Here is a 461,373-nt window from a genome sequence, read left to right as displayed (position 1 = left end):
ATATCTGCATTATGCTTTAGATCTCTGGTTTGAAAAGAAAGTAAAGCCGAGGATGCGTGGAAGTGCAATGATGATCCGCTATGCAGACGATTTTGTTTGCGCATTTCAATTTGCAAATGACGCAGAGCGCTTTTATAAAGTGTTACCCAAGCGATTAAAGAAATTTAATTTAGACGTTGCGCAAGACAAAACCTCGCTAATGCGATTTAGTAGATTTCATGTTGGTCGAAAACGTCACTTTGTATTTCTAGGGTTTGAGTTCTATTGGGGCACAGATTCAAATGGTAAGCCACGACTTAGGCGACGAACGGCTGCGAAGAAGCAAAAGGCGACGCTGAGTGAATATTATCGATGGATCAAAGCAAGGTATTCATTAAAATTGAAAAGCTGGCTACCTCAATTGAGACGAAAACTGTTAGGATTTAGAAATTACTTTGGTTTACCAGACAACAGCCGAAGCTTATCCACAATATATGACTATGTGCTACATAGTTTATATAAATGGTTGAACAGACGCAGTGGTCGACAAAGTTATAACTGGAGTAATTTCAAGAAGATGATAGGGTATTTTAACATTGAGAGTATCAAAGTCAGCAAGCGAAATATCCTTGTTGATTGGTACTAGGGTCGTGTGTTTTTACACGAGTGAATATATAACTGAAGAGCCGGATGCGGTAGTTCCGCACGTCCGGATCTGTGTGGGGTCGGCCTAGCAATAGGTCGCTCTACCACGATAGGCTGTAGAATTACTCTTTTTAGGAACGTATCCAACTATTCTTGGTTGGTTGCTTTTTAACCTTGAAACCATCTGTTCGCTGTGATCTAATAGATATTATTCACCCACGGTAAACTGTTATGGCTAACTACAAGCCTGACTTATCCTGTCAAAATAAATTCATTCCTATCAATTTCGCTGAGCAAATTTTGCCAGGCACATTTGAATATGCCCTTTGTTATATCGTCGAGAATAAACTCGATTTATCGGGATTTGACGCGTGGTATAACAATGACAAAACGGGCGCTGCTGCGTATCCGCCCACGGTAATGCTAAAGATTATTTTACTGGGCTATGCACATGGTTTGATCAGTAGCCGCCGAATTGCAAAAGCTTGCGAGCATAATATTTTATTTATGAGTGTGTCGGGAGATATCCAGCCGCATTACACATCAATAGCGGGCTTCGTGGCTAAAATGCATGAACAGATTGAGCCGCTTTTTACGCAAGTGCTGATGATATGTGATGAGGAAGACTTGATAGGCCGCAACATGTTTGCCATTGATGGGTGTAAATTAAAGTCCAATGCGAGTAAAGAGTGGAGTGGCACATTCGATGAGTTAGGTCGCAAAAAAGCAAAACTAGAACGTGCAAGCAAACGTATTATTGAACGCCACCAATCACAAGATGGGCTGGGCGAAGAATTGATAACTCAGGACTTAAAACAAAAAGAAAAGCTGGATAAAAGTGCAAATAAAATCACCGAGTTCTTAGCCACTCACGAAGAAAAAACAGGTAGTAAAGGCAAGCCTGTTAAAAGTAATATCACTGACCCAGATAGTGCGAAGATGACGACCTCAAAAGGCACAATTCAAGGCTACAACGGCATCGCGATAAACGATGATAAACATCAAATCATCCTGCAAGCATAAGCGTGGGGCTCAGTGGGCGAACAACAAACTTTACAGCCAGCCGTTGCACAATTAAAACAGCAGCTTGCTAAACTCAATACAGAAAAAATGGCAGATAAACACACCATCAAATTCACCGCAGACAGTGGGTTTAACAGCGAAGTAAATCTTGAGTTTATGGCGCAAAGTGGGTTCGATACGTACATTGCGGATAACCAATTTAGAAAACGAAATCCGCTGTTTAAAGCCAGCGAAACATACGAAACAGAGCAAGAAAAACGCAGACTAAAACGCAGCAAAGGCAAGCCACGATTATTTACCTCAGATGATTTTCATTATGATGAAGCAACCCAAACATGCCGCTGCCCAGCAGGTAATGATATGTGGCGAAGTGGTATAAATGTAAAAAGCCACAACCAGCAATACACGCGATTCTGCGGTTATTTAAAAGACTGTAAAACGTGCCCGCTACAGCAGCAATGCATGCGAAAACCACCGATAGACAGGGGACGACAAGTTCAGTTTATAAATAATGAATCACGCAAAAAGCTGAGCTATGTAGACAAAATGAAAGTAAAAATAGATAGCCCAATCGGACGGCGACAGTATAGTAAAAGACTTGGTTGTATTGAGCCCGTGTTTGGCAATATTACAGTGAATAAAGGCATGAATAAATTGACCTTACGGAGCCAAGCGAAAGTGAACGCCCAATGGCAACTGTATTGCCTTGTTCATAATATAGAAAAGCTGAAAAACACGATGCATTAAGAGAGGCAACCCCTTTTAAGCCAAAATAAAGCCACTGAAACACCCGTAACTCCTTCCAAAACTCGAATAAAACCCACACTAAACACTTTTTAATATTCTGCGTAAAAACACAGAAATCAATTGAACCAAAATTGGAACTCAGCTATGGTCTATTTATCAATAAAAATAAATTTAAAAACGAGTTAATCTACAGGCTCGTTATGTGTGAATACTAAAAGAGTAATGGAGTAGATATGGCTTACGAAAGAATTATGGGTATCGATGTCACTGATGAAGATGAATATCAGAAGTATAGAGATTTGATGACTCCGATGTTACAGGCAGTTGGTGGTGATTTTGGATATGATTTCAAAGTTTCAGAGGTGTTGAAATCAAAATCAGATGAAAACATTAATCGTGTGTTCACTCTCGACTTCCCAAATGAGAAGGTAATGAATGACTTCTTTTCATCTGAGCAGTATCTTGCAGTGAAGAAAAAGCATTTTGATGGTTCTGTAGGCGGTAGAACAGTCATATCCCTAAATGAAAAAAACACATAATCGGGTAGCCGGAGGTCTCTAACCTCCAGCCCCCACACCACCCATCATGCGGGTCCGCAATGGGCGGTTCATCTCCCGTAATGAATACCGATCCAAATATCTCTCAATGACACTAAACCTTGTGATGCTAAATAGTCATTGCCTAGCGCAATGTTAATTCCTTTTTTTTTGAGCTTCGACAAGGCCCTTTACTGGTGATACCACAGGCTATCGCGAGTCGTTCGTAAGCGTCTAGCAAAGTGCACCTGCCAGTAACTCGTCAAAATGATTAAGCTATTTCCGAATTTCAATGAGGAGATAGTCATGAGAAAAACACGCAGCCTTGAACAGTGGCGCTGTATTATCGAAGAACAACAAGTCAGTAATTTAACTATCACTGACTATTGCCAGCAAAATGCTTTATCAAAAACAACTTTTTATGCCGCACGAAGTAAGCTTAATGAATCATCAGGCAGCTTTGTTCGCGCTAAAGTGACTAAACACGTTGACGTTATCGAACAGCAACAGTCAATCACCCTCACTATCGGCAAAGTAAACGTCAGCTTGCCACCCACAATGCCTGCCTCTTATCTGAGTCAACTGTTACGCGAGCTTGCCTGATGAAAATGTTTGTCGAACCAAAAAGTATTTACTTACACCGCGAGGCCGTGGATTTTCGAAAATCCATTGATGGTCTAATCGCAATCGTTGAAGGCGAACTTGAGCGTGATGCTTATACTGGCGCATTATTCTTATTCTGCAATAAAGCGAAAGATAAACTCAAGCTCGTTTACTGGGATAAAACAGGGTTTGCTTTATGGTATAAGCGCTTAGAAAAACAAAAGTTTAAATGGCCAAACAAAATCAGCTTGCAGGAATTTGAACTCAGTCCTGAACAACTGGATTGGTTGTTGTCGGGATATGATGTGCTTGGTCATGAAGAATTGCAGTATCAATCGATGATCTAATCGATCATATTGACAGTAAATGCTCGTTGCCACACCGTCTGTTTTATCTTTGCGTCAAGCAAGAAAACAGCGTCAAATTCTGTTAAATTGCGAACATGAAAATTGATGTACACTCACTTCCTGACGACCCAGAACAACTCAAGCGCATGGTGCTTGAGTTGCAACAAGTCGTTGCTGAAAAAAATGCGCAAATTCACGAATTGCTTCAAGCTTATAACGCTAAGCTTGCCAAAGAGTACGCCAAGAAATCTGAAAAGATGCCAGGGGCAGGCGAAGTATTCAATGAAGCAGAAGATATTCTTGATGAACATGATAAAGCGCTATTGGCGACACCGGCCTCAGTAAAGAAAGAAAAAGCCAAACCGAAACGCCGTCCACTGCCGGCGCAGTTACCGCGAATTGAGGTGATTGTTGACCTTGAAGAAGGTGGCAAAATGTGTGATTGCTGTCACAGCCCACTACATAAAATGGGTGAAAGCAGCAGTGAAGCGCTCGAGTTTGTGCCAGCGCATATCAAAGTTATCAAAACCATTCGTCCTAAATATACGTGCCGTCACTGTGAGCGTGAAGGCATTGAAAGTGTGGTAAAAACCGCCCTTATGCCCACAACAGCGATCCCAAAAAGCATCGCAACGCCCAGCTTGCTGAGCCAAATAATCATGTGTAAATATCAGTTTGGCTTACCGCTTTATCGTCAAGAAACATTGTTTGCCGATATCGGTATTGAGTTGAGTAGGCAAACCATGTCGAGTTGGATGCTACGCTGCGCAGACCTGCTGTCCCCCTTGTATCAACGCTTAAAAGAGGCGTTGTTATCTCAAGCAGTTATTCATGGTGATGAAACCCCGCTCAACGTTATTAACGCAGATAAAGCGACCAGCTATATGTGGTTGTATTGTTGTGGCGATGATAAACAGGGTAAAGGCACGAATATTGTCCTGTTTGATTATCATAACAGTCGCGCAGGACACTGTGTGGTTGATTTTCTTGATGGTTATCAAGGCTATATGCAGGTAGATGGCTACAAGGCGTACGAGCAAACAAAAGCAACACTCGTCGCATGTCTAGCCCATATCCGTCGTAAATTCATCGAAGCGAAAGGGAAGAATAAAAAAACAGGTAAAGCGGATGTTGCACTCAACCTGATAGGCAAACTTTACGGTATTGAACAAAGCATCAAAGATAAAACGCACGATGAAAAATTCAATGTTAGGCAACAAAAAGCGAAACCAATCGTTGATGAATTGTATCAATGGCTACTCAAGCACAAAGATAAAATCCCTCCCAAAATGGCGCTAGGTAAAGCAATTAGCTATGTGATAAATCAATTTGAGAAATTCAGGCGTTACCTCGATAATGGCAGGCTCAGTATTGATAATAACCGTGCAGAGCGAGCAATAAAACCGTTCGTGATAGGGCGAAAAAACTGGCTATTCTCAAATACCTGCAATGGTGCACATGCCAGCGCCATACTCTACAGTCTTGTTGAAACCGCAAAGGCAAATGACCTTGTGGTGCATGACTATATCTCTACTTGCTTACAGCACCTTGCTGAGCAGCCAGATAATCTAGCGCCACTGCTACCTTGGAACATTAAGCAAAGCTAGGTGCCGTTAGCTATACGCTTACGTTCTACAAATAATAAAGTGCACTCAAATAATGGGATGACACTGCAACAATTTAGTGAGTACTTGGTATCGCTTAGTCCTTCAACGATTATTTTTGAGGCCTGTGCGAGTGCTAATTATTGGCATCAATTTGCAACTTCACTTGGTCATAATTCCTTACTAGGGGCTGTTGATCTTTCACATTGGTAGCCAAATCATTGCACATGCCAGCGCTAACATACTCTCAAACTGTAATTTCAATTTATCGTACCTTGTCGCTATAGCACGGAAGTGCTTTAGCCTTGCAAAGGCATTTTCAACTAAATGCCTATATTTATATAAGCACCAATCAATATCACCATTACCTGTTTTTGAGTTTTTCTTTCTAGGGATCACTGGGCTTGAGTTTCTCTCTCGAACCTTATTTCTAATGACTTCACTATCATAGCCTTTGTCTGCGATAACAAAATCGCCTTGGGGCAATAATTCAATCAGTTCATTTGCCACTTTACTATCATGAACATCGCCGCCTGTAATAATAAATTCAATTGGTAAGCCATAACTATCAACAGCTAAATGAATTTTACTTGTATTACCGCCACGACTTAATGCTATCGCTTGTTCTTGTTGAGACGCAGCACCTGTACTGTGTTGATGTGCTTTAACATAACTGCCATCAATGAATTCCCACTCAGTGTCACTATTGGCGGATAATGATTTGAACAACCTTATTAATATTCCTTTTTTAGACCAAAGTAGAAATCGGCGGTAAATAGTATTCCATAAACCAAAACACTCAGGGAGGTCACGCCATGGGCAACCAACACGTAAGCGATATAAAATTCCTTCCATCGTTTGTCTGTGTTCAAGCTTGTTATAAACTCTATCTTCAAGCAAAATTGATTTTAGCTTCGACCACAACTTATCAGTGAGCATTAATCGGGGCATGGTAATCTCGTAAGGTTTGTTTTTGGCGAAGTAAATTATACGAGATTACCGCTTACGCACAAAATTCAAACAAAGATCAACAGCCCCTAATATCTGCGCGATTAGTTATGTCTGTTCGTCAAAGTCAAAAAACAGATAAAAATGATGCTTTGGCTATTTTACAAGCATCGCTGTTACCAGATGTTCACTTTATTACTGCAAAATTAATTAATGAACAGCAAGCGCAATCAATGCTCAAATTGAGAGAGCACAGTGTTAAACAAAAAGTAGCGCTTAAAAATCAACTCACTGGTTTACTGCGTGAATTTAATATAAGCAGTGGTTGCTCAATAAGTCAGTTTGTAGGTACTATCCAAGATACATAGGAAGATGCCGAAAATGGTTTTTGTGATGCATTTAGAAAAATGCTTAAAGTATCACTGGATTTATATTTAACGTTAATTGAATCAATCGCTGCTTATGATTTAGCATTGGCTAAATGGATTGACGAAACACCAAGCTGTAAAAAACTAATGCGACTAGAAGGGGTTGGGATTTTAAATGCCATCCATCTTTTTATTAATTTTTCGTCGGGTGAATTAGCTAGGTTTAAAGCAGGCAAAGATGCCGCTGCTTGTATAGGTTTGACACCGACTCAACATAGCTCTGGTGGTAAAATAAGTTTAGGTAAAATAAGCCGACGTCGAAATACAACATTACGTAGTTTACTCATTACAGGTGCGATGGCTGTCATCCAACAAGTTGTTAAACGAGAGCTAAAAACAAGTAAAGAACGCTGGCTTAAAGCGTTAATAGAACGACGAGGAAAAAAGTGTGCAGCAGTCGCATTAGCCAATAAAACGGTTAGAACCGCTTTTTCTTTAATCAATAATAAAACAGAATATAAAGCTGTTTTATTATAAAAAAGCCAAATATCAATTTTAGCTAAATTAATAACATGTTAGACGACACAGTATAGTCACAAGAGCGAAAAGCTCGTTAACAAGAAGAGTGCTCTAACACGCGAAATTATCTTGGAGTCGAGGTAGCGCCTCATTTAGAACTCGTACATAAGAAAGCGAATTTATTTAGTTAAAATATTTGTTGATAAATGTGAGTCCACATAAGAGACTATGGCGTCAATAGTTAATTTATAACTTTGGCGCTTCCCACAAAACACCGTCTCTTAGCACTGTTAAAGTGGCTGTCCAGCTAATTTCTTTCTTACAACACCTAAAGCTAGTAAGTAGTGCCAAAGGGGTTGTCGCATTATTGATATTTTGCAGTACGGAACAACACATATAATTGATAGCGCTAATAAATAAAAGGTCATTGTTTTTTATTGCTCTCTTTTATTTAGCAACTAATCTAACAGATTCGACCTCTCAGTATTTTTTTTCTGGTAGTATGGACAGGTTATAAGCAGTTTAAGCAGTGAACAAACTATGTTAAGTCCTTTTTTTCAGCAGCATGCTGATTATGTTTCTATCTCTCGTGAGCAAGGTTGTCGATTCGCTAAATGCGTTGCAGATGATTACAATCCACTTCACGACAAAGATGCCAAAAAGTTTTGCGCGCCAGGAGACTTACTTTTTTCATTGGTACTAGATCGCTACGGTATTAGTGAACAAATGGAATTTACTTTTGCTGGTATGGTTGATGAAAACACCAAACTTAACTTCCCTGAGGGGGCTGATGAGTTTGATGTAACCAATGGCGAAAAAGTTATTTTAAAGGTAAAGCGCAGCGGTAAAACCAGCCAATGCCCAGCACTAACTAATAGTCTAATAAAAAATTATGTTGAGTTTTCTGGTACTACATTTCCGCATGTAATTATCCCATTAATGGGCAAGCAAGAGGTAATGATAAACCCTGCTCGTCCGATGGTAATTTACGAATCAATGCTTATCAATCTTGATAATCTTGATATAACAGCACCAGAACTTGAGTTTGCAGAGCCTAGTTTTGAGTATGCCGGTAAGCGCGGAAAAATTACACTACGTTTTAACCTGTTAGAAAACGGCGTTAAAGTGGGCAGTGGTGAAAAGCACATGGTGGTTTCGGGTATTCGCGAATACTGCCAAGCAACAGTTGACGATTTAATCGCGTTTTACAACGAACGTAAAGCGACACTAAAGCCAGCTTAAAGCTACAGCAAATTATAAAAGGCGCTAAATACAGCTGTTATTTAGCGCCTTTTTTATTGGGTTTTTTTATTGTTTTAGCGCTAAAGCGAAAGTGAGCAATCACGATTAAATACTTTTCTGGACTGGTTAATTTACGCAGTACAGTAATATGCGTACAATAGCGCTCTTTGTTATTTTAAAGCTAAGCCTATGTCTGCCACTACGTTCTCATCACTTAATCTCGACCCGTTATTATTAACAGCGATTGAGCAAAATAATTACACTCAACCTACCGCAATTCAGATTAAAACTATTCCGCCTATTTTAGCCGGAAGTGATGTAATGGGCAGCGCGCAAACAGGTACGGGTAAAACTGCCGCCTTTGTTTTACCTTTATTACATAAGCTTTTAAATACCCCTAAAAAAGATGAACCAGGCATTGCCCGCGTTGTAATTTTAACGCCAACCCGTGAGCTTGCTCAGCAAGTATTTGCAAGCTTTGAAAAGTACGCACAAGGCACTCATATCAATGGCGCTTTAGCCTATGGTGGCGCAAGTATTGGCCCTCAAATAAAAACACTTAAAACAGCACAAGTTATCGTGGCCACACCAGGGCGTCTGCTCGATCATATAGTTAAAGGCAGTGTGGTACTTTCAAGCGTAGACTCCTTAGTGTTTGACGAAGCTGACCGCATGCTTGATATGGGCTTTATTGATGAAATTAGACGTATATTGCGACATATCCCGGGCGATCGCCAAACTTTGTTATTTTCAGCTACGTTTGATGACAGCGTGTTTGAACTCAGTAAAAAGTTACTTAAAAACCCAGAGCTAATTGAAGTTGATAAACGTAACTCAGCCGCAGTTGAAGTAGAGCAAGTTATTTACGCTGTAGATGAGGATCGTAAGCGTGAACTTGTATCGCACATGATTGGCATGAAAAACTGGCGCCAAGTGCTTATTTTTACTCGCACAAAACAAATGGCTGATCAGCTTGCTAAAGAAATGTGTAAAGACGGTTTAAAAACCGAATCAATCCATGGCGACAAATCGCAAGGCGCACGCGACCGTGCATTGCAAAACTTTAAAGAAGGTATTACGCGCGTACTTGTTGCAACCGATGTAGCTGCGCGTGGTTTAGATATTTCTACACTTAGATACGTAATTAACTTTGAACTACCTTACATTGCCGAGGATTACGTGCACCGTATTGGCCGTACAGGTCGTGCTGGTGAACAAGGACTTGCTATGTCGCTGGTAAGTCTTGATGAGCAATGGCTGCTAGAAGAAATTGAAGTACTACTCGATACGCGTCTAACACCGCAGTGGTTAGAAGGCTACGAGCCAGATCCTAATAAAAAGCCAAAAGATAATCGTAAAAATACTAACAAGTCGAGAAAAGACCGCGATAAAAAGCGTATTACCGGTAAAAGAGAGCCAAGTAGGCGTCGTAAATAATAGCTTTTCCTTTGTTTTATTGCCTATACTGGGGCTAATAAGTAGCTGAGGTAAAGTAATGTTTGAAATCGATCAATGGGCATTTTCTGGTATTGATGGCCAAATATCTTTGCATAAATGGCAAAAAACAATCGACCTTATAACGGTAATGCCGATCAGTTAAGAAATATTTGACGATCCATTGACCGATCTTCTGGTTAGTTTATAAAGGCTTCTGAATTTATTCAGGAGCCTTTTATTTTGCAACTCACTACCGCACTTTCTCTTGCCAATAGCTACGCACCCAATTCAGAAGGCTTAGGTCAACTGAGTGATTTTTTATGTCCTGACTTTATCAAACAATGCGCTGAAACCGCTGGTGTCGCGACGATAAGGAAAAGAAGGCTTCCTGTTGAGATGGCCGTTTGGACAGTCATTTGTATGTCGTTTTATCGTGAAGACCCACTGTGGAGTATTGTCAGTAAATTAGGGCTCGCTTTACCAGGTAAAAAAGAACTCGTTGCACCCAGTGCGGTTGTACAGGCTAGGCAGCGGCTTGGGGCTGATGCCGTTAAACAGGTTTTTGAGAAAAGTCAGCAAATGTGGAATGCTGATGCGAACCATCCCACATGGTGCGGGCTATCACTACTGGGTGTTGATGGTGTTATTTGGCGCACACCGGATACTGCTGAAAATCAACATGCATTCTCCGTGTGGAAAAATCAGCATGGTGACACGGCTTTCCCTCAGGTTCGCATGGTGTGTTTGATGGAGTTAACTAGCCATTTATTAATGGGGAGCGCCTTTGATAGTTGTCGTACTAGTGAAATGGTGTTGGCTGAAGACTTAATCGAGGCAACACCCGATAACTCACTGACGTTATTTGATAGAGGCTTCTATTCTCTAGGCTTACTCAATCGTTGGCATCATGCTGGGGAAAATAGGCATTGGCTTCAACCGATGAGAAAAGGCACGCAATATGAAATTGTTCGCTCTTTAGGTCGTCAAGACAAACTTATCAAGCTAAAAGCAACAGCACAAGCGAGAAAAAAGTTCGACGATTTACCACAGAGCATTGAAGTCAGGCTAGTCACAAAAACGGTTAAGGGGAAAGAGGTGAATATACTCACTTCACTGACTGATCCAATGCGTTTCCCTAAGGCTGACATTGTTGACCTCTATAGTGAACGGTGGGAAATTGAACTTGGTTATCGAGAAATGAAACAAACGTTACTGAATAGTCACTTCACGCTACGCAGCAAGAAACCTGAGATGATAGCGCAAGAATTATGGGGCGTAATGTTGAGCTATAACTTGCTCCGATACCAGATGGTGAAAATGGCGCAGAAAAAGTCTGGAATATATGCAAAACACCTGAGTTTTACGACGTGTGCTATTAGTATTATTAACCTTATTCATACAATGTTTATAGAAAATGCAGGACGGATACCTAAATCAATAGAGCAATTACAAGCTCAAGTTGAACATCACATATTGCCGATAAAACGGGAGCGGGCGTATCCGAGGTGTGTGAAACCAAAACCCAGTAAATACCCCAATAAAAAACGCCAGTCAGCTGTTAACTGACTGGCATTAACCTTATAACGGGGCTTTTTTCAGCCCCGTCAGGTTATATAGTTCAGGCAACAAGCAAAGGCTATCGCGTTGTTATTAGAAATAACGAAGGTGGCTCTAACTTTGAGACCAATCCTATCCTTCCCCCCCAAACACCTCTTTTTTGTAAGTACGTAGCAGAGAATAACAATACCTTATACGTTAATAATGCAAGTAATAATGATGCATGGAACACTCTACCTGAGGTTGTTGAAGATGGTGTTGAATCCTACTTAGGTTTACCAATCCATTGGCCTGAAGGCGAAGTATTTGGCACGCTATGCTTAAAAGACACTAAAAAAACAACTTATACCAATGAATCTTTTGAGCTTATAGAACAACTACGCGATTTAATTGAAGACGACTTAGCGCTTATTTATAGTTATGAACAAATGCGCGAAATAGCCATGCTCGATGCGCTAACTAATATCTATAACCGCCGAGCACTTAGTTTGCTCGCTCAGCAAAAGCTTAATTTAGCGCTACGCTTAGGTTTTGATGTGTGTTGTTTATTTATTGATATAAACGACTTTAAAAAATTAAATGACACCTTTGGTCATGAAGTGGGTGACAAAGCCTTAATTATATTGGCCGATACGCTAAAAACCCATTTAAGAGATGCTGATATAGTCGGGCGTATCGGAGGTGATGAGTTTGTTGTGGTAATGCAAGTAAGCGATAAAAGTAAGATTGGCTATATTATGGATAAAATTTCGACTGAGTATTCAAAAGCCTTACTCAAAGAAGACGTTTGCGATTTATCGCTCAGTATTGGTTATAGCTTTACTGATAAGCAAAGGCAGTCATTTGAAAAACTATTAAATGATGCAGACCAGGCAATGTATAAAAATAAACAAGCGTATAAGCTTAATGCCAGTCAGTTAACAGCTGACTGGCGTTTTTTATTGGGGTATTTACTGGGTTTTGGTTTCACACACCTCGGATACGCCCGCTCCCGTTTTATCGGCAATATGTGATGTTCAACTTGAGCTTGTAATTGCTCTATTGATTTAGGTATCCGTCCTGCATTTTCTATAAACATTGTATGAATAAGGTTAATAATACTAGGGGCTGTTGATCTTTGTTTGAATTTTGTGCGTAAGCGGTAATCTCGTATAATTTACTTCGCCAAAAACAAACCTTACGAGATTACCATGCCCCGATTAATGCTCACTGATAAGTTGTGGTCGAAGCTAAAATCAATTTTGCTTGAAGATAGAGTTTATAACAAGCTTGAACACAGACAAACGATGGAAGGAATTTTATATCGCTTACGTGTTGGTTGCCCATGGCGTGACCTCCCTGAGTGTTTTGGTTTATGGAATACTATTTACCGCCGATTTCTACTTTGGTCTAAAAAAGGAATATTAATAAGGTTGTTCAAATCATTATCCGCCAATAGTGACACTGAGTGGGAATTCATTGATGGCAGTTATGTTAAAGCACATCAACACAGTACAGGTGCTGCGTCTCAACAAGAACAAGCGATAGCATTAAGTCGTGGCGGTAATACAAGTAAAATTCATTTAGCTGTTGATAGTTATGGCTTACCAATTGAATTTATTATTACAGGCGGCGATGTTCATGATAGTAAAGTGGCAAATGAACTGATTGAATTATTGCCCCAAGGCGATTTTGTTATCGCAGACAAAGGCTATGATAGTGAAGTCATTAGAAATAAGGTTCGAGAGAGAAACTCAAGCCCAGTGATCCCTAGAAAGAAAAACTCAAAAACAGGTAATGGTGATATTGATTGGTGCTTATATAAATATAGGCATTTAGTTGAAAATGCCTTTGCAAGGCTAAAGCACTTCCGTGCTATAGCGACAAGGTACGATAAATTGAAATTACAGTTTGAGAGTATGTTAGCGCTGGCATGTGCAATGATTTGGCTACCAATGTGAAAGATCAACAGCCCCTAATAGCACACGTCGTAAAACTCAGGTGTTTTGCATATATTCCAGACTTTTTCTGCGCCATTTTCACCATCTGGTATCGGAGCAAGTTATAGCTCAACATTACGCCCCATAATTCTTGCGCTATCATCTCAGGTTTCTTGCTGCGTAGCGTGAAGTGACTATTCAGTAACGTTTGTTTCATTTCTCGATAACCAAGTTCAATTTCCCACCGTTCACTATAGAGGTCAACAATGTCAGCCTTAGGGAAACGCATTGGATCAGTCAGTGAAGTGAGTATATTCACCTCTTTCCCCTTAACCGTTTTTGTGACTAGCCTGACTTCAATGCTCTGTGGTAAATCGTCGAACTTTTTTCTCGCTTGTGCTGTTGCTTTTAGCTTGATAAGTTTGTCTTGACGACCTAAAGAGCGAACAATTTCATATTGCGTGCCTTTTCTCATCGGTTGAAGCCAATGCCTATTTTCCCCAGCATGATGCCAACGATTGAGTAAGCCTAGAGAATAGAAGCCTCTATCAAATAACGTCAGTGAGTTATCGGGTGTTGCCTCGATTAAGTCTTCAGCCAACACCATTTCACTAGTACGACAACTATCAAAGGCGCTCCCCATTAATAAATGGCTAGTTAACTCCATCAAACACACCATGCGAACCTGAGGGAAAGCCGTGTCACCATGCTGATTTTTCCACACGGAGAATGCATGTTGATTTTCAGCAGTATCCGGTGTGCGCCAAATAACACCATCAACACCCAGTAGTGATAGCCCGCACCATGTGGGATGGTTCGCATCAGCATTCCACATTTGCTGACTTTTCTCAAAAACCTGTTTAACGGCATCAGCCCCAAGCCGCTGCCTAGCCTGTACAACCGCACTGGGTGCAACGAGTTCTTTTTTACCTGGTAAAGCGAGCCCTAATTTACTGACAATACTCCACAGTGGGTCTTCACGATAAAACGACATACAAATGACTGTCCAAACGGCCATCTCAACAGGAAGCCTTCTTTTCCTTATCTGCATATTCTCCCCAGCTTTGATCACCCAATGGCACTAACTTTGATCACTTATTCTCATTAAGCTTTGATCACGAAAATCACTCTATAATGATCACTTTTGTGTTCTTAATGATTTTGCCGATCAAAGCTTAATGCCACTCGTAACCGAGTTCACGTTTTATCATTTTTGTAGGTATGTTAAACCGTTATCTAAATCATTTGATGAGGATAACAATAATGTCAACAAGACCTATATCTATGAGTAAATTACATGCTATTTTACGGCTGAAATATTCAGCAAAATTATCCCATCGAGAGATTGCTAGAAGCTTAAATATCTCCCCTGGCACTGTGGCTAATTACGTTAAAAAGGCCAATGAGTTAGGGTTAAACCAATGGCCGTTACCTGAAGATAAACAACACGGTACTTTTCTTAATACAAAAATCAGGGACTTCTCAACCCGTCAAAAAAGATACCCAACACCTGACTGGCTCGCCATCAATAAGGATTTAAAGCAGCACAAACATTTGACGTTGCAGTTAGTCTTCGATGAATTGTGTGAGAAAGTCGGTGAGCCTTATTACAGCTATAGCCACTTCTGCCGCGCCTACCGGCAATGGTTAGGAAAACAACGGTTGTCGATGCGTCAGCATCATAAAGGCGGTGAAAAGCTGTTTGTGGATTATTGTGGCCCTACGCTGACCATCACGTGCCCTACAACACAGGAAACACGACCTGCTCAAGTGTTTGTTGCCGTGCTCGGCGCATCAAATTATACCTATGCTGAGGCAACGTATAGTCAACAACTTGAAGATTGGGTGATGAGTCATGCCCGTTGCTTTGCATTTTTAGGCGGTGTTCCAGAGCTTGTTATTCCCGACAACTTAAAAAGCGCCGTTAGTAAACCCTGTCGCTACGAGCCTGATTTAAACCCCACGTATCATCAATTAGCCGAGTATTTTAATGTCGCTGTCATACCGGCTAGACCTTATAAACCCAAAGATAAATCGAAGGCTGAAGTCGGTGTACAAATTGTTGAGCGTTGGATCATGGCACGTCTACGCAAGCAAACCTTCTACAGCTTAGCGCACCTAAATCAAGAAATAGCAAAGCTACTTGATGTAATGAACAATAAGGTCATGAAGCAATATCAACAGTCACGTAAACAGCTATTTGAGATGGTGGATAAAAGCGCATTAAAGCCATTGCCTGAAAAGCCCTATCACTATACACAAATCAAAACGGTGCGAGTACACATTGATTATCATGTTGAAATAGAAAAACATTATTACAGTGTGCCGTATCAGTGGGTTAAGAAACAATTACGCGCACACATAACCAATCAGCTAGTACAGCTTTATCATGACGATACCTTAATCGCACAGCATCCGCGCTCACATCGTTTAGGAGGGCATACAACACAGTCTCATCATATGCCTCTGGCGCATCAAAAACAGCATGAGCAGTCACCGATAAATTTACGCTCATGGGCATTAAGTATCGGGGAGTATACTCACCAAGTTATTGAGTTACAGCTCAGTGGACGGCGTCACCCCGAGCACGCTTATCGCGCCTGTTTAGGGGTGTTAAGTTTAGCTAAAACTTATTCAAAAGAACGGCTTGATCAAGCGTGTTATCGCGCAATCATAATGAATACGACAACACTCAAATCAATAAAGCAGATGCTGAAGAAAGGGTTGGATCAACAACCGTTACCCACACAGCAAACAGAGCCAGAAAAGCCAATAAAGCATGACAACATACGCGGCACACAGTATTACCATTAAGGAAATGAATCATGATAGACACCATTAACCAACAACTTCAACTACTCAAGTTATCCGGTATAAAACACGCATTAAAGCAGCAGCTTGAGCAGCCTAACTTATACCAAGAGCAAAGCTTTATATACCCATCACACTTCAAGATGCAGAATTTAACACCTGAAAATTGTCGTTAATTCGACTCGCCAAAATATCACCTAGATTAGGAAGTGTTTGACTAAAAAACTTATCAATTTTATCTCTAAATTCTTTTGCCGTTGCAAAATATTTATTATTCCTGACATACTCATTCATTACTTTCCATAGCCGCTCTATAGGGTTCAAATTTGGGCTGTAAGGAGGGAGGTAATGAAGTCTAATATTGAGCTCTTTTGCTTTCTTTTTAACGTCAATTGCTCGATGATATCCTGCACCATCTAAAATGATATGAATGCGCTTGTCACCATCATTACGCGCGCGTAACTCAGTAAAAAACGTCTGAATTGTCTCACTATTTACTTTCTCATAGCGCTTTACGTGTGCCGCTGTTAAGTTATTTAAATCAATCGCACCAATAAGATTTAATCGTGTTCGACTCCCCGTGGTTGCTAGCGGTTTATCCTGTCCTTTTCTTATCCAACCACAACTTACTTTTGTTGCTTGAGTTGGGTGCATCGCATCAATGAAATAGATTGTTTCATCAGCCGTTTGCACTTTTAACTCTTCATATTCTTTAATAAAAACAGCTTGTTTTTCTTCATCAAATTTATGTGGTACGCCCTTAGGATACTTGTAGCTAAAATTGTGCTGATGGAGCCATTTATTCAATCCTGAAATAGAAAAGCGGATTGCATGAGTTTTCCATATGTACTCGATGATTTCGTAAGAATAACGATAAGTATTTTGCGTAATATGTTCAATGACATCCGCAGTTTGCTCTTGACTTAAATAAGGGTGTGAGCCCCCATTTTCAGGTGCTAACTTGTTTTTACTTATATAATCATCGATGTGTCTGGTAATCGTGGTTTCATGAAGTCGCAATGCTTGAGCAATCATCGCTGTTGACCAACCTTCAGAGCGTAGTAATACCGCTTTGATGCGATCTCGAATACGGCCATCACGACTTGTGTCATGAAAGGCTTCAAGGTCTACTTTTTGTTCGGCGGTCAGTTCAATTTTGTTCATGCTGGTATCATGATCCTCATTACTGTAAAAATCAAGCACCTTCATTGATCACGGGTATAGAGCGCATCAGTTTATTGCTAACACATGAAATTGACACGCGTGAGCAAAGAAAAATCGACCGGCTCGTGCGACACGCTAAATTCCGCTTACCGGCTCAGTTAAATCAGCTGATTTACTCACCGGCACGTAATATAGAAAAAGCACAGATACGTAACTTAAGCCAAAATAGCTGGCTGAACTTACATCAAAATATCTTAATCACCGGGGCAACAGGCTGTGGAAAAACATACCTCGCATGTGCCTTAGGGCATGAGCACTGCCTACAAGGAAAAAGCGTTTACTATATTCGATTAAAAGAACTACTTGAAAGCCTGTTTCTAGCACAAGCAGATGGTAGTTACCGGAAATTACTGGCGAAGTTAATAAAGTATGATCTACTGATCTTAGACGACTGGGGGCTTGAACCACTGAGTGCACAGCAACGAGGTGACTTACTCGAATTAATCGATGCGCGGTATGGGTATAAATCACACATAATTATAAGTCAGCTCCCGCAGGAAAACTGGCATGAGATGATTGGAGAATCAACCCATGCTGACGCCATTTTAGATAGGCTAATTCATGGTTCGATTAAGTTGAATTTAAAAGGAGAATCGATACGAAAACAGTTAAATAAATTGACTGATGATGATCAGTTAAGCTAATTTAAAAATGGCTCTACAAAATGATAAATCAGGTGATCAAAGCTGATGAGAATCGGTGATCAAAGTCATGAGAATACGCAGTACGTCCTAATTAGGCTAGGTTGTTGATTTTTATATTCTTATTTTTTAAGTTGCTATGATGCATTAATGTATCACTCACTACACATCTTCGGTATTTATTTACACAACTTGGTTTGACAAAAATTATTTATATGGATCAATAATACTATTCAAACAATTTATAAGGAGAATGTTATGAATAATTTAGCTGTTGCAGAAAGATATACTACGAAAAGAGAAGATGATCAGGTTTGCCCTGTTGATTTAGAGACTGACAGTGAAACAGGCGAAAAAAAAGCAAAACAGAAGAGCGCACCATTTTTTTCTTGGAACAAACAGAATTATAAAGCCAAAGTACAACTTGCGATACAAGAGCCAGTTGCTAACTCAATATTAGAGTTTTTCGTCAGTGAAATGGATAATAGCAATGCTATTTGCGTTTCTATGGCAACTTTAGAAAAGTTGTTTAAATTAGGAAGAAAAACAATAGCAAAACATATTAAAGTTTTAGTTAAAAGAAAGTTTATAGAGATATTTAAAGTTGGAAATATGAACGCTTATGCAATAAATGCCTTTGTTGTATTTACGCAAGGTGATGCGAACCTTTGGAAAGCCAAGTTTAGCGCTACTATGTATATAGATTATGACGAGCAAACAGCCATGATTAAAAAAGAATATACAAAACAAATAACAACAAAATCAGGGAGATAGTTATGAAAGAAAAAATTTAGGTACTTGTTCTAATTGTGATTATAACCAGACGAAATGGGCAATATTCAGTTTATTACAGGGTCATATGATAATTTAGTATAAGCCGAATTAATTAAACAACAACAGGCTAATAAAATTGCTATCAAATAAAAACATCAATTTTCTTTTTATCGGTTAACAATAAAGCAGCCTTTTCTTGATATATATCAAATGTATCATCAGATATAAATTTATCAAACGTATTAATTATTTCTTTCATGTAGGAGGCTCTTGCTTGATAAGTTCGGCGTTCTGGGTATTGTTTAGCAAGCCCATCTAATTTCTCTGAACTGCTAGAAAAATACTCCATAACATCAATTTTTTTATCAGGATCTACGTCCCCCCCACCATAAGAAAGGATCCTAAGTTTATACTCTAAATCATTCATATCTTCTTTTTTTCTAGATATTATGGGGTTTCCTGACTTACCTAATCTAACTGGCTCATCACTGCCGTATTTTTGTGTGTATTCACGTTCCATTTTATTTACATTTTTAACAATGTTATGAAGTTCATTTATAGTCATATTAGAAAAATCAAGTTCTTCTTTGTTGAATATTTTCTCATAAGCACTCCCCTCAATTAATGATGAATCAAAGGTATTATTATTTTGCTCTTTTTTCGAGTCTAAACTAGTGGTGATTAAGTCTACTTTTGAGTTACTCGTGGTGATATTTTTTTGTTCAGAAAAATTTTTGAAATTTTTGTTATCCATTTTTGTAAAAAGAGTGGCTTTACTCCCAAGTTGGATATGTAATGAGTTATTATTAATTTTCATAAAAATCCTTTTTTATATACTGTTTTATTTTATCGGCATAACTTTATAAAACTTAAACTTTCATTTTAAATCATTATTTATATTAACGACTCATGTACTGAGTCGTTAATATATAGTTTAACTAGCCACCAGATCTTACTTCATATGTGATTCCACCATAAGTAGATCCTGTTTCTGTTTTATTCTCAACTTTCCAATAGTAAGTACCTGCATTATAAATAGAAGTTGAAACAGCGACACCATAACCACCAGCAACTCTATCCCCATTACTATCAATTAAAGTCACTTTGAAATCATGTCCGTCATAGTTTCTTAAAATAGCAAAACCGTATCTATGACAGTTGCCACCATCATAAGTAAAGCTTGCAAGAGTACGTGTTTGCTCCAGTTTCAGACTCGTATATCGAGTATAAATAGTAGGGCTACAACGTTGATATGCACTGGCTTTTTGAGCACCATTAGCTGCTTCTTCAAACTCTAAAATAGAGTTAAATGCAGCAATTTGATCATGTGGCTCTTGTATTTGAATTGAAGATGACTCTGTAACTGAAGTATCAGCACTGATTGCATTGAAAGAAAAACTTGCAGCAACAACAAACATTGTTGTAGGGAGTAAATGTGAAAATTTCATAACTTAAATTCCTTTATTGAGTTATTTTTAGGGTGCTATAAATGTTCATAGCCCAATAACATTACCGTACTTTAAATCGGCAGAGAAAAACAACAAAGACATATATGGACGCTCCCTTGAAGTCAAGACGAGCTAATGTATAAACATCAAAATTGATGCCTTTATTCTATTATCACGTATCTCATATCACAGTAATGATGCGTCACAAGCTTGCTGAAAAGCAAAGGTACTGACATATATTCGAGCTATGGTGTCATGGTTATCATGCGCCATGCTCCTAATGAGCTTCGTACCAAGGGACCTAAAAAATATTCACCCAAGCGAGATTAAATCTCGTGTCTTTATCTGGTTAACCTTGGTTAGCGTGCGCTTTTTATTTCATTATAAGTGAAGTACATACAGGATAAGTGTATGTTACGACTTAAGTGCCCAAACACCCACTCAGGTTTTAAAACCTATGTCATAACCAGGCTGTCTTAAGTCGTAAACTCGGGTGTGATTGGCGTGTAAAATACGCATAATTAAGCATCCTTCTGTGTATTTTGCACAAACTGAGGTGAGTAGAGAGTTTGCTTGGTCAGCAATATCCACATCAGTCGAGCCAATCTGTGTGCGGTGGCGACCACCACACAATTAAAGTGTTTTTTCTCGCGTAATTGATTTATCCACTGGCTTAGCGCATCTGTTTTATGGTGGCTTCTGGCGATAAGGGCGCGAGCACCGTGAATAAGTTGTTTTCGTAGGTAACTGTTGCCGCGCTTAGTAATACCAGACATTTTACTTTTATCGCCTGACGCATATTGTTTAGGTGTTAATCCTAGCCACACCCCGAGTTCTTTTGCGCTCTTAAATGCCTGACCGTTCCCGATTGATGCTGCATAAGCAGAGGCATTGAGTACACCCACGCCAGGAATGGAGTGAAGTATTTTAGCGTTTGTATCCCGTTCAACGTGTGCAGTAAGCATCGCTTCAATAGCTTTAATGCGTTTAACAAGGGTTTTGTACTCAGTGTAAATATCACTCACCATAATGCGCAGCTGAGGGCGAAGCTCAGAATCACTTTCTAACGCAATTATCCCTTGCTGAAACGCCTTAATACCGACAGGAAATACATACCCAAAATCGACCAATAAACCGCGTAATTGGTTGGTTGCAGCAATCCTGTTTTGCAGAAGTCGCTCACGTATCTTATGGAGCATGAGTATTTCTTGCTGAGCTTCGGTTTTAATAGGAACGAATTTAATATTAGGGCGTAAGCTTGCTTCATAGATAGCAAGGGCATCGTTACTATCATTTTTATTGCCGCGAACAAAGGGGGTAACGTGTTGTGCAGGAATAAGGTCAACGGTATGACCGTAAGACGTAAATACTCTCCCCCAGTAGTGGGAAGAATAACAGGCTTCCATCACCACGCGACACGGTGGGGCATTTGCCATGAAGGCGTTGAGTTTAGGTCTGTTTAAGCGTTTATTGCATTCTCTTTTGTGATGATGATTAAAGCCAGCGACTTGGAATACATTTTTTGCCAAATCAATTGATAATGTGCTAATTTTCATGATGGACGTTCCCTTTAACTGAGTGTGAGTTAACCAGTTTGGCGCATTGACGCCGTTTAGGGGAGCGTCCATCTCATCACCCATTCTAATTTTTGCACTTTGTAAAACGAAGTACTAGGCTTTATTTAGTGTAAAAAACAAGCAGGGTGTTACATGGCAATCGCAAGAAAGCGCCAAGTAAGTTTGGTTGATACAAAATATTATCACTGTATTTCACGTTGTGTTCGTCGTGCTTTTTTATGTGGCGAAGACCATTTTACCGGTCAATCTTATGAGCATCGTAGAGGTTGGGTTGAAGATAAGCTGCTTGAATTAGCTAAGGTATTTTGTATTGATGTATGTGCTTATGCAGTGATGAGTAATCACACTCACTTAGTACTGTATGTTGATGATAAAAAAGCAAACAGGCTGAATGATAAAGCGATTGTTATTCGCTGGCATAAACTCTGTAAAGGCACATTGTTAACGCAGAAATATGTACAAGGTAAAAAGCTAAGTAAAGCTGAACTTATCTTTTTTAATCAAACAGTAAAGGAATACCGAGAGCGCTTATCAAGTATTAGCTGGTTTATGAGGTTATTAAATGAAGACATTGCGCGCAGAGCAAATAAAGAAGATAACTGTACTGGCCGTTTTTGGGAGGGACGATTTAGATCCCAAGCATTATTAGATGAAGCTGCACTTGCCGCCTGTATGGCGTATGTAGATTTAAATCCCATCAGAGCCAAAATGGCAAATACATCAGAGGAATCAGACCATACCAGCATCAAACAACGCTTAACACGGGCAAACGAAGGCAAGCAACCAAAAAAACTGCTCCGCTTTGCAGGCATGCCACGTCAAATAATGCCAAAAGGACTCCCGTTTGAGCTTAAATCGTATCTTGAACTTGTTGAGTTAACAGGGCGCTGTATGCGAGAAGATAAACGCGGGTATATTGAAAGTACACGCTTACCCTTACTCGAAAGAGTAAATATCTCCCCCGAAAACTGGTTAAAACTCACCACACAATTTACACGCGTATTTCACGGTGCAGTAGGGAGGCCCACTTCACAAGTGAGTTACTGTGAAAACTTAAACCGAAAACGGCGAGCGAATATAAGTAACTGCGAAAAGCTACTCGCATAACGTTTAAACAACTCAATAAAAATTAAAACTGCAATGATGCAGCTATTTTCATGCGCGTAATTTAAGTTTAATAGTGATAATGGCTTATTTGGTAATCCCCCCGAAAAATAATAATATAAAAAGAAATGAATTCTTGGTCAAAAAAGTAAATTTAATGACACAACAGGGCGCGAGCATACTTTGTTAAAAATGTTAACCAAAAAGAAGTTCTTCTCTAAAAGCATCATCATAACAAGCTCTTACACACTTACTTCTTATTGACCCCTTGCTTTTCGTATGCTGCTTTATCATGTTCCTAACGACGCGTCTAAATAGTGCCATATGTTGCGCACTTAATGGCTCATGTATTTGACAGGCATCTTCTTTAAATACGACATCCAGTATCCAGTGTTGCTGATTTTCTATCAGCCAATGTTGTCTTATTGTGACGTGGTCAACTAAATTCAGTCACCCTAGTTAAGAAACCATATCTAATGTTTCGATTCGTTCTTCAAAGTCATTTGGGCTTTGATAATTTAAGTACGAATGTAAGCGACGACTGTTGTACCACATACAGATGTAATTCATTACATCCTGTTGAGCCTCATAACGCGTTGGGTAGTTTTTCCAATGCACGCGCTCTTGCTTCAAACTACCGAAGAAGCTTTCTGCAACAGCATTATCCCAGCAACAGCCTTTCTTACTCATGCTACCAATGAAGTCATTTGACTTGAGCAATTTACGATATTGGTGGCTTGCATATTGAACCCCTTGATCTGAATGGATAATTAACCCTGTTTTGGGCTGGCGTTGCCACATCGCCATAGTCAGTGCGTCACAGACAAGCTGCGCTTTCATTCGTGAGCCCATGCTCCAACCAACGACTTTTCGCGAATATAAATCAATCACTACCGCCAGATACAACCAACCTTCTGCAGTCCAAACATAAGTGATATCTTGTACCCAGGCTTGATCAGCTGCTTCAACGTTGAAGTTTTGCTCAAGTACATTGGGATAAATAGGCTTATTATGCTCACTATTCGTTGTCACTTTGTATCTCTTTTTATAACGCACCCAGACATTTGCCTCTTTCATTAGCTGTGCTGTTTTGTAACGACTCACCGGAAAACCGAGTGCATTTAAGACTTTCTGAATACGCCTTTCACCGTAAGTATTATCACTGAAGTGCGCTATGTCCTTGACACAATCAATCATTTCTTGATGTGTTGGATCCTCTGATTTAGTTGAGAATCGCTTTTGATAACTATAGTAATTGTTACTTTTTACACCCAGTATTCGGCACATTGTCGCCACAGGCCAGGTCTTCTTGTATTGGGTTATGAACGAATATTTCACTTCGTTTCTTTGGCAAAGAAGACCGTCGCTTTTTTTAATATTTCACGCTCCATTTCTAGGCGTTTCACTTGCGCTTTTAGCTCTCTGATCTCTTCTTGCTCAGGGGTTAAATTACCGTTCCCTCTAAAAGCATGCCCATCATCATTTTCAGCTTCTTTTATCCAGCGACCAAGCATGTTGGGATTTACCCCTAAATTTCTAGAGGCTTCTGCTTGTGAGTAGTTTTGCTCAACAACTAATGCGATAGCATCAAGTTTAAATTCTTTGGAATACTTTTTACGTTTTGTCATTATCGATCTCCAGTTAAGTTGATTATCTCTTAACTGGGGTAGTCGAATCCATTAAACCACGTCATTGCTTTACTTATCAATATATTGTCTGTCAACGATGTTAGGTAGTAATGTGTGTCAATACTCGTTCTATTACCCTTCGTTCGCTCTCGCTGCACCGCAACGATTGTTCTAACTGATGGCCAGCTCTCTTTAATTTCACTCGGTAATAAACGCGCATCAAGACAATCTATCGTGCGTACTTCTTTTCGCCCATGCCCTTCATCTTGTGTTACATGACTAAGTATCTCTGAGTTTTCAGATTCATACTGGTGTGTAAATGCATCTTGAATCGCGCTATAAAGTTTCTTTTGATTACCCTTTGCTTGCACTAGATAATCTGCATGTCTGCTAATTAACCTGAGTTCTGCTTAAGCGATAACTAATGCGTTAAGCTCTACGTCAGTTAAATTAAGGTGTGGCTTCTTTTCTTTCAAGCAATAAGCCACCAATCCAGCGACTAAATTCAACATAAAGCCGTTCATACTCCGATGTCTTGAATGTTCAATGAAGGATATGTTCTTGAGCTGGTCATTAATTGTTTCGATTATAAAGCGTTTTGAAAGCATTGCTCTATCCCATAATGACATCGCTTTTGCCTTCATATTTTTGCGAACCGTCGTAATGAGCTTTACCCCTTTATCGAGTAAATCGGCTTCTAAAGCTTTACTTAAATACCCTTTGTCACCATATAATTTATCCGTCAGGCAGCTCGCTAACTCACGCACTGGTTGAGTATCATGTACATTTCCTGTTGTCACTTTCGCAGCAACAATTTCACCATGGTGATTAACGATTAAATGTAGCTTGAAGCCATAAAACCATCCCATTGTTCCTTTGCCACGCTGGGCTATTCCATCAAAGGTTTTGTGTCTTGGAATACGAATATTATGGCACACTTTAATACATGTGGAGTCAATGAATTCAACGCCTGTGGGTTTACCTTTAAGTGAAGTAAAATAGGCACACATCGGCACAATTACCCTTGGCATAACGGCTAAAAATCGTGTGTAGCTGAGCAAGTTGGGAAATTCACTTTTGTACATAAGTGATACATAGCCAAGGTAGTAATTTTTGAAATCTCGGTGATGTGACATATGAAAACTAATAACAATAGTCATAATTTCACTGGTCGTCATACGTCCTGAACGCTGACGTTTTTGGGTGCCATCTTCGAGTAATTGTTTTTCCCATTGGGGTATAAATACTTTGCAAAAATCATCGACATCGCAAAATAATTCAACTAATTTAATCATGCCTGTTCCTTGCTTATCCAATCGTTTTTGGTCGAAAGATCGGATCTCGGAACAGGCATTTAGTTCAATTTCTTAAACGAGATTCAGGTTAATTAGCTGTTTTAGCGTTTCTTTTTGGCAGTGCAAAGCATCAAGTGTAATGACGGTGTTATTGATATCGAGTATTTTCAATAAATCCCGAACTGCCGGTATTTCATTCGTCTTACTGCCAACTGTTTGGTGGAATAATGTGAGACCTGCCTCACAATCAAATGCTGAGACGAGGTGTAATTTATCAGCAATGTGTTTACTTGCTCCGCGAATAGTTTTGCCATCGAAGGCAATGACAGGATGCGCTGACTTAACGCGGTTTTGATTGACCCAGCTATACATCGCGAGTAGTAATGAGTCAGTATCAACGGTTCTAAAAATCCGAGCAATACTATGTCGAGTGGGTATGCCATTTTTGAAAGAACGAAATCCTCTTAACCAATTAAGCTTACTTTCGCCATAGACTTCAATGTCTTGCCAGTTTTCACACCCTGATGTAACGGCAGTAATAATTAGAAAAAGCACATCAACTAAGTTATGGTGCTGATTTATATGTGAACGATTATCTTTGACGAGTTCTAAATGTGAGAAGAGTGACATAATAAGTTTAAGGTGATGAAATTTATGGTATTAGATCATAAAATTTGTTTATTTACAAAGTGTGATCCCGCCCTGAATGACACAATATTATTTGTACAATTAGAGTGGCTGTCCTGTTTAATCGTCCTGTCCTGTTTAATCGTCCTTTTTTGCCATTCTGGCAAGTGGTAAGTTAAAGGTTTGGTGCACTTGGAACCTGAATTCGGGCAGTTTAATCCTTTGGTGCTACTACCTTGTAAAGCGGATTTACTAGCGAACTACAAGCCTTTTACTTCGAGTATGAGTTCTCCATCGTAATAGCTTTGTAAGCATGCTTTAGTATTTTTATACACAAAAAAAGCGAGTAAACGTCAATTTACTCGCTCTATTAATAGTTTAAAAAACGCTAAATTTTAATGTCTAACCATCACTTGTAATTGTATCGATTAACTCACTAAGTACGGCTTCTGCTTTACTGGTTTCTACTTGGCAAGTACCTGCATTTAAGTGCCCGCCACCATTATATTTTAAGCATAGCTCGCCAACATTGGTGTTTGAGGTACGGTTGGTGATTGATTTACCAATTGCGTACACTACGTTTTGCTTTTTAAGGCCCCACAGTTTATGGATTGAGATGTTGCAGTTGGGGTACATGGCGTAAATAACAAAGCGGTTGGTAGCGTAAATAGTTTCTTCTTGGGTTAAATCAAGTACCACTAAATTTTTATGGACAGTGGCGCATTGAGTAATTTGCTCTTTTGCTTTTTCGTTATGCTCGTTATATAAAGCAACACGTTCGGCTACATCTTCTATTTGCAGTATTTGTTCAATGCTTTGGTCTTTACAGGCGTCAATGAGTTTCATCATTAATTGGTAGTTTGAAATTTTAAACTCACGGAAACGGCCTAACCCTGTGCGTGCATCCATAATGAAGTTCATTAATACCCAGTCTGTTGGGTTTAATATTTCGTCTTTTGAAAACTGAGCAGCATCACCTTTGTCTACGGCGTCCATCATTTCAACTGAGATATTCGGAAATTTTTCAGCGCCACCATAATAGTCATAAACTACACGTGCAGCCGAAGGGGCTTGCGGATCAATAATATGGTTTTTAATGTCGTTTGAGTTACGTACGGTTTCGCTAAGGTGATGATCAAACGCTATATGACAACCTGCAACGTAGGGAAGGTTGGTGGTAATGTCGTTTTCGGTAATGTCTATTTTGCCATCTTGCATGTCTTTTGGATGGACAAACAAAATGTCGTCAATTAGGTCTAAGTCTTTTAAAAGGACGGCGCATACTAGGCCATCAAAATCACTGCGTGTAACAAGTCTAAATTTATTATTGGACATAGCTATTCCATCATTTTAATTGAGTTATCAATTGAGTGTAACAGTAAATATATTATTTGAGAGGTCTGTTTTAAAAAATTTATAAAAATAAAAAGGCCAAAGTAAATACTTTGGCCTATGTTAGCAAGTGTATGTGCAATGAGCAGTTTATGCGCCAGGACCACATTCCATACATGAGTTTACAATGTCTGGGCCAAATTTAAGTTTGGCATTTAAGTCGCGAAGGGCGGTACGTAACCCTTCTTCAATTACTGGGTGGTAAAATGGCATATCAAGCATTTGTGGTACGGTCATTTTGTTTTGTACAGCCCAAGCTAATAAGTGAGCGATGTGTTCGGCTTGTGGGCCAATAAATTCTGCACCTAAAAATAAGCCTGTACCTTGCTCTGCATATACACGCATATGACCTTTGTTTTTAAGCATTACTCGGCTACGGCCTTGGTTTTCAAAGCTGACTTCGCCTACTTGAAAACAACCGCATGGGCCTAATCGGTCAGTAATTTGCTTGTAGCTTTCGCCTACCATTGCTATTTGTGGGTCGCTAAATACAGCTGCAATTTTAGCTCTGCGCAGACCTATACGCACATCTGGAAAGCGCCCTGCATTTTGACCCGCAATAGCACCTTGGTCAGATGCTTCGTGTAGCAGTGGTAGCATGTTGCTGGCATCGCCTGCTATAAATATGTTCGACTCACCACATTGCATTGTGTGTGTGTCTGCGTGCGGTACGCCGCGTTCATCAAGTTCAATACCGGTGTTTTCAAGGCCTAGTTTATCTACGTTAGGTACTCGGCCTGTGGCTGCAAGTACGTAGTCAAACTGTTCGGTATGTTTTTCACCTTGTTTGTCGGTGTAAGTTAGCTGTGCTTTGTTGCCAACTTGCATCATGTCAGATACGTTTGAGTCGGTATCTACAAAAAATTCTTGAGCGAACACAGTGTTTGCATAGTCTTTTACTACTGGATCTGTAAGTGGGCCAATTGCGCCGCCTACACCAAATAGTTTTACATTTACGCCTAGTCGGCTAAGTGCTTGACCAATTTCAAGACCTATTACACCAGGGCCAAATACAGCGACTGATTCTGGTAGGTCATCCCAATCAAATACGTCGTCGTTTATAATAAGTTTGTCGCCAAAGTTATTAAATACGCCAGGGTATGAAGGGCGTGAACCGGTGGCAATTACAAAGCGTTTTGCTGTAATAATTGTATGGTCGTCTATTTGTACGCGGTTTGTGTCTAAAAATTTAGCGTAACCACGAATTTTATCACCATCTGGTAATTCATCTACGGCTTCTACTACGAATCCTGCAAAACGATCTCGTTCACTTTTTACGCGTGCCATAACTGCTTTGCCGTCAATGACTGGCTTTGAGCTATGCACACCAAATGCAGGTGCCATTTCAATTGCGTGTGCGGCTTCGGCGGCTGCAATCAATAATTTACTAGGCATACAACCAACACGTGCGCATGTTGTGCCATATGCGCCTGATTCAATCATTAATACATTTTGTGTGAACTGTTTAGCATTACGATAAGCACTTAAACCAGCTGTACCTGCGCCTATAACAACAACATCGGTTTGCAATTCTTTCATAGTAGATATCCTTTATTAAACAGGGGCAATAGGCCCCTGTTAATTTTTACTTAATTAAGCAAAGTATTTTTCTAAATCGTCTGAGCCGCCAATGTGTTTACCACCAATAAATATTTGTGGAACAGTATCACGACCAGATACAGCTTTAAGGCTTGTTAGTGATGCGCCTGCACCCATAACAATCTCTTCATAGGCGAAACCTTTTTCTGCAAGTAGCTCTTTCGCTTTTTTACAGAAAGGGCAGCCAGGTTTAGTAAAGATGCTTACTGGTTCTGGTTTAGCTTGCTTAGGGTTGATGTAGTCAAGCATTGTGTCTGCGTCAGATACTTCAAACGGGTCGCCTGGTAAATCTGGTTCGATGAACATTTTGTCAATTACACCATCTTTAACCAGCATAGAGTATCTCCAGCTGCGCTTACCAAAGCCTAGGTCATTTTTGTCTACTAACATGCCCATGCCGTCAGTAAATTCGCCGTTGCCATCTGGTAATAAAGTAATGTTTTGCGCTTCTTGATGTTCAGCCCATGCGTTCATTACAAAGGTGTCGTTTACTGATAAACATACAATTTCGTCAACGCCGTTTTGCTTAAGTACGCCTGCTAATTCGTTGTAACGCGGTAAGTGAGTTGATGAACATGTTGGTGTAAATGCACCTGGTAGTGAAAACACTACAACCGTTTTACCTTTAAAAATGTCATCTGTTGTTACTGATTTCCATTCGTTATTTTCACGAGTTGCAAATGTAACACTTGGGATTGTTTGACCTTCGATATTGTTCAACATAGTTTTTGTTCCTCTTGATTTGTTGATAGCCATTATGGTGAATAATTAAATATAGTTCCAATCGTTTGTTTGTATTAAACTGATAGCTATAAACTATCAGGTGGAGCTGAATATGAACTTAAAAGATTTCGAATATGTAAAAGCAATCGCGCACTATAAACATTTTCGTAAAGCTGCCGATGCCTGTTTTGTTAGCCAGCCTACATTAAGTGGGCAAGTAAAAAAACTTGAACAAGAGCTGGGCGTTGTTTTATTTGATCGTTCCACCAAGCAAGTTACTCTTACGAGTAAAGGCGCTCGTTTATTGACGCAAATAGAGCTGATTTTAGAGCAAACACAAATACTGAAAGAATTAGCCGCGACATCAAATGAACCGCTGCAAGGTAAATTAACCATTGGTATAATTCCTATCATTGCGCCTTATTTGCTGCCAACATTACTTACATCAATGAAAGAGGCTTTTGTAAATAGCCATTTTTCATTTATCGAAATGCAAACAGCGACCATTTTAGAGGCGCTAAATAGCGGTGAACTCGATTTTGCTATTTTGGCTGATGTACCAGAACTTAAAAACTTTCATGCTGTTAATTTATATAAAGAAGACTTTTTAGTGGCCGTTTCTCAAAACAACACATTATCTAAGCACAAAAAAGTGGCGTTAAGCGACCTTCAAGGATGTAGCCTCTTAATGTTAAGTGATGGCCATTGCTTTAAAGATCAAGCCCAACAGTTTTGTTTTTCTGCCGGTGTTGATGTTTCTAGCCAGTATCAGGGGAATAGTTTAGAAACATTATTAGCGCTGGTGGCTATCAATGATGGTGTTACCTTTGTACCAAAGCTTGCTTGCTCAGAGCGGGCGGGTATTGACTACATGCCTATATTTCCTAATCAGCAGCGTAATGTGGTATTTGCATGTCGAAAGCATTATCCGCATTTATCTGGTGTAGAACAATTGGGCGAGTGGTTGTCTGCTCACCCTAATTTAAAAGCTAAATTAACTAAAAAGGTTAATTAAAAATCTTGGCTGATTATTTCTACTACATCGTTTATTTGCACGCCTGGTAGCGGTTTGTCGTCAATACTTACCGCAATGGCACTTTGTTGATAAAGCTGTTCAACGCGAATGGTGTTAAGTGTGGTTACTTTATGCGGCATGATATTACCCGCTGCATCCGTTAAGTAATTATGATGTGCAATGCTGAGCAGTTGGCCTTTTTGTAAACCGTGTGCTTTACCTAAATTTAAGACTATTTTGCTGTTTTCAATGTGCATTATTTTACCTTGCGTTGGTAAACACGCCATTGCAGCTTGTATGTCGTAACTTAAAGAGTGATTTATTTCACTTATACTTTGCCCAAAAGGTGATTGCCAAAATCTATCACTGTTTACATCAATTATGGCTGTTTTTTCGAATGGCCAAATTGCTTGGCTTTGATAGCTATTTTGCCAAAGTTGCTCGTACGTTGTGCCATCAAACAATGTTAATTCTATTTGGTAGCTACGCTGGTAGCTTTCATCTTGCCAAAACGCATATTCACTATTGAGTTTATTACTGGTCGATAGGTTTGTTATTTGGCTTAATAAAACATATTGAGCGTTACTACGAGTTGCAATTTCTTCTAACTGGGCAGTGGAGTAATCATGTTGTTGAGTAAAATATTTATCAACTTTGATAGCGTTTTTGTAATAGGCAACAGGTATTGCACTCATTTTTGATTTTTGCAGCGCCGAAAAAATATTTTTGCTAACCGCTTTATCTATGTCAAAAATTTGACCCGTTTTTGCTTGCTCGCGATGATTAAGCTGGCTTTGGGTTACAGCTAAAAATTTATTAAAGGTGTTTTGCGGGCATTGTTCTGTTTGAGCGAAAATGTCTAAGCGCAGTGTGATTGCAAATTTATCGTCGTATTTATTTTCGCTTATAAGCTCAATTTTTTGAATTTCACCGTGACTGCTAATTTTAAGTTGATCTTGCATTAACACGCCATCTACCAAGGTTTGCACTGAGCTTACTCTTGCGCCTGAAAATACTAAAGCTTGGGTTATTGCGTCTTTTACAGCAGCAGATTTGGCTGCGCTCATATCCCCATTTTGAACAAGTGCGTGCCCAGTCGATTCATACCACTGCGCTTTTGTAAAAGGTGAAAACGTTAATAAAGCAGTTGCGCTTAATCCTACAAATACTGATGATAGAAACGATTTCATACACTTACTCCAATTAAACTTTAGCTAGTAGTGTGTTTAGAGCAAGGACTGTACCAACGTTGTTTTTAATACTATAAATGGCATTAAACGTGCATATAGTTGCTTAATTAGTTTATTAGGACGATGTACAATGCGAGCAATATCATTATCTATCACACTGGGGTGCTTAGCACTAAGTGGTTGCAGTAGCGTGTTTGATAAACATGTTGAATATAAATATGTAGCGCCAAATAATTACCCTATTATAAAAGCGATTGGCTATGCGCCTATCAGCTTGCAAAAGGGCGCTAACCGTTCGCAAAAGCAACTAATGGCTATTAAAGCGTCAAAGCTGGAGGCTTATCGAGAATTAACAGAACAAGTTTACGGGCAAAAAATTACCGCCGGAACTAGTGTTGCAGGCTCAATAGCGCAAGATGACTATTTACAAAGTAAAGTGCAGGGGATTATAAAAGGGGCGCAAGTAATTAAAACGTATGCTGTAGATGATACTTATGTAACTGAACTTGAATTAAATATGAAACGTGTTCACGATTTATATATAGGTGAAGTTAAGCCTCGAGAAGTAAAGAAGGTAACGTATTACTAAATTTATTTAATTAGGGATGATGACTTTTTATTATACCCAATCAATTTAGGCTTTTAGGTTACGTACAAGTTGGCTGTTGGTGTTTACTTCGCTACCGGCTTGATCGTATGTCATTGAAGAAGGAGCACCAATTAAAATCTCTTTCAATTGTTTAACGCTCAATTGTGCTTGGTGTGCAGCATGTGCATTTACATCATTTTGTTTTTTACATTTTTCAAGCTTGCTACGTACAACTGAAATTAAATCAGGAACTTCATCTGACTGTTCGTCGTTATTAGCAATGAGTTTATTTAATTGTTTATCAAGAGAATTTAACTTAGTTAAAAAAGGCATTTTTTGTTGAGCAATTTCTTTCAAACCTTCGCCACGTCGAGACGCAATCACGGTCAACTCATCATTTAATAAGGTGGCTAATGAATCTAAGCATTTTCCTTGCTCGTTCAGCTTGACGATAATTAAACTATTATGATCAGCCATATACGTCAAACTCGAAACTAGCTAAGTTTTTAGCTAACTTTTCATTGTCAATTTGGTACTTACCTTCAGTAATTGCTTTTTTGAGTTCTGAAACTTTATCACTGTCGAAACCAGATGATTGCTGCGCTTTTTCTTGCAACGTTTTTAATTGCTTCGCTTGCGGCGTTAGACTTACTGAGTCACTGGCCGCCTTAGGTGAAGCCGACTGAGTTGCTTGCGTATTAGCATTATCTCTTTGTAAATCAACTTTTTGTTGCTTAGTATTAGCTAAAGCAGCAGTTTGTTGATTACCTGAATTAATTTGACTGACCATAATAATAAACCTGTATATTACCCAACTTATACCAACATATCGGCATCTACGTAGAATACTTTAGCATAATTTTGAATTAAATGTTTACCTGCACTGACTCTACACCATCTACTCGCGCATTTAAAACTTTACCTGTTTTTTTATTTTTAACGCGTATTTGTTCTCCAATTGTTCCGTCCTCCAATGCAACTCCTGTTGTCTTTATTTTCAACCCTCTAAGGTTGGCTAAAATGTTTACAGAATCACCTTTGCACACCATACATATTTGGTTAAGTAATATAGGCATCCCGCTTCTTATATTGCGTTTGCTCCTACTTCCAATAAGTATTTTTGGGTTATCTAAATACTGCATTCTGACAAAATGTGTTGGTTTCATTTCAATACTTAAGTGAGAACTTGTTATTACTTCACCTCGCACTAAATTTGCGTTAGCGATCACAACAGGTGCCATTTCAACTATTCTTACATGCACGTACTGAGACCAATTCTGAGTATCGTTACATTTTATTTGTAATGTAACTTGTCGATTAAATGGCGGCTCATTTGGGATTAGTAACTCGAGCGCATTTTGACAGGTTCGATCAGGAATACGACTATCAAGTGGTAAAGCACTTAATTGTATTTTAGTATTTTCTGTAGAACCAATCTGATCGGCGACATAACTTATTGCGATTTCTTGTAATAAATCTTTATTAAAGACTTTTGCGTGCAGGGGTAAAGCGAAGCTGAGGCTAGCAACAAAATAAAAAACACTGTATCTTCTGACTTTTTTTAACAAACTCATAATGTTTCGACTATGCTTATGGTTTCAAACAGGGTATAAATATTTTGCGTCAAAAAGAAGACGCTCCCGTGATGTTATGTAAGCTTTATAAATAGAAAGCAATTATCATTCCGTATTATTTGTTTTCTTTAGGAGATTTGAATGGCAGGCATTTTAGACTCAGTAAACCAGCGCACCCAGTTGGTTGGGCAGAACCGCCTAGAATTACTATTATTTAAGCTCAGGGGTCGGCAGCGTTTTGGTATAAACGTATTTAAGGTGAGGGAAGTATTACAATGCCCTCCACTAACAAGTATGCCAAAGTCAAACGCCTATATTCGTGGTGTTGCACATATTCGTGGCCAGACTATTTCGGTGATAGATCTTTCTATGGCCGTGGGTGGGCGACCAATAGAAAACATAACAGACAGTTTTATTATCATTGCTGAATATAACCGCTCAGTGCAAGGTTTTTTAGTGGGTGGGGTAGAGCGTATTGTTAATATGAATTGGGAAAAAATAATGCCGCCTCCATCAGGTGCTGGCCGATATTCATATTTAACCGCTGTAACCGAAATCGAAAATGAACTGGTCGAAATATTAGACGTAGAAAAGATTCTTAACGAAATTTGCCCTGTAAACACAGAAGTAAGTGCTGATGTAGCAGCTAGCGGCGATATTCAAAAAGACTTGGGTGAGCGAATTGTGTTTATTGCTGATGATTCAGCTGTTGCGCGTAACCAAGTTAAACGTGCGCTAGAGCCACTTGGTGTTCAAACTGAGTTAGCTAAAAATGGTAAAGAAGCTTTAATAAGGTTAAAAGAAATAGCTGAACTAGATTGTAAAGACAATATTACCGAACGCGTCGCTTTACTTATATCTGATGTTGAAATGCCTGAAATGGATGGCTATACGTTAACGGCAGAAATTAAAGCAGATCCTAAACTTGCCCCTTTACATGTTATTTTACATACTTCATTGAGTGGTGTTTTTAATCAGGCGATGATTGAAAAAGTAGGAGCTGATGACTTTATTGCAAAATTTAACCCAGATGAACTAGCAACTGCTGTGAAAAAATGGGTTCATTGTGATTAATACAAATAGGTGTTACTAATTTGAATAATAAAGATTTGCAGCAAAGTGAATACGATCAGTTTCGTTCGTTTTTGGAGCAGCAATGCGGGATCGTTTTAGGTGAAAATAAACAATATTTGGTGAAAAGCCGACTTGCGCCGTTAATGACTCGATTTAATGTAGAATCTTTATCAGAGCTGGTTAGCAAAACGCTGGGTCCTCATGAGCGACAGCTTCGTGCTGCGGTTGTAGACGCAATGACTACGAATGAAACGTTGTGGTTTAGAGATCAATACCCGTTTGAATTGCTTCAAAATAAGCTTTTCCCGGAATTTAAGGAGCTAAGAAGACCACTAAAAATTTGGTCTGCAGCGAGTTCTTCTGGTCAAGAACCATACTCTATTTCAATGTCTGTTGCTGAATTTCAAACAAAGCAGCCTAATGTGTTACGGATGGGGGCGCAAATTATTGGCACCGATATCTCTAATACGATGCTTGATATGTGTAAAAATGGTGAATACGATGCATTGGCTTTAGCAAGAGGTCTTTCTGTGGAGCGCCGTAAAAAGTTTTTTAAAGATAGCGGTAATGGTATGGCTCAATTAAATGATTCGATAAAAAAGCAAGTTAGCTTTAGGCATTTAAATTTACTTGATTCTTATGCACTTATGGGCAAGTTCGATATTATATTTTGTCGAAATGTACTTATATATTTTGCCCCAGAAGTAAAAGCTAAAATTATTAGTCAATTTGCTCAAGCGCTGAATCCTAAAGGTTACTTATTTTTGGGTGCATCAGAGTCAATGACAGGCTTAAGCAGTGAATTTGACATGGTACGATGCAACCCTGGCATTATTTATCAAAAAAAGCTGTAATAGTAACTCCTTCCCTATATAAATGACGCGCCTAGCGTCATTTTTCTTTTTAATACATAGCCTTATATAAATAATCACCACTCTAGTATTAATGGCGTATTTTTTGCTTTATTCAAGGTAAGTCAATTTTTTGGAGATGGTTATGGCTATCAGTTTTGATAAGGCATTAGGTGTGCATCCGCAGGCTATGTTGATCCGTTCACAACGAGCAGAAGTAATTGCAACTAATATTGCGAATGCTGATACGCCGGGCTACAAAGCAAAAGATATTGATTTTGCCTCTGCATTAAAAGCGGCAAGATCACACCAGCAAAGCGGCAATACAATGGTACGAACTAACGATAAACACATCAGTGGTGGTACTCGTAGTATGGGTGATTCAGAATTATTTCGCTTACCAAATCAAGCGGATACGGGTGATGGTAACTCGGTTGATATACAAGTGGAACGAAACTTGTATACACAGAATGCTATGGAGTATCAGGCCAGCTTGCAATTTTTAAGCAGCAGATTTAAAGGTCTGAATAAAGCACTCGGTAGTCAAGGATAAAAATTATGAGTTTATATAATGTATTTGATATTGCAGGTTCAGGTATGAGCGCACAAAATGTACGCTTAAATACCACCGCAAGTAATATTTCTAATGCGAATACGATTAGTTCTTCTCAAGACAAAACATACCGAGCGCGACAACCTGTATTTGCTGCTGAACTTACCAAAGCTTCAGCATCGGCAAGTAATCAACAGGGCTCCGCCGTTGGCGTTAAAGTTTTAGGCATTGTTGAAAGCAGTGCTCCATTACAGATTGAGTATAATCCAAATCACCCGAGTGCGGATGAAAATGGCTATATTTATAAACCCAACGTTAATGTTGTTGAGGAGATGGCTAATATGATTTCTGCCTCTCGCTCTTATGAAACAAACGTGCAAGTTGCAGATGCAGCTAAGCAAATGTTAAGTAAAACACTGCTGTTAGGTCAGCGCTAACCGAGGGTAGGTTATGAGTAACGATATTAGTCCATCTTCATCTTCTTATATAGAATCTGTTCGCTGGCAAGAGAAGCAAGTTGAAACTAGTGAAGATAATGGTCAGTTAACTCAGGATGATTTTTTCACATTATTGACCAAAGAATTATCTAATCAAGATCCAACTAAACCAACGGATAATGACCAGATGATTTCACAAATGACACAGTTTTCAATGTCACAAGGGATTACTGATTTAAATGACAATTTTGGATCATTGGCCGCGACAATGACATCAAATTCTGCGTTACAGGCAACATCTTTAGTTGGAAAGCAAGCATTGTTAGAGTCAGATACGATCGATTTGAGTGATACAGGTATAGCAAAAGGTTCTGCATTTTCAGAAAAGCCAATTGATAATGTGAGTATAACCATTACAGATTCTTCTGGGCAAACAGTCCGTCAAATTGATTTAGGCTCACAGAAAGCTGGTGCTGTTCGTTTTGAATGGGATGGTAAAGATGAAAATGGTACACCTCTTCCTCCTGGCGAATATAACGTTAAGGCCGAAGGAAGCGTTGATGGTGACTGGGAAGCGTTACCTGTTGCAACATTTAAGAACATTGAAAGCGTTAATATTAATGGCTCGAATGGTATTGTTATTAATACTAGTGAAGGTCCAGTTAAGCTAAGTGACGTAGCAGAGATTACTTAGTTTTCCCCCTTTTTTAAATTAACTAAAGAAAAGATAGTAGGTGAATTATGAGCTTTAATATTTCATTAACTGGCCTTGCAGCCGCTCAAAAAGATTTAGATGTAACTTCAAATAATATTGCTAATGTAAATACGACAGGCTTTAAAGAGTCTCGTGCTGAGTTTGCAGATGTGTATGCAAACTCAGTATTTAGTTCTGGTAAAACTCAAACAGGTAATGGTGCACAAACAACGATGGTTGCGCAGCAGTTCCACCAAGGATCATTAAAATTTACTGAAAATTCGTTAGATTTAGCGATCAAAGGAGAAGGTTATTTTGCAACAACGCAAGAACTAGGTTCACAGGATGTTACTTATACCCGTGCTGGTGCATTTAAGTTAAATAAAGATAACTTTGTTGTTGATGCTCAAGGTAATTATTTACAAAGTTTCCCTGTAGATGCTGCAACTGGTGATACGACTTCTGTGAGTTTAAGTACATCGACACCATTACAGATTCCAGATTCATCGGGTTCACCTCGTGCAACATCAAATGTTTATACTTCATTTAATGTCGATTCTCGAGAAGATGTTGTGACTGCTCCCTTTGATGCCACTGATAAAGCAACGTATAGTTCATCTACCTCCACAACCGTTTATGACTCGTTAGGTGAACCTCATGTAATGCAGCTTTTCTTTGTTAAATCAGCTGAGAATGAATGGCAAGTACATGGGACATTAGATCAAGTTCCGTTCGATGCCTCTGGTAATGCGACTGCTACGCCAAGCCCATTAAGTACGTTTGGTTTTGACGCAAGTGGCTTCCCCTCTACAACAAACGGCACTGCAAATACAACAAATACATTTGAAGATGCAGTACTAGATGGTGGCAACCTTTCTGGTTTACTCAGTAATGGAGCTCAATTTTCATCTAATGTAGCAATTAATTGGCGAGATGAGGCTAACACATCAAATAAAGTACCTACACAGTACGCAAGCCGCTTTGAAGTAAAAGCGCTTCAGCAGGATGGTGCAACTGTTGGTCGTTTATCAGGGATAGAGATTGGGAATGATGGTAAAGTTGTAGCATCATACAGTAATGGCGATCAATCATTCCTAGGTCAAGTGGCAATGGTACGCTTTCCTAATTCCCAAGGTTTGCAGCAGGTAGGTAATACAGGCTGGAAGAAAAGCTTAACATCAGGAGAGCCAATAGCAGGGGAACCAGGTACAGGAACTCTTGGTACTATTAGTTCATCATCATTAGAACAATCAAATGTAAATTTGACAAATGAGCTTGTTGACTTAATTAGCGCACAACGTAACTTCCAAGCAAATTCACGTGCACTTGAGATAAGTTCATCACTCCAACAAAACATTTTACAGATTCGATAATTATAGTTATGAAGTGAGACAAATAATTCTACAGTTAGGCTACCTCATAGCGGTAGCCTTTTTATTTTCTACTTATACCTAAAAATAGAAAATATGAATCACATTTTGGCGTTAATCTTGCATTATTCGTATATGTAATTTGAACGAGAGTCGATGCTATGGACAAAATGGTCTACATTGCAGCTTCAGGCGCAAAACAAAGTTTACAAGGACTTGCTCTAAAAGCCAATAATTTGGCGAATGCAAATACAATAGGCTTTAAGTCAGATTTTGCACAAGCCCGTTCTATGCAAGCATTTGGCGAAGGGTTACCAACTCGTGTATTTTCGATGCAAGAACGTCCGGGTTCTAACATGATGTCGGGTGGTATAGTTGAAACAGGCAGAGATTTAGATATCACAATGAGCGATAACGCATGGCTGAGTGTGCAAGATGCATCAGGTAATGAAGCTTACACTAAAGTAGGTACGCTCAATATTACGGCAGAAGGTATGCTGGTAACAAGTCATGGCCGCCAAGTTATTGGCGAAGGTGGTCCAATTATACTGCCTGTACCGATTGAAAAAATTGGATTTAGCCAAGATGGTGCTATTCAGGTTCGTCCGCAAGGCGCACCAGCGAATTTTTTAGAAGAAGTTGATCGTTTAAAAGTAGTTGAAGCAAATAACTCACAACTTGAAAAAGGCAATGATGGCTTATTTAGACCCAAACCAAATCAAGTTGTTGATACTTCCGCTAATGTAAAAGTATTGAGTGGAACCTTAGAAATGTCGAATGTGAACCCAGTTCATGAAATGGTCGATATGATAAGCCATCAGCGCCAATTTGAATTGCAAGTAAAACTAATGAAAACAGCTGAAGATATTGATAAAACTCAAGATCAGCTGATGCGAATAGTTTAACTTTAAAATGAGGACACTATTATGAATCCTGCATTGTGGATCAGTAAGACAGGGCTTGATGCTCAGCAAAGAGATATAGCCGTTATTTCTAATAATTTAGCAAATGCCAGTACGGTAGGTTATAAAAAAAGCCGTGCTATTTTTGAAGATTTACTTTATCAAAATATTAATCAACCTGGTGGCCGTTCATCCCAAGATACTGAAATGCCGTCTGGTTTAATGTTAGGTGCAGGTACAAAAGTTGTGGCGAATCAAAAAAACTTTTCGCAAGGCAATATGCTAACGACTGAAAACTCACTTGACTGGATGATCGATGGTCCTGGTTTTTTTGAAGTTTTACAACCTGATGGAAATATTGCTTACTCACGTAATGGTCAGTTTACTACTGATGGTGACGGACGAGTCGTAACATCAGGTTCAGGTTACGTTGTTCAACCACAGATGAACGTACCTGATGATGCGAGTTCAATTACCATATCACAAGATGGTGAAGTATCTGTGAAAATAAAAGGACAGGCTGAGAATGTGGTTATTGGTCAGTTAACGATTAGTGATTTTATTAATCCATCAGGCCTTGAGCCGATTGGGCAAAACCTTTACACCGAAACTGCAGTAAGTGGTGCACCAGTACAAGGTAATCCTGGTATAGAAGGGCTTGGTAGTATTGTTCAAGGGTCACTTGAAACATCAAATGTGAACGTGACAGAAGAATTAGTAAATCTTATCGAAACTCAGCGAGTTTATGAAATGAATTCAAAAGTAATTTCAGCCGTCAACGAAATGATGAGTTATATCAATCAGCAACTATAAGGTTTAGGGGCAGAATATGCGTAATATTATGTTATTTGCGGCAGGCACTCTATTTTTAAGTGGGTGTGTATCAACACAAAATAGTGAAATAGTGCAAGACGATCCTTACTATGCGCCAATGTACCCAGAACCAAATATAGAACCTGTTGTAGTAACTGGCTCTTTATTTAACACGAATGTGTCGAACGATTTATACGCGGATAGAAAAGCTCTGCGGACTGGCGATATTATTACGGTTAAATTGCAAGAATCTACCCAAGCTACAAAAGCGGCAAAAACAGAAACAGATAAGCAATCTGACACGAGCCTTGACCCTGTAATTGGTTTTGGAGGACTTCCGGTTAATATCGGTGGCGACAGTATTCAATTTGGAATTGGCAGTGATTCATCATTTTCTGGTGACTCTAAATCAAATCAATCAAATAGTTTGTTCGGTAATATATCGGTTAACGTGATGCGTGTTTTACCAAACGGTAACTTAGTTATTCGAGGTGAAAAATGGCTAACTCTTAATACCGGCGAAGAGTTTATTCGTTTAGAAGGGTTGGTGCGCCCGCAAGATGTTGGCTCAGATAATACGGTTGAGTCAAATCGAATAGCCAATGCACGGATTCAATATTCAGGTAAAGGGCAAACCCAAGAGGCACAAAGTGCTGGTTGGTTGACGCGTTTTTTTAGTAGCTCGCTCTTTCCTTTTTAGAGGACATTCAATATGAATGTATTTAAGTTTTTTTGTTTAATTGTTTTGCTGGGATGCCAATTTTCGGCACATGCAGAGCGTATTAAAGATATCTCTATGGTTGAAGGTGTGCGTTCTAACCAATTAGTGGGTTACGGGTTAGTTGTTGGCTTACCTGGGACTGGCGAGCAAAGTAAGTTTACTCAACAGAGTTTCAAGGGCATGTTAAGTAATTTTGGTATTACACTGCCTGCTAATTTAAGCCCTAAAATTAAAAATGTGGCTGCTGTTGCTGTGCATGCAGAGTTACCTGCGTTCAGAAAACCAGGACAAACAATTGATATTACCGTGTCGTCTATTGGCAGCGCCGGTAGTTTGCGCGGTGGTACTTTAATTCAAACATTTTTAAAAGGTGTTGATGGGAATGTATACGCTATAGCACAAGGTAGCCTTATTGTTGGCGGCTTAGGAGCTGAGGGTTTGGATGGCAGCAAGGTTGTTATAAATACACCCACCGTCGGTCGAATTCCCAATGGTGCTACTGTTGAACGTGCCGTTAAAAGTCCATTTATACAAAGCGACTATATTACTTTTAATTTAAATCGCCCAGATTTTACAACAGCGAAACGTTTAGAAAGTACGATAAACGACTTAGTTGGTCCCAATAGCGCACAAGCTATTGATGCTGCATCTATCCGTGTTATTGCCCCAAGAGATGCATCACAACGTGTATCGTATTTATCAACACTTGAAAACTTAGAGTTTACCCCTGCGGATAACGCAGCAAAAATTATTGTTAACTCTCGTACGGGTACGATTGTAATTGGAAAAAATGTAAAACTACAGCCTGCCGCGATTACTCATGGTGGTTTAACTGTGACGATTACAGAACAACAAAATGTATCTCAGCCCAATGCATTAAGTGAAGGTGAAACCGCCGTTACTAATCAAAGTATCATTGATGTGAATCAGGATGATTCACATGCATTTGTATTTAATCCAGGTGTTAGCTTGGACGATTTGGTCAGAGCAATCAATGAAGTTGGTGCTGCACCAGGTGACTTGATGGCAATTCTTGAAGCGCTAAAAGAGGCTGGTGCAATAAACGGTCAACTAGTTGTTATTTAGTATTTAAACACGCCCTAGTAACATTTTTACTAGGGTAAAATCATCCCCTCGCAATATATTTAATTTAAAGTTAGTCAACTGGCTCAATTTTTGCATTTTAATTGCATTACTCATTATTGTGTCAAAAAGCTGATGGAAACAAATCATCTCGATAAGCAAAACTTTTTTGATTTAGGCAACTTAGATTCACTCCGTAAAGAAGCCTTAACCAGTGGTGATTCATCGACTGATGCATCAAAGGCTGCGCTAAAAAAAGCCGCTGCACAATTTGAAGCAATTTTTACCCAAATGTTACTTAAAAGTATGCGCAAGGCAAACGAAGCATTTGAGGACAAAGAAAGTCCATTTAATTCCAGTGGTGTTAAGTTCTTTGAAGAAATGCACGATCAACAATTATCGACAGAACTTTCATCAAATGGTTCTTTAGGCCTTGCAGACTTAATCGTTCAACAGTTATCCCCTGATGGTAAAAACTTTATGCCCAGATCTGTTTTAAGAACAACAGCGGACTTTTTAAGTGATAAGCGAGTAGGCTCAGAACTTCCTCACGAAAACAATAATAAATCAGTAGAGCCTGTAAATATGAACATGGATATCACAGAATCAAAGATAGAGACTCCGGTATTTGAATCGTCTGAAGAGTTTGTTAGCTCTGTGTGGGAACACGCTAAAACGGCAGCAAAGAAAATTGGTTTGAACCCGGTTGTAATGGTAGCGCAAGCGGCACTTGAAACCGGTTGGGGTAAACATATTATTAATAAAAGTGATGGTAACAGTTCAAATAACTTATTTAATATTAAATCAGATAAAAGCTGGGAAGGTGAAAAAGCAAGCAAAGTTACACTCGAATTTGAGCAAGGTACAGCGGTCAAAAAGAAAGCAAGCTTTAGGGCGTACGACTCAATAAAAGAAAGTGTAAATGACTTTGTTGATTTTTTGACACAAAATCCACGCTACCAAAAAGCATTACAAAATACAGCAAAGCCAAGCGACTTTTTAGATTCGTTACAAAAAGCGGGTTATGCAACCGATCCAAATTACGCTAGCAAAATAAAACAAGTACTCAATAGTGCAGAATTAAAAGATATTGCAGCAAACGCTATTCGCCAAGGAGTTAAGTAACATGTCATTATTTGATATAGCTAGATCTGGAATAAGGGCGAGCTCAGAGCTACTGCAAACCACTAGTAAAAATATATCTAATGTAAATACCAATGGTTATGTTCGTGAACGGACAGAGCATACAACTATGATTGATAATCAGGTTGGCCGAGGCGAAACATACCGAATGGTTAATCAGTATGCTCAGGAGCAATTGAACCGAGATACTTCGAATAAGTCATTTTTTGACCAGTTTGTTTCTGAGGCAAATAGGGTTGATACCTTATTTTCAGAAGAATCAAATAGCCTATCTACAGGCATAAATTCGTTATTTAATAATGTTCAAGGAGCGCTTAACCAGCCTTCTTCAATGGTTTCGCGTTCGCTAGTCATGACTGGTGCTGAAAGTTTAATCAGCCAAATGGATAGACTCTCAGGAATTGTACTTGATCAAAAAAATACAGTAAACGAGCAGCTTGATATTTTTACCGAGGAAGCAAATGGACTGATTCAAAAAATTAGTGCATTAAATAAAGACATAGCAGCCGTACATGGGACTAATAGTGCTACAGATGCGAGTTCTACTTATAACGAACGTGATAAAGCAATACGCGATTTATCGGAGCTAATTGATGTAGAAACACTCGATGGCCCAAATGGAGAAAAGCTTATTTTTATGGGGACAGGTGAAGCTGTCGTTATGCAAAACGGTTCATTTAATTTATTTTCAATGAAAGGTGATCCTGATCATAACTTCAAAAGTTTGAAGCTTGATGTCGATGGCGGCAAGGCTGTTCCTCTCGAAGTTGATACAAGTAAATTAAAAGGAAAAATTGGCGGCTTACTTGCATTTAGAGACGATATTTTAGTACCAGCACAAAATCAAATTGGTCAAATGGGATTGGCTATTGCAGATTCTTTTAATGAGCAAAATAAGCTTGGTATGGATGCTAATGGTGAGTTAGGCGGCAATATATTTAATATACCTTCAGTCGGCGGTTATGCTTATGCAGCCAATACTGGTGGTTCAACCATAACAGCAACGCTCGAACCAGGTAAAGGGAGCGAATTGCCTGCAAGCGATTTTATAGTCACGTATACAAGCGCCACAACGGTAGAAATTCAGCCCGTAGATAATAAAGGTGAGCCACTAGGTATCCCCTCAACAGCAAATGTAGTAGCGGGAGTCGTTGATTCATCTACCATTACAAGTGGTGAATCGTTTGGGCTACAAATTAACGTGTCAGGTGCTGCCAATGCAGGTGATCAGTTTCAAATCAAGCTTAATTCAGAAGCCGCTGCAAACATGTCTTTGGCAACCTCTCGTGGTGAGGACTTAGCGCTGGCATCACCAATTAGAACTGCTAATGATATCAATAATGTGGGAACTGCGACAATTTCAGTGGGGGATGTGAGCGATGTAACCACTGGTAGTTTTTCTTCTTCACCTGCAGGATTAACGAATGGCCCTATTTCCATTGTTAAAACAGCTAATGCGAATGAATACACCGTCTCGGATGGTGTAAATACTAGTACATTTACTGTTACACCACCGGCAAAAAATATATTGCAGCAAGCAGGTAATGGATTTGAGCAATATGGTTTTGATTTTGATATTGAAGGGACACCAGAAACCGGCGATATCTTTACAGTGGAGTTTAATGAAGGAGGTTTTGATGATAACCGTAACGGTCATAAACTTGCTGAACTTCAAAGTGGTAACATAGTGCGTCAAAATGTTGTTGCAGGCACCAATGCTGATAACCACAAAACGTTTAACCAAGCATATGCAGGCTTGGTGAGTGATATTGGTGTTGTAACGAGCCAAGCACAAACAAATGGTGAAGCATACGATGCTCTTGCTGAGCAATCTGAAATTTGGTACGAATCGCTTTCAGGCGTTAATTTAGATGAAGAGGCTGCTAATTTAATACAATTTCAACAGTCTTATTCGGCATCGGCACAAGTTCTATCGACTGCTAGAGCTATCTTTGACGCTTTACTTAATGCAACGAGGTAATCATGCGTTTATCAAATAATTTAATGTATCAAAGCAGTATTAATAAAATACTGGATGGGCAACAAGGTGTCGCAAATGCACAAGAACGAGTTAATACATTGCAAAAATATTTAACAACGTCAGAAGCGCCAGCAGATGTTTCACAGGGAATGTTATATTCAAATAAAATACAAACCAATGAGCAATATACAAAAAATATTAATCAGCTTAGTGGTCGCCTCGAAATAGAAGAAAGCGTTTTACAAGGTATTAATACCAGTATTCAAGAAGCGGAATCCCTAGCATTGCAAGCGGGTAATGGCGCTTATACTGAAGACAATTTGAAGTCGATTGCATCCGAGCTAAGCGGTATTCAGCAAACGCTTGCTAATTTAATGAATACCCGCTCCGAAGATGGGAAATTTATATTTTCAGGTTATCAAGATAGCACTCAACCTTATCAGTTTGATTCAACGCTAGGTGAATACACTTATAATGGCGATCAAGGTACCCATCAAATAACGATAGCGGAAGGTGTATCAATTAAATCAAGTGATAACGGTTTTGATACATTTGAAAAAACAGCAGCGCGTTTAGATGTAGTCTCAAACACGACTGCAATTCCTACAACAGTCCCTACTAATAACATCACCGCAGGTACTGTATATGTTGATGGTCAAACTGAGTTTGATCGATTTCATCAATCTAATTACAACGCAGATCCAGCAGCGTCAGCAACAGCAAATACTTATAATGTAGTGATTACAGCTGGCGCAACGCCAACAGATCCTGATCAATACGAAATTCAACGTGATGGCGTGTCTCTTTCTCCTCAAGTGATAGGTGATATTACCGATGAACCAATAGATTTTGCAGGAATGAAAATTGAATTTGAAGGTACAGCACCTGGTCAGCTTGACTTTAGCCTAAAAAAACCAGAAAAAGAAAACGTACTTAATACGTTGCAAGCACTCATTACAGGTTTGAATGATGGCACACTTGAAGGCGATGATTTTCAACAAGTATTAGCCGAGGGTGTTGTTCAGCTACAAAATGCCAGTAAGCAAGTGGTTTTCACGCAGGCAAGTTTAGGCGGAAGAATGGTTGCGCTTGAACTCGTAACCGACACTAACTTAGCGCTTGATATTCAAAATAAAAGTAATAGATCTAGTTTAATTGAGGTGGATCAAACTGCTGCTGTTAGCGAGCTCACTAAACAAGAAACCGCACTGCAAGTATCTCAAGCAACCTTTGGGCGTTTATCAAACCTTTCATTGTTCGACTACCTTTAACCAGAAATATTTTGCCGCTTTACTTCTTTTAAAGCGGCAAAAAATTGTCGCTTCAAGCTTTTTTAAATTTAATTTTTAATTAAAATTCTTAAAAAAAACAGTTGCTTAAATCTCTTTAAAAGTTGGCACAGTAAATGCTTTGTAATAAGAGATTATCGAATAGTGGTTCCTGTTAAAACGTGTTGAACCACACTCTGCTTAAACCTAGGAGATGGTAAAATGGCATTAACAGTAAATACTAATGTGTCGTCATTAAACGCACAACGTAACTTAAATAAATCAGGCGAAGGCTTAGCAACTTCAATGCAACGTTTATCATCAGGTATGCGTATTAATAGCGCAAAAGATGATGCTGCCGGTCTGCAAATTTCAAACAGATTAACATCACAAATAAATGGTTTGTCAGTTGCCCAGCGAAATGCCAGCGATGGTATTTCAATGGCGCAAACCGCTGAAGGTGCGATGAATGAGTCAACAAATATTTTACAGCGTATGCGTGAACTTGCATTGCAATCAGCTAATGGTTTAAACTCGCCAGAAGATCGTAAGGCATTGCAAAAAGAAGTATCAGCACTTCAAGTTGAATTAACACGTATTGCAGATACCACCTCGTTTGGTGGTCAACAATTACTAGATGGTACTTATGGTAGTAAAGCCTTTCAAGTGGGTGCTAACGCTAATGAAACTATTAATGTATCGCTTTCAAGTGTTGCAGCTGAAAAAATTGGCGCAAATCAAACGAATTTGCAATCAGCGACTACTGTGGATGGTTTTGGTCAAGTAAATGAAACGGGTACAGGTGCGCTTGCCGCTAGTGTAATTGCATATGGTAACTTGGCAATTTCTGGGCGAGAAGATTCTACGGTCACTATTCCAAATGGTGCCAGTGCAGAAGAAGCTGCTGATTTAATAAATCAAGTAACGGGTGCTACAGGTGTCTCGGCACAAGCAAGAACTGAAGCTCAGCTCGATATTACCGGCACGCAAACAGCAGCGGGTGAACCTGTCAACTTTGAGCTAAATGGCGAAAAAGTGTCGTTTGTTGCAACAGGTACTGCAACCGGTGATGAGCAGGCAATGGCTGAAGCTATTAATAAAGAAACTGATGAGCATGGTGTTACGGCAACCATTAATAATGGTGTTTTATCTGTTTCAAATAATAAGGGCGCAGATATTGAAATTGTTGGATTTGCCGGAGACGCAGGCTCGACTTTAGATATAACTCCTCAAGGTTATAACGAAGGGTCTGCCGGTGATGTTGTGGTATTGACTACTGGTGCGACAGACTCAGCCAGAATAGCCGGTGCTATCCAATTAAATTCATCAGAGATATTTTCTACAACAGGTAGTACTTCAGTGGATGAAGTTGCGACTAAAGTGACTAGTTCTTTAGAAAATGCAGCTGATATTGATATTACAAGCAAAAAAGGTTCACAAGATGCTTTATCGGTAATTGATAACGCGATTGCCAATATTGACTCACAACGTGCCAGCTTGGGTGCAGTACAAAACCGCTTTAACCATACAATTAGTAACTTGGCAAATATTTCTGAGAATGTATCTGCATCACGTAGTCGAATTCAAGATACTGACTTTGCAACAGAAACAGCGCAAATGACTAAAAATCAGATCTTACAACAGGCGGGTACATCAATCTTGTCGCAAGCTAATCAATTGCCTCAAGCCGCACTTAGTTTATTAGGTGGTTAATTAAATTAATAATAGTTTTTGTATATTAAAAGCGCATTTATTGCGCTTTTTTGCTTTGTAGTATTTGGGTTTTACATTAATTTATATTTAAATCATGTAGTTAATTTTTTTAGTTGTTTACTAAATAAAAGCTAAAGGTATTCTGTTTCCTGCCGTTAACTTAATCAGTAAGGGCCTTGTACATAAATTTGTTACGGCTCTTGGTTAAATCAAAACACTACTTTTACGAAAGCAATCAGGAGTTTTATTATGATTTCAGTAAACACAAATGTATCTTCATTAAACGCACAACGTAATCTATCTCAATCAGGTTCTGACTTAGCGACATCAATGGAGCGTTTATCATCGGGTATGCGTATTAACAGCGCAAAAGATGATGCGGCAGGCCTACAAATTTCAAATCGTTTAACATCACAAGTAAATGGTTTAGGTGTAGCTCAAAGAAATGCATACGACGGTATTTCAGTGGCGCAAACAGCTGAAGGCGCGATGAATGAGTCTACAAGTATTTTACAGCGCATGCGTGAATTAGCACTGCAATCATCGAATGGTTTTAATTCAGTAGACGACCGTAAAGCGCTACAAAAAGAAGTATCAGCTTTATCAACAGAGCTAACACGTATTTCAGATACGACTTCGTTTGGTGGTCAGCAATTATTGAACGGCAGCTTCGGTTCAAAATCATTCCAAATTGGTTCAAATGCAAACGAAACAATTAACGTATCGCTGTCTAGTGTAGCGGCAGAAAAAATTGGTTCTAACCAAGTTAATTTACAATCAGCAGCAGCAGATGGTTTTGGTCAAGCTGCGGCTGCCTCAGCAACACTAGCAACAAGTGCTGTTGCAGGCGGTACATATGATATCTCTGGACGTAATGACGCTCAAGTTACTATTGCTGCAGGCGCTAGTGCAGAAGATGCCGCAGCTGCGATTAACAGTGTAACGAGCTCTACAGGTGTTACAGCTCAAGCAAGAACTGAAGCTGGCTTATCTCTTTCTACGCTAGCTGCTGTAGATGAATCTGTAAATTTTGAACTTAATGGTGAGAAGTTATCATTTGTTGCTACAGGTACTAAATCAGGTGATGAGCAAGCATTAGCCGAAGCAATCAACAAAGCAACAGACGATCATGGTGTAACGGCAACGATTGAAAATGGCGCTCTTTCTATATCGAACAACAAGGGTACAGATATTACATTTGCAGATTTAACAGACAGTGCCGGTACACCTACAGTTGAACTTGCTGTTACTCCAAAAGGTTATGATGGGACTGCTGGTACAGCGGTAACATTAAATACAGCCACTGGTGCAACTAGAGTATCAGGTGCTGTTCAGTTGAATTCTTCAGAGACATTTAGTGCGCAAGCAAGCGATGCGTCTTTAGCCGCTGGTACAACTGATGTAACAAGTAAGCTAAATGATATTGCTAGTGTTGATATTGCCAGCCAGAAAGGCTCACAAGATGCGCTAGCAGTTATTGATAACGCGATTGCAAACATCGACTCACAACGAGCGAGCTTAGGTGCGGTTCAAAATCGTTTTAACCACACAATAAGTAACTTAGCGAATATATCAGAGAACGTATCTGCATCACGTAGCCGAATTCAAGATACTGACTTTGCAACAGAAACAGCAGAGATGACGAAAAACCAAATATTGCAACAAGCAGGTACATCAATCTTGTCGCAAGCTAATCAGTTACCGCAAACAGCGCTTAGCTTACTAGGTTAATAAGCTAATAGTAGCGGCTAGGTTGTGGCTAACTAATACAAAAAGTCAGTATTAGTAATTAAAAAGGAGATGGCTTTAGCTATCTCCTTTTGTAGTTTAAAGCTACAATTAGTACCAATCATATGCGTGATGCAGGAGGCGATATGAACACCATAACTTCAAGCTCGGAAACGATGTTGCCAGTTTCAACTACAGCGAGTGATGTTAAGCAAGCAGGTCAAACTGCTAGTAATTTAACTGAACGTGCTATTGATGATGTAAAGCAAGTAGATACACAGCAAGTAGATATACAGACCCAGCAGCAATTGCAGCAGAAAATGTATGAAAAAGAGGCTGAAGACCAACAACAGCCTTTAGAACGTGAACAACTAGAAAAAATGGCGCAACAATTGCAGGACTTTATGGGAGAAATGAATCGCAGTCTGCAATTTAAAGTAGATGAAGATTCAGGACGTGATGTAATTAAAGTGCTCGACAAAAACAGTGGAGAAGTAATTAAGCAATATCCTTCGGAGGAAGTATTAAGCTTAGTCTCTAAGCTGTCTGAATCGGCAGGTATTTTGATTGATCAAACGGTTTAGTATCAATCTCAAATTAGTTTGTTTTTTAAGTATTTAAAGAGGTGATGTATGGATATTTCGTTTACTGGCTTAGGCTCTGGTTTAGCTGTATCAGATATTGTTGAAGCATTAGTAACGTCAGAAAAAGAACCAGCTGAAACCCGTTTAAATACTAAAGAAGCTAGTTTAACAACTGATATCTCAGCCGTTGGGGCGCTAAAATCAGCGCTTGAAAAAGTGCAAACTTCAATGGAAGCCCTTGGTGATAGTGACAAGTATCAGCAACGTAGTACGTCAGGCACTGATGAATTTATATCTATAAGTGCAAATGAAGACGCACAACCAGGCAGTTATAACGTGAGCGTGGATGCATTAGCGCAAGCTCATAAATTATCATCAAGCGCATTTTCTGCAGATGAGGCAATAGGGGCAGGTGTAATTACGATAGGCTCTGGTGATAATAGCTTCTCCACTGTTTTATCGGCTACCAATACTTTAGAAGACTTACGAGACCAAATTAATAACGGTCCTTTTACTGGCAAGGATAGTAATAACTCGGTTATTGCAACTATAGTAACAAGTGATTTAGGTCAGCACCTAGTGCTAACAAGTAAAGAAACCGGTGAAGAAAACGCGATTAAAATAACTGTACAAGACAGTGATGGTAATAATACAGATACAGGAGGATTATCTCGATTAGCCTATGATGTAACAGATGCAGACCCCCTAAATCATACAACTAACTTAACTGAAGTAAACGCTGCGCAGAATGCACAAATCACTATTGATGGCACGTTGGTTGTATCTAGCAGTACTAACGAGTTCAGTAATGTGATTGATGGTGTCGATATTACCGCTAAAAAACTGCATTATGCCGGAGATAGTGGTGACATATCGGTCACTGAAAATAACAATAATATTAAAAATGGTTTAAGCGGCTTTATTGCAAGCTACAATGAGTTGCTAGAACTTAGTAAAACCTTAGGAACATCAGATAAAAATGGCGCAGGTGTAATGGCGGGAGATTCCTTATTACGTGGTGTCATGTCTAAACTAAGAGATACAATAACAAACTCAGTTAATGTAGAAGGTAATTCGCTGTCACTTTCACAACTAGGTGTAACAACAGACCGATATGGTGTGCTTAGTTTAGATAGTGATACCTTAAGAGACCAAATTAATGCAGATGTAGGTTCTGTGCAGCAGTTCTTTGTTGGCAGCAACGATGATGATGATGGTTTTGCACAGTCGTTTGATGAGTTAATGAGTTTCTATACAGATTCTGACGGGATTATTCAAAACAGAATCGAGAGTAAAACAAATCAACTAGATGATTTAGATGATCAGCGAGAGAGTTTAAAAAGTAAAATGGAATCGTTATCGTCTAGACTATATGCTCAATATAATGCAATGGATTTAGTAGTTGCAAGCCTTAAGAACACCAGTAGTTATGTTCAAGCTCAATTAGATAATATGCCAGGTGCAGTTAGACAATCAAACTAATCCTTTAGTAATACCAACCTGCATAAATCTTTGAGCAATTTAATTCGTTAAACTGATAAAAGATTTATGCAGGTTGGTATAATATATAGAGTCTTGAATCAGGGTAAGATCACGAACTTTACCTTGACTTAAAAGTATGAACTTATACTCCTTTTTTAAGGAGCATCCCCATGCCTAACATTCAGCTATTTAAATATTTCGAATCAATCGACGACCCTCGCCAACAAGGTAAAGTTGTTCATAAACTATTTGATATCATATTCTTAGCTGTTAGCGCTGTTGTATCAGGCTGTCAGGGCTGGGAAGAGATTGAAGATTTTGGCCATGATAGACTAGATTGGCTCAGAAAATATGTTCTTCTTGAACAAGGGATCCCTCGCCATGACACAATTGCTCGTGTAATGAGCCGTATTGACATGACGCAATTCCAAGATTCCTTTTCTTCTTGGATGAAAGCCTGCTCCAAATTAACTCAAGGCGGTGTAGTTGCTATTGACGGTAAACGATTGAAAGGTTCATTTAATCAATCAGATAGACGCGATGCACTTTATATGATCAGTGCATTTGCATGCGAAAATGGTGTTGTTTTGGCACAATGCCCTGTTGATAAAAAGTCGAATGAAATAAAAGCGTTGCCAGAGCTGCTTGAATTATTAGAGATAAAAGGCTGCTTAGTAACGATTGACGCTATGGGGTGTCAAAAATCAATTGCAAAAAAAATAGTAGGTAAAGAAGCCGATTACTTACTTGCGGTAAAAGCAAACCATAAAAGGCTACTGTCACAAATAGAAGATGTGTTATTACCTGAGGTAGCACAACAAGCATCTGATGGGCTCTTGTTTAACGAAGCCGATTATCAAAAAAATAGAGAAGAATTTAGGTGCTGTGCAGTGAGCCATAACGTGAGCGGTTTATCAGAAACGATACACTGGGAAGGTGTAAAAACAGTGGGTGTTATTGTTTCTTATAGAAAAGAAAAAGGTAAATTAAGCAATGAGTTATGCTATAGATACTATATTAGTTCAGCGAATTTAACAGCGGAAGAACTCGCGAGAGGAGCACGACAACATTGGCAAATAGAAAATGGATTACATTGGCGTTTAGATGTAGGATTTAAAGAAGATGAGTGTCGAATTAGGCGCGAAGGTGCAGCACCTGTATTTGCGGGGCTGAGACACATCGCATTTAATCAGCTAAAAGCAGAAAAAAGCTTTAGTAAAGGCATGCCCGCAAAACAGAAAAAAGCTATGCGCAGTACAGCCTACCTTGAAAAGGTATTGAACGCATAGACTTTTTTCATGCTCTTGCCCTTGCCCTGAGTCTTGAATAAGGTTATTCAATCTATTCACTAAGTCGCTTTATAAGTCTTAATAGCCCTACCTGACTTTTTATACTTAATAATAGCTTTAGATGATTCACTTTGAGTTATGTTAGCTTCAGCTAAAATGGAATTAATAGTAATTTGAATTGACTGTAATTGCTCTGCATTAGGACCGTTATTACTTTCACACCATTTTTTTAAATCTGTATTTAAGGTTTTTAAAATGGGTTGAGCTTCATCGGCATTATTATCGTTTACTAACGATTCAATTTCCTTAAGCAGTATTTTTATGTGTTCTGCTTGATTTGTTGTTAGCTGCTCTGAAGCATTATTCGCATTCATAATATAAGCTAAACCGCAGAAACACGTTGATCAACAGGAATATTGTCCCAGCCTTCTTTTATTTCTTTTACAATGTTAGACACCTCTAATACCGCGTCAACATCATTATTTAAATTGGCTTTAATTAATGTGCGTTGGCAATAATCGTAAAGTGCCAATAAGTTGTTAGAAATACTGGGGTCTTGTTCTACTTCTAAATTAAGTGCATCTTGGAGCGCGCCGAATAACAAAATGCAGGCTGATATATTCTCGCCCTTTTTTTCAATCTCTTTTCGCGCAATAAATCCTTTTGTAGCTGCTAAGCGACCAATAATATTACTGAAAATAAGATTTATTTGTTCGTACGGGGTCATTTCTGCAATATTACTTACGCGAACTTGACTGTATTTTTTTACTGAAACATGAGCCATGGGAAAATCCTAGATTTAAACGATAAAAATTATGTAAAAATAAAAGCAATAATAATGCCAAGCATTTTTTACTTATCTATTTATCGGCATGTTCGCTTTCAACTTAAGCTAATATTAGATTATATGTAACTATTCACCATGGTAAATTATTTTCAAAGGATCTTTTTTAACTATTGACCGATCCCGCCAGTATGCCAAGCTAGGGCTATGACCTAATAGCCCTAGCTTCAATGAATTTAAACAGCATCAACATCGACGAAATCGTTGAGAAAACCAAAGCTCAATTACAAGAAGGTAAAACTCTCACGCCTGCGCTGAAGATGCCTATTGAACTCATTCTGGTTGTCGTTGTTATGTTGGCAAGTAAATTAGGACTTAACAGTAACAATAGCAGTATCCCGCCATCAAAAGACATCAACCGAAAAAAACAAAACAAAGAGAAATCAGCCAAGTCAGCGGGTGGTCAAAAAGGCCGAGCAGGTAAAACACTAACCCAAACACAGACGCCTGATGAGATCAAAGTCATCCTAGTTGAACGTGATTTTTTACCGAAAGGTCACTACCGTGAAATTGGCTTTCAAAAACGACAGGTTGTCGATATAGATATCAGGAAAGTGGTCACTGAATACCAAGCACAAATTCTGGAAAATGAGCAAGGTAAGCGTTTTATTGGTGAATTTCCAGAAGACGTTAACAGTCCTATTCAATATGGGGTTGGTGTAAAAGCCCATGCAGTTTACCTATCCCAATATCAATTACTCCCTTACAACCGCATTGAAGAATATTTTTGTGATCAACTCGGTATTCCAATCAGTGCGGGTAGTTTATTTAACTTTAATGAACAAGCAGCGGCCTTGGTAAAGTCCTCCGGCGCAGAAGCCGCGCTCAAGAAAGCCCTGAAAACGACTTATCAAGCCTTACACGTTGATGAAACGGGGATTAATATAGGTGGTAAACGACGATGGCTTCATGGTGCATCAACGACGTGGTGGACGTATTTTTACCCGCATGAGAAAAGAGGGAAAATAGCGATGGATGACGCCGATATTTTACCTCACTTTACTGGGGTACTATGCCACGACCACTGGAAACCGTATTATCAATATACACAGTGCCAACATGCCTTGTGTAATGCACATCATATCCGAGAGTTAGAAAGGGCATGGGAGCAAGACGGTATGCAATGGGCAAAGGATTTGCAAACCCTACTGACTGAAATCAATAAACATCAAATAGATAACCCCGAGCTAGATGCAGACACAAAAGCTCACTATATAGAGAAATATCAACAAATATTGGCTCAAGGTGACATTAAATGCCCTCCACCGGATAAAAACAGCCGAGTAAAAGGCCAGCGAGGCAGATTGAAACGAACAAAGTCTAGAGCGTTGTTAGAGCGGTTAAGAGATTATCAAGATGATGTCTTACGGCAGACATTGATCAGACCAATTTCAAAAATTTCGATTCCTAAATTCGGATAATAAGTGCAATTTCTCAGATTAGATGGCCAGCTGTTATAATTCGGCCATTCTCTCGCCAAAGGAAATTGCTTTAATGAAATATAAACAGCTGACACAAGCAGAAAGATACCAGATTTACGCGTTAATAAAAGCAGGAAATAACCAAAAACAGATAGCTGATGAACTCACTCGTTCACCGTCATCTATCTCTAGAGAGTTAAAACGCAATAAAGGGCTTAAAGGCTATCGACCTAACCAAGCCAATAATTTTGCAGAGCAAAGACGCAAGTCATCTTTCAAAGCAAGTAAGTTAACAGATGATGTTACTGACTGGATTAATAAATTGTTGGTTGACGGACTTTCGCCAGAGCAGGTGGCAGGCCGCTTAGCTTTAGAGAAAAAGGTCGTTTTGCATCATGAAACGATTTATCAATATATTTACAGAGACAAGGCTCGTGGTGGTGAACTACATAAGACACTCACTCGTGCATGTAAAAAGTATAAAAAACGCTATGGAAGCTACGATAAACGTGGACAGATAGTTAATCGAGTCAGTATTGATGAACGCCCAAGTATTGTGGATTCAAAGTCTAGGATTGGTGATTGGGAGGGCGATACAGTGATAGGCAAAGGGCGTAAAAATGCCCTTGTTACAATGGTTGAACGTAAAACGTTATATACAGTCGTTCACAGAATTGAAAGCAAGCATGCGAAAATAACAGCCGATGCGCTGATCAAGTGTATGACACCCTATAAAGGTAAGGTTATTACCGTGACTTTAGATAATGGAAAAGAGTTTGCTCACCATGAGCATGTTGCACAAAAATTAGAAGCGGATGTGTATTTCGCTCACCCATATTCATCATGGGAGCGGGGCATAAATGAGAATACCAACGGCTTACTTAGACGCTTCTTCCCCAAGGGAACTGACTTTATGTCGCTAAGTGAAGCAGAAATACAGGCGGCAGTTGATAAGCTCAACCATCGGCCAAGAAAAACAAGAGGGTATAAAACCCCTCATGAGTTATTTACGGGGCAATCAGAAGTTCTGGTGGCTGCATAATGATTGCACTTAATACTTGAATTCAAGATTTAATTTAAACGCTTAATTCTCTTTAATTTGATAAAATAACATCTCAACTTTGAGGTGTATATGAATCTAAAAATCAAACGGTTAGACCATCACGGTATTGTTTCAGGTGTTATAGAAGACTTAAAAATTGTCAGCCTTTTAGATCAATACTTACCTCAAGACGATAAACAAGAAATCACCCCCGGTGAAGCTGTAAAAGGCATGATCATGAATGGACTCGGTTTTGCCAATCGACCTTTATCACTCAGCCCTCAATTTTTTACTAACTTGCCTCTTGAACATTTATTTCGTGAAGGGGTTCAAGCATCACATTTTAATCGTCACAAACTTGGTAGAACTCTCGATCAATGCTTCGAGTTTGGCTGTGAAAGCTTATTTTCATTAGTCTCCGGACAAGCATGTGAAATAGAACAAGTTGATAAAACCTTTGAATCACTTGATACAACGAGTCACTCACTGACAGGTGAATATGCTTTTGATGATGGAGATAGTGATGAAAACGTCATTAAAATTACTCATGGCTATAGCAAGGCTCACCGTCCTGATTTAAAACAAGTCGTACAAGAAATCATTGTTAGCCAAGATGGTGGGATCCCGCTTGCATGTAAAAACTGGGATGGTAACAGCGCAGACACCGCTATTTTTAAAGCGCGAAGTAAGGCGCTTGTTGACGAGTTCAAAAAAAGCCAAGCTCCTAAATACCTTGTGGCAGACTGTAAACTTTATCATAAAAGTAATGCTGAGTTTTTAACCAAAATTCAATTTCTCACGCTAGTACCTTCAACAATTTCTCTTGAAAAATCCTCTATAAGTACAGCCATAGCAGCCAACCAATGGGTTAATATTGATGATAACTATCAATATGTTGTTGAAGAGATTGAGCATATGGGGATAAAGCAAAGATGGATGATTATTTATTCAAAAGCAGCTAATAGCCGAGCACAAAAAAGCATTGTTCGACAAGTTGAGCGAGCACACACAGGCATCAAAAAAGACCTCTTCCATTTACAAGCTCAACGTTTCGCTTGTCAAACTGACGCACAACGCGCATTAGATAAATTAGCGAAAAAGATGAAGCATCATCAAATAGCGACTCAGCAATTTATTAAGCATAAAGTCTATGAAGGTAAAGGGCGACCTAAAAAAGATGCGCCAGTAAAAAATATTGAATGGCAAATCACGGCAGAAATTGAAGAAAACGAAAGCGCAATAAAACAGATTGTAGAACAAAAGTCATGCTTCGTATTAGCAACGAATATTGATAAAGAAGCCCTTTCACCAGTAGGTTTACTTAAGCATTACAAAGCACAATCTGAAGTAGAAAAAGGGTTTAGGTTTTTAAAAGACCCCTTGTTTTTTTGTTTCATCATTATTTATCAAAAAGCCAAGTAGAATAGATGCTCTGTTGATGGTGATGACACTTTCATTGTTAGTTTATTCAATCGCGCAAAGACGAATGAGAGCGAATATGAAAAAAGAAAAAGCCACGATAGCGAATCAAATCAATAAAGAAATATCTAACCCAACATTACGTTGGGTCTTTCAGTGTTTTGAGGGAATTAATCTACTCCAGCAAGGCGACAAAATCAGCTTGGATGGTTTTGATGAGTTCAGGGAAAAGATAATAAGGCTCATTGGTGGACATGCGTTGCATTTATATAAAATCCAAAAAGTTGCCTAGGGGTCTGATCAATGCCTGTTACGGTTCATGACGGAAACGGCGGTGCCTTTTAGCAACAACCAGGGTGAGAATGATATTAGGATGACCAAGGTTCATCAAAAGATATCTGGGTGCTTCAGAAGCATGCAAGGTGCAGAGATGTTTTGTTTAATCAGAAGCTACCTCTCGACTTGCAGAAAACAGCATGTATCAGCAAGCCTAGCCCTTGAGTTACTCTTCAAAAATCAGTTACCTGATATATTTATTGAAAATGTGGCTGAATAGTTACGATTATATTTACTAAGAAAGTCAGCTTTGCTAAGGAATTAAATAATTATTAAAAAATGATTTTGACACAATTTTAAGAATTGGTACTTAATGATTAATTCTTAAGTATTGTTATTTTAACTATTCGTCTATTTTTTGGCGTTTATGTCAAAAAAATGCCGCTATCGCTTGCATCCATAGCGAACTGGCTTACAATTTAGGTAATTAAATAAATGAGTGAAAGTACGGCTCGCTAAATATGATCTTGATTTTAGATAATAATAACAATCGCGCAATAGGTTTAAATGCATCGCTTACTTTTATTGGTGAAGCTGTACAATTGTTAAATGAAACAAATTTTGAACAAGAGTGTGAAAAGTATCAACAAAAAGAATGCATGATCATTTTAGGTGCATTGCAGTCTCTTGATCACGAAGGTTTAATTAAGCGCTACCCAACCTTACCTTTTTTATTAATAGGCGAAACCCTTAAACCATTACTAAGCATTGCTAATGTGGTTGGTCTCATTTGCGAACCGTTTAGTCATGAAGTAACAACACAGTTGCTTCACGATTGTCAGCAATATCAGCGAATGTTACCAAATGGACATAAACATACCAAACCCCTTAAAACCTTTGACGGGCTAGTGGGTGAAACAGATGCAGTAAAAGATGTACGCTTTTTAATTGAGCAAGTGGCAAAAACGGACGCAAATGTTTTAATTTTAGGTGAGTCAGGAACCGGAAAAGAAGTCGTTGCTCGTAATGTACACCTGCTTTCTAAGCGTAACAATGGGCCATTTGTGCCTGTTAACTGTGGTGCTATTCCGGCGGAGCTATTAGAAAGTGAGTTATTTGGCCATGAAAAAGGGGCGTTTACAGGAGCAATATCCGCTCGTAAAGGACGGTTTGAACTTGCACAAGGTGGTACGCTGTTTTTAGATGAAATAGGTGATATGCCGTTGCAAATGCAGGTTAAGTTGCTGCGCGTATTACAAGAACGTAGTTACGAGCGAGTTGGCGGTACAAAGGCGATTCAAGCTGATGTACGTGTTATTGCTGCAACGCACCGAAATTTAGAAAATATGATTGAAGAAGGTAGTTTTCGTGAAGATTTGTACTATCGATTAAATGTATTTCCTATTGAAAACCCGTCATTAAGTGAGCGCGCAGATGATATTCCGCTGCTTTTAAAAGAACTGATGCGCCGTGTTAACGATCAAACAGGCTCTACCGCTAAGTTTACTGAGCGCGCAGTAGAGAGCTTAAAGGAGCATGCATGGCCTGGTAATATTCGTGAGCTAGCTAATTTAGTGGAGCGAATGGTTATTATGTTCCCTGAAAAGGTAGTCGATATTCCCGATTTACCTAATAAATACCGCTATATTGAAGTAGAAGCATATGAGCCTGAGTACCCAGAAGAGTTAATGGAAAAAGACGCGTTTAACGATATATTTAGCACAGGGTTCAGTGATTACGAAAACGAACCTGAAGCCGAGTTTAACCAAGTTGGAAGTGGGTTGTTGCCCGATGATGGTATTGAACTTAAAGATTACTTAGCTGAGCTTGAAATTAGCTTAATAAGGCAAGCGTTAGAGCGCTTTGATTACGTTGTGGCTCGCGCGGCAGAAATATTAGGTGTGCGCAGAACCACGCTAGTTGAAAAAATGAAAAAGTATAATCTTTCAAGAGATTAGCAGTACGTAAAGCATAAAATCGGGCTTTGCAGGTCACGTAAGCTTGGCGTCAACAAGATAAACACAAGCTTAAACCTTGGCGGTAGACGCCGAGCTTGCTCGCGTGAAAAGCGAAGCTTTTAATTATTTAAACACCCATCCCAAAAACTACGTTTTTGAACGCCTGCAAGCAGCGTGTCTACAAAACAACCTAAAATCAAAACCTTGGCGGTAGACGCCGAGCTTGCTCGCGTGAAAAGCGAAGCTTTTAATTATTTAAACACCCATCTCAAAAACTACGTTTTTGAACGCCTGCAAGCAGCGCGTCTACAAAACAACTTCAAATCAAAACCTTGGCATAGACGCTGAACTTGCTCGCGTGAAAAGCGTGAGCTTTTAATTACCTACCTATTTACCTGCTTACTTACCATTAAAAGCCTCAATAATTTTTTCTTTTCTAAAACAGTCATTACTGTGATCGTTAACCATACCGCAGGCTTGCATGTGTGCATAGACTGTTGTTGGGCCTAAAAACTTAAATCCTCGCTTTTTTAAGTCTTTAGCGAATGCAGTTGATTGTTCAGTTATAGCAGGGTAGTCCTCAATATTATTCAAGTGACTAACAAGCGGCTTATTGCCCACAAATTGCCATTGATAATTGCTAAAGCTACCAAACTCTTTTTGAATACCGATAAAACATTTTGCGTTATTAACAGTTGCTGCAATTTTTAAACGGTTACGAACAATCTCTTTATTTAACATTAGACGCTCAATGTCATCTGATGTAAATTCAGCTACTTTTTTTACATCAAAATTAGCAAATGCCTTTTTATAACCTTGGCGTTTTTTTAATATGGTGTACCAACTCAACCCCGCCTGTGCTGATTCAAGAGTTATAAATTCGAATAGTTTTTGGTCATCATAAAGTGGCACCCCCCATTCTTCATCATGGTAAGTAACGTAGTCAGGTTTAGTCGTGTCTAGCCATGGACAACGGCATTCTATTTGCTCACTCATTATTATTCCTTAGCGTGCGTCATTTTTATGTCGCTTGTTTTTCTTATGTAACTTAATGATAAATATATAAATAAACTTTGGTACAAATTGTGCATTTAACTCTGTATCTACATTAGTTTGAGATTTGATTATGGCCCTTGCAAGCGTGCTAAAACCACAGTTTATTTCTGCAAATAAGTATAACCCATGTTTACTTCAAGAGGAGTACATTGGTGAGCTAAGTGATCTTCGTAAGCAGGCAAGTTGGCTTTCGCACTTGGTTGATACAATGCCCACAGGTGTTGTTGTACTTGATGGTAAAGGCATGGTTGCTAAAGCGAACCAAATTGCGATTGATATGCTTGGTGAACCACTTGAAGGTGAAAAGTGGTTTTATGTTATTCAGCGGTCTTTCAAACCACATCAAGATGATGGACACGAAGTATCATTAAAAGACGGGCGTTTAATTAAGCTCGACATTACCGCTTTGGCTCCAGAACCCGGACAACTTATTTTAATGACGGACTTAACTGAGACGCGACGTTTACAAAAACGTGTTGCACATATGCAGCGATTAAGTGCGCTGGGTAAAATGGTGGCGTCTCTTGCGCATCAAGTACGCACGCCTCTATCTGCAGCAATGCTTTATGCTGCTAACTTAGGCTCAAAGCGCTTGCCAGAAGCATCTCGCGATAATTTCCAAACTAAATTGATGTCACGATTAAAAGATTTAGAAACGCAGGTTAATGACATGCTGTTATTTGCTAAAAGCGGTGAGCAGCAAGTCGTTGAACAAGTCTCTATGCAGCAATTATTAACAGAAGTGAAAACCGGTGCTGATGCCATGGTCGCACTTAATGAAAGCGAGCTGGATGTAAGTCTTCCTGAACCAGATATTGTAATAGTGGGGAATAAGACAGCGCTAGCCAGTGCTGTTCAAAACCTTATTCACAATAGCATTCAAGTGATTGGTTCTGGGGCTAAAGTACATTTGAGTGCCGCGACTGATTTACAAGATCACGACTTTGTGCGTATTAGTGTAAGCGATAATGGTCCCGGTATTGATTTAAGTCAGGCTGATAAAATGTTTGAACCCTTTTTTACTACAAAAAGCCAAGGCACTGGTCTAGGGCTTGCTGTTGTAAGTTCGGTGGTTAATGCGCACCAAGGACGTGTTGACGTTAGTAACAATGCTCATGGTGGAGCTTGTTTTAGTTTACTGTTGCCAATACGCGCGACATCTAAATTAGAGGAATCATTATGAGTAATATTATTTTAGTCGTAGAAGATGATGCGGGGCTCCGTGAAGCTTTAATTGATACGCTGGAGATGTCAGGTATTGAATGCGTTTCAGCTAATAGCGCAGAGCAAGCGATGTTATTGCTTAAAAAAGAGCAATTTTCATTAGTCGTAAGTGATGTGCAAATGGGAACCATGAGTGGTTTGGACTTACTGCGAAGTATTAAATTAAATTATCCCGACTTACCTGTATTGATGATGACGGCCTATGCCACGATTGATGATGCTGTTGAAGCTATGCGTTTAGGTGCTATTGATTATATGGCTAAACCATTTGCACCTGAAGTGCTGCTAAATATGGTGAGTCGCTATTTGCCTGAAAAAGCGAAAGAGACAGATGGCCCTATTGTTGCCGACCCTAGTAGCATTCAATTACTCGAACTTGCAAGTAAAGTTGCACGCTCTGATGCGAGTGTAATGGTGCTCGGGCCTAGTGGTTCAGGTAAAGAAGTGCTCGCGCGTTATATTCACGATAAATCGAGTCGATGCAATGAACCCTTTGTTGCTATAAATTGTGCTGCGATCCCTGAAAACATGCTTGAGGCCACTTTATTTGGTTACGAAAAGGGGGCGTTTACAGGTGCTATTCAAGCATGCCCTGGTAAATTTGAACAGGCGCAAGGCGGAACAATTTTACTAGATGAAATCACTGAAATGGATTTAGGATTACAGGCAAAGCTACTACGAGTGCTACAAGAGCGGGAAGTAGAGCGTTTAGGTGCTCGTAAGACAATCCAACTAGATGTTCGTGTGTTAGCAACGAGTAATCGTGACTTAAAAGAAGCGGTCGCTAAGAACCAATTTAGAGAGGACTTATATTACCGACTTAATGTTTTTCCATTAATGTGGCGACCTCTTTGCCAGCGCCCTGGTGATATAATTATACTCGCAAAGCATTTAATAGAACGCCATATAAATAAAAGTAAAGAGCCTATGGCCTACTTAGATAAAGCAGCCGAGCAAAAACTACTTGCTCATGCATGGCCTGGTAATGTTCGTGAACTGGATAACGTAATTCAGCGAGCACTGATACTACGAAGTGGTAATACAATAAATGAACATGCTATTTTTATCGAAAATTTAGTAGCAAGCGATTTTGCAATTACACCAACAGAAGTGTTGGAAACAGTAACGTCAAACGAAGCTATAAATAGCTTAAGCACTGCATATTACGATGAAAAAATGCCTATGGTTGGTGAGCCAAAGCAAGATTTACTTGCGGTTGACACGGGGAGCTATAAAGATGAACTTAAAGACAAAGAGCATAGTATTATTTTAGAAACATTAGCCCGCTGTCAAGGTAAGCGCAAAGATGTAGCAGAAACATTAGGTATTAGCCCTCGAACATTACGTTATAAGCTAGCGCAAATGCGCGATTTAGGTATTTCACTTCCTGCATAATCCCTCTAAACCCCAAATTTAATTAATTTAATTTGGGGTTGTCAAAACTCTGACTCACAAGTTAACTGTAACCAATTGTTTTTATTGTATTTTTAATTGGCATGGTTTGTGCTTTATTTTCTTTATAAGCTTAACTGCATTGTCAGAGAAAAATTATGAAAATTCAAAATAGCGCTGTCTTTCAAGAAATGCAATCAATGGCCCTTGAAGCTGGCCGTAATAATCAAATTAATAAATTGCCAACTCAAGTGCAGTCTACTTCTACTGCACAATTTGGCGATATGCTAAGTAATGCACTAAATACAGTGCATGAATTACAACAAGATACAGGCCAAAAAGTAAAAGCAGTTGAAATGGGTGACCGAAGTGTATCGCTTGCTGAGGCGATGATTGCTTCTCAGAAATCTTCGGTTGCATTTGAAGCTACAGTACAGGTTCGTAATAAACTTGTAGAAGCTTACAAAGAAATCATGAACATGCCTGTCTAACTAGGTAGTGGAGAATTATCGTGGCGCAATCTAACCAATCTACAGACCTTGCACTTGCTAGTGGTGATATCGACCAAAGTGATAGTGATGATCAACAAGAACAGAAATCAGGCTATTTAAGTGCTTTAAATGGTACAGATGTATTACGCCAAGTGACACTGGTTATAGCTCTGGCTATTTGTTTGGCTATTGCCATTTTTATCATTATTTGGGCACGTCAGCCAGATATGCGCCCATTGGGTAAAATGCAAACAGAAGAGTTAATTCAAACCCTCGATTTTTTAGATGCACAAAAGATAGAATATCAACTTGATGGTAATGTCGTATCGGTTGATGAAAGTGAATATCAAAATATAAAATTATTAATGACTCGCGAAGGGTTAGACCAAGGACCGACTTCGGGATCAGATATTATCATGCAAGATATGGGGTTTGGGGTCAGTCAGCGTCTTGAACGTGAACGCCTCAAACATGGTAGAGAGCAGCAATTAGCACGTACTATAGAAGAGCTTAATAATATTACTCGTGCGAAAGTATTGCTTGCGATACCAAAAGAGAACGTATTTGCGCGCAGAGAGAAAAAGCCATCTGCCACCGTTGTGTTAACACTTAAACGTGGACGCTCTCTTAATGGTGAAGAGATAGACTCTGTTGTTGATATGATTGCTTCAGCAGTACAAGGCTTAGAGCCAGCTAGGGTTACTGTTACAGATCAAAATGGTCGCTTATTAAATTCAGGTTCGCAAAGCTCATTAGCAGCACGTTCTCGTAAAGAATACGATTTAGAACGTAAACGAGAACAAGAATATTTAGAAAAAATAGACAGCATTTTAATACCTGTCGTAGGGCTTGCAAATTACACAGCCCAAGTTGATTTAAGTATGGACTTTAGTGCGATAGAAGAAACACAAAAACGCTACAATCCAGATTTACCTGCAGTGAGAAGTGAAACCACATTTGAAGAAAATAACATAGGCGGTTTAGCCGTTGGTATTCCAGGTGCGCTTACGAATCAACCACCACTAAACTCGAATATTCCAGAAGTAGCAGGACAAGGTGGTGCAGGAACAGGCACTTCGCCAACTCGTAATCACAAAGAATCTACGCGAAACTATGAGCTTGATACTACTATCTCGCATAAACGCCAGCAAACGGGGGTAATACGCAGAATAAGTGTATCGGTTGCAGTTGATTATATTCCAAAAGTGGATGAAAACGGCGAAACGACCATGACACCACGCTCAGTGGAGGCATTGTCAAATATTCGTCGTTTATTACAAGGCGGTGTAGGGTTTGATATGCAGCGTGGCGATGCACTTGAAGTGGTAACAGTGCCATTTGTGCGTGAAACGACAGGTTTAGACCTTGAAGTCCCAATGTGGGAGCAAGATTGGTTTGTAAAGTATGTGCGTCTTGGTTTAGGTGCCTTAGTAATTATTGTTCTTATTATGGCCGTAGTTAAGCCAATGCTAAAACGTCTAATTTACCCAGATAATACCTTGGAAGAGTATGATGAAGATGCATTGAGTTCAGGAGTTGATATTGGTGACAGTACACTTGATATGCTAAATAAAGACTTTGATTCTGCTTCAATTGGCTTCTCTAGCGATGGTACACTACAGTTACCAGACCTACATGGTGACGAGGACTTATTAAAAGCAATTCGTGCCCTTGTAGCTAACGAACCAGAACTATCATCACAAGTAGTGAAAGCGTGGTTAAGAGAAGATGACTGATCAAGAACAAAAACAACTGCCAACAGCATTTGATGTTGATAAGCTCGATGGTGTAGATAAAGCGGCTATATTACTTTTGAGTTTATCGGAAGAAGATGCGGCGCAAATACTCAAGCATTTAGAACCTAAGCAGGTACAAAAAGTGGGTATGGCAATGGCGGGCTTAGATGACTTGTCTCAAGCTAAAATAAGTGCCGTGCATAATTTGTTTATTGAACAAATTCAGAGTTTTAGTACGATAGGCTTCCAATCTGAAGATTTTATCAAAAAAGCACTTACAGCTGCATTGGGTGAAGATAAAGCGGCCAGCCTTATTGACCAAATTGTTATGGGATCAGGCGCTAAGGGACTTGATTCTCTTAAGTGGATGGACTCTAAGCAGGTAGCGAATATTATTCGTAATGAGCATCCGCAAATTCAAACCATTGTTTTATCTTATTTAGAGCCAGAGCAGTCTGCTGAAATATTGGCACAGTTTCCTGAAAAAGTACGTTTAGATTTAACTATGCGTATTGCTAATCTTGAAGAAGTTCAACCAGCGGCATTGCAAGAACTCAACGAAATTATGGAAAAACAATTTGCAGGTCAAGCGGGTGCGCAAGCAGCGAAAATGGGCGGTTTAAAAGCTGCAGCTGATATTATGAACTACCTTGATACAAATGTAGAAGGGCAGTTAATGGACTCTATTCGTGAGCACGATGAAGAGATGTCACAGCAAATTCAAGACTTAATGTTCGTATTTGAAAACTTAATGGATGTTGAAGACCGTGGCATTCAAGCAATTTTGCGTGAAGTACAACAAGATGTACTCATGAAAGCGATTAAAGGCACAGACGATGCTCTTAAAGAGAAAATATTAGGTAACATGTCTAAACGTGCAGCAGAAATGCTTGCTGATGATTTAGAAGCAATGGCACCTGTAAGAATTAGTGAAGTTGAAGCTGCGCAAAAAGAAATTTTATCAACTGCACGTCGTTTATCTGATTCTGGCGAGATTCAGCTAGGTGGCGGTGGTGGCGAGGAGTTCCTGTAGAGCATGAGTAAGTTAAAAGGTCGTCTACTCAATGCAGAAGAAGCAGATGAATTATTAAAAAACTGGTCAGTGCCCAATATGGCTCCGGACGAAAGAAGTTTTGGAGATCGTTCAACTGCTTTTGGCACACCACTTTCTGATTTATACAAAAAAGAAATGGCTGAAGAGGTACCTGTAGAGGAACCTCAGGAACCTGAATTACCTTCTATTACTATGGCTGAACTTGAGCGAATTCGACAAGATGCTTATGAAGAAGGTCTTAAACAAGGTCATGAGCAAGGTTATATTGATGGTTTTGATAAGGGCGTTACAGAGGGAAAAGAGGCCGGTTATAAAGAGGGGCTTGAACTGGGTAAAACTCAAGGTCATGAAGACGTAAAACCATTAATTGAAGAGCAACTCACGGGCTTGCGTAGTATACTAGATAATTTAACTACTCCTTTGAATAAAGTGGATGAACAAGTTGAAAAACAATTAGTCCAATTGACAGTAATGCTTGCTGAAGCAATAATTTACCAAGAAGTAAAAACCTCTCCTGATGTTATTTTACATACACTTAAATTTAGTATAGATTCGCTTAATGCTGAGCAAGAAAAGGTACGTATACATTTACACCCAGAAGATTTAGAACTCATAAAAAAAGCTATGGAGAACAAACCATCGCAGATAATAATTGGCAACTAATCGCTGAACCTACACTTGAACGTGGCGGTTGCGAGGTTAAAACAGTCCAATCCTCACTCGATATGACCTTGAAAACTCGCGTCAAAGAAACATTGGATAGTTTTTTGCATAATAGTGGTATCTAACTACTTTATTGGCATGTCATGTCTGAACAATGTGCATCTTTAAGCGAACGCTTATCTCAATATAAACAGCATATTAATACACCAGCCCTCGCGGTAGCGGGTATTTTAACACGTGTCGTAGGCCTCACTCTTGAAGCAAAAGGTTTACGTGCACCTGTTGGAAGCCAATGCAAAATAGAAACTATGAATGGTTTTGTTGATGCCGAAATAGTAGGTTTTAATGAGCAAACTCTTTACCTAATGCCTAATGATCATATTTCAGGAGTATTACCTGGTGCTCGAGTGATCCCTCAGGTCAATAACTTAGGTTTACCCGTTGGAATGAGTTTGTTAGGCCGCGTTGTTGATGGATTAGGTCGCCCACTTGATGGTCTTGGTAAAATAAATGCGGAACATTATTTAAAATTTGCACAAAATACTATAAACCCACTTTCTCGACGTCCGATAAGCCAGCCTATGGATGTGGGAGTGCGTGCTATAAATTCGGTCATTACTGTAGGTCAAGGCCAGCGCATGGGCTTGTTTGCAGGTTCTGGTGTCGGTAAGTCGGTGCTTTTAGGTATGATGACACGCGGCAGTGAGGCCGATGTTATTGTTGTTGGACTAGTAGGTGAGCGTGGCCGAGAAGTAAAAGAATTTATTGAAGAGATTCTTGGTGTAGAAGGGAGAAAACGTTCAGTTGTTGTTGCTGCACCGGCTGATTCATCTCCTCTTATGCGTTTAAAAGGCTGTGAAAGTGCTGTAACAATTGCTGAGTATTTTCGTGATCAAGGTTTAAATGTATTGTTGCTACTAGATTCAGTTACTCGATATGCAATGGCACAACGTGAAATTGCACTTGCTGTTGGCGAGCCTCCAGCTACAAAAGGTTATCCGCCATCAGTGTTTGCTAAATTACCGGCGCTGGTGGAACGCGCCGGTAACGGCGGGGAAGGGCAGGGATCAATTACGGCTTTTTTCACAGTATTAAGTGAAGGTGATGATATGCAGGACCCCATTGCTGATGCTGCACGGGCTATTTTAGATGGCCATATTGTACTTTCCCGTGATTTAGCTGACAGTGGTCATTATCCGGCAATTGATATTGAAAAGTCGATTTCACGAGTGATGCCTCAAGTTGTCTCACAAAAGCATATGCAACAAGCTCGTGTGCTTAAGCAGGTATATTCTATGTATCAGCAAAATAAAGATATGATCACTTTAGGCGCTTATCAAAAAGGCACTGACCAAATGCTTGATCAAGCTATTAATATGATGCCGAGAGTTAATACTTTTTTACAGCAAGGTATGCGTGATGTGATTAGTTACGATGATGGCTTACAAGGCTTAGCACAACTATTAGGACAAGCATAATGGCTAAGAATAAGCTACATTTTCTGCTCAAACTTGAAAATGACAAAGAAGAAAACTTGCGCATGAGCTACCTACAAGCAAATCAGAATTTGCAGGCCAATCAACAAAAATTACAAGGTTTGAATGATTTTCGAATGGAATACATGCAACAGTTACATGTAAAAGGCCAGTCAGGTTTATCAAGTGCAGGATTTAGTCAATATCATGCTTTTATAGCAAAAATAGAAGAAGCAATTCGCCAACAGGTGAGTACAGTTAACACGGCTAAACAAGTAGTCAGTCAACGAAAAGCAATTTGGTTAAAGCAACAAATTAAAGCTAAAGCTGTTGCTAAGTTAATTGAAAACCAAAAATTAAAAGCAGATGTACTTATTGCGAAAAGTGAGCAAAAAATGTTAGATGAGTTTTCATCCAACCAATTTTTTCAGCGTCGTAAAGTTTTATAAATTAGGCACGTAAATTGCTTTATTTAGGCAGTCTTTAATTTTTGGCAATATGCGGTGGCGTGTTGCCGCAATAATGTTAGGTGGTTTATGGTGATGAATGATATTTCTAGTTTGGTTGCGTCTGAGCAAGATTCTTATTTAGCCTCTAAAGACAATCGTTTAGCTAAAGATAAAGACAGCAATAACACTGAGTTTCTAAATCAGTTACACAGTGCGCATGATTCAATTGAAGTGGCAAGTAAACGTAGCTCTTCAGATGATGCGAAAGATTCGATTAGTACCACTGAGCCTAAACAGGCCAAAACCGATATTGTAGAAAATGAGCAAGAAAACCAAGATAATACTAATTTATCTGGAGATAGTATACTTGCTCAAATTAACTCTGCACAAGCTATTGATATATCAGTTAAAAAATACTCTGAACAGAGTTCTGCGACTATTGATACTGATTTAGATAAAACTAAAAGTAAATCCGCTGATAATATAATTTCAAGTGCATCACAAAGCATCGGGCAAAAGACCACTGAACAAAAGAGTACTGAATCGCAAGCCACTGACAAAGATACTAGCGATGCTCCAGCATTAAATAAAAATAATATAAATAAAGGTTTTGCCGCAGAGAGGCTCGATGAGCAATTAAATCCAGTCGTTGATAAAGATGAACACGATAAAGAGGGGCCTATTATAGATAAACCAGGCGTCGCTAAACGTGTTGCTGCTGATGAACCTCTAATTAAACCTGCCTTAGTAGACAACAATAAAACGCCAGAAGGTGAGATCACGAATACTCAACGTGTAAGTAATGTGGACTCTCAAAGCAGTAACAGTGCTGCAGTTGAAACGTTGTTAAGTAAAGATGATAGTGCAATAAAGTTAGATAAAACATTGGCAAGTTTGACTCCTGAGCAGCGTGAACAATTAATTACTCAATCTCAAACCGTAAATAAATCAACTAACAATGATGATATTACGGCTTTAAAACAAATGCTTAATGCGTTTGTGACTGAAAATAATAAACCACAAGCTTTAGCACCTAAACAATCTTTTAATGCAGAAATTAGCGCGTTAACGACGACTGAAAAACAAACGTTATTGTCTCAGCTAACAACTTATATTAAAACCGAACAGCCACAAGGTGCTCAGTTAACTTACCTTAAAGAAGCGGTAAGTGTGCTTGAAACATCAATCAATTTAGAACAACCAAAGAATAAAATCACTACTTTTGTTGCAGGTGAAACTCCAAATACTGTTTACAATCCGCAGAAGCAGAGTGTGAAATCGACAATAAATGAAAATAGTAGTCTGCCAGACCAAGTGGCTGAGGCGGACGATGATTTGATAAAACAACTAGACACGATTCAAAAAAATGGCTCTAAAATCAATAATACAGAACAGCTAACCCCGCGTTCTATGCAGCTATTTACACAAATCACAGGCGCACTTGATACCTTGCAAAGGGGCGGATTAAGTAATTACGATACTTTAGGCTATGAACAAGCAATACTAGATACGCAAGTGTTGCAATCTCAACAATTACAAAGCACTGCGCAAAGTAAGCAAATGAGTATTGATCCGGGTGTTATGCAGGCGGTTAATATTATTAAAAGTGATGCCGCTAAGCTCTTGCAAGAGCGTGTCAGCTCAATGCTAAGTATTAACAATAAAGAAGCTGAAATACGCTTAGATCCACCTGAAATGGGCAGTATGCAAATACGTATTAGAAGTGATGCTGAGCAAGCCCAAATTAATTTTGTAGTACAAAATCAGCAAGCAAAAGAGGCGTTAGAACAATCATTACCTCGTTTACGTGAAATGCTTGCACAACAAGGTATTGAATTAGGCGATAGCAGTATTTCATATGGTGATTCTAAGAACGAAAGCACAGAACAAAATGACGATGATTCAAAAAACGGTTTGGTTAATAAAGATACCATTAACGAAGAAAGTGCCGATTCAGTAGAGGCTCAACTACAAAGTTCTCGACAACAAACTTCATCAGCAATAGATTACTATGCCTAAGTACTGCTATTATAATAACTAAAACAAATAAGTACCTTTGCAAATAAAGGAAATACAATGGCTGAAGACACTAATTTAGAAATTGAAGAAACAGGTAAAAGTAAAAAGAAGCTGATAATTATTATTGCTGCCGTTGTACTTGTTGTTGGTGCCGCCGCAGGTTATTTTTTAATGTCAGGTTCTGATGATGTCCCAGCAGAAACGTTAGATGAAGAAACAGCCATAGTGGCTGAGGCTCCAGTTGCTTCAGGCTCATCTGCTTCGATTGGCAGTGCTCTGTATGTTGCTATGCCCAGACCTTTTGTATTTAATGTACCAGGTTCAAGTCGTGATAGGATTGTACAAATTAAAGTGCAGTTATTGGTTCGTGGTGAAGTCAATGAAGAAACTGCAAAAAAACATATCCCACTTATAGAAGGCACGTTATTAAGTGTATTTTCTACAACTACAGCTGATGAATTAAGTACGAGTGCAGGTAAAGAAACATTGCGTTTTTCTGCTCTTGAAAAAGTACAAACAGCTTTGGCAGGCGTTGAAGGTAGTAAAGTAATTGAGCGGGTTCTGTTTACCGGCTTTGTGATGCAATAAGGGGTTAGCGTGAGCGATTTATTATCCCAAGACGAAATTGATGCGTTATTACACGGTGTTGATGATGTCGAAGAGGAAGAGCACGATAGTGAAGACGGCGGAGGTAGTACACTTCAGTACGACTTTTCTTCGCAGGATCGAATCGTGCGTGGTCGCATGCCGACACTTGAAATTGTTAACGAACGTTTTGCTAGGCATATGCGAATTAGCCTATTTAACATGATGCGCCGTACTGCTGAAGTATCGATAAATGGTGTGCAAATGATTAAATTTGGTGAATATATTCACACCCTTTTTGTACCTACCAGCTTAAATATGGTTCGCTTTCGACCACTAAAAGGCACCGGACTAATCACCATGGAAGCACGACTTGTGTTTATTTTGGTTGATAACTTTTTTGGTGGCGATGGACGTTATCATGCAAAAATAGAAGGCCGCGAGTTCACACCAACAGAACGTCGTATTGTACAAATGCTACTTAAAATAATCTTTGAAGATTACAAAGAAGCATGGGCGCCTGTCATGGATGTATCTTTTGAATACCTCGACTCAGAGGTCAACCCTGCTATGGCTAATATTGTGAGCCCCACAGAGGTTGTAGTTATTAGCTCTTTTCATATTGAGCTTGATGGTGGTGGTGGTGATTTTCACATAGCGTTACCTTACTCCATGCTTGAGCCAATCAGAGAGCTGTTAGATGCAGGTGTGCAGTCGGATACTGAAGATACCGATTTACGATGGAGTAAAGCGCTCCGCGATGAAATTATGGATGTAGAAGTGGGATTATCAACTCAATTACTTGAAGTTGATTTGTCTTTAAAGCAAATAATGGAACTCAAAGCAGGCGATATAATCCCTGTTGAAATGCCTGAGCACATTACAGTGTTTGTCGAAGAGTTACCTACATTCAGAGCCAAAATGGGCCGCTCTCGTGATAGTGTTGCCCTACAGATTAGCGAAAAAATTAAACGACCTGATTCAGTTAAATCTGAGCTGCATGTATTTACCAAAGGCGGCAAGAAAATTGACTCAGATGCAGAATTAGCAGAATTAGAGGATGATTTACACCTTTCTGATGGTGTAGATTTAGACTGGTAATTGATTAAAAGGTTAAAAGTATGAGTGATGATCAAGATACTATGGACGAGTGGGCTGCTGCGCTTGCAGAAGCCGATACCCCAGATGACGGTGCTGAGGCGCATGTTGCGGAATTAGATGAGTTAAGTGATTCAAAGCACGAAATCAGCGGCGATGAAAAACGTAAACTCGATACGATTTTAGACATACCAGTTACCATTTCTATGGAAGTTGGCCGTTCTAAAATAAATATTCGTAATTTACTGCAGCTTAACCAAGGATCAGTTGTTGAACTTGATCGTGTTGCGGGTGAGCCATTGGATGTTTTGGTTAATGGCACTTTGATTGCTCATGGAGAGGTTGTTGTAGTAAATGACAAGTTTGGTATTCGCTTAACTGATGTAATAAGCCAAATAGAGCGGATCAAAAAACTACGATGAGCTTATTAGTTACTTTAACGAGCTCCGTTTTTTCAAAAGCTGATGTGGCAACACCAACTGGAGATATACTCTCTATGGTGCTGTCACTCGTAATGGTGCTAGTACTTATCATCGTGCTGGCATTTTTTGTAAAGAAGCTTAATCCAAATTTAGCAAACAGCGATGAGTTTAAAGTAGTCAGAAGCCTACCTTTAGGTTCTCGTGAGCGTTTAATGGTTGTTGAAATAGACAATGCGCAGCATTTACTTGGTGTAACGCCTCACAGTATTAATTACTTACACAAGTTAGAAACCCCATTAAGCGAAAAAGAACTTCCTGAATTAGCTAAACGATTTGGTAAATTTTTAAACCCGCAATCAAACCAAAATAAAAAGAATTAGACCTATGACAAAGTGGCTGCTTATTATTTTCGCCATGGTATTTGTACCAAGTGTCAGTGCTGAGGGTATTGATGCGCTAACCATTACAACAAACGCCGATGGCACACAAGATTACTCAGTAACGTTACAAGTTTTAGCGATTATGACGGCGCTGAGTTTTATACCAGCCGCTATAATCATGATGACCTCATTTACACGTATTATTGTTGTGCTTGCTATTTTACGCCAAGCAATTGGTTTGCAGCAAACACCGTCGAATCAAGTGTTACTAGGCATGTCGCTTTTTTTAAGTATTTTTATAATGTCTCCTATTTACCAGCAGGTAAATGAAAGAGCTATAGAACCTTACTTAAATGAACAAGTAACGTCAATACAAGCACTGGAGCTTGCAAAAGAACCAATGAAAAAATTTATGCTGTCTCAGGTCCGGCTAAAGGATTTGGAAACGTTTGCTAAAATAGCTGGTTACGATCAATTAGATTCTCCAGAAGCAACGCCATTAATCGTATTGATACCCGCGTTTGTGACTAGCGAATTACAAACTGCATTTATAATTGGTTTTATGTTCTTTATTCCATTTTTAATTGTTGATTTAGTTGTTGCCTCTGTATTAATGGCGATGGGTATGATGATGCTCTCTCCTATGATAGTGTCTTTGCCGTTTAAAATTATGTTATTTGTACTTGTTGACGGTTGGAGCTTAGTGATGGGTACCTTAGCAAAAAGCTTTGGCTTAGGGACTTAGTATGCAAAGTATTAATGTAATTCAATAATAGGAGTACAACATGGAACCGGAAATTTTTGTTGATATTCTAAGTGATGCCTTGTTTTTGGTTATTAAGTTGGTGTCTGCAATTGTAGTACCTGGCCTAATTATTGGTTTAATTGTTGCTGTATTTCAGGCTGCAACATCAATCAATGAACAAACACTCAGTTTTTTACCTCGTTTATTAATCACTATAAGTGCGCTAATTGTGGGTGGCCATTGGCTTACTCAAGAATTAATGGATTTTTTCACTCGCTTAGTATTGCTCATTCCTGAAATAGCAGGTTAAAAGTGGAGTATCCGTTTTCAGTCGTAATTCAATGGTTGAGTGATTTTTTGCTGCCCTTAGTTCGCATCAGCTCAATGATAATGATTATGGCTGGTTTGGGTGCTAAAAACGTCCCTACTCGGATAAAAATGGGGTTATCTGTTGTAGTAACTCTCGTTGTTATACCTGTATTACCTCCAGCCACTTTCACTAATTTGTTTTCGTTTGAAATGATTCTAGTTGTTATCCAGCAAATGCTGATTGGTATTGCGATTGGTTTTGCATCTATACTTTTATTAAACACCTTTGTGTTAGCTGGGCAAATATTAGCAATGCAAACAGGTTTAGGTTTTGCTTCAGTTATTGATCCCTCTAATGGTGCAAGTGTACCTGCTGTTGGACAGTTTTTTCTGATTTTAGCGACACTTCTATTTTTTGTTTTTAATGGCCACTTAATGATGATTCAGATGGTGGTCCATAGTTTTCAAGTGCTACCGATTGATGGTACATGGTGGTCTGTAGATCATTACTGGGACATAGTGACATGGGGGGGCTGGATGTTTACTACAGCACTTGTGCTCTCCCTTGCACCGCTCACAGCTATGCTAGTTATTAATATGTCGTTTGGTATTATGACGCGTGCAGCGCCTCAATTAAATATTTTCTCTATTGGTTTTCCGTTAACCTTGGTCGCTGGGCTTATTATTATTTGGGCGACACTAGGCAACTTTGTTACTCAGTTTGAGTTTCAATGGTTAAAAATGATTGAGCTAATGTGTACTTTAGTTGGTTGTTCACCTTAGGAGAAAGTCATGTCTGAAGACTCAGGGCAGGAAAAAACAGAAGAACCCACATCCAAAAAACTTGACGAATCTAAAAAGAAAGGTCAAATAGCGCGCTCAAAAGAGTTAGGTACCATGTTTGTACTTATTTTTTCGGCTATATCTCTTTTGATGTATGGACCAGAAATTGGCAAAGGTTTATATAATGTGATGGGCCGTACACTTAGCTTAAACCGTAATGAAGCATTTGATACAACTAAAATGTTTGCCGTTTGGGGAGAAGTTGCTGATGCTTTGATGTTCCCGATGGCCATGTTTGTATTAATTATTGTTTTAGCCGCATTTATTGGTAATACATTGTTAGGTGGTTTTAATTTTAGCTGGGAAGCTGCCGCGCCTAAAGCAAGCAAAATGTCACCAATGAAGGGCTTTAAGCGAATGTTTGGCTCGCAAGCGGCTGTTGAGCTTATAAAGTCACTTTTAAAATTTGGTTTAGTTGCAAGTTTTGCAGTGTTTTTAATTGATACTTTTTTTGATGAAATACTGCACTTAAGCTTAGAAAGTGCACCGGGTAATATTATTCATGCCTTAGAGATTTTAGCGTGGATGTTTTTAGGGCTTTCATGTACTTTAATTATTATTGCAACAATTGATGCGCCATTTCAAAGTTATAACCATAATAAGCAACTTAAAATGACAATGCAAGAGGTTAAAGATGAGTATAAAAACTCGGAAGGTGATCCACAAATAAAAGCACGTATTAGGCAAACACAAAGGCAAATGTCGCAAAAACGCATGATGCAAGATGTGCCTGATGCAGATGTTATTGTTACTAACCCAACTCATTACTCAGTCGCTTTAAAGTACGATACGGAACGTGCAGGAGCGCCTATTGTACTAGCCAAAGGTATTGACGAGATGGCAATGCAAATTCGTAAAGTAGCAATTGGTAATGAAGTCCCCATTGTAGAGTCCCCCATGCTAACTAGAGCACTTTATCATACGGCTGAAGTTGGCGACCAAATACCTGATCAGCTATTTACGGCTGTTGCACAAGTGCTAGCGTATGTATTTCAGCTAAAACGTTTTAACAAGGGACGAGGAAAACGCCCTACAAAGCTTAGTAATAAACTCCCCATCCCCGACGCCTATAAGTATTAATATCGCAAGTTTACTAACTTGGAATAGTTATTGCTAAATCTATATAGTGTCAATTTTTTGAAATTGTAGAATTATGAGTTTTAAAGCGATATTACAACAACTTAACAGAGAAAAAAAAGAATATGCCAAAGGAGTAGGGACTCCTTTGCTTGTGCTTGCTGCACTGGGAATGGTGATTTTACCATTACCGCCATTTTTACTCGACATCCTTTTTTCGTTTAATATTGCGCTCGCATTAGTTGTATTACTCGTGACCGTTTACACGATGAAACCAGTTGAATTTGGTATGTTTCCCGCTGTATTACTTATCGCTACGATTATGCGCTTAGCGCTCAACGTTGCTAGTACTCGAGTTGTGTTACTTGAGGGTCATAACGGTGGTGATGCTGCCGGTAAGGTCATTGAAGCATTTGGCTCAGTTGTAATTGGTGGTAACTATGCAGTTGGTTTAGTTGTATTTTTAATTCTTATCATTATCAACTTTGTAGTAATAACAAAGGGTGCGGGGCGTATTTCTGAGGTATCTGCACGTTTCACCCTTGATGCAATGCCAGGTAAACAAATGGCAATAGATGCCGATTTAAATGCGGGCTTTATTAGTGCTGAGCAAGCGCGTGACCGTCGCGAGGAAGTAACTCGCGAAGCTGACTTTTATGGTTCAATGGATGGTGCGAGTAAGTTTGTAAAAGGCGATGCAATAGCCGGTATCGTTATTTTAATTATTAATATTGTAGGTGGCTTATTTGTTGGGATGATCCAGCATAACTTAAGTTTTAGCCATGCAATGGAAGTATATACACTTCTAACCATTGGTGACGGTTTGGTTGCTCAACTACCTTCTTTACTACTTTCAATAGGTACCGCTATTGTAGTAACACGTCAAAATGAGTCGCTTAATATGGGTGACCAATTTAAGAAGCAACTTGGTAACGAAAAATCACTCTTTATTGCCTCAGGTATTTTGATCATCATGGGATTAGTCCCTGGTATGCCGCATTTTGCTTTTTTGAGTTTAGGTGCACTACTTGGTTACTTAGCCTATTACACGCAGCAAAGTAAAATCAAAGCTGCTGCAGCCGAAGCTGAAGAAGCTGCAAATGGCGGAAGCGCCGCGACAGGTATTGCTAATAAACAAGAGCAAAAAGAGCTTGGTTGGGATGATGTTCAACAAGTTGATGTCATAGGATTAGAAGTAGGGTATAGATTAATTCCGCTGGTTGATCAATCACAAGGTGGTGAACTACTCAACCGGATTAAAGGAGTGCGTAAAAAGCTTTCTCAAGAGCTTGGTTTTTTAGTTCCTCCTGTTCATATTCGCGATAATTTAGAACTAGACCCTAACGCTTACAGAATAACGCTAATGGGAGTATCTACTGGCGAGGGGGAGCTTAAGCATGGTGATGAGCTGGCTATTAACCCAGGGCAAGTATTTGGTCCAATAAAAGGAATTGAAACTAAAGATCCTGCATTTGGGTTAGACGCGGTTTGGATTAAACCTGATCAAAAAGACGAAGCTCAATCTTTAGGCTATACCGTTGTTGATTCTGCCACAGTGGTTGCAACTCATATTAGTCAGTTGTTAACTAACAGCGCAGCGTTATTACTAGGGCATGAAGAAGTTCAAAACTTACTTGATATGCTTGGAAAGAGTCACCCTCGTTTGGTTGAAGGACTTGTCCCTGATGTATTGCCGTTAACCGCAATTGTGAAAGTACTACAGAACTTATTGAACGAAGGGGTGGCTATTCGCGATATGCGATCAATTGTACAAACCCTTGTTGAGTATGGCCCGCGTAGCCAAGACCCTGATGTATTAACGGCTGCAGTGCGTATTTCTCTGCGTAGATTAATTGTTCAAGATGCGGTTGGAATGTCATCTGAAATACCTGTCATAACCTTGGCGCCTGAGTTGGAACAGATGTTGCATAAGTCATTGCAAAATGCAGGCGATGAAGGTGCCGGTATAGAGCCAGGTCTTGCAGAGCGACTTCAAGTATCATTGAATGAAGCGCATCAAAATCAAGAAATGGCCGGTGAACCTTCAATACTGTTAACGTCAGGAATGTTACGTACTGTGTTATCTCGTTTTGTTAAGTACACCATACCAGGATTAAGGGTGATGTCTTATCAAGAGGTGCCAGACGAAAGACAGATAAAAATTGTCAGCTCTGTAGGCCAACAATAAGATTTTAAAGGGGTTGAATAATGAAAATTAAACGTTTTTTTGCTAAAGATATGCGTACAGCACTTAAAGAAGTGAAAGATGAGCTTGGTGTTGATGCGGTTATTATGTCTAACAAAAAACTGGCTAATGGCGTTGAGATTGTAGCCGCAGTTGATTATGAAAAAGCGGCCCCTAAATCAGCTGCACAGCCGCAAAATACTTTAGCGCGTGCAGATGACTCAGCGCAATCACACAGTATACATAATTTTGTAAAGCCAGAGCCTCAACGAGCTAAAACTGCACCCCAAGCTAGAGTTGCAGATAGTTTAGAAGCTTTACTAGAGCGTCAATCTCCTCGCCCACGTTCACCTGAATTAGCATCCATGTTCTCTCAATCGGGCATTGAAACGACCGATAATTATCAAGAGCCTGTTGTCAAACCTCGCTCAGCGAATATGTTTGCTCGCGAAGATATTGCACCAACACGTCCACAGACCCAAGCTGATAGTTTAGGTTTTGATGACTTAGATCGTGATTTTGATGATCTAGATAGCCCTGTAACACCTCAAGCGCACGTTAAAAATAATGAAAGTGAAGAAATGACGTCAATGCGTGAAGAAATGAACGCTATTCGTCAATTGCTAGAGCACCAAGTGTCAGGTTTAATGCAGCAAGATATGGCACGCCGTGACCCCACACGTGCTTGTATGATTGACCGTTTAGTTGGTATGGGAATCGATAAAGAAGTTGCAGAACAAATGGCGTGTTTTGTACCTGATGACGTATCTCGCCAACAAGGTTGGAAGGCTTTGTTAACAATGGTCGAAGACCAGATGCAAACTACGAATAATGAAATACTACGTCAAGGTGGTGTTTACGCATTGGTAGGCCCTACTGGTGTGGGGAAAACGACAACAGTTGCAAAGTTGGCTGCTTTAGGCGCACAGAAATACGGTGCAGATAAAGTGGCGCTAATAACCACCGATACATACAGAATTGGTGCTTATGAGCAACTTGCAACATACGGTCGAATTATCGGTTGTGGAGTAAAGCAGGTTAAAGATGCTAATGAATTAGCTGAAGTTTTATACCATTTACGAAATAAACGTCTAGTATTAATTGATACAGCAGGTATGAGTCAACGAGATTTACGTTTAACAGAGCAATTGAATACGCTTATGCGCAATCAACGTGTTGATATTCGTAGTTATTTAGTATTAAGTGCAACAGCGCAAATAAATGTCTTGCAAGAAACAGTACGACATTTCAAAAAAGTGCAGTTAAGTGGTTGTATTTTCACCAAGTTGGATGAATCTTTAAGTTTAGGTGAGATTATTAGTATTGCGATTCAAAATCGCCTTCCAATAGGGTATCTTACTAATGGTCAACGAGTTCCAGAAGACATTCGTGTTGCAAATGCAGAAAAACTAGTAAAAAAAGCTGAGCAATTGTATTTGAAAAGAATAAAAGCACAACATTCACGACACCAATCAGTGGCGTCGAGCACAGTAGGGATGTATGATTAACACAGTATTAGATCAAGCAAGCGGCCTGCGCAAAATGAGTCAAAAAAATAACAACGGCGTAAAAGTTATCGCTGTTACTGGTGGCAAGGGTGGTGTAGGTAAAACAAATGTTTCACTTAACACGGCAATAGCATTAGGCCAGCAAGGTAATCGAGTTTTAGTACTTGATGCCGACTTAGGTCTAGCAAACTGTGATGTGATGCTCGGATTACGGGTTGAACGTAATTTATCACATGTACTTTCTGGTGAGTGTGAACTCGATGAGATTTTAGTTGAAGGTCCTGCAGGAATTAAAATTGTACCAGCGACCTCTGGTTCGCAGAGTATGGTGGAATTATCACCGTCTGAACATGCAGGCCTTATACGCGCTTTTAGCGAATTAAATACCGAATTTGATATCTTAATTGTAGATACCGCTGCTGGCATTTCAGATATGGTACTGAGTTTTTCTCGCGCTGCTCAAGATGTAATGGTTGTAGTGTGCGACGAACCGACTTCAATCACAGATGCTTATGCACTTATTAAAGTGTTAAGTCGTGAGCATGGGGTGTATAAATTCAAAATTGTAGCTAATATGGTTCGTAGTATGCGTGAAGGTCATGAGTTATTTGCAAAACTTTCAAAAGTAACGGACCGATTTTTAGATGTGTCAATGGAGTTGGTTGCAACAATCCCTTATGACGAAAATATGCGTAAGGCAACTCGCCGTCAAAAAGTGATTGTAGAACTTTTTCCTAGTTCTCCTGCTTCAGTTGCCTTTAAAGCACTGGCGACAAGAGCAGTGAAATGGCCTATACCTAACCAACCTTCAGGACATTTAGAGTTTTTTATTGAGAAGCTAGTCAACGGCTAATTATGACAACATTGGTAAATAGAGCTATGGGATATCAATCAACACAAAATTTAAATGTGATTGTTGAAAAACATGCATCGCTAGTCAAAAAAGTGGCATGTCATTTAATTGCTCGTTTGCCTCCAAGTGTCCAACTCGATGACCTAATTCAGTCGGGTATGATAGGCCTAATTGAAGCATCAAAAAACTTTAATGCAACCAAAGGCGCAAGTTTTGAAACGTTCGCGGGAATACGAATTCGCGGTGCTATGCTTGATGAAATGCGCCGTGGTGACTGGGCTCCTCGGTCGGTCCATAGAAAAAGTCGTCTTGTAGCCGAGACGATTGCTGGATTAGAAAGTAACTTAAATCGTGAACCAACCGATATAGAAGTTGCTGAAAAACTTGAAATTTCGTTAAATGAGTACCATCATATTTTAAACGATGTAAACACAAGTAAAGTGTTAGGCATCGAAGACCTCGGGGTCGATGAAGATGTTATTACCACGGCGGGCCAAGATTTAACGCTAGACAAACCGTTTAACAACGTTAAAAATGAACGATTTAATGAATCATTATTACATGCTATCAAGTCATTACCAGAGCGAGACGCGATGGTACTTTCTTTATACTATAACGATGAAATGAATTTAAAAGAAATTGGACATATACTCGATGTAAGTGAATCGCGTGTAAGTCAGATACATGGTCAGGCGATGATTAAGCTAAAAGCAAAAATCAATGACTGGATAAACTAGTAGTAAGTAAATACAGGTTAAGACCTCACTGGAGGATGTTTTGGATAAAAACATGAAAATTCTTGTTGTTGATGATTTTTCGACAATGAGACGTATTATTAAAAATCTATTGCGCGACTTAGGCTTTACCAACGTCCAAGAAGCAGATGACGGCTCTACAGCCTTACCCATGTTACAAAATCAAGTTTTTGATTTTGTGGTAACAGATTGGAACATGCCAGGAATGCAAGGTATTGATCTTTTGAGAGCGATAAGGGCTGACGATAAATTAAAACACCTTCCTGTTTTAATGGTGACAGCTGAAGCTAAAAAAGAACAAATAATAGCAGCGGCTCAAGCTGGTGTTAATGGCTATATTGTAAAACCATTTACAGCTGGCACATTAAAAACTAAATTAGAAAAAGTGTTCGAACGCTTAGGTTAATAATAGGGGAAAGGCTTATGCCAGCACCTGCTGCGCCTCGGATAACCTTAGAACAAGCTCGTCAGCTCGTCACTTTTTTAGAAAATGGCGAACATGATAAAGCTGATCAACTAATTTTAGATACTGCATCTAAAGAGCAGTCAGAAATATTTGACGAAGTGGGAAAGTTGACGCGTCAACTACATGAAGCTTTAAAAGGCTTTGAGCTAGACACGCGCCTAACAGAACTCACTAACGACGCTATACCTGATGCTAAAAAACGGCTTAATTATGTCATTGAGATGACAGAAAATGCTGCAAATAAAACCATGGATGCGGTTGAGGCGAGTTTACCGATAGCACAACAGTTAGCGGATGAAATATCCCATATCAAACCGACATGGGACCGTCTAATGAGTCGTGAAATTGAACTCGGTGAATTTAAAGTACTGTGCCACAGCATTGATAAATTCATGAGCAGTTCTCATCATAAAACTGATGAGTTACAAAGCTTCATGACTAACATATTAATGGCCCAAGATTATCAAGATTTGACAGGTCAAGTAATTCGCCGAATTATAGAACTTGTTAGGGAAGTTGAAGAAAGCTTACTTCATCTTTTAACTGCTTTTTCTGAACAAGATATCAGTAAAGCAGTCACCCTAAAACCACAAAAAATAGATGACCCAGTTGACCCAGAAACATTAGCAGGTCCTGAAGGGCCTATTATTGATAAAGAATCACGTAATGATGTTGTGTCTGATCAAGATGAAGTCGATGATCTTTTATCAAGTTTGGGCTTCTAAGAGGAGAGTAACTGCATGTTTGAAGTCGATGAAGATATTTTACAAGACTTTCTTGTAGAAGCAGGAGAAATCCTTGAGCTTTTATCTGAACAGTTAGTTGAACTGGAAAACAATCCAGAAGATACCGAGTTGCTAAATGCTATATTTAGAGGCTTTCATACCGTAAAAGGCGGTGCTGGATTCTTAGCTATGACTGAGCTTGTTGACGCATGTCACGGCGCAGAAAATGTATTCGACTTGTTAAGGCAGGGCGTTCGTTCTGTTAATTCTGAGCTAATGGATGTTATCTTACAAGCACTTGATACTATCAATGAAATGTTTGCGACGATTCAAAATCGTGATAAACCAGAACCTGCGGATCCTCAACTACTTGAAGTTTTACATAAGTTAGGTCTCCCCCCCACAGAAGACGAGTTATCAGGTACTTCTCCTGAAGTTGTTGTAGAACAGCCTCAAGAAGAAGCCGCTGAAGCACAAACTCCCAGTACTGATGGTGCGGACCCTTTTGCTTTTGATGAGCTGTTTAGTGGTCCAACTTCATCTGAAACTGACTCTCAAATTGATGAAATTACAGAGGATGAGTTTGAAAACCTACTTGATGAATTACATGGTACAAGCCAAGAATCGGCAGTAAAAGCCCCCACAAATAGTCATGATTTTAATGGTGATATTACAGACGATGAGTTTGATAATTTACTAGACGAGCTTCATGGTGTTGGCAGTTTCGGCTCTGTTGCAGCGCAAGAAAGTAATGTTACACCTGATGTACAAAAGCCATCGCCTTCGACTAACAATACAGATTCATCGAACGATGATATCAGTGATGATGAATTTGAATCACTGTTAGATGAACTTCATGGTAAGGGAACTGCACCTAAATCTTTAGAAAGCACTCCTGCGATTGCTGAAAAACCAGCCGCAAAACAAGCTGTTCCTAAGCCCAAAGCAGCCCCAGTACCAAAAGTTGAAGCATCAAAACCAGTACCTGCAAAACCTGCTGAAAAAACAGCTGCTAAAGCACCTGCTGCAGCTCCAAAAAAGGCTACTGCACCAACTGCTGAAACGACAGTGCGTGTTGACACTAAACGCTTAGATCAAATTATGAATATGGTCGGTGAATTGGTACTTGTTCGTAACCGCTTAGTTAGCTTGGCTACGAATTCTGAAAGCGAAGCAATGGGTAAAGCTATATCTAACTTAGATGTTGTTACTGCTGATATTCAAGGTGCGGTTATGCAAACCCGCATGCAACCAATTAAAAAAGTGTTTGGCCGATTTCCTCGAGTTGTTCGTGATTTAGCACGCAGCTTAAATAAAGACATTAATCTATTATTAGTTGGTGAAGAGACTGATTTAGATAAAAATTTGGTTGAGGCATTAGCCGACCCTTTAGTGCATTTAGTGCGTAACTCTGTTGATCACGGTATTGAAATGCCAGATTTTCGTGAGGCTGCTGGAAAACCAAGAACAGGTACTGTTACGTTATCAGCATCTCAGCAAGGCGATCATATTTTACTTACCATTAAAGATGATGGTGCTGGTATGGATGCTGAGAAGCTGAAAAAAATAGCGATTAGTAAAGGTGTTCTTGATCACGACCAAGCAAGCCGGCTTTCTGATACTGAAGCATATAATTTAATTTTTGCACCTGGTTTTTCAACAAAAGAAGAGATTTCGGATATTTCAGGTCGTGGCGTTGGTATGGATGTAGTTAAAACCAAAATTACCCAACTTAATGGCTCAGTAAGTATTCAGTCAGAGTTAGGTGTTGGGACTACTTTAGAGATAAAAGTACCATTAACTCTCGCTATCTTGCCGACCTTAATGGTTGTTGTTGGAGAGCAAACATTTGCATTACCACTTGCGGGTGTTAGCGAAATATTCCACCTCGATTTAACTAAAACGAATGTTGTTGATAGTCAATTGACAATTATTGTGCGCAAAAAAGCAATTCCATTGTTTTATCTTGAGCATTGGCTAGTTAAAGGCGCTGACCGCTCTCAGCGTAAAGCACATGGTCATGTAGTTATTGTCCAAATTGGTACACAACAAGTAGGCTTTGTCGTAGATTCGTTAATAGGGCAAGAGGAAGTTGTAATAAAACCTCTTGATGCTTTATTACAAGGAACACCCGGTATGGCTGGTGCTACAATTACTTCCGATGGTGGTATTGCACTTATTTTAGATGTACCAAATATGTTAAAACATTACGCGGGCTGATAATAAATAAAGTAGGTGCACTGTAAAAGTGCCCTACACTTCAATTTAATAAGAGAGCTAAATGGCCGTTAAAGTTTTAGTTGTTGATGATTCTAGCTTTTTTCGCCGCAGAGTGAGCGAAATACTTGAGCAAGACAGCGATATAAAAGTAATAGGTTTTGCTGTGAATGGCAGAGAAGCTGTTGAAAAAACAGCTGAACTACGCCCTGACATGATTACAATGGATGTAGAGATGCCTGTGCTTGACGGTATTAGCGCAGTTAAAGAAATAATGTCGAGTAATCCGACACCAATTTTAATGTTTTCTTCACTAACTCGAGATGGTGCAACGGCAACGCTTGATGCATTAGATGCCGGAGCAATGGATTTTTTACCGAAAAAATTCGAAGATATTGCACGTAACAATGAAGATGCAATAAAGCTTTTACAAGCTAAAGTGAAAGAAATTGGTCGAAGAAAGGTCCCCCGTACATTCAAGCCCATAACACCAGCTAAACCGCAAAGTATGCCATTAGCGACTCCAAGTTCATTAAGAAACACGACAACGTTAAAGCAGCCAGATAGAAGCTTTCAACGTACGAATTCTAATGCCTCCGTTCATGCTAGTGGTAAAAAATATCAACTTGTTGCTATTGGTACATCGACTGGCGGACCCGTTGCATTACAAACAATATTAACTCAATTACCAGCAAATTTCCCGCATCCTATATTATTAATTCAGCATATGCCTGCCGCATTCACACCTGCATTTGCTTCGCGTTTAAATGGTTTATGCCAGATAAAAGTAAAGGAAGCTCAACAAGGGGATCGATTACAACCCGGGACTGCATACTTGGCTCCAGGTGGCCAACAAATGATGGTTGAGGGGCGTGGGTCTTCAAAAACATTGCGCGTATTCGAAGATAACAGTGAGCGAATAACATATAAACCAAGTGTTGATGTGACTTTTGCAAGCGTTGCAAAAGCTTGTCAAGGTGACGTACTGGCTATTGTTCTTACTGGTATGGGGGCTGATGGGCGTGATGGTGCTCGAATGTTGAAGCAGACTGGCGCCACTATTTGGGCACAAGACGAAAAAAGTTGTGTTGTTTACGGTATGCCACAGGCGGTTGCAAGTGCTGGCTTAGCAAGTGAAAGTCTTGCTCTAGATGATATCGCTCTAAGGATTAAAAAAGAGATTGGTTGTGGATAAGCTTTCTATATTAGGTTTATTTATTGCGTTAGGCGCTATAGCGATAGGTTATTCTTTAGAAGGCGGTGTTGTCTCTGCGTTATTCAATGGACCAGCACTTATAATCGTAGTTGGTGGTACGCTTGGCGCTGTAATGTTGCAAACATCATCTAGTACTTTTAAAAAAATGCTAAAAATAAGCCACTGGGTTTTTATTTCGCCAAAGCATGATGTAGACGAAGCGATCGAACAAGTTAAACAATGGTCTCACAAAGCACGACAAGAAGGCTACTTAGCACTTGAAAATGAGGCCTTAACTCATCCCGATCCATATGCAGCTAAAGGTCTTAGCTTACTTGTTGATGGTTGCTCTGAGCAAAAGCTGCGCGATACACTTGAAATTGATTTATTATTAGAACGCGACCGTTTATTAGAGGCAGGACGCGTTTATGAAGCTATGGGCGGGTATAGCCCAACAATAGGGATTTTGGGCGCAGTGCTTGGTCTTATTCAGGCTATGTCATTTATTACCGATCCGCAAAAGCTGGGTGCTGGTGTCGCGACAGCATTTATTGCCACTATTTATGGTGTCGGTTTAGCTAATTTACTATTTTTACCGATGGCAAATAAATTAAAACAACGTGTTGAACAAAAAATGTTGTATCACGAACTGTTAGCTGAAGGTGTTATTGCAATCAGTTTAGGCGAAAGCCCTGTTAATATTGAGCTAAAGTTAGAAGCTTATCGTGTAGAACGCCCTAATTTAGTGGATAAATAACGATTATGCTACGTCAACGTTTACGTCACACTTCCTCTAAAAGTCAGCATACTGAGCGTTGGCTTGTGTCTTATGCAGATTATATGACGATAATGTTTGCCTTTTTTGTGGTTATGTACGCTATTGCTATAAATAAGGAAGAAAAATTTCAAATATTATCGGATTCGCTCGAGCATGTTTTTGATAAATCTGCGCGCCAACATTCACAAGTTGGTGATGGTGTTAATGGGAGTGGGATCTTAACCGACAGAGTAACGCCGGAACAAGAGGTGTTGTATGGCGAAAGTATTCAAAAAAAGGAACAAGGCCCTGAGTTATTAGATGGTCAAAGTGACACAAGTAACATTAAACAAAAATATTTAGGAAAACCATTAGATAGCTTGTTAACTAAACTTCAATCAGCACTCATTGATGAAATTCGTGATGGAGAAGCGAGTCTTGAATTGAATCAAGATTGGCTCATTATAGAGTTGAGTTCAGGAATGTTATTTTCTAGTGGTAGTTCAGTTGCTCATTCGCGTGCTAAGCAAGTCGTAAAAATTGTCAAAGATATTATTGACCCAGTCGATAACTACATTAGAGTGCGCGGTTATACAGATAATGAGGTTATTAGTAACGAAATATTTCGTTCAAACTGGGAGCTTTCAGTTGCAAGATCAACCTCAATTTTAGTCGAGCTTGAAGCGTTGGGTATTAATTCTGCACGAATGGCAATAGAAGGTTATGGCCAGTATTCTCCTTTTTCTGATAATAACACAGAGAAAGGTCGAGCTGAAAACCGTAAGGTTGTAATCGCTCTTTCTAAGTATGGTTTACCACCTAAAGATAGTCCATCGTTAGAGCAAAAAAATATAGCAGTACAGACAGAGCCTGAAGTGGAACTACCATCAGACGATAATACAATAAAAATAATTCGTTTACCTCATGGTGGGATTCGAATAACGACGCGAAATGAATAGCAATTAGGATGTAATGTGAAGATTTGGACTGTTGCAAATCAAAAAGGCGGGGTCGGTAAAACAACAACGGCAGTTAGCCTAGCCGGTATTTTAGCGTTACAGGGCAAACGTGTATTGCTTATTGATACAGATCCCCATGCATCACTAACTTATTATTTTGGTATCGACTCTGAAGATTTAGAAGTCAGTGTGTACGATATTTTTGCTCGCGGAACAAGCATGCAAAGTGAAGAAATATTGCAAGCACTTTGCCCGTCAACTCTTGAGAATCTTGATATTTTACCCGCTACTATGGCAATAGCTACACTTGATAGAAGTATGGGTAATAAAACAGGCATGGGTTTAATACTAAAGAAAACGCTTGCTAAAATTAGTGAATATTATGACTATGCAATACTTGATTGCCCGCCGGTGTTGGGGGTTTTAATGGTTAATGCATTAGCTGCGAGTGAGCGTATTTTAGTTCCTGTACAAACCGAGTTTTTGGCCCTAAAAGGGCTTGATAGGATGATGCGGACTATGGAATTAATGCAAAGCTCTCAAGCGAAAAGTTATCAATATACTATAATTCCTACTATGTATGATAAACGCACTAAAGCATCGTTGGAAGCATATAAAACTTTGCAAGAAACCTATAAAGATAAAGTGTGGCCAGGTGTTATTCCTGTTGATACAAAATTTAGAGATGCGAGTTTGGCACAAAAAGTGCCAATAGAGTTTTGTCCTCGTTCCCGTGGTGTTTTTGCATATAAAGCATTATTAGACTATTTAATAGAGCAAGGTTAATGAATGAGTAAGCAATTATTTGCTAATGAAAAAGTAATGACTCAATATTTAGGTGCGTTATTATGTGATGACGAGCCTACAGATAACTTTGAACCTGTGGCAAAACTGCTTGAAAAAATACCGAGTGAACAGCAAAAAGGGCAAGTACATTTAAAGCCTAATGAACAATTAAAAGCAGCGGAAAAAATATTTGCTCAAGATCTGCAAACAGAAGAGCTAAAACCATTAGATATTACTAATGAGCCAGAGCCAGTTAAAGCTGACTTAGTTGTAGAGACAAGCTCAACTTTATCAGTAGAGCCGGAACAAAGAGCGGTAACAAAAAGCCAAGAAGATTATTTTGACGGTGAGTTTCAAGCATTATTTTTTGAAGTTGCGGGTTTGACTTTGGCTGTACCATTAAAAGCGTTAGGTGGGATTCATCAGTTAGGTGAAGTAAATCACTTATTTGGTAAGCCAAAATGGTTCAAAGGCGTTATGCTTAATAGGGATGAAAAACTTAATGTTGTTGATACAGCGCATTGGGTGATGCCTGAGAAGTATGACGAAAAACTAGAAGCGTCACTTAACTATCAATATTTAATAACGTTAGGTGACAGCCAATGGGGGTTATTAGCTGAAAAGTTAATAAATAACATTACATTGAGTAAAGAAGATGTAAAATGGCGTACAGATCAAAGTAAGCACCCATGGCTTGCTGGAGTTATTAAAAAGAAAATGTGTGCTTTAATTGATGTAGATAATTTAAATGCGCTATTAGAGAAAGGCTTAGATAGTCGTCAGTAATAATGACCATTACGGAGTAACAGCATGAATCAAGATAAATTACTGTCAGCAAATAAAAATGCAGACAATGACGAAATATTACAGTGGGTTACCTTTAAGTTAGAAGAAGAAACTTATGGCGTAAACGTAATGCAAGTCCAAGAGATATTACGTTACACTGAAATAGCTCCAGTACCAGGTGCTCCTTCTTATGTAATTGGTATTATTAATTTACGGGGTAACGTAGTAACAGTTATTGATACGCGTGCTCGTTTTGGTTTAGACGCCGCTGATGCAACCGATAACTCTCGTATTTTAATAATAGAAGCTGAAGAGCAAGTTATTGGTATTTTAGCCGATAGTGTTTCTGAAGTTGTATATTTACGCAGTTCAGAAATTGACAGTGCACCTAATGTCGGTACTGAAGAGAGTGCTAAATTTATCCAAGGTGTTTGTAATCGTGATAATGAGTTACTTATTTTAGTCGATTTAAACAAGTTACTCAGTGATGATGAATGGGATGAGTTAAGCGATTTATAAGCTTTACCAATAAAAATATGCTGTTACTTAGTATTGCAATAGCTGCGCTGGCGATAGGTCTAATATCGTTAGCGTTAGTTTTTGCATTGAAAAATAAACAAACGAGTGAGCTGAATTTTGTCATGCAGCAGCTTAAAGATACCTCCGAACAAACTCATATTTTGCGAAGTGAGGTTTCTGAATTACGAACAGGCTTGTTGAGTATAGGTAAGCGTGTACTTGATGTTGAACAGCAGCATCAAGAATTAGTTCAACAACAAGCGGCTCAAAAGTATGATGATCCAGATGCCAAAATTTATTCGCGTGCTGTTAAAATGGTTGAGTTAGGGGCTGATTTAGAGGAGGTAATACGCGAGTGTGAATTACCTCGCGCTGAGGCTGAATTACTCTTTTCATTGCATAAACAAAAAGGCGCTTAGCGCCTTTTTAGTTATCAGCGTATAAATAATCTCATGCTTTAATATTCAACTTACCTTGAAAGTCTTGCCAACCTGGCGGGAATTGACCCCTTAATACATACGAAAATGCAATGAGTTCTGCAATTACATAATAAAGTTCTTTTGGGATCTCTTCTCCTAACTCTAAATGCGACAACGTTTTAGCAAGTGCAGCATCTTCGTGGATCATAATTCCTTTTAGTTTAGCCGCTGCTATTATTTCATCAGCTAACTCACCAAACCCCTTCACACTTACAGTGGGGGTGTTGCCAGCTTCGTATAAAAGTCCAATGGCTGATTTATTAATAGGTGTATCACTCATAGCTAAACCTTAATATTAATAATTGCATGAGATTTATAAAATGCCTGATTGTTAGCATCTCCTCGTTTTAAATTAAGTTCACCAACTTGCAAACCATGTTTAGCTAGTTTTGATCTTAAATTATCTAGGTGAGGGTGAGCAATTGCGCTTACTTCTTGGCTTGAGGCTAATAGCTGGCAATCAAGTGCTTTATCCATTAACTCAGCAGTAATTTGTAGCTGCCCAAGTTGGGCATAATCAAAGTTTAGCCTTACAAACCATACATTTTTATCTCCTAATTTATCTGCGTTTGGCTTTTTATATTGCCCCAGTGTTATTTCTGTTTGTGCTGCTTCTGGAGGTAATCTCATGGGTAATAAAAATTGTGCAAGCGGGTTTGTGTCTGGCTGTTGATTTGGTGTTGAGACACTTACTTGGGTAAGTGTATTTTTAACTTGTACAATTTCGCTAGCCAAAGCTTGAACTTGAGCCTGTTGGAGTTGCTCAAGCATTTTTGCTCCAGTGTTACCTGTTTTAAAAGTAGGTATAAGTACTTGCAAAAGTGCATCTAAGCCAGTTTGATTATTAAAACTGATAGGTGTTACTGACTGGCTAATTATAGGGGCGGCTAAAATACTCACAGCTACTTGTTCAAGCCCTTTAGTGAAACTACTTTGCAAAATGTCCCCCGTTAGATGAGACGGTTGTAAAGTAGCAAGTATTTCACGCTGTATGGTCGCAGGGTGTGTGTTATTGCTTGAGACCATACGATTAAATGCTTGGTTGATTAACCGAGTTAAATCGGGTGTTTCTTTTGTTACTTTATTTGTAATATCAGTGATCTGATTACTTAAAAGTTGTTTATTGCTAGCCATTTTATCTGTAGGGGCGGTGGTGTCAGGAAGCTTTAATAATATAGTTAATAGCTTTGCTTCAATTGGTTGAAGCATTTGACTACGAGAGCCTGTATTAGATAACGGCTCTGCTAATGAGATAATATTTTTAGTAACTGTTTCATTTGTAGTCTTAATTAACGTGTCAGTTTTACTGTTAGTACTCGCATTTAGGATGTTTAATTGATTTGCTTTTAAATCACTTGGTGTAGAGCAAGCTACTGTATTTTGAGTAATGTTATTTGTTGTTGGCGTGTTGGTTGTTATGTTTGAAGGTGATTGCCAAACACTAACACTTCCTTTCATAAGCTGAGTTAGTTGCACAAGCGGCGGGAGTCTAGAAAAGTGCTCGGTCAAAATGTTACTTGTATTTTTTGATATCTGAACACTTGCACTTTGGGTAATGTTAACTCTATCTAGTGGTACAACTTTGGTGTTTTTTTGTAAGGCGGCGGATGAATTGGCAGCTGTAAACTCTGACTTATTTTGTGTCGTAAAAGGCTTACTTTCAAAATATTTTACCGCATCATTAATTCGTGTTCTTAAGTCACTCAAGCTATTTTGTAGCCACGATTTTATTGGGCTATCAGTAGTAAGTAATGGATTTACTTTAATATTACTCGCAGAAACGGCTACTTCAGGTGCATTACTTTTTTGAGCTAAAAGCAACTCGTTAAATGGTTTCGAGAAGGAGTTATTAAGCATCACTTTTATGTTGCTAGTATCGGTTTTAATAAACAATTTATCAGCCTGGTTTACTAAGTTTACCTTAATAGTCGTGCTTGGTAGTTCACTAACTTGTTTATTATTTATAGGCGTTGTAAACGACCCCGACTTTTGTGGATGAGTTAAAATGGCCAGTTTTGGTGTTGCTTGCAGTTGTGCATTAGGTAGCAGCGCTGCGAGTAATTTAGTCAGTCTTGTTTGACTCAGTGGTTGCGAATGAACTGTATCAGCAAAGCTGTTAATAATATTTAGCTGTGCACCTTTATTGTTAGTGCTTACAATTACTTTTAAAGGTTGCTCGGTTATAAGTAGCTGCGCTACGTCTTTATTTATTGCAATACTGGCGTTGAGTTTATCAATGACTAATTTGGGAGTAGGCGATAAAACAACCTGGACATCCATTGGCTTACTTTCTACCTCAGTGCCTGTGCTTACATAATTTAATAAACGCTGTAACTGAGCTGGTTGACTTAAGGTGAGGGTTGTACTGTTTGGCATAATGTTGAGCTTTTTGCCATCAGGGCTGAGCTGTATGTTAGCACTGGGTATTTTTTGTAAGTTTTGAGGTGTGTTAGTAGTGCCAAGCCTTAATGTTTGCCAATGCTTATCAATAAATACATCAAGCGTAATCGAATCTTTCGAAAATTGTATATTTTTAGCGGCAAGCACCTCATCAGGTAATTGCGATAATTCATTCGTTTGAGCATTGCTCGATTGATTGATAACCAATGAATTAGATAATGTGATTTGCGTTGGCGTATTCATTATTTTAAATCAAGTTTTCTCTATTTTAGGTGAATCGATTTTAAAGCAATATTCGTATTACCCTATCATTATGGTAGACTAACGCCTAATTTTTGGCAGAGAGAATCGTCATCTTGTTACACATTAAGTCCGTCACCTGCATCAAGCAAGATCGTTGTTTGTTTGCGGATCTTAATTTTAGCCTTAATAACGGTCAAATCATGCAATTAGCAGGCCCTAACGGGGCTGGGAAAACATCGTTATTGCGTATTATCGCAGGCTTTTCTGCGCCTGATGAAGGGGCTGTATTATACCAAGAATTGCCGATATCTAAGTACTATGAAGAGTATGCCAGAGAGCTATTGTTTATAGGTCATAAAACGGGTGTAAATACTCAGCTTAGTGCAGTGGAAAATGTTAGCCATTGGTTGCAAATTAATGGCTATAGCGAGCCTGATCTATACCCTATTTTAGCGAAACTAGGCCTTGTTGGACTTGAAGATGTGCCTGTTAGGATGTTATCTGCTGGGCAACAGCGACGTGTTGCTTTAGTAAGACTATGGTTAAGTGATGCTAAACTATGGGTGCTTGATGAGCCATTTACTGCGCTTGATAAAAGTGGTGTCGCCTTTTTACAACAACGATTTACTGAGCACTTACAAAGCGGTGGTGCTATCTTATTAACGACCCACCAAGATTTAACGACCCACTTTAGTAACTTACAAACGGTTACATTGGAGTATCGTCACTAATGACTCGTCAACACTCATATTGGTTACTATTTAGTGCGGTATTTACCAAAGATATAAAGCTTGCGTTTCGTCAGCGTGCAGAAATTGTAAACCCTATTTTATTTTTCTTAATTGTAATCTCATTGTTTCCGTTAGCAATAGGGCCTGAGCCCGGTCTACTGGCAAGAATGGCACCGGGAATTATTTGGGTCGCTGCGTTACTTTCTACTATGTTGGGCTTGGATAAGTTGTTTAGAGATGATTTTAACGATGGCTCATTGGAGCAATTAATTGCATCATCTTATCCGTTATCGCTAACGGTGCTTGCTAAAGTGGCTGCTCACTGGGTGGTAACAGGTTTACCGCTTGTATTAATGACACCGTTGTTTGCATTGTTATTGAATCTAGAAAGTTTGGCGCTAACAGCGACCGTTTTAACATTATTATTAGGCACACCGCTATTGAGCTTTATCGGCGCAATTGGCGCTGGGCTTACTGTGGGATTACAAAAAGGGGGGATTTTGATGAGTTTACTCGTACTGCCTTTGTATATTCCTGTTTTAATTTTTGCAACGTCGGCTATCGATACCAGTACCTTGTCACTGGATTATAGCGGGCAGCTTGCCATCCTTGGTGCAATGTTACTTATTGCTATTATTAGCGCACCAATTGCCATATCGTCAGCTTTAAAAGTGAGTGTAAGTTAATGTGGAAGTGGTTACATCCCTATGCTAAAGCGGAGCGTGCATATCAATTATGCAATACGTTACTGCCTTATTTTGCCGTAGTTACTGTAGTTAGTATGATTGTTGGTTGGGTATGGGGGCTTGGTTTTGCACCTGCCGATTACCAGCAAAAAGACAGCTACCGTATCATTTTTATTCATGTTCCTTCTGCCATTTTATCTATGGGCGCTTACTCATCAATGGCTATTGCAGCTGTTGTTGCACTTGTATGGCAACTACGAAATGCCGAACTTGCCGTTATTGCTATAGCGCCTGTTGGTGCATGTATTACTGCTGTTGCGCTTATTACTGGCGCTGCATGGGGTAAACCTATGTGGGGTGCTTGGTGGGTATGGGATGCACGTTTAACGTCTGAACTTATTTTATTATTTTTATATCTTGGCGTGCTTTCGCTTTATCATGCGTTTGAAGATAAGAAGTCAGCAGGGCGTGCGGCTTCTATTTTAGCAATTGTTGGCGTAATTAATTTACCTATTATTCATTACTCTGTTGAGTGGTGGAATACGTTACACCAAGGTGCAAGCATTACAAAGCTAGATACAAAAGCGATAGATCCAAGTATGTTTTGGCCTCTTATGGTTAATATTTTAGCCTTTGCTGCTTTTGTTGGAACAGTGACTTTAATTCGTCTTAAAAATGAAATTTTACAACGCGAAAAGCACCGACCGTGGGTACGCTCGTTGTTAAATAAGGGGTAATTATGCAGTTTGACTCTTTTTCTGATTTTATTGCAATGGGAGGTTATGGATTTTATGTCTGGCTTTCTTTTGGTACATGCGCACTTATTTTACTCGGTATTTTAGTGAACTCTTTGAGAGACACCAAACGTATTATGGCTTCAGTGGAGCAACAAATAATACGTGAAGCGCGAATTAAAAAAGCTAAGCAGGAACAAATCTCATGAATCCAAGACGTAAAAAGCGCCTATTGGTAATCATTGCCGTACTGTTTGGTATTGGTGGATCGATTGGTTTAGTGCTTTATGCACTGCAAGAAAATATTAATCTTTTTTATACGCCAAGCGAATTAATTGATGGCAAAGGCCCTAACAAAGAAAAGCCACATATAGGTCAAAAGTTACGTATTGGCGGCATGGTTGTGCCAGGCACTGTTGAGCGTAATGAACAAAGCTTACAAGTAAGCTTTAAGCTAATCGATACAGGTCCACTAGTGACTGTGCGTTATCAAGGTATATTGCCAGACTTGTTTCGTGAAGGGCAAGGCATTGTAGCGCAGGGCGTATTAATCGAACCTAACGTTATTGAAGCATTTGAAGTGCTAGCAAAGCATGACGAAGAATATATGCCAGCAGAAGTTGCAGAGGCGGTTAAAGGTATTAAGCACGAAAAACCAAAATACAACTTAGATAGTGGTAATTAGCTATGATCCCAGAAATTGGTTATTTTTCTTTAACGCTTGCCATGGTATTAAGCGTTTTACTGTGTATTTTTCCTCTTTGGGGCGCGCATACCGGTAATCTTCGCTTAATGCGTGCAGCTCCCTCTTTAGCAATTGGGCAATTCACTTTTGTTTTAATCTCTTTTGCAGCACTTATTTACGCCAGTGTAACGGATGATTTTACCGTATCGTACGTAGCATACCATTCAAGTAGCACGCTGCCTTGGTATTACAAAATCACCTCTACGTGGGGCGGCCATGAAGGCGCTATTTTACTGTGGCTTGTAATGCAAGCAGGTTGGACAGCAGTAGTTGCTGCACGCTCTAAATCACTCCCTTGGGTGTTACGTGCTCGCGTATTGGGTGTGCTTGGCTTTTTAGGTGTCGGTTTTATGATGTACACCTTGCTACTTTCAAGCCCGTTTGAGCGCCTACTTCCTTATTTTCCGGTAGAGGGGCGTGATTTAAATCCGTTACTTCAAGATCCGGGTATGATTATTCACCCGCCATTACTGTACATGGGTTATGTAGGGCTATCGGTTGCTTTTTCTTTTGCTATTGCTGCGTTATTAACCGGTAAGCTTGATAACACATGGGCTAAGTGGTCACGTCCATGGACAATGACTGCATGGGGCTTTTTAACTCTAGGAATCACAATTGGTAGCTGGTGGGCATATTCAGAGCTTGGCTGGGGCGGCTGGTGGTTTTGGGACCCAGTAGAAAACGCATCGTTAATGCCATGGCTTGTGGCAACCGCATTACTGCACTCATTAAGCGTAACTGAAAAACGCGGTGTATTTAAATCATGGACTGTTTTACTAGCTATCGCAGCGTTTTCATTAAGCCTTTTGGGAACCTTTATTGTACGCTCGGGTATTATTGTATCGGTACACGCTTTTGCAACAGACCCTGATCGTGGCTTATTTATACTTGCCTTCTTAGGCATCGTTGTAGGTGGTGGCTTGGCGTTATATGCACTGCGTGTGTCACAAGTTCACAGTGAAGGACGATACAAGCTGGTATCGCGCGAAGTGGCGTTATGGCTCAATAATATATTTTTAGTGGTTGCTACATTGATCGTATTGCTTGGTACGCTATTACCTATGGTACATAAAGAAATGGGCCTAGGCAGTATTTCTATTGGCGAACCATTTTTTAATAAAATGTTTGCAATAATTTTAGTGCCGTTTGCTATTTTGATGGGTATAGGACCATTTTTACGCTGGAAGCAAAATAAATGGGCTTTCTTACAAAACAAAATATTAATGGGCGTATTAGCCAGTGTTGTAATTACCTGCGCTTGGTTGTTTTCAAGTTACGACTTAGTAAAACCACTTACGCTATTAGCTACTACGCTTGCGGTTTGGATTGCAATATCAACCTGGATCGATATTTACACTAAAGCCGCAGTGCATGGCACCTTAAAAGAAGGTTTAAAACGCTTAGGTGTAAGTTACTGGGCTATGGTGCTTGGGCATATTGGTATTGCATTTGTTATTGCGGGTGTAACGCTTACATCGGCATATTCAGTTGAGCGTGATGTATCTATGAAACAAGGCGATACAGTCCAGCTTAATCAATATGAATACCGCTTTGATGGTGTTAAAGCTATTCGCGGACCAAACTACAGTGGTCATGCTGGTGTTGTATCTGTGCTTAAAAATAATGAACTAGTAACACGCTTACACGCCGAAAAACGTAAGTATGATATTGGTATGCAGTTTATGACCGAGGCGGCAATAGATGCAGGCTTTACACGTGATTTATACTTAGCGTTAGGTGAGCAGTTAAGCCAAGGCGCATGGTCACTTCGCATTTATCACAAACCGTTTGTTCGTTGGATGTGGATTGGTGGTGTGCTTATTTCCCTCGCTGGATTTATGATTTTATTTGATAAACGCTACCGCACATCAGCTAAAACAGCGCGTAGGGCTGCATCGGAGAGTGTTTTATGAACCGTAAAATTTTAGCTATTGCGCCGCTTTTAGTGTTTGTTTTTGTGTGTGTATTTTTATACCAAGGTCTTTTTGCTAACCCTCGTGAAATTCAAACAGGGCGATTAGGTCAAGAAATGCCAGCATTTAATCTACCTGATTTAATGCAAGACAATAAGCCATGGACTAACGAGTCTTTAAAAGGCGAGGTTTACTTACTAAATGTATGGGGCACTTGGTGTCCTACATGTTTAGTTGAGCTTGGCTATTTAACTAAGTTACGTGAGCAAGGTGTTAAAATTATTGGGCTTTATTACGTACAAGGTTACGATGCTGATTTTGATGGCCCTTTTGATATGCAATCACTTCGCACAGAAGTGAGCGATATGCTGCAACGTGCGGGTGACCCATATCAATTTAATATCTTGGATTTACATCGTACTTTGTCGTTGGATTTAGGCGTGTCGGGTGCGCCTGAAACATTTTTAGTCGATAAAAACGGCACTATTTTGTTGCATCACACGGGCGATATAAACCCGCGAGTATGGCGAGCTAAATTTGCGCCAATTATGCAGGAGCTTAAATAATGAAATGGTTACTACTTACGCTTAGCATTTTTGTAAGCATCAGTGCGTTTGCAGAGCAAGACCGCTATCAATTTGATAACAACAAACAAGCAATATTGTTTGAAGAGCTAACTAAAGAGCTGCGTTGTCCTAAGTGTCAAAATCAAAATATTGCGGACTCCGACGCTGTTGTTGCTAAAGACTTACGCGATAAAGTACTCGTATTGGTTAAAGAAGGTAAGAGCAAAGACGAAGTGATTGATTACATGATTGACCGCTTTGGCTATTTTGTTCATTACGACCCACCAGTTACACCCGCGACTTTAGTACTTTGGGTATTACCTGTATTAATTGTCATAGTCGGCTTTGGTTTTATTGTTATTCGCCAGCGAAAAGCATCAGTAAAACAAACCTGGAGCAGTGACGACGAAATGCTGCTAGCTAAGCTAATTGAACAAAATAAACGTCAGGAGCAAAGTTAAATGATTTTAATGTGGGCGTGTTTTGCTTTACTCACACTGGTTGCTCTTGCGTTTGTGATGTTGCCTTTTTTAAAAAAAGAGCACGTTAAAACAATTACTCATAATGCCAATGCGGAGCTAATTAGTATTTATGAGCAGCGTTTAGTTGATTTACAAACCGATTTAGATAATCAACGCATTGATAGCGTCAATCACGCAGAATCAATTGTTGAATTAAAACGCCGTTTATTGAACGAATTATCGCCAGAAAAGTCACTTAATAGCAAAGGTAATAATCGTATTTTTGCTTTAACAGGCGGTGCATTTGTTCTTGCACTAACGGGGATTTTTTATAGCTTTACAGGTAGTCAGCAGCAAATTTCGGCTTGGCATGATGCAATGGATAATTTAGCGGATTACGGTGAGCGTGCTGTAATGCAAAAAGGTGAGCCGCTTAGTCAAAATGAGCTGCAGGCTTTTGCATTGGCGCTTCGTACTAAGCTTAGCAGTTCGGGCGATGATGAAGTCGCTTGGATGCTACTTGGACGAGTTGCTATGTCGCTTAATGAATTTGACATGGCGCAGCAGTCATTTGATAAAGCACTACGTATGAATCCTGATAATATGCAGGTACTTATTAGTTATAGCCAAGTTTTATTACTAGAAGGCAGCGAAGCTAATATGACCCGTGCGGCAGGTATGCTCTCAAAAGTACTAAAAGTTGAGCCTACCAATTTAGATGCAATTTCGTTATTAGCACTAATTGCTTATGAACGTAAAGATTGGCTTCAAGCCAAAGCTGCATTTGAAGTTTTACTTGCGAGTATGGAAAAAAATGATTCTCGTTATAGCATGATCTCTGAGCGTATTGCTGATATAGAGCAGCAAATGCAAACGGAAGGCTCTGTTATGCCAGTTACTACTACAACGGGTGCTATTGCAGTTACTGTTGACATTGCAAAAGAGCTTATTGATAAACAACCAAAAAACGGTATTTTATTTATATTTGCAAAAGCTGCAAGTGGTTCGCCAATGCCGTTAGCTGCTGTTAAACTCGCTAAATATTCATTTCCAATTACAGTCGAGTTGAGTGATAGTAGTGCAATGGTTGCAGGGCTTAACTTATCGAGTGCCGAAAATATTATTATTTCGGCGCGTATTTCTATAGATGACTCGGTTATGCCAAGTTCTGGTGAGCTAGAAGGTCATTCACAGTCGTTAAAGCGTGAAAGTGTAAGTGACTACCAACTTCAAATTGATACATTAATACCTTAAGGACGTTAGATGTTAAAGCATAGTTTTACTTTTTTATGTTTATTGGTACTGGCCGGTTGTGCTCAAGTACCACAAAGTAAAGTAGATGAGAGAGATCCTCTGCAAAGTATTAATCGTCCATTATATGACTTTAATATGGATGTACTCGATGCATACTTGTTGCGCCCCGCAGCAGTTGGTTACATGACAGTTACACCTGTACCTGTACGCCAGAGCGTTGTCCATTTTACCGACAATATAACTGCTCCTGTAGATATGATAAATGCCGGCCTGCAAGGTAAGCCGGGTAATGCAAGTGTTAGCCTTGCGCGTTTTTTAGTTAATTCTACTGTTGGCATATTTGGTTTGTTTGATGTTGCCAGCTCATTAGGCCTTGAAGTTGTAGATGAAGACTTTGGACAGACCTTGGGTGTGTGGGGGGTGGGCGATGGCGCTTATTTAATGCTGCCTGCTATGGGGCCAAAAACAGTGCGTAACTTAACGGGTGATGTCGTCGATAACTTTGTACTACCTGAGGTAGCATTAACGACTCCACAAACTATTCTAGTGTTTGTTTTAAAGGCAGTGGAAGCGCGCGCCTCATTAATCCCTCAAGAGGGGCTATTAAATGATTCACTTGATCCATACTTGTTTGTGAAAGATATTTATTTCCAGCGTCAAATTTATGAACTATACGATGGTAATCCGCCAATCAAAGAAGAGCCCGCTGATTTTGATGAAGACTTTTTAGAAAGCTTATAACCCAACACCAGCAAACAAAAACGCCAGCTAAATGCTGGCGTTTTTGTTTGCTGGTGTTGTTATTATTCGTGAATCATTAAATGCATTTGCTCATCGACCCAAGCTAGCGCTTCATGGTAGGCATCAGGTACTTTTTCACCAAGGTTTAGTTCTGTAGTTATGTCGTTAGCCGCTGACCAGTTTGCTTGCTCATAATACTTAACTAGGTTGAGGTATTGTGCCAATAAACCTTCGTTATCGAGTAATGCTGCTTTTATTTCGTTAGATAAAGGTAATTTCTGCATTACGCTTTCCATACTCTCATCTAAAATAGCATCCATTAGAGACATCATACCGGTTAAAAAAGCCATGCCAGTATCTTTAAATTGGCCATGAGAAATAGCGAGTAATTCACCAAAACGTGCTCGGGTTAAGGATAACTTGATTAATTCAACGGGTTTATCTGCAGATACTTGCGCAGCAAAAAGTAATGATAAGAGCTTTTTAATTTCGCTAGCGCCAAGCACAATAAGTGCCTGCTTAATTGTACTGATTTCAGCACGCCTTGCAAAGGCAGCAGAGTTTGAATACCTAAGAAGCTTATAAGATAGATTTACATCACGCTCAAATACATTAGTGATTTTTTTAAGATCTATTTCAATACTTGAGGTTTCATACAGTAATTCAGCTAATGCCATCTCTGATGGTGGCAATGCTTTACTTTGCACCATCTCGGGTTTTGAAAAGAAGAATCCCTGAAAATAATCAAAACCGAGTTCTAGTGCCAAGCTATACATTTCATACGTTTCAACTTTTTCGGCAAGTAATTTAATATGAGAATGTTGTTTTATATCGTCAATAACGTTTTTTATTGTACTTGTATCACATGTTAAGAAATCAATTTTAATGATGTCTATAAATGGATAAAAGTGACGCCACACAGGCTGATGAATGTAATCGTCAAGTGCAATAGTATACCCTTTATCTTTTAGGTCTTTAACAATTGCTAATAAGCGCTTCCCGGGTTGAACTGTTTCAAGTATTTCAACCACAATTGTATCTTTACCCAGTAGTGTTGGATAACCTTTTGATAACGTATCCAACGTAAAGTTTATATAAGCGGGCTTATTATCAGTTAAATCTTCTAAACCAAAGTTGAATTGACTGCCTTCTATTAAACGTGTTGTCGCTTCGTCACCATCTATATCGGGAAACACATTATCGACGCCATCGCGAAATAAAAGCTCATAACCAATGAGTTCTTTTTCACGATTTAAAATCGGTTGGCGTGCGGCATAAAAGTACATAAACAATTCCGTATGAGTAAAGTCAGCAGGTATTGTAATAATATATTGGAAAACATTCAAAATAGCATTACGTATATTTGCATGATTAATAAATTATCATTAAAAATAAGAGGGTTTATCTGTTTTATTTTGTGAGTTTACATAGTGTTGTTCTAAAAGTGTGCAGCATGAATATTTTTAAACTAGGAAAAGGTAACAAGTTGGAGATTTCCATATTAGGCATGATATAGTCGGCTGGAATGCTTTTACCTCAATGCTGTCTTTATTATAAAATTTTAAGAGTCAATATTCGGATTAAAAGCTTGGTATTATTAAATGTGCGGAGGCTAATTTGGAAACAGGAATGATTATTTCACTGGCGTTATATTTTGTTGTAATGCTAGGTATCGGACTATATGCATATAAACAATCTACAAGCGATGTCTCTGGTTACATGTTAGGTGGGCGAAACTTATCACCAAGTGTTGCAGCTCTTTCAGCTGGTGCATCAGACATGAGTGGTTGGCTTCTTATGGGTCTGCCTGGTGCGATGTATTTATTTGGTTTAAGTAAAGCTTGGATTGCAATAGGCTTGGTAGCTGGCGCTTGGGCAAATTACTTTTTAGTTGCTCCTCGTCTACGTGTTTATACAGAGAAAGCAAACGATTCGGTTACAATTCCTGATTACTTTGCAAATCGTTTTGCAGATAATAAAAATATCCTTCGTGTTATTTCTGCAATCATAATTATTCTTTTCTTTACGCTTTATACATCATCAGGTGTAGTTGCAGGTGGTAAGCTATTTGAAAATTCATTTGATATGAGTTACGAAATGGGCTTGTATGTAACAACAGGCGTTGTGGTTATATACACTCTGTTTGGTGGCTTTTTAGCAGTAAGTTTAACTGACTTTGTGCAAGGATGTATTATGTTTTTATCCTTGTTAATTGTCCCTATTGTAACTTACAGCATGCTGGATAACTCTGTGGTTGATACACTTTCAACAGCAACTTATGATCTACTACTTAGTGCACCTAAACCAGACGAAAAGGTACCATTAGACATGCTTAACTGGTTTGCCGGTGGCTCAGTTGTTGCAATTATTTCAGCATTAGCATGGGGGCTTGGCTATTTCGGTCAGCCGCATATAATTGTTCGTTTTATGTCTGTGCGTTCGGTTAAAGATATGCCGGCTATGCGACGTATTGGTATGTCGTGGATGACGTTATCTGCAATAGGTGCAGTTTTAACGGGTTTATTTGGTGCTGCATATATGATCGAAAATCAAATGTTGATTGGCGATAAAGAAACTATCTTCTTAGTTTTATCAGAACTTGTATTTCATCCATTGATAGCTGGTTTTTTGCTTGCTGCTATTTTGGCTGCAATCATGAGTACTATTTCATCACAGTTATTGGTTTGTTCAAGCTCACTAACTGAAGATTTTTATAAAATTTATCTAAATCGCAGTGCTTCACAAACAGAATTAGTTTTGGTTGGTCGTATTAGTGTTGCACTTGTTGCTATGTTTGCTATTTACTTAGCGTACGATAAAGACAGTTCTATATTAGATTTAGTGAGTAATGCTTGGGCTGGATTTGGAGCTGCTTTTGGTCCATTAGTGCTGATCAGCCTTTATTGGAAACGCATGAACTTTGAAGGTGCGTTAGCCGGTATGATAGTTGGGGCTGTAACCGTTCTAGTTTGGTTTTATGCGCCAATTAAAGTCAATGGCGAACATATTAGCACACTAATTTACGGTATTGTCCCAGGCTTTATATTATCGAGTATTGCAATCGTTGTGGTTAGTTTGGGTACTAAAGCACCTAAAAAGGAAATCACTGACTTATTTGATGAAGTGGAAAAAGAACTGTAATTAGCTGAATTCAAGTTCGAATTAAGCAATAAAAAAGGGAGCAACTTAGTTGCTCCCTTTTTTATTTATATATTAGTAAACGGTTTAGCTTACTTTTTTCTCATCGTTATCTTGGACAGCGGAAGCGTTGTCTGCTTTTTTATTTTTAGCTGGCGCTTTGGTGACAACTGGGTCTTTGCCACCTTTTAATATAGTCATAAAGTCTTCTTTACTCTTTGCTATTTCTAAAGCAAGTGACTCTATTTGTTGCTCGCTCAATGGCACATCTACCTTTTCTAACATTAGCTCAAGCGACTCAGCAATATCGAGCATTTTGTCATAAGCATCAGCTTCTTTTTTAGTAGTAAACGTCATGCGCTCGACTCCGTTTCGTTCTACAACATATTTAACAACAACAGCCATGATTTCTCCTGCAAGCTTGCGTGGCAATGTGGTTTATGAAAACCATTAGATTACTGTTTTTATGTACAGTAATGGTTTGTGGTGTAATTTGCAAGTATCTGATATTAATTTTTAGTTTATTTAAGATTTGACAAAAAACTGTAACTTTACTTTATTTAATAAATCACTTGTTGTACCAGCTGCATTTTAGGATTTCGGATAATAGTGATCATGTGTTTAGGTGATTTTATATAATGAGCTATTTTTATTTTACTATTTCCTGAGCAAAATTTAATAATTCGAAAGTACAATAAGGAAAATAAATGCGTCTTTTACAAAAACTCTTATTCATAAGTATATTATGTTTGCTCCCGACTACTGCAGCGTTTTCACAGGTAGTTGATGTGGTCAAAGAAATGCCTAAATATGATGTTGTAAGTATTAATGATGCTGATGCGAGTATGCTCGCTAAGCTACCAGGAATAGGGAAGAAAAAAGCACAAGCAATAGTTGATTATAGGGAAGCAAATGGAGAGTTTACTGAAGTAAACGATTTAGCGAAAGTGAAAGGTGTAGGAAAAAAGTTAATAACTAAGCTAAAAGATAAAATAACATTATAAGTGGGTTAGGGCGCTTCTAAGCGCCCTGAACATATTCTTTTAATGCTTTACTAAGATTTTTTTTGGCAAAATTAATTTCGATAGGCGTAGTTAATAATGGATAACAAAGTACACCAAGCATTAAAAATGGAATAACTACCCAGCCTTCAAATAGGGTAAATATTAAAAACAGTGGGCTTAATAATATAAGCTTTATTATACGTAATAACACGCGTTCAGTAGGTGAAATCAGACCTAGCGATAGGGCTATAACGGCTTGCCTTTCGCGTACTTTTAAATGTTTTAATTCTATAATTTGACTCGAAAAAAAAGTAAACATACTAATTAAACCGATCTTTTAAAAAGCAAACGACTACTAATCACTATAAAAAATACACTAGCAAATAGTCCAAATATGATTTCCATCCAAGCGGGCATACTCAAACCCAAAAATTGCCAGTCTATATTTCCACAATCACCAGTTGCCTGAAAAAAGCTAGGGATCCACTCATGCAATGGTAAAAATGATGGGAAATTAGGTTCAAATTCACAGCTAAAAGCAAAAGGGTCTGTGGTGGTTTGCATATCTATATGTTCTTGAGCAATCAGGTATCCCCAAACACTTGATACGCCCCAAGTTAAGTAAGCCGCTATTCTGACTACTTTGTTTTGCGGTTTAATTGAGCCAATAATACCAGCGCTAAGTAACCCTAGTACTGCGGTACGTTGATAAATACACATTATGCAAGGTGCTAACCCCATTTTGTATTGAAAGAAAAGGGCGGTTACTTCAAGTAAAAAAACAATAACGGTGAATAAAATCCACGGGGTACGTTGAGTCGGTAATTGTGCAAGCCAGTTCATAAAAATTCCACGCTTAAATAAGACGATATATTATGGCGTAGGATAAAGTACGCAGCAACAAAAAGGAAAAAAAAGCTATCGAAGTAGCTTTTTTTAAGATGAGATTAGTGACTACTTGATGTAGCCCCTATGGTCGCTACATGATGATCTATCCAGCCCCATTGATACATTAGTTCGGTCATATCGCTTAAACCTATGTAAGTAAAGGTAAGCCCTATAGTAGTTAACACGATTGTATATGGTAATGCCATGTAAACCATTCTCCCATAGGACAAGCGCAGTACTGGGGCAAGTGTTGATGTAAGCAAAAATAAAAATGCAGCTTGACCGTTTGGAGTCGCAACACTTGGTAAATTGGTACCTGTATTAATAGCAACAGCTAAAAGGTCGAATTGATCACGGGTAATTTCCCCAGCTTTCAGTGCCGCTGCAACTTCGTTTATATACACAGTACCAACAAATACATTATCGCTTACCATGGAGAGTAATCCATTGGCGATAAAGAACATGACTAATTGTAATTGCCCTTCAAATGTAAGTACCCAAGCAATAACAGGTGTGAATAGGTGTTGGTCTATAATAACGGCAACAACGGCAAAAAACACACATAAAAGCGCTGTAAATGGCAGAGCTTCCTCAAATGCTTTTCCTAGTTGATGTTCTTCAATAATACCGGCAGAGGCAGTTGCCAATATAATCACTGATAAACCTATTAACCCAACAGCGGCTAAATGCATTGCTAAACCGACAATAAGCCATACCGCAATGAACGCTTGGATAGTTAAGTTAACTTTATCGCGTTTAGTTCTTTTACTATCAAGCCCTTCAGCGTGATTTTTTAAAATAGTGTGAATTTTTTTAGGTAATTTAGCGCCATACCCAAAGGCTTTTGTTTTTTCCAGAACAAAAGTAGTTAATAAACCAGCAAAAAATACAGGCAAGGTGATAGGCAGCATTCTTAAGAAAAACTCACCAAACTGCCAACTCGCTCGTTCAGCAATAATTAAATTTTGAGGCTCACCAACCATAGTACAAACACCACCGAGTGCAGTGCCAATAGATGCATGCATTAATAGGTTACGTAAAAAAGCACGAAACTCTTCGAGTTCTTGGCGATTAACTTCTTTTACTTGATTATCATCATTTATATCATGTTCGCTGTTGGAGTCTTTTCCTGACGCGACTTTGTGATAAATACTGTAAAATCCCATTGCAACGGCAATGACTACTGCCATAACTGTTAATGCATCTAAAAATGCAGATAAAAAAGCAGCTGCAAGAGTAAACGCTAAAGATAAAATAGATTTACTTCTGACTGACACGACTAGTTTCGTAAAAATGTAGAGTAATAAATCTTTCATGAAGTAAATGCCGGCGACCATAAAAATCAACAGCAAAATTACATCTAAGTTTTGTGCTATTTCATGTTCAACTTGTCCTGCAGTCGTCATTCCTATAAATAAGGCTTCAATGACAAGTAAGCCACCAGGCTGCAGTGGATAGCATTTAAGTGCCATTGCCAAGGTGAATATAAATTCTAATACCAACGCCCAGCCTGCCACGTATTGATTTAGTTGAAAAAGGATAGGGTTAATAATTAGAAACGTAATGATCGTATATTTATACCATTGTGGCGCATTACCTAAAAAATTCTTAAATGTTGCAGTTAAAACACTCTGCTGCATAGGTGTTCCTTTTTATTGTACTTATATGTATAGCTAGTGCCCGTTAAGTTAATTCAGCTAAAGCTTTGTGTAAACAAAAATATGCGAGTGATAACAATGTACCTAATGTGAATATGGCCTATATTTATATACACTGTAGCTAAAATAGAAAAATCAAAATTTAATTATTTATAAATATTAAATATCTACTCATTTGGTTGAACTAATATACCTTACTTTACTTGTTAGTTGTGCTTCCTCTGGTACAATCAGTCAGTTATTCGTGTAAGACGATAAGTTGTAGATTACTTCGAGTGGGAATTGAATGAGAATTTTTAAAGCGAAAAGCCCAGCAGGATTTGCTGAAGAATATATAGTTGAGTCTATTTGGAATGGCGATTTCCCTCCAGGTTCAATTCTACCTGCCGAGCGAGAGCTCTCAGAGTTAATTGGTGTCACAAGAACAACTTTACGAGAAGTACTACAGCGTTTAGCTCGCGATGGTTGGTTGACTATTCAGCACGGTAAACCGACACGAGTTAATAATTTTTGGGAAACGTCTGGTTTAAATATTCTTGAAACGTTAGCACGCCTTGATGAAGATAAAATGCCTGAGCTGACAGATCAGCTTTTATCGGCAAGAACGAATATTAGTGCTATTTATACGCGTGCCGCTATTAAGTTGAATCCAGAGCGCGTTATTGAAATTTTATCACAAAGCCATGAATTAGAAGATACTGCACAGGCATTTGCTGATTACGATTATAAAGTTCATCACGAATTAGCAGTTGCTGGTAATAACCGTATTTATGTATTAATTCTTAACGGTTTTAGAGGGTTTTATTCAAAGATTGGTTGTCATTACTTTTCAGATGCAGGAACACGAGAGCTTGCCCGTCAGTTTTATAAAGATTTAACTATACTGGCTGAAAATAAAGAGCATGATGGCGCTATTTCTATGATGCGTAAGTATGGTCATCAAACGGGTGAAATTTGGCAGAATATTCGAGGTGATATGCCTTCGGATATAATGGATTAAATCTAAACGAAAAACCTGCATTTGCAGGTTTTTTTTATCTGTAAAAATTCATACCACATTATATGTTTTTTTAAACAGTTTAATGTATTAACCCTTCTTCAGTAACGCTAAAAATACTATCTAATTACAACGCAATTTACACCTCAAAATAGATCTATTATTCAAGCAGATTAGTGCAAGTTGTAAGTGTTCGTTATTTTCGATTGCTCACATCGCTAAATACGATTGTTCTTTTTAAACTAAAAAATTTAGAATGCCAATTAATTATATGTATGCGCTATTGGTTTTTAATTTTTAGCGCCCATATAAGTACCAGCATTGCGAAAGCAATTGAAAACAAACTCAAAATATTTGGAGAATAAAATGGGTGTATTAGTAGGCCGCCAGGCACCAGACTTTACCGCTGCAGCTGTTCTTGGTAACGGTGAAATTGTAGATAGCTATAACCTTCATGAAACAATCAAAGGTAAAAAAGCAGTTATCTTCTTTTACCCACTAGATTTCACGTTTGTGTGTCCTTCAGAACTTATTGCATTTGATAAGCGTTTTGAAGAGTTCCAAAAGCGTGGCGTAGAAGTTATTGGTGTTTCTATCGATTCACAATTCTCACATAACGCATGGCGTAACACTGCTGTAGCAGATGGCGGTATTGGTAAAGTTCAATACGCACTAGTTGCAGATGTTAAACACGAAATTTGTAAAGCATACGACGTTGAGCATCCTGAAGCGGGTGTTGCGTTTCGTGGGTCATTCTTAATCGACGAAGAAGGCAATGTACGTCACCAAGTAGTGAACGATTTACCACTAGGTCGTAACATCGATGAAATGCTTCGTATGGTTGACGCACTAGCGTTCCATACTGAACACGGTGAAGTATGTCCTGCTGGTTGGACTGAAGGTAAAAAAGGTATGGACGCAAGCCCTGAAGGCGTTGCAAAGTTCTTATCTGAAAACGAAGGCGAGCTATAATTTAGCCCTTAGTTTTAAATAAAAAACCGCCAATTGGCTAATGCCAGTCAGTTAACAGCTGACTGGCGTTTTTTATTGGGGTATTTACTGGGTTTTGGTTTCACACATCTCGGATACGCCCGCTCCTGTTTTATCGGTAATATGTGATGTTCAACTTGAGCTTGTAATTGCTCTATTGATTTAGGTATCCGTCCTGCATTTTCTATAAACATTGTATGAATAAGGTTAATAATACTAATAGCACACGTCGTAAAACTCAGGTGTTTTGCATATATTCCAGACTTTTTCTGCGCCATTTTCACCATCTGATATCGGAGCAAGTTATAGCTCAACATTACGCCCCATAATTCTTGCGCTATCATCTCAGGTTTCTTGCTGCGTAGCGTGAAGTGACTATTCAGTAACGTTTGTTTCATTTCTCGATAACCAAGTTCAATTTCCCACCGTTCACTATAGAGGTCAACAATGTCAGCCTTAGGGAAACGCATTGGATCAGTCAGTGAAGTGAGTATATTCACCTCTTTCCCCTTAACCGTTTTTGTGACTAGCCTGACTTCAATGCTCTGTGGTAAATCGTCGAACTTTTTTCTCGCTTGTGCTGTTGCTTTTAGCTTGATAAGTTTGTCTTGACGACCTAAAGAGCGAACAATTTCATATTGCGTGCCTTTTCTCATCGGTTGAAGCCAATGCCTATTTTCCCCAGCATGATGCCAACGATTGAGTAAGCCTAGAGAATAGAAGCCTCTATCAAATAACGTCAGTGAGTTATCGGGTGTTGCCTCGATTAAGTCTTCAGCCAACACCATTTCACTAGTACGACAACTATCAAAGGCGCTCCCCATTAATAAATGGCTAGTTAACTCCATCAAACACACCATGCGAACCTGAGGGAAAGCCGTGTCACCATGCTGATTTTTCCACACGGAGAATGCATGTTGATTTTCAGCAGTATCCGGTGTGCGCCAAATAACACCATCAACACCCAGTAGTGATAGCCCGCACCATGTGGGATGGTTCGCATCAGCATTCCACATTTGCTGACTTTTCTCAAAAACCTGTTTAACGGCATCAGCCCCAAGCCGCTGCCTAGCCTGTACAACCGCACTGGGTGCAACGAGTTCTTTTTTACCTGGTAAAGCGAGCCCTAATTTACTGACAATACTCCACAGTGGGTCTTCACGATAAAACGACATACAAATGACTGTCCAAACGGCTATCTCAACAGGAAGCCTTCTTTTCCTTATCGTCGCGACACCAGCGGTTTCAGCGCATTGTTTGATAAAGTCAGGACATAAAAAATCACTCAGTTGACCTAAGCCTTCTGAATTGGGTGCGTAGCTATTGGCAAGAGAAAGTGCGGTAGTGAGTTGCAAAATAAAAGGCTCCTGAATAAATTCAGAAGCCTTTATAAACTAACCAGAAGATCGGTCAATGGATCGTCAAATATTTCTTAACTGATCGGCATTAGCCAATTGGTGGTTTTTTTTGTGTCTTTACTTAGAAGGAGAAGCTTACTTTAGTATACAGGTAACGGCCACGAGGGTTGTGCACACCTGACGCATAACCATATAAATCGCCATCGCCATCACCAATAGCAAATGGTGGCTCTTCATCAAATAAGTTATTAACACCTAAAGATATTTTAGCTGATTCAGTAATACGGTACGATGTTTGTAAATCCACAAGCGTTTGTGAATCTATCATACGCGATGTATTACTATCAAAATCTAAATTACCATCAAAGTCGATATCAGGTGTATCTTCAAATTCACCCACATAACTGATATTTACGTTAGTGTTAAAGTCGCCAATTTCCCAGTTAGTTGAGAAAATAAAGCGGTGCTCTGGGTAACCATATTCACCCGTGTAATCACGGCCATCTTTTTCAAATTTATCTTGATATGCCCACTCTAGATTAAATTTAAGTAAACCTAAGTCATCAAGAGAGTGATTATAGTTTGCTGAAACATCAACACCAGACACTTCCTGCGATGATAAGTTTTTAAAGGTGCTGTGTATTTTTTGTATTGTGCCCAAGCTTGCACCACCCGTTGGGGCCAAACGAACACACACGGTACTACTTTGATTGCCACATTCTGCAGCGTAAATAGGGCCAAACTCTTCTTCATCTATTTTGTTATCTTGGGTAATACTCCATACATCAACACTTAAGCCAAACTCGGCTGTTGGTGCCCATATAACGCCCACGTTCCATGATTCTGACTCTTCTGCTTGTAAATCAGGGTTACCAGAGAACTCAATATTGTAATCCAGCGCTTGGCAATCTAACCCAGTTTGTTCACAGCGCTGCGTATCAACAAAAAATTGGCTCTTTTGTGACGGACCTAAGCCTATTTGCGCTAATGAAGGCGCTCTAAAGCCTTGCGCCCATGAACCTCGAACGGTTACTTCATCAGTCGGTGCCCAGCGCAGAGCTACTTTTGGATTCGTTGTAGTACCAAAGTCGCTGTAATCGTCGTAACGACCAGCTAATTGCAATTCAAGGTTTTCAGCAAGCGGGATTGAGAATTCAACGTATGCAGCGTATTGATCACGATCTGCTGAAGCGGATACTGATTCAGTACCAAATATCAAACCGCGTTGAAATTGATCATCAGGAATATCATTTACATCTTCTTCACGGTATTCAATACCCGCGGCCATCATTACTGCTTCGCCACCAAAACTAAATGCTTCACCAGTTATATTGGCATCAAAAGACGTCATATGAGATTCACCGCGACGTACTAAGCTGGTTGTTATTCTGTCAACTACAGTAGGGTCGTTATATGTGCCACCAAATGGATTATAGTTACCGGCATCAATTTCTTGCTGTAAAAAATCGGTGCGTACCCAGCCTTGTGTGCGATCGCCAGTTTGCAGTGATTTACTGCGACCTTTTTGTACTGCTGTTTCCCAGCTCCAATCGTTTATTTCGCCTTTTAACCCAGCAACAAAGCGTAAGGTATCTGACTCAATATCCCATTGGCGAGCACCTGCATCAACTGTACGGTAACGACCAATTTGAATGTCTTCACCAAATGGATTGTTAGGGTGACTAGCAGGCACTGTCAGGCCAGCATCTTCATCAAGTGGTGTTGGTGCTCCTGCAGCGACAGAGCTATTATGCTGAACAGCCATTTCTAAAAAGCCTGTAATACCGTTATCAAAGCGGTATTCAAATTGTGAAATAGCGCCTATACGTTCAGAGGCTGGGGAAATATAGCCATATGGGCCGTAATCAAATAAACAGCTACCACTTGAAGTTGCATTTTCAGCAGGACAATCAGGATCGATAGTTTTAACACCATCTACATAAAAGTAGCCAGGAAAACCACGAGATGAACGGAAATCCTCACCACCATAAGGCGATTGGTTTGCAGTGCCTAGGCGGCCCATTTCATCAGAAGAAAGGGATGTATTTTTAAAGTAATCGATAATAACGGATGCACTACTTTTTTCGCTCGTAGTACCCCAAACAAGGCTGGCTGTTGTCTCTTCATAATTTGGACCATCTGTACCGCCATAGCCTAAATTAATCTCAACGCCGTCAATATCTTTCTTTAAAATAACGTTAACTACACCGGCTACTGCATCTGAGCCATAAATAGCTGAAGCGCCATCTTTTAGTATATCGATGCGCTCAATAGCAGAAACGGGAATACTGTTAATATCTACAAATGAGTTGGTGATACCTTCCGCAAAAGCACTAATTGATACACGACGACCATTGATTAGTACCAGTGTTGCATCAGCACCTAAGCCTCGTAAGCTTACTGCAGCTGAGCCGTTAGCGGTTGAATCTTGATTATTTCCGCGGGTTGAAAAAGTACCGCTACCTGCCACAGGCATTCTTTCTAGAAGCTGTTGTAAGTTATCGTAACCCATGTTTTCGATTTCAGCTCTACCGATTGATTGCACCGGAGAAGGCCCTTCAATATCAGTTCGCTTAATACGAGAACCAGTAACTTGAATTCGCTCTACTTTTTTAGCTTTTGATTATGAATTTTAAAGAGTTTTTGTATATTAATTTTTATATATTTTTGCTTGAGGCCAAACTGGGCGTAAATAGGAGCTGTATTTGATATTTCTTGTCTTGTTAAATTAGGCTGAAAAAGTAAGTAATGAAGATAAAACTAATTTGTAATAATTTATTTCTTGAGAAATTAGGGCTTGCTTATCTTTTTAGGTTGAATTTTCACCAAGCGTTTGGTTTTTAGCTAAGGTAGAGCTTATGTTGCTCGGCTTTTTGAGTCTACGAGGTTATAAACTTTGCGCCGTGACAATACCAACCGGCATAAATATTTGAACAATTTAACGAATTAAATAACTCTATGACGTTGTTAAATTTTTTATTTAGAACAACTAAATATAAAAATTTTTGCCTAGATTTATCAAAGCGAATTTACGTGACGCTCGCAACTTTATTGCTATTAAGCTCAACAGAGTTAACATTTTAAATAGCTGCTTGAGATCTGTTTACTACGGGGAGGTTATCCATATCAAATAAAATGCCTAACAAGGTTAGGCATTTTTATTATACTTTGTGTTTCATTAAGCGTTCTTTTTCGCGAGACCAATCTTTGTTTTTCCCGTCGTCTCGTTTGTCATGTAGCTTTTTACCTTTTGCTAGATGAAATTCAAGTTTTACCCAACATTTCTTCCAGTACATAGCAGTAGCAATTAATGAATAACCATCTCGCTCTGTTGCTCCGAGTAGACGGTCAAGTTCGCGTCTGCTTAATAGTAATTTACGATAACGTAACGGATCGCAAATTACGTGGGTTGATGCACTATTAAGTGGCTGGATTTGCGCGCCAAGTAAAAATGCTTCGCCATTTTTAAGGTGAATATAAGTTTCGGTGATGTTTACTTTTCCAGCTCGGATACTTTTAACTTCCCAGCCTTGGAGTTCGACACCCGCTTCAAACTTATCGTGTAAAAAATACTCATGTCGCGCTTTTTTGTTTAGCGCGATGGTATTACTTGTCGATTTTGATGAATTTTTCTTAGCCATAGTGCCCTATAATATACGTAATGTGAGATGTTTTACATCGATTTTTTAATAATGCTTTTAAAAATTAAGCTTTTATTTAAGCTGTATGAAAATTTGGGGAAACGCACAAAGCTTGCTAAAATTCGCCCACACAGTTGGGAGTGAGTATGCCACAAATAGAAAAAAGTGCGCTGGTTATGTACAGCACTAAAGAGATGTTTGATCTAGTTAATGATGTAGAAGCTTATTCACAGTTTTTACCAAATTGCTCAGACTCAAAAATTGTTTCACAGCATGATAATAACATGACCGCGAGTTTAGAAATATCTAAGGCAGGTATAAAAAAGTGGTTTACCACCGAAAACACCTTTGTTGATGAACAAACCGTGTTACTACGCCTAGTGGATGGGCCATTTAAAATGCTGCAGGGTCGTTGGCACTTTCAAGCACTTGATGCTAAAGCATGTAAAGTTTATTTAGAGCTAGAGTTTGAGTTTTCAAGCAAATTAATCGAACTTGCTTTTGGTAAAATATTTAACGATGTTGCCAAAAACATGGTGAGTGCATTTACTCAACGTGCCAAGCAGGTTTATGGAGCGCGAGTATGATTAATGTTGAGGTGGTATTTGCATTACCAACCATGGCGACGTGTTTATCACTTGAAGTACCAGAGGGGACGACAGCAGAGCAAGCTGTTATCCAATCTGGCATTATAGAAAAATGTCCAGAAATAGAGGCTACTTCATTAACTCTAGGCGTTTGGAATCGAACGGTAAAATTAAATCAAGAACTTAAAAATGGTGATAGAGTTGAAATTTATCGCCCATTAATTGCAGATCCTAAAGATGCCCGTAGAAAACGCGCTGAAAAAGCAAAGGAAGAAGGGCGAGCAAACAAAGTAACGGGTGGGCGTCCATTAGAACGTTAACGTAGAAATAAAAAAGGTGAGCACGGCTCACCTTTTTTATTAACGCACAACTCGCTTTTTTATTGCTCTAGCGGTGTGTTAAAATTTTCTGGCTGATCATAATCGCCCGAAATAGAGACTAGTTTTTCGTTTTCAAATTTAATAACTAAAGATTTGTGTTGCTCGTTTTTACGGCCTTTATTGAAGCTATAAACGTAACGCCATGTATTGTTATCAAAAGCATCCTCGGCAATTGGACGGCCTAAAACGTAAATAACTTGCTCTCGAGTCATACTAACACGAAGCTTTTCAACATCAGATTGCTCTAAAAAATTACCTTGAGGGATATTGATTCTGTATACCCAGCTAGAACAACCCGCTGTTGTACTGAGTGTTAGTGCAACGATAAGCCAAAGGGAAAAAGTTTTTAACGACTGCATTGTTAGTTGTGATCCTTATTTTTTATAATCTGCATGATACCGATTAGTCACTGAAGGTAAAACCCTTTTAGCAATTGTTTTTTGTTAAGGGCGTTAAGGTAATATTTTGACCATTAATAATGAAAAAAGTTTACATCATATTGAATCTTGTAATGTAAAAAGGGATTCTATTTGGTATTTGTACATCGTGCAGACTCGCTTTGGGCATTGGTACACGGGTATTACAACAAATGTAGAAAAACGCTTTGCTACACATCAAGTGGGTAAAGGGGCCAAAAACCTCAGAGGGAAAGGCCCTTTACTGCTTATCCACCAACAAAAAGTGGGCAGTAAAAGTGATGCGAGTAAGTTGGAGCATCAGATTAAAAAACTGACAAAAGTTAGAAAAGAGGCATATGTTCTCAATTTTAAAAAAGTGGATATTAACAAGACTTGAATTCAAGTATTAAGTGCAATCATTATGCAGCCACCAGAACTTCTGATTGCCCCGTAAATAACTCATGAGGGGTTTTATACCCTCTTGTTTTTCTTGGCCGATGGTTGAGCTTATCAACTGCCGCCTGTATTTCTGCTTCACTTAGCGACATAAAGTCAGTTCCCTTGGGGAAGAAGCGTCTAAGTAAGCCGTTGGTATTCTCATTTATGCCCCGCTCCCATGATGAATATGGGTGAGCGAAATACACATCCGCTTCTAATTTTTGTGCAATATGCTCATGGTGAGCAAACTCTTTTCCATTATCTAAAGTCACGGTAATAACCTTACCTTTATAGGGTGTCATACACTTGATCAGCGCATCGGCTGTTATTTTCGCATGCTTGCTTTCAATTCTGTGAACGACTGTATATAACGTTTTACGTTCAACCATTGTAACAAGGGCATTTTTACGCCCTTTGCCTATCACTGTATCGCCCTCCCAATCACCAATCCTAGACTTTGAATCCACAATACTTGGGCGTTCATCAATACTGACTCGATTAACTATCTGTCCACGTTTATCGTAGCTTCCATAGCGTTTTTTATACTTTTTACATGCACGAGTGAGTGTCTTATGTAGTTCACCACCACGAGCCTTGTCTCTGTAAATATATTGATAAATCGTTTCATGATGCAAAACGACCTTTTTCTCTAAAGCTAAGCGGCCTGCCACCTGCTCTGGCGAAAGTCCGTCAACCAACAATTTATTAATCCAGTCAGTAACATCATCTGTTAACTTACTTGCTTTGAAAGATGACTTGCGTCTTTGCTCTGCAAAATTATTGGCTTGGTTAGGTCGATAGCCTTTAAGCCCTTTATTGCGTTTTAACTCTCTAGAGATAGATGACGGTGAACGAGTGAGTTCATCAGCTATCTGTTTTTGGTTATTTCCTGCTTTTATTAACGCGTAAATCTGGTATCTTTCTGCTTGTGTCAGCTGTTTATATTTCATTAAAGCAATTTCCTTTGGCGAGAGAATGGCCGAATTATAACAGCTGGCCATCTAATCTGAGAAATTGCACTTATTATCCGAATTTAGGAGACTAAATCGCTGTAAATATAAACTTTAATTAATTTTATTCATCGTAATTAAAACTTCACCTCTACGAACAAGCTAGCATTAACTGCAGTTCATAGGTTGGATCTTAAGAAAACTTGAAGTTGAACTCTGTTAATGATCAAATAGTTACGCCAATAAAAACATGACTAAAAACAGAGTTCACATGCAGATTAACCAAGTTTCAAACCAATTAAAAGCCCTTATCTCAGAAAAACACCTCATTGAGCTTGCAAAAACCTCTGGATTTCAAGTTCGACACCGTTGCCTGTCGATCGTTTCTCTGCTCAAAGCCGTATTTAAAAGCTTATCTTGCCTGCAAGACGCTAACTTGTCAGATATCCATCAAAACTTGCGAACGCAGGCTGATTGCACGATAAGTTATAAACCCTTTCATAATCAAATTCGAAAACCAGCCTTGACTGAGCTTGTCCGTGAGCTCGTTATTCAAGCGATGTCTAAATTGACTGTAAACACGCTGGATAAAACCTTTTTTACCCAGCGAGGAATACAGCGAGTGTTATTGCAAGATGGTTCTTCATTTGCTCTACATGATGAATTAGCGCAGGTTTTTGCTGGTCGTTTTACTGCTGTAAGTCCTGCCGCAATTGAGTTGCACGTTACCTATGACCTATTTAATGAACAACCCTGCGAAATAGATATTCGTCCTGATGTTGAAACTGAGCGCGCCTTTTTACCAGGTAGCCACACACTTGAAGATACGTTATTACTTGCTGATGCTGGGTATTTTGACTTAGATTACTTTGAGCAAGTAGCTCAAGATGGCGGATATTTTTTGATCAGAGCAAATAAAAACATTAACCCAATCGTTACATCAGCTTATTGCGCGGGTATAGAACTTAAAGAAAAGAACATTAAAATCAAAACGTTACTCGATAAATTCGCAAGCCAACCACTTGAATTAACAGTACGTTGGAAGAAAAATGGGCCCGAGTACAGGCTTATCTATTTACCGAATGAAAAGCGCCCCGTTTTCCTTGTTACTAATTTAAAAGAGGCACAGTTTAGCTTTGACGAACTACTCGATATATATGCAACTCGTTGGCAAATTGAGTTGTTTTTCAAAGAACTAAAGTCATGGAATAACCTTAAAGGGTTCATCACACGAGATCCTCATATTGCCGAATCATTGGTTTGGCTGAGCATACTGCAAACACTTATCAAGCGTTTTATCTGCCATAGTGCAGCGGGTATGTTTAAGTGTGCGATCTCGACATTTAGAGCGAGTAAGTGCAGTTATCTTTGGTTGGATGATATTCTGGATTGCATAGAACAAACACGGTGCAGCCATAAGATACATCGTGTATTTGAGCTACTAGCGGTAAATTGTAAGCGGCAAAGCATTGAGAAAAACAATGATATTTGCCGTTTTAAGATAGGAAGTCACACGGTCTGTGTTCCTTAAGAACTAAGCTATGAACTGCAGTTAATGCTAGCTTGTTCGTAATAGCAGTGCCAAACCACTTAACGATGCTTTTCAAATGTATCGACAAGCTCATCAAGGGTTTGAGCGCTATTTGCTAAATCACGGATGGCTTGCTCTGTATTAATTTGCTCGCTCATTGCTTTATCACTAATTTCACTTATTTGCTCAATGTTACGTCCTACATCGGCAACTACATTGCTTTGCTGCTCTGTTGCTGTGGCTATAAGTGTGGCCATATCGTTTATTTGGTTTGCAGTTTCGGTTATCGTATCGAGTAACTCTACTGAGTTTTGCATTGCCCCTACGCTTTGCTGCGCTTTATCTTTTGATTGGCTAATATCGTTAACTACATCATCAGAAATTTGTGTTAGCTCTTCTATCATTGACTGAATTTCATTTGTTGACTGAGAAGTACGGTTTGCTAGTGCGCGCACTTCGTCGGCAACAACAGCAAACCCGCGACCATGCTCTCCAGCACGAGCCGATTCAATAGCTGCGTTCAATGCTAATAAATTAGTTTGTTCAGAAATGCTTCTGATTGCATCAATAATGTTAGCAATATCAATTGTTTTGTTAGACAACAGGGTAACTTGCTCTGTAATGCCATCTATATCACTCGCAAGAGCAGAAATAGTTGTCTGACTTTGAACAACTTGCTGATGGCTTTGTATAGTTTTTTCACGGCTGCTATCAGTGAGTTTTGCTGTGTTTGCCGCACTTTGTGCTATTTCCTGTACTGTTGCACCCATTTGGTTTATTGCAGCAGCAACCGAGATCGTTTGTTCTTTTTGACTATCGATTGCGAGTGAATTGCGTTTAGCTTGTTCAAAAACATGATCTGAACTTTTTCTTATGTCATGGCTTTCATTCGCGACTTGCTGAATAGCAATTTCTATTTTTTCGATAAACTGATTAAAACCAGCACTTAAGTTATTAAGCTCTGGTTGGCTTGATTCAGGTAATCTATAAGCAAGATTAGCATCACCAGAACCCAAGCGTGAAAATAGTTCTGCCATTTTAGATAAAGGTGATGAGAGCGATCGAGCAAGTAAGTAACTAATTAGGCTAGCAACTAATGCAATGATTAATGTAAAAGTAAAAATTTGCCATTGCAGGGTATTTACGCTTGCGAATACTTCACTTTTTGGCACTTGGGCGACAACATATAAATCGGTGTTTTTGATTGGTGTTGCCGCCACGAGGGTTGGTTCACCATTTAAGTTTATTTCTTTGTAACTATTCAGCCACATTTTCAATAAATATATCAGGTAACTGATTTTTGAAGAGTAACTCAAGGGCTAGGCTTGCTGATACATGCTGTTTTCTGCAAGTCGAGAGGTAGCTTCTGATTAAACAAAACATCTCTGCACCTTGCATGCTTCTGAAGCACCCAGATATCTTTTGATGAACCTTGGTCATCCTAATATCATTCTCACCCTGGTTGTTGCTAAAAGGCACCGCCGTTTCCGTCATGAACCGTAAGACATCATCTTGATAATCTCTTAACCGCTCTAACAACGCTCTAGACTTTGTTCGTTTCAATCTGCCTCGCTGGCCTTTTACTCGGCTGTTTTTATCCGGTGGAGGGCATTTAATGTCACCTTGAGCCAATATTTGTTGATATTTCTCTATATAGTGAGCTTTTGTGTCTGCATCTAGCTCGGGGTTATCTATTTGATGTTTATTGATTTCAGTCAGTAGGGTTTGCAAATCCTTTGCCCATTGCATACCGTCTTGCTCCCATGCCCTTTCTAACTCTCGGATATGATGTGCATTACACAAGGCATGTTGGCACTGTGTATATTGATAATACGGTTTCCAGTGGTCGTGGCATAGTACCCCAGTAAAGTGAGGTAAAATATCGGCGTCATCCATCGCTATTTTCCCTCTTTTCTCATGCGGGTAAAAATACGTCCACCACGTCGTTGATGCACCATGAAGCCATCGTCGTTTACCACCTATATTAATCCCCGTTTCATCAACGTGTAAGGCTTGATAAGTCGTTTTCAGGGCTTTCTTGAGCGCGGCTTCTGCGCCGGAGGACTTTACCAAGGCCGCTGCTTGTTCATTAAAGTTAAATAAACTACCCGCACTGATTGGAATACCGAGTTGATCACAAAAATATTCTTCAATGCGGTTGTAAGGGAGTAATTGATATTGGGATAGGTAAACTGCATGGGCTTTTACACCAACCCCATATTGAATAGGACTGTTAACGTCTTCTGGAAATTCACCAATAAAACGCTTACCTTGCTCATTTTCCAGAATTTGTGCTTGGTATTCAGTGACCACTTTTCTGATATCTATATCGACAACCTGTCGTTTTTGAAAGCCAATTTCACGGTAGTGACCTTTCGGTAAAAAATCACGTTCAACTAGGATGACTTTGATCTCATCAGGCGTCTGTGTTTGGGTTAGTGTTTTACCTGCTCGGCCTTTTTGACCACCCGCTGAGTTGGCTGATTTCTCTTTGTCTTGTTTTTTTCGGTTGATGTCTTTTGATGGCGGGATACTGCTATTGTTACTGTTAAGTCCTAATTTACTTGCCAACATAACAACGACAACCAGAATGAGTTCAATAGACATCTTCAGCGCAGGCGTGAGAGTTTTACCTTCTTGTAATTGAGCTTTGGTTTTCTCAACGATTTCGTCGATGTTGATGCTGTTTAAATTCATTGAAGCTAGGGCTATTAGGTCATAGCCCTATCTTGGCATACTGGCGGGATCGGTCAATAGTTAAAAAAGTTCCTTTGAAAATAATTTACCATGGTGAATAGTTACATTTCTTTTAATACAAAGCCATAACTGCTTAATAGTTGGTTGTGTATGTCAGCTGTAAATAATTCATCAATATTAACTTTTGCTACTTTACTTGAATCTTTATGCAGCTGAATTAAACCACTTTTATCTGCAATAAATACAAAACCAGTTTGTTCAATTTTAAATTGCTGCAATAGCTTTTGCATCTCAGTAATACTTTTAGCAAGGCCAGCTAAGCCTGTTCCATTAGGCTGTTGATGATTTATAAACATTTTTACATCATTTGCAGACTCTTGGTAAATACTTATTGAGTATGGTTTTTTCGATTGTTTAAATGCAAAAAACCAGCCATCAGCAGTATCATTTTTTAATACGCGCAAAAAGCCATTTTGGTTCCAATATTGAGCTGTGTCTCTATTTGCCCAAGACGCGGTTGCTAAATTGTACTGCGTGACTAAACGGTTTAATTCTTTAAGTAAGACAGCATCATTTTTAGTATTAGTTTGCGACCATTGTAAAATGAATTCATTTGACGATAATTGTTCAGCAGCACCAATGAGTGCGTTTATTTCACCACCAATATGGTTACTGATAGTTTGCAGCTTACTTGGAAGTTCAGACTCAATCATACGTTGTTCAATAATATCTTCTGAACTGTATAACGAGGTTAGGCCTATTAGTGCGGCAACAAAGATAGCAATACTACTGCCAAGGGCTGTTATTTTTTGAGTAATAGAAAGGTTTTGTAACATCATAATAATTTATTTTACAACTTAATTAGAAAGCCATGTTAGCACATTATTTATTATGGGCTAATTATTAGCTCAAGCTGAACAAATGAAAGTAAGCAGTGTTGTGAATATGCATAAAAAAGCCCACGTGCGAAAAGCATATGGGCTTGGTTTCTAACAAGCGAAACTTTTATTGTCTAGAATTAAACAATTTTCTTCATTGCAGACATGTAGCCACGTAGTTTAGCACCTACTTTTTCAACAGGGTGTTCACGCAATGCAGCATTGATTTGAATTAATGTTTGGTTATCAACTTGGTTACTGTGCTCGCCAAGGCCTTTACCAATAATGTCTGTATCAACGTTTTTCATAAAATCAGCAAGTAATGGTAAACATGCATGGTTATATAAATAACAGCCGTATTCTGCAGTATCAGAGATAGTACGGTTCATTTCAAAAAGCTTTTTACGCGCAATAGTATTGGCGATTAATGGCGTTTCGTGTAATGACTCGTAGTAAGCCGACTCTTCAATAATACCGGCGGCAGTCATGGTTTCAAATGCAAGTTCAACACCTGCTTTAACCATTGCTACCATTAAAATACCGTTATCAAAAAATTCTTGTTCAGAAATCTCTACGTCGCCAGCTGGAGTTTTTTCAAAGTTAGTTTCAGCTGTTTCTGCGCGCCATTTAAGTAAGTTTACGTCATCGTTATTCCAGTCTTCCATCATGGTGCGTGAGAAAGTACCGTCGATGATGTCATCTTGGTGCTTATTATAAAGCGGGCGCATAATTAGTTTTAGCTCTTCACTTAGTTCAAACGCTTTTACTTTTGCAGGGTTTGAAAGGCGGTCAAGCATGTTAGTAACGCCGCCGTACTTAAGTGCTTCGGTAATTACTTCCCAACCGTATTGAATTAGTTTTGATGCGTAACCAGCATCAATGCCTTTTTCTATCATTTTATCAAAACATAAAATAGAGCCAGTTTGTAACATGCCACATAAAATGGTTTGTTCGCCCATTAGATCAGATTTAACTTCAGCAATAAATGATGATTTAAGTACACCTGCGCGATGTCCGCCAGTACCCGCTGCATACGCTTTAGCTTGTGCTAAACCAAGACCTTGAGGGTCATTTTCTGGGTGAACTGCGATCAGAGTTGGCACACCAAAACCGCGTTTGTATTCTTCACGAACTTCAGAACCAGGACACTTAGGCGCAACCATGATTACGGTAATGTCTTCACGCACTTGCATGCCTTCTTCAACAATATTAAAGCCATGAGAGTAAGCAAGTGTAGAATCTTTTTTCATAAGCGGCATAATCGCACTTACTACAGCGGTATGTTGCTTATCTGGCGTTAAGTTAAGTACTACGTCGGCTGTAGGAATTAATTCTTCGTAAGTGCCTACCGTAAAGCCATTTTCAGATGCATTAAGGAAAGATTGACGGCGCTCAGAAATGGCTGATGCACGTAATGTGTATGAAACATCTAAACCAGAGTCACGTAAGTTTAAGCCTTGGTTTAAACCTTGTGCGCCACAGCCTACAATAACGAGTTTTTTACCTTTAAGTGCATCAACGCCATCGGCAAATTCGGCTGCGTCCATAAATTCACATTGCGCTAATTGCGCTAATTGCTCGCGTAAAGGTAAGGTATTGAAATAATTCGCCATTGTTAGTTTCCTATAAAGTAATATTTGTTAGATGCGCAATGTTTACTGCGCTTACAAACACCATATGTAAAATAGTTACTTGCGTAAAATGATATATTTGAATTAAAGTGTTTCATAATATGAAATACTGAGTTTGGCATGGATCATAAACATTTAAACTACTTTTTAGCACTGGCTAAAACACTTCATTTTGGCCGCGCAAGCGAACTTTGCCATATAAGTGCGCCTACTTTGAGCCGCAATATAAAACACTTGGAAGAAGAGGTTGGTGTTGCATTATTTGTACGCGATAACCGCAGTGTTAAATTAACACGTGAAGGAGAGTCATTTATTGATTACGCTACGGCAACGTTAGCCAGTTGGCAACGTTTTAAAGCGAATGTGAAAGATCCACAACAGCATATTTATGGCAATGTTAGTATTTATTGCTCAGTGACAGCTTCTTATAGTTTTTTACATCAAATATTAGAGCAATTACGTGCACAGCATCAGCATATCGAAATAACTTTAAATACCGGTGATCCAGCTTTAGCTATTAATAGGGTACTCGATGGTCACGAGTCGATGGCAATTGCAGCCAAGCCAAATAAGCTTCCTACACAAATAGCATTTGTAAAAATAGGCTATTCACCACTTGTTTTAATTGCACCTAGAATTCATTGTCAGATCACTGAAAAGTTAATAAACAACGGTGATAATATTGATTGGTCTGAACTTGAATTTATTGTTCCGGAGCAAGGTTTTTCAAGGCAACGACTTGAGCAGTGGTGGCGTAAAAATAATGTCCATGGAAAGATTTATGCGCAAGTCGCTGGTCATGAAGCTATGGTGTCAATGGTGAGTCTGGGTTTAGGTGTCGCAATGGTCCCTAAAATAGTGCTAGATAACAGTCCACTGCAGGATAAGGTACAAGTATTGGATACAAAGAGGGCTACTCCAGAAGGTTTTGAGATTGGTCTAGCTGTTCTTCGTAAAGAGTTAAATGATCCTGCTATTAGTGCTTTATGGAGTATTGCACAAACTTTAGACGCAAGTGCTATTTAAAGGATCAAATATTCATTTAGTTCATAAAATAGTATGAATATTAGTTGCTTATAGGTTTACTATTAATTAACATCAAAAACCTAACAATAAAAATAATGACGCTTGAGAGTTTATTTTACTATGGATCGTGCCGTATCACTTGCTCATTCTGCTCAATGCCTAAAAAAGGCGATTCCTATGATGGTAAAGTACCGCATGCCGGTTACGCCAATCAATTACGCTATTTGGTATTGTTATATACAAGGTAATAAACCCTCTTTAAATGCAGAGCTTGATCATGTCATTGCTCAGCAACAAACATGCACTCAAGATAGAGCGAAGGCAATATTTGATAAGCATTTAAATAAAGACGATTTAGCGTTATTTCAAGACGTATCCGAAAAATTTCATAGCACAATCGATCAAGTGCAACAAGATTTAGGCATTGCGCTTGAGCATTCAAAAAGTTTTACTACAACCTTGGTTGACTCCCAGAATGAGTTAAATTTGATTACAGATATTAGCTCGTATAATCAAGTGCTTGGGTGCGTTGAACGTTTAACCGATGAATCGATTGCAATGCAAAATCATGCACGTGAGTTTCAAACTAAACTTGCATTTGCTTATAATGAAATAAAAGACTTAAAAGAAGCACTCAATGTTTCAAAAAAAGTTGCTGATACAGACCCTCTTACTGGTTTTTATAACCGAGGTAAGTTTGATTTAGATATTACGGATTTTTGTAAAAAGTATTCTGAGCAAAATCAACACACATCACTTGCGGTTCTCATTATGTTTGATATTGATCATTTTAAGCGTTTTAATGATGACTTTGGCCATCAAAAAGGTGACGAAGTATTAAAGTTAGTAGCAAAAAAAGTGAAAGAAAAAATTAAAGAGACTGCAAAAGTTTATCGTTATTGCGGTGAAGAATTTTGTATTACAGCTTATTTTGACACTATCAACGATATGATGGCATTTGCAGATTGTATTCGTTTGGATATTGCAAAATTGGCTGTTCGTAAAAAAGGTGATACTAGGGGCTGTTGATCTTTCACATTGGTAGCCAAATCATTGCACATGCCAGCGCTAACATACTCTCAAACTGTAATTTCAATTTATCGTACCTTGTCGCTATAGCACGGAAGTGCTTTAGCCTTGCAAAGGCATTTTCAACTAAATGCCTATATTTATATAAGCACCAATCAATATCACCATTACCTGTTTTTGAGTTTTTCTTTCTAGGGATCACTGGGCTTGAGTTTCTCTCTCGAACCTTATTTCTAATGACTTCACTATCATAGCCTTTGTCTGCGATAACAAAATCGCCTTGGGGCAATAATTCAATCAGTTCATTTGCCACTTTACTATCATGAACATCGCCGCCTGTAATAATAAATTCAATTGGTAAGCCATAACTATCAACAGCTAAATGAATTTTACTTGTATTACCGCCACGACTTAATGCTATCGCTTGTTCTTGTTGAGACGCAGCACCTGTACTGTGTTGATGTGCTTTAACATAACTGCCATCAATGAATTCCCACTCAGTGTCACTATTGGCGGATAATGATTTGAACAACCTTATTAATATTCCTTTTTTAGACCAAAGTAGAAATCGGCGGTAAATAGTATTCCATAAACCAAAACACTCAGGGAGGTCACGCCATGGGCAACCAACACGTAAGCGATATAAAATTCCTTCCATCGTTTGTCTGTGTTCAAGCTTGTTATAAACTCTATCTTCAAGCAAAATTGATTTTAGCTTCGACCACAACTTATCAGTGAGCATTAATCGGGGCATGGTAATCTCGTAAGGTTTGTTTTTGGCGAAGTAAATTATACGAGATTACCGCTTACGCACAAAATTCAAACAAAGATCAACAGCCCCTAATACTAAACGTGCTATTTCTGCGAGTTTTGGTTTGGCTATTCTACGACCATTTACTAATGGCACTGTGTTAGTTGAACGCGCTAATAGAGCGCTTTACATAGCAAAAACTCATGGTCGTAATCGAATAGAGATAGCGCCAGATGTTTAGTTGTTCAAATAATGCACATAAGTTAATTAATATGTATAAAAATTGTGAATGATTGTAACTAGCTAGAGCTAGTTTAAAACGACCTTGCTACTATGGGGCACTTAATAATTTTCACACACTTTGACTTATACTGATGCGGTTTAACTTTTCAATATTAACAGCTTTTTTGCTGATCACTTTAGTTGCATGCTTTGCTGCCAATGGACAGCAAGCTAAAAATGTAACACAAGAGTTTGAAGAGCAACATATAGCTATAGAGCAGTGGCATTTTAGTCTAAGCGCTGGTGCTGGAGTTGTTACAAACCCATTACGAGGTGGGGACAACATTCCCCTTGTGTTGATTCCGCAGGTGGCTTTTTATGGCCAGCACTGGTTTTTCGATAATGGAAGGCTTGGTTATTCTTTTATACAAAGTCAAAAACATAATTTAAACCTTGTTAGTGAATTAAATGCAGAGTCTCGTTTTTTTATTGATTGGCATCCTACTAATATTTTTACTCTGCAAACGAGTGCGTTAAACAGTCAGTTAGTGCAGCAACAAAGTACTTCATCTCCCAAAAATATCAATATAAATGACATAGAAAAACGCCATATTGCCCTCGATGCGGGCATTGCATATCACTATGTAGATGATGCTAACGTATTTTCTATTCAAGCACTTCATGATGTTACCAGTGTTTATAACGGATTGCGTGGTGCATTGCAGTGGCAATATCATGCTGAAGTTGGAAAGTTAAAAATAAAACCGACGCTTGGAATAAATTATAAATCGGCTGAACTAAATGACTATTTCTATGGACTAAAAACCGACGAAACTCAATTAGGTAAAATTGATGTTGGCAGTAGTTGGCAGCCTTATGCTAAAATCGACGCCCGTTGGCCGCTGAGTAAGGTTAACTCACTTCGTTTTCATTTAGCATATTACAATTATTCGGCTATGGATGGTAGTCCGCTCTTTGAACATGCTTATTCAATGACTGCCTTTATAGGATTAGATCATACTTTTTAATATGAAGTATTTAATGTTTATTGTGTTTATTGTGTTTATAGCATCGCTATTTAGTGGTTCTTGCAGAGCACAAACCGCTAATTTTAGCGTCTCTCCCAAAGTATGTGTAATTTCTGAGCAACAAGCATTTTGTGATCTTGATTTACAATTTAATTGGCAGCAAGAAGCATTGAGTGATGTTTGTTTATATCAACAATATGAAAAAATTTATTGTTGGAAACAGCAACGTTCGGGGCAATTCAATTATAAAGCGCGGGTTCAGGTAGAGACCATATACTCCCTAATCAATCCTCACACGGGTGTACTATTAGCAAAAATACAGGTTGAAGTACAGAGCGCGCACGCAAAGAAAAATAGGCGCAGACTTCGCTCTCCGTGGAGCTTTTTTTAAATTAGGAGCAACTAATGCCAAAAATTTTACTTGTTGAAGATGATCTCGGCTTACAGCAATTAACAAAAGATTATCTTGAACATAACGGCTTAGAAGTCGCAGTGTTAGATCGTGGCGATGCAGTCTTTGACTACTTAGAAGCTAATCCAGTCGATCTAATTATTTTAGATGTAATGCTACCAGGAAAAGATGGTTTTAGCGTTTGCCGTCAAGTTCGCGATAAATATACTCTGCCTATTCTTATGCTAACAGCCAAAGGTGAAGATTTTGATCAGGTACTTGGTTTAGAGCTTGGTGCTGATGACTACGTTATAAAGCCTGCCGAACCGCGTGTATTACTCGCTAGAATAAATGCGCTGTTACGCCGTGGTCAACCTATCGTGAAAGCAAGTGAAGAGTTACAGTTTGGTGATCTAAGCATAGATAAAACAAGCCGTATCGTAAAATTAAATAATAATGAAATAACGCTTACTTCTCATGAATTTGAACTACTTTGGTTACTGGCCTCTAATGCGGGTGAAGTGCTTAGTCGTGAACATGTCCATCAACATATGATAGGACGTCAGTACGACGGTCTTGATCGAACTGTTGACGTTAGGGTATCACGCATTCGTAAAAAACTAGGTGACAATAGCGATAAGCCTTATCGTATCAAAACGGTGTGGGGACAAGGTTATTTATTTGTTTCTGATGCATGGGAATTATAATTAATGTTATGGGTTAGTCGGCTTTAATGGGAAAACTGTTTACGAGTTTATATATTTACATCGTGGTTTCTTTATTCGTAGTAAGCGGTGTAGTTGAACAGTTATGGCCTTATGAAGACTCACAGCAGCAAGTATTATTAGACGATGAGTTTGGGCAATCGCTTTGGTTGCTCTCACAAACTCCTAACGGTCTAAAAAAGCTAGAACATAATTTTGAAAGCCACATAATTGCTCGTCGTGATTTAATATTACCTTTAGCACAACAAGCGAAATTAACAGACAATCACTACCTCTATTTATACGATAAACAACAACGTATTGTATGGTATGTAGAGCTTAGCGAAAATGAACTGCTACAGGTTGGTCCTGTAGGAGTATCAACGTCTACCCCCACTTCTGTTTGGCCATATTTGTTATTACTTATTATTGTTGGTGTGCCTGTAGGTCTTTGGAGCTTTTTACTTTGGCGTGATTTTTCTAAATTACGACACGCATGTGAGGCCGTCGAAGGCTTGCAAGATTTTCAATTAACAAATACTTCTAAATCGTTCTTTTTACCCGTTACCGATACACTAAAAGTAATGCAACAACGTATAACTTTTTTATTAACAGCTCAGCAGGAGCTTACATCGTCTGTTTCTCATGAATTTCGAACGCCGTTGGCACGTCTTAAATTTGCAATTGCTATGCTCCAAGATCAACTTTTAGATGATAAAAGCGAAAAATATTTAGCTAATATGAGCGCTGATATAAATGAACTTGAATCACTTGTTTCAGAAATGCTTGAATACGCAAGGTTAGACTCTCAGCAACCAAGTTTACAGTCTGTAAGTTGTGATCTAGTCGGATTGGTTAAAACAAGTATTGAAAAGCTAAATTTTGACACGCGAATTAGACTTATAAATAACTTGCCTGACAAGTTAAGCTATAAATGCGATAGTCATTTCATTGCTCGCGTATTTCAGAACCTGATTGGTAATGCTATTAAATACGCAACAAGCCAAGTAAAAGTAACACTGCTTACAGAGCCTCGCAGCATACTATTTATTGTTGAAGACGATGGAATAGGTATCGCTGAAATGGAGCGAGAAAATGTGTTTAAACCTTTTACGCGCCTCGATAAGAGTAGAGACAAAAAAACAGGTGGGTTTGGTTTAGGACTCGCTATTGTGAGTAAAATTGTATCTTGGCATCAAGGTGATTACTGGGTTGAAAAATCAGTCCTTGGTGGGGCTAAATTTGTCATTAGCTTGCCACTAAAAAGTAGTTTCACGGAGGATATAAAAAAAGCGCCTTAAGGCGCTTTTTTTGTGGTTAAAACCAAAATCAACAAGTAGCAAAGTAGTAGACCGTGTATTTTAAAAATAGTTTCCAATTATTTTATTTTTTTTCTAATAACGGCATCAACATTTGCTCAAGCCCATTCAACTTTACTTCGTACATCATTGCTAATTGACTACCTAGTTTTGAATCAGGAAAGCCTTGTTGCTTAAACCACACAAGATAAGGCTCTGGCAGCATTAATAATGGGCGTCCTGCATATTTTCCAAACGGCATCTTGGTATTAATGGCAAGTTTTAATTGTTCTGGATCCATTCACTTACTTCAATGTATAAGACATAGTTAAGTGTAAGGTGTTTTAAGGAAATAAAATAGGCTGTGACGGGCAAGAAACAGCCTATTGAGTGAGGGAGTAGGCCCTCTTAATTAAGAATTTATGTTAGAAAATTAAACTTAGTTGAACTTTAATTAGCTGGAGTCTAATTAATTAAGTCTTAGAACATGAAGCTTATTTAACCAACACGAACAGTTTACCTGTTTTTTTACATGTTAGTTGGCCCGCTTGTAAAGGAATGTAAATAACCTGAATCTCGTTTAAGAAATTGAACTAAATGCCTGTTCCGAGATCCGATCTTTCGACCAAAAACGATTGGATAAGCAAGGAACAGGCATGATTAAATTAGTTGAATTATTTTGCGATGTCGATGATTTTTGCAAAGTATTTATACCCCAATGGGAAAAACAATTACTCGAAGATGGCACCCAAAAACGTCAGCGTTCAGGACGTATGACGACCAGTGAAATTATGACTATTGTTATTAGTTTTCATATGTCACATCACCGAGATTTCAAAAATTACTACCTTGGCTATGTATCACTTATGTACAAAAGTGAATTTCCCAACTTGCTCAGTTACACACGATTTTTAGCCGTTATGCCAAGGGTAATTGTGCCGATGTGTGCCTATTTTACTTCACTTAAAGGTAAACCCACAGGCGTTGAATTCATTGACTCCACATGTATTAAAGTGTGCCATAATATTCGTATTCCAAGACACAAAACCTTTGATGGAATAGCCCAGCGTGGCAAAGGAACAATGGGATGGTTTTATGGCTTCAAGCTACATTTAATCGTTAATCACCATGGTGAAATTGTTGCTGCGAAAGTGACAACAGGAAATGTACATGATACTCAACCAGTGCGTGAGTTAGCGAGCTGCCTGACGGATAAATTATATGGTGACAAAGGGTATTTAAGTAAAGCTTTAGAAGCCGATTTACTCGATAAAGGGGTAAAGCTCATTACGACGGTTCGCAAAAATATGAAGGCAAAAGCGATGTCATTATGGGATAGAGCAATGCTTTCAAAACGCTTTATAATCGAAACAATTAATGACCAGCTCAAGAACATATCCTTCATTGAACATTCAAGACATCGGAGTATGAACGGCTTTATGTTGAATTTAGTCGCTGGATTGGTGGCTTATTGCTTGAAAGAAAAGAAGCCACACCTTAATTTAACTGACGTAGAGCTTAACGCATTAGTTATCGCTTAAGCAGAACTCAGGTTAAATAGAATTGATTTTCAGTCATTAAAAAGTATTAAAATAAATGTATAGTTCATTATTTTTTAGCTAGTGCTTGTTGATCTTTCCGGATTAAAATTTGTTCTAACTTGGGGGGATTTATACCAATCTGCTTCTATATGGAGTCTATTTAACGGTAAGAAAATTGCGCTGAACTAGGCAAATTTTTTTACCTAGTTGTTCTAAATAAAAATTATTAACACGTTTCTACGTTCTGATAACGCCCATTACCTACATCCGTGTAGGAAAAAAGGCCAAATTATCTTTAGTAATTATTAAGGACTATATCTCACTTTACGTAAACAATTTTTGTTTTACATGTTCAGCAAAACCACTACCAGCCTCTAGGTAAAAGTTATAGGTCGAGTGTACGCCCATATCTTCAAGCTCTTTTTGTTGATCTGGGTAGTTTGCAATGGCAGTTACCTGACCTTTATAACCTGAGGCTTGGAGCTGCTCTAAAGCAAAAATATTCTGCATATGCTTTGGCATAGTAAGCATAACCATTTCTACATGAGAGTGGTTTACGCGTTGCCAAAAGTCGGGATCGGTTGCATCTGCAATCAGCACTTTTCTGCCTCTATTAATATGTTTATCAACCACCTCAGGTTTTATGTCAATACCAGCAACTAAATTTGGGTGCGTAGCGTTAATTGTTTCGTATGCACCAGTACCAATTCGACCCATTCCAAAAATAACTATTTTAGTATCGTTCAGATTTACAGGTAGTTCTTCTGCTAAGCGTGTTTTACTTTCGAACTTTAATAGCCAATGTTCTACTTTTACATATAACTCGTTGGAACGCTTGTTTAGAGGAGATGCAATCACAAAGGTGATAGAGACAGCGATAGCCATTACCGCTAACCATTCAGAGGTAATCATCCCCGTTGTAGCCGCTACCGCACATACAATAAGGCCAAACTCACTGTAATTGGATAAACTAAAGGCTGTAAGTAGCGACGTACGAGCACGTAGTTTAAATGCATTTGTAAATAAATAATAAAGGGCTATTTTAATCGGTAATACAAAAATAAGTATGATGGCAATAATTAAAGAATTAATCGTTAGCTCGGCATTTAAGCCAATGCTTAAGAAAAAACCAACCAGTAATATATCTTTTAAATTAAGTAACGATTTTGATAATTCGCCAGCTTTTTTATGCGGTGCAAACATCATTCCTATTATAAGTGCTCCTAAATCACCTTTAAGGCCTGCATATTCAAATGCGTTATAACCTGCAATAAGCGCAAAGAAAAAGCCAAATAATGGGAGTAGCTCACCATGTTTAGAGCGATTAAGCACCCAGTACATAAGAGGGCGCAATAAAGGTAGAGCAACAATAAGCGCTAACGCCCAAACATTAGGGACTTTGCCTGTACTAATTGCTAAAAATATTACGGCGAATATATCTTGCATTACCAATATACCAATGGCAATTTTGCCGTGTAAGCTTGCCATTTCTCCGCGTTCTTCGAGTACTTTCACCGCAAATACAGTACTAGAAAAACTTAGGGCAAACCCAACTAATAAGGCGCTTTGCCAACTCAAGTCGACAAAAAGAGGGAGGGCGAAGACCCCAAGCAATAACATAAAGCCACTGAATAAAGCACTACTAAAAATAATGTGAAGCGTGGCTGGTGCCCAGACTTGCGGTTTTATTAAGCTATTAACTTTGAGTTTTAAGCCAATGCTGAATAATAAAAGGGTAACACCAAGGGCTGCAATTGTATCAAGCAGTTCTGTACTTTTATAACCCGATAAATTTAAAGCAAAGCCTGCTAATAAAAAGCCAATAAGAGGAGGTAGTTTTAATTGGTAAACAGCAAAACCACAAACAAACGCGGTAGCAAAATAGATTAGTTCCATAATTCTTAATATCACTTCATTTGGTATTGCAGTGTAGCGAAAAACTCATATCAATGAAAATAAATATAGTGTAAAGACATGCTCATTTAATGAAGTTGATACTTTACTGCGTATGAAAAATGCTCATATAACACGTATTTAATCGTAAATAGCATGTAAATAACACTTTTTCACTGACAACCGCTTTTAAATATGGTTAAGATGCGATAACGAAGAGGTTTAAGTTAGAGCATATAACAGAGCCGCTCAGCTTAAGGAGAAATATATGTTTAAAAAGATTTTAGCATCGGTAGGTATTGGTGCCGCTAAAGTAGACACTATTTTAGAGACAGAGCACTTGCAACCAGGTCAGCTTTTCAATGCACAAATTGTAATTACTGCAGGTGATGTAAGCCAAGAAATATCAGGCTTAGATTTGCTACTAATGACTCGTGTTAAAGTAGCAGGAGATGATGGGGATTATTTTACTAATCATGTAATTGATCAGTGGCGCATCACTGAAATTGGTACAATTGAGCCTGGCGAAGTTAAAAGTATTCCTTTTGAGGCGCGTCTTCACTCTGAAACACCAATTACAGAAATTAATGCAGGTTACAATCAATCTCACGTTTGGCTAGAAACTGGTTTGGATATTGATTTAGCACTTGACCCTACTGATAAAGACCATTTGCATATTTACCCTAATGAAGCAGTTAAAACCTGTATGCAGGCAATGGAAAAATTAGGTTTTAGCTTAGCTAAAGCTGATGTGGAGAAGGGGCATTTACGCGCATCTACATTTCAGTCTGTATCTGGCTGTTATCAAGAGCTTGAATATAAACCTAATAGCAGAAGCTTATTTGGCATTCAGGAAATTGAATTGTCGTTTGTGCCGGAAGCGCATAAAACACATGTTTTAATTGAGCTCGATCGTGCTTTTAAAGGTGATGGTTATATTGACGTAACAATAGAGCATGATCATGTTAATCTTTCACAGCTTTGTGATCAGTTAGAGCGTTTATTTGCTTAATACTCGCCAGTGATTTAAACAAACCCAGCTTAGGCTGGTTTTTTTGTCTATAGGATTTAATATGCAGTTTAAATGTGAGTCATTTGAGGCTTTTGATACACATACACTTTTTACTATTGTACGCGGTCGGGTGGATGTGTTTGTAGTTGAGCAGGCTTGTCCTTACCCAGAGTTTGATGATAATGATGTTGCTGTGACTACTCGGCACATACATAGCATTGATAATAATAAGTTGCTTAGCTACGCTCGTTGTTATGATAGAAACGCGCAGTACAGCTCAATAGGGCGTGTTTTAGTGAATGAAAAGGTACGAGGCAAAGGTTATGCAAGTGAGCTTGTAGCTACAGCTATAAATTGTTGTAAAGACCAGTGGCCTGAGTGTGATATTTACATTGGCGCGCAAACATATTTACTCGACTTTTATCGCTCATTTGGTTTCGAAAGTGTGGGGGAAGAGTACCTTGAAGATGGCATTCCTCATCAAGACATGATTTTAAAAGTGGTTTAGTGATTTTTACTACACTAAGTGACTTAATTTAATAGCTAACAAAATAGCCCACAAATGTGGGCTATTTTTATAGTGCTTAACCTAATAACGAATGTAAAAAAACTGTACCTATTGCTAGTGGGCATACAAACTTAGTATACCAAGGCCATATTTTCCAAAAAAATGTATTATGGACTTCAGGGTTTCCCTGCTGAATAGCTTTGAGTAGTGAACCCCTGTACCAAATCCAACCAACAAATATACAACACATTAACCCTAATAGTGGTTGGGCAACTTTCGTTGTAAGTGTTATAACCAGACCAAATAAAGAGCTGAGATTGCATACAATTGTAATACTAACGACAGTAATTAAAGCGCCAATGAACCAAGTAGCTTGCACACGTTTCATTGCAAAGCGTTCTACTGTGTATGATACCGGTGCTTCAAGCATTGAGATTGATGATGTTAGCGCTGCTATGCTCATCAACGCAAAAAATGCAAAGCCAACAAATAAGCCTACGCTACCCATACCATCAAATAATGCAGGTAGTACTTGGAATACTAATGTATCTTCTGATAACAGCTTCCCTGTTACCGGTGAAAATATTTCTACGCCTTGTGCTTGAGCGACATACATTGCAGGAATAATAAGTAAACCTGCTACAAAGGCAATGAAGACGTCAATAAGGGTTACATAAGCACCTAATGAAACGAGGTTCTCTTTTTTACTAATGTATGAGCCATAAATAATCATTACACTGGTACCCAATGATAATGAGAAAAAAGCTTGGCCTAACGCACTGACTAATAACTGAGGATCAAAAATAGAAGAAAAATCAGGAACTAAGTACGCCTTTAAGCCTTCCATTGCGCCATTTTGCGTCATTACATAAGCAATTAATGAAAATAAAATTCCCAGTAATGCAGGCATTAAACGCTTTGACCATTTTTCTATACCATTTTCAACACCTCGACTAATAATAGCGACGGTTAATAAGATAAAGATCATAGTAAATATAATATTTCGCGTAAGTGATTGCTCGCTTAGCCATGTGGATGTAGAGTTTGCACCAACAAGCGTCGCTATTGGCTCTGCTGTTGCGCTGAGCATCCAACCGGCAACAATCGCGTAAAAACTTAATATAAATCCAGCACATAAAATACCGCCAAAACCAACAATAAACGCGAAGTGTTTTTGCCAAGGTCTATTAGATATTTTTTTAAGCGATGAAACTGCATTTGCTTGACCATGGCGACCAATCATAAGTTCGGCCATTAAAGCTGGGTAAGCCAAAAAGAACGCGAGTACTAAATATGCAACTAAAAAAGCAGCACCACCATTGCTGGCTGTTTGTGTAGGGAATCCCCAAATATTACCCAAGCCAACAGCAGAACCTGCGGCGGCCATAATAAAACCAAAACGAGAACTAAACTCGCCTCTAACTGCGCTCATATTATTGTACTTCTCTATTTTTTGACGGCGCAGACAATCTACTGGAAATGTAAAAAAATAAAAAGTGCTTATTTGCTGATCTCACACAATTTAGTATGCCAGTAGTATGGTATACGCGATGTTTTTAATAAATGTTACTGTATAGTTAAAGTTAACAGGTTGTTTTTGTTTTTAAAATGTTAATTACAGGGTGTAATTAATGCTTTACGCTTTGTGATGTTGATCGATAATGAGTGTAAAACAGGCTCCACCTAATTGGTTACTTTTACTTACTTTTACGCTGCCATGATGCCAATCAGCTACTTTTTCAACAATCGCAAGGCCTAGCCCATAGCTTTTATCTGCGCGGTTACGATGTTCTTCTTCTTTGAAAAATGGGCTAAATACGTTGTTAAAATTTTCTTTTGCTATACCAGGGCCATCGTCTTCAACAGTGATTACAAGCTGGTGTTCGTACACTTTAGCACTTAGATAAATATGTAGCTCTGCGAAGTCACAAGCATTATTTAATAAGTTAGTTATTGCACGAGCAAGCCAATGTAAGTCGGCATTGATAATGTCACTTGAGCTATTAAGTTGTACGTTGAGCATTTGCGATTCAAATTTAGGTGCAAGTTGTATTAATATATCACTGAGATAGTGCTTAATATTAGTTGAAGAGTAGGTCAATTTATTGGCATTTTGCTCAAGCGTTGCAAAGGCTAAATAGCTTTTTAACATAGACTCCATATGGTCTAAATCGCTTTCCATACGGGATAAATATTTTTTTATTTGTTGCTCATCATAGCTATCAATAGCCGCATCTAATCCAAAGCGCAGGCACGCAATGGGTGTACGAATATCGTGAGATAAGCTTGACGCCATTAGTTTGTTTTCGGCGACTAGTTTTTCTATCTGACTGGCCATTCTGTTAAATGTGAGCTCTACATCTTTTATGTAGGTGAAGTGCGATACTTTAATTCTTGCTTGTACATTACCTGAGGCAAACTTTTTAGCTGCTTCGTTTAAGACTGTTAAGCGCTTTGCAAGAGGGGTAATAATAAACCCCATAAATACGCACAAACCAGCATAAAATAGTAGTGTTAAAAATATATCATTGCGCTGCTCAGTATCTACGCGTTTGTCTAACCGCATTGATATATGAAAGGGGCTTAATATTTGACTACTATAAAGCATATAGAAGCCTTGTTGATCTTCTAAAATCAACCCACCGGCAGTGTGCATCTGTAATAATAATGAAGGAGGTAGTGCGAGAGATTCATTGTGCTTGTAATCAATTAATAAATTAAACTCATTCGCTAGTTGCTTTACATAACGACCACGTTCAGAAGTTGGGATATTAGCTAATTGTTTGCTAAAGCCCATTATCATCTTACTTTGCACACTAAATTCATCTTCTGAGGTTTGTGTTTGTTGGCTAAATGCATCAATTAACCAGCCAAGTACAACGATAGATAAAAGTGCACTGCTAAGTAGTGAAATATAAAACTTCTTCACTTATGTATCACTTTTTACCATGCGGTAGATACGAGTAAGTAACCTCGTCCCCATATAGTTTTAATTTTAGTCGGATTTTGTGGATCATCATTAAATTTTTTGCGCAGTGCTGAAATAAGTACGTCAACACTTCTATCCAAGCCGTCATACTCACGGCCTTTTGTTGCTTTAAAAACAGCATCACGTGATACGACTTGACCCGCATTACTCGTTAAATAGTGAAGAAGTAAATACTCTGCGCTGGATATATTTATATCAAGATCGTTTAATTTTACGCTTCTAGATTCTGTGTTAATACTCAGCGCGCCAACCGTTATTAATTTTTCGTTTGCCAGTGATTTGTTTGGTTCATTATTTTGGCGAAGTGCAGCTTTAATTCTAGCTAAAAGTGCACGAGGGCGAACGGGTTTCATGACATAGTCACTTGCGCCAACTTCTAACCCTATTACTTCATCCATTTCTTCATCGCGTGCGGTGAGCATTATAATAGGGGAATTATAAAAGCTACGCAGTTCTCTGCATACGCTAATTCCGTCTTGTCCAGGAAGCATAATATCAAGTAGGACAATGCTAGGATTTAAGGTTTTTACTTGGCCAATAACCTCGTCGCCTCGATGGCATACATGGGTCGTATAACCTTGCTCCGTTAAGTATTCTGCAACCCACTGAGCGAGCGATACATCATCTTCAACGAGTAAAATAGTGCCGTAGTTATTCATAAATTATCCTTAATGTGTTTATTAAAATAATCGCCAACGGCGTTTTTTTTGTCTGTTTTGATATACCCACTGTAGTTTTACTTCTGTAAGGCTAATAACTTTAGATGTATTACTATCAAAGAGCTCAAATGAGATACTCTGCTGTGAATCAAAAGCATAATTAAAAGTTCCTTCCTTTTGTTTAAGCCAGCATTGCATAATGTACTTTGAGGTCGCATCGCGTAAGCAGTAATTGCCAAACGTTGGCTGATGCCATGTTAGAGTGATATCAGCATAACAGTTTCTTCCTTCCCTAAGTGCGACACAAGTATCTGGAAGCGCAATAAGAGCATTGGACATTTCATCTGCTTTTGATAAAAATGCCGTAGGGAAAAGCAGAAAAGCACAGACCCATCTAAAATACATAACGAAGGCCTACCTTGGCTTGGTGTTGATATCTTCGAGTAATAATAGGGCTTTCATCAATCTCATTTGAAAACCAAGTCGTCAGCCATCCTGCTAAAAAGACCCAATCTTGGTTAATTGGGTACTCAGCATGGAATTCAAACATCATACTGCTACTTGCATTTGTTCTATAAATTGGACGATCACTCGTCGCTTCACTACTGTCTATACCAAAATAATAATTGGTGAAGTCACTAGAGTAAGCACTCAACCCAACTCCAGTTCTAAACTCCCAGTTACGCCAGGGTAAAATATGGCTAAAAAAGGTATTTACGATCCAGCCATTATGTGTACCAGAAATGTCATGAAGGTATTCAAAAGAAATTTGTGAGTTTTCAAATCGACGAGTTAATCTGAGTCCGGTATCAAAATCGTAGTTACGTGTTTTTATACCCCTTAACTCATCGATAATGCCATCATTGTATAGACCAAGTCCTTTATCGTTAAAGCCACTTTGAACATTTGTACCTAAAATATCGAGACCCCAATCAAACTTGTCTATCAGGCTGTAACCTACAACAAGGCCGCCACTTAGTTGATTATGATCAAAGTCGAGATAAAAATTTTCATAAGATAGCTCAAGTGTTAAGTCAACCAGCATTCCATGGTCATAAGAGTTGACACCTATTAGGTAAGAGTCACCGATATGATAACCAACACCAGCGCTCCAATCCCATGCAAAACCTTGAGTTGGCTCTAAGGTGTTATCAGCATAATAACGATTACTTGCCATACTTGAAGTACTAAAAATACTCATACATAAGAGTGTAATGATAAAAAAAGTATAATTAAGTAAAGCGTTTTTCATCTCAAAAGAGCCTAATTATTATATGTTATAAAGCGTAGTATATTGTTAATACGTTCCTTAAATCTGTAAAAAAATGTAGCAAACATTAGAAATTACTGAACTTTAATTTTATCGATTAATATACTGCTTAAATAAAATTGCATCATTGGGGTTAATGCACTTATTTCTGTACGATTACATGGACCGCTAAGCTTTGTTAAGCTTGATAACTTAGATAGTGTTTTGTAGCTAGGAATTTGTACTTCTTTACCTAACCTTGCTAAACGTGCCTCTTCTGTATTTTGCTGGTGGATAAAGGCAACAACTTCTAATTCATTCGTAATTTTTTGTTCTTCATTAAAACTATACACTAGCGGCTCACGATGAAAGCTTGCACTGTCGATTGAAGACTTAGCAAACCAGACAATGTCGCCAGACTTTTTATGAGTTAGACGCATGCTGACTTGAGCAAAAATAGTGGCACATTGTTGAATTGGGTACTGTTGGGCAACCTCTGTATAAAACGAAAAGGGCTTTTTTGGCTGTTTAATTAAATATTTTGTATCGTCTGTAAATGACAAATCAAGCTGCTGTATAGTAAGAACATAGTCACTATTATTTTTTGTCGTTACTTTTAATGCTTTGTCGTTTAATGCTTGGCTTATTTGCGATAATAGTGTGTCTGTTAGGCTTGCTTTGTCTGAAATTATCTTAACAGTTTGATTTTTTATAACTTTATGTGCAGGTAATTGAACAGATTTAACTTTTGGTGACGAATGAGTCGTTTCATATTCAAGCTGGTATGTTTGGCTTTTTAAGTTAGGCTTCAACGGCATAGCTAAAGGCTCCGCTGGTTGTTTTGTGATAACACACCCGCTTAAAAATAAAATAAAAAGTGACACAACTAAAAAACGCATAAGTACTTCACACCCACTAAAAATACAATAATCGTCGTATTGTACGTTAGTCCAAACAAAACTTCATGATATTATGTACCTAGATGTAGTTTAAAAAGATAAAAATTATAAAAAATGAAGTACCTCCCCCCTGTATTGTATGGCCTTCTAGCGCTGTGTTTATTGCTTAGCTCAATAGATGTAGTAGCAAAAGCGGATCCCGGTTGGGATTCATTTGTAAAAAAGTACGGTCGCTATGCCGAAAAGAAACTAAAGAGTAAAGGTATTCCCGGTGCGGCATTATCGATAGTTAATATTCAAAATAGTGACTACATTCATCCGATAGGAGCTACCAAAGCACGTAATGGGCAAAGTGTTGATGCTCATACTCGTTTTAGATTGGCATCTGTGTCTAAAACCTTTGCAGGTTCGTTAGCTGCAAAGCTAGCCTCTGACGGGATATTAAGGTTAGATGAACCAATAAGTAATTATATTCCAGAGTTCAAAAACACAGTGTATGAAGATGATTTAAAAGTATTTCACCTTTTAAGTCACTCAAGTGGTTTAGTACCAAATGCATACGATAACTTAATTGAGTCGCGTATGCGCTACCCTGATATTGTTGAAAAGCTACTTAGCGTTAAGCCAATTTGTGAACCTGGACAATGCTACGGTTATCAAAATGTAATGTTTAGCTTAATTGACGATGTGATTTTTCACGCTACAAATAAAAATTATTCCCAATGGTTAAGTAAAGCTGTTTTTTTACCTCTGAAAATGGCAGATGCCAGTTTAGGTTATGACGGTATGGTAAAAGATAAAAATTTTGCACTCCCTCACGTGCGTGGTAAAAAGCGTTGGTATACTGCTAAACTTAAAAAAAATTACTATAAAGTAGGTCCCGCAGCAGGTGTTAATGCCAGTGCTAGTGACATGGCTATTTGGTTAAAGGCGCAACTAGGACAATACCCTGATGTTCTATCGCTAGATGCGTTAGCAAAACAAACACGTCCTTATACACATACAAAAAAAGAACTGTATCGCAGGGTATGGAAAAAGCACCTTAATGAAGCATACTACGGCTTAGGCTGGCGTGTTTATAACTACGCGGAAGAAACGCTTTATTATCATAGCGGGTGGGTTCAAGGCTATAGAAGTGATGTGGTTGTATTTCCTCACTTAAATATTGGTTTTAGCTTAATAGTTAATGCTGAAACTGGCGTAATCAATGAACTAACGACTGAATTCATCGACAGACTATTAGAATACAAACGAGGTAAAAAAATATGAATAATAAAATAATATTAGCAATCATTTTTTTAGTTATGTTATTTAATTGTAGTTTGGCATTTGCAACACCGGATGAAATATATTTGTTTCGTCATAGCGAAAAATTAGCGGGTAAAAATCCAGCGCTCTCAGAGGCGGGAAAGGCACGTGCAAATAATTTAGTTACTTTTTTTGTAACTATTCACCATGGTAAATTATTTTCAAAGGATCTTTTTTAACTATTGACCGATCCCGCCAGTATGCCAAGCTAGGGCTATGACCTAATAGCCCTAGCTTCAATGAATTTAAACAGCATCAACATCGACGAAATCGTTGAGAAAACCAAAGCTCAATTACAAGAAGGTAAAACTCTCACGCCTGCGCTGAAGATGTCTATTGAACTCATTCTGGTTGTCGTTGTTATGTTAGCAAGTAAATTAGGACTTAACAGTAACAATAGCAGTATCCCGCCATCAAAAGACATCAACCGAAAAAAACAAAACAAAGAGAAATCAGCCAAGTCAGCGGGTGGTCAAAAAGGCCGTGCAGGTAAAACACTAACCCAAACACAGACGCCTGATGAGATCAAAATCATCCTAGTTGAACGTGATTTTTTACCGAAAGGTCACTACCGTGAAATTGGCTTTCAAAAACGACAGGTTGTCGATATAGATATCAGGAAAGTGGTCACTGAATACCAAGCACAAATTCTGGAAAATGAGCAAGGTAAGCGTTTTATTGGTGAATTTCCAGAAGACGTTAACAGTCCTATTCAATATGGGGTTGGTGTAAAAGCCCATGCAGTTTACCTATCCCAATATCAATTACTCCCTTACAACCGCATTGAAGAATATTTTTGTGATCAACTCGGTATTCCAATCAGTGCGGGTAGTTTATTTAACTTTAATGAACAAGCAGCGGCCTTGGTAAAGTCCTCCGGCGCAGAAGCCGCGCTCAAGAAAGCCCTGAAAACGACTTATCAAGCCTTACACGTTGATGAAACGGGGATTAATATAGGTGGTAAACGACGATGGCTTCATGGTGCATCAACGACGTGGTGGACGTATTTTTACCCGCATGAGAAAAGAGGGAAAATAGCGATGGATGACGCCGATATTTTACCTCACTTTACTGGGGTACTATGCCACGACCACTGGAAACCGTATTATCAATATACACAGTGCCAACATGCCTTGTGTAATGCACATCATATCCGAGAGTTAGAAAGGGCATGGGAGCAAGACGGTATGCAATGGGCAAAGGATTTGCAAACCCTACTGACTGAAATCAATAAACATCAAATAGATAACCCCGAGCTAGATGCAGACACAAAAGCTCACTATATAGAGAAATATCAACAAATATTGGCTCAAGGTGACATTAAATGCCCTCCACCGGATAGAAACAGCCGAGTAAAAGGCCAGCGAGGCAGATTGAAACGAACAAAGTCTAGAGCGTTGTTAGAGCGGTTAAGAGATTATCAAGATGATGTCTTACGATTCATGACGGAAACAGCGGTGCCTTTTAGCAACAACCAAGGTGAGAATGATATTAGGATGACCAAGGTTCATCAAAAGATATCTGGGTGCTTCAGAAGCATGCAAGGTGCAGAGATGTTTTGTTTAATCAGAAGCTACCTCTCGACTTGCAGAAAACAGCATGTATCAGCAAGCCTAGCCCTTGAATTACTCTTCAAAAATCAGTTACCTGATATATTTATTGAAAATGTGGCTGAATAGTTACCTTTTTTTAAAGAATATCAAAAGATACATATTTTCAGCAGCAACTATAAACGTACGTTACAAACAGCAGCTCCTTTGCAGGCATATTTTAATATCGACGTAAATTTGTATAACGCAGGTGAGCTAAGTGATTTAAAAAATGAGTTACTAAAACTAAAAGGTGTAGCTGTTGTTATTGGGCACAGTAATACAACACCGCAACTAGCCGAGCTACTTTCGAATGAAAAAGTGCCAGCAATGAGTGAAACACAATTTACTCAGTACTTTATATTAAATAAGAAGCCCAGTAGTACTGGCAGTGAATATGATGTAACCCATCATAAAATGAGTTTTTAATTTAAAACGTAAAATAACAAAAAACCAGCATTAAGCTTAATGCCGATCAGTTAAGAAATATTTGACGATCCATTGACCGATCTTCTGGTTAGTTTATAAAGGCTTCTGAATTTATTCAGGAGCCTTTTATTTTGCAACTCACTACCGCACTTTCTCTTGCCAATAGCTACGCACCCAATTCAGAAGGCTTAGGTCAACTGAGTGATTTTTTATGTCCTGAGTTTATCAAACAATGCGCTGAAACCGCTGGTGTCGCGACGATAAGGAAAAGAAGGCTTCCTGTTGAGATGGCCGTTTGGACAGTCATTTGTATGTCGTTTTATCGTGAAGACCCACTGTGGAGTATTGTCAGTAAATTAGGGCTCGCTTTACCAGGTAAAAAAGAACTCGTTGCACCCAGTGCGGTTGTACAGGCTAGGCAGCGGCTTGGGGCTGATGCCGTTAAACAGGTTTCTGAGAAAAGTCAGCAAATGTGGAATGCTGATGCGAACCATCCCACATGGTGCGGGCTATCACTACTGGGTGTTGAACCGGATACTGCTGAAAATCAACATGCATTCTCCGTGTGGAAAAATCAGCATGGTGACACGGCTTTCCCTCAGGTTCGCATGGTGTGTTTGATGGAGTTAACTAACCTGAATCTCGTTTAAGAAATTGAACTAAATGCCTGTTCCGAGATCCGATCTTTCGACCAAAAACGATTGGATAAGCAAGGAACAGGCATGATTAAATTAGTTGAATTATTTTGCGATGTCGATGATTTTTGCAAAGTATTTATACCCCAATGGGAAAAACAATTACTCGAAGATGGCACCCAAAAACGTCAGCGTTCAGGACGTATGACGACCAGTGAAATTATGACTATTGTTATTAGTTTTCATATGTCACATCACCGAGATTTCAAAAATTACTACCTTGGCTATGTATCACTTATGTACAAAAGTGAATTTCCCAACTTGCTCAGTTACACACTATTTTTAGCCGTTATGCCAAGGGTAATTGTGCCGATGTGTGCCTATTTTACTTCACTTAAAGGTAAACCCACAGGCGTTGAATTCATTGACTCCACATGTATTAAAGTGTGCCATAATATTCGTATTCCAAGACACAAAACCTTTGATGGAATAGCCCAGCGTGGCAAAGGAACAATGGGATGGTTTTATGGCTTCAAGCTACATTTAATCGTTAATCACCATGGTGAAATTGTTGCTGCGAAAGTGACAACAGGAAATGTACATGATACTCAACCAGTGCGTGAGTTAGCGAGCTGCCTGACGGATAAATTATATGGTGACAAAGGGTATTTAAGTAAAGCTTTAGAAGCCGATTTACTCGATAAAGGGGTAAAGCTCATTACGACGGTTCGCAAAAATATGAAGGCAAAAGCGATGTCATTATGGGATAGAGCAATGCTTTCAAAACGCTTTATAATCGAAACAATTAATGACCAGCTCAAGAACATATCCTTCATTGAACATTCAAGACATCGGAGTATGAACGGCTTTATGTTGAATTTAGTCGCTGGATTGGTGGCTTATTGCTTGAAAGAAAAGAAGCCACACCTTAATTTAACTGACGTAGAGCTTAACGCATTAGTTATCGCTTAAGCAGAACTCAGGTTAACTAGCCATTTATTAATGGGGAGCGCCTTTGATAGTTGTCGTACTAGTGAAATGGTGTTGGCTGAAGACTTAATCGAGGCAACACCCGATAACTCACTGACGTTATTTGATAGAGGCTTCTATTCTCTAGGCTTACTCAATCGTTGGCATCATGCTGGGGGAAATAGGCATTGGCTTCAACCGATGAGAAAAGGCACGCAATATGAAATTGTTCGCTCTTTAGGTCGTCAAGACAAACTTATCAAGCTAAAAGCAACAGCACAAGCGAGAAAAAAGTTCGACGATTTACCACAGAGTATTGAAGTCAGGCTAGTCACAAAAACGGTTAAGGGGAAAGAAGTGAATATACTCACTTCACTGACTGATCCAATGCGTTTCCCTAAGGCTGACATTGTTGACCTCTATAGTGAACGATGGGAAATTGAACTTGGTTATCGAGAAATGAAACAAACGTTACTGAATAGTCACTTCACGCTACGCAGCAAGAAACCTGAGATGATAGCGCAAGAATTATGGGGCGTAATGTTGAGCTATAACTTGCTCCGATACCAGATGGTGAAAATGGCGCAGAAAAAGTCTGGAATATATCAGGCATTGATCAGACCCCTAGGCAACTTTTTGGATTTTATATAAATGCAACGCATGTCCACCAATGAGCCTTATTATCTTTTCCCTGAACTCATCAAAACCATCCAAGCTGATTTTGTCGCCTTGCTGGAGTAGATTAATTCCCTCAAAACACTGAAAGACCCAACGTAATGTTGGGTTAGATATTTCTTTATTGATTTGATTCGCTATCGTGGCTTTTTCTTTTTTCATATTCGCTCTCATTCGTCTTTGCGCGATTGAATAAACTAACAATGAAAGTGTCATCACCATCAACAGAGCATCTATTCTACTTGGCTTTTTGATAAATAATGATGAAACAAAAAACAAGGGGTCTTTTAAAAACCTAAACCCTTTTTCTACTTCAGATTGTGCTTTGTAATGCTTAAGTAAACCTACTGGTGAAAGGGCTTCTTTATCAATATTCGTTGCTAATACGAAGCATGACTTTTGTTCTACAATCTGTTTTATTGCGCTTTCGTTTTCTTCAATTTCTGCCGTGATTTGCCATTCAATATTTTTTACTGGCGCATCTTTTTTAGGTCGCCCTTTACCTTCATAGACTTTATGCTTAATAAATTGCTGAGTCGCTATTTGATGATGCTTCATCTTTTTCGCTAATTTATCTAATGCGCGTTGTGCGTCAGTTTGACAAGCGAAACGTTGAGCTTGTAAATGGAAGAGGTCTTTTTTGATGCCTGTGTGTGCTCGCTCAACTTGTCGAACAATGCTTTTTTGTGCTCGGCTATTAGCTGCTTTTGAATAAATAATCATCCATCTTTGCTTTATCCCCATATGCTCAATCTCTTCAACAACATATTGATAGTTATCATCAATATTAACCCATTGGTTGGCTGCTATGGCTGTACTTATAGAGGATTTTTCAAGAGAAATTGTTGAAGGTACTAGCGTGAGAAATTGAATTTTGGTTAAAAACTCAGCATTACTTTTATGATAAAGTTTACAGTCTGCCACAAGGTATTTAGGAGCTTGGCTTTTTTTGAACTCGTCAACAAGCGCCTTACTTCGCGCTTTAAAAATAGCGGTGTCTGCGCTGTTACCATCCCAGTTTTTACATGCAAGCGGGATCCCACCATCTTGGCTAACAATGATTTCTTGTACGACTTGTTTTAAATCAGGACGGTGAGCCTTGCTATAGCCATGAGTAATTTTAATGACGTTTTCATCACTATCTCCATCATCAAAAGCATATTCACCTGTCAGTGAGTGACTCGTTGTATCAAGTGATTCAAAGGTTTTATCAACTTGTTCTATTTCACATGCTTGTCCGGAGACTAATGAAAATAAGCTTTCACAGCCAAACTCGAAGCATTGATCGAGAGTTCTACCAAGTTTGTGACGATTAAAATGTGATGCTTGAACCCCTTCACGAAATAAATGTTCAAGAGGCAAGTTAGTAAAAAATTGAGGGCTGAGTGATAAAGGTCGATTGGCAAAACCGAGTCCATTCATGATCATGCCTTTTACAGCTTCACCGGGGGTGATTTCTTGTTTATCGTCTTGAGGTAAGTATTGATCTAAAAGGCTGACAATTTTTAAGTCTTCTATAACACCTGAAACAATACCGTGATGGTCTAACCGTTTGATTTTTAGATTCATATACACCTCAAAGTTGAGATGTTATTTTATCAAATTAAAGAGAATTAAGCGTTTAAATTAAATCGAAATTTTTGAAATTGGTCTGATCAATGTCTGATATATGCAAAACACCTGAGTTTTACGACGTGTGCTATTAGTATTATTAACCTTATTCATACAATGTTTATAGAAAATGCAGGACGGATACCTAAATCAATAGAGCAATTACAAGCTCAAGTTGAACATCACATATTGCCGATAAAACGGGAGCGGGCGTATCCGAGGTGTGTGAAACCAAAACCCAGTAAATACCCCAATAAAAAATGCCAGTCCGCTGTTAACTGACTGGCATTAAGCATTAAGCTGGTTTTTTCATTAAACACACTAGGTTACTTAAAATAGTAATTTAGTTACGTGGTAAATGTATTTTTCTCTCAGCACTTTGAAGATAAAGTACAATAGTGTGACCAATTGTTTGTAACTTAGTCGCACCAGTTTCACGTACGATAGCTTCAAAAATAAGAGCTTTAGTTTCACGATCGTCAGTCGGCGCTTTCACTTTAATCAATTCGTGAATTTCTAACGCACTTTTAATTTCCATTACTACGCCTTCGGTTAAACCGTTAGAACCTAGTAAAACTACTGGCTTGAGGCTATGTGCCTGACCTTTTAAAAACTGCTTTTGTTTATTTGATAATGTCATGTTTATACAAATTTTGCTGAATATGGCTTGAATTAAGGGTATTCTACCGCCATCTAAAGAATATTACTAATTAGTTGCGTGTTAATTTATGACAAATAAAAAACAGTCAGCCAGTTCACAGCGATGGCTGAAAGAACATTTTGATGATAAATATGTTCAAGAAGCGCAAAAAAAAGGCTGGCGTTCTAGAGCGGTTTTTAAATTAGATGAAGTTCAGAACAGAGATAAAATACTGCGTCCGGGTATGACAGTGGTAGATTTAGGGGCCGCGCCGGGTAGTTGGTCACAGTATTTAGCCGAAAAAGTGGGTGATAAAGGTCAAGTAATAGCATGTGATATTTTACCGATGGATTCCCTTGCAGGTGTAGACTTCTTACAAGGTGACTTTCGTGAGGAGGCTGTATTAAATGCATTATTAAAACGCATTGATGGGAAAAATGTTGATGTGGTATTCTCTGACATGGCACCAAATATGAGTGGTAATAATTCAGTTGATCAAGCTGGTAGTATGTATTTGGTAGAGCTTGCATTAGATATGTGTAGCCAAGTACTAAAGAAAAATGGTGCATTTATTGTTAAAGTGTTTCAAGGTGAAGGCTTTGATCAATACTTACAAGACGTACGTAATAGTTTTAAAGTAGTGAAGATACGTAAACCTGATGCCTCGCGTGCCCGTTCTCGGGAAGTATATATAGTAGCGACTGGATACAAACTGTAGTACAGTTGCTTGGCGTTTAGTTGAATTTAAATTAATTGGATACAAGAGGTTAACCCCTTGAGCGATATGGCAAAAAACTTAATACTATGGCTGGTCATTGCAGTTGTGCTGATGTCAGTCTTCCAGAGCTTTAATGGTGGCGATCAAGTTGATCGTCAGACAAGCTATAGTCAATTTGTTAAAGACGCCCGAAATGGCTCTATACAAGAAGTGGCAATTGAAAGTACCAGTGGGACAATTACAGGTACTAAAACCAGTGGCGAACGTTTTCAAACGATTATGCCTATTTACGACAAAGATATTTTAAATGACTTATTAAAAAGTAATGTGAATGTGAAGGGTGTAAAACCTGAAGAACAGTCATTTTTAGCAAGTATATTTATTTCTTGGTTCCCAATGATACTGCTGATTGGTGTATGGATATTCTTCATGCGTCAGATGCAAGGCGGCGGCGGTAAAGGCGCTATGTCATTTGGTAAGAGTAAAGCGCGTTTAATGAGCGAAGATCAAATTAAAACAACGTTTGCAGATGTTGCTGGTTGTGATGAAGCGAAAGAAGATGTTACCGAATTGGTAGACTTTTTACGTGACCCTTCTAAGTTTCAAAAACTTGGCGGTAGTATTCCTAAAGGCGTACTAATGGTTGGTCCTCCTGGTACTGGTAAAACGTTACTTGCAAAGGCTGTTGCGGGTGAAGCGAAAGTACCGTTTTTTACAATTTCTGGTTCAGATTTTGTTGAAATGTTTGTAGGTGTTGGCGCATCACGTGTACGTGACATGTTTGAGCAAGCTAAAAAAGCAGCGCCTTGTATTATCTTTATAGATGAGATTGATGCTGTTGGTCGTAAACGTGGTGCTGGTATGGGCGGCGGTAACGACGAACGTGAGCAAACACTTAACCAAATGCTAGTAGAAATGGATGGCTTTGGTGGTAACGAAGGTATTATCGTTATTGCAGCAACTAACCGACCAGATGTATTAGACCCAGCATTACTTCGTCCAGGTCGTTTTGACCGTCAAGTAGAAGTAGGTTTACCTGATATTCGTGGCCGTGAGCAAATACTTAAAGTACACATGCGTAAGGTGCCATTAGGCGATAACGTTGAAGCGGCACTTATTGCAAGAGGTACCCCAGGTTTCTCTGGTGCTGATTTAGCAAACTTAGTAAACGAAGCTGCACTTTATGCCGCACGTGGCAATAAGCGTGTTGTAAGTATGGCTGAATTTGACGCTGCTAAAGATAAAATCATGATGGGTGCAGAACGCAAAACCATGGTGATGAGCGAGCAAGAAAAAGCAATGACTGCGTATCATGAAGCAGGTCACGCAATTGTGGGCCGTATGGTTCCTGAACATGATCCAGTTTACAAAGTATCTATTATTCCACGTGGCCGTGCGCTAGGTGTAACAATGTACTTGCCTGAACAAGACCGTGTTAGTCATTCAAAAGAGCTTTTAGAATCAATGATTTCTAGCCTTTACGGTGGTCGAATTGCTGAAGCGCTTATTTATGGTGCTGATAAAGTAACAACAGGTGCGAGTAATGATATTGAACGAGCTACAGATATTGCTCGTAAAATGGTTACACACTGGGGTTTAAGTGAAAAGCTAGGTCCGTTACTTTACGCTGAAGATCAAAATGAAATGTATATGGGTGGCGGCGGCAGTCGTGCATCTAGCATGTCAGACGACACAGCAAAGATAATTGATGCAGAGGTTCGATTACTTTCAGATCGTAACTATCAACGAGCAGAAGAAATATTAAAAGAAAATATTGATATTCTTCACTCAATGAAAGACGCTTTAATGAAATACGAAACAATCGACGCTAAGCAAATTGATGATTTAATGGCACGCCAACCAGTGCGTGAACCGCGTGATGCACATGACCGCCATGAAGCAAAACCGGTAAAAGCTGAAGAATCTCAAGAGCCAGTTAGCGATGAAAGTCAAAAATCGGATGATTCATCGAAAAAAGATGAAACAAACCTTGATGATAAAGCTGAATAATCGTTAAAATAGCGAATGAAAGCCCCGTACTTCGGGGCTTTTTTGTATCAGTTATTTATACCAATTTTATTGATGGATGTTCATTCTAGCGAATTAAATAACTCACTAACTTCGCTGAGAAATTATTTATATAGAATAACTATATGTCATAATTCCGCCTTGTAATTAAGCTATTTACTTATCGCTATAATAGATATTAATTTAATTTTATTGGAAAAAGAATAAAGGTTGGCAATGACTAACATATTAAAGCTTCCCAGAGGACGTACGCTTAATATTGAAAAGCCCGTTATTATGGGAATATTAAATGTAACGCCGGATTCATTTTCTGATGGTGGGCAGTTTTTAGACCCAACAATAGCACTGAAACGTGCAATGCAGTTATTGGATGATGGTGCGAAAATTGTAGACATAGGCGGAGAATCTACCCGCCCCGGCGCACCAAATGTGAGTTTGAAAGATGAACTTGCCCGCGTAATTCCCGCTATTAAAGCAATACGTGAGCACAGTGATTGCGTTATTTCAATTGATACCAGTAAAGCGCAAGTAATGGAACAAGCAATACTCGCAGGGGCTGATATAGTCAACGATGTAAGAGCTTTGCAAGAATTAGATGCGTTAGAAACGGTTGCGCACTATAAAGATGTAGCAATTTGTTTAATGCATATGCAAGGGCAACCTCGCAGTATGCAATGTGCACCTCATTATGATGATTTGTTTGCAGATATAAATATGTTTTTTAGTCAACGTATTAAAGCCTGTGAAACAGCCGGGATTAAGTTTGAACGACTTATCCTAGATCCCGGTTTTGGATTTGGAAAAACGCTTAACCATAACTATCAAATATTGGCTAAGTTTAATGATTTTAATAAATTGGGTTTGCCATTATTGGCTGGTTTATCTCGTAAATCGATGATAGGTAATTTATTAAATAGAGAAACAAGTGAGCGATTGGCAGGTAGCTTAGCAGGTGCGCTAATCGCGGCGCAAAATGGCGCAAAAATTATTCGCGTACATGACGTAAAAGAAACCGCAGACGTGCTTAGTGTATTACGAGCCTGCGAACAAGGAATACAATAATGAAAGAAAGAAAATATTTTGGCACTGATGGAGTGCGTGGATTAGTTGGTACAGCACCTATTAACCCAGAGTTTGCTATGAAATTAGGTTGGGCAGCAGGGCGTGTTTTATCTCTGGGTGGCACTAAAAAAGTAATTATTGGTAAAGATACACGTATCTCAGGTTATATGCTTGAAACAGCACTTGAAGCTGGGTTAATTGCCGCAGGTATTGACGTCGTGTTACTTGGCCCTATGCCAACGCCTGCTGTTGCCTATTTAGCGCAAACGTTTCGTGCGGAAGCGGGAATTGTAATTAGTGCATCACACAACCCTTATTACGATAATGGTATTAAGTTTTTTAACGGACAAGGCCTAAAGCTAGCTGATTCCGTAGAGCTTCAAATAGAAGCGATGCTTGATGAGCCAATGACTTGCGTTGCATCTGATAAATTAGGTAAAGCATCTCGTTTAGTCAGTGCAGATGGTCGTTACATAGAATTTTGTAAAAGTCAGTTTCCACAAGGTTTGTCATTAGAGGGTCTCAAAGTCGTCGTTGATTGTGCTAATGGTGCTACATATCATATTGCTCCTTCTGTTATGCGCGAACTTGGTGCTGAAGTAATTACCCATGCGTGTGAGCCAAATGGCGTAAACATAAATCATGAATGTGGTGCTACACACGTAGATACACTTAAACGTAAAGTACTTGAATTTAAAGCAGACGTAGGTATTGCTTATGATGGTGATGGTGATCGCGTTATGATGGTTGATCATAATGGCCGTGTATTTGATGGTGATGATCTAGTTTATATAATTGCGTGTCAAGCAGCCCAAGAAGATAACTTAGGTGGTGGCGTAGTTGGGACTGTTATGTCTAACATGGGGCTTGAAAATGCTTTAAAAGCCAAAGGAATTGAGTTCGCACGTAGTAAAGTAGGCGATCGCTACGTTATGGAATTACTGCAGCAGAAGGGTTGGAAAATTGGTGGGGAAAGCTCGGGCCATGTTCTAAATCTAGATTTGATCAGTACCGGGGATGGTATTATTTCAAGCCTACAAGTATTGGCTGCAATGGTTGCACAAAACCGCACTCTACAAGACTTAGGTGCAGGCTTTACTAAATACCCAATGAAAATGATTAACGTACGTTATACACCGGGAACTGATCCAACGAGTACAACAGAGGTCCTTGCAGCTGTTGCCGAAGTAGAGAAAAGCTTAGGTGATAAAGGGCGCGTTTTACTTCGTAAATCAGGTACTGAGCCTGTTGTGCGTGTTATGGTTGAAGCAGAACAAGAAAAAATAGTGCTCGATAGTGCGCAAAAAATTGCGATAGTTGTCGAATCTATGAGCAAATAAACTGATTGATAACAATAACCTCTTGTAACTTTGGGCGAGAAAAGTTAATATCTCGCCCGCTTTCTAATGTGGAGTGGAAAAATGGCAATACGCAAGCCAATGGTCGCAGGCAACTGGAAAATGAACGGTTCGTTAGAGCTAATTAAAGAAATGTCTGGTGCCATCAACAATGTTAAATCAAAAGAGATAGACATTGTCTTATTTCCCCCGTTCCCATTAGTATCATCAATGGTTTTAACCGGAGTCTGTACAGGAGCGCAAACTGTTTCTGAAAACGAACCAGGCGCCTTTACCGGTGAAGTTGATGCGAAACTTATTAAAGATTTAGGCGCGAAGTACGTGCTAGTAGGTCATTCAGAACGACGTAGTATTTATAATGAAAGTAATACTACGGTCGCTGAAAAATTTGCTCGAGCTCAAAATGTTGGTCTCATTCCAATCTTATGTGTGGGTGAAAGTGAAACAGAGCAAGAAAATGGTAAAACTGAGCTTGTCGTTTCTACACAAATTGATGCAATAATTAATAAATTAGGTGTAGCGGCACTAAAAGATTCTGTGATAGCATACGAACCCGTTTGGGCCATCGGCACAGGTAAAACTGCATCGCCAGAACAGGCACAAAACGTTCACAAATTTATCCGTGATAAAATTGCTTCATTAGATGGCAATTTAGCACAAGGGCTTACCATCTTATATGGTGGTAGCGTTAATGAAAAAAATAGCGAATTATTATTTGCACAAACAGATATAGACGGTGGCCTAATTGGTGGTGCTAGTCTAAAAGCAGATTCATTTATTGCAATTTGTAAAAGTGCAGAAGGAACCGTATAAGATGTACGAAATTTTATTAGTAGTTTATTTAGTTGTTGCCTTGGCATTAGTTGGTATGGTTTTAATCCAACAAGGTAAAGGCGCAGATATGGGCTCTTCATTTGGTGCCGGTGCGTCTGCTACTGTTTTTGGATCGTCAGGTGCTGGTAATTTCATGACGAAAACAACGACAAGTTTGGCAACTGTATTTTTTGTTTTAAGCATTGTTTTAGGTAACCTTACTGCGGGTCAAATTAAAAAGACTGACGAATGGGAAAATCTAGAAGCAGCGCCTGCAGTTGAAACAGTGTCTCCTGTAGAAGAGGATGTTCCTGTAACATCTACGAAAGAGAAAAGCTCTGACGTACCAAATTAATTTAACTTAAATAAATGTTAGACGATTTATATTCCTCATTTAAATCATTAAGTTTAACACTTAAGCGAAAGCTTGAAATGCGGATGTGGTGGAATTGGTAGACACGCCACCTTGAGGGGGTGGTGCTTTAGGGCGTGGGGGTTCAAGTCCCCCCATCCGCACCAAATTTAATAAACCAGTAACAGCAATGTTACTGGTTTTTTTTTAATAAAAATAATTCTGTTCATTTTTAGAACTATTCAAGCCTGTTTTTACATTGCTTCTTATAAATTAGCGAAAAATCACAAAAAACTAGAAATATTACAACTTGAATTCAAGTATTAAGTGCAATCATTATGTAGTCACCAGAACTTCTGATTGCCCCGTAAATAATTCATGAGGCGTTTTATACCCCTCTCCCATGATGAATATGAGTGAGCGAAATACACATCCGCTTCTAATTTTTGTGCAACATGCTCATGGTGAGCAAACTCTTTTCCATTATCTAAAGTCACGTTAATAACCTTATCTATATATGGTGTCATACACTTTATCAGCGCATCAGCTGTTATTTCCGCATGCTTGCTTTCAATTATGTGAACGACTGTATATAACGTTTTACGTTCAACCATTGTGACAAAGGCATTTTTACGCCCTTTGCCTATGACTGTGTCACTCTCCAAATCACCAATCCTAGACTTTGAATCCACAATACTTGGGCGTTCATCAATACTGACTCGATTAATACCAATCTGCTTATATATGGGGTCTATTTAACGTTAAGAAAATTACGCTAGAACTAGGCAAAAGTTTTTGTATCTAGGGCGTGTTGATCTTTGCGGTATAAAAAACAAACAGCATAAGGATAAGGTATAATTGAATTCGCTAAAAAACGTTACACCGAACCCTCATGCCAAGATTAATGTTAACAGACGCGACATGGAATGTCTTATCAAAAGTAATGCACTTAAGTGGTCGAATTTATAATAAGCCTGAGCATAGAAAAACGCTCGAAGGCATACTCTATAAGATGCGTACCGGTATTCCTTGGCGAGATTTACCGTCTTATTTCGGCTCGTGGAGTGCTATTTATAGACGATTTAATTTATGGTCCAAAAAAGATATTTTGAATGAATTATTTCGAGTGTTATCCCACTATGCTGATATGGATTGGATCTTTATTGATGGCAGTATTGTCAGGGCTCACCAGCATAGTTGCGGTGCAAGAACCGCTGACAATGAATCAATCGGTAAGAGTCGAGGTGGTAATTCGACTAAAATTCATCTTGCAGTAGATAGCGGAGGATTGCCTGTTTATTATGAATTATCCTGTGGAAATACGCATGATATCGTCCATGCAGAGTCACTTGTAGCCAATTGCCCAACGAGTAATGTTGTTGTCGCAGATAAAGGCTACGATAGTGAAAAACTAAGAGAGTTTATTCGTGACAATAGCGCTACACCCGTTATTCCACGCAAGGATAACAGTTTAGTGGGTAATGAAGATATTGACTGGTGCATGTACAAATATAGGCACTTAGTTGAGAATGCCTTTGGTCGGATCAAACAATATAGAGGGATAGCCACACGGTATGAAAAGCTTGAGCGGAATTATCATTCCATGCTCGCTTTAGCATTCACTATGATGTGGCTACCAATATGGGCTGATTAATATATATACTACAAAGATCAACAGCCCCTAGTTGTTCTAAATTAAAAATTTTTAACAACGTTATAGTGCAATTTAATTCGTTAAATTGATCAAAGATTTATGCAGGTTGGTATAACTATCTGTCCGCGTTTATCGTAGCTTCCATAGCGTTTTTTATACTTTTTACATGCACGAGTGAGTGTCTTATGTAGTTCACCACCACGAGCCTTGTCTCTGTAAATAACCTGAGTTCTGCTTAAGCGATAACTAATGCGTTAAGCTCTACGTCAGTTAAATTAAGGTGTGGCTTCTTTTCTTTCAAGCAATAAGCCACCAATCCAGCGACTAAATTCAACATAAAGCCGTTCATACTCCGATGTCTTGAATGTTCAATGAAGGATATGTTCTTGAGCTGGTCATTAATTGTTTCGATTATAAAGCGTTTTGAAAGCATTGCTCTATCCCATAATGACATCGCTTTTGCCTTCATATTTTTGCGAACCGTCGTAATGAGCTTTACCCCTTTATCGAGTAAATCGGCTTCTAAAGCTTTACTTAAATACCCTTTGTCACCATATAATTTATCCGTCAGGCAGCTCGCTAACTCACGCACTGGTTGAGTATCATGTACATTTCCTGTTGTCACTTTCGCAGCAACAATTTCACCATGGTGATTAACGATTAAATGTAGCTTGAAGCCATAAAACCATCCCATTGTTCCTTTGCCACGCTGGGCTATTCCATCAAAGGTTTTGTGTCTTGGAATACGAATATTATGGCACACTTTAATACATGTGGAGTCAATGAATTCAACGCCTGTGGGTTTACCTTTAAGTGAAGTAAAATAGGCACACATCGGCACAATTACCCTCGGCATAACGGCTAAAAATCGTGTGTAACTGAGCAAGTTGGGAAATTCACTTTTGTACATAAGTGATACATAGCCAAGGTAGTAATTTTTGAAATCTCGGTGATGTGACATATGAAAACTAATAACAATAGTCATAATTTCACTGGTCGTCATACGTCCTGAACGCTGACGTTTTTGGGTGCCATCTTCGAGTAATTGTTTTTCCCATTGGGGTATAAATACTTTGCAAAAATCATCGACATCGCAAAATAATTCAACTAATTTAATCATGCCTGTTCCTTGCTTATCCAATCGTTTTTGGTCGAAACGATAGGAAATGCAAACGAAGATACGATCAGAGCGTATGTGCAAAACCAGCTAACCGAATTAGACAATAAAGAAAAACACGGGGCTCAGTTAGAACTCCTTTAAACTCGGTCGCTTGCGGCCGATTCTTTAATCAGAGCGTAGCGAAAATCTCGGGGGCTTGCCCCCGTGCTGGATAGTGTAGACTGAGCTTGTCCCAGTCTACACTATCGAACACATGGAACTTCAAAGAAATACGCATCACGTTTTTAGGATCATGTACCATTTTGTGTGGATACCTAAATATCGACATAAAGTGTTCTCAGAGCCTTATAGAACAGAGATGAAAGCAATTATTCAAAAGATTGGTTACGACTATGACATTGATATAATTGAGTTAGAAATACCAGAAGATCATATTCATATTAATGAATGAGCATGATTGGCCTAAATTATTTGAACTCGACCAAGACCCAGCTGTAATGCAGTATTTAACGCGAGGTGTACCTACCTCTTTAGAGCAAATAAAAAATGAGGGAGTGCCTCGTATGCTCGCATATCGAAATGAGCTAAAAGGCTGGGGGCTGTGGAGTATCACTATAAAGCAAACCAATACATTTATAGGCTGGGTATTAATAAGGCCTATGGCTTTTTTTAGTGATGCACCAAATTACGGTGATATTGAAATAGGCTGGCGTTTTAAGCAATCAAGTTGGGGGCATGGTTATGCAACCGAGGCGGCTTTAGCATTATGTGATGAACTTATAAAACAAGATGACGTTAAGGCGATAAGTGCAACGGCACTCAAAGATAATATAGCCTCTATAAAAATAATGAAAAAGTTAGGTCTGCAATTTATAAAAAATTACACACACACAGATGAGCAAGGCGACTTACCCGCAGTGCTTTATACAAAAAACGTTTGAAGATGATTAAATATCAATAGTATAAAGATTGACCTATCTTTAAATGACGTGCATTAATATAGGCAACAAAAATAATAAATTAAGGATGTTGTATGGGATTGTTTTTTTCACCACGTAAATTAATCGTCAAAAGTGTACTGGTTTTACAGTTCACTACTTTTAGTATTTTGGCGCAGCCTTTAGCGCAAAGCGCAGTCGCAATGCCTGACTCGTTCAGTGCCGATGCTACTAAAAGTATATTAGAGCAAGGCGGTAATGCTGTTGATGCGGCTATTACGGCACAATTTGTACTTGCAGTGACGCTTCCTGAAGCTGGCAATATTGGCGGCGGGGGATTTATGCTTATTCAAAAAGATGGCAAAGGTGATTTTATAGATTATCGCGAAACAGCGCCAACAGCGGCTCATCGTGATATGTATTTAGATGATCAAGGTAATGTTATAGCAAATAAATCAATATATGGCATTCACGCAAGCGGTGTACCGGGCAGTGTAGCGGGTATGTGGCTTGCCCATCAAAAGCATGGCACTTTAAAGTGGGAAGCACTAGTACAGCCTGCTGTAACGTTGGCTGAGCAAGGGTTTGTAGTTCCGCCTAAGTTAGAAAAAGGTGTTAGCCATTATATAGCCTATCTAAAAGAGCAAAAAATAAATGTAAACTTCGAAAAATATTTTGCTGATGTAAAAGCTAATAAAGTATTTAAGCAACCCGAGTTAGCTGCAACGTTAAAGCGTATTCGTGATAACGGTCAAGATGGGTTTTATAAAGGCGAAACTGCAAATATTATTGCTAAATTTATGCATCAGCATGGTGGTATTATTGATCAAGATGATTTAAAAAATTATACCGCTAAATCACGTACACCTATTAAAGCGAGTTGGAATGGTTATGAAGTACTTACTTCGCCACCGCCGAGTTCAGGTGGTATTGCTATTTTGCAGTGGCTTAAAATGTATGAGTTACAAAAACCAGATGCGGGCTTAGCGCATAACTCTGCTCAATATGTACACTTACTTTCTGAAATAGGTAAACGTGTATTTGCAGATAGGGCAGAATATTTAGGCGATCCTGACTTTTTTGATGTACCAGTCAGCGCATTAACTAATATTAACTACCTCAAAGAGCGCAGTGATGACATTTCGTTAACCGCGATCTCGACTACCGAAAATATTAAACCGGGACTTAAAGAAAGTGAGCAAACTACGCACTTTTCAATCGTTGATAAAATGGGTAACGCTGTCGCAAATACCACCACAATAAACTTAGGGTTTGGGAGCGGTGTAATTGTTGAAGGTGCAGGGTTTATTTTAAATGATGAAATGGACGACTTTAGTGCCAAACCAGGCGTTATGAATGTGTTTGGTGCAATAGGCGGTAAAGCTAACGAAATAAAGCCGCACAAGCGTATGCTTAGCTCTATGACGCCTACAATACTACTTAAAGACAACACTGTTAAAATGGTGACAGGCTCGCCTGGTGGCACAACAATTATTAGCTCTGTGTACGAATCTATTTTAAATGCGGTAGAGTTTGATATGACTGCAGAGCAGGTTGTAAATAGCCCTCGTTTTCATCATCAACTGTGGCCTAAAAATATAATTAGAACACACATAGGTTTAACTGATAGCGTAAAAGCAGAGCTCACAAAAATGGGTTACACCATAGATGAGAATCACTTTGGTGACTTACACGTTATTATTAATAAAGAGGGCCAATTAGATGCCGCTTCTGAAGCATCAGGACGTGGTAAGTCAATTGTTTTTTAAATAAAAAAACACCGCGCTAAAAGCGCGGTGTTTTACACAATATAAAATTATTGAGCATCAATTAAATCTTCAACACCCACTATTAGCCATGGAGCGTCGTCTGAAATTAGACGTTCTAAGTGCCAAATTTCTAAAATAGGCTCTTCCTTTTTATCGCCTAAATCACGGTACTTACCTTTAAAACGAACACTAACCTGCCACGATTGCGTGTTTGTATCTGCGCGCACAAGTTCGGCATCAATAAACATCACTTCTGTTTCTACGCTTTGTATAGCTTCACGCTCAGCTTTAAATTCGGCAACAAGTGCAGGGCTTAAATATTCAGCCATTGTGGTGTAATCGGCATTATTCCATGCAGTTTGTAGCGTATGGTAATGACTACGGGCACCTTGCAAAAAACCATTAACATCAAAGTTAGGTGGTAAATTAAAAGGAATATCTTGGGCTTGTGGTGCGTTGCTTGCAAAGGCTGTACTTGTTGGTTGCTCGATAGGTGCGTGTTTAAACACATTTTGCTGAGCACCTGTACCTGCACTGGCATTTGCAAGTTGTGGGGCGCGATTAGCACGTAAAAAGCCCGTTACTAGCTTAAATAAAATAAAGAGTCCGCCAGCTAATAAAATCATTTCTAATAGCTGAAAACCTTCAAAATTGTCGCCTAACATTGCTGCAATTAAGCCACCCGCTAAAAGTCCCCCAAAAACGCCTGCCATAATGCCTTTTTTATTTGATGTGGCTTTAGGTGCTGCTGTATCTGTTTGTTGTTTTTGCGCTGTTTGCTGTGTTGCAGGTGTCTGTCCGCGTTTACTACTGCCAAACTTTTTACGTGCGTGTGCATCAAAACTGGCAGTACATAACAATGCCAATAGTGAAAAAATAACGATGATATTCTTCATGAAATTCCCTAACTAACCTGAATCTCGTTTAAGAAATTGAACTAAATGCCTGTTCCGAGATCCGATCTTTCGACCAAAAACGATTGGATAAGCAAGGAACAGGCATGATTAAATTAGTTGAATTATTTTGCGATGTCGATGATTTTTGCAAAGTATTTATACCCCAATGGGAAAAACAATTACTCGAAGATGGCACCCAAAAACGTCAGCGTTCAGGACGTATGACGACCAGTGAAATTATGACTATTGTTATTAGTTTTCATATGTCACATCACCGAGATTTCAAAAATTACTACCTTGGCTATGTATCACTTATGTACAAAAGTGAATTTCCCAACTTGCTCAGTTACACACTATTTTTAGCCGTTATGCCAAGGGTAATTGTGCCGATGTGTGCCTATTTTACTTCACTTAAAGGTAAACCCACAGGCGTTGAATTCATTGACTCCACATGTATTAAAGTGTGCCATAATATTCGTATTCCAAGACACAAAACCTTTGATGGAATAGCCCAGCGTGGCAAAGGAACAATGGGATGGTTTTATGGCTTCAAGCTACATTTAATCGTTAATCACCATGGTGAAATTGTTGCTGCGAAAGTGACAACAGGAAATGTACATGATACTCAACCAGTGCGTGAGTTAGCGAGCTGCCTGACGGATAAATTATATGGTGACAAAGGGTATTTAAGTAAAGCTTTAGAAGCCGATTTACTCGATAAAGGGGTAAAGCTCATTACGACGGTTCGCAAAAATATGAAGGCAAAAGCGATGTCATTATGGGATAGAGCAATGCTTTCAAAACGCTTTATAATCGAAACAATGTAAGCGTCTAGCAAAGTGCACCTGCCAGTCACTCGTCAAAATGATTAAGCTATTTCCGAATTTCAATGAGGAGATAGTCATGAGAAAAACACGCAGCCTTGAACAGTGGCGCTGTATTATCGAAGAACAACAAGTCAGTAATTTAACTATCACTGACTATTGCCAGCAAAATGCTTTATCAAAAACAACTTTTTATGCCGCACGAAATAAGCTTAATGAATCATCAGGCAGCTTTGTTCGCGCTAAAGTGACTAAACACGTTGACGTTATCGAACAGCAACAGTCAATCACCCTCACTATCGGCAAAGTAAACGTCAGCTTGCCACCCACAATGCCTGCATCTTATCTTGGCCAATTACTGCGCGAGCTTGCCTGATGAAAATGTTTGTCGAACCAAAAAGTATTTATTTACACCGCGAGGCCGTGGATTTTCGAAAATCCATTGATGGTCTAATCGCAATCGTTGAAGGCGAACTTGAGCGTGATGCTTATACTGGCGCATTATTCTTATTCTGCAATAAAGCGAAAGATAAACTCAAGCTCGTTTACTGGGATAAAACAGGGTTTGCTTTATGGTATAAGCGCTTAGAAAAACAAAAGTTTAAATGGCCAAACAAAATCAGCTTGCAGGAATTTGAACTCAGTCCTCAACAATTGGATTGGTTGTTGTCGGGATATGATGTGCTTGGTCATGAAGAATTGCAGTATCAATCGATGATCTAATCGATCATATTGACAGTAAATGATCGTTGCCACACCGTCTGTTTTATCTTTGCATCAAGCAAGAAAACAGCGTCAAATTCTGTTAAATTGCGAACATGAAAATTGATGTACACTCACTTCCTGACGACCCAGAACAACTCAAGCGCATGGTGCTTGAGTTGCAACAAGTCGTTGCTGAAAAAGATGCGCAAATTCACGAATTACTGCAAGCTTATAACGCTAAGCTTGCCAAAGAGTACGCCAAGAAATCTGAAAAGATGCCAGGGGCAGGCGAAGTATTCAATGAAGCAGAAGATATTCTTGATGAACATGATAAAGCGCTATTGGCGACACCGGCCTCAGTAAAGAAAGAAAAAGCCAAACCGAAACGCCGTCCACTGCCGGCGCAGTTACCGCGAATTGAGGTGATTGTTGACCTTGAAGAAGGTGGCAAAATGTGTGATTGCTGTCACAGCCCACTACATAAAATGGGTGAAAGCAGCAGTGAAGCGCTCGAGTTTGTGCCAGCGCATATCAAAGTTATCAAAACCATTCGTCCTAAATATACGTGCCGTCACTGTGAGCGTGAAGGCATTGAAAGTGTGGTAAAAACCGCCCTTATGCCCACAACAGCGATCCCAAAAAGCATCGCAACGCCCAGCTTGCTGAGCCAAATAATCATGTGTAAATATCAGTTTGGCTTACCGCTTTATCGTCAAGAAACATTGTTTGCCGATATCGGTATTGAGTTGAGTAGGCAAACCATGTCGAGTTGGATGCTACGCTGCGCAGACCTGCTGTCCCCCTTGTATCAACGCTTAAAAGAGGCGTTGTTATCTCAAGCAGTTATTCATGGTGATGAAACCCCGCTCAACGTTATTAACGCAGATAAAGCGACCAGCTATATGTGGTTGTATTGTTGTGGCGATGATAAACAGGGTAAAGGCACGAATATTGTCCTGTTTGATTATCATAACAGTCGCGCAGGACACTGTGTGGTTGATTTTCTTGATGGTTATCAAGGCTATATGCAGGTAGATGGCTACAAGGCGTACGAGCAAACAAAAGCAACACTCGTCGCATGTCTAGCCCATATCCGTCGTAAATTCATCGAAGCGAAAGGGAAGAATAAAAAAACAGGTAAAGCGGATGTTGCACTCAACCTGATAGGCAAACTTTACGGTATTGAACAAAGCATCAAAGATAAAACGCACGATGAAAAATTCAATGTTAGGCAACAAAAAGCGAAACCAATCGTTGATGAATTGTATCAATGGCTACTCAAGCACAAAGATAAAATCCCTCCCAAAATGGCGCTAGGTAAAGCAATTAGCTATGTGATAAATCAATTTGAGAAATTCAGGCGTTACCTCGATAATGGCAGGCTCAGTATTGATAATAACCGTGCAGAGCGAGCAATAAAACCGTTCGTGATAGGGCGAAAAAACTGGCTATTCTCAAATACCTGCAATGGTGCACATGCCAGCGCCATACTCTACAGTCTTGTTGAAACCGCAAAGGCAAATGACCTTGTGGTGCATGACTATATCTCTACTTGCTTACAGCACCTTGCTGAGCAGCCAGATAATCTAGCGCCACTGCTACCTTGGAACATTAAGCAAACTAGGTGCCGTTAGCTATACGCTTACGAAACAATTAATGACCAGCTTAAGAACATATCCTTCATTGAACATTCAAGACATCGGAGTATGAACGGCTTTATGTTGAATTTAGTCGCTGGATTGGTGGCTTATTGCTTGAAAGAAAAGAAGCCACACCTTAATTTAACTGACGTAGAGCTTAACGCATTAGTTATCGCTTAAGCAGAACTCAGGTTAATTAGTTTAAAAATCAGAGGTTTCGGGTATAGAAGAAACGCTTTATTGGTGAGTATATAATCAAAAACCGCTCAGTAGAAACTAAGCGGTAAATTTGTCTATTTTAAAGCCAACGAATTGCGCCAGTAACGCGTTCGTTATATGTATCGAGAGGTGCTCCAAGACTTGCCACTAAAATAGTATCAGCTTGTGAGCCACGATTAATGTGACCTTCAAAGCGCTCATCTTTAAAATCATCATCACCAAATCCAAATGATTGATTTTCAGAAGGTACTATAAATACAGTCATAGGGCCAAAGTCAGATTCAAATATTAAATGCAGGCCTTTTTCGCCTTTAAAATCACAAAACATAGCGTAAGTGACTGCACCAGGAAGTTCATCAATATGACCGCCTAAAACAGCTAACTTATCGTTTACACTTTGCAAGCTAATGGGCTCTTTTTTATCAAGCGCACTAATTTCGTAGTACACATGAGCTAGTGCATGTTCACCCGCTTCGTGTGCAATATTTTGCTCTGTACTAAAAAAGAAGGCACTAATCGCCACTACAAAAGATGCTGCTAACGCAAGATGCACGCGGTCAAGCTTAAAACGCGAGCGGGCATCAACTACATTTTTTCCTGTTGCTTGTTCTTCTTGTAGTGCTTTTTCTTTTAACGATGTGTTTAAAAGAATGCGATCTGCAAGGTTTTCAGGCACAGGTATGTCTAAAGAATCTTGAATAAATTTATCAAAATCTTTCATATCGTTAATAAAACTTTGTCGCTCAGGATTACTGTCAGCAAACTCCATAAGCTCCTTGTCAATGTCGTTTGGCTGCGCAATAGTGCGGCGACGAAACTCAAGTTCATCCATTATTTTGATGCCCCTTTAAGTTGTTCATCATCACGGCTTAAAGCCTCTTTAAGTTGATTTCGGGCACGGTATAAACGGGTCATTACCGTGTTTTTATTTAAATTAAGTATGTCTGCAATCTCTTCACCAGAGCAGCCCATTACAACTTGCAGTAATAACGGCTCTCGGTATTCATCAGATAGCAGTGCAATCTGGCGTTGAATAACCGTTTGTTCCATTTCATCATCTAATGAGTGGCTGGTTTCATCAACAAGCGTATCGTTTTCTACGTCGCTATAATCAAACTGTTTACGTTCAAATCGGCGTGCGTTTTCTCTTCGTAATATAGTAAGTAACCAGGGTTTAGCTGCTTTTTGATCAAGTAAAGAGTCGAGTGAACGCCAAGCGCGTAAAAACGTTTCCTGTACTAAATCATCTGCTATGTGCGGATCACGGCATAACCAATAAGCAAAGCGATAAAGCTCTTTATTGTAAACGTGGACCAAGGCTTCATAACGCTTTTGTTTCTCTACCATATCGATTAAGACCTGATTGTTTGATTTTTTCTTTCCAAGCATAAGCACTTTTTTAATTAAAAATTATTAGTTATTGCAAAAAAAGACCTAAGGTTCGTAGTTATTAATCATAAAGGTCTTTTAATACAGCTTGTTGCGACTTTGATGCCTGAGTTTGATAGATCTCAAGAATTTTAATAATAGCATTAAGATCCGTGTTTGCGCCTTTATTACTATAAAGTTGTGCCTGCAATTGGCTAATGAGACCATTAAGCTCGCTGCTGTTTACGCGGATGCAGAGCTCATCAATCGCGCCAACATTTTTATGGGTCACCTTTACAGAAAAGTTATTTAATGCGGTGTAAAAGGCTTTCACATCGTGTGTTTTGGCTAATGCTTTAAGCTCATTTAAGCTTGGCTGAGAAGTACCACGGGTGTTTAGCTGTAATTTTTCAGTCGTATTTTTAGTAGAACGGCTTATTAAGTAAAAAATTACAGTACCAATCCATAAAATATACCCTAAAGCGGCAACAACTATTAACCAAAGAGGAGTATCACTTTTAGTTTCAATAGGTTGTGTGCCAGTTGCTTGATTCGAAATGTTTTCAAGAGTAGGTGAATTATTTGTGCTGGGTTGTGGGTTTGCTATGGCTGTATTAGGCGCGGTAGTACTTGGCGTTACTGTAATAGTACGCTTTGGTAATGTGGCTAAGCTAATACGGTTCATTTTGGTATTAAACCAAGGCAGCTTTATTTCAGGCAAAGTATAAGTACCTGGTTTTTGCGGCAGTAAGGCATATGATGCCGTTTGCTGCGACACAACGCGTCCGTCTCGCACTGCATTGTTATTTTCTTTTTTATCAGGATAGCTGCGTATGCCATCAATAGTAGGCATAGAGATTTCAGGTAATTGCTCTTTTGTAACTCCAAGCGCGGTAAGTGTAATAGTACGAGTTATAGGCGTACCTACTTCTATTGTGTTGTCGTTAGGTTGCCATTCTTCATCAAGGTTAACCAATTCGCTTGGTAACCATGCGCCTTTATAGTCACTCGGGATTGGCTTGATTTCTATTTGCTGGTCGTCGCCAAGAGCGGATACTTCTAATTGACGATAATTTTGTTGTACTCGCCCTTGAAAAGCAGGACCTGCAATCGTGTAGATACCACTTTTTTGTGGCTGAATTAAATACTCACGAGTAATAACAAGGTAGCGCTTGCCATCAACCAGCTCATAGCTCTCGGTTTGTTTACCTAATTGAGTAAGCTGAGCGTCTTCCATACTTGGTGCACTTAGGCTGCCATCAAGCAGTTCTTTCGCTAGATAAAGTTTAATAGTGTAAACGCCTGCTTCTTGCACAAATAATGAATTACTCGAGAGCGACGTTTTTAAAAATATTTCGTTATTTTTATCTGCATCAACTGAGCGTTTTGCCACTTTTAACTTAATAGGTTGTGAGGTTAACCCTGCAACGCTAAATGCCGGAATCGTGTAATCACCCTCTGTGCGAGTCATTAGTTTAACTGACCACGTAGTTTGTTTATTAATGCTGCCATTAATAATGTTGGTACGAGAGCTTAAGCTCGTCGGGCCTACAACAAAGTCTTTTAACAGCGATGAGGTGTCTGGTTGCTCGCCTTTAACTGTATCGTCTACCGATATATTAAGCATAAAAAATTCACCCGCTAATACAGGGTTTTTATCTACGCTGGCTTCTAATTTGGTGGCAGCCCACGAAGGCATCGCACTTAATAGCAATAAACAGCAAAATAATCGCATTACCATGATTTTTCGACTCCTGTAGGGCGACGTTTATATTGTCTTTTTTGGGCTTCTAATTGCATTTTATTCCGTAATAAAATAGCCGGATCGTCCGGGACTTTTCTAAGTAGTTGATTAAGCTGTTGTGCTTTTTCTTTTTCTTCATTAGTGAGCTCACTTGCTTGGGCTTGCATCGCTTGTTGCTGAGCACTTTGTTTTTGCTCATCAGTGGCAGGTTGCTCACTCATTGCTTGTGGCTTACTTTGTTGCTGCTCATCCTCATCCTCTTTAGGCTGGTCAGCTTCTTTATTTTGCCCTTGTTCGCTTTGTGGCTGGGCTTGCATATCAGGCTCATTTTGCTTATCTGATTGCTCGCCAGGCTCACCTTGTTGATCTTTTGATTGTTCAGATTCTTTATCTGATTTTTCATCGCTTGAGCTTTGACTTTCGTTTTCGCCTTTTTCAGAATCGCTTTTATCACCATTTTGTTGCTGATCCTGTTTTGACTCATCAGAATTCTGCCCTTGGTTTTGCTCATCTTTTTTCTGACTCTCATCTTGGTCTTGAGAGTCGTCGCCGTCGCTTTGCTGATCTTGCTGGTTTTGTTGCTCTTGTTGATTTAGTAATTGCTCAACTAAGGCTTGGTTATCGGCTGCTTGCGTAAAGTCATCTTGTAAGGTTTGGGCTTGTTTGTACGCTTCAATTGCGTCCTCAAGTTTACCAGCTTTGGCAAGGGCATTACCGTAGTTGTATAAACCGGTAGCCGACTTATCATTACTAAACTCATTAAGTGCAGCATCAAAATTACCTTGCTGGTAAAGCGCCGCGCCTTTTAACTCACTCGATTGCGCCTGTGTTGCTGCATCGTATTCTTTATTTTTGTAAGCCTGCAATGCACGTTGATCTGCATTTTGCAAAAGAGTAGGAAGCTCTACGGCATACGCATTATGCTGCGGTAAAAAGCTAAAGGCTAAAAAAGCCCCCAGCAAGGCAGCGCGTCTAAATAAATACAAGCCAAATGGCAGTAATAACAAGAGTCCGTATATACCTGCATCTATTCGCCAAAGTGCGTGGCTTTGTTTTTCGTCTTTCAATAATTCACTCTGTGCATTTGGGGCAAACGTATTTATGTCGTTATTACTAGGCTGGTAACTAGCAAATTTACCACCACTGCTCGATGCTAAACTTTTAAGCTGACTGGCATTGAGAGTAGGTACTACAATTTGGCCGTATCTGTCTTTCAAAAAACCACCTTCAGGTAACTTAATTGGAGCGCCTTGAGCGGTACCCACGCCATATATATTTAATCTATATTGGGTGTTACTGGTAAAGCTACTCACGTCGCTTTGTTCTTGCTGGTCAATACCGTCGGTCACTAAAATAATGTCGCCATCAATATAACCCGCTTGCGTTAATAGCTCTTTGGCCATATCAAGACCCGCTAAAACGTTTGAGCCTTTGTCTGGCATTATTTCAGGGCTTAAGCTTGGAATTAAATTACTGAGTGTTGTGGCATCGTTTGTTAGTGGTGAAATTACATAGGCTGTGCCTGCGTAAGCTACAAGCGCGGTATCACCTTCTTTAAATAGCTCAATCATATCAAGCGCTTTAAAGCGTGATTGCATTAAACGATTTGGCAAAATGTCGGTGCTGTACATTGAGTACGACATATCCATAACAATTACACGGGCACTTTTACTTTGAAATACAGGAACTTGTTTTTTCTCAAAACTAGGTCCTGCACTAAATAAAATGCCAAGGCTGCAAAATAAAGCAACTAGCCAAAGTGGCTGGCTGGCTTTAGTGTTTGCTTCGCTCATTATAAATTGTGCTAAATGCGGTGCAATTAACTGCTCACTAGTCGTTTTTTTATGTTTAATTAAGGCAACAAAAAATAATGCCACAGCAGGTATGAGTAACCATAAAAGAGCGGGGCGAATAAATTCAAAATCCATTAGTTTGGCTCCTTTAATGTACGCAGTGTACTAAGCATTACTTTTAAGCTAATAAGTAAAATAGCGATAAGTAACGGGTAGTAAAATAATGAGCTTTGTGGACGAAAAGTTTGTTCATCAGCGCTAATAGGTTCAAGCTTATCAAGCTCTGCGTAAATTTGTTGAAGGCCCGCTACATCTTTGGCTCTAAAGTATAATCCGCCAGTTTGCTCGGCAATCTTTTTAAGTAAGCTTTCATCTAAATTACTACCACTAGAGCCACCCATATTAAAGAGACTAAAGCCGCGCGGATTATCTGAGCCAACACCAATGGTGTACACTTTAATACCTTCTTCGCGGGCTAGCAGTAGGGCATCTTCTGGGTTTAGGTTACCAGCGGTATTTTGTCCGTCGGTTAATAGCACCACAATACGGTTACTTTCATCTTTATTGGCAAAGCGTTTTACCGAAAGACCCAATGCATCACCAATGGCTGTTGCGCGTCCTACTAAACCAATTTGGGCTTCGCTGAGCATTTTACTTACAGTTTTAACGTCGCGCGTGAGCGGGGTTTGTAAAAACGCGGTGTCGCCAAATAATATTAGCCCAAGCCTGTCGCCTTGACGCTGTTCTATAAAGTCACTGAGTACGGCTTTTACCATGGTAAGGCGGTCAACATATTGGCCATTGTAAGCCATGTCTTGTTCGGTCATCGAGCCTGATAAGTCAACTGCTAGCATTATATCGCGACCTTCATTTGGTAATGAGATTGGCTCATCTAACCATGTTGGATTGGCAGCGGCAGTAACAAGTAATAACCAAATTATCCATTCGAGGGGATTTAAACGTCGTGCGTGTGGCTCAATGCTTTGGCTGGTTAAATTGTGCTTTGCAAAACTGGGTATACGTAAACGCGTACTGGCATTACTTGCCGCGGGTTTTAATAGTAAAAGTAATAAAGGCAAGGGCAGTAATAAAAATAACCATGGCCAGCTAAATTCAAACATTTACTGACTCCTTTATTTTAAATTGCTTAATACCTTGGCGAAATTTTTCGCACAGTGTTGTATCTTTTTGGCTGGGGTTATACAAGCTTAGTATTTCTTGTTCTGTAAAGCTCAAACCGGTAAGCGTATTAAGTGTTGTGCACCATTTAGAGGTAGATTGCGCAGCAAGGCGCTTGTCGTAATATTCAATCACTAAACGTTTTAAAATAATATGCAGTTGCTGAGGATTTTGCTCACTTTGGCTTAATTGTATTGCGTAGCGTTTAGGCTTTTTAAATTTATGTTTTTTGTAAAATATATAAATAGCTGCGCACAGTGCTAAAAACAGCAGTGCAATAATAACCCACCAAGCAGGGGCGAGTGGCCACCAATTAACTTGGCTTGGCGCTATTATATCGTGCAGGCCATCGAGTGGATTGGTTTGCATGGTTATTTTCTCACTAATTGCAGCTCAAGCGGTGTTGCTGCATTGAATGATATTAAATTAAGACCCGATTTAGTTAAGCGATTAAAGCGCGTACTAAATGCTTGCTCAGCATTTTTAGCAAAGCGCTCTCTAAAGCTGTTATCCATTAATGGTAGGGCAAAGTTTTGACCATTTGCATTAACGGTAACAGCTTGCTTAAACGCAGGTAACTGATGCTCAAACGGATCGCTTATGTGGCAACCAATCAGCTCGCAGTGACGACTTAATATTTCAAGTTGTTTAAAGCTAGCATCGTCTAGGGCATTAAAATCAGATACTAAATACACTAAACTGCCTGGTTTTGCTAAATGGTTAAGGCGCTTTAGGTTATCGCCAAAGTTGTTAGTGGCTGTTTTATCAATATTGTTAAGCGCTTGCTGGTGGCTGTCGCATAAGTTATGACAAAGCTTAAGAACGGCTTTTTCACGGGCACTGGGTTTTAGCTCCAAATGCGAGTGTTGATTAAACACAATACCGCCAATTCTATCGCCGCGCTGACACGCCGACCATGCAACAAGGGCGCTTATGTGCGCAGCTTGCACCGACTTTAATAGTAACTTTGAGCCAAACAGCATTGAGTTCGAAAAATCAGTAAACACAAACACAGGGCGCTCTTTTTCTTCTTGAAAAAGCTTTGTGTGAGTCTCGCCAGTACGCGCAGTAACTCGCCAATCAATAGAGCGAATATCGTCACCTTGCTGATAATGTCGCACTTCGGCAAATTCCATTCCTCGGCCTTTGTGCGGTGCAAGGTATTGCCCTGTTAAGGTGTTTTTTATTTTTACCTTAGGGGCAAGCTCAAGCAATTGCGCTTTGGCTTTGTAATACATCAGCTCTTTGAGTGCTAAATTAACACCGTGGCTATGGCTCTGATTGAGCCATGCTTGGGATTCTAATTGTTTTTGCATAACTTATGGTACGGCTACAAGTTCAACTATACGGCTTATTACTTGATCTTTAGTAATGCCATCGGCTTGGGCTTCGTAACTTAAAATAATGCGATGACGCAGTACGTTATGCACAACAGCCTGAATATCATCAGGTGCTACAAAATCACGGCCTTGAAGCCATGCATGAGCACGAGCACATTTATCAAGTGCTATTGTTGCACGCGGGCTTGCACCAAACTCAATCCAGCTACCAAGTTGTGCGTCTAATTTAGCGCCTTCACGGGTGGCAATAATAAGTTGTACTAAATATTGCTCAAGTGGCTCTGCTAAATAAAGGCCTAGTATTTCTTTACGAGCTGCAAATAAATCGCTTTGACTAATTTTTTGCATTACCGGTTGTTGCTCATTAAGCGCTTCACCGCGCGTTAAACGCAGTATATCAAGCTCATGCTCTGCGCCAGGGTAGTCAATACTTAGGTGCAGTAAAAAGCGATCCAGCTGGGCTTCTGGTAACGGGTAAGTTCCTTCTTGCTCTAGCGGATTTTGCGTTGCCATAACTAAAAACAGTTCGCTAAGCGGATAGGTATTTTTACCTACGGTAACTTGTCGCTCTGCCATGGCTTCTAATAGTGCTGATTGTACTTTTGCTGGTGCACGGTTAATTTCGTCAGCTAAAATTAGGTTGTGAAAAAGAGGGCCTTTTTCAAATACAAACTCGCTAGTTTGTTGGCGGTAAATGTCGGTACCTGTAACATCAGCCGGTAATAAATCTGGCGTAAACTGTACGCGCTGAAACGAGCCTTCAATGCCTTTAGCAAGTGCATTAACTGCACGTGTTTTTGCAAGCCCAGGAGGGCCTTCTACTAGTAAGTGACCATCAGCTAAAATAGCAATAAGTAGCGCTTGTGTAAGCTCTGGCTGGCCAATGATTTGTGTATCTAAGTACGTTTTTAATTGTGAAAATGCGTTAGCTGCCATAATAAGTGGACTGTCCTCGTCAGCTGGGTTTGTACCTAATAGTGCTAGGTGATAAATACTGACCTATTTATAAGGTTTATAATTGAGTAACTCAAGGGTTAGACTGTATTTTTTAAAATAGTTCGTTATTTCTTAACTATTTTTAGCGTACCACAAAACTTTGTAAATGCGTCTAAAAAAGCCTATTGTGATAATCGTAATTAAACACTGTTTATATAAATTTGTGTTTATCTATTGGCTTTAGGGCACGGGTTGTTTAGAATCGAGGAAAATAAACAGGTCAGACCTGTCAGCGGGAGAGCATAAATGTCTGAGCAAAACATACTAAAAACACCAAAGGGCGACCGTATTGCCATCGTTAGCGGCTTACGTACACCTTTTGCAAAACAAGCAACAGCGTTTCACCATGTACCAGCACTTGATATGGGTAAATTGGTGGTTAACGAAATGCTTGAACGATTGAATTTCAATAAGTCAGAAATTGATCAACTTGTATTTGGTCAAGTAGTACAAATGCCAGAAGCGCCAAATATTGCACGTGAAATTGTATTGGGCACAGGTATGCCAGTATCGGTTGATGCATATTCTGTATCGCGCGCATGTGCTACCAGCTTTCAGGCTATTGCTAATGTAGCTGAGTCTATTATGGCGGGATCTGTAAGTGTAGGTATTGCAGGTGGCGCAGATTCGTCATCAGTACTGCCAATTGGTGTTAGTAAAAAGCTGGCAGGCAGCTTAGTTGATTTAAATAAAGCGCGTACGCTTGGTCAACGCTTAAAAATATTTTCAAAACTGCGTTTAAAAGACTTATTACCAGTGCCACCTGCTGTAGCAGAGTACTCAACAGGCCTTTCAATGGGGCAAACTGCTGAGCAAATGGCTAAAACACATAATATTAGCCGTGAAGATCAAGATGCATTAGCGCATCGTTCTCACTCACTTGCAACGCAAGCCTGGGCTGATGGAAAGTTAAAAGACGAAGTAATGACGGCGCATTTACCGCCATATAAAAGCTTTATTGAAGAAGATAATAATATTCGTAAAAACTCAACGGTTGAAGGCTACGCAAAGCTTAAGCCTGTTTTTGACCGTCAGCACGGTACTGTTACCGCCGCAAATGCAACACCATTAACTGATGGTGCAGCGGCTGTACTTATGATGAGCGAAAGCAAAGCAAAAGCACTTGGCTACGAAATACTAGGTTACGTACGTAGCTTTGCATTTTCGGCAATTGGTGTAGAAAAAGACATGTTAATGGGCCCAGCTCATTCAACGCCTATTGCACTAGATAGAGCGGGTATTACGCTTGCTGATTTAGATTTAATTGAAATGCACGAAGCGTTTGCATCGCAAACACTTGCCAATATGAAAATGTTTGCTTCAGACAAATTTGCACAAGAGCATTTAGGTCGCAGCAAAGCAATTGGCGAAATTAACATGGATAAGTTTAACGTTAACGGCGGCTCTTTAGCATATGGTCACCCATTTGCAGCGACAGGTGCGCGCTTAATTACGCAAAGCTTACACGAGCTTAAACGTCGTGGTGGCGGTTTAGCATTAACAACAGCGTGTGCTGCTGGTGGTTTAGGTGCAGCCTTTGTATTGGAGAGCGCGTAATGACAGATTCAGTATTTAATTTAGCGGTAGATGAAAATAAAATCGCCGTGGTAACGATTGATGTGCCAGGGGAGAAAATGAATACCCTGCGCAGCAGTTTTGCCGATGACTTAAAAGCGTTACTAGAAGACGCTAAGTCGCAAAATGTAAAAGGCATGGTATTTATAAGCGGGAAAAGCGATAACTTTATCGCGGGCGCCGATGTAAAAATGCTCGATAGCGTTCAAAAGCGTGAAGATGCGCTAGCGATTAGCGAACTATGCCATCAAGCTTTTTTTGATATGACAAAACTGCCATACACTACAGTAAGTGCGATTCATGGCGCTGCATTAGGTGGTGGTTTAGAATTTGCTTTAGCGTGTGATTACCGTGTTGGTACCGACAGCGATTTAACAAAAATTGGCTTACCAGAAGTGCAACTTGGTTTACTACCAGGTGGCGGCGGCACGCAGCGTTTAACTAAAATTGTTGGTATTCAAAAAGCACTTGAGTGGATGCTAACAGGTAAACAAATTCGCCCTAAGCAAGCTAAAAAAGCAGGCGTGCTTGATGACTGTGTACCACACAGTGTGCTGCTAAAAGTTGCAAAAGAATTTGCGACTAAGAAAAAGCCACAAGCAAAAGAGCCAAAGCTCGACAATATTAGTAAATTATTAGAGTCAAACCCGTTTGGTCGTAACTTTATCTTTAAAAAAGCCAAAGAAAACGTACTTAAAAAAACGGGCGGGCACTACCCAGCACCACTCGCTATTATTAAAGCAGTGCGTGCTAGTGTAGAGCTTGATGAGCTAAAAGCGTATAAAACAGAAGCTGAAAGCTTTGCAACACTTGTAATAAGTGACGAATCTAAAGCGCTTCGCGGTATTTTCTTTGCAACCACTGAAATGAAAAAAGAGTGGCGCAATGATGACGCACCCGCAATCAGTAAAACGGCTGTTTTAGGTGGTGGACTAATGGGCGCAGGTATTGCGCACGTAAGTGCAGTTAAAGCTAAAGTACCGGTACGTATTAAAGATGTAGCAGAGCAGGGCATTAGTAATGCAATGAGCTACACCTACAAAATTTTAGATAATCGTCTTAAGCGCCGTATTATGTCTAAAGCTGATATGCAGTTAACAATGAACCGCATTACAGGTACAACAGACTACAGCGGCTTTAAACATATTGATTTAGTAATAGAAGCGGTGTTTGAAGATCTTGCACTTAAGCAAGGTATGGTTGCAGACGTAGAGCAGCAATGCCAAGCAAATACAATCTTTGCAAGTAACACGTCATCATTACCAATATCGCAAATTGCAGCGCAGGCAGCACGTCCTGAAAATGTAATTGGCTTGCATTACTTTTCACCAGTGGAAAAAATGCCATTAGTGGAAATCATTCCACACGAAGGTACATCTCAAGAGACCATTGCCCGCGTTGTTAACTTTGCACGTAAGCAAGGTAAAACGCCAATTGTTGTAAAAGACATGGCCGGTTTTTACGTAAACCGTATTTTAGCGCCTTACTTAAACGAAGCTGCTAATTTGATGCTTGCGGGTGAGCCAATTGAAAAGATTGATGCAGCGCTTGTTGAGTTTGGTTTTCCGGTAGGACCGCTGGCTCTACTTGATGAAGTAGGTATTGATATTGGCTCTAAAATTGCCCCAATTCTTGAAAAAGAATTAGGCGAGCGTTTTAAAGGCCCTGATGCATTTGTGCGTATGATTGATTCAAAACGCCTTGGCCGTAAATCAGGTCGTGGTTTTTATGAGTACGACAAAAAAGGCAAAAAGGTTGATGAGTCAGTTTACGAACTATTGGGTGTTACCCCGGCTCCACGTTTAAACAAGAGCGAAATTGCTAAGCGTTGTGTATCGCAAATGCTTAACGAAGCAGTACGCTGTTTAGATGATGGCATTATTGCCAGCCCACGTGATGGCGACATTGGTGCAATATTTGGTATTGGCTTCCCGCCATTTTTAGGTGGCCCGTTTAGCTATATGGATAAATTAGGCGCAAGTAAAATAAGTGCTGATATGTCTACATTGGCTAACAGCGATGCTAATTTTGCTCCATGTGAGTCACTGGTAACAATGACAAGCTCTGGTGCTACTTTTTACACTGTTTTACAAGCCGATATAGCTGGTGAGCAAGCAACTGTGGATGCAGCGATTGCGGTTAAAGCGGACGTTGAAGTTACGCAAGAAGATGCTACAGAAGCCTCGCCTGAGGTTGTTGAAGTAAACGAAGATAAAATAGTAAAGTAATCCTTCAAAGTTACTTTTGATTAAATGCAGCTCGTTTAGATGAGCTGCATTTTTTTAGGGAGTTACTTCAACACATTTTTATCTTTAGAAATTAAATATACAGCGGTGTCGTTATTAAGCTCACAGGTTAAAAATATAATACTGTGATAAATCCTCTCTAAATTGACCGGTAATCCAAAAGCTTAATATGATCCTTTAAAGGTGATTTTTTTCAAAAATGGACTGACTAGATCCTGTTTATTTTCGAGGTTAAACATACACTGTCCTTGCGTTCGCCCTAGGGGAAATTTACTCTTTGTTGCCTAAATGGGTGTAGGTAAGGGGCGGAAGCTTTGCTCGATTTTTACTTAGCCCACTAAGTTACAACCTCATGCCGCAATTAAATTGCCCCTAGAACGAGCAAATTTTAATCCTGAAAGGTCAACAAGCCCTCGCTTTTTAGTTTGTGTAAAGGCTAGGTTGTTCGCTACAATAGCGCCTCTTAATTGCCAAACGGACTCTGTAATGAAAATTCTTGCCGATCAAAATATGCCTTTAGTTGAGCAGTACTTTGCAGACTTTGGTGAGGTTGAGCGTTTTGATGGTCGTAAATTAACCCCTGAACAATTAATTGATGTAGATGTACTCCTTACTCGTTCAGTGACCAATGTTAATTATGAGCTGTTGTCACAAGCTAATAAGCTTAGCTTTGTGGGTACAGCCACAATTGGCATTGACCATATTGATACGCAATTACTGCATGATAGAGATATCGCTTTTACTAGCGCGCCTGGTTGTAATGCCGTTGCGGTAGCTGAATATGTAATTAGTAGCTTATTTGCATTAAGCCAAGAAAATGCGCGCCCATTGTGTGGTCAAACAATTGGTATAGTCGGGGTGGGTAACATTGGTACGTGTTTAGCTGAAAAATTAAAAGCACTAGATGTTGATGTACTGTTATGCGATCCAATTAAGCACGAACAAGGCTTACTACAAGATCACATAGCACTTGATGAGTTATTAGCAAGATCAGATGTTGTTACTTTTCACGTTCCCCTTGTTAAAAGTGGCGAGCATAAAACGCTGCACATGTTGGGTAAAGAGCGATTAAGAGTACTTAAGCCAGGGCTTACGCTGCTTAATGCAAGCCGAGGCGATGTAATTGATAACCAAGCGTTGCTTGAGGTAATGGAAGCGGGAGCCGATCTGGATTTAGTGCTTGATGTATGGGAAAAAGAGCCCAATATTTTAACTGAATTACTAGAACATGTTCGCTACGCCAGTGTGCATATTGCGGGTCATACGCTTGAAGGCAAAGCTCGTGGTACACAAATGCTGTATCAAAAACTGTGTGAACTGAAAAGTGTCGATGCGAGTAAATCGTTGAATGACTTTTTACCTACTCCAGCTATTACACAAGCGGTTATTACGCCAAACTTCAATGAGCAGGATGTTGCCTGTTTAGTGCATTTAATTTACGACGTTCGCCGTGATGATGGTATTTTACTTCGCCATTTAGAAAGTGATGGTTTTGATAGTTTACGAAAAAGCTATCCGGTAAGACGAGAATTTAGCACCTTGTCGATACAAGGTGATAGCTCACAACTAGCTGCACTTAGTCAACTTGGTTTTACCATAGCTAAATAGTTATTTAACTAACGATGTTGTTTTAATGTCGTTTATAGAGGAAGAAATATGTCGCAAAAATATAACGTTGCCGTACTTGGCGCTACTGGTTTAGTAGGCCGTCAAATCATTGAAACGCTAGCAGATCGTAAGTTTCCTGTTGATCAGCTTTTTTTACTTGCTAGCAGCCGCAGCGCGGGTGAAGATATAAAGTTTCGTGGTGAGACCATTGAAGTATTAGACGTTGAAGGCTTTGACTTTAGCCAAGCGCACATAGGTTTGTTTTCTGCTGGTGGCAGTGTATCTGAAAAATATGCACCTATTGCAGCAGACGCCGGTTGTATTGTAATTGATAATACATCACACTTTAGAAATGATTTTGAAATCCCATTAGTAGTGCCAGAAGTTAATGCCTCAAGCCTAGCTGATTTTAGAAATCGTAATATTATCGCTAACCCTAACTGTTCAACTATTCAGATGATGCTAGCACTTAAACCAATTTATGATGCTTACGGAATAGACCGTATCAATGTATCTACTTACCAAGCTGTATCGGGCGCAGGTAAAGAAGCGGTTGATGAACTTGCAAAACAAACTGCTAATTTAATGAATGCTCGTCCTATGGATAATAAAGTTTTTCCAAAGCAAATAGCATTTAACGTTATTCCTCAAATTGATAGCTTTGAAGAGAACGGCTACACACGCGAAGAAATGAAAATGGTAAACGAAACCCATAAAATTTTGGGTGATACGACTATTGCTGTAAATCCTACATGCGTGCGTGTGCCTGTATTTTTTGGACATTCTGAATCAATTAATATTGAAACGCGTATGCCTTATGACTTTGAGCATGTTAAGCAACTTTTAAAAGATGCCCCAGGTGTTGAGTTGATTGACGATGAAGGTGATTATCCAACGGCAGTATCTGATGCAAGTGGAAATGACACTGTTTATATTGGTCGTTTACGAGCTGATATCTCGCACCCTCATGGTTTAAACATGTGGGTTGTAAGTGACAACACGCGTAAAGGCGCTGCAACTAACAGTATACAAATTGCAGAAGAACTTATTGCTAATTACATGTAATATTTTATAGCTAACGATTAGTTTAGAAGCGGTAAGCACCAATTGTTTGCCGCTTTTTATTTGGGTTACCGCCATTTTTTTGCCACTTATCTCACGAAGTATATAAACCTACTGATAATCCTCGATAAATTTATATTATTAATAATGTTTTGTAACTATTCACCATGGTAAATTATTTTCAAAGGATCTTTTTTAACTATTGACCGATCCCGCCAGTATGCCAAGCTAGGGCTATGACCTAATAGCCCTAGCTTCAATGAATTTAAACAGCATCAACATCGACGAAATCGTTGAGAAAACCAAAGCTCAATTACAAGAAGGTAAAACTCTCACGCCTGCGCTGAAGATGTCTATTGAACTCATTCTGGTTGTCGTTGTTATGTTAGCAAGTAAATTAGGACTTAACAGTAACAATAGCAGTATCCCGCCATCAAAAGACATCAACCGAAAAAAACAAAACAAAGAGAAATCAGCCAAGTCAGCGGGTGGTCAAAAAGGCCGTGCAGGTAAAACACTAACCCAAACACAGACGCCTGATGAGATCAAAATCATCCTAGTTGAACGTGATTTTTTACCGAAAGGTCACTACCGTGAAATTGGCTTTCAAAAACGACAGGTTGTCGATATAGATATCAGGAAAGTGGTCACTGAATACCAAGCACAAATTCTGGAAAATGAGCAAGGTAAGCGTTTTATTGGTGAATTTCCAGAAGACGTTAACAGTCCTATTCAATATGGGGTTGGTGTAAAAGCCCATGCAGTTTACCTATCCCAATATCAATTACTCCCTTACAACCGCATTGAAGAATATTTTTGTGATCAACTCGGTATTCCAATCAGTGCGGGTAGTTTATTTAACTTTAATGAACAAGCAGCGGCCTTGGTAAAGTCCTCCGGCGCAGAAGCCGCGCTCAAGAAAGCCCTGAAAACGACTTATCAAGCCTTACACGTTGATGAAACGGGGATTAATATAGGTGGTAAACGACGATGGCTTCATGGTGCATCAACGACGTGGTGGACGTATTTTTACCCGCATGAGAAAAGAGGGAAAATAGCGATGGATGACGCCGATATTTTACCTCACTTTACTGGGGTACTATGCCACGACCACTGGAAACCGTATTATCAATATACACAGTGCCAACATGCCTTGTGTAATGCACATCATATCCGAGAGTTAGAAAGGGCATGGGAGCAAGACGGTATGCAATGGGCAAAGGATTTGCAAACCCTACTGACTGAAATCAATAAACATCAAATAGATAACCCCGAGCTAGATGCAGACACAAAAGCTCACTATATAGAGAAATATCAACAAATATTGGCTCAAGGTGACATTAAATGCCCTCCACCGGATAGAAACAGCCGAGTAAAAGGCCAGCGAGGCAGATTGAAACGAACAAAGTCTAGAGCGTTGTTAGAGCGGTTAAGAGGTTATCAAGATGATGTCTTACGGTTCATGACGGAAACGGCGGTGCCTTTTAGCAACAACCAAGGTGAGAATGATATTAGGATGACCAAGGTTCATCAAAAGATATCTGGGTGCTTCAGAAGCATGCAAGGTGCAGAGATGTTTTGTTTAATCAGAAGCTACCTCTCGACTTGCAGAAAACAGCATGTATCAGCAAGCCTAGCCCTTGAATTACTCTTCAAAAATCAGTTACCTGATATATTTATTGAAAATGTGGCTGAATAGTTACAATGTTTTTAGGTATTTATTTTCAATGTGTTGCGATGGATATTACTCCTGAACTGGTTTATAGTTTGTAATTGGAATAGAGCTTGCAACAAAAATAGATTGTAATAACAAATGTGAATCAGTCATTTGACTGATAAAAGCAAGATTAATCAATGTTTATGCACTTAACTTTCTCGGTGCTGCGTTAACATTTAAACATTAAAGGATCAGCATGCGCGGTTTAGCTACACTTATTATATTAGCGTCTGCATTGATAGTAACATCAGTTTACTCTCAAGACAGTACCCAGTTAAAGGGGCCAAAGGGCGCTGACTATGGTGCGCAAGGGCGATCTATTGGGCCAATAAAACCGACGGATACGCTTTGGCGTATAGCGGCTAAGGTACGCCCGGACAACTCGGTTAGCATTTATCAAGTTATGCAGGCTTTGTATAACAAAAATCCTAATTCATTTTTAGAGCAAAACCTTAACCACATGCAAAGTGGTGCCTATTTAAAAATTCCTACTCTAGCTGAAATTAGAAATGTTAATACACAACTCGCTAAACAACGTTCTGAACAAGATGATGCGTTATGGGAAAAGAAAAAAAACGGTACGCTTACGCAAAGTGAAATTAATTCAGCTCAAACTCAAGTTACTCAAGCCCGTAAAGTTGATGTAGATGACGCAAAAAAAGAATTACAAAAAGAAATTAAAGAAATTAAAACAGATCAAACTAGTAAGTTAGTTGAGCTTCAACAACAATTTAAAAGTTCAGTTGATAACGTAGAAGAAATTTTAGTTGAAAATAATAATTTAAAAAAACAGCTTACGGGCATCTCCAAAGAGCTTGAAAATGTGCGTATGCAGCTCGGTCAAGACAGTGAAATACAGCAACAGTTAAAAGAACTAATAATTAAACAAAATGAAATGATAGAACAGCAAAAGGCTGAGAAAATAGAGCCAGAAGCTGAATTTGATCTGGGATCTTTTTTATCTAATCCTTTTGTTCTTGGATTATTGATGGTTATTCCTGGGTTATTGATTGTTTTTGCTGTTGTGATGTTCTTACGCAAGCGGGCTAGTAAAGATGATGTCCAAAGCGACGATGATTTTTTACCACAAACACCTACCTACGCAAACGATGACGATTTAGATACTCAAAATATCGAAGACCCTATCGTCCCGGAACCACTTGATGACTTAAGTATTCAGCTAGATGATAGTTTAGAAAATGATATCTTACCGGACGATGATACCCCATTACCGGATGATGATATTGCTTTTGATGACAGCCTAGAGGACTTTACTGAGTCTGATAGCCTACTTGATCAGGATGAATTAGAAAGTTTATTAAGCGATGATATTGTTTTTGACGATGAAAATATTGAAGACGATGAACTTGATATTTTCATGCAACAAGATTTCGATAAATCACCTGATGATAGCCCAGAAGGTGATATTGATTTAGATTCGCCACTAGAATCATCAAATAGTGATGATATTTTAAGTAATGATGATTTAGATAGTTTATTTAATGAAGATGATGGCTTATCGGAGTTTGACTCACCACAAACAAACGATATAGAAGAAGATAATAGCTTAGAATCGAATGATGAAATGGCCGCGCTTAGCGAAGAACTCGCTGAAGATGATGATTTTGATATTGATGACTTATTAGATCAAACAAATACTGAATCAGATTTAGGTAATACAGAAGATAGTCTTTCAAGTGAAAAAGATGATTTTGATTTAGACGATATTGATAGCTTAATTGATCAAGCTACAGACGATAGCGTTGATGAAGTCTTAGTCGAAGAAAGTGATGATTTTGATTTAGATGATATTGATAGTTTAATTGATGACGCTGCGGATGACATTGCACCTGATGCGTTAGTCGAAGAAAAAGATGATTTTGATTTAGACGATATTGATAGTTTAATTGACCAGGCTACAGACGATAGCGTTGATGAAGCCTTAGTCGAAGAAAGTGACGACTTCGATTTAGACGATATTGATAGTTTAATTGATGACGCTGCGGATGAAAGTGCGCCTGATGCGTTAGTCGAAGAAAAAGATGATTTTGATTTAGACGATATTGATAGTTTAATTGATGACGCTGCGGATGAAAGTGCGCCTGATGCGTTAGTCGAAGAAAAAGATGATTTTGATTTAGACGATATTGATAGTTTAATTGATGACGCTGCGGATGAAAGTGCGCCTGATGCGTTAGTCGAAGAAAAAGATGATTTTGATTTAGACGATATTGATAGTTTAATTGATGACGCTGCGGATGAAAGTGCTGCTGATGCGTTAGTCGAAGAAAAAGATGATTTTGATTTAGACGATATTGATAGTTTAATTGATGACGCTGCGGATGAAAGTGCGCCTGATGCGTTAGTCGAAGAAAAAGATGATTTTGATTTAGACGATATTGATAGTTTAATTGATGACGCTGCGGATGACAGTGCTGCTGATGCGTTAGTCGAAGAAAAAGATGATTTTGATTTAGATGATATTGATAGTTTAATTGATGACGCTGGGGATGACAGTGCAGCTGATGCGTTAGTCGAAGAAAAAGATGATTTTGATTTAGATGGTATTGATAGTTTAATTGATGAATCCGCAGATGAAGAAGCTGAGACTGAAAAGCGTGACTCTGATATTAATGTGGCATTAGCCGATTCTGCCGATGATTTAGCCGAAGCGCAGGAAGAATTAAATGTTGCTGATGTAGAGTCTCTAGCATCTACATTAATTGAAGAGCCTGAACTTGAAGAAGAGCCTGAACTTGAAGAAGAGCCTGAACTTGCAGAAGAGCCTGAACTTGTAGAAGAGCCTGAACTTGAACAAGAGCCTGAACTTGCAGAAGAGCCTGAACTTGAAGAAGAGCCTGCGCTTTTAGAAGAACCTGAACTTGAAGAAGAGCCTGAACTTGCAGAAGAGCTTGAACTTGAAGAAGAGCCTGAACTTGAAGAAAAACCTGAACTTGCAGAAGAGCCTGAACTTGCGGCAGACCTAGATGATTTTTCAGATACTTCAGAGACCTTACTTGATCCAGAAGATGCACTAGAAGAATACAATGATGACGAACTAAAAAGTGTTGATGAACTCTTAAATGAGTTACAGCAAGTAGAAGATGATTATATTGAAACGCCAGAGTGGTCTTTAGAAGATTTAGATAATGATATTGAAGAAGTTGAAATTGATTTAGGTGATGATCCATTAGCAGATGATGCAAGCACAAATCGATTACCTGAACATTCAGATACTAATATGGTAGTGAGTGATGAAAATTCAGACGAATATACTGAATTAGATATAGACGAACCTTACTCAGGTGCTACTGATGAACAAGATGTTGAGTCTACGCAAGATATTGATTTAAAATCTGAGACTAAACAAGTTATAGCAAGTCAAACTGAACAAGATTTAGCGAGTGCACTTGCGCAAGGAAGCGATTTAGATAGCCTCGAGGATGATTTAGACGATGAGCTGTTACTCGATAATGACTTTACTGAACTTGATAAAGATCTAGCAATTGATGCTGAACTACAAAACAGTCAAATAGATGAAAATCTTAACGAATTCGATAACGATGAATTACCGATAAGCTTAGATGATGATATTACGGTTAATGAATCTGAAATTCCAGAGCTTGAAAAAACTCAACCTTTAGAACCTGACGACGAATTGTTACTTGATAATGATTTTACTGAGCTTGATACAGATCTAATCAATGATGATGAATTATCACTAAATTTAAATGACGAACCAAAACCCTCATTACCGAGTCAAACAGAGCAAAATTTAGCGAATGCACTTTCAACTGAAAATGATTTAAATAGCTTAGATGATGATTTTGACGATGAATTATTGCTTGATAATGACTTTACGGAGCTTGATACAGATAGCGATGAGTTATCGGTAAATTTAGATAATGATTCTGCTCAGCTTGATACAGATTTAGCAATTGATGCTGAACCTCAAAATAATTCAAACGTTGAAATAGATGAAGCTTTTAATGTAGAGGATAACGATGAGTTATCGGTAAATTCAGATGCTGGTATTTCGGTTAATGAGTCTGAAACTCCCGAGCTTGAAGAAACTCAACCTACAGAGCCGGACGACGAATTATTACTCGATAATGATTCTGCTCAGCTTGATACAGATTTAGCAATTGATGCTGAGCCACAAAATAATTCAAGCGCTGAAATAGATGAAACTCTTAATGTAGAGGATAACGATGAGTTATCGGTAAATTCAGATGCTGATATTTCGGTTAATGAGTCTGAAACTCCCGAGCTTGAAGAAACTCAACCTACAGAGCCGGACGACGAATTATTACTCGATAATGATTCTGCGCAGCTTGATACAGATTTAGCAATTGATGCTGAGCCACAAAATAATTCAAGCGCTGAAATAGATGAAACTCTTAATGTAGAGGATGATGCTGATAGCGATGAATTATCGGTAAATTTAGATGACGAACCAACACATTCATTACCGAGCCAAACCGAACAAGACTTAATGAATGCGCTGTCAGCTGAAAATGATTTAAATAGCTTAGATGATGATTTTGACGATGAATTATTGCTTGATAATGACTTTGCGGAGCTTGATACAGATAGCGATGAATTACCAATAAACTTAGATGATGCTATTACGGTTAATGAATCTGAAACTCCCGAGCTTGAAGAAACTCAACCTTTAGAGCCTGACGACGAATTATTACTCGATAATGATTCTGCTCAGCTTGATACAGATTTAGCAATTGATGCTGAACCTCAAAATAATTCAAAAGCTGAAATAGATGAAGCTCTTAATGTAGAGGATGATGCTGATAGCGATGAATTATCGGTAAATTTAGATGACGAACCAACACATTCATTACCGAGTCAAACCGAACAAGACTTAATGAATGCGCTCTCAGCTGGAAACGATTTAAATAACTTGGATGATGATTTTGACGACGAGCTGTTACTTGATAATGATTTTACGGAACTTGATGCTGAATTAGAAAGCACCGCAGGCTCTGAAACTATGATTTCGGAAAACCCAGATGAAGCGCTTTCTAATGAGCTCGCTGGTGAGCAAACGAATGCCGATCGTGAAGCTGAAATAACCCGAACTGAGTTATTTAATGGCAGTGATATAGCATCAGATGATGAGCTTGATGATGAGTTTATGGCTGAGCTAACGGAAACTGATTTTGATTTATTACTTAACGAATTAGCTGAACCAGAAGAATTAAGTGTTGAAGATAGTAGTGAGTTTGACGTTGATTTTGACAGTTTGCTAAAAGAAGACTTAGGAGTTGATGAGGCGTTAGTTGTTGAAGAACCGCTTGTCCAAAGTAACAATGTTGAGCAACTTGATAATGATGAATTTGTAGATATTGATTCATTATTAGAAGAAAGTGACGACGCAGAAATTGAACACGAACCTTACAACGACGTTAATATGGATGTTGGCTTGAGTGAATTTGACGCGTTACTTGCCGGTGATAATCCGACGGATGTTGATGCTGAAAGTGGTGGCTACTCAGCTAAATTAGATTTAGCGCGTGCTTATATTGAAATTGATGATTTTGATTCTGCGCTTAAAGTCATTGAGGATGTTATTAACAAAGGTCCTGAAGAAGTTCAAGAAGAGGCGCTTAGTTTAAAAGCTAAACTAAAATAATTAAAATGTTTATAAGAACCGGTATCTGGCTTAGCTAAATACGGGTTTTTTTATGTGTATTGGTTTGATTACGACAGGTCTCCTTTTATTGCATCGTTAGATAGCATAAAATGCCTCGTTCATTAGCACAGTAGGTAAAGCAGTAATTATGCGAGTAGCACTTGGAGTTGAATACAACGGCGCACGTTATAGTGGTTGGCAACGTCAATCTCATGTAAATAGCGTACAGCAAGAAGTAGAAAAGGCGCTGTCGCGCATTTGTAATCATCCAGTTGAAGTTATATGTGCAGGTCGTACAGATGCGGGTGTACACGGTACAGGCCAAGTAATACACTTTGACACTGAGGCCGATCGCGATATGGTTGCATTTACACTAGGTATGAATACTTTAATGCCTAAAGATATTGCTATTCGTTTTGCTCAACCCGTTGCAGATGATTTTCACGCTCGTTTTAGTGCTACAGCACGTCGTTATCGTTATATTATTTATAACTCGCCTTTGCGAGGAGCTGTACTAAATGAAGGCGTTACGCATTTCCATCATCAACTAGATGAAACCAAAATGCAGGAAGCGTGTCAGTATTTAATTGGCAAACATGACTTTACTTCTTTTAGGGCCATTCATTGTCAAGCGAATACACCGACAAGAACAATTCATCATTTATCGGTACGTCGCCAAGGTACTTACGTTATTATTGATATTAAAGCGAATGCGTTTTTACATCACATGGTGCGTAATATCACAGGCAGTTTAATGGATGTTGGTTTACATAAACACCAACCTATATGGATAAAAGAGCTACTTGATTGTAAAGAACGCGCAAAGGCCAGTGCTACCGCTAAGGCTGCTGGTTTGTATTTAGTGGATGTTGACTACCCTGAGCAATTTGATATTCCTCAAACACCTTTAGGCCCTTTATTTTTGCCGGATATAGATGTTTAATTAAGGTTAGTATAAGTGCTTTTTATGAGCACTTTTAACTACTAAGACCAGTTTTTTATACCGCGTTAGTGTAATTCATGTTTTAATTGAAAAAATTTGTCTGCTAATTGCTATTAGCAGGCTCGCGACACAGAACAGTATTAAGAGAGTTGCAAATGAGTTGGCTAGAAAAAATCTTACCTAAAACGACAAAATCATCAAGTCGTAAAGAAATCCCAGAAGGTGTTTGGGCTAAGTGTACATCGTGTGATTCAATTTTATATAAAGCTGAATTAGAAAAGTCATTAAACGTATGTCCTAAGTGTGACCACCACATGCGTGTTAGTGGCCGTAAGCGCCTAGAGCACTTTTTAGATGAAGGTGATCGTCAAGAGCTTGGTACACAACATGAGCCTAAAGACATTCTTAAGTTTAAAGATTCTAAAAAGTACTCTGACCGTATCAGTGCAGCCCAAAAAGCAAGTGGTGAAAAAGATGCACTTGTGGCGATGAAAGGCCGATTAAAAGGTATTCCAGTGGCAGCGGTAGCATTTGAGTTCTCATTTATGGGTGGTTCAATGGCTTCGGTTGTTGGTGCTCGTTTTGTTGATGCTGTTGATCAATGTTTAGAGCACAATATGCCGCTTATCTGTTTTTCTGCATCAGGCGGAGCACGTATGCAAGAAGCGCTTATGTCGCTGATGCAAATGGCTAAAACAAGTGCTGCGCTTGCAAAAATGACTGAAAAAGGCCTTCCGTTTATTTCAGTAATGACTGACCCAACAATGGGTGGTGTATCTGCATCACTTGCTATGCTGGGCGATATTAACGTTGCAGAACCTAAAGCGTTAATTGGTTTTGCGGGTCCTCGTGTTATTGAGCAAACTGTTCGCGAAACATTACCTGAAGGTTTTCAGCGTAGTGAATTTTTGCTAGAACACGGTGCAATTGACATGATTATTGACCGCCGTGAAATGCGCGATACCCTTGCACGCATTTTAGCTAAATTTATGAACTTGCCTTCTACGGAACAAGAGCATAGAGTAGCGTAAATTTCAGCTTTACTGATTACACGCTATGACAAAAACAATTCCTAGCCAATCATCAAGCCTTGATGATTGGCTTTTTTATTTAGAAAGTGTTCACCCTGCTAACATTGCAATGGGCTTAGAACGAGTTGCTAATGTTGCCAACAATATTGGCCTTTTAAACACTCCAAGTAAAATTATTCTTATTGCCGGTACAAATGGTAAGGGCACCACTGCACGTTGCTTAGAGTCGCTATTACTAGCGCAAGGTTTTAGCGTGGGTACTTACGCATCTCCACATTTAATTCATTATAACGAGCGTGTACGAGTTAATGGGGAAGAATTGGCAGACCAATTTCATATAGATGCTTTTCACCAGCTTGAGCAAGGCCGTAAAGACACTCCTCTGACTTATTTTGAATATGGTACTTTGGGGGCATTGGCAATTTTTAAACGCTGTAACGTCGATTATGTATTACTTGAGGTTGGTTTAGGTGGGCGCTTTGACGCTACAAATATAGTAACGCCGTATGCAAGTGTGATTACCACTATAGACTTAGACCATAAAGAGTATTTAGGTGATACCCGTGAGTTGGTGGCTTATGATAAAGCCGGTATTTTTCGTGAAAATACGCCCGCTATTATCGGGGATTTAAATATTCCTCATACAATGACTGATTATGGCAAGGAAATTAATGCCAATATGACGTTGTCGGGCAGTGACTTTATTTTCAAAGAAAATGCTGAGAGCTTTAATTGGCAATATAAACAGCATAATCTTGAAATAGATAAGCCAGCAATACCGTGTCAAAATGCAGCCACTGCGCTAACTGCGCTAAGTGTTTTAAACTTATTACCTAGTGTGCAGATAATAAGAGATTGCCTAGCTAATTTAGTTGTAGAAGGGCGGTTTCAGCAGTTAAGTACTGAGCCTTTAGTCTTTACAGATGTGGCACATAACCCTGAGTCGGCGCGTTATTTAGCCAATAAGTTATCAAGCTATAAAGATAAAGGCTTTAAAATTCATGCATTAGTCGCTATGCTTGCTGATAAAGACAAAGTCGGTGTACTTAAAGAAGTAAGCAACCTGGTCGATGAGTGGTCGTTAGCGAGCTTAAGTAGCCCGCGAGGCGACACTGCAAGTAATTTACAAAATGCACTGCAGGAATTGTCTCATCATAATACTATCAATAGCTATGATAGTGTGGCACAGGCACTAAGTGTAATTTTACCAAAACAACAACGTGATACTATGTTGATTGTATTTGGTTCTTTTTTTACTGTGGCCGGCGCTATTAATTACTTTAAAAAATAGAGAGGATGTCGGTGAACTCAAGTTTTATTAATCGCTTAGTCGGAACAAGTATAGTGGTGATCGCAGCAATTGTGTTTATCCCTAATATACTCGATGGCGAAAAAGTGCATTATAAAGAAGGCTTTAAAGCGATTCCTGATCGCCCTGAGTTCAAAACAATCGATCTTCAAGAGTCAATTGATGAAAATGTTGCTAACGCAGAGCCACTAAAGCAAGATGAAATCGAAGATATTCAAGCTGATGATGAGGCTTTTGAGCAGCAAAATGCAATAGTGGAAAGTGATTATGCTGTAGAGGATAAAGTCGTTGAAGCAAGCATAGAGCCTAAAGCAAAACCAACGACTCCTGTTCAAGCTAAACCAAAACCGATTGCACCGCGTAAAAGTGATGAAAACCTAACGAGTATGGCTTATGTTATTCAATTAGGTAGTTTTTCACATGTTGCAAACGTAAAAGCATTACAAGCTAAACTAAAGGTTGAAGGGTTTAAAACGTTTACTAAACCGATTAAAACCCCAAATGGGACATTAACCAAAGTATTTGTTGGCCCTTCACTTGATAAAAGTGAATTACAAAAGCAGCTCCCCCAGCTTAAAAAGCTTACTAAATTAAATGGTAAAGTTACGCAATACGAAGTAACAAAATAATTATAAAAAAGGCTTGTATAACAAGCCTTTTTTATTTATTAATATTTGTTTTTATGATTATCACTCGCCCGCAATACCCATTCTAAAATGTTAATTTTTTGTATTGACTACAACCCAGTATTCTCCCGTTTAAACTTGCATACTAACGATGTTTGGGTATAGAATGCGCCCCAAATTAGCGACTAATTGGTTCTTATGATCTGGGTTGATTACGCCATTATTGGCATCATTGCACTGTCTACCATCATCGGTTTAATACGCGGCTTTGTAAAAGAAGCAATGTCATTAGCGGTATGGGCTGGCGCCTTTATCATCTCTAGCTTGTTTTACCAATATTTAGCTTCCTTCCTAACAACCATTTCTGAACCCCTTTTAAGAAATGCTGCGGCCATAGCCATATTATTCTTTGCGACGCTACTGTTAGGCGGTTTACTAAACTATATTTTAGGTGAGCTTGTACATCGTACTGGTTTATCGGGTACCGACCGTGTTTTTGGCATAGTGTTTGGTGCTCTACGAGGCGTGTTGGTCGTGAGCGCGTTACTCTTCTTTCTTGATGCTTTTACTGGTGCACCCAATACGCACTGGTGGGGCAATTCTATTTTGATTCCAGAATTTGGCTTTGTTGTTGAATGGTTCTTTTCGTACCTAGAAAACAACTCGAGCTTTTTAAATTCAGTAAACCGTTAATCGGCGAGGATAAATTACATGTGTGGTATCGTTGGAATAGTCGGAACATCTCCTGTTAACCAGGCGATTTATGATGGCTTAACTGTTTTGCAGCACCGTGGTCAAGATGCCGCGGGTATCATTACCATTGAGAATAATACGTTTAGCTTACGCAAAGCAAATGGCCTTGTGAAAGATGCCTTTCACACTCGTCATATGAAACGACTACAAGGTACAATTGGTCTTGGCCATGTGCGTTATCCTACCGCAGGGTCTTCAAGTTCATCTGAAGCACAGCCTTTTTATGTTAACTCACCGTTTGGTATAGCGCTTGCCCATAATGGTAACCTTACTAATGCAGAAACTTTAAAAGAGCAGTTATTCTCAGAAGCACGTCGTCATGTTAATACAACATCAGACTCTGAAATTTTACTTAATGTTATGGCACATGAATTAAGCAAATCTGATAAGTTGCATTTAGACCCTGAAGATATTTTTACTGCGGTAACCGAAGTAAATAATAAAGTAAGCGGTGGTTATGCAACAATTGCTATGATCATCGGTCACGGTATTGTTGCTTTTCGCGACCCCAATGGTATTCGCCCACTTGTATTTGGTAAACGCGAAACCGAAAAGGGTACGGAATACATGTTTGCCTCAGAGAGCGTTGCGTTAAAGCCTGATGGCTTTGAGTTTATTCGTGATGTTGCGCCTGGCGAAGCTATATATGTTACAGAAGAAGGTGAATTTCATTCGCTTAGTTGTGCTGATAAGGCATCTTACTCGCCATGTATTTTTGAATTCGTTTATTTTGCACGTCCTGATTCAACAATAGACCGTATGTCTGTGTATGCAACACGCGTAAACATGGGGACTAAACTCGGCGAAAAAATTGCACGTGAATGGGCTGACAAAGATATTGATGTCGTTATCCCAATCCCAGAAACGTCATGTGATGTAGCACTGGAAATCGCACGTGTGCTTGATTTACCATACCGCCAAGGCTTTGTTAAAAACCGTTATATTGGTCGTACGTTTATCATGCCTGGCCAAGAGATGCGTAAAAAGTCAGTACGTCAAAAGCTAAATGCAATTGATCGTGAGTTTAAAGGTAAAAACGTATTATTGGTTGATGACTCAATTGTGCGTGGTACAACATCAGCACAAATTGTTGAAATGGCCCGAGAGTCTGGCGCTAAAAACGTTTACTTTGCATCAGCAGCGCCTGAAATACGCTTCCCTAATGTGTACGGTATTGATATGCCTTCAGCAGCTGAGCTTATTGCTCACGGACGTGAAGTAGAAGATATTAATGCAAGTATTGGTTCTGACGGTTTAATCTTTCAATCGCTAAAAGATTTAATTGCTGCGGTTAGCCAAGAAAACCCTGAAATTACTAAGTTTGAAACGTCAGTATTTGATGGCCAATATATTACAGGCGATATTGATCAAAACTATTTAAATCGTATTGATAAGCTACGTAACGATTCTGCAAAAAGCACCCGCGAAAGTGCGATGTCTTCAGGTTTAGAGATACACAACCAAGATGAAAACGAAGCTGATTAATAGTTAGTTAATAAAAAGTCGTTACACATAAAAAAAGGAGCTAATTAGCTCCTTTTTTGCGAAGGAAAGAAAGGGAACATTTCTATCAAACACGACTCTCTATTAGGTAAACTTTATTAAGTAAACATTGGGCTAACAATCCCATTTGTCCAAAGCATAGCTGTTACAGCTAAAATAATAACCAGTAATATTAATCCACACGTTACTACCGAGCTGGCGTAAATAAAGCCACGCTCTTCTGGGATATGCATAAGTATTGGTACGCCGGTGTAGAGTAAATAAACCGAGTAAGCCAGTGCAATAATTCCAACACACACTACAAACCAAAGTACAGGCCAAAAAGCGGCGAGTGCCGACATAAACACTGGAGTTGCAGTATATGCTGCAAGTTCAAGTGTTTGTGTAAATGTAGGCTTAGAGCCAAATGTAACCGCCATCCAATGGGCTAAATACGCCAATGCGAATACGCCCGCTATTAAAGCAAAATACATCGCGCCTGCAATTAGCAGTGCACTATCGTGTGTTAAAAATACCGCATCACCTGCGCCTATACTCCATCCTAAATAAACAGACGAGTAGTAGCCCATTATTGAGGGGAACAGAGCAATTAATAAAATATGTGACAAGCTGTAGGTTAAACTTTCGTGGCGGTTATCGATTGTTTGCCACTCTTCTAGGGGATGAGCATAGATTCCCCAAAGATGGTTTAGTATCATAGTATTTACTCCATAAAGGAACGTATTATTGTTTTGGTTGGTTTATTTTTATACAGTCTATGTACAGTTATGGTTCACTTATTTTGCAAAGTCAAGTTAACTCGCTATTAACTCTTTTACGCAAGTTAGGGCTTTGATTTATCCCAAGCAAAATTTCGTGTTAAAATAATGGTCTATCAAATTTATTTAGTAATGAGCAGTCAACGTGCCACACAGCCAACTTTTAGAGCCGATTAATAACTTTTTATTGTGTACCACCCCAGAGCAATGGGTGGAGCAAGCAATTAAAAAAGAAAACCTATCAGTCATTTTAATAGATCACTTAATTTGTGAATTAAAAGCGGCTCAAAGTGCGATGTTTTTAATACGTAAATATGCTGTTGATAAAGAGGGAAGTGATGCCTTACTTGAATGGCTAAAGCCATTTGAAGCACTTATTTATAAGCGTGAAGGTAACTGGCGCGATCTGGCGGCTAAAAATAAACTCACTAAATCAATAATACCTAAATCTAGCTCACAATACGGGCAAGGCCTAATCGATAAAATGGTTTTATTAATAAAAGAAGAGCTGCATCACTTTTATCAAGTGCTCGAAATTATGGACGAGTACGGTGTAGAGTATCAAAGCATTACACCGTGTCGTTATGCAAAAGGTATGCTTTGTCATGTTAAAACATTCGAGCCTGATGCATTAGTCGATAAGCTAATAGTAGGCGCTTATATTGAGGCACGTTCGTGTGAGCGTTTTGCAAAGCTTGCGCCACATGTTGATAAACGTTTAGGTGATTTTTATATTTCGTTATTACGCTCAGAAGCGCGTCATTACCAAGATTATTTAACTTTAGCGCAAGAAATAGCTGATTTTGATATTACCGAACGCGTGAACTTTTTTGGTGAAAAAGAAAAAGAACTAATTTCTACAACTGACACTGACTTTAAGTTTCATAGTGGCGTACCTACAGTGTCAAACTAGTTAATTTTCTTTTAAAAAATTAATGTATTCAGTAATTTTTTCATTGCTGAAATTATGTTTTTTCATAATATCAGCAATACTTCCGTTTTCTACTATTGCATCAATCCCCCTATTAAACTTTTGTAAATATTCTTTAGCTCTATAGTTTGATTGAGAAACAACTAAATATAACTTGTGAGTAGCAAGATCGGGTAACAACACGCCCTGAGGTGGACAGCAAGCGCTAAAGCTCACTTTCCACCGCAAATTTTAACAGCGGTGATCCCTTACTTTTCAATGCGGTTAAGTAAGTTGATTCATCGTAGGGCGTATGTGTTTTCCAGCACCTAAATAGGATTCGTATCCACTTAAATGCCAATGATCTGATGATGGTATTATGAGGTTTTCCTTTGGCTTCTTGCTGCCGATAATAGGCTTTAGCCCAAAATGAATAACGCACAGATAATCCAGCCCATTCCACAAATGTTTGCCTTAAAAATTTAGTGCATGAGTATCGCCAGTGTATCCATTCCTTTTTGCCACTGCGTTCGGTTACTGGAGCAATGCCTGCGTATTTTTGTATGTCAGCGGCGCACTTATAGCGGTCACGATTTGACCCCATAGCGGCTAATAATCGAGGTGCTAATTGTGGCCCCGCCCCAGGTAAACTATCAAAAATAGCGCGATCTGTATGTTGCTTATAAAGTGTTTTAATTTCGTCATCAAATCGTGTTATTGCCAACATTAGCTGTTTAAGTTGCGGAACGAGGCATTCAATAAGTAATAAGTTTGGCGTGATCACCGCCATATCTTCGGTGAGAATTTCAGCATCTTTTATTTCTTTTATCCGCTTTTCATTAACGAGTGGGTAGCGGGAATTATGTTGATTAAAGAAGTCGAGTAGTGTTTGTTTCCTCGCTTTTTTAGCGTGAGCAAGAGAGGGCCAGCGCAGTAAGAAGTCACAGAATATTTGAGTGTCTTTTTCTTTAAACCAATCAATCACGTGGGGATAATAATTTTTTAGCGTTGTGGCTATTTTATTGGTTAAATTAACACGATCTTGTACTAGTTTACGTCTGTATTCGACAAGCTGCGCAAGACACCTAACGTCCTCTGAATCCGGCCTAATAACCGTTAATTTATCCATATGAAGTTGTAAGATTTCAACTTGAATAATTGCATCAGTAGGATCATCTTTCGCCCCGCTGTGCGTAAATGCAGCACGGTATTTAGCAACACTTGATGGGTTAATCACAAATAATACAATGTGCTTAAATTTACTGAGTGCATATATAAGTGGGCCTTTTTTTAGCTCACACGCGACAGCAACAGATCTGCCGTTGTAGCGTTGTTTTAACCCAAGCGCCCATGCATTAATTGACTTAGGCTCAGAGGAAATCACACTTAAATGTTGTGTATTTGTGTCGCGATTTATTTCACAAATATCGTGTTTACGGTCGGCCCAATCGATCCCGATAAGGGCAGCAAAATCTGAGACGTTAAAGGCTTCCATTTTGGGCCTCCTAGAGGTAAAGTGAAAGAATAGATAGAGGCTAATAGTGTTTCTCGCAGGTCTTATAGATAGTCGGCATTACGACAATCCCTGAGTATGCGTATTGAAACAAATAACTTCTGTTGATCCGAAAGTCTTGTTACAAACATTGATTGTTTCCGCTCAAATATTCGTGATCAACAGAAGCATATTCCATGTATTAATGAGATAGGTAAATACATTAATTAATGGAACGGAGTAACTATAAGTACTCAATTTTATTCTTATCTAAATTAACTTCTGTACTGTACTCAAGCCAATACTTGCCAACCTCTTTAGTGCCTGCGACCAGATCAATACGCCCTTGTTGCAGTAAGTATAAGCTAGTAGGGAGGCTTTTAGTGGACGTGATTGCCAATTCGGTGTTTCTAGTGAATTTTTGGCTTATAAAAGCGCTATCTTCTTTACCAATACTATAAGGTACTAATGATTGAGTGGTGCCATCAAAATTAATTGTACTTTCTTTTCGTTTAAAAATTCCAGTGTGGGCACGTGCAAGTGGACGAGAATAATAAAAAACCTCATTCCGCTTTGCAGAATAAAAAGCGCCTAAAATAGCTGTTTTTCTCTTTTTTTCTAATAATTTTAAAGCGCGATCCCATGTGGTAAATTCTATTTCACTATTAATACCTTGTGTTATAAGGGCCGCGCGGGTTATCTCATAGAGCCAGCCGTTTTTAGGCAAGTCATTACTAAAGTATGGGGGAAAGTTCTCAGTAACAATTTGCCATGTTTGCTCGCATAATGCCTTTGTTGGAATAACAGTCACTAGGATGAAAATTATCAGCTTTATCATTTAGCCCCTCACTTTTATTAAACTTTACTGAACAAGAGTAGTCAGAATTCGAAATTATGCGAAAGGCGTGTTGATTAACTCTTGTGATTTAGGGGTGACCACTAAATAAGAACCTTGGGTATACCAGTCACCTAGCACTGTGCGAGTAAGTGTTTGTTCATTAATTTTATATGTATGAACATTAGGGCGGTGAGTATGACCATGAATCATATTAGTAACGTTATGTTTGGCAAAGGTTGCAAGTACAGCGTCATCGACAACGTCTAAAATTTCGATAGGTTTATCAGCTTGACTTAACTTACTTTTTTCGCGGGCGTTGCGCGCTATTTTTTTACGATACCAAAGCGGCATTGCAAGCATTAGTTTTGGCCACCACCAACCACGGCTCTTTTTTCTAAAGTTTTGATACTCAGTATCTTGAGTGCACATTTCGTCGCCATGTAAAATGACTGTTGGCGTACCATATAAATCAATGACCGTTTGTTCAGCAAGTAATGTCATACCGGCCATGTCTGCATATTGCTTGCGCATAATGAAGTCACGATTGCCATGAATGAAATACACCGCAGTGCCACTATCACTGACTGCTTTAAGGTGCTTTGCTACATCGGCACTCAGTGCAGTAATGTAGTCATCCCCGACCCAAACTTCAAAAAAATCACCTAAAATATAAAGTGCATCTACATTTTTATTTAGTATATGTGTATTTAAAAAGTCAAAAAATGCAGCGCTAATGTCGGGGCGGTTTTCGCTTAGATGTAAATCTGCAATAAAGTAAGTTTGGTGAGTCATAGATCAATCTTTTCGATATAAATAAAGCGGGCGTATACACATTGCGTAAATGCCCGCTGGTACTCCACATTACGTGGGTAAACGTACTATTAGCTAACAGTAACGCTTTCGATGATCACATCTTCAAGAGGTACGTCTTGGTGAAAACCAGTACTACCTGTTGCAACTGCTTTAATCTTATTGACTACGTCCATGCCCTCTACAACTTCAGCAAAAACACAATAACCCCAACCTTGCGATGTTTCGCTGCTGTGGTTTAAAAAGTCGTTGTTGTTCACGTTAATGAAAAACTGTGCTGTAGCTGAATGAGGATCAGGTGTACGTGCCATAGCTAAAGTGCCTATTTTATTAGACAGGCCGTTATTAGCTTCATTCTGAATTGGATCGTTTACTTCTTTTTGTTCCATACCTGGAACAAAACCACCGCCTTGAACCATAAAACCATCGATTACGCGATGAAAGATAGTGCCGTTGAAAAAATCAGCATTTGCATACTCTAAAAAGTTTTTAACTGTGTTTGGAGCTTCTTGCTCAAACATTTTAATGGTGATGTCACCAAAATTAGTGTGTAGAACAACCATGTGTTTTCCTATATCCGGTTTAAATATTGGCGCTATTTTATCGTAGTTGGCTAAGATTAACAAAGTAGATGTTTGGTTTGTTATAAAGCGCTAGAGCAGGGGCTTTTCAAGTGGTAACATAACTGTTCAAGTAAATAGTCAAGGACTCAAAGTAAATGGTAAATATATACAACACACTCACGCGACAAAAAGAGCAATTTAAACCGATGGTCGAAGGAAAAATCGACATGTATGTGTGTGGTATCACCATTTATGATTACTGCCATATTGGACACGCGCGTACTTTTGTTGGTTTTGACGTTATTGTGCGCTACTTACGTCATATTGGTTACGATTTAAAATATGTTCGTAACATTACAGATATCGACGATAAAATAATTAAACGTGCGAACGAAAATGGTGAGTCAATAAACGACTTAACTGTTCGCATGACTAAAGCGATGCATGAAGATTTTGATAGCCTAAATATGCTACGCCCAGATATTGAACCAACAGTTACAAGCCATATGGATGAAATTATCGTTATGGTTAAGCGCTTGATTGAAAAAGGCCATGCCTATGTCGCAGCTGATGGCGATGTATTGTTTGATGTATCAACGTTTGAGCAATATGGCGCGCTTTCTCAGCAAGATTTAACAATGTTGCAATCAGGTTCTCGCGTTGAAGTGGCGCAAGATAAAGACGATCCACTTGATTTTGTGTTATGGAAAAAAGCAAAAGCAGGTGAACCATCATGGTCATCACCGTGGGGAGAAGGGCGTCCTGGTTGGCATATTGAATGTTCGGCAATGAGCTCAAAGCATTTAGGTGAGCATTTTGATATTCACGGTGGGGGGTCTGATTTACAGTTTCCACATCATGAAAACGAAATTGCCCAGTCGTGCTGTGCAAACAACGGCAAGTATGTAAATACATGGATACATACTGGCATGGTACAAGTAAATAAAGAAAAAATGTCTAAGTCGTTAGATAATTTCTTTACAGTGCGTGAAGTTTTAAAAGCATACGATGCTGAATCTGTTCGTTACTTTTTAATTTCAGGTCATTACCGTAGCCAATTAAATTATTCGCAAGAAAATTTAGACCAAGCGCGTTCATCACTTGAACGTATTTATACAGCGCTTCGTGATGTTGAGCCAGTAGAATGCGATTTAGAAGGCAATGAGTTTGTTGCTAAATTTAGAAAAGCGATGGATGACGACTTTAATACACCAGAAGCACTACCTGTGTTGTTCGAACTTGCTAAAGAGTTAAACCGCGTAAAAGAAAGTGACGTAGTTCAAGCTGGGCAACTTGCGTTTATATTACGCAGTATTGGTAACGTTTTGGGTGTTGCTCAACAAGCACCGGAAGCCTTTTTACAAGGCGGGCAAGATGATGACGAAGTGGCGACAATTGAAGCATTAATTGTAAAACGTAATGAAGCGCGTACTAGTAAAGATTGGGCTGCTGCTGATGAAGCTCGTGATGCACTTAATGCGTTAGGTGTAATACTTGAAGATTCAGCCGGTAAAACAACGTGGCGTAAAGCGTAAGCGTTTAAAGTAATTCACGTTCAACTAAAAAAGGGTTGCCAAATGGCAACCCTTTTTTGATTTTTTAACAGCTTAGCTGTGATATTTCTCACACGCTTCAAGTGTGTTTTCAATTAAGCTTGCGACCGTCATCGGGCCAACGCCACCTGGTACAGGTGTAATAAAATGCGCTTTTTGTTCAGCCACACTGTATTGAACATCACCGACTAATTTACCCGTATCTAAACGGTTAATGCCTACATCGATGACTATAGCGCCTTCTTTTATCCAATCTCCAGGTATAAATTCAGGTTTACCGACAGCCACAACTAATAAGTCAGCGCGGCGAACATGCGTTTCTAAGTCTTGAGTAAACTTATGGCATACTGTGGTTGTACAACCGGCCAATAAAAGCTCTAACGACATTGGACGACCCACAATATTTGATGCGCCAACGACAACTGCATGCATACCTTTATAACGTACGCCCGTAGAATCAAGTAATGTAATAATACCTTTTGGCGTACATGGGCGAAGAGCAGGCATACGTTGTGCTAATCGGCCAATGTTATATGGATGAAATCCATCAACATCTTTATGTGGGGTAATACGTTCTAAAATCTTTTCAGCATCAAGACCTTTGGGCAGTGGTAACTGCACTAAAATTCCATCAACTTCGGCATCATTATTTAGCTCGTCAATTAAATCTAAAAGAGTTTGCTCTTGTGTGTCCGCAGGTAAATCAAATGATTTAGAAATAAAACCTACTTCTTCACAGGCTTTACGTTTTGAACCAACGTAAACTTGGCTTGCTGGATCAAGTCCTACAAGTACTACTGCAAGTCCTGGTGCACGTAAACCATTTGCTACACGCTCACTTACGCGTTCTGCTACAGCGCTACGTACTTGTTTTGCGATTGCCTTACCATCAATGATGTTTGCCGTCATGGGTGACCTTTAATTGGGGTTAATTAACTAGATACCGATACTCTAAAAACGAATGCATAATAAAATAGGGGTAAAAATGCTAATAAAGAAAATACAGTCTTTATTTAACTCGTTTTATAATGTGCCTACTATTTTCGCAGAAAAGCATTGCAGCGCCAAGTTGCTTTTAAGTTATATAGTACTTGAGTGGTTAAATAGTTTAAAATTCAGCCTTCTATTATAATATTTAACCATTGTGCACTAAAAATGAACACTTGATTGATTTAATAAAAAAAACGTTTGACCTAACCTCGTCAAATCACTATTATGCACCCCGTTGTCAACGAGGTCACTCGCAAACAATAGTAAGTATCGGCGATTAGCGCAGTTTGGTAGCGCACTTGGTTTGGGTCCAAGGGGTCGCAGGTTCAAATCCTGCATCGCCGACCATTTTTTTATAATTTATTATAATCGAATAGCTTATTGGTAAACTACGAAGTTTTCGATGCGCCCATAGCTCAGCTGGATAGAGCAACGCCCTTCTAAGGCGTGGGTCGAAGGTTCGAATCCTTCTGGGTGCACCATTTGAAAACATGTAAATATAGCGGTGATTGTAGCTCAGTTGGTAGAGCCCCGGATTGTGATTCCGGTTGTCGTGGGTTCGAGCCCCATCAGTCACCCCATTTACAAAGAATATCGGCGATTAGCGCAGTTTGGTAGCGCACTTGGTTTGGGTCCAAGGGGTCGCAGGTTCAAATCCTGCATCGCCGACCATTTCTTAAAATGGTCTTAAGCTCTCAGTTTAAGTGTTCAGTATGAAAAAGAAGTTAATTCTTCAATATCGGCGATTAGCGCAGTTTGGTAGCGCACTTGGTTTGGGTCCAAGGGGTCGCAGGTTCAAATCCTGCATCGCCGACCATTTCTTATCTAGTAAGATTAGTAAATAAAATCCTCTAATATTATAAATCAATACACGTTAACCTATAATTATATTAAATAATTTGTATTTCATTTCATCTAACGCTTAGTTAGTCTGTTTTTTATTCAGTTAGCTTCTATAGTCCCATATCTAGTCCAAATAATTGCGCCCTATACTCGACTATCATAAATATTAGGTTATAATGCCGCGTCTATTGTTTAACATAGTGCCCGAAGGGCAAAGCAGCAATGGTATCTCATGGTAGCGACGGATGCTTTTAAGTGTGAAAAACCGCTTAAACTTTATCAAGACTCATGCAGATCACTTTGTTTGTAAGGAAGGCGAACAATCGCCAAAATTGAATATTGAGGTAAATCATGCAAGTTTCTGTTGAGACGACCCAAGGCCTTGAGCGCCGTATAACTATCACCGTTCCTTCAGAGAACGTTGAGAGCGAAGTAAAAAAACGCCTACAACAACTGTCAAAAACACAGCGTATAGATGGTTTCCGTGCTGGTAAAGTTCCAGTATCTGTAATTAACAAGCGTTTTGGCCCTGCAGTTCGTCAAGAAGTTGCTGGCGAAGTAATGCAACGTAATTTTTACGAAGCAATCGTTTCTGAAAAAATCAATCCAGCTGGCGCGCCTACATTCGCTCCTAAATCACTTGAAGCAGGTAAAGATTTAGAGTTTTCAGCAACGTTTGAAGTTTACCCTGAAGTTGAAGTTCAAGGTTTAGATAAGATTACTGTTGAGAAACCAGCGGTAACAGTAACTGACGAAGATTTAGCTAACATGCTAGAAACACTTCGTAAGCAACATGCAGCGTGGGCTGATGTTGATGTTGATGCAGCTGCTGGCGAAAACGACCGTGTAACAGTTGATTTCGTAGGTACTATCGACGGTGAAGTATTTGAAGGCGGCAAAGCTGAAGACTTCCCATTAGAACTTGGTCAAGGTCGTATGATCCCAGGTTTTGAAGATAACATCGTAGGTAAAAAAGCAGGCGAAGAAGTAGTTGCTGATGTAACGTTCCCTGATGATTACCACGCTGAAAACTTAAAAGGTAAAGCGGCTCAATTCACTATCACAGTGAAAAAAGTTGAAGCGCAAGAATTACCAGAATTAAGCGAAGAGTTTGCAACTAAATTCGGTGTTACCGAAGGCGGCGTAGACGCGCTTAAAGAAGAAGTTAAAAAGAACATGACACGTGAGCTAGACCAAGCGGTTAAAGCAAGTGTTAAAGACCAAGCAATCAAAGGTCTTTTAGCTAACAACGAAATTGAAGTGCCTAAAGCGCTTGTTGATCAAGAAGTTGATGCACTACGTCAGCAAGCGGCTCAACGTTTTGGTGGTGATGCTAAAAATATGCCTGAGCTTCCAGCTGAATTGTTCCATGAGCAAGCTGTAACACGTGTTAAAACTGGCCTTTTATTAGGTGAAGTGATCAAAGCTAACGAGATTAAAGTTGATGATGCTAAAGTTGAAGCATTAATCGCAACAGTTGCTTCTGCATACGAAGATCCAACTGAAGTAGTAGAATACTACAAAGCAAATGATCAACTTATGCAGCAAATGCGTAATGTAGCAATGGAAGAGCAAGCTGTTGAAGCTATTTTAGCTAAAGCAGTTGTAACTGACGTTGAAAAAGCATTTGATGACATCATGAATCCACAGCAAGGTGCTTAATAAGTCATTGACTTAAGCTCTCGCTAACGATTAAATGGCTCGTGCTACTCTGTTTATACAGCGTGCCCGGGCCATTTTAGTTTTTGGCCTTTAATTTGCGAAAAACGATAATTATGCTTTTCTTATAGTAAGGATAAGTATAAGCGCATAAGGAATTAAATAAGTATGAATACTGGTATTACAGATCCCCTAAATGCATTGGTCCCTATGGTTGTTGAACAAACACCTAAAGGCGAGCGCTCGTATGATATTTATTCGAGATTATTAAAAGAGCGTATTATCTTTTTAACAGGTCAAGTTGAAGACAACATGGCAAATCTGATTTTAGCGCAAATGCTATTTTTAGAGTCAGAAAACCCTGATAAAGATATCTTTTTATACATTAACTCACCAGGTGGCTCAGTAACTGCAGGTATGGCTATATATGACACTATGAACTTCATCAAACCTGATGTAAGTACAATATGTGTAGGTCAGGCTGCAAGCATGGGTGCTTTTTTACTTACTGCTGGTGCTAAAGGTAAGCGTTTTTGCCTACCTAACTCACGCGTGATGATTCACCAACCATTAGGTGGTTTCCAAGGTCAAGCATCTGACTTTGAAATTCATGCGAAAGAAATTCTGTCTATTAAAGACAAACTAAATCGCTTAATGGCTGAGCATACAGGCCAACCGTTAGATGTGATTTCCAAAGATACTGATCGTGATAACTTTATGAGTGCTTCGCAGGCTGTAGATTACGGCTTGGTTGATTCAGTGTTTACAAATCGCGATAAAAAGTAAGCGCTTGGTGAGCAGGTTATCTGCTTGCCACTTAGAGTTACTATGCGAAAACCAATAAATTTTGGTATAGTTAAAGCGTATTGAAATAGCCACCAACAGTTTTGGTGGCCAACGTAATAAAATGAGGTAGCTGAATGTCTGACACTCCTACAGACGGCGACAAAAGTAATAAATTGTTATACTGCTCTTTTTGCGGCAAAAGCCAGCATGAAGTACGTAAATTAATTGCAGGCCCATCAGTATACGTTTGTGATGAATGTGTAGAGTTGTGTAACGATATTATCAGGGAAGAAATTAAAGACATTGCTCCTAAGCATGACACGTCTGATAAACTACCTGTACCAAAAGAAATTCGTAAACACTTAGACGATTATGTTATTGGTCAAGATCATGCTAAAAAAGTATTGTCTGTTGCAGTTTATAACCACTATAAACGACTGCGCAATCAATCGACTAAGCAAGATATTGAATTAAGTAAAAGTAATATTTTGCTTATCGGCCCAACTGGTAGTGGTAAAACATTACTTGCAGAAACGTTAGCGCGTCTACTTGATGTGCCGTTTACTATGGCCGATGCCACTACATTAACCGAAGCGGGTTATGTAGGTGAAGATGTTGAAAACATCATTCAAAAGCTTTTACAAAAGTGCGATTACGATGTTGAAAAAGCACAACGTGGTATTGTATACATCGATGAAATTGACAAGATTTCTCGTAAATCAGATAACCCATCAATTACGCGTGACGTATCGGGTGAGGGCGTTCAACAGGCGCTACTTAAACTGATCGAAGGTACAATTGCCTCAGTTCCACCGCAAGGTGGTCGTAAACATCCACAGCAAGAGTTTTTACAAGTAGATACATCTAAAATCTTATTTATTTGTGGTGGTGCGTTTTCAGGCTTAGATAAAGTAATTGAACAACGTAGTCATAAAAATACCGGTATCGGTTTTGGCGTTAGCGTAAAAGAGTCTGCGGCGAGTCGTTCTTTAAGTGAAACATTTAAAGACGTAGAACCAGAAGATTTAGTTAAATACGGCTTAATCCCTGAATTTATAGGCCGTTTGCCAGTAGTTGCAACGTTAACTGAGCTTGATGAAGCAGCACTTGTACAAATCTTGAGTGAGCCTAAAAACGCGATTACTAAACAGTTTTCAGTGTTGTTTGGCATGGAAGACGTTGAACTTGAGTTCCGCGATGATGCCTTAGCTGCAATTGCCCACAAAGCAATGGAGCGTAAAACAGGTGCGCGTGGTCTTCGTTCAATCGTTGAAGGTGTATTGCTTGATACAATGTACGAGCTTCCTTCAATGGATGATGTAAGTAAAGTGGTTATTGATGAAACCGTTATTAAAGGTGAATCTGACCCAATCTTGATTTATGAAAATAATAAACAAGATAAAGCTGCATCAGAATAGTTTTTAAGCTATTTGAATGAAAAAAGGAGCCTTAGGCTCCTTTTTTTATAATTAATTTAATCGAGTATGGGAAAATTGTTGAACTTTAATTAGGTTATCCCCATATACTTGAGTAATCTTTAAAATAAATGAAGTGCGAAGAGAAATTATAATGACGCTTGAGAGAACCGACCGAGTCGAAATCCCAGTGCTAGCACTGCGCGATGTTGTGGTGTATCCACACATGGTGATCCCGCTTTTTGTAGGCCGTGAAAAATCAATAAAATGCCTTGAAGCGGCAATGGACAAAGATAAACAAATTTTCTTAGTTGCACAAAAAGATGCAACTGTAGATGAGCCAGAACAAGATGATATTTATCGTATTGGTACTATTGCTACTGTACTTCAGTTATTAAAGTTACCAGACGGCACCGTTAAAGTTTTAGTAGAAGGGACGCAACGTGCACAAATTGAAGACTTCGTTGATAGCGAAGACTTTTTTGTTGCTAATGCTCAATTTATTGAATCTGACTTAATTGATGAGCAAGAGCAAGATGTATTTATTCGCAGCGCAATTAGCCAATTTGAAGGCTATGTAAAGCTAAATAAAAAAATCCCACCAGAAGTACTAACGTCAGTTTCAGGTATTGATGATCCTGCGCGGCTAGCCGATACAATGGCTGCTCATATGCCATTAAAGGTACCTGAAAAGCAAAAAGTGCTAGAAATTTCAAGCGTTACAGAGCGTCTTGAATATTTAATGGCGCTTATGGAAGGCGAGATAGACTTACTGCAAGTTGAGAAAAAGATTCGTACTCGCGTTAAAAAGCAGATGGAAAAATCTCAGCGTGAGTATTATCTAAATGAGCAAATGAAAGCCATCCAAAAAGAGCTGGGTGAACTTGATGATGTACCTGATGAATTTGAAGCACTTAAAAAGCGCATTGAAGAGTCTGGTATGCCAACAGAAGCACAAGATAAAGCGACCACAGAGCTTAATAAACTTAAAATGATGTCGCCAATGTCAGCAGAAGCGACCGTAGTGCGTTCATACATAGATACATTAATTAATGTGCCGTGGAAAAAGCGATCTAAAGTTAAAAAAGATTTAGCAGGCGCGCAAAAAATTCTTGATAGTGATCACCATGGCCTTGATAAAGTTAAAGAACGTATTCTGGAGTACCTTGCGGTGCAACAGCGTACTAATAAACTAAAAGGTCCAATCTTATGTTTAGTTGGCCCTCCGGGTGTGGGTAAAACATCACTTGGGCAATCTATCGCACGCTCTACAGGTCGTAAATATATCCGTATGGCGCTAGGCGGTGTGCGTGATGAAGCTGAAATTCGTGGCCATCGCCGTACTTATATTGGTTCAATGCCAGGTAAGTTAATTCAAAACATGACTAAAGTGGGTGTTAAAAATCCATTATTCTTGCTAGATGAAATCGATAAAATGTCATCAGACATGCGTGGCGACCCAGCATCAGCGCTATTAGAAGTGCTTGATCCTGAACAAAACAGCCATTTTGCCGATCATTACCTTGAAGTAGATTACGATTTATCTGACGTTATGTTTGTAGCGACATCAAACAGCTTTAACATTCCTGGTCCATTACTGGATCGTATGGAAGTTATTCGTTTATCGGGTTACACCGAAGATGAAAAACTAAACATCGCAAAAGAGCACTTAATTACTAAACAAGTGAAACGTAATGGCCTGAAAGAGCATGAGATTGAGATTGCTGATAGTGCAATTATTGGCATTATTCGCTACTACACACGTGAAGCGGGTGTACGTAATCTTGAGCGTGAAATTTCAAAACTATGTCGTAAAGCGGTTAAAAATATCTTAATTGAAAAAGACACTAAAACCGTGACTATCAATCAAGATAACCTAGAAGACTTTTTAGGTGTACAGCGTTTCGATTACGGTAAAGCGGAAGATGGCGACCGTATTGGCCAAGTAACTGGTCTTGCATGGACTGAAGTAGGCGGTGACTTACTTACTATTGAATGCGCAGCGGTACCAGGTAAAGGTAAGCTTACTTATACAGGTTCACTGGGCGATGTAATGCAAGAGTCGATTCAAGCGGCCATGACGGTCGTGCGTAATCGTGCAGATACATTTCGTATTAATAGCGACTTTTATGAAAAACGTGATATTCACGTGCATGTGCCTGAAGGTGCAACACCTAAAGATGGTCCGAGCGCAGGTGCTGCTATGGTGACTGGTTTAGTGTCTAGTTTAACGGGTAACCCTGTACGTGCGGATGTTGCAATGACCGGCGAAATTACACTACGTGGTGAAGTATTACCAATTGGTGGTTTAAAAGAAAAATTACTCGCGGCGCATCGTGGTGGAATTAAAACAGTCATCATTCCAAAAATTAATGAACGTGATTTAAAAGAGATCCCAGACAATGTGCTGGCGGGCTTAGATATTCACCCAGTTACATGGATTGACGAAGTTTTAAAACTGGCTTTAGTGCATCCGGTTGAGAGTTTTTCAGTCGAAACACCAAAAAAACAGTAAAAAACCGAAAAAAGTGCTTTTTAGGGCTTTTCAAATCTAAACGATATGATAAGTTAAGCACTGGTTTTCAAGCCTAGCCCTTACGGGGCCTAGGCTTAAGAAAAATATAATCATGTGAGCATAATTAGTTTGCTCTAAAATTTTCAAAAAAGTGATGTTAGTTTAAAAAACCATCGCTCTTGATAATAACAATGAAAGAGGATGATATTGTGAATAAATCTCAATTGATCGATCAAATCGCAGCTGATGCTGACATTTCTAAAGCGGCTGCAGGTCGTGCTCTAGATTCATTCATCGAATCTGTATCTGGTGCGCTAAAAGATGGTGACTCAGTTGCACTTGTTGGCTTTGGTACTTTCTCAGTACGTGAGCGTGCTGCACGTGCAGGTCGTAATCCGCAAACTGGTGAAGCTATTCAAATTGCTGCTGCAAATATTCCTGCTTTTAAAGCCGGTAAAGCGCTTAAAGACGCAGTAAACTAATCACTGTTTTCATACAGTTTAGTTATGGCGAATGTAAATTTACTTAATCAATCTAAATGATGAATTAAGTAACTTTACCGCCAATTACTTCAAGTGAAAAAGCGTATCTGGTAAGATACGCTTTTTTTACATGTGACAAGGTAAAAACCTTGATCAAAAAGAGATAAACAAATGCTTGAGAAAATCAGAGAAGGTTCACAAGGACCTGTAGCCAAAATAATTTTAGGCGCGGTGATTTTATCTTTTGCTTTAGCTGGGATTGGTAGTTACCTAGGTCAAACCACGGAACAACCTGTTGCTGAAGTAAATGGAATTAAAATTAGCCAAACTGAATTTAATCGTGCGTTCCAAAATGAGCGTAGTCGATTAGAACAACAATTTGGTGAATATTTTGCACAAATTTCTGCAGATCCAAATTACATGGCACAAATACGTCAAGGTGTAGTTGACCGCTTAGTACAACAAGAATTGCAATCACAGCTAGCGGCTGATTTAGGCCTTCGCGTAAGCGACGAAAGTGTACGTAAAACAATCTTAGAATTACCGTATTTTCAAGTAGGTGAGCAGTTTAATAACGACCGTTACCTACAAGTTATTCGTCAAATGAATTTTCAACCAGATGCATTTCGTGAATACCTTCGTAAAGATATGACGCGCAGTCAACTTGTTACTGCCGTAGCCGGTACTGACTTTGCTCTTGAGAACGAGCTTAAAAGCGCTATTTCTCTACAGCAGCAAACGCGCAGCATTGATTACTTAGTTGTAAACAAAGAAGCGCTAGCAGCAAGTGTTGAAGTATCAGAGCAAGAAGTATCTGATTACTACGAGCTAAATGCATCACAGTTTTTATCGCCAGAACTTATCTCAGTTAATTATATTGAGCTTAAAGCCACAGATATTACGGTTGAGTCAGTTACTGAAGATGATGTTAAAGCGTATTACGATCAAAATAAGGCACAATACGTTGAGCCAGAAAAACGCCGTGTTTCACATATCTTAATCGATAACAGCGAAGACGATGATGCAGCAAAAGAAAAAGCCAATGCACTGCACGCACAATTAGAGCAAGGTGCAGATTTTGCTGAATTAGCAGAGTCATCATCTGATGATATTGTTAGTGGTGAAATGGGCGGCGATCTTGAGTGGATTGAACGCGATGTAATGGACCCTGCATTTGAAGACGCGACATTTACGCTTAAAAATAAAGGTGACTTTTCAGAGGTTGTAGCATCAGAGTTTGGTTACCACATAATTAAACTTACTGATATTCAGCCGCAACAAGTTAAAGCATATGATGATGTTAAAGCTGATTTACGTGCGGAGCTTGAACAAGCTGAAAAAATAGATGCCTTTTACGAAAAGCAAACTGAAATGGGTGCACTAGCATTTGAAATTTCAGATCGCTTAGACGATGCTGCCGAAGTTGCAGAGGTAGAGATTAAATCAACGCCGCTTTTAGCAATTAACGCATTACCAGAGCCGTTAAATACGCCATCTGTAATTGCTGCGTTATCGTCAGTTGATTTACTGGAAGATAAAGTTAACTCTGAAGTTATTGAGCTTGGCGATGAGCATGCGATTATTGTTCGTGTAAATGAACACAAACCAGCTGCCACTAAGCCACTAAGTGAAGTAAGCGAGCAAATTAAAGCACGTTTAGTTAATGAAAAATCATCTGAGCTTGCTAAAGATAAAGCACGTAGCTTATTTGCAGAAGTAAAAGCAGGTAAGAGTTTAAGTGATGTAGCCAATGAGCAAAGCTTAACACTTCGCCAAGAAGCGCAATTAACACGTCAAAGCTATACTGTTTCGCCAGCAATTGTAACTAAAGCATTTAAAATGGCTCATCCTGCAGGTTCTGCAGTGTTTGAAGTAGTTGATTTAAATAATGGTGATGCTGCAATTGTTGCACTTAAGTCGGTAACAGATGCACAAGTTACAGCTAATATTGACCCACAAGCAAAGCAAAGTATCACTATGGCGCAAGCTAATAAAAACTACATGGTATTTATTGAAGCGTTAAAAGCGAATGCTGAGCTTAACTTACCAACGGTTGCACAACCCGTTGAGTAATTAATTTAGCTCATAAAAAAAAGGCGCTTTTAAAGCGCCTTTTTTATTGTCTTCAATATAGTTGGTATTAATTACCTCTGGCAATAAACTCAATTCGATTGCCGCTAGGCTCTCTTATCATCATATGTTGGGTTGGACCTTTACCTAAGTTTTCTGGTGCAAACTCTATTTTAATATTATTTTGCGTTTTTAAATGATCGTGTAGCTGCGCTAACTTTTCAATACTCTCAACACTGAGTGCTAAGTGGTGTAACCTCACATTTTCTGCTCGATTAAACTCCACACGTTTTTCATCATTTTTAACACGCCACAACGTAATCGTTATTTTATCGTTTGATAAAAAGTAAGCTGGGTAACTTGGGTCACTCCCGAGCACTTTAAAACCAAGTACGTCAGTAAAAAAAACTTTAGACGAATCAAGGTCTGACACGGTTAATCCTAAGTGGTCAACTCCGCCAACCCAGTTTTTAACATTTGAATTAGGTGCTACATCGGCGATAACCGTTGTTGATAAAAGTAATAGCGATGAAATGCTAGCGAGTAGTGTCTTTTTTAACATAAATCCTCTTTGTAGTATTAATACCAATCCGCAATAATACTTAATCAGTTTGAGGGATTAAATCTGGCGTTAATAGCGTTAAAAATTTCTGATATAGAACAACTAAATAACGAAATTTTTGCTTTGTTATCGACACGATTTTCTTACTTCAAAATAGATCACTTAATTAAGCGAATTGGTATAACTGTTAAATGCAGTGTATTTAACAAGAGACCTTAATAAACGAGGTTATATTACAAAGCAGAATAGATAACCTGAACGCTGGATAGTAAATCTATCTCGAGCAGCTATTGACGCGTAAATTCGCCTTGTTTTCACTGGAAATTTCTGGCTAGAGAAATTAAATTTAAATATCACCATGATTCAATATGATAGTAAATCTCTTAACCAGAGTTCAGGTTAGATGCGAAAAAAATGCTGTTTTAACAGCTTAATAAACGTTGGGTTATTTTCGATTGAGGTGTTTGGAAAACAACTTCAGTGGCGCCATATTCAACGACTTCTCCCTTATCAAGTACAAGAACTTGGTCGCTAATATGACGAACTAAGCTTAAATGATGAGTGATCATCACATATGTCAGGCCTGTTTCTTGTTGTAATTTGAGAAGTAGATTAACTATTTGTGCACGAACAGAAGGGTCTAGTGATGATAGTGCCTCATCAAGTACAACAACCTTTGGATCTAAAATTAACGCACGAGCAAGTGCTACGCGCTGTAATTGCCCCACACTAAACATGTGTGGATAGTAATGTTGGTGATCGACTAATAATCCAACTTTTGACAGCGTAGCGCTAATTTTTTCAGTCCGTTCAGCTTTATCAAAGTCAGTATTGTATTGTAGGCAGTCATCAAGCGTATCACCAATGGTTAAACCTGGATTAAGAGAGGCCGCTGAATCTTGAAAAATCATACGAATATAGCGACACTGATTATCACGAATACCGTTATCTTCAATAATATTGCCTTCTAATAAGATCTGTCCGCAGTCTGCGCTGTCAGCGCCTGAAAGCAGTTTGGCAAGTGTGCTTTTACCCGCTCCCGTTTCGCCTATAACAGCAATAGTTTCACCTTTGCCAATGCAAAATGAAATATTTTTAAGTACCGCAAATTTTTTACGACTAAATAAGCCTGCACGAATATTAAATGTTTTAGACAAAGCTTGTACTTTCAATACTGGTTGCATTATCTCATATCCTTAATCAGCGGGAAATGACACGCGTAGCTGTGCCCGTTGTGCTTTGTAAGCTTAGGTGTAACTACGCAGGCTTTTTGAGCCTGTGGGCAGCGTGGCCCTAATCGGCAACCTATCGGTAAATGCTGTAATGTAGGTATGGTGCCTTTTAATGCGTAAAAGGGCTCTTTATGAGCTAGGCCTTGTTCGTAATCAGGTAGGCTTTTTAATAAAGCTTGTGTATAAGGGTGGCGAGGCTGACTAAAAATTTTGTGAGTTGGGCCAGCTTCAACCATTTGCCCGCAATATAAAACATGGATCCCATGTGACCAATGTGCAATTTCTTCTAATTCGTGAGAAATCATCAAAATCGACATGTTTTTTAGCTGGTTTAAACTTTTCAACAACCTAAATACCTGTGCGCGAGTGGTACTTTCTAGTGCTGTAGTGGGCTCATCAGCGATTAAAAGCTTTGGTGTGCGGGCTATGGCCATTGCAATCATTACTTTTTGACATACGCCTTCTGAGAGCTCATGTGGATAGCTATCCAGCACGGCTTCATGATTTTTAATGCCCACTTTATGAATAAGCGCTTTTACTCTGTCTTTTCGCTCGCGGTTACGTTTTAAGAAAAACCCCTTTGTTGGGTTTTCAGGCAAGGTTTCGGCTATTTGATCAAACATTTTTGCTGTAGGGTCAAGACAACGGCTAGGGTCTTGATAGATCATGGCAATATCTTGGCTTACCGTTTTACGGCGTTGCTCGGGTGTTAAGCGCATTAAATCAACACCACGCCAATGCATACGGTCGGCAGTAATATTCCAGCGTTCGTTTAGTACACCCACAATTGCTTTTGCAATTAAGCTTTTACCAGAACCAGACTCACCTACAAGGGCATGTACTTCGCCTTCTTTTAAGCTAAAGCTTACCTTGTCAACGGCTCTAATTATCGTTTCTGAGGTACGCAGCTCAATGGTTAAATTTCGAACATCAAGTAATTGCATTTAATCAGCCTTACGTGCTTTTAACACTTGTCGCAGGCCATCGCCTACTAAATTAGTCGATAACACAGCTAAAAATAACAGTACGCCTGGCAGCGCAACAGTCCATGGTGCCAAATAAATTAGCCCTAAATTTTCGGCTAAAATAGCTCCCCATTCAGTGGTAGGTGGCTGAGCACCAAGCTTTAAAAAACCTAATGCAGAAATATCTAAAATTGCAGTGGAGAGCGCCATCGTAAATATAACTACAATGTGCTCATAAATATTAGGAAAGATACCGCGTGATATAATATGCCAGTTAGACGCACCATCGAGCCTAAACGCGGTAATATAATCTTTGTTTAGTTCATCAACAATTAGGTTTCTGATTGAATGAATAAATTGTGGTAATAGCGCTAAAATAATTGCCCATACCGTGTTCATTAAGCCTGGGCCTAAAATTGCTATGATAATAATAGCCAGTAACAAAGAAGGTATAGAGAGCGTTATATCAAGTAAGTGATTTAAAAAACTTGAGCGAATACCTCGGCTGATACCTGCAAATGTACCTACTAATACACCAATAATAGTTGTAATAAGCGCGGCGACAACAGAGAGGCCAAATGTGTAAGTTGCACCATTCATTAAACGCGAAAGTACATCGCGGCCTAAGTCATCAGTACCTAAGATAAAGCGTACATCACCCATTTCCCGCCACGAAGGCGGAATAAGTAATGCATCACTATGCTGTTGGTTAACACCGTACGGTGCTAAAAGTGGAGCACTGGCGGCAAGTAAAGCAAATGCTACAAATATCCACAAGCCAACTAACGCAGGGTGATTATTTTTAAATTTACGCCAAAATCGTGCAAGTGGCGATTTATTCGACTCTTCAGAAAATATATTAAACTTTGCCATGGGCTTGATTCCGCGAGAGTGGATCGAATAGCGTATAAGTAAGCTCTGCAATAATAGTGGCTAATATAACAAATAGTGACACTGCCATTAAGCCGCCTTGTATAGCTGGATAATCGCGTTGATAAATACTATCGATAAGCCAGCGGCCAATGCCGGGCCACGAAAAAATAACTTCAGTAATCATCGCAAGCGTTATTAGCGTACTAAATTGCAAACCAATTTGTTTAATTACCGGTAATAGCGCATTGCGCAGTGCATGATGAATTATAAGTTGTCGGCGGTTAAGGCCTTTAGCCCTTGCGGTTTTAATAAAACTTTGGTCCATAACTTTAAGCATAGACTCACGAGTAAAGCGCACTAATACAGTGGTCGGATACATGGCGAGCACAATTGTGGGTATTGTTAAATGGCGCAGGGCGTCTAAAAATGCCATTCCTTTATATGGAAATCCAGCTAATGCAATATCAATTAAAATAAAGCCTGTGTCGGCGGGGATCTCATAAAGTAACCCCATTCTTCCCGACATCGGAAACCAGCCCAGTTTGAGAGAAAAAACCATAATAAGCAATAGTGCTAACCAAAATACGGGCATGGAATAACCAACCATAGTGGTTGAATTTATAAGTTTATCAGGCCAACGTTTATAGTACGCAGAACCTAAAATGCCAGCGGGTACGCCAACGACAATCGATACAATTAATGCATAAACACTTAGTTCTAGTGTAGCGGGTAATAAATCAACAATATGGCTAAATACATTGTCACCTGATGCAAAAGAAAGCCCCCAATCGCCTTGGAATATTCGTCCTAAAAAGGCTATATATTGCACAAAATAGTTACTGTTATATAAATATTTATCTTCAAGCTCACTGTGTTGAGCAAAGTTACTACTTGGTACACCACTTAAATTACTTAATGGATCGCCTGGGAACAAATAACTAATTGAAAATGTAAAAACACTCAGCATTAGGGTCATAAAAAGCAATAAACCTAAACGACGTAAAATATAATCTAAGATCATTATTTTTTCCTCGCATTAGCTAGTGAAATTGCACCAAATGGGCCAAGCGTTATGCCTTCAACGTCTGCGCTACTGGCTTGAAAACGTAAGCCATGTGCAATAGGCAGCAATGGCAACTCGTCGATAATTAAGCTTTGTGCATCATCGTAGTATTTTTTTCGCATGTTTAAATCAGTCGTATCGAGCGCTTTTGTAAGTAATAAATCAAATTGCGGATTGCACCAGTTAGCAGGATTTTTACCGGTAAAGGTTGCAGTGCAACTTAAAAGAGGGCTAAAAAAGTTATCCGGATCAGGTGTATCAGCGGCCCAACCAAGCAATACACTATCATGCTTGTGCTCGCCAATACGTTGAATAAACGTATTCCATTCATACTCTACAATACTGACATTAACACCTATTTTACGTAAGTCACTTTGCATTAGTTCTGCCATTTTTCCTGCATTCGGGTTATAAATACGGCTTACAGGCATCGCCCAAATAGTCATATCAAAACCATCTGGTAACCCAGCTTCAATTAATAACTTTTTAGCAAGTTCTGGATCAAAACTTGGCATGTTTGCTTGTGGCTCAAATGCCCATGAGGTTGGCGGTAAAATAGATTGTGCACGTGTACCATTACCATAATATACAGCTTGCATAATTTTATCGATATCAATGGCGTGGGCAAGTGCTTGGCGTACACGTAAGTCGTCAAACGGGGCGCGCTCCGTATTAAAAGCCCAGTAACCAATATTTAAATTTGTTTCTTTTTCAACGTTAATATCGTCGCGTTGCGCTAAAATACTCAATTGCGCACTACTTGGATGAGCCGTTACATCGCATTCTTTGGTCAGCATTTTTGCTATGCGCGTAGTGCCGTTAGGCGTTATGTCGTAAACCAATTGTTCAAGTGCGACGTCGTGCTTCCAATAAAGTGGGTTTCGGTAAAAGCGTACGAGGTGATCTCGGCGATATTCTTTATAAATATATGGTCCGGTGCCAATAGGGTACTGATCAAATAAGTTTTCTTGATTATTTTTCTTAAGTTTCATGGCGTATTCTTCTGAAAGCACCACGGCAAAGTCGGTGGCCATATTAGCTAAAAAGCTGCTTTCAGGATTAAACAATTCAAAACGAACTTGATGATCAGTAACACGCACAATTTTACGAATAAGTTGATCAATCCCCACACTTTGAAAATACGGGTAATTGGCATCGCCCACAAAGTGATATGGATTGTATACATCGAATAGTCGGCTAAAGGTAAATATAACGTCGTCGGCGTTAAAATCTCGGGTAGGGGTAAAATAAGCGGTTGTATGAAATTTCACACCTTTGCGCAATGTGAAGGTAATAGATTTACCGTCTTTACTTATTTTCCAATCGGTTGCCAGCTCACTTTGAAACTCTGCCGTAACAGGGTCAATGCTAATTAGGCGGTCGTATAGCTGGTTGGCAATAATATCAATAGTAGAACCTGTGGTCGTAACTTGTGGATTAAACGACACAGGGTTAGCTTCAGCGCAATAAACTAAGCCTTGGTTTTTTTCTTCTATGACTTCTTCTTTGTTATCAATGCAACCTACTAAGGTGACCGCTAGTAAAGTAAGTAATAATTTATGCACCCGCATAACCTCTAACTATTGTTGATCCAACAAATTGTATTTTTTAAGATAACCACGTAATTGATGATACGTTAAACCAAGTACTTCTGCAGTTTTCTTTTGATTAAATTGGCTATGTTCGAGTGCTTTATTAATCATGTTTATTTCAAAGTCGTTTGAACGCTCTTTTAAGCTGCACGGAAATTGAATATCAACGGCTATATTACTGCTTGCTTGAGTAATCGGCGGCGCAACAACAATAGGCTCGGCATTAACAGGTTGAGCCGCTATAGGTACTTTAATACGCGCTTTTGGTCTAAATGGGCTATCGAATGGGTCTAAAATAATCTGGTGAACGGGGATATGTTCACTGCCATGGCGATACAAACTACGTTCAACCACATTTTTAAGTTCACGAATATTACCAGGCCAATCATAGCTAAGCAGTGTTTCTGTTGAGCTTCGGGTAAAACCGCTGAACAGTTCCCACTCTAAATCGCGCGCCATATTCATCGCAAACTGCTCAGCAAGAAGCATAATATCGTCTTGGCGTTCGCGCAGTGGTGGTAGCGTAATTACATCAAAGGCAAGCCGATCGAGTAAATCACTTCTAAATTCACCTTGCTCGGCCAAATAAGGAAGATCTTCGTTTGTCGCACATACTAAGCGGGTATCTACTTTTACAGTTTGTTTGCCGCCAACACGTTCAAACTCACCGTATTCTATAACGCGCAGCAGTTTTTCTTGTACCATAGCTGAGGTATTAGCTAATTCATCTAAAAACAGTGTGCCGCTGTTAGCGCGTTCAAAACGACCTTCGTGGCGTTTGCTTGCCCCCGTAAAAGCACCGCTTTCGTGGCCAAATAATTCACTTTCGAGTAGGTTCTCGTTAAGCGCTGCACAGTTAAGCTTTACGTAGTTTTGATCCCAGCGTTTTGATAAAAAGTGTAAGCGTGCTGCTATTAGTTCTTTACCTGTGCCGCGTTCACCAATAATAAGTACCGGTTTATCTAAATTAGCCAGTTGCGATACCTGATCTAATACAGACAGAAAGCTATCTGATTGGCCGAGTAAATTATCCTGTTGGCGATATTGGCTCATATTTCCTAACTCTTGGTCATTTTTACTAACTGTTAGTGTATTTCATAATTAGGGAGAACTAAAGAAATTTGTATATTTAGTTTAACTTAATGAAAATAAAGTGTATTTTATCTTTTAAAAAGTTGGCAAGCATATTGATACTAGTTATAGCAGACTAACTAAGTTTTAATTACAGAGGTAAATGTTATGGGAATTTTTTCACGTTTTGCAGATATTGTTAATTCTAATATCAACGCCATTTTAGATAAAGCAGAAGACCCAGAAAAAATGGTTCGTCTGATTATTCAAGAAATGGAAGACACGCTTGTTGAAGTACGTTCTACATCAGCTAAAACATTGGCTGAGAAAAAAGAAATTGTACGCCGCTTAGATACGCTTAAAGCACAAGTAAGTGATTGGCAAGATAAAGCCGAACTGGCTTTAAGTAAAGACCGCGACGATTTAGCGCGTTCAGCCTTACTTGAAAAGCAAAAGTCGGCAGATGCAGTTGCTTCAGTAGCGAGTGAGCTTGAACATGTAGAGTCTCATATTGAGAAATTACAGCAAGAAGTAACGACGCTACAAGAAAAGCTAGCAGATGCTAAATCTCGTCAAAAAGCGATTATACTTCGCCAACGTTCGGCTGAGTCGCGCCTTGAAGTGAAAAAGACACTTGATAGCTCAAAAGTAGAAGAAGCACTTAACCGCTTTGAACGTTACGAAACCAAAATTGATGGACTAGAATCTCAAATTGAGTCGTACGATTTAGGTAAAAAGACGTTAGCGGATGAAATTGCTAACCTACAAAAAAATGAAAAGATAGATGATGAGCTAGCCGAACTTAAAAAGAAGTTAGCTGATAAATAATTACATATAAAAACATATGGGGCCCATGTGCCCCATTGCTTAAAAACATCAAATACGGATTGTCAGGAGAGGATTATGTTTGATTCAGACGTAATAATTGTACCATTTGTTATGTTTATGATTTTTGTTGCTCCGCTGTGGCTAATTTTGCACTACCGTAGCAAAAAACAAGTAAGCCAAGGTTTAAGTGAGCACGAACATCGCCAATTACTTGAGCTTGCACACAAAGCTGAAAAAATGGCTGAACGATTAGAAACACTTGAAGCATTGCTTGATCAAGAGTCACCACAATGGAGACGCAAAATATGAGTGCCAAACGCGAATTATTAAGAGACCCACAACGCGGTAAAATAGCCGGAGTATGTGCGGGATTAAGTGACTACTTTAATATGGAGTTATGGTTAGTTCGCATTATATTTGTTAGTGCGGTACTGCTAACGGGTGGCCCATTATTTGTGGTAGCGTATATTGCAGCTTGGTTCATTTTAGATAAAAAAGAGCCCGCAACAGCGCAAACTAACAACTCAACTAAACATGACGATCCGCTAGAAGTAAAATTTAAAGTATGGCAAAAAGGCGAGCCGCCGCGCCGCGCATTGCAAGATTTAAAAGAGCGTTTAACGCGTGTAGATACTCGCCTTCAAGATATGGAGCGCCATGTAACTTCAAGCGAGTTTACGGTGAGTCGTGAAATTAACAAACTTTAAAGGATTTAATAGCACCTTATTTGCAGCGTGATAAATTACGGCAAATTAGGTGCAAGACACTTTATGAGCCAATCATTCGCAAAAAAGACCTTTAAAAGTATTAAAGGCAAAGCACAAAAAGCCCTTCATCGCGGTTTAGACCAACACGTAAAACTAGCCGTAACAGGCCTAAGTGGTAGCGGTAAAACAGCCTTTATTACCGCGCTTGTTAAACATTTAACAACCCAAGCGGACGATAAAAACTTACCTTTTTTTGATGTAATGCGCGAGCATCGCCATGTGGCCACTAAAGTTGTGCCGCAAGAGGCGTTAAAAGTCCCTACGTTTAATTATACGCGCGCGCTAAACTCATTATTACCCAGCGATGGGATGCCTACATGGCCTGCATCTACCGAGCGTATTAATACGCTGCGCTTGGCAATAAAGTATCAAAGTAACGCAGGGCTGCGCGGCCATTTTTCGCCGCAATCAACACTTTATTTAGATATTATTGACTACCCGGGTGAATGGCTCCTTGATTTACCTATGCTTGAGCAAAGCTATGCTCAATGGTGCGAGCAGCAATATCCATTATTAACTCAGCCTTCGCGCGTAAACACATCAAGCGATTTCTTAATGGCCGTTGATCAACTTGACTTAAACGCTCCCGTTGATGAAAACGCACTTGCTCATATTGCTCAGCTTTATCAAAGCATGTTAGTAGGGCTTAAAAAATACACCAAACTTGCCATGTTGCAACCTGGGCGCATGCTTATGCCTGGCGACTTACAAGGCGCACCATTATTATTGTTTTTCCCGGTATCGGGTGAGGTAAACAGTGACGATGTTGTTGCGGGTTCTAATTTAGCGCATTTAATTAAGCGCTTTAACGCCTATATAAAAGAAGTCGTAAAACCATTTTATAATGAGCATTTTAGGCACTTTGATCGCCAAATTGTACTTGTAGATGTACTAAGTGCATTAAACGAAGGGCACGAAACACTCCAAGAGCAAAGCAGTGTAATAAACCAATTACTCGCACACTTTAACTATGGTGAATCGGGCTTTTTTAAACGTTTATTTAAGCCCAACATAGACAAAATATTATTTGCAGCTAATAAGTCAGATCATATAAGTGCTAAGCACCATAAAGATTTAGCACTGCTACTTGATTCGCTCGTGCATGAGCAAAGTAATCACTTAAAGTTTGATGGTGTAAAAATAGAAACCATGGCTATGTCGTCAATTACAGCCACGCAGCCTCGCCAAATTGCCGACAAAGGCCAAACGCTTGACTGCATTTACGGCAAACCATTACACGAGCCTGATTGGCTTACGTATTTACCGCCCCAACCTCCCTCGCGGATGCTTAATAAAAATGAGTGGCCAGCACAGGGATTTGAGTTTTTATCGTTCTCTCCAATGCCGAGCCCCGATAAACAACTAAAACATATTCGATTAGATCATGTCATGCAGTACCTGCTAGGAGACAAATTAACATGAGTGAGTCAAACCAACCATTTCAAGCAGGGCGTCGCATAGATACGCAAAGCATTGAGCAAAACGAACCCGTTTTAGCACCTGCAAAAATTATTCAGCACGGGCAAAGTGATTACGAAGAGCTTGAAGATGAAGCACTAGAGCCAGAAATAGATCTGGAGCCTGTATACAAAAAGTCAAAATGGCAAACGCTCAAAGGTGTTTTTGCTATGAGCTTTATAGTGCTGGTGCTTTTAGAGTTTGCATACTCGTTAGTATTTGCTTTCGAGCAGTCAATTATTTTAGGCAGCGTTTATTTAACCGCGGTTGTAAGTGGCGTGCTCCTAATAGGGCGCTTATTGTGGCGAGAGTACCGAATGCTGCGCAGTTTAAAGCGTAACCAATTGCACCGAGTTGAAGCCGACAGACTTTTAAACAGCGAGCAAGTAGGCGGTGCATTACCTTGGCTTGAAAAGCTCAATAAACACCAGGAGCTTGATAACTTTGAAACCTTTAAAGATCAAGTAGCTACGCATCACAGCGACAAAGAAATAATGACGCTGTACGCCAATAGTTTATTAATAACCCAAGACACCAAAGCTAAAAAGCTTATAAATCGTTTTGCGACTGAATCTGCACTGCTAGTTGCCCTAAGCCCACTTGCGCTGGTGGATATGATGGCTGTGCTTTGGCGCGGTACTAAGTTAATAGAACAAATTGGTAAAATTTACGGCATTGGTTTTGGCTACGCGAGCCGTATAAAGTTATACCGTATGCTGATAAAACAAGTAATGTTTGTTGGCAGTGCAGAGCTTGTATCTGACCTTGCTGCAACTGCACTAAGTGCTGAGCTTTTAGGTAAGCTTTCGGGGCGGGCAGCGCAAGGGGCCAGTGCTGGTATTTTTACAGCGCGTATTGGTTACAAAGCAATGGAGCTTAGTCGCCCATTACCAAGGCTTGAAAACAAACGCAGCTTACTAAAAGGCACTGTGCAAAGCATCGCAGGTAAAATTATGAGCCGCAAAAAGGCGGAACCAACGTAGTAAAGGTAGTGGCAATATTTGTGTACAAACGTGCGCTGCATGGTTTTTACACAAATAGCCATCTGAGCATCCGGCATGCTTGCTGTTTGTAAGCGCATACGTTTTGATTGTTGAATCGCAAAAACATAATAATCAAAAAAATGAGCCTACAATGAGCAAGCATCATATAAACACCCAGTGTATTCACGGACCACAAAAAGCAAACGACCCGCACGGCGCACTCACTTCTCCTTTGTATCAAACCTCTACCTTTCATTTTGAAAATGCCGCTCAAGGTGCTGCGCGTTTTGCAGGCGACGAACCTGGCTATATTTATACGCGCTTAGGAAACCCTACAACCACAGAGCTTGAACAAAAAGTTGCTCAACTAGAGAGCTGTGAAGCAGCTGCTGCAACCGCAACAGGTATGGGGGCTGTATCTGCCTCAGTACTGAGCTTTTTATCGCAAGGAGATCATCTTGTTGCCTCAAGTGCTTTGTATGGTTGTACCTTTGCGTTTTTCTCGCACATGTTGCCGCGCTGGGGAATCGAAGTCACCTTTGTTGATATGACCAATGAGGACGAACTACGCGCTGCCATCAAACCTAATTCAAAAATGATATTTGTAGAAACGCCAATCAACCCCACTATGGCGGTTATTGATTTGGCACTCATTGGCGCAGTTGCTAAAGAGCACAACTTAATTAGTGTGGTCGACAACACCTTTTTAACGCCGCTACTGCAATCACCCAAAAAATACGGTATCGACATTATTATGCACAGTGCGACCAAGTACTTAAACGGCCACGGAGACGTAGTCGCCGGTATTGTATGTGGATCGCTTGAGCACATAACACACATTAAAATGACCGTACTAAAAGACATTGGTGCAACCATAAGCCCGCACGATGCATGGCTAATTAATCGAGGCCTAAAAACACTCGCTATTAGAATAGAGCGCCATTGTCAAAGCGCACAAACAATAGCGCAATATCTAGAAGCGCATCCACAAGTAAGCACCGTATATTACCCGGGGCTTAAATCGCACCCAGGTTATAGGTTTATTGGTAACCAAATGAAAGCCGCTGGTGGTGTTATTGCGTTTGAAATAAAAGGCACGCTACAAGATGGCGCACAATTTATTGATAGTATGAAACTTTGTACACTTGCAGTAAGCCTCGGCGACGCTGAAACACTAATTCAGCATCCTGCATCTATGACTCACTCGCCTTATACGCCAGAGGAGCGTGCTGCGGCTGGAATAAGTGATGGGCTGATCAGACTCTCGGTTGGGCTTGAAGATGTTAACGACATTATTAGTGATTTAGACCAAGCTTTTACTAAAATTGGTTAGGTGTATTTAATTGTATACACGTTAAAGTAGGTTGTAGGCCTTTATTTAAAGGCCTTTATTTAAAGGCCTGTATTTTTAATGTGCCACAGGTGTGATTTTAACTTTACGATATAGGTGATCGCGCTAAATACTGATATTAGCCTATCTATTAAACTTTTCTTCACTTTTGCATAGTATGGGGTCATTCGATATTCATTAGGTTTGAGTATCACACTGACACCGATTTAGGGCTCACACCCAAGAAGGTACTTATGGCTAAAGCAAGTAAATACACATCCAAAACACCAGACGAAAATGGTGTTATACACTGGAGTGATGAAGAAAATAAAATTTGGTCTGAGCTTGTAGCGCGCCAACTTGCATGCATTGAAGGCAAAGCCTGCAACGAGTACATGCAAGGGTTAAAAAAGATTAACCTGCCGCACGATCGTATCCCGCAGTTAAGCGAGCTAAACGAAGTGTTACTAGCCACTACCGGTTGGCAAGTTGCACCAGTACCTGCGCTTATCGACTTTGATGAGTTTTTTAGATTACTGGCAAACAAGCAGTTTCCGGTAGCTACATTTATTCGTAGCCGCGAAGAATTTGACTACCTACAAGAGCCAGATATTTTTCATGAAATATTTGGCCATTGCGCCATGCTAACTAACCCTGACTTTGCCGAGTTTACGCATAAGTACGGGCAATTAGGTTACGCAGCGCAGAAAAAGGACCGTGTATACCTTGCGCGTATATACTGGTTTACGGTTGAATTTGGTTTAATGCAAACCGAAGACGGTCTGCGTATTTACGGCGGCGGTATTTTATCAAGCCCAGGGGAGACTCAGTACGTATACTCAAATACGCCAGAAATCAGCCCAATGAATGTGCTTGATGTACTGCGTACGCCGTACCGTATTGATATTATGCAACCACAGTACTACACCATAAATTCGATTCATGATCTGTTTGATATATCGCAAATGGATATTATGACTTTGGTTGAGCGAGCTAAAGAGCTTGGTTTGCACGACCCAAAATTTCCACCAAAAGAAAAATTAGCCAGTTAAACATTAATGCTAAAAAAGCTAAAAGTAAGGATTTAGAATGTCTTCATTAAGTGCACAAAAATGCGAAGCCTGTCATGTAGATGCGCCAAAAGTATCTGACGAAGAGTTAGCACAATTAATTACTAAAATCCCAGACTGGGTACCAGAAGTACGTGACGGCATTATGCAGCTTGAGCGAGTTTATAAATTTAAAAACTTCAAACAGGCTATCGCGTTTACTAACAAAGTAGGCGACATGGCAGAAGACGAAGGCCACCACCCAGGTTTATTAACCGAGTGGGGCAAAGTAACCGTTACATGGTGGAGTCATTCAATTAAAGGCCTTCACAAAAACGATTTTATTTGCGCAGCTAAAACAGACGACGTATTTAACGCGCTGTAATTAAAAATTAATTGAGCAAACCCAAAAGCACTTATTTTATAAGTGCTTTTTTGGTTTTGGGAGGTTGTTGCTAACAATGAGCAGCAGCTCGGTATTAATTTTATCGGCGTAGGTTGAGTGAAACGAAATCTAACGAATTATACAGTTACGGTGTCTTAGGTTCACTCGATATATATTAATAATAAATGAGTTTTATTTTTCTTGAAATTATGGAAGCTTCTTTACTAATTAGTGCTTAAAATATGTATGTTTTTTTAAGAATTGATTATCACCTTGCCTTGGAATTATGATGTATATTACAGTTATATAAGCTTTTTATAATAGCCGTTAACATAGTGATTTTCTTTAAAGCTTAATTATAATATCGATCTGAACAGGAATGTTATTTTATGGAAACCAAGGACAATAGCTTATTTGCTATTAATGTTATTGATTCAATTAAAGTTGATGAGTCTATTAGGAAGTTCACGAAAGTTGTTAATGAACAATATTTTCAAATATCGAGTAAGTCGAAAAGAATAAAATATAACCAAGATATTGTTGATCAAAATTTGATTGAAAATGAGCTTTCTCTATTAGAAAAAACGAATTATGAACTAGCTGCTCTTACTGGCGAAAGAATAATTCTTTTTGATAAGCCGTATTTGGTCTCTGAAGTATTTTGTAATAACGATAAAAATATAACAGATGAAAAGAGTCAGGCTTTAAGGCTTATTTCTTATAAACATACTATAAAAAAAGTTATTTTTGCAAAAAGAATGCCTACCAATTTAAGAAGCTCTAGAATTCAAGCCAATCTTAAATATGTAGTAGATGAAGTTATTTTGGGCGCTATATTACCTACCCATAGCACTTTTATGTCGGCTGAGGCTCTAGACCTTGAAGCTTATTATCACGATGGGAAAATACTTACAAAAATTGCTCAAGCTCATGAAGATATAATTTTATCATCTAATATTTTAAAAGAAGAGGTTGATGGAGAGGTCTTTAAGGTTAACAATTTTCTTAGCGAGCAAAAGAAAAGGCTAAATTCACTTGAATCACAACTTGAATCTTCACTAAATGAAAAAAACCGCCTAGAACACAGCATAGAGAAAGAAGCAAAAGTAATTGAACGTATTCGAGCTGATATTAAAAGTGAAACAAATAGTTTAGAAGAAGCTCAAGCTGAGAACGATAAAAAAAGTAATCAACTGAAGGTGCTTCAGGGTCAAATTGAGTCAGAGAGAAGTCAATTTAAACTTGTTAAAGAACAATCTATAGATGCATCGGAACAGCTAAACACCTCTAGAGACGAACTAAGTAACTTACAAGAGCAATTAATTAAAGCAAAAGCTGATATAAATGTAACAACTCTAGACATGAAGGGCTTTTCTGCTGAAAGTAAAGGTCAAATTGAAAAATACTATTGGCTTTCTTTAGGCCTTATTTCTTTTTTAGCTGCTATATTTACTTGTCTATACCATAACGCGGTTACTTTTTCTGATTTGTTTGATGCTAATCCAAAAGCTTCGGCTTGGAATATACTTTTGAGTCGGCTGCCCTTAATTACTGCGACAACATTAATAATTGGTACTATTTCAGCTCTATTATTCTTACTCATTAAAAATATTGTTTCAGTTAGTGAAAATAAAATGAATATGTTAAAAGCTTCAATATTAGCGGAACAGATAACGGGCTCTTTGCCTAGAAGTGCAATGAGCGATGATGAAATAAGAGACTTTAAGAGAAATACAAAAATAGAGCTGGTCATGAGCGTTTTTTCAGAAAAAGCTGAAAGCATTAAAGAAGAAAAAAAAATTGATATAGTTAAACAGTTAACGGAAGCAATTAAGTCATTGAAGCCATAAACAAAAAAGCTCCAAACCAACGGCTTAGAGCTTTTCTATATACAATTAAAGTTCAGCTAAAGCACTTAACTTCAAAGTATCGTTGGGTTTCGTTTCACTCAACCCAACCGACTATTACTCATCAATTGAGCGTAGTAGGGCGTTTATGCCTACTTTTTCACGTGTTTGTTTATCTACTTTTTTTACGATGATTGCAGCGTAAAGGCTGTGAGTACCATCTTTTGACGGTAGTGCGCCTGGTACAACTACGGCGCCTGCAGGTACGCGGCCGTAGTGAATTTCGCCAGTTTCACGGTCATAAATACGGGTGCTTTGGCTGATGTAAACGCCCATTGAAATTACTGCGCCTTCTTCAACAATTACGCCTTCCACAATTTCAGAACGTGCGCCAATAAAACAGTTGTCTTCAATGATGGTTGGGTTAGCTTGTAGAGGCTCTAAAACGCCGCCTATGCCTACGCCACCTGATAAATGTACATTCTTACCAATTTGTGCACATGAGCCTACAGTCGCCCATGTATCAACCATAGTGCCGTCGTCAACGTATGCGCCAATGTTTACGTACGATGGCATAAGTACGACGTTTTTACCTACAAAGCTGCCTTTACGCGCTACTGCGTTTGGCACTACGCGCATACCACCTTGCTGAAATTGCTCTGGCGTGTAGTCGCTAAATTTAAGCGGTACTTTGTCGTAAAACTGGTTTACGCCGTCGTTCATTGGTTGGTTGTCGCGAATACGAAACGACAGTAAAACCGCTTTTTTAAGCCACTGGTGTACAACCCATTCACCCGATATTTTTTCAGCAACGCGTGCTGCGCCGCTATCAAGTAAATCAAGTGCGTCGATAATAGCTTGTTTTACGTCGCTTGATACTGTGCTCGGGCTAATGCTATCGCGGTTGTCCCATGCGTTTTCGATCATCGTTTTTAAATCTGACATGTGTGTCCTCTATTCTGTTTCGGCGTTGAATTTTTTACGTAATGCCTGATGAATTTTTGCTTGCTCTTCATCAGTCAGCGCTTGGTATTCGTTATTAGATACAACAAAGAAATCCTCGGCACGTTCACCCACCGTGGTAATACGGGCAGCGTGAATGTGCAGTAAATGCGCTTGGAAAACTTCGGCTATTTTGGTTAGTAAACCTTGTATATCGACGGCTTGAATTTCTATTAAGCTACGGTCTTTGCGTGCATGTGGGCGCAACACAATTTTAGGTTTAATATTAAAATCTTTAAAGCGTTGAGAGCGGCTCTTTTTAAAGCGAATTTTTTTACGTGGATCGCTAAGTGCTTGCTCAAGTCCACGTTTAATTGACTGCGCTCGACCACTTGCAATAGGGTCGCCACTTACTTCAAGTATTACAAAGCTGAATAGGACGTAACCGTCTTTTGTTGTCAGCACTTGCGCGTGCTGTATTTGTGCTTTTTTAGAGCCAATGACACTCACTAATCTCGCAAATAGTGCACCAGAGTATGGGCTGTATACAAATACTTGTGTACCACCATGCATTGCTTTGTTAGATACAATTACACTGGGTTGGCTTAAATCGGTGCTGCTTAATAAATGCTCACTTTGCCACGATATTTGTTGTTCGCTAAAGGCGGTAAAGTAGTTCGCTTTAAAGCGACTCCAAATTAAATCAATTTTATTCTCAGGGTAACCTAAGTTGAGTAGACGTTGTTTAGCTTGGTGCTTTTTATCGCGAATTTGGTCGCGCTGATCCATTGGGTTTTCAAGCCCTAGGCGTAATGCGCGTTGCGTGTGCAAGTACAATTCACGCAGTAGGGTGTTTTTCCAATCGTTCCATAAGTTGTCGTTGGTTGCACGTATGTCGGCAACGGTTAAACAATATAGGTAATCGAGTTGGCGCTCTGTTTTAATACGTGTTGCAAAGTCTTTTATTACAGCAGGGTCGTTAATGTCTTTACGCTGTGCGGTAACCGACATAAGTAAATGGTTACTTACAAGCCATGCTACTAATTTTGCATCAGCCGATGAAAAACCATGTAATTTAGCAAAGGCTATAGCATCAACAGCGCCAAGTTCTGAGTGATCGCCCCCTCGGCCTTTAGCGATGTCGTGAAATATACCTGCTAAATAAAGTAGCTCCGGTTTATCCATACGAGTGACTATTTCACTGCAAATAGGAAACTCGCTAATACCGGTTTTATCAAAGTATTGGTAAATGTTTTTGATTAACTTATGCGTGTGTTCATCTACGGTGTACGCATGAAACAAATCGAACTGCATTTGCCCAAATATATTACGCCACTGCGGTAAGTAGGCGGCAAGCATGCCGTGTTTGTGCATTAACGTAAATGCGCGCCCCATACCGTTAGGGTGTTTGACTAAGCGTAAAAATGCTTCACGACAGGCTGCATAATCTTGTAAATCACCCAATAAACGACGGCGTACTTGTCGAATAGTACGAATAGTACTTGGGTAAATATGGGTGATTTCGGGGTTGTCGGCGATGTGCTCAAACAATACAAAGAGCTGGTCACGTCTAAAAAATACGGATGGATCTTTTACGCGTATTTGATGGCCAACACGTTCAAAATTTCTGTCGAGTACTTCTACAACATTTTCACTGTTTTGTGGTGAAATGCTTTGTTCAAAATACGAAAGCAGCATTTGGTTAAGCTCGCGTACGCGGCTCATTATTCTAAATAAGCGTTTCATCATACGCTCAACCGAGGCTTTACCATCGCTGCCAAAACCTAAAATTTCGGCGGCTTGGGGTTGATGATCAAACAATAAACGGTTTTCTGAACGCCCTGCAGCCAAATGAAGAGCAAAACGAATGTTCCATAGGTTTTCTAGGCACTCTGATAGCTCTTGAAACTCTTCGTGAGTCAGATAACCGTGGCTAATTAGCTCTTGCAGTGTTTCGGCTCTAAAGTGTTTTTTAGCAACCCAAATGATGGTTTGTAAGTCGCGAAGGCCACCGGGGTTTTCTTTAATGTTTGGTTCAAGGTTATACGCAGTGCCGTGGCATTTTCTGTGACGTAAGTTTTGCTCTTGTACTTTGGCAACAAAAAAGTCGCTAGAACCCCAAACAGGGGTTTCTAGTACAAAGGTTTTAAGTTTTTCGAACTCGATATGGTTGCCAAAAATAAGCCGACTTTCGAGCAAGCTGGTGGCGAAGGTAACGTCTTCACGTTTTTGCTCAATAGCTTGCTCAATGGTGCGCACACTGTGGCCAATCTCTAAGTTGAGATCCCACAGCATAGTGACAAACTGGCCTATTTTTTCGCATATTTCTTCACTGGGTTGTTCAGTGACTAAAAGTAGAAAATCAATATCGGAATAAGGATGAAGTTCGCCGCGTCCATATCCGCCCACAGCAATTAGCGCTAAATCAGGTTCGTGCGATAACTCATAAACATGAAAGAGCTTAATTAATAGGCGGTCAATAAACTCAGCCCGGGCATTAATTAAATTCCCAACCGGTTGCTTAGAAAATTCGTTATGTAGCCATTTATAAAAATAGCTAAAACAATCGCGATAATCACTAAGTTGCTCAGCATCGCTAAGCAACTTTTTTACTTTGTTGGGTAATGCCACGTGGGCTGGCTCCTTGTTTAACCTTTCACACGGATAAGATTTTTCTTATCAAGTGTTTCGGTTTTATTAGTGTTCTATTATCCTGTCGATAGTATCATCCGATCGTAGCGTTAAAATTTCAACACCATTTTCGGTCACTAATAAAGTATGTTCCCACTGTGCAGACAAACTACGGTCGCGTGTTACTACTGTCCAATCATCTTTAAGAAGCTTACATTGGCGTTTACCCGCATTAACCATAGGTTCAATAGTTAAACACATACCTGCTTTTAAGGCTTCGCCAGTGCCGGCTTTACCATAATGCATTATTTGTGGTTCTTCATGAAACCCTGCGCCAATACCGTGACCGCAATATTCACGTACGATTGAGTAGTTAAAGCTTTCTGCATATTTTTGAATCGCTGAGCCAATATCGCCTAAGCGCACACCTGGTTTTACCATTTTAATAGCAAGGTATAAGCTTTCTTGTGTTACTTCTGCAAGACGCTTAGCTTGAATGTTTGGTGTACCAACGTGGAACATTTTAGATGTGTCGCCGTGGTAACCGTCTTTAATGACAGTTACGTCAATATTTATGCTGTCGCCTTCTTTTAATGCTTTGTCATTTGGAATTCCGTGACAAATAACGTGATTAACTGACGTACAAACTGATTTTGGAAAGCCATGATAATTTAATGGAGCAGGGATTGCTTGTTGCACATTAACAATATAATCATGACAAAGTGTATTTAGCTCATCGGTGGTAACACCTGGCACTACATGAGGGCCGATCATTTCAAGTACATCGGCCGCTAAGCGCCCAGCTACGCGCATTTTCTCTATTTCTTCAGGGGTCTTGATAATAGCGCTCATTGAGGCTCCAAAGTTGAGTTTTTAACATTTATCGTCGAACAAATTTTGCACGCGACGTTGAGTATTTAATTTTAATATGGTATAAAGCGCGCCGTCTTTTTACAAATAAATTCTTAAATGATTTTTTGTATTTAAGGCAAACACAATTTGATTTTAACACACACACGTATCGTCACATACACTTGGGTGCATTTGAAGTTTAATTACTTCGGTGTTGGTGCTATGGGATATGTGGAGGCCTAACCCTAAACAACTATAGAGGATCTATAAAATGGCAAATGTTTCAATGCGCGATATGCTTCAAGCTGGTGTTCACTTTGGTCACCAAGCACGTTACTGGAACCCTAAGATGAAGCCTTTCATCTTCGGTACACGTAACCGTGTTCATATCATCAACCTTGAGCAAACAGTACCAATGTTCAATAACGCACTTAAGTTTTTAACTGGTGCTGCTTCAAACAAAGGTAAAGTTCTTTTTGTTGGTACTAAGCGCGCAGCAAGCGAAGCAGTTAAAGAAGCAGCTATTGCAAGCGACCAGTATTACGTTAATCACCGTTGGTTAGGTGGTATGTTGACTAACTGGAAAACAGTTCGTCAATCAATCAAGCGTCTTAAAGACCTTGAAGTACAAAGCCAAGACGGTACTTTCGAGAAATTAACTAAGAAAGAAACGTTAATGCTTAACCGCGAAATGGACAAGCTTGAAAAAAGCCTTGGTGGTATCAAAAACATGGGCGGTCTTCCAGACGCGCTTTTCGTTATCGATGCTGACCACGAGCACATTGCTATCCGTGAAGCTAACAACCTAGGTATTCCAGTTGTTGCAATCGTTGATACTAACTCTAATCCAGACGGCGTTGATTTCATCGTTCCTGGTAACGATGATGCTATCCGTGCTGTAAGCCTTTACACTAGCGCTGTTGCAGCTGCTATCACTGAAGGTCGCGAGAATAACATCGTTGCTCAAGCTGAGAAAGACGATTTCGTTGAAGCTGAGTAATTAGCTGTCATCAAGTCTTCATCTTTTTAAGGTGAAGACTTGCTATTCTTGTAGAGCGGGTAACCCGCTTATCTAAACCAGATTTCAGATTTGAGGATTTACTAATGGCTGTAACTACTGCCCTAGTTAAAGAATTACGCGAGCGCACAGGCGCTGGCATGATGGATTGTAAAAAAGCGTTAACTGAGACTGATGGCGACATCGAGTTAGCGATTGAAAATATGCGTAAAAGTGGCGCTGCTAAAGCTGCTAAAAAAGCAGGTAACATTGCTGCTGAAGGTACTATCATCATCAAGCAAAATGCGGGTGTTGCAGTACTAGTAGAAGTTAACTGTCAAACTGACTTCGTTGCAAAAGACGTAAGCTTCTTAGCATTTGCTAACAAAGTTGCTGACGCTGCAATTGCTGACACAATCTCTATCGAAGACTTACAAGCTAAGTTTGAAGAAGACCGTGTTGAGCTAGTTACTAAAATTGGCGAAAACATCAACGTACGTCGTATACAGTACGTAACTGGTGAAAACCTAGTTGAGTACCGTCATGGCGATCGTATCGGCGTTGTTGTTGCTGGTGTTGCTGATGAAGAAACACTTAAGCACGTTGCAATGCACGTTGCTGCATCTAGCCCTGAATACTTAACACCTTCTGATGTGCCTGCTGATGTTGTTGAAAAAGAAAAGCAAGTACAAATCGAAATCGCGATGAATGAAGGCAAGCCTGCTGAAATCGCTGAGAAGATGGTTGTTGGTCGTATGAAGAAATTTACTGGTGAGGTTTCTCTTACTGGTCAAGCTTTCATCATGGAACCTAAAAAATCTGTTGGCGATATTCTTAAAGAGAAAAACGCAACAGTTACTAGCTTCGTACGTGTAGAAGTTGGTGAAGGTATCGAGAAGAAAGAAGAAGATTTTGCTGCTGAAGTTGCTGCTCAAATTGCTGCAGCTAAAGGTCAGTAAGATTAACTATTTGTGATGCAAAAGGAAATTAGATGCAATTAAAGTACTATTTGGTTTTGCTTCACAGCTAGAAATTCTTTAAAATAACCGCGCTTTTATGTTTAACATAAGCGCGGTTATTTTTTATCCATAATTCAATAAAAGTTGGCCCCAATACTATGACTATCAATCGTAAACCTATTTTTAGACGTGTTCTTCTCAAATTAAGTGGTGAAGCTTTAATGGGAGACGAAGGCTTCGGTATCGATCCTAAAGTTTTAGACCGTATGGCACAAGAAATTAAAGAGCTAGTAGAGCTCGACGTAGAAGTGGGTTTAGTTATTGGTGGAGGTAACTTTTTACGCGGTGGATCGCTTGCAGAAGCAGGTATGAATCGCGTTGTTGGTGACCATATGGGTATGCTTGCAACAGTTATGAATGGCCTTGCAATGCGTGACGCGCTGCATCGTGCATTTGTAAATTGTCGTTTAATGTCGGCTATCCCATTAAATGGTGTGTGTGATGCATATAACTGGGCTGAAGCAATTAGCTTATTAAAAACGGGCCGCGTTGTTATTTTTGCAGCGGGTACGGGTAATCCATTCTTCACGACTGATTCTGCTGCGTGTTTACGCGGTATTGAAATTGAAGCTGATACTGTAATTAAAGCAACGAAAGTGGATGGCGTGTACAGCGATGACCCTGTAAAAAACCCAGAAGCGACGCTTTATCGCCACTTAAGCTACAATGAAATCATCGATAAAGAATTAAAAGTTATGGATTTAGCGGCATTTACTCTAGCCCGCGATCACAATATGCCGTTGAGCGTATTTAACATGAATAAATCAGGCGCGCTAAAACGCGTAATTATGGGTGAAGAAGAAGGAACACTTATTTCTTCACAAGCCTCAGATGAAATAATCAAATAATTAGGATTAAACCGTGATTAACGATATTCAAAAAGACGCGCAAGCGCGCATGCAAAAAAGTGTAACTGCACTAGGTAGCCAATTATCTAAAATTCGTACTGGCCGCGCACATCCAGCTATCTTAGATGGCATTATGGTGTCGTACTACGGTGCACCAACGCCTTTAAACCAAGTTGCTAACGTGACAATTGAAGATTCTCGGACACTTGCTATTGGTGTATTTGATAAGTCTTTGGCGCAAGCTGTTGAAAAAGCGATTATGGCGTCTGACTTAGGCTTAAACCCTATGTCAGCAGGTACTGTTATTCGTGTACCACTTCCTCCACTTACAGAAGAGCGTCGTAAAGACTTAATCAAAATTGTACGCGCTGAAGTTGAAGGTGGTCGTGTTGCTATTCGTAATATTCGTCGCGATGCTAATGGCGATGTGAAAGCGTTATTAAAAGATAAAGACATATCAGAAGATGAAGCGCGTCAATCAGATGATGCGATTCAAAAACTTACTGATAAGTTTATTAAAGAAATGGATACTCTATTAGCTGCCAAAGAAACTGAATTGATGGAAATCTAGGCAACTAAAATTATTAGTTTTGAAACGCCGTCTGGGGTATACTAGGCGGCGTTTTTTTATGGAATATTCAATCTTTATGGTTCTAGACGCTGACACAATTTCACAGCAATGTTTACCTAAACATGTTGCCATCATAATGGATGGTAATGGACGTTGGGCGCAAGCTAGAAATAGACCTCGTGTATACGGGCATAAAAAAGGCGTGGATGCCGTTCGTCAGTCTGTTCAGTTTTGCACTAAGTTAGGGATACAATCGTTAACTTTATTTGCTTTTAGCAGTGAAAACTGGCGCCGACCTGAGAATGAAGTGAATACGTTAATGGAGCTTTTTTTGTTTGTTTTAACAAAAGAAGTTAAAAAGCTTCACAAAAACAATGTAAAACTGACCATTATTGGAGACTTATCACGATTCTCGGAGAGCTTGCGTAGTAAAGTATATTCCGCACAAGCGTTGACTGAGAATAACACCGGGCTGCACTTAAATGTTGCAGCTAATTATGGTGGTCGTTGGGATATGGCTAATGCAGCTAAGCAACTTGCGTTGCAAGTAGAAAAAGGCACACTTAACGCCGAAGATATTACCGAAGAGCGTTTAGCGCAGCATATGAGCATGGCAGATCAGGCAGAACCTGATTTACTTATTCGCACTGGTGGCGATGTTCGTATTAGTAACTTTTTATTATGGCAAGCCGCTTACGCAGAACTTTACTTTACCGACACACTTTGGCCTGATTTTAATGAAGCAGCATTTGCTGAGGCCATTGCGTGTTACGTTGCCAGAGAGCGACGTTTTGGTTGTACGGGCGAACAAATAAAACAATTACTCGCTCAAACCTAAATAGAATAAGGGTCACAATTTTGTTAAAACAACGCATTTTAACCTCGCTCGTGCTAGCGCCTTTAGCATTAGCATTGGTTTTTTATACACCGCTTACGTTATTTAGTTATTTTGCAGGTGCAATAGTATTATTAGGTGCATGGGAATGGTCTGCATTTATGGGTCTGTGTGACAAACTCAAAAGAAGTGCTTTTGTACTTTTAGTTGCGGCTTTACTCGCAGTGCTCAGCTTACATTGGCCAATTGAAGCTTTATGGCAAAATGGTAAATTAGTGGGTGATGCAAATTATTTATTTACACTTGCATTTGCTTGGTGGATTGTTGCCAGTTATTTAGTATGGCGTTATCCCGCTATGGCGAAAGCTTGGAATGAAGGCCTCGTGATGCGAGGCATCGCTGGTTTACTAACGCTTGTGCCATTGTGGCTTGCACTTAATACCTTACGTAGTGCGCAGTATGCTGAATCTGCTCATTTTGGTTCTATGCTGATTTTAGTCGTTTTAGGTATTGTGTGGAGCGCTGATGTGGGTGCCTACTTTACTGGAAAAAGTTTTGGTAAGCATAAATTGATGCCTAAAGTGAGCCCAAATAAAACAATTGAAGGGCTCGCCGGTGGTGTCGTTGCTGCTGTTATTTTTGTATTAATATTTTGTCATTTCACCGATGTTGATTTAGTTGTTTGGCCTGTATACGCCATTATGACCGCTTTGATTGCGTTGTTTTCTGCTGTAGGTGACTTACTCGAAAGCATGTTTAAACGCGAAGCTGGCTTAAAAGACAGTGGTAATTGTTTACCTGGACACGGTGGGATTTTAGATAGAATTGATAGCTTAACCGCTGCGGCTCCAATGTTTGTTATGTGTTATGCATGGACGCTGAGTTTATGAGCCCAAAGCAACAACTGGTTATTTTAGGTGCAACAGGGTCTATTGGCTCAAGCACATTAGATGTTGTATCGCTAAATAAAGAACTATTTGATGTTTTTGCTTTAACCGCCGGACAAAATGCAAAAAAAATGGCTGCGTTATGCATAGAGCATGAACCTGTATATGCAGTTATGGCTTCGCAAACGGCTGCTGAGCAGTTGTCATCGTATTTAACTAATACTCAGTGTAAAACTAAAGTAAGGCATGGCGAGCAAGCTATGAGTGACGTGTGTGCTTATCCTAATGTTGATGTTGTTATGTCGGCAATTGTAGGTGCTGCTGGTTTATTGCCAACATTAAGTGCAGTAGAAGCAGGTAAAAAAGTACTGCTTGCCAATAAAGAATCACTTGTGATGTCTGGCCAGTTGTTTATTGACAAAGTTAAACAACATAAAGCAACTTTACTACCAATTGATAGCGAACATAATGCTATTTTTCAATGTCTACCTTCTTCGTTACAAAATGCCAAAGGCGATCAAAATTTACAGCAACATGGCGTAAGTAAAATTTTGCTTACCGGTTCTGGTGGCCCATTTTTAACCCGTGATATAAATACGTTAAAAGATGTCACTGTTAGCGAAGCAGTCGCTCACCCTAATTGGTCTATGGGTCAAAAAATATCAGTAGATTCGGCCACTATGATGAACAAAGGCTTGGAGTTTATTGAAGCCAAGTGGTTATTCAATTGTGACACCAGTGATATTGATGTAGTTATTCATCCGCAAAGCATTATTCATTCAATGGTGCAGTACCACGACGGTTCTATTTTAGCGCAAATGGGTAACCCTGATATGCGCACTCCTATTGCCCATGCACTTGCATATCCTGAGCGAATTAATGCGGGTGTAAAGCCTCTCAATTTCTCTGATATTACAGACTTTTCATTTACCAAGCCTGATTACGCCCGTTATCCTAATTTACAACTTGCGGTTGATGCATGTAGTGCAGGGCAAGGTGCTACAACGACAGTAAATGCAGCGAATGAAATAACAGTAAACGCGTTCTTAAATGGTAAAATTGGTTTTACCGATATATACAAAATAAATGCACAAACACTTGAAGCTGCAACGTACACCAATGTGCAAAGCTTAGATGAAATTTTAGAGTGCGATAAATTAGCGCGGATTAGCGCTTTGCAATTTATAACAAAAGTGGCGCATTAATATGTTTGATTTTTTTTGGAACCTAGGCTCATTTATTTTAGCGCTTGGTATTTTAGTGGCCATACATGAGTACGGCCATTTTTGGGTTGCGCGCAAAATGGGCGTTAAAGTGCTGCGTTTTTCAATTGGTTTTGGTAAACCACTTATAAAATGGCACGATAAATATAATACTGAATACGTAATTGCAGCAATACCACTAGGCGGTTATGTAAAAATGCTTGATGAGCGCGTTGATGAAGTACCACAAAACCAACGTCACTTATCGTTTAATGCTAAATCGGTTCAAGCGCGTATTGCTATTGTTGCAGCGGGTCCTATGGCAAACTTTTTGTTTGCTATTTTTGCACTTGCTGTCATGTATATGGTAGGTGTGCAATCGGTTAAGCCAGTTGTTGGCAGCGTTACTGAAGGGAGTCGAGCGGAGCAGGCGGGCATAATGCCAAGCCAGCATATTATTAAAATTGGCGATGACGATATAACAACGTGGCAAGATGCTACATTTGCACTAATGTCGAGCTTAGGTGAGGAAAGCGTTGAGGTTACGGTTCGTGATAAAAATCTACAACCACGTATTAAAACGCTTAATTTAGATGGTTGGAAACTTGATCAGCAAGATGTTCCGCCACTGAGTTCGTTAGGTATTGTTCCATTTAGACCTCAGGCAACACTGACTATTGCCGCAGTGACTGAAAATTCAGCAGCAAAACAAGCAGATTTGAAGGTTAATGACACTATTTTGGCTGTAAATGGCGAAACAATAAGCAGTTGGCAGCAATTAGTTAATCTTATTACGCAATCGGCTAACAAATCTTTACAATTTAGTGTAAAAAGACAAGATAGTATAAAAAGCATTACAGTAACCCCGCAAAGCCGCCTTGATAATAGCGGTATTGAACAGGGCTTTTTGGGCGTAGCACCGGTTGTTCAACAATGGCCAGAAGGGTATGTAGATACTAGACAATACGGCCCTCTTGACAGCATTGTCCGAGGCACAAAAGAAACATGGCGCTTGATTACTCTTAGCTTTGACATGATAGGTAATTTAATTACAGGCCAAGTTTCTGTTAAAAATTTAAGTGGTCCGGTGGGCATTGCAGTCGGTGCTGGAACTAGCGTAAGCTATGGCTTAGTTGCATTTTTAAGCTTCTTAGCCTTGATTAGCGTTAACTTGGGTGTATTTAATTTATTACCCTTGCCAGTGCTTGATGGTGGACACTTAATGTATTACATAATTGAACTTTTTCGTAAAAAGCCAGTCTCTGAAAAGACACAAGAGTTTGGTTTTAAAGTGGGAGCCTTGCTACTCATTTTTCTAACATGTTTCGCTTTGTTCAATGATGTATCACGTTTGTAGCTACAGCGTGACAATTACTAATTAGAACACGATTGTAAAGCATCATTAATTTTAGGTGCTAAGCGGTAATACAGTTGTATAGGATAAAGATAATAAAATGGCTATAAAAAAACATTTGGCAGTTTCAAGTTTATTGGGTGCAAGCTTTGCAGCACTGGGCCAAACTTCCTTTATTGTTGAAGATCTTAAAGTTGAAGGCTTACAGCGCGTAGCACTGGGTGCTGCATTAACGCATATTCCTATCAATGTGGGCGATAATGTTGACGACTATACGATTTCAAAAACAATAAAGTCACTTTACCGCTCTGGTCACTTTGACAACATAAAAGCACTTCGTGATGGCAATAATGTTATTTTTAAAGTAACAGAACGTCCTACGATCAGCTTTATTGAGTTTGAAGGCAATAAAGATATAAAAGACGAGCAACTTAATGAGTCGCTTGAACAACAAGATATTCGCCAAGGTGAACCGCTTGATAAAACTGTTATCGATAATATCGAAAAAGGGTTAGTTGAGTTCTTCCACAGTATTGGTAAATACAACGCTAAAGTTGATATTAGTGTAACTAAATTACCACGTAACCGCGTTAAGCTTAAATTAGAGTTTGATGAAGGTGATGCCGCCTCTATCCGCCAAATAAACTTGGTTGGTAACGAACTTTTTTCTAATGAAGACTTATTAAAGCTTGCCGAGTCACAACAAGATTTACCGTGGTGGCAATTTATGGGCAGCGACCGTTACCAAAAGCAAACGGTTGAAGGCGATTTAGAAAAAATTCGCAGCTTTTATTTAGACCGTGGTTACTTACGATTTAATATCGATTCAACACAAGTGTCAGTAAGTCCAGAACGTGAGTCAGTATATGTTACAGCCAACTTAACTGAAGGCGTAAAATACAAAGTTAAGGGTTTTGATTTTATTGGTGACTTACTTGGCCGCGAAGACTTAATTAAAAGTGTTATTCCACTTCGTGCAGGCGAGTTATATAACGGTTCAGTAGTAACGTCTTCTGAAGAGTTTATTAAAAGTTACTTAGCACGTTTTGGCTACGCAAATGCTGAAGTACGTACCATTCCAGAGATTGACGACGAAAAGCAAGAAGTGCAATTAACGTTGTCGGTTAATCCGGGTAAACGTGTTTATGTGCGTCGTATTATTGTTGGTGGTAACCAAAATACGGCTGATGAAGTATTGCGCCGCGAAATGACACAACTTGAAGGTGCTTGGTTATCTAATCAGAACCTTGAGCGTTCAAAACTACAAATTCAACGTTTGGCCTACATGGAAAAAGTTGATTTTAATGTAGTGCCAGTCCCTGGTGTGGATGATCAAGTAGATGTTGATTTTACAGTAAAAGAGCAATCAGCCGGTAGCTTTAATGCCGGTCTGGCATATGGTTCTTACCAAGGCTTACAATTTAATATTGGTGTGACAGAATCTAACTTTTTAGGTACTGGTAACCAAATTGGATTCAATATTAATACCTCTAAGGGTTCTGAACGTGTAAGTTTATCGTACACTGACCCTTACTTTACGCCTGATGGTGTATCACAAGGTAGTAGTATTTTTTACAGTAACTATGATGCGAGTGCCTTTAGTCTTGTTGACTACAAATCGAAAAGTTACGGTATCGGTACAAATATAGGTTTCCCAATTGATGCGATTAATCGTATTAACTTTGGTGTGCGCTGGATCAAAGAAGAGCTATCGGATATTGCTGAGTATGAGCAAACACGAGTATTGCGTGAAACATTCTTAGATCCGGAAAACCCAGATGCTGGTTTCGATTTTAATAAATATGAGCTAAGTGTAGGTTGGTCGCGCGTTACTGTTAACCGTGGTTTATTTCCAACAGCGGGCTCACGTCAAACACTTAACCTAACTGCGACAACGCCAAATTCTGATCTTCAGTACTTCAAACTGAATTACGATTCACGTTTTTATTGGCCTATATCAAATGACCACCGTTGGGTATTTTCAACGCGTGCAGCGCTTGGTTATGGTAACGGTTACGGTTCAACAAATGGTTATGATCAAACATTACCATTTCAAGAATACTTTCGTATAACTGAAATGGAACTTCGTGGCTTTGACCGTAATACAATATTACCACGTGCTGTATCGCGTATACCGCAGTCTATTCCGGGTACACCGGGCACAGACGGTGCTACAACAGGCACTATAGGCGGTGCGTCTGAGTTTGATGTATTAATACCTCAAGGTCGAATTGGTGGTAATGCTAAAGCGGTAGCTGGAATGGAACTAATTGTTCCTACGCCTTTCTTAGATGAAGAAAATACCAGTTCTGTCCGTACGAGTTTCTTTGTTGATGCGGCAAACGTTTGGGATACTGAATTTAATGTAGATCGCTTTCAAAACTTAGGTGTTGATGAGCGTGCCAAATTAGACGATTATTCAGATCCGCTGCGTTTTAGGATTTCAACCGGTTTATCATTACAGTGGATCTCTCCAATGGGTCCTATGCTGATAAGTTTTGCGTATCCATTGCAAAAAGAAGAAGATGACGATACGAAAACCATCAGTTTTAATATTAGTAACACTTTTTAAAGGAGCTTTTTATGAAAAAATTATTTAAATCAACAGCAGTAGCTGTTTTAGCAACACTTATTATGGGAACTTCTGCGAGTGCACTTGCACATAAAGTAGGTATCGTAGATATGCAGGAAATTTATAAACAAATTCCTCAAATGGCAAAAATCGAACAGTCTTTACAAACAGAGTTTGCTGAGCGCCGTCAAGAACTTGAAAAGTTACAAGGTGATATTCGCTTTGAGGCTGAAAAGTTTAAGCGTGAAAGCACAACGATGAGCCAAGTTCAAAAAGATGCACTACGTGACAAAATTCAAGGTATGCAAAAAAACCTTGCTGAACAAGGTCGTCCTTTAGAGCAAGAAATTAAAGCACGCCAAAACCAAGAACTTGCTAAAGTTCAGGGTGTTATTATTAAAACAATTGAAGAAATTGCTAAAGATGGCGACTTTGATGAAGTTAAAGTAAAAGACACGACAATTTACTTTAACCCTAAAGAAGTTACCGATCTTTCATCTAAAGTTGTAGCCGCTGTTAGTAAGAAATAATCACTCCATGCAAAATTATACGCTTTCGCAAATTGCGGAACTTCTAGGCGCCGAACTTCAGGGTGATGGCGCTTTAGAAATAAAAAAAATAGCGACACTTGCAAATGCCCATTCTGGGCATATTGCATTTTTAGCGAACTCAAAATATCGATCGCAACTTGAGACTACTCAAGCTAGTGCTGTAATAGTAAGCCAAGCCGATGCACAGTACTTTAATGGCAGTAAAATTATTGTTGCTAATCCGTATGTAAGTTACGCTAAATTAGCGCAATTTATGGATACCACGCCACGCTCAGCCTCGACGGGTATTCATCCAAGTGCCACTGTCCATTCAACAGCGATTGTTAGTGGCAGCGCCGCTATTGGTGCTAACGCAGTCATTGAAGCTGGTGCAGTGATAGGTGACAACGCGCAAATTGGTCCGAACAGTTTTATCGGGGAACATGTTAAAATTGGTTCTGGCACTAAGCTTTGGCCTAGTGTGACTATTTATCACGATGTCGAAATTGGTACAGATTGTTTGTTTCAAGCAAATAGTGTTATAGGTAGCGATGGGTTTGGTTATGCGAACGAACGCGGGCAGTGGGTTAAAATACCCCAGCTAGGTTCTGTGATCATAGGTGACAAAGTTGAAGTGGGTGCTAGCACAACAGTTGATCGTGGCGCACTGGACAACACCATCATCCATAGCAATGTTATTATCGATAATCAATGTCAAATAGCGCACAACGTTGAAGTTAATTCAGGCACCGCAATTGCGGGCTGCACTGTACTTGCAGGAAGCGTTACCATTGGCAAAAACTGTCAAATTGGTGGCATGGTTGCAATTAATGGTCACATGTCTGTATGTGATGGTGTTATAATTACCGGCATGAGTATGGTGACAAAATCAATCACCGAACCAGGTATTTACTCATCTGGTATGCCCCATACAACAAACAAAGAATGGCGTAAATCAATAGCTCACTTGCGTAACCTTTCAGATATGAAATCTCGTCTTAAAGCGCTTGAAGCATTGGCTAAGTCATAAACGTTGAACACTAATAAGGATGCTATTTTGGCAAACGAATTAAATAGCCTTGATATTCAAGAAATTTTAGCTTTATTACCGCACCGTTATCCGATGCTATTAATAGATCGTGTTATTGACTTTACTCCTGGTAAATCTTTACATGCTATTAAAAATGTTTCTATAAACGAACCTATTTTTACTGGGCACTTTCCAAATCAGCCTATTTTTCCAGGTGTGTTAATTTTAGAAGCAATGGCTCAGGCAACGGGCTTACTTGGTTTTAAAACGGTTGAAAATCGTAGCGAAAACGAGCTTTACTTGTTTGCAGCAGTCGATAATGCGCGTTTTAAGCAACCGGTAATTCCTGGTGATACAATGCATCTTCATGTTGAGTTCTTAAAGGAACGTCGCAACATTTGGAAATTTTCGGCAGAAGCAAGAGTCAACGGCAAAATAGTATGTAGTGCCGAAATTATGTGTGCTAGAAGAGAGTTTTAATAGTGATCCATTCTACAGCAATAATCGAACCTGGCGCTAAACTAGGCAACAATGTCTCAGTTGGTCCGTATAGTTATATTGGCAATGATGTTGTTATCGGTGATAACTGTATTATTGAGTCTCACGTTGTTGTTAAAGGGCCATCAACTATTGGCGCTGGCAATCATATTTTTCAATTTGCGTCTGTAGGCGAAGCCTGCCAAGACAAAAAATACAACAACGAGCCAACCACATTAATCATGGGTGATAACAACGTTATCCGTGAATGTGCCACTATTCACCGTGGTACGATTCAAGACCAAGGCGTTACTAAAATTGGTAGTAATAATTTGTTTATGGCTTATACACACGTTGCACATGACGCGGTAATTGGCGATAACGTAATTTTTGCTAACAATGCAAGTGTGGCTGGTCATGTACATGTAGGCGATTGGGTTATCTTAGGTGGTAATTCGGGAGTTCATCAGTTTTGTAAAATCGGCGCACATGCATTTATTGGCATGTATTCTGGTGTTAACAAAGATGTACCACCATTTGTTACTACCATTGGTATGCCAGCAGGCCCTGCAGCTATCAATAAAGAAGGCATGAAACGCCGTGGTTTTGAAAGTGACGAAATTATGGCTGTACGCCGTGCATATAAAGCATTTTATCGTAAGAGCCTAGGTGCTGAAGAAGCTATTGAGTCGCTTAGTGAAGATGCTGCAAAGTATCCTGCAGTGCAGTTGATGATCGACTTTGTTAAAGGTTCTGAGCGCGGTATTGTAAGATAACGGCTTCTTAATTAAAAAAACCACCTTAGAGAAATCGAAGGTGGTTTTTTATTATTTAAAGTTTACTGTCGAGTTAGTTCAAACATTTGATTTTCAGATCCAGCGCTGCAAGTCCATTGCAATAGATTTGCCCCGTCATTTGCTTTATTTCCCTCAACATCGAAACAAAGTTCACTATTACGATTTATTATCCGCCATTTTCCTGTACCAGCGGCTTGGAATCTAAATTGTTGATTATAACTACCGGTATATGTGTACAGAGCAATGTTTGCACCATTAACCGTTGAATTAGCGGCTACATCAAGGCCCTTCGATGGAGCATTAACTGGTGAAATTCTATGCCAAATACCATCGACCGTTGATATATTGAATTTTTGACAATCGTTATTTAACCATGACCATTGCGATATGTTAGCACCATTGCTATTTGCACAATTAGCTACATCAAGTGATTTAGCACTGTGCTTAGGTGTAACCCTGTATACGCCATTAACTAGGGTATTAGTGACTGAACTACCTGAGTCGTTATAGCCATTGTAAACCTCAAATTCAGCAACTCTCGGTGTTGAGTTTGAAGAGTTAATAACAAAACTGACTTTTGACAAATTTACACTCGAAAAGGTGATTACATTAGGTACAGCCCCGCCATTAGCGAGCGTTGTGCCTGTATCGTAATTAACCAGCGACCATGAAGTAATATTTCCTTGAGCACCTGACGCTTCAATAATCTTTACAGCATTAATTGTCGTATTTAAGTTTTTAATATTTATTGTGCCAGTAGATGAATTTGGCGACCAGTAAGTGGATGTATCTCCATCTTTAACATTACCATAACTTGTACCGCTGGCCTTAGAGCTGCCATCTACACCTGCAGCCAAAGCAAGATTTTCCCCTGAAGGAGTCGGCTCAGGTGGATTTGTTGGATCAGTAGGCTCAGTTGGATCTGTGGGTTCAGTCGTACCACATTCACCATTGGACTCTTTTAAGCCCTTATTTGCACCTGCGGTTGCTGCTATAATTGCAGGGACACACTGAGTATTATCCAGTTGATAGTTATAAGGTATGCTAATAGAAGTAGTTGATGAAGGATTTGGGCCTGCTGGGTGAAGCTTACTTTCATCTTCAGACCAATCAATATTGTCCCAGATATTACCGCTTACTTGCCAATATCCCATATCGTTAGTGTAAAAAGTACCTAGTGGGTCTTTAGAATCTTGAAAGTAGTTATTTTCAGCACGTATTTTACCACCTATGCGTGGATTCATCCCCGATGACTGTATGCCACTATAGTAGTTATTATAAGCATGAGCTGTTGCGTGCCTGAGTAAAGGTGTTCGTGAATTTATATTTTGATAGTAGTTATGATGAAATGTTACAGGGCCATTAGCATCATCGCTGTCGCTTGAGCCAACCAAACCACCTCGACCTGAATTACGCAAAATACTATAAGATAAAGTTACGTATTTTGTATTGTTTTTCATATCAAAAAGTGCATCATAGCCACTGCTTTCACCACCACTTGCTTCAAGTGTTACATGGTCAACCCACACATTTCGAACATTAGATTCCATACCAATTGCATCACCTCCGTTTGAGATTGGTGAGCCTGATTTTTTTACATTTCGTACATGAACATTTTGTATAATAATGTTTGACGAAGAACGAATATGGATACCGAGTTGGTCAAATAAAGCACCACTGCCAACACCAATAATAGAAACGTTACTAATTTCTTTTAGTTCAATTAAGTCAGGACCAGTGTTACAGCTATCACCAGATACCTTGCTTGTATTACCATGATTAATTGTCCCTTCAACTTGAATGATAATTGGTGTATCACTCGATGCTCGATTACATAAAGCTTGGTGTATTTGGGTTCCTGTTGTTGCATATACTACATCACCACCGGCACCACCTGTTGTATTACCGTTTGTTGAAGCATATCCCGATGCATTTGCAGCTAGGGCACTGCCGCCATAAATTGCGGCTAATATTGCAGTTGTGTGTAAAGAGTATTTTAAAATATTAGTTTTTTTCATTTTAACTCCAATTAAAATGGTTTTCAGTGTAAAAACTTTTGTATTTAATACTGCAGTGATCATTAACAAGTTTTATTCTTGATCTACAAATGCCACCGGTGGCATATTCACTTTAAATAATAATAATAACAATAAGTAAAAAGGATTAGATGAAGCGATCTTTTTCGTAATAATTAATTTACAATAAAATAACATATGAATATCATGCATTTAAGAAAGTGTGTATATTTGTAATCACAGCCTTTTTTTTGTAATCGACTAAGAAATACTTCATTTTGGGCCTGTTTGTCTTTCGAGGCTGAACTTGCAGCAGTAAGCTTGGTGTTTAGACAAGACAGGGCCTATGTAGTGTGGTGTTCCCCATAAATAGGCGATAACGTAGAATAAATGCCAAACATGTGCTGCCCGTACGGTTTTGCCTAGGGGCAATTTAATTCGTTAAATTGCTCAAAAATTTATGCAGGTTGGTTTAAGCAGTACTGTTTAACTGAAAAAACTAAAAATGGAATTGTTACTTAATCTGAACTCTGGTTAAGAAGTTTACTAACGTATTGAGTCATGGTGATATTTAAATTTATTATCCAGAGTTCAGGTTACTTAGTGAAATTGCCTTTTATTTTCTGATGTTAAAATAGTGCAGATGTAGGGATTTATTCAACCTGAACCCTGGTTAAAGGATTTATTATCCAAAGTTCAGGTGACTTTAACTAAAACCGAGTAGTGAGTGCCACATAGTTGGGATAAGTGCCACTGAGCTCTTTATGAGAGCCTTGCGCAACTACTTTGCCGTCTTCTAACCACACAACATTATCCATTTGAGCAAGTAGAGCGGGATCGTGCGTAATTGTCAGCACGCTTGCGTTATCCATAACATGCATTATTGCTTGCATTACTCCTTGCTTAGATTGATTATCAAGACCTTCTGTTGGTTCATCAAGAACCAAAATAGCAGGGTTTTTAAGTAATGCTTGGGCAATAGCTATACGCCTAGATTGACCTTGCGACACGTTACGCCCGCCAGTGCCTAATCGTGTTTTTAAACCTTCTTTTAGCTCATTAAACCATGGGCTCAATTGAGCTAATGTGAGCGCTGCAATCATTTGCTCTTTAGTTGCATTTGGCGCGGAGTAACGTAAGTTTTCACTTAATGTGCCATCAAAAATATGGTGCTGCTGGGCGAGTATATTTATAACACTTGCGCGTATATCATTATTTAACGAATGTAAGTCAACAACGCTATTTTGATTATTTAGCGTTATGCTGCCTTGTTGTAAAGGCCATAAACCAGTCAGTAAATTTACAAGCGTTGTTTTACCGCTGCCGCTTCGACCTACAATTGCTACTTTTTGCTGGGGCATTAGTTCAAAACTGATATTAGTAAGTGCTGTTTGCTCACCATATTGGTAGCTAATATTGTTAAGTGCTAGCGTGTGGTTTTGCGCGCTAAAGCTTTCATCAACGTTTACATGTGTACTTTCAATTTGCGAACTAGCTGCTTTGTCTTCAAGTGTAAACAATCGCTCTGCTGCTTTTAAAACACTTGGAAGCTCTATAAACGCATTGGGTAGTAGCAATACGCTTTCAAAGCTTGCCAGTACAAACAAACTTAACATAGCAAGTTCTACATTTACCATACTGCTTGCGTAAACCAGTGGCACTATGGTTACTATGCTAGCAAGCATGGCTAATTGAACAACCAACAAGCTTAACCCATCTGAGTTTGCCAGTGCTTTGTGGCGAATAAATAATTGCTGATTGTACTGCTCGCTTAATTCGTCGCACTTATTAAGCTGCTGCGAACGGGCTTGATAAATACTAAGCTCTCTAAGTCCTGTGAGTGTATCTGAAAGCTCAGAGCGAAGTTGTGCACTAAGTTGTGTTTCTTTATGGCTGTTTTTAGTGAGCTTTGCGCTGAGTAGGGCAGGTATAACAACTCCAATAAGCACAATGCCAGTAAAGCAAATAAGGGCGACGTTACCATTATAGGCCGACATAAACAGCATGATGATTGGCACACTTAAAAGAGCAACCAACATAGGCAGTAAAACGTTTAAATAAAATTTGTCGAGTGCGTCAACATCGTTTTGTAATCGGTTAACTAAATCAGCGCTGCGGCTCATTGCTAAATCAACATTGTTAAGCTTGCTTAACGTTGCAAATACATTGGTACGTATTTCACTTAGTAATAAAAACGTGGCGTTATGAGTAACTAGGCGTTCGCCATAGCGGGATGCTGTTCGCACAATAGCTAAAAAACGAATCGTGCCGGCAGGGGTAAAGTAGTTCATTTGTACGCCCGCAATACCTGCAGCGGCCATTGATGCTAAAAACCAGCCAGATATAGCCAACAAACCCACATTAGCTAATACCGTAATCGTCGCTAAAAATGTACCCAATAGCATAGCTTTAGAATGAGGAGCACAAAGCTTTAATAAGCGAATAAAATTACGCATGCGCCACCCCTTGTTCAGCCGTTTTTAGTAAGTTAGCAAATGCACCATTTTGTGCTGCAAGTGTTTCAAAGTGACCTTGCTCAGCTATTTTTCCATCGTGCATCACAATGATATTGCTGGCATGTTTAACGGTATTTAATCTATGGGCAATAACTAACACTAAGTTATTTTTAGCATATTCATTAATAGCATCTTGAATAAGCAGCTCTGTTTGGCTATCAAGGTGGGCTGTAGGCTCATCAAGCACTAAGACTGGTGCTTGTTTTATAAATGCGCGAGCCAGTGAAATACGTTGTTTTTGACCGCCAGAAAGCCCTTCGCCTTGCTCACCTATCAGCGTGTTAAAACCATCGGGTAGGGTATTTATAAATTCAAGCACACCAGCTTGCTTTGCCGCATATTCAAGCTCTTGCTGTGTGGCAGTGGGTTTGGCCAATTTTATGTTGGCAGCAATGGTGTCGTAAAATAGCGTCGCTTTTTGTGGTATCCATGCAATATTATTTTGCAAGTAAGTAATATCGGTTGTACTTAAACTCTGATCATTAATAGATAGGTGGTTTATCACCTCAGGATGAAACCCTAACAAACAATCAAACAACGTACTTTTACCTGAGCCACTACTGCCCACAACTGCAATTAAGCCTTTATTTGGCAGTGTTAAATTTATATTTTTAATCCCTTCGTTACTATCAGGGTATATAAAATTAAGGTTGGTAATATTTATTGAGTTAATTGTATCTAAAGTTAAGTTGTTTTCAGGCTTGGTTATAGTTACTGATGTATTTTCGTCACTTGGTAGTGGGGCATTTAAAATCGCAACCATATCGGCAGCGGCGCTAATACCTTGTAAGCGTGCATGATAATGGCTACCCAGCTGGCGCAGTGGTAAATAAAATTCAGGTGCTAAAAGCATCACGACAAAGCCAGTTGCAAAATCAAGAGTACCAAAAAACAACCTAAAACCAATAATTACGGCAACGAGTGCCACGCTAATGGTAGCTAAAAACTCAAGTGCAAATGATGACAAAAATGCGATTTTTAAAACATCGAGTGTCGCGTGTCTAAAGTCGTCTGAAATTTTAGCTATTTGTTTAAGCTCGGTACGTGTTGCATTAAATAGCTTGAGTTGAGTTAAACCTTGTACGCGGTCAAAAAAGTAATTGCCCAGTACAGCAAGTTGCTTCCAGCGTTTTTGGTTTAAAGCCTCGGCTTTTGAGCCTACCAAAATCATGAAAAAGGGAATGAGCGGGGCGGTTAATAAAAATATCAGCCCAGCTTTATAATCTGTCGGAAAAATAACAACCAATATTGCCAGCGGAATAAGCGCGCTGTAAGCAGCTCCGGGTAGGTATTTAGCATAATAGTCGTGGAGTGCTTCAACGCCATTATGCAGGGTATTTAATGTAGCGCCTTGGCCGTGTTGTTCTATATAGCTTGGCCCAAGTAAGCTGAGCTTATTTAAAAGCGTTTGGCGCATAGCCGATTTTATTTTAAGTGCAGCATATGCACTCAAACGTTCACTTAGCGCTAAAAACACTGCGCGTAATAAAATAATACCTGCTAAGGGCCATAGTAAATAAGTAACTTGGGCTAAGTTATTACCTTCAAACATTACATTATGAATAGCTTGAGCCAGTAAATAAGCACCTGCAATCATTAGTAATGCGTTAAAAGTACCCAATGCAATGCTTAACTTTAACCACACTGCAGCGGGTTTACTTTGACGCTTTAAAAAAGCGCGCAGTGATTGCTGCTGCGCGCGATCTGGTCGGGGGTTAGTCGTCATCTTTGGTCGAGTTATTTTCATTTAATAAATCATGCATAACTTGCTCATCATCAGCAATACTGTTTTTATTTTGATGAAACTCATACCACATTACATTTATTACACCTAAGGTACAGGCCAAAAGTACACCTAAAATCCAAGCGAAATACCACATAGTTTAGTCTCCTTAATAGCTACCGTGAGTGTTGTTTTCAATTTCTTCTACCGTTACTCTGCGCCACATTTTTACGTAACACCAAGTGGTGTAGGACAAAATTAGTGGTACAAAAATACACACTGCAATAAACATTATATTGAGCGTTTTATGGCTCGATACCGCATCCCAAATTGTTAAGCTAATATTAGGGTTGTTGATAGATGGCATAATAAATGGGAACAGTGAAACACCGGCCGTCATAATTACGCCAATTAACATTAAGCTTGTTGAAATAAGACCAAGTGCAGGTTTATTTAATTTTGAAAACACAAGTGCACTTAATGCCATTGCAAAGGCTAAAATAGGGAAGGTCATTGTCCACGGACGGGTGCTGTAATTACTTAACCAAGCACCTTGCGCTGTAGTGACTACTTTAGCTAGAGGGTCTGCATGACTTTGTGTATCAGCCATAGATACAATTTGGTATCCCGTTAAATTAGCAACCCAAAAGCCAGCTGCAGCAAATAACACGATAAACACAATCAGAGAATAGCGACCATATTGACCCGAACGCTCTGCAACCACACTTGCTGTACGAAGTTGTAACCACATCCCCGCATGCGCAACTAACATGGTAATACTCACTAAACCTGCAAGTAATCCAAATGGGTTAAGCAAGCCAAAAAATGAACCTTGGTAGCTAACACGCATAAGGTTATCAATATTAAACGGTACGCCTAAAAATAAATTACCAAACGCAACACCAAAAACTAATGCTGGAATCGCGCTGCCTGCAAGCAAACCCCAATCCCAGTTATTGCGCCAGCGTTTTGAATCTACTTTACTGCGGTAATCAAACCCAAGTGGTCTAAAAAACAAAGCAAAGAGTACTAGCATCATGGCAAAGTAAAAGCCCGAAAACGCGGCAGCATAAACCATAGGCCACGCTGCAAATAACGCGCCGCCTGCAGTTATAAACCATACTTGGTTACCATCCCAATGCGGGCCAATTGTGTTTATTACTGTGCGGCGCTCTGAATCTGTTTTACCAACGAGGCGAAGTAACATAGCAACGCCCATATCCATGCCATCGGTAATAGCAAAGCCAATAAGCAGTACACCAATGATCAACCACCAAAGCATTTTTAATGTTTCATAATCAAAAATCATGATTGCTCTCCTTCAGTTTGATCAGTTTTGTTTGGTAATTCAAAATGATACTTACCAGTATGTAGCGAGCTTGGTCCTTGCTTAACAAAGCGGATCATCAACCAGCCTTCAACAATGGCTAAACCAGTATAGAAAATAACAAACCCAGTTAAGCTAATTAAAATATCGTTTACTGTTAGTGACGACGTGGCTAAAAAGGTCGGCAGTATTTCAGATATAGCCCAAGGTTGGCGGCCATACTCGGCAACTATCCAGCCAAATTCAATCGCTATCCAAGGTAGTGGAATGCTCAATACGGCAGCCCATAACAACCAGCGTTTTTGCTCAATAACGCGATGTGCGTTGTAGTAAAATGCCAATATAAATACACCAAGCATGGCCACACCACAGGCAACCATAATCCTAAATGACCAAAACATAGGGCCTACTTTAGGAAAAGAGTCTTTAACTGCTTTTTGAATTTGCTCTTCAGTCGCATCTACAACATCAGGTGTGTAGCGCTTAAGTAGCAAGCCATAACCTAAATCATCTTTTAGAGTATTAAACTTGGCAATATTATCTGGCGTATCTTCACCGTTTCTGAGTTTTGTAAGGTATTCATAAGCAACCATACCGTTGCGAATACGTACTTCATGTTGTTTTTCTAGGTCGTTAATACCCGTTACTTGCTCATCTAGTGAGCGCGTAGCAATTAACCCAAGTGCGTAAGGTATTTTAACCGCCGCATGTGTTACTTGCTCTTCTGAATCAGGAAAACCAAATGCGGTAAACGCAGCCGGAGCTTCTTCTGTGTGCCATTCGGCTTCAATTGTGGCAAGTTTCACTTTTTGGACTTCGCCTACTTCGTAGCCTGATTCGTCACCGAGTAAAATTACACATAAAATTGACGCTAAACCAAAGCCTGATGCGACTGAAAAAGAACGTTTAGCAAACGCAAGGTCACGGCCTTTTAATATGTACCAACTGCTTATGCCTAGCACGAACATAGATGCAGCTACATAACCTGCAGATACGGTATGAATAAACTTAACTTGGGCTACAGGGTTAAACACAAGCTCTGCAAAGCTGGTCATTTCCATGCGCATGGTTTGATAGTTAAATTCAGCGCCTACTGGGTTTTGCATCCAACCGTTGGCAATTAAAATCCACAGCGCCGACATGTTAGTACCAATGGCCATTAAAAAGGTTGCACCTAAATGTTGGCGTTTAGAGAGTCTATCCCAGCCCAAAAAGAACATACCTACAAAGGTTGACTCTAAAAAGAATGCCATTAAACCTTCAATAGCTAGGGGAGCCCCAAAAACATCACCTACGTAATGGGAGTAATAAGACCAGTTAGTACCAAACTCAAATTCCATGGTAAGGCCTGTCGCCACACCAATTGCAAAGTTAATACCAAACAATTTTCCCCAAAACTTAGTCATATCGCGATAAATTTCGCGACCGGTCATAACATAAACCGATTCCATAATAACTAAAATCCAGGTCATACCTATCGTTAACGGTACGAATAAGAAATGAAAGAGAGCGGTAACAGCAAACTGTAATCGCGATAGATCCACAAAGGTTTCATCTATCATTATTGGCTCCTTGAGAGTGACGGATTAACAGGGCAATGCTTAATTGGCAAAGTTAACATTTAATGAACTTTCAGTAGTTACTGAAAGTTTGTAATATTATTTACGTTTGTGCAATTTTTGTCAATATGTATATTAGTAAAACTTAATATATTTCCTATGCTACATCAGTATTAAAAACAAACAACATAAAGGCTTAACTTAGGTGATAAAAAACCAGTTATTTAAAGCGTTTAATCAAACAGTAAAACACGGTAAACTAATAAGCATGAACGCCTGGTTTACTTGTGAAATAAAATCAAATGAATAAAGATAAAAAACAACTACGAATTGGTATTGTGGCAGGTGAACTGTCGGGCGATATTTTAGGTGAAGGCTTAATTAAAGCCCTTCAAAAGCACTTTCCGGACGCTATTTTTGAAGGGGTAGCGGGGCCTAAAATGCAAGCGCAGGGTTGTAAAACACTTTACGACATGGATGAGCTTTCGGTAATGGGGCTTGTTGAAGTGTTAGGGCGTTTACCGCGTTTGCTCAAAATACGTAAACAACTCGTGCAGCATTTTGTAGATAACCCACCTGATGTATTTATAGGTATTGATGCACCCGACTTTAACTTACGAGTAGAAAAGCCGCTCAAAGATGCGAGTATTAAAACGGTGCAATACGTAAGTCCATCTGTTTGGGCATGGCGCGAAAAGCGCATTCATACAATAAGTGCAGCGACTAACTTAGTCCTTGCATTGTTGCCTTTTGAGAAAGAATTTTATGATAAGCATCAAGTACCGTGTACGTTTGTGGGTCATACCTTGGCAGACGATATAGCACTTGAACACGACGACAGCAAAGCGCGTGAAGAACTCGGCTTAAGCCTTGATGACAAAGTACTGGCATTGCTACCTGGTAGTCGAGGCTCTGAGGTTGGTTTACTAAGTGAAACTTACATTAAAACAGCTGAAAAGCTGCAAGCGCAAAACCCAAATCTTAAAATTGTGGTGCCACTGGTAAACGAAAAGCGCAAAGCGCAGTTTACTGAAATATTAAACGCCACCGCGCCTGACCTTAATGTTAATCTGCTTGATGGGCAATCAAAATTAGCGATGCAAGCTGCTGATGCCATTTTATTAGCGTCGGGCACTGCAACACTTGAAGGCATGCTTTATAAAAAGCCAATGGTAGTGGGTTATAAAATAAAGCCTTTGAGCTATTGGATTTTTAAAACTCTATTTACGTTTAATATTAAGTACTTTTCGCTGCCTAATTTATTAGCCGACGAAGAGCTAGTGCCTGAGTTTTTACAAAGTGAGTGTAATGTGACTAACTTAACAAACGCACTTACCCCTATGCTCAACACAGATAACAAAGCGCTAAAAGCACGCTTTTTAGCCATTCACGAAAAAATTAGATTAAATGCCAGTGAACAAGCAGCCAACGCTGTGGCGGAGTTAATAAATGCAAATTGATAGACCAAATGTAACCCTAATTGCCGGTGTAGATGAAGTTGGGCGCGGCCCGCTTGTTGGTGATGTAGTTACTGCCGCTGTTATTTTAGATCCCACTAAACCGATTGCAGGCTTAGCTGATTCTAAAAAATTAACGGATAAAAAACGCCAAGCACTTGCAATTGAAATTAAAGAAAAAGCATTGTGTTACGCATATGGTCGCTGCAGTCCAACAGAAATTGATGAATTAAATATTTTACACGCGACTATGCTTGCCATGACTCGCGCAGTGGAGGCATTAAGTACGCAACCTGAATTTGTATTTATAGATGGTAATCGTTTGCCAAAACTCACTATGCCAGCGCAAGCTGTTGTTAAAGGCGATAGCCTAGTGGCAGAGATTTCAGCAGCGTCTATTTTAGCTAAAGTAGCGCGCGATGACGAAATGATTGAGCTTGATAAACGCCACCCTGAATATGGTTTTGCAGGGCATAAGGGGTATCCAACTAAAGCGCATTTTGCAGCGCTTGAGCAGTACGGCGCGATTGACGAGCATCGTAAAAGCTTTAAACCTGTGCAGCGTGTATTGGCGCAAGCCAATGGTGAGGGCTAAGCATGGCTGCTCCTGATTTTGTTCATTTAAGAGTTCATTCAGATTTTTCGATGGTTGACGGCCTTGCTAAAACAAAGCCAATAGTCGCAAAAGCGCAAGAGCTGCAAATGCCCGCGATTGCGATTACCGATCAAATGAACTTTTGTGGTTTAGTGCGCTTTTATGGCGCAACACATAATGCCGGTATTAAACCTATAGTGGGTGCTGATTTTTGGGTTCGTAGCCCAGAATTTCCTGACGAGCCAAGCCGTTTAACCATATTAGCCAAAGACAACGACGGCTATAAAAACATTACCTTATTAATATCTAAAGCGTATCAACGTGGGCATGTATTTCATCGCCCTGTGATTGACCGTGAGTGGTTAGTTGAGCTAAAAGCAGGCTTAATTATTCTCTCGGGTGCTAAAGACGGTGATTTAGGTAAGGCGTTATTAAAAAATAATCCGAGTGTAATTGAATCGGTTGTTAGTTTTTATAAGCAGCATTTTAGCGATAACTACTACCTTGAGCTTGTTCGCACCAATCGCCCGCTTGAAGAAGATTACTTGCACATGGCGGTAGAGCTTGCAGTTAAAGAGCAGTTACCTGTTGTAGCCACCAACGAAGTGGTATTTTTAAAACCTGAAAACTTTGAAGCGCACGAAATTCGAGTTGCTATTTTTGACGGTTACACTCTTGATGATAAACGCAGGCCTAAACGATTCTCTGAAGAACAATACCTAAAAACACCAGAGCAAATGGCTGAGCTGTTTAGCGACATTCCAGAGGCGCTACAAAACACCGTAGAAATCGCTAAACGTTGTAATGTAACGGTTCAGCTAGGGACTTACTTTTTACCTGATTACCCAACTGGTTCACTTAAGATTGATGAGTTTTTAGTTAAAGTGTCAGAAGACGGCCTTGAAGAACGTCTACAGTTTTTATTCCCCGATGAAGAAGAGCGAAAAGTAAAGCGCGTTGAATACGATGAGCGGCTTGATATAGAGCTTGGCGTAATTAACCAAATGGGATTCCCAGGTTACTTCTTAATCGTAATGGAGTTTATCCAGTGGAGTAAAGATAACAATATTCCGGTTGGACCTGGTCGTGGTTCAGGTGCGGGTTCATTAGTTGCGTACGCGCTTAAAATTACCGATTTGGATCCACTTGAATTCGACTTGCTTTTTGAGCGATTTTTGAATCCTGAACGTGTATCAATGCCCGATTTCGACGTCGATTTTTGTATGGATAGACGAGACGAAGTAATTGATCACGTGTCGGCTTTGTATGGTCGAGATGCGGTTTCGCAAATTATTACCTTTGGTACTATGGCTGCAAAAGCGGTAATACGCGATGTAGGGCGAGTGCTTGGGCATCCTTATGGATTCGTTGATCGTATTTCAAAAATGATTCCAGGGGACCCTGGGATGACACTTGCTAAAGCGTTTGATATAGAGCCACGCTTGCAAGAAGCCTACGATGGCGATAACGAAGTAAAAGACTTAATCGATATGTGTCGTATCCTCGAAGGGTGTACACGTAACGCCGGTAAGCATGCGGGTGGCGTAGTAATATCGCCAACCACTATTACCGATTTCGCCGCGCTTTATTGCGATGACGAAGGTAAGTTTCCGGTCACACAGTTTGATAAAAATGACGTAGAAACTGCAGGCTTAGTTAAGTTCGACTTCTTGGGTTTACGTACACTGACTATTTTGCAGTGGGCGGTCGATATGACCAACGTGCGCATGAAGCGCCAAGGTAAAGACCCTGTCGATATAAACACTATTCCACTGGATGATAAAAAAAGTATTGAGCTACTACTTCGCGCCGAAACGACTGCTGTATTCCAGCTAGAGTCGCGTGGTATGAAAGACTTAGTACGCCGCCTTAAGCCCGATTGCTTTGAAGATATGATTGCACTTGTGGCCTTGTTCCGACCAGGTCCGCTGCAATCAGGCATGGTAGATAACTTTATCGACCGAAAACTGGGCCGAGAAGAAATCTCATACCCAGATGCGCAATATCAGCACGAAAGCTTAAAACCAATACTTGATCCAACCTACGGCATTATTTTGTATCAAGAACAAGTAATGCAAATTGCGCAAGTACTAGCAGGTTACACGCTAGGTGGCGCCGATATGCTGCGCCGTGCAATGGGTAAGAAAAAACCCGAAGAAATGGCAAAGCAGCGTTCAACATTTGAAGATGGCGCAAGAAATAACGGCATTGACGGCGAGCTTGCGATAAAAATCTTCGACTTGGTAGAAAAGTTCGCAGGTTACGGATTTAATAAATCTCACTCGGCAGCTTACGCACTGGTCTCGTATCAAACATTGTGGATGAAAACCCATCATCCGGCAGAGTTTATGGCTGCGGTAATGTCGGCCGATATGGATAACACCGACAAAATAGTTATTTTGGTGGATGAATGTGAAAACATGAAACTCACCTTATTACCGCCAGACGTAAATGCAGGTGAGTTTAAGTTTACAGTAAACCTTGAAGGTGAAATTGTTTACGGCATTGGCGCAATAAAAGGCGTGGGTGAAGCACCGGTTGATGCAATCCTAGAAGCGCGTGCAAAAGGCGGCCCATTTAAAGATTTATTTGATTTTTGTGCCCGCGTTGACTTAAAACGCTTAAATAAGCGTGTGACCGAAAAATTAATTTACTCAGGCGCACTTGATAAGCTTGGGCCTGAAAAAACGCAACCTGGACGTGCTACGTTATTGGCTAGTTTAAAAAGTGCAATGCGTGCGGCCGACCAATACAACAAAGCTGAGCTATTAGGGCAAAGTGACTTGTTTGGTTTATTAGCCACTGAGCCTGATGAAGTTGAACAAGCTTTTATTAAAGCCATAGGCCTCACTGATAACGAATGGTTGGATGGTGAAAAAGAGACCCTAGGCCTTTATTTAACAGGGCATCCGATAAATCAATACCGCCGTGAACTTAAGCATTACACCAGTGGGAAAATAGTTGATTTACAGCCTACTAATCGCGATGTGTTTGCCACAGCTGCTGGTTTAGTGATTGCTTCTAGGGTGTTAATTAATAAAAAAGGAAATCGTTGGGCCTTAGTAACTTTAGATGACAAGAGTGCACGCATTGATGTACGCTTGTATTCAGACGAGTTTGAAAAGTACCAAGATATGCTCCAAGTTAATAATATCTTGGTAATATCTGGACAGGTCAGCTTTGATAACTTCTCCGGTGGTATTACAATGACCGCCAGAGAAATAAACACCATTGCTCAGGCGCGTGAAAAGCGTATTAAAGCGATTAAAATGACGCTGAACATGGTGCAAATCGAGGCTGGTTTCTTCGATAAATTACAAAAAGTACTCGAACCCTACAAAATGGGAACGTGTCCGATCAAGGTTTATTACCAACGTCCAGATGCGTTGGCACAATTAACTCTTGGGATCGAATGGTGTGTTACGCCAAGTGATGACTTAATTCATAAGTTATCGCTAATGGCGGCGCAAGATTTAGAACTGGAATTTAACTAATTAGGTAGTTTAGAGCATGAGCCTCAATTATCTTGATTTTGAGCTTCCGATTGCAGAATTAGAAGCGAAAATTGAAGAATTACAAAATGTAAGCCGCGCTGGCGAATTAGACCTTGGATTAGAAGAGGAAGTCAGCAAATTAAAAGAGAAAAGCGACCAGTTAAAAGGGAAGATATTCTCTGAACTTGGCGCTTGGCAAGTATCACAGTTGGCACGTCACCCGTTGCGTCCTTATACTCGAGATTATATCGAGCGTATTTTCACGGAATTTGACGAGTTTGCTGGCGATCGAACTTTTGCTAACGATCCGGCTATTTTAGGTGGTATAGCGCGTTTAGATGGCGAACCAGTAATGGTTATTGGCCAACAAAAAGGCCGCGACACTGCTGAAAAAATTAAACGCAACTTTGGTATGCCAAAGCCAGAAGGTTACCGTAAAGCATTACGCTTAATGGAAATGGCTGAGCGTTTTAAAATGCCAATCATGACCTTTATCGACACGCCGGGTGCATACCCAGGTGTAGGCGCTGAAGAGCGTGGCCAATCTGAAGCAATCGCACGTAACTTAAAAGTAATGGCGACACTTAAAGTGCCGACAATATGTACAGTTATTGGTGAAGGTGGTTCAGGCGGTGCATTAGCGATTGGTGTTGGCGACAGAGTTAATATGTTGCAGTACAGTACTTATTCTGTAATTTCGCCTGAAGGTTGTGCGTCTATTCTTTGGAAAAGCGCCGACAAAGCACCCCTTGCAGCAGAAGCAATGGGTGTAACCGCAGAGCGCGTTAAAGAACTAGATTTAATCAGCAACTTAGTTGATGAGCCACTAGGTGGTGCGCACCGTAATTACGATGCTATGGCACGTAACTTAAAAGTGCGCCTAAAACGAGATTTAGCTGACCTACAAGCTCTTACGCTTGAAGAAATGCTTGATCAGCGTTACAAGCGTTTAATGTCGTTTGGCTATTGCTAAGCACATTAAATGTTAAAAAAAAGCCGCTTATGCGGCTTTTTTACTTTAAAATACTCAGAGTTTTTATATTAAAGTGCGGACACATGTATACATCAGTAATTTATCAACAATTAAAAAAATCACTAAGTAGCTATATTGAGCAAGGTAAGACTGTTTTTACAGTTGCGTTATCTGGTGGCGTTGATTCTGTGGTGTTATTGCATTTAATGCGTGCGTTAAAAGAAGATAACCCAGTAATTGATGTATCGGCTATTTATGTTCACCATGGTTTAAGCCAGTATGCTGATGACTGGCAACGCTTTTGCAAAAACGTATGTGTTGAGCTCAATGTGCCTTTTGAAGCTGCGAAAGTGGTAATTGAGCAGCAGTCGCGCACGAGCCTTGAAGCCCAAGCGCGCGACGCCCGTTATAAAGCACTTGATGAACTAAGCCCACAAGGCAGCATTATTTTACTAGGCCAACATTTAAACGACCAAGTAGAAACGTTTTTACTGCGCTTAAAGCGTGGTTCGGGTTTAAAAGGGCTTGGCGCCATGCACCAAGCGCGTTTTCTACAAAGTGGGCGTGTGTGTTTCAGGCCGTTATTGAATGTAAAGCGAAGTGATATAGAAGCCTTTGCGGCGCAGTTTAATATTAAGCATATCACTGATGACTCTAATACAGATGAGCGCTTTGATCGAAACTTTTTACGTTCCAAAGTTATTCCATTATTAGCCGAACGCTTTAATGGGTTTGAGCAATGTACAGCGCGAAGTATTGAGCTACTGCAGCAACAACAAACATTACTTGATGAATATACTCAGCTTGATTTAAATAAGTGTATTAACCAGCATCAAGCATTGTGTATTAATAAAATAAGCGAATACAGCACTACGCGCATTGCAAATATAGTGCGTGCGTGGCTTGCATTATTTACACAAATTATGCCATCGCAAAAACAACTTGAGCAAATTATTAATCAAGCTATATGCGCTAAGAGCGATTCGCAAATGCTTATTGATTTGGCTGGTGGGCAAGTACGTCGCCATCAAGGCTATTTGTATTTTGTGAATCCATATCAAATATTACAAGATCAAATGCTTGTAAGTGATGAGCTTAAATTTAATGATGACCGTTTGCTAATAAAAAAAAATGGCAAGGGTATTCGACCGCCGTTTAAGCATGAACAAGTTACTGTGCGTTTTAACTGTAACAATGCGCGGATCAAACCGGAAAAAAAACCAGGTGGTAATACATTAAAACATTGGTTTAAAGATGCAAAAGTAGCCCCTTGGTTACGTGCTAATGTGCCATTAATTTTTTATAATGACGAATTAGTTCAAGTGGTTGGCTACTTTATGAGTGCCAATCATCTTGACGAAACAGGTATTTTTTGGGAGTGTAAATAATGACAGAACAACCACATGTTGGCTTATCGCTAGTAAACAAAGCGCCACTGGGGATGTTAGTTACAGCTATCGTCGCGGTATTAGCTAATGCCTTGTTTTCACTTAACCTAATTACTTTGGGTCACGCTATTGCTGGTGGAATATTATGTGGTGCATTATTACTGGCTTATTGGTTAGGTAAAGGTGGGCTGTTTTTTGTTTTAGGAGTGAGTACGCCGTTAATTTTAGTTTTATTCACGCCAATTGCAAAAAGTGCTGCATTACTTAACTTAGTGAGTGGTTTCTTTTTTGGTTTTTTCTTAGTGCTTGTTATATATAAATTTTTACCAATAAAGTCAGAGCGTTAAGCCATGCTTTTTAGTGTGTTGTCCTGAGTTTTAAACAGGACAATACAGCAAAATAAAAAAGCCTAACGGGGGAAGTTAGACTCTTTTATTTTAAATGTATTTTTAAATCTTAATATGCTTTAGCACAGTTTCTGCCCGAGGCTTTTGCTTTATACAGGCCTTTATCTGCGCGAGCAAATATCTCATTATCACAATCTTGACTGCTTGCTAAGGTAAAACCTATGCTGGTTGTTACGCCATATTGCGACATTAAACTTGATTCTCTAACAAGGCGCATGATCCGTTCAGCAACTACTTTGTTAGTTGTAAACTCAGGGTCTTCGATTAAAATTGAGAACTCATCGCCGCCAAACCTAAATACTGAGTCTGTACCACGAATACTGCTACATAAAACTTTAGCGAATTCTTTCAATGTATCGTCGCCCACTTTGTGACCAAAGTTATCGTTAACTTGTTTAAAGTTATCTAAGTCGAGCAGCATTAAGCTAAAAGGACGTTGATAGCGGCGACAATTTTCGAGTTTTTGCGACAAAATATCATTAAATTGACTAAGGTTATTTAATCCCGTTAAGGTATCTTTTGTCGCAAGTTTTAATATTCTGCTATACATCATCGCATTTCGAAGTGGGTAAATTAATGCGGTATGTAAAACGCGTAATTTTTTTTCAATTACAGCACTAAGAGGGTATTTACTAAAGTAAATTAGTTGTCCTAAGTGTTCTGCTGCTATTGTTAAGTCAAAAATATAGGGTGTATTGTTTGTATCACTATCTGATGTTTGCGCTGTGCCAAGTGTCGATTGAAACTGTATACCCGAAAAGTTTAGCAATTGTTTTGCGAACTTAGCATACATAGCTAAAACATCTTCAATAACTAAACTAGTTTGTAGTTCAGTAACAAGTTCGTGTGTTTCAGTTGGTTCATCTACACGTGTGTGTTCTGCCGATAATGGCAAAAAATCACCGCGACCTGATACACGTTGTGTCAAAATATGGACGTTTTCCATTAAATTCTCCCCCGAGGGTGTTGCTTTACAATTACTAAGCTATTTCTATGCCATATTTTAAAACTGGCCGAAAAACAGATGGTTGCTATATTTAATGTAAGTCCCTTGGTTTAATTCAAGCGTGAGGTTCAGTTTGCAGAGTATTAATGTTCAATTTTTTGGCTTATTAGTTGTTGCAGTACTTTTTGTATGGTTTTTTAAGCGCATTGGATTGCCGCCTATTTTGGCGTATCTAGCAACAGGGGTTTTAGCTGGCAGCCATGGCATTGGTTGGATGGCACACACGCACGAAATCGACTTTGTGGCAGAGCTTGGTATTGTATTTTTGTTATTTAGCTTAGGGTTAGAGTTTTCTATTTCACGTTTAATGGCAATGCGCAATATTGTGTTTGGCCTTGGGTCACTACAAGTAGTTGTGACCAGCCTGATACTTATTGTTGTTTTATATTGCTTAAATTTCAGCTTATTAACTAGCTTTGCTATTAGTATCATTATGGCGCTTTCATCCACTGCCGTGGTGGTTAAGTTATTAAAAGAAACCGGCGAGCTAAACCAGCGTCGTGGACAACTAGCCGTTGGTGTATTGTTATTTCAAGATATAGCGGTTGTTCCCTTGCTTATTATCCTTCCTTTATTAGCATCTAGCGATTCACAAAGCATTAGTTGGGCGCTTGCTTTTGCATTAACTAAAGGCGCATTTGTTTGCTTATTGTTATGGGCTATAGGCAAATGGATACTGCCTAAAGTATTTAACGAAATAGCGCTAGTACGCACCGATGAGTTATTTGTGCTTACAACATTACTGGTTGCGTTATTTGCCGCGTTGCTAACATATATGTTTGGTCTATCAATGGCTCTTGGCGCTTTTTTAGCCGGTATGATGTTGGGCGAGAGTCATTACAGACACCAACTAGAGGCTGATATAAGGCCCTTTCGCGATATTTTAATGGGCCTATTTTTTGTAACTGTCGGCATGCAGCTTGATTTATTATATGTGTTTAGTAATGGCTTATTTATAATTGGTGCGTTACTTGGCTTATTAATTTTAAAAATAACCGTTGTTGCAATAAGCGCGCAGCTTATGGGGGAGCGAAGACAAGATGCATTGGCTTGTGCAATTATGCTTTGGCAAATGGGAGAGTTTGGTTTTGTACTTATTGCCTTAAGTGGACAACAGCAATTATTAACGAGTGATCAAACCTCATTTTTAATTGCATTGGGTGTACTTTCAATGGCCTTTACACCATTTTTAATTGATAAAACACCGCTTATTTTAAAACGTTTAGGCGTATTAAAACGCGCAAGTATGGGATGGGAAAATGAACCTAAAAGTAGCGCGCTTTATAGTAATCATGTTGTTATTTGTGGCTTTTCAAGAGTTGGGCAAACCATTGCGCGGTTTTTAAAGCCTGAGGCAATAGAATATGTCGCTATTGAGAGTAACCCAATACTCGTTCAAGAAGGTAAAGCCGCTGGAGAACCCGTAATATTTGGACACGTTAAACAAAAAGACATTTTAAAATGTGCAGGGGTAGAGCGTGCACGCTTAGTCATTATTACCTTTACTGAATTTGAGCAAACACAAATAGTAATAGACGCTATAAAGCAAATAGCGCCCGACGTTAAAATACTTATACGCACGCGAGATGACAGTCAGCTCGAAAAGTTAAAAGAATTGGGGGTAACCGAAGTTGTGCCCGAAACTTTAGAAGCAAGTTTAATGTTAGTGTCGCATGTTTTATCTATGTCGGGTGTACCCATGAGCCGAATTGTTAGGCGTGTAAGTAAAGAGCGCCGTAATCGCTATAAATTTTTGCAAAGCTTTTTTTCCGGTGAGCACATTGATAGCGATGAAAATAATAGCGATAGATTAGAATACCTGCATGTTATAGCTTTGCCCGATAAAGCGTTTGCTGTAAATAAAAGTATTAGTGAGCTTAATTTAACAAAACGAAGAGTGTTTATAAAAGCGTTACGCAGGCAAGATCGCGAAATAGACGCTCCATCGGATCAAACCTTATTACTGGCTAACGATATATTAGTACTGCAAGGAAAACCAAGGCGCGTTGAGCGGGTAGAGCACTACCTGCTCGACGGAATAGAATAACGTTTCTGTTTGGGCTTAATCTAGTTCTAAAAACTTGCGTATCTCCGGTAATTTTTTCATACCGTCTTCATAGCCAATTTGCATTAAATGCTGGGTGTAGCGTTTTTCAAACAATAGATAACTGGTTAAGCTCGATTGCGAATGCTTTTTTACACCTATGGTACGTAGCAATACTTTAATAGCCCATGGCATATCGTTGTAATACTGCGCTGCAATGGCATTAAAATTTTGCGAAGGGTTAATTACAAACGTATCAATTTGTTTAAGCTCTTGATGTTTATCGCGTGCAGGTAATAGCCCTAGGGTTCGGTTAATACGGTCCAAACGTTCTAAATCCGATTGCATAGTGTCGGTAAATACACTGTCGAGTAAATGCCCTGCAACAGCAGAAAGCCCTGGGTAATGCGCAGAATAACCCGGTGGGTGTAATTCTTTAGGTTGATCTACCCCAATAATAAATATTTTTTCAGCCCCTAAATGAATCGACGGACTAAGCGGTGAAAGCTGATGTATAGAGCCATCACCAAAGTAATGGTTATAAATATTTACGCTAGGAAATACCATCGGAATGGCACTCGACGCCATTAAATGCTCAACATTAATGCGCGTAGCACGACCCTCGCGTTTAGCACGCTGCCAAGATGTTTGCGTATTAGATTGAAAAAATGCAACCGAGTCACCCGTTGTATAACTTGAGGCCGTAATAGACAGCGCATCTAAATAATTACGATGTAAATTGCGTTCAATGCGGTGTAAATCTAAAATTTCGTTTAATAAACTACGAAGAGGGCGATTATTTAGCAAGCTAGCAGGCGGGTGATTAATATGCTCCGACTGAAAGCTTGTTAAAATATTACGCGCAATATGACCAAATACACTTAAAAAGTCGCTTTTATACACCATAGAGGTTGAAAAGTTTTTCCAAACAGATTCGAGCTTTCGTACAGCTAAATGCACACACGAGGCGTAACATGCTAACGCTGCAGAATTAATTGCCCCAGCTGAGGTGCCATTTATTACCCTAAATGGTAATGGAGCTGTACGCGGCATGCTATGAGCGAGTGCTTTTAGTACGCCCACTTGGTAAGCAGCGCGTGCGCCACCACCTGTAAGTAACAAGGCTATTTTAGGTTTTTTGGGATCAACTTGCTTGATTTTCATATTGGTGGTTAAACTGTTCTACGTCTTTGCTTTATTTATTCACTGTAAGTCTTTAAGCTAGAAGAATCAAAGGATAACTGCCCTTATACTCATTACATTATTTAACTTTGCAATTTAGCGCTTAACCTTTGAGCTATTATTGCCGTGTTATTAAATGTCATAGTATGTGTGTCAGAATGAATTTAATCCACTTAGCGTATTCTAAGTGATATCGCATTTTAATTTTTTATGGAGTTCGTATGTCAGATAAACCAGAAGTGTCAGATGTTCAAAAACGTCCACCTAATAACAATCTTCTTTTTGCCGTTATTATTTTAATAGTCGTAGCATGCGCGGCTGCCTTCGTATTACTTAAACCAAGTGATGAAGAAGTAACACGCACAGAGGTAGAACCGCCAGCTAAAGAGCAGCCAATAATGGAGCTTAAACCAGAAATTGCTCCTATTATTGATACTCCTTCTGCAGTAAAACCAGAGGAACCTAAAGAACTTGAAGTGCCAACACAACGCGCTGTTGAGCCGGCCCCAAAAGTAGAACCATTAGTGACGCTCGACGAAAGTGACACGGTGGTTGTTGCTAAAATGGATGAGTACTTAAGTGATTCTGTGATGAGCTTAATGGTAACCGACGATGTGATTCGCCGTGGTGTTGTATTTATAGATAACATTGCCCAAGGCAAAATCGCCAAAAAGCATACACCTGTTATTAAGCCAGAAGAGAGTTTTAGCGTAACAGAAGGGGATATTTTAACGATTGATCCTAATAGCTATGAGCGTTATACACCGTATGTAAAAGTATTCACCAGTATGAGTGCAGCTCAAGCAGTGCGTATGTACGAAGAATATAAACCGCTTATTAATAGTGCATATACTGAAATAGGTTATGGCGATGATGAGTTTAATCAAACCCTAACCGATGCAATTGATTTGTTACTTGATACGCCAGAACCTGAGGGCGACTTACCATTACTTCGTAATTCAGTAACATATCAATACGCATTTTCAGAGTGGGAGCAATTACCAGCTGCACAAAAACAATTTTTACGCATGGGCCCTGAGAACATGAAAAAAGTAAAAGCAGCATTACGTAATATTAAAACTCAGTTAGAGAGCAATTAATACGCATTAAAACAGCTAAATGCATCGCGATTGTATATGAAGTATGCAATCGCACTTTCTTTTTAGATTATCCCTTGAATAACAGAGCAAAAGTAGAGATAATCCCCCCGCGCCAACCAAGGCCCTCAATGGTAGTCTTATTGGTCCTCTCGCAACACTAGCAGGCGAACCTGGTCAGGCCCGGAAGGGAGCAGCCACAGTTTGTGACGTGTGTGCCGAGATGTGGCTGGTAAGACTGCCACCCAAATTCCTCATTTGGGTGTTGTTTGAAGTATAAGTTGACATATTTGTACTAAAAGATGGCATAAATTGGAAGTATAAGGTGGCATAGTCTAGTATTTAACCAAATGGTTAGATGGTTGACTCACATGTACAGAAGAAAACTCAAACACTCTCGTGTTAAAAACCTCCATAAATTTGCTAGTCAAAAAAATAAATCTACCTGTTTAGTTGAATCCTCTTTAGAGTTTGATGCTTGTTTCCATTTTGAATTTTCACCATCAATAGCCGCATTTGAAGCACAACCACTCGGTTACGAATATGAGTTTGATAACCGTACTTGCCGTTACACACCTGACTTTTTACTTACCCACACAGACGGCACGCAAAAATTTATCGAGGTAAAACCACAAAGCAAAATTGCCGACGAAGACTTTCATGCACGTTTTATTGAAAAGCAAACCATAGCAAAACAAGATGGACGTGATTTAATACTGGTTACTGATAAGCAAATCCGTGTATACCCAACACTCAATAACTTAAAGCTTTTACATCGCTATTCTGGTTTTCAGTCTTTAACAGAGCTGCAAGCATCGGTGCTAGAACTTGTTAAGCAATACGGCTCTATTAAAGTGGGCCAGTTAGTTAGCTTTTTAAAAGTAACTGCCGGTGAGCTACTTGCTACGGTGCTACGCTTATTATCACTAGGGCAGTTATTTGCCGACTTAACTACAAATGAAATATCAATAGAAACAGCAATTTGGTCTAACAATGTTTAATGACGGTTTGTTTGAAGATGAATTTAACCAGCCATTACCAAAAGTAGAAACCAAACCACCTCAAAATTACGCCAAAGACTTACAAGCCCTACCTGAAAAAATAAAAACCACAACGTTTGCTAAGCTTAAATATATTCAATGGCTTGAGGCTAATATTCAAGGCGGTTGGACACAAAAAAACCTTGAGCCTTTATTAAAACTAATGCCAGAAGCTGAGGGTGAAAAAAAGCCCAGTTGGAGAACCGCCGCACGATGGTATAGCGTTTATACCAATGCGGATAAAAATATAATGGCGCTAATACCAAGCCACCAAAAAAAAGGGAACAGGGAGCGTGATACAGCCACCGATAAGTTTTTTGAAAAAGCGCTTGAGCGTTACTTAGTAAAAGAAAAGCCTTTTGTGTCTACGGCTTACAAGTTTTATAAAGACTTAGTGACTATCGAAAATGATAATGTTGTAGGTATTGATTTAAAACCTCTGACATATAAAGCGTTTAAAAATAGAATAGATAACTTACCGCAATACGACGTGATGGTTGCTCGTTATGGCAAGCGCCTTGCTGATATTGCTTTTAATAAAGTAGATGGGCATACACGGCCTACCCGAATACTCGAAAAAGTTGAAATTGACCATACACCGCTTGATCTCATTCTATTAGATGATGAGCTACATATCCCGCTTGGTCGGCCGACACTCACCATGTTAGTCGATGTGTATAGCCATTGTATTGTTGGCTATTACTTTAGCTTCAGTGAGCCTAGCTATGATGCAGTAAGGCGAGCAATGCTAAATGCGATGAAACCTAAAAGTGAAGTGGCAAAACTATACCCCGATAGTATTAATGAGTGGAAGTGTGCTGGCAAAATTGAAACTCTCGTAGTTGATAATGGCGCTGAATTTTGGAGTAACAGCCTTGAACTTGCTTGTGAAGAAATAGGCATTAATACTCAATATAACCCTGTTGCAAAGCCGTGGTTAAAACCGTTTGTAGAACGTATGTTCGGCATAATTAATACTGAATTATTAGATCCTGTTCCTGGTAAAACCTTTTCTAACATTTTACAAAAGCATGAATACAATCCCAAAAAAGATGCAATCATGCGCTTTACGACCTTTATGCAGTTATTTCATAAATGGGTAGTAGACGTTTACCATCAAGATGCCGACAGCCGATTTAAGTACATACCAAGCCAATTATGGGATCAAGGCTTTAATACGTTACCACCAACAGTGCTGAGTAATGATGATCTTCAACAGCTAGATGTTGTGCTCAGTATTTCAAATCATCGGGTGCTCCGTAAAGGTGGAATAAGGCTAGAAAACTTAAGCTACGACAGTACTGAACTGGCCAATTATAGAAAGCAATTTAGCCATAAAGTATCTCAAGACGTTTTAATTAAATCTTGAATTCAAGTATTAAGTGCAATCATTATGCAGCCACCAGAACTTCTGATTGCCCCGTAAATAACTCATGAGGGGTTTTATACCCTCTTGTTTTTCTTGGCCGATGGTTGAGCTTATCAACTGCCGCCTGTATTTCTGCTTCACTTAGCGACATAAAGTCAGTTCCCTTGGGGAAGAAGCGTCTAAGTAAGCCGTTGGTATTCTCATTTATGCCCCGCTCCCATGATGAATATGGGTGAGCGAAATACACATCCGCTTCTAATTTTTGTGCAACATGCTCATGGTGAGCAAACTCTTTTCCATTATCTAAAGTCACGGTAATAACCTTACCTTTATAGGGTGATGAGATGGACGCTCCCCTAAACGGCGTCAATGCGCCAAACTGGTTAACTCACACTCAGTTAAAGGGAACGTCCATCATGAAAATTAGCACATTATCAATTGATTTGGCAAAAAATGTATTCCAAGTCGCTGGCTTTAATCATCATCACAAAAGAGAATGCAATAAACGCTTAAACAGACCTAAACTCAACGCCTTCATGGCAAATGCCCCACCGTGTCGCGTGGTGATGGAAGCCTGTTATTCTTCCCACTACTGGGGGAGAGTATTTACGTCTTACGGTCATACCGTTGACCTTATTCCTGCACAACACGTTACCCCCTTTGTTCGCGGCAATAAAAATGATAGTAACGATGCCCTTGCTATCTATGAAGCAAGCTTACGCCCTAATATTAAATTCGTTCCTATTAAAACCGAAGCTCAGCAAGAAATACTCATGCTCCATAAGATACGTGAGCGACTTCTGCAAAACAGGATTGCTGCAACCAACCAATTACGCGGTTTATTGGTCGATTTTGGGTATGTATTTCCTGTCGGTATTAAGGCGTTTCAGCAAGGGATAATTGCGTTAGAAAGTGATTCTGAGCTTCGCCCTCAGCTGCGCATTATGGTGAGTGATATTTACACTGAGTACAAAACCCTTGTTAAACGCATTAAAGCTATTGAAGCGATGCTTACTGCACACGTTGAACGGGATACAAACGCTAAAATACTTCACTCCATTCCTGGCGTGGGTGTACTCAATGCCTCTGCTTATGCAGCATCAATCGGGAACGGTCAGGCATTTAAGAGCGCAAAAGAACTCGGGGTGTGGCTAGGATTAACACCTAAACAATATGCGTCAGGCGATAAAAGTAAAATGTCTGGTATTACTAAGCGCGGCAACAGTTACCTACGAAAACAACTTATTCACGGTGCTCGCGCCCTTATCGCCAGAAGCCACCATAAAACAGATGCGCTAAGCCAGTGGATAAATCAATTACGCGAGAAAAAACACTTTAATTGTGTGGTGGTCGCCACCGCACACAGATTGGCTCGACTGATGTGGATATTGCTGACCAAGCAAACTCTCTACTCACCTCAGTTTGTGCAAAATACACAGAAGGATGCTTAATTATGCGTATTTTACACGCCAATCACACCCGAGTTTACGACTTAAGACAGCCTGGTTATGACATAGGTTTTAAAACCTGAGTGGGTGTTTGGGCACTTAAGTCGTAACATACACTTATCCTGTATGTACTTCACTTATAATGAAATAAAAAGCGCACGCTAACCAAGGTTAACCAGATAAAGACACGAGATTTAATCTCGCTTGGGTGAATATTTTTTAGGTCCCTTGGTACGAAGCTCATTAGGAGCATGGCGCATGATAACCATGACACCATAGCTCGAATATATGTCAGTACCTTTGCTTTTCAGCAAGCTTGTGACGCATCATTACTGTGATATGAGATACGTGATAATAGAATAAAGGCATCAATTTTGATGTTTATACATTAGCTCGTCTTGACTTCAAGGGAGCGTCCATATATGTCATACACTTGATCAGCGCATCGGCTGTTATTTTCGCATGCTTGCTTTCAATTCTGTGAACGACTGTATATAACGTTTTACGTTCAACCATTGTAACAAGGGCATTTTTACGCCCTTTGCCTATCACTGTATCGCCCTCCCAATCACCAATCCTAGACTTTGAATCCACAATACTTGGGCGTTCATCAATACTGACTCGATTAACTATCTGTCCACGTTTATCGTAGCTTCCATAGCGTTTTTTATACTTTTTACATGCACGAGTGAGTGTCTTATGTAGTTCACCACCACGAGCCTTGTCTCTGTAAATATATTGATAAATCGTTTCATGATGCAAAACGACCTTTTTCTCTAAAGCTAAGCGGCCTGCCACCTGCTCTGGCGAAAGTCCGTCAACCAACAATTTATTAATCCAGTCAGTAACATCATCTGTTAACTTACTTGCTTTGAAAGATGACTTGCGTCTTTGCTCTGCAAAATTATTGGCTTGGTTAGGTCGATAGCCTTTAAGCCCTTTATTGCGTTTTAACTCTCTAGAGATAGATGACGGTGAACGAGTGAGTTCATCAGCTATCTGTTTTTGGTTATTTCCTGCTTTTATTAACGCGTAAATCTGGTATCTTTCTGCTTGTGTCAGCTGTTTATATTTCATTAAAGCAATTTCCTTTGGCGAGAGAATGGCCGAATTATAACAGCTGGCCATCTAATCTGAGAAATTGCACTTATTATCCGAATTTAGGAATTAAACCCCGATGATATTTCTTATATATACGTTTACCTCGATAAGCTAGAGCATTACATAAAAGTGCCATGCATAGATCCAAACGGTTACACCCAAAATTTAAGTTTAAATCAGCATAAAATAAATATACGTATTCATCGCGATTTTATTTCGGGCTCTATCGATAATGTAGGCTTAGCAAAAGCGCGTATGTTTATTCATAATAAAATTCAAAACGAGTTTGAAGAGTTAAAAAATGCGCCAAAACACTCAAAAGTAAAAGGCGGTAAAGCATTAGCTAAGCATCAAAATGTTAGTAGCGACTCGCAGAAATCAATAGCTCAGAGCGAGCCAGTAGAACACAAAAAGGTTACACCTAAAGAGCAACCAACAGATAGCTGGGATGACTTTATTTCAGACTTAGATGGATTTTAATTATGCTGACCGACAAACAAAAAGAAAAGCTTAATGAATTTCGCGATGTATTTATTGAATACCCAATAATAAGCACGGTATTTAATGACTTTGACAGATTAAGACTTGGTAAAGGGCTAACAGGTGAAAAGCCTTGCATGCTGTTAAATGGCGATACAGGCACAGGTAAAACAGCACTAATAAAACAGTATAAAGAACGTCACTTACCGCAATTTATTAATGGAGTGATGAATCACCCTGTATTAGTCAGCCGCATACCTAGCAATCCGACACTAGAATCTACTTTAGCCGAGCTTCTTAAAGACTTAGGGCAAGTAGGCAGCACAGAGCGTAAGCTACGAATAAACGGCACTCGCTTAACGACATCATTAATAAAGTGCCTAAAAACGTGTGGCACAGAGCTGATAATTATTGATGAGTTTCAAGAGCTAATTGAGCATAACCAAGGTAAAAAGCGCCGCGAGATTGCCAACCGATTAAAATACATTAACGACGAAGCGGGTGTATCAATTGTATTGGTAGGTATGCCGTGGGCAGAAAAAATAGCAGACGAACCTCAATGGTCATCGCGTTTATTAGTAAGGCGTCAGCTGCCTTATTTTAAATTATCAGAAAACTCAAAGCATTTTGTGCAGTTAATAATTGGCTTAGCCAACCGTATGCCATTTACCGAAAAACCAAACTTAAGTGAGCAAGCAACAGTTTTTGCTTTGTTCTCATTATCAAAAGGCTGCTTTAGAACGCTCAAATACTTTTTAGATGATGCCGTACTTTATGCATTAATGGAACATTCGAAAACCCTCACAACCAAGCATTTAGTCAAAGCATTTGATGTACTCTTTCCTAATATTCCAAATTTATTTACCTTGCCAGTCGCAGAAATCGCAGCAAGTGAAGTCGAGTACTATTCACTATACAAACCTGAAAGCGCCCAAGATGAAGATCCGTTTATAGCGACTAGGTTTACAGACCGGATGCCTATTAGTCAGTTGTTGAGGAAGTGAAGGCAATTATGAAATCACGGTATATGTAAATAGTTTTTTAATTATCGAATTATTCGTATAAAGAATATCAGGAATAAATTGTTCTACACATATGCCTTGTAGCGGTACACGCCAATGCATGAACTGATGGTAATGAGCATTGCAGATGTGCGTAATATAACAAGTGTCATGATGAGCTTTATTTATAATCGGAAGTAAAACAAGGGGCTATTAAGTTCCTTATTTTATAAGACTATTAAACAAATTTTTCATTTCAGCGTCAGAATAGTTTTTGAGCATGTGATCTGAGTTTTGGACATCCGATGGCTTCTTAGTTGTACTTTCCGCTTCTTCAATTTCTGAGGCCATTGAGTCTAAAAGCGTGATGACGTCATCTGTACTGTATTTTGTTATATCAGTTATTTTTTTGAAGCTTTCAAGGTATAGATCTACATCGTACAGATCTTCCAGATATGCATTGCCGTTTTTTACGTTTAGTATTTCATCAGAAATTAAACCATTAATGGTTACTTGGACTTTACTGGTGAAAGACTCGGGCATGAATTCATATAAATACTCGATAGTAGATACGAGATCCTCTATGTCCATGTTTAAACTCAATAAATGGCATATTTTGTTCTCAATCAAGGTAAGTAACGCTATTTTCTGTTGGCTACTGATATCCTCTATTTCCAATATCTCAGCATGTATTTCTGGAAGGTTTCTAGAGTCACGGGAAACATCTAGAGCCAGATTGTCTGCAAGTAATAATGATGTGATCGCCTCGATGGTCTTTATGTCTGAGGTGTCAAAAAATATATTAAGAAGTAGGCTAATTCTATCTGAAAGATAGAGATCATAGTTTTTATAGGTAGTGTACTCATTTTCTTGTTCTACTAAGGAAACAGGTGAAGAAAGAAACAGTGGGAACAAGCTTTCATACTTAAACGTACTAGCTTTTAGGTTTAGTCGATTTGTAGTGGTACAGTGATTTTGGCCACCCATTAAGAAAGAAATGTTATGCTAATAAGCATACAAATTTGGGTGAAAAAATGACGAAATTAAAACGCGCAACATATTCAGCGGCAATTAAATTAGAAACGGCTCAGCTTGTAGTAGACCAAGGTTATACGCAAGAAGATGCAGCCAAAGCGATGGGTGTTGGTAAATCAACCGTCAGTAAATGGGTAACTCAATTAAAGCAAGAACGTAATGGTCAGACACCCTTAGCTTCACCAATGACGCCCGAAAAAATTGAAATCCGTGAGCTTAAAAAGCAAATCCAACGCATTGAATTAGAAAAGGATATATTAAAAAAGGCTACCGCTCTCTTGATGTCCGACTCCCTGAACAATTCTCATTAATTGAGAAATTAAATCAACGAGAGCGTTATCCAATTAGCGTGCTATGTAGTGTATTCAATGTGCATCGTAGCAGCTATAAATACTGGGCCATACGGGATACAACGCCGACACCTGAGCAAGTAAGGTTAGAGGCTGAAGTAAAAGCAATACATGCGATGAGTGGTGGTTCAGCAGGGGCACGGACAATCGCAGCGATAGCAACGAACAATGATTTTGAATTGAGCCGTTATCGTGCAGCTAAGCTAATGGTTAAATTAAAGCTTGAGAGCTGCCAAGTACCTCAACATTCATATAAACGCGGTGGTAAAGAACACCTTGAAATCCCAAACCTGCTTGATAGACAGTTTGATGTTGTTGAGCCGGATACCGTGTGGTGCGGTGATGTGACGTATATTTGGACAGGCAATCGCTGGGCTTATTTAGCCGTGGTTATTGATTTATTTGCACGCAAAGTGGTTGGCTGGGCAATGTCGTTGTCACCAGATACTAATTTAACGCTAAAAGCGCTTGAACTCGCGTATGAAAGCAGAGGAAAACCGACAGGACTGATGTTCCATTCAGACCAAGGTAGCCATTATACAAGTTTAAAATATCGCCAACGTTTATGGCGCTATAAAATCACACAAAGTATGAGTAGACGTGGAAATTGTTGGGATAATGCGCCAATGGAGCGATTTTTTAGAAGCTTTAAGACGGAATGGATGCCAAAGATTGGATATGGAAACTTTATAGACGCTAAATATAGCGTAAGTGATTACATAAATGGATATTACAACAATGTTAGGCCGCATCATTATAATGCCGGTTTAGCACCAAATGAATCTGAGGTTAGATATCAAGATTCTAAAACTGTGGCCAAAATTAGTTGACCACTACACCCGTAATCCCGTCCAAAACGCCAATTAAAACAACACCAAACACTTTTTTATATGTTACGTAAAAATACAGTAATCAATTGAACCAAAATAGGAACTCAGCTATGGTCTATTTATCAATAAAAATAAATAAAAAACGAGTTAATCTACAGGCTCGTTAGTTTTTTTGGGAGTTTATAGTGAAACTTTTTATATTAGGTGCTGGTGCTTCCAAAGCGTATGGAGACTCTAAAACAGGAATAAGAATGCCAATTGCTTGTGATTTTTTTGAAACATATGACAAGCTAGAGATACCAAATAATTTATGGGTATTACAGGGGCAAATTCATTTATATATTACGAATAAGTATGGTATTGATCCATATTCTTATCTTCGTAAAGGTATAGATATAGAAGATTTTCATTCATCTATTGAAGAAGATATACAAATTGAACTTGATGCAGGAAACAAAAATGAATCAATGTTTCACCAAATGTCTTATAATGAGTTAATTTATTTATTTTCATTTGTGATTAATGAGATTCAAAATGGACCTATTTCAAAGCCTCATTTAAAACTAGTAGAATCAGTTTCCAAAAATGACGTGATAGCTACATTTAACTGGGATACATTAATTGAACGAGCTCTAGAGCACACATCAAATTGGAATGTGAATCAAGGGTATAGCTTCAGTCCTAAATCTGTTTATAGGAACGGTTGGGACGACTCAGTTAACAGATCAAACAATGAAATGGTTCAATTGTTAAAACTTCATGGGTCAACAAATTGGTTAACAATTCATCCAAATATGCTTGATGGTTTTACAACTCTAAATCGACTTGTGAAACCCGAAGACGTATATGTATATGAGTTGACAGAGGAGCCTTATCCATGCCACCGAGGACGCTTTATGGGAGGTTATGGACGTTTTTCTTATGGGTATTATCCTGTAAATTTAGATATGGTCGCATATGATCCAGATGGGCAAAAAATTGAATTTGTTAGCCAACCTAAACCGCACTTCGAAAAAGGGAAAGCACCTCGAGATGGCGTGCCGACAATTCCATTGATTATTCCTCCTGTTAAACAAAAGAAATATGATCAATATGGAGAGTTGTTTGGTTCACTTTGGTCTAAAACATCAGAAGCAATTCAAAAGGCTGATGAGATAATTCTTATTGGCTATTCATTTCCTAAAACAGATATAAAGAGTACTCAGCTTTTTATACAGTCATTCATGAAAAGAGTTAACAAACCAAAAATTAAAATATTAGACCCTAATCCTGAAAAAATAGCAGAGAAATTCATTTATGAATTTGGTTTTACCGAAGCTGAAGTTCAAGTCTATAAAGATTATTTTTCTGAAGACTTTGATATTGAAGCGTTAATAAAAAACTAACAACACGCCCTGAGGTGGACAGCAAGCGCTAAAGCTCACTTTCCACCGCAAATTTTAACAGCGATGATCCCTTACTTTTCAATGCGGTTAAGTAAGTTGATTCATCTTAGGGCGTATGTGTTTTCCAGCATCTAAATAGGATTCGTATCCACTTAAATGCCAATGGAGGCTGTAGAATTACTCTTTTTAAGAAAAAAGCCTGTTTTATGGTTTCCAGATGATTAACTAATGCTTTAAAAGTGCTTAGCGTTAATTACAGGAACTCGATTTTTAATTGGATTTTGCTGTTGGAGTTATTCTACAGCCTCGTTATATACCCTTAGAGGTTCCAGACATGAAGAATACTGCTGAACTTTCTGAATGCCGTAAATACAGATATGCACTATGGAGAACATGGGATACAACAAAACCAATAGTTATGTTTATTGGTTTAAATCCATCGACGGCAGATGAAAATAATGATGATCCAACACTAATTCGTTGTATAAATTTTGCTAAATTTTGGGGTTACGGTGGTGTATGCATGTCTAATTTATTTGCATACAGAGCAACCGAACCACGAGATATGAAATCAGCTAAAGATCCTATTGGTTCAAATAATGACGCTTGGCTTACAAAATTATCCAATGATGCACAATTAGTTATTGGTGCATGGGGTAATGACGGTTCTTTTTTAAAGCGTTCTAAACAAATTTTGGAACTAATGCCTAGGGCGTGTTGATCTTTGCGGTATAAAAAACAAACAGCATAAGGATAAGGTATAATTGAATTCGCTAAAAAACGTTACACCGAACCCTCATGCCAAGATTAATGTTAACAGACGCGACATGGAATGTCTTATCAAAAGTAATGCACTTAAGTGGTCGAATTTATAATAAGCCTGAGCATAGAAAAACGCTCGAAGGCATACTCTATAAGATGCGTACCGGTATTCCTTGGCGAGATTTACCGTCTTATTTCGGCTCGTGGAGTGCTATTTATAGACGATTTAATTTATGGTCCAAAAAAGATATTTTGAATGAATTATTTCGAGTGTTATCCCACTATGCTGATATGGATTGGATCTTTATTGATGGCAGTATTGTCAGGGCTCACCAGCATAGTTGCGGTGCAAGAACCGCTGACAATGAATCAATCGGTAAGAGTCGAGGTGGTAATTCGACTAAAATTCATCTTGCAGTAGATAGCGGAGGATTGCCTGTTTATTATGAATTATCCTGTGGAAATACGCATGATATCGTCCATGCAGAGTCACTTGTAGCCAATTGCCCAACGAGTAATGTTGTTGTCGCAGATAAAGGCTACGATAGTGAAAAACTAAGAGAGTTTATTCGTGACAATAGCGCTACACCCGTTATTCCACGCAAGGATAACAGTTTAGTGGGTAATGAAGATATTGACTGGTGCATGTACAAATATAGGCACTTAGTTGAGAATGCCTTTGGTCGGATCAAACAATATAGAGGGATAGCCACACGGTATGAAAAGCTTGAGCGGAATTATCATTCCATGCTCGCTTTAGCATTCACTATGATGTGGCTACCAATATGGGCTGATTAATATATATACTACAAAGATCAACAGCCCCTAACTTAAATTATTTGTAACTATTCAGCCACATTTTCAATAAATATATCAGGTAACTGATTTTTGAAGAGTAATTCAAGGGCTAGGCTTGCTGATACATGCTGTTTTCTGCAAGTCGAGAGGTAGCTTCTGATTAAACAAAACATCTCTGCACCTTGCATGCTTCTGAAGCACCCAGATATCTTTTGATGAACCTTGGTCATCCTAATATCATTCTCACCTTGGTTGTTGCTAAAAGGCACCGCCGTTTCCGTCATGAACCGTAAGACATCATCTTGATAACCTCTTAACCGCTCTAACAACGCTCTAGACTTTGTTCGTTTCAATCTGCCTCGCTGGCCTTTTACTCGGCTGTTTCTATCCGGTGGAGGGCATTTAATGTCACCTTGAGCCAATATTTGTTGATATTTCTCTATATAGTGAGCTTTTGTGTCTGCATCTAGCTCGGGGTTATCTATTTGATGTTTATTGATTTCAGTCAGTAGGGTTTGCAAATCCTTTGCCCATTGCATACCGTCTTGCTCCCATGCCCTTTCTAACTCTCGGATATGATGTGCATTACACAAGGCATGTTGGCACTGTGTATATTGATAATACGGTTTCCAGTGGTCGTGGCATAGTACCCCAGTAAAGTGAGGTAAAATATCGGCGTCATCCATCGCTATTTTCCCTCTTTTCTCATGCGGGTAAAAATACGTCCACCACGTCGTTGATGCACCATGAAGCCATCGTCGTTTACCACCTATATTAATCCCCGTTTCATCAACGTGTAAGGCTTGATAAGTCGTTTTCAGGGCTTTCTTGAGCGCGGCTTCTGCGCCGGAGGACTTTACCAAGGCCGCTGCTTGTTCATTAAAGTTAAATAAACTACCCGCACTGATTGGAATACCGAGTTGATCACAAAAATATTCTTCAATGCGGTTGTAAGGGAGTAATTGATATTGGGATAGGTAAACTGCATGGGCTTTTACACCAACCCCATATTGAATAGGACTGTTAACGTCTTCTGGAAATTCACCAATAAAACGCTTACCTTGCTCATTTTCCAGAATTTGTGCTTGGTATTCAGTGACCACTTTCCTGATATCTATATCGACAACCTGTCGTTTTTGAAAGCCAATTTCACGGTAGTGACCTTTCGGTAAAAAATCACGTTCAACTAGGATGATTTTGATCTCATCAGGCGTCTGTGTTTGGGTTAGTGTTTTACCTGCACGGCCTTTTTGACCACCCGCTGACTTGGCTGATTTCTCTTTGTTTTGTTTTTTTCGGTTGATGTCTTTTGATGGCGGGATACTGCTATTGTTACTGTTAAGTCCTAATTTACTTGCTAACATAACAACGACAACCAGAATGAGTTCAATAGACATCTTCAGCGCAGGCGTGAGAGTTTTACCTTCTTGTAATTGAGCTTTGGTTTTCTCAACGATTTCGTCGATGTTGATGCTGTTTAAATTCATTGAAGCTAGGGCTATTAGGTCATAGCCCTAGCTTGGCATACTGGCGGGATCGGTCAATAGTTAAAAAAGATCCTTTGAAAATAATTTACCATGGTGAATAGTTACTATTTTATTTTTTAATAAATTTACTTGAAAACAATTTTACCGTCCATATATAGTTAAGTAGGACGCCTGATGGGTCCTAAATTAAACTTAAACAATTGAAATTTATAGTATTAATTATACTTTGCTTGAGCTTGTTCAATAGAAAAGCACATGCAAAATATCGCTTAAATATGAGGATATTATTATGCGTACAGTAGATTTATCACCACTTTATCGTTCATTTATCGGCTTCGAACATTTAGCATCACTTATGGATGCGGCAGCAAGTACAGACAAGCAGCCAAGTTTTCCTCCTTATAACATTGAAGCGCTTGATAAAGACAAATACAGAATTACTATGGCCGTTGCTGGTTTTAGTGATAACGAGTTGACCATTGAGTCAGAAAACAACACGTTGAAAGTCGCCGGTACTAAGGCTAATAAAGATGAGAATAATGAACGTAAGTTTATTCATCAAGGTATAGCGGAGCGTAACTTTGAGCGTAAATTTCAGCTTGGCGATCATGTAAAAGTACTTGGTGCAGATTTAGCTAACGGCTTATTGAGCATAGAGCTTCAGCGTGAAATCCCAGAAGCACTTAAACCTCGTAAAATTCAGATAGGGCAAGGTCATTTAATCGAAGATAAATAAACCCTGTTTAACCTTAGTTTCCCCTGATTGTTTAGCCGTCTCGCTTGAGACGGCTTTTTTTATGCAATAGAGTTTTAAATGGTCTTGAATCTAGAACGTTCTCTTAGTCTTGGCTAATTAACCTGAACTCTGGATAATAAATCTATCTCAAGCAGCTATTTTCAGCGCTAACTACGTTGAATTTACTGGCAATAGGCTAGCTATTGACGCGTAAATTCGCCTTGTTTTCACTGAAAATCTCTTGCTAGAGAAAATAAATTTAAATATCACTATTATTCAATACGTTAGTAAATATCTTGACCAGAGTTCAGGCTAATTAAGTGCTTTTGTGTTTTTTTCAGCAGAGCAATTTTATCAATCGCTTCTTGAAGCTGCTCTTGCTTCATTCCTTGTTTACGCCCTTTAGCAAGTAAGTTTTCTAGCGTTGCTACTTTGCTATTAACAGCACTTACAAAGCTACTTTCTAGTGCGCGCCGCTTCTCTTGTTGAAATTGTTCGTAGGCTTTATGGTCGTCTAAATCCCCCTTGTATTGAACACTGCTTAGTTTACTTTTATTTAGTGGGGGTAAGTAATTCGGTTCGGTAATTGCCTGTTGAGCATGCTCATTCAAGGTACTTTTTTTAATATTTGAAGAATGTACATCTTCAATTTTTTTTACGGTGTGTACTGTTTGCTTTATTGTAGGACGCTCATCTGTTGGTTGTTTAGTCGCTAGTACCATTTTTTTCTGCTCGGTGGAGCCAGATAAGTAGTATATGAGGGTGATGCCTAAAGACATTATAATGAGTGCCGGGAGCTTTATTTTCATAACTTAATCTCATTTTGTGTGTGCCACGCAGCCCACTTTTGCTGGTATTGCTGATGCGCATTTTGTAACGCCACAGACTTAATCGCTTGATAGCGAACTGTTTGGCCCGTTGCTGCAAAACATTTATATTCATAGTCACTAGTTAACACCACAACCCATAATCCCGTTGGCGAACGAATGACTTCAGAAAGCTCATTCTCATTTTGCGTAAATGCAAGTTGTACTACCCACTCTTTTTTATGCTCTCGATTGATATTATTATTAAATTTACTATAAATATCATTCATATTAGCCGCTTTTAAAGCAACTTTGAAAGTACTCTTTGCCACTTCATTTTTAAATTTAACCGCGTCATTTCTGTTTTTAAATTCAGCACCTTGGGCTGTTATTTGGTATAAATATTTGAAGCGACTTTTATTCTTTTGGTAATACTGATTTATTTGTTGTTCGGAAACTTGTTTTTCTAATTGTTCGAGTATCGGGCTTTGTCCATGCATCATGTCTTTTACGCCAAGCCAGCTTTGAATCGAAGGGCGTAAGATGTCACCTTGAGCAATGCTTATTAAATTATCAATGTTGATATCTTTTGCTTTAAACGCGTTGGTCGCTTTTTCTAAATTTATAAAATATTGATGCTTTTTAGCTATTTCTGTATGAAATAACTGGTTATCGCCTTGATGCAATCTAAACCGTATTTGCATAGAAAGTGGTTTAATGAAGTCATAAACAGACATTGCAGGAAACGCAAAATTTTCAAGTTTTACTAAATTTAATGTGTTTTTTTGCGTTTCAGAATATTGTCCATTCGCAGGATATTCACCTAATGTGTTCGTAAGCCAGCTGGCCGTAAAATGTTTAACATTATTAGAAGCTTCGATGCTCGGTGGTAAATGTAGTTGATTTATAAAAAGGTTATTTAGGTAGCGCTCTACATGGTAACCGGTGGTAAAACCGACATCAGACAAACGCGCTACCTTGTTGGGCATTAGGCGTTTTGCTTCACTTAGTAAAAATTGGTTCTCGTATAAACGATAACGTGTTTGCGAAAGACTAATGTCACTATTTTGCTGTTGATATATTTGATGCATCAACTGTATTTCAGCGGGTGTGTACTTTTCAACACTCGTAAATGCTTGGCTGCTGTAAAGCAGCCCAAACATTACTACACATAGGTAGACTAAATACCTCATTAGCGGGCAACCATGGCATGATTTAATAAATGTACAACCATTGCAATAGCATGAGGGATAACTTGTTTTGCGGTATCAACACGGTCGTAATGATCTTCCGAATTAAGCACAATACCGCCTTGAGCGTACGAAAAAGAGCCGCCTTGGGTTAGCAATGGACGTACATCCGTTGAGGCTTTATCTAACGGTGAAAAGGTATTTATTGCTTGACGTATTAAGCTAGGATCATTGAGTTGTTCTTGATCATAATAATCCTTTATCCAGCCTTCCCAGCTAGAGTGATTTAAATCTGAAGTTGTCCATGTGTGATGCGGCTGAAGTAAATCAGTTGTATGAAATACAAAGCCCAGTACCTGTGGATTACCACTGTCTAAATAGCTTTGAAACCAGTATTGGCCTAAGTTATCGATTGGTTGAAAAGGGATTTTTTCAAAATCATTATACATACTATAGTTTGATTGACTATCAATTCGGTAATGAGCTTCGGTAATGTCATAACTATTATATTTTGAAGAGTCAGCATTAAACCAGCCCGTTTCTCTTCCCTTTCCATCATCTAAATAGTCCCCTTTTAACCAAGCCGCAGCTAAGCTATCAATGGAGCCCCATACAGTGAGTTTGTCGTAGTTATAGCCGCCAAAATCATTACCATGCTGATCAGCGCCTTGCGTATGGTTTTGAAAGTGCCAATAGCTAGTATATTTTACAATGCTTTCAGCCGCGCCCCAAAGAGGAGCTTGGACACAAGAGCCGGTAATGGCACCACATAAAAAAGTATCTTCAAAATCATCAACATCATAGGCTGCTTGCCCTAGTAGCTCAGCCAGTTGTGAGACTGACATTTTATTTTGTAAAGCATATTGCGACAGTGCTGCATATTGCGTTGATTGTGGGTTTTGCTCCATATAACTTACAGCGTCAATAACAATCCGCTTATGGGTTTCTTGGCTAAATGCGTGTGCTTGGTTGATACTTGTAAGTAATATAATTGCCGACGTTAATATTTTTTTCATTTTTATCTCATTGCTGTATTTAAAAATTAACGCTATTAAAAGATAGCGCTATTACATTACAATGACAGAAGAATTAAACATTTAATTAACAAGTTTACCTGTTTTATATATCACAAACTTTCTAAATCAATTAAATGCGCAGCAGCTTGTTTTATCAGCGCTTTTTTTTGCTCTTCGGTTTGTCGGTCCCAGTTTTTATAAACCATGCCTATGCGAGGGTTTTTCTCTAATTTACTGCGGTGGGTGTGCATAAAGTTCCAGTACAGGCTATTGAGGGGGCATGCTTTTTCTCCCACTTTTTGTTTAACATCGTATTGGCAACGCTTGCAGTAATCGCTCATTTTATTAATATAGTTTCCGCTTGCTGCGTAGGGTTTTGTAGCAATAATGCCATCATCGGCAAATTGGCTCATTCCTCGAGTATTAGGCATTTCTACCCACTCGATTGCATCTATATAAACACCTAAATACCAATTATCTACGTCATCAGGATTAATTCCCGTGAGCATACAAAAGTTTCCAATAACCATTAAGCGCTGAATATGATGCGCGTATGAGGTTTCTAAACTTTGTGTAAGTGCGTGGCTTAAACAATTCATTTTAGTAGAGCCAGTCCAAAAATAGGATGGCATCTTATTATTGGCTTGTAGTTGATTTTTAGTTGCGTAGTCGGGCATGTTAACCCAATAGATGGCGCGTACGTATTCTCTCCAACCCAGTATTTGCCTTATAAAACCTTCGACTTGTGAAATGGATATTTCGCTGGGTCTTTGTTTATATTCAGTAATTACGCGTTTAATTACATAAAGCGGGTGTAGTATTTTTGTATTTAAAGCAAATGATAAACGGCTATGGTAAAGGCTAGTATTATGCTTACTCTGGTCAGTCATAGCATCTTGAAATTTGCCAAAATTAACGAGCAAATATTCACAAAAGTAATCAAGGCTACTAATTGCTTGCTTTCGCGTTGTTGGCCAAGTGAGTTGATTATCTATACTGCCAAAATAAGCGACTTTATGTTTGTTTAAGCGAGATATAATTGACTTTACATCATTAGTAAATAGCTTTGGAGAGGGGATGTCGTGTATGTCGTTCTTAGAAAATTTATTTCTGTTGTTACTATCAAAATTCCATTTACCTCCTTCAGGCTTACCGGAGTCCATTAAAATATCAAACTGCTTGCGCATATCGCGATAAAAATGCTCCATCGTTACATGTTTATTTTTTACAAAGCGTTTTTTAATTTGTGAAAAGGGGAACAAAAAATGTTCGCTATCCACAGCCCTCACACTTAGCATATGCGTTTTTTTAAATTGTTCTAATTGCGAGTGAAGTCTAAATTCATCAGGGTATTGATACTCTATTACCGAGCATTGGTATTGTTTTGCAATACGGTTAAGCAAATCGGGTAAATTGTTGTCGTTACAAGTCTCATCTAAGGTTAAATGCAATACATTAAAACCAGCCTGGCTTAACGCTGAAGCAAAGTTTTCCATAGCATGGAAAAAAGCACATAATTTTTGAATATGGTGTTTAACATAATGAGTTTCTTGTGCAAGTTCAGCAATAATATAAAGGGTTTCATTATCTTTTTGTTTAAACCAAGAATGCGATGGGTTTAGTTGGTCGCCCAAAATAAGCCTGAGTGTTTTATAGTGTTTCATACTTAGAGCCAAATATATTTAGTACGCCAAAGTGTCGTAAAACGATCTTTTAAAGGTGTTGTAGTACCGCTTAATTATGCGTGGAGTTTTACAATAGCTGGTGTTTTTAATGCTCGATGAGCTAATTCTAAAAAGGTATTGAGCTTTGCTGGTTTTATAAGGGGCTGTTTTTTACTACTTAATGAAGCTTAACCGGCTCATTATAAACTTGAGTGTTGTTATGCTTAGCTTATATGTATTTCAATACCTACTTATATAAGCGCATTTGTTATAAAAGAATGAGCAATAAATACAGGTTCTAATTGGTATTATTTTTTGTTTTGCTTATTCGTTGTTGAAGTGAAATAACGTTACTTATATTGAAAAGTGAACTGTTAGTGCAGTTTTCAAAAAAGGTTAGAAATTCTTGCCATGCGGTTTGGCTTTGTAAGCAAAAATGCTGACCAAGATGAGCTTCTAAAGTAGCGTAAAAAATATCACACAATATTTTAATATCAGTTTGCTGAATATTACGTTTATTTAGGTGTTCTAAATAATGTGTTAAAAAAGGAGTGACAGAAGATGGATTATCTAAATGTTTAATTATGCGCTCTAGCACGCAGTAAAACGTATAACTTTTTTCGTTGAATTGATTTGCAGTTGGGTAATTCATTACAATACCTGATTCTGCTAATTTACGATGAAAGCGTGCTGTAAAAGCATGGAAATTCGGCTTAACAATCTGTAGGCTTTTTAATAATACTGATTGGTTTGTGTTCATTAAATGCCTCTTTGCATTAAGTGTGATTGTTATTGCTTTCGTTGCTTTTATTATAGCTAGAGAAGTTGAAACCGCACGGGTTTATTGGCTTAAATAGATGGTTTAATTAATAAGTCACTGATTTTATTTATTTTGTTTTTGTTAATGAGATTGATTATCTATTCATTGGGATGGCTGTTTAATATTTACTTCAATGCTACGATTGGGGTTATTGATCTTTGAGGATTAAATCTGTTTTACCTGAGGACAGCGTATGTTTGGCATTTATGCTGTGCTATCGCTTATTTGTGAGGAATAACCACACATGATCGACACAGCCTTGTGTAGAAGCTAAACGGGTGCTTTAAATTTAGGCTCGCAAGATAATGAGGCCCTAAAGGTTATTACAACAAATGTTAATTTGTAATACATTAAATTAACAACTTGACGAATTGCAAATTTTATAAACTTATTAGTTATTATGGTTGCTAATTATCCCGCACATCCTTATAATAGCCGCCATTGTTTAGTGTGTTGTATAACCGCTAACAGCGATATTAAATTAAGATTTAATATCTATTGGCGCGGGATGGAGCAGTCTGGTAGCTCGTCGGGCTCATAACCCGAAGGTCGTCGGTTCAAATCCGGCTCCCGCAACCAATTCTACTAATAAGTGTAAGCTTATTAATTTATATCGCGCATTCTAAGTAATGCGCGTTTTGCGTTTAGGCTAATGTAGTTTAATTTGGTCAGTTACTGACTCGCAACCAAGCTCGGCCCTCGGCCACACAGTTTTATGCTTTATTGGTGTGACGCCCCGCTTGGTTCGGGGCGTTGTTGTATCTGCACCTTTCGATTTATGGCTTTTGTCATCAAATCAAAACTTAAACTCAGTATTTTAGGGCTATAAGCCCTTTTTTTGTTTGTATGGAGGATTTTCGTGACAAAACTTGAACAAGATTTAGTAACCATGTTATCGCCAGCGGTAGAAATGTTAGGCTTTGAATTACATGGTCTTGAGTTTGTACAAGCGGGTCGCCATTCTACCTTAAGAGTGTATATTGCTCATGAGGATGGGATCTCAGTTGATAACTGTGCGGATGCAAGTCGCCAAATTAGTGCGATTTTAGACGTCGAAGACCCAATTACAAATGAATATGATTTGGAAGTATCGTCTCCTGGTGTTGATCGTCTATTATTCAAACAAGATCACTACGAGCAGGCGCAAGGAGAGGAAGTACGCGTGCGTACTAAACTTCCACAGGATGGTCGCCGTAATTTTAAGGGCGACTTAGTAGCAGTTAGCAGCGATATGATCACACTATCTAGTGATGGTGCAGAGCATCTAATCATGCTTAGTAACATCGAACGTGCGAATTTAATCGCTAAGTTTTAAATTCGAGTGCGAAGGAATAGGGCAAGCGAGGCATTACCCATGGCAAAAGAGATATTATTGGTTGCTGAAGCCGTTTCCAATGAGAAAGCGGTTCCAAAAGAAAAGATTTTTGAAGCTTTAGAGTTCGCATTAGCGACAGCGACAAAGAAAAAGCATGATGGCGAAATTGAAGTACGTGTAGCAATTGACCGTAAGACCGGCGATTACGATACGTTCCGTCGTTGGCAGATTGCAGCAGTATTAGAAGATGGTTCTTTAGAGAACCCATACAGCGAAATTACGTTAGAAGCTGCGCAGGTTGAAGAACCTGATTTGCAGATGGGCGATTACGTTGAAGAGCAAATAGATTCAATTAAATTTGACCGTATAACTACACAAATGGCTAAGCAAGTAATCGTACAAAAAGTACGTGAAGCTGAGCGTGCTTTAGTAGTCGATGCATACAAAGATCAAGTTGGTGAGTTAGTAACCGGTGTTGTTAAAAAAGCAACACGTGATTCTATCGTTCTTGATTTAGGCAATAACGCTGAAGCTGTTATCTACCGTGATGATATGCTTCCACGTGAAAACTTCCGCCCGGGTGACCGTATCCGTGGTCTTTTATACGAAGTTAAGCCTGAAGCTCGCGGCGCACAATTATTTGTAACGCGTTCTAAGCCTGAAATGCTAATGGAGCTATTCCGCATTGAGGTGCCAGAAATTGGCGAAGAAATGATTGAGTTACGTGCAGCTGCGCGTGATCCAGGTTCTCGCGCTAAAATTGCAGTTAAATCTAACGACAAACGCATTGACCCAATTGGTGCATGTGTTGGTATGCGTGGCGCACGTGTTCAGGCTGTATCGTCAGAACTTGGCGGCGAGCGTGTTGATATCGTTCTTTATGACGATAATCCAGCGCAGTTTGTTATTAATGCAATGTCACCTGCAGAAGTTGCTTCAATCGTAATGGATGAAGACACTCACTCAATGGATATTGCAGTTGATGCAGATAACCTAGCACAAGCGATTGGTCGTAATGGTCAAAATGTTCGTTTAGCAAGCCAACTAACAGGTTGGGAACTAAACGTAATGACTGTTGAAGACATGCGTACTAAAAATGAAGCTGAATCAGATAAGTTGCTTAACTTATTCACTGAAAATTTAGAAATTGATGATGAGTTTGCCTCATTACTTATAAATGAAGGTTTCTCGACACTTGAAGAAGTAGCGTACGTACCAGCATCTGAATTTTTAGAAATTGATGGCTTAGACGAAGAAACAGTTGATCTGCTGCGCTCACGTGCAAAAGATGCATTAACAACTAAAGCACTTAAAACGGAAGAAAGCTTAGAAGGCGCAGAGCCTGCTGAAGACCTACTTGCGCTTGAAGGCTTAGAGCGTCACTTAGCATTTGTTATGGCAAGCAAGGGTGTTGTTACACTTGAAGACTTGGCAGAGCAAGGTATTGACGAATTAGTTGATATTACAGAACTTTCATCTGAAAAAGCGGGTGAACTAATTATGGCTGCACGAAACATTTGTTGGTTTGCAGACGAGTAATTTATTAACGGAGGTATTACACACTATGGCAGAAGTAAATGTTGAAAAACTAGCCGGCGATATAGGTACAACTGTTGATAAATTGCTACAGCAGTTTTCACAAGCAGGTATCACTAAGCAAGCAACTGATAATGTAACCGAAGCTGAAAAAGCAACGTTACTTGATCATTTAAGCAAGCATCATGGCGGTACAGGTTCAGATGGTCCAGCGCGTATGACTTTACAACGTAAGAGCAAAAGCACATTAAGTGTGACTGGCTCTACGGGTAAAGCTAAAGCTGTTCAAGTTGAAGTTCGCAAAACACGTACGTACGTGAAAAAAAGCGCAATGGAACAAGAACAAGAGCAAGCACGCCTAGCCGCTGAAGAAAAAGTACGTCTTGAAGAGCAGCAAAAAGCTGAGCAAGAAGCCGCAGAATTAAAAGCGAAACAAGAGGCAGAGCGCAAAGCGAAAGAAGACGCTGACCGTAAAGCCAAAGAAGAAGCTAAACGCAAAGCAGATGCAGAGCGTAAAGCGAAACAAAAGCAGATGACCCCAGAGCAAAGTGCTAAGTCTGAGAAAGATCGCATAGAAGCTGAGCGTCTGCAAAAAGAAGCAGAAGAGGCCGCATTGAAGAAAGCTGAAGAAGAAGCGAAACGTCAAGCAGAAGAAGCAAGAAAGCTAGCTGAAGAAAACTCGGCACGCTGGAAGAAAGAAGAAGAAGAGCGTAAGAAACGCGAAGAAACAGCGGATCACCATCTTACGACTTCTACTTACGCACGTGAAGCAGAAGATGTTGCCGATGCTCGTGATGAGCAAGGTACACGCCGTGCTAAGAAAAAGAAAAAAGCGCCAGCAAAAGATAAATTTGCAGCGTCAAGAGGCCGTAACAAGTCTAAGTTAAAAGCACCAGCATCGCTGCAGCATGGTTTCCAAAAACCAACTGTTGATGTTAAAAATGAAGTGCGTATTAGCGAAACAATTACAGTAGCTGAGCTTGCATCACGCATGGCTGTTAAAGGCGCTGAAGTTGTAAAAACAATGATGAAAATGGGTGACATGGTTACCATTAACCAAGTGATTGACCAAGAAGCTGCACAATTAGTTGCAGAAGAAATGGGTCACAAGGTTATCATTGTTAAAGAAAACGAATTAGAGCAAACAGTACTTAATGACCGCCATGAAGATGGTAAGTCAGAGCCACGTGCTCCAGTAGTAACTGTTATGGGTCACGTTGACCACGGTAAAACATCGACTCTTGATTATATTCGCTCTGCAAAAGTTGCTTCAGGCGAAGCCGGTGGTATTACACAGCATATTGGTGCATACCATGTTGATGTAAACGGCAATATGATTACCTTCCTAGATACACCAGGACATGCTGCATTTACATCAATGCGTGCTCGTGGTGCTAAAGCGACAGATATCGTAATCCTAGTGGTTGCAGCAGATGATGGCGTTATGCCACAGACTAAAGAAGCGGTACAGCACGCACGTGCAGCTGGCGTTCCTTTAATCATTGCTGTAAACAAAATGGATAAAGAAGGCGCAGATCCAGATCGCGTTAAAAACGAACTAGCTGTACTTGACGTTATTCCAGAAGAGTGGGGCGGCGATACGCAGTATGTTCATATCTCAGCTAAAACTGGTTTAGGTATTGACGACCTTCTTGAAGCTGTGCTTATGCAATCTGAGCTTTTAGAATTAACTGCACCTACTGAAGGTATGGCTGCAGGTGTTGTTATTGAATCTCGTCTTGATAAAGGCCGTGGTCCAGTAGCATCAGTACTTGTTCAATCTGGTACGCTTAACCAAGGTGACATTGTATTATGTGGTCTTGAGTATGGCCGTGTTCGTGCAATGCGCGATGAAAACGGTAAAGACATTAAATCTGCTGGTCCATCTATTCCAGTTGAGATTTTAGGTCTTTCTGGTATTCCAGCTGCGGGCGACGAAGCGACTGTTGTTAAAGATGAGCGTAAAGCGCGTGAAGTTGCTTTATACCGTCAAGGTAAGTTCCGCGATGTTAAGCTAGCACGTCAGCAAAAAGCTAAGCTTGAAAACATGTTTACTAACATGACTGAAGGCGATGTTTCTGAAGTTAACGTGGTACTTAAAGCAGACGTTCAAGGTTCTATCGAAGCAATCTCTGATTCACTAACTAAACTTTCTACTGATGAAGTAAAAGTGAAGATTGTTGGTTCAGGTGTTGGTGGTATTACTGAGACTGATGCAACCCTAGCTGCAGCGTCTAACGCAATTGTAGTTGGCTTTAACGTTCGTGCTGATGCTTCTGCTCGTAAAGTGATTGATACTGAAAACTTAGACCTTCGTTATTACAGCGTAATTTATGCCTTAATCGAAGAAGTTAAGCAAGCCATGTCAGGTATGCTAGCGCCAGAGTTTAAACAAGAAATCATTGGTCTTGCTCAAGTTCGTGACGTATTTAAGTCTCCAAAAATTGGCGCAATTGCTGGTTGTATGGTTACTGAAGGTGTTATCAAACGTAGCGCTCCAATCCGTGTACTACGTGAAAACGTGGTTATCTATGAAGGTGAGCTTGAGTCACTTCGTCGCTTTAAAGACGATGTTGCTGATGTTCGTAACGGCATGGAATGTGGTATCGGCGTTAAGAATTACAATGACGTACGTGTTGGTGACCAAATCGAAGTATTTGAAACAGTTGAAGTACAACGTACTCTATAATTGTTACTAGGGTGTATTGAACGCTTAAGGTTAACGCCCGGGCGTTCTACACGCTCTACGCTAAGATTTTAAATGGGGGCTTAGCCCCCATTTGCATATCCATTATTTAGTTAACTTATTATTTAATTTCAATAAGTTATTATTTTAGGACAAGTATAATGAGAGAATTTTCTCGCACTGATCGTGTTGCACAGCAAATCCAAAAAGAAATTGCTGTAATTTTACAACGCGAAATTAAAGATCCACGCTTAGGTATGGTGACAGTGTCAGCGGTAGAAGTATCGCGCGATTTATCTTATGCCAAAATTTTCATTACTGTGTTTAACACACAAGATGAAGATGCAGCAAAGCAAAGCGCAAAAGTACTAAATGAAGCAACGGGTTATATTCGCTCGTTACTTGGTAAGCGTATTCGTGCACGTATAATGCCTGAGTTAAAGTTTGTTGTTGATAACTCATTAATGGAAGGTATGCGTATTTCTAATTTAGTGGATTCTATTATCCGCGAAGATAACGCAAAGCATATTGATGAAGACGTAGAAAGTGTTGATGCTGATGAAGTTTTAGATAGCGAAGAAAGTACTGAGCACGTAGACGATACAGATAGCGAAGAAGGCACTGATACAGATGGCAAAGCGCAGTAAAGGCCGTGCAGTTGACGGTATTTTGTTGTTAAACAAACCGCAAGGCATTTCATCAAATAAAGCTCTGCAGCAAGCAAAAGGTGTTTATTTTGCGCAAAAAGCTGGGCACACAGGTGCTTTAGATCCACTTGCTACAGGTATGCTGCCAATTTGTTTTGGTGAAGCGACTAAGTTTACGCAGTTTTTACTCGATACAGATAAAACCTATATCGTTCGTGCACAACTGGGTGAGCGTACAACAACATCAGATTCTGATGGCGAAATTGTTAGCACTAAAGATGTGAACGTAACGCGTGAACAGCTAACAAAAGAAATTGCTGCTTTTGTTGGTGAGTCTGATCAATATCCGTCAATGTACTCGGCACTTAAGTATCAAGGTAGACCGTTATATAAGTACGCTCGCGAAGGTATTGAAGTACCTCGCAAATGCAGAAAAATAAACGTGTTTAGCTTATCGTTTGACGAATTTGATGAACAAAACAACGTATTACAAATGACGGCTCATGTATCTAAAGGGACGTACATTCGTACAATCGTTGACGATTTAGGCGAAAACCTAGGCTGCGGTGCACACGTTATTATGCTCCACAGAACCGCTGTTGGTCAGTATCCGGCAGATAAAATGGTATCGCTTGATGAAATTGAAGCATTACTTGCTAAAGCGAAAGAAGAAGAGCTTGCGCCTTCGACTTATTTAGACTCGTTGTTATTACCTATAGACACTGCTTTAACTGATTTACCCGTTGTTGAAATCACAAAAGAACAAGGGGGAATTTTTAGTCACGGGCAAGCTGTAGAATTACCAATCGCTTTACCTGATGGTGCAATTAAAGTTGTTGCGGATAATATATTTATTGGTACTGGTGAGCGCAACTCAAATGGACATTTAAAGGTTAAACGTGGTCTTGCTAGCCAGCAAGATGATTACGTAAAGCCGGAATAAGCAACTAATGTGCCCAGTAGTGGCTTATTAGTTGTAGATGGGGATAATTAACTTGTAGTTATTCCCACAGTTGGTAGAATACGCCCGCTTAATCGTTTTGGCTGAATTAGTGATCGGCTAAGACACCTTTTAAATTTAATTTTTGGAGTTACTATGTCACTAAGCAATCAAGAAAAAATCGATATCATTGCTAAATTTGCACGTGCAGAAGGCGATACAGGTTCATCAGAAGTACAAGTAGCATTACTTACTTATGATATCAACAAGCTTCAAGGTCACTTTGCTGATCACAAGCATGACTTCCACTCACGTCGTGGTCTGCTTCGTAAAGTAAGCACTCGCCGTAAACTACTTGATTACCTTAAAGGTAAAGATATCACTAGTTATACTGCACTAATCAAAGAACTTGGCCTACGTCGCTAAGAACTAGATTATAGAAAAAGGAGCTTTTTAGCTCCTTTTTTTGTGCCTGAAATTTGTGTTTTTAAATTAAGAAAATTCTTAAACCTATTGAATTGCAATATAAAACCCCCATTTCATAGCTTACCAAGAGCTATTGTATTTAACCGCTAAATAAGCCCAGCTGAAATCGAGTAGTTAGATTGAACAAATTTCAATCCGCAAAGATCAACACACCCTAGACTCGCATTTTGAAGTAGCTTTGGTATATACTATGCGCGTAGATAAAAAGGTTTATCTACGCTTATCCACATCATTGCCAATTGTAGTACTTAATTGATTTCCAACTGAATACAATTATGTACTGTAATTGGTACTTTGATGACAACTTATTAGAATACATTTAAGGAATATTTTAAGTGCAAGCAATTATTAAAGAATTTCAACTAGGTCAACACACAGTGACACTAGAAACTGGTGCAATCGCTCGTCAAGCCGACGGCGCAGTACTAGTAAGCATTGGCGATACTTCAGTTTTAGTAACTGTTGTAGGTAAGCGTGAAGCACAACCAGGTCAAGACTTTTTCCCATTAACGGTAAACTACCAAGAGCGTATGTACGCTGCTGGTCGTATCCCAGGTGGTTTCTTAAAGCGTGAAGGTCGTCCTAACGATGGCGAAACACTTATTGCACGTCTTATTGACCGTCCAATTCGTCCACTTTTCCCAAGCGGTTTTGTAAACGAAGTACAAGTTATTGCAACTGTTGTTTCTGTTAACCCTGAAATCCAACCAGATATGGTTGCGATGATTGGTACTTCAGCAGCACTTGCTATCTCTGGTATCCCGTTCAGTGGCCCAATTGGTGCAGCTCGCGTTGGTTACATCAACGGCGAATATGTACTTAACCCTACATTAAAAGAGCTTGAAGAAAGCCAACTTGATTTAGTGGTAGCCGGTACTGATAAAGCGGTACTTATGGTTGAGTCAGAAGCTAACGTACTTGCTGAAGACGTAATGCTTGGTGCTGTTGTATACGGTCATGAGCAATCTCAAGCGATCATCACTGCAATCGAAGAATTTAAAGCGCAAGCAGGCAAGCCGACTTGGGATTGGACTGCACCTGAGAAAAATGTTGCACTTGAAGATAAAGTAGCAACTATTGCTGCTGATAAAGTAGGCGCAGCTTACTTAATCACTGATAAAGTAGCGCGTAAAGAAGCACTTGGTGAAGCTAAAGATGAAGTTGTTGCAGTATTAACAGCTGAACTTGCTGAAGGCGAGTCTTTAGACAAGCAAGAAATTGGCAAAATCTTCGGTTCACTTGAGAAGAAAATCGTTCGTGGCCGTATCGCAGCTGGCGAAAAACGTATCGATGGTCGTGAACCAGATATGATTCGTGCACTAGACGTAATGACTGGCGTATTACCGCGTACTCACGGTTCTGCTATCTTTACTCGTGGCGAAACCCAGGCGTTAGTAACAGCGACACTTGGTACAGAACGTGATTCACAGTTAATCGACGATTTAACGGGTACTCATAAAAACCACTTTATGCTTAACTATAACTTCCCTCCATTTTGTGTAGGTGAAACTGGTTTTGTTGGTTCTCCTAAGCGTCGTGAAATCGGCCATGGTAACCTTGCTAAGCGTGGTATTTCAGCTGTAATGCCTACACTAACTGAGTTCCCTTACTCAATTCGTGTAGTATCTGAAATTACTGAATCAAACGGTTCTTCTTCAATGGCTTCTGTGTGTGGTACTTCACTTGCACTTATGAACGCGGGTGTACCAATTAAAGCATCTGTTGCCGGTATTGCGATGGGTCTAGTTAAAGAAGACGATAAATTCGTTGTTCTTTCTGACATTTTAGGTGATGAAGATCACTTAGGTGACATGGACTTTAAAGTTGCCGGTACTGCTGCGGGTATTACTGCACTTCAAATGGATATCAAAATCGAAGGTATCACTCAAGAAATCATGCAAATTGCGCTTAAACAAGCAAAAGCTGCACGTTTACATATCTTAGAAGTGATGGATGAAGCGATTTCTGCTCCTTCTGAAGAGCTATCAATGTTTGCTCCTCGCATATACACAATGAAAATCCCACAGAAGAAAATCGCTGAAGTTATTGGTAAAGGTGGCGCAACTATTCGTCAGCTTACTGAAGAAACTGGCACAACGATTGAAATCGGTGACGACGGTACAATTAAAATTGCCGCTACTGATGGCGAAAGTGCAGCTAATGCGATTAGCCGTATTGAGCAATTAACAGCTGAACTTGAAGTAGGTACTATCTACGAAGGTAAAGTTGTACGTATCGTAGACTTCGGTGCGTTTGTAAACATTCTTCCTGGTAAAGATGGTCTAGTACATATTTCTCAAATTAGTACTGAGCGCGTTAATAACGTGGCTGATCACCTTTCTGAAGGTCAAGAAGTTAAAGTTAAAGTACTAGAAGTAGATCGCCAAGGCCGTGTACGTCTAAGTATTAAAGAAGCAATGGAATCAGCAGCACCTGCAGCTGACGCGCCAACTGACGCGTAATTGCTAATACTTCATCCAGATATTTACTGGATAATATAAAAGAGGGGCTGTTTAGCCCCTTTTTTTATGCTTTAATGAGGCTAATTAAATTTAAACAAAGATTATTCAAGGAAGCTAAATTACTCATAAATAGTGTTCAAATTTAAAAGTGACAAACTCACAACATAATTTTACCTAATTACTGAGCAGTTTACCTAGAGCAATAATAGTTCATCAATTGCTATGAACCTATTGAGACATCGTCTGTCATATTGCTACCTATCTTGGTATTAAGGATTTTAATGATACTCAAACATTTAGCTTTGGCATCTTTCGCTATTTTGTCTTTAAGCGCTTGCCAAACTACAACAGAATCAGAACCAACCCCGATTGTTAATGTGCCATTTACTGCACCTTTAGCCTCTGACTTTAGAAGTGAAATTGCTATTGCACGCTACTCAGAGTTATTGAATAGAGCAGATTTAAGCCCTGATCAACAAGCGAAGTTATATTATGACCGTGGTGTGTTATTTGATAGCTTAGGCATGACTACGCTTTCGCGTATTGATTTTAACCGCGCTGTAAAACTTAAGCCTGATTTAGCTGAAGTATATAATTTTTTGGGTATTCAACATACGTTAATGCAACAATATGAAAAAGCTTATGAATTTTTCGATTCGGCCCTTGAGCTTGATGAAGATCACGAATACGCCTATTTAAATCGAGGTATTGCACTTTATTATGGTGATAGGTCTGGTATTGCTAAAACCGATTTTAGTGCATTTTTAGCTCGCTCTCCAAATGACCCTTATCGTGTATTATGGGTTTATTTAGCAGATGCTAAGGTAAATAAGGAGCAAGCTCTTGTTGAACTTAAAACGAATGCAACAGCACTTGACGATTCACAATGGGCGTTTCAACTAATTTCGCTTTTTGCAGGTGATATGAGCGAGCATGCTTTTTTATCTGGCATTAGTGAGGGTGTTAAGTCGGAACAAGAATATGCTCAGCGTTTATGTGAAGCTTATTTTTACTTAGCTAAATTGCATCAGGCTGCTGGTGATAAATACTTAGCCGCTGATTATTTTAGATTAGCTCTAGCAACTAATGTACATGAGTTTATTGAGTATAAATATGCACGTTTAGAACTTGAGTTAATGGCTGGTGACGACGCAAGTTAAGGCATTAAAATTGGCAGGTGTATTACTGTGTAGCCTTTTAATAACAGGCTCAGGTAATCACCTTGACGCGATTGGCTTTTGGCATGTTTTGAACACAAAGGCCAGTGTGTTAAAAGTCTATAGACGCTTCCCTAATTATTTTGCGGTTCATTTACCGCGACTACCAGATACCTCCCTAGCTATATTGGCTAGAAATCACATTCCCTCTGCACAATATGCTTATTCAATAAGACTTTTAAATAATAACGACAGTGATGCGGCTAAACAATTTTGGTTGGCAGGTATAAATAAATTAAATGCAATTGAGCGTAAAGAGTTAGCTGTTCAGTTATTAGCTCAATCACGTTGGGATGATTTAAAGCTGTTAGCCGATATAAAGCAGTTACCAGAAGGGGATGTTTTTAATCACCTCAGGTTGCATTTATCTATAGCGGAAAATAATATACCGCGCGAATTTATACAAAATTTGGGTTTTTCTTTTTTAGAGGATATTGACGAGCCTAAAAAGCACTGTATGTTTAATGTAATTGTAATGAGCGATCACCGAAATGGTTTATATAAATTAGGTGACTTTATAACTACATACAATCGGCAGCCAGAGCCACGCGAAAATATATTTTGTTTTTCAAAGCCCGTGTATGTTGCGACTGCGCTCAATTGTAAAAGTAATATCAATAATGCTGCGCAATGTGATTGGCAGGCCTCTAGATTTAAAAATGAGCTTCTTAGCAATTATGATTTTTTAGTAATGATGCCAAAGCATGGCACTGCAAATGTCCGTAAAGGCAAAATGCTTATTAACTCACAGGCAAACTACAGTATATTTTTACACGAACTTATGCACTTTAACCGTTTTGAGGATGAGTATACTTTGCCTATATCAAAACAAGCATGGTTGTGCGCACGAAGTGGGTTTGTAGCACCAAATTTATATATTACACATGGTGAACCTGCACCAGAAGGTTGGCATAAAAGTGAAAGTTGTCAACAAGGAGGTATTGCTTATAAGCCAAGTGAAAAGTGGTCTATTATGCAGTATCAACAATTAGGGCTCTCAACGCAATACAGGGAACTTTGGTTGAAGTATTTAGATATGACTAAGGGGGACTTCTACCGTCACTCAGATGAGCTTACGTCTATAAATAAGGCTATATTAAATTAACAATCGTCAGCAATGCTATATTGATTTTTTAGCTTGAAAAAATTGTTAGTTTTTGTTTTGAAAACATTCATATAACCCCGCTTTATATAGACAAAATTAGTGTTTTTCAGTATAACTATAACTATTAATGTCGTTAAAAAACAGGCAGTAAAAGCATCACTTAATCCTAAAAGAGTGACGCCCTGATAAACTTATGATTATAAAAGGCCCTACATTATGACTTTGCTCTGGATACCCTTGTTATCCTTAATTGGCAGTGTTATTTCTGCATGCACAGGTAAGTTATCCCGCAATTTAAGCACTAGTTTAACGGCTCTCGCGCCCTTGACGGCTTTGGGGATTACTCTATACCATGCACCTGCAGTTTTAGCGGGCGAAACCATTCGTTATTCATTAGCTTGGATCCCGTCAATAGGACTCGATTTATCTCTGCGGTTAGATGGCCTCAGTTTATTGTTTATGTTTATGATTTTAGGCATAGGCTTGCTCGTTATCCTCTACACGCGTTACTACCTAAGCGCTAACGATTCAATGGCCAAGTTATATAGTTACTTAATGCTATTTATGACTGCAATGCTTGGTATTGTTATGTCTAACAACGTCATTCAACTGTGGTTGTTTTGGGAATTAACCAGCATCAGCTCATTTTTATTAATTAGCTTTTGGTGGCATAAGTCCGAAGCACGCAAGGGCGCGCGCATGGCGCTTGCTGTGACTGGTGCTGGCGGTTTAGCATTACTTGCTGGCTTAATGTTATTGAGTGATATTGTTGGTAGTTATGACTTAGATGTTATTCTAGCGAGTAAAGCAATAATTCAATCTCACGATTTATACGAAGTAGCATTGGTATTGGTGCTATTGGGTGCATTTTCTAAATCGGCACAATTTCCATTTCATTTTTGGCTTCCTCATGCAATGGCTGCACCTACGCCAGTGAGCGCGTATTTACATTCTGCAACTATGGTAAAAGCCGGTATATTTTTGTTAGCACGTTTTCACCCTGCTTTAGCTGGGACCGATACGTGGTTCTTGCTCGTTGGGTTAACGGGTTTAGCTACGCTGTTGTTTGGTGCTTATATAGCATTATTCAAACATGACTTAAAAGGCTTGTTAGCCTATTCAACAATAAGCCATTTGGGTTTAATAACGCTGTTACTCGGGCTTGATACTGAGCTTGCAACTGTTGCGGCAATATTCCACATTATTAACCATGCCACGTTTAAAGCGTCGTTATTTATGGCCGTCGGTATTATTGATCACGAAACGGGCACGCGTGATATGCGTAAATTAAATGGTATGTGGCGATACTTACCATACACTGCAACGCTTGCGATGGTCGCGGCGGCTGCAATGGCGGGTGTACCATTACTTAATGGGTTTTTATCTAAAGAAATGTTTTTTGCAGAAACGCTGCATCAGCAAGTACTTGGTTCTATGTCGTGGCTAATACCAGTACTGGCAACTGTTGCAGGCGCATTTGCGGTTGCGTATTCCGCACGCTTTATTCACGATGTTTTTTTTAACGGTGATCCAATTAATTTACCACGAATACCTCATGAACCACCACGTTATATGCGTGTACCAATAGAGATACTCGTTGTCATTTGTTTATTAGTAGGGATGTTTCCGCACTTTGCAATTGATGGCATCTTATCTGCGGCATCCTTAGCTGTATTAGGGCAAAAAATGCCACATTACGAATTAGCTATTTGGCATGGATTTAACTTACCTTTACTTATGAGTGCAATGGCTGTTGTTGGCGGCTTATTTATTTATGTTAATCGTAAATATCTATTTCAATTTCAAGCATCGTTACCACCTCTAAACGCTAAAAAAACGTTTGAACGTGTAATATTAAGCGTTATTGCTTGGTGTCAGTCAAAGGTAAGCAGTACAGAAAATGGATCGCTGCAGCGCTACCTTGTAATTATGTTAGCGGTAGTATTACTGTGTGCGGGTTGGCCATTATTTGAAATGCAACAACTTGCCGGTAGCATGCCACTTACGCCTGTTGATGTGCACAATGCAATTGGTGCAGGCTTATTAATTATTGGTGCTCTTGCCACCGTTATTTGGCATCGCTCTCGAATGGTATCGTTGTTAATGCTCTCAATTGTGGGGTTAATGGTGTCGGTTGTATTTACACGTTTTTCTGCTCCAGATTTAGCGCTTACGCAGCTAACCGTTGAAGTGGTTACTATTATTTTACTTATGCTGGCATTGTTTTTCTTGCCCCAACATACGCCAAAAGAATCAAGTTCATTACGTGTACTTCGAGATTTAGCAATAGCCTCTACGTTAGGTGTAGTTATAGCAAGTATTTGTTACGCGTTACTCACACGCCCATTAGATTCAATCTCAGACTTCTTTATTGCTAACGCTAAAATTGGTGGCGGTGGTACTAACGTAGTTAACGTTATTTTGGTTGACTTTAGGGGCTTTGATACGCTTGGAGAAATTACCGTATTAGGCATTGCCGCATTAGGTATATTTAAAGTACTTTCTCGAATTCCATTATTTATGCCTGCAAGTGACAGCGAAGGCCGCCCATGGGCTAAAGAACGTCATCCAATATTATTGGCGAGTATTTCACAAAGTTTATTACCGCTTGCGTTGTTGGTGTCGGCGTATATTTTCTTACGAGGGCATAACTTACCTGGTGGTGGCTTTATTGCAGGACTGGTAACGTCAATCGCGTTTATTTTACAATATATGGCGCATGGTACGGCATGGATAAACGAACGTTTTGATGTTAATTATCGTAAAATCATAGCTTCAGGCATTGGTATTTCACTGTTTACAGGTGTGGGTAGCTGGTTCTTTGATAAGCCATTTTTAACAACCTGGTTTGACTACTTTGATATTCCGTTTGTCGGTAAAACAGAGCTTGCCAGCGCGATTGCATTTGACCTAGGTGTCTACTTAACGGTTGTAGGCGCTACGTTAATGATTTTAGCAAGCTTAGGTAATATGACGGCAGATACCCAGAAAAAAGAGGTAAATATTTAATGGAATTATTGTACGCATCTTGCGTTGGAGTATTGGTCAGTTGCGGTGTGTTTTTACTGCTAAGAGCTCGTACGTTCCCTGTAGTACTTGGGCTTACTATGATTTCATATGCTGTTAACTTATTTTTGTTTTCAGCAGGTCGTCTTACTATTAATAAAGCGGTAGTACTTGGTACTGGTACAGAATACGCCGATCCTCTACCTCAAGCTTTAGTGCTTACAGCTATTGTTATTGGTTTTGCGATGACCGCATTCGTGGTTATTTTGGCAATACGTGGGCGCGCCGATTTAGGTAGCGACCATGTTGATGGTTATGTGCCTAATACCTCAGCAGATAACAAGGAGCAAAAATGATCCAACATTTAGCTTCGCTACCTATTTTATTACCTATGCTTACGGCCGTTATTTTATTACTGCCGCCATGTGGTAAAAGCGTCAAAATTCGCCGCTTAGTTTCAATTGTAATGGCAGTAGCTACTTTTGCTATTAGTGTATTTTTACTTGTACATATTAATAATACGGGTATTAACGTTTACGCTATTGGTAATTGGTCTGCACCATTTGGAATCGTCTTAGTAGCCGATATGTTGTCAACTTTATTGGTTACGTTAACTTCACTTTTAGGTTTGGGCGCTATTTTATATGGTAGTGCCGGCGATGATGAAAAAGGCAGCTTTTATCATCCACTTGTTCATTTTTTAATATTGGGTGTAAATGGCGCGTTTTTAACTGGTGATTTATTTAATCTATTTGTATTTTTTGAAGTGCTACTGATTGCATCATATGCATTGTTAATGCACGCAGGTGATAAACAAAACACCCGTGCGGCACTGCAATATGTAATATTAAATTTAGTTGGCTCAAGCGTATTTTTAATCGGTTTGGGTATTCTGTACGGTGTACTTGGTACGCTTAATATTGCAGATATGGCGCAAAAAGTATCACAGCTTTCGGGCGATGATGTATACCTAGCAAAAGCAGGTGGTTTATTATTACTCATTGTATTTGCTTTAAAGGCCGCACTATTACCTCTGCATTTATGGCTTCCAAATACGTATTCAAGCGCTAAACCTGTAGTTGCTGCATTGTTTGCGATTATGACCAAAGTAGGCGTTTACGCCATGCTTCGTGTTTACACGGTGATATTTGGCGAACAAGCAGGAGCGCTTGAACACATGGCGCAGCCTTGGCTTTGGGGCTTAGCAATTGCCACCATTATAGTGGGTGCCATTGGTGTTATGGCAGCGCAAGACTTACGTAAACTAACGGCTAACTTAGTATTAGTATCGGTAGGTACGTTGGTTGCGCTAATTGCATTGCAAAATGTAAATGCCACTGCTGCACTTTTATATTATTTAGTGCATTCAACACTTGTTAGTGCCGCTCTATTTTTACTAGCAGACTTAGTTTCAATCCAGCGCGGTAAAGTTGGCGATAGGCTTGTGGCGGGTCGCTCTGTTAAACAGCCATTTCTATTAGGTGTGTGCTTTATTATTGCGGCTTTAACGGTAGTTGGTATGCCGCCACTATCAGGCTTTGTAGGTAAAATTTGGATACTTAAAGCGACATTAAACAGTGAGCAAGCTTTACTATTTTGGCCAGTATATTTAGTAACAAGTTTTGCGTTGTTAGTAGCGCTTTCGCGCGCTGGCACAACCTTGTTCTGGGAGCATAAAAGTAAAAATAGCGAAAATGCTGAGTGTGTAAATGCGAACCCATTGCAAGTAATTGTAATTATAGGTTTACTTGCGTGTTCACCATTATTAGTAATTTTTGGCGGGCCCATTAGTGAATATATGTTGGGTGCTGCTGTGCAGTTACATGACATAAGCGGCGGCATTAATGCTGTACTTAAAGGAGGCATGTGATGAGATTACAAGCCCGTTTTCGTTGGTTACCAACGCCATTTCGTAGCTTATTTTTGTTTATGGTTTGGCTATTGTTAAATAATAGCGTGTCGGTAGGGCACTTAGTATTAGCGACTATTTTTGCAATACTTATCCCGATATTAAGTTTTTCGCTTCGCGAGCCTCAGCCGCTAATTTTAAAGCCGGGCTTGGCTCTCAAGCAGTTGCTTATTGTGCTGTACGATATTGTTGTAGCAAATTTACAAGTGGCTTTACTTATACTTGGGCCATCTAAAAATTTGCGTCCGGCCTTTATAAAAGTACCGATAGATTTAACTCATGATATGCCAATTACTATATTGGCCAGTTGTGTATCGCTTACACCCGGTACTGTGAGTGCAGAGGTTTACCCAATTGCTGAATCGTTATTTGAGGGTGAAGAGCCAACGCAACGCTACTTATTAATACATGTGCTTGATCTTAAAGATGAACAAGCACTTATCAAACAAATAAAACAACGCTACGAAGCTCCACTAAAGGAGATATTTCAATGTTAGATACTGTATTACTCATTGTTTTTTCAATGATTGGCTTATCATTATTACTTAATTTATGGCGATTGATCATCGGTCCGTCAGTGCCTGACCGTGTTTTAGCGCTCGATACTATGTACATTAACGTCATCGCACTGATTATTTTATACAGTATTAGTATGGATACAGGGCTTTATTTTGAAGCTGCACTGCTTATTGCTATGCTCGGTTTTATAAGTACAGTTGCAGTGTGTAAGTATTTACTACGTGGCGATATAATTGAATAAGGTGAAAACATGATCAGCGAATGGGTTGTATCAATATTATTGTTATTTGGTGGTACGTTTATTTTAATTGGCTCAATAGGCTTAATTAAACTACCTGACTTTTTTATGCGTTTGCATGGACCAACTAAAGCAACCACGTTGGGCATGGCGAGTATGTTAATTGCTGCTATGGTTTATTTTGCAAATTCAGGGCATGGCCTAAGTGTTAAAGAAATACTCATTACTATATTTTTACTAATTACGGCACCGATTAGTGGCTACATGTTAATAAAGTCTGCTATTCATCATAAGCTAAAAGCCAAAGAAGGCACTAAAGGCCTAGATAATGTAGAAGACGATTAGCATAAAAATATATTTATAAAAGGCCGAATAAATTTATTTTATTCGGCCTTTTTAATGATTACTTGTACCCTTTACAATACAAATTATTCATGTGACTATAAGTCCATTATTTATATGAAAGGATATTATTATGGGTAAGGTACTACTTTTATCATTACTGATTTTTTCTAGTAGTTTGTATGCTGAACAAAATTCTAAGCAGCAAAAAATTGATGAACTCATTAATGTAATGAACATGGATGCAATGGTTGATTCTATGTACGGCCAGGTTGAAGGTATGATGAAAGGCATGTCAGACCAAATGGGCGTTAAGCCTTCTGAACAGGCTATTTTTGATAAATACTACGGCGACATGACAACGGTATTAAAAACCGAAATGAGCTGGGCTAAAATGCAGCCAATGATGATTAGCGTGTACGACAAACATTTTAGTGAGCAAGAAATTGCTGATATGTTAGCGTTTTATAAAACAGATACAGGGCAAAAAATACTTGAAAAAATGCCTGTTGTAATGCAAGAGTCTATGCAAATGTCACAAAGCTTGATGAAAGATGCTATGCCTAAAATTCAAGATATAGCAGGCAAGCTAAGCGAAGAGCTAAAAGCCTCACGCGAGCATGCTAACTAGAGACTGCTGATATTTGCTGGTTAAATTTAACCTTTGAAGAACAATAGATTCAATACTTTTACCTCTCTTATTTAAGCGCTCTAGCCAGAGCGCTTTCACTTATTCGCTAAATCAGTTTCAGTAAATTTAAATTATGCTTTAATGCTCCTCTCTATTGACCTGTGTGTTGCACATAGGTTTATTATTGAACTATTGAAATTCCACGGGGCTAAATTATGCATGTTAAACAACTTGCCAAGTTAATGGGCGTGACTGCCGATACTGTTCGTCATTACACACGTATTGGGTTACTTAACCCAATACGCAGTGAAGAAAATGGCTATCAAGAATATACAAAGCAAGACCAGCAACGTTTAAAGTTTATTATTAGTGCGCGTCAACTTGGTTTTTCACTCAAAGATATTCAACACATTATAGGCGAGTCAGAGCAAGGGAATTGTCCTTGTCCGTTAACGCGTAAACTCATTACTAAACGCCTAGAAGAAACCGAAGCACTATTTCAAGAAACATTAAAACTACGAAACAGGATGCATGCAGCTCTGGATCAATGGGATACATCAGCCGATGGTGCAAATTCCAGTGACGTGTGTAGTTTAATAGAATCTTTTGTTGATCCAATAAACGATTCTGCAAATAAGGAGCAGCGTAATGACGACTAATACAAAAGACACCGCGCAAAACTTTATTATTGAAGGCGCTAATTGCGGCAGTTGTGTGGCTAAAATTGAAAAAGCCCTTAATAGCGTGCAAGGCGCGCAAAACGTGGAAATGAACTTTGCACAGCGTACTGTACGTGTAGAAGGTAAAGCCTGTGAAAGCACGCTTATTAAAGCAGTCGAAAACATTGGTTATTCAGCTAAGCCAATGAGTAACGAGTCTGATCAAGATGCACTTGATGAAAAAGCAAAGTCGGATGAGGCACATTATAAAAAGCTAATGCGTAATATGATATTAGCGTTAGGGGTCGGTGCGCCGTTAATGATATACGGGCTTATTTTTGACATGAGTGTGACCACCGACACACAACGAATAGCCTGGTTTTTAGTGGGCATAGTCACGCTTGTGGTTATGGCTATATCAGGTAAACAATTTTACAACGGTGCATGGCAGGCATTCAAAAACCATGCTGCCAATATGGATACATTAATAGCGCTTGGTACAGGTACTGCGTGGTTGTATTCAATGTTTGTAGTAATAGCACCAAACTTATTACCACAAGTCGCAAGACACGTATATTTTGAAGCATCATCGATGATCATCGGTTTAATTAGTTTAGGGCTCGCTTTTGAAGTAAAAGCACGTGGGCGCACCTCACAAGCAATTAAACGCTTAATTGGCCTGCAACCAAAAACTGCACGCGTAATTCGCGATGGGCAAGAGCAAGACATCGACATGAGTGATGTTGTAAGAAATGATGAAGTACGCGTACGCCCGGGTGAAAAAATCCCTGTGGATGGCGATGTTATTGAAGGCAGCAGTACGGTTGATGAGTCAATGCTTACTGGTGAGCCAATGGCCGTCCGCAAAAAAATGGGTGATAAAGTCGTTGCCGGAAGTATTAATAAAAGTGGCACTTTATTATTTAAAACCACGCACATTGGTAGCGAAACCACACTTGCCAATATTATCAATATGGTTAAGCGTGCACAAAACTCAAAGCCATCAATAGGGCGCTTAGCTGATGTTATATCAGGAATATTTGTACCAACAGTCATGATTATTGCGGTGCTTGCAGGCCTTGCATGGTTAAACTTCGGACCTGAGCCATCAATTGCTTATGCCGTTGTTGCGGTTACCACCGTACTTATTATTGCTTGTCCTTGTGCGCTAGGACTCGCAACCCCTATGTCGGTTATGGTGGGTATTGGTAAAGCTGCAGAGTCAGGAATATTAATTCGAAATGGTGAGTCGCTGCAAACAACATCTAAAATCACCACCATGATTTTAGATAAAACAGGTACTATTACTCAAGGCACTCCACAAGTTACCGATGTAGTTACATTTAACAACCGTGATGAAAATACAGTAATGCAACTGGCCGCAAGCCTTGAAAGTAGCTCAGAGCATCCACTGGCCCAAGCAATTACGGCATATGCTCAAAAGCAGGGCTTAGCTTTAAGTAAAGTAGCCGACTTTGATGCAATTACAGGTAAAGGTGTAGCCGGCAGTGTTGACGGGCAAACATTATTGTTTGGCAATAAAGCGCTAATGGATAAATACAATGTAGCCGTTGATGATGCAACCGAGCAAGCTCAAACACTTGCCAGTGATGCTAAAACGCCCATGTATTTTGCAAGTAATAATAAGCTCCACGCTATTATAGCAGTAGCAGATCCTATTAAAGAGGATTCAGTTGAGGCTATTAAACGCCTGCAAGATAAAGGTATCCATCTAGTTATGCTAACAGGTGACAACAAAGCCACTGCACGAGCCGTTGCTAAACAAGTTGGTATTGATGAATTTATTGCAGAAGTAATGCCCGATGATAAAGTAAACGAAGTAACAAAGCGCCAAGCAAACGGTGAAATAGTGGGTATGACAGGTGACGGTATTAACGATGCCCCAGCACTTGCGCAAGCGGATGTAGGGTTTGCAATTGGCACAGGTACCGATGTTGCAATAGAAAGCGCAGACATTACCTTAATGCGTGGTTCGTTACATGGCCTTGCTGATGCAATTGCAGTGAGTAATGCAACTATATCAAATATTAAACAAAACCTATTTGGTGCCTTTATTTATAACGTGGCGGGTATTCCGATTGCAGCCGGCGTGTTGTATCCATTTTTTGGCATCCTACTTAACCCTGTTGTTGCCGGTGCAGCTATGGCACTTTCATCGCTAACAGTGGTAAGTAACGCTAATCGCTTACGTTTTTTCAAACCAAATAAATCGTAATTTAAGCTAAGGAGTACATTATGTTGATGATTAATATAGGTGGTGCACTGTTAATAGCCGCAATTATTTATTGGTTTTGGCTTTACAAACCAGAGCAAACACAAAGTGATGACAACAAAGTAACGATAGTCGTTGATAACGGTGTTTATAAGCCAGGACACATTATAGTGGCAGCCAACAAGGAGGTTGTACTTACCTTTGATAGAAAAGACAGCGCGCCATGCGCCGAAACCGTGGTATTTCCACAGCTTGATATAAGTAAAACGCTGGCAATGGGTGATGGCAATACAGTTAAACTACCTGCGCTTGAAGCCGGTGAATATGACTTTCATTGCCAAATGCAAATGTATAAGGGCAAGCTAGTTGCAGAGTAATCTGAGCTAAGTAGGTGTTGGGGTCGTATAGTTGCCTTAGATAAGCTGTATAAATAGATGAGTAGGAGTCGTTATACTCAATGAATAAACTAAACCCTAAAAAATTATTGAATAGTAAATGGACCGCAACACCTGCTATAAATAAAGAAAAACACTTCATTATTGTTGAGGTGGAATTTGATGAAGATGGCAATGTAATTGAATGTATTACCGAGGCTGTTATGTCAAAAAATCAATATCCAATTAGTTGGCGAGATTTAAAAGATAACCAAAAGTGGCTACAAGGGTGGAAGTAGTTTAAATCTATATAATTTACCTCACTCCAATAGCGGCACACGATATAGGTTTGCTTAATTTAAGCAAACCTATATTTACAATGCATTAAATTATGAGTTGAATGCTACAACTTAGCTTTCACATTGCAACCTTCCTAAATAAATTCGCCATTTGGCAACAAAACAGTTAATTTCAAAATATCCTTCCAAAATTTTTATAATAAATCTCAAAAAATAATGTAACTTACTGATTAAAAATAAATTAATTATTTAGTAGCCGAAAATAAATCCGATGTCATTTCAATGTTCATATTCAGTTTATTTTGAAGGCTAACCTAAACGCCCCCTTTATTGGCTTTTTAGCCAAAGTGTGTCTTTTTAATTAAACTTAACCAATTGATTTAGAATGGTTTATTCTTTTTAGTTGAATGGCTGTTGCTAAATAGCAACAATAACATCTCCCCAAATTAAGCTTTTCTCGCTTTATATCATTTAAATCATTGTTTTTAAATAATAAATAAAAAGTGGCACCGAAGTTGTAATACCTAGAGTGTATTAAACAAAACGTGATGAAAGCCAAAGGCCTTAATCGCAACAACCCAATGAAGGAATACTATTATGAAAACATTTCAATCAACATTAGTACTAATGGCGCTAGCTTCTTCATCAGCGGCTTTTGCAGCAACAGATTTTGATACGCTAGACTTAGATGGTAATGGCGCAATCAGCCAAGCCGAAGCTTCAGTAGATGCTGAGCTTTTAAGCAAGTTTAATGAACTCGATACAAACCAAGATGGTGAGCTATCTGAAGATGAGTTTTCTAAGGCCTAAAATTAAAGCCTTAAACAGTTAATGCTCTGTAATGTTATCTAAATTCTGAGTTGCCAAAGACAACCTAAGTAGGCAAGGGAGCTTACTAAAAAGAATAACCAGGAAGTGACTAGAGAGCACTATAGAGCAAGTTTATTTAGGACACCGCATACTTTTGAAGGATTAAATTATGAAAAAGCTACAATCAACATTTGTACTTATGGCTATTGTTTCTTCGTCAGTAGTATTTGCAAACACAGACTTTGAAACACGCGATGCAGACGACAACGCTTCAATTAGTCGCTCTGAAGAATCGGCGCAAGTGATAGAGCAATTTGACGAGCTGAATGTTCAAAGTAGCGGTGGCCCGACAGAAAATGATTTTTTTGAATATTAATTTATAGACACTTTACTCCTAAAGGATCTTTGAAAAGGACTTCTTACCCCTAATCAGGCTCAAAGCCTAAGGAAACGATTATGAAAACATTACACAAAACTTTAGGGCGTATTGATCTTTGTGGATTGAAATTTGTTCAATCTAGGGGAGATTAAATCGCGGCGCGAGGTTTGTAACCTAGTGGGCTAAGTAAAAACCGAGCAACAAAGAGTTAATCGTCCCTCATAGGTTGGATCTTAAGAAAGCTTGAAGTTGAACTCTGTTAATGATCAAATAGTTACGCCAATAAAAACATGACTAAAAACAGAGTTCACATGCAGATTAACCAAGTTTCAAACCAATTAAAAGCCCTTATCTCAGAAAAACACCTCATTGAGCTTGCAAAAACCTCTGGATTTCAAGTTCGACACCGTTGCCTGTCGATCGTTTCTCTGCTCAAAGCCGTATTTAAAAGCTTATCTTGCCTGCAAGACGCTAACTTGTCAGATATCCATCAAAACTTGCGAACGCAGGCTGATTGCACGATAAGTTATAAACCCTTTCATAATCAAATTCGAAAACCAGCCTTGACTGAGCTTGTCCGTGAGCTCGTTATTCAAGCGATGTCTAAATTGACTGTAAACACGCTGGATAAAACCTTTTTTACCCAGCGAGGAATACAGCGAGTGTTATTGCAAGATGGTTCGTAACTATTCACCATGGTAAATTATTTTCAAAGGATCTTTTTTAACTATTGACCGATCCCGCCAGTATGCCAAGCTAGGGCTATGACCTAATAGCCCTAGCTTCAATGAATTTAAACAGCATCAACATCGACGAAATCGTTGAGAAAACCAAAGCTCAATTACAAGAAGGTAAAACTCTCACGCCTGCGCTGAAGATGTCTATTGAACTCATTCTGGTTGTCGTTGTTATGTTAGCAAGTAAATTAGGACTTAACAGTAACAATAGCAGTATCCCGCCATCAAAAGACATCAACCGAAAAAAACAAAACAAAGAGAAATCAGCCAAGTCAGCGGGTGGTCAAAAAGGCCGTGCAGGTAAAACACTAACCCAAACACAGACGCCTGATGAGATCAAAATCATCCTAGTTGAACGTGATTTTTTACCGAAAGGTCACTACCGTGAAATTGGCTTTCAAAAACGACAGGTTGTCGATATAGATATCAGGAAAGTGGTCACTGAATACCAAGCACAAATTCTGGAAAATGAGCAAGGTAAGCGTTTTATTGGTGAATTTCCAGAAGACGTTAACAGTCCTATTCAATATGGGGTTGGTGTAAAAGCCCATGCAGTTTACCTATCCCAATATCAATTACTCCCTTACAACCGCATTGAAGAATATTTTTGTGATCAACTCGGTATTCCAATCAGTGCGGGTAGTTTATTTAACTTTAATGAACAAGCAGCGGCCTTGGTAAAGTCCTCCGGCGCAGAAGCCGCGCTCAAGAAAGCCCTGAAAACGACTTATCAAGCCTTACACGTTGATGAAACGGGGATTAATATAGGTGGTAAACGACGATGGCTTCATGGTGCATCAACGACGTGGTGGACGTATTTTTACCCGCATGAGAAAAGAGGGAAAATAGCGATGGATGACGCCGATATTTTACCTCACTTTACTGGGGTACTATGCCACGACCACTGGAAACCGTATTATCAATATACACAGTGCCAACATGCCTTGTGTAATGCACATCATATCCGAGAGTTAGAAAGGGCATGGGAGCAAGACGGTATGCAATGGGCAAAGGATTTGCAAACCCTACTGACTGAAATCAATAAACATCAAATAGATAACCCCGAGCTAGATGCAGACACAAAAGCTCACTATATAGAGAAATATCAACAAATATTGGCTCAAGGTGACATTAAATGCCCTCCACCGGATAGAAACAGCCGAGTAAAAGGCCAGCGAGGCAGATTGAAACGAACAAAGTCTAGAGCGTTGTTAGAGCGGTTAAGAGATTATCAAGATGATGTCTTACGATTCATGACGGAAACAGCGGTGCCTTTTAGCAACAACCAAGGTGAGAATGATATTAGGATGACCAAGGTTCATCAAAAGATATCTGGGTGCTTCAGAAGCATGCAAGGTGCAGAGATGTTTTGTTTAATCAGAAGCTACCTCTCGACTTGCAGAAAACAGCATGTATCAGCAAGCCTAGCCCTTGAATTACTCTTCAAAAATCAGTTACCTGATATATTTATTGAAAATGTGGCTGAATAGTTACGATGGTTCTTCATTTGCTCTACATGATGAATTAGCGCAGGTTTTTGCTGGTCGTTTTACTGCTGTAAGTCCTGCCGCAATTGAGTTGCACGTTACCTATGACCTATTTAATGAACAACCCTGCGAAATAGATATTCGTCCTGATGTTGAAACTGAGCGCGCCTTTTTACCAGGTAGCCACACACTTGAAGATACGTTATTACTTGCTGATGCTGGGTATTTTGACTTAGATTACTTTGAGCAAGTAGCTCAAGATGGCGGATATTTTTTGATCAGAGCAAATAAAAACATTAACCCAATCGTTACATCAGCCTATTGCGCGGGTATAGAACTTAAAGAAAAGAACATTAAACTCAAAACGTTACTCGATAAATTCGCAAGCCAACCACTTGAATTAACAGTACGTTGGAAGAAAAATGGGCCCGAGTACAGGCTTATCTATTTACCGAATGAAAAGCGCCCCGTTTTCCTTGTTACTAATTTAAAAGAGGCACAGTTTAGCTTTGACGAGCTACTCGATATATATGCAACTCGTTGGCAAATTGAGTTGTTTTTCAAAGAACTAAAGTCATGGAATAACCTTAAAGGGTTCATCACACGAGATCCTCATATTGCCGAATCATTGGTTTGGCTGAGTATACTGCAAACACTTATCAAGCGTTTTATCTGCCATAGTGCAGCGGGTATGTTTAAGTGTGCGATCTCGACATTTAGAGCGAGTAAGTGCAGTTATCTTTGGTTGGATGATATTCTGGATTGCATAGAACAAACACGGTGCAGCCATAAGATACATCGTGTATTTGAGCTACTAGCGGTAAATTGTAAGCGGCAAAGCATTGAGAAAAACAATGATATTTGCCGTTTTAAGATAGGAAGTCACACGGTCTGTGTTCCTTAAGAACTAAGCTATGAATCGTCCCTAGAAAGAACCCAAAGGGCAGCGCATGTTTGGTATTTATGCTGCGTTATCGCCTATTTATGGGGAATAGCCACACTACATAGGCTCTGCCTTGCCTAAAAACCAAACATACTGCTGTAAATTCACCCACCAAAGATCAACACGCCCTACCACTTGTAGCCCTAGCTTCTTCTTCAGCGGCGTTTGCTGCGGTAGATTTTGATTCTTTTGATACAGATGGCGACGGCGTAATTAGTAAAACAGAAGCCCAAGTAAACTCGCAACTAGTACAGCTTTTTGATCAATTAGATGCAGATGGAACTGGCGAGTTATCTAAAGAAGAGTTTTCGCAGGCTCAGTAATAAGCTCTATTTAGAACCTTACCAGTCATACTCAAAAAGCAGCTAAGTAATTAATACTTAGCTGCTTTTTTGTGCATTTAATTTAATATATTACTATTTAGTCACCAAAGTAGTGCAAAACTCGAGTTTGAATATTATCAAGTTACTGATTATTAAGTTATTTTATTGTTGGTTTTAAACTTGCAAATCAATTGATAACTTAGGCTAATGAGTATTTAAAATGGCGCGGATGAGTTATATCAGTAGTGTTGAGCGCTACCACGAATATGAGCATGTAATACACAGTTTACTTGAATCTATTTTAATGAGTATTGAGGACGGATTAACTAAAGAGCGTGATACCCGCTACCTGATTAAGCAGTACCCATTTTTAGAATTACAATATTGCTTAAATGCAGAAGGTTTGCAGCAGGGTAATAATGTCTGCTTTAAACGCGCATATAGCAAAAAATTAGGTGAAAGTGGTAATCAACAAGATTTAAGCGAGCGCCCCTATTTTTTGAACGCTAAAGCAAGTGATAAAGTGTGCTTTACTGATCCCTACATTTCTATAGCGACTAACCATTTATGTATATCGGCGATTAAAGAGCTAAAAAAACCAATTAATAATCAACATTACTTGGTCGTCGATGTGAGCTTAACGCAGCTTATTGAGTTTGTAATGGGTGATACTGCGCGCGCTAATATGTCGCCTTACTTCAAAGCGGGTTACGGTATTATTGTGGCGTGCTTATTTTGCTTAGTATTATTTTTACTAAATATCGTCTTTAGTGATATATACGCGCTATTAACCCATGTAGATACCTCATCAGACCCACTTGAACCCTTTAGTATTATTATTTACATCACCTTGGCATTAGCAGTATTCGATTTAGGTAAAACAATACTCGAAGAAGAAATCCTTATGCATAAGGATATTTTTAGGCACTCATCTACGCGGCGCACTATTACACGGTTTATCTCTACTGTGTTGATTGCTATATCAATTGAGGCGCTATTAACTATGTTTAAAGCGGCGCTTGGGCAATCGGAATATTTAATGCCTGCAATAGCGATGATGCTTGCAGTGGTAGGGCTTTTAATTGCACTGGCTATTTATGTTTATTTAGGGGCAAAGGCCGAAACGCTACTAATGCGCGCTCGTTTAAAACAAAAATCCTCCAAGTAGGAGGATTTTCATATTACATAACTATTTAATAGCTATTTATTGCTTATCTTGCGCGCGTTTGGTTTTAAAGTCAGACTCGCTCGTCCACTTTGGCCAATCGCCATTGTTTGCGAGCTGTGTGGCTATATCAACAATAAGATCTATATCTTGCTTAACACCACCTAACGACCAATCAGCAGAGTAGTCGTCTGCTTCTTTATGGTATTTATGCGCAATGTACTCAGGATCGGTATCGCCCAGGCTCATAAATAATAAGCTTGGTACACCTTGCTTAGAAAGTGAGAAATGATCTGATCTAAAAAACAAGCCATTTTGCGGGCGAGGATCCATTTTAACAACACGGCCTTGTGATTTTGCAGCTTTTGCTAAATAGTTTTCCATTGTCGATAAATCTTTACCGTATTGTAAAATGTAGTCAGTACCATCTAGCACATTCATACCATCAATATTTAATAGACCGACCATTTGTTTTGTAGGTACAACCGCACCCGATGCAAATTCTTCAGAGCCAATTAACCCCGTTTCTTCTGCTGTAAAGTTAGCAAAAATAATTGAGCGTTTAAATGGCTTTTGCTTGTTCATTTTGCTCATTATACGTGCTATTTCAAGCGTGGCTGCAGTACCTGAAGCGTTATCTACCGCGCCGTTATAAATCTTAGGGCCGGTGTCAGTTTGTTTAGTTCCAAAGTGGTCCCAGTGAGCGCTAATAACAACGTATTCGTCAGGTGATTCGCTACCTGTAATTTGTGCAACTACGTTATGCGATTTTGCATGTGATACTTCGTTTTTAAAGGCAAGGTTTGCTTTTAAGTTAAGTGGCGTCGCTTTAAAGTCATCATTTAATGCTGCTTGTTTTAAATCTTGATAGTTAAGCTTTGCGGCGTTAAACATTTGCTCAGTCGCATCAAGTGTTAGCCAGCCCATAACCGGTAATTTTGATGCGTTTAAGTTGTTATCCATTAACGTGTATTTAGTACCCGTGTTTGAACTTTCAACTACGCCCCAAGGATATGCCGCAGGTGCAGTTTCATGAACAATAAATACAGCCTTTGCACCTTGGCGAGCGGCTTCTTCATATTTATAAGTCCAACGACCGTAGTAGGTCATGGCATTGCCAGTAAATAGCGCATCGTTTTGAGTAGCAAAACCTGGATCGTTAACGAGCACAACCACTGTTTTACCCGTTACATCAATATTTTTATAGTCATTCCAGTTATATTCTGGTGCATTAATACCATAGCCAACAAATACAATGTCAGAATTGCGTACATCAATTAATGGCTGAAGTTGCTCGGTACGTGCGGTAAAGTCTTTACCTGATTCAAAGCTCAAATCACCTACTTTTAACTGCATATCCTGATTAGCTGTCACCATTGCCATTTTTACAGGCTGTAAGTATTTACCTTTATAAGCACCGGTTAAACCCAGCGCTTTATATTGCTCGCTTAAGTAGCCTACTGTTTTTACTTCACCGCGCGTTAATGGACCGCGTCCTTCAAATTCGTCTGAGGCAAGGGTTTTAATATGTTGTTTAATATTGCTTAAATTTACACTGGTTGTATTGTCAAGCGTTGTTTGTTCTTGAGCAGGCTCTGAACAGCCAGTTAAGCCCAATAATAAAGTTACACTGAGCGATTTAAAAAGAGGAGTCATAATTGCAGGTTTTTAAGGATACATACTGTGACTATATGGGGTGTAGGTTTTGCTGTCTAGTTTTTTGCCATGAAGCGCAGATATTTTTATAAAATACAATTAGTTGATTTTTGGTACTATGATTTAGGGGCTAAATTAAATTTCGTCGGGTGAAAGTGACTGGCGCAGAAGTTGTGTGAAAAAAAGCTAAAAGCCAGCTAAGAGTGCTGGCCTTTTGCAACAAAATAACACGTTTAAGCGTCAGCTTTCTTTACGCGGATCTTGCTTTTCTCAACAGTACTTTGATTCAATGCTTTGATTGCTACAGCAGCTTCTGCATCGTTTGGCATTTCTATAAAGGCAAAGCCTTTCGATTGGCCGGTTTCTTTATCTAGTACTAAATTACAATCGGCTACTTTACCGTGTTCAGTAAAAAGTACGCGGATCTCATGTTCAGTGATAGTACGTGATAAGTTTCTAACTAATAGTTTCATAAAGAACCATGTTTTAAAAATAACAGTGTGGATTGTCTCAAGGAAAAGCCGTTTGACCTAATGATTAATTGCAAACCGCAAAAATAGTTTTTGGCTGATAGCCAAAGAATAAAGTAGGTTCCTTTTTTGGGGGGAAATAGTTAAAGCATAAGAATAGTTAGCCGATAACAACTTAGCTATAAAAAAAACAAGGACGTAATATGCAAGTTAACTCGCAAGATACATATCCACTATTGCAACCTACTTCAAACAGTTCGGTGGTCGAAATCAACACTCCAGTGAATAGTAAAGAGCAATTAAAAAGTGAAATGGAGCGCCTAGCGAAGGACATCTATCACAAAGGGCAGTTTAAAGAGCCTGATGCAACATACTATAAGCCTGTAAATAAAGATGCCAATATATTAAGACCTATTGAAGAGGTTATGTATAATATTGGAGTCGCAAGAGCTCATTTGTATATGCCTGGTGGTGATGTCCCTAAAGCAGTTGAGAAGATGCTTTCACCCTATGATAGCATTATGGCTGAATTAAGGAGTGAACAGCCTTCTTTAGCAAATAAAAGTTGGGGTATTTCTATCAATGAGTCAGGTGAGCTTACAGTAACGGGTTCTCTTAATGATGATGAAAAGGCAATCATTGCAGAAAAACTAAATAGTAATGAAGAGCTAGTCACTGCCGTTAATGATTTTAAGTCTAATTATTTAAAGTATATTAAGATGGAGCCGAGGGGCTGGGGTACTTATGACGTAAATGAAAGTAATTTTGCGGACGTCTTTGATTTTAGAGAAATGTTAGAAAGCTCAAGGAGTAGCGAAGAGTTTAAAGCAACGTGGGATTATGAAACAAATTGGCTTAAGTTGAACGATAATGTTTCAGCACAATTGAGAAGCAATGCTTCGAAACGATAGGCTGCTTATTATTTGTGTGGCATAAGTTAAGTTTTCTTATTAGAAACAGCTAAATTGCAAGAGTGCCTTGCCGATAATAAATGAGCAAATAACGAACAAGGATAGTGATATGAAAGTTAACTCACATGAGGCTAATTTAACCTCGCAGCATATATCGAACAGTTCAACAGTAAAAATAAACAAATCACTTAATAGTAAAGAGCAATTAAATAGTGAAATGGAGCGCCTAGCGAAGGACATCTATCATAAAGATCAGCCCAAAAAATCTGAGCCGACCTATGATAAGCCAATGATCATAAAAACAAATAATGTTGTATCAACAAGGGAGGCTGAAGAAAAAGCGTTAAATAATATTCGAATAGCTACTGTCAATCTTTATATGCCGGGTGGTGAAGTTTCTAACTCGATTGAAAAAATGTTTACTCAGTATGACAATATTGTGGCTGAAATAGCGGCCGAACAACCATTATTAGCGAATAAAGATTGGGGTATATCAATCAGTTAATCAGGTGAGCTAGAAGTTACAGGTTCAATTAGTGATAAAGAGAAAAGTCTTATATCTGAAAAATTAAATGACAACGGGGATTTTGTGGCCGCAGCTAACGAGTTTAAATCGAGCTTTCTAGAGCACATTGATTTGGGAGTTAGGGGGTGGTCAAGTTACGACATAAACGAAGGTAATTTCTCCAAAATATTTGATTTAAAAGAAATGTTGGATAATTCAAAAGGTGGAGAAAGCTTTAAACAGGCTTGGAATAAGGACTTTAGTTGGCTCGAGTTAAACGATAATATCTCATCTCAACTTAGAAGAAATGCAGAACGAGCGTAATTTTTTGCCAAAGGGCCTCAATTTAGAAGCTCATTTTAAACTTATAAACTGGCAGTTACATGTAGAAATTACACAACTCTTTACACCCTCAATCTATCACAGGGCTCAGCGAAGAAGCCGTCCAAATTTAGTGATAGCTGCCAGCGTGTATTTTCACTTATAACGCATCAATACGCATATTTAACTTCTGCTTTACTTGCTAATTGGCTGCGCAAATTATCTTGGTATGAAAATATATCAAAACCATTATCAAATGCTTTTGCATTTGGTCCGTATGAACTATCTAAAAGTGCTTTTATATCAATATTGTCTTTGAAGTTCTCTTGGGTAACATCATATTTTCCCGAGCTATAGTCGTTTCTGGTGTATGAGAAAAAGTCATTGCGATGTAATCTGTTAATTGATCTTGACCGGATCAACAATTAACCAGAGAGACATCGCAATGACTGAAAATGATAATGTTATTTCCATTGAAAAACCAGACAATCCGTTAGAGCAGTTGCTTAAAAGCGGGGCGCAGCAGTTGTTAGCTCAAGCGATTGAGGCTGAGTTGGCTGTTTTATTGGCTCAATACCAGCATGAGACCGTCGAGGGACTTCAGCGGATCGTCAAAAATGGTCACCAGCCTGAGCGTACGATCCAAACAGGCCTTGGTGATATTGAGGTCAAAATACCTAAAGTCAGGGATCGAAAAAAGGAAGGCATTAAATTCAATAGTGCCTTGATCCCGCCTTATCTGAAACGGACAAAAAATATCGAAGAGCTGATCCCATGGCTCTATTTACGAGGAATTTCGACGGGTGATATGCAGCCCGCTTTAGTGTCTCTTTTAGGCGAGCAAGCCAAAGGTTTGTCGGCCAATAGTGTCTCTCGGTTGAAATCCACCTGGGAAACGGAGTATCAGCAGTGGTCTAAACGTTCCTTGGCTAAACGTCGATATGTGTATATCTGGGCCGATGGGATTTACAGTAAAATTCGAATGGATGATAAGCTGTGCTTACTGGTAATTATGGGGGTAGATGAAACGGGCAGAAAGGAGCTATTGGCGGTGGTTGACGGGGTTCGTGAGTCTGAGCAGAGCTGGACTGAAGTGTTAAATCAACTGCGCTCACAGGGTCTAACAATACCACCAAAATTGGCCATAGGGGATGGTGCGCTGGGGTTTTGGAATGCCCTCACCAAAGTATGGCCAACAACCCAACATCAACGTTGCTGGGTGCATAAAATCGCGAATGTGCTAAACAAAGTGCCGAAATCAATGCAACCTAAAATCAAAGCGAATTTACAAGATATCTGGATGGCAGAGAGTCGAGCTTCTGCTTATAAAGCGTATGATTTATTTGTTAAAAATTACTCAGTCAAATACCCAAAAGCGACGGATTGCTTGATGAAGGATAAAGATGAAATGCTGGCATTTTATGATTATCCTGCTGAGCATTGGATGCACATAAGAACGAGTAATCCGATAGAGTCAACGTTTGCGACGGTAAGGCTGAGAACGCATAAAGTGAAGAGTTGTGGCAGCCGGACAACCACCTTAATGATGGTTTTTAAACTCGCGCAGTCGGCAGAGAAAAAATGGTACCGCTTGCGAGGATTTAAGCTACTGGCTGAAGTAATTACAGGGGTAAAATTTAAAGACGGCGAAAGAATAACTCAAGATCAAACAGAGCATCAAGATGAGCTCATACACCAGATTTGACAATAACTCTATTTTCCCCAATATTTCCCTTTCCCATCATACCCACGGTCATACTCTTGACCTTTTATTAAAATATCAGGTAACTCTTTAACTAAACTTACAATATCTTTATCTGCATTTAGCTTGTCCTCAAGATAAAATTTTTCATCTTCAGTAATATCACCAGAAACAACTAATTTATCATCACTATCAATAGAAAACCCCCAATCCTTTTGAGCTAATGATGGAGATGATATTTCTAGTTCATTCAGGAAATTTTCGTATTTAGGTCTAAGTTGACTTAACTTTTTGGGTAATTCACCAAAACTTATTGTATTAGTCATTTTATCTAAAAGTTCAGATTCAGATTTATGCGCAGTTATACTAAGGGGCCTATCATAGGTGCTCTGATTTTTTGGGATATGTTCATCTTTGTGATAAATATCATTAGCAAATTTTTGTTTTTGCTGTTTATTAATTTTTTCATTTAGGGTGTTATCAGACAATTTCCCCTCATTAATAGGGACCGTTTTATTTTTTAATTGTACTGCTGCAGTATTAGTTAAAGTATCATGAGTTATTTTCATACTTAATTCCATCTATCGTGAGAAAACAATTTATAACTAGTACCTGTATCGGCACGTAACTTAATAACTTGAGTGATTTTTACTCATTAAATAAAAAGCTAATAATGTCACCATCATTAGCTTTAAAAGTAAAAGTTATGAAGGGTTACTGCTGACTAATTTTTGATCACACAAATGCCCGAGTACAACGTATTCAACATTATTTCCTCCAATACTGTAGTGGTCAATAAAATTTGGCCACAGTTTTAGAATCTTTGTATCTGACCTCAGATTCATTTGGTGCTAAACCGGCATTATAATGATGCGGCCTAACATTGTTGTAATATCCATTTATGTAATCACTTACGCTATATTTAGCGTCTATAAAGTTTCCATATCCAATCTTTGGCATCCATTCCGTCTTAAAGCTTCTAAAAAATCGCTCCATTGGCGCATTATCCCAACAGTTTCCACGCCTGCTCATACTTTGTGTGATTTTATAGCGCCATAAACGTTGGCGATATTTTAAACTTGTATAATGGCTACCTTGGTCTGAATGGAACATGAGTCCTGTCGGTTTCCCTCTGCTTTCATATGCGAGTTCAAGCGCTTTTAGCGTTAAATTAGTATCTGGTGACAACGACATTGCCCAGCCAACCACTTTGCGTGCAAATAAATCAATAACCACGGCTAAATAAGCCCAGCGATTGCCTGTCCAAATATACGTCACATCACCGCACCACACGGTATCCGGCTCAACAACATCAAACTGTCTATCAAGCAGGTTTGGGATTTCAAGGTGTTCATTACCACCACGTTTATATGAATGTTGAGGTACTTGGCAGCTTTCGAGCTTTAATTTAACCATTAGCTTAGCTGCACGATAACGGCTCAATTCAAAATCATTGTTCGTTGCTATCGCTGCGATTGTCCGTGCCCCTGCTGAACCACCACTCATCGCATGTATTGCTTTTACTTCAGCCTCTAACCTTGCTTGCTCAGATGTCGGCGCTGTATCCCGTATGGCCCAGTACTTATAGCTGCTGCGATGCACATTGAATACACTACATAGCACGCTAATTGGATAACGCTCTCGTTGATTTAATTTCTCAATTAATGAGAATTGTTCAGGGAGTCGGACATCAAGAGAGCGGTAGCCTTTTTTAATATATCCTTTTCTAATTCAATGCGTTGGATTTGCTTTTTAAGTTCGCGGATTTCAATTTGTTCGGGCGTCATTGGTGACGCTGATGGTGACTGACCATTGCGTTCTAGCTTTAATTGAGTAACCCACTTACTTACGGTTGATTTACCCACCCCCATCGCTTTTGCTGCGTCTTCTTGCGTATAACCTTGGTCTACTACAAGCTGAGCCGTTTCTAATTTAATTGCCGCTGAATATGTTGCACGTTTTAATTTCGTCATTTTTTCACCCAAATTTGTATGCTTATTAGCATAACATTTCTTTCTTAATGGGTGGCCAAAATCACTGTACCACTACAAGGGAACTGTACAAAACACTCTGGAATATTTTGGAATTACTCAGCTATGGATTTGAAACCAGCTTTTATTTTGCTAGAGCCATTCATTATATATTTAATTGAAAAGAATAAAGCAAAGGATACATCGGATAGATAAGATAAATTACCTTGATAGTTGTCAAATTTTTGTTTGACAACTATCAAGGTAAGTCTGAACTAATCCAGGGCAAGGTTAATTTATTTTAAATAATTTTTAAACTTATTGAGTCACAAAAACTCTTTTCTGAAGACCAAGTGTGTTTAAATGTAATAACTGATAGGTTAGTAAAAATGTTAGAAACATTTGTCCATATCCCTTTTTCACGCGCAAGTTCATTTAAAAGCTTGTTTAACCCGATATCAGATATTTGGTTACCTGATTTAACCTTCACTAAAGCTACTTTAAAACTTTCACCTTTTCTGGCTTCAAATTCTAATAAAATATAATGACTTTTTTTATATTCAATATTTGCAGTGATAACTTGCCGGCGACAGAAGGTTCTTGAGTCTAAATATGACCATTGTCTGTATCGAGCAGATTTTGTTAACGGCATATATCTAATGAGGTCATTTAATGGTCTTACATAAGTAGTGATGCCATTCTTTTTATTCAATAAAGAAATTGCAGTGGAAAACGCATTAAAGCTTGGGGGGAGCGATTTAGCGCGTAACCGTTGAGGCGCAATACTCCCTTTTCCAACATTTGAATCATTGTTAGTTTCTTTACCTGTGTTTAACGCCTCTGGTTCTTGATCACTTTGTAGGGCTGTATTGCTACTACTAATATAACGACATTGTTCTTTGGTCGGTTTATCTGGTTTTTTCCTTCAATTGCCGCGAAGCGGTTAGTGGGTAAGGTAATGATTTCTCCAGAACGATCTTTATTTGGCTCTTGTCTATTTTGTAGGTCTTTATTGCCATCAGACTCTTTATTTTTAGACACAGGGAAAGCTGGTTTTTTTCATTAGAAGGAAGCTTATTATTTGGATCAGCTTCTCTGTGATTATCATTATCCCTAGGGAAAGTTGCATTTTCAAATGGGAATAGTGCTGTACAATACTCTAAACCTAAAACTAACGTTTTCCATCCATCTTCTGTAATCGAACGAATTCTTTTTGTTCTAGCTGTTAAATTGGTTAAGCCAATAAATGGAAAGGTAGAACTAACATGGATCCATTTATTATTAATTGAATTTTGTAAGATATCATCAAAGGGCTGGTTAGCTCCTTTAAAGGCATTATCAGAGTTTAAAATCCGCCCAATAACCCAGCCTTCTTCATCACTGATATGTTTTCGTAAATGCAAAACACAGCGTGATTCATCTTCAATAACACCGCTATTATTTACATTAATCAATGAGCTTAAGTTGTGCTTAAAAGAACCATTAAACACAGCATGTGATAGGTGAGTCGATAATGCATAGTAAAACCGTATGACTTCAATCATGGGTATTAAAATAGCAAAGGGATCACCTTTTGAGTTTTTGATTGCTATAAGCTTAGAATAAAGACCTTCCTTACCAAATTTATAAAAATTGGGTGGAACAAGATACTTACCATTAATTTTATGATTTGCATTAATGATTTGCATTAATGATCTGTATATTTTCCCTAATAATATTAACGTTATAGAGAACTTCTTCTGTACCAGCTTTGTATGCTTGAATGTAACCGTTTTTCCATACAGAACCTATAGAAATAAAAGGTAGTTGACCAACACCAATTTCAATTGACTGTTGTTGGGCATAGTCAGTAGCATTCACAGCTGCTAACGACTTTGGTTCTTTGGAAGTTAATTCAGTATCGAGAAATGGACTAATTACAATCTGAATAAATGGCTCGGAAGGAACATTATGATTTCGGATAATTGCGCCAAAAGCGTCTACTCGCCAATAACGATTATCGGCGGGAAACTCCCTTATTTTAGGAATATTACCCGCCATTATTTATCTAGCTCCCAGTACATGATAACGATGTAGTACAAAGTATCATTGTTTAGTTGCTAGAAGGATTGAAATTCACAACTTCTTTACCCGCTGCTTGTTGATCAGCATGGTAGCTTGAGCGTACAAACGGGCCAGAAGCCGCGTGAGTAAAGCCAATTTCGTCTGCATACGCTTTTAAGCCGTCAAACTCTACTGGTGGCACGTAGCGCTTAACCGGTAAGTGATGCTTAGAAGGTTGTAGGTATTGGCCTACAGTTAGCATGTCAACGTTGTGAGCACGTAAATCGCGAAGTACTTCTTCAATTTCGCTAATTTCTTCACCTAAACCAACCATTAAGCCTGATTTAGTTTTTACTTCTGGGTGAGCTTCTTTAAAGCGACGAAGTAATTCTAATGACCATTTGTAGTCAGCACCTGGACGAGCTAGTTTGTATAAACGTGGCGCAGTTTCAAGATTGTGGTTAAACACATCTGGTGGCGTCTCGATTAATATTTCTAGTGCACGGTCCATACGGCCACGAAAATCAGGTACTAAAATTTCGATAGTGATAGTTGGATTATGTTTACGAATTTCGCGAATACAATCAGCAAAGTGCTGTGCACCACCATCACGTAAATCATCACGGTCAACCGAAGTTATTACAACGTAGCTTAGCTTCATATCTTTAATAGTAAGTGCTAGCTTTTCAGGTTCAGTGGCATCAGGTTTTAATGGGCGGCCATGGGCAACATCACAAAATGGGCAACGACGAGTACATATAGCACCTAAAATCATAAAGGTGGCTGTACCGTGGTTAAAACATTCTGATAGGTTAGGGCACGAAGCCTCTTCACATACTGAATGCAGGCCATGCTTACGTAGTGCTTGTTTAATGCCGTCAATGCGATCGGTTGATTTAGGTAAGCGAATTTTTAACCATTCTGGCTTACGCAACATTTCAGTTTTTTCTGTAGGTAAAACTTTTACTGGGATCAACGCCATTTTTTCTGCGTCGCGTAGTTTTACACCTGGTTCCATTTTGACTGGTTTATTCATTCGTTTTCAAACCCTTCAGTATGCTTAACCTGTGTTGCATTAAGCTTCTTGATCATGTTTTTCACCAATCCTTCACCTGCACTTTCTAGGTTTTGAGGACCATTTAATTCTTTAGTTTGCACCATATTCATGCCCGCATATCCACATGGGTTAATGCGTAAAAATGGACTTAGGTCCATGTTAACATTTAATGCTAAGCCATGAAACGAGCAACCACGACGAACCCTTAACCCAAGGGATGCAATTTTGCTGTCGTTAACGTAAACACCGGGTGCATCAGCTTTAGCATAAGCTTCAATGCCGTACTCGGCGAGTGATTCAATAATGCACTCTTCAAGCCACGTAACCAGTTCACGTACACCAATCTTTAAACGACGTAGATTAAATAATACATACATCATTTGCTGGCCAGGGCCGTGGTAAGTTACTTGCCCGCCACGGTCAACTTTAATCACCTCAATGTCGCCAGGAGCTAGTAAGTGTTCGTCCTTACCAGCCTGACCTTGGGTGAATACACTCTCGTGCTCTACAAGCCAAATTTCATCTGGCGTATTTTCATCACGGGTGTCGGTAAAGTCCTGCATTTTTTGCCAAATAGGCATATAACGCTGACGACCCAGTTGGCGTACGATCAAAGTGTTTTCGTTCACAACAAATCTCAACTATGGATTAAAGCATGTGGCGTACGTCATCAATATTGCTGATCACGTTGTAAATTTCTTCAATGTGTTTGCCACTAGTAACTGTTGCTACAAGGCTTACTGACTCGTAATTACCTTTGCTGCTTGGTTTTACTTTAGGGGCGTAATCGCCAGGTGCTATTGGTTGTAACTTAGCTAAAATTTGATCAGTTAAGTTTACGTTAGCTAAACCCATTATTCTGAATGTAAATGGGCAAGGGTACTCTAAGTACTCATCAAATTTTGTATCTTTAACAGGTTGAACCACGACGGTGACTCCTCAAACAAATAAAGTATTGGCTCTGAGCAAAATGCTAGGCGCTAAACTGAAAGGGTTATGACAATCTTGAGCTAATGCTGCTTTTTTGGAGTGCCAAAAATAACAACTCAATATGATTGCTTTATATGGGGCGCATTCTAGCATTTTTCAAGCAAAAAAAAACGCCTCATAATAGAGGCGTCTCGTTTAACTTTCACAATAGCTGTGAGTTTATTTTTACGTCTACATTATTTGTAAACGTAAGTAGTCATAAATCTTACTAAAGAAGCTGCCTTCTTCCACTTCTTCAAGTGTTACTAGTGGGTATTGAGCAATGTCTTCACCCTCTAATTGTAAGAATAACGTACCTACTTTAGTGCCTTTAGCGAGTGGTGCTTCAAGCGTGTTATCTAGCTCAAAGTTAGCTTTAAGGTTTTTATGTTGACCACGTGGAATAGTAATTGGTGTATCTTCTAAAATACCTAAAGATACATTTTCTTTGTTACCCATCCAAATACGTTGCTCAGCAAAGCTATCGCCGGCCTTGTACGGAGTAATTGTTTCATAGAAACGAAAACCGTAGTTAAGTAGTTTTTTATTTTCCACTTTACGAGCACGTTCGCTTGAAGTGCCCATTACAACGGCAATTAAACGCATACCATTTTTAGTTGCTGAAGTGACTAAACTGTAACCAGCTTCCGAGGTGTGGCCTGTTTTTATGCCGTCTACGTCTAAGCTTTCATCCCATAATAGTGAGTTACGGTTATATTGCTTAATACCGTTATAAGTAAACGATTTTTGTTTATAAAGTGCGTATTCATCCGGTACGTCACGAATAAGTGCTGCGCCTAAGGTTGCCATATCGCGTGGAGTAGTATAATGCTCATTCGTATCAAGGCCGTGGCTATTGATAAAATGGCTGTTACTCATACCTAATTTAGTAGCATGTGCATTCATTAAATCAGCAAATGCGCTTTCACTTCCAGCAATATGTTCAGCCATTGCAACACAGGCATCATTACCAGATTGAATAATAATACCGTGGTTAAGCTGATCAACACTAATTTGCTTACCTACTTCAATAAACATCTTAGACGATTCAGGGAAGTTTTTAGCCCATGCTTTTTCACTCACAGTTACCATATCTGTTGGTGCAATATTGCCGGCTTTAATTTCAGTACCAATTACATAACTAGTCATCATTTTAGTTAAGCTTGCTGGGGCGAGCTGCGTATCAGCTTCACCTTGGGCAATTACTTTACCGGTTGTAAAGTTGACTAAAAAATAACCTTTTGCATTAACTTGAGGTGGTGCCGGAATAATTTGGGCGCTGGCTGAAAATACGGCGGCTGTACAAACGAGGCCGCATACACCTTTGAGGATTTTATGTTTAATAGATTTCATCATACTCATTAATGGTTAAAGTTAAAAATTCGCGTTACGCCATTCTAAAGGCCTTACTGTGTGTAAAGCAAGAACGCGTTTTGAAATTGATTTTGTTTTAATTTTTTTAATACTTCGTCTGCATGAGGGGTATCTTTTATTGGCCCTAAATGCAGTCTGTAAATGTCGTCTTTTTGAACGATATTTGTTGGTAATTTGTATTGCTCTCGCAATGTGCTGGCAAGCGCTTCAATATTAGCAAGTGTACTACCTGCAGCTACCTGAATATAGGTTTGACGCGCAGTTGCGCCCGCAAGCGTAACGGCTTCTAGCTTAACCTTTGCTGTACCATGGGTGTAATAGCCAAGCTTGTAAGCGGCTGCGTACGAAAGGTCAATTATTCTATCGTCATGAAACGGGCCCCGATCGTTCACGCGAACGATTACCGATTTACCATTTGCTGTATTGGTTACTTTAACAAAGCTAGGTAGTGGCAGCGTTTTATGCGCTGCGGTCATGGCAAACATATCATACGTTTCACCATTTGAAGTGTGATAACCATGAAATTTACGACCATACCAAGAGGCAATGCCTTCCTCAGAGTAGCCTGACTCATCAAGCATTGGCGAATAACTTTTACCAAGCACTGTATATGGACGACTTGCACTGGCGCTTTTAGTAACATCAGTGATTATTGCGTCTTGCATTTCAAGTGCAGTTGGGGCTCTAAGTGGTGCTGAATCATGGCGCATATGGTAGCGGTTACTTGAACTACTACATGCACTTAAGGTGAGTATTAAAAAAACAGTTATTAGAACACGCAAAGTGAATTTCATTATTTTAAAAGCATCCTTTTATCTGTCGCTATTGACATAATAATGCCAAAGCCAGCCATGAGCGTCACCATCGATGTTCCTCCATAACTGATTAGAGGCAAAGGAACTCCTACAACAGGCAATAACCCTGATACCATACCTATGTTTACAAATACATAAACAAAAAATGTCAGAGTGAGTGCACCTGCCAGTAATTTACCAAATGCATCTTGCGCATTAACGGCAATGTACAAGCCTCGGCCAATAATAAATAAGTACAGGCTAAGTAAAACACATACGCCGAATAAGCCAAACTCTTCGCTTAAAACCGAAAATATAAAATCAGTATGACGCTCAGGTAAAAATTCTAATTGCGATTGTGTACCAAGCAGCCAGCCTTTGCCTTCAACACCACCAGAGCCTATTGCTATTTTTGACTGAATAATATGGTAACCGGAACCAAGCGGATCGCTTTCGGGGTCTAAAAAAGTAAGTACACGTTGTTTTTGGTAGTCGTGCATACCATAGTGCCAAAATGGCCATGCAGCAAGCGCAACAACAGAACTTAAAAAGCCGATTAAGCGCCAGCTTAAACCGGATAAAAACAACACAAATATACCCGAACTCGCAATAAGTATAGACGTACCTAAATCTGGCTGTTCTTTAATTAATAATGTCGGAAGCATTACAATCATAAAGCCAATAATTAAATGCAGTGGGCGAGGTGGTAAGTGGTTTCTGCCTATGTACCAAGCCACCATCATTGGGACGGCTAGCTTCATTAATTCTGATGGTTGAAAGCGAGTGATCCCCAAGTTTAACCAGCGTTGAGCGCCTTTTGAGCTGACCCCAAATAAAAGTACACCCACCAGCATGAGTAAGCCAACACAGTAAAGTGGGATAACTAAACGCTTAAGTGTTGCTGGAGAAAATTGGGCTAGAATAATCATGCCTATAACGGCTCCGCCCATGCGAGTCATATGGCGGATCATCATTGCTGTATCTTGCCCGCTTGCACTATATACAACGGTAATACTGCCAATCATCATGATAAACAAAGCGATGAGTAATGGTAGGTCTAGATGCATTCGCATCCATATGGATCGTTTATCGTGTAAAACGGTCATTATTTTATATTCCCTGCAAGTTCAACAGGATTAGCTGCAAAATAGTAGTCCATTAATTGACGAGCAATTGGCGCACCTACCGAGCTTCCGCCCCCAGTGTTTTCTACAACGATAGAGAGCACAATTTGTGGGTTGTTATAAGGTGCAAAACCAACATAAATGGCGTTATCACGCTGACGCTCTTTTAATGATTTAGCGTCGTAACGTTCGCCTTGGGCAATGCTAACTACTTGCGCAGTACCTGTTTTACCCGCCGGATCGTAGCTTACACCTTTAAAAGCTTTGTGTGCGGTACCTGTTACTTTTTTTACCGTGTTATGCATTGCATCAATTGCAATGCGCCAGTTATCAGGGTTTTTAAGTATTACCGGCGGTTTTTCATCACCGTTAATTTGCGTTACTTGATCTTCTTTTTTTGCAACTTGGGCTAAATGCGGTGGATGATTAATCCCTTTATTAACAAGAATATTCGTTGCGTTAGCAATTTGAATCGGGGTTGCCGTCCAATAGCCTTGTCCAATACCTACAGAAATAGTATCACCTCGCCACCATGATTCTTTAAAGCGGCCTTCTTTCCATTCTTTTGAAGGTAAAATTGCAGTGGTTTCTTCATGAATATCAATACCGGATAAATCACCAAAGCCAAATCGCGCCATAAAATCGCTTATTTTAGTAATACCTAAGCGATAAGCTGCATCATAAAAATAAGTATCGCACGACTCTTCAATCGCTTTATATACATCAACATGGCCATGACCCCAGCGTTTCCAATCGCGCCATTTATGTTCCACATTTGGTATTTCAAAAAAGCCAGGATCCCAAATAGAAGTGCTTTCACTTACAATATTTTCTTCAAGGGCTAAAATTGCCATGTGAGGTTTAACAGTCGAAGCTGGCGCGTAACGACCTTGTGTTGCTCGGTTAATTAGCGGGCGATCTTGGTTAAGCAATGCTTTGTAGTTTTTGCTACTTATACCATGTACGAATAAATTTGGATCGTAGCTTGGATTTGAATAAAGTGCGAGTACGCCACCATCTTTTGCATCCATAACGACGATAGCGCCGCGCATATCCTTAAGCGCATGTTGTGCTATTTGCTGTAGCCCAATATCAAGCGTAAGTACAATATCACTACCAGGCTTAGGTTGGATCATACTGAGTGTGCGAATAACGCGGCCGCGATTATTTACTTCTACGCGCTGGGAGCCTACTTCACCGTGTAATAATTGTTCATAATATTTTTCTATGCCTAATTTTCCAATATCGTATGTGGCTCGATAATTGGTTGCTTGACCTTCTTGATCTAGTTTATTAAGTTCTTTTTTATTAAGCTTTGCCACATAACCGAGTGCATGGGTTAGGGTATTGCCAAAGGGGTAGTAGCGGGCTAGGCGTGCTTCAATACTAAAGCCTGGGAATTTATGTTGATTTACAGAAAACTTAGCGACTTCAGTTTCGTTTAAGCGTGCTTTAAGAATTTGCGATTTGAAACGCCGAGTGTGTTTAATATCTTTTAAAAAATCTTCTTTCTCTTGCTCACTAATAGTAATTATTTTACTGACTTGATCGAGTGATTCGGTTAAATCGTTTACATCTTCGGGAATGACTTCAAGATTGTAAACTGGTTTGTTTTCAGCAAGGAGTACACCGTTACGGTCGTAAATTAAACCACGGTTGGGTGCAATAGGAATAACTTTAATACGGTTGTCATTAGAGCGGGTTTGGTAATCTTGATGGTTCTCTACTTGAATTTTATATAGGTTTGACAGCAAAATAGCCACCATAGCTAATACAAAAACAAAACCCACAAATGCTCGCCTAGCAAATAAATTTGCTTCTGCGGAGTGGTCACGAATAGTGGGTCTATGTTTTAGCATGGCAAGGCATTACTCGCGATGATAAGGATGGTTGTTATTTAAGCTCCAGCCTCTATAAAGGCTCTCTGCAACAATAATACGCACCAAGGGGTGCGGTAATGTTAAATTAGATAACGACCATTTTTGCTCAGACGCTGCAATGCACTCTGGAGCAAGCCCTTCAGGTCCGCCAATAAGTAAACTTACATCACGACCATCGAGTTGCCATTTTTCCATATTTTTAGCAAGTTGGTGAGTATCCAGTGCTTTCCCTGTTACCTCTAACGTTACAATACGATTGCCTTTTGGAATAGCCGCTAATGTTTTTTCACCTTCAATGTGTAAAATGCGCTTTATGTCTGCGTTTTTGCCACGTTTACCGGCAGGGATTTCAATTAACTCAAGGGCCATATCTTTAGGGAAACGGCGCTGATATTCTGCAAATCCCGTTTCTACCCATGCTGGCATTTTTGTACCAACAGCAATCATTTGTATTTTCACGTATTACTTCCAAGCATTGTCTAAAATGAGTGCGTGTTTAGCCCCACAGTTTTTCTAGATCGTAATAGCTACGTGCTTCGTTTTGCATCACGTGTACAACTACATCACCTAAATCAACCAGTGCCCATTCGCCATCGCCTTCACCTTCATAACCTAATGGTTCTGAATCTGCGTGACGCGCTTCTTTTGCTAAGTGATCGGCAATTGACTGTACGTGACGTTTAGAAGTACCAGAACAAATTACCATGTAATCTGTAATATCTGATGTCTTTGTTACGTCAATATGAACGATGTCACGTGCTTTCATATCGTCAATTTTATCCATTGCAAAGGCGAGTAGTTGTTTTGAATCCAAGGTTTTGTCTCAATTTAAAAATTTAATGGCGCGCATTTTAACACGCTAGGCGTTTTTAAGCATCAATTTGATAGAGCTGATGCTGTTCTATGTAATGACTCACTGCTGCGGGTAATAGTTCATTCTTTTTATTGCTTTTTTTCAGTTGTTCGCGAATTGTACTCGAAGCAGCATCGAGCATTTTACCCGGTAAAAAATAAAGTTTACCAGCAAGTGAGTGCTCAAGTAAGGTTGCTTCGTCTACATTCGCATCTTGCATATAGCCTTTTAGTTCACCACTTGCAGTACAATGTTGAGCAGGGCGCTGATATACCACAATATGACAAAGCTGCGTAATTGCCTTCCACTCAAACCATTTATCGAGATTGTTAAATGAGTCCATACCAATTAAAAATAAGATAGGTGTAGTAGGGTGCTCTTTACGAAGTTCTTGCAAGCTAAGTAACGAATACGATGGGCCGGCTCGGTTAAGTTCTCTTAAATCGAGTTTAAAATGAGGGTAGGGCGTAATAGCCGCGTTTAGCATATTAATACGGTGCTGCGTACTAATACCAGGCGCTGCTTTATGCGCCGGTAATGCACAAGGCATAAAATAAAGCGTGTTTAAATTAAACGCATTAACACATTGCTGCGCCATATTTATATGGCCTAAATGGACAGGGTCGAAAGTGCCACCAAAAATTGCGATCATTTAACACCCATTAGTTAGTTGTTTATTAATTAACCGCGTGGCACGGCATAGGAATGTTGAGCGGCTGGCAAAATTTAATACAAATATGAGCAAGCGCTTGGTAAGGGGCAATTAAATTACCTTGCTTATAACTGGCATCAAACAAAGCTACATCACTATTTATTTGTTCAAGTGTGTGTATGTTTAAGCGGTTAATTGCGTTTTGAACTGGCCCTTGCTGGTTTTTCCAAATAGCATTTTGTTTAAATAAATTAGCGATTGGTTCGCCATTTAATAAACCAAGTTGCACATTTATTAGCGTATTAAGCTCTTTGGTTATAGCCCATAAAATACTCACCACTTCGGTGTTATCGCTGGCAAGTTTGTTTAATACTTTTATAGCTTGTTTAGCGTGGCCATTTAATAGTGCATCGCTTAAATCAAAAATATCAAACTTGGCTTGGTTTAACAGCCCTTGCATTACTAATTGCTGAGTAATTAATGCATTGCCGTGCAGTAGTGAGAGCTTTTCAAGCTCTTGGAAGCACGCTAATAAGTTACCTTCTGTGGCATTTATTAAACTCAGTTTGGCATCGTTTTGCATGTTGAGCGATAAGCGTTGGCACTGTTCATCAAGCCATCGTTTTACATGCGTGCCGGTAAGCGGGTAGCAAGGTACAAATACGCCTTGCTTATCAAGGGCTTTAAACCATGCACCGCGTTGTACTTCTTGGCTGGCTTTAGCGCCTTTAACAATTAAAATAGTATCTGGATTAACCAGCTCAATTACTTTTTTAAAGGTGTTGCTGCCAATAACGCCTGGTTTTTGTTGGTTTAGATCAAGCTCAATAATAGTGCGCGCGCTAAATAGTGACATGCTTTGATATTGAGCTATGATTTCTTGCCAATCGAATCCTTGCATTAAAGTAAACTTAATTACTTCGTCAAAGCCTTGTGCTTTAGCACTGTCGCGAATTTGTTGTACGCACTGTGCTTCTTGAAAAGGCTCTTCCCCAAACACTAAATAAAAGGGCTTTAGCCCTTTATTTAATTCACTCGGTAGTTGATTAGCATAACAGCGCATTATAGTTGCGACAGCTCTCTAACAATACGACGACTGGCTTGCTCACGGATCTCGCTAATGAGTAGCTCAAGCTCTTTTGCTTTAGCTAGCGCATGATCTGGATCGTCTTGGTAATTACGGTAAAGCTCAAAGCGCTTTTCAATGGCTTTTTCGCCAGGGCGTTTAACTACATACGATACGCCATAAGCGAGTTCGTATTCAGCTACTTGACCATTTTGAAATAACGATAGTGTTTGACGTTCAATACTTTCTTTATACAAATATAATTGGGCTTTATCTTTAGCTGCTGATATTAGCTCTACATTACTCGCTCTTAGCTCGTTTTTAAGGCTTTCAAATAAGGCTGACTTTTCATCATCACCTACAAGAGTTAGCTGTTTTAGGTTATCAGGCATGCTAGAGGCTTTTTTTAGATGAAACCCGCAGCTAGTTATCAAAAAACAGACTAGCACTAAGGCTAGTCCGTTTTTAATGGCGTTAAATGCAGCCATATTAGTTAGCTACCACGTTAAGTAGCTTGCCTGGTACGTAAATGATTTTACGAATGGTTGAGCCATCAGTAAATTTAGTTACATTAGATTCTGCAAACGCAAGGGTTTCTACTTGCTCTTGCGTTGCATCAGCTGCAACGGTTAACTTAGCGCGGAGCTTGCCGTTTACTTGTACGATGATTAGTTTTTCATCTTCAACAAGTGCCGACTCATCAACTTTTGGCCATGCAGCATCCAAAATCTCACCTTCTTTACCTAACTCTTTCCAAAGCTCGTGCGATAAATGTGGCGTAATAGGTGCAAGCATAATAATAAGCGCTTCTAATGCTTCGTTTGCAATTGCTATATCTTGCGTATCTATTAAAGGTGCTTTTAATAATTTATTAGAAAGCTCCATAATAGCTGCAATGGCGGTATTAAAGGTTTGACGACGTTCAACATCATCAGTCACTTTAGCAATCGCTTTGTGTAAGTCGCGACGTAATACTTTTTGTGGGTTTGTTAGCGCTGATTTATCAAGTGCTTGGTAACCTACTGTTTTAACGTCTACCGCGTATTTCCATACACGTTTTAAGAAGCGATGCGCGCCTTCAACACCTGAGTCTGACCATTCAAGCGTTTGCTCTGGTGGTGCTGTAAACATCATGAATAAACGCACAGTATCTGCACCATATTGGGCAATTACATGTTGCGGGTCTATACCGTTGTTTTTAGACTTGGACATTTTGCTCATGCCTGATGAGAAAACTGGCTCACCGTCCTCTTTATGCCATGCTTTAGTCACGCGGCCTTTATCGTCGGTTTCAGTGTTTACATCACTTGGCGAGATCCAAATATCGCCGCCTTTTTCATCTTTACGATAAAATGTTTCAGCAAGCACCATACCTTGACAAAGTAAGCGCTCAAACGGCTCGTCTGAATTTACTAAACCAAAGTCACGTAATAATTTATGGAAAAAGCGCGAGTACAATAAATGTAAAATAGCGTGCTCAATACCACCAATGTATTGGTTTACTGGCAACCAGTAGTTAGCAGCCGCGGGATCTAGCATGCCTTCGTTGTAGCGTGGGCTACAGTAGCGTGCGTAGTACCAAGAAGACTCCATAAAGGTGTCAAACGTATCAGTTTCGTGAAACGCAGGTGCACCATTTACGGTAGTTTTAGCCCACTCTGGGTCTGCTTTAAGTGGTGAAGTTACACCGTTCATTACCACATCTTCAGGTAAGCGAACGGGTAGCATATCTTCTGTTGCTGCAAGCTCTTTACCATCTTCGTCGCTAAGCATTGGGATTGGTGAACCCCAATAACGTTGACGGCTCACCCCCCAGTCACGCAGGCGGAAGTTTACTTTGCGCTCACCCACACCGAGAGCTTCTAATTTATCCGCAATGGCTTTAAAACCAGCGTCAAAATCAAGGCCGTTAAATTCACCTGAATTTACAAGTACGCCTTTATCAGTAAACGCTGATTCTTTAAGGTTTACTTCAAGGTCTGAACCTTCAACCGGTGCAATGACTTGTTTTATATCAAGACCGTAAGCGGTTGCAAACTCAAAGTCGCGTTGATCGTGTGCAGGTACTGCCATTACAGCGCCTGAGCCATAATGCATTAATACAAAGTTAGCGACCCAAATTGGTACTTGCTCGCCCGTTAATGGGTGAGTGGCGTAAAAGCTTGTTGCTATGCCTTTTTTCTCCATTGTTGCCATGTCTGCTTCGGCAACTTTGGTGTTTTTGCATTCTTCAACAAACATTGCAATAGCATCGCTATTTTTAGCCGCTTCTTGCGCAATAGGGTGACCACCGGCAACAGCAACATACGTAACACCCATAAAGGTATCTGGACGAGTTGTGTATACGCTAAATGTTTCGTCGTTATCGGTGCGTTTAAATTCAATATCACAGCCTTCAGAGCGGCCAATCCAGTTGCGCTGCATTGTTTTAACTTGCTCTGGCCAATCTTCCAACTGATCTAAGTCGTCTAGTAGCTCTTGTGCGTAATCAGTAATTTTAATAAACCACTGTGGAATTTCTTTTTGCTCAACCACAGCGCCTGAACGCCAACCGCGACCGTCAATAACTTGCTCGTTAGCTAATACTGTTTGATCCACTGGATCCCAGTTAACCGTTGACATTTTTTTATACACTAGGCCTTTTTCGTAAAGCTTAGTGAAAAACCACTGCTCCCACTTGTAGTATTCTGGGTGACACGTCGCAATTTCGCGATCCCAGTCATAGCCAAAACCTAATTGCTTAAGCTGTGTACGCATGTAATCAATGTTTTCGTATGTCCACTTAGCTGGTGCTGTTTTGTTTTTAATAGCGGCGTTTTCTGCAGGTAAACCAAACGCATCCCAACCCATAGGTTGCATTACGTTTTTGCCTTGCAGGCGCTGGAAACGAGAAACAACATCACCGATGGTGTAGTTACGTACATGACCCATATGCAGTTGACCACTCGGATAAGGAAACATAGAAAGGCAGTAATACTTTTCTTTACTCTCATCTTCAGTGACTTTAAATACCTGGTTTTCTTCCCAGTAGCTTTGTACTTTTGACTCTATATCTTGCGGGTTATATTGCTCTTGCATCTATGGTTCCAGACTTCTTGCAAACTAATAAAAATTGCCGTTAGGATACCCCAAATAAAACACTATTCACAGCGTCAAAAACATGCTTTTATTAAATTGTAACTTTCAGTGCAGGTTAACCTGCTTTTTTATAATGTAGTTAGCTAAATACATAAGTTACAGACTGATTTAACAGCAATTTTGAAGGAGTAAAAAATGACTGATTACAAAGCATGGCTTAGCAGTTTTACTAGTTGGCTAAAAGATGTAAAAGATCATGGTGTAAAAGATATAGTTACTGGGTTTGTTGAATCTGAGCAAGCAATCAAAGATTTAAGTCAAGAAAGGTATGAACTTTATAAAAGTTACTTAAAGCATGATATTGAACATATTATTGAGCACGAAGCTTATTACAATTCGCTTGCATGGCAAGAACTTAAAGAATCTTTATGGTTTGAACTCTCGCACATAGAAGATAAAACACAACTAGAGTGGCAATCTTTAAGCCAAGATTTTAAGCACAATGGGGTGTATCACGCAGGCGAATGGATAGCCATGGGCACATTAGTATGTAAGAATTGCAACCATAGCCACGACATTTATCACGCAACGCAAATAATACCTTGCACGCAATGTGATGGAGTCTACTTTAGTCGTAAGGCGCTGAACCCTTAAATATTGGTATTAGGTGGCTGCGTGCCACTTAATACGCCCAAAAGCCAGTGAATATGCTGGTAAACAAAGAAGTTAGAATGACGAAAAAATTGCTGCCACTATCTGTTTCAAAGCTCGCACCGAGTATTTCTAGTAATCATGTACATACATGCATGAGTAACCCGTACCCAGAGCAACTTACTTTTATAGGCCAACAACGTGCCCAAAGTGCGCTCGACTTTTCATTAGGTATGGATTTACCTGGCTATAATGTTTATGTAATGGGCGAAGCGGCTCATGGACGTTATACGCTAGTCAAAGATAAACTTAAGCAACACGCAAAAGACAGAGCAACGCCTAATGAATGGTTGTACGTAAATAATTACGCCGATCACCGTGAGCCTATCGCACTTTTTATGCAAGCAGGGCAAAGTAAGCAACTTAGCGACGACATAGACTCATTCTTAGATGAAGTGCTCGACACTTTTCCAGCGGCATTTGATAATCCAGCGTACCAACGCAAGAAAAAATCAATCGATCGCGAGTTTAACGACGCTTACGACAGCGCAATTACCGCAGTTGAAATCGCAGCACTTGAGCAAAGTGTTGCTCTAGTAGAAGAAAAAAGCTCAGTGGGTTTTGCACCACTTGTTGATGGAAAACAATTGAGCGACAGTGAATTTGGTGAGCTTGAAGAAACATTGCGCGAAGAGTTTTTTGAAAAAATCGAAAAGCTAGAAGATGCATTAATAGAAGCGTTAATAGAGCTACCACGGTGGAAACGCGAATCAAAAGAAAAACTTCGTAATCTTAAAAAATCGACCGCAGAGCAAGCCACTAAACCACTTTTAAAAGACTTAGAACATAAGTACGCGACACACATTGGCGTACTGCGTTATTTAAAAGATATTCGCGTTGAAATTATCGACGCGGTACTTGAATGGCTAGATGACGAAGACGAAAGCGAAGAAAGCAAAGAAGACTTTGACCGCAAAGGTATGCTTACCGACTTTTTTGCACCTAACATTTTAGTTGAATTTAAAGAAGACGATGCAGCGCCAGTCGTTTATGAGCCAAACCCAACCTTTGGTAATATATTTGGTAAAATTGAATACGCTACATCCCAAGGTACATTGATTACGAGTTATCGCTCAATTCAGCCCGGTGCATTGCATCGTGCCAATGGTGGTTACTTAATAATGGATGCCGAAAAAATAATGGCTAATCCACAAGTGTGGGATGGTTTAAAGCTGTGTTTAAAAACACATCAAATAAAAAATGATTTACCCTATCAAGACAGCACAGTCGGGACAAGTTTTACGCTTCGCCCGCAACTTATTCCACTTGATGTGAAGATTATTTTATTGGGCTCGCGCGAGTTGTACTACACCATAGGTGAATACGACGAAGAATTTGCTGAGCTATTTAGAGTACTTGCCGATTTTGATTACTACTTACCAAGTAGCGATAAATTACAGTACCAGTTTATTACCAAAGTGACTGAGTATTGCGAGCAAACATTAAAATGCACCGCTACAGAGGCTGCTATGGTACGGTTACTTAAATTTAGTTACCGCCAAGCTGAGCATCATAATAAACTCTCGGCGCGCTTTGCTGATGTGCTTGAATTAGTTGCTGAAGCGAGTTATTACGCGAAACAAGATAACTTAACGGTTATTGATGCATACCATATTGACGAAGCCATTGAAGGCAAACAATATCGTACCGGTCAGATCAGCGAAAACATGCTTAGCGATATAAAAGAAGGCCATACACTTATTGCAACCGATGGCCAAGCTATAGGTAAAGTAAATGGTTTAACAGTACTACACATTGGCGATACCTCGTTTGGTACACCTGCGCGTATTACGGCAACTGTTTATGCAGGCGCCGATGGCGTAATAGACGTTGAACGCGAAGCCGAACTAGGTAAAGCTATCCACTCAAAAGGCGTGATGTTGCTTACCGGCTATTTAGGCAATAAGTACGCACAGCAGTTTAGCTTAACGCTTAGTGCTAATATTGCCATAGAGCAAAGTTATGGTTACATAGATGGCGATAGTGCATCTTTAGCAGAGCTTTGTGCGCTTATTTCATCTATTACAAGCCTCCCTATTAGCCAATCTATCGCGCTGACAGGCTCTATTAACCAACATGGTGATGTACAAGCTATTGGTGGTGTAAACGAAAAAATAGAAGGCTTTTTTAAACTGTGTAAAATGCGTGGTTTAACCGGTTCGCAAGGCGTTATTATTCCTAAATCAAACCAAGTTAACTTAGTACTTGATGACGAGATCCTCAATGCGGTAGAGGCGGGTAAATTTAATATTTACGCAGTTGAAACCGTAGATCAAGCGCTTAACTTGTTAATGGATATAGAAGCAGGCGATATTATTGATGACCAGTATCCAGAAAACTCAGTAAACGGTATTGCGCTTGCGCGTCTAAAAGAGATTGCCGACATTGTAAATGGCGATAATGACGACGAAAAAGACGAAGAACTAGATAACGAAAAAGGTTAATAATGATCAATATAATTTTGGCGGTGGTTATCGCCATTTTTTGTTTTTTAATATTTCAAAATAGTAAAAAAGCAAAACAACAAGCAGGCATAAATGCACAAATAGGGGCTGATTACTTAGCCGCTAACGCAAAAGTAGAAGGTGTAGTAGAAACAGCTTCTGGCTTGCAGTACAAAATACTGCATAAAGGTGAGAGTGAAAACACACCAAGCCCAACAAGTATGGTTAACGTGCATTACCACGGCACACTAATCGACGGCACGGTGTTTGACAGCTCAGTAGAGCGTAAAACACCGATTAGCTTTGGCTTGCACCAAGTGATTAAAGGCTGGAATGAGGGCTTACAACTGATGAGCCCAGGCGATAAATACACCTTTTATGTACCGCACCAATTAGCATACGGCGAAAAACGGGTAGGGAGTATTCCTCCTGCCTCAGTACTTATTTTTGAAGTAGAGTTACTGGCAATTGAGTCGTAATACCAACCTGCGTAAATACTTGAACAATTTAACGAATTAAATTGCACTATAACGTTGTTAAAAATTTTTTATTTAGAACAACTAGATACAAAAATTTTTGCCTAGTTCTAGCGTAATTTTCTTAACGTTAAATAGACTTCATATATAAGCAGATTGGTATAATTTAATTCAAAGTAATTAATTGCTAAAGCCCTACTTTAATAAAGTGGGGCTTTTTATTTTTAGTTAACATTTAAACTTACTCAAGGATTTTAATACGAGGCCGATATCTATAAATGAGACAAGCTATTTTAGGGATAAAATAATGAAGATTTCACCGGCTCCCATTCCATACCAAGTACACAGCTCAAATACTCAGTCTTTAACGCAATCAGGTAAACTTTCTGTTGAAGAAGAGGCTGAGGAAGAGCCAAAATATGTGTTATCAAAGTTTTTAGATACCAAAGCGCAAAAATACAGTGAAGATAACGCAACATTTGGCGATCAGTATAAAAATCTCGAAAAAGTATATAAACACTTCACTGGGCGAGTTCTTGCGTTGCAAGAGCAAATTAATAAACTTAAACAAAGCCCCGTACAACGTAGTTTAACTATAAATACTTCTGTAAGTGAGCTAGATGAAAGTGATGCGAGTTTAACTTTAGATGCAGAGCATTTAGGCTCTAAAAAATATAAAAACACGCAACAGCAAGAGCAAATAGATATGTTAGAGCTGCAATTAGGGGAGTTAAAATCAGAGCAAGCGGCAATAAAGCAACAAATGGTTGAGCTGGTTATTAGTGAAATGAAAAGGCGGGGCGATCACGACTATACTGTATAGCGCCACTGCACGCTGGTGGGTTAGCTTTTAAATTCGATTTTACTCACTTCAAGTTTAAATTTACCTTCTTGCTTGCCTGCAATCATAAAGCCTAGCTGTTTTATATCATCAAAATCAATAATAGGCTGTTGCTCAAGCACTCGTCCGCGATACGTTAAAGTAAAATCACTCGGGGTAAAGTTGATTTCTACCCATTCGCTTTTTATTGTTTTAAATGAGTGGGTGTACGCTGCGCCATCAAGGTAATTAGTTGTTCTTAGCCTAAGCTTATAGATTTGCCCATCGCCTTTAACACGCAGCGCTATAGTTTTTGAGTTTTGACCTTGCGTGTCAATTTCGGTACGTATTGATGCAAAACCGCCTTTATTATCAAGCGAAATATTGCCTGTAAACAGCAAGCTATCTTGTGTTTTTGTTACTTGACTATTAGATACGCCGCCCATTACAGAGTCGTTAATAACATACCATTGCTGATTTGCATTGGCCTCGCTTGTCGCTAAGACTAAGTTAAATACAAACAGTGACGAAAGCTGTTTAGTGGTCATGGTCGATCCTAATGAATTAACACTTTATTGATACGACTAAAAATATTAATAGTTCACAATGCTGAAAATTAAAAACTAGTATTGATATGCGCGAAATAACTTACTTTTATTTGATTAAGTCAATTTTGTTCAATACCAGCCTCTATTTAATGTAGATACTCACCATCAGTTTGAATGAATTAGAAAGTGAACCATGACTTTATCTTTAATTATGTCAATGTCGTTATTTGCATTAGCTGCGTCTTTATCGCCAGGGCCAGTTAATTTAGTTTCATTGAGCAGCGCACGGTATGGGCTAAGAAATGGCTTAATATTTATAACCGGTGCAACACTTGGGTTTATTTTTTTGTTTTTAGTTATTGGATGGGGTTTAAACTATCTTCTTGATAAATTGCAATGGGCCACTGAAGTATTGCAATGGGCTGGTATTACTTTTTTACTTTATTTAAGTTATCAATTATTTGTAGATAATGGTGAATTAAACTCAGACAGTAATAAAAGTTCACCTACCTTTATTACTGGGGTAATCATGCAATGGCTAAACCCAAAAGCATGGTTAGCATCACTATCGGGAATTGCGACTTACATCCCTAATGCAGAGCTATTTGAAGTGTTTACGTTTGCCAGTGTGTATTTACCAATTTGCTGGTTGTCGCTGAGCGTGTGGGTATGGTTAGGTATAGTGCTAGGGCAGTACTTTCAAAGTCCTGCAAAAATACGTTTTATGAATAAAGCATTGGCAGTGTTACTTGCCGGGAGTTGCTTTTTTATTATAAGTTAATGTGTTTTTATTCTAAATACAGCGTCGATATTGTGCTGGTGTTGCAGCAACCCGCTGTTTAAATACACGTTGAAAATGAGCTTGATCACTAAATCCTGCATTTTGAGCCACCGTTGAAATAGCATCGCCTTGCTTAAGCGCTTGTTGACTTAGTTGTATACGCAGATTTATCCGATAAGCATGTGGACTCATATTGAAGTGGCGTTTAAATGTACGTATCAAGTAGCTAGTATTAAAGCCAAATTTTTTGCTAATAACCTTAATTGGTTCGTCATCCTGACAATAAAGGGCGAGGTAGTTTGCAACTTTATACAGCCTATTAGGAGGTAGGCACGTATTTTCTTTAATATCAGTGCTATCGATGTATTCAAATAACGTAATCAAATACTGGCTAAGCAAAGACTTTTTTTCTAAAGAAGACAGCTTATTCGACATAAGGTTTCGGCAAACTAAAACAAACTGCTGGTAAAATACAGGGGTTGTTAATGTATCAGGTTGGCTATTATACCAGTGGTTACTTGCCCTTATATTAAACTTAACAAGCAATTGAGCTAACCAACTTTTATCGACATGCATCATATAATAAGCCCAGGGCGAGTTTTGGTTGGGGTTGCATGCGTGTACAGCATCGGGGTTCATTAGCACTAAAGTGCCTTTATCTATTTGGTAAAGTTTGTCTTCACAAATAAATTCACTTTGGCCCTCTAAAATAGCACCAATTGACCACTGAGCATGAGAATGGGCGGCGTAAGTTACTTTTCGACCATCCAAAACTTGCCTTAGTTCTACATAAGGTAGGGCGTTATCTCGCCAAAAAAGAGGGTATGTTGAAGGAATCATAATGAATCTTTTAATGAAGACTTACGGCCAGTATAGCAAAGTTTTAGTATGAAATTCACGCTATATGAAACACCTTTCCATAACTATTAAAAGTATGCTTAATTGCACGCAATTTGTTATGATAACTATTCTTATTAATGGTTAAGATAATAATATGCATGATCTAACTCGTGGCTCCATACCCAAGCATTTAATCAAAATGGCTATTCCTATGATGATAGGAATGATAATTCAAACATTGTATTTTTTAGTTGATTTATATTTTGTAGGTAATTTAGGTGGAAATGCTTTAGCAGGACTCAGCTTAGCGGGTAATGCAATGTTTTTAATTTTTGCACTCACGCAAATTCTTAATGTGGGAACAACCGCGTTGATTTCTCATGCAGCGGGTCGAAAAGATGCCAAAGATGCAAATGCAGTGTTTAACCAAAGTATGATGCTGGCTAGCTTAATGGCCTTGGTGGTCATGTTTTTAGGTTATTTAGGGTCTGATACATACTTAACTAGCATCTCAACAGACCTTGCAACAATTGAAGCGGGACAACGTTATTTGCATTGGTTTTTGCCGGGTATGGCATTGCAGTTTCCTTTAGTTGCAGTTAGTGCTGCATTAAGAGGAGCCGGTATTGTTAAGCCAACTATGTTGATTCAAACCTTGTCTATTATCGTCAATATTATTTTATCTCCTATTTTAATTATAGGTTGGGGAACTGACTTTCCAATGGGTATAGCCGGAGCTGGGTTGGCAAGTACTATTTCGGTAGTCGTTGCGGTAGTAATGCTATGCGTATACTTTGTTAAGGCTGAAAAGTTCGTTACCTTTAAAGTCAGTTTATGGCGCGTAGATAGCGCTATTATAAAGCGCCTATTAGGGATTGGATTACCCGCAGGAGGCGAATTCTTTTTAATGTTTGCATATATGGGGTTAATTTATTGGTTAATTCAACATTTTGGACCTGAAGCCCAAGCTGGCTTTGGTTTAGGTTCTCGCATCATGCAGTCATTGTTTTTACCTGCAATGGCAATTGCGTTTGCTGCACCAGCCGTCGCGGGTCAAAATTTTGGATCAAAGCAATTTGACCGTGTCCGAGAAACCTTTTTTTGGTCAGCCCTAATGACATGTAGTTTAATGGCAGTGTTAAGCGTAGTTTGCTTTTTTATTCCAGAATTACTAGTGCAAGGGTTCTCTGATGATCAAAAGGTTATTTTAGTTGCCGCTACATTTTTACAAATTATTTGTATTAACTTTATTCCTACGGGCATAGTGTTTACGTGTTCGGGGCTATTTCAGTCTCTCGGTAACACACTCCCTTCACTTTATAGTACTACACTGCGGATTATTTTATTTGTTTTACCTGCTCTTTTATTAAGCCAAATGGATGGCTTTAATTTAACGCAATTGTGGTATTTATCGGCAAGCACAGTTGTTGTTCAGGCAGTTATTAGTTTTATGTTATTACGCAGAGAGTTTAGGCATCGCTCATAGGTTGGATCTTAAGAAAGCTTGAAGTTGAACTCTGTTAATGATCAAATAGTTACGCCAATAAAAACATGACTAAAAACAGAGTTCACATGCAGATTAACCAAGTTTCAAACCAATTAAAAGCCCTTATCTCAGAAAAACACCTCATTGAGCTTGCAAAAACCTCTGGATTTCAAGTTCGACACCGTTGCCTGTCGATCGTTTCTCTGCTCAAAGCCGTATTTAAAAGCTTATCTTGCCTGCAAGACGCTAACTTGTCAGATATCCATCAAAACTTGCGAACGCAGGCTGATTGCACGATAAGTTATAAACCCTTTCATAATCAAATTCGAAAACCAGCCTTGACTGAGCTTGTCCGTGAGCTCGTTATTCAAGCGATGTCTAAATTGACTGTAAACACGCTGGATAAAACCTTTTTTACCCAGCGAGGAATACAGCGAGTGTTATTGCAAGATGGTTCTTCATTTGCTCTACATGATGAATTAGCGCAGGTTTTTGCTGGTCGTTTTACTGCTGTAAGTCCTGCCGCAATTGAGTTGCACGTTACCTATGACCTATTTAATGAACAACCCTGCGAAATAGATATTCGTCCTGATGTTGAAACTGAGCGCGCCTTTTTACCAGGTAGCCACACACTTGAAGATACGTTATTACTTGCTGATGCTGGGTATTTTGACTTAGATTACTTTGAGCAAGTAGCTCAAGATGGCGGATATTTTTTGATCAGAGCAAATAAAAACATTAACCCAATCGTTACATCAGCCTATTGCGCGGGTATAGAACTTAAAGAAAAGAACATTAAACTCAAAACGTTACTCGATAAATTCGCAAGCCAACCACTTGAATTAACAGTACGTTGGAAGAAAAATGGGCCCGAGTACAGGCTTATCTATTTACCGAATGAAAAGCGCCCCGTTTTCCTTGTTACTAATTTAAAAGAGGCACAGTTTAGCTTTGACGAGCTACTCGATATATATGCAACTCGTTGGCAAATTGAGTTGTTTTTCAAAGAACTAAAGTCATGGAATAACCTTAAAGGGTTCATCACACGAGATCCTCATATTGCCGAATCATTGGTTTGGCTGAGCATACTGCAAACACTTATCAAGCGTTTTATCTGCCATAGTGCAGCGGGTATGTTTAAGTGTGCGATCTCGACATTTAGAGCGAGTAAGTGCAGTTATCTTTGGTTGGATGATATTCTGGATTGCATAGAACAAACACGGTGCAGCCATAAGATACATCGTGTATTTGAGCTACTAGCGGTAAATTGTAAGCGGCAAAGCATTGAGAAAAACAATGATATTTGCCGTTTTAAGATAGGAAGTCACACGGTCTGTGTTCCTTAAGAACTAAGCTATGAGGCATCGCTTACCTAAAAGTGAGCCTATTGATGATAGCTTAGTAATTTTAAAGTAAATAAATTTATGTAATATAAAAAAGGAGCTGTATGAAATCATAAAGCTCCTTTTTAGTTTATTTATTTACTTTATTGAAGCTATAAATTCTTCATCAGCGTATAGATTCGTAAGCAATTTTTGAACTAATTCTACATAACTTCGCTGCCCGTTTGGTATTGCAATTGCTCCGAGAAAAGAAGAGTCGAAAGTGTGTTCGGCAGATATTACCTTATCAAATAAAGTAATATCGCCATCTGATACAGTAAATTTAACTTTTATAAACGCACTGCCTTCAGAGAAACCTGTTACATCAATGTCTTGCTCAATTACTTTTCCCGAGACTTGCTTTGTTGCAACGCCAGATCATAGTTTTGCTAGTTTTAATTTTTGTATCAAAGCGCTCTCAATATATTCACCATAGCTGTTGCCTACTGATGAAACAAGAGGAGAGCCTCGAAGCGATATCTTATTTAATTTTTTTTCAGATTCAATTTTAAGGATGAAAGAAATTCGAGCATTAATATATGTTCAATAGGTACATTTATAAATGATGTTAACCTAAAGTTTGTAATTTGAGGCTTATATTTCCTTTTATCCAATTGGCCGAGACGATGCTTTTAGTAAATTGGGGTAAAAGTTAATGTTGAGCAACAAATAAAAAACGCGTAACTTAATGCGGCTACCTAATTTAATAATAAGAATACAAATGAAAGCCAAAGAGATAGAACAATTAGAATTATCAAATTCTGAAACCAGAGAAGTGATTACCCCCTACGCTTTTAAAATTTACAGCGCTTTACTGGGCTTGCCTTTAGCTACACCTATTCAGCGTGCACTAGCGATTATTATTGATGTAGCGCTGATATTTTTAGCGGCCAAGCTTAGCGCAGCTTTAATAGCATTTGTCGCTGCAATGGCTTTTTATAAAGGTACGGCACAGCAATACCTTCCAAAAATGTCGAATGTGTGGCGAAGAATATTAAAAATAACGGCAGCAAGTATTTTATTTGTAAGTGCACTTACTGTGCTTTCAATTGGCATTGATTACCTAGAAGACGATAACACTGATCAAGGTTTAGCTGTTCAGGGCGTAAAAATACAAGATGAAATTCAGCTTTCCGCCACAGAAAAACAACGGGTAAATACTTATTTAGCGCAAACAGCCAATGAAAGCTGTGAGCAACCTTGCCAACAAAACGCGTTTGATAATTTAATTGGGCAAGTTCCCAAATTAGCAGAAATGGACGACCTACAAAGCCCACAACTTGCTACCCTACTTTTACAGCTATTAGTGGTCAGTGAAAATAACGAAATAAAGCCTGCACAGTTAATAGAAGAAAAACCTGCACAAACAACCACAAACAGTATGTTGCAGTGGAGCAAGGGCATTATTCAAGACCTAGGCTTAGGGTTTGGCTGGGCTGCTGTTTACTTTACGTTGTTCTCGTTACTTTGGCGCGGCCAAACACCGGGTAAAAAGGTATGTAATATTCGTGTGGTTGCCTTAAGCGGTGAGCCATTAGGTTTATTAGATTGTTTTGGTCGCTACGGCGGCTACGGTGCAGGCTTTGCCACAGGCTTGTTAGGGTTTTTACAAATATATTGGGACCCAAATAGACAAGCCATTCAAGATAAAATATCAGCCACTGTGGTTATTAAAGGTAACTTGAATCATATAGAGTATTTATAAGTAATTTAGAACTATACTTTTTGTCAGTAGAGCCGTATTTTTTTTACGGCAAATAATTGCGTATGTTATAGTTCACTTAGGCAAGTAGATGGGATGTTCAATATGCTCGTAAAACTAACAGTAAAAAACTTTCGAAATTTTAAAGAACAATTTGAGATAGATCTGAGAAGTAATCGCTCTTACGAGTTTAATAATCATGCTATTAAAAATGATATCGTAGAGCATGGGGTCATATACGGTGTTAATGGCGGAGGTAAGTCAAATTTAGGTCTTGCTCTGCTCGATATTACTAATCATTTAACTGACAATAGCCCCAGTAGTGGGTTGAAGCTGAATTACCTAAATGCGAGCTCAAAAGAGGAACTTGCAGAGTTTACTTATGAGTTTGAAATAGAGAGTAAACAGGTTATATATCAGTATGGGAAAGAAAAGTGTGACCTCACTATTTTTGAAAAACTAATCATCGACGGTAATGAAGTTGTATCATTTGATCGAAGAAGTTCGCCATTTGCAGACTTTCACCTTATTGGCTCTGAAACTTTAAAAAATGACTTTACGGGTAAAAACATTTCACCTGTAAAGTTCCTAAAATCAAATGCTCTTCTAGCTTCAAACTCAATTAACTTAATATTTGAAAAATTCATTACGTTTGTTGATGGCATGGTTTTCTTTAGAACGCTTACTAAATCACAAGAGTTTTATGGGCAACCTGTGACTCCTCAACGTGTATCACAAGCAATAATAGAGTTAGGTAAGCTTAATGATTTTGAGCGTTTCCTAAATAAATCAGGTGTAGAATGTAAACTAAAAAAATCAGGCTCTAAAGGTGAAGAAATAATTGAGTTTGACTTTGGTAATCGAAGTATTGAATTTTCTCAAGCAGCTTCAACAGGCACAATATCATTAGGTAATTTTTATTATTGGTTTCTTAAATTAACATCGGGAGACATTACTTTTGCTTACATAGATGAGTTTGATGCTTACTATCATTTCGCTCTGTCACGACAAGTTGTCGAGCTTATTTCTAGCACTTCGTGCCAAACTATTATAACAACGCATAATAGTACTTTAATGTCTAATAGCATTTTACGCCCCGATTGCTACTTTGTTTTGGAGGATAATAGTTTGAAGCCACTATATAAACTAACGGATAGAGAAATTAGAAAAGCTCATAACTTAGAGAAAATGTACCGTTCGGGAGCTTTTGATGAGTAGTTATGTACTCTTTATTTTTGAAGGAAAAGTAACAGAGCAAAATATTGCTAATAATCTTTGTAAATATATTTTAAATGAAGATGATAAAGTCATTCTTCGTGCATCCTACGGGTTTAATTTATACCAATTACATAAAGAAATATCTAAAGATGAATATTTCGATACTTATGGAATTATTGTCGAACAGTTAAAAGTTAGAGAGAACTTAAGGCCTGAGGAAATTAAAGTATTAGACATAGAGGATCCAAGTAAAATAAGTGATATTTACTTATTTTTCGATTATGACTGTCATTGTAGTAATGCTGATGATGTAAAATTAGCACAGATGCTTGAAACATTTAATGACCCGCAAGACTTTGGATTATTATGTGTGAGTTACCCAATGGTTGAAGCTATAAGACATCAAAAAAATACAGATTATCAAGAGGAACTATATCCAAGGAGTCAACTAAATAGCTATAAAAACTGGGTTAAAAAAGAACGTGAATTAGATAAAAAATATCATAATTGGGGTCTATATGACTCTCAAATATGGGTTGAAATTATAAAGCAGCATTTAGCTCGTGCAAACTTTTTAGTAAATGACACATTGACGTTACCTGAGTCTATTTTGAAGCAAGATTTGATTTTTTCCAAACAACAAGATAAGCATTTTGAGCAGAATAATGTCGCAGTAATATCCTCTTTCCCATTGATGCTACATGATTATTATGGAAAAAGTTTGATGGAACGTTTTGATTAAATCATTATAAAAAAGAAGTTTTTTTATAATGATTTGTCTTTTACTTTAAACCTAGCCCCAAACCCAACAACTCCCATCAACAACACAAATCCCCACACAAACATGTTTCCGTATTGGCTGTACACGCTGTCGCCTTTTATGAGCTTAATGTTGGCTTTCAATATGGTAGCTTCAAACTGAGGCATGGTTCGTTGTGTGTGGCTTATAGGGTCGTATACGGCGCTTAAACCATTGTTAGTAACACGCACTAGAGGGCGCTGTAGTTCGAGCGCGCGCATACGGGCTATTTGCATGTGTTGCAAAGGTCCAATAGAGTCACCAAACCAGGCATCGTTACTTACAGTAAAGAGTAGGTCGGAGTCGCTTTTGTAATTACCGCGTACTAAGTCGGCAAAAACAATTTCGTAGCAAATAGCAGGGAGTAAGTTATAGCCATTGGCGCGTAAGTTGTTTTGCACTTTGTCGCCACGGGTAAATGATGACATAGGCAAATCGAATAATGGGGCAATAGGGCGCAAAAAGTCTTGAAACGGTACAAATTCGCCAATAGGTAGTAGCTGGTGTTTTTGATAGCGGTTTTTATCAAGGTAATGGTAATGCCCATGCTCGTCGCCGCGCTCTTTATTACCGACAACAATTAAGGTGTTAAATATATTTTTGGTGTCTCGCTGGTAGTCAACAATACCGGTTACAAGGGCGGTTTTATTAAACGAGGCGGCACTGTCTAAATTGGCTAGGTAGGAATCGGCAAGCATTTCTATTTCAGGCACTGCGGCTTCTGGCCATACTATTAAGTCGGCATCCCAATGTGGGCGTGTCATGTCTTGGTATTTGCTCATTGTGGTCCAAAACTCACTTGGCTCAAAGCGCAGGTGTTGCTGTATGTTCCCTTGTACGAGCAATACTGACATGTTTTTATCTGTGTAATGAATACTGCCTGTGGTATTTGCGCCTGTAAAAATAAGCGCAACAGCTGTCGCAATAACCGCCGGGGTTTTAAAATCTTTTTGGGTAAGTCTATATAGTGCAAAGCCAATAGCGACACAGGTAAGAGTTAAGCCAAACTCGCCAATATAAGGGGCAAGCAGCCTTAAAGGTCCGTCGGTTTGTGTGTAGCCAAAACTTAACCACGGGAAACCGGTAAGTACGGTGCCACGTAAATACTCACTAATTGCAAAGCTGGCAATTAGTAATGCGCCAAAGCTTTTAGGGCCTGTGGCAAAGCGAGTAGTTGCCCAAAAGGCAAGTGCGGGAAATAACGCTAAGTATGAACACAATAAGGCCATTAACGAGAGCGACGCAATAAGCGGCATGCCGCCAAAGGTGGCAATAGAAACATGTACCCAGCTTATACCTGCACCAAACCAGCCTAGGCCAAATATAAAGCCATACTTAGCGGCGCTTTTTGCGTGTGCTTTACCGGTATTATTTGGGTTGATGCAAAAAATTATGGCTGCAAGGCTAATAAATACGATGGGCCAAATTTCAAAAGGGGCATAGCCAAAAGTTAAAATAAGGCCCGCAACGAGTGCGAGCCATGCTTTTTTATCTTTTGCTAATACGGTAAGCCTAGTTAGCAGTTTCTTCACTGTCGTTATCATCAGCCTTAGGAACGGTGACTTGCAGTTGCAAAATACGACGATTGTCGGCGTTGGTTACTTTAAATTGGTAACCTTCTATGTCAATCGTTTCACCACGACTTGGCATATGGCCAAATGCGTGCAGTACAGTCCCGCCAATAGTGTCGGCTTCGTCTGTGCTGTAACCTGTTTTAAAGTGCTCGTTAAAGTCATCTACAGGTGTGAGTGCTTGCACTACGTGAACATGTTTAGCAAGTTGACGAATATCTTGATGTTCTTCTTCTTCGTCGTGCTCATCTTCGATTTCGCCAACAATTATTTCAAGAATATCTTCAATCGTTACTAAGCCCGATACGCCGCCATATTCGTCAATAACAACGGCCATATGGTAGCGCTGCTGACGGAATTCATTTAGCAATGTATCAACACGTTTGCTTTCTGGCACTACCATAGCTGGGCGTAAATAATCGCGTATTGATGGTAAGTGCTCGTCTTTATTTAAGATAAGCGGTAGCAAATCTTTAGCGAGTAAAAAACCTTCTACATGGTCTTTGTCTTCAATCACCACTGGAAAACGTGAGTGAGTTGAATCGACCATCATTGGAATTAGCTCTTCAAGCGGGCTGTCGATCTCAAGAGTGATCATTTGTGAGCGCGGAACCATTATGTCTCGCACTTTAAGCTCAGACACGCCAAGCACACCTTCTATCATCTCTTTTGTTTCTGGATCGATTACGTCTCGTTCTTGCGCATCGGCAATAACTTCGACCAGCTCTTCTCTATTCTGGGGTTCCCCTTGCAACATTTGGGCTATTCTACCCAACCACGTTTTGCCAGAAGAACCCTGGCTAGATTGCGAGTTACCGTCGCTCATTGCGTCTAATTGCTCCGTTAATTTAAATTTCGTCCCGGTATGGGTCTGCTATGTTTAGCTCTGCAAGTAATTGCTTTTCTATGCTTTCCATCTCAAAAGCATCTTCACTCTTTATATGGTCAAATCCAAGCAAATGCAAGCATCCGTGAATAACCATGTGAGCAAAGTGGTCATGAAATGACTTTTCTTGCTCAATTGCTTCAGCTAATACAATGGCTGGGCAAATAATTAAATCACCAACCAAAGGAATATCTATTCCGGGTGGTGCTTCAAATTCAAACGACAGTACGTTGGTTGGTTTATTTTTACCGCGATAGTCGTTATTAAGTTGTTGCGATTGCGCTTCGTCGCTAATAACGATGCTGAGTTCTGACTCGTCACGGTATTGGCTAAGGGCTTTGTCGGCCCATAGTGCAAATTGTTCTTCGCTTGGGAGGTTGTCAAACTCACAGGCTATTTGTAAATCAAGTTCGGTTGTCAAAGTATTACTCTTTAGTAGTAGGCTGTTGAAGAGCTGCAAGTGCGTCTTTTGCATTTTGCTTTTCAATGCGCTTAAGTCGCTCGCTTTCGTCGTTACGCTCGTAGGCTTCAACTATGCGTGCTACAACAGGGTGGCGTACTACGTCGTGGGCTTTGAAGTAGTTAAAGTTAATTTCGTTTACACCATCAAGCACTTCAATTGCATGGCGAAGGCCTGAGCGTGTGCCACGCGGTAAATCAACCTGTGTTATATCGCCTGTAATCACCGCTTTTGAGTTAAACCCTATACGGGTTAAAAACATTTTCATTTGCTCGGCGGTGGTATTTTGGCTTTCATCTAAAATAATAAAGGCATCGTTTAAAGTACGTCCGCGCATGTAAGCAAGCGGTGCGACTTCGATGATATTTTTTTCGATGAGCTTTTCTACTTTTTCAAAACCTAGCATTTCAAAAAGCGCATCGTAAAGAGGGCGCAGGTATGGGTCTATTTTTTGGCTTAAATCGCCTGGTAAAAAACCAAGCTTTTCGCCGGCTTCTACAGCAGGGCGCGTTAATAATATACGGCGTATTTCTTGGCGCTCAAGGGCGTCAACGGCGGCTGCAACTGCAAGGTAGGTTTTACCAGTACCTGCAGGGCCAATACCAAAGGTAATGTCGTGGTTTAAAATATTAGCCACATAAACACCTTGGTTGTCGTTACGTGGTTTAATAACACCACGGCGGGTTTTAATCACGATTTCTTTGCCGTAAGCGCTGCTGGATGCATCTTGCTCTAAGGCTTTTGATTCGGTAATAGCTAAATGAACGGCGTCGGGTTCTATTTCGCCTAAAACACCACGAACTGGCTGAGTATCAACATAAAGGTTTTTTAAGATTTCTACAGCGCCGGCGCAGTTGTGTAGTTTACCGGTTACTTTAAAAAAGTTGTCACGGTGAATTATTTCAACAGCCAGGTGGCGTTCAATTTGTTTGATGTTTTCGTCAAACGGGCCACATAAAGAAGAAAGGCGTTTGTTATCGGCAGGTTCTAAATAAATCTCTAACGTTTTTAACTGATTACTCAAAATTGCTTCCTATCGTACTGCGCCAGCGTTAACTGGCGCTAATTGTGTGACTAAGGAACGAAAGTAGCTACGCCAATTTCGTTAACAGTGTCTGGTTTTGGCTCTGCAGCTGCAGCTTTAGTTAAAATAGCTGAAGGAGCGACTTCACGTCGTAAGTTCATTTCTGATTCTGTACGAATTAAGTCACCACGTAAAGAGTTAGGCAGTGCTTCGGTAATACGTACATCAACAAACTGTCCGATCACTGTGTGCGGGCCAACAAAGTTTACTACACGGTTGTTTTCGGTACGGCCACGTAATTCCATTGGGTTCTTCTTAGAAGGACCTTCAACAAGGATACGTTGCTCTGTATCGAACATTTGACGGCTAATTTGCTGCGCCATTTGTGTAATACGGTTTTGTAGTAAGTATAAGCGTTCTTTTTTCTCTTGCTCTGTTACGTCATCTGGCAAATCTGCCGCTGGCGTACCTGGGCGCGCACTGTAAATAAAGCTAAAGCTCATATCAAAACCAATGTCGCTAATAAGCTTCATGGTTGCTTCAAAGTCTTCTTTACTTTCGCCTGGAAAACCAATAATGAAATCTGACGACATGCTTAAGTTAGGGCGAATTTTACGTAACTTACGAATTGTCGATTTGTATTCAATTGCCGTATGGCCACGTTTCATTAGGTTTAATATACGGTCTGAACCACTTTGTACTGGTAGGTGTAAGTGATCTACAAGCTCTGGTACATCGGCGTAAACCTCAATGATGTCTGGCGTAAATTCTACCGGATGCGATGTGGTGTAACGAATACGGTCAATACCATCAATAGCAGCAATAAGACGAATTAAATCTGAGAAGTAACAAATTTCGCCATCGTGCGTGTCTCCGCGGTATGCATTTACGTTTTGGCCTAATAGGTTAACTTCACGTACGTTTTGCTCAGCAAGCTGTGCAATTTCAAGTAATACGTCATCTACTGGGCGACTAACTTCTTCGCCGCGAGTATAAGGTACAACACAAAAAGTACAGTATTTAGAACAGCCTTCCATAATTGATACAAACGCAGATGGGCCATCAGCTTTTGGCTCTGGCAGGCGGTCAAATTTTTCAATCTCTGGGAATGAAATATCAACTACCGATGAGCCTTTGTCGCCTTGCACTTGTTTAATCATTTCTGGTAAACGGTGTAGTGTTTGTGGGCCAAAAATAACATCTACAAATGGCGCACGTTGACGAATAGAGTCACCTTCTTGTGAAGCAACACACCCACCTACACCAATTATTAAATCTGGCTTGTCGTCTTTTAACAACTTCCAACGACCTAACTGGTGAAATACTTTTTCTTGTGCTTTTTCACGAATTGAACAGGTGTTGAGTAAGATTACGTCGGCATCTGTTGCATCTTCAGTTAGCTGGTAGCCGTTAGTGGCATCTAAAAGTTCAGCCATTTTCTGAGAGTCGTATTCGTTCATCTGACAACCCCAGGTTTTAATATGCAGCTTTTTGCTCATTGAAATATTGCCTCGTGTTCAATTCGATAGTGGCACAAAAATGTGCTAGAAACAGGATTAAGGAGCAAGCATGCTCACTTAAAGGACGCGTATTTTAGCTGGATACCCGCCCAGATCCAAGTATAGTTTTCATGTTTGTGATCTCAAATCAATACGAGGCCAGTTTAATGTGCTGTTAGGGATATCCTCTGGTATAAAACAAATTAATTTTGATACAATCAAAACAGACTCAAGTAATAATAAAATGATGAAAAACATGACTAAAAATAATGTGATAGTGGTTGGTGGGGGCATGGTTGGCGCGGCTATGGCGATAAAGCTTGCCCAGCAAGGCTTTGGCGTACGTATAATCGAAAAACACCTAATAGACCCATCGCACATTTTTAGTAGCGATAAGGTGGATATTAGAGTGTCGGCTATTAATCGTTTTTCAGAAAATTTGCTTGATGAATTAGGTGCAATGCCGCTTTTAAGACAAAACCGCATAGCGCCTTATCAACAATTGGAGGCATTTGAGCGCGGTGGTGACAATTTATTATTTGATTGCGCCGATATAAATACCACGCATTTAGGTCATTTGATTGAAAATAATTTAATTCAAGCCTGTTTGTGGCAGCAATTTTCACAATACAATATTGAAGTTATTGAGCAAGCCACACCGATTACTAAAATAGAGCAAACCAGTGATTTAATTACGCTTGTGTATGGAGCTCAAACCTATACAGCTGATTTAGTAATTGCAGCCGATGGCGGGCAGTCGCAATTGCGTGATAAGGCGAATATTGGTATTACGGGGTGGCAGTACCAGCAGCATTGCATGGGGGTGTTAATTAAACTCGATGCGCCGCAACAAATTAAAACCTGGCAGCAGTTTACGCCAAGTGGGCCACTCGCATTTTTGCCAATGCAGGCACCGTACGCTAATTTAATTTGGTATGACGATGCAAATACACTGCAAGCATTTAAAGGGCTAAGCCCAACTCAGTTAAAAACGCACATACTTAATAAATTCCCAGAGCTTGCTGGAGACTTTGAAGTACAAACCCATGCGATATTTCCGCTCACTCGCCAACATGCTAACAACTATTCGCAAGGGCGTTTGGTTTTAGTGGGCGACGCTGCACATACAATTAATCCGCTTGCAGGGCAGGGTGTAAATTTAGGTTTTCAGGACGTAGTGGCACTTGCTGAGGTTTTAGACAATGCAGGAGATATAGGGTGCCCGTTAATGCTTAAAGAATATGAGCGAGCTCGCCGTAAGGCTAATTTGTTAATGATGAGCATGATGGATGCCTGTTACTTTGGCTTTTCTAAACAAGTAGCGCCGCTTAAATGGGCACGTAGCCAGTTTTTAAAAATGGCTAATAATACAGGGCCAATAAAAAACTGGGTGTTAAAATATGCCATTAGCGGAGAGCTAAGTTAGTTTCTAAAAAGATTACCCCCCTAATAAAGCGATTAACAATGCTGTTAATCGCGCCCTTAAAAGTTATAACCTCTTCATAAAACAACAATCATATTTGGTAAGTGGGCTACCCTGAGCTTTTTAATGTATTTTATTTCGTTATTAGATTTATTAGCCATACTAAATGTATAACAAATTGCATTTAAAGAGTGTCTGTGGATAAGCCATTTATTTTTATGATTATAGTAGGGATATTACTGTTAACTGTAAGTATCAAACCAACAATACAAGTATGCAAAAAAACGAATCGGTTTGCATGGAGCTTACTGCTTATTTTAATTGTGCTGTTTATTTTTGGCTACTGTTGGGTACTTTATTATTTTACTTTTTATGGTAGTGAACCGTTTGTAACAACTAGTGTTTCATTTATTTTAGTTGGTGGCGGCACATTTGTGTATTTAGTTGTTAGGTTAAGCCTCAAAAGTATCTTAGAGCTAGATCGCTCAGCTCAACACCAACAATTTCTAGCTGAACACGATAGTTTAACTAACCTACCTAAACGTAAAAAATTCTTTAATGTACTCAATGAGAACATAGAATATAACCAACCTTTCATTTTGTTTTTAATAGATTTAAATAACTTTAAACGTGTAAACGATACTTATGGAAATAATTTTGGGGATTTGTTGTTGTGTGCATTTTCCAAAACATTAAGCCAACACTTATCCGAGATTGCTAAGTTATATAGGATTGGGGGAGACGAATTTGCATTGCTTTTAAACTCAACCACTCAGGATAAGTATGATTTATGTATTCAATTAATAAATAAGGCAGTGCAAAAACCTTTTTTAATTTATGAACAAACTATACGCGTTAAGCTAAGAATTGGAGTGAGCTATTACCCCAAACATAGTATGCAAACTAACGAACTATTCAAACAGGCTGATTTAGCGCTGCATGAAGCAAAAAAGACACAGCAACAGATTGTTATTTATTTTAAGGATTTGAGCATTAGGGCGGATAATTTATTTGATATGTCCTTACTTATAAAGCAAGCATTGAAAAATGAAGAGTTTGAGCTTTATTTACAACCAATATTTTCTTCTAACCTTAATGAAATGCATGGAGCTGAAGCATTAATACGCTGGCCACAAAGTGATGGTTCATTTATTAGCCCTGAGGTGTTTATTAAAACAGCTGAGCAAATGGGGTTAATTTTAAATATTTCCAAGTGGGTGGTGTTAGAAACTATAAATCATTTAAAGTCGTTAAAAGCTTTGGGTTTTATCGGGGCTATTCACGTAAATTTATCAACAAGGGATTTAGAGAGCCAAGATTTTTATGAGCTTATTGAGCAATTAATCAGTGTCGATCCGACGCTGAGTGACTCAATAATTTTTGAAATCACAGAGGGTGCTATGATGACAAATATAGAAGCCGCTCGCACTATGATGTACAAGCTTAACGACCGCGGTTTTGAGTTTAGTGTAGATGATTTTGGGACTGGATTTTCTTCGTTATCATTACTAAGAGAGTTACCAATCAACCAAATAAAAATAGACCGGTCATTTATTAAAGATATGCTAACACAACCCGCTGACTATGCGATTGTAGAATCAACGTTATTTTTAGCTAGCAGACTTAATTGTAAAGTAGTGGCAGAGGGCATTGAAAATAAAGCGCTTAGAAATACACTCACAGAAATGAAATGTGATTATTTACAAGGGTATTATTATAGCAAACCTATTAAAATTAATGATTTTATACTGAAGTACTTAAATGAAGAAATAGATGGGGTAGTTTAACAAATTGGCTGGGATACCAGGATTTGAACCTGGGAATGCCAGGATCAAAACCTGGTGCCTTACCGCTTGGCGATATCCCAACTATAAATTTGCATTAGTTTTAGTTCTTAATAAGAACATGGTGCGGAAGGAGAGACTTGAACTCTCACAACCTAAGTTACTGGAACCTAAATCCAGCGCGTCTACCAATTCCGCCACTCCCGCATCACTAATTTGCTCATTTAAACTCTAAGCGAGAGCTATTCTTTTATCCAACTTTCCTTGGTAGAAGAAGTTGGCTGGGATACCAGGATTTGAACCTGGGAATGCCAGGATCAAAACCTGGTGCCTTACCGCTTGGCGATATCCCAACAAAGAATTATTTGATAGGTTTAGTTCGTATCAAGAACATGGTGCGGAAGGAGAGACTTGAACTCTCACAACCTAAGTTACTGGAACCTAAATCCAGCGCGTCTACCAATTCCGCCACTCCCGCATCAACAATTTGCTCATTTAAACTCTAAGCAGAGCTATTCTTTATGTCCAACTTTCCTTGGTAGAAGAAGTTGGCTGGGATACCAGGATTTGAACCTGGGAATGCCAGGATCAAAACCTGGTGCCTTACCGCTTGGCGATATCCCAACAAAGAATTAATTGATAATTTTATTTCTTATCAAGAAATGGTGCGGAAAGAGAGACTTGAACTCTCACAACCGAAGTTACTGGAACCTAAATCCAGCGCGTCTACCAATTCCGCCACTCCCGCATCGTTTGTGTAATAAAACACAGGTAGTTATTTTAAACTCTTCATTGAGTGCAATTTAACTCTTGCAGAGCCACTTCTAAATTAAGAAATGGTGGCTAAGACGGGATTTGAACCTGTGACCCCATCATTATGAGTGATGTGCTCTAACCAGCTGAGCTACTTAGCCATTGTTGGCTGGGATACCAGGATTTGAACCTGGGAATGCCAGGATCAAAACCTGGTGCCTTACCGCTTGGCGATATCCCAACAATAACAATTGATAGTTTTAATTCTTATCAAGAATTATGGTGCGGAAGGAGAGACTTGAACTCTCACATCCTAAGATACTGGAACCTAAATCCAGCGCGTCTACCAATTCCGCCACTCCCGCACACAAGGTAGTTATTTTAAACTCTTCATTGAGCAACAAAAAAATAATGGTGGCTAAGACGGGATTTGAACCTGTGACCCCATCATTATGAGTGATGTGCTCTAACCAGCTGAGCTACTTAGCCATCTTTTTTTGTTAGCACTTCATCGCTGAGTGCGGGGCGTATTATGCTGATATGACCCAAATTCGTCAACACCTTTTTTGCAAAAAAACACTTAACAGTGTTTGTTTGCAGGAAAATTAAGCTAAGCGGCTAACTTTTAATAAAAATGATGATTTTTTGACTACAATTCACATACAAAATTTACAGTTAAATAAAAAAGAGCAAAAGCCTGCAATTTAAAACTGTTTGATAATTAAACAAATTATTAGGGGCTTAACATTAACTTGTCGATGAGGTATTTCTTATTGAGGTTAAATCTTCGCCGCTGTGTATTTTTTAGATTAAACGCTGGCTTTTAGCTTGTGATTACATCAATTTTATAAGTTTATAAAGCTGAGGGTACAAAAAAGGCCAGGGCGGGATCACACTTTGTAAATAAACAAATTTTATGATCTAATACCATAAATTTCATCACCTTAAACTTATTATGTCACTCTTCTCACATTTAGAACTCGTCAAAGATAATCGTTCACATATAAATCAGCACCATAACTTAGTTGATGTGCTTTTTCTTATTATTACTGCCGTTACATCAGGGTGTGAAAACTGGCAAGACATTGAAGTCTATGGCGAAAGTAAGCTTAATTGGTTAAGAGGATTTCGTTCTTTCAAAAATGGCATACCCACTCGACATAGTATTGCTCGGATTTTTAGAACCGTTGATACTGACTCATTACTACTCGCGATGTATAGCTGGGTCAATCAAAACCGCGTTAAGTCAGCGCATCCTGTCATTGCCTTCGATGGCAAAACTATTCGCGGAGCAAGTAAACACATTGCTGATAAATTACATCTCGTCTCAGCATTTGATTGTGAAGCAGGTCTCACATTATTCCACCAAACAGTTGGCAGTAAGACGAATGAAATACCGGCAGTTCGGGATTTATTGAAAATACTCGATATCAATAACACCGTCATTACACTTGATGCTTTGCACTGCCAAAAAGAAACGCTAAAACAGCTAATTAGCAGACATGCAGATTATCTAGTGCAAGCAAAGGGTAATCAAAAGAAACTTTATAGCGCGATTCAAGATGCATTTACACACCAGTATGAATCTGAAAACTCAGAGATACTTAGTCATGTAACACAAGATGAAGGGCATGGGCGAAAAGAAGTACGCACGATAGATTGTCTTGATGCGCGTTTATTACCGAGTGAAATTAAAGAGAGCTGGCCATCAGTTAGAACAATCGTTGCGGTGCAGCGAGAGCGAACGAAGGGTAATAGAACGAGTATTGACACACATTACTACCTAACATCGTTGACAGACAATATATTGATAAGTAAAGCAATAAGACAACATTGGCTGATAGAAAATCAGCAACACTGGATACTGGATGTCGTATTTAAAGAAGATGCCTGTCAAATACATGAGCCATTAAGTGCGCAACATATGGCACTATTTAGACGCGTCGTTAGGAACATGATAAAGCAGCATACGAAAAGCAAGGGGTCAATAAGAAGTAAGTGTGTAAGAGCTTGTTATGATGATGCTTTTAGAGAAGAACTTCTTTTTGGTTAACATTTTTAACAAAGTATGCTCGCGCCCTGCAAAAAAGGCTCGTAAAAACGAGCCTTTAAAAATTATTACCAATCTAAATTGGTTTAATTTGTACTTATACGTTGAACAAGAAGTTCATTACATCGCCATCTTTAACAATGTACTCTTTACCTTCTTGACGCATCTTGCCTGCTTCTTTTGCGCCACTCTCACCTTTAAAGGCAACAAAGTCGTCAAAAGCAATAGTTTGCGCACGAATAAAGCCACGCTCGAAGTCAGTATGGATTTTACCCGCTGCTTGTGGCGCTGTCGCACCTACAGGGATTGTCCATGCACGCACTTCTTTTACGCCAGCTGTGAAATAAGTTTGTAACTGTAGTAATTCATAACCACCACGAATAACAAGGTTAAGACCTGGCTCTTCTAGACCAAGATCAGCCATAAACTCAAGCTTGTCTTCGTCATCTAGCTCTGAAAGTTCAGACTCGATAGCGGCACATACAGGAACAACAATCGCATCTTCAGCTGCAGCAATAGCGCGTACACGATCAAGGTATGGGTTATTTTCAAAACCATCTTCAGCAACGTTTGCAATATACATTGTTGGTTTAATCGTTAAGAAGTTAATAGAGCTGATTGCTGCTTTTTCTTCTTTAGTAAGTGCTAGACCACGTAAAGTTAAGCCTTCATCAAGATGTACTTTTACTTTTTCAAGGACAGCATTTTGCTCTTTAGCGTCTTTATCGCCACCTTTTGCTTTTTTTGCATTACGGAAAAGGGCTTTTTCAGCGCTATCCATATCAGCAAGTACTAACTCAGTGTTGATTACGTCAATATCGTCAGCAGGGTCAATAGTACCAGCTACGTGGATGATGTTTTCATCTTCAAAACAGCGAACTACGTGGCCAATTGCATCGGTTTCACGAATATTAGCTAAAAACTGGTTACCAAGGCCTTCACCTTTAGATGCGCCTTTTACTAATCCTGCAATGTCTACAAATTCCATACTAGTGGTAAGAATTCGTTGAGGATTAACAATTTTAGCAAGTTCGTCTAGACGAGGATCTGGCACAGGTACCACACCTGTATTAGGCTCAATGGTACAAAAAGGAAAGTTAGCGGCTTCAATACCCGCTTTAGTTAGTGCATTGAAAAGCGTTGATTTACCAACGTTAGGCAAGCCAACGATGCCACATTTAAAACCCATAGTAAGATACCTTGTTTAGAATTCGTTTAAACGGTGTACTTGGACCCAAGTTACTAGGGTTTAAACGAATGTAGTCTGTTTTGTGCTTTTAACACACCATCTTTTGCAAGTATTTCCATGCAACGAACTGCTTCATCAACAGCAGCATCCATTTTTTCTTGGTCTTCTTTGGCCGCTTTTCCAAGCACCCAACCAGTTACCATTTCACGATGCCCCGGATGACCTACACCAATGCGCAAGCGCATAAAGTCTTTTTGATTTGCCATTTTTGCAATAATGTCTTTTAAACCATTATGACCGCCATGCCCGCCGCCTTTTTTTAATTTGGCAACGCCTGGGTCTAAATCCAATTCGTCATGGGCAACTAAAATGTCCTCGACAGGGATTTTGAAAAAATTAGCTAAACTACTGACCGCTTTACCACTTAAATTCATGTAAGTAGTGGGGATCAATAATTTGAATTCTTGGCCTTGAATTATCACTTTGCCTGTAAGGCCGTGATATTTAGGATCGTGTTTTAGAGTGCAGTTATAGCGTGCAGCGATTTGCTCGATAAACCAAGCACCTGCATTGTGGCGTGTGTTTGCGTATTCGGGGCCTGGATTAGCCAGGCCCACAAGCATTTGAATAGAATTCAAGGTTGCGAGACCTTAAAAATTATTCTGCTGCTGCAGCGTCGTCTTCAACTGGAGCTGCTTTGTTTGCTTTGATAGTCAGGATAGACTGATCATGGCCTTCGCCTTTACCTAAATCTACAGAGCTAACGCCTTTAGGGAAAGTAAGGTCAGAAATATGAACAGAATCGCCAACAACAAACTTAGAAACATCTACTTCAATGAATTCTGGAAGTGCTTTTGGAAGACACGTAATTTCAACTTCAGTTAACTGGTGAACAACAGTTGCGCCAGCTTTAGTTACAATCTCTTCACCGATGAAGTGTAGAGGAACTTTAGTTTGAAATTTATGAGTAGCATCTACACGTTGGAAATCAAGGTGAGTAAGCTTAGGCTTGAATGGGTGACGTTGGATATCTTTTAAGATTACTTCAACAGCTTCGCCATCTACGTTAAGCGTAAGGATATGCGTGTAAAAGCCTTCGTCTTCTTGTGCTTTGATCATATCTTTATGAGCAAAAGTAAGTGATAAAGCTTCTTTATCAGCTCCGTAAAGGATTGCTGGAACTTTGTCTTCGCGACGTAGGCGGCGGCTCGCACCAGTACCAGTTTCTACGCGAAGTTCAGCGTTATAAGTGTAAGTTTTGTTAGACATGATGTCTCCAATAATTAAATGTGTAGGGCCTTTGCGACCAAGGACCCCAGCCAAAAGGCGCGCTATCATACCACCACACGATTTTAAAATATACATCGCTTACAAAAAAAGCGCCTAAAGGCGCTTTTATATTCAGAAATGTTTGATTTTAGTGCTCGAACATCGCTGAAATAGATTCCTCGTTACTAATACGACGAATAGTTTCCGCTAACATATCTGCAAGCGTTAATACCTTAATTTTATCAAGGGCTTTAAGTTCCTCAGATAATGGAATTGAGTCAGTTACAATAACTTCATCAATTACTGAGTCACGTAAATTTTCTGCTGCTTTACCTGAAAGAATCGGGTGGGTAGCATAAGCAAATACACGCTTTGCACCATGTTCTTTAAGTGCTTCAGCTGCTTTACACAAGGTACCACCGGTATCAATCATATCATCGACGATAATACAATCACGGCCTTCAACGTCACCAATAATATGCATTACTTGAGAAACGTTTGCCTGTGGGCGGCGTTTATCAATAATAGCTAAATCAGTATCATTTAGTAATTTTGCAATAGCGCGAGCTCGTACAACACCACCAATATCTGGAGATACAATCACAACATCATCAAAATGACGCTCTTTCATATCTTCAAGTAATACAGGGCTGCCGAATACGTTATCCACTGGTACATCAAAGAAGCCTTGGATTTGCTCTGCGTGTAAATCAACCGTAAGAACACGGTCAACACCAACGCTTGATAAGAAATCTGCAACAACTTTAGCAGTAATTGGTACACGGGCAGAACGTACACGACGATCTTGACGGGCATAACCAAAATAAGGAATGACGGCAGTAATACGACCTGCAGATGCACGACGTAGTGCATCAACCATAACGATAAGTTCCATAAGGTTATCGTTTGTAGGGGCACAGGTTGATTGCAATATAAAAACATCCGAGCCACGAACATTTTCATTTATTTGAACACTGATCTCACCGTCGCTAAAACGGCCAACAACAGCATCGCCTAATTCAATATATAAACGTTTTGCAACTTTTTGAGCTAACTCAGGTGTTGCGTTACCAGCGAAGAGCTTCATGTCAGGCACGGTTGGGTTCCTCAGGCACTGAAATTTTGGACTAACGGGCAATGATAAATACCACTGCGAGTTAACTTATTATTACTTGTACGTTACTTCATTGATCGAATATGGCGGCTAACTCCGTATGAGCAGGGGAGATATTAACGCTTGAGGCGATAAATCCCTGCCAAGTATGGGGGAGATTAGCAAGTACATCTTGTGCTTGAACTTGACTCGCAAATTCTACAAAACAACATGAACCTGTTCCGGTCATCTTCGACGGAGCGTATTTTAGCAACCACTGGAGGGTCTTTTCAACCTCGGGACAGAGCTTTTTAACTAAAGGCTCACAATCGTTGGTCAAAGTATGGTGTTTCCAATCGCCTAAAATTTTTGGTGTATCGCGTTTTAAATCCGGATGCGTAAATATTGTAGCTGTACTTACATGTTGATTTGGGTGTACGACGCAGTACCATTTTTGCTCAAGTTCTACTTGGTGTAATTCTTCGCCAATCCCATGTGCTATGGCGCTTTGACCTCGAACAAATACAGGAACATCCGCCCCTAGTTGTAACCCTAAACGTGCTAATTCATCTAAACTACGATCAATTTTCCAGAGTTTATTTAAGGCCAATAACGTGGTCGCAGCATCAGACGAACCACCGCCAACACCGCCACCCATTGGTAAACGTTTTATTAAATTTATTTTTACACCCAGTCGTGTTTTACTCTGAGTTTTTAATAATAAAGCGGCTTTATAGATTAGATTATCGGTTAATGGTATGCCTTTAGTATCACCTGTTATAAAAATGTCGGGTGTATCTATCAGCTCAAAAGTCAGTTCGTCACCAAAATTTAAAAAAGTAAATAACGTTTCTAACTCATGATAGCCATCTTCACGGCGACCATTAATGTGTAAAAATAAGTTGAGTTTTGCCGGAGCAATAAGTGTAAAAGACGTCGTGTTATTCATATTTAATTAAATTGCCAATCGTAGAGTTGAATTTTGATTTTAATTTTTTGGTGTTTTAATGTTATTTTTGTTGGCAGCCAATATCCTGCACTTTGTATATAGCTGGCATACTCTATTTGCCACTTTTTACCTATGTCATCGAACCACAGTACTTGTGTGGCACGACCAAGTTCATCGACTTTTAAACTTTGCGCGTCAATTGTGCCTTTTAACCAATTTTCAGCATTATTAACAGGGAGAGTAAAACCAGTTAAACGCTTAAGAAGTTGTGCGGCATTTGTGTCGTAATACTTATCGTCATCAAATTCTAGTTCTGCGCCTTCGCTTGTTTGTCTGAGTTGCAAAATACGCGTACCAATAAATGAGGTAAGCACTAAATTGTTATTGTTTTTGGTTTGTTGCCAATTTAAATTTGCAGATTGACGCTCATCTGGGCTTATAAAAGCCAATTTACCTTTTACATGCCAAGTTTTTTGATCTGCTAGGTGAGCTTTCCAATTGTCATAAGGTATTGTTTTAGATGTTATTTGTTGGGCGCAACCGCCTAAAAATAAAAAAAACATGAGTAAAATAAAATATTGTCGAATCAAATGTTGTTCCTTACTTTCCATATTCCGCTGATTTTTGATAAAATTGCCGCCTTTGAAGTAGGGCTCAGCAATATTGGCACATATGACCATAATAGCACTCGGTATTAATCACAAAACCGCTTCCGTAGAATTACGTGAGAAAGTGGCTTTTTCGCCTGAGCAAATTTCAGAGGCGTTGCAACAATTAAGTGGCCACGCCGACTTTAATGAAGCTGTAATTGTTTCTACCTGTAATCGAACTGAAGTCTATTGTAGCCTTGCTCAGCAAAATTCCCAAACACTGTTGAGTTGGCTTGCCAGTTTCCATGGTTTGGATGAACTTGAACTGATTAAGAATATATATTGCTATGAAAATAACGAGGCAATAAAGCACTTAATGCGTGTTGCTTGCGGGTTAGACTCTTTAGTTTTGGGTGAACCGCAAATTTTAGGGCAAATTAAGCAAGCCTACAATAGCGCCAAAACGCATGATGCTGTAGGTGTTACATTTGATCGGTTGTTTCAAAAAACATTTTCGGTTGCTAAAGAAGTTCGTACAGAAACCAACATTGGTGCAAGCGCTGTTTCAGTGGCGTTTGCCGCCGTTAACTTGGCAAAACATATTTATGGCAAACTCGACAAAACCAATGTTTTATTAATTGGTGCAGGCGAAACCATTGAACTGGTAGCTAAACACTTATACCAAAATGAGCCGCAAAATATCACCGTTGCCAATAGAACAATTGAACGAGCGCGTAGCTTAGCTGATGAAGTGTCTGCGGATGTTATTGCATTAGCGCAACTGCCTGAACGTTTATATAAAGCGGATATCGTGATTAGTTCTACCGCCAGTACATTACCAATTATTGGTAAAGGGGTTGTTGAGCAAGCGCTTAAACAGCGACGCCATAAACCTATGCTATTTATTGATATTGCGGTTCCGCGCGATATAGAAAGCCAGGTAGGAGAACTTGATGCGGCCTATTTATATTCCGTTGATGACTTACAAACCATTGTAAGCGAGAATATGGCGGCACGAGAACAAGCGGCTGAACAAGCACAAATAATTATTACTGAACGCACCAAAGAATTTGCAATGTGGATGCGCTCACTCGATTCGGTAGATTTAATTCGCCATTATCGAAATGATGTACAAACAATAAAGTCGGAATTAGTAGAAAGAGCCGTTAGTCAGCTTTCTAGTGGTAAAGACGCAGAAAAAGTAATTTTAGAGTTGGCCAATAAATTAACCAATCGCTTAATGCACGCGCCTACCCGTGCAATACAAGATGCAGCGAAAAAAGGTGAAGTGGCGCAGCTAAACCAGTTGAAAAAAATGTTAGGTATTGATCAGGAATAACCGTTAAATGAAAGAGTCTGTTTATAATAAATTAGAAACCTTAGTAGAGCGTTACGAAGAAGTACAAGCGCTGCTAAGCGACCCGTCGGTCATTAGTGATCAAAATCGTTTTCGTGGGCTTTCAAAAGAATACTCCGAGCTTGAAGAGATTGTAAAAACGTTTTTAACTTATAAAGAAACGCAAGACAATTTAGCCAGTGCAGAAGAGATGCTTAAAGATTCTGACCCTGAAATGCGTGAAATGGCGCAAGAAGAATATAAAGAAGCTAAAGCACAAATTTTGGTAATTGAGGATCAAATTCAAGTATTAATGTTGCCAAAAGATCCGCGAGATAACAATAATGTGTTTGTTGAAGTACGCGCTGGAACAGGGGGTGATGAAGCGGCTATTTTTGCTGGCGATTTATTCCGTATGTACAGCCGCTATGCAGAAACTAAAAAATGGAAAGTAGAAGTTGTGAGCACCAATGAAGGTGAGCACGGTGGTTACAAAGAAGTGATTGCGAATATCAGTGGCGAAGGCGTCTACGGTCAATTAAAGTTTGAATCAGGTGTACACCGTGTACAACGTGTGCCAGAAACTGAGTCACAAGGGCGAGTCCATACCTCTGCGTGTACTGTAGCGGTAATGGCAGAAGTACCAGAGGCTGAAGCGATACAAATTAATACCGCAGATTTAAAAGTTGATACATTTCGTGCATCAGGCGCAGGTGGTCAGCACGTTAACAAAACCGATTCTGCTATTCGACTTACACATATACCTACCGGTGTTGTGGTTGAGTGTCAGGATCAGCGTTCGCAGCATAAAAACCGCGCTAAAGCGATGTCAGTACTTGCAGCACGTTTGCAACAAGCTGAAGATGAAAAGCGCCATGCGGCAGAAGCATCTGAACGTCGTGACTTAGTTGGTAGTGGCGATCGTTCTGAACGTATCCGTACTTATAACTACCCGCAAGGTCGTATTACCGATCACCGCATAAACTTAACACTTTATCGTTTAAACGAAGTGGTAGCGGGTGATTTAAGCTGCGTTATTGACCCATTAATGCAAGAGTATCAAGCTGACTTATTAGCGGCTATGGGCGACGAGTAATCGTGAGCCAAACTCTTGAACAAGCAATTGCTGCAGGCGCTAATTTATTAGCACCTAGCAGCGAAAGTGCTAAATTAGACGCACAAGTTTTACTTCTACATATTCTTCAAAAACCTCGCAGTTACCTTTTTACTTGGCCAGAGCATGAACTTAACGCTAAGCAACAACAGCAATTTAATACATTTTGCCAACGACGTTTAAACGGTGAACCTGTTGCACATATTACAGGGCAACGTGAGTTTTGGAGTTTATCACTTGAAGTTAACGCAACAACCTTAATACCTCGCCCTGATACTGAAACATTAGTAGAACAAGCACTTGAAGTGGCTGTTCCTGCTACAGCTAAAGTACTTGATTTAGGCACGGGTACTGGTGCAATTGCGTTGGCACTGGGTAGTGAAATGCCTGATTGGCAAATTATTGCAGTAGATAGAGTAAGCGATGCCGTTGCACTTGCTACACGTAACCAGCAGCGATTGGCAATTAATAATGTGCACGTTAAACAAAGCAACTGGTTTAGTGAGTTGCACGGTGAAAAGTTTAATCTAATAGTCACAAACCCACCTTACATCGAAAGCAACGATATACATTTAAATCAGGGCGATGTGCGTTTTGAGCCTTTATCGGCATTAGTGGCTGATGATTGCGGAATGTCTGATATTAAACAAATAATTACACAATCACGTGACTATTTGCTATCTAATGGCTATCTTTTAATAGAACACGGTTTTGAGCAAGGTGAAGCTGTTCGTCATTTCTTTGAAAAAATGGCGTTTGTTAATATTAAAACAGTGAAAGACCTTGGTAATAATGACCGTGTAACGCTCGCACAGTGGCCTTAAATAGTAAAAATTGTCTACTTGTGTATTAAAAAATGCTGCGAGGAAATTTTAGCTATGATGGATGATTTCTTATTTTCAGATGAGCCTCAAGAGCCTGTTAGTAAAATAGAACAGGGCACCTGGAAAGTATTAATCGTTGACGACGAACCTGAGGTTCATGCTGTAACAAAATTGGCATTAAGCGATTTTGATTTTCAAAATAAACGATTGGAGTTTGTAAGTGCATACTCTGGTGCAGAAGCGAAAAAGTTAATAGACGAGCACTCTGATGCCGCCATAGTTTTGCTTGATGTAGTAATGGAAACGGATGATGCGGGTTTGCAAGTCGCTAAATACATTCGTGAAACGGCTAAAAACAATCATATTCGAATTATTTTACGAACGGGGCAACCGGGTCAAGCACCTGAAAGACAAGTTATTGTTGATTATGATATTAATGATTATAAATCGAAAACGGAATTAACGGCGCAAAAACTATTCACTGTTATTATGTCTAGTCTTCGTTCATATCGCGATATTATTTCTATTGAACAATCACGCGAAGGGCTAGAGAAGATAATAAAAGCCTCAAGGGATATATTTTCGGCTCATTCAATAGATAGTTTCACTGAGGGCGTAATGCAGCAACTTACCTCGTTATTAGGTATTGCAGATCAAGCAATGTACGCCACTACATTAGTTGCTCAAAATCCAGAAGAAAACAATAACAAAAAGCTTATTGTTCGTTCAGGTACAGGGGACTTTGAACAAAGTGAAGGAAAAGAGTTAGAGCTGGTTCTTAAAAGTGAACAACTTGCAGCGTGTCAACAAGCATTAAGTGACAAAACAATCGTATATAAAGATAATTACCTATTTGCTTACTGCAGTAGTCAATATAATCATAACTCAATGTTATTTATATCAGGTATCCCAAAATTATTAACGGATACGCAACGTCATTTAATTGAGATTTTTTCGCAAAATGTGCAATTAGCATTTGAAAATGTGCAGTTACAATCAGAAATAGAAGCAACTCAGCAGGAATTAGTTTATAGATTGAGTGAAGCGGTAGAGCAGCGCTCAAGTGAAACAGGTAATCATGTTAAGCGTGTGGCTAATATTTGTCATATATTGGCTGAGGGTTATGGCTTATCTAAGCGAGAAGCCGATTTAGTTCGATTAGCATCGCCTTTGCATGATGTTGGAAAAGTAGGTATACCGGATGCTATTTTAAATAAACCAGGAAAGCTCGACGGCCAAGAGTGGGAAGTGATGAAAACCCACACAGATAAAGGTTATAGCATTTTAAAAGATTCACCGAGGGAAATTGTTAGTGCTGGTGCAATTATAGCAAAAGAACACCATGAAAAATGGGATGGCTCTGGCTATCCGAATGGATTGAAAGGTGAAGAAATAAATGTATTTGGCCGAATAGTCTCTCTTGCTGACGTTTATGATGCACTTCGCCATAAACGCTGTTATAAAGAACCTTGGTCACTGCAACGAGTGATTGATGAAATCAATTCACAAAAAGGATCGCATTTTGAGCCTAAACTTGTTGAAGTGCTTAACGATAAGCTTAATGAAATAGAAATAGTATTAACTCGTTTTCCAGATTAATATCAAAAATATAGAAGTCAGGGGCATATGGATTATTTAGCAGTAAAGCACTCACACATGGCAATTGCTATGCTCAGTGTTATTTTATTTTATGTTCGCTCTTTTTCGCGAATTGGTAGTGGCAAAATAGCTAAGAATAAGTTGGTACTTATTGGTAGTCATAGCATAGATACACTACTGTTGGTTTCTGCTCTTACACTTGTTTTTATGGCTAAAATTAACCCTTTTGAGCAGCTATGGTTGTTAGAAAAGATAATTTTAGTTGTTGTGTATATTGCGATAGGGGTTAAAAGTTCAAAGCAAACTAACACCCTAGCTAAAATTATTTACATTGTAATTAATACCGTTGTTGTTTTAGCGATAGGTTATTTAGCGACGTCTAAATCAGCTTTGTTGTTCTAATAAAGTAAACCTTAATAATTTGAGCTTTACGGTATTGCTTGTAAAGCTCGTTCTTCCACCTCGCTGCAAATATTCAAAAACATCACTATATTGGTATATAGCTTTAAAGTTAGGTAAACTACGCCTTCGTTTTCTAAAATGTTGCAGTATTGATGACCACCCTCGGGTTTGATGAACACGATGAATCTTATGTTGATGATGCTTTTGATGAATTTACCCCTGCGGCAATTTATCGTTGTATTAAAGCTGAGTCTAAATGGGATCCTCAATTAGATTTAACAGCAAGTTTTGACATTCTCACCGACTTTGAGCAACAAATAAATGTTTTGTGCTTAAAAGTGAGCGACGATCACGATCGCTTAGAAAAATTATTAGATACTTTTTATAGTACCTGGCTATTTAGTGCCTCAAGCTTAAAAGTGCCTGAGCATAAACTAAATAGTTTAAGTTATACCTTAACCATGCGCAGTGGCTCCCCAACTACATTAGCTATTTTACTGTGCCACTTTTTACAACACGCTAAACTCGATGCTAGCATGAGCTTAAACCAAGGCGATATTGGTGTGCATGTCGCTATTAGCGATGAGGAAGGCTACATAATTGAACCAAGTAGCGGTCAACAAAGTTGGTATATTATCCCTGAAAATGCGGATGATGGGCAAGAACAGGAACCACTAGAACTTATTTTTGATGATGAAGTATATAAATTGTTCTTAGCTCAACAAAAATGGTCTTTTATTAGCGAAAATAAATTTGGCCATGCTTTAACGTGTGTAGAAATGTTGATGGAATTAATTGGCGACGACCCGTATGAAAGACGCGACAGAGGCTACTTATTAAATCAACTCGATTGTCCTAAAATGGCACGAGATGATTTACAATTTTTTGTCGATGAATGTCCTGACGATCCTGCTATTGAGATTATTCAACATCAGATAGAAGAATTAGAAGATAATAATAAAACTCACCATTAAGAATAGGAAAAATTATGGTTGAAACTCAAAGTGCATTAATAACCAATGATGCCGTTGTACTTGGTTTACTTGCTGTTATTTTGGGGTTTATATTTAAAACCTCAAACAGTGAACGCCCAGCACTAAAAAGATTTTATAAATACGTACCGGCCTTGTTACTTTGTTACTTTTTACCGTCACTACTGAATACATTTGGTATAGTTGATGGCAATAAGTCCAATGTTTATTACGTAGCTTCGCGCTACTTACTGCCAGCTTGTTTAATACTTCTTACCATTAGTATTGATTTAAGAGCCATACTTAATTTAGGCCCTAAAGCACTTATTATGTTTTTAGTAGGTACCTTGGGTATTGTTATTGGTGGACCTTTGGCTATTTTAGTCGTCAGTGCTGTTGACCCTAGTATTGTTGGTGGCCATGGTCCTGATGCGGTATGGCGCGGTATGACAACTGTTGCGGGTAGCTGGATTGGTGGCGGTGCAAACCAAGCTTCAATGAAAGAGATGTTTGAAGTTGGCGGCGATATATTTTCGGTGATGGTTACTGTTGATGTAATAGTCGCTAATATTTGGATGGCTGTTTTATTGTTAATGGCAGCAAATCATAAGAAAATTGATGCGGCAACAGGTGCCGATACTAGCGCAATTGAAGATTTAAAACGCCGAGTAGAAACATATCACGCAGAACATGCTCGCATGCCTACTCTTAACGACTACATGACATTACTTGCTATTGCATTTGGTATTACTGGTTTAGCACATTTTTGTGCTGATTTTCTAGGTCCTTATTTTGGCACTACTTATGAGTGGGCAAAAGAGTACAGCCTAAACAGCAAATTCTTTTGGTTGATTGTCATATCGACTACGATTGGTATTAGTTTATCTTTTACTAAAGTGAGACAAATAGAGGCGTTTGGTGCTTCAAAAGTGGCCTCTAGCTTTTTATATATTTTAGTTGCATCGATTGGTTTGCATATGAATGTAACCGCCATTTTTGATAATCCCGGCTTATTTTCAGTGGGTGCTATTTGGATGCTTGTACATGCAAGTTTAATGTTGCTAGTTGCTAAACTAATTAAAGCACCGTTATTTTATATGGCAGTGGGCTCGCAGGCTAATGTGGGCGGTGCAGCGTCTGCACCTGTTGTAGCATCAGCGTTTCATCCGTCATTAGCGCCTGTTGGTGTTCTGTTAGCTGTACTGGGCTATGGTGTGGGTACGTATATGGCTTATATTTGTGGATTAATGATGCAAGCAGTTGCACCGTAAGGAATTTAAATGAAAGACCAAATTATTAAAATTAATGAAATTGAACTAGCAAACAACAAACCGTTTGTATTGTTTGGTGGTATTAACGTATTAGAATCTCGCGATTTAGCTATGCGTGTTGCAGAGCATTACGTAGAAGTAACCACTAAATTAAATATTCCTTATGTATTTAAAGCGTCATTTGATAAAGCTAATCGATCTTCAATCAATTCGTACCGTGGTCCAGGTATGGAAGAAGGTTTAAAAATATTTGAAGAGATTAAAAAAACGTTCAATATTCCGCTTATTACCGATGTACATGAACCACATCAAGCGGCCCCTGTTGCTGAAGTTGTCGATGTTATTCAGTTACCTGCATTTCTAGCACGTCAAACTGATTTAGTGGTTGCTATGGCAAAAACAGGCGCGATCATTAACGTGAAAAAACCACAGTTTTTAGCACCACACGAAATGCGTCACATCATTACTAAATTTAATGAAGCGGGTAATAACAACGTAGCACTTTGTGAACGAGGCTCTAGCTTTGGGTATAATAATCTAGTGGTTGATATGCTTGGCATGGATGACATGAAAGCAATGGCTCCTGTAATTTTTGATGCAACACATGCGCTACAACGTCCTGGCGGTCGTACAGATTCGGCTGATGGTCGTCGTGCACAAGCAGCTGAGCTTGCCCGAAGTGGTATGGCATTGGGTATTGCTGGTTTATTTATAGAAGCGCACCCAAATCCTAACGAAGCGAAATGTGATGGCCCTTGCGCGCTAGCACTTAGCAAGTTAGAAGGTTACTTATCGCAAATGAAAGCGGTAGACGATTTAATTAAAAGCTTTGAACCGCTTGATACAAGTGCAAATGACTTATAATTAAAAGCTTAACAATTAAGTGAAATGTTAGAAAAGCGACTTAGGTCGCTTTTTTTACACCTTAAATATACTCTTTCTCAGCATAGGTATATAATTCACCGCATAAGAAAAACTAATTCTAAGCTTGGTCATCATGTCAAGACGAGTACCTCCATTAAACGCATTAAAAGCTTTTGAAGCCGCTGCGCGCCATTTAAGTTTTACAAAAGCTGCGGAAGAGCTTTATGTAACTCAAGCGGCTGTCAGTCATCAAATAAAAACACTTGAAGAACATTTAGGTTTGAAATTGTTTTTACGTAAAAATCGTTCGTTATTGTTAACCGAAGAAGGGCAAGGCTACTTCCTCGATATTAAAGAGATTTTTACGCAACTAATTGATGCAACCGAAAAACTATTAGCGCGTGGTGCTAAGGGCTCATTAACAGTTAGCTTAACACCAAGTTTTGCAATTCAATGGCTTGTACCTCGTTTAAGCTTATTTAATGAGTTACACCCTGAGATCGACGTGCGGATCAAAGCGCAAGACCAAGACGAAAACTCATTAACAGATGATGTTGATGTGGCTATTTATTACGGGCGAGGTCATTGGAGTGGTGTGCAAGCGTATAAATTACATACCGAGTATTTAGTCCCTTTATGCAGTCCTATGTTGTTAAGCGGTCCAAAACCGCTTGACCAACCAAGCGATTTAGCACATCACACTTTACTGCATGACACTACCCGTAAAAACTGGAAAACATGGATGAAAACGGCTGGTGTGCGCAATATTCAAGTTAACCAAGGTCCTATATTTAGTCATTCGTCGATGGTGCTGCAAGCAGCAGTGCATGGCCAAGGTGTGGCAATTGGTAACAGCGTGCTGGCAAAGCCTGACATTGACGCTGGGCGCTTAGTGATCCCATTTAATCACAGTCTTGAAAGTAAAAACGCCTATTATTTAGTCCTTAGAGAATCACAAACAGAGCTAGGTAAAATAGTATCCTTTAAAGAGTGGATGTTGAGCTTAGTAGAGCAAGAGCAAGAGTATTAATATGATTGAGTGGGTTAAAAGTAGTCAGCAGCCAGCAATAGCGCAATTTATATTTGCCCATGGAGCTGGTGCCGGTAGTGATTCAGACTTTATGCAGCATGTGGCAAAACTAATCAGTGAACAGGGTGTTGATGTTGGCCTATTTGATTTTGAGTATATGCAAATAGCCAAACAAACGAATAAGCGTAGGCCTCCTGAGCGAGCACCTAAATTACTTAGTTATTACGAGCAAATACTTAACCATACACAGCCAAACATTCCGCTATTTATTGGCGGGAAATCAATGGGCGGACGAATGGCATCCATGCTTGCTTGTACGACAGAACAACCTGTTTTAGGTGTTCTTGCTTTTGGCTATCCGTTTCATCCTCCTGGTAAGCCTGAAAAGCTTCGCACTGATCACTTTGCGGATGTTGTTTGTCCATTTTTAGTACTGCAAGGCGAGCGAGATACATTTGGTACCCGCGAGGAGCTTGCAACGATGGCTATGCCTATGCAGCCTCAATATATATGGTTAACTGACGGCGATCACTCACTTAAACCTCGTAAAAAAAGTGGTATGACTGAGCTACAAAATAGAGAAACAGCTGCTTTGGAGGCTGTTAAATTTATTAAAAACTGTGTGGATTTAAATTTAGAGGGTAATTAATGATTAAAGTATTTTTAATGATGGGCAGTATTTTTTGTATGCTTTCGGTCATGTTAGGTGCATTTGCTGCACATGGTTTAAAAAGCCGTTTAACAGATTATTCGCTTGGGGTTTTTAAAACTGCTGCTGAATATCAAATGGTTCATGGACTTGCGCTTATTGCGGTTGCTATTTTAATTAAGTGGGGCATAAATCTGAGCTGGGCTGGTGGTTTTTTCATAACTGGCACACTACTTTTTAGTGGCAGTTTATATTTACTCGCATTAACTGGTATGAAGTGGCTGGGGCCAATAACGCCGCTAGGTGGGCTGTGCTTTATTATTGGTTGGGTAGTTATTTTAGTGCAAGTTGCACGATTTAAGTTTTAAAGAGTTTAAGGGTTAATATGTCTAGTGTTGTGATTTACTGTCGTAGTGGGTTTGAAAACGATGCCGCTGCTGAAATAACGTTTCACGCTGCAGAGCAAGGCTTTGCGGGTTATGTAAAAGCAAAGCCAAATACGGGTTACGTTGTTTATGAATGTTTTGAAGCGCATCACAGCGACGAAATAATCAAAAAAGTTGATTTTAAAAATATGGTGTTTGCACGCCAATGGTTTGCCGGTACATTACTTGAAAACATGCCTGTGGAAGATCGCGTTGGCGCGGTAGTTGAAGCTGCAAAAGAGTTTACATTGTGCTCAGAGCTACGTGTAGAAACCCCTGACACAAATGAAGGAAAAGAGCTTTTAACGTTTTGTAAAAAAATATCAACACCACTTAAAAAAGCCCTCGAAAAACAAAATACAGTATTGCGCGAACCCAAAGCAAACCGTCCTGTAATGCATGTCATGTTTTTAACAAACAACACAGCTTATGTAGGTTACTCATATAGTTTTAATAATTCTCCATTTTTTATGGGTATTTTACGTCTTCGCATGCCAAGCGATGCACCGAGTCGATCAACATTAAAGCTTGATGAAGCGTTTAATGTATTTATTCCTGAACAACAGCGCGAATCTCGTGTTGCAGCAGGTATGCGTAGTGTCGATTTAGGCGCTTGCCCTGGGGGCTGGACATATCAGCTTGTTCGCCGTGGTATGTTTGTAAGTGCAATTGACAATGGTCCGATGAATGATGATTTGATGGAAACAGGCCAGGTTAAACATTTTAGAGCTGACGGTTTTAAATATCGCCCTGAAAAAAGAAATGTTACCTGGTTAGTGTGTGATATGGTGGAAAAACCCACTAAAGTGACGACCTTAATGATTGATTGGGCTGTGAGTGCCTACGCTAAAGAGTTTATATTTAACTTAAAGCTTCCAATGAAAAAACGTTTTGACAGTGTCTACGAATGCCTTTCGATGATTAGAAAAGAGCTAGATAAACAAGGTATTAACTACGAGTTGCAAGCTAAGCATTTGTATCATGATCGTGAGGAAATAACCGTTCATTTAAACGTTACTAAGGTGCCACAAAATCTATACAGCTAAGTTTTATTAGTAATAAAAAATGGGTCTGATGACCCATTTTTTATATATTTAACTTCGATATTTGGGCCTGTAATTATCAACCCATAAACGCGTAGCCCCACACACAGCGACAGGCATTACTATTAAGTTTATAAATGGTATTGCTGTTAATAGCATAACGGCAAAGCCAAACCCATACGATAGACCTTGTTTACTTTTTAAATCGTCTTTCATCTGTTTAAACCCAATTTTATGGTTATCGAACGCATAGTCTTCGTATTGCACTGCGAACATCCAACAGGTAAATAGGACCCATAATATTTGACCAATGACGGGGAGTATCCAAAGCAGTATAAAAAAACCTATAGCGCGAGGAAGGTAATAGCATAACTTTGTCCACTCGCGGGCTAGCATACGAGGTATGTCTTTTACTAATTCAGCAAAGCCATCATCGTTAATCTTTTGGCCTGTTAGATAAAGTTCTACTTTTTCGCTTAACAAAGCGTTGAAGGGGGCTGCGATAAAATTAGTGATCACTGTAAAGAGCATACTGTAGCTAAATAAAACCATTAATATAGCAATTGGCCACATTAGCCATTCAAGCCAACTTAACCATTGTGGCAACATATCATTGATGTAGCTAAAACTGTCACTTAGCCAACCGAATAAGAAAAATAGCGAGCTACCAAAAAGTAAAATATTAATTAATAATGGAATAAAAACAAAACGTTTTAACCCCTTTTGAGTAATTAATTTAAAACCTGAAAAAAAATATTCCATACCTTGTACTATCTGCACAGTAACCTCAATAAATGTTTACCACTGTAGCTAGTATAAATAGCTGAATTTTTTTGAACAGCGTTTTTAGGTAACAAAGTGTTTAAATACTAGGCTTGTTTATTTTTCGAGGTTAAGTTTTCAGCAGTGTGCTTGGTATTTAGGCAAAGCAGAGCCTATGTAGTGTGGTTATTCTCCATAAATAGGCGATAACGTAGAATAAATGCCAAGTATGCGCTGCCCGCGGAAGCTTGGCTCGGTTTTCACTTATTCTTACATGGATGTAAGCCAGTAGAGTAATACAGGAGCAGTTACCGAGCCCACTAGGTTACAAACCTCACGCCGCGATTAAATAGCCCATAGATTGAATGAGTTTTAATTCTGAAAGGCTAACAGGCACTAATAATGCTATAAAGTGGCTTAACTTAATGGTGATTTATCTATGGCAGGGAATTAAGTTACTTTTTTATAGAGAGCTTAGGCTGATTCTGTTCAGCTCCCTAACGCATGCAGTTTTAGTGACATTATTTTAAAAGCGAGTAATTATAGATGGCTAAGATCTTTGTGATTGGGTTGCCCAGAACTGGCACTACTAGCATAAGTGTTGCGCTACTAGAAATGGGCTTTTCGGTGGCGCATACCGCTTTTACAAAGCAAGCATTTGAAATGTCTGATGCAATATCTGACGCACCTTGCTTTAGTGACTACATGCATTTAGACGAGTTATTCCCAAATGCTAAATTTATATACTTAAGTCGAGAGCTAAACAAATGGGTGCCTTCAATTACTATGTTGCTCGAAAAAATGGCGCCTCATTTAGATTTAAATACAGGTAAGTTTAATCCTATTTTAAAGCGTAGTTTTCATCGTACGTTCTCTGATGTATTACCCTTATCATCGACAGCGCTAGCTGGTTGTTATTTAAAGCATGAACAAGCTGTTTTTTCGTATTTCAAAAATAGTGACAATTTTTTAGCAATAGGTATTAGTGAACCTGATAGTTTGTTAAAACTAAAACAGTTTTTAGGCGTGGAGATACAAGGAAATACCTGTTTCCCTAAATTAAATATAGGACGTCAAGTCGCCAACTGGAAAGAATATAAACACCCAAATAAAATTAACTCTAATTTAGCTGGAAAAGAACATAGAAAATACTTTGACTATTCGCTGACCCCATTAAAGTGAATACGAAATATGACTTTTCTGTTATTAAAATTTTTTGCATCGACCAAATTAAATAAAATGATTGAGCTGGTAGCATATGCTATTTTTAGAGGCCTACACTGAATTTAGCAAGTAATTGCATTTAATAATGAGGGCATTCTTTATTCGCGTAAATTACTGGGTTTATTTAAACGTTTAAATAAGTAGAACGAGGTTGTTCATTTTTTACAATTCGGTATAGTTTGCCAACACATATTTTTAATATAAATTGAGATGTTCTATGCAGTTAGTTGATTTAAAACCGAATGACCAGGATGTGATTAATGTTTTTTCTGATATCGACCGACTAATAAACTCTCTATATCCAGTTGCCACTGCACAGTCTCTTACGTTAAATGAACTAAATGAGCCAAGTGTGTATGCGATTGGTTTAAAGAATGATGATGGTATTATTGCGTGTGGCGCTATTGTAAAGCAGTTTGATAAAACGCCCTATGGTGAAATTAGACGGCTTTATGTAAGCCCTAGTTATCGTGGTAAAGGGTTATCTAGGCGTATTATGCAGATACTTTTACATCACGCAGGTGAGGAGAAAATCCCACTGATCAGGCTAGAAACAGGGCCAAAGCAAATTCAATCGATTAAGCTATATGAAAATCTTGGTTTCAAACGATGTGCTAGTTTTGGGCCTTACCTCGAGAATCCACAAAGTGTATTTATGGAGTTAGGCCTAAGCCAGTAACAAAGCGCATAAAGGTTAACAGCTGCACTCTAAGTGACCACACTAAATTATTTAAGTAGCGATTAATTATAGTTTTTTATAGTGTATAAATTAAACTATAATGAATTGCTACTTTCAAATATACCCAAAGTTCATTAGTACTATTATATATTGTCTGTTAAAGATCATTTCAAAAATGCCCTCTTAAAATTAACAAAAGCAGAATACTGTTTTTGTTGGCTATAATCGTATAAAATCCGTCATTTACTATGCTCCTTAAAATACTTCAAACCATAACGTTTAAATAGCGAGACTTTCTTATCCTTTCTAAAAATGACACTAAACCAATGACAGACATAACAGTAGTAACCCATAACGGTAATTTTCATGCGGATGACGTTTTTAGTATTGCAGTACTTAAACACGTGTTGCCAGCGTTTAAACTGGTACGTACTCGCGATAAAGCGCTTATAGAAAATGCCGACTTTGTAATTGATGTAGGTGGCGAATACGACCCTGAAACGAACCGCTTTGATCATCACCAGCGTGGTGGTGCAGGCGAGCGAGAAAATGGCATTCCTTTTTCGTCGTTTGGTTTAATATGGAAAAAATACGGCTTAGCGTTGTGTGATGATAACCAAGCCGTTGCTGATAGAGTGGATTCAGGCTTAGTTTCAACCATTGACGCCATCGATTGTGGTCATGTTGAAGGGGTATCAAAAGGGATAAGCTTGAGCCAAACAATCTCAATGTTTAACCCTACGTGGGAAGAAGAAAGTAACTTTGATACTTGTTTTGACGAAGCCGTTGAATTTGCAGCTCGCATGCTTATTCGTTTTATCGCTTCAGCTCACGGAAGTGTAAATGCAAAAGAGATTGTCGCCAAAGCAATTGAAAATGCTGAAGATGCCAGAGTAATCGTACTTGAAAAATACACACCGTGGAAAAAAACGGTGCATATTTTATCAAGCGATGCGCTATACATGGTTTACCCATCGCATTCTGGACAATGGATATTACAAACTGTACCCGTTGAGCCTGGCTCGTTTGAAGATAGAAAACCGCTGCCTAAAGCATGGTCTGGTTTATCTGACCAAGCGTTTGTAGATGAAACCGGTATTGACGACGCTGTGTTCTGTCACAATGGTTTATTTATAGCGGGCACTAAGTCGTTTGAAAGCACAATGAAACTTGCCACTATGGCGCTTAGCGAATAACAACTCAGATTCATAACGAATAACAAGCATAACAATTTATATAGATTGTTATGCTTGTTATCTTAGCGCGGAGCATTATGTTTGAATTAAAAACAATCGCACTTTTTACTATTACAGCCTTAGCAGAAATAGTGGGTTGTTATTTGCCCTACCTTTGGCTTAAGCAAGATAAAAGTATTTTACTTTTAATTCCTGCGGCTTTAAGTTTGGCACTATTTGCATGGTTGCTCTCTTTACATCCTACTGCAGCCGGGCGTGTGTATGCAGCTTATGGCGGCGTATATATTTGTGTTGCGCTATTATGGTTATGGGTTGTTGATGGCCTAAAGCTTACTATGTGGGATATTATCGGTGGTTTAGTTGCACTGCTGGGTATGGCAATAATTATGTTCGCCCCAAAAAGTGCATAGCTAGCTTATACTCAATTAAATCGAATTCGCCTGTACACTACTGCAATTTCCTACTTTCAATGCCACAGGCAATACCTAACGCTACATATGTGTTAAGCAATTACTGAAGCTGGTGGATGTAGGCTAAGCGTTTTTGACGTGCAGTTTTTATTCACTTTGTAGAATACATAGGTATGGTCACAACACGCAGCCTCAACTGTGAGTAATTGAGGTGTTGAGAACGCCTTGCTCTAATCCATCAAAAGTAAATTTTATAAACAAAGTAACTCAAGATAAATTTTATTGAACGAGCTAATTCATTTTTGCTAATAAAATTTATAATGAGTCATTTAAAAACAACCATTTTTTATAACTTTTCTTATCCTAAATTCGGATAATAAGTGCAATTTCTCAGATTAGATGGCCAGCTGTTATAATTCGGCCATTCTCTCGCCAAAGGAAATTGCTTTAATGAAATATAAACAGCTGACACAAGCAGAAAGATACCAGATTTACGCGTTAATAAAAGCAGGAAATAACCAAAAACAGATAGCTGATGAACTCACTCGTTCACCGTCATCTATCTCTAGAGAGTTAAAACGCAATAAAGGGCTTAAAGGCTATCGACCTAACCAAGCCAATAATTTTGCAGAGCAAAGACGCAAGTCATCTTTCAAAGCAAGTAAGTTAACAGATGATGTTACTGACTGGATTAATAAATTGTTGGTTGACGGACTTTCGCCAGAGCAGGTGGCAGGCCGCTTAGCTTTAGAGAAAAAGGTCGTTTTGCATCATGAAACGATTTATCAATATATTTACAGAGACAAGGCTCGTGGTGGTGAACTACATAAGACACTCACTCGTGCATGTAAAAAGTATAAAAAACGCTATGGAAGCTACGATAAACGTGGACAGATAGTTAATCGAGTCAGTATTGATGAACGCCCAAGTATTGTGGATTCAAAGTCTAGGATTGGTGATTGGGAGGGCGATACAGTGATAGGCAAAGGGCGTAAAAATGCCCTTGTTACAATGGTTGAACGTAAAACGTTATATACAGTCGTTCACAGAATTGAAAGCAAGCATGCGAAAATAACAGCCGATGCGCTGATCAAGTGTATGACACCCTATAAAGGTAAGGTTATTACCGTGACTTTAGATAATGGAAAAGAGTTTGCTCACCATGAGCATGTTGCACAAAAATTAGAAGCGGATGTGTATTTCGCTCACCCATATTCATCATGGGAGCGGGGCATAAATGAGAATACCAACGGCTTACTTAGACGCTTCTTCCCCAAGGGAACTGACTTTATGTCGCTAAGTGAAGCAGAAATACAGGCGGCAGTTGATAAGCTCAACCATCGGCCAAGAAAAACAAGAGGGTATAAAACCCCTCATGAGTTATTTACGGGGCAATCAGAAGTTCTGGTGGCTGCATAATGATTGCACTTAATACTTGAATTCAAGTATCTTTAAAAATCATCAAAGTCCTGTTTTATATATGCTAGCGGGCAATTGTTGTTTGGTTATTTTTTTAACATCAAAAATTACTCGTTACGAGTAAAAATACTTGTTGGACTTAAATCTCTATTTTTCTTTTAATGCGCGGCACTAGCCGAGTCGGCATTAATTAACCTGAATCTCGTTTAAGAAATTGAACTAAATGCCTGTTCCGAGATCCGATCTTTCGACCAAAAACGATTGGATAAGCAAGGAACAGGCATGATTAAATTAGTTGAATTATTTTGCGATGTCGATGATTTTTGCAAAGTATTTATACCCCAATGGGAAAAACAATTACTCGAAGATGGCACCCAAAAACGTCAGCGTTCAGGACGTATGACGACCAGTGAAATTATGACTATTGTTATTAGTTTTCATATGTCACATCACCGAGATTTCAAAAATTACTACCTTGGCTATGTATCACTTATGTACAAAAGTGAATTTCCCAACTTGCTCAGTTACACACGATTTTTAGCCGTTATGCCAAGGGTAATTGTGCCGATGTGTGCCTATTTTACTTCACTTAAAGGTAAACCCACAGGCGTTGAATTCATTGACTCCACATGTATTAAAGTGTGCCATAATATTCGTATTCCAAGACACAAAACCTTTGATGGAATAGCCCAGCGTGGCAAAGGAACAATGGGATGGTTTTATGGCTTCAAGCTACATTTAATCGTTAATCACCATGGTGAAATTGTTGCTGCGAAAGTGACAACAGGAAATGTACATGATACTCAACCAGTGCGTGAGTTAGCGAGCTGCCTGACGGATAAATTATATGGTGACAAAGGGTATTTAAGTAAAGCTTTAGAAGCCGATTTACTCGATAAAGGGGTAAAGCTCATTACGACGGTTCGCAAAAATATGAAGGCAAAAGCGATGTCATTATGGGATAGAGCAATGCTTTCAAAACGCTTTATAATCGAAACAATTAATGACCAGCTCAAGAACATATCCTTCATTGAACATTCAAGACATCGGAGTATGAACGGCTTTATGTTGAATTTAGTCGCTGGATTGGTGGCTTATTGCTTGAAAGAAAAGAAGCCACACCTTAATTTAACTGACGTAGAGCTTAACGCATTAGTTATCGCTTAAGCAGAACTCAGGTTAATTAAATAAAAGAGAAAGATAAATGAAAGAAACAACATCACTAGAACAAGCTCGTACGAGCTACAATGTTCGTCATTGGAGCCAAGGTTTTTTTGGTATTAATGATCAAGGTGATGTGTATGTTGCACCCAAGGCTCATGCACCAGAGCAAACCATTGCATTAACAGATATCGCAAAGCAACTACAAGATAAAGGTTTAAGCTTACCTGCTTTAGTTCGTTTTCCGCAAATTTTACACCATCGTGTACACAGCTTATGCGGCGCATTTAATACTGCGATTGAAAACTATGGTTACCCTAAAGACTACCTATTAGTTTACCCAATAAAAGTAAACCAACAACGTGAAGTGGTTGAAGAAATAGTAGCAAGCCAAGCACAAGTAGAAAAAAAGCAACTTGGTTTAGAGGCAGGCAGCAAGCCTGAACTACTCACAGTATTAGCATTAGCTGAAAAAACCAGCGCTGTTATTGTATGTAATGGCTACAAAGATAAAGAATACGTACGTTTAGCACTTATTGGCGAAAAGCTAGGTCATAAAGTGTATATCGTACTTGAAAAGCTTTCTGAGCTAGACATGGTGCTTAGCCAAGCAAAAGAGCTTAACGTAAAACCACGCATTGGTATTCGTGTGCGTTTAGCGTCGCAAGGTAAAGGTAAGTGGCAAGCGAGTGGCGGCGAAAAATCAAAATTTGGTTTATCTGCATCGCAAGTTTTGCATGTAGTTAATCGTTTAAAAGACGCAAACCAGCTTGATTTACTTCAGCTAGTACATTTTCACTTAGGCTCACAAATGGCGAACATTCGTGACGTACGTTTAGGTGTAAGCGAAGCTGCGCGTTTTTACTGTGAGCTACGTAAATTAGGCGCAGAAATTGATTGCCTTGATGTAGGTGGCGGTTTGGCTGTTGATTACGACGGCACGCGTAGCCAGTCGCATAACTCTATGAATTACAGCTTAGCTGAATATGCGAATAACATTGTGTACACCATTGGTGATACATGTAAGCAATATGAGCAACCAATACCGACTATTATTTCTGAGTCGGGTCGTGCGCTTACGGCGCATCATGCTGTGCTTATTTCTAATGTTATTGGTACTGAAAGTTACACGCCAGAAGAGTTAGTAGCGCCAGCGGCAGATGCACCCCTGTTATTAAAAAACATGTGGGCATCGTTTGTGCAGTTAACTGATTTAACGGATGACCGTGCATTAATTGAGATTTATCACGACAGCCAAGGTGACTTAGCTGAAGCGCATAACCAGTTTGCATTAGGTTTATTAGACTTATCGCAGCGTGCGTGGGCTGAACAAATTAATATCCGTATTTGTTACGAACTTAACAAGCACATGGATAATAAAAACCGTTTTCATCGTCCTATTATTGACGAGTTAAACGTACGTTTAGCCGATAAGTTTTTTGTAAACTTCTCGTTATTTCAATCGCTTCCAGATGCATGGGGCATTGATCAAGTGTTTCCGGTATTGCCATTAAGTGGCTTAACTGAAGCGCCAAAAAAACGTGCCGTATTACTTGATATAACCTGTGATTCAGATGGCGCACTTGAGCATTACGTAGATGGACAAGGTATTGAAAGTACACTACCAGTGCCAGAGTTTAGTGCTGATAAACCTTATTTAATGGGCTTTTTCTTGGTGGGTGCTTATCAAGAAATTTTAGGTGACATGCATAACTTGTTTGGTGATACGCACAGCGCAATTGTTAATATGGATGAGCAAGGCGTTGCAAGTATTACCGAGATAAACCAAGGTGACACTGTTGCCGATATGATGCGCTATGTACATTTAGATGTTGAAAGTTTTCAGCAATCATACGAGCAGTTAGTAAGCACTAAAATTGAAAAACACGAACAGCAAAGCGTTTTAGACGAGTTGCAAAGCGGCCTTGATGGCTACACTTATTTAGAAGAGTTATAAGCAATGTCAACTTTGTTTGGTCACGCAGATCACTCATTGTACTCAAATGGGATGACGTTTTTACGTCGTCCTATGGTGCAAAACATTAATGCAATTGATGCAGACGTAGTGGTTTTAGGCTTACCATTTGATTTAGCGACCTCGGGCCGCCCTGGTGCGCGCTTAGGCCCTGATGCAATTCGTCGTGCATCGGTTCATTTAGCATGGGAAGACACTAAATACCCATGGACTTTCCCGTTGTTTGAGCGCTTAAAAGTGGCAGATGCAGGGGACTTTACTTACCCTGTCGGGGATCCTGAGTATTTTACTGCGCAACTAGAAATGGCTGCTGATCAAATACTTCGCCAAGGTAAAACACTATTAGGTTTAGGGGGCGATCACTTTGTAACGCTTCCGCTATTACGTGCTCACGCAAAAATACATGGCAAAATGGCGTTAGTACATTTTGATGCGCACACCGATACTTATAGCAATGGCTCGCGATTTGATCACGGCACTATGTTTTATCATGCCCCAATGGAAGGGCTGATTGATGTTGAGCACAGTATACAAATAGGTATTCGTACCGACTTTGATCAAAGTAAACATGAGTTTGCTGTGATTGATGCAATGCAAGCTAACGATTTTCATGCAAATGACATTGCAGCGCAAATACTTGAGCAAGTAGGTGATCTACCTGTTTACTTAACGTTTGATATAGATTGTTTAGACCCTGCGTTTGCGCCTGGTACAGGCACTCCTGTGTGTGGTGGTTTAACTTCAGATAAAGTACTTAAAGTACTGCGTGCGCTAAAAGGCATAAACATGGTAGGTATGGATGTGGTAGAAGTATCACCTTCGTACGACCAAAGCGAGCTTACCGCTATTGCCGCAGCAACCATTGCGAGCGAATTACTGCATTTGTGGACGCATAAAAATAAGTACTAATTCTATAATTTAAGTACTACAAAAAAGGGTATGCATTTGCATACCCTTTTTTATTTAGAGATATCGATTATTCAACTGCTTAATTTCTTTTAACCAAATAACGCTTAGCCCAATAAGAGGCAGGTTAGTAGTTACAGGGTTAAATGCTTCAATAAGCAATTGTGGCTGCATTACAACTACAGCAAGTAAAAGCCCCATAAGCGCCAATATATTTAAAGCTACCAAATGCTTATGTTTATAAAACACAAATAAGCACAAGCCAAATATAATCTCGCCAACACCCGCCGAACGTGTAATTAAGTCAGACACCTGTTCAGAATAGCCGGCACTGCCAGTCATTAATTTTTCAAGCGGTGCAATATGATAAAGCTTTGGAAAAAAGCCGTGGTATATCCAACTTAAACTCACTATGTAGCGAGCAAGTTGAATATAACCGCGATTATTTCCTAGCATTGTCAATACGCTCTTGTGCACTTGGGTGGCTAGACAAGTACTCTAAAAAGTCATTTACTTTTTCGAGGTGTTCGTTTTCGCTAGTATGACTTTCTTGCAGTGCTTCTATCGCATCAGCAAAGTCATTACTCGAATACCCAAGCGACTCTAATTGGGTGAGTGCAAAGCTATCGGCCTCACGCTCCATATCACGTGAAAACCCTTGCTGAGCAAACGATGCACCGGTACCTAACGCAACCTCTGCAACTCCCTCTAAATCACCAAATACAACCGCTAACACAATAGTACTTGCGGCAGATTGTGCTGTAATGCGTACGCTATGCTGGTGGACTACATGGCCCATTTCGTGTAGCAATACCGCTTTTAGTGCATTGGGTTTATCGGCAAGTAAATTTGCTAAATCATCGGTGACCACGATACGGCCATGGGGGAGTGCAAACGCGTTAGCACCAAAGCTGTCTGATTTATAAAACGATAATCTATAAACCGATTGATCAAGCGATAACGCATTAAGCATACTTGTAAAATGTGCTTGTACTTTAGCTTGCTGCTCTGCGGGCAGCTCACTTGGGTCAAGCGCAATCTTTTTAATTAGTGTAAAGCTTTGCTCCCCCATTTGTTCCACAACATTACGTGGCAGAGTATCAACACTGTAAACAGCAATGGCGGGTACCGCTTTATAAAGTACTAACCACATGAAAAGTGGTGTAAATATTACTGCGGCTAAAATTGCCCATTTACTTTTTTCAAGGCGCTCCATTATGTGATGGTTATTTGCTTTAAATGGCCACCTGTAACTTACATCTTGAGGAATAAAACGACTGCCATCTTCAAAGTTTAGTTCGTCGGCAAGTCCTGCCATTCCCGAACTTAATTTTAGACTTGAGATTGCGTGGCGAGCTATAACGTGTTCATCGTTAATAACGTCAATGTGTGTGTCGCTAATAGTTGCAATACACACTTGATAGTTACTCGATGCGATGGGGAAAAAATGTCCCTTTACATGCATAGTGAGCTCTTAAGTTAGAGAAAGGTCAATATCAAATACGTTTGCAGCTTCTTCAGCAAATGATGATTGCTGTTCTTGCGCGGTATCGATTAGGTTTAATGCACCAGGATAAATAGTGACGTTAGTTACATCAGCGAGCATTTTTGATGTACGTACTTTTGTCCATGGGTATGCAAGGCCTAGCGAAAGTACGATAGCCAACATATTAGTTAATAGTAAAACAGCGAAAGGAATTGGTTTTAGCTCTGATCTAAATGTGGCAACGCCTTCAAAATGGCTGTTATCAAAAATGTGATTTCTAATAGCGGCGTGCCATACAGCAGAAACAATGGCAATCATTAGTACATAGGCAATCATCATAAAGATAGGAAGCATAACCATAGCAGCGGAGTTTTCTAAATTTTGTTGATTTTCAACATCTACTAAGCTGAGGCCAAATAACCCTAAAATTCCCATAAAGAGCACCATGGTGATAGAGCTCACTACAAAACAAATAAGCGCTGTTAGGTAATAGGTTTCGCCTTTTAGGTTTACAGTAAGTGGTTTGTCACCGTAACTAATATTGCTATGGATATAGCTATCAATACGTTTTATAACATAAGGCATTAATAAATAAAGTGTAAATATGCTGGCGATAGGCAAAAGTATAAAGTTAATAAAGGCTTCGCCGTAATTGCCTTTAAAAGCAAAGCGAACATTACGATGGCGCGTCATACGCAGATTAAAACGTAAACCTTGGTTAATAATCCATGGCATTAAAAAGATAAAACCAAGAGCAATAAACAGGCCTAAAATAGGCATAAAGCTAATAGAAAATGTATAAATAAAAAATACAACAACCGCTAAAATCCGACCTTTTAAAATTTGTATTGGTGTTGCTAGGTAGTCAAAGCTATGACCATCTATACGGGTGTGGCCGTAAAAATAGCGATGCGTACGTACTTTAGCCCACGCTGAATATATGCCAAGCGTAATAACGCTAAGTAATATATTTACAATCCAAATTCCAAAAAACTCACCGCCTTTACCACTAAATTGCACTTTTCCGCTAAAAATTGGTTCAGCAGGCTCATTTATTGGTGGGCTTGTTTCAGAGAGGGTAGGGTGTATTGATTCCATTAAAATTATGTCCATATTTTTTTTGTTAATTTACCTATTTTTAGCGCAATATTCAATATTTATAATTATTTAAGCTCCCTATAAGTAGCTGCAAATAAACGTTTTTTAGGTATTTAGTTAAGTTAATCCACTACTTTTTATAAATAAATCTCGTTGATTTGCCTATTTAGCTAGCAACTAAGGTATTTAGCTTTTTAATATGCGATTTAGCTACTATACATAGTTAATGCTGCTTAAATGTAATGGCATTAATTATGTATTAAGCACACCTACGTACAATAAACGCAATTGATTTATATGCCAAAATAATAGACTGTAATAGTAGTGGGGATGTAAATTTATTTAGGTTTTACAGCTTTTATCACCGCTTTAAATAACATTAGGATATTTATTATGTTTCAAGCAGTCGTGTTAGGGGGATTAGAGTTTAGCCCGCTGATTGTTTACTTCCCAATTGCATTTATTTTAACGGCGTTGACTCGTTTTGCTTTGCATCGACTAGATTGGCATGACCGTATTTGGAAAGTGGCTTGGTTTGAGGTGTCACTATTTGTTTGTTACTTGGCACTGGCCGTCTATTTATACCAATTTGCTTAATTAAGTGAGCTATTTTGTGGTAAGAAAACCGTGTCGATAACAAGGCAAAAATTTCGTTATTTAGTTGTTCTATATCAGAAATTTTTAACACAGTTAGCGTCTGGTTTAAGCCCTCAAATTGCTCAAGTATTATTGCGGATTGGTATTACTAAGTGGAAGATAAATTGAATGATTAAATATCTGCGTATTACTTTTACTATCTTGGTTGTTATAGCTGCGGTTTTTGCTGGGCGTTGGGTATGGACTGACTACATGCATACTCCTTGGACGCGTGATGGGCGTATTCGAGCCGATATTGTCACGGTTGTTCCAGACGTGTCGGGCTGGGTAACTGTTTTAAATATTAAAGATGGTCAAAGCGTACAAAAAGGCGAAGTACTTTTTAATGTTGATAAAAAGCGTTATCAAGCAGCGCTTGATAAAAGTAAAGCAAACACAGAAAACGCATTGTATACATGGGAACTTGCCAAGCACAAATACGAAAGACGTGTTGAGCTAAACACTCAACAGGCAATTAGTGAAGAAACGCTAGAATCAACTCGTATTAATACTAAAATTGCTGAAGCAAATTATAACTTAGCCAAGACAGAGCAAACAATTGCGCAATTAAATGTTGATAGAACTAAAATTGTTGCACCTGCATCCGGGCAAATAATTAATTTGAATTTACGCCAAGGCAACTATGTAGCTCAAGGCACGCCTGTTTTTGCTATTGTTCAGTCAGATTCATTTTATGTAACGGGTTACTTTGAAGAGAGTAAAATACCGCTTATTTATCCTGATCAAAAAGCTAAAATAGCCCTTTTAAGTGGTGGTAAGCAATTAACAGGGCATGTAGTGAGTGTAGGTAAAGCCATTGCAAATACGAATACACAAAGTAACGGTCAGCTTTTACCACAAGTGCAACAAACATTTAATTGGGTACGTTTATCACAGCGTATACCTGTTGATATTAAGTTAGATTCATTGCCCGAAAATACACAGCTTAGCGCAGGAATGACCGCCACTATACATCTCGCTACGCGCTAAGGGGAATACAGTGGGCGTTGTATTACAAAATTTGTTTTTTCCTAAAAAACAGGCAATTATTTTTGCGACTAAGGGCGTTATAGCCATGGTGATGGCGCTGACTATTGCTATGTCGCTTAATCTTGAAAGGCCTTATTGGGCGTTAGTCTCGGCTATATTTTTGCAATTACGCCCGCAAAGCGGATTAGTTATTGAAAAAGCAATGTGCCAAATAATAGGCACCATAGTGGGTGGTTTATTTGGCATATTGCTTTTAACTCAGCTAATCCTCTACCCTTATTTAGCGCTAGGTGCACTGGCATTGTGGTTGGGAGTAAACTCTGCGTTATCGGCAATGGTACGCCAAGCAAACTTTGTGTATGCGTTTGCTATGGCCGGTGTAACAGCCGCCATTATTGTACTTTTAGTCATGGTTACTCCGGCAATGGTGAGCAGCCAAAGTATATTTGATATTGCACAAGCGCGAGTAAGCGAAATAATAATAGGTTCTGTATGTGCTGGGCTTGTGAGCCATTTATTCTGGCCTGTAAAAGTTAAACACTTACTGCAAGTACAAGCGCGGTCGGTTATAAATCAAACGTTACATTATTTAGTTATTGAGCTTGATTCTAAGGGCTCTCACGAAAATCGCCATCAGCAAATAGATGGCATTATGGCAACATTGGGATCAATAAACGAAGATTCCAGCGCAGTAAGATACGAAGGACCAAAAGGTCCAGGGCGCTCGCGTGCTGCAAATCAGTTGTCGCAAAAAGTACTTTCTTTATTGGCCTTAATTCAAATAATTGGCCGTCTACAGCGAAACCACGAAGACCTTATTACACCTACTTTAGATAAATTAATAACTCAACTTAAGCACGTATTTGCGCAAATTAAAGAGTCTGACGATTTTGATTACTGCGCCGAACAAGTTAAAACGCTGCGTAAAGAGCTAACCGACTATAGAGCAAATACGGTGTGTGATTCGCCATTTGAATCTCACATGCTCAATGTGAGCTTAGAAGTAGCAGCCGACTTAACAATTTTACTACGCGCATACAGAGCGTTAGAAGAGCGTGATAAAACATTATTAAATGCACCCAGTATGCTTACATATCGCGACCCATTAGCTGGCATAATTGTTGGATTTAGAACTGCTTTGGTGTTTTCTATCGGCGCATTTATTTGGATTAATACAGGCTCTTCTGCTGCATTATTAATTATGATTTTACCGGTCATATTTTCGATAATGTTGGCGAGAATACCGTTAGCTATTTTACAGGTGGTAATAAAGCGTTTATTGGTAAACGTGGTGGTTGCTGCTATTGTAACTATTTTTTACGCACTCAATTTATTATCACAAAGTGGTGGGCAATTAGAAATATTACTACTTGTATTAGCAGGGCCTTATTTTCTGGGTTTACTGCTGCTAGCTGATCAACAAACATTGCCATATGGCTTGGGGTTTTGTATCCCATTTACGATTTTGGTAAGACCCAGTACCGATATGAGCCTTGCGTTTTCAATCGATTACACACTTAGCTCTGCAATGGCAATTTTTGCGGGGGTGAGTATTTTATTTTGGATTTTTCAGTTATTTACAGGTCCGAGTGTACAATTACTTGTTCATCGTGTTTTTAAGGCTACTTATAAAGATTTACTCGAAATAAATAACCATCCAACCCCAAGTATTTGGTATAACCGCCGCATGGCCGATAGGTTAATATGCTTAACTAATTACGATCAAGGTTCACACTCACGCGTTATTACAGACCTTGCACTAACCGCTCTAAACTTAGGGCATGCGTCGGTTCGATTAAACTCAATTTGTGAAAATTTGGCTGGTAATACAAAGCTAAAGTATTTAAATGAGTGGCAGCGTACATTAGCCGATGCATTTATGTTGGCAACCAAGGGCAAGTTTAATAATAAGTTTAAGCAAGCGTCAGATAATCTTTATGAGGAATTGGCTCAGACGGTTGACGATTCAAATCAATTAGAAGCGGTAAAAGGCATGTTTATTCGCATTGATCTGACCTTTGAAGGAAGTGCGAGTAAGATAAATTAGGCCCATTCGCTGCTTTTCGAGTTCAGATGTTATAGCTAAATCTGTTATACTTGCTGGATAATTTTATGGGGCTGTTATGATTTCAAAAAACCAACTCAAACTTATTCGCCAACTTGGCCAAAAAAAGTACCGAAAGCAATATAATCAATACCTTGTACAGGGTGAAAAAAACGTACTTGAGTTATTAAACAGCCCATTAAATGTGGTTAATATTTTTGCTACAAACGAATTTATAAATGCGTACCAAGGTAAGTATCCGCAAGCTAACTTTATAGAAGCTGATGAAGAGACCCTCACCAAAGCCAGCACGCTAGTTAGCAATAATGCAGCCATTGCTATTGTTGATATGCCAAAGGCAGCTTTACCACAAGCAAATGGCTTAATACTCGCGCTTGATGGCGTATCAGACCCTGGTAATTTAGGCACAATAATAAGAGTGGCAGACTGGTACGGTATTAAACATATAGTAACTAGCACCGACAGCGCAGACGCTTACAACCCTAAAACAATTAGCGCCACGATGGGCTCATTTGTAAGGGTATCGGTAAGCCAAGTAGATTTACCTGATTACCTACAGTCTTTAAATTTACCTGTTTACGGTGCTTTTTTAGATGGGCAAAGCGTACATAAAACCCAATTTACGGGCTCAGGCGTTTTACTAATGGGCAGTGAGTCGCATGGAATACGCGAGACATGTGCAAAGTTAGTAACTAATAAAATCACCATCCCCGCTTTTGGTGGTGCAGAATCGCTTAATGTGGCAATGGCGACCGGTATTATTTTAGATAATTTTAAACGACAAGCTTAACAATTTAACTGTTAATGAGTTAAATTGTTTGTAATCAATAACAATAATAATCGGTAATAACAATAAGATGCGCTTAAGCACTATTAAATTAGCGGGCTTTAAATCGTTTGTAGAGCCCACTAAAATTCCATTTCCTGATCAAATGACGTGTGTTGTTGGCCCCAATGGCTGTGGCAAATCTAACGTTATTGATGCAGTACGATGGGTGCTAGGTGAAAGCTCTGCTAAAAATCTGCGTGGCGACGCCATGACCGACGTTATTTTTAATGGCTCAACTAATCGTAAAGCCATATCACAAGCCTCTGTAGAGCTTGTTTTTGATAACGATAAAGGAAGTCCTTCAAACACATTTGCCGATCGAAACCAAATTGCTATTAAGCGTTTAGTAACGCGCGACGGACAGTCACTGTATTTTTTAAATGGCAGTAAATGCCGTAAGCGCGATATTACCGATATATTTTTAGGCACCGGTCTTGGTCCACGTAGTTACGCAATTATTGAGCAAGGGATGATCTCGCGCTTAATAGAGAGTAAACCACAAGAGCTGCGCGTATTTTTAGAAGAAGCCGCTGGCGTTTCTAAATACAAAGAGCGTCGCCGCGAAACACAAACTCGTATTAAAAGCACTCGCGAAAATCTTGAACGCTTGTTAGATGTGCGTAAAGAACTACAAAGCCAGCTCGATAAATTGGCTGTGCAGTCGGTTGATGCAAAAAAATACCGCGAATTAAAAGCACAAGAACGCATGCTAAAAGGGCAAATTGCGGTTTTAAAATGGCAAAAGTTACATCAGCAGCAACTTGAAAAAAGTGCCCAAATTAAAAAACTTAATGATCAAATTTCGTTTTTTAAAACCGCTAACTCAGGGCATGACGATGTACTTGCAAGCCTAGAAGGGCAAGTACAAGCCCAGCAAGATAAACTAAGCGATGCCCAGCATCAACAACATGTAATACACACAGAGCTTACTCGCGCTGAGCAACAACAAATAAACGTAAAACAACAAACTCAAACGCTTAAGCAAAATTTAATTAAATTACAGCAACGCCAAACACATAGCCTTGAAGTTAAAGCGCAGCAGCAAATTGTGTGCGAGCAACTCAACGAAGCCCTGCAAGAGGCAAGTGAAAATGCCTTAATATGTGAAGAGCAAGTTAGTGGGTTAACGCATGAACTTGAGGAATTATTAGCACTTAAGCAGCGCCACCATACTCATTGGCAAGCTTTGTGTGAGCAACAGCAACAACTTAATAATAATGTGCAACTACATGGTAGTCACATTAAACAAACTCAGCAGCAAATTGATCATGTTAACGAGCAAATTGATCAGTTAACTGTTCAGCTTAGCGAGCTACAAAGTAGTGATGTAGAGCAGCAATTAACGCAGCAAAAACAGCAAACACAAACCTTAACTCAAGAACTTGCCGCTAAACAAACAGCACATACGAAGTGCACTGCTAAGCTTGAAATGCAAAATGAGCTTGTTAATAACTCACAAAAGCAATATTCGACGCTCACTCAAACAATAAACGAGTTAAAAGCCAGTATAACTGGGCTTAAAAGTACATTAGGGCTTGATGAAAAAAGTGAACGTACTAATGGTTTGTTTAATCAGCTAAGTGTTAAAGAAGGCTTTGAGCTTCTGATAGAGCAAGCACTTAAATCTTTAGAGCATTTAAATGTAAGTGAGCAGCAAGCTGATAACAGTGTGTGGCCAAATAGTGATAAAAGCATGCCAACAAATAGCTTAGCTACATATATAACAAGCGGTATTTATCCAGAGCATTTAGCACGTATTGCTTATAGTGAAAGCGGTGATTTAGCAATACTAAAAGATAGTTTTTATACAGCCGTTATGGATAAAAACGGTGCTCTATATGGTCGTAATTGGCATGTAAGTGCCGAATGTAATGCAGAAAACTCATTACTGTTAAAGCATAAGCAATTGCAAGATAAAGCTCAGCAATTAAATAATACCGAGGAAGAGTTACAACAAGTAACACACACTCGTGACGAACATACAGCTGAGCAAATAAAGTTAGTTAACGAGCAAAGCGAGCTAAAAGAAGCCATACATGAGCTTGCGCAAAATATAGCGGTAGCCAGTACGCGCAGCGACATGCTTGTGCAGCAAGTAGCACAATTTAAGTTACAACTAGAAAAGCTACAGCAACAAAAACAGCAATTAACCACTGCGATTTTGCAATTAAATAACGTGCTTGATGAGCAAACTGCGCAATTTGAAGTGTTAAATGAGCAGCAACTCAACTTAGCGGATGAAGTAGACGCTGCAAATAGCTTGCGCTCACAAAGTGATAAAAGTTATAGCGAAGCATTAAGCATGCTTGAGCAATATAAAACACAAGCACATAAGGCAACGCTATCAGAGCAAAAGGCACGCAGTGAATGGCAGTTAAGCCAAACCAAATTGAGCCATGCAGAGCAAGAGCACGTTAGTGCATCAGAAGGTGCGCAAGAACTACTTAGTGAAATAGAAGAGCTGCTGATACCAGAGCAAGAACTTAGCGATAAAATTACGCAGCTCTTAGCACAGCATCAAAAAGGTGAGCAGGCATTAGTATTGCTACAAAAAGAATTAGCTCAGGCCAAAGAAAGCTTAAACACTAAGCAAATAAGCCTTAAAAATTCACAAGGTGAGCTGGTGGGCTTGCAACAGCAGCACCAAAAGCTAACAATTGAAGAGCAAAGCTTACTGATAAAAGCACAAGCTGCGCTTGAACCATTAGAAGAATTAAAACAAAGCTTAAAAGCGATACTTGATGAATTACCAGATTCATTAAATTTGAGCGCAGCGCAAAATCAGTTAACCGGATTTACTAATCAGTTAGATAAATTAGGTGCAGTAAACTTAGCGGCAATAGAAGAGTTTGATTTAGCCAAAGCTCGTAGTGGTTATCTTGATAATCAATTAGATGATTTAACAAAAGCGTTAAATACCCTTGAAGGTGCTATTCGTAAAATTGATATTGAGACCAAAACACGCTTTAAAGCGACGTTCGATCAAGTTAACGAAGACTTTGCTGAGCTATTTCCTAAAGTTTTTGGTGGTGGCAGTGCGTATTTAGAATTAACCAGTGACGATTTACTCGAAAGTGGTGTTAGTATAATGGCACGACCACCGGGTAAGAAAAATTCAACAATTCACTTGTTAAGTGGTGGAGAAAAAGCGCTGACCGCATTATCATTAGTGTTTTCTATATTCAGGCTCAATCCAGCCCCATTTTGTATGCTGGACGAAGTAGATGCACCATTAGATGATGCTAATGTTGTTCGCTTTTGCCGTTTGGTTGAAGAAATGTCACAATCAGTACAGTTTATTTATATTAGCCATAATAAGATTGCGATGGAAATGGCGGGTAGATTAACAGGTGTAACTATGGCAGAACCTGGCGTATCGCGTATGGTTGCTGTAGATATAGAACAAGCAGTGCAACTTGCACATGTATAAATTTTTATAACAAGTATATTAGTTTCAATTAATATACAGGCTTTAGGCATATCAAATAAGAAAAGGTGAGGGGATGGCCGAACAATTAAGATGGGTTTTAATCATTATCAGTGTAGTTGTCATTGGTGGTTTATTAATACATGGATTGTGGTCTGTTAGAAAAAAAGACCGCCCAGAAGTGTTAAATAACGAACGGGTTGAACCATTGCAAGAAAGTGCACCAGCTTCATCTAAATCATTTCCTACAGAGGCAGAGCTAAAAGAGCCTGTGGTAGAAGAACGTGATGAACCACAATTCGGTGAGCTTAACTTTGATGAGAATGAGCCACAAATTGATACAAGCGTACCAGCAGTGCCCATTGAAGATGACCTAGAAGTAGTTGATGATCTAGATGCAAAAGAGCAAAATGATGAAAAATCATCTGCGCAAATGCCTGACTTTGTTATTGTGCATATTCAAATGCCAGAAGGGCTTAGCATGCAGGGCAGTAAATTATTACCAGCCGTTAACACGTTAGGATTTAAATATTCTGAGGAAGGCTTTTTTAATCGCCACTTAGATCCGGCAGGCCAAGGCCCTGTATTATTTAGATTAGTAAATATGTACAACCCAGGTACGTTTGATATTGATAATATGGAACAGTTTAGTACCGCAGGGGTTAGCTTATTTATGACATTGCCGTGCGACGGTGACGGCCTAGCTGCATTTAACATGTTGCACAGTGCAGCTAAAAAGTTAGCTGACGAGTTTGGTGCGCAAATTTTAGATGCAGAGCGAAATGAAATGACCGTAGAACGCGTCAGGCAGTATGTTGAGCAGGTCCGTTCTTTTTCAGCGTAAATAGCGCACATATTATATTTTTATAAGCCACTGGATGATTATTCATCAAAGTGGCTTTTTTTATGTTTATTGAGGTTTAAATGTCTAGCAGCATTAGTGAGCAAGTTAATCATCTTCGTACTACATTAGAGCAACACAATTATAACTATTATGTGCTTGATACCCCCAGTATTCCTGACTCTGAATACGATAGGTTATTACGCGAACTAAGCGCACTAGAAACCGAGCACCCTGAATTTTTAACCGCCGACTCCCCAACACAAAAAGTAGGCGGTGCAGCACTGAGTAAATTTGAGCAAGTAGCGCACCAAGTACCCATGCTTTCACTTGATAACGCTTTTAGTGAAGAAGAGTTCACTGCGTTTAATCGCCGTATAAAAGAGCGTTTAATGAGTACCGATGAGCTTACTTTTTGTTGTGAGCCAAAACTTGATGGTTTAGCTGTATCAATTATTTATCGTGATGGTGTACTTGTACAAGCGGCTACGCGAGGTGATGGTTTTACCGGTGAAAACATTACTCAGAATGTAAAAACAATTCGTAATGTACCACTTAAGTTACGTGGCGATTACCCAAAAGAGCTTGAAGTGCGCGGCGAAGTATTTATGAACAGCGCCGGCTTTGACAAACTAAATTCGGAAGCGCAAAAACGTGGAGACAAAGTATTCGTTAATCCGCGTAACGCAGCGGCAGGTAGCTTACGCCAACTCGACTCTAAAATTACCGCTAAACGCCCATTGATGTTTTATGCTTACAGTACTGGACTTGTTGCTGATGGCAGCATTCCAGAGGATCACTATCAGCAACTAGAAAAGCTGACTGACTGGGGGTTGCCACTGTGCCCAGAAACAAAATTAGTTGAAGGTCCTAAAGCCGCGCTTGAGTACTACAGCGATATTTTAACGCGCCGTAGCGAGCTTAAATATGAAATTGATGGCGTAGTAATCAAAATAAACCAAAAGGCCTTACAAGAGCGTTTAGGCTTTGTAGCACGTGCTCCTCGTTGGGCTATTGCTTATAAGTTTCCGGCGCAAGAAGAAATAACTCAATTACTTGATGTTGATTTTCAAGTAGGGCGCACAGGGGCAATTACGCCAGTTGCGCGTTTAGAGCCTGTTTTTGTCGGTGGTGTAACCGTATCAAATGCAACACTTCATAATAGCGATGAAATTGCACGTTTAGGTGTAAAAGTAGGCGACACGGTTATTATTCGTCGCGCAGGAGATGTAATCCCGCAAATAACACAAGTTGTACTTGAACGCCGTCCTGATGATGCTAAAGATATTGAATTTCCAGTGACTTGTCCGATTTGTGATTCGCATATTGAAAAAGTGGAAGGTGAAGCTGTAGCCCGTTGTACTGGCGGGCTTGTGTGTCCTGCACAACGCAAACAAGCGATAAAACACTTTGCTTCACGAAAAGCGCTAGACATAGATGGCCTTGGCGATAAGATTGTTGATCAACTTGTAGATAGAGAGCTTATAAAAACGCCCGCTGATTTATTCGTTTTAAAACAAGGGCATTTTGAATCACTTGAACGTATGGGACCTAAGTCAGCTAAAAACTTAGTAACAGCACTTGATGAAGCTAAAGGCACTACGCTCGCTAAGTTTTTATACTCACTAGGTATTCGTGAAGCGGGGGAAGCGACAGCACAAAATTTAGCTAATCACTTTTTAACCCTTGAAAATGTAATTAATGCCAGCATTGATAGTTTAACGCAGGTAAGTGATGTCGGTGAAATAGTTGCAGCGCATGTTCGCGGTTTTTTTGCTGAGGAGCATAATTTAGCGGTAGTAAACGCATTAATAGAACAAGGCGTAAATTGGTCAGCGTTAAGTGCGCCTTCTGAGGAAGAGCAACCACTCGCAGGACTTACATATGTACTTACCGGCACGCTAAATACGCTTAATCGTAATGACGCAAAAGCACGCTTACAGCAACTAGGTGCTAAAGTATCTGGTAGCGTATCAGCGAAAACTGATGCCTTAGTCGCAGGTGAAAAAGCGGGTTCAAAACTGACTAAAGCCCAAGATTTAGGTATAGAGATACTCACGGAAGATGAATTAATTGAACTGCTTCAAAAGCATAATGGTTAGGACGTAACAATGAGCCGATACGGTCCAGAATACTGGGATAAGTACGGAAGTTACCGGACTCCTATTGCATTTAATTTAAGTGTGCTTGTGTTATTACGTGGCTATTTTATTTGGGTGATTGCGGCTTTAAGTCGCAGGCCTGAACTTGATTTGATGTCGTTATTTTTTAAAAATAAAAATGATTTTTTTATTGCAATAGAAATTGGAAGTATCGCAATAATACCGACTATTTTATTTTGTTTACGCAGACCACGAGATTCACACAGTGCGAGCGATAAGTTAGCAAAAATATGGCGACATATGCGCTGGCCCCTTATTGTATGTGCTGTTGTTGATTTAACATGGTTAAGTATTCAAGCCGCGCATAGCCATTATCGATTTTCATCATTTTTAGCAGTACAAATGATGATTGTTTTATGGGTATTGTGGTATTTGGTGAAAAGCCGTTATTTAACCGTTTTTTTTAATGATTGGCCTGAGCCGACAGAAAAAGCATCAGAAGAAAAAAAGCGACTTAAAAGGGATTAGTTGTGGACGCTGTAAATAAAAAAATAGCGATAGCTATATCGTTAATAGGGTTAGTGCTTATTATTTTAATGATTAGCACTGAGCTTTTAGAATTTATGTGGTTTAAAGCGTTATTTGGTTTATGGGTATTTGTTTTTTGCTCAAGCGTTTATAGGCTAACGCCCTTATTTAAATCAAGAAATAGGCTAGGGGATTTTATTCAGCGAGATGCCCAACATTTACTACTTTTTAGTTTGATGGGATTTTTTGATAAAAAGCATGGTTCAGATTGGTTAGTTATTGAGAGTATTGAACGCATAACGACAAAGGATGATGAGCTAATAATTTACAGTAATAACGAGCGCCAAATGAGTGTTAGTTTACCTGTAAAAAAAGCAGAGCTAGATAGTTTTATTAAACGAATACTTACCGACTCAGAGAAACAAAATATTACCTTTAGCTAGGAAAATCACCTTAAAACTGAACAAGTTTTAGTTTTAAACGGTCAACACTCTTTAGCTGATCTTTAGTGTATTCAATAACGTAATAACTAACCGTACTTTTTATAATTTTATTAAGTACGGTTAATTAACTATTCAATGAGGTTATCATGTTGAAGTGGAATGATGTTATTAACTTTGCCACCAACGGCAATCCTACTCCAAGTAAAAAAGTAGTCAAAACGGACGAGCAGTGGCGGATGCAACTATCAGAAGATGAGTATTACATAACACGTAAAAAGGGAACCGAACGTCCAAGTAGTTCTGGTAGTTGCACATTATTGGAACCTGGTAAGTATGTGTGTATTTGCTGCGATAATTTATTGTTTGATGCAGATGAAAAGTTCGATAGTGGCACTGGTTGGCCGTCATTTACACAACCGGCGACAATTGAAGCAATTGGCTACGTAAGTGATACAAGTCATGGTATGGAGCGCATAGAGGTGGTTTGCAACGTGTGTGATTCACATTTAGGCCATATTTTCCCTGATGGTCCATTACCGACCGGTCTACGCTATTGCGTTAATGCGGCATCAATGAAAAAGCTTTAACTTCCAATATCTAAATTCATTTCTTTTGCTATGTGCAAAATTTTATCTAATCGCTGCGTCTGATCTGCTGGTAATTGAGTTTTAGTAAGTAAGGCGTAGCATTTTTTAGCAAGTTCATGGTTAAATGAGCCATTGTGTTGCTTAGTGGAATCAAATAAACACTGCAATAAATTAAGCGCAATACTCTGATTACGAGGCATAACCCTAAATGCTTGCGTAAAAGCTTCAAGTGCAGTGTTTAACTGTCCTCTATTAAATTGAGTAACAGCATGGTTGTTGAGCTCCTTTGGCCCCATTTTAATATCGCGTCGCTCACTTTGCTGTTGCTGGATATAACGTAAGTAAGTTGTGTCGCTAACACTTGGATGGCGTTCACAGTGCTCAATAATTTGAGTGAAGAGAGTTTGCGCTTTTTGATGAAAGCCCAGCTCATGGAACGCTTTCGCTTTATCAAGTGCACCATCGACAGAGCGAATATGTGTATCATCATCTTCGAGTTGCTCAATGAGTTTTTTCGCTTTTTTATGCTCATCTTTTAAATAATGAAGCCGTGCGTTAAGCACATCAATTTGAGCTTGATTGGCATTGTTAGGAAACTGCTTTTTTAAATCGCTTATATATTGATTAGTTTGTCTAGATATTCTCTGTATTTGATCTGTTTGATCTGTTGTTAATGCAAAGTCGATACCGGCACGTGCAGCATTTAAATACACATCGGGGTGGTCATGTATAGAGTGCTTTGCAAAACTTGCAATGTCTTTTTGAGTTAAGTAGCTTTTTTCGTAGTCGTGATTAATTAATGACACATTACTTAGTGATTTTTGGCGTGAAATATTTCGCGGTGCAATGTCGGCTGCTTGGCTTAAAAAACTTTGCGCTAGTTCAAACTGATTAAGTTTTATTTCTAAACGGCCGAGTAAATCAAGCGCAACTAATCGAGTTTCTTGTCGTTCAAGCATCGTTTTTAGCATACGCTGAGCTAAAATATGTTCATTATTTGCTATAAGTGCTTCTACTAAACCTACTTTTGCCCAAGCAAATTTTTGTATATCGAGAACAGATTTAAAAAAGTCTTTTGCATTTTCGCTGCGATTTAAACGAAGAAGAGCATCACCTTTTAAACGCAGTAAGATAGGGCTATAACTATTGTTTTTTTTATTTAGAACGGTGTCGATGTATTTAATTGCTTTTGAATCGTTACCATCATCAATTAGAGTATAAACCGTTTGCAAATCGTGTTTGCGTCTTAAAATACGCTCAATACGTACTTGTAGTTCCTGAACGGTAAAAGGTTTCACTAAAAAATCATCAGGTTGTAACTCAAGAACACTATGAACTAGCGAGCCATTTGTTTCAGCAGATATAAAAATGAAGCCTGTAGAGCTTTTTATGAGGTGCTTAACACGTAACTCTTCGTAAAGTTGGTAGCCGTCTTGTTGTTTGCTTAAATTAAATGAACAAACGATCAAATCAAATTCTTCACTTAAACACTGCTCTTTTGCTGAGTTTGCATGATCAGCGAAGTGCAATTGCTGAAAGCCAAGCCTTTCTAACGATTGTTTCATATAGCTTTGAGCAAGTGGTTGCTCCTCGACTATAAGTATTTTTGCTTTTGAATAAATCTTAGTTGGCATTGGCTTAACAGTTATTATGTTTAGTACTGACTATAATCAACACTTTAGCTGCTTACAAGAAAATTCAAATGATAGCAGTATTTATTAGGTATTTAACTTTTCCTAATACGTTTTTGCTAACTATAAAAGCAAGGATCTAAATAACATAATTAAATGATGAGTGTTTTGATATGAAAATTTATATTTTTAAAGAAACTATCGAATGGGATTTATGTGTGATGGTTGATTACTTGGCTTGATACCTGTGACCCTCGCCATTATTTGTAAAGGGTGGCGATGCTCTTTTTCTTACGGCTAAGTTAATTACATACGACTTATATATTGAGTTTTTATGAAGTTATTAAATGTATTTAATATGGGAGGAAAGAGTTATTACTAGAGAAGTTATTATTAAAGGAGTTATCTAATGGTACTTATATGTGGTGGGTGATACTGGACTTGAACCAGTGACCCTCGCCTTGTAAGGGCGATGCTCTCCCAACTGAGCTAATCACCCACATATAATAGGTATGCCTGTTATTTAATTCTTTATTATTAATTAACCGCTTGATGTAATTTGGTGGGTGATACTGGACTTGAACCAGTGACCCTCGCCTTGTAAGGGCGATGCTCTCCCAACTGAGCTAATCACCCAAATTACATTTTAATATGCACCATTCTAGGAATGGTGGGTCGTACTGGACTTGAACCAGTGACCCTCGCCTTGTAAGGGCGATGCTCTCCCAACTGAGCTAACGACCCATATTAAATTTTAAAACGCGACTATTAACATAATAATAGGTTTATATGTGGTGGGTGATACTGGACTTGAACCAGTGACCCTCGCCTTGTAAGGGCGATGCTCTCCCAACTGAGCTAATCACCCACATATAAATTAAAACGCTACTATTAAAATAAATAGTACTGGACTTTAACCAGTGAACCTCGCCGTTACTTGTAAATAGCGGTTATGCTCTCTTTTTTCTAACTGAGCTAACGACCTGTAATATGCACCACTTAAAAAATGGTGGGTCGTACTGGACTTGAACCAGTGACCCTCGCCTTGTAAGGGCGATGCTCTCCCAACTGAGCTAACGACCCATATTACATGCTACTACCTAGATAGTACTGGACTTTAACCAGTGAACTTCGCCATCTTTTATAAAGGCGGTGATGCTCTCTTTTCTTGTAACTGAGCTAACGACCCATATTACATGCTACTACCTAGATAGTACTGGACTTTAACCAGTGAACTTCGCCATCTTTTATAAAGGCGGTGATGCTCTCTTTTCTTGTAACTGAGCTAGCGACCCATATTACAATTTTAAAACGCGACTATTATATAATAACAGGTTTTATATGTGGTGGGTGATACTGGACTTGAACCAGTGACCCTCGCCTTGTAAGGGCGATGCTCTCCCAACTGAGCTAATCACCCACATGTAAATTAAAACGCTACTATTAAAATAAATAGCACTGGACTTTAACCAGTGAACTTCGCCGTGGCTTGTAGGTAACGGTGATGCTCTTTTTCTAACTGAGCTAACGACTCATATAGAATTTAGATGTGAACACTTTAATTAAAAAGTGGTGGGTGATACTGGACTTGAACCAGTGACCCTCGCCTTGTAAGGGCGATGCTCTCCCAACTGAGCTAATCACCCACATCTAAACAACATTGCATTGCTGCGTTGTTGTGGGGCGCTATTATAGATAGAGTTGAAAATGTGTCAACACTTGAATGATAAAAATGTACTGAACGAAGGTTTTATAAACAACAGGATACGATTGAAGTCTATTTTATCATCAAATTTAAGGTTGCAGTTCAATTAAACACCTAAAAGTGAGCAGGGAATTGTAGTTCTATTAATCTTAAATTTAGTTTTACGATACTCATTGTTTTTTATTTGAGTCGTTTTTATGACTATGAACAAGATGAATTAGCATTAGGGCAAGTTATTTAGGGAGTAGAGCTAGCTTTTAAAAATGAATTTAATTTAAACTTCCCAAAACAAATGATATTTACAGCATCCTAAAATCTATTTTTATTTTTGTACTTGCTTTATTTTTATAAGCCAACCTAGCCAATTCGTAAATATCCATTCTTCACTACTAGCTCTTCGGGTTAAAACTAAATAGATCACATATAACTAGTGCGTGTTGACCTTTGTGGATTGAACCCAAAGGGCAGCGCATGTTTGGACTTTATGCGGCGTTATCGCCTATTCATGGGTAATAACCAAACTACATAGGCTCTGCCTTGCCTAAAAACCTAACATACTGCTGCAAATTCACCCATCAAAGATCAACACGCCCTGAAGTTTTGTACATAGAATTACGAAACTGCAATGCTCTTTAAAAAATGTTCTTCAAACAATAATCAAGTTTTTCCAGTACGAGCTACACTGGCTATTAAGCGAGTGAAAGCTGCTGTACTCTCAAATCCACATTTAAGCTTTGGTAATTATAAGCAATTGTAACTTTTAAAAGATTAATGCGATTAGTCAGGCCTTAATGGGTAGTTTTTAGATAAGTTCAATTTGCATATAAATGTATACCTTTACTTAGATGCAGCTTTGTTGCATTAATTAGGAAGAGTAGGGTGTTATTGAGTATTAGCTGCAATATAGTGATGTTATTATAAGCAGTAGAGCGATAATTTTATTCAGATCGTATTTTTTAGCACGCTTGATAGCCAGTTTGTTGAAAATTAAACCATTTAAATAAAGCTAGGTAAAAAACTGTTGACTTTATTTTGGGTGGTGCATAGAATGCGCCCCGCACTAAGCAATACACGATGTGTTCATCACGACGGGTATTGATTAAGTTGGGGCCATAGCTCAGCTGGGAGAGCGCTTCGCTGGCAGTGAAGAGGTCTGCGGTTCGATCCCGCATGGCTCCACCAAAAATTAGTGTTTTGTCCTAGGGTAGCAGTTTTCTGTGTCCCCATCGTCTAGAGGCCTAGGACACCGCCCTTTCACGGCGGTAACAGGGGTTCGAATCCCCTTGGGGACGCCACTTAACTTTTGTTAGTTAAAGGCGGTTTTACCGAGAAAATAGCGTCACAATTAAAGCTCGAGTCTTTACTTGTATTAAACGCAATTACCTTAAAGCTCATGATGTGAGTTAAACTTATCAAATGTCCTAGTGACACATTTATGTGTCCCCATCGTCTAGAGGCCTAGGACACCGCCCTTTCACGGCGGTAACAGGGGTTCGAATCCCCTTGGGGACGCCACTTACTTATTTTTAATAGGAAAGTGTAGTGTTATTAAGAAAGCTCGCCTGAAACGAGTTTAAAAATTCAGTTGTCCTAGTGACACATTTATGTGTCCCCATCGTCTAGAGGCCTAGGACACCGCCCTTTCACGGCGGTAACAGGGGTTCGAATCCCCTTGGGGACGCCACTTACTTATTTTTAATAGGAAAGTGTAGTGTTATTAAGAAAGCTCGCCTGAAACGAGTTTAAAAATTCAGTTGTCCTAGTGACACATTTATGTGTCCCCATCGTCTAGAGGCCTAGGACACCGCCCTTTCACGGCGGTAACAGGGGTTCGAATCCCCTTGGGGACGCCACTTACTTATTTTTAATAGGGAAGTGTAGTGTTATTAAGAAAACTCGCCTGAAACGAGTTAAACTATTCAGTTGTCCTAGTGACACATTTATGTGTCCCCATCGTCTAGAGGCCTAGGACACCGCCCTTTCACGGCGGTAACAGGGGTTCGAATCCCCTTGGGGACGCCACTTACTTATTTTTAATAGGAAAGTGTAGTGTTATTAAGAAAGCTCGCCTGAAACGAGTTTAAAAATTCAGTTGTCCTAGTGACTCATTTATGTGTCCCCATCGTCTAGAGGCCTAGGACACCGCCCTTTCACGGCGGTAACAGGGGTTCGAATCCCCTTGGGGACGCCACTTACTTATTTTTAATAGGAAAGTGTAGTGTTATTAAGAAAGCTCGCCTGAAACGAGTTTAAAAATTCAGTTGTCCTAGTGACACATTTATGTGTCCCCATCGTCTAGAGGCCTAGGACACCGCCCTTTCACGGCGGTAACAGGGGTTCGAATCCCCTTGGGGACGCCACTTACTTATTTAATAGGGAAGTGAAGTGTTATTAGTATTGAGAAATCCAAAAATCCAAAAATCCAAAAATCCAAAAATCCAAAAATCCAAAAATCCAAAAATCCAAAAATCCAAAAATCCAAAAATCCAAAAATCCAAAAATCCAAAAATCCAAAAATCCAAAAATCCAAAAATCCAAAAATCCAAAAATCCAAAAATCCAAAAATCCAAAAATCCAAAAATCCAAAAATCCAAAAATCCAAAAATCCAAAAATCCAAAAATCCAAAAATCCAAAAATCCAAAAATCCAAAAATCCAAAAATCCAAAAATCCAAAAATCTAAAAATCCAAAAATATTCAGTACTTATAAAGATTCAATTTGGTAGCATAAATTTAAACATCCAACTTTATTAGGAGGATTTATGGCAAGTGGATGGGCACGAGACGGTGCAATTCAAGATCAAATTGATGCAAGTGTTAACGACGCCGTGCAGTTTGCAAGAAGCAATTTAATATCTGGCGCAAGTGCAGAGCTATGTGATGAGTGTGATGAGAAAATCCCACAAGCGCGAAGGCTCGCGTTGCCTGGAGTGCGTTATTGTGTTGCATGCCAAGCTGCAATAGAAGGTAATGATACTAGCGCTAAATCGTTTAATAGACGTGGCAGTAAAGATAGTCAGCTGAGCTAAAAAGGTGCTGAAAAGCACCTTTTATTTAATACCAATCTAAATAAGTATTTGAAAATTTATAAAATTAAATCCCTCCATAGTTATACCAACCAGCATAAATCTTTGATCAATTTAACGAATTAAATTGCACTATAACGTCGTTAAAAATTTTTTATTTAGAACAACTAGATACAAAAATTTTTGCCTAGTTCTAGCGTAATTTTCTTAACGTTAAATAGACCCCATATATAAGCAGATTGGCATTAAGCAAATTGTTATAACTTGAATTAGCTGGTAGGTAATTTAAGATTCACTCATATTTTTTCTGAATTAACTCAATTGCATAGCCATCAGGGTCTTTTACAAAAGCAATTTCAGTAGTACCACCTTTTACAGGCCCAGGTTCACGGCTTACATTGCCACCGGCAGCTTTAATATCAGTACATGCTTTGTAAATATCATCAAACTCAATAGCAATATGGCCATATCCATTACCAAGGTCGTAGCTATCTTCGTCCCAGTTATAAGTTAGTTCTAACACTGTGTTATCTACTTCATCGCCATATCCAACAAAAGCAAGCGTGTATCTGTATTCACTGTTATGAGCTATAGTCGTTTCTGGTGTATGAGAAAAAGTCATTGCGATGTAATCTGTTAATTGATCTTGACCGGATCAACAATTAACCAGAGAGACATCGCAATGACTGAAAATGATAATGTTATTTCCATTGAAAAACCAGACAATCCGTTAGAGCAGTTGCTTAAAAGCGGGGCGCAGCAGTTGTTAGCTCAAGCGATTGAGGCTGAGTTGGCTGTTTTATTGGCTCAATACCAGCATGAGACCGTCGAGGGACTTCAGCGGATCGTCAAAAATGGTCACCAGCCTGAGCGTACGATCCAAACAGGCCTTGGTGATATTGAGGTCAAAATACCTAAAGTCAGGGATCGAAAAAAGGAAGGCATTAAATTCAATAGTGCCTTGATCCCGCCTTATCTGAAACGGACAAAAAATATCGAAGAGCTGATCCCATGGCTCTATTTACGAGGAATTTCGACGGGTGATATGCAGCCCGCTTTAGTGTCTCTTTTAGGCGAGCAAGCCAAAGGTTTGTCGGCCAATAGTGTCTCTCGGTTGAAATCCACCTGGGAAACGGAGTATCAGCAGTGGTCTAAACGTTCCTTGGCTAAACGTCGATATGTGTATATCTGGGCCGATGGGATTTACAGTAAAATTCGAATGGATGATAAGCTGTGCTTACTGGTAATTATGGGGGTAGATGAAACGGGCAGAAAGGAGCTATTGGCGGTGGTTGACGGGGTTCGTGAGTCTGAGCAGAGCTGGACTGAAGTGTTAAATCAACTGCGCTCACAGGGTCTAACAATACCACCAAAATTGGCCATAGGGGATGGTGCGCTGGGGTTTTGGAATGCCCTCACCAAAGTATGGCCAACAACCCAACATCAACGTTGCTGGGTGCATAAAATCGCGAATGTGCTAAACAAAGTGCCGAAATCAATGCAACCTAAAATCAAAGCGAATTTACAAGATATCTGGATGGCAGAGAGTCGAGCTTCTGCTTATAAAGCGTATGATTTATTTGTTAAAAATTACTCAGTCAAATACCCAAAAGCGACGGATTGCTTGATGAAGGATAAAGATGAAATGCTGGCATTTTATGATTATCCTGCTGAGCATTGGATGCACATAAGAACGAGTAATCCGATAGAGTCAACGTTTGCGACGGTAAGGCTGAGAACGCATAAAGTGAAGAGTTGTGGCAGCCGGACAACCACCTTAATGATGGTTTTTAAACTCGCGCAGTCGGCAGAGAAAAAATGGTACCGCTTGCGAGGATTTAAGCTACTGGCTGAAGTAATTACAGGGGTAAAATTTAAAGACGGCGAAAGAATAACTCAAGATCAAACAGAGCATCAAGATGAGCTCATACACCAGATTTGACAATAACTCCACTGTTTATCGGCTCTGCGTAATTCCTTCATACCTAGTATTTCAGTATAAAAAGCAATTGATTTATTCAAATCGGCTACACGCAGCATAGTATGTAATAAGCGCATTTTTACTACCTTAGTTTCATTTATTAAGCTGTTATTTACTGCACAGTGTATGAGCTTTATGCGCTTTTGCAATAGATGAAGGCAAGCTAGACAAATAAAATCGGTTGAGCTAATCCTGTTACAACATTTATTGATTTACTTTATTTTTGTCTAATATAACAAGTTTAACAGTGAAAGTTTGATTATTGGTCAACCTGTGAATGGTTATGAAAACATTTAAATATTCATTGGAAATTATTGCTTGAAATATGGTTTTTATTAACCAAGTTGTTGTTATTAAGTAACTTAGTTGTTTTTGGTTTAATGCATTGTAAATTGACATGTTTTACAAAGTTAACTTATTGGTTGACAAAATTACTGTATGGTAATAAAGTTTTTGCATACCAATTGGTAACCTCTGTTTTGAGGGGGTTAAATATGTTGGTAAATTATCAGAGTAATACTTAGGCGTAGTTAATATATAACCAGTAATGTTTCAGCCAAATAAGACAACTTATTTATAGGTAGAGTTATTTTATATAGCAAAATTGCAGAACATAGATGGTTTATTTCATTAGCTTACTAAGGGTTACTCTACTGAATTAAAATAAAGACAGAGCGTACCTATTTTATGGGGTAAATCATTACTCATACTCATAAAAGTTTGCGCCATCATATCTAGGAGTTATTCATGTCAAAACCTGTTATTGGTTTCATTGGTCTAGGCCTTATGGGCGGCAATATGGCCGAAAATTTACAAAACAAAGGCTATGAGCTAATTGTTATGGACCTTAGTAAAGATGCGGTTGCAGCATGTGTTGCTCGAGGTGCAAAAACAGCAAGCACTGCAAAAGAGCTAGCTGAAGGTTCTGATATTGTTATGTTTTGTCTTACAACGTCTGCCGTTGTAGAAAAAATTGTTTACGCAGAAGACGGTATCCTAGCGGGCATTAAAGAAGGTGCAGTATTAGTTGATTTTGGTACTTCTATCCCATCATCTACGAAAAAAATTGGTGCTGATTTAGCAGCTAAAGGCGCAGGCATGATCGACGCGCCACTAGGTCGTACACCAGCACATGCTAAAGACGGTCTTTTAAACATTATGGCTGCAGGTGATATTGATACATTCAATAAAGTTAAACCAGTACTGGAAGATCAAGGTGAAAACGTTTTCCATCTTGGCGAGCTAGGTGCAGGTCATACAACTAAGCTAATCAACAACTTTATGGGCATGACGACAGTTTGTGCTATGTCACAAGCATTTGCAGTGGCAGAGCTTGCTGGTGTTGACCGTCAACAACTTTTCGACATCATGTCAACTGGTCCATCTAACTCACCGTTTATGCAATTTTGTAAAAACTATGCAGTTGATAATGTTAGCGACCTTGGTTTCTCGATTGCTAATGCAAACAAAGATTTAGGCTACTTCCTACAAATGGTAGAAGACCTAGGTACTGAATCAAAAATCGCTGAAGGTTCATCAGCTAACCTACAAGCAGCGTTTGACGCTGGTATGGGTCAAGGTAACGTTCCTGAAATTTTTGATTACTTCAAAAAGTTAGAAAAGTAATACTTCTCGACCTTATTGAGCGCTTTAAGTTTTTAACTTAAGGCGCTTTAACACACATGACACCAATTGACTAAAGTCTTTGTGCAATGTCAGCTTTTTTAAATTCTGATGAAGCATTACTTTCAGTCACAACGAAAAAGAGTTAACTATGCGTTTGATTAATACAATAAAGCTTAGGGCGTGTTGATCTTTTCGGTATAAAAAACAAACAGCATAAGGATAAGGTATAATTGAATTCGCTAAAAAACATTACACGAACCCTCATGCCAAGATTAATGTTAACAGACGCGACATGGAATGTCTTATCAAAAGTAATGCACTTAAGTGGTCGAATTTATAATAAGCCTGAGCATAGAAAAACGCTCGAAGGCATACTCTATAGGATGCGTACCGGTATTCCTTGGCGAGATTTACCGTCTTATTTCGGCTCGTGGAGTGCTATTTATAGACGATTTAATTTATGGTCCAAAAAAGATATTTTGAATGAATTATTTCGAGTGTTATCCCACTATGCTGATATGGATTGGATCTTTATTGATGGCAGTATTGTCAGGGCTCACCAGCATAGTTGCGGTGCAAGAACCGCTGACAATGAATCAATCGGTAAGAGTCGAGGTGGTAATTCGACTAAAATTCATCTTGCAGTAGATAGCGGAGGATTGCCTGTTTATTATGAATTATCCTGTGGAAATACGCATGATATCGTCCATGCAGAGTCATTTGTAGCCAATTGCCCAACGAGTAATGTTGTTGTCGCAGATAAAGGCTACGATAGTGAAAAACTAAGAGAGTTTATTCGTGACAATAGCGCTACACCCGTTATTCCACGCAAGGATAACAGTTTAGTGGGTAATGAAGATATTGACTGGTGCATGTACAAATATAGGCACTTAGTTGAGAATGCCTTTGGTCGGATCAAACAATATAGAGGGATAGCCACACGGTATGAAAAGCTTGAGCGGAATTATCATTCCATGCTCGCTTTAGCATTCACTATGATGTGGCTACCAATATGGGCTGATTAATATATATACTACAAAGATCAACAGCCCCTAGTCTAGTTCTCATCGGTTGCATATCCACACAAATAGCGGCCAAAGATTATTTTATAGAAAGTAAACAAGCTTTTAATGATATCGCAGCCAATCTAGTTGCTGGCGACAAAGTAGTACTTAAAAATGGTACTTGGTCTGACTTCGAAATCCTACTTGAAGGCCAAGGTACAAAAAACTCTCCTATTATATTAACCGCTGAAACTAACGGAAAAGTAATTCTATCAGGTCAATCTAACCTAAGACTTGCAGGTAAATACCTTGAAGCCTCAGGTTTAGTATTTAAAGACGGCTACACACCGAGCTCAGCTGTAATAGAATTTCGTAAAAATAAAAATGAATTAGCCTACAATTCACGAGTTACTCAAACAGTAATCGATAATTACAGTAATCCAGACAAACGAGAGTCTGATTATTGGGTTGCCTTATATGGACAGCATAACCGCTTTGATCATAGTCATTTAGTTGGTAAACGAAATAAAGGTGTGACAGTTGCTGTTCGTTTAAACACTAAAGCAAGCCAGGAAAACTATCACCGCATAGACAACAACTATTTTGGCTACCGTCCTACTTTTGGTTCGAACGGTGGTGAAACCCTGCGTATTGGCACCAGCCACTACTCACTAACTGATTCGCATACATTGGTTGAAAATAATTACTTTGAACGTACCAATGGTGAAGTGGAAATTGTTTCGGTTAAATCAGGCAAAAACATCCTTCGTAATAACGTATTTTATGAAGCGCGCGGTACGTTAACGCTGCGCCATGGTAATGGTAATCTTATAGAAGAAAATATTTTTATTGGTAATGGTGTTGATCATACAGGTGGTATCCGCGTTATCAATAAAGATCAAATTGTAAGAAATAACTACCTACAAGGCCTAACAGGCTATCGTTTTGGCAGTGGTTTTACTGTGATGAACGGCGTACCAAATTCATCTATTAATCGTTATCACCAAGTAGAAAATGCGACGATTGAAAACAACACATTTATAAATGTGCGTCATATTCAACTTGCTGCAGGTAGCGATGCTGAGCGTAGCGCAACCCCTAAAAATAGCGTAATGAAAAACAACTTAATCATAAATCAAGATGGTGAACAGCCATTTACAACATTCGACGATGTAAGCGGGCTGGTACTAGGTAACAACATTGCAGATACAAAAGTGCTTTCTGAGCTAACGTACGGCGTGAAAAAAGAAAAAATCACGCTTGAAAAAGCAAGTAATGGTCTACTTTACCCAACATCTAAAAGTTTAAATGTAGGTGCAAAGCGCGATTTAAAAGTACTTAAAAAAGAAGATACAGGTGTTAGCTGGTATGCAAAAGTACCTGCTTTAGTTGATTTTGATTCTGGTAAGACACATTTTGTTAAAGCTGATGTAAGTGCATTACTAGACGCTATTGATAATGCAGAATCGGGCGATGTTTTAGAACTAGCGCCTGGCCAGTATGATGTTTCTAAACTGGTTAAAATTGATAAAACGTTAACAATTAAAGCGAAGCAGAACGCAAAGTCTAAACTTACTTTTCAACGCTCTACCTTGTTTGAAATACATGATGGCGGCAGCTTAAAACTAGATGGTTTATCAATTTCAGGTGAAAACGCGCCAGATGCAATAGGTAACAGCATTGTTCGTACGCAAAAATGGGGTATGGTTGATAATTACCGCTTTGTAATGACCAACTCACAGTTAAATGCTTTAGATATTAATCATTCATTCCATTTCTTTATCACTGGTAAAGGTGCAATGGCTGACGAAATTATTGTTACAGGTAATACCTTTAATGCAGTAACTGGCGATATTTTACGTTTAAATACTGAAATTGAAGACTTAGGTGTTTATAACGCGGAATACGTTATTGTCAATAATAATACATTTAATGATGTAAAAGGCGGCATAGTTAAGCTTTACCGTGGTGGTTCTGATGAAAGTACATTTGGCCCCCATTTTGAAATGACAAATAACACGCTTAATAACGTCGGCCTTGGTAAGCGTAACAAAGAGCAAGCGAGCATTTATGTTCACGGTGTTCAGGTTACTAATATCAAAGATAATAAATTTGTTAAATCTGCTCCTATTGTTGTAGAGCACACAGTAGGCGAGCCTAAAACTGAAATCTTAGACAATACATTTGATGCAACTAAAGCACCAAGTGTTAAAGAGTTAAGAGTTAAAGGCCCACATACAGCAGTATTAAAAAATAACAACATTTTAAATAAGACAGGGTAAATACTATGTACTTATTAAAATGCCAAACAGGTTTTAAAATAGCGGCTGTAGCAGCACTTACATTACTTACATCATTGGGTGCGCATGCAGCGCACCCAAACTTAGTAATTACTACTGATGACGTAAGTCATATGCGCCAAGCAATAGGCAGCGAAGGTAAATTTTCTACTGCGTTTGAGCTATTAAAAGCGCAAGTAGACGAACAAATAGCTCAACCAATTGCGGTACCTGTACCAAAAGATGGTGGTGGTGGTTATACACATGAACGCCACAAAAAAAATTATCAGCTTATGTATAACGCGGGCATTATTTATCAATTAAGCCAAGATGATAAATACGCAAACTATGTACGTGATATGTTGCTTGAGTATGCAAAATTATACCCAACGCTTGGTCTGCATCCAAAACGTAAAATGGACTCGCAAAATCCAGGTAAGTTTTTTTGGCAAAGCCTAAATGAAGCAATGTGGCTTGTGTACACAATACAAGCTTATGATCTAATTCATGACTCGTTAAATGCCGATAACATTAAAACAATCGAGAATGACTTACTCCGTCCTGTTTCGTTGTTCACATCTGTAGGCCAACCCTCTACATTTAATAAAGTACATAACCATGGAACATGGGCAACAGCGGGTGTTGGCATGGCAGGGTATGTATTAGGCGAACCTGAGTGGGTAGAAAAATCATTATACGATTTAGAAAAGTCGGGTAAAGGTTAATGCCGATCAGTTAAGAAATATTTGACGATCCATTGACCGATCTTCTGGTTAGTTTATAAAGGCTTCTGAATTTATTCAGGAGCCTTTTATTTTGCAACTCACTACCGCACTTTCTCTTGCCAATAGCTACGCACCCAATTCAGAAGGCTTAGGTCAACTGAGTGATTTTTTATGTCCTGACTTTATCAAACAATGCGCTGAAACCGCTGGTGTCGCGACGATAAGGAAAAGAAGGCTTCCTGTTGAGATGGCCGTTTGGACAGTCATTTGTATGTCGTTTTATCGTGAAGACCCACTGTGGAGTATTGTCAGTAAATTAGGGCTCGCTTTACCAGGTAAAAAAGAACTCGTTGCACCCAGTGCGGTTGTACAGGCTAGGCAGCGGCTTGGGGCTGATGCCGTTAAACAGGTTTTTGAGAAAAGTCAGCAAATGTGGAATGCTGATGCGAACCATCCCACATGGTGCGGGCTATCACTACTGGGTGTTGATGGTGTTATTTGGCGCACACCGGATACTGCTGAAAATCAACATGCATTCTCCGTGTGGAAAAATCAGCATGGTGACACGGCTTTCCCTCAGGTTCGCATGGTGTGTTTGATGGAGTTAACTAGCCATTTATTAATGGGGAGCGCCTTTGATAGTTGTCGTACTAGTGAAATGGTGTTGGCTGAAGACTTAATCGAGGCAACACCCGATAACTCACTGACGTTATTTGATAGAGGCTTCTATTCTCTAGGCTTACTCAATCGTTGGCATCATGCTGGGGAAAATAGGCATTGGCTTCAACCGATGAGAAAAGGCACGCAATATGAAATTGTTCGCTCTTTAGGTCGTCAAGACAAACTTATCAAGCTAAAAGCAACAGCACAAGCGAGAAAAAAGTTCGACGATTTACCACAGAGCATTGAAGTCAGGCTAGTCACAAAAACGGTTAAGGGGAAAGAGGTGAATATACTCACTTCACTGACTGATCCAATGCGTTTCCCTAAGGCTGACATTGTTGACCTCTATAGTGAACGGTGGGAAATTGAACTTGGTTATCGAGAAATGAAACAAACGTTACTGAATAGTCACTTCACGCTACGCAGCAAGAAACCTGAGATGATAGCGCAAGAATTATGGGGCGTAATGTTGAGCTATAACTTGCTCCGATATCAGATGGTGAAAATGGCGCAGAAAAAGTCTGGAATATATGCAAAACACCTGAGTTTTACGACGTGCGCTATTAGTATTATTAACCTTATTCATACAATGTTTATAGAAAATGCAGGACGGATACCTAAATCAATAGAGCAATTACAAGCTCAAGTTGAACATCACATATTACCGATAAAACAGGAGCGGGCGTATCCGAGATGTGTGAAACCAAAACCCAGTAAATACCCCAATAAAAAACGCCAGTCAGCTGTTAACTGACTGGCATTAGGGTAAAGGTGGCTTTATTAAGCAGCTAGAGATGCTGTTTTCACCACAAGGTTACTATAACGAAGGTCCTTACTATCAACGCTTTGCACTATTACCCTTTGTAACGTTTGCTAAAGCGATTGAAAACAACGAACCACAACGAAAAATATTTGAATATCGCGATGGCATATTATTAAAAGCGATTGATACGACGATTCAACTTAGCTACAACGGTTTGTTTTTCCCAATTAACGATGCAATAAAAAGTAAAGGCATCGATACCATTGAGTTAGTTAATGGTGTAACGGCAGCATATGGCTTAACCAACGATGCGGGTTATTTAGATATTGCTAAACAACAAGACCAAATAATTCTCTCTGGTGATGGACTAAAAGTAGCTCAAGCACTTGATAACAACATGGCAAAACCTTATTCGTTTAAATCTGTTGCCTTCGGCGATGGTAATGACGGTAAACAAGGTGCTCTAGTTGTAATGAGAACGCAGGTAGGTGGCGATCAAGCACTGCTGTTTAAACCTGCTGCACAAGGCTTAGGTCACGGTCATTTTGATAAACTAACATGGCAATTTTACGACCACGGTAATGAAATTGTATCTGATTATGGCGCAGCACGTTTTTTAAATGTAGAAGCTAAATACGGCGGTCGTTATTTACCTGAAAACGAAACTTACGCTAAACACACTGTTGCGCACAATACGGTAGTGGTTGACGAAACAACGCATTTTAATGCAAATGTTGAAGTAGGAAATAGTAATTACCCTACACTTAACTTTTTCGAAACAAATGAATACGGCACGATTTCAAGCGGCGAAATAAGCACAGCTTATAACGGCGTTGATCTTGAGCGTACGCTTGCACTTATTAACTTACCTGAACTACAAAGCACGGTTGCACTTGATATATTTGATGTTGCTGCAAATAAAGCGCATCAACTTGACCTGCCTTTGCATTATAAAGGTCAGCTTATAGATACCAGCTTTGAGTTAAAAGCAAATGCAACACAGCTGTCTGCGCTAGGTACTAAAAATGGCTACCAACATTTATGGCTTAAAGCTCAAGCGCAACCTCAAAGTGGTTTAGCTAAAGTAACGTGGCTAAACGAAAATGCTCGCTTTTATACGCAAACGAGTTTGGTTAAAGGTGATGAGTCTTTCTTGTTTACTCAAATAGGCGTAAACGACCCTTATTTTAACTTACGCAACGAAAACGGTTTTATTCGTCGTATTGAGGGTCAAAAGCAACATAAGTTTATATCTGTATTAGAGCCACATGGTGAGTACAACCCAAGTAAAGAATATACCCTAGAAGCTGTTAGTCGAGTTACAAAGCTTGAATATAGTCAGCAGGGCGATTTAACACTTGTTGAACTTGATATTAAAGGCAACTCATATTTAGTGGCAATTAATAAAGCACCAACATCAGCTAAAAACACATTCAATTATCAAAATAAAGAGTTCACTTTAAATGGCCGATTAGGCGTTTATATGATGAACAATAATCAGGAGTAAATAGGATGCAAAAGCAAAGCGCAAACTTTTCATTTGGTAACGAGACCGAAATAGAAGACTTAGGAAATGGTCTAAAACGTCAAATGCTAGGTTATAACGAAGAGCTAATGGCTGTTAAAATTTGGTTTGAGAAAGGGGCTATTGGTTATAACCATGCTCACAGACATTCTCAAGTAACGTATGTTGTTGAAGGTGAGTTTCACTTTAACATTGATGGCGTAACTAAAATCTTAAAACCGGGTGATAGCTGCTTAATCCCACCATTTGCTGATCATGGAGCTACCTGTCCAACAGGCGGAATCCTGATTGATACTTTTAGCCCAGCGCGTGAAGACTTTCTTGAGGATTAATTATGCAACTTAAAGGCTTACGTTGGTGGGTTATAGCGCTAATTGCGCTAGCTACCATTATTAACTATAGACCGCCAAGCACTTAGTGTGCTTTGGCCGGACATTGTTGAAGATTTATTTCCTGATGAATCAGCGCTAGAACGCAAACAAATATACGCTAATATTTCAATTGTGTTTGTATTTGCTTATGCATTTGGTCAAGCCATATTTGGTAAAATATTTGACTGGGTAGGCACACGCTTCGGTTTTGTACTGTCAATAGGTGTTTGGTCTATTGCAACCGTTGCGCATGCATTTGCACAAGGTGTACTTAGTCTTAGTATTTTTCGCGCAATCTTAGGTGTAGCAGAAGCCGGTAATTGGCCAGGTGCAGCTAAAGGTAACGCAGAATGGTTCCCTACTAAAGAACGTGCTTTAGCACAGGGTATCTTCAACTCTGGCGCCGCAATTGGCGGTATTATTGCTATTCCTTTAATTGCTTATTTAACTATCTACTTTAGCTGGCAAATGGTGTTTGTTTTTGTGGGCGTATTAGGTTTTCTTTGGTTAGTGCCTTGGTTAATTTTAGTTAAAGCGCCGCCTAGCTCTCATCCTTGGCTTACTGCCGAAGAGCGTGAATATATCTTAACAGGTCAAAGACGTGTTGATGATAATGGCGATGTAACAGGCGAAGACGAAGAAGAATATAACCCTTCAACTGCTGAGTTACTTTCTCGTAAGCAAAGCTGGGGTGTAATTATTGCCTCTGCTGCGATTGACCCTATTTGGTGGTTATTTGTTTTTTGGATACCTATTTACCTAAACGAAGTATACGGCATGGATGTTAAGTCTATTGGTATATATGGTTGGGTACCTTATGTTGGCGCTATGTTTGGTGGCTTATTAGCTCAAAACCGACTCAAAGCCGGTTGGAATACAGATAAAACACGTAAGCTAACTATAACGCTGGGCTGTTTAATTATGTTACCTGCATTACTTGCAATGGCAAATCCAGGCGGACCAACGACAGCGGTACTAATTATGGCTGTTATATTATTTGGTTTTCAAACTGCAATTGGTAACGTGCAAACACTACCAAGTGATTTGTTAGGCAAAAAAGCGGTAGGTACATTATCAGGTTTCTCTGGTATGGCGGCAAAACTTGGTGCTGTAGGCCTTACATCGCTTGTGCCTATTCTTACTGCTGATGGTAACTATACGCCAGCATTTGTTATTGGTGCTTCTTTAGCTATTATAGCAATGGCAGCTGTTTGGATTTTAATTCCAAAAATAGAACCTCTTAAAAAGCCTCAATAATCTAGATAATAGCTGCTATGCCAACATATTTTGTATAAGCGCATAGCAGTTAACTACATAGGGTAACTTCCAAGATGAAAAATATTTACTTTATCGGTGAATGCATGGTCGAGCTTAGAGCTATGAGCGCAGCCACACTACACCAATCATTTGCAGGCGATGTTTATAATTCTGCAGTGTATTTAAAACGTTGCTTCCCGCAGGTGACTACTTCGGTTGTTACGGCTTTAGGTCAAGATAATTTAAGTGAAAAAATGCTAGAACGCTTTGAAAGTGAAAAAATAAATACACAACTCGTATTTGCTCACGACACCAAAGTACCCGGCATGTATTACATAGAAACCGATGAGCATGGTGAGCGTAGCTTTATTTATTGGCGCAATGATTCTGCAGCTAAAAAGGTTGTTGATTTTTTAGATGCTGATGCACTCGAGCAGCTTAGCCAAGGTGATATGTTTTTCTTTTCAGGAATTTCATTAGCAATAATTGAAGAAAGTGCACGTGAACACTTTTGGAAAGTGGTAAAGCAGCTTAAAGGTGCTGGGGTTAAAATCGTTTTTGATCCTAATTACAGAGCACGTTTGTGGAATAGTGTAGAGGAAACAAAAGAGCAGTATCATTTAGCCTTTACGTTTGCAGATATTACCCTACCAGGCGTTGAAGATTTAACAACACTTTATGACGTTCATAGCGTAGAAGCAGTTGTTGAATATTTAAAGCCTTACCAAATTGAAGAAATTGTTGTTAAAAATGGCCCTGAATCGGTAGTGACAAAAGAGGGCGATACGCTTCAAAGCCACACCATAATACCGGTAACAAATGTTGTAGATACGACATCCGCAGGCGATGCCTTTAACGGTGTTTATTTAGGTGCTCGTTTATCTGATAAATCAATTTCAAGTGCTGTACAACTTGCTGCAAAAGCAGCAGGTGCTGTTATACAACAGCCAGGCGCAATTGCTCCAAAAGATATATTTCAGCTAGCAATGGTTGAAGCTGGTATTTAATACCAATTTTATTAAATACATGATCACCTTAGCGTATTAAATAACTCACTAACTATGTTAAAAATTATTTATATAGAACAACTATGCATCATAATTTTAGCCTTATAGTTACTCCGTTCCATTAATTAATGTATTTACCTATCTCATTAATACATGGAATATGCTTCTGTTGATCACGAATATTTGAGCGGAAACAATCAATGTTTGTAACAAGACTTTCGGATCAACAGAAGTTATTTGTTTCAATACGCATACTCAGGGATTGTCGTAATGCCGACTATCTATAAGACCTGCGAGAAACACTATTAGCCTCTATCTATTCTTTCACTTTACCTCTAGGAGGCCCAAAATGGAAGCCTTTAACGTCTCAGATTTTGCTGCCCTTATCGGGATCGATTGGGCCGACCGTAAACACGATATTTGTGAAATAAATCGCGACACAAATACACAACATTTAAGTGTGATTTCCTCTGAGCCTAAGTCAATTAATGCATGGGCGCTTGGGTTAAAACAACGCTACAACGGCAGATCTGTTGCTGTCGCGTGTGAGCTAAAAAAAGGCCCACTTATATATGCACTCAGTAAATTTAAGCACATTGTATTATTTGTGATTAACCCATCAAGTGTTGCTAAATACCGTGCTGCATTTACGCACAGCGGGGCGAAAGATGATCCTACTGATGCAATTATTCAAGTTGAAATCTTACAACTTCATATGGATAAATTAACGGTTATTAGGCCGGATTCAGAGGACGTTAGGTGTCTTGCGCAGCTTGTCGAATACAGACGTAAACTAGTACAAGATCGTGTTAATTTAACCAATAAAATAGCCACAACGCTAAAAAATTATTATCCCCACGTGATTGATTGGTTTAAAGAAAAAGACACTCAAATATTCTGTGACTTCTTACTGCGCTGGCCCTCTCTTGCTCACGCTAAAAAAGCGAGGAAACAAACACTACTCGACTTCTTTAATCAACATAATTCCCGCTACCCACTCGTTAATGAAAAGCGGATAAAAGAAATAAAAGATGCTGAAATTCTCACCGAAGATATGGCGGTGATCACGCCAAACTTATTACTTATTGAATGCCTCGTTCCGCAACTTAAACAGCTAATGTTGGCAATAACACGATTTGATGACGAAATTAAAACACTTTATAAGCAACATACAGATCGCGCTATTTTTGATAGTTTACCTGGGGCGGGGCCACAATTAGCACCTCGATTATTAGCCGCTATGGGGTCAAATCGTGACCGCTATAAGTGCGCCGCTGACATACAAAAATACGCAGGCATTGCTCCAGTAACCGAACGCAGTGGCAAAAAGGAATGGATACACTGGCGATACTCATGCACTAAATTTTTAAGGCAAACATTTGTGGAATGGGCTGGATTATCTGTGCGTTATTCATTTTGGGCTAAAGCCTATTATCGGCAGCAAGAAGCCAAAGGAAAACCTCATAATACCATCATCAGATCATTGGCATTTAAGTGGATACGAATCCTATTTAGGTGCTGGAAAACACATACGCCCTACGATGAATCAACTTACTTAACCGCATTGAAAAGTAAGGGATCACCGCTGTTAAAATTTGCGGTGGAAAGTGAGCTTTAGCGCTTGCTGTCCACCTCAGGGCGTGTTGTTAGGCAAATTTACCTACGAGAATGACAGAATTATATACACCATCATTTTCATTAATTATATCTTCGGTGGTTGTCTTAAATGAAACATAAAATGAACAATCAAGGTCACTTAAAACGTTATCTAACTCTATCTCTGTATCTTCAACATTTTTTTCATTTAAGTAATAAGGAACGATAAATGAAAGTGCTAATCCAAAATCTTGATAATCAGTTGCTGCTGTCGTAGTTTTTACATCTTCAAAAGCGTTAGCTAGGCTAGCTTTGATTTTTGTTTTTAAACATTTTCTATTATTTTCTGGCATATATAAAAACAAGTGTTTTGCTTCGCAAATTACATCTAAGCCTTGAAAGTGAAAATAAAGGTCTACACGACCCATTTTTCTTTCTGATTTTTCACCTTTTTCAGAAGAAAATTCCTCTTGGGCAAAACCACCTCTGCGCCATACAGCACCAGCAAGAGCACTAATATTTGAGCGCTCATTGTACCAATAAAGGTTATCACCACTTTCAGTTAACTCGATATAGTCCCTATTTAGTTTTAGCCATTCTTCAAATATGGGTTTTATTTTGTCAAATTTCTTTTTATCTTTATTGACTACTATTTTTGAATCTACACCAAACAACTCCATCTGGAATCCTCTGCTTTATTTGCCTAACGAGCCTGTAGATTAACTCGTTTTTAAATTTATTTTTATTGATAAATAGACCATAGCTGAGTTCCAATTTTGATTCAATTGATTACTGTATTTTTCATAGAATATAAAAGCTGGTTTGGTATTGTTTTAACTGGCGTTTTGGAAGGAGTTACGGGTGTTTCAGTGGCTTTATTTTGGCTTAAAAGGGGTTGCCTCTCTTAATGCATCGTGTTTTTCAGCTTTTCTATATTATGAACAAGGCAATACAGTTGCCATTGGGCGTTCACTTTCGTTTGACCCCGTAAGGTCAATTTATTCATCCCTTTATTCACTGTAATGTTTCCGAACACTGGCTCAATACAGCCTAATCGCTTACTGTATTGTCGTCGCCCTATGGGGCTATCTATTTTTACTTTCATTTTGTCTACATAGCTCAGCTTTTTGCGTGATTCATTATTTATAAACTGAACTTGTCGTCCCCTGTCTATCGGTGGTTTTCGCATGCATTGCTGTTGTAGCGGGCACGCTTTACAGTCTTTTAAGTAACCGCAGAATCGCGTGTATTGCTGATTGTGACTTTTTACATTTATACCACTTCGCCACATATCATTACCTGCTGGGCAGCGGCATGTTTGGGTTGCTTCATCATAATGAAAATCATCTGAGGTAAATAAGCGTGGCTTGCCTTTGCTGCGTTTTAGCCGGCGCTTTTCTTGCTCCGTTTCGTATGTTTCGCTGTCTTTAAACAGCGGATTTCGTTTTCTAAACTGATTATCCGCAATGTAGGTATCGAACCCACTTTTCGCCATATATTCAAGGTTCACTTCGCTGTTAAACCCGCTGTCTGCGGTGAATTTAATGGTGTGTTTATCTGCCATTTTTTCTGTATTGAGTTTAGCGAGTTGCTGTTTTAATTGCTTAACAGCTGGCTGTAGAGTTTGTTGTTCGCCCACCGACCCCCACGCTTGTGCTTGCAGGATGATTTGATGTTTGTCATCGTTTATCGCTATGCCGTTATAGCCTTGAATTGTCCCTTTTGACGTGGTCATTTTCGCGCTATCAGGGTCAGTGATATTACTTTTAACAGGCTTGCCTTTACTGCCTATTTTTTCTTTGTGAGTGGCTAAGAACTCGGTAATTTTATCTGCACTTTTATCCAGCTTTTCTTTTTGTTTTAAGTCCTGAGTTATCAACTCTTCGCCCAGACCATCTTCTGATTGGTGGCGTTCAATAATACGTTTACTTGCGCGTTCTAGTTTTGCTTTTTTGCGGCCTAACTCATCGAATGTGCCACTCCACTCTTTACTCGCATTGGACTTTAATTTACATCCATCAATGGCAAACATGTTGCGGCCTATCAAGTCTTCCTCATCACATATCATCAGCACTTGCGTAAAAAGTGGCTCAATCTGTTCATGCATTTTAGCCACAAAACCCGCTATAGATGTGTAATGTGGCTGGATATCACCCGACACACTCATAAATAAAATGTTCGTCTCACACGCTTTAGCAATTCGGCGACTACTAATTAAACCATGTGCATAGCCCAGTAAAATAATCTTTAACATTACCGAAGGCGGATACGCAGCAGCGCCCGTTTTGTCGTTGTTATACCACGCGTCAAATCCCGATAAATCGAGTTTATTTTCGACGATATAACAAAGGGCATATTCAAATGTGCCAGGCAGAATCTGCTCAGCGAAATTGATAGGAATGAATTTATTTTGACAGGATAAGTCAGGCTTATAGTTAGCCATAACAGTTTACCATGGGTGAATAATATCTATTAGATCACAGCGAATAGATGGATTCAAGGTTAAAAAGCAACCAACCAAGAATAGTTGTGTATGTTCCTAAAAAGAGTAATTCTACAGCCTCAACGTCTCATTAAGAGGCAAAAAATAGTTGGTTAAAATAAGCGACGAAGGAGCAAAAACCAACTGTTTTTTGTCCTTTTGAATGACTTATAGTTACTCCGTTCCATTAATTAATGTATTTACCTATCTCATTAATACATGGAATATGCTTCTGTTGATCACGAATATTTGAGCGGAAACAATCAATGTTTGTAACAAGACTTTCGGATCAACAGAAGTTATTTGTTTCAATACGCATACTCAGGGATTGTCGTAATGCCGACTATCTATAAGACCTGCGAGAAACACTATTAGCCTCTATCTATTCTTTCACTTTACCTCTAGGAGGCCCAAAATGGAAGCCTTTAACGTCTCAGATTTTGCTGCCCTTATCGGGATCGATTGGGCCGACCGTAAACACGATATTTGTGAAATAAATCGCGACACAAATACACAACATTTAAGTGTGATTTCCTCTGAGCCTAAGTCAATTAATGCATGGGCGCTTGGGTTAAAACAACGCTACAACGGCAGATCTGTTGCTGTCGCGTGTGAGCTAAAAAAAGGCCCACTTATATATGCACTCAGTAAATTTAAGCACATTGTATTATTTGTGATTAACCCATCAAGTGTTGCTAAATACCGTGCTGCATTTACGCACAGCGGGGCTAAAGATGATCCTACTGATGCAATTATTCAAGTTGAAATCTTACAACTTCATATGGATAAATTAACGGTTATTAGGCCGGATTCAGAGGACGTTAGGTGTCTTGCGCAGCTTGTCGAATACAGACGTAAACTAGTACAAGATCGTGTTAATTTAACCAATAAAATAGCCACAACGCTAAAAAATTATTATCCCCACGTGATTGATTGGTTTAAAGAAAAAGACACTCAAATATTCTGTGACTTCTTACTGCGCTGGCCCTCTCTTGCTCACGCTAAAAAAGCGAGGAAACAAACACTACTCGACTTCTTTAATCAACATAATTCCCGCTACCCACTCGTTAATGAAAAGCGGATAAAAGAAATAAAAGATGCTGAAATACTTACCGAAGATATGGCGGTGATCACGCCAAACTTATTGCTTATTGAATGCCTCGTTCCGCAACTTAAACAGCTGATGTTGGCAATAACACGATTTGATGACGAAATTAAAACGCTTTATAAGCAATATACAGATCGCGCTATTTTTGATAGTTTACCCGGTGCAGGCCCACAATTAGCACCTCGATTATTAGCCGCTATGGGGTCAAATCGTGACCGCTATAAGTGCGCCGCTGACATACAAAAATACGCAGGCATTGCTCCAGTGACCGAACGCAGTGGCAAGAAGGAATGGATACACTGGCGATACTCGTGCACTAAATTTTTAAGGCAAACATTTGTGGAATGAGCAGGATTATCTGTGCGTTATTCATTTTGGGCTAAAGCCTATTATCGGCAGCAAGAAGCCAAAGGAAAACCTCATAATACCATCATCAGATCATTGGCATTTAAGTGGATACGAATCCTATTTAGGTGCTGGAAAACACATACGCCCTACGATGAATCAACTTACTTAACTGCATTGAAAAGTAAGGGATCACCGCTGTTAAAATTTGCGGTGGAAAGTGAGCTTTAGCGCTTGCTGTCCACCTCAGGGCGTGTTGTTAGGCATTTTTGTAGTTGAACCATATTTTAAAATATAGCAAAGCAAGAGTAGCTTCCGTAATAACAGCCAGTGAAATACCTATACCAGCAAAACCACGTAGGTATTCTGCACTACCAAGAAAAGCCAATGCAAACATAGAAACTGAAAGACTTAAACATATAGCCTGCCTAGACTCTGAATGCTCAGCATTTCGGCCGAACCAACTAAATACCGATATTCCGAGAAATAACATTGCAGCCCTTCTACCAATGAAGAAAGCGGAACTATTTTCATCAATATTAAACAACATAAATAATACTTCGGGAATAAGTATAAAAATCACACACAAAGTGAGTGCGATAACGGCTGTAATTATGCTTACTATTTTAAATTTAATCATGCTTACTCCTGAATGCCTAACGCCCGGTTATGGGGAGAGTTTAGGCTTGCTAAAATTGGTGAGGAACGAACCCGAGCAAGCCGTGACGAGTCCATTCATAAACCGCTTGTGTACGCCCGACATGGGCATTGACTTATGAGGTGAAAGTCCTCTGTAGGAAGATCACCATTTAAATAACACACTGTTATTAAACGATAACTACTAGCGAATGGCAAGGGCTAAATCGCGAGAGATAGTCTAGAGGAAGCCGCTAGCAAATCTGTGAGCTGATGAACAAAAACATCATATGAGGCGTAGGCTGGAGACGAGCTAGCACAAGATAGCGAAGTCATGTGATCTAACGGCCACCGTAAATGATGCAGTTGTGCAGAGAAAGTCGATGCACCTTATTCGGGGAGATCTGATAAACACGCATCCGCACTAACGCTTGAAGATTACCAGTTAGGGACTGGTTGTTCAACCCTTGGCGCTTTGGTTGCTGCGACCTACAGCGAGCGAAATAGCAGTAAACAAGCGTTAGTTTCGACGCGCTTTATCGAGTAATCGCTAGAGTGATTTATCAGAAGTCAGCAGACGGCATACGACTGCATGGATGCAGGAGGTAGAGCAACGCAGGAGCAGTTGCCGAGTAGCCAAACGCCCATCGTAATGGAGGGGACACGGTGAAGGCCTGAACATCTTAACCAGAGGAGATACTACAAATGAACTTGAATTCACATAGATCACCGTGTTGTGATAGTGATGAACAGCGTTCTATGGTGAATAATACCTCGAATGAATACAACCAAACAGATCGTGACCTGATGGCAAGGGTACTGAGCAACCACAATATTGGTGCAGCATGGCAACATGTTAAGCGCAATAAAGGGGCTGCGGGTATTGATAATATGAGTATTGAGGAATTTAATGACTTCGCTAAGTTACATTGGCTGGGTATTAAACAACAATTACTTAGCGGCACTTATCAACCCTTGCCAGTCAAACGCGTGATAATACCTAAACCTGATGGCGGTGAGCGAATGCTTGGGATCCCCTCTATTATCGACAGAGTGATCCAACAAGCCATTGCTCAAGTGATCAGCCCTTATTTTGAGCCTCAATTTTCATCGCATAGTTATGGTTATCGAGCTCATAAAAGAGCCAGTCAAGCAGTGAACCATGTTCAATCTTGTGTTAAACAAGGCTATAAAACAGCGGTTGATATCGACTTGTCTAAGTTCTTTGATGAAGTAGACCATGACATGCTGATGAATCGTGTTGGCCGTAAAATCAAAGACAAAGCACTCATGCGCCTACTCGGTAAATACTTACGAGCGGGAATAGCAGAGCGTGAAACCGGTCTGTGGTTTGAGTCAACCAAAGGTGTCCCTCAAGGTGGGCCATTATCCCCTTTGCTTTCCAACATTTTACTCGATGAATTAGATAAGAAGTTAACCTACAAACGCCTTAAGTTTGCACGTTACGCTGATGACATAATCATTTTAGTAAAAACGAAAAGCGAAGGGCTAATAATGCAACGGGACATTACTGCGTTTATCACTCAGCGATTAAAGCTCAAAGTGAATGAATCGAAAAGTCGGGTCGGTCCCGTATCAGGCTCGAAATTTCTCGGGTTTACCTTCCGTTACGGTCAAGTGCAGATCCATGAACAGGCGCTAAAGAAATTTAAAGCAAATGTAAAAGAACTCACTAATCGCAACTGGGGGATCTCAATGACCCTACAAATTCATAAACTCACGAAGTATTTACGCGGCTGGGGACACTACTACCTAATAGCCAACGCTTATCAGCTAACGGTGGATTTAGATCACTGGATCCGCCGTAGGATAAGAATGTGCTACTGGCGGCAATGGCGTAAACCTCGCACCAAAGTACGCAGTTTAATGAAATTGGGTGTTAGCGAACGACTCGCCATAGCCTGTGGTATCACCAGTAAAGGCCCTTGTAGAAGCTCAAAAACAAAAGGAATTAACATTGCGCTAGGTAATGACTATTTAGCATCACAAGGTTTAGTGTCATTGAAAGATATTTGGATCAATATTCATTACGGGAGATGAACCGCCCATTGCGGACCCGCATGATGGGTGGTGTGGGGGCTGGAGGTTAGAGACCTCCGGCTACCCGATTAGATTACTCAAGCATTAAACGGGGAGTATCTTCGACTTCTTTTTTAAGTTTGTTAATAGATCTCTTCACTACTTCTATAGACCGTGTAGCAACCAACAACTCACATTTCAATTCAAATACTTCATTAGAGTTTTGCTTGCCTATTCCCTCAAATTTCTCTGCAAGAGACAGTAATTTATTTTCTAGTCTAGATACTTCGTTTTCTTGAGATTCAATATACGTTAATAACTTCTTCTGCTTGCGACCATGAGACATGACAACAGTTTTTAGACGCTTAATATCTTTTTTGGCAACCGCTAGAACAGACTCTTTTTCGGCTACAGTTTCTTTCAAAGGTAATAATTTAGAAACTTCTTTTTCAAGTGCACCATAGTCTACCTCTAACTTTTTGATTGTCGCATCTCTTATATCATTGGCCGTTTTAGCCTTTGTTTCGGAACTTTTAATCATCAAGTTACTAGGGGCTGTTGATCTTTGTAGTATATATATTAATCAGCCCATATTGGTAGCCACATCATAGTGAATGCTAAAGCGAGCATGGAATGATAATTCCGCTCAAGCTTTTCATACCGTGTGGCTATCCCTCTATATTGTTTGATCCGACCAAAGGCATTCTCAACTAAGTGCCTATATTTGTACATGCACCAGTCAATATCTTCATTACCCACTAAACTGTTATCCTTGCGTGGAATAACGGGTGTAGCGCTATTGTCACGAATAAACTCTCTTAGTTTTTCACTATCGTAGCCTTTATCTGCGACAACAACATTACTCGTTGGGCAATTGGCTACAAATGACTCTGCATGGACGATATCATGCGTATTTCCACAGGATAATTCATAATAAACAGGCAATCCTCCGCTATCTACTGCAAGATGAATTTTAGTCGAATTACCACCTCGACTCTTACCGATTGATTCATTGTCAGCGGTTCTTGCACCGCAACTATGCTGGTGAGCCCTGACAATACTGCCATCAATAAAGATCCAATCCATATCAGCATAGTGGGATAACACTCGAAATAATTCATTCAAAATATCTTTTTTGGACCATAAATTAAATCGTCTATAAATAGCACTCCACGAGCCGAAATAAGACGGTAAATCTCGCCAAGGAATACCGGTACGCATCCTATAGAGTATGCCTTCGAGCGTTTTTCTATGCTCAGGCTTATTATAAATTCGACCACTTAAGTGCATTACTTTTGATAAGACATTCCATGTCGCGTCTGTTAACATTAATCTTGGCATGAGGGTTCGTGTAATGTTTTTTAGCGAATTCAATTATACCTTATCCTTATGCTGTTTGTTTTTTATACCGCAAAGATCAACACGCCCTAATAAAAGTAGCTACACCAAGTGTTAATGCATTTGAAGCTATAATTGTTGCTATCCATTCACCAGTTGTCACTGAATTCTCCTAGTAATCTAACATTTTAGTATTTCTGCCGACGCTACGCTCATCTTTCTTCATTATATAGTTTTAACAAATAACCTAAGGTATTACTATCACTAAGTTTTCTAAAACTTTTAAGTAAAGTTAAATGAAACAAAATGCGCGTGTCGCTCGTTTGCTTGAATATATGCGCGAACAACACAGTTAGGAAATCAATTAACTGTTATATTAAGCCAACCTCAATGACCGGTTATCGCTCAAGGCAGCCTATAGTTACTCTGTTTTATCTTTAAACTCACACAAGTCTTCAATAATACAGCTGCCACACTTAGGTTTACGTGCTATGCAGGTATAACGTCCGTGAAGAATCAACCAATGATGTACGTCTACTTTAAATTCTGCAGGCACTACTTTTTCAAGTTTTTGTTCAACGGCTACAACATCTTTACCCATGGCAAGCTTAGTGCGATTAGAAACACGAAATATATGCGTATCTACTGCTATTACAGGCCAACCAAAGGCGGTATTGAGTACAACATTAGCTGTTTTACGGCCAACGCCTGGTAGGGCTTCTAGGGCTTCACGATTTTCTGGCACTATGCTGTTATGCTCATCTACCAATATTTGGCACATTTTGTAAACGTTGGCCGCTTTTGAATTAAATAGGCCAATGGTTTTAATGTAATCACGCAGTGTATCGTGGCCAATATCTAAAATAGCTTGGGGTGTATTAGCAACAGGGAACAGCTTACGAGTGGCTTTATTAACGCCTACATCAGTTGCTTGCGCTGAGAGCGTAACGGCAACCAATAACTCAAATGGGCTTGAATATTCAAGCTCTGTAACTGGATGTGGATTATCGTCGCGCAGGCGCGACAGTATTTGGTGACGTTTTTCTTTATTCATGCAACTTAAAACGCATTAGCTTTTGCTAAGTTAATGCGCTTTCCCCTTAAGTTAAGCTAGTAACACGTGCTCGAGGGCCTTTTTCAGCCTCTGGCGGTGCGATTTGTTTTGATTTTATTTGTGCGTCTATTACGTTTTTAGCTGCAATAAGCAGCCCCAGGCCTAAAAAGGCACCGGGTGGCAAAATGGCCAGTAAAAATTGGTTATCAAAGCTAAATACTTCAATGCGTAAGCTTTGTGCCCACGGGCCTAATAATAAGTCGGCGCTGTCGAATAACGTACCTTGGCCAATTAGTTCACGCATTGCGCCTAAAACGACCAGCACAATCATAAAGCCCAAGCCCATCATTAAGCCATCAAAGGCTGATAAGTGAATTGGTTTTTTAGACGCGTAGGCTTCAGCACGGCCAATAATGGCGCAGTTAGTAACAATCAGCGGGATAAAAATCCCTAAAGACTGATAAAGCCCAAATGTATAAGCGTTCATGAGTAACTGCACTATAGTTACAAAGCCTGCAATGATCATAACAAACACCGGAATACGAATATCTTTTGGTACCCAGTTTCTTACGATTGATACGCTTACGTTAGAGCCGACTAAAACAAGCAGTGTTGCAAGCCCTAGACCCAGTGCATTTGTAATTGTAGAGGTAACAGCTAATAACGGGCAAAGACCTAAAAGCTGCACTAGGGCAGGGTTATTTACCCATACACCTTCTTTATATAATGTTTTTAATTCGCTCATTTAGTTACCTCTGCACATTTGGCGTTAGGCGCGGCAAAAATAGCATCAAATTCACTCTGTGCGAACAGCACTGCGTTTTTTACTGAGCCAACCACTGCGCGAGGCGTAATGGTGGCTCCTGTGAACTGATCAAATTGTCCCCCGTCTTTTTTAACGGCCCAGCGAGCATCGTCTTCGCCTTGCACTGTTAAACTTTTAAATGTGGTGATCCAAGAGGATTTTTTAACTTCTACCTTATCACCTAAACCAGGGGTTTCTTCGTGTTTAGTGCTGCGCACGCCTGCAATAGTACCATCACTTAAAACGGCCGTTAGCAAGTTAATATCGCCACTGTAACCACTTGGTGTGACATGCCTTACAACAAGAGCAACGGGTTTGTTATTTTTGCGGGCGCGATAAATTATTTGATTAGCATAAGGGCCTAACCGTTCATCTGAAATAATAACGCAATCGGTTGAAAGCGCGTTATCGTAAGTACTCGGGTCAAGCACTTCTTGCAATTGAGACGTTAGGTGTAGCTGTTCTTGTTCGGCAATTTTATCGGCGGTTAATGCATTAATTGACGCAACGAGCCCCGTGGTTACAAGGGCAAATGCCGTTAAAATAGCGCCATTTTTAGCCATTGATGAAATAATCATTTTACTGCTCCATGGCCATAAGTACGTGGTTGCGTGTAGTAGTCAATCAACGGCACTGCAATGTTTAATAACAGTACAGCAAACGCAACGGCATCAGGATAACCACCAAAAGTACGAATTAAATACACTAGTAGGCCAATTAAAGCACCGTAAATTAAACGACCTTTATTAGTTGTGGCAGCTGATACCGGATCGGTAGCTATAAAAAATGCGCCCATCATAGTAGCACCACTTAATAAGTGAAATATTGTGCCAGGCTCGGTTCCTGGGGCGGCAATATAACCAATGGCGCTGCATATAGCTAAGCTTGCAATAAAGCTCACTGGAATATGCCAGTTAATTATTTTTTCTTTTAATAGGTATAAACCACCTGCTAAAAAGCCTAAATTAACCCACATCCAGCCAAGGCCTGCCCATTCATTAAATAATGTTTTTTGCATGCTTTCGGTAACCGTTAAACCATGACCAATATCGGTTTTAATGGTGTCTAAAGGCGTTGCCATAGTGATGCCGTCAATACCTGCGCGGACTTGATCTAAACTATAACCAATGGAGGTGAAGTCGGTAAATATTATACGTAGTTGTTCAGTAAACCCTATAACGTTGTTAGATAGTTCAGACACAGGTAACCACGAGGTCATTTGTACCGGAAATGAAACTAATAACAGCACATAGGCAGCCATTGCGGGGTTGAATAAGTTAAACCCTAAGCCGCCATATAATTGTTTAACGATAATAATAGAAAATAAACAACCAATAATAATTATCCACCACGGGGCTAAAGGCGGAATACTTAACGCTAATAACACAGCGGTTAGCCATGCACTGCCATCACTTAATGCAGGCCAAACCGGGCGCTTTCGCATCAGCATTATGGCAGCTTCAAAAACTGTTACTGCAGTTAATGCCAGTACTAACTGAATAAGCACGCCAGTGCCAAAAAATACAACTTGAGCAATGAGTCCAGGAATACACGCAGCTATAACGGTAAGCATTAATCGCGTTAACGATTTATGACTGTGGTTATGCGGCGAACTGGCCATGGTTAATTTCATGACTGATCATTTCCTTCTTTTTGTAACTTTTTGGCTTTTGCTCGGGCAATAGCGGCAGCAACAGCTGCTTTTTTCTTATCGTCGCTTGATTTAGGTACGTCAGCGTCAATAGAGCTAGATGAATTGTCGGTATTATCGGGTGCGTTGGGTGCTTCTGCATCTTGAAGTGCTTTAGCTGCTTTTTTAGCTTTGGCGCGTGCAATAGCAGCGGCAACGGCGGCTTTTTTATCATCAACTGGTGCTTCGGTTTGCGGCGCTTCACTAACGACTGGCTCAGTACCTTCATTTGCTTTAGCTGCTTTAGCTGCTTTTTTAGCTTTAGCGCGTGCAATAGCAGCGGCAACGGCGGCTTTTTTGTCATCAACAGGTGTTTCGGTTTGCGGCGCTTCACTAACGGCAGGCTCTGCATTTTCTAAGGCTGTAGCTGCTTTTTTAGCTTTGGCGCGTGCAATAGCAGCGGCAACGGCGGCTTTTTTATCATCAACTGGTGCTTCGGTTTGCGGCGCTTCACTAACGGCAGGCTCTGCATTTTCTAATGCTTTAGCTGCTTTAGCTGCTTTTTTAGCTTTGGCGCGTGCAATAGCAGCGGCAACGGCGGCTTTTTTATCATCAACTGGTGCTTCGGTTTGCGGCGCTTCACTAACGGCAGGCTCTGCATTTTCTAAGGCTTTAGCTGCTTTTTTAGCTTTGGCGCGTGCAATAGCAGCGGCAACGGCGGCTTTTTTGTCATCAACAGGTGCTTCGCTTTGTGGCGCTTCACTAACGACTGGCTCAGTACCTTCATTTGCTTGCGCTGCTTTTTTAGCTTTAGCGCGAGCAATTGCTGCAGCCACTGCTGATTTTTTATCATCAACAGGTGCAGTATCGGCTGATTCATCTGTTTGAGATTTTTGATCTTTATATTTTCTAGCTTGTTCTTTACGTAGTGCGCGTTCTTTTGCGACTTCACTATTATCAGGTTCTAATTCCGCAGATTGATCACCGAGCTTTTTAGCTTTGGCGCGGGCTATAGCGGCAGCAACAGCTGATTTTTCATCGCCATTATCTGATTTGTTTTTAACGCGGGCTAAAGCATCAGCTACTTTTTGTTTTTCGTCAGCCGATTTAGCAGCAGGTTTACGTTTATGGCGGTTTTGTCTTTCTTCTTGCTCGCGATCTAGGCGCTCTTTACGTGCATCAAAACGCTCTTTTGCGCGATCAGCTTTAATTTTATCAGCCTGTTGTTCTTTTATTTCCACTTTGGCGACACGGTAGTACTGCACAAGTGGGATTTCACTTGGGCAAACATAGGCACATGCGCCACATTCAATACAATCAAATAAATTGTGTTCTTGTAGTTTGTCGTATTCTTTTGACTTAGCAAACCACTGTAATTGCTGTGGCAATAAAGAAGCAGGGCAGGCATCAGCACACGCACTACAGCGTATACAGGCTTTTTCAGGGCCGGGTTCTGCTAGCTCTTTATGATCAGGCGCTAAAATACAGTTAGTTGTTTTAACTATGCCAATCCGCACTGTTGGCAGAGTAAAGCCCATCATCGGGCCACCCATAACAACGCGTTGCTGTGGTACAGGTGAAAAACCTTGGCAATCAAGTAAATGTTTAATTTCAGTGCCTAATAAAGCCCACACATTACCAGGTTTATGGATAGTATTACCTGTTACAGTGACTACCCGTTCAATGAGTGGCTTACCTTCGTACACAGCTTGCTGCACGGCAAACAACGTACCTGTGTTTTGTACAAGTACGCCAATGTCAGCCGGTATGCCTGTGCTAGGTACTTCACGATTGGTGAGTAGCTTAATAAGTTGTTTTTCACCGCCCGATGGGTAAATAGTCGGGACCGTTTGCACAATTATTTTTTCGTTATGCTCAGCCGCCTTAGTCATAGCAACTATCGCTTCAGGCTTGTTATCTTCAATGCCCACAATACACAACGTTGGGTTTAGCAACTGTTGCATGAGTTCAAGGCCTTGAATTACCTCAATTGCATGCTCACGCATTAAGGTATCGTCGGCTGTAATATAGGGTTCACACTCAACCGCATTGACTATCAAAAACTCAATCGGTTGCTTTGTGTCAGCTTTTACATAAGTAGGAAAACCTGCGCCGCCCATACCGCTAATACCGGCTTGATGAATTATATTTACTAGTTCGTCGTGGGTAAGCGTTGTTGGATTATTAATTGGGTTAAGTGCCACCCATTCATCTTTACCATCTGGTTCAATAACAACACTCAGCTCTGGTAATGCAGAAGGATGCGCAGAAGGCATTGGTGCTATATCAGTAACAATACCCGAGCTTGGGGCATGTACAGGCACTGACCAGTTTGCAGCAGGGGAGGTTAGAGCTTGGCCTTTAAGTACACGCTGTCCTTTTTCTACAAGCAGCTTACCGTTTGCGCCTATGTGTTGCTTTAGCGCCACTACGAGCTTATCGGGCAATGGTAGGCGCGTAATGCTAGCACTATTAGAGAGTGATTTTTTTTGTGGTGGGTGTATGCCGCCAGAAAATGGCCAAACAACCCCTTCTTTTATTTGTTCAAGTAACTTATCCACTCAAACCTCTAATCTATTTGTGTAACAGGAATAGCATCTAGCTGCCATTTCCAGTTTTGTTTAGTTTCGGCTACAGGCAGCATATCAATGCAATCTACAGGGCAGGGCTCAACACATAAATCGCAGCCAGTACATTCATCAATTAACACCGTGTGCATTTGGCGAGTCGCGCCTAAAATAGCGTCAACAGGGCAAGCCTGGATGCATTTAGTGCAGCCAATACATTCGTCTTCGCGAATGTAGGCTACCGTTTTTATTGGCTCTGCTTGTTCGCCGCCGGCAAGTGGTTTTTCATCAACTCCCATTAAGCCGGCAAGCTTTTTCATGGTAGCTTCGCCACCCGGTGGGCATTTGTTTATTTCATCGCCATTTGCAATTGCTTCAGCATAGGGGCGACAACCTGGGTAGCCACATTGTCCGCACTGGGTTTGCGGTAAAATGGTGTCTATTTGCTCAACAATGGGATTGCTCTCTACGCGAAATCGTATAGCGGAAAATCCTAAAATCAACCCAAAAACCAGCGCTAACGAGCCAAGCGCAATTAAGGCATAAAACAAGGTCATATTAAAATTTCACTAATCCGGTAAAGCCCATAAACGCCATCGACATCAATCCTGCGGTTATCATGGCAATAGAGGCGCCTTTAAAAGGAGTGGGTACGTCAGCTGCTGCTAAACGTTCACGTAATGCTGCAAATAATACCAGCACTAACGAAAAACCAACCGCAGCGCCAAAACCATACACTGCCGATTGTAAAAATGAGTGATCTTCTTTGATATTCAGTAAAGCGACACCTAATACAGCACAGTTAGTGGTTATAAGTGGTAAAAATATTCCTAATAATCGATATAGGGTTGGGCTGGTTTTACGTACCACCATTTCGGTAAATTGCACCACAACGGCAATTACTAAAATAAAGCTCATTGTGCGCAAAAACTCTATGTCGAGTGGGATTAAAATATACTGATTCACTAAATAACTGGTGACGGAGGCGAGCGTAAGCACGAAAGTGGTAGCCAAAGACATACCAATAGCTGTATCAAGTTTTCCTGATACACCCATAAAAGGACATAAGCCTAAAAATTGTACTAATACAAAGTTATTAACCAGAACAGTACCAATCAATAACAAGACATATTCAGTCATGCGAGCCTCACGCTATAAAAATCCTGTGTATTATCCTTTTTTCTGGTGTGATTAACAACATATGCAGTGATTATCATTTAAATAAACAATATTAATTTAAGGGGTAATAACAAAGATGTAAAAATACTGTGATTCGTATGTAACCTGAGCTCTGGATAATAAATCTATCCCGAGCAAGTAAATTAAGCACTAACTGCGTTGAGTTTACTTGTATATAGGCTGGCTATTAACGTGTAAATTCGCCTTGTTTTCACTGAAAATCTCTGGCTAGAGAAAATAAATTTAAATATCACCATGGCTCAATACGTTAGTAAATCCCTTAGCCAGTGTTCAGGTTATGTAATACCAACCTGCATAAATCTTTGATCAATTTAACGAATTAAATTGCACTATAACGTCGTTAAAAATTTTTATTTAGAACAACTAGATACAAAAACTTTAGCCTAGTTCTAGCGTAATTTTCTTAACGTTAAATAGACCCCATACATAAGCAGATTGGTATAGTATTCATTTTACTTTGCAGTGTTAGTGGTGCCACCAAATAACTGTACTACGATTTACAAAGCAAAAAAGAGCAACAAGTGCTCTTTTTAAATTAGTCAATGTTGCTTAATTGGTTTAGATATCTTTAGGTTTTTCTATGTAATAACCTTGCACGCCATCTAAGCACAAGGTTTCTATAATATGTTTTTCTTCTTGGCTCTCAACACCTTCGGCAAAAACATTAACACCAATGCGGTGGGCTAAATCGACCATTAAGCGCATAAAGTACTGATTGTTTTTATCATCTTCTAGGCCGCGAGTATAACTGGCATCCATTTTAATAAAGTCAGGTTTTAAATCGCGGAAAAACTTAAATGAGGTTAAACCAACACCAAAACGTTCAACAGTTACACGTGCGCCCACTCGGTGAACCATATCAATAAAGCGCTTACTTGCTTTAATATTTTGTTGTAAGCCGAACTCGCTCACTTCAAAAATAAGTTTTGATGCAATATGGGTATCTTTTAATAAGCGACGCTCTAACCAAATTACAAACTGATCGTTATGAGCACTTGAAGCCGTGACATTTAAACCAAAATATTTTTCAGAAAGGTTACGACTTTTAACTTTTTCAAGTGATGAATCGATAATTAATTTATCTATATCAACTGCCATACCAAGCTTTTCAGCCATAGCTAAAAATGAAGCTGTAGGCAGAACTTGATTATCTTCTGTTTTGAAGCGAACTTGAATTTCAGCGTATGCTTTAATACTTTTACCAAGCGGCATAATATTTTGCATAACCAAATGAACTCGTTTGGACTCAATAACCTCGTTAATCACTTTACGCCAGTTTTGATTACCAAACCCAGCACTTACATTATTTACAAGATCGGATTCACGCTGTACATGCCATGCATTAATTTGCTTAGACTGCGCCATACTCATCGCATTATCAACAACTGAGAGAAGTTCGCCTAACGGCTTACCCTTTTCATAACCAACAATACCGGTATTAGCCACTGAGCTTAATTCTTGATTCTGCTGATATTGAGTGAAACGAGATTGTAAGTTTTCGCCAAAGCGTTCGGCTTCTTTAAGTGGTATATGGGGAAGTACAACAGCAAAATCAGAACTATTTAATCTAAATAATTGACTGCCAGCATACGTGCCACTTATATGTTTAATTATATCAGCCACACCCTTTACGTACTCATCACCTTTTTGATAGCCACGGCTTTGATTTATTGCTTGCAGCTCGCTACAGCGAATCATTGCTAATGAGCCAAAAGTACTTTGTTCACTATTTTCAATGTTTTTTTCGTAGTACTCAACAAACATATTACGATTACCTAGCGCGGTAATTACATCTTTATATGCTTCGTGTTTAATATTGAGCGCTTCACTTTGTATATATTCATTTTTTGTTTTAAGAAAGTGCGATAAGCGGTTAAAACTTGGTACTAAATCTTTTCCTAAGCTTTTTAGTTTAGAGCTATCTAGCACTGTTTCTAATTCACCGGCTTGGTTTTGGTTAATATAAACATCGATAACGTCAGAGACGGTCATACTGATACTTTTATTTAGATGATTAAAAATAGATTGCATCAAAATAATAGGAATAATTACTAAAACAGCGGAAATAAAGATAATAATAAAAAGTGATATTTGAAGTTGTTCAGCTAAGTGTTGAATATTAACTGTAAATTCAACTTTTATATCTGCAGCCTTATTTACCGCAAACTGCGGTCGGGCAGAGTTAAAAATAGACTGTATAAAATCTGCAAATAGTGGCAGGTCAATAGGGGAGTTAACGTTAAATACTTCTGCGCCTTGGTAATCTCGTAACGTAAAGCTTGAGAACGTTTTACCATCAGCCAATGATTTTTTTAAATTTTGTACTAAATTATCGTCAAAAGAAAGGTCGTTTATATAGTTAGTAACGCTAGCTTGCGCATTTTTTTGAGTTTCACTTACTGCATTATCAAAGCTTACCGAAATGAAATAGCTTCCAGCTGCAACACATAATAACCAAGAAATTATTTGTATAAAGATAAGTTTTTTAAAGCCAGCCATTTTTTCAGTCTTTTAATAGTTCAAAAGGGGAGGAATGAAATCCTGATAGTAAATCAGAGCAAATTATTAGCGCGATTTGTGTTTTTATTTATAAAGCAGAGAGTAATGGAATTTAGAATGAATGTCTATGAAATTATTAGAATTGGCTCCCCCTCCCCGACTCGAACGGGGGACCTGCGGATTAACAGTCCGTCGCTCTAACCAACTGAGCTAAGGGGGAACTAAAGTAGAAGTTTTATTATGATGATTTGGCTCCCCCTCCCCGACTCGAACGGGGGACCTGCGGATTAACAGTCCGTCGCTCTAACCAACTGAGCTAAGGGGGAACTACATCATAAACATAAACTTGGCTCCCCCTCCCCGACTCGAACGGGGGACCTGCGGATTAACAGTCCGTCGCTCTAACCAACTGAGCTAAGGGGGAATCGTTTATGGTTGAAAAACTTGGCTCCCCCTCCCCGACTCGAACGGGGGACCTGCGGATTAACAGTCCGTCGCTCTAACCAACTGAGCTAAGGGGGAAGCGTCTTGCCTTTCAACGGGGCGAAATATTAATGACCGCGCCGCAAAGTGTCAACATATAAAAGTTATAAATTTAAAAAAGGTGGTTATTCGTTGTTTTTATGTTCGATCTGCGTGTTTTGTGACTTCATTTAAAGAACCTTTTAAAAAATAGAGTTACGATTTTAGACGATATGCCTATTTTTGAGATCGCCTTTCTTAGTTCTTTGAGCAAATAAAATACAATGTTAAACCGCTTAGCTGTAAAAAATACGCACAAAATATAAAAAGTAACGTTTGTATTTTTTATTGTTGGTCTGTTTTGTCAAAAAAGTAAAAGCTTTAAATTGATTTTCGATAATCACAGAAGTGAATTATTTTTTACAACTTATATGTACGTGGTGATTATATTGTCAGAGCTCAAAAATAATACAATCAATACGTTGCGTTATACTTTTATTTTTTCACGAGAATATAATCAGGTTAATAAGGCAATTTATATGTCGAGATGGTTTTTGCTCTAAAACCAGAAAAACGCGATAAATTGAATATTTGTAATAAGTCAGATCTGAGTGAAAAAAGCATCACTCTAAAAGCCTTTGTAAATGCGGGCTTGAATGAGTTATCCACGGTTTCTGTGGATAACTCTGTTTATGAAACTTTAAGAACATCAGCGGCACCAGCATTTTAGAGTGCTACAACGATTTCAAGCTTTTAAATCACTATTTTTATTTCATTAAAAAACAACAGGTTACTATTATCAATTTAAATCATCTAACTCGATGAGAGAATTTTTTCGTTACGATAAAATAAAGCATGTCTTTGTGTGAAAATGCATCAGTAATGAACGGGGGTTTGTAAAGAAAAGTAACTAAAATGTGTTTTAATTGTTTTTTGGCGGCTTAGTGCTTAATTTTAGCAAAAATATCTAAAAATAGATCTTTACTGTTTTGTCGAATAGTTAGTTTTATGTTTCCTTCAAATCTGTTGATAAATCCGTGGCTTGAATTGTCTTGATGCTTTAAAATGGTCTGCTCAGTAAAAGAGGCTTATTTATTTCATGCGCGCAATTTCAAAAACTCAGACTCGCCCAGATTTACTAAACGATCCTATCTTGCCTACATTAAAGACCATGACCATTCCGATGATTTTTGGCATGATCACGTTAATGATGTTTAATATTGTTGATACATTTTTTATCAGCTTATTAGGCACAGAGCCATTGGCTGCAGTTAGTTTTACGTTTCCTGTTACGTTTACAGTTATTAGCTTAGCCATTGGGTTAGGTATTGGTACGTCGGCAGTTATAGCTAAAGCTTTAGGTAGCAACAAAATAGATGAAGCGCGTTTTGACGCAAGCGTTTCAATATTGGTTGCTTTTGTTTTAGTGCTTATTTTATCGTTTATTGGCTATTTGCTAATCGACCCCATATTTACGTTATTAGGCGCAGGTGAGCAGGTACTTCCTTTAATACACGAATACATGAATGTATGGTTTATCGGTAGCGTATTTTTAATAACCCCAATGATTGGTAACTCGGTACTGCGTGCCAGTGGCGATACTAAAACGCCCAGTATTGTAATGGGCGGGGCGGGGCTTATAAATGCGGTTCTCGATCCTATGCTTATATTTGGTTTTGGCCCTATTCCTGCGTTAGGTATTCAAGGTGCCGCTATTGCAAGTGTAATAGCATGGGGAGTGGCTGTTGTTATTATTTTATATTTACTAATAGTAAAAAAACGGTTGTTGAGTTTAAAAGCCGGGTCGCAAACGGTGGTAGGCGCTATTCGTAAAATATTAAAAATAGGTTTACCCGCCGCAGGCGCAAACATGTTGACCCCGGTTGCAATGGCTGTGATGACCGCTATGGTTGCACATCACGGACCTGAAGCCGTCGCCGCATTTGGGGTAGGCAGCCGGATAGAATCTATAGCCAGTATTCTTGTACTTGCTTTGTCGATGACATTACCCCCGTTTGTGAGTCAAAACTTTGGAGCGGGTAAATTATGCAGAGTAAAGGATGCTTATATTGGTACCTTAAAATTTGTGATGATTTGGCAATTTGCTATTTATATTTTGCTTATTGTTTTTTCAGGCTTTATTAGTCAAATGTTTGGTAAAGAACAAATGGTAATTGATGTGATAAAACTCTTTATTTACACCATTCCGTTTAGCTACGGTTTGCAAGGGGTGATCATATTATCTAATTCTTCGTTTAATGCTTTACATAAACCAATGAATGCACTGTTTTTAAGTACTATTCGTTTATTTGTTTTTTACCTACCGTTTGCTTATATAGGTAATGAGCTAGCTGGTTTAATTGGATTATTTATTGGTGCGGCACTGGGTAATTTATTTACTGCAATGGTGGCATATAAATGGTTTATGAAAGAGCTCGATGCGTTGAGCAGTCAATCATTACGGGAGTGCAATAGTTGAGCGATCATTTTCAGTTAAAATCACATTTTAAGCCAGCAGGCGATCAGCCTACCGCGATTAAACAACTGTGCGAAGGGTTAGAAGCGGGGCTTGCACACCAAACCTTATTAGGTGCTACGGGTACAGGTAAAACCTTTACCATGGCTAATATTATTAACGATTTAAATCGTCCAACAATAATTATGGCGCACAATAAAACGCTTGCTGCTCAGTTATATGGTGAGATGAAAGAGTTTTTCCCTAAAAATGCCGTTGAATACTTTGTATCGTATTACGATTACTACCAGCCAGAAGCCTATGTTGTATCAAGCGACACATTTATCGAGAAAGATGCTTCGATAAATGAGCATATAGAACAAATGCGTTTAAGTGCGACCAAAGCACTGCTTGAGCGTCGCGATACCATTATTGTGGCATCGGTATCGGCTATTTATGGTTTGGGTGACCCTAAATCATACATGAAAATGATGCTGCTTTTAAAAGTCGGCGAAAAAGTCGATCAACGCGATATGCTACGCCGCCTCGCCGAAATACAATACACCCGTAACGATGTAGATTTTAGCCGTGGTACATATCGCGTGCGTGGCGAAGTGGTCGACATATTTCCTGCCGAGTCAGATACCTATGCCGTACGCGTAGAAATGTTTGATGACGAAATAGAGCGCTTAAGTATTTTCGACCCGCTTACTGGTGCTATCGAAAAGCACATAGTACGCACCACTATCTACCCAAAAACACACTATGTTACCCCGCGTGAGAAAATACTCGGGGCTATCGATAAAATACAAGAAGAACTAAAAGATCGAAGAGCGCAGTTACTCAGTGCTAATAAATTAGTAGAAGAGCAACGCGTAACACAGCGTACGCAATACGATATAGAAATGATGCGGGAGCTAGGTTATTGCTCAGGTATAGAAAACTACAGCCGCTATTTATCGGGTCGCACGCCAGGCGATCCGCCGCCTACGTTGCTTGATTACCTCCCAGACGACGCATTAATGATTATTGATGAATCGCACGTAACCGTATCGCAAATTGGCGCCATGTACAAAGGCGACAGAAGCCGTAAAGAAAACCTTGTTGAATATGGTTTTAGAATGCCCTCAGCAATGGATAACAGGCCGCTGCGTTTTGAAGAATTTGAAGCAATAGCACCACAAACTATTTATGTATCGGCAACGCCTGGCGACTTTGAGCTAGAGCGTTGCGTAGGCGAAATTGCTGAGCAAGTAATTCGTCCAACAGGGTTGCTTGACCCACTTATAGAAGTGCGCCCGGTAGGGGATCAGGTTGATGATCTTTTATCAGAGATTTATAAAAGTGTAGAGAAGGGCGAACGTGTACTTGTAACTACACTTACAAAGCGTATGTCTGAGGATTTAACCGACTATTTAAGTGAGCATGGCGTAAAAGTGCGTTACTTACATTCAGACATTGATACGGTAGAACGAGTTGAAATAATTCGTGATTTACGTGCGGGCGTGTTTGATGTGTTAGTGGGCATTAACTTACTTCGAGAGGGCCTTGATATGCCAGAGGTGGCACTTGTTGCCATACTTGATGCCGATAAAGAAGGCTTTTTACGCTCAGCTCGCTCTTTGATACAAACTATTGGCCGTGCTGCACGTCATTTAGATGGCCGCGCTATTTTATATGGCGACAGAATTACAAAATCAATGGCAAAAGGCATGGACGAAACTGCGCGCAGACGCGAAATTCAACATGCTTACAACGTTGAGCACGGCATAGAGCCTCATGCTCTGGCTAAAAAAATACTCGATGTAATGGATGTAGGCGAAGAAGCGGCCCCTAAAGACAACCTTAAACTTATTCGTAAAGAGTCTAAAAAGGTTCTTAGTGCGAAAGAAATTGCTGTGCAAATTAAGCAGCTTGAAACCAAAATGCATGCATACGCAAGCGACCTAGAATTTGAAAAAGCGGGCTCTGTTCGCGATGAAATACATGAACTACAACAACAGTTGATTAATTAAAAATGACAGCAAACTTTACACCTCTTATTACTGCGCTTGAAGACGCGCCAATTTTAAAAAATGAACTGTGTCGTGTTTTTCATGGCCGAGGCCACAGCGTCGAAGCATTAAGCCATATTAATTTAGACTTTTACCCGCCAAGTTTATTTTTGGTTTCGTACGATGAAATTGATGAGCAAACACTAAGCGAGCTCACCAATGTTGTGTGGCAGTGGGCACAAAAAAAACAGCCTGAGCTTATTACGTCACTTGTGTACCAGCAACGTGCTGGCGTACAAAGCCAAAACACCGTGGTTTATGGGCAATTACCTAACCCACATGTTGTAACCGAAAATGGCATTCGTTTTTTGGTTGATTTACAGAGCCGTCAAAATACCGGAATATTTCCTGATATGCGTAGCGGCCGTGAATTTGTAATGGCTAACAGCAAGCATGGCAAAGTGCTTAATTTGTTTTCGTATACATGTGGGTTTTCGCTTGCCGCCATGCAAGGCGGTGCAGATCATGTGATGAACATGGATATGAGCAAAGGCGTGCTTAAAGTCGGCAAGCAAAACCATCAACTAAATGGTTTTGAGCGCGGCGTCAGTTTTTTACCTCACGATATTTTAAAATCGTTTGGAAAACTAAAAAAAGCAGCCCCGTTTGATTTAATAATAGTTGATCCGCCAAGCTTTCAAAAAGGCAGCTTTATATTAACTAAAGACTATCAAAAAGTGCTGCGCAGATTACCAGAGCTACTTTGCGATACCACACAATTGTTATTGTGTGCTAATAGCCCAGAGCTTAGCGAAGAGGCGTTTAAAGCGTTAATAAACGAGCACACCCAAGGCGCAATTGAATTTGTTGAGCGTCTAGCCCCCACCGAGCGTTTTATTGAAGTAGACAGCAATAAAAGTTTAAAAGCGCTTGTCTATAAAATGTCACAAATACCTGCTTAAATGAAGCTCAGTAAACGCTTAACTGCCATTGATACATTAATTTCGCAGCATCACGATATTATTTGGGATTGTTGCTGCGACCATGGTTATTTAGGCATGGCGCTATTAAAGCGCGCAGCTGCAAGCCAGGTTATTTTTGTAGATATAGTCGCCACTTTAATGAACGATTTAGAAGCGCAATTATCATCTATTAATAAATTACAAAAAACCTGTGATAAAAATCCGCAGTGGCAGGTCTTATGTCAGGATGTAGGCAAAATTGAAATTGCTCAAAGAAAAAGCCAAGTAGTTGTAATAGCAGGTGTTGGCGGTGAGCTGTTGTTAAGTTTAGTACAACAAATTATTGCTAATAACGCAGTGGAGCATTTAAATAATGTTCGGTTTATTTTATGCCCAGTGCATCACACTTATAAGTTGCGAGTGGGTTTAAAACAACTCGGTTTAGGGCTAATAAGTGAACAAATAGTTTACGACAACAAACGTTTTTATGAAGTGATTGAAGTGAGCTTTAGTACCAATAATGAGATTAGCCATACCGGCAACAAAATGTGGGACTTTGCTAGTACAGAGCACGTTATGTACCAACGGCAACTCATAAATCATTATAATAAAATGCTCAATAAAGATAAGCCATACTATCAAAAAGTTATAACAGACTATCAAGAACTCACCGATAGTTAAAAAAGCCCAAAAGTAGGGCGTACATGTGATCTAATTACGACATTGACGACGTAATGTGTTCATAGTTTATATCGCACAACGCGAGTTTATTTGGTTTATTTATGTCAGATAACAAGAGTCACATTAATCATTTGCTTAGCAATGAGCAAAAATGGCAACACAGTTACGAGCAACCTATTTCTTATGCACCCCTTGTGCAATTAGCTAATAGTAACTGGGTGGTGCCACAGCATTTTTTACGTTACAAGCACACGCTTCAAAGCGTAAACGAAATTCTCGAGAGTATTGAATTTTCGGCTCATTTTAGAGTGCTTGCTGCACAAAAAGGTGAAGAAATTTACCTACAAGTAGCAGTACTCAGTCCTGATAACTACCAAAAAAGCGCATCTACTAATGAAGCCAAAGCTAAAAAGCTATTATTTGGCAGACGCTGGATAGTAGAGGAAAACTTACCTACCTCAGAGCTTATTCAAACCGCATTTTTAGCGTTAAAAGTAGCGCGAGAACATGAAGTAAGAGAACTTTTTCAGTTAATGCAAAGCGGCGCAACAAGCACGCCATTTAATAACCATCATGACTTACCGGTAATGGCGCAAAACCCTGAACTTGTTAAAAGCGAAGCGGTTACAAGTAACGTTGATGAAGTGCTTAAACGCATTGTATTTGCAGGAAAAAGCATTGAGCTTAAAAGCCAGCAGCAAGTAGCCGAGCAACATTTATATACTGTTGAGCTGTTGTGTGAGGATTGCCAGCTTAGTGAGTTTAATAAAAAAACAATTGCGTTTTTAACAGCAGATCCATCCGTTAATAGCTTTTTACACGGCTTAATTGCGGCATTGGTGGCCACAAGTAACGACTACGTAAACGAGCAGTTTAAATACAAAGGTTTTGCCCGCTTTAGTAAACACGTTGCGGTTGAACAAATAGGTAACCTAAGTATCGCTATGCGCTCGCCAAGTACCGTAGGGCTTTGCTCTATGGGTAAGCAACATGCTAATCAGTTAAACTTTGAGATAGACAGTGGGCGAGCACCACAGGGCTGCGGGCAAGCGATTGGTGGGTTTTTAGCTGCTCACGGTATTGAGCAGCCAGAAAATGCACATTTATATCCAAATTACTTATAACAATTTAAAGCTTATTAATTTCATCTTTAACGTTAAAGCTCGAATCAGTAACAATAGCCTCAAGTGTTTGTACACGCTCTTTTAATGCAAGCACTTGTGCGTTTGTTTCAGCTAATTGTTTATGGGCATCGCTGTTGTTGTTTTGCATTTTATGCTTAAACTCAAGATGCTTTTTATACATATCGTAAACTACTCCTGAGCCAACCGAAATTAGCACAATAAGTACAATCATCGTAGTTCCAGACATAACCTCATTCCTTATCATTTTATTATTCGTTTATGGTTAAAGTATAACCTTTAAGCGCTTTTGATAAAGCTGACAATTGTAACTTAATTTGTATACTTTACTTAAGCCAAGCTTTGAGCGTGTTCATCATTTATACACTTTAGATATTGTTTAATAGCTGCATAGCCACCATATAATAAACATACTTTAGCCAATACAGTGAGTTGCCATGTTAAATAATAAAATACCTCCCGTTATTGTTGTGCTGTTTTTTGCAGGCATAATGGCGCTTATTGCGCATTACAGTGTTATTGATTTCACCGCATTTATTACCTACTTAGCAGCAAGTTTGGTCATTATTGGGTGTGTTTTTTGTATTGCAGGGGTAGCGAGTTTTAAAATAGCAAACACCACAGTAAACCCTAATAAACCAGAGCAAGCGTCAAAACTTATTACGAGCGGCATTTATAAAATTTCACGCAACCCTATGTATGTGGGTTTTGCATTTATTTTAGCAGGGTGGGGTATTTGGTTAAGTTCCTTGTGGGCGCTATTGTGTGTTGTTGGGTTTATTGCCTATTTAACGCTTTTTCAAATAATACCCGAGGAGCGTGCGCTCACTAAATTATTTGGCGAAGAGTTTACCGCCTATAAAGCGCGCGTAAAACGCTGGTTGTAATTAATACCATTGACTTAAAAACCTGACAAACAAAAAAGGCTATCAATGATGGCCTTTTTTGTTTACAGCAATTGTATTACTAATTAATTGCGGCTTATTCGTATTCTAACGGGTCTGTAATGTTATTTAGTGCAAATGCTTCAAGGCGTTCTTGGCACGCGCCACATTTACCACAGGCCTTTTCACGGCCGTTATAACAAGTCCACGTTTGGCTGTAATCTAAACCCATTTCAATACCGTCGGTTAAAATACCAATTTTAGTATTGTTTAAGTATGGGCTAAAAATTTCTACCGCGTCGTAGTTAGCAATACGGCACACATCATCCATTTTTTGCACAAATTCAGGACGGCAGTCAGGGTAAATAGCATGATCCCCAGAATGAGCGCCGTAATAAACTTTGCCAGCTTTAAGTGACACCGCGTAACCAACAGCAAGCGAGAGCAAAATCATATTACGATTAGGCACAATCGTACTTTTCATGCTTTCTTCTTCGTAATGGCCTTCAGGCACATCAATATCATCAGTAAGTGATGAGCCACCAATAAGTTGGTTAATCGCCGAAATATCAACAATTTTATGCGGAACGTTTAATTTTTCACACACACTTGCCGCTACTTTAAGCTCTTTTACATGACGCTGACCATAGTCAAATGAAAGGGCATATACATCATGGCCTTGTTGCAGGGCTTTATTTAGTACGGTAAACGAGTCCATACCGCCGGAATAAATAACAACTACTTTTTGCGTCATATCTGTTTTGCTCTTAGTTTTAATAGAGGTTTATATCAGGGCGCGATATACTACACGGCCGCAGCTTAAATAACAATTTTTGCACAGCGCTTTTTGGTTTTTTAATAGTAGCAATTTGGCTGCTAGGTAGTAAGTGAGATCTCTTTTGTACAAAATTAATGAAGTGTTTGAAACCATTCAAGGTGAAGCTAGTTTTACCGGCACACCCTCAATATTTTTACGTTTGCAAGGTTGCCCAGTAGGCTGCTCTTGGTGCGACACTAAGCAAACGTGGGATGTTGATAATGTATATAAAGTATCGCTGGACGAAACCGTAGAGAAAAAAGCCGACTCAGATCATTGGGCTAACGCCAGTGCAGAGCAAATTTTAGCGCTGTTTCAATCACGTGGGTATACCGCAAAGCATGTAGTAATTACCGGCGGCGAGCCATGTATGTTCGATTTAAACCCAGTATGTAACTTATTACACGAACACGGTTTTAGTACACAAATAGAAACCAGCGGCACGTTTGAAATACTCGCCCCAGAGCAAACATGGGTAACGGTATCGCCAAAAATCAATATGCGCGGTGGTTATGAAGTACTTACCAGCACCATGAAGCGTGCAAACGAAATTAAACACCCCGTTGCGATGCAAAAGCACGTAGAAGAGTTAGAAGAATTATTTGCAAAAACAGGCGTTAACCCAAAGCTTGTTTATTTACAGCCAATTAGTCAAAAAGTATCAGCAACAAAATTAGCAATCGACACCTGTATTGCTAAAAACTGGCGCTTATCAATACAAGTACATAAGTATTTAGGAATTAGTTAAAGCCAGCTTAAAGTTATATTACGTAGGTTGGGTAGAGCGAAGCTAAACCCAACAAACCTCTACTTCCGCACCATTTTTCTAATAACGTTTTATAATATTTAAATACGTAGTTCGGATAAGCGAAGCGCCATCCGACAACCATAAAGCTCATATCTTCTTCGCTAATAGCCATAACTAGTTTACTATGCGCGACTTAAAAATATTCCACTACTTACCACTAGGCTTATATGTCCGCAAATGCACTTTACACCGACCTTTCTGATTACTACGACTTAATGTGCGCAGATATTAATTATCAAGCCCAAAGCAATTCTATTCACAGGCTGCACCAAATTTTTGGTAATGGCGCAAACACCCATCTCGATTTAGCATGTGGCACCGGCCCGCATGTACGCCACTTTATTGATAACGGTTATAAAAGTAGTGGGCTTGATTTAAACCAGCCAATGCTAGATAAAGCAAAAACTCGCTGCCCAGAAGCGCAATTTTCGTTGCAAAACATGAGTGAATTTAAAGTCACCGAGCACGTGGATTTAATTACCTGCTTTTTGTATTCAATCCATTACTGCGACGGTATTAATAAGTTAAAAGAATGCCTTGCCAGCGTACACAGTGCATTAAACGTAGGTGGAATATTTTGTTTTAACACGGTTGATAAAAACAAAATCGACAGCGATTCATTTGTAGAGCACACCGCAACAAGCGAAAATAGCTTATTCACATTTCGCTCTGGTTGGCACTACAGTGGCACTGGCAGTAAACAGTTATTAAAACTCAACATAGAAAAAACCACCGCAGATAAAACACTCGTATGGCACGACGAGCACCCAATGGTTGCGTTTAGTTATACCGAGCTTAAAGAAGCCTTAAAGCCGTACTTCGAAATCCACATTTTTGAACATGACTACGACAAAATAACCCCATGGGCAGAGCGCTCAGGCAACGCCATTTTTGTTTGCGTAAAAATTTAAGTTAAACACGTAGGTTGGTTAGAGCGCAGCGAAACCCAACGAACCTCCAATACCTAAGGGATCCCCAAAAATAATCATTAAGTTTCAATTACATCACTCACATCCATATTTTTCCAATTGAGTTGCACTACCACTTGTGCGAAATAGGCGAGCCCTTCTAAATAATCTCGCCGTCGCAGTTTAATGGACTGTTTTTTGAAGTATCGCAACCCAACAAATGCCCATGACACTACTCGCCTGCTTTTGGTTGAGTTAGCTTGAAAAGATCCTGTCTTTCCTGCTTTGTCTATCACTGCACCCAGCATCATTGAGAACCAATGCGCCAGTGTTGCGAGCAGTAAAAGTATGTCTAATCGGTAGAGTTTGTTCGTTCTGTGTAGATCTGAGCCTAAGCCGAACCTAACACTTTTTTGATCTCGAAATCCGGCTTCTATTTGCATTCTCATACCATATAATTTGAGCACTTTTTCGAGAAAGTGGTGCCTTTTTGGAAGTGAAGAAACGAGTAGCCAAGGCTCCTTATAACCACGTTTTTTATCTCTTTTTAATAACTTATGCCCCTTGCCAACCAGCACTGCATGCGTTTGATATTTTGCACTTTTGGTCAACTCGGTCGCGCCAAGATACTGGCTCTTACGTTGATTGCTCTTGAATAGTGACTGGCATGGAACAAACTCATCGCTGCCCTGCGTTTTCAAGTGTGCCGTACCTCGAACTCGGCTAATATAATGCCAGCCATTGTTTCGCACGGCTTTGAGCCAAGGAACTTTAAAGCCCGCATCCGTCACAATGACGGGCCGGCAATCACTCGGCAAGATCAGTTTGAGCATCTTCAAGAACCGTTTTTGTACTTTTGGGCAATGATATTGAAAGCTGAGTGCACTTTCCTGATACAGGGTTAAAGAGCGACCTTCACTGACAATGCTGGCACGCAGAATACAATATTTGGTTTGTGTATCGGCATGACTCCAATCAACCAAAATGACGGGATGCTTTTCAGTGACCACAAAACGGCTTAAGTGAACATAAACCGTTGTTGATTCACGTAAAAGCTCGTGGTTACTGAGCAGTCGATCAATACGTTTAATATCATGTTTTTCAGTGGTTTTTGAATTCAAATTGCGACCGATAGACGTCAAGGTGCATTGCTGACAGTGCAAAAGAGATTTAACGGCAGCGACTAGAGTATTAAATCTGGCTTTATGAATTGATTTAGGGGTGACAGCGCGGAGCATATTGTGCAAAATAGTAAAAGCATTCATGGTGTTTAGCTCTGTTGTTTGTAAGTGATTCATAAGATCACAAAACACCATGAATGTTCCCTCGCTTCCCACATTTTTTAATACTGTTAGTTTATTGATATATAAAGGCTAATTCTGGGGATACTTTAGCTCCAATACCCACGGCCAATACCCACACTCAATAACCCCGCATTATATATTTGAAAACGTAGGTCGGATAAGCGAAGCGCCATCAGACACAGTAACTTATTTAAGTTTCGGCGAATATGAATAGCTAATTAATTATGATGTATGAAGTCAAGATTTGACCCCTATGGCTCCACCTATTTGAGTTTCGGCGAATATAAACAGCTAATTTATATTATGTTTAAAATTTACAATTCATATTTAAATCATGTTGTTACAGCAAGTTCCATTATAACTCAGGTCAGACATCTAAGTTGAACAAGCAAAGCTACTACTAAGCTAGCTTTTTAACTGGAAGTCCATGTTTTATCGTTACTCGCGAAGGAGGTTAGGGGGGCAACGTTGCTATTTCAGCGTCGTTATTAAGAGAAACGACGTAGGTTGGGTTGAGTGGAACGAAACCCAACGATAAAATGCTCTATCAATTTATTTCGGTACTTTGTATTATCAAATGACTAAAAAGTGATAAAAGTTGTCATTAATTAATCATGATTTGTGAAGTCAAAATTTGATTTCTTTGATTGTAAAATGCCAATAAACTAACTAATTGGGACTCAGTGTATGATGATAGTTGCTATTTAACCGCTGGAAAGCCTTACAGCGAAAGAATCTAATTTTGATAGATTGTAAGACTATTGATTCTTTATATTGTATTCTTTCAGCAGCGTATTAAATTCATTATCAAAGTGTCTAGTTATTTCTCTATAATTAGAAATGCCATTGAAAAATAAGAGCATAAAAATTATAGCACGGCTAGATAGAAGCTCAGTCTCCAAATTAGTCACTTCTTTCAAGCTTGTTTGATAATAAACCCCACCGTAACTTAGCTTATAATCAAAAGTGTCTTCCAAGAAATAACATTCATGCGTTATTTCTTCCGAAGTGCCTTGGTTTATTGTCTGTGCAACGGTATCAATTGTAGTTAGATTTAGATGTGAATTATAGTCTTCAATTATACTTCTAAAATGTATAATGATTTCTTTAATAAGATCTTTGTTTAATTCTGTTACGAAGTTATCGACCGACGACTTTGGAAAAAATAGTTTGTATAGAACCTCTTTAGCTATAGCCAAATTTTTGAATTCAAATCTTTTTTCTGCTGCATCACAATGTTCAACGAAATATTTATAGTGATTAAAAAAATTGTTGGCTTTATTATTTTGTTCGATTAACTGATTACTTTTAGCTTTTTGTTTCGAAGAATGAAACCTGTTAAACATAACCCCCAAGGTAAGTGGAACTGCAAGTGCAGCAATTGGAAATGCATAGAATTTGGCGAAATCATTTAATGTAGCTGAATTGATTAGAAAACCTCTGCTAAAACTGTATATACCAGTTCTGTATAGATCCCACGTTATAGCTATTACTAAAAAAAGAATTATTAAAAGTGGATACCCAACCCAGCGTCTAAAAGCTTTATTTTCATGTAACCCTATATTATCTTCAACTGGCATATGTTTAATGAACCAATTTGTTATTTTTTTATGCATCAAATACTTCCCTTTAGACGTTAACTACTATATTAAAAGCACTTAATTACAGTTGCCTTAATTGTATTTTTATTTAAATCTATATCTTTCAAAACAACGAAGTAAAAATATTGTGTATAGTAACACCGACAAAATATCACCGGCTATTTATACAAAGGTAACAGCTACCATGTAAAGGTTTATATCTACCAAGTACATTAATGATCACTATGTTGATCATATTCTCCTGAAGAATACGTGCAAATAGTTAAACTACTAGCTGTACACAAGCTCATATTATCCCAGGGCAAGATCACGAACTTTACCTTGACTTAAAAGTATGATCTTATACTCCTTTTTTAAGGAGCATCCCCATGTCTAACATTCAGCTATTTAAATATTTCGAATCAATCGACGACCCTCGCCAACAAGGTAAAGTTGTTCATAAACTATTTGATATCATATTCTTAGCTGTTAGCGCTGTTGTTTCAGGCTGTCAGGGCTGGGAAGAGATTGAAGATTTTGGTCATGATAGACTAGATTGGCTCAGAAAATATGTTCTTCTTGAACAAGGGATCCCTCGCCATGACACAATTGCTCGTGTAATGAGCCGTATTGACATGACGCAATTCCAAGATTCCTTTTCTTCTTGGATGAAAGCCTGCTCCAAATTAACTCAAGGCGGTGTAGTTGCTATTGACGGTAAACGATTGAAAGGTTCATTTAATCAGTCAGATAGGCGCGATGCGCTTTATATGATCAGTGCATTTGCATGCGAAAATGGTGTTGTTTTGGCACAATGCCCAGTTGATAAAAAGTCGAACGAAATAAAAGCGTTGCCAGAGCTGCTTGAATTATTAGAGATAAAAGGCTGCTTAGTAACGATTGACGCTATGGGGTGTCAAAAATCAATTGCAAAAAAAATAGTTGGTAAAGAAGCCGATTACTTACTTGCGGTAAAAGCAAACCATAAAAAGCTACTGTCACAAATAGAAGATGTGTTATTACCTGAGGTAGCACGACAAGCATCTGATGGGCTCTTGTTTAACGAAGTCGATTATCAAAAAAATAGAGAAGAATTTAGGTGCTGTGCAGTGAGCCATAACGTGAGCAGTTTATCAGAAACGATACACTGGGAGGGTGTAAAAACAGTGGGTGTTATTGTTTCTTATAGGAAAGAAAAAGGTAAATTAAGCAATGAGTTATGCTATAGATACTATATTAGTTCAGCGAATTTAACAGCGGAAGAACTCGCGAGAGGAGCACGACAACATTGGCAAATAGAAAATGGATTACATTGGCGTTTAGATGTAGGATTTAAAGAAGATGAGTGTCGAATTAGGCGCGAAGGTGCAGCACCTGTATTTGCGGGGCTGAGACACATCGCATTTAATCAGCTAAAAGCAGAAAAAAGCTTTAGTAAAGGCATGCCCGCAAAACAGAAAAAAGCTATGCGCAGTACAGCCTACCTTGAAAAGGTACTGAACGCATAGACTTTTTTCATGCTCTTGCCCTGCATATTATCCGGCTTCAAATAAATTAACTTATTGACCAGGGCTAAATCTGATTTTGAACATGTATTAATTTCAAATTTACGTTATTACATGTTTAAGCGATGTTTAAATTGAGCTGAGTCTATTTAGACTAACAATGTCGCCGCAAAATTTTTTAAATCCTTAAAATCAATTACAGACGCTTTTACTTTACAGTTAACTCGATAGTCTTTAATGTAAAAAATACAAAATATTTAGGACTTACTATGAATATCGGTGAATTAAAAGAGCAATTAGCAGACTTGGAAGACGATACAGAAGTTTATTTTGGAGGGTTGGATTTTTATAGATTGAAACATAGAGGTGATAAATTAGTTCATTTTGAATTTAATCAAACTATATATGAAGATCAAAATGGTCAAATTTTCTTAGAAAATTACAAAAGTGACATTCAAGAGCCAAGCCATAAGCTCCAAGGATTAAAAGATATACCAATTTCAAATATAGAAAGTCAATTAGCGTTAGGAATATCTCAATTATTAAACTCTGAGCCTACAATTGAAGGTAGCATAGAAACGTTATCCTTTGAGTTCGGTATTATAGAACCGACTGTAAGTATGAAAGTCTCTTTTGCAAGAAAATCTATACCATGCCTAGATGATGATCTACTAGGTTAAATTATCAAATGATAAAAATTCAATTAGAGAGTTACGGTCAAACAGGGCGCTATACTTTCTTGATTTTTTTATTTTTTAACTCAATTTAAATATGGCTAGGCACCTAGTAAGGACTTCAATTGGTAAGAATATGGACGAGTCGAATCTTGACTCTGGAGATCAAAATTATTAATCATTTGTTTGTCGTTTGATCCAGCTCTTACTTAATCGAAATATTTAATAACTAGCATAAAAAAAGCGTTGCCCTTGAGCAACGCTTTTCTGTATTTTTCTAATAGCTGGTAGTTAACTTACTCAGCCGTTAGCTTATTC

The 461,373-nt window shown here is 39.3% G+C and carries 414 protein-coding genes, 36 tRNA genes, 1 other RNA gene and 28 pseudogenes (2 of these 479 cut by a window edge); 305 read left to right on the top strand and 174 right to left on the bottom strand.

Annotated features, from left to right (window positions below):
* The 7 genes and pseudogenes from ltrA (AC0VZ4_RS15390) to AC0VZ4_RS15360 all read left to right on the top strand — a co-directional run.
* Positions 1-625 carry the final stretch of a group II intron reverse transcriptase/maturase gene (gene ltrA, locus AC0VZ4_RS15390; RefSeq protein WP_475439617.1) on the top strand. The gene continues 665 nt to the left of window position 1, outside the view, so only the last 625 of its 1,290 coding nucleotides appear in the window; the start codon falls outside the window, past its left edge; the stop codon is at positions 623-625.
* A 230-nt stretch (positions 626-855) separates the two neighbouring features.
* Positions 856-2,394, top strand: a pseudogene (locus AC0VZ4_RS15385) (transposase).
* 233 nt (positions 2,395-2,627) lie between these two features.
* On the top strand, positions 2,628-2,933 hold the full coding sequence (locus AC0VZ4_RS15380; protein WP_475440091.1) for a DUF1330 domain-containing protein: 306 nt from the start codon (positions 2,628-2,630) through the stop codon (positions 2,931-2,933).
* Between the two features lie 303 nt (positions 2,934-3,236).
* Positions 3,237-3,533, top strand: a complete 297-nt coding sequence (gene tnpA, locus AC0VZ4_RS15375) for an IS66 family insertion sequence element accessory protein TnpA (RefSeq protein WP_475440090.1) — start codon at positions 3,237-3,239, stop codon at positions 3,531-3,533.
* A complete protein-coding gene (gene tnpB / locus AC0VZ4_RS15370) occupies positions 3,533-3,880 on the top strand; it encodes an IS66 family insertion sequence element accessory protein TnpB (protein ID WP_475439613.1) in 348 nt (115 codons plus the stop codon). Before tnpA (AC0VZ4_RS15375) ends, tnpB (AC0VZ4_RS15370) begins: the two co-directional genes overlap by 1 nt.
* A gap of 95 nt (positions 3,881-3,975) precedes the next feature.
* Complete coding sequence (gene tnpC, locus AC0VZ4_RS15365) at positions 3,976-5,487, top strand: IS66 family transposase (protein ID WP_475440089.1); 1,512 nt, start codon at positions 3,976-3,978, stop codon at positions 5,485-5,487.
* Positions 5,488-5,697: a hypothetical protein gene (locus AC0VZ4_RS15360; protein WP_475440088.1), complete on the top strand. Its 210-nt coding sequence runs from the start codon at positions 5,488-5,490 to the stop codon at positions 5,695-5,697. It begins immediately after the preceding gene.
* Here the strand turns inward: AC0VZ4_RS15360 and AC0VZ4_RS15355 are convergent.
* On the bottom strand, positions 5,686-6,435 hold the full coding sequence (locus AC0VZ4_RS15355) for an IS5 family transposase (RefSeq protein ID WP_475439649.1): 750 nt from the start codon (positions 6,433-6,435) through the stop codon (positions 5,686-5,688). The two genes, AC0VZ4_RS15360 and AC0VZ4_RS15355, sit on opposite strands and share 12 nt — an antisense overlap.
* 107 nt (positions 6,436-6,542) lie before the next feature.
* On the opposite strand from AC0VZ4_RS15355, the gene AC0VZ4_RS15350 reads away from it, so the two are divergent.
* The 8 genes and pseudogenes from AC0VZ4_RS15350 (at position 6,543) to AC0VZ4_RS15315 (ending at position 13,495) form a co-directional block, all read left to right on the top strand.
* Positions 6,543-6,800 carry a hypothetical protein gene (locus AC0VZ4_RS15350; protein WP_475440087.1) on the top strand — a complete coding sequence of 86 codons (258 nt, stop codon included), beginning with the start codon at positions 6,543-6,545 and terminating at the stop codon, positions 6,798-6,800.
* A 39-nt stretch (positions 6,801-6,839) separates the two neighbouring features.
* A complete protein-coding gene (locus AC0VZ4_RS15345; RefSeq protein ID WP_475440086.1) occupies positions 6,840-7,337 on the top strand; it encodes a transposase in 498 nt (165 codons plus the stop codon).
* A 522-nt stretch (positions 7,338-7,859) separates the two neighbouring features.
* Positions 7,860-8,561, top strand: a complete 702-nt coding sequence (locus AC0VZ4_RS15340) for a DUF3581 domain-containing protein (RefSeq protein WP_033028918.1) — start codon at positions 7,860-7,862, stop codon at positions 8,559-8,561.
* A gap of 189 nt (positions 8,562-8,750) precedes the next feature.
* A complete protein-coding gene (locus tag AC0VZ4_RS15335) occupies positions 8,751-9,998 on the top strand; it encodes a DEAD/DEAH box helicase (protein ID WP_475440085.1) in 1,248 nt (415 codons plus the stop codon).
* A 240-nt stretch (positions 9,999-10,238) separates the two neighbouring features.
* Complete coding sequence (locus AC0VZ4_RS15330) at positions 10,239-11,564, top strand: IS4 family transposase (RefSeq protein ID WP_475440084.1); 1,326 nt, start codon at positions 10,239-10,241, stop codon at positions 11,562-11,564.
* Positions 11,561-11,935, top strand: a pseudogene (locus AC0VZ4_RS15325) (GAF domain-containing protein); the annotation flags it as partial. The gene AC0VZ4_RS15330 and the pseudogene AC0VZ4_RS15325, both read left to right, overlap by 4 nt.
* A gap of 48 nt (positions 11,936-11,983) precedes the next feature.
* Positions 11,984-12,568: a GGDEF domain-containing protein gene (locus tag AC0VZ4_RS15320; protein WP_475440083.1), complete on the top strand. Its 585-nt coding sequence runs from the start codon at positions 11,984-11,986 to the stop codon at positions 12,566-12,568.
* A gap of 177 nt (positions 12,569-12,745) precedes the next feature.
* The gene (locus tag AC0VZ4_RS15315) at positions 12,746-13,495 is read left to right on the top strand and encodes an IS5 family transposase (protein WP_475439649.1); all 750 of its coding nucleotides are present in this window, start codon (positions 12,746-12,748) and stop codon (positions 13,493-13,495) included.
* A 4-nt stretch (positions 13,496-13,499) separates the two neighbouring features.
* On the opposite strand, the gene AC0VZ4_RS15310 is transcribed toward AC0VZ4_RS15315, so the two are convergent.
* A complete protein-coding gene (locus AC0VZ4_RS15310; protein WP_475440082.1) occupies positions 13,500-14,546 on the bottom strand; it encodes an IS4 family transposase in 1,047 nt (348 codons plus the stop codon).
* A gap of 191 nt (positions 14,547-14,737) precedes the next feature.
* Here AC0VZ4_RS15310 and istA point away from each other — a divergent pair, with 191 nt between their 5' ends.
* Both istA and AC0VZ4_RS15300 read left to right on the top strand, forming a co-directional pair.
* Positions 14,738-16,288: an IS21 family transposase gene (istA, locus tag AC0VZ4_RS15305; RefSeq protein ID WP_475440081.1), complete on the top strand. Its 1,551-nt coding sequence runs from the start codon at positions 14,738-14,740 to the stop codon at positions 16,286-16,288.
* An 11-nt stretch (positions 16,289-16,299) separates the two neighbouring features.
* Positions 16,300-16,410, top strand: a pseudogene (locus AC0VZ4_RS15300) (ATP-binding protein); the annotation flags it as partial.
* 13 nt (positions 16,411-16,423) lie between these two features.
* On the opposite strand, the gene AC0VZ4_RS15295 reads toward AC0VZ4_RS15300, so the two are convergent.
* Positions 16,424-17,449, bottom strand: a complete 1,026-nt coding sequence (locus AC0VZ4_RS15295; protein ID WP_475440080.1) for an IS630 family transposase — start codon at positions 17,447-17,449, stop codon at positions 16,424-16,426.
* A gap of 56 nt (positions 17,450-17,505) precedes the next feature.
* Between AC0VZ4_RS15295 and istB the strand changes: the two are divergent.
* Positions 17,506-18,153: pseudogene (gene istB / locus AC0VZ4_RS15290) on the top strand (IS21-like element helper ATPase IstB); the annotation flags it as partial.
* 255 nt (positions 18,154-18,408) lie between these two features.
* The gene (locus AC0VZ4_RS15285) at positions 18,409-18,924 is read left to right on the top strand and encodes a hypothetical protein (protein ID WP_475440079.1); all 516 of its coding nucleotides are present in this window, start codon (positions 18,409-18,411) and stop codon (positions 18,922-18,924) included.
* Between the two features lie 142 nt (positions 18,925-19,066).
* Here the strand turns inward: AC0VZ4_RS15285 and AC0VZ4_RS15280 are convergent, their stop codons facing one another.
* The 3 genes from AC0VZ4_RS15280 to AC0VZ4_RS15270 all read right to left on the bottom strand — a co-directional run bounded on the left by AC0VZ4_RS15280 (position 19,067) and on the right by AC0VZ4_RS15270 (position 21,928).
* Positions 19,067-19,741, bottom strand: a complete 675-nt coding sequence (locus AC0VZ4_RS15280) for a hypothetical protein (protein WP_475440078.1) — start codon at positions 19,739-19,741, stop codon at positions 19,067-19,069.
* A gap of 121 nt (positions 19,742-19,862) precedes the next feature.
* Positions 19,863-20,372, bottom strand: a complete 510-nt coding sequence (locus AC0VZ4_RS15275) for a hypothetical protein (protein ID WP_475440077.1) — start codon at positions 20,370-20,372, stop codon at positions 19,863-19,865.
* 521 nt (positions 20,373-20,893) lie between these two features.
* Positions 20,894-21,928 carry an IS110 family RNA-guided transposase gene (locus AC0VZ4_RS15270; RefSeq protein WP_033031807.1) on the bottom strand — a complete coding sequence of 345 codons (1,035 nt, stop codon included), beginning with the start codon at positions 21,926-21,928 and terminating at the stop codon, positions 20,894-20,896.
* A 153-nt stretch (positions 21,929-22,081) separates the two neighbouring features.
* Here AC0VZ4_RS15270 and AC0VZ4_RS15265 point away from each other — a divergent pair, with 153 nt between their 5' ends.
* Positions 22,082-23,056, top strand: a complete 975-nt coding sequence (locus AC0VZ4_RS15265; protein ID WP_475440076.1) for a transposase — start codon at positions 22,082-22,084, stop codon at positions 23,054-23,056.
* Between the two features lie 192 nt (positions 23,057-23,248).
* Here AC0VZ4_RS15265 and AC0VZ4_RS15260 read toward each other — a convergent pair.
* The 8 genes and pseudogenes from AC0VZ4_RS15260 to AC0VZ4_RS15225 all read right to left on the bottom strand — a co-directional run.
* Positions 23,249-23,482, bottom strand: a pseudogene (locus AC0VZ4_RS15260) (transposase); the annotation flags it as partial.
* A 30-nt stretch (positions 23,483-23,512) separates the two neighbouring features.
* Positions 23,513-24,681, bottom strand: a protein-coding gene (locus AC0VZ4_RS15255) for an IS3 family transposase (RefSeq protein WP_420713787.1) whose coding sequence is annotated in 2 segments (ribosomal slippage) — positions 23,513-24,435 and positions 24,435-24,681 — 1,170 coding nt in all. Because the reading frame shifts where the segments join, the coding sequence is not laid out codon by codon here.
* A gap of 62 nt (positions 24,682-24,743) precedes the next feature.
* Positions 24,744-25,082: pseudogene (locus AC0VZ4_RS15250) on the bottom strand (ISAs1 family transposase); the annotation flags it as partial.
* A gap of 9 nt (positions 25,083-25,091) precedes the next feature.
* On the bottom strand, positions 25,092-25,976 hold the full coding sequence (locus AC0VZ4_RS15245; protein WP_475441595.1) for an IS982 family transposase: 885 nt from the start codon (positions 25,974-25,976) through the stop codon (positions 25,092-25,094).
* 87 nt (positions 25,977-26,063) lie between these two features.
* Positions 26,064-26,606, bottom strand: a pseudogene (locus AC0VZ4_RS15240) (ISAs1 family transposase); the annotation flags it as partial.
* 399 nt (positions 26,607-27,005) lie between these two features.
* Entirely contained in the window at positions 27,006-27,938 is a 933-nt protein-coding gene (locus AC0VZ4_RS15235) for an exopolyphosphatase (protein WP_475440075.1), read from the bottom strand.
* Between the two features lie 147 nt (positions 27,939-28,085).
* Positions 28,086-29,534: a dihydrolipoyl dehydrogenase gene (locus AC0VZ4_RS15230; protein WP_475440074.1), complete on the bottom strand. Its 1,449-nt coding sequence runs from the start codon at positions 29,532-29,534 to the stop codon at positions 28,086-28,088.
* Positions 29,535-29,588: 54 nt separating this feature from the next.
* Positions 29,589-30,317, bottom strand: a complete 729-nt coding sequence (locus AC0VZ4_RS15225; RefSeq protein ID WP_007378719.1) for a glutathione peroxidase — start codon at positions 30,315-30,317, stop codon at positions 29,589-29,591.
* A 112-nt stretch (positions 30,318-30,429) separates the two neighbouring features.
* On the opposite strand from AC0VZ4_RS15225, the gene AC0VZ4_RS15220 reads away from it, so the two are divergent.
* Positions 30,430-31,332, top strand: a complete 903-nt coding sequence (locus tag AC0VZ4_RS15220) for a LysR substrate-binding domain-containing protein (RefSeq protein ID WP_475440073.1) — start codon at positions 30,430-30,432, stop codon at positions 31,330-31,332.
* Here AC0VZ4_RS15220 and AC0VZ4_RS15215 read toward each other — a convergent pair.
* Positions 31,329-32,522, bottom strand: coding sequence for a flagellar assembly protein FlgT (locus tag AC0VZ4_RS15215; RefSeq protein ID WP_475440072.1), 1,194 nt, complete (start codon positions 32,520-32,522; stop codon positions 31,329-31,331). The two genes, AC0VZ4_RS15220 and AC0VZ4_RS15215, sit on opposite strands and share 4 nt — an antisense overlap.
* A 130-nt stretch (positions 32,523-32,652) precedes the next feature.
* Here AC0VZ4_RS15215 and AC0VZ4_RS15210 point away from each other — a divergent pair, with 130 nt between their 5' ends.
* The gene (locus AC0VZ4_RS15210) at positions 32,653-33,111 is read left to right on the top strand and encodes an LPP20 family lipoprotein (protein ID WP_033032085.1); all 459 of its coding nucleotides are present in this window, start codon (positions 32,653-32,655) and stop codon (positions 33,109-33,111) included.
* A gap of 45 nt (positions 33,112-33,156) precedes the next feature.
* On the opposite strand, the gene flgN is transcribed toward AC0VZ4_RS15210, so the two are convergent.
* The 3 genes from flgN to flgA all read right to left on the bottom strand — a co-directional run bounded on the left by flgN (position 33,157) and on the right by flgA (position 34,685).
* On the bottom strand, positions 33,157-33,588 hold the full coding sequence (gene flgN, locus AC0VZ4_RS15205) for a flagellar export chaperone FlgN (RefSeq protein WP_475440071.1): 432 nt from the start codon (positions 33,586-33,588) through the stop codon (positions 33,157-33,159).
* Positions 33,581-33,901: a flagellar biosynthesis anti-sigma factor FlgM gene (gene flgM / locus AC0VZ4_RS15200; protein ID WP_475440070.1), complete on the bottom strand. Its 321-nt coding sequence runs from the start codon at positions 33,899-33,901 to the stop codon at positions 33,581-33,583. Before flgM ends, flgN begins: the two co-directional genes overlap by 8 nt.
* 76 nt (positions 33,902-33,977) lie before the next feature.
* On the bottom strand, positions 33,978-34,685 hold the full coding sequence (flgA, locus tag AC0VZ4_RS15195) for a flagellar basal body P-ring formation chaperone FlgA (protein WP_475440069.1): 708 nt from the start codon (positions 34,683-34,685) through the stop codon (positions 33,978-33,980).
* 141 nt (positions 34,686-34,826) lie between these two features.
* On the opposite strand from flgA, the gene AC0VZ4_RS15190 reads away from it, so the two are divergent.
* From AC0VZ4_RS15190 to AC0VZ4_RS15095, 20 genes and pseudogenes are all read left to right on the top strand, one after another.
* On the top strand, positions 34,827-35,759 hold the full coding sequence (locus AC0VZ4_RS15190) for a chemotaxis protein (protein ID WP_007378712.1): 933 nt from the start codon (positions 34,827-34,829) through the stop codon (positions 35,757-35,759).
* Positions 35,760-35,779: 20 nt separating this feature from the next.
* Positions 35,780-36,613: a CheR family methyltransferase gene (locus AC0VZ4_RS15185; protein ID WP_475440068.1), complete on the top strand. Its 834-nt coding sequence runs from the start codon at positions 35,780-35,782 to the stop codon at positions 36,611-36,613.
* A 142-nt stretch (positions 36,614-36,755) separates the two neighbouring features.
* A complete protein-coding gene (gene flgB, locus AC0VZ4_RS15180; protein ID WP_475440067.1) occupies positions 36,756-37,163 on the top strand; it encodes a flagellar basal body rod protein FlgB in 408 nt (135 codons plus the stop codon).
* Positions 37,164-37,168: 5 nt separating this feature from the next.
* Positions 37,169-37,600 (top strand): flagellar basal body rod protein FlgC, encoded by a 432-nt coding sequence (flgC, locus tag AC0VZ4_RS15175; protein WP_007378709.1) that lies wholly within the window; start codon positions 37,169-37,171, stop codon positions 37,598-37,600.
* A gap of 13 nt (positions 37,601-37,613) precedes the next feature.
* Complete coding sequence (locus AC0VZ4_RS15170; protein WP_475440066.1) at positions 37,614-38,294, top strand: flagellar hook assembly protein FlgD; 681 nt, start codon at positions 37,614-37,616, stop codon at positions 38,292-38,294.
* A gap of 47 nt (positions 38,295-38,341) precedes the next feature.
* On the top strand, positions 38,342-39,667 hold the full coding sequence (gene flgE, locus AC0VZ4_RS15165; protein WP_475440065.1) for a flagellar hook protein FlgE: 1,326 nt from the start codon (positions 38,342-38,344) through the stop codon (positions 39,665-39,667).
* A gap of 158 nt (positions 39,668-39,825) precedes the next feature.
* Entirely contained in the window at positions 39,826-40,569 is a 744-nt protein-coding gene (locus tag AC0VZ4_RS15160; RefSeq protein ID WP_475440064.1) for a flagellar basal body rod protein FlgF, read from the top strand.
* 21 nt (positions 40,570-40,590) lie between these two features.
* Entirely contained in the window at positions 40,591-41,379 is a 789-nt protein-coding gene (flgG, locus tag AC0VZ4_RS15155) for a flagellar basal-body rod protein FlgG (RefSeq protein ID WP_475440063.1), read from the top strand.
* A 16-nt stretch (positions 41,380-41,395) separates the two neighbouring features.
* Complete coding sequence (gene flgH / locus AC0VZ4_RS15150; protein WP_475440062.1) at positions 41,396-42,079, top strand: flagellar basal body L-ring protein FlgH; 684 nt, start codon at positions 41,396-41,398, stop codon at positions 42,077-42,079.
* A gap of 12 nt (positions 42,080-42,091) precedes the next feature.
* Positions 42,092-43,186 carry a flagellar basal body P-ring protein FlgI gene (locus AC0VZ4_RS15145; protein WP_475440061.1) on the top strand — a complete coding sequence of 365 codons (1,095 nt, stop codon included), beginning with the start codon at positions 42,092-42,094 and terminating at the stop codon, positions 43,184-43,186.
* Positions 43,187-43,318: 132 nt separating this feature from the next.
* Positions 43,319-44,308, top strand: a complete 990-nt coding sequence (flgJ, locus tag AC0VZ4_RS15140) for a flagellar assembly peptidoglycan hydrolase FlgJ (protein WP_475440060.1) — start codon at positions 43,319-43,321, stop codon at positions 44,306-44,308.
* 1 nt (position 44,309) lies between these two features.
* Entirely contained in the window at positions 44,310-46,307 is a 1,998-nt protein-coding gene (gene flgK / locus AC0VZ4_RS15135; protein ID WP_475440059.1) for a flagellar hook-associated protein FlgK, read from the top strand.
* A 2-nt stretch (positions 46,308-46,309) separates the two neighbouring features.
* A complete protein-coding gene (gene flgL / locus AC0VZ4_RS15130) occupies positions 46,310-47,578 on the top strand; it encodes a flagellar hook-associated protein FlgL (RefSeq protein WP_475440058.1) in 1,269 nt (422 codons plus the stop codon).
* A 219-nt stretch (positions 47,579-47,797) separates the two neighbouring features.
* Positions 47,798-48,160 (top strand): annotated as a pseudogene (locus AC0VZ4_RS15125) (flagellin N-terminal helical domain-containing protein); the annotation flags it as partial.
* A gap of 495 nt (positions 48,161-48,655) precedes the next feature.
* The gene (locus AC0VZ4_RS15120) at positions 48,656-49,288 is read left to right on the top strand and encodes a flagellin (RefSeq protein WP_475441668.1); all 633 of its coding nucleotides are present in this window, start codon (positions 48,656-48,658) and stop codon (positions 49,286-49,288) included.
* Between the two features lie 249 nt (positions 49,289-49,537).
* Positions 49,538-50,278, top strand: a pseudogene (locus AC0VZ4_RS15115) (flagellin N-terminal helical domain-containing protein); the annotation flags it as partial.
* A gap of 345 nt (positions 50,279-50,623) precedes the next feature.
* Positions 50,624-51,019, top strand: coding sequence for a flagellin (locus tag AC0VZ4_RS15110; protein WP_475441667.1), 396 nt, complete (start codon positions 50,624-50,626; stop codon positions 51,017-51,019).
* A 143-nt stretch (positions 51,020-51,162) separates the two neighbouring features.
* Positions 51,163-51,600 carry a flagellar protein FlaG gene (locus AC0VZ4_RS15105; RefSeq protein ID WP_475440057.1) on the top strand — a complete coding sequence of 146 codons (438 nt, stop codon included), beginning with the start codon at positions 51,163-51,165 and terminating at the stop codon, positions 51,598-51,600.
* Between the two features lie 48 nt (positions 51,601-51,648).
* Entirely contained in the window at positions 51,649-53,082 is a 1,434-nt protein-coding gene (fliD, locus tag AC0VZ4_RS15100) for a flagellar filament capping protein FliD (protein ID WP_475440056.1), read from the top strand.
* Positions 53,083-53,252: 170 nt separating this feature from the next.
* Positions 53,253-54,371: an ISAs1 family transposase gene (locus tag AC0VZ4_RS15095; protein WP_475440055.1), complete on the top strand. Its 1,119-nt coding sequence runs from the start codon at positions 53,253-53,255 to the stop codon at positions 54,369-54,371.
* 59 nt (positions 54,372-54,430) lie between these two features.
* On the opposite strand, the gene AC0VZ4_RS15090 is transcribed toward AC0VZ4_RS15095, so the two are convergent.
* Complete coding sequence (locus AC0VZ4_RS15090; protein ID WP_475440054.1) at positions 54,431-54,745, bottom strand: hypothetical protein; 315 nt, start codon at positions 54,743-54,745, stop codon at positions 54,431-54,433.
* Between the two features lie 8 nt (positions 54,746-54,753).
* Complete coding sequence (fliS, locus tag AC0VZ4_RS15085) at positions 54,754-55,155, bottom strand: flagellar export chaperone FliS (RefSeq protein WP_475440053.1); 402 nt, start codon at positions 55,153-55,155, stop codon at positions 54,754-54,756.
* 230 nt (positions 55,156-55,385) lie between these two features.
* Here fliS and tnpC (AC0VZ4_RS15080) point away from each other — a divergent pair, with 230 nt between their 5' ends.
* The 6 genes and pseudogenes from tnpC (AC0VZ4_RS15080) to AC0VZ4_RS15055 all read left to right on the top strand — a co-directional run bounded on the left by tnpC (AC0VZ4_RS15080) (position 55,386) and on the right by AC0VZ4_RS15055 (position 61,679).
* Positions 55,386-56,636 (top strand): IS66 family transposase, encoded by a 1,251-nt coding sequence (tnpC, locus tag AC0VZ4_RS15080; RefSeq protein WP_475440052.1) that lies wholly within the window; start codon positions 55,386-55,388, stop codon positions 56,634-56,636.
* A 73-nt stretch (positions 56,637-56,709) separates the two neighbouring features.
* Entirely contained in the window at positions 56,710-57,678 is a 969-nt protein-coding gene (locus tag AC0VZ4_RS15075) for an IS30 family transposase (RefSeq protein ID WP_475439697.1), read from the top strand.
* Between the two features lie 90 nt (positions 57,679-57,768).
* A pseudogene (locus AC0VZ4_RS15070) lies at positions 57,769-59,389 on the top strand (IS1634 family transposase).
* 15 nt (positions 59,390-59,404) lie between these two features.
* Positions 59,405-59,653 (top strand): annotated as a pseudogene (locus tag AC0VZ4_RS15065) (IS66 family transposase); the annotation flags it as partial.
* 241 nt (positions 59,654-59,894) lie between these two features.
* Complete coding sequence (locus tag AC0VZ4_RS15060; RefSeq protein WP_475440051.1) at positions 59,895-61,331, top strand: sigma-54 dependent transcriptional regulator; 1,437 nt, start codon at positions 59,895-59,897, stop codon at positions 61,329-61,331.
* A gap of 174 nt (positions 61,332-61,505) precedes the next feature.
* Positions 61,506-61,679, top strand: a complete 174-nt coding sequence (locus AC0VZ4_RS15055) for a hypothetical protein (protein ID WP_475440050.1) — start codon at positions 61,506-61,508, stop codon at positions 61,677-61,679.
* A 51-nt stretch (positions 61,680-61,730) separates the two neighbouring features.
* Here AC0VZ4_RS15055 and AC0VZ4_RS15050 read toward each other — a convergent pair whose 3' ends face one another.
* Positions 61,731-62,327: a DNA-3-methyladenine glycosylase I gene (locus tag AC0VZ4_RS15050; protein WP_475440049.1), complete on the bottom strand. Its 597-nt coding sequence runs from the start codon at positions 62,325-62,327 to the stop codon at positions 61,731-61,733.
* Positions 62,328-62,457: 130 nt separating this feature from the next.
* Between AC0VZ4_RS15050 and AC0VZ4_RS15045 the strand changes: the two genes are divergently transcribed.
* The 31 genes and pseudogenes from AC0VZ4_RS15045 (at position 62,458) to AC0VZ4_RS14895 (ending at position 92,479) form a co-directional block, all read left to right on the top strand.
* On the top strand, positions 62,458-63,570 hold the full coding sequence (locus AC0VZ4_RS15045) for a sensor histidine kinase (protein ID WP_007377964.1): 1,113 nt from the start codon (positions 62,458-62,460) through the stop codon (positions 63,568-63,570).
* Positions 63,567-65,006, top strand: coding sequence for a sigma-54-dependent transcriptional regulator (locus AC0VZ4_RS15040; RefSeq protein ID WP_475440048.1), 1,440 nt, complete (start codon positions 63,567-63,569; stop codon positions 65,004-65,006). The genes AC0VZ4_RS15045 and AC0VZ4_RS15040 overlap by 4 nt, the downstream gene beginning before the upstream one ends.
* Before the next feature lie 155 nt (positions 65,007-65,161).
* Positions 65,162-65,494 carry a flagellar hook-basal body complex protein FliE gene (gene fliE, locus AC0VZ4_RS15035; protein ID WP_007377962.1) on the top strand — a complete coding sequence of 111 codons (333 nt, stop codon included), beginning with the start codon at positions 65,162-65,164 and terminating at the stop codon, positions 65,492-65,494.
* A 20-nt stretch (positions 65,495-65,514) separates the two neighbouring features.
* Positions 65,515-67,230: a flagellar basal-body MS-ring/collar protein FliF gene (gene fliF / locus AC0VZ4_RS15030; RefSeq protein WP_475440047.1), complete on the top strand. Its 1,716-nt coding sequence runs from the start codon at positions 65,515-65,517 to the stop codon at positions 67,228-67,230.
* Entirely contained in the window at positions 67,223-68,263 is a 1,041-nt protein-coding gene (fliG, locus tag AC0VZ4_RS15025; protein ID WP_007377960.1) for a flagellar motor switch protein FliG, read from the top strand. Before fliF ends, fliG begins: the two co-directional genes overlap by 8 nt.
* A 78-nt stretch (positions 68,264-68,341) precedes the next feature.
* Positions 68,342-69,072 (top strand): annotated as a pseudogene (fliH, locus tag AC0VZ4_RS15020) (flagellar assembly protein FliH).
* A gap of 18 nt (positions 69,073-69,090) precedes the next feature.
* The gene (fliI, locus tag AC0VZ4_RS15015) at positions 69,091-70,425 is read left to right on the top strand and encodes a flagellar protein export ATPase FliI (RefSeq protein WP_007377958.1); all 1,335 of its coding nucleotides are present in this window, start codon (positions 69,091-69,093) and stop codon (positions 70,423-70,425) included.
* A complete protein-coding gene (fliJ, locus tag AC0VZ4_RS15010; RefSeq protein ID WP_475440046.1) occupies positions 70,425-70,871 on the top strand; it encodes a flagellar export protein FliJ in 447 nt (148 codons plus the stop codon). Before fliI ends, fliJ begins: the two co-directional genes overlap by 1 nt.
* A 93-nt stretch (positions 70,872-70,964) precedes the next feature.
* Entirely contained in the window at positions 70,965-72,890 is a 1,926-nt protein-coding gene (locus AC0VZ4_RS15005; protein WP_475441666.1) for a flagellar hook-length control protein FliK, read from the top strand.
* Between the two features lie 57 nt (positions 72,891-72,947).
* Positions 72,948-73,478: a flagellar basal body-associated protein FliL gene (gene fliL, locus AC0VZ4_RS15000; protein WP_096792646.1), complete on the top strand. Its 531-nt coding sequence runs from the start codon at positions 72,948-72,950 to the stop codon at positions 73,476-73,478.
* Positions 73,479-73,487: 9 nt separating this feature from the next.
* Complete coding sequence (fliM, locus tag AC0VZ4_RS14995; RefSeq protein WP_007377954.1) at positions 73,488-74,576, top strand: flagellar motor switch protein FliM; 1,089 nt, start codon at positions 73,488-73,490, stop codon at positions 74,574-74,576.
* Between the two features lie 20 nt (positions 74,577-74,596).
* A complete protein-coding gene (fliN, locus tag AC0VZ4_RS14990) occupies positions 74,597-74,995 on the top strand; it encodes a flagellar motor switch protein FliN (protein WP_342863771.1) in 399 nt (132 codons plus the stop codon).
* Positions 74,992-75,375: a flagellar biosynthetic protein FliO gene (gene fliO / locus AC0VZ4_RS14985; RefSeq protein ID WP_475440045.1), complete on the top strand. Its 384-nt coding sequence runs from the start codon at positions 74,992-74,994 to the stop codon at positions 75,373-75,375. Before fliN ends, fliO begins: the two co-directional genes overlap by 4 nt.
* A gap of 4 nt (positions 75,376-75,379) precedes the next feature.
* Positions 75,380-76,120, top strand: coding sequence for a flagellar type III secretion system pore protein FliP (gene fliP, locus AC0VZ4_RS14980; RefSeq protein WP_475440044.1), 741 nt, complete (start codon positions 75,380-75,382; stop codon positions 76,118-76,120).
* 40 nt (positions 76,121-76,160) lie between these two features.
* A complete protein-coding gene (locus AC0VZ4_RS14975; RefSeq protein WP_007377950.1) occupies positions 76,161-76,430 on the top strand; it encodes a flagellar biosynthetic protein FliQ in 270 nt (89 codons plus the stop codon).
* 2 nt (positions 76,431-76,432) lie between these two features.
* The gene (gene fliR, locus AC0VZ4_RS14970) at positions 76,433-77,212 is read left to right on the top strand and encodes a flagellar biosynthetic protein FliR (protein ID WP_475440043.1); all 780 of its coding nucleotides are present in this window, start codon (positions 76,433-76,435) and stop codon (positions 77,210-77,212) included.
* Positions 77,213-77,221: 9 nt separating this feature from the next.
* Positions 77,222-78,352 (top strand): flagellar biosynthesis protein FlhB, encoded by a 1,131-nt coding sequence (gene flhB, locus AC0VZ4_RS14965; protein ID WP_475440042.1) that lies wholly within the window; start codon positions 77,222-77,224, stop codon positions 78,350-78,352.
* A gap of 73 nt (positions 78,353-78,425) precedes the next feature.
* Positions 78,426-80,537, top strand: a complete 2,112-nt coding sequence (gene flhA / locus AC0VZ4_RS14960; RefSeq protein WP_475440041.1) for a flagellar biosynthesis protein FlhA — start codon at positions 78,426-78,428, stop codon at positions 80,535-80,537.
* Positions 80,538-80,557: 20 nt separating this feature from the next.
* Positions 80,558-82,042 carry a flagellar biosynthesis protein FlhF gene (flhF, locus tag AC0VZ4_RS14955; protein WP_475440040.1) on the top strand — a complete coding sequence of 495 codons (1,485 nt, stop codon included), beginning with the start codon at positions 80,558-80,560 and terminating at the stop codon, positions 82,040-82,042.
* Positions 82,035-82,895, top strand: a complete 861-nt coding sequence (locus tag AC0VZ4_RS14950; RefSeq protein WP_475440039.1) for a MinD/ParA family ATP-binding protein — start codon at positions 82,035-82,037, stop codon at positions 82,893-82,895. The genes flhF and AC0VZ4_RS14950 overlap by 8 nt, the downstream gene beginning before the upstream one ends.
* 26 nt (positions 82,896-82,921) lie before the next feature.
* Positions 82,922-83,632 (top strand): RNA polymerase sigma factor FliA, encoded by a 711-nt coding sequence (locus AC0VZ4_RS14945; RefSeq protein ID WP_475441665.1) that lies wholly within the window; start codon positions 82,922-82,924, stop codon positions 83,630-83,632.
* 40 nt (positions 83,633-83,672) lie between these two features.
* Positions 83,673-84,056, top strand: coding sequence for a chemotaxis response regulator CheY (cheY, locus tag AC0VZ4_RS14940; RefSeq protein WP_007377943.1), 384 nt, complete (start codon positions 83,673-83,675; stop codon positions 84,054-84,056).
* 17 nt (positions 84,057-84,073) lie between these two features.
* Positions 84,074-84,841, top strand: a complete 768-nt coding sequence (locus AC0VZ4_RS14935; protein ID WP_475440038.1) for a protein phosphatase CheZ — start codon at positions 84,074-84,076, stop codon at positions 84,839-84,841.
* Between the two features lie 15 nt (positions 84,842-84,856).
* A complete protein-coding gene (locus tag AC0VZ4_RS14930; protein WP_475440037.1) occupies positions 84,857-87,061 on the top strand; it encodes a chemotaxis protein CheA in 2,205 nt (734 codons plus the stop codon).
* A 61-nt stretch (positions 87,062-87,122) separates the two neighbouring features.
* Positions 87,123-88,253: a protein-glutamate methylesterase/protein-glutamine glutaminase gene (locus tag AC0VZ4_RS14925; RefSeq protein WP_475440036.1), complete on the top strand. Its 1,131-nt coding sequence runs from the start codon at positions 87,123-87,125 to the stop codon at positions 88,251-88,253.
* Complete coding sequence (locus tag AC0VZ4_RS14920; RefSeq protein ID WP_007377939.1) at positions 88,246-89,010, top strand: flagellar motor protein; 765 nt, start codon at positions 88,246-88,248, stop codon at positions 89,008-89,010. Before AC0VZ4_RS14925 ends, AC0VZ4_RS14920 begins: the two co-directional genes overlap by 8 nt.
* A gap of 5 nt (positions 89,011-89,015) precedes the next feature.
* Complete coding sequence (locus tag AC0VZ4_RS14915) at positions 89,016-89,969, top strand: flagellar motor protein MotB (RefSeq protein WP_475440035.1); 954 nt, start codon at positions 89,016-89,018, stop codon at positions 89,967-89,969.
* A gap of 15 nt (positions 89,970-89,984) precedes the next feature.
* Entirely contained in the window at positions 89,985-90,755 is a 771-nt protein-coding gene (locus AC0VZ4_RS14910) for a ParA family protein (RefSeq protein ID WP_007377937.1), read from the top strand.
* 3 nt (positions 90,756-90,758) lie between these two features.
* The gene (locus tag AC0VZ4_RS14905; RefSeq protein ID WP_475440034.1) at positions 90,759-91,541 is read left to right on the top strand and encodes a chemotaxis protein CheW; all 783 of its coding nucleotides are present in this window, start codon (positions 90,759-90,761) and stop codon (positions 91,539-91,541) included.
* Between the two features lie 24 nt (positions 91,542-91,565).
* Entirely contained in the window at positions 91,566-92,060 is a 495-nt protein-coding gene (locus tag AC0VZ4_RS14900; protein WP_007377935.1) for a chemotaxis protein CheW, read from the top strand.
* Between the two features lie 17 nt (positions 92,061-92,077).
* A complete protein-coding gene (locus AC0VZ4_RS14895; protein ID WP_007377934.1) occupies positions 92,078-92,479 on the top strand; it encodes a DUF2802 domain-containing protein in 402 nt (133 codons plus the stop codon).
* A 31-nt stretch (positions 92,480-92,510) separates the two neighbouring features.
* On the opposite strand, the gene AC0VZ4_RS14890 is transcribed toward AC0VZ4_RS14895, so the two are convergent.
* Both AC0VZ4_RS14890 and fliK read right to left on the bottom strand, forming a co-directional pair.
* On the bottom strand, positions 92,511-92,819 hold the full coding sequence (locus AC0VZ4_RS14890; RefSeq protein WP_007377933.1) for an EscU/YscU/HrcU family type III secretion system export apparatus switch protein: 309 nt from the start codon (positions 92,817-92,819) through the stop codon (positions 92,511-92,513).
* Positions 92,820-92,821: 2 nt separating this feature from the next.
* Positions 92,822-95,182: a flagellar hook-length control protein FliK gene (gene fliK / locus AC0VZ4_RS14885; protein ID WP_475440033.1), complete on the bottom strand. Its 2,361-nt coding sequence runs from the start codon at positions 95,180-95,182 to the stop codon at positions 92,822-92,824.
* Positions 95,183-95,295: 113 nt separating this feature from the next.
* Here fliK and ccmA point away from each other — a divergent pair, with 113 nt between their 5' ends.
* From ccmA to AC0VZ4_RS14835, 10 genes are read left to right on the top strand one after another with little or no spacing between them, the layout of a single operon-like run.
* On the top strand, positions 95,296-95,913 hold the full coding sequence (gene ccmA, locus AC0VZ4_RS14880; protein ID WP_475440032.1) for a cytochrome c biogenesis heme-transporting ATPase CcmA: 618 nt from the start codon (positions 95,296-95,298) through the stop codon (positions 95,911-95,913).
* Positions 95,913-96,599 (top strand): heme exporter protein CcmB, encoded by a 687-nt coding sequence (gene ccmB / locus AC0VZ4_RS14875; protein ID WP_475440031.1) that lies wholly within the window; start codon positions 95,913-95,915, stop codon positions 96,597-96,599. The genes ccmA and ccmB overlap by 1 nt, the downstream gene beginning before the upstream one ends.
* A complete protein-coding gene (locus AC0VZ4_RS14870; protein WP_475440030.1) occupies positions 96,599-97,336 on the top strand; it encodes a heme ABC transporter permease in 738 nt (245 codons plus the stop codon). Before ccmB ends, AC0VZ4_RS14870 begins: the two co-directional genes overlap by 1 nt.
* A gap of 2 nt (positions 97,337-97,338) precedes the next feature.
* Complete coding sequence (gene ccmD, locus AC0VZ4_RS14865) at positions 97,339-97,542, top strand: heme exporter protein CcmD (protein WP_002959284.1); 204 nt, start codon at positions 97,339-97,341, stop codon at positions 97,540-97,542.
* Positions 97,539-98,018: a cytochrome c maturation protein CcmE gene (ccmE, locus tag AC0VZ4_RS14860; protein ID WP_024599192.1), complete on the top strand. Its 480-nt coding sequence runs from the start codon at positions 97,539-97,541 to the stop codon at positions 98,016-98,018. Before ccmD ends, ccmE begins: the two co-directional genes overlap by 4 nt.
* Before the next feature lie 2 nt (positions 98,019-98,020).
* A complete protein-coding gene (locus AC0VZ4_RS14855) occupies positions 98,021-99,991 on the top strand; it encodes a heme lyase CcmF/NrfE family subunit (protein ID WP_475440029.1) in 1,971 nt (656 codons plus the stop codon).
* Positions 99,988-100,557, top strand: a complete 570-nt coding sequence (locus AC0VZ4_RS14850) for a redoxin family protein (RefSeq protein WP_007377924.1) — start codon at positions 99,988-99,990, stop codon at positions 100,555-100,557. The genes AC0VZ4_RS14855 and AC0VZ4_RS14850 overlap by 4 nt, the downstream gene beginning before the upstream one ends.
* On the top strand, positions 100,557-101,018 hold the full coding sequence (locus tag AC0VZ4_RS14845; protein WP_007377923.1) for a cytochrome c-type biogenesis protein: 462 nt from the start codon (positions 100,557-100,559) through the stop codon (positions 101,016-101,018). The genes AC0VZ4_RS14850 and AC0VZ4_RS14845 overlap by 1 nt, the downstream gene beginning before the upstream one ends.
* Positions 101,019-102,272, top strand: a complete 1,254-nt coding sequence (gene ccmI, locus AC0VZ4_RS14840; RefSeq protein WP_475440028.1) for a c-type cytochrome biogenesis protein CcmI — start codon at positions 101,019-101,021, stop codon at positions 102,270-102,272.
* A gap of 9 nt (positions 102,273-102,281) precedes the next feature.
* Positions 102,282-103,013, top strand: coding sequence for an MlaA family lipoprotein (locus AC0VZ4_RS14835; RefSeq protein WP_007377921.1), 732 nt, complete (start codon positions 102,282-102,284; stop codon positions 103,011-103,013).
* A 62-nt stretch (positions 103,014-103,075) separates the two neighbouring features.
* Here AC0VZ4_RS14835 and AC0VZ4_RS14830 read toward each other — a convergent pair whose 3' ends face one another.
* Positions 103,076-104,299: an EAL and HDOD domain-containing protein gene (locus AC0VZ4_RS14830; RefSeq protein ID WP_008133803.1), complete on the bottom strand. Its 1,224-nt coding sequence runs from the start codon at positions 104,297-104,299 to the stop codon at positions 103,076-103,078.
* 343 nt (positions 104,300-104,642) lie between these two features.
* Here AC0VZ4_RS14830 and putP point away from each other — a divergent pair, with 343 nt between their 5' ends.
* Complete coding sequence (gene putP, locus AC0VZ4_RS14825) at positions 104,643-106,154, top strand: sodium/proline symporter PutP (protein WP_007378629.1); 1,512 nt, start codon at positions 104,643-104,645, stop codon at positions 106,152-106,154.
* A gap of 84 nt (positions 106,155-106,238) precedes the next feature.
* Here putP and AC0VZ4_RS14820 read toward each other — a convergent pair whose 3' ends face one another.
* Positions 106,239-106,556, bottom strand: coding sequence for a YebG family protein (locus AC0VZ4_RS14820; protein ID WP_475440027.1), 318 nt, complete (start codon positions 106,554-106,556; stop codon positions 106,239-106,241).
* Between the two features lie 302 nt (positions 106,557-106,858).
* Here AC0VZ4_RS14820 and AC0VZ4_RS14815 point away from each other — a divergent pair, with 302 nt between their 5' ends.
* Positions 106,859-107,155 carry a ComEA family DNA-binding protein gene (locus tag AC0VZ4_RS14815; RefSeq protein ID WP_007378631.1) on the top strand — a complete coding sequence of 99 codons (297 nt, stop codon included), beginning with the start codon at positions 106,859-106,861 and terminating at the stop codon, positions 107,153-107,155.
* A gap of 16 nt (positions 107,156-107,171) precedes the next feature.
* Here the strand turns inward: AC0VZ4_RS14815 and AC0VZ4_RS14810 are convergent, their stop codons facing one another.
* The 3 genes from AC0VZ4_RS14810 to nhaB form a co-directional block, all read right to left on the bottom strand.
* Entirely contained in the window at positions 107,172-107,474 is a 303-nt protein-coding gene (locus AC0VZ4_RS14810) for a DUF6170 family protein (protein WP_306724101.1), read from the bottom strand.
* A 5-nt stretch (positions 107,475-107,479) separates the two neighbouring features.
* Positions 107,480-107,998, bottom strand: coding sequence for a disulfide bond formation protein DsbB (gene dsbB / locus AC0VZ4_RS14805; RefSeq protein ID WP_033031451.1), 519 nt, complete (start codon positions 107,996-107,998; stop codon positions 107,480-107,482).
* Between the two features lie 104 nt (positions 107,999-108,102).
* Positions 108,103-109,683: a sodium/proton antiporter NhaB gene (nhaB, locus tag AC0VZ4_RS14800; protein WP_306724100.1), complete on the bottom strand. Its 1,581-nt coding sequence runs from the start codon at positions 109,681-109,683 to the stop codon at positions 108,103-108,105.
* Between the two features lie 304 nt (positions 109,684-109,987).
* On the opposite strand from nhaB, the gene fadR reads away from it, so the two are divergent.
* Together fadR and AC0VZ4_RS14790 are read left to right on the top strand one after the other, a co-directional pair.
* On the top strand, positions 109,988-110,701 hold the full coding sequence (gene fadR / locus AC0VZ4_RS14795; protein WP_007378635.1) for a fatty acid metabolism transcriptional regulator FadR: 714 nt from the start codon (positions 109,988-109,990) through the stop codon (positions 110,699-110,701).
* 363 nt (positions 110,702-111,064) lie between these two features.
* On the top strand, positions 111,065-111,670 hold the full coding sequence (locus tag AC0VZ4_RS14790; RefSeq protein WP_007378637.1) for a peroxiredoxin: 606 nt from the start codon (positions 111,065-111,067) through the stop codon (positions 111,668-111,670).
* Positions 111,671-111,717: 47 nt separating this feature from the next.
* Here the strand turns inward: AC0VZ4_RS14790 and AC0VZ4_RS14785 are convergent, their stop codons facing one another.
* The 3 genes and pseudogenes from AC0VZ4_RS14785 to smpB all read right to left on the bottom strand — a co-directional run bounded on the left by AC0VZ4_RS14785 (position 111,718) and on the right by smpB (position 116,687).
* Positions 111,718-113,043: an IS4 family transposase gene (locus tag AC0VZ4_RS14785; RefSeq protein WP_475440026.1), complete on the bottom strand. Its 1,326-nt coding sequence runs from the start codon at positions 113,041-113,043 to the stop codon at positions 111,718-111,720.
* 124 nt (positions 113,044-113,167) lie between these two features.
* A pseudogene (locus AC0VZ4_RS14780) lies at positions 113,168-115,666 on the bottom strand (TonB-dependent receptor); the annotation flags it as partial.
* Between the two features lie 541 nt (positions 115,667-116,207).
* Positions 116,208-116,687 (bottom strand): SsrA-binding protein SmpB, encoded by a 480-nt coding sequence (gene smpB, locus AC0VZ4_RS14775; protein WP_004335699.1) that lies wholly within the window; start codon positions 116,685-116,687, stop codon positions 116,208-116,210.
* 146 nt (positions 116,688-116,833) lie between these two features.
* Here smpB and AC0VZ4_RS14770 point away from each other — a divergent pair, with 146 nt between their 5' ends.
* Together AC0VZ4_RS14770 and AC0VZ4_RS14765 are read left to right on the top strand one after the other, a co-directional pair.
* Positions 116,834-117,274: a type II toxin-antitoxin system RatA family toxin gene (locus AC0VZ4_RS14770; RefSeq protein ID WP_007378640.1), complete on the top strand. Its 441-nt coding sequence runs from the start codon at positions 116,834-116,836 to the stop codon at positions 117,272-117,274.
* Positions 117,271-117,594 (top strand): RnfH family protein, encoded by a 324-nt coding sequence (locus AC0VZ4_RS14765; protein ID WP_007378641.1) that lies wholly within the window; start codon positions 117,271-117,273, stop codon positions 117,592-117,594. Before AC0VZ4_RS14770 ends, AC0VZ4_RS14765 begins: the two co-directional genes overlap by 4 nt.
* A 59-nt stretch (positions 117,595-117,653) precedes the next feature.
* Here the strand turns inward: AC0VZ4_RS14765 and AC0VZ4_RS14760 are convergent, their stop codons facing one another.
* The gene (locus AC0VZ4_RS14760) at positions 117,654-118,013 is read right to left on the bottom strand and encodes an outer membrane protein assembly factor BamE (protein WP_008135869.1); all 360 of its coding nucleotides are present in this window, start codon (positions 118,011-118,013) and stop codon (positions 117,654-117,656) included.
* A 106-nt stretch (positions 118,014-118,119) separates the two neighbouring features.
* Between AC0VZ4_RS14760 and AC0VZ4_RS14755 the strand changes: the two genes are divergently transcribed.
* The gene (locus AC0VZ4_RS14755; protein WP_475440025.1) at positions 118,120-118,449 is read left to right on the top strand and encodes a GIY-YIG nuclease family protein; all 330 of its coding nucleotides are present in this window, start codon (positions 118,120-118,122) and stop codon (positions 118,447-118,449) included.
* Positions 118,450-118,471: 22 nt separating this feature from the next.
* On the opposite strand, the gene AC0VZ4_RS14750 is transcribed toward AC0VZ4_RS14755, so the two are convergent.
* Positions 118,472-119,440, bottom strand: coding sequence for an IS30 family transposase (locus AC0VZ4_RS14750; RefSeq protein WP_475441477.1), 969 nt, complete (start codon positions 119,438-119,440; stop codon positions 118,472-118,474).
* Positions 119,441-119,711: 271 nt separating this feature from the next.
* Here AC0VZ4_RS14750 and AC0VZ4_RS14745 point away from each other — a divergent pair, with 271 nt between their 5' ends.
* Positions 119,712-120,971, top strand: a complete 1,260-nt coding sequence (locus AC0VZ4_RS14745; RefSeq protein WP_337119945.1) for an IS4 family transposase — start codon at positions 119,712-119,714, stop codon at positions 120,969-120,971.
* Positions 120,972-121,030: 59 nt separating this feature from the next.
* On the opposite strand, the pseudogene AC0VZ4_RS14740 reads toward AC0VZ4_RS14745, so the two are convergent.
* The 4 genes and pseudogenes from AC0VZ4_RS14740 to ilvC all read right to left on the bottom strand — a co-directional run.
* Positions 121,031-122,224: pseudogene (locus AC0VZ4_RS14740) on the bottom strand (methyl-accepting chemotaxis protein); the annotation flags it as partial.
* Positions 122,225-122,228: 4 nt separating this feature from the next.
* Positions 122,229-123,668: an IS66 family transposase gene (gene tnpC / locus AC0VZ4_RS14735; RefSeq protein WP_475439782.1), complete on the bottom strand. Its 1,440-nt coding sequence runs from the start codon at positions 123,666-123,668 to the stop codon at positions 122,229-122,231.
* A 104-nt stretch (positions 123,669-123,772) separates the two neighbouring features.
* A pseudogene (locus tag AC0VZ4_RS14730) lies at positions 123,773-124,507 on the bottom strand (cache domain-containing protein); the annotation flags it as partial.
* 179 nt (positions 124,508-124,686) lie between these two features.
* Positions 124,687-126,159, bottom strand: coding sequence for a ketol-acid reductoisomerase (ilvC, locus tag AC0VZ4_RS14725; protein WP_008135873.1), 1,473 nt, complete (start codon positions 126,157-126,159; stop codon positions 124,687-124,689).
* A gap of 138 nt (positions 126,160-126,297) precedes the next feature.
* On the opposite strand from ilvC, the gene ilvY reads away from it, so the two are divergent.
* On the top strand, positions 126,298-127,203 hold the full coding sequence (gene ilvY / locus AC0VZ4_RS14720) for an HTH-type transcriptional activator IlvY (protein ID WP_096792665.1): 906 nt from the start codon (positions 126,298-126,300) through the stop codon (positions 127,201-127,203).
* A gap of 180 nt (positions 127,204-127,383) precedes the next feature.
* Positions 127,384-128,232, top strand: coding sequence for a GGDEF domain-containing protein (locus tag AC0VZ4_RS14715; RefSeq protein ID WP_475441664.1), 849 nt, complete (start codon positions 127,384-127,386; stop codon positions 128,230-128,232).
* Between the two features lie 4 nt (positions 128,233-128,236).
* On the opposite strand, the gene AC0VZ4_RS14710 is transcribed toward AC0VZ4_RS14715, so the two are convergent.
* Positions 128,237-128,986 (bottom strand): IS5 family transposase, encoded by a 750-nt coding sequence (locus AC0VZ4_RS14710; protein WP_475439649.1) that lies wholly within the window; start codon positions 128,984-128,986, stop codon positions 128,237-128,239.
* An 88-nt stretch (positions 128,987-129,074) separates the two neighbouring features.
* Here AC0VZ4_RS14710 and AC0VZ4_RS14705 point away from each other — a divergent pair.
* From AC0VZ4_RS14705 to AC0VZ4_RS14685, 5 genes and pseudogenes are all read left to right on the top strand, one after another.
* Positions 129,075-129,224 (top strand): annotated as a pseudogene (locus AC0VZ4_RS14705) (GGDEF domain-containing protein); the annotation flags it as partial.
* A gap of 166 nt (positions 129,225-129,390) precedes the next feature.
* On the top strand, positions 129,391-130,233 hold the full coding sequence (locus AC0VZ4_RS14700) for a MipA/OmpV family protein (protein WP_475440024.1): 843 nt from the start codon (positions 129,391-129,393) through the stop codon (positions 130,231-130,233).
* A gap of 1 nt (position 130,234) precedes the next feature.
* A complete protein-coding gene (locus tag AC0VZ4_RS14695; RefSeq protein WP_475440023.1) occupies positions 130,235-130,624 on the top strand; it encodes a DUF3019 domain-containing protein in 390 nt (129 codons plus the stop codon).
* A gap of 14 nt (positions 130,625-130,638) precedes the next feature.
* A complete protein-coding gene (locus AC0VZ4_RS14690) occupies positions 130,639-131,331 on the top strand; it encodes a response regulator (protein ID WP_007378650.1) in 693 nt (230 codons plus the stop codon).
* A 26-nt stretch (positions 131,332-131,357) separates the two neighbouring features.
* Positions 131,358-132,629: an ATP-binding protein gene (locus tag AC0VZ4_RS14685; RefSeq protein ID WP_475440022.1), complete on the top strand. Its 1,272-nt coding sequence runs from the start codon at positions 131,358-131,360 to the stop codon at positions 132,627-132,629.
* Positions 132,630-132,711: 82 nt separating this feature from the next.
* Here AC0VZ4_RS14685 and AC0VZ4_RS14680 read toward each other — a convergent pair whose 3' ends face one another.
* Positions 132,712-132,927, bottom strand: coding sequence for a DUF3820 family protein (locus AC0VZ4_RS14680; protein WP_008136951.1), 216 nt, complete (start codon positions 132,925-132,927; stop codon positions 132,712-132,714).
* A 355-nt stretch (positions 132,928-133,282) separates the two neighbouring features.
* Here AC0VZ4_RS14680 and AC0VZ4_RS14675 point away from each other — a divergent pair, with 355 nt between their 5' ends.
* The gene (locus tag AC0VZ4_RS14675; protein WP_475441595.1) at positions 133,283-134,167 is read left to right on the top strand and encodes an IS982 family transposase; all 885 of its coding nucleotides are present in this window, start codon (positions 133,283-133,285) and stop codon (positions 134,165-134,167) included.
* A 324-nt stretch (positions 134,168-134,491) separates the two neighbouring features.
* On the opposite strand, the gene AC0VZ4_RS14670 is transcribed toward AC0VZ4_RS14675, so the two are convergent.
* Complete coding sequence (locus AC0VZ4_RS14670; protein ID WP_475440021.1) at positions 134,492-136,063, bottom strand: cation:proton antiporter domain-containing protein; 1,572 nt, start codon at positions 136,061-136,063, stop codon at positions 134,492-134,494.
* Positions 136,064-136,328: 265 nt separating this feature from the next.
* On the opposite strand from AC0VZ4_RS14670, the gene AC0VZ4_RS14665 reads away from it, so the two are divergent.
* Both AC0VZ4_RS14665 and AC0VZ4_RS14660 read left to right on the top strand, forming a co-directional pair.
* On the top strand, positions 136,329-137,072 hold the full coding sequence (locus AC0VZ4_RS14665) for a sporulation protein (protein ID WP_007377795.1): 744 nt from the start codon (positions 136,329-136,331) through the stop codon (positions 137,070-137,072).
* A gap of 61 nt (positions 137,073-137,133) precedes the next feature.
* Positions 137,134-137,580 carry a GNAT family N-acetyltransferase gene (locus tag AC0VZ4_RS14660; protein WP_475440020.1) on the top strand — a complete coding sequence of 149 codons (447 nt, stop codon included), beginning with the start codon at positions 137,134-137,136 and terminating at the stop codon, positions 137,578-137,580.
* A 76-nt stretch (positions 137,581-137,656) separates the two neighbouring features.
* Here AC0VZ4_RS14660 and AC0VZ4_RS14655 read toward each other — a convergent pair whose 3' ends face one another.
* From AC0VZ4_RS14655 to AC0VZ4_RS14630, 6 genes are all read right to left on the bottom strand, one after another.
* The gene (locus tag AC0VZ4_RS14655) at positions 137,657-139,012 is read right to left on the bottom strand and encodes a sodium-dependent transporter (RefSeq protein WP_475440019.1); all 1,356 of its coding nucleotides are present in this window, start codon (positions 139,010-139,012) and stop codon (positions 137,657-137,659) included.
* Between the two features lie 204 nt (positions 139,013-139,216).
* Positions 139,217-140,509: an ATP-binding protein gene (locus tag AC0VZ4_RS14650; protein ID WP_007377792.1), complete on the bottom strand. Its 1,293-nt coding sequence runs from the start codon at positions 140,507-140,509 to the stop codon at positions 139,217-139,219.
* 14 nt (positions 140,510-140,523) lie between these two features.
* Positions 140,524-141,228 (bottom strand): response regulator, encoded by a 705-nt coding sequence (locus AC0VZ4_RS14645; RefSeq protein ID WP_007377791.1) that lies wholly within the window; start codon positions 141,226-141,228, stop codon positions 140,524-140,526.
* 21 nt (positions 141,229-141,249) lie between these two features.
* Positions 141,250-141,633, bottom strand: a complete 384-nt coding sequence (locus AC0VZ4_RS14640) for a DUF3019 domain-containing protein (RefSeq protein ID WP_475440018.1) — start codon at positions 141,631-141,633, stop codon at positions 141,250-141,252.
* Complete coding sequence (locus tag AC0VZ4_RS14635) at positions 141,623-142,480, bottom strand: MipA/OmpV family protein (RefSeq protein ID WP_475440017.1); 858 nt, start codon at positions 142,478-142,480, stop codon at positions 141,623-141,625. The genes AC0VZ4_RS14640 and AC0VZ4_RS14635 overlap by 11 nt, the downstream gene beginning before the upstream one ends.
* 92 nt (positions 142,481-142,572) lie before the next feature.
* A complete protein-coding gene (locus AC0VZ4_RS14630; RefSeq protein WP_475440016.1) occupies positions 142,573-143,376 on the bottom strand; it encodes a hypothetical protein in 804 nt (267 codons plus the stop codon).
* A gap of 114 nt (positions 143,377-143,490) precedes the next feature.
* Between AC0VZ4_RS14630 and AC0VZ4_RS14625 the strand changes: the two genes are divergently transcribed.
* The 7 genes and pseudogenes from AC0VZ4_RS14625 to AC0VZ4_RS14595 form a co-directional block, all read left to right on the top strand.
* The gene (locus tag AC0VZ4_RS14625) at positions 143,491-144,645 is read left to right on the top strand and encodes a serine hydrolase domain-containing protein (protein WP_475440015.1); all 1,155 of its coding nucleotides are present in this window, start codon (positions 143,491-143,493) and stop codon (positions 144,643-144,645) included.
* Complete coding sequence (locus AC0VZ4_RS14620; protein WP_475440014.1) at positions 144,642-144,863, top strand: hypothetical protein; 222 nt, start codon at positions 144,642-144,644, stop codon at positions 144,861-144,863. Before AC0VZ4_RS14625 ends, AC0VZ4_RS14620 begins: the two co-directional genes overlap by 4 nt.
* Before the next feature lie 60 nt (positions 144,864-144,923).
* Positions 144,924-146,363 carry an IS66 family transposase gene (tnpC, locus tag AC0VZ4_RS14615; protein ID WP_475439674.1) on the top strand — a complete coding sequence of 480 codons (1,440 nt, stop codon included), beginning with the start codon at positions 144,924-144,926 and terminating at the stop codon, positions 146,361-146,363.
* 78 nt (positions 146,364-146,441) lie between these two features.
* Positions 146,442-146,702: a hypothetical protein gene (locus tag AC0VZ4_RS14610; RefSeq protein WP_475440013.1), complete on the top strand. Its 261-nt coding sequence runs from the start codon at positions 146,442-146,444 to the stop codon at positions 146,700-146,702.
* A 131-nt stretch (positions 146,703-146,833) separates the two neighbouring features.
* A pseudogene (locus tag AC0VZ4_RS14605) lies at positions 146,834-147,349 on the top strand (transposase domain-containing protein); the annotation flags it as partial.
* Positions 147,350-147,424: 75 nt separating this feature from the next.
* Positions 147,425-148,309 (top strand): IS982 family transposase, encoded by an 885-nt coding sequence (locus AC0VZ4_RS14600; RefSeq protein WP_475441613.1) that lies wholly within the window; start codon positions 147,425-147,427, stop codon positions 148,307-148,309.
* A gap of 3 nt (positions 148,310-148,312) precedes the next feature.
* A pseudogene (locus AC0VZ4_RS14595) lies at positions 148,313-148,906 on the top strand (IS4 family transposase); the annotation flags it as partial.
* A gap of 24 nt (positions 148,907-148,930) precedes the next feature.
* Here the strand turns inward: AC0VZ4_RS14595 and AC0VZ4_RS14590 are convergent.
* Entirely contained in the window at positions 148,931-150,550 is a 1,620-nt protein-coding gene (locus AC0VZ4_RS14590; protein WP_475439728.1) for an IS1634 family transposase, read from the bottom strand.
* Positions 150,551-150,709: 159 nt separating this feature from the next.
* Here AC0VZ4_RS14590 and AC0VZ4_RS14585 point away from each other — a divergent pair, with 159 nt between their 5' ends.
* Positions 150,710-150,874 (top strand): hypothetical protein, encoded by a 165-nt coding sequence (locus AC0VZ4_RS14585; protein ID WP_475440012.1) that lies wholly within the window; start codon positions 150,710-150,712, stop codon positions 150,872-150,874.
* 61 nt (positions 150,875-150,935) lie between these two features.
* Here the strand turns inward: AC0VZ4_RS14585 and yhbY are convergent, their stop codons facing one another.
* Complete coding sequence (gene yhbY / locus AC0VZ4_RS14580) at positions 150,936-151,232, bottom strand: ribosome assembly RNA-binding protein YhbY (protein ID WP_007377785.1); 297 nt, start codon at positions 151,230-151,232, stop codon at positions 150,936-150,938.
* A gap of 88 nt (positions 151,233-151,320) precedes the next feature.
* On the opposite strand from yhbY, the gene rlmE reads away from it, so the two are divergent.
* From rlmE to AC0VZ4_RS14545, 7 genes are all read left to right on the top strand, one after another.
* Positions 151,321-151,950 carry a 23S rRNA (uridine(2552)-2'-O)-methyltransferase RlmE gene (rlmE, locus tag AC0VZ4_RS14575; protein ID WP_007377784.1) on the top strand — a complete coding sequence of 210 codons (630 nt, stop codon included), beginning with the start codon at positions 151,321-151,323 and terminating at the stop codon, positions 151,948-151,950.
* A 66-nt stretch (positions 151,951-152,016) separates the two neighbouring features.
* Positions 152,017-153,960, top strand: a complete 1,944-nt coding sequence (gene ftsH, locus AC0VZ4_RS14570; RefSeq protein ID WP_033015932.1) for an ATP-dependent zinc metalloprotease FtsH — start codon at positions 152,017-152,019, stop codon at positions 153,958-153,960.
* A 234-nt stretch (positions 153,961-154,194) separates the two neighbouring features.
* Positions 154,195-155,040 carry a dihydropteroate synthase gene (gene folP / locus AC0VZ4_RS14565; RefSeq protein ID WP_475440011.1) on the top strand — a complete coding sequence of 282 codons (846 nt, stop codon included), beginning with the start codon at positions 154,195-154,197 and terminating at the stop codon, positions 155,038-155,040.
* Positions 155,040-156,380, top strand: coding sequence for a phosphoglucosamine mutase (gene glmM / locus AC0VZ4_RS14560; RefSeq protein ID WP_475440010.1), 1,341 nt, complete (start codon positions 155,040-155,042; stop codon positions 156,378-156,380). The genes folP and glmM overlap by 1 nt, the downstream gene beginning before the upstream one ends.
* An 81-nt stretch (positions 156,381-156,461) precedes the next feature.
* Positions 156,462-157,211, top strand: a complete 750-nt coding sequence (tpiA, locus tag AC0VZ4_RS14555) for a triose-phosphate isomerase (protein ID WP_008136765.1) — start codon at positions 156,462-156,464, stop codon at positions 157,209-157,211.
* Position 157,212: 1 nt separating this feature from the next.
* Entirely contained in the window at positions 157,213-157,566 is a 354-nt protein-coding gene (secG, locus tag AC0VZ4_RS14550) for a preprotein translocase subunit SecG (protein ID WP_007377779.1), read from the top strand.
* A 79-nt stretch (positions 157,567-157,645) separates the two neighbouring features.
* A tRNA-Leu gene (locus AC0VZ4_RS14545) sits at positions 157,646-157,730 on the top strand.
* 177 nt (positions 157,731-157,907) lie between these two features.
* Here AC0VZ4_RS14545 and AC0VZ4_RS14540 read toward each other — a convergent pair.
* Complete coding sequence (locus AC0VZ4_RS14540) at positions 157,908-158,276, bottom strand: IS30 family transposase (RefSeq protein ID WP_475441663.1); 369 nt, start codon at positions 158,274-158,276, stop codon at positions 157,908-157,910.
* Between the two features lie 179 nt (positions 158,277-158,455).
* Here AC0VZ4_RS14540 and AC0VZ4_RS14535 point away from each other — a divergent pair, with 179 nt between their 5' ends.
* Positions 158,456-159,217 (top strand): IS5 family transposase, encoded by a 762-nt coding sequence (locus tag AC0VZ4_RS14535; RefSeq protein WP_475439610.1) that lies wholly within the window; start codon positions 158,456-158,458, stop codon positions 159,215-159,217.
* A gap of 235 nt (positions 159,218-159,452) precedes the next feature.
* Here AC0VZ4_RS14535 and AC0VZ4_RS14530 read toward each other — a convergent pair whose 3' ends face one another.
* A complete protein-coding gene (locus AC0VZ4_RS14530) occupies positions 159,453-160,337 on the bottom strand; it encodes an IS982 family transposase (RefSeq protein WP_475441595.1) in 885 nt (294 codons plus the stop codon).
* A 253-nt stretch (positions 160,338-160,590) separates the two neighbouring features.
* Here AC0VZ4_RS14530 and tnpA (AC0VZ4_RS14525) point away from each other — a divergent pair, with 253 nt between their 5' ends.
* From tnpA (AC0VZ4_RS14525) to ggt, 3 genes are all read left to right on the top strand, one after another.
* A complete protein-coding gene (gene tnpA, locus AC0VZ4_RS14525; RefSeq protein WP_475440009.1) occupies positions 160,591-160,788 on the top strand; it encodes an IS200/IS605 family transposase in 198 nt (65 codons plus the stop codon).
* Positions 160,781-161,278: a GNAT family N-acetyltransferase gene (locus AC0VZ4_RS14520; protein WP_475440008.1), complete on the top strand. Its 498-nt coding sequence runs from the start codon at positions 160,781-160,783 to the stop codon at positions 161,276-161,278. Before tnpA (AC0VZ4_RS14525) ends, AC0VZ4_RS14520 begins: the two co-directional genes overlap by 8 nt.
* A gap of 92 nt (positions 161,279-161,370) precedes the next feature.
* A complete protein-coding gene (ggt, locus tag AC0VZ4_RS14515) occupies positions 161,371-163,044 on the top strand; it encodes a gamma-glutamyltransferase (protein ID WP_475440007.1) in 1,674 nt (557 codons plus the stop codon).
* A gap of 47 nt (positions 163,045-163,091) precedes the next feature.
* Here the strand turns inward: ggt and AC0VZ4_RS14510 are convergent, their stop codons facing one another.
* Positions 163,092-163,940: a Tim44 domain-containing protein gene (locus AC0VZ4_RS14510; protein WP_475440006.1), complete on the bottom strand. Its 849-nt coding sequence runs from the start codon at positions 163,938-163,940 to the stop codon at positions 163,092-163,094.
* Between the two features lie 104 nt (positions 163,941-164,044).
* Here AC0VZ4_RS14510 and AC0VZ4_RS14505 point away from each other — a divergent pair.
* The 5 genes and pseudogenes from AC0VZ4_RS14505 to AC0VZ4_RS14485 all read left to right on the top strand — a co-directional run.
* Positions 164,045-164,764: pseudogene (locus AC0VZ4_RS14505) on the top strand (IS982 family transposase); the annotation flags it as partial.
* 79 nt (positions 164,765-164,843) lie between these two features.
* The gene (tnpA, locus tag AC0VZ4_RS14500) at positions 164,844-165,140 is read left to right on the top strand and encodes an IS66 family insertion sequence element accessory protein TnpA (RefSeq protein ID WP_475440005.1); all 297 of its coding nucleotides are present in this window, start codon (positions 164,844-164,846) and stop codon (positions 165,138-165,140) included.
* Complete coding sequence (gene tnpB / locus AC0VZ4_RS14495; protein WP_475440004.1) at positions 165,140-165,487, top strand: IS66 family insertion sequence element accessory protein TnpB; 348 nt, start codon at positions 165,140-165,142, stop codon at positions 165,485-165,487. The genes tnpA (AC0VZ4_RS14500) and tnpB (AC0VZ4_RS14495) overlap by 1 nt, the downstream gene beginning before the upstream one ends.
* A gap of 95 nt (positions 165,488-165,582) precedes the next feature.
* Complete coding sequence (gene tnpC / locus AC0VZ4_RS14490; protein ID WP_475440003.1) at positions 165,583-167,103, top strand: IS66 family transposase; 1,521 nt, start codon at positions 165,583-165,585, stop codon at positions 167,101-167,103.
* A 3-nt stretch (positions 167,104-167,106) separates the two neighbouring features.
* Positions 167,107-167,289, top strand: a pseudogene (locus AC0VZ4_RS14485) (transposase); the annotation flags it as partial.
* Between the two features lie 118 nt (positions 167,290-167,407).
* Here the strand turns inward: AC0VZ4_RS14485 and AC0VZ4_RS14480 are convergent.
* From AC0VZ4_RS14480 to AC0VZ4_RS14445, 8 genes are all read right to left on the bottom strand, one after another.
* Positions 167,408-168,160, bottom strand: coding sequence for a DUF3379 family protein (locus AC0VZ4_RS14480; RefSeq protein WP_475440002.1), 753 nt, complete (start codon positions 168,158-168,160; stop codon positions 167,408-167,410).
* Complete coding sequence (locus tag AC0VZ4_RS14475; RefSeq protein WP_096792681.1) at positions 168,160-168,717, bottom strand: sigma-70 family RNA polymerase sigma factor; 558 nt, start codon at positions 168,715-168,717, stop codon at positions 168,160-168,162. The genes AC0VZ4_RS14480 and AC0VZ4_RS14475 overlap by 1 nt, the downstream gene beginning before the upstream one ends.
* 61 nt (positions 168,718-168,778) lie before the next feature.
* On the bottom strand, positions 168,779-170,437 hold the full coding sequence (locus AC0VZ4_RS14470; RefSeq protein WP_475440001.1) for a BatD family protein: 1,659 nt from the start codon (positions 170,435-170,437) through the stop codon (positions 168,779-168,781).
* Entirely contained in the window at positions 170,431-172,368 is a 1,938-nt protein-coding gene (locus tag AC0VZ4_RS14465; RefSeq protein ID WP_475440000.1) for a vWA domain-containing protein, read from the bottom strand. The genes AC0VZ4_RS14470 and AC0VZ4_RS14465 overlap by 7 nt, the downstream gene beginning before the upstream one ends.
* Positions 172,368-173,354, bottom strand: a complete 987-nt coding sequence (locus AC0VZ4_RS14460) for a vWA domain-containing protein (protein ID WP_475439999.1) — start codon at positions 173,352-173,354, stop codon at positions 172,368-172,370. The genes AC0VZ4_RS14465 and AC0VZ4_RS14460 overlap by 1 nt, the downstream gene beginning before the upstream one ends.
* On the bottom strand, positions 173,347-173,781 hold the full coding sequence (locus AC0VZ4_RS14455) for a DUF4381 domain-containing protein (RefSeq protein WP_004335624.1): 435 nt from the start codon (positions 173,779-173,781) through the stop codon (positions 173,347-173,349). Before AC0VZ4_RS14455 ends, AC0VZ4_RS14460 begins: the two co-directional genes overlap by 8 nt.
* A gap of 2 nt (positions 173,782-173,783) precedes the next feature.
* Positions 173,784-174,728 (bottom strand): DUF58 domain-containing protein, encoded by a 945-nt coding sequence (locus AC0VZ4_RS14450; RefSeq protein ID WP_475439998.1) that lies wholly within the window; start codon positions 174,726-174,728, stop codon positions 173,784-173,786.
* A gap of 3 nt (positions 174,729-174,731) precedes the next feature.
* Entirely contained in the window at positions 174,732-175,688 is a 957-nt protein-coding gene (locus AC0VZ4_RS14445; RefSeq protein ID WP_007377762.1) for an AAA family ATPase, read from the bottom strand.
* A gap of 306 nt (positions 175,689-175,994) precedes the next feature.
* Here AC0VZ4_RS14445 and fadI point away from each other — a divergent pair, with 306 nt between their 5' ends.
* The 12 genes from fadI to purF all read left to right on the top strand — a co-directional run bounded on the left by fadI (position 175,995) and on the right by purF (position 195,753).
* Complete coding sequence (gene fadI / locus AC0VZ4_RS14440) at positions 175,995-177,305, top strand: acetyl-CoA C-acyltransferase FadI (RefSeq protein WP_008138643.1); 1,311 nt, start codon at positions 175,995-175,997, stop codon at positions 177,303-177,305.
* A complete protein-coding gene (gene fadJ, locus AC0VZ4_RS14435; RefSeq protein ID WP_475439997.1) occupies positions 177,305-179,551 on the top strand; it encodes a fatty acid oxidation complex subunit alpha FadJ in 2,247 nt (748 codons plus the stop codon). The genes fadI and fadJ overlap by 1 nt, the downstream gene beginning before the upstream one ends.
* A gap of 504 nt (positions 179,552-180,055) precedes the next feature.
* Complete coding sequence (locus tag AC0VZ4_RS14430; RefSeq protein ID WP_475439996.1) at positions 180,056-181,177, top strand: 4-phosphoerythronate dehydrogenase; 1,122 nt, start codon at positions 180,056-180,058, stop codon at positions 181,175-181,177.
* A gap of 48 nt (positions 181,178-181,225) precedes the next feature.
* Positions 181,226-182,242: an aspartate-semialdehyde dehydrogenase gene (locus AC0VZ4_RS14425; protein WP_007377758.1), complete on the top strand. Its 1,017-nt coding sequence runs from the start codon at positions 181,226-181,228 to the stop codon at positions 182,240-182,242.
* A gap of 256 nt (positions 182,243-182,498) precedes the next feature.
* Positions 182,499-183,938 carry an IS66 family transposase gene (gene tnpC / locus AC0VZ4_RS14420; protein ID WP_475439950.1) on the top strand — a complete coding sequence of 480 codons (1,440 nt, stop codon included), beginning with the start codon at positions 182,499-182,501 and terminating at the stop codon, positions 183,936-183,938.
* 214 nt (positions 183,939-184,152) lie between these two features.
* Complete coding sequence (locus AC0VZ4_RS14415) at positions 184,153-189,606, top strand: FimV/HubP family polar landmark protein (RefSeq protein WP_475439995.1); 5,454 nt, start codon at positions 184,153-184,155, stop codon at positions 189,604-189,606.
* Between the two features lie 148 nt (positions 189,607-189,754).
* Positions 189,755-190,549 (top strand): tRNA pseudouridine(38-40) synthase TruA, encoded by a 795-nt coding sequence (gene truA / locus AC0VZ4_RS14410; protein ID WP_007376857.1) that lies wholly within the window; start codon positions 189,755-189,757, stop codon positions 190,547-190,549.
* A 155-nt stretch (positions 190,550-190,704) separates the two neighbouring features.
* Positions 190,705-191,580: an acetyl-CoA carboxylase, carboxyltransferase subunit beta gene (gene accD / locus AC0VZ4_RS14405; RefSeq protein ID WP_475439994.1), complete on the top strand. Its 876-nt coding sequence runs from the start codon at positions 190,705-190,707 to the stop codon at positions 191,578-191,580.
* A gap of 25 nt (positions 191,581-191,605) precedes the next feature.
* Positions 191,606-192,871, top strand: a complete 1,266-nt coding sequence (gene folC / locus AC0VZ4_RS14400) for a bifunctional tetrahydrofolate synthase/dihydrofolate synthase (protein WP_149606267.1) — start codon at positions 191,606-191,608, stop codon at positions 192,869-192,871.
* Between the two features lie 11 nt (positions 192,872-192,882).
* Positions 192,883-193,518 (top strand): SPOR domain-containing protein, encoded by a 636-nt coding sequence (locus tag AC0VZ4_RS14395; protein WP_007376854.1) that lies wholly within the window; start codon positions 192,883-192,885, stop codon positions 193,516-193,518.
* A gap of 195 nt (positions 193,519-193,713) precedes the next feature.
* Complete coding sequence (locus AC0VZ4_RS14390; RefSeq protein ID WP_007376853.1) at positions 193,714-194,208, top strand: CvpA family protein; 495 nt, start codon at positions 193,714-193,716, stop codon at positions 194,206-194,208.
* A gap of 18 nt (positions 194,209-194,226) precedes the next feature.
* Positions 194,227-195,753 (top strand): amidophosphoribosyltransferase, encoded by a 1,527-nt coding sequence (gene purF, locus AC0VZ4_RS14385; protein WP_007376852.1) that lies wholly within the window; start codon positions 194,227-194,229, stop codon positions 195,751-195,753.
* A gap of 116 nt (positions 195,754-195,869) precedes the next feature.
* Here the strand turns inward: purF and AC0VZ4_RS14380 are convergent, their stop codons facing one another.
* A complete protein-coding gene (locus tag AC0VZ4_RS14380) occupies positions 195,870-196,469 on the bottom strand; it encodes a Yip1 family protein (RefSeq protein ID WP_007376851.1) in 600 nt (199 codons plus the stop codon).
* A gap of 205 nt (positions 196,470-196,674) precedes the next feature.
* Here AC0VZ4_RS14380 and miaE point away from each other — a divergent pair, with 205 nt between their 5' ends.
* A complete protein-coding gene (gene miaE, locus AC0VZ4_RS14375) occupies positions 196,675-197,442 on the top strand; it encodes a tRNA isopentenyl-2-thiomethyl-A-37 hydroxylase MiaE (RefSeq protein ID WP_475439993.1) in 768 nt (255 codons plus the stop codon).
* Here the strand turns inward: miaE and AC0VZ4_RS14370 are convergent, their stop codons facing one another.
* The 5 genes from AC0VZ4_RS14370 to AC0VZ4_RS14350 form a co-directional block, all read right to left on the bottom strand.
* Complete coding sequence (locus tag AC0VZ4_RS14370) at positions 197,443-197,676, bottom strand: hypothetical protein (RefSeq protein WP_475439992.1); 234 nt, start codon at positions 197,674-197,676, stop codon at positions 197,443-197,445.
* On the bottom strand, positions 197,666-198,934 hold the full coding sequence (locus AC0VZ4_RS14365; RefSeq protein ID WP_475439589.1) for an IS110 family RNA-guided transposase: 1,269 nt from the start codon (positions 198,932-198,934) through the stop codon (positions 197,666-197,668). Before AC0VZ4_RS14365 ends, AC0VZ4_RS14370 begins: the two co-directional genes overlap by 11 nt.
* A 241-nt stretch (positions 198,935-199,175) precedes the next feature.
* Positions 199,176-199,769 carry a type 2 periplasmic-binding domain-containing protein gene (locus AC0VZ4_RS14360; RefSeq protein ID WP_475439991.1) on the bottom strand — a complete coding sequence of 198 codons (594 nt, stop codon included), beginning with the start codon at positions 199,767-199,769 and terminating at the stop codon, positions 199,176-199,178.
* A 54-nt stretch (positions 199,770-199,823) separates the two neighbouring features.
* Entirely contained in the window at positions 199,824-200,561 is a 738-nt protein-coding gene (locus AC0VZ4_RS14355; RefSeq protein WP_475439990.1) for a UDP-2,3-diacylglucosamine diphosphatase, read from the bottom strand.
* Positions 200,562-200,650: 89 nt separating this feature from the next.
* A complete protein-coding gene (locus AC0VZ4_RS14350) occupies positions 200,651-201,142 on the bottom strand; it encodes a peptidylprolyl isomerase (RefSeq protein ID WP_007376847.1) in 492 nt (163 codons plus the stop codon).
* Positions 201,143-201,297: 155 nt separating this feature from the next.
* Here AC0VZ4_RS14350 and cysS point away from each other — a divergent pair, with 155 nt between their 5' ends.
* Positions 201,298-202,677 (top strand): cysteine--tRNA ligase, encoded by a 1,380-nt coding sequence (cysS, locus tag AC0VZ4_RS14345; protein WP_096792695.1) that lies wholly within the window; start codon positions 201,298-201,300, stop codon positions 202,675-202,677.
* Between the two features lie 72 nt (positions 202,678-202,749).
* Here cysS and folD read toward each other — a convergent pair whose 3' ends face one another.
* Entirely contained in the window at positions 202,750-203,604 is an 855-nt protein-coding gene (gene folD / locus AC0VZ4_RS14340) for a bifunctional methylenetetrahydrofolate dehydrogenase/methenyltetrahydrofolate cyclohydrolase FolD (protein WP_002958348.1), read from the bottom strand.
* Positions 203,605-203,956: 352 nt separating this feature from the next.
* On the opposite strand from folD, the gene AC0VZ4_RS14335 reads away from it, so the two are divergent.
* From AC0VZ4_RS14335 to AC0VZ4_RS14285, 11 genes are all read left to right on the top strand, one after another.
* Positions 203,957-204,033: transfer RNA gene (locus tag AC0VZ4_RS14335), tRNA-Pro, on the top strand.
* Between the two features lie 57 nt (positions 204,034-204,090).
* Positions 204,091-204,167, top strand: a tRNA-Arg gene (locus AC0VZ4_RS14330).
* Between the two features lie 23 nt (positions 204,168-204,190).
* Positions 204,191-204,266, top strand: a tRNA-His gene (locus AC0VZ4_RS14325).
* 14 nt (positions 204,267-204,280) lie between these two features.
* A tRNA-Pro gene (locus tag AC0VZ4_RS14320) sits at positions 204,281-204,357 on the top strand.
* 68 nt (positions 204,358-204,425) lie between these two features.
* Positions 204,426-204,502, top strand: a tRNA-Pro gene (locus tag AC0VZ4_RS14315).
* A gap of 377 nt (positions 204,503-204,879) precedes the next feature.
* Positions 204,880-206,190 (top strand): trigger factor, encoded by a 1,311-nt coding sequence (gene tig, locus AC0VZ4_RS14310; protein WP_475439989.1) that lies wholly within the window; start codon positions 204,880-204,882, stop codon positions 206,188-206,190.
* Positions 206,191-206,355: 165 nt separating this feature from the next.
* Entirely contained in the window at positions 206,356-206,973 is a 618-nt protein-coding gene (clpP, locus tag AC0VZ4_RS14305; RefSeq protein WP_007376844.1) for an ATP-dependent Clp endopeptidase proteolytic subunit ClpP, read from the top strand.
* Between the two features lie 134 nt (positions 206,974-207,107).
* Positions 207,108-208,391, top strand: coding sequence for an ATP-dependent protease ATP-binding subunit ClpX (gene clpX, locus AC0VZ4_RS14300; protein WP_007376843.1), 1,284 nt, complete (start codon positions 207,108-207,110; stop codon positions 208,389-208,391).
* A 151-nt stretch (positions 208,392-208,542) separates the two neighbouring features.
* Entirely contained in the window at positions 208,543-210,903 is a 2,361-nt protein-coding gene (lon, locus tag AC0VZ4_RS14295; RefSeq protein ID WP_008134748.1) for an endopeptidase La, read from the top strand.
* Positions 210,904-211,088: 185 nt separating this feature from the next.
* On the top strand, positions 211,089-211,385 hold the full coding sequence (locus AC0VZ4_RS14290; RefSeq protein WP_304646709.1) for an HU family DNA-binding protein: 297 nt from the start codon (positions 211,089-211,091) through the stop codon (positions 211,383-211,385).
* A gap of 171 nt (positions 211,386-211,556) precedes the next feature.
* A complete protein-coding gene (locus AC0VZ4_RS14285) occupies positions 211,557-213,458 on the top strand; it encodes a SurA N-terminal domain-containing protein (RefSeq protein WP_475439988.1) in 1,902 nt (633 codons plus the stop codon).
* A 67-nt stretch (positions 213,459-213,525) separates the two neighbouring features.
* On the opposite strand, the gene AC0VZ4_RS14280 is transcribed toward AC0VZ4_RS14285, so the two are convergent.
* From AC0VZ4_RS14280 to pspF, 7 genes are all read right to left on the bottom strand, one after another.
* Positions 213,526-214,017, bottom strand: a complete 492-nt coding sequence (locus AC0VZ4_RS14280; RefSeq protein WP_475439987.1) for a VOC family protein — start codon at positions 214,015-214,017, stop codon at positions 213,526-213,528.
* Between the two features lie 422 nt (positions 214,018-214,439).
* Entirely contained in the window at positions 214,440-215,201 is a 762-nt protein-coding gene (locus AC0VZ4_RS14275; protein ID WP_007376838.1) for an ATP-binding cassette domain-containing protein, read from the bottom strand.
* Entirely contained in the window at positions 215,201-216,193 is a 993-nt protein-coding gene (locus tag AC0VZ4_RS14270) for a peptide ABC transporter ATP-binding protein (protein ID WP_007376837.1), read from the bottom strand. Before AC0VZ4_RS14270 ends, AC0VZ4_RS14275 begins: the two co-directional genes overlap by 1 nt.
* Complete coding sequence (locus tag AC0VZ4_RS14265) at positions 216,194-217,087, bottom strand: ABC transporter permease subunit (RefSeq protein WP_007376836.1); 894 nt, start codon at positions 217,085-217,087, stop codon at positions 216,194-216,196.
* Positions 217,074-218,108, bottom strand: coding sequence for an ABC transporter permease (locus tag AC0VZ4_RS14260; RefSeq protein WP_475439986.1), 1,035 nt, complete (start codon positions 218,106-218,108; stop codon positions 217,074-217,076). Before AC0VZ4_RS14260 ends, AC0VZ4_RS14265 begins: the two co-directional genes overlap by 14 nt.
* Positions 218,108-219,715, bottom strand: a complete 1,608-nt coding sequence (locus AC0VZ4_RS14255; protein ID WP_475439985.1) for an ABC transporter substrate-binding protein — start codon at positions 219,713-219,715, stop codon at positions 218,108-218,110. The genes AC0VZ4_RS14260 and AC0VZ4_RS14255 overlap by 1 nt, the downstream gene beginning before the upstream one ends.
* Positions 219,716-219,730: 15 nt before the next feature.
* A complete protein-coding gene (gene pspF, locus AC0VZ4_RS14250; RefSeq protein ID WP_475439984.1) occupies positions 219,731-220,795 on the bottom strand; it encodes a phage shock protein operon transcriptional activator in 1,065 nt (354 codons plus the stop codon).
* 186 nt (positions 220,796-220,981) lie between these two features.
* On the opposite strand from pspF, the gene pspA reads away from it, so the two are divergent.
* From pspA to AC0VZ4_RS14205, 9 genes are all read left to right on the top strand, one after another.
* Positions 220,982-221,641 carry a phage shock protein PspA gene (pspA, locus tag AC0VZ4_RS14245; RefSeq protein ID WP_007376832.1) on the top strand — a complete coding sequence of 220 codons (660 nt, stop codon included), beginning with the start codon at positions 220,982-220,984 and terminating at the stop codon, positions 221,639-221,641.
* 75 nt (positions 221,642-221,716) lie between these two features.
* Positions 221,717-221,950 carry an envelope stress response membrane protein PspB gene (gene pspB / locus AC0VZ4_RS14240; protein WP_475439983.1) on the top strand — a complete coding sequence of 78 codons (234 nt, stop codon included), beginning with the start codon at positions 221,717-221,719 and terminating at the stop codon, positions 221,948-221,950.
* Entirely contained in the window at positions 221,947-222,348 is a 402-nt protein-coding gene (gene pspC, locus AC0VZ4_RS14235; protein WP_475439982.1) for an envelope stress response membrane protein PspC, read from the top strand. The genes pspB and pspC overlap by 4 nt, the downstream gene beginning before the upstream one ends.
* Positions 222,349-222,411: 63 nt before the next feature.
* Positions 222,412-223,830, top strand: a complete 1,419-nt coding sequence (locus tag AC0VZ4_RS14230) for a YcjX family GTP-binding protein (protein ID WP_475439981.1) — start codon at positions 222,412-222,414, stop codon at positions 223,828-223,830.
* The gene (locus AC0VZ4_RS14225) at positions 223,827-224,849 is read left to right on the top strand and encodes a TIGR01620 family protein (protein WP_475439980.1); all 1,023 of its coding nucleotides are present in this window, start codon (positions 223,827-223,829) and stop codon (positions 224,847-224,849) included. The genes AC0VZ4_RS14230 and AC0VZ4_RS14225 overlap by 4 nt, the downstream gene beginning before the upstream one ends.
* A gap of 151 nt (positions 224,850-225,000) precedes the next feature.
* Complete coding sequence (megL, locus tag AC0VZ4_RS14220) at positions 225,001-226,182, top strand: methionine gamma-lyase (protein WP_033015311.1); 1,182 nt, start codon at positions 225,001-225,003, stop codon at positions 226,180-226,182.
* A 251-nt stretch (positions 226,183-226,433) separates the two neighbouring features.
* Positions 226,434-227,231 (top strand): phenylalanine 4-monooxygenase, encoded by a 798-nt coding sequence (gene phhA, locus AC0VZ4_RS14215; protein ID WP_002958327.1) that lies wholly within the window; start codon positions 226,434-226,436, stop codon positions 227,229-227,231.
* Positions 227,232-227,268: 37 nt separating this feature from the next.
* Complete coding sequence (locus AC0VZ4_RS14210; protein ID WP_002958326.1) at positions 227,269-227,613, top strand: 4a-hydroxytetrahydrobiopterin dehydratase; 345 nt, start codon at positions 227,269-227,271, stop codon at positions 227,611-227,613.
* Between the two features lie 389 nt (positions 227,614-228,002).
* Positions 228,003-229,463 (top strand): hypothetical protein, encoded by a 1,461-nt coding sequence (locus AC0VZ4_RS14205; RefSeq protein WP_475439979.1) that lies wholly within the window; start codon positions 228,003-228,005, stop codon positions 229,461-229,463.
* A 114-nt stretch (positions 229,464-229,577) separates the two neighbouring features.
* Here AC0VZ4_RS14205 and dapD read toward each other — a convergent pair whose 3' ends face one another.
* The 3 genes from dapD to map all read right to left on the bottom strand — a co-directional run bounded on the left by dapD (position 229,578) and on the right by map (position 233,885).
* A complete protein-coding gene (gene dapD / locus AC0VZ4_RS14200) occupies positions 229,578-230,405 on the bottom strand; it encodes a 2,3,4,5-tetrahydropyridine-2,6-dicarboxylate N-succinyltransferase (RefSeq protein ID WP_002958324.1) in 828 nt (275 codons plus the stop codon).
* Between the two features lie 9 nt (positions 230,406-230,414).
* Complete coding sequence (glnD, locus tag AC0VZ4_RS14195) at positions 230,415-233,033, bottom strand: [protein-PII] uridylyltransferase (protein WP_475439978.1); 2,619 nt, start codon at positions 233,031-233,033, stop codon at positions 230,415-230,417.
* A 66-nt stretch (positions 233,034-233,099) separates the two neighbouring features.
* Positions 233,100-233,885, bottom strand: a complete 786-nt coding sequence (gene map, locus AC0VZ4_RS14190; RefSeq protein WP_475439977.1) for a type I methionyl aminopeptidase — start codon at positions 233,883-233,885, stop codon at positions 233,100-233,102.
* Positions 233,886-234,156: 271 nt separating this feature from the next.
* On the opposite strand from map, the gene rpsB reads away from it, so the two are divergent.
* The 13 genes from rpsB to lpxA all read left to right on the top strand — a co-directional run bounded on the left by rpsB (position 234,157) and on the right by lpxA (position 246,983).
* A complete protein-coding gene (gene rpsB, locus AC0VZ4_RS14185) occupies positions 234,157-234,885 on the top strand; it encodes a 30S ribosomal protein S2 (RefSeq protein WP_007376819.1) in 729 nt (242 codons plus the stop codon).
* Between the two features lie 104 nt (positions 234,886-234,989).
* Positions 234,990-235,841: a translation elongation factor Ts gene (gene tsf / locus AC0VZ4_RS14180; protein ID WP_008133872.1), complete on the top strand. Its 852-nt coding sequence runs from the start codon at positions 234,990-234,992 to the stop codon at positions 235,839-235,841.
* Positions 235,842-235,999: 158 nt separating this feature from the next.
* The gene (pyrH, locus tag AC0VZ4_RS14175; RefSeq protein ID WP_008133874.1) at positions 236,000-236,749 is read left to right on the top strand and encodes a UMP kinase; all 750 of its coding nucleotides are present in this window, start codon (positions 236,000-236,002) and stop codon (positions 236,747-236,749) included.
* A 49-nt stretch (positions 236,750-236,798) separates the two neighbouring features.
* On the top strand, positions 236,799-237,320 hold the full coding sequence (gene frr / locus AC0VZ4_RS14170; protein ID WP_370587472.1) for a ribosome recycling factor: 522 nt from the start codon (positions 236,799-236,801) through the stop codon (positions 237,318-237,320).
* Positions 237,321-237,378: 58 nt separating this feature from the next.
* Positions 237,379-238,158, top strand: a complete 780-nt coding sequence (locus AC0VZ4_RS14165) for an isoprenyl transferase (protein WP_475439976.1) — start codon at positions 237,379-237,381, stop codon at positions 238,156-238,158.
* A 20-nt stretch (positions 238,159-238,178) separates the two neighbouring features.
* On the top strand, positions 238,179-239,045 hold the full coding sequence (locus tag AC0VZ4_RS14160; protein ID WP_475439975.1) for a phosphatidate cytidylyltransferase: 867 nt from the start codon (positions 238,179-238,181) through the stop codon (positions 239,043-239,045).
* Complete coding sequence (gene ispC, locus AC0VZ4_RS14155; RefSeq protein ID WP_475439974.1) at positions 239,042-240,247, top strand: 1-deoxy-D-xylulose-5-phosphate reductoisomerase; 1,206 nt, start codon at positions 239,042-239,044, stop codon at positions 240,245-240,247. Before AC0VZ4_RS14160 ends, ispC begins: the two co-directional genes overlap by 4 nt.
* A 1-nt stretch (position 240,248) precedes the next feature.
* Positions 240,249-241,601, top strand: a complete 1,353-nt coding sequence (gene rseP, locus AC0VZ4_RS14150) for a sigma E protease regulator RseP (RefSeq protein WP_475439973.1) — start codon at positions 240,249-240,251, stop codon at positions 241,599-241,601.
* 97 nt (positions 241,602-241,698) lie between these two features.
* Positions 241,699-244,170 carry an outer membrane protein assembly factor BamA gene (gene bamA, locus AC0VZ4_RS14145; protein WP_007376810.1) on the top strand — a complete coding sequence of 824 codons (2,472 nt, stop codon included), beginning with the start codon at positions 241,699-241,701 and terminating at the stop codon, positions 244,168-244,170.
* Between the two features lie 11 nt (positions 244,171-244,181).
* Positions 244,182-244,700: an OmpH/Skp family outer membrane protein gene (locus tag AC0VZ4_RS14140; protein ID WP_007376809.1), complete on the top strand. Its 519-nt coding sequence runs from the start codon at positions 244,182-244,184 to the stop codon at positions 244,698-244,700.
* Between the two features lie 7 nt (positions 244,701-244,707).
* The gene (lpxD, locus tag AC0VZ4_RS14135) at positions 244,708-245,730 is read left to right on the top strand and encodes a UDP-3-O-(3-hydroxymyristoyl)glucosamine N-acyltransferase (RefSeq protein WP_475439972.1); all 1,023 of its coding nucleotides are present in this window, start codon (positions 244,708-244,710) and stop codon (positions 245,728-245,730) included.
* Positions 245,731-245,757: 27 nt separating this feature from the next.
* Complete coding sequence (gene fabZ, locus AC0VZ4_RS14130; protein ID WP_475439971.1) at positions 245,758-246,210, top strand: 3-hydroxyacyl-ACP dehydratase FabZ; 453 nt, start codon at positions 245,758-245,760, stop codon at positions 246,208-246,210.
* 2 nt (positions 246,211-246,212) lie between these two features.
* Positions 246,213-246,983, top strand: coding sequence for an acyl-ACP--UDP-N-acetylglucosamine O-acyltransferase (gene lpxA, locus AC0VZ4_RS14125; RefSeq protein WP_008133881.1), 771 nt, complete (start codon positions 246,213-246,215; stop codon positions 246,981-246,983).
* Positions 246,984-247,045: 62 nt separating this feature from the next.
* Here lpxA and AC0VZ4_RS14120 read toward each other — a convergent pair whose 3' ends face one another.
* The 6 genes from AC0VZ4_RS14120 to AC0VZ4_RS14095 form a co-directional block, all read right to left on the bottom strand.
* Entirely contained in the window at positions 247,046-249,022 is a 1,977-nt protein-coding gene (locus AC0VZ4_RS14120; RefSeq protein WP_033028554.1) for a pectate lyase family protein, read from the bottom strand.
* Between the two features lie 707 nt (positions 249,023-249,729).
* Positions 249,730-251,475, bottom strand: coding sequence for a thiol reductant ABC exporter subunit CydC (gene cydC, locus AC0VZ4_RS14115; RefSeq protein ID WP_475439970.1), 1,746 nt, complete (start codon positions 251,473-251,475; stop codon positions 249,730-249,732).
* Complete coding sequence (cydD, locus tag AC0VZ4_RS14110) at positions 251,468-253,261, bottom strand: thiol reductant ABC exporter subunit CydD (RefSeq protein ID WP_475441662.1); 1,794 nt, start codon at positions 253,259-253,261, stop codon at positions 251,468-251,470. The genes cydC and cydD overlap by 8 nt, the downstream gene beginning before the upstream one ends.
* Entirely contained in the window at positions 253,251-253,415 is a 165-nt protein-coding gene (gene cydX, locus AC0VZ4_RS14105; RefSeq protein ID WP_007376801.1) for a cytochrome bd-I oxidase subunit CydX, read from the bottom strand. Before cydX ends, cydD begins: the two co-directional genes overlap by 11 nt.
* Before the next feature lie 12 nt (positions 253,416-253,427).
* Positions 253,428-254,567, bottom strand: coding sequence for a cytochrome d ubiquinol oxidase subunit II (gene cydB / locus AC0VZ4_RS14100; RefSeq protein ID WP_475439969.1), 1,140 nt, complete (start codon positions 254,565-254,567; stop codon positions 253,428-253,430).
* Positions 254,564-256,147, bottom strand: a complete 1,584-nt coding sequence (locus tag AC0VZ4_RS14095) for a cytochrome ubiquinol oxidase subunit I (RefSeq protein ID WP_475439968.1) — start codon at positions 256,145-256,147, stop codon at positions 254,564-254,566. The genes cydB and AC0VZ4_RS14095 overlap by 4 nt, the downstream gene beginning before the upstream one ends.
* A gap of 299 nt (positions 256,148-256,446) precedes the next feature.
* Between AC0VZ4_RS14095 and lpxB the strand changes: the two genes are divergently transcribed.
* The 6 genes from lpxB (at position 256,447) to AC0VZ4_RS14065 (ending at position 264,398) form a co-directional block, all read left to right on the top strand.
* The gene (gene lpxB / locus AC0VZ4_RS14090; RefSeq protein ID WP_475439967.1) at positions 256,447-257,604 is read left to right on the top strand and encodes a lipid-A-disaccharide synthase; all 1,158 of its coding nucleotides are present in this window, start codon (positions 256,447-256,449) and stop codon (positions 257,602-257,604) included.
* Entirely contained in the window at positions 257,594-258,196 is a 603-nt protein-coding gene (gene rnhB / locus AC0VZ4_RS14085) for a ribonuclease HII (protein ID WP_096792712.1), read from the top strand. Before lpxB ends, rnhB begins: the two co-directional genes overlap by 11 nt.
* Positions 258,197-258,198: 2 nt before the next feature.
* Positions 258,199-261,690, top strand: a complete 3,492-nt coding sequence (dnaE, locus tag AC0VZ4_RS14080) for a DNA polymerase III subunit alpha (RefSeq protein ID WP_475439966.1) — start codon at positions 258,199-258,201, stop codon at positions 261,688-261,690.
* A gap of 16 nt (positions 261,691-261,706) precedes the next feature.
* Positions 261,707-262,663: an acetyl-CoA carboxylase carboxyl transferase subunit alpha gene (gene accA, locus AC0VZ4_RS14075; protein WP_008133897.1), complete on the top strand. Its 957-nt coding sequence runs from the start codon at positions 261,707-261,709 to the stop codon at positions 262,661-262,663.
* Positions 262,664-262,746: 83 nt separating this feature from the next.
* A complete protein-coding gene (gene tilS / locus AC0VZ4_RS14070; RefSeq protein ID WP_475439965.1) occupies positions 262,747-264,051 on the top strand; it encodes a tRNA lysidine(34) synthetase TilS in 1,305 nt (434 codons plus the stop codon).
* Entirely contained in the window at positions 264,051-264,398 is a 348-nt protein-coding gene (locus AC0VZ4_RS14065) for a hypothetical protein (RefSeq protein WP_475439964.1), read from the top strand. The genes tilS and AC0VZ4_RS14065 overlap by 1 nt, the downstream gene beginning before the upstream one ends.
* Before the next feature lie 109 nt (positions 264,399-264,507).
* Here the strand turns inward: AC0VZ4_RS14065 and AC0VZ4_RS14060 are convergent, their stop codons facing one another.
* Complete coding sequence (locus tag AC0VZ4_RS14060; RefSeq protein WP_475439963.1) at positions 264,508-265,404, bottom strand: GGDEF domain-containing protein; 897 nt, start codon at positions 265,402-265,404, stop codon at positions 264,508-264,510.
* 133 nt (positions 265,405-265,537) lie between these two features.
* Here AC0VZ4_RS14060 and AC0VZ4_RS14055 point away from each other — a divergent pair, with 133 nt between their 5' ends.
* Positions 265,538-267,511, top strand: coding sequence for a monovalent cation:proton antiporter family protein (locus AC0VZ4_RS14055; protein WP_475439962.1), 1,974 nt, complete (start codon positions 265,538-265,540; stop codon positions 267,509-267,511).
* Between the two features lie 15 nt (positions 267,512-267,526).
* Here AC0VZ4_RS14055 and AC0VZ4_RS14050 read toward each other — a convergent pair whose 3' ends face one another.
* Entirely contained in the window at positions 267,527-268,672 is a 1,146-nt protein-coding gene (locus AC0VZ4_RS14050) for a patatin-like phospholipase family protein (protein ID WP_475439961.1), read from the bottom strand.
* Positions 268,673-268,911: 239 nt separating this feature from the next.
* Here AC0VZ4_RS14050 and AC0VZ4_RS14045 point away from each other — a divergent pair, with 239 nt between their 5' ends.
* The 4 genes from AC0VZ4_RS14045 (at position 268,912) to AC0VZ4_RS14030 (ending at position 272,196) form a co-directional block, all read left to right on the top strand.
* Positions 268,912-269,790 carry a DUF3014 domain-containing protein gene (locus AC0VZ4_RS14045; protein WP_475439960.1) on the top strand — a complete coding sequence of 293 codons (879 nt, stop codon included), beginning with the start codon at positions 268,912-268,914 and terminating at the stop codon, positions 269,788-269,790.
* Positions 269,791-269,928: 138 nt separating this feature from the next.
* Positions 269,929-270,025: signal recognition particle sRNA small type (ffs, locus tag AC0VZ4_RS14040), an RNA gene on the top strand.
* A 133-nt stretch (positions 270,026-270,158) separates the two neighbouring features.
* A complete protein-coding gene (locus AC0VZ4_RS14035) occupies positions 270,159-270,788 on the top strand; it encodes a Tn7 transposase TnsA N-terminal domain-containing protein (protein WP_475439959.1) in 630 nt (209 codons plus the stop codon).
* Positions 270,781-272,196 (top strand): Mu transposase C-terminal domain-containing protein, encoded by a 1,416-nt coding sequence (locus AC0VZ4_RS14030; RefSeq protein WP_475439958.1) that lies wholly within the window; start codon positions 270,781-270,783, stop codon positions 272,194-272,196. The genes AC0VZ4_RS14035 and AC0VZ4_RS14030 overlap by 8 nt, the downstream gene beginning before the upstream one ends.
* 22 nt (positions 272,197-272,218) lie before the next feature.
* On the opposite strand, the pseudogene AC0VZ4_RS14025 reads toward AC0VZ4_RS14030, so the two are convergent.
* Positions 272,219-272,533 (bottom strand): annotated as a pseudogene (locus tag AC0VZ4_RS14025) (IS30 family transposase); the annotation flags it as partial.
* A gap of 79 nt (positions 272,534-272,612) precedes the next feature.
* Here AC0VZ4_RS14025 and AC0VZ4_RS14020 point away from each other — a divergent pair.
* Positions 272,613-273,647 carry an IS110 family RNA-guided transposase gene (locus AC0VZ4_RS14020; RefSeq protein ID WP_033031807.1) on the top strand — a complete coding sequence of 345 codons (1,035 nt, stop codon included), beginning with the start codon at positions 272,613-272,615 and terminating at the stop codon, positions 273,645-273,647.
* A gap of 378 nt (positions 273,648-274,025) precedes the next feature.
* Here AC0VZ4_RS14020 and AC0VZ4_RS14015 read toward each other — a convergent pair whose 3' ends face one another.
* The gene (locus AC0VZ4_RS14015; protein ID WP_475439957.1) at positions 274,026-274,772 is read right to left on the bottom strand and encodes an IS30 family transposase; all 747 of its coding nucleotides are present in this window, start codon (positions 274,770-274,772) and stop codon (positions 274,026-274,028) included.
* Positions 274,773-274,874: 102 nt separating this feature from the next.
* Between AC0VZ4_RS14015 and AC0VZ4_RS14010 the strand changes: the two genes are divergently transcribed.
* Positions 274,875-275,225 carry a hypothetical protein gene (locus tag AC0VZ4_RS14010; RefSeq protein WP_475439956.1) on the top strand — a complete coding sequence of 117 codons (351 nt, stop codon included), beginning with the start codon at positions 274,875-274,877 and terminating at the stop codon, positions 275,223-275,225.
* Between the two features lie 2 nt (positions 275,226-275,227).
* Complete coding sequence (locus AC0VZ4_RS14005) at positions 275,228-276,229, top strand: TniB family NTP-binding protein (protein WP_475439955.1); 1,002 nt, start codon at positions 275,228-275,230, stop codon at positions 276,227-276,229.
* Between the two features lie 219 nt (positions 276,230-276,448).
* On the opposite strand, the gene AC0VZ4_RS14000 is transcribed toward AC0VZ4_RS14005, so the two are convergent.
* On the bottom strand, positions 276,449-277,213 hold the full coding sequence (locus tag AC0VZ4_RS14000; protein ID WP_475439954.1) for a hypothetical protein: 765 nt from the start codon (positions 277,211-277,213) through the stop codon (positions 276,449-276,451).
* Positions 277,214-277,260: 47 nt separating this feature from the next.
* Here AC0VZ4_RS14000 and AC0VZ4_RS13995 point away from each other — a divergent pair.
* Positions 277,261-278,441 (top strand): IS3 family transposase gene (locus tag AC0VZ4_RS13995; RefSeq protein ID WP_475439953.1). Its coding sequence is split into 2 segments (ribosomal slippage): positions 277,261-277,519 and positions 277,519-278,441, totalling 1,182 coding nucleotides; the frame shifts between segments, so codons are not numbered across the junction.
* Between the two features lie 185 nt (positions 278,442-278,626).
* Positions 278,627-279,826, top strand: a complete 1,200-nt coding sequence (locus AC0VZ4_RS13990) for an SIR2 family protein (RefSeq protein WP_475439952.1) — start codon at positions 278,627-278,629, stop codon at positions 279,824-279,826.
* A 28-nt stretch (positions 279,827-279,854) separates the two neighbouring features.
* On the opposite strand, the pseudogene AC0VZ4_RS13985 reads toward AC0VZ4_RS13990, so the two are convergent.
* Positions 279,855-279,989: pseudogene (locus tag AC0VZ4_RS13985) on the bottom strand (IS110 family transposase); the annotation flags it as partial.
* Positions 279,990-280,160: 171 nt separating this feature from the next.
* Between AC0VZ4_RS13985 and AC0VZ4_RS13980 the strand changes: the two are divergent.
* Positions 280,161-280,547, top strand: coding sequence for a DUF1643 domain-containing protein (locus AC0VZ4_RS13980; protein WP_475439951.1), 387 nt, complete (start codon positions 280,161-280,163; stop codon positions 280,545-280,547).
* Between the two features lie 77 nt (positions 280,548-280,624).
* Positions 280,625-281,386 carry an IS5 family transposase gene (locus AC0VZ4_RS13975; protein WP_475439610.1) on the top strand — a complete coding sequence of 254 codons (762 nt, stop codon included), beginning with the start codon at positions 280,625-280,627 and terminating at the stop codon, positions 281,384-281,386.
* A gap of 47 nt (positions 281,387-281,433) precedes the next feature.
* Here AC0VZ4_RS13975 and tnpC (AC0VZ4_RS13970) read toward each other — a convergent pair whose 3' ends face one another.
* Positions 281,434-282,873, bottom strand: coding sequence for an IS66 family transposase (gene tnpC / locus AC0VZ4_RS13970; RefSeq protein ID WP_475439950.1), 1,440 nt, complete (start codon positions 282,871-282,873; stop codon positions 281,434-281,436).
* A 289-nt stretch (positions 282,874-283,162) separates the two neighbouring features.
* Here tnpC (AC0VZ4_RS13970) and AC0VZ4_RS13965 point away from each other — a divergent pair, with 289 nt between their 5' ends.
* Complete coding sequence (locus AC0VZ4_RS13965; protein ID WP_007378511.1) at positions 283,163-283,609, top strand: Hsp20 family protein; 447 nt, start codon at positions 283,163-283,165, stop codon at positions 283,607-283,609.
* Positions 283,610-283,893: 284 nt separating this feature from the next.
* Here AC0VZ4_RS13965 and AC0VZ4_RS13960 read toward each other — a convergent pair whose 3' ends face one another.
* The 5 genes from AC0VZ4_RS13960 to AC0VZ4_RS13940 all read right to left on the bottom strand — a co-directional run bounded on the left by AC0VZ4_RS13960 (position 283,894) and on the right by AC0VZ4_RS13940 (position 289,045).
* A complete protein-coding gene (locus tag AC0VZ4_RS13960; protein WP_475439949.1) occupies positions 283,894-284,418 on the bottom strand; it encodes a hypothetical protein in 525 nt (174 codons plus the stop codon).
* Positions 284,415-285,578, bottom strand: a complete 1,164-nt coding sequence (locus AC0VZ4_RS13955; RefSeq protein ID WP_475439948.1) for a peptidyl-prolyl cis-trans isomerase — start codon at positions 285,576-285,578, stop codon at positions 284,415-284,417. Before AC0VZ4_RS13955 ends, AC0VZ4_RS13960 begins: the two co-directional genes overlap by 4 nt.
* A gap of 29 nt (positions 285,579-285,607) precedes the next feature.
* Positions 285,608-286,621, bottom strand: a complete 1,014-nt coding sequence (locus tag AC0VZ4_RS13950; RefSeq protein ID WP_475439947.1) for a phospholipase C/P1 nuclease family protein — start codon at positions 286,619-286,621, stop codon at positions 285,608-285,610.
* A 110-nt stretch (positions 286,622-286,731) separates the two neighbouring features.
* The gene (locus AC0VZ4_RS13945; RefSeq protein WP_475439946.1) at positions 286,732-288,285 is read right to left on the bottom strand and encodes a cryptochrome/photolyase family protein; all 1,554 of its coding nucleotides are present in this window, start codon (positions 288,283-288,285) and stop codon (positions 286,732-286,734) included.
* A gap of 298 nt (positions 288,286-288,583) precedes the next feature.
* Positions 288,584-289,045 (bottom strand): globin, encoded by a 462-nt coding sequence (locus AC0VZ4_RS13940; RefSeq protein WP_007378506.1) that lies wholly within the window; start codon positions 289,043-289,045, stop codon positions 288,584-288,586.
* A gap of 562 nt (positions 289,046-289,607) precedes the next feature.
* Between AC0VZ4_RS13940 and AC0VZ4_RS13935 the strand changes: the two genes are divergently transcribed.
* The 28 genes and pseudogenes from AC0VZ4_RS13935 (at position 289,608) to AC0VZ4_RS13800 (ending at position 317,556) form a co-directional block, all read left to right on the top strand.
* Positions 289,608-289,684 (top strand) — tRNA-Met (locus AC0VZ4_RS13935).
* A 280-nt stretch (positions 289,685-289,964) separates the two neighbouring features.
* Positions 289,965-290,420, top strand: a complete 456-nt coding sequence (gene rimP, locus AC0VZ4_RS13930) for a ribosome maturation factor RimP (protein ID WP_007378505.1) — start codon at positions 289,965-289,967, stop codon at positions 290,418-290,420.
* Positions 290,421-290,459: 39 nt separating this feature from the next.
* On the top strand, positions 290,460-291,959 hold the full coding sequence (nusA, locus tag AC0VZ4_RS13925) for a transcription termination factor NusA (RefSeq protein WP_007378504.1): 1,500 nt from the start codon (positions 290,460-290,462) through the stop codon (positions 291,957-291,959).
* 25 nt (positions 291,960-291,984) lie between these two features.
* On the top strand, positions 291,985-294,645 hold the full coding sequence (gene infB / locus AC0VZ4_RS13920; protein ID WP_007378503.1) for a translation initiation factor IF-2: 2,661 nt from the start codon (positions 291,985-291,987) through the stop codon (positions 294,643-294,645).
* 158 nt (positions 294,646-294,803) lie between these two features.
* Positions 294,804-295,289 carry a 30S ribosome-binding factor RbfA gene (gene rbfA, locus AC0VZ4_RS13915; protein WP_149613338.1) on the top strand — a complete coding sequence of 162 codons (486 nt, stop codon included), beginning with the start codon at positions 294,804-294,806 and terminating at the stop codon, positions 295,287-295,289.
* Positions 295,273-296,232 (top strand): tRNA pseudouridine(55) synthase TruB, encoded by a 960-nt coding sequence (gene truB / locus AC0VZ4_RS13910; protein ID WP_008134623.1) that lies wholly within the window; start codon positions 295,273-295,275, stop codon positions 296,230-296,232. The genes rbfA and truB overlap by 17 nt, the downstream gene beginning before the upstream one ends.
* Positions 296,233-296,385: 153 nt before the next feature.
* Positions 296,386-296,655: a 30S ribosomal protein S15 gene (gene rpsO / locus AC0VZ4_RS13905; RefSeq protein ID WP_002958490.1), complete on the top strand. Its 270-nt coding sequence runs from the start codon at positions 296,386-296,388 to the stop codon at positions 296,653-296,655.
* A 395-nt stretch (positions 296,656-297,050) separates the two neighbouring features.
* Positions 297,051-299,177 (top strand): polyribonucleotide nucleotidyltransferase, encoded by a 2,127-nt coding sequence (gene pnp / locus AC0VZ4_RS13900; RefSeq protein ID WP_008134625.1) that lies wholly within the window; start codon positions 297,051-297,053, stop codon positions 299,175-299,177.
* A 281-nt stretch (positions 299,178-299,458) separates the two neighbouring features.
* The gene (nlpI, locus tag AC0VZ4_RS13895) at positions 299,459-300,337 is read left to right on the top strand and encodes a lipoprotein NlpI (RefSeq protein WP_007378499.1); all 879 of its coding nucleotides are present in this window, start codon (positions 299,459-299,461) and stop codon (positions 300,335-300,337) included.
* Positions 300,338-300,347: 10 nt separating this feature from the next.
* Positions 300,348-301,499 (top strand): hypothetical protein, encoded by a 1,152-nt coding sequence (locus AC0VZ4_RS13890; RefSeq protein WP_475439944.1) that lies wholly within the window; start codon positions 300,348-300,350, stop codon positions 301,497-301,499.
* Between the two features lie 216 nt (positions 301,500-301,715).
* Positions 301,716-304,508, top strand: a complete 2,793-nt coding sequence (locus tag AC0VZ4_RS13885; RefSeq protein ID WP_475439943.1) for a monovalent cation/H+ antiporter subunit A — start codon at positions 301,716-301,718, stop codon at positions 304,506-304,508.
* The gene (locus tag AC0VZ4_RS13880; protein ID WP_010554685.1) at positions 304,508-304,861 is read left to right on the top strand and encodes a Na+/H+ antiporter subunit C; all 354 of its coding nucleotides are present in this window, start codon (positions 304,508-304,510) and stop codon (positions 304,859-304,861) included. Before AC0VZ4_RS13885 ends, AC0VZ4_RS13880 begins: the two co-directional genes overlap by 1 nt.
* Positions 304,858-306,375, top strand: a complete 1,518-nt coding sequence (locus tag AC0VZ4_RS13875; protein ID WP_475439942.1) for a monovalent cation/H+ antiporter subunit D — start codon at positions 304,858-304,860, stop codon at positions 306,373-306,375. Before AC0VZ4_RS13880 ends, AC0VZ4_RS13875 begins: the two co-directional genes overlap by 4 nt.
* Entirely contained in the window at positions 306,375-306,911 is a 537-nt protein-coding gene (locus AC0VZ4_RS13870; RefSeq protein ID WP_149606215.1) for a Na+/H+ antiporter subunit E, read from the top strand. Before AC0VZ4_RS13875 ends, AC0VZ4_RS13870 begins: the two co-directional genes overlap by 1 nt.
* Complete coding sequence (locus AC0VZ4_RS13865) at positions 306,905-307,174, top strand: K+/H+ antiporter subunit F (RefSeq protein ID WP_007378493.1); 270 nt, start codon at positions 306,905-306,907, stop codon at positions 307,172-307,174. Before AC0VZ4_RS13870 ends, AC0VZ4_RS13865 begins: the two co-directional genes overlap by 7 nt.
* Before the next feature lie 9 nt (positions 307,175-307,183).
* The gene (locus tag AC0VZ4_RS13860; protein WP_007378492.1) at positions 307,184-307,516 is read left to right on the top strand and encodes a Na+/H+ antiporter subunit G; all 333 of its coding nucleotides are present in this window, start codon (positions 307,184-307,186) and stop codon (positions 307,514-307,516) included.
* A 130-nt stretch (positions 307,517-307,646) separates the two neighbouring features.
* On the top strand, positions 307,647-308,144 hold the full coding sequence (locus AC0VZ4_RS13855; RefSeq protein ID WP_475439941.1) for a DUF2059 domain-containing protein: 498 nt from the start codon (positions 307,647-307,649) through the stop codon (positions 308,142-308,144).
* Positions 308,145-308,359: 215 nt separating this feature from the next.
* Positions 308,360-308,803 carry a MerR family transcriptional regulator gene (locus AC0VZ4_RS13850; protein WP_475439940.1) on the top strand — a complete coding sequence of 148 codons (444 nt, stop codon included), beginning with the start codon at positions 308,360-308,362 and terminating at the stop codon, positions 308,801-308,803.
* On the top strand, positions 308,793-311,039 hold the full coding sequence (locus AC0VZ4_RS13845) for a heavy metal translocating P-type ATPase (RefSeq protein ID WP_475439939.1): 2,247 nt from the start codon (positions 308,793-308,795) through the stop codon (positions 311,037-311,039). The genes AC0VZ4_RS13850 and AC0VZ4_RS13845 overlap by 11 nt, the downstream gene beginning before the upstream one ends.
* Before the next feature lie 20 nt (positions 311,040-311,059).
* Positions 311,060-311,413, top strand: a complete 354-nt coding sequence (locus tag AC0VZ4_RS13840) for a cupredoxin domain-containing protein (protein ID WP_149602966.1) — start codon at positions 311,060-311,062, stop codon at positions 311,411-311,413.
* Positions 311,414-311,493: 80 nt separating this feature from the next.
* The gene (locus AC0VZ4_RS13835) at positions 311,494-311,709 is read left to right on the top strand and encodes a TIGR02450 family Trp-rich protein (protein WP_002958506.1); all 216 of its coding nucleotides are present in this window, start codon (positions 311,494-311,496) and stop codon (positions 311,707-311,709) included.
* 597 nt (positions 311,710-312,306) lie between these two features.
* Complete coding sequence (locus AC0VZ4_RS13830; protein ID WP_475439938.1) at positions 312,307-312,519, top strand: EF-hand domain-containing protein; 213 nt, start codon at positions 312,307-312,309, stop codon at positions 312,517-312,519.
* A 169-nt stretch (positions 312,520-312,688) separates the two neighbouring features.
* Positions 312,689-312,895 (top strand): hypothetical protein, encoded by a 207-nt coding sequence (locus tag AC0VZ4_RS13825; RefSeq protein WP_007378760.1) that lies wholly within the window; start codon positions 312,689-312,691, stop codon positions 312,893-312,895.
* A 314-nt stretch (positions 312,896-313,209) separates the two neighbouring features.
* Positions 313,210-313,584, top strand: coding sequence for a hypothetical protein (locus AC0VZ4_RS13820; protein WP_475439937.1), 375 nt, complete (start codon positions 313,210-313,212; stop codon positions 313,582-313,584).
* A gap of 101 nt (positions 313,585-313,685) precedes the next feature.
* A complete protein-coding gene (tnpC, locus tag AC0VZ4_RS13815) occupies positions 313,686-315,125 on the top strand; it encodes an IS66 family transposase (protein WP_475439674.1) in 1,440 nt (479 codons plus the stop codon).
* A complete protein-coding gene (locus AC0VZ4_RS13810; protein ID WP_475441661.1) occupies positions 315,112-316,026 on the top strand; it encodes an IS4 family transposase in 915 nt (304 codons plus the stop codon). Before tnpC (AC0VZ4_RS13815) ends, AC0VZ4_RS13810 begins: the two co-directional genes overlap by 14 nt.
* Before the next feature lie 167 nt (positions 316,027-316,193).
* Positions 316,194-316,388: pseudogene (locus AC0VZ4_RS13805) on the top strand (EF-hand domain-containing protein); the annotation flags it as partial.
* A gap of 220 nt (positions 316,389-316,608) precedes the next feature.
* The gene (locus AC0VZ4_RS13800; protein WP_024603579.1) at positions 316,609-317,556 is read left to right on the top strand and encodes a PDC sensor domain-containing protein; all 948 of its coding nucleotides are present in this window, start codon (positions 316,609-316,611) and stop codon (positions 317,554-317,556) included.
* 36 nt (positions 317,557-317,592) lie between these two features.
* Here the strand turns inward: AC0VZ4_RS13800 and AC0VZ4_RS13795 are convergent, their stop codons facing one another.
* Positions 317,593-319,209 (bottom strand): M28 family metallopeptidase, encoded by a 1,617-nt coding sequence (locus AC0VZ4_RS13795; RefSeq protein ID WP_475439936.1) that lies wholly within the window; start codon positions 319,207-319,209, stop codon positions 317,593-317,595.
* 233 nt (positions 319,210-319,442) lie between these two features.
* Positions 319,443-319,682, bottom strand: coding sequence for an RNA recognition motif domain-containing protein (locus tag AC0VZ4_RS13790; RefSeq protein ID WP_475439935.1), 240 nt, complete (start codon positions 319,680-319,682; stop codon positions 319,443-319,445).
* Between the two features lie 200 nt (positions 319,683-319,882).
* On the opposite strand from AC0VZ4_RS13790, the gene AC0VZ4_RS13785 reads away from it, so the two are divergent.
* From AC0VZ4_RS13785 to AC0VZ4_RS13775, 3 genes are all read left to right on the top strand, one after another.
* The gene (locus tag AC0VZ4_RS13785) at positions 319,883-320,590 is read left to right on the top strand and encodes a hypothetical protein (RefSeq protein ID WP_475439934.1); all 708 of its coding nucleotides are present in this window, start codon (positions 319,883-319,885) and stop codon (positions 320,588-320,590) included.
* A gap of 109 nt (positions 320,591-320,699) precedes the next feature.
* On the top strand, positions 320,700-321,095 hold the full coding sequence (locus tag AC0VZ4_RS13780; protein WP_475439933.1) for a hypothetical protein: 396 nt from the start codon (positions 320,700-320,702) through the stop codon (positions 321,093-321,095).
* A gap of 84 nt (positions 321,096-321,179) precedes the next feature.
* A complete protein-coding gene (locus AC0VZ4_RS13775; protein ID WP_475439932.1) occupies positions 321,180-321,419 on the top strand; it encodes a hypothetical protein in 240 nt (79 codons plus the stop codon).
* Positions 321,420-321,586: 167 nt separating this feature from the next.
* On the opposite strand, the gene AC0VZ4_RS13770 is transcribed toward AC0VZ4_RS13775, so the two are convergent.
* Positions 321,587-321,838, bottom strand: coding sequence for a hypothetical protein (locus tag AC0VZ4_RS13770; protein ID WP_475439931.1), 252 nt, complete (start codon positions 321,836-321,838; stop codon positions 321,587-321,589).
* 23 nt (positions 321,839-321,861) lie between these two features.
* On the opposite strand from AC0VZ4_RS13770, the gene AC0VZ4_RS13765 reads away from it, so the two are divergent.
* Positions 321,862-323,121: an IS256 family transposase gene (locus AC0VZ4_RS13765; RefSeq protein ID WP_475439694.1), complete on the top strand. Its 1,260-nt coding sequence runs from the start codon at positions 321,862-321,864 to the stop codon at positions 323,119-323,121.
* 8 nt (positions 323,122-323,129) lie between these two features.
* On the opposite strand, the gene AC0VZ4_RS13760 is transcribed toward AC0VZ4_RS13765, so the two are convergent.
* From AC0VZ4_RS13760 to leuS, 18 genes are all read right to left on the bottom strand, one after another.
* Positions 323,130-323,687, bottom strand: a complete 558-nt coding sequence (locus tag AC0VZ4_RS13760) for a hypothetical protein (RefSeq protein ID WP_475439930.1) — start codon at positions 323,685-323,687, stop codon at positions 323,130-323,132.
* Between the two features lie 223 nt (positions 323,688-323,910).
* Positions 323,911-325,091 (bottom strand): IS3 family transposase gene (locus AC0VZ4_RS13755; RefSeq protein WP_475439929.1). Its coding sequence is split into 2 segments (ribosomal slippage): positions 323,911-324,833 and positions 324,833-325,091, totalling 1,182 coding nucleotides; the frame shifts between segments, so codons are not numbered across the junction.
* A gap of 298 nt (positions 325,092-325,389) precedes the next feature.
* A complete protein-coding gene (locus AC0VZ4_RS13750) occupies positions 325,390-325,800 on the bottom strand; it encodes a hypothetical protein (protein WP_475439928.1) in 411 nt (136 codons plus the stop codon).
* Between the two features lie 196 nt (positions 325,801-325,996).
* The gene (locus tag AC0VZ4_RS13745) at positions 325,997-326,776 is read right to left on the bottom strand and encodes a hypothetical protein (RefSeq protein WP_475439927.1); all 780 of its coding nucleotides are present in this window, start codon (positions 326,774-326,776) and stop codon (positions 325,997-325,999) included.
* The gene (locus AC0VZ4_RS13740) at positions 326,763-327,128 is read right to left on the bottom strand and encodes a hypothetical protein (RefSeq protein ID WP_475439926.1); all 366 of its coding nucleotides are present in this window, start codon (positions 327,126-327,128) and stop codon (positions 326,763-326,765) included. Before AC0VZ4_RS13740 ends, AC0VZ4_RS13745 begins: the two co-directional genes overlap by 14 nt.
* 52 nt (positions 327,129-327,180) lie before the next feature.
* Entirely contained in the window at positions 327,181-328,167 is a 987-nt protein-coding gene (gene lipA / locus AC0VZ4_RS13735; RefSeq protein ID WP_475439925.1) for a lipoyl synthase, read from the bottom strand.
* Positions 328,164-328,817, bottom strand: a complete 654-nt coding sequence (lipB, locus tag AC0VZ4_RS13730) for a lipoyl(octanoyl) transferase LipB (protein ID WP_475439924.1) — start codon at positions 328,815-328,817, stop codon at positions 328,164-328,166. Before lipB ends, lipA begins: the two co-directional genes overlap by 4 nt.
* 19 nt (positions 328,818-328,836) lie before the next feature.
* Positions 328,837-329,115, bottom strand: a complete 279-nt coding sequence (gene ybeD / locus AC0VZ4_RS13725; RefSeq protein WP_002958517.1) for a DUF493 family protein YbeD — start codon at positions 329,113-329,115, stop codon at positions 328,837-328,839.
* Between the two features lie 234 nt (positions 329,116-329,349).
* Entirely contained in the window at positions 329,350-330,510 is a 1,161-nt protein-coding gene (locus AC0VZ4_RS13720) for a serine hydrolase (RefSeq protein WP_475441660.1), read from the bottom strand.
* A gap of 53 nt (positions 330,511-330,563) precedes the next feature.
* On the bottom strand, positions 330,564-331,325 hold the full coding sequence (locus tag AC0VZ4_RS13715) for a septal ring lytic transglycosylase RlpA family protein (protein ID WP_475439923.1): 762 nt from the start codon (positions 331,323-331,325) through the stop codon (positions 330,564-330,566).
* Positions 331,325-332,431, bottom strand: a complete 1,107-nt coding sequence (rodA, locus tag AC0VZ4_RS13710) for a rod shape-determining protein RodA (RefSeq protein ID WP_475439922.1) — start codon at positions 332,429-332,431, stop codon at positions 331,325-331,327. Before rodA ends, AC0VZ4_RS13715 begins: the two co-directional genes overlap by 1 nt.
* Positions 332,431-334,308 (bottom strand): penicillin-binding protein 2, encoded by a 1,878-nt coding sequence (gene mrdA / locus AC0VZ4_RS13705; RefSeq protein ID WP_475439921.1) that lies wholly within the window; start codon positions 334,306-334,308, stop codon positions 332,431-332,433. The genes rodA and mrdA overlap by 1 nt, the downstream gene beginning before the upstream one ends.
* Positions 334,309-334,317: 9 nt before the next feature.
* Positions 334,318-334,788, bottom strand: a complete 471-nt coding sequence (gene rlmH, locus AC0VZ4_RS13700) for a 23S rRNA (pseudouridine(1915)-N(3))-methyltransferase RlmH (protein WP_002958522.1) — start codon at positions 334,786-334,788, stop codon at positions 334,318-334,320.
* Positions 334,789-334,825: 37 nt separating this feature from the next.
* Positions 334,826-335,143: a ribosome silencing factor gene (rsfS, locus tag AC0VZ4_RS13695; RefSeq protein WP_007378254.1), complete on the bottom strand. Its 318-nt coding sequence runs from the start codon at positions 335,141-335,143 to the stop codon at positions 334,826-334,828.
* Between the two features lie 55 nt (positions 335,144-335,198).
* Positions 335,199-335,834 (bottom strand): nicotinate-nucleotide adenylyltransferase, encoded by a 636-nt coding sequence (nadD, locus tag AC0VZ4_RS13690; protein WP_475439920.1) that lies wholly within the window; start codon positions 335,832-335,834, stop codon positions 335,199-335,201.
* Between the two features lie 25 nt (positions 335,835-335,859).
* A complete protein-coding gene (holA, locus tag AC0VZ4_RS13685) occupies positions 335,860-336,897 on the bottom strand; it encodes a DNA polymerase III subunit delta (protein ID WP_007378256.1) in 1,038 nt (345 codons plus the stop codon).
* Positions 336,897-337,388 carry an LPS-assembly lipoprotein LptE gene (locus tag AC0VZ4_RS13680; protein ID WP_033028517.1) on the bottom strand — a complete coding sequence of 164 codons (492 nt, stop codon included), beginning with the start codon at positions 337,386-337,388 and terminating at the stop codon, positions 336,897-336,899. The genes holA and AC0VZ4_RS13680 overlap by 1 nt, the downstream gene beginning before the upstream one ends.
* Before the next feature lies 1 nt (position 337,389).
* Positions 337,390-339,978: a leucine--tRNA ligase gene (gene leuS, locus AC0VZ4_RS13675; RefSeq protein ID WP_475439919.1), complete on the bottom strand. Its 2,589-nt coding sequence runs from the start codon at positions 339,976-339,978 to the stop codon at positions 337,390-337,392.
* Positions 339,979-340,173: 195 nt separating this feature from the next.
* Here leuS and AC0VZ4_RS13670 point away from each other — a divergent pair, with 195 nt between their 5' ends.
* The 4 genes from AC0VZ4_RS13670 to AC0VZ4_RS13655 all read left to right on the top strand — a co-directional run bounded on the left by AC0VZ4_RS13670 (position 340,174) and on the right by AC0VZ4_RS13655 (position 344,432).
* Positions 340,174-340,632 carry a zinc ribbon-containing protein gene (locus tag AC0VZ4_RS13670; RefSeq protein WP_475439918.1) on the top strand — a complete coding sequence of 153 codons (459 nt, stop codon included), beginning with the start codon at positions 340,174-340,176 and terminating at the stop codon, positions 340,630-340,632.
* Between the two features lie 77 nt (positions 340,633-340,709).
* Complete coding sequence (locus tag AC0VZ4_RS13665; protein WP_007378260.1) at positions 340,710-343,133, top strand: Lon protease family protein; 2,424 nt, start codon at positions 340,710-340,712, stop codon at positions 343,131-343,133.
* A 2-nt stretch (positions 343,134-343,135) separates the two neighbouring features.
* A complete protein-coding gene (locus tag AC0VZ4_RS13660; protein ID WP_475439917.1) occupies positions 343,136-343,612 on the top strand; it encodes an FKBP-type peptidyl-prolyl cis-trans isomerase in 477 nt (158 codons plus the stop codon).
* Positions 343,613-343,916: 304 nt separating this feature from the next.
* Entirely contained in the window at positions 343,917-344,432 is a 516-nt protein-coding gene (locus AC0VZ4_RS13655; RefSeq protein ID WP_475439916.1) for a hypothetical protein, read from the top strand.
* Positions 344,433-344,452: 20 nt separating this feature from the next.
* Here AC0VZ4_RS13655 and AC0VZ4_RS13650 read toward each other — a convergent pair whose 3' ends face one another.
* Complete coding sequence (locus AC0VZ4_RS13650; protein ID WP_475439915.1) at positions 344,453-344,977, bottom strand: CIA30 family protein; 525 nt, start codon at positions 344,975-344,977, stop codon at positions 344,453-344,455.
* A 193-nt stretch (positions 344,978-345,170) separates the two neighbouring features.
* Here AC0VZ4_RS13650 and AC0VZ4_RS13645 point away from each other — a divergent pair, with 193 nt between their 5' ends.
* Positions 345,171-345,758: a LysE family translocator gene (locus AC0VZ4_RS13645; protein WP_475439914.1), complete on the top strand. Its 588-nt coding sequence runs from the start codon at positions 345,171-345,173 to the stop codon at positions 345,756-345,758.
* Positions 345,759-345,770: 12 nt separating this feature from the next.
* Here the strand turns inward: AC0VZ4_RS13645 and AC0VZ4_RS13640 are convergent, their stop codons facing one another.
* Positions 345,771-346,598, bottom strand: a complete 828-nt coding sequence (locus AC0VZ4_RS13640) for an AraC family transcriptional regulator (protein ID WP_475439913.1) — start codon at positions 346,596-346,598, stop codon at positions 345,771-345,773.
* Between the two features lie 154 nt (positions 346,599-346,752).
* On the opposite strand from AC0VZ4_RS13640, the gene AC0VZ4_RS13635 reads away from it, so the two are divergent.
* The 5 genes from AC0VZ4_RS13635 (at position 346,753) to AC0VZ4_RS13615 (ending at position 353,128) form a co-directional block, all read left to right on the top strand.
* Positions 346,753-348,084, top strand: coding sequence for an MATE family efflux transporter (locus tag AC0VZ4_RS13635; RefSeq protein WP_475439912.1), 1,332 nt, complete (start codon positions 346,753-346,755; stop codon positions 348,082-348,084).
* Positions 348,085-348,170: 86 nt separating this feature from the next.
* Positions 348,171-349,430: an IS4 family transposase gene (locus AC0VZ4_RS13630; RefSeq protein WP_475439645.1), complete on the top strand. Its 1,260-nt coding sequence runs from the start codon at positions 348,171-348,173 to the stop codon at positions 349,428-349,430.
* Between the two features lie 757 nt (positions 349,431-350,187).
* Positions 350,188-351,171 (top strand): RDD family protein, encoded by a 984-nt coding sequence (locus tag AC0VZ4_RS13625; RefSeq protein ID WP_475439911.1) that lies wholly within the window; start codon positions 350,188-350,190, stop codon positions 351,169-351,171.
* A 102-nt stretch (positions 351,172-351,273) separates the two neighbouring features.
* Positions 351,274-352,386: an AAA family ATPase gene (locus AC0VZ4_RS13620; protein WP_033020635.1), complete on the top strand. Its 1,113-nt coding sequence runs from the start codon at positions 351,274-351,276 to the stop codon at positions 352,384-352,386.
* Complete coding sequence (locus AC0VZ4_RS13615) at positions 352,379-353,128, top strand: hypothetical protein (RefSeq protein ID WP_002958539.1); 750 nt, start codon at positions 352,379-352,381, stop codon at positions 353,126-353,128. Before AC0VZ4_RS13620 ends, AC0VZ4_RS13615 begins: the two co-directional genes overlap by 8 nt.
* Positions 353,129-353,151: 23 nt before the next feature.
* On the opposite strand, the gene lnt is transcribed toward AC0VZ4_RS13615, so the two are convergent.
* From lnt to miaB, 5 genes are read right to left on the bottom strand one after another with little or no spacing between them, the layout of a single operon-like run.
* Complete coding sequence (gene lnt, locus AC0VZ4_RS13610; RefSeq protein ID WP_475439910.1) at positions 353,152-354,717, bottom strand: apolipoprotein N-acyltransferase; 1,566 nt, start codon at positions 354,715-354,717, stop codon at positions 353,152-353,154.
* A complete protein-coding gene (gene corC / locus AC0VZ4_RS13605) occupies positions 354,698-355,582 on the bottom strand; it encodes a CNNM family magnesium/cobalt transport protein CorC (RefSeq protein WP_002958541.1) in 885 nt (294 codons plus the stop codon). Before corC ends, lnt begins: the two co-directional genes overlap by 20 nt.
* 22 nt (positions 355,583-355,604) lie before the next feature.
* The gene (gene ybeY, locus AC0VZ4_RS13600) at positions 355,605-356,063 is read right to left on the bottom strand and encodes an rRNA maturation RNase YbeY (protein WP_008138284.1); all 459 of its coding nucleotides are present in this window, start codon (positions 356,061-356,063) and stop codon (positions 355,605-355,607) included.
* A gap of 4 nt (positions 356,064-356,067) precedes the next feature.
* The gene (locus tag AC0VZ4_RS13595; protein ID WP_475439909.1) at positions 356,068-357,126 is read right to left on the bottom strand and encodes a PhoH family protein; all 1,059 of its coding nucleotides are present in this window, start codon (positions 357,124-357,126) and stop codon (positions 356,068-356,070) included.
* Between the two features lie 50 nt (positions 357,127-357,176).
* Positions 357,177-358,625 (bottom strand): tRNA (N6-isopentenyl adenosine(37)-C2)-methylthiotransferase MiaB, encoded by a 1,449-nt coding sequence (gene miaB, locus AC0VZ4_RS13590; protein WP_007378278.1) that lies wholly within the window; start codon positions 358,623-358,625, stop codon positions 357,177-357,179.
* Between the two features lie 244 nt (positions 358,626-358,869).
* On the opposite strand from miaB, the gene AC0VZ4_RS13585 reads away from it, so the two are divergent.
* Together AC0VZ4_RS13585 and AC0VZ4_RS13580 are read left to right on the top strand one after the other, a co-directional pair.
* Positions 358,870-360,051: an FAD-dependent monooxygenase gene (locus AC0VZ4_RS13585; protein WP_475439908.1), complete on the top strand. Its 1,182-nt coding sequence runs from the start codon at positions 358,870-358,872 to the stop codon at positions 360,049-360,051.
* A gap of 194 nt (positions 360,052-360,245) precedes the next feature.
* On the top strand, positions 360,246-361,835 hold the full coding sequence (locus AC0VZ4_RS13580; protein ID WP_475439907.1) for a putative bifunctional diguanylate cyclase/phosphodiesterase: 1,590 nt from the start codon (positions 360,246-360,248) through the stop codon (positions 361,833-361,835).
* 5 nt (positions 361,836-361,840) lie between these two features.
* On the opposite strand, the gene AC0VZ4_RS13575 is transcribed toward AC0VZ4_RS13580, so the two are convergent.
* The 10 genes from AC0VZ4_RS13575 to AC0VZ4_RS13530 form a co-directional block, all read right to left on the bottom strand.
* Positions 361,841-361,915, bottom strand: a tRNA-Gln gene (locus AC0VZ4_RS13575).
* A 39-nt stretch (positions 361,916-361,954) separates the two neighbouring features.
* Positions 361,955-362,039, bottom strand: a tRNA-Leu gene (locus AC0VZ4_RS13570).
* Between the two features lie 71 nt (positions 362,040-362,110).
* A tRNA-Gln gene (locus tag AC0VZ4_RS13565) sits at positions 362,111-362,185 on the bottom strand.
* Between the two features lie 40 nt (positions 362,186-362,225).
* Positions 362,226-362,310, bottom strand: a tRNA-Leu gene (locus AC0VZ4_RS13560).
* Between the two features lie 71 nt (positions 362,311-362,381).
* Positions 362,382-362,456, bottom strand: a tRNA-Gln gene (locus AC0VZ4_RS13555).
* A 39-nt stretch (positions 362,457-362,495) separates the two neighbouring features.
* A tRNA-Leu gene (locus tag AC0VZ4_RS13550) sits at positions 362,496-362,580 on the bottom strand.
* Between the two features lie 89 nt (positions 362,581-362,669).
* Positions 362,670-362,746, bottom strand: a tRNA-Met gene (locus tag AC0VZ4_RS13545).
* A gap of 5 nt (positions 362,747-362,751) precedes the next feature.
* Positions 362,752-362,826, bottom strand: a tRNA-Gln gene (locus tag AC0VZ4_RS13540).
* A 39-nt stretch (positions 362,827-362,865) separates the two neighbouring features.
* Positions 362,866-362,950 (bottom strand) — tRNA-Leu (locus AC0VZ4_RS13535).
* A gap of 47 nt (positions 362,951-362,997) precedes the next feature.
* A tRNA-Met gene (locus tag AC0VZ4_RS13530) sits at positions 362,998-363,074 on the bottom strand.
* Positions 363,075-363,540: 466 nt separating this feature from the next.
* On the opposite strand from AC0VZ4_RS13530, the gene AC0VZ4_RS13525 reads away from it, so the two are divergent.
* The gene (locus tag AC0VZ4_RS13525; RefSeq protein WP_475439755.1) at positions 363,541-364,638 is read left to right on the top strand and encodes an ISAs1-like element ISPsesp1 family transposase; all 1,098 of its coding nucleotides are present in this window, start codon (positions 363,541-363,543) and stop codon (positions 364,636-364,638) included.
* 94 nt (positions 364,639-364,732) lie between these two features.
* On the opposite strand, the gene ychF is transcribed toward AC0VZ4_RS13525, so the two are convergent.
* The 6 genes from ychF to lolB form a co-directional block, all read right to left on the bottom strand.
* Positions 364,733-365,824, bottom strand: coding sequence for a redox-regulated ATPase YchF (gene ychF, locus AC0VZ4_RS13520; protein WP_007378123.1), 1,092 nt, complete (start codon positions 365,822-365,824; stop codon positions 364,733-364,735).
* Between the two features lie 53 nt (positions 365,825-365,877).
* On the bottom strand, positions 365,878-366,462 hold the full coding sequence (gene pth / locus AC0VZ4_RS13515) for an aminoacyl-tRNA hydrolase (protein WP_002958548.1): 585 nt from the start codon (positions 366,460-366,462) through the stop codon (positions 365,878-365,880).
* A gap of 19 nt (positions 366,463-366,481) precedes the next feature.
* Entirely contained in the window at positions 366,482-367,093 is a 612-nt protein-coding gene (locus AC0VZ4_RS13510; protein ID WP_033029113.1) for a 50S ribosomal protein L25/general stress protein Ctc, read from the bottom strand.
* Between the two features lie 148 nt (positions 367,094-367,241).
* Positions 367,242-368,189: a ribose-phosphate pyrophosphokinase gene (locus AC0VZ4_RS13505; RefSeq protein ID WP_007378121.1), complete on the bottom strand. Its 948-nt coding sequence runs from the start codon at positions 368,187-368,189 to the stop codon at positions 367,242-367,244.
* A gap of 88 nt (positions 368,190-368,277) precedes the next feature.
* Entirely contained in the window at positions 368,278-369,135 is an 858-nt protein-coding gene (gene ispE / locus AC0VZ4_RS13500) for a 4-(cytidine 5'-diphospho)-2-C-methyl-D-erythritol kinase (protein WP_007378120.1), read from the bottom strand.
* 2 nt (positions 369,136-369,137) lie between these two features.
* The gene (gene lolB / locus AC0VZ4_RS13495; protein WP_475439906.1) at positions 369,138-369,725 is read right to left on the bottom strand and encodes a lipoprotein insertase outer membrane protein LolB; all 588 of its coding nucleotides are present in this window, start codon (positions 369,723-369,725) and stop codon (positions 369,138-369,140) included.
* 82 nt (positions 369,726-369,807) lie between these two features.
* Here lolB and hemA point away from each other — a divergent pair, with 82 nt between their 5' ends.
* The 12 genes from hemA to rlmM all read left to right on the top strand — a co-directional run bounded on the left by hemA (position 369,808) and on the right by rlmM (position 381,256).
* Positions 369,808-371,064, top strand: coding sequence for a glutamyl-tRNA reductase (gene hemA / locus AC0VZ4_RS13490; RefSeq protein WP_007378118.1), 1,257 nt, complete (start codon positions 369,808-369,810; stop codon positions 371,062-371,064).
* 7 nt (positions 371,065-371,071) lie between these two features.
* On the top strand, positions 371,072-372,157 hold the full coding sequence (gene prfA, locus AC0VZ4_RS13485; protein WP_007378117.1) for a peptide chain release factor 1: 1,086 nt from the start codon (positions 371,072-371,074) through the stop codon (positions 372,155-372,157).
* 2 nt (positions 372,158-372,159) lie between these two features.
* A complete protein-coding gene (prmC, locus tag AC0VZ4_RS13480) occupies positions 372,160-372,999 on the top strand; it encodes a peptide chain release factor N(5)-glutamine methyltransferase (RefSeq protein ID WP_033029070.1) in 840 nt (279 codons plus the stop codon).
* 54 nt (positions 373,000-373,053) lie between these two features.
* A complete protein-coding gene (locus AC0VZ4_RS13475) occupies positions 373,054-374,598 on the top strand; it encodes a DUF3369 domain-containing protein (protein WP_475439905.1) in 1,545 nt (514 codons plus the stop codon).
* 27 nt (positions 374,599-374,625) lie between these two features.
* Positions 374,626-375,000 carry a SirB2 family protein gene (locus AC0VZ4_RS13470; protein WP_007378114.1) on the top strand — a complete coding sequence of 125 codons (375 nt, stop codon included), beginning with the start codon at positions 374,626-374,628 and terminating at the stop codon, positions 374,998-375,000.
* 152 nt (positions 375,001-375,152) lie between these two features.
* A complete protein-coding gene (locus AC0VZ4_RS13465; RefSeq protein WP_475439904.1) occupies positions 375,153-375,974 on the top strand; it encodes a tetratricopeptide repeat protein in 822 nt (273 codons plus the stop codon).
* Between the two features lie 14 nt (positions 375,975-375,988).
* Positions 375,989-377,242, top strand: coding sequence for a DUF819 family protein (locus AC0VZ4_RS13460; RefSeq protein ID WP_475439903.1), 1,254 nt, complete (start codon positions 375,989-375,991; stop codon positions 377,240-377,242).
* Positions 377,243-377,251: 9 nt separating this feature from the next.
* Entirely contained in the window at positions 377,252-378,106 is an 855-nt protein-coding gene (gene kdsA, locus AC0VZ4_RS13455; protein ID WP_008138268.1) for a 3-deoxy-8-phosphooctulonate synthase, read from the top strand.
* A 133-nt stretch (positions 378,107-378,239) separates the two neighbouring features.
* Positions 378,240-379,136, top strand: coding sequence for a transcriptional regulator GcvA (locus AC0VZ4_RS13450; protein WP_033029067.1), 897 nt, complete (start codon positions 378,240-378,242; stop codon positions 379,134-379,136).
* Position 379,137: 1 nt separating this feature from the next.
* On the top strand, positions 379,138-379,785 hold the full coding sequence (locus tag AC0VZ4_RS13445) for an alpha/beta family hydrolase (protein ID WP_475439902.1): 648 nt from the start codon (positions 379,138-379,140) through the stop codon (positions 379,783-379,785).
* On the top strand, positions 379,785-380,153 hold the full coding sequence (locus AC0VZ4_RS13440) for a DUF423 domain-containing protein (protein WP_008138262.1): 369 nt from the start codon (positions 379,785-379,787) through the stop codon (positions 380,151-380,153). Before AC0VZ4_RS13445 ends, AC0VZ4_RS13440 begins: the two co-directional genes overlap by 1 nt.
* A 17-nt stretch (positions 380,154-380,170) precedes the next feature.
* Positions 380,171-381,256 (top strand): 23S rRNA (cytidine(2498)-2'-O)-methyltransferase RlmM, encoded by a 1,086-nt coding sequence (gene rlmM / locus AC0VZ4_RS13435; protein ID WP_007378107.1) that lies wholly within the window; start codon positions 380,171-380,173, stop codon positions 381,254-381,256.
* Between the two features lie 48 nt (positions 381,257-381,304).
* Here the strand turns inward: rlmM and cysZ are convergent, their stop codons facing one another.
* Positions 381,305-382,015, bottom strand: coding sequence for a sulfate transporter CysZ (gene cysZ, locus AC0VZ4_RS13430; RefSeq protein ID WP_188085232.1), 711 nt, complete (start codon positions 382,013-382,015; stop codon positions 381,305-381,307).
* A gap of 546 nt (positions 382,016-382,561) precedes the next feature.
* Here cysZ and AC0VZ4_RS13425 point away from each other — a divergent pair.
* The 8 genes from AC0VZ4_RS13425 to speB all read left to right on the top strand — a co-directional run bounded on the left by AC0VZ4_RS13425 (position 382,562) and on the right by speB (position 390,988).
* Complete coding sequence (locus AC0VZ4_RS13425) at positions 382,562-383,197, top strand: sulfotransferase (RefSeq protein ID WP_475439901.1); 636 nt, start codon at positions 382,562-382,564, stop codon at positions 383,195-383,197.
* Between the two features lie 259 nt (positions 383,198-383,456).
* Positions 383,457-383,918 (top strand): GNAT family N-acetyltransferase, encoded by a 462-nt coding sequence (locus AC0VZ4_RS13420; RefSeq protein WP_007378104.1) that lies wholly within the window; start codon positions 383,457-383,459, stop codon positions 383,916-383,918.
* 326 nt (positions 383,919-384,244) lie between these two features.
* The gene (locus AC0VZ4_RS13415; RefSeq protein ID WP_007378103.1) at positions 384,245-385,114 is read left to right on the top strand and encodes an MYG1 family protein; all 870 of its coding nucleotides are present in this window, start codon (positions 384,245-384,247) and stop codon (positions 385,112-385,114) included.
* Between the two features lie 77 nt (positions 385,115-385,191).
* Positions 385,192-385,524 carry a YnfA family protein gene (locus AC0VZ4_RS13410; RefSeq protein ID WP_306725141.1) on the top strand — a complete coding sequence of 111 codons (333 nt, stop codon included), beginning with the start codon at positions 385,192-385,194 and terminating at the stop codon, positions 385,522-385,524.
* Positions 385,525-385,974: 450 nt separating this feature from the next.
* On the top strand, positions 385,975-386,943 hold the full coding sequence (locus AC0VZ4_RS13405; protein WP_475439697.1) for an IS30 family transposase: 969 nt from the start codon (positions 385,975-385,977) through the stop codon (positions 386,941-386,943).
* A gap of 282 nt (positions 386,944-387,225) precedes the next feature.
* Positions 387,226-388,110, top strand: coding sequence for an IS982 family transposase (locus tag AC0VZ4_RS13400; protein WP_475441595.1), 885 nt, complete (start codon positions 387,226-387,228; stop codon positions 388,108-388,110).
* A gap of 37 nt (positions 388,111-388,147) precedes the next feature.
* Complete coding sequence (gene speA, locus AC0VZ4_RS13395) at positions 388,148-390,061, top strand: biosynthetic arginine decarboxylase (RefSeq protein WP_475439900.1); 1,914 nt, start codon at positions 388,148-388,150, stop codon at positions 390,059-390,061.
* 3 nt (positions 390,062-390,064) lie between these two features.
* The gene (speB, locus tag AC0VZ4_RS13390; RefSeq protein WP_475439899.1) at positions 390,065-390,988 is read left to right on the top strand and encodes an agmatinase; all 924 of its coding nucleotides are present in this window, start codon (positions 390,065-390,067) and stop codon (positions 390,986-390,988) included.
* Between the two features lie 54 nt (positions 390,989-391,042).
* Here the strand turns inward: speB and AC0VZ4_RS13385 are convergent, their stop codons facing one another.
* The 3 genes from AC0VZ4_RS13385 to AC0VZ4_RS13375 are packed head-to-tail and all read right to left on the bottom strand — an operon-like array spanning position 391,043 to position 393,569.
* Positions 391,043-391,441 carry a DoxX-like family protein gene (locus tag AC0VZ4_RS13385; protein WP_033023788.1) on the bottom strand — a complete coding sequence of 133 codons (399 nt, stop codon included), beginning with the start codon at positions 391,439-391,441 and terminating at the stop codon, positions 391,043-391,045.
* On the bottom strand, positions 391,428-392,450 hold the full coding sequence (locus AC0VZ4_RS13380; RefSeq protein ID WP_475439898.1) for a M48 family metallopeptidase: 1,023 nt from the start codon (positions 392,448-392,450) through the stop codon (positions 391,428-391,430). The genes AC0VZ4_RS13385 and AC0VZ4_RS13380 overlap by 14 nt, the downstream gene beginning before the upstream one ends.
* A 9-nt stretch (positions 392,451-392,459) precedes the next feature.
* The gene (locus AC0VZ4_RS13375; protein WP_475439897.1) at positions 392,460-393,569 is read right to left on the bottom strand and encodes a YjgN family protein; all 1,110 of its coding nucleotides are present in this window, start codon (positions 393,567-393,569) and stop codon (positions 392,460-392,462) included.
* Positions 393,570-393,962: 393 nt separating this feature from the next.
* Between AC0VZ4_RS13375 and AC0VZ4_RS13370 the strand changes: the two genes are divergently transcribed.
* The 10 genes from AC0VZ4_RS13370 to msrB all read left to right on the top strand — a co-directional run bounded on the left by AC0VZ4_RS13370 (position 393,963) and on the right by msrB (position 406,017).
* Positions 393,963-394,166, top strand: coding sequence for a DUF1656 domain-containing protein (locus tag AC0VZ4_RS13370; protein WP_024597474.1), 204 nt, complete (start codon positions 393,963-393,965; stop codon positions 394,164-394,166).
* Positions 394,167-394,334: 168 nt separating this feature from the next.
* On the top strand, positions 394,335-395,195 hold the full coding sequence (locus AC0VZ4_RS13365) for an efflux RND transporter periplasmic adaptor subunit (protein ID WP_475439896.1): 861 nt from the start codon (positions 394,335-394,337) through the stop codon (positions 395,193-395,195).
* Between the two features lie 10 nt (positions 395,196-395,205).
* Positions 395,206-397,242: an FUSC family protein gene (locus AC0VZ4_RS13360; protein ID WP_475439895.1), complete on the top strand. Its 2,037-nt coding sequence runs from the start codon at positions 395,206-395,208 to the stop codon at positions 397,240-397,242.
* A 76-nt stretch (positions 397,243-397,318) separates the two neighbouring features.
* Positions 397,319-398,050: an RNA methyltransferase gene (locus AC0VZ4_RS13355; protein ID WP_002958580.1), complete on the top strand. Its 732-nt coding sequence runs from the start codon at positions 397,319-397,321 to the stop codon at positions 398,048-398,050.
* Positions 398,051-398,117: 67 nt separating this feature from the next.
* Positions 398,118-401,519 carry a chromosome segregation SMC family protein gene (locus tag AC0VZ4_RS13350; RefSeq protein ID WP_475439894.1) on the top strand — a complete coding sequence of 1,134 codons (3,402 nt, stop codon included), beginning with the start codon at positions 398,118-398,120 and terminating at the stop codon, positions 401,517-401,519.
* A 73-nt stretch (positions 401,520-401,592) separates the two neighbouring features.
* Entirely contained in the window at positions 401,593-402,360 is a 768-nt protein-coding gene (gene zipA, locus AC0VZ4_RS13345) for a cell division protein ZipA (protein ID WP_475439893.1), read from the top strand.
* Between the two features lie 80 nt (positions 402,361-402,440).
* The gene (gene ligA, locus AC0VZ4_RS13340; RefSeq protein ID WP_475439892.1) at positions 402,441-404,459 is read left to right on the top strand and encodes an NAD-dependent DNA ligase LigA; all 2,019 of its coding nucleotides are present in this window, start codon (positions 402,441-402,443) and stop codon (positions 404,457-404,459) included.
* Between the two features lie 9 nt (positions 404,460-404,468).
* Positions 404,469-404,987, top strand: a complete 519-nt coding sequence (locus tag AC0VZ4_RS13335) for a DUF2919 domain-containing protein (RefSeq protein WP_475439891.1) — start codon at positions 404,469-404,471, stop codon at positions 404,985-404,987.
* Between the two features lie 2 nt (positions 404,988-404,989).
* The gene (locus AC0VZ4_RS13330; RefSeq protein ID WP_475439890.1) at positions 404,990-405,430 is read left to right on the top strand and encodes a hypothetical protein; all 441 of its coding nucleotides are present in this window, start codon (positions 404,990-404,992) and stop codon (positions 405,428-405,430) included.
* 146 nt (positions 405,431-405,576) lie between these two features.
* A complete protein-coding gene (gene msrB / locus AC0VZ4_RS13325; protein ID WP_007378087.1) occupies positions 405,577-406,017 on the top strand; it encodes a peptide-methionine (R)-S-oxide reductase MsrB in 441 nt (146 codons plus the stop codon).
* Here the strand turns inward: msrB and AC0VZ4_RS13320 are convergent.
* From AC0VZ4_RS13320 to AC0VZ4_RS13285, 8 genes are all read right to left on the bottom strand, one after another.
* Positions 406,014-407,651 carry a response regulator gene (locus AC0VZ4_RS13320; protein ID WP_475439889.1) on the bottom strand — a complete coding sequence of 546 codons (1,638 nt, stop codon included), beginning with the start codon at positions 407,649-407,651 and terminating at the stop codon, positions 406,014-406,016. The genes msrB and AC0VZ4_RS13320 overlap by 4 nt on opposite strands.
* A 420-nt stretch (positions 407,652-408,071) precedes the next feature.
* Positions 408,072-408,147, bottom strand: a tRNA-Val gene (locus AC0VZ4_RS13315).
* A 61-nt stretch (positions 408,148-408,208) separates the two neighbouring features.
* Positions 408,209-408,284: transfer RNA gene (locus AC0VZ4_RS13310), tRNA-Val, on the bottom strand.
* A 32-nt stretch (positions 408,285-408,316) separates the two neighbouring features.
* Positions 408,317-408,392 (bottom strand) — tRNA-Val (locus AC0VZ4_RS13305).
* 48 nt (positions 408,393-408,440) lie between these two features.
* Positions 408,441-408,516, bottom strand: a tRNA-Val gene (locus tag AC0VZ4_RS13300).
* Positions 408,517-408,655: 139 nt separating this feature from the next.
* Positions 408,656-408,731: transfer RNA gene (locus tag AC0VZ4_RS13295), tRNA-Val, on the bottom strand.
* A gap of 261 nt (positions 408,732-408,992) precedes the next feature.
* Positions 408,993-409,068: transfer RNA gene (locus AC0VZ4_RS13290), tRNA-Val, on the bottom strand.
* Between the two features lie 150 nt (positions 409,069-409,218).
* Positions 409,219-409,294, bottom strand: a tRNA-Val gene (locus AC0VZ4_RS13285).
* A 1,165-nt stretch (positions 409,295-410,459) separates the two neighbouring features.
* On the opposite strand from AC0VZ4_RS13285, the gene AC0VZ4_RS13280 reads away from it, so the two are divergent.
* The 10 genes from AC0VZ4_RS13280 to AC0VZ4_RS13235 all read left to right on the top strand — a co-directional run bounded on the left by AC0VZ4_RS13280 (position 410,460) and on the right by AC0VZ4_RS13235 (position 412,381).
* Positions 410,460-410,535: transfer RNA gene (locus AC0VZ4_RS13280), tRNA-Ala, on the top strand.
* 37 nt (positions 410,536-410,572) lie between these two features.
* Positions 410,573-410,648, top strand: a tRNA-Glu gene (locus AC0VZ4_RS13275).
* Between the two features lie 144 nt (positions 410,649-410,792).
* Positions 410,793-410,868 (top strand) — tRNA-Glu (locus AC0VZ4_RS13270).
* 93 nt (positions 410,869-410,961) lie between these two features.
* A tRNA-Glu gene (locus AC0VZ4_RS13265) sits at positions 410,962-411,037 on the top strand.
* Between the two features lie 93 nt (positions 411,038-411,130).
* Positions 411,131-411,206, top strand: a tRNA-Glu gene (locus tag AC0VZ4_RS13260).
* Between the two features lie 93 nt (positions 411,207-411,299).
* Positions 411,300-411,375, top strand: a tRNA-Glu gene (locus AC0VZ4_RS13255).
* Between the two features lie 93 nt (positions 411,376-411,468).
* Positions 411,469-411,544, top strand: a tRNA-Glu gene (locus tag AC0VZ4_RS13250).
* A 93-nt stretch (positions 411,545-411,637) separates the two neighbouring features.
* Positions 411,638-411,713, top strand: a tRNA-Glu gene (locus AC0VZ4_RS13245).
* 25 nt (positions 411,714-411,738) lie between these two features.
* A complete protein-coding gene (locus tag AC0VZ4_RS13240) occupies positions 411,739-412,035 on the top strand; it encodes a hypothetical protein (protein WP_475439888.1) in 297 nt (98 codons plus the stop codon).
* Positions 412,036-412,114: 79 nt separating this feature from the next.
* Positions 412,115-412,381 carry a DksA/TraR family C4-type zinc finger protein gene (locus AC0VZ4_RS13235; RefSeq protein WP_475439887.1) on the top strand — a complete coding sequence of 89 codons (267 nt, stop codon included), beginning with the start codon at positions 412,115-412,117 and terminating at the stop codon, positions 412,379-412,381.
* A gap of 289 nt (positions 412,382-412,670) precedes the next feature.
* Here AC0VZ4_RS13235 and AC0VZ4_RS13230 read toward each other — a convergent pair whose 3' ends face one another.
* Positions 412,671-413,000 carry a VOC family protein gene (locus tag AC0VZ4_RS13230; protein ID WP_475439886.1) on the bottom strand — a complete coding sequence of 110 codons (330 nt, stop codon included), beginning with the start codon at positions 412,998-413,000 and terminating at the stop codon, positions 412,671-412,673.
* A 60-nt stretch (positions 413,001-413,060) separates the two neighbouring features.
* Between AC0VZ4_RS13230 and AC0VZ4_RS13225 the strand changes: the two genes are divergently transcribed.
* The gene (locus tag AC0VZ4_RS13225; RefSeq protein ID WP_475439694.1) at positions 413,061-414,320 is read left to right on the top strand and encodes an IS256 family transposase; all 1,260 of its coding nucleotides are present in this window, start codon (positions 413,061-413,063) and stop codon (positions 414,318-414,320) included.
* A 17-nt stretch (positions 414,321-414,337) separates the two neighbouring features.
* Here the strand turns inward: AC0VZ4_RS13225 and AC0VZ4_RS13220 are convergent.
* Positions 414,338-414,436: pseudogene (locus AC0VZ4_RS13220) on the bottom strand (VOC family protein); the annotation flags it as partial.
* Between the two features lie 670 nt (positions 414,437-415,106).
* Between AC0VZ4_RS13220 and AC0VZ4_RS13215 the strand changes: the two are divergent.
* The 10 genes and pseudogenes from AC0VZ4_RS13215 to AC0VZ4_RS13170 all read left to right on the top strand — a co-directional run bounded on the left by AC0VZ4_RS13215 (position 415,107) and on the right by AC0VZ4_RS13170 (position 427,197).
* A complete protein-coding gene (locus AC0VZ4_RS13215) occupies positions 415,107-415,985 on the top strand; it encodes an NAD(P)-dependent oxidoreductase (RefSeq protein ID WP_002962960.1) in 879 nt (292 codons plus the stop codon).
* Positions 415,986-416,248: 263 nt separating this feature from the next.
* Complete coding sequence (locus AC0VZ4_RS13210; RefSeq protein ID WP_475439746.1) at positions 416,249-417,010, top strand: IS5 family transposase; 762 nt, start codon at positions 416,249-416,251, stop codon at positions 417,008-417,010.
* 5 nt (positions 417,011-417,015) lie between these two features.
* Positions 417,016-419,271 carry a chondroitinase-B domain-containing protein gene (locus AC0VZ4_RS13205; protein WP_475441659.1) on the top strand — a complete coding sequence of 752 codons (2,256 nt, stop codon included), beginning with the start codon at positions 417,016-417,018 and terminating at the stop codon, positions 419,269-419,271.
* A 5-nt stretch (positions 419,272-419,276) separates the two neighbouring features.
* Positions 419,277-419,990, top strand: a pseudogene (locus tag AC0VZ4_RS13200) (alginate lyase family protein); the annotation flags it as partial.
* Between the two features lie 94 nt (positions 419,991-420,084).
* A complete protein-coding gene (locus AC0VZ4_RS13195) occupies positions 420,085-421,410 on the top strand; it encodes an IS4 family transposase (RefSeq protein ID WP_475439885.1) in 1,326 nt (441 codons plus the stop codon).
* A 10-nt stretch (positions 421,411-421,420) separates the two neighbouring features.
* A pseudogene (locus AC0VZ4_RS13190) lies at positions 421,421-422,926 on the top strand (heparinase II/III domain-containing protein); the annotation flags it as partial.
* A 5-nt stretch (positions 422,927-422,931) separates the two neighbouring features.
* A complete protein-coding gene (locus tag AC0VZ4_RS13185; protein WP_002962963.1) occupies positions 422,932-423,276 on the top strand; it encodes a cupin domain-containing protein in 345 nt (114 codons plus the stop codon).
* A 2-nt stretch (positions 423,277-423,278) separates the two neighbouring features.
* Positions 423,279-424,572 (top strand): annotated as a pseudogene (locus tag AC0VZ4_RS13180) (MFS transporter).
* A 74-nt stretch (positions 424,573-424,646) separates the two neighbouring features.
* Complete coding sequence (locus tag AC0VZ4_RS13175; RefSeq protein WP_475439884.1) at positions 424,647-425,579, top strand: sugar kinase; 933 nt, start codon at positions 424,647-424,649, stop codon at positions 425,577-425,579.
* A 349-nt stretch (positions 425,580-425,928) separates the two neighbouring features.
* On the top strand, positions 425,929-427,197 hold the full coding sequence (locus tag AC0VZ4_RS13170) for an IS110 family RNA-guided transposase (RefSeq protein WP_475439589.1): 1,269 nt from the start codon (positions 425,929-425,931) through the stop codon (positions 427,195-427,197).
* Between the two features lie 28 nt (positions 427,198-427,225).
* Here the strand turns inward: AC0VZ4_RS13170 and AC0VZ4_RS13165 are convergent, their stop codons facing one another.
* Positions 427,226-427,855 (bottom strand): hypothetical protein, encoded by a 630-nt coding sequence (locus AC0VZ4_RS13165; protein WP_017006644.1) that lies wholly within the window; start codon positions 427,853-427,855, stop codon positions 427,226-427,228.
* A gap of 224 nt (positions 427,856-428,079) precedes the next feature.
* A complete protein-coding gene (locus AC0VZ4_RS13160; RefSeq protein ID WP_475439616.1) occupies positions 428,080-429,618 on the bottom strand; it encodes a transposase in 1,539 nt (512 codons plus the stop codon).
* A gap of 454 nt (positions 429,619-430,072) precedes the next feature.
* On the opposite strand from AC0VZ4_RS13160, the pseudogene AC0VZ4_RS13155 reads away from it, so the two are divergent.
* Positions 430,073-431,341 (top strand): annotated as a pseudogene (locus tag AC0VZ4_RS13155) (IS110 family RNA-guided transposase).
* 28 nt (positions 431,342-431,369) lie between these two features.
* Here the strand turns inward: AC0VZ4_RS13155 and AC0VZ4_RS13150 are convergent.
* On the bottom strand, positions 431,370-431,750 hold the full coding sequence (locus tag AC0VZ4_RS13150) for a hypothetical protein (protein ID WP_033031774.1): 381 nt from the start codon (positions 431,748-431,750) through the stop codon (positions 431,370-431,372).
* Positions 431,751-432,451: 701 nt separating this feature from the next.
* On the opposite strand from AC0VZ4_RS13150, the gene ltrA (AC0VZ4_RS13145) reads away from it, so the two are divergent.
* A complete protein-coding gene (ltrA, locus tag AC0VZ4_RS13145) occupies positions 432,452-433,807 on the top strand; it encodes a group II intron reverse transcriptase/maturase (protein WP_475439883.1) in 1,356 nt (451 codons plus the stop codon).
* Positions 433,808-433,880: 73 nt separating this feature from the next.
* Here ltrA (AC0VZ4_RS13145) and AC0VZ4_RS13140 read toward each other — a convergent pair whose 3' ends face one another.
* The 14 genes from AC0VZ4_RS13140 to AC0VZ4_RS13075 all read right to left on the bottom strand — a co-directional run bounded on the left by AC0VZ4_RS13140 (position 433,881) and on the right by AC0VZ4_RS13075 (position 445,401).
* Positions 433,881-434,330, bottom strand: coding sequence for a hypothetical protein (locus AC0VZ4_RS13140; protein WP_475439882.1), 450 nt, complete (start codon positions 434,328-434,330; stop codon positions 433,881-433,883).
* Between the two features lie 35 nt (positions 434,331-434,365).
* Positions 434,366-435,127, bottom strand: a complete 762-nt coding sequence (locus AC0VZ4_RS13135; RefSeq protein WP_475439746.1) for an IS5 family transposase — start codon at positions 435,125-435,127, stop codon at positions 434,366-434,368.
* A 418-nt stretch (positions 435,128-435,545) separates the two neighbouring features.
* Complete coding sequence (nth, locus tag AC0VZ4_RS13130; RefSeq protein ID WP_475439881.1) at positions 435,546-436,178, bottom strand: endonuclease III; 633 nt, start codon at positions 436,176-436,178, stop codon at positions 435,546-435,548.
* A gap of 46 nt (positions 436,179-436,224) precedes the next feature.
* Complete coding sequence (locus AC0VZ4_RS13125) at positions 436,225-436,923, bottom strand: electron transport complex subunit E (protein WP_475439880.1); 699 nt, start codon at positions 436,921-436,923, stop codon at positions 436,225-436,227.
* Complete coding sequence (rsxG, locus tag AC0VZ4_RS13120) at positions 436,920-437,561, bottom strand: electron transport complex subunit RsxG (RefSeq protein WP_007379032.1); 642 nt, start codon at positions 437,559-437,561, stop codon at positions 436,920-436,922. The genes AC0VZ4_RS13125 and rsxG overlap by 4 nt, the downstream gene beginning before the upstream one ends.
* Positions 437,558-438,616, bottom strand: coding sequence for an electron transport complex subunit RsxD (rsxD, locus tag AC0VZ4_RS13115; protein WP_007379033.1), 1,059 nt, complete (start codon positions 438,614-438,616; stop codon positions 437,558-437,560). Before rsxD ends, rsxG begins: the two co-directional genes overlap by 4 nt.
* On the bottom strand, positions 438,613-441,174 hold the full coding sequence (gene rsxC, locus AC0VZ4_RS13110) for an electron transport complex subunit RsxC (RefSeq protein WP_475439879.1): 2,562 nt from the start codon (positions 441,172-441,174) through the stop codon (positions 438,613-438,615). The genes rsxD and rsxC overlap by 4 nt, the downstream gene beginning before the upstream one ends.
* An 8-nt stretch (positions 441,175-441,182) precedes the next feature.
* Positions 441,183-441,737 (bottom strand): electron transport complex subunit RsxB, encoded by a 555-nt coding sequence (gene rsxB, locus AC0VZ4_RS13105; RefSeq protein ID WP_475439878.1) that lies wholly within the window; start codon positions 441,735-441,737, stop codon positions 441,183-441,185.
* Position 441,738: 1 nt separating this feature from the next.
* A complete protein-coding gene (rsxA, locus tag AC0VZ4_RS13100) occupies positions 441,739-442,320 on the bottom strand; it encodes an electron transport complex subunit RsxA (RefSeq protein ID WP_008134172.1) in 582 nt (193 codons plus the stop codon).
* Between the two features lie 618 nt (positions 442,321-442,938).
* Positions 442,939-444,879 (bottom strand): EAL domain-containing protein, encoded by a 1,941-nt coding sequence (locus tag AC0VZ4_RS13095; protein WP_475439877.1) that lies wholly within the window; start codon positions 444,877-444,879, stop codon positions 442,939-442,941.
* Between the two features lie 143 nt (positions 444,880-445,022).
* A tRNA-Asn gene (locus AC0VZ4_RS13090) sits at positions 445,023-445,099 on the bottom strand.
* 29 nt (positions 445,100-445,128) lie between these two features.
* Positions 445,129-445,205, bottom strand: a tRNA-Asn gene (locus AC0VZ4_RS13085).
* Positions 445,206-445,226: 21 nt separating this feature from the next.
* Positions 445,227-445,303, bottom strand: a tRNA-Asn gene (locus tag AC0VZ4_RS13080).
* A 21-nt stretch (positions 445,304-445,324) separates the two neighbouring features.
* Positions 445,325-445,401, bottom strand: a tRNA-Asn gene (locus tag AC0VZ4_RS13075).
* Positions 445,402-446,440: 1,039 nt separating this feature from the next.
* Here AC0VZ4_RS13075 and AC0VZ4_RS13070 point away from each other — a divergent pair.
* The 5 genes from AC0VZ4_RS13070 to AC0VZ4_RS13050 all read left to right on the top strand — a co-directional run bounded on the left by AC0VZ4_RS13070 (position 446,441) and on the right by AC0VZ4_RS13050 (position 452,557).
* Positions 446,441-447,820, top strand: coding sequence for an MATE family efflux transporter (locus tag AC0VZ4_RS13070; protein ID WP_007378929.1), 1,380 nt, complete (start codon positions 446,441-446,443; stop codon positions 447,818-447,820).
* Positions 447,817-449,811, top strand: a complete 1,995-nt coding sequence (uvrB, locus tag AC0VZ4_RS13065; protein ID WP_475439876.1) for an excinuclease ABC subunit UvrB — start codon at positions 447,817-447,819, stop codon at positions 449,809-449,811. The genes AC0VZ4_RS13070 and uvrB overlap by 4 nt, the downstream gene beginning before the upstream one ends.
* 2 nt (positions 449,812-449,813) lie before the next feature.
* Entirely contained in the window at positions 449,814-450,752 is a 939-nt protein-coding gene (locus tag AC0VZ4_RS13060; protein ID WP_475439875.1) for a class I SAM-dependent methyltransferase, read from the top strand.
* Complete coding sequence (locus AC0VZ4_RS13055; protein WP_337120138.1) at positions 450,753-451,433, top strand: tRNA (adenine(22)-N(1))-methyltransferase TrmK; 681 nt, start codon at positions 450,753-450,755, stop codon at positions 451,431-451,433. It begins immediately after the preceding gene.
* A 101-nt stretch (positions 451,434-451,534) separates the two neighbouring features.
* The gene (locus AC0VZ4_RS13050) at positions 451,535-452,557 is read left to right on the top strand and encodes a hypothetical protein (RefSeq protein WP_475439874.1); all 1,023 of its coding nucleotides are present in this window, start codon (positions 451,535-451,537) and stop codon (positions 452,555-452,557) included.
* A 4-nt stretch (positions 452,558-452,561) separates the two neighbouring features.
* Here AC0VZ4_RS13050 and AC0VZ4_RS13045 read toward each other — a convergent pair whose 3' ends face one another.
* Positions 452,562-452,804, bottom strand: a complete 243-nt coding sequence (locus tag AC0VZ4_RS13045) for a hypothetical protein (protein WP_010553668.1) — start codon at positions 452,802-452,804, stop codon at positions 452,562-452,564.
* 208 nt (positions 452,805-453,012) lie between these two features.
* On the opposite strand from AC0VZ4_RS13045, the gene AC0VZ4_RS13040 reads away from it, so the two are divergent.
* A complete protein-coding gene (locus tag AC0VZ4_RS13040) occupies positions 453,013-453,462 on the top strand; it encodes a methyltransferase family protein (protein WP_457933919.1) in 450 nt (149 codons plus the stop codon).
* A gap of 94 nt (positions 453,463-453,556) precedes the next feature.
* Here the strand turns inward: AC0VZ4_RS13040 and queC are convergent, their stop codons facing one another.
* Positions 453,557-454,213 (bottom strand): 7-cyano-7-deazaguanine synthase QueC, encoded by a 657-nt coding sequence (queC, locus tag AC0VZ4_RS13035; RefSeq protein WP_008136967.1) that lies wholly within the window; start codon positions 454,211-454,213, stop codon positions 453,557-453,559.
* Positions 454,214-454,358: 145 nt separating this feature from the next.
* On the opposite strand from queC, the gene queE reads away from it, so the two are divergent.
* Complete coding sequence (queE, locus tag AC0VZ4_RS13030; RefSeq protein ID WP_002960417.1) at positions 454,359-455,024, top strand: 7-carboxy-7-deazaguanine synthase QueE; 666 nt, start codon at positions 454,359-454,361, stop codon at positions 455,022-455,024.
* Positions 455,025-455,251: 227 nt separating this feature from the next.
* Positions 455,252-455,995 (top strand): class I SAM-dependent DNA methyltransferase, encoded by a 744-nt coding sequence (locus AC0VZ4_RS13025; protein WP_475439873.1) that lies wholly within the window; start codon positions 455,252-455,254, stop codon positions 455,993-455,995.
* 77 nt (positions 455,996-456,072) lie between these two features.
* Here AC0VZ4_RS13025 and AC0VZ4_RS13020 read toward each other — a convergent pair whose 3' ends face one another.
* Both AC0VZ4_RS13020 and AC0VZ4_RS13015 read right to left on the bottom strand, forming a co-directional pair.
* Positions 456,073-457,290, bottom strand: coding sequence for an IS4 family transposase (locus tag AC0VZ4_RS13020; RefSeq protein ID WP_475439682.1), 1,218 nt, complete (start codon positions 457,288-457,290; stop codon positions 456,073-456,075).
* 764 nt (positions 457,291-458,054) lie between these two features.
* Entirely contained in the window at positions 458,055-458,912 is an 858-nt protein-coding gene (locus tag AC0VZ4_RS13015; RefSeq protein WP_475439872.1) for a hypothetical protein, read from the bottom strand.
* A gap of 353 nt (positions 458,913-459,265) precedes the next feature.
* Here AC0VZ4_RS13015 and AC0VZ4_RS13010 point away from each other — a divergent pair, with 353 nt between their 5' ends.
* Both AC0VZ4_RS13010 and AC0VZ4_RS13005 read left to right on the top strand, forming a co-directional pair.
* On the top strand, positions 459,266-460,384 hold the full coding sequence (locus AC0VZ4_RS13010; protein WP_475439871.1) for an ISAs1 family transposase: 1,119 nt from the start codon (positions 459,266-459,268) through the stop codon (positions 460,382-460,384).
* A 266-nt stretch (positions 460,385-460,650) separates the two neighbouring features.
* Positions 460,651-461,061 carry a hypothetical protein gene (locus AC0VZ4_RS13005; RefSeq protein ID WP_475439870.1) on the top strand — a complete coding sequence of 137 codons (411 nt, stop codon included), beginning with the start codon at positions 460,651-460,653 and terminating at the stop codon, positions 461,059-461,061.
* 306 nt (positions 461,062-461,367) lie between these two features.
* Here the strand turns inward: AC0VZ4_RS13005 and bcp are convergent, their stop codons facing one another.
* Positions 461,368-461,373, bottom strand: partial view of a thioredoxin-dependent thiol peroxidase gene (bcp, locus tag AC0VZ4_RS13000; RefSeq protein ID WP_033031315.1) — the 3' end only. It continues 474 nt past the right edge of the window; the window shows 6 of its 480 coding nt (coding positions 475-480); the start codon falls outside the window, past its right edge; the stop codon is at positions 461,368-461,370.

This window comes from Pseudoalteromonas sp. QJM3NY_22 (assembly GCF_056173065.1).
Note: the sequence above shows the minus strand (reverse complement) of the source record. Positions and strands in the feature narration are given on the sequence as shown.

Bases quoted from the DNA above. Each gene is read 5' to 3' on its own strand.
- rsxG (WP_007379032.1), bottom strand. From the start codon at position 437,561: ATGATTATTTCATCAATGGCTAAAAATGGCGCTATTTTAACGGCATTT.
- AC0VZ4_RS15090 (WP_475440054.1), bottom strand. From the start codon at position 54,745: ATGAATGCGAATAATGCTTCAGAGCAGCTAACAACAAATCAAGCAGAA.
- AC0VZ4_RS14230 (WP_475439981.1), top strand. From the start codon at position 222,412: ATGAGCCAATCATTCGCAAAAAAGACCTTTAAAAGTATTAAAGGCAAA.
- pyrH (WP_008133874.1), top strand. From the start codon at position 236,000: ATGACTATCAATCGTAAACCTATTTTTAGACGTGTTCTTCTCAAATTA.
- rpsB (WP_007376819.1), top strand. From the start codon at position 234,157: ATGGCAAATGTTTCAATGCGCGATATGCTTCAAGCTGGTGTTCACTTT.
- AC0VZ4_RS14520 (WP_475440008.1), top strand. From the start codon at position 160,781: ATGAATGAGCATGATTGGCCTAAATTATTTGAACTCGACCAAGACCCA.
- AC0VZ4_RS14950 (WP_475440039.1), top strand. From the start codon at position 82,035: ATGATTAACACAGTATTAGATCAAGCAAGCGGCCTGCGCAAAATGAGT.
- AC0VZ4_RS14820 (WP_475440027.1), bottom strand. From the start codon at position 106,556: ATGGCTGTTGTTGTTAAATATGTTGTAGAACGAAACGGAGTCGAGCGC.
- AC0VZ4_RS15190 (WP_007378712.1), top strand. From the start codon at position 34,827: ATGGCAGGCATTTTAGACTCAGTAAACCAGCGCACCCAGTTGGTTGGG.
- AC0VZ4_RS14140 (WP_007376809.1), top strand. From the start codon at position 244,182: ATGAAAAAATTATTTAAATCAACAGCAGTAGCTGTTTTAGCAACACTT.
- fliK (WP_475440033.1), bottom strand. From the start codon at position 95,182: ATGAATACGCCAACGCAAATCACATTATCTAATTCATTGGTTATCAAT.
- cydX (WP_007376801.1), bottom strand. From the start codon at position 253,415: ATGTGGTATTTCGCTTGGATTTTAGGTGTACTTTTGGCCTGTACCTTA.
- fliL (WP_096792646.1), top strand. From the start codon at position 72,948: ATGGCTGAAGACACTAATTTAGAAATTGAAGAAACAGGTAAAAGTAAA.
- AC0VZ4_RS13415 (WP_007378103.1), top strand. From the start codon at position 384,245: ATGACAGACATAACAGTAGTAACCCATAACGGTAATTTTCATGCGGAT.
- tilS (WP_475439965.1), top strand. From the start codon at position 262,747: ATGTATACATCAGTAATTTATCAACAATTAAAAAAATCACTAAGTAGC.
- AC0VZ4_RS13470 (WP_007378114.1), top strand. From the start codon at position 374,626: ATGGATTATTTAGCAGTAAAGCACTCACACATGGCAATTGCTATGCTC.
- AC0VZ4_RS13640 (WP_475439913.1), bottom strand. From the start codon at position 346,598: ATGATTCCTTCAACATACCCTCTTTTTTGGCGAGATAACGCCCTACCT.
- infB (WP_007378503.1), top strand. From the start codon at position 291,985: ATGGCAGAAGTAAATGTTGAAAAACTAGCCGGCGATATAGGTACAACT.
- AC0VZ4_RS13865 (WP_007378493.1), top strand. From the start codon at position 306,905: ATGTTAGATACTGTATTACTCATTGTTTTTTCAATGATTGGCTTATCA.
- AC0VZ4_RS15040 (WP_475440048.1), top strand. From the start codon at position 63,567: ATGAGTAATATTATTTTAGTCGTAGAAGATGATGCGGGGCTCCGTGAA.
- AC0VZ4_RS13660 (WP_475439917.1), top strand. From the start codon at position 343,136: ATGATCAATATAATTTTGGCGGTGGTTATCGCCATTTTTTGTTTTTTA.
- ggt (WP_475440007.1), top strand. From the start codon at position 161,371: ATGGGATTGTTTTTTTCACCACGTAAATTAATCGTCAAAAGTGTACTG.
- AC0VZ4_RS13835 (WP_002958506.1), top strand. From the start codon at position 311,494: ATGAATAAACTAAACCCTAAAAAATTATTGAATAGTAAATGGACCGCA.
- AC0VZ4_RS13425 (WP_475439901.1), top strand. From the start codon at position 382,562: ATGGCTAAGATCTTTGTGATTGGGTTGCCCAGAACTGGCACTACTAGC.
- rlmE (WP_007377784.1), top strand. From the start codon at position 151,321: ATGACAAATAAAAAACAGTCAGCCAGTTCACAGCGATGGCTGAAAGAA.
- AC0VZ4_RS13410 (WP_306725141.1), top strand. From the start codon at position 385,192: ATGTTTGAATTAAAAACAATCGCACTTTTTACTATTACAGCCTTAGCA.
- folP (WP_475440011.1), top strand. From the start codon at position 154,195: ATGACTAACATATTAAAGCTTCCCAGAGGACGTACGCTTAATATTGAA.
- tpiA (WP_008136765.1), top strand. From the start codon at position 156,462: ATGGCAATACGCAAGCCAATGGTCGCAGGCAACTGGAAAATGAACGGT.
- AC0VZ4_RS14890 (WP_007377933.1), bottom strand. From the start codon at position 92,819: ATGAGTGATACACCTATTAATAAATCAGCCATTGGACTTTTATACGAA.
- AC0VZ4_RS14450 (WP_475439998.1), bottom strand. From the start codon at position 174,728: ATGCAAAAACAATTAGAATCCCAAGCATGGCTCAATCAGAGCCATAGC.
- AC0VZ4_RS15075 (WP_475439697.1), top strand. From the start codon at position 56,710: ATGAAATATAAACAGCTGACACAAGCAGAAAGATACCAGATTTACGCG.
- AC0VZ4_RS13375 (WP_475439897.1), bottom strand. From the start codon at position 393,569: ATGGAATCAATACACCCTACCCTCTCTGAAACAAGCCCACCAATAAAT.
- AC0VZ4_RS15145 (WP_475440061.1), top strand. From the start codon at position 42,092: ATGAATGTATTTAAGTTTTTTTGTTTAATTGTTTTGCTGGGATGCCAA.
- AC0VZ4_RS13060 (WP_475439875.1), top strand. From the start codon at position 449,814: ATGACAGCAAACTTTACACCTCTTATTACTGCGCTTGAAGACGCGCCA.
- fliD (WP_475440056.1), top strand. From the start codon at position 51,649: ATGGATATTTCGTTTACTGGCTTAGGCTCTGGTTTAGCTGTATCAGAT.
- AC0VZ4_RS15295 (WP_475440080.1), bottom strand. From the start codon at position 17,449: ATGAACAAAATTGAACTGACCGCCGAACAAAAAGTAGACCTTGAAGCC.
- AC0VZ4_RS13095 (WP_475439877.1), bottom strand. From the start codon at position 444,879: ATGGCTGGCTTTAAAAAACTTATCTTTATACAAATAATTTCTTGGTTA.
- ltrA (WP_475439883.1), top strand. From the start codon at position 432,452: ATGAACTTGAATTCACATAGATCACCGTGTTGTGATAGTGATGAACAG.
- AC0VZ4_RS14095 (WP_475439968.1), bottom strand. From the start codon at position 256,147: ATGATAGATGAAACCTTTGTGGATCTATCGCGATTACAGTTTGCTGTT.
- AC0VZ4_RS14430 (WP_475439996.1), top strand. From the start codon at position 180,056: ATGAAAATTCTTGCCGATCAAAATATGCCTTTAGTTGAGCAGTACTTT.
- secG (WP_007377779.1), top strand. From the start codon at position 157,213: ATGTACGAAATTTTATTAGTAGTTTATTTAGTTGTTGCCTTGGCATTA.
- fliS (WP_475440053.1), bottom strand. From the start codon at position 55,155: ATGGCTCATGTTTCAGTAAAAAAATACAGTCAAGTTCGCGTAAGTAAT.
- ychF (WP_007378123.1), bottom strand. From the start codon at position 365,824: ATGGGTTTTAAATGTGGCATCGTTGGCTTGCCTAACGTTGGTAAATCA.
- tnpB (WP_475440004.1), top strand. From the start codon at position 165,140: ATGAAAATGTTTGTCGAACCAAAAAGTATTTATTTACACCGCGAGGCC.
- prfA (WP_007378117.1), top strand. From the start codon at position 371,072: ATGAAAGAGTCTGTTTATAATAAATTAGAAACCTTAGTAGAGCGTTAC.
- tnpA (WP_475440009.1), top strand. From the start codon at position 160,591: ATGGAACTTCAAAGAAATACGCATCACGTTTTTAGGATCATGTACCAT.
- AC0VZ4_RS13055 (WP_337120138.1), top strand. From the start codon at position 450,753: ATGAAGCTCAGTAAACGCTTAACTGCCATTGATACATTAATTTCGCAG.
- tnpC (WP_475440052.1), top strand. From the start codon at position 55,386: ATGAATTTAAACAGCATCAACATCGACGAAATCGTTGAGAAAACCAAA.
- AC0VZ4_RS15120 (WP_475441668.1), top strand. From the start codon at position 48,656: ATGGCTGAAGCTATTAATAAAGAAACTGATGAGCATGGTGTTACGGCA.
- AC0VZ4_RS14050 (WP_475439961.1), bottom strand. From the start codon at position 268,672: ATGAAAATCAAGCAAGTTGATCCCAAAAAACCTAAAATAGCCTTGTTA.
- AC0VZ4_RS14020 (WP_033031807.1), top strand. From the start codon at position 272,613: ATGAAAATTAGCACATTATCAATTGATTTGGCAAAAAATGTATTCCAA.
- AC0VZ4_RS13655 (WP_475439916.1), top strand. From the start codon at position 343,917: ATGAAGATTTCACCGGCTCCCATTCCATACCAAGTACACAGCTCAAAT.
- AC0VZ4_RS14680 (WP_008136951.1), bottom strand. From the start codon at position 132,927: ATGGATCCAGAACAATTAAAACTTGCCATTAATACCAAGATGCCGTTT.
- AC0VZ4_RS14945 (WP_475441665.1), top strand. From the start codon at position 82,922: ATGGGATATCAATCAACACAAAATTTAAATGTGATTGTTGAAAAACAT.
- AC0VZ4_RS14015 (WP_475439957.1), bottom strand. From the start codon at position 274,772: ATGGCCAGCTGTTATAATTCGGCCATTCTCTCGCCAAAGGAAATTGCT.
- AC0VZ4_RS13335 (WP_475439891.1), top strand. From the start codon at position 404,469: ATGAGCCGATACGGTCCAGAATACTGGGATAAGTACGGAAGTTACCGG.
- ligA (WP_475439892.1), top strand. From the start codon at position 402,441: ATGTCTAGCAGCATTAGTGAGCAAGTTAATCATCTTCGTACTACATTA.
- ilvC (WP_008135873.1), bottom strand. From the start codon at position 126,159: ATGGCGAATTATTTCAATACCTTACCTTTACGCGAGCAATTAGCGCAA.
- AC0VZ4_RS14465 (WP_475440000.1), bottom strand. From the start codon at position 172,368: ATGGATTTTGAATTTATTCGCCCCGCTCTTTTATGGTTACTCATACCT.
- AC0VZ4_RS14415 (WP_475439995.1), top strand. From the start codon at position 184,153: ATGCGCGGTTTAGCTACACTTATTATATTAGCGTCTGCATTGATAGTA.
- nusA (WP_007378504.1), top strand. From the start codon at position 290,460: ATGGCAAAAGAGATATTATTGGTTGCTGAAGCCGTTTCCAATGAGAAA.
- flgH (WP_475440062.1), top strand. From the start codon at position 41,396: ATGCGTAATATTATGTTATTTGCGGCAGGCACTCTATTTTTAAGTGGG.
- tnpC (WP_475439674.1), top strand. From the start codon at position 313,686: ATGAATTTAAACAGCATCAACATCGACGAAATCGTTGAGAAAACCAAA.
- AC0VZ4_RS13885 (WP_475439943.1), top strand. From the start codon at position 301,716: ATGACTTTGCTCTGGATACCCTTGTTATCCTTAATTGGCAGTGTTATT.
- AC0VZ4_RS14745 (WP_337119945.1), top strand. From the start codon at position 119,712: ATGCAGATTAACCAAGTTTCAAACCAATTAAAAGCCCTTATCTCAGAA.
- AC0VZ4_RS15095 (WP_475440055.1), top strand. From the start codon at position 53,253: ATGCCTAACATTCAGCTATTTAAATATTTCGAATCAATCGACGACCCT.
- AC0VZ4_RS14270 (WP_007376837.1), bottom strand. From the start codon at position 216,193: ATGCAATTACTTGATGTTCGAAATTTAACCATTGAGCTGCGTACCTCA.
- AC0VZ4_RS13040 (WP_457933919.1), top strand. From the start codon at position 453,013: ATGTTAAATAATAAAATACCTCCCGTTATTGTTGTGCTGTTTTTTGCA.
- AC0VZ4_RS13170 (WP_475439589.1), top strand. From the start codon at position 425,929: ATGGAAGCCTTTAACGTCTCAGATTTTGCTGCCCTTATCGGGATCGAT.
- AC0VZ4_RS13680 (WP_033028517.1), bottom strand. From the start codon at position 337,388: ATGGCTGCATTTAACGCCATTAAAAACGGACTAGCCTTAGTGCTAGTC.
- AC0VZ4_RS13720 (WP_475441660.1), bottom strand. From the start codon at position 330,510: ATGAAATCTATTAAACATAAAATCCTCAAAGGTGTATGCGGCCTCGTT.
- AC0VZ4_RS14120 (WP_033028554.1), bottom strand. From the start codon at position 249,022: ATGAAAAAAACTAATATTTTAAAATACTCTTTACACACAACTGCAATA.
- AC0VZ4_RS13810 (WP_475441661.1), top strand. From the start codon at position 315,112: ATGTGGCTGAATAGTTACGATGGTTCTTCATTTGCTCTACATGATGAA.
- AC0VZ4_RS13960 (WP_475439949.1), bottom strand. From the start codon at position 284,418: ATGAAAATAAAGCTCCCGGCACTCATTATAATGTCTTTAGGCATCACC.
- AC0VZ4_RS14765 (WP_007378641.1), top strand. From the start codon at position 117,271: ATGATTAATGTTGAGGTGGTATTTGCATTACCAACCATGGCGACGTGT.
- AC0VZ4_RS13790 (WP_475439935.1), bottom strand. From the start codon at position 319,682: ATGAAACTATTAGTTAGAAACTTATCACGTACTATCACTGAACATGAG.
- ccmI (WP_475440028.1), top strand. From the start codon at position 101,019: ATGATTTTAATGTGGGCGTGTTTTGCTTTACTCACACTGGTTGCTCTT.
- AC0VZ4_RS14035 (WP_475439959.1), top strand. From the start codon at position 270,159: ATGTACAGAAGAAAACTCAAACACTCTCGTGTTAAAAACCTCCATAAA.
- AC0VZ4_RS13185 (WP_002962963.1), top strand. From the start codon at position 422,932: ATGCAAAAGCAAAGCGCAAACTTTTCATTTGGTAACGAGACCGAAATA.
- AC0VZ4_RS14815 (WP_007378631.1), top strand. From the start codon at position 106,859: ATGCGTCTTTTACAAAAACTCTTATTCATAAGTATATTATGTTTGCTC.
- AC0VZ4_RS13465 (WP_475439904.1), top strand. From the start codon at position 375,153: ATGACCACCCTCGGGTTTGATGAACACGATGAATCTTATGTTGATGAT.
- kdsA (WP_008138268.1), top strand. From the start codon at position 377,252: ATGAAAGACCAAATTATTAAAATTAATGAAATTGAACTAGCAAACAAC.
- speB (WP_475439899.1), top strand. From the start codon at position 390,065: ATGTCAACTTTGTTTGGTCACGCAGATCACTCATTGTACTCAAATGGG.
- AC0VZ4_RS13235 (WP_475439887.1), top strand. From the start codon at position 412,115: ATGGCAAGTGGATGGGCACGAGACGGTGCAATTCAAGATCAAATTGAT.
- AC0VZ4_RS14835 (WP_007377921.1), top strand. From the start codon at position 102,282: ATGTTAAAGCATAGTTTTACTTTTTTATGTTTATTGGTACTGGCCGGT.
- AC0VZ4_RS13945 (WP_475439946.1), bottom strand. From the start codon at position 288,285: ATGAAACACTATAAAACACTCAGGCTTATTTTGGGCGACCAACTAAAC.
- ispE (WP_007378120.1), bottom strand. From the start codon at position 369,135: ATGAATAACACGACGTCTTTTACACTTATTGCTCCGGCAAAACTCAAC.
- AC0VZ4_RS14000 (WP_475439954.1), bottom strand. From the start codon at position 277,213: ATGGGTGGCCAAAATCACTGTACCACTACAAATCGACTAAACCTAAAA.
- AC0VZ4_RS14935 (WP_475440038.1), top strand. From the start codon at position 84,074: ATGCCAGCACCTGCTGCGCCTCGGATAACCTTAGAACAAGCTCGTCAG.
- AC0VZ4_RS14260 (WP_475439986.1), bottom strand. From the start codon at position 218,108: ATGATCTTAGATTATATTTTACGTCGTTTAGGTTTATTGCTTTTTATG.
- phhA (WP_002958327.1), top strand. From the start codon at position 226,434: ATGGCTAAAGCAAGTAAATACACATCCAAAACACCAGACGAAAATGGT.
- AC0VZ4_RS13840 (WP_149602966.1), top strand. From the start codon at position 311,060: ATGTTGATGATTAATATAGGTGGTGCACTGTTAATAGCCGCAATTATT.
- AC0VZ4_RS13400 (WP_475441595.1), top strand. From the start codon at position 387,226: ATGATTAAATTAGTTGAATTATTTTGCGATGTCGATGATTTTTGCAAA.
- miaB (WP_007378278.1), bottom strand. From the start codon at position 358,625: ATGAGCAAAAAGCTGCATATTAAAACCTGGGGTTGTCAGATGAACGAA.
- AC0VZ4_RS13665 (WP_007378260.1), top strand. From the start codon at position 340,710: ATGACGAAAAAATTGCTGCCACTATCTGTTTCAAAGCTCGCACCGAGT.
- AC0VZ4_RS14895 (WP_007377934.1), top strand. From the start codon at position 92,078: ATGCTGTTACTTAGTATTGCAATAGCTGCGCTGGCGATAGGTCTAATA.
- dnaE (WP_475439966.1), top strand. From the start codon at position 258,199: ATGGCTGCTCCTGATTTTGTTCATTTAAGAGTTCATTCAGATTTTTCG.
- tnpC (WP_475439674.1), top strand. From the start codon at position 144,924: ATGAATTTAAACAGCATCAACATCGACGAAATCGTTGAGAAAACCAAA.
- accD (WP_475439994.1), top strand. From the start codon at position 190,705: ATGAGTTGGCTAGAAAAAATCTTACCTAAAACGACAAAATCATCAAGT.
- AC0VZ4_RS13355 (WP_002958580.1), top strand. From the start codon at position 397,319: ATGATTTCAAAAAACCAACTCAAACTTATTCGCCAACTTGGCCAAAAA.
- rlmM (WP_007378107.1), top strand. From the start codon at position 380,171: ATGTCTAGTGTTGTGATTTACTGTCGTAGTGGGTTTGAAAACGATGCC.
- AC0VZ4_RS14690 (WP_007378650.1), top strand. From the start codon at position 130,639: ATGCCAAAAATTTTACTTGTTGAAGATGATCTCGGCTTACAGCAATTA.
- AC0VZ4_RS14870 (WP_475440030.1), top strand. From the start codon at position 96,599: ATGTGGAAGTGGTTACATCCCTATGCTAAAGCGGAGCGTGCATATCAA.
- AC0VZ4_RS14585 (WP_475440012.1), top strand. From the start codon at position 150,710: ATGTTTATAGAAAATGCAGGACGGATACCTAAATCAATAGAGCAATTA.
- flgJ (WP_475440060.1), top strand. From the start codon at position 43,319: ATGGAAACAAATCATCTCGATAAGCAAAACTTTTTTGATTTAGGCAAC.
- AC0VZ4_RS14655 (WP_475440019.1), bottom strand. From the start codon at position 139,012: ATGAGCGCAGTTAGAGGCGAGTTTAGTTCTCGTTTTGGTTTTATTATG.
- AC0VZ4_RS15045 (WP_007377964.1), top strand. From the start codon at position 62,458: ATGGCCCTTGCAAGCGTGCTAAAACCACAGTTTATTTCTGCAAATAAG.
- AC0VZ4_RS14165 (WP_475439976.1), top strand. From the start codon at position 237,379: ATGGAATATTCAATCTTTATGGTTCTAGACGCTGACACAATTTCACAG.
- ilvY (WP_096792665.1), top strand. From the start codon at position 126,298: ATGGATCATAAACATTTAAACTACTTTTTAGCACTGGCTAAAACACTT.
- bamA (WP_007376810.1), top strand. From the start codon at position 241,699: ATGGCTATAAAAAAACATTTGGCAGTTTCAAGTTTATTGGGTGCAAGC.
- flgM (WP_475440070.1), bottom strand. From the start codon at position 33,901: ATGGTCAGTCAAATTAATTCAGGTAATCAACAAACTGCTGCTTTAGCT.
- AC0VZ4_RS13765 (WP_475439694.1), top strand. From the start codon at position 321,862: ATGACTGAAAATGATAATGTTATTTCCATTGAAAAACCAGACAATCCG.
- AC0VZ4_RS13135 (WP_475439746.1), bottom strand. From the start codon at position 435,127: ATGCCAAGATTAATGTTAACAGACGCGACATGGAATGTCTTATCAAAA.
- fliI (WP_007377958.1), top strand. From the start codon at position 69,091: ATGTCTGAACAATGTGCATCTTTAAGCGAACGCTTATCTCAATATAAA.
- AC0VZ4_RS14975 (WP_007377950.1), top strand. From the start codon at position 76,161: ATGGAACCGGAAATTTTTGTTGATATTCTAAGTGATGCCTTGTTTTTG.
- holA (WP_007378256.1), bottom strand. From the start codon at position 336,897: ATGCGCTGTTATGCTAATCAACTACCGAGTGAATTAAATAAAGGGCTA.
- ftsH (WP_033015932.1), top strand. From the start codon at position 152,017: ATGGCAAAAAACTTAATACTATGGCTGGTCATTGCAGTTGTGCTGATG.
- AC0VZ4_RS14275 (WP_007376838.1), bottom strand. From the start codon at position 215,201: ATGCAACCAGTATTGAAAGTACAAGCTTTGTCTAAAACATTTAATATT.
- AC0VZ4_RS15050 (WP_475440049.1), bottom strand. From the start codon at position 62,327: ATGAGTGAGCAAATAGAATGCCGTTGTCCATGGCTAGACACGACTAAA.
- AC0VZ4_RS13975 (WP_475439610.1), top strand. From the start codon at position 280,625: ATGCCAAGATTAATGTTAACAGACGCGACATGGAATGTCTTATCAAAA.
- AC0VZ4_RS15220 (WP_475440073.1), top strand. From the start codon at position 30,430: ATGAACTTAAAAGATTTCGAATATGTAAAAGCAATCGCGCACTATAAA.
- tnpC (WP_475439950.1), bottom strand. From the start codon at position 282,873: ATGAATTTAAACAGCATCAACATCGACGAAATCGTTGAGAAAACCAAA.
- AC0VZ4_RS13385 (WP_033023788.1), bottom strand. From the start codon at position 391,441: ATGCTAGGAAATAATCGCGGTTATATTCAACTTGCTCGCTACATAGTG.
- AC0VZ4_RS13050 (WP_475439874.1), top strand. From the start codon at position 451,535: ATGTCAGATAACAAGAGTCACATTAATCATTTGCTTAGCAATGAGCAA.
- AC0VZ4_RS13005 (WP_475439870.1), top strand. From the start codon at position 460,651: ATGAATATCGGTGAATTAAAAGAGCAATTAGCAGACTTGGAAGACGAT.
- AC0VZ4_RS13855 (WP_475439941.1), top strand. From the start codon at position 307,647: ATGGGTAAGGTACTACTTTTATCATTACTGATTTTTTCTAGTAGTTTG.
- AC0VZ4_RS14675 (WP_475441595.1), top strand. From the start codon at position 133,283: ATGATTAAATTAGTTGAATTATTTTGCGATGTCGATGATTTTTGCAAA.
- AC0VZ4_RS14790 (WP_007378637.1), top strand. From the start codon at position 111,065: ATGGGTGTATTAGTAGGCCGCCAGGCACCAGACTTTACCGCTGCAGCT.
- AC0VZ4_RS15160 (WP_475440064.1), top strand. From the start codon at position 39,826: ATGGACAAAATGGTCTACATTGCAGCTTCAGGCGCAAAACAAAGTTTA.
- AC0VZ4_RS14065 (WP_475439964.1), top strand. From the start codon at position 264,051: ATGACAGAACAACCACATGTTGGCTTATCGCTAGTAAACAAAGCGCCA.
- AC0VZ4_RS13625 (WP_475439911.1), top strand. From the start codon at position 350,188: ATGAAAGCCAAAGAGATAGAACAATTAGAATTATCAAATTCTGAAACC.
- AC0VZ4_RS13015 (WP_475439872.1), bottom strand. From the start codon at position 458,912: ATGCATAAAAAAATAACAAATTGGTTCATTAAACATATGCCAGTTGAA.
- tsf (WP_008133872.1), top strand. From the start codon at position 234,990: ATGGCTGTAACTACTGCCCTAGTTAAAGAATTACGCGAGCGCACAGGC.
- AC0VZ4_RS13615 (WP_002958539.1), top strand. From the start codon at position 352,379: ATGAGTAGTTATGTACTCTTTATTTTTGAAGGAAAAGTAACAGAGCAA.
- AC0VZ4_RS13745 (WP_475439927.1), bottom strand. From the start codon at position 326,776: ATGCAAATCATTAATGCAAATCATAAAATTAATGGTAAGTATCTTGTT.
- AC0VZ4_RS13450 (WP_033029067.1), top strand. From the start codon at position 378,240: ATGTCAAGACGAGTACCTCCATTAAACGCATTAAAAGCTTTTGAAGCC.
- nlpI (WP_007378499.1), top strand. From the start codon at position 299,459: ATGATACTCAAACATTTAGCTTTGGCATCTTTCGCTATTTTGTCTTTA.
- AC0VZ4_RS14685 (WP_475440022.1), top strand. From the start codon at position 131,358: ATGGGAAAACTGTTTACGAGTTTATATATTTACATCGTGGTTTCTTTA.
- AC0VZ4_RS13160 (WP_475439616.1), bottom strand. From the start codon at position 429,618: ATGGCTAACTATAAGCCTGACTTATCCTGTCAAAATAAATTCATTCCT.
- rsxB (WP_475439878.1), bottom strand. From the start codon at position 441,737: ATGACCTTGTTTTATGCCTTAATTGCGCTTGGCTCGTTAGCGCTGGTT.
- rsxD (WP_007379033.1), bottom strand. From the start codon at position 438,616: ATGAAATTAACCATGGCCAGTTCGCCGCATAACCACAGTCATAAATCG.
- AC0VZ4_RS14640 (WP_475440018.1), bottom strand. From the start codon at position 141,633: ATGTATTTTAGATGGGTCTGTGCTTTTCTGCTTTTCCCTACGGCATTT.
- dapD (WP_002958324.1), bottom strand. From the start codon at position 230,405: ATGTCAGATTTAAAAACGATGATCGAAAACGCATGGGACAACCGCGAT.
- megL (WP_033015311.1), top strand. From the start codon at position 225,001: ATGAGCAAGCATCATATAAACACCCAGTGTATTCACGGACCACAAAAA.
- nth (WP_475439881.1), bottom strand. From the start codon at position 436,178: ATGAATAAAGAAAAACGTCACCAAATACTGTCGCGCCTGCGCGACGAT.
- fliN (WP_342863771.1), top strand. From the start codon at position 74,597: ATGAGTGATGATCAAGATACTATGGACGAGTGGGCTGCTGCGCTTGCA.
- AC0VZ4_RS15005 (WP_475441666.1), top strand. From the start codon at position 70,965: ATGAATGATATTTCTAGTTTGGTTGCGTCTGAGCAAGATTCTTATTTA.
- AC0VZ4_RS15230 (WP_475440074.1), bottom strand. From the start codon at position 29,534: ATGAAAGAATTGCAAACCGATGTTGTTGTTATAGGCGCAGGTACAGCT.
- AC0VZ4_RS14280 (WP_475439987.1), bottom strand. From the start codon at position 214,017: ATGTTAAAAAAGACACTACTCGCTAGCATTTCATCGCTATTACTTTTA.
- AC0VZ4_RS15270 (WP_033031807.1), bottom strand. From the start codon at position 21,928: ATGAAAATTAGCACATTATCAATTGATTTGGCAAAAAATGTATTCCAA.
- AC0VZ4_RS13880 (WP_010554685.1), top strand. From the start codon at position 304,508: ATGGAATTATTGTACGCATCTTGCGTTGGAGTATTGGTCAGTTGCGGT.
- AC0VZ4_RS13795 (WP_475439936.1), bottom strand. From the start codon at position 319,209: ATGACTCCTCTTTTTAAATCGCTCAGTGTAACTTTATTATTGGGCTTA.
- AC0VZ4_RS14630 (WP_475440016.1), bottom strand. From the start codon at position 143,376: ATGCGTTTTTTAGTTGTGTCACTTTTTATTTTATTTTTAAGCGGGTGT.
- flhA (WP_475440041.1), top strand. From the start codon at position 78,426: ATGAGTTTTAAAGCGATATTACAACAACTTAACAGAGAAAAAAAAGAA.
- AC0VZ4_RS14770 (WP_007378640.1), top strand. From the start codon at position 116,834: ATGCCACAAATAGAAAAAAGTGCGCTGGTTATGTACAGCACTAAAGAG.
- fadI (WP_008138643.1), top strand. From the start codon at position 175,995: ATGTCTGAGCAAAACATACTAAAAACACCAAAGGGCGACCGTATTGCC.
- AC0VZ4_RS13460 (WP_475439903.1), top strand. From the start codon at position 375,989: ATGGTTGAAACTCAAAGTGCATTAATAACCAATGATGCCGTTGTACTT.
- AC0VZ4_RS14645 (WP_007377791.1), bottom strand. From the start codon at position 141,228: ATGAATAACTACGGCACTATTTTACTCGTTGAAGATGATGTATCGCTC.
- AC0VZ4_RS15350 (WP_475440087.1), top strand. From the start codon at position 6,543: ATGTCTGTTCGTCAAAGTCAAAAAACAGATAAAAATGATGCTTTGGCT.
- AC0VZ4_RS15280 (WP_475440078.1), bottom strand. From the start codon at position 19,741: ATGAAAATTAATAATAACTCATTACATATCCAACTTGGGAGTAAAGCC.
- AC0VZ4_RS13350 (WP_475439894.1), top strand. From the start codon at position 398,118: ATGCGCTTAAGCACTATTAAATTAGCGGGCTTTAAATCGTTTGTAGAG.
- pspA (WP_007376832.1), top strand. From the start codon at position 220,982: ATGGGAATTTTTTCACGTTTTGCAGATATTGTTAATTCTAATATCAAC.
- tnpC (WP_475439950.1), top strand. From the start codon at position 182,499: ATGAATTTAAACAGCATCAACATCGACGAAATCGTTGAGAAAACCAAA.
- AC0VZ4_RS14930 (WP_475440037.1), top strand. From the start codon at position 84,857: ATGTTTGAAGTCGATGAAGATATTTTACAAGACTTTCTTGTAGAAGCA.
- AC0VZ4_RS13445 (WP_475439902.1), top strand. From the start codon at position 379,138: ATGATTGAGTGGGTTAAAAGTAGTCAGCAGCCAGCAATAGCGCAATTT.
- AC0VZ4_RS13800 (WP_024603579.1), top strand. From the start codon at position 316,609: ATGGCGCGGATGAGTTATATCAGTAGTGTTGAGCGCTACCACGAATAT.
- lon (WP_008134748.1), top strand. From the start codon at position 208,543: ATGACGCTTGAGAGAACCGACCGAGTCGAAATCCCAGTGCTAGCACTG.
- lipA (WP_475439925.1), bottom strand. From the start codon at position 328,167: ATGAATAAACCAGTCAAAATGGAACCAGGTGTAAAACTACGCGACGCA.
- fliJ (WP_475440046.1), top strand. From the start codon at position 70,425: ATGGCTAAGAATAAGCTACATTTTCTGCTCAAACTTGAAAATGACAAA.
- AC0VZ4_RS13370 (WP_024597474.1), top strand. From the start codon at position 393,963: ATGTTTCAAGCAGTCGTGTTAGGGGGATTAGAGTTTAGCCCGCTGATT.
- AC0VZ4_RS13870 (WP_149606215.1), top strand. From the start codon at position 306,375: ATGAGATTACAAGCCCGTTTTCGTTGGTTACCAACGCCATTTCGTAGC.
- AC0VZ4_RS14600 (WP_475441613.1), top strand. From the start codon at position 147,425: ATGATTAAATTAGTTGAATTATTTTGCGATGTCGATGATTTTTGCAAA.
- nadD (WP_475439920.1), bottom strand. From the start codon at position 335,834: ATGATCGCAATTTTTGGTGGCACTTTCGACCCTGTCCATTTAGGCCAT.
- AC0VZ4_RS13420 (WP_007378104.1), top strand. From the start codon at position 383,457: ATGCAGTTAGTTGATTTAAAACCGAATGACCAGGATGTGATTAATGTT.
- nhaB (WP_306724100.1), bottom strand. From the start codon at position 109,683: ATGCAGCAGAGTGTTTTAACTGCAACATTTAAGAATTTTTTAGGTAAT.
- rnhB (WP_096792712.1), top strand. From the start codon at position 257,594: ATGCAAATTGATAGACCAAATGTAACCCTAATTGCCGGTGTAGATGAA.
- AC0VZ4_RS14900 (WP_007377935.1), top strand. From the start codon at position 91,566: ATGAATCAAGATAAATTACTGTCAGCAAATAAAAATGCAGACAATGAC.
- cydB (WP_475439969.1), bottom strand. From the start codon at position 254,567: ATGATTTTTGATTATGAAACATTAAAAATGCTTTGGTGGTTGATCATT.
- AC0VZ4_RS13020 (WP_475439682.1), bottom strand. From the start codon at position 457,290: ATGAATCACTTACAAACAACAGAGCTAAACACCATGAATGCTTTTACT.
- AC0VZ4_RS14210 (WP_002958326.1), top strand. From the start codon at position 227,269: ATGTCTTCATTAAGTGCACAAAAATGCGAAGCCTGTCATGTAGATGCG.
- tnpA (WP_475440090.1), top strand. From the start codon at position 3,237: ATGAGAAAAACACGCAGCCTTGAACAGTGGCGCTGTATTATCGAAGAA.
- mrdA (WP_475439921.1), bottom strand. From the start codon at position 334,308: ATGCTAAAACATAGACCCACTATTCGTGACCACTCCGCAGAAGCAAAT.
- AC0VZ4_RS13620 (WP_033020635.1), top strand. From the start codon at position 351,274: ATGCTCGTAAAACTAACAGTAAAAAACTTTCGAAATTTTAAAGAACAA.
- AC0VZ4_RS13045 (WP_010553668.1), bottom strand. From the start codon at position 452,804: ATGTCTGGAACTACGATGATTGTACTTATTGTGCTAATTTCGGTTGGC.
- AC0VZ4_RS13165 (WP_017006644.1), bottom strand. From the start codon at position 427,855: ATGGAGTTGTTTGGTGTAGATTCAAAAATAGTAGTCAATAAAGATAAA.
- AC0VZ4_RS14915 (WP_475440035.1), top strand. From the start codon at position 89,016: ATGCTACGTCAACGTTTACGTCACACTTCCTCTAAAAGTCAGCATACT.
- AC0VZ4_RS13875 (WP_475439942.1), top strand. From the start codon at position 304,858: ATGATCCAACATTTAGCTTCGCTACCTATTTTATTACCTATGCTTACG.
- AC0VZ4_RS13380 (WP_475439898.1), bottom strand. From the start codon at position 392,450: ATGCATGTAAAGGGACATTTTTTCCCCATCGCATCGAGTAACTATCAA.
- flgN (WP_475440071.1), bottom strand. From the start codon at position 33,588: ATGGCTGATCATAATAGTTTAATTATCGTCAAGCTGAACGAGCAAGGA.
- AC0VZ4_RS14830 (WP_008133803.1), bottom strand. From the start codon at position 104,299: ATGTACTTTTATGCCGCACGCCAACCGATTTTAAATCGTGAAAAAGAA.
- flhB (WP_475440042.1), top strand. From the start codon at position 77,222: ATGTCTGAAGACTCAGGGCAGGAAAAAACAGAAGAACCCACATCCAAA.
- AC0VZ4_RS13845 (WP_475439939.1), top strand. From the start codon at position 308,793: ATGACGACTAATACAAAAGACACCGCGCAAAACTTTATTATTGAAGGC.
- dsbB (WP_033031451.1), bottom strand. From the start codon at position 107,998: ATGAACTGGCTTGCACAATTACCGACTCAACGTACCCCGTGGATTTTA.
- flgB (WP_475440067.1), top strand. From the start codon at position 36,756: ATGGCTATCAGTTTTGATAAGGCATTAGGTGTGCATCCGCAGGCTATG.
- clpX (WP_007376843.1), top strand. From the start codon at position 207,108: ATGTCTGACACTCCTACAGACGGCGACAAAAGTAATAAATTGTTATAC.
- AC0VZ4_RS13525 (WP_475439755.1), top strand. From the start codon at position 363,541: ATGTCACTCTTCTCACATTTAGAACTCGTCAAAGATAATCGTTCACAT.
- rseP (WP_475439973.1), top strand. From the start codon at position 240,249: ATGTTTGATTTTTTTTGGAACCTAGGCTCATTTATTTTAGCGCTTGGT.
- AC0VZ4_RS13475 (WP_475439905.1), top strand. From the start codon at position 373,054: ATGATGGATGATTTCTTATTTTCAGATGAGCCTCAAGAGCCTGTTAGT.
- folC (WP_149606267.1), top strand. From the start codon at position 191,606: ATGACAAAAACAATTCCTAGCCAATCATCAAGCCTTGATGATTGGCTT.
- flgE (WP_475440065.1), top strand. From the start codon at position 38,342: ATGAGCTTTAATATTTCATTAACTGGCCTTGCAGCCGCTCAAAAAGAT.
- AC0VZ4_RS14005 (WP_475439955.1), top strand. From the start codon at position 275,228: ATGCTGACCGACAAACAAAAAGAAAAGCTTAATGAATTTCGCGATGTA.
- fliP (WP_475440044.1), top strand. From the start codon at position 75,380: ATGACAAAGTGGCTGCTTATTATTTTCGCCATGGTATTTGTACCAAGT.
- folD (WP_002958348.1), bottom strand. From the start codon at position 203,604: ATGACGGCAAACATCATTGATGGTAAGGCAATCGCAAAACAAGTACGT.
- AC0VZ4_RS15225 (WP_007378719.1), bottom strand. From the start codon at position 30,317: ATGTTGAACAATATCGAAGGTCAAACAATCCCAAGTGTTACATTTGCA.
- AC0VZ4_RS13955 (WP_475439948.1), bottom strand. From the start codon at position 285,578: ATGTTTGGGCTGCTTTACAGCAGCCAAGCATTTACGAGTGTTGAAAAG.
- AC0VZ4_RS14850 (WP_007377924.1), top strand. From the start codon at position 99,988: ATGAACCGTAAAATTTTAGCTATTGCGCCGCTTTTAGTGTTTGTTTTT.
- clpP (WP_007376844.1), top strand. From the start codon at position 206,356: ATGAATACTGGTATTACAGATCCCCTAAATGCATTGGTCCCTATGGTT.
- AC0VZ4_RS13070 (WP_007378929.1), top strand. From the start codon at position 446,441: ATGCGCGCAATTTCAAAAACTCAGACTCGCCCAGATTTACTAAACGAT.
- rpsO (WP_002958490.1), top strand. From the start codon at position 296,386: ATGTCACTAAGCAATCAAGAAAAAATCGATATCATTGCTAAATTTGCA.
- AC0VZ4_RS14350 (WP_007376847.1), bottom strand. From the start codon at position 201,142: ATGGTTGTTCTACACACTAATTTTGGTGACATCACCATTAAAATGTTT.
- AC0VZ4_RS14455 (WP_004335624.1), bottom strand. From the start codon at position 173,781: ATGCAAACCAATCCACTCGATGGCCTGCACGATATAATAGCGCCAAGC.
- accA (WP_008133897.1), top strand. From the start codon at position 261,707: ATGAGCCTCAATTATCTTGATTTTGAGCTTCCGATTGCAGAATTAGAA.
- AC0VZ4_RS13365 (WP_475439896.1), top strand. From the start codon at position 394,335: ATGATTAAATATCTGCGTATTACTTTTACTATCTTGGTTGTTATAGCT.
- pspC (WP_475439982.1), top strand. From the start codon at position 221,947: ATGAGTGCCAAACGCGAATTATTAAGAGACCCACAACGCGGTAAAATA.
- AC0VZ4_RS15235 (WP_475440075.1), bottom strand. From the start codon at position 27,938: ATGTCCAATAATAAATTTAGACTTGTTACACGCAGTGATTTTGATGGC.
- AC0VZ4_RS13635 (WP_475439912.1), top strand. From the start codon at position 346,753: ATGCATGATCTAACTCGTGGCTCCATACCCAAGCATTTAATCAAAATG.
- tnpC (WP_475439782.1), bottom strand. From the start codon at position 123,668: ATGAATTTAAACAGCATCAACATCGACGAAATCGTTGAGAAAACCAAA.
- fliG (WP_007377960.1), top strand. From the start codon at position 67,223: ATGACTGATCAAGAACAAAAACAACTGCCAACAGCATTTGATGTTGAT.
- AC0VZ4_RS14625 (WP_475440015.1), top strand. From the start codon at position 143,491: ATGAAGTACCTCCCCCCTGTATTGTATGGCCTTCTAGCGCTGTGTTTA.
- AC0VZ4_RS14710 (WP_475439649.1), bottom strand. From the start codon at position 128,986: ATGCCCCGATTAATGCTCACTGATAAGTTGTGGTCGAAGCTAAAATCA.
- AC0VZ4_RS14620 (WP_475440014.1), top strand. From the start codon at position 144,642: ATGAATAATAAAATAATATTAGCAATCATTTTTTTAGTTATGTTATTT.
- AC0VZ4_RS15275 (WP_475440077.1), bottom strand. From the start codon at position 20,372: ATGAAATTTTCACATTTACTCCCTACAACAATGTTTGTTGTTGCTGCA.
- rodA (WP_475439922.1), bottom strand. From the start codon at position 332,431: ATGACCGTTTTACACGATAAACGATCCATATGGATGCGAATGCATCTA.
- ccmD (WP_002959284.1), top strand. From the start codon at position 97,339: ATGCAGTTTGACTCTTTTTCTGATTTTATTGCAATGGGAGGTTATGGA.
- AC0VZ4_RS13780 (WP_475439933.1), top strand. From the start codon at position 320,700: ATGAAAGTTAACTCACATGAGGCTAATTTAACCTCGCAGCATATATCG.
- lpxD (WP_475439972.1), top strand. From the start codon at position 244,708: ATGCAAAATTATACGCTTTCGCAAATTGCGGAACTTCTAGGCGCCGAA.
- AC0VZ4_RS14535 (WP_475439610.1), top strand. From the start codon at position 158,456: ATGCCAAGATTAATGTTAACAGACGCGACATGGAATGTCTTATCAAAA.
- cydD (WP_475441662.1), bottom strand. From the start codon at position 253,261: ATGACGACTAACCCCCGACCAGATCGCGCGCAGCAGCAATCACTGCGC.
- AC0VZ4_RS13230 (WP_475439886.1), bottom strand. From the start codon at position 413,000: ATGACTTTTTCTCATACACCAGAAACGACTATAGCTCATAACAGTGAA.
- AC0VZ4_RS14355 (WP_475439990.1), bottom strand. From the start codon at position 200,561: ATGACTCACCAAACTTACTTTATTGCAGATTTACATCTAAGCGAAAAC.
- AC0VZ4_RS13320 (WP_475439889.1), bottom strand. From the start codon at position 407,651: ATGCCAACTAAGATTTATTCAAAAGCAAAAATACTTATAGTCGAGGAG.
- msrB (WP_007378087.1), top strand. From the start codon at position 405,577: ATGTTGAAGTGGAATGATGTTATTAACTTTGCCACCAACGGCAATCCT.
- AC0VZ4_RS14590 (WP_475439728.1), bottom strand. From the start codon at position 150,550: ATGAATCTAAAAATCAAACGGTTAGACCATCACGGTATTGTTTCAGGT.
- AC0VZ4_RS13630 (WP_475439645.1), top strand. From the start codon at position 348,171: ATGCAGATTAACCAAGTTTCAAACCAATTAAAAGCCCTTATCTCAGAA.
- AC0VZ4_RS14030 (WP_475439958.1), top strand. From the start codon at position 270,781: ATGTTTAATGACGGTTTGTTTGAAGATGAATTTAACCAGCCATTACCA.
- hemA (WP_007378118.1), top strand. From the start codon at position 369,808: ATGACCATAATAGCACTCGGTATTAATCACAAAACCGCTTCCGTAGAA.
- AC0VZ4_RS14810 (WP_306724101.1), bottom strand. From the start codon at position 107,474: ATGTTTACTTTTTTTTCGAGTCAAATTATAGAATTAAAACATTTAAAA.
- AC0VZ4_RS13225 (WP_475439694.1), top strand. From the start codon at position 413,061: ATGACTGAAAATGATAATGTTATTTCCATTGAAAAACCAGACAATCCG.
- AC0VZ4_RS14665 (WP_007377795.1), top strand. From the start codon at position 136,329: ATGTTTAAAAAGATTTTAGCATCGGTAGGTATTGGTGCCGCTAAAGTA.
- fadJ (WP_475439997.1), top strand. From the start codon at position 177,305: ATGACAGATTCAGTATTTAATTTAGCGGTAGATGAAAATAAAATCGCC.
- AC0VZ4_RS13785 (WP_475439934.1), top strand. From the start codon at position 319,883: ATGCAAGTTAACTCGCAAGATACATATCCACTATTGCAACCTACTTCA.
- AC0VZ4_RS14475 (WP_096792681.1), bottom strand. From the start codon at position 168,717: ATGCTTGGAAAGAAAAAATCAAACAATCAGGTCTTAATCGATATGGTA.
- AC0VZ4_RS14905 (WP_475440034.1), top strand. From the start codon at position 90,759: ATGAGTAAGCAATTATTTGCTAATGAAAAAGTAATGACTCAATATTTA.
- AC0VZ4_RS14445 (WP_007377762.1), bottom strand. From the start codon at position 175,688: ATGGCAGCTAACGCATTTTCACAATTAAAAACGTACTTAGATACACAA.
- AC0VZ4_RS13175 (WP_475439884.1), top strand. From the start codon at position 424,647: ATGAAAAATATTTACTTTATCGGTGAATGCATGGTCGAGCTTAGAGCT.
- AC0VZ4_RS14760 (WP_008135869.1), bottom strand. From the start codon at position 118,013: ATGCAGTCGTTAAAAACTTTTTCCCTTTGGCTTATCGTTGCACTAACA.
- AC0VZ4_RS13010 (WP_475439871.1), top strand. From the start codon at position 459,266: ATGTCTAACATTCAGCTATTTAAATATTTCGAATCAATCGACGACCCT.
- tnpC (WP_475440089.1), top strand. From the start codon at position 3,976: ATGAAAATTGATGTACACTCACTTCCTGACGACCCAGAACAACTCAAG.
- cysS (WP_096792695.1), top strand. From the start codon at position 201,298: ATGGTAAATATATACAACACACTCACGCGACAAAAAGAGCAATTTAAA.
- AC0VZ4_RS15215 (WP_475440072.1), bottom strand. From the start codon at position 32,522: ATGAAATCGTTTCTATCATCAGTATTTGTAGGATTAAGCGCAACTGCT.
- AC0VZ4_RS15345 (WP_475440086.1), top strand. From the start codon at position 6,840: ATGCTTAAAGTATCACTGGATTTATATTTAACGTTAATTGAATCAATC.
- fliE (WP_007377962.1), top strand. From the start codon at position 65,162: ATGAAAATTCAAAATAGCGCTGTCTTTCAAGAAATGCAATCAATGGCC.
- AC0VZ4_RS14470 (WP_475440001.1), bottom strand. From the start codon at position 170,437: ATGGTAATGCGATTATTTTGCTGTTTATTGCTATTAAGTGCGATGCCT.
- rbfA (WP_149613338.1), top strand. From the start codon at position 294,804: ATGAGAGAATTTTCTCGCACTGATCGTGTTGCACAGCAAATCCAAAAA.
- AC0VZ4_RS15315 (WP_475439649.1), top strand. From the start codon at position 12,746: ATGCCCCGATTAATGCTCACTGATAAGTTGTGGTCGAAGCTAAAATCA.
- AC0VZ4_RS13150 (WP_033031774.1), bottom strand. From the start codon at position 431,750: ATGATTAAATTTAAAATAGTAAGCATAATTACAGCCGTTATCGCACTC.
- AC0VZ4_RS14265 (WP_007376836.1), bottom strand. From the start codon at position 217,087: ATGGCAAAGTTTAATATATTTTCTGAAGAGTCGAATAAATCGCCACTT.
- frr (WP_370587472.1), top strand. From the start codon at position 236,799: ATGCAAAAAAGTGTAACTGCACTAGGTAGCCAATTATCTAAAATTCGT.
- AC0VZ4_RS13740 (WP_475439926.1), bottom strand. From the start codon at position 327,128: ATGGCGGGTAATATTCCTAAAATAAGGGAGTTTCCCGCCGATAATCGT.
- AC0VZ4_RS13820 (WP_475439937.1), top strand. From the start codon at position 313,210: ATGCAGATTAACCAAGTTTCAAACCAATTAAAAGCCCTTATCTCAGAA.
- AC0VZ4_RS14750 (WP_475441477.1), bottom strand. From the start codon at position 119,440: ATGAAATATAAACAGCTGACACAAGCAGAAAGATACCAGATTTACGCG.
- AC0VZ4_RS15340 (WP_033028918.1), top strand. From the start codon at position 7,860: ATGTTAAGTCCTTTTTTTCAGCAGCATGCTGATTATGTTTCTATCTCT.
- AC0VZ4_RS15265 (WP_475440076.1), top strand. From the start codon at position 22,082: ATGGCAATCGCAAGAAAGCGCCAAGTAAGTTTGGTTGATACAAAATAT.
- AC0VZ4_RS13940 (WP_007378506.1), bottom strand. From the start codon at position 289,045: ATGAACACAAACCAATCAGTATTATTAAAAAGCCTACAGATTGTTAAG.
- AC0VZ4_RS15210 (WP_033032085.1), top strand. From the start codon at position 32,653: ATGCGAGCAATATCATTATCTATCACACTGGGGTGCTTAGCACTAAGT.
- AC0VZ4_RS15170 (WP_475440066.1), top strand. From the start codon at position 37,614: ATGAGTAACGATATTAGTCCATCTTCATCTTCTTATATAGAATCTGTT.
- tnpA (WP_475440005.1), top strand. From the start codon at position 164,844: ATGAGAAAAACACGCAGCCTTGAACAGTGGCGCTGTATTATCGAAGAA.
- AC0VZ4_RS14530 (WP_475441595.1), bottom strand. From the start codon at position 160,337: ATGATTAAATTAGTTGAATTATTTTGCGATGTCGATGATTTTTGCAAA.
- istA (WP_475440081.1), top strand. From the start codon at position 14,738: ATGTCAACAAGACCTATATCTATGAGTAAATTACATGCTATTTTACGG.
- rsxA (WP_008134172.1), bottom strand. From the start codon at position 442,320: ATGACTGAATATGTCTTGTTATTGATTGGTACTGTTCTGGTTAATAAC.
- tnpC (WP_475440003.1), top strand. From the start codon at position 165,583: ATGAAAATTGATGTACACTCACTTCCTGACGACCCAGAACAACTCAAG.
- flgL (WP_475440058.1), top strand. From the start codon at position 46,310: ATGCGTTTATCAAATAATTTAATGTATCAAAGCAGTATTAATAAAATA.
- ccmB (WP_475440031.1), top strand. From the start codon at position 95,913: ATGACTCGTCAACACTCATATTGGTTACTATTTAGTGCGGTATTTACC.
- AC0VZ4_RS13830 (WP_475439938.1), top strand. From the start codon at position 312,307: ATGAAAACATTTCAATCAACATTAGTACTAATGGCGCTAGCTTCTTCA.
- AC0VZ4_RS14925 (WP_475440036.1), top strand. From the start codon at position 87,123: ATGGCCGTTAAAGTTTTAGTTGTTGATGATTCTAGCTTTTTTCGCCGC.
- cysZ (WP_188085232.1), bottom strand. From the start codon at position 382,015: ATGGAATATTTTTTTTCAGGTTTTAAATTAATTACTCAAAAGGGGTTA.
- lpxB (WP_475439967.1), top strand. From the start codon at position 256,447: ATGAATAAAGATAAAAAACAACTACGAATTGGTATTGTGGCAGGTGAA.
- AC0VZ4_RS13980 (WP_475439951.1), top strand. From the start codon at position 280,161: ATGAAGAATACTGCTGAACTTTCTGAATGCCGTAAATACAGATATGCA.
- truA (WP_007376857.1), top strand. From the start codon at position 189,755: ATGCGAGTAGCACTTGGAGTTGAATACAACGGCGCACGTTATAGTGGT.
- AC0VZ4_RS14360 (WP_475439991.1), bottom strand. From the start codon at position 199,769: ATGATAAAGCTGATAATTTTCATCCTAGTGACTGTTATTCCAACAAAG.
- AC0VZ4_RS14425 (WP_007377758.1), top strand. From the start codon at position 181,226: ATGTCGCAAAAATATAACGTTGCCGTACTTGGCGCTACTGGTTTAGTA.
- pspF (WP_475439984.1), bottom strand. From the start codon at position 220,795: ATGAGCCAATATCGCCAACAGGATAATTTACTCGGCCAATCAGATAGC.
- truB (WP_008134623.1), top strand. From the start codon at position 295,273: ATGGCAAAGCGCAGTAAAGGCCGTGCAGTTGACGGTATTTTGTTGTTA.
- AC0VZ4_RS13965 (WP_007378511.1), top strand. From the start codon at position 283,163: ATGCGTACAGTAGATTTATCACCACTTTATCGTTCATTTATCGGCTTC.
- leuS (WP_475439919.1), bottom strand. From the start codon at position 339,978: ATGCAAGAGCAATATAACCCGCAAGATATAGAGTCAAAAGTACAAAGC.
- smpB (WP_004335699.1), bottom strand. From the start codon at position 116,687: ATGGCTAAGAAAAATTCATCAAAATCGACAAGTAATACCATCGCGCTA.
- tnpB (WP_475439613.1), top strand. From the start codon at position 3,533: ATGAAAATGTTTGTCGAACCAAAAAGTATTTACTTACACCGCGAGGCC.
- AC0VZ4_RS15285 (WP_475440079.1), top strand. From the start codon at position 18,409: ATGAATAATTTAGCTGTTGCAGAAAGATATACTACGAAAAGAGAAGAT.
- AC0VZ4_RS15245 (WP_475441595.1), bottom strand. From the start codon at position 25,976: ATGATTAAATTAGTTGAATTATTTTGCGATGTCGATGATTTTTGCAAA.
- AC0VZ4_RS14045 (WP_475439960.1), top strand. From the start codon at position 268,912: ATGTCAGATAAACCAGAAGTGTCAGATGTTCAAAAACGTCCACCTAAT.
- AC0VZ4_RS14390 (WP_007376853.1), top strand. From the start codon at position 193,714: ATGATCTGGGTTGATTACGCCATTATTGGCATCATTGCACTGTCTACC.
- AC0VZ4_RS14695 (WP_475440023.1), top strand. From the start codon at position 130,235: ATGAAGTATTTAATGTTTATTGTGTTTATTGTGTTTATAGCATCGCTA.
- flhF (WP_475440040.1), top strand. From the start codon at position 80,558: ATGAAAATTAAACGTTTTTTTGCTAAAGATATGCGTACAGCACTTAAA.
- AC0VZ4_RS13125 (WP_475439880.1), bottom strand. From the start codon at position 436,923: ATGAGCGAATTAAAAACATTATATAAAGAAGGTGTATGGGTAAATAAC.
- AC0VZ4_RS13215 (WP_002962960.1), top strand. From the start codon at position 415,107: ATGTCAAAACCTGTTATTGGTTTCATTGGTCTAGGCCTTATGGGCGGC.
- AC0VZ4_RS15335 (WP_475440085.1), top strand. From the start codon at position 8,751: ATGTCTGCCACTACGTTCTCATCACTTAATCTCGACCCGTTATTATTA.
- AC0VZ4_RS14060 (WP_475439963.1), bottom strand. From the start codon at position 265,404: ATGGAAAACGTCCATATTTTGACACAACGTGTATCAGGTCGCGGTGAT.
- fadR (WP_007378635.1), top strand. From the start codon at position 109,988: ATGAGAATTTTTAAAGCGAAAAGCCCAGCAGGATTTGCTGAAGAATAT.
- AC0VZ4_RS13850 (WP_475439940.1), top strand. From the start codon at position 308,360: ATGCATGTTAAACAACTTGCCAAGTTAATGGGCGTGACTGCCGATACT.
- AC0VZ4_RS13025 (WP_475439873.1), top strand. From the start codon at position 455,252: ATGTCCGCAAATGCACTTTACACCGACCTTTCTGATTACTACGACTTA.
- AC0VZ4_RS15380 (WP_475440091.1), top strand. From the start codon at position 2,628: ATGGCTTACGAAAGAATTATGGGTATCGATGTCACTGATGAAGATGAA.
- flgC (WP_007378709.1), top strand. From the start codon at position 37,169: ATGAGTTTATATAATGTATTTGATATTGCAGGTTCAGGTATGAGCGCA.
- AC0VZ4_RS14460 (WP_475439999.1), bottom strand. From the start codon at position 173,354: ATGTTTGAATTTAGCTGGCCATGGTTATTTTTATTACTGCCCTTGCCT.
- AC0VZ4_RS14285 (WP_475439988.1), top strand. From the start codon at position 211,557: ATGCTTGAGAAAATCAGAGAAGGTTCACAAGGACCTGTAGCCAAAATA.
- AC0VZ4_RS13715 (WP_475439923.1), bottom strand. From the start codon at position 331,325: ATGAAATTCACTTTGCGTGTTCTAATAACTGTTTTTTTAATACTCACC.
- AC0VZ4_RS13950 (WP_475439947.1), bottom strand. From the start codon at position 286,621: ATGAAAAAAATATTAACGTCGGCAATTATATTACTTACAAGTATCAAC.
- fliO (WP_475440045.1), top strand. From the start codon at position 74,992: ATGAGCTTATTAGTTACTTTAACGAGCTCCGTTTTTTCAAAAGCTGAT.
- flgA (WP_475440069.1), bottom strand. From the start codon at position 34,685: ATGAGTTTGTTAAAAAAAGTCAGAAGATACAGTGTTTTTTATTTTGTT.
- AC0VZ4_RS13825 (WP_007378760.1), top strand. From the start codon at position 312,689: ATGAAAAAGCTACAATCAACATTTGTACTTATGGCTATTGTTTCTTCG.
- AC0VZ4_RS13210 (WP_475439746.1), top strand. From the start codon at position 416,249: ATGCCAAGATTAATGTTAACAGACGCGACATGGAATGTCTTATCAAAA.
- AC0VZ4_RS13860 (WP_007378492.1), top strand. From the start codon at position 307,184: ATGATCAGCGAATGGGTTGTATCAATATTATTGTTATTTGGTGGTACG.
- tig (WP_475439989.1), top strand. From the start codon at position 204,880: ATGCAAGTTTCTGTTGAGACGACCCAAGGCCTTGAGCGCCGTATAACT.
- AC0VZ4_RS14510 (WP_475440006.1), bottom strand. From the start codon at position 163,940: ATGAAGAATATCATCGTTATTTTTTCACTATTGGCATTGTTATGTACT.
- AC0VZ4_RS14715 (WP_475441664.1), top strand. From the start codon at position 127,384: ATGGTAAAGTACCGCATGCCGGTTACGCCAATCAATTACGCTATTTGG.
- queC (WP_008136967.1), bottom strand. From the start codon at position 454,213: ATGACGCAAAAAGTAGTTGTTATTTATTCCGGCGGTATGGACTCGTTT.
- AC0VZ4_RS13645 (WP_475439914.1), top strand. From the start codon at position 345,171: ATGACTTTATCTTTAATTATGTCAATGTCGTTATTTGCATTAGCTGCG.
- yhbY (WP_007377785.1), bottom strand. From the start codon at position 151,232: ATGACATTATCAAATAAACAAAAGCAGTTTTTAAAAGGTCAGGCACAT.
- AC0VZ4_RS14225 (WP_475439980.1), top strand. From the start codon at position 223,827: ATGAGTGAGTCAAACCAACCATTTCAAGCAGGGCGTCGCATAGATACG.
- AC0VZ4_RS13440 (WP_008138262.1), top strand. From the start codon at position 379,785: ATGATTAAAGTATTTTTAATGATGGGCAGTATTTTTTGTATGCTTTCG.
- AC0VZ4_RS14660 (WP_475440020.1), top strand. From the start codon at position 137,134: ATGCAGTTTAAATGTGAGTCATTTGAGGCTTTTGATACACATACACTT.
- putP (WP_007378629.1), top strand. From the start codon at position 104,643: ATGATTATTTCACTGGCGTTATATTTTGTTGTAATGCTAGGTATCGGA.
- AC0VZ4_RS13510 (WP_033029113.1), bottom strand. From the start codon at position 367,093: ATGTCTAACAAAACTTACACTTATAACGCTGAACTTCGCGTAGAAACT.
- flgK (WP_475440059.1), top strand. From the start codon at position 44,310: ATGTCATTATTTGATATAGCTAGATCTGGAATAAGGGCGAGCTCAGAG.
- AC0VZ4_RS15355 (WP_475439649.1), bottom strand. From the start codon at position 6,435: ATGCCCCGATTAATGCTCACTGATAAGTTGTGGTCGAAGCTAAAATCA.
- corC (WP_002958541.1), bottom strand. From the start codon at position 355,582: ATGAGCGACGGTAACTCGCAATCTAGCCAGGGTTCTTCTGGCAAAACG.
- map (WP_475439977.1), bottom strand. From the start codon at position 233,885: ATGAGCGCTATTATCAAGACCCCTGAAGAAATAGAGAAAATGCGCGTA.
- AC0VZ4_RS13405 (WP_475439697.1), top strand. From the start codon at position 385,975: ATGAAATATAAACAGCTGACACAAGCAGAAAGATACCAGATTTACGCG.
- AC0VZ4_RS13670 (WP_475439918.1), top strand. From the start codon at position 340,174: ATGACTGATTACAAAGCATGGCTTAGCAGTTTTACTAGTTGGCTAAAA.
- ccmE (WP_024599192.1), top strand. From the start codon at position 97,539: ATGAATCCAAGACGTAAAAAGCGCCTATTGGTAATCATTGCCGTACTG.
- AC0VZ4_RS14480 (WP_475440002.1), bottom strand. From the start codon at position 168,160: ATGGATGAACTTGAGTTTCGTCGCCGCACTATTGCGCAGCCAAACGAC.
- AC0VZ4_RS13585 (WP_475439908.1), top strand. From the start codon at position 358,870: ATGATGAAAAACATGACTAAAAATAATGTGATAGTGGTTGGTGGGGGC.
- AC0VZ4_RS15320 (WP_475440083.1), top strand. From the start codon at position 11,984: ATGCGCGAAATAGCCATGCTCGATGCGCTAACTAATATCTATAACCGC.
- AC0VZ4_RS14205 (WP_475439979.1), top strand. From the start codon at position 228,003: ATGGAAACCAAGGACAATAGCTTATTTGCTATTAATGTTATTGATTCA.
- AC0VZ4_RS14380 (WP_007376851.1), bottom strand. From the start codon at position 196,469: ATGATACTAAACCATCTTTGGGGAATCTATGCTCATCCCCTAGAAGAG.
- glmM (WP_475440010.1), top strand. From the start codon at position 155,040: ATGAAAGAAAGAAAATATTTTGGCACTGATGGAGTGCGTGGATTAGTT.
- AC0VZ4_RS14855 (WP_475440029.1), top strand. From the start codon at position 98,021: ATGATCCCAGAAATTGGTTATTTTTCTTTAACGCTTGCCATGGTATTA.
- pspB (WP_475439983.1), top strand. From the start codon at position 221,717: ATGTTTGATTCAGACGTAATAATTGTACCATTTGTTATGTTTATGATT.
- cydC (WP_475439970.1), bottom strand. From the start codon at position 251,475: ATGCGTAATTTTATTCGCTTATTAAAGCTTTGTGCTCCTCATTCTAAA.
- AC0VZ4_RS14365 (WP_475439589.1), bottom strand. From the start codon at position 198,934: ATGGAAGCCTTTAACGTCTCAGATTTTGCTGCCCTTATCGGGATCGAT.
- AC0VZ4_RS13650 (WP_475439915.1), bottom strand. From the start codon at position 344,977: ATGACCACTAAACAGCTTTCGTCACTGTTTGTATTTAACTTAGTCTTA.
- AC0VZ4_RS14635 (WP_475440017.1), bottom strand. From the start codon at position 142,480: ATGAAAAACGCTTTACTTAATTATACTTTTTTTATCATTACACTCTTA.
- AC0VZ4_RS15105 (WP_475440057.1), top strand. From the start codon at position 51,163: ATGAACACCATAACTTCAAGCTCGGAAACGATGTTGCCAGTTTCAACT.
- ispC (WP_475439974.1), top strand. From the start codon at position 239,042: ATGAGCCCAAAGCAACAACTGGTTATTTTAGGTGCAACAGGGTCTATT.
- zipA (WP_475439893.1), top strand. From the start codon at position 401,593: ATGGCCGAACAATTAAGATGGGTTTTAATCATTATCAGTGTAGTTGTC.
- flgG (WP_475440063.1), top strand. From the start codon at position 40,591: ATGAATCCTGCATTGTGGATCAGTAAGACAGGGCTTGATGCTCAGCAA.
- speA (WP_475439900.1), top strand. From the start codon at position 388,148: ATGAAAGAAACAACATCACTAGAACAAGCTCGTACGAGCTACAATGTT.
- purF (WP_007376852.1), top strand. From the start codon at position 194,227: ATGTGTGGTATCGTTGGAATAGTCGGAACATCTCCTGTTAACCAGGCG.
- AC0VZ4_RS14670 (WP_475440021.1), bottom strand. From the start codon at position 136,063: ATGGAACTAATCTATTTTGCTACCGCGTTTGTTTGTGGTTTTGCTGTT.
- AC0VZ4_RS13760 (WP_475439930.1), bottom strand. From the start codon at position 323,687: ATGAAAATAACTCATGATACTTTAACTAATACTGCAGCAGTACAATTA.
- AC0VZ4_RS14845 (WP_007377923.1), top strand. From the start codon at position 100,557: ATGAAATGGTTACTACTTACGCTTAGCATTTTTGTAAGCATCAGTGCG.
- AC0VZ4_RS15060 (WP_475440051.1), top strand. From the start codon at position 59,895: ATGATCTTGATTTTAGATAATAATAACAATCGCGCAATAGGTTTAAAT.